A 445,466-nucleotide genomic window follows, 5' to 3' on the forward strand; every position below is an offset into this window, starting at 1 on the left:
AGGAAGGTGCCCATCAGCGACAGCGAGAAGGTGAGGATGGCCAGCAGCACCGTCCAGATCTTCAGCGCCTCGCGCTTTTCCATGACGAGGGCCGAATGCAACAGCGCGGTGCCGGCAAGCCAGGGCATGAAGGAGGCGTTTTCCACCGGATCCCAGAACCACCAGCCGCCCCAGCCGAGTTCGTAATAGGCCCAGTAGGAGCCCATGGCGATGCCTGATGTCAGAAAGGTCCAGGCGGCCAGCGTCCAGGGCCGCACCCAGCGGGCCCAGGCAGCGTCGATGCGGCCTTCGAGGAGCGCGGCGACGGCAAAGGAGAAGCAGACGGAAAAGCCGACATAACCGAGATAGAGCAGCGGCGGGTGGATCGCCAGACCGACATCCTGCAGGACGGGATTGAGATCGCGGCCCTCGGCCGGCGCCGGATCGAGCCGCAGGAAGGGATTGGAGGTCAACAGGATGAACAGCGTGAAAGCGACCGAAATCCAGGCCTGCACGGCAAGCACATTGGCCTTCAGCGTCTCCGGCAGGTTGCGCCCGAAGACGGCGACCAGCGCACTGAACAGCGTCAGGATCAGCAGCCAGAGCATCATCGATCCCTCGTGATTGCCCCAGACGCCGGAATATTTATAGATCAGCGGCACCAGCGAATGCGAGTTCTCCCAGACGTTCTCGACCGAAAAGTCGGAGACGACATGGGCATAGGTGAGCACGCCGAAGGAGAAGGCGACAAGCGCAAACATCGCCAGCGAACCGATGGTCGCCACATCCATCATCGCCCGGTCGTGGCGGCGGGCGCCGATGACCGGCACGATCGAGAGGATGAGCGCCGTTGCCAGCGCCAGCACCAGCGCGTAATGGCCGATCTCGATGATCATTGCGTCGCTTTCGCCTCCTGGCCCTGATTCTCCTGGCCCCGGCTCTCCTGGCCCTGACCTTCTTTTCCTGGGCTCTCCTGGCCTTGACCTTCTTTCCACAGCCCCTGCTGCTTCAGCCTGTCGGCCACGTCCTTCGGCATATAGGTCTCGTCATGCTTGGCAAGCACGGTATCGGCGGTAAAGACGTTGGTCCCCGGCGCAAACATGCCTTCGGTGACCACCCCCTGCCCTTCGCGGAAAAGATCCGGCAGGATGCCGGTATATTTGACCTTCACGGCATTGGCGCTGCCGTCGGTGACGGAAAATTCCACGGTCGAGCCGGCGCCGCGCACGACGCTGCCCTCACCGACCAGGCCGCCGAGCCGGATGCGGGTTTCCGGCGCCACCGGGGTCTTTGCCAGATCGGCCGGCATGTAGAAATAGGCGACCGACTGGCTGAAGGCGAACATGACCAGCAGCACGGCGGCGGCAATGAAGCCCATGCCGCCTGCGATCACCGCCAGGCGCTTCTGCTTGCGGGTCATTGCGTCGCTCCCTCCGTGGCTATGCCGAGTTCCTTGGCCAGCGCCAGCAATTGGCTGCCCTGTTCGCCGGGCGGCGGAAAGGCGGCAAGCCCGCGCTTCAGCGCAGCGGCGGCACGATCCTTATCGTTCAACACGGCATAGGAACGGACGAGCCGCACCCATCCCTCGAAATTGTTCGGATCGGCGCTCAGCTTGGCATCGAGGCTCTCGACCATGCCGCGGATCATCTGCTGCCGGTCGCCGGCATTCATGCTCTGCGCGGCTGCGACATCTTCCTGCGTGGGAATGCCCGGGGCAGCCTGATCGACGCCCGGGGCAGCTGCCTGGCCGGCGCCTGCCGGCGCGCCGCCATTCATGGCGATATGCTCGTTGACCAGCGGCAGCCAGGGCGCATCGGCCGGCGATTGTTTTGCCAGCGCCTCGAAGGCCTGGCGCGCCTCGTCGCGTCGTCCTGCCTGCTCCATGCTGAGGGCGACGTAGAAGCGCGCGCGCGGGTTGTCGGGTTCCAGCGTCAGCGATTGTTCCAGCACCTGACGCGTCTCCTCTGTCACCACACCATCGGAGACCGCCATCAGCGTCTCGGCAAGGCCGTCCAGCCGGGCCGGGCTCGGGCCGAGAAGCCGGATGGCGTTGCGATAGGCCAATTGCGCATCGTTCACGCGCATGGTGCGCAGATAGATCGGCGCCAGCACGTCCCAGCCCTTGCCGTCATCGGGCTTCTCAGCCAGGTGCCGTTCCGCCTTGACGATCAGCACCGCCATATCGTTGCCGGGATTTTCCAACCGCGCTTCCAGCGGCTGCGAGGGCAGGTCCGGCCTGCCCGTCGTCAAATAAAGACAGAGCCCGAGAAGCGGCAGCACCAGCAGCACGAAGGCCTCGGTGAAACGGTGATGCCGTGCGGGTTTCGGCGCCTCTTCCGGCTCACCGGCAGAGGCGGCAATCAGCCGACGGCCGATTTCCGCCCTCGCATAATCCGCCTCTTCAGGCGTGATCAGCCCGCCATTGAGATCACGATCGAGTTCGCGCAGCTGGTCACGATAGACCGCCCTCTCGCCCGCACGGATATTCTCCGCCGCCTTCGCACCGCGCAGAAGGGGGTAGAGCAGGATGGCAGCGACGACTGCCGTTAGAACGGCAACGAGAATCCAGAACAGCATATCGGCCCAAATACGTGAAGCAGGCCGCCATTCCAACTGCCAAAGCCGGAATGACGAAGATTTGAGGCTATAAGCCGCAATTCATCGGCTTCAGCCGAGCGGCGACCAGCTGCCGTCCTCGTTGCGGCAGGCAGCGCCGCGCACCACGGTATCCTTGCCGTCGATCGTCAGCGTATGAGTATATTGCCGGCAGTTTTGCGAACCGACTTGATAGGGTGCTGCGGCAACGACCTTGCCGGTGACGTTCTTGCCGGTCCACAACATCGGCTGGCCGACGGCGGCGCCTTCCAGCGCCCGATATTCCGCCTCGAGCGCCCGCTGCTTGTCGCTATCGCTCAGCGTCACGCCGCTGCGGCCGACAAGGCCGCCCTGCAGCGCGGTGAGGAAGGAGGTCGAGGCCGAGGCCTTGCTCGAAAAAATGCCGCGTGAAGCAGCACCCTTCGTCGTCGTGCAGCCGGATAGCGCGACGACGACGATAAGAGCGGAAGCGACCATGCCTTGCGAGCGTAAAATCATTGCGTCGAACCACGATCAGGGGTCAATTTCAGCCGATCGAAGTGCAGCGTCCCCGTGTCAGCATTAAGGCAAAGCATGCTATGCATTTGCCGGTATCTTTGTGACATCAAGCAGTTGCTCATGCAACATCCTTTGTGATGCCGGGCAGGATAAGCTTCGCCTTGAGCCCGCCCCATTCGCCGCGGGAAAGCTCGAGCCGCCCCTGATACTCACTGGAAATCTCGGTGACGATCGAAAGGCCCAGCCCGGTTCCAGGCTTGCTTTCGTCGAGCCTGCGGCCGCGCTTCAGCGCCTCGCGGATCTGGTCGGGCTCCAGCCCCGGCCCGTCATCCTCGACGGCGAGTTCCACCCAGTGGCGGCGCGCGCTCGCTTCCGCGCCCCTGACGTCGTCGCCGGCCTCGACGGCCGAAAGCCGGACCTTGCTCCTGGCAAAACGCGCCGCATTTTCCAAGAGATTGCCGACGGTCTCCTCGAGATCCTGCTGCTCCATGGCGACGGCCAAGTGCGGCGGCGAGACGACGAGATCGAATTCGGTATCGACGTTCAGCCGGCGCATGACGCGCACCAGCCGCTCGAGTGCTGGCTCGGCATCGGTGCGGGCAAGCACGGATTCGCGCTGCGCAGCGATACGGGCCCGATTGAGATAGGACTGCACCTGCCCTTGCATCGATTCCGCCTGGCTGCGCACCAGTTCGCCATGGGGTTTTTCGAGCACGCGCGCCTCGTTCAGCAGAACGGCGATCGGCGTCTTCAGCGAATGGGCGAGATTGCCGACCTGCATGCGGGCCCGCTCGACGATGCGGCGGTTGCTGTCGATCAGCGCGTTGACCTCATTGGCAAGCGGCAAGATCTCCCGCGGGAAATCGCCCTTCAGCTGCTCGCTCTCGCCGGCGCGGATGCGCTCCAAGGCGGCACGGGCCTTGTCGAGCGGCTTCAGGCCATAGAGAATCGCCAGCGCATTGACAATCAGGCTGCCGACGCCGAAGCCGGCGAGCGCCAGATAAAGGCTATGGGAAAAAGTGCGCACGTCGTCCTCGACGACATCGACATTGCCGGTGACGCGGACGCGCGCCGCGCGCCCGTCAGTATCGAGCACCACTTCGGTTTCGGCCACCTGGACGCGGTTCCCCGAGGCATCCGTCACCTGGTAATAGCGCTCGTAATTCTTGTCGAAGGGCGCCTCGACGACGGAAGGGACCGGAATGAGCGCCGAGCCGAGCGAGGGCGACACCAGCGGCGCCGTCGTGTAGGTGCCGAGCGGCTCGACCACCCAGTACCAGCCGGTCTTCGGCTGGGCAAAACGCAGGTCGCCGAGCTGCGGGCTGCCGCTGAGCGCGCCCTGATCGCCGATCGTCACCGAGTTGATGACGTTATAGAGCTGCGCCCGCAAGAGATCCTGGAAACCGCGCTCGGCGCTCTTGCGGTAGAGGGTGGAAATCAACAGGCCGATCACGACAAGAGCCACCGTCGACCAGACTGTGGTCAACAGCAAGACACGTGCAGTGAGGGACTTAATTCGCATGTTTCGGCGCTTGGATGCGGTAACCGAGACCGCGCACCGTTTCGATCAGATCGACGCCCATTTTCTTGCGCAGGCGGCCGACAAAGACCTCGATCGTGTTGGAATCGCGGTCGAAATCCTGGTCGTACATGTGCTCGACAAGTTCGGTGCGCGAGACGACCTCGCCCATGTGATGCATGAGATAGGCAAGCAGGCGGTATTCGTGCGAGGTCAGCTTCAGCGTCGTGCCGTTGACCGTCGCCTTCGAGGATTTTGTATCGAGCCGCACCGGCCCGCAGATGATCTCGGACGAGGAATGCCCGGCCGCACGCCGGATCAGCGCCCGAATGCGCGCCAGCACTTCCTCGACATGGAAGGGTTTGGTGACGTAGTCGTCGGCGCCTGCGTCGATACCGGCGACCTTGTCGCTCCAGCGGTCGCGCGCCGTCAGAATCAGAACCGGCACGCCGCGGCCGGCGCCGCGCCATTTTTCAAGAACGGTCACTCCATCCAGCTCCGGCAGGCCGATATCGAGAATGATGGCGTCATAAGGTTCGGTGTCGCCGAGGAAATGGCCTTCCTCGCCGTCGAACGCCTGATCGACGACATAGCCCGCCTCCTTCAGCGTGTCGGCCAGCTGCCGGTTGAGATTGACGTCGTCTTCGACTACCAGAATGCGCATCAGCCCGCCTTCGTCCGCTTCAAATCGATCTGCCCTGAATAGACCGATTCCGCCTACATCGGAACCTTTACCGTCACCTTGCGTGGACGCTGGCCGTTGCCCGACACCAGAACGGTGATGATGCAGGTATCGCCCACCGGCTGCACGGAGAGAAGCTGGCCGCCCGTCTGTTCGACGACCTGGGCTGCGGCGGCGCTGCAATCGCCTGCTACGCTATGAACGAGAGTGCCCGCGCCATCCGGTGAAGGCGCCGATACCACCAGTCCGGCGGCCAATGCTGCGACGCTCAGAGGAAAGGCCATGTGTTATGCTTTCAAGGTAATGCCAACGTGGCCAGAATATGTACTCACGCGACCTGAATGGCAAATGAATGCGCTGTCATGCAGGGCATTTAGAACTGTCCTCGACTGCTGGCGGCAGCTACTGAAACCGCCACGCGGCAAGCTCGGTCGCCTCCCCCCGCGTGGGAAAAGTCTGCAGCACTAAGCACGCACGGAGTGTTGGGCGTGGATGCTCACTTGACCCGAGGATGGATAGCTGCGCACCGCGGACCGTCGAGAATTGCGATCGCAGCTTTTGCCGACCGGTCGAAGCTGTTATGTCCTTGCTGTTTCCGTCCGGCAATTTCAGCACCAATGCCTAATTCCTTTCGCTTCCGCTCGGCGCAGACGGTCACCGTGCTTGCCATCACTCAATTGATCGGCTGGGGCACGACGTTCGACATGCTCGGGGTGATGGGCCGCATCGTGGCGCCCGCTCTCGGTCTGCCGAATGAGGTGGTGTTTGCCGGCCTGACGATCATGATGATGGTCAGCGCCATCGTTGGCCCCGCGACCGGCCGCTGGCTTGCCCGCTACGGCGCCGCTCGGGTGCTTTCGGCCTCATCGCTCATCTTTGCGCTTGGCCTGCTTCTGCTGTCCGCCGCAAACGGCATCGTACTTTACGCCGCCGCCTGGATCGTCATCGGCATCGGCGGCGCGTGCGGCCTTTCGGCACCGGCCTATACGGCCGTCGTCGAGCGCGAAGGGGCGAACGGCAAACGCGTCATTGCTATTCTCATGCTGTTCACCGGGCTGTCGAGCACCGTCTTCTGGCCGATTCTCAGCCTGCTGAACGAAACAATGGGATGGCGCATCACCTTCCTCATCTGTGCCGGCCTGCAATTCTTCGTCTGCCTGCCGCTGCATCTTTTCGCCCTGCCCAAACCGATCGTAATGCAAATCGAAGGCGGCGCGGCAGACATTGCCCCGGTGCCGCTGTCCAAGGCGGCACGGCGCAAAGCCTTCCTGCTGATTGCGGCGGCGACGACAATCTCGACCTTCATCACCTTCGGCATCTCGCCATCGCTGCTCGAAATCTTCCGCCAGTCCGGCGCCTCGCCGGCCTTCGCGCTGCAGCTCGGCTCGGCACGCGGCGTGCTCGGCATCTCGGCGCGTTTCCTCGACATGCTGCTCGGCCGGCGTGGCAACCCCATGCTCAGCGCTGTCATGGGCATCGGCCTGATGATGATCAGTTTTCCGATCATGCTGGTCGCCGGTTCCTCGACACCGCTGCTCGTCACCTTCGTTCTGCTCTACGGCTTCGGCGCCGGCGTCATGACCGTCGCCCGCGCGCTTCTGCCGCTGGCGTTGTTTTCACCGGCCGAATACGGCCTGCAATCGGCCCGGCTGTCGCTGCCGCAAAATCTCGCCAACGCCATCGCTCCGGTCATCTTCACCGCCATCCTCGACCGCGCCGGCACCGAGCCGGCCCTCATCGCCTGCGCCGTTCTCGCAGCCTTGGCGCTGACCTTCGTGCTGATATTGATGGCGATGGTTCGGGGCGCCCATGCATCGCAACCGAGCCCGGTCGCTTCATAAGAGCGCGGCCAGGCTGCGGCGTTCTCCGTCAGCCATTCTTAATGTATCCTGATTATCGTCTATCCCTGGACGGGTACGCCTTCTCCTACGCGCGCCGCCACTAAGGCCGATTGACGATCGATCAGCTGCCGTTTTTGGCGAATCTTTTGAATCGCTTGCAGCTTCTTTTTCCAAAGTTGAGTCTGGTGGCTCTGAAGTTGAGTCAACTTTCGAGCGACATCGATGCGGCAGGTCACTTACCATTTGAAATTCTGCTGAAATGTCGCCTGGCATCCCAAGGCTTTATGCTCACAGGGGCCGTTTCACCGCCGTGCAGCTGTCGTAATCGGCGGCAATGCGTTTTTCCCGGAGCGGCCGCACCCGCTCGATCGACAGCTGATAATCGGGATGAGCCTTGTAGGCGGCAAGGGCCGCCTCATCGTCGAATTCGCCGTAGACCACGAGATCGATCTCCGTGCCCAGCTGATCGGTCTTCACATTGGTGCCGATTTCCAAGAGCCGCGCATGCGGAATGGCGGTCAGGATCGAAAGCCCGGCCCTCACCTCCTGCAGACGTTCCTCCTGCACGGTGAAGAAGACGATATGGCGGATCACGCGAAGCTCCTGTCGAGGTTCAGAGGGTCAGCCGCGCGATAGCACGCAAGCCCCAGGCCTTCAACCGCGCGATCGCGCCATCCGCAGCATCGGGACGCATCGCCGCATGGAAGGCCATGGCATAGGCCGCGAGCTTCTCCGCCCGGTCGGTGCCATTGACGATGCGTCGCGCGTTCACCCAGTCCTCGGTCGCCGCGTTCAGGTGGTCGGCAAGCTTGTGGCCGGTAAAGCTGCCTTGCAGCATGCCGTCGATCAGGATCTTCACCGCTGCATCCATCTCCATCGCCCGGTCGGGATCGGCAATGAGGTCGATGCCCGTCAGCGTGCTCATCGCCTCATAGTTCCGCTTGTGGGTGAGTTGCACCAGGCCGCGCCCGAGCCAGCTGCGGCCATCTTCATCGGGCCGCCAGTAGGGCGTCTTCACCCAGGAAAGCCGGCCTGCGGCAAAGGCCGTCTCCAGGATCTCGACGGCGCGGGCATCGCTTTGCGCCAGCGTCTCCCGCACCGGCTGCATCGTGTAGGCGGTCTCATGATAGGCGGTCGCGAGGATATAGGCGAGCCACCGCCGGTCGGCATGAGGAAACCGCTCTTCCCAGGTGTCGAGAATCGCCGTGATGCCCACTACCTGAAGATGCGTCAGCTCTCCCTTGAAGAGCTCGTCCTTCACCGCATCGAAAAATAAACTTCGGTCCATGTGGACAACCATTCTGTGCTTCCTGGGAAATATCATGGTTAAGACCGCCTTAATCGATTAAAATTCATTTAATCGTTTAAAGTATTTAAGCCACTGATTTACACGTCTTTTGTCTTGTGCAATGCATCTTCTTGCCCTGAAGCCTTGCCGCGAAAAGAGGAGACTTCCGATGCAGACGCCCGCCACCCCGCAAGCTACCATTCCCCAGCACCTCGTCGACCAGATGGAAAACGAGTGGCGCCAGATTCGCCTTGAACGGGAAAATCCGCGCCCGGCCCAGCAGCCTCAACAGCAACGCTGAGAGATAAAGGCAAAGCGGCGCGGATGTAAGGCCTGCCCTCATCGCGTCGCAGCCTCAAACCGCTTCGCCAGCGTTTCCAGCGAGCGGGTGAAGATCATTTCGTCTCCCAGCGCCCGCGCCAGCACCAGCGCGCCTTGAATGCCGGCGACACCTTCCTCGGCGAGCGTTTGCGCCTCTTCGTCAGAACAGCCTGCCCGGCTCAACGCCGAACGCAAGGCGCCGATCCAGCGGATGAAATAGTCGCCGATCGCCGCCGAAAACCGCTCCCTTGTGTCGTCAAGCGCGAAGGCGCCCACGAGGCAGATGCGGCGGCCGGATCTGAAGTAATCATTCACATTGACCCACATCGCCGCGATCGCCTGTCGGGCGTCGTCCTGTCTCAGCGGCCGATAGATCGCCTGCTCGAACCAGGCGTCGATATCGGCAAGCACCGCACCTGCCATCTCCTCCTTGCCGCCGGGAAAGAAGTGGTAAAGGCTGCCCTTGCCGAGGCCGGTGCGTTCGGTGATGCGGCTGAGCGACGTGCCCTCATAGCCGAGTTCGCGGAAGATTTCCGCCAGCAGCGGCACGACGTCGGCGCGTTCGTAGACGGTCTTCACCGGCGGAGTTTCCTTGGCCTCGCTTGCGTCAGAGGCCAAGCTCGGTCAGGCCGGGATGATCGTCCGGCCGCCGGCCGAGCGGCCAGTGATATTTGCGCTCAGATACTTGGATCGGCAGGTCGTTGATGCAGGCGAAGCGGCGCTGCATCAGGCCGGCGGCGTCGAATTCCCAGTTCTCATTGCCGTAGGAGCGGAACCAGTTGCCGCTGTCATCGCGCCATTCATAGGCGAAGCGCACGGCGATACGATCGTCGGTGAAAGCCCAGATCTCCTTGATCAGCCGGTAATCCAGCTCTTTCGCCCATTTGCGGGTGAGAAAGGCGACGATCTCGGCGCGGCCGTTGACGAATTCGGCGCGGTTCCGCCAGCGGCTGTCCGGTGTATAAACGAGCGAGACGCGCTCGGGATCGCGGCTATTCCAGCCGTCCTCGGCAAGGCGGACTTTCCGGGTGGCGGTCTCAAGGGTGAAAGGCGGGACGAGGCTGGTCACGGGTGCTCCTGTACTGAACAGTAATTCTTGTACCGTTTGGTACAATGATTTGCAAGGTGGCCCGAGCAGCGTTTTGCTGCTCCCCTCACCCGCGGGAGCGCCGCAGCAGATCGGCGCTCTCCTTCCTCCATCGCAGCGGCAAGGCATCCGGGCGCAGCACGATCTCTTCGGGCGTGAAACGCCACAGCCGTTCCGCCCGTTCAAAGCGTGTGATTTCGGGCGCATCGAGCAGTACCTCGACCTTTCCCGCAAGTTGCAGCATGTCGCCGGTTTCAAAGTCGACGAAAGCCAGCCCGGCCTTTGGATTGACGAGAAAATTGCCGAGCGTGTTGAAGAACCGATTGCCGGAAAAATCGGGAACGGTCAGCACCCCATCGGCACCGACATGCACGAAGCCGACGCTGCCGCCGCGATGGGAGACATCCACCTGCCGCTCGCCATTGTCGCGATCGAAATAGGAGGCGACGAAGAAGGTATCGGCGCCCTCGATCATCTCGCGCATGCGATCGTCGAGTTGACCGGAATGCAGCGGCGCCACCTCTGTCGGGCTATTGGGATCGCGGATAAAGACGGAAGTGCGAGGCTGGATATATTGCGGGCAATTCCCGAAGCTCTGGCCGACGCGCAGGCGGAAGGCTTCGGCATCCGTTCTGCGGATGACGCCGTTCAGCCGGTTGCGCCGCCGGGTCTCGAGCTGGATGCCGAGCATTGCAATCGCGTCGCCATCCTCCATGCCGGCATCGGCGGGATCGACCGGGTCGCGCGGCAGGTCGACATCGAGGCTCTCCGGATCCGGCGACGACATGAAACCCGGTCGCGCAGCCCGCACCGTCGCCCAGACATCACCTTTGGCATCGACAGCGCCGAGCACCACGAAAGGGAGCATCGGAAAAAACGCGCGGTGCTGTTCGGGCATCGCCGTGCGGACGAAATTCCGGCCGGGTCCGTCCATGCGTTCTACGACCCCGACGCTACGCTGCATGGCCAGTTCACCCTGATGCCAGGGTGACGTCTCGTTTTCTCTAGTCTGCTCCAGCATGACGGCCTCCTTGCGGGCACCATTTGGGAAACCGGGACGGTGAGCCGTCCCGGCGCAGTCTCATGCGGCAAGGCCGATCTTCGTCTTGCGAAAGCCGACGAAACCCGGAAGCGCCGCGATGCGGGCAAGCCAGGCGCGGACGCTCGGATAGGCCGAGATGTCGACATTGCCCTCCGGCGCATTGGCGATGTAGCTGTAGAGCGCGACGTCGGCGATGACAGGATTATCGCCGAGCAGGAAATTGCGGCCGGCGAGCTCCGCCTCGATCAGCGCCAGAATGCGGTGCGCCCGGGCGATCACCTCATCGGTGCGGAAATCGGCGCCGAAAACGGTAACCAGGCGGGCAGCGCACGGTCCATAGGCAATCTCACCAGCAGCAACCGAGAGCCATTTCTGTATTCGCGCCGCGGCCAATGCCTGTTCCGGCAGCCACTCGGTGCGGCCATATTTGCGCGCGAGATAGACGAGGATGGCAGAGGAGTCGGTGATGACCGTGCCCTCATCGTCGAGGACCGGCACCTGGCCGAATGGATTGAGCTTCAGAAATTCCGGCGCCTTGTGGGCGCCCGCCGCCAAGTCGACCTCGACCAGTTCATAAGGCACGCCGAGCAGCGCCAGGAACAGGTGAACCCGGTGCGAATGGCCGGAAAGCGGGTGGTGGTAGAGTTTCATGATGGTTTCCTTAGGTCTTCCCGATCGACGGGCCATGATTGACGATGGCCGCCTGCGAACCATCTGCGGGCTAATCTATTGCCTTCCATTTGATTGCAGTAGAATGCTAATCTGGAAAGCATATTCCCAATTTTTGGAAGGATAGAATGGACCGCCTCGACGCCATGACCGTGCTTCTTGCCGTTGTCGAACAGGGTAGCCTATCGGCCGCCTCCCGGCATTTGCGGTCGCCGCTGGCAACCGTCAGCCGCAAAGTTTCCGAGCTGGAAACCCATCTGAACGCCCATCTGCTGCAGAGAAGCAACCGGAAGATCACGCTGACGGAGGCCGGCCGCTCTTATGTGGAGGCGGCGCGGGAAATTCTCGATCGGGTGGAAGAGGCGGAACGGACGGCGGCCGGTGAATACAGCGTGCCGAAGGGCGCGCTGACGATGACCGCGCCGATCGTCTTCGGGCGGCTGCATGTCCTGCCTGTGGTGGTGGATTTCCTGAAAGCCTATCCCGATATCAATCTGCGACTGATGCTTGGCGACCGGCTGTCGAACCTCGTCGAGGACCATATCGATGTGGCGCTCCGGATCGGCAACCTGCCGGACAGCAACCTGATCGCCACCAGGCTCGGCGCGATCCGCCGAACGGTCTATGCCAGCCCGGCTTATCTCGCACGGCAGGTCACGCCTCGGCATCCGGGCGATCTCGCCGCGCATGACTGCATCACCTTCGACAGCATGGCCTCTCCGCTGAGCTGGACATTCACCGAAGGAAAACGCGGTCTCAACGTGCCGATCCGCTCACGGCTAGCCGTCAACACCGCCGAGGCTGCGGTCGATGCGGCGGTCGCCGGCCTCGGGATCACCCGGGTGCTATCCTACCAGGCAGCACGCGCCGAGAGTGCCGGCCTGCTTACGCCATTGCTGACCGATTTCGAACCGCCGCCGACACCGGTGCATCTCGTCTATCCCGCGCAGGGATTGGTGCCCTTGAAATTGCGGGCGCTCATCGATTTCGCCACGCCGCGCCTGCGCGCGACGCTCAACAGATCTCAGGCGAGTTTGCCCTCTTCCGCCTTATAGAAATACTGGCTGGCGACCAGCCAGCCCTTCAGCGGCCGCAACGGCGGAATGCAGGTGGCGAGCATGAAGGGGCCTGTGACCAGAAGCTGCACCCAGATCGGCGCGGTAAACGCCACCTCCAGCCAGACGCCGAGCAGCACGCTCGGTATGCAGGCAAAACAGATGACGAAGAAAGCCGGACCGTCGGCCGGATCGGCAAAGGAATAATCGAGGCCGCAAGCCTCGCATTCCGGCTGCAGCGTCAGGAAGCCTTTGAACATATGGCCCTGGCCGCAGCGCGGGCAGCGACCCCTGATGCCGGTCTGCAGCGGAGGTAGTGGAGGATATTCGGTTTCCATGATGATCACACCTTGTTTTGCACGGGCATCAACCATTCAATGCCGGCAACAATGAATGCATTCAATATAAATACATTGTTGAGATATTACCAGTCAATTCGTCAGAATGCCGCAGAGTTCCGCAAGCCGGGCCGACCGCGGATTGTGCAAACTTCATTTGAAGGGGTCGCAAGAACCGATCGCTTGCCTGAAGGGCTCAGCTAGCGGCGTTGGCGGCTCAGAAGAACGAAGCTGCCATTTCCGGCGGCCCCTCAAGCGCATGGGCCATGAAATCCAGCGCGCCCTGCAGCTTCTCCCGGCTGATCGGGCCGCCGAGGCAGACACGCACGGCCTCGGGCGCGGCACCTTCGACCGTGAAAGCATCGCTTGCCACGACGCCGATGCCGGCGGAGCGCATGTGGCTGCCGAAGGTGGAGCGGGTCCAGCCGTTGGAGAGCGGCAGCCATATGTTGAAACTGAGCGGATCGGCGCGGTAGCTGCCTTCAGGCAGGAGCGCGGCGACCATCTGCTGGCGCGCGGCGGCTTCAGTGCGGATGAAGCGCAGGATCGCGTCGGCCGTGCCGTCCTCGATCCAGCGGGTGGCGAGCGCCAAGGTCAGCGGCGAGGCCATGACATTGTTGGCGCGCATGGCGCTGACGAAGGGCCACACGGCTTTGCTATCCGGCGCCACGACATATGCAAGACGCAGGCCGGCGCCGATGCATTTCGCCAGCCCGCCGATATGCCAGGTGAGATCGGGCGCCGTTGCCGCAAGCGGCGGCGGACCTTCCAGTGGAATGAAGCCGTAGGCATCGTCCTCGACGATCGGCACGTGATATTTGCGGGCAACCGCTGCGATTTCCTCGCGGCGCCTGGCCGGGATGGTCAGCGTCGTCGGGTTTTGCAGCGTCGGATTGAGATAAAGCGCCTTCGGCTGCAAACGCTCGCAGGCTCTGGCAAAGGCGTCCGGCAGGATGCCGTCTTCATCCATCGGCAAGCCCGCAAGATTGAGCCGCAGCTGGGCGGCGATCGAGCGCATGCCGGGATAGGTGATGATTTCCGAGAGCACGGTTTCGCCCGGTTTGGCCAGCAGGCCGAAGATCGCCAGCAGGGCCGGATGGGCGCCAGGCGTCACGAAAATCCGCTCCTGCGAGGGCGCCAAGCCGCGACGGCTGAGCCAGGCGGCGGCGGCATCCTTGTCCATAACCGAGCCACCGAAACCCTGATAGCGCAGAAGCGGAACGAGGTCCGCTGTCAACGCCGCCATGCCCTCGCGCATGCGGGCGATCAGTTCCGGATCATCCGGTTCCGGCGGCATATTCATCGAGAAATCGACGACAGATGCCCGGCGCGGATCGGGCGCCGTACCAGGCGCGAAGCCCTGGCTCCCCCTGCCCGCGCCACCGGTGACGAAGGTGCCGCGGCCGACATGCGAATCGACCAGCCCGCGCTTCTGCGCCTCGACATAACCTCTCGCCACCGTGGTGAAATCGACATTCAGCCGCTTGGCGAGTTCGCGTTGCGGCGGCAGCCGGTCGCCGGCCACGAGGTGGCCGCTGCGCAGATCCATTTCGATCACATCGGCGATCGCCATATAACGAGGGCTGCTGCTGCGCCCGAGATCGGGATGCCAGTCTTTCATGTCGTAATCCGTGCAGCCTGAGTCTTGAATGGATTGACTGTATATTGTTGCACGGTGACGCTGTCACGAAAAATGTCAGCTTGGAACTGAAGGCGCGCGGCTGATTGGATGTATCATCGCATTTGCCGCGCCGCGAGGGCGTCGATGCCAGTCAACCTTGCCGACAGAGCCCACAGGCATTCGGCCTGCTCGGGGTCGGTTGCATGGTCGCTCACACCACCTGGCTTGCCGTCGATCGCCCGCTTCGCCACTTCGCAATCTTCGCAGTAGAGGCCTCCCATGCCGTCAAGCTGAGGCGAGGTCGCCGCCCATAGCTGCGTTGCGGCGCCTTGCGATGGGGTTTTGAACGTCGGATCGATGGGATTGCCATCGGCGTCGATCCAGCCGGCACCGATCATATCTTCCTTTGAAAGATGACGTTGCAGGGGCGTGAGGATCTTGCCCGGATGCAGAGAGAAAGCGCGGATGCCGGCACCCTGGGCGAGCCTGTCCAAATGCAGGGCGAAAAGAGCGTTGGCAGTCTTGGACTGGCCATAGGCCTGCCATTTGTCATAGCCGGTCTCGAACTGCACGTCGTTCCACCGGATGCCGGAGATTTGGTGACCTCCAGATGAAACCGAAACGATACGGGCATTGCGCGAAATAGCCGGCCAAACGCGGTTCACCAACGCGAAGTGGCCGAGATGATTGGTTGCGAATTGCGCCTCCCATCCATCACCGACGCGCGTCTGCGGACAGGCCATAATCCCGGCGCTGTTAATCACAATATCGATGCTGTGGCCGGCAGCGATGATGCCTTCAGCGAAGCGGCGAACGCTGTCGAGACTGGAGAGATCGAGCCGTTCGATCTGCACACCATTGACGCCGACAACGGCGTGGCGCGCCGCTTCGACGTTCCTTGCGCCGATGATCACCGTGGCGCCGGCTCTCGCTAAGGCGCGCGTGGTCTCCAGCCCGAGGCCAGAATGGCCGCCGGTGACGATGGCGCGCTTGCCGGAAAGATCAAGACCGGCCAGAACCTCATCGGCGGTGGTGCGGGTTCCAAATCTGGAGCCGACGGGGACTTGTTTCTCATTCATGATGATTGCCTTTGTTCTGCGACGTTGCCTGGAGGACGGTTGCGAGAATAGAGCGTGGCAATCAGACGATCTATGCGCTAAAGTCCGTAATCTCTTCGCCATAGTCCGGACTTCCGCATGGATCCTCTATCCACTGTTCTCGCATTGCTCAAACCGAGAAGTTATGTCTCTGCCGGTCTGGACGCCGGCGGCGTTTGGGCGATCGATTTTCCACCCCCTGATGGCATCAAGTTCAACGCAGTCATTTCAGGCACATGTTGGCTGAGTGTCGACGGCGTATCCGACGCCATTCGGCTTGAAGAAGGAGACTGCTTTCTGCTGACAAGCAGCCGGACCTTTCGTCTCGCCAGCGATCCATCTGTCAAAGCAATCCCAGCCGATACCATTTATTCGGTCGCCCGCGACGGCGTTGCGACCTGCAATGGCGGCGGTGATTTCTTCCTGATTGGCAGCCGTTTTTCCTTTTCGAGCGGAAATTCGGACATCCTGTTCGGCATCCTGCCGCCGATCGTCCATGCGAAGAGGGATTCCGATCATGCCGCCGTGCTGCGGTGGTCGCTCGATCGCATGACTCGAGAACTCCGCGACCGGCAGCCGGGCGGTTTTCTGATGGCAGAGCATTTCGCCCATGTCATGCTGATGCAGGTGCTGCGCCTTTATATCGCATCGCCGGACGCCCGCGGCGTCGGCTGGCTCTTCGCACTCACAGATAGGAGGATCGGTGCGGCCCTCGAGGCCATGCATGCCAATCCAGCTCGTAAATGGACATTGCAGTCGCTGGCTGAACGGGCTTCGATGTCCCGATCCACCTTTGCCCTTCATTTCAAGGCAAAGGTGGGGCTGGCGCCGATGGACTATTTGACGCGCTGGCGCATGCTTGTCGCAGGAGACCGCTTGGCGAATTCTGCCGAAGCAGTTGCGAGCGTCGCCCTATCGCTCGGTTACGACTCCGAAAGCGCGTTCAGCACCGCCTTCAAGCGGGTGATGGGAAGCTCGCCACGACAATATGCCCGGCGTTAAGCGGCCGGTAATGACAAGCGAACAATATCGGCGCTCCATGGGCCTTGATTGGTAAAGGCATCGCCGGGCAACTCGCATCGGCCTGCCGATTCCGTCCGATGCAGTCTTGCACCCGCCTTCCCATCTCTTACCTATTTAAGAAGGAATGTGCCGGCCTCCATTCCTTCGCCGGCGCTCTGTCAGGATGAAAGCATGAATATCGATCCGATTTTGCGGTCAATCGTGGCCGTTCGTTCTTCCATCCCGGAAGATGCCTTCACAGCAGAGACGCTGGGCACTGTCCGGGAGGGCAGCGGTGTGGTCATTCGCGACAATGGGCTGGTGCTGACCATCGGTTATCTCATTACCGAGGCCGAAGAGGTCTGGCTGACCACCCATGACGGGCGCGTCGTTCCCGCACATGCGCTTGTCTATGATCAGGAAACCGGCTTCGGCCTGGTGCAGGCGCTCGGGGCTCTCAATGCGCCGGCCGTGGATCTCGGCGACGCGGCAAACGCCAAGGCCGGCGATGCCGTCGTGCTTGCCGACGGCATCGGAGAATTCGTCGAGGCCAACATCGTCGCCCGGCAAGAATTCGCCGGCTACTGGGAATATCTGCTTGATGATGCGATTTTCACGGCGCCGGCCCATCCCTCATGGGGCGGTGCGGCGCTGATCGGTTCGGACGGCAAGCTTCTGGGTATCGGTTCGCTTCGCCTGCAAATGAGCCAGGGCGACGAGGTCGCCGATATCAATATGGTCGTGCCGATCGACATTTTGACTCCGATCCTCGACGATCTGTTGAACCGCGGAAGCGTCAACAAGCCGCCGCGGCCCTGGCTCGGCGCATTCTCCGCCGAGAGCAATGGCGGCGTGGTGGTGATGAGCGTCGCCGAAGGCGGTCCGGCCGCCCAGGCGGGTCTGCGCCAGGGCGATATCATCTCGGAGATCCGCGACGAAGAGGTCGATGGCCTGGCCGATTTCTACCGCAAGGTCTGGAGCAGCGGCCCGGCCGGCGCCGAAATCCCGATGCGGATTCTGAGGAACGGCCGGGAAGCCTGGCTGCGCATCAAGTCCGCCGACCGCAACAATTTCCTCAAGAAGCCGCAGCTGCAATAAGGTCGCCGACCGCCGCCGAATGCGCTTTCTGTTTGCGCGAATTCTACCGGCGGAGATCTCCGGCGATCCAGCCGATCGCGGCCTTCACCCGACGCGGCACGAATTGCCGCGACGGGTGAACCGCATGGATCGGCAGGCTGTACTTTTCCCAATCAGCAAGCACTTCGGTCAGCCGCCCGGCGGCAATATCTTCCTCGACCAGCACCAGCGGCGCATAGACGAGGCCGGCATCTTCCACTGCCGCAACGCGCATGGCTTCGCCATTGTCGATACCGATATTGCTGTTGATCTTTGCCGCCAGCACCCGCCCATTTTGATCTTCGAAATGCCATTGATCGCGCGGGACGAGGTTGAGGCTTAGGATGCAGCGGTGCTCCTGCAACTGCTCGGGATGGGTTGGGGTGCCGTTCTTTCCGAGATAACCGGGAGAGGCGCAGCAGACGAAGTGATAGGTGCCGATCCTTCTTGCTATCAACGAAGATGGCCGCAAATGCGCCACCCGAATGGCAAGGTCATAGCCTTCGGCGATCAGATCGACGTTCCGGTCGGTCAGATTAAGCTCCAGACTGACAGCGGGATGCTGATTGGCAAAGCGAGCAATGGACGACGCCAAGCGCTTCACGCCGAGCGTCGTCGGTCCGCTGATGCGGAGGTGGCCGGATATTTCATGGTTGGCGGGGCCGGCAATATCGTTCAGCTGCTCCAGCTCATCGATGACCCTGCTTGCTCTCTCCAGAAATCTGAGGCCGATCTCGGTGAGCCTCTGGGTTCGCGTGGTGCGCTCGATCAGCTTGACACCATAATCTGCTTCCAAAGCCTGAATGCGCCGGCCCACCATGGCGGGCGACAGGTTGAGCCTAGCGGCAGCTTTGGCAAAACTGCCGGCCGTCGCCACGGCTACAAAGGTCTTCAAATTGATGAGATCGGGCATTCGATACTTTTATGCAATTATATTCCGCCATTCAATGCCATTCATGATGGGTTCGCGGTCGACTATATCGACGTCATTCAACTCGATGAAGGAACCGACCACATGAAAACCGCTATTATCGGAACTGGAAACATGGGCGCCGGCTTGGCGCGTCGCCTGGCAGGCAAGCGTGAGCTCATCCTGGCGTCGCGGAATGAGGCCGTGGCAAAGTCGCTTGCCGAGGAGATCGGCGCGACGAGCGCATCGATCTCCTCCGCCGTGGCCGAGGCCGACATTCTGGTCCTCGCGCTGCCTTATGCTGCGGCGCTCGAATTTGCCGGAACGGCAGTATTGCAGGGCAAAATCGTCGTCGACATCACCAATCCGCTCAAGCCCGATTTCTCCGGCCTGCTGTTTGGTCACGACACGTCGGCAGCCGAGGAAATCCAGAACAGGGCCAAAGGCGCCAAGGTCGTGAAGGCCTTCAATACCATCTTTGCCGAGCTGTTTGCGGCTTCCCCAAAGCACACCTCCACCATACCGGTCTTCCTGGCCGGGGACGATGATGCTGTCGAAACCGCCGTAGCGCTGGTGAAGGACGCCGACTTTTCTATCGAGAAAACCGGTTCGCTCGATGCCGCTCGCCTGCTCGAGCCCTTGGGAATGCTGAATATCCGCCTTGGTTACGGCCTCGGTCGCGGTACCGGGATTGCCCCGAAATGGGTTGCCGTCGACGGCTGACGTCACGGCTGGTCTCGCCCATGCGGGACCAGCCATTTCTATCGCCTCAAATGAATGAGCTGCCAGGCCGTAGCGACCAGCGCCGTTCGTTGACTTGAGATGGCGGTTGAAAGATGGTGGCGTCGTGCCATCTTGAGGATGGAAATCCGTCTGGAACGAGCGGCGACAAGGAGTTTTGCGGCCCATGTTCGATCATGTCTCCATCGGCGTAAAAGACCTCGAAAGAGCCCGCCGTTTCTATGATGCGGCGCTGGCGCCGCTCGGATATGAGCGCCTCTCCAATTCCGACACCATGATCGGCTATGGCCCGGAACGGGTCGGGCTCTGGGTGACGCAGGTCGAGCAGCCGGTTCTTGCCGATCTGCGGTCCGGGCTGCATTTCTGTTTCGTCGCGCCTGATGAAGCCGCGGTCGATGCCTTTCACGCGGCAGCGGTCGCCTCCGGCGGCACGGATAATGGCGAACCGGGCATCCGGCCGGATTACGGGCAGTTCTATTATGCCGCCTTTATCATCGACCCGGACGGCTACCGTCTCGAAGCCTATTTCCACAAAGGCGAGCTGTAATAAGCTTTAGCCTTTACGCAATTCCGGACGGAAAACCGTTTCAGACTTTTCCGGGAATTGCTCAGGCCGCAGCTCTCGATATCGAGACGCGGCAGCCGGAGGCTACGAGCGCCTCGCCTGCGACGTCGAGGAACAGCCGGCGGAACCAGCGCGCCCGGCCGTCGGCCTGGTCGACGCGGCGATAGAGCATCGTTACCGGATCGGCCGGCAGCGAAAGCGGCGGCGCACAGATCGTCAGCCCGTGCAATTGCGCCATGCAGCGGCCGATCGATTCCGGCACGATGGCGATGGCCGGCATCGCCCGCAGCGCCGTCGGCAGGGCGGAAAAGCGCGGCACCGTCGCCACCACACGCCTGACATGGCCGGTGCGGCTCAGCTCGGCGTCGATGCTGGTCGACGCATTGCCCTCAAACGAGACGGTGACATGGGCGACATTGGCAAAATCCTCAAGGCTTAATGGCGCCTTCAGCTTGAGTTGAGCCTCGTCGTAAATGCAGATCGAGGCCTGGTTGAAAAGCGGCGCGCGGATGTGCCAGGAGGCCGGCTCGTCATGCACGGAAACGCTGAAATCGAAGACCCCCTCGTCCAGCCGGCGCGCGGCATCGCGCTTTTCGGAAGCGACGCCGATCAGCCGGGCGCCGGGTGAAAGCTGCAGCAGACGGGCGGCAAGCGGGCCGAAAAAGGCCGATTCGAGATTGTCGCACATGCCGATGCGGAACTCGCCCTGCCAGCTTGCCGGATCGAAGTCGGCCTGCGGGCGGATGGCGCGTTCAATGCCCGAGAGCGCATCCTCGATCGCCGGGGCAATGGAAAGGGCGCGCGGTGTCGGCTGCAGTCCGCGACCGACACGCACGAAAAGTTCGTCATCAAGCGTCTCGCGCAGCCGTCGCAACGCGGCCGACAGGCCCGGCTGGCCGAGCAGCAACCGCTCGGCGGCGCGGCTGACGTTGCGCTCCTGCATCAGCACCGAAAAGGCCAGCAGAAGGTTCAGGTCGATTTTGCGAAGGGTGGCGTCATTCATCATCACGAGTAATACCTGGCATGGCTACTATCAATTTGCAATGGGGCAGGAAGATGTACATTTTTTCGTTCCCTGCCGTCAGCGCAACCTCCCTCGACGAGGCGGCAGCAAAAAGGAACGTTTCGATGACACTTTCCAAATCGAAAAGCGGAGCGGGGCTGGCATTGCTGCTGCTCTGCGCCGCCAATTTTCTCGACGCCATGGACGTCTCCACCATCGGTGTCGCGCTTCCTGCCATCCAGGCCGAACTCGGCATGGAGGCGACGTCGCTGCAATGGGCAGTCAGCGCTTATGTTCTCGGTTATGGTGGCTTTCTGCTGCTCGGCGGCCGGGTGGCCGACGTCTTCGGCCACCGCCGCGTCTTCCTCTGGTCGCTGGCGATTTTTGCCGCCGCCAGCATCGCCGGCGGCTTCGTCGACAGCGGCCCGACGCTGATCGCCGCCCGGCTGATCAAGGGCATTGCCGCCGCCTTCACCGCACCTGCCGCTCTGGCACTGCTGCTGTCGGTCTTCGGTGAGGGATCCGCACGGGCCAAAGCGCTCGGGGTCTTCGCCTCCACCGGCGCCACCGGCTTCGTGCTCGGCATGGTGCTCGGCGGTGCCGCGACGATTTTCAGCTGGCGGGCAACGCTGGTCATGGGTGCGCCGGTCGCCATCCTGACGCTCTTGATTGCGCCGCTGGCGCTGCCGGCCGACCCGAAAAGGACAGGACCGCGGCCCGCTTTCGACTGGGCCGGTGCGCTGACGATCACCCCCGGGCTGCTGCTCTTCGTCTTCGGCATCACCAATGCCGCGGCCGCCGGCTGGCAGGCCTTTGTGACCTGGGGCTCGCTGCTGGCATCGCTGGCGCTGATCCTGCTCTTCCTCGCGGTCGAAGCGCGCCACGCCGATCCGATGGTGCCGCTCGGCATGTTCCGACGGGCGAAACTTAGGCACGCCAATGCGATTGCCGCACTCTTCCAGGGCGCCTATGTCGGCTTCCAGTTCCTGGCGACGCTCTATTACCAGAACGTCCTCGGCTGGTCGGCCTTCACCACCGGCTTCTGCTTTGCGCTTGGCGGCGTCTTCGTGATGTTCCTGGCGCCCCGTTTTGCGAGCCTCGCGCAAAATCGCGGCGCCACCGGGCTGATGGCCGCAGGTGTCGGTCTGCAGGCATTCAGCTACATCTTCTGGGTGACCGCACTCGGACATGTCGACCCGATCCTGCTCGTGCTGTTCTCGCAGATCCCGCTCGGCCTCGGTTATGCACTGACCTACCCTTCGGTGCAGGTCGCAGCCCTTTCCGACGTCGAGGATGACAAATCGGGGCTCGCTTCCGGACTGCTCTTCGCCTCCTTCCAGATCGGCGGCGGCATCGTGCTCGCAGCCGCCTCCGCAGTGTTCGGCGCCGCACCGCATTTCGGCTGGGACCCTTATGTCGCCGGCATCGCCTTCGTGGCGCTGCTTGCGGTCGCGATCACCCTGCTTGCCGCCGCCGGCCCGCGGACATCGGCCGCCCGGACGTCGGCCTATCAGGCCGCGGAATGACCGTTGCGCCCGCACCCTGACCGGTGCGGGCGCTTCATAAGATAAAGCGAATATTAGCAGCAGAATCCCATTGCCTTGCCTCGGCGAAAGGCGCATGGTCTCGCCTTCGGCAGCCATTGTACGGGCGCTGCCGACTGAGGGTTTTCATCCCCTCGCCCCGACGAAAGGAGGGCCTATGTCTTCCACTTCCGAAAAGCCGCATCTGACCTCGTCCGATCTCGACATGCTTCAAGGCGTGCTCGACGACGCCGGCTACGACGCCAGAATCCTGATCAATGACCAACGGGTGTTCAACGTCGCGGCCGTGCTGCTGATCAGGTTGTTCCAGGAGGGCGTCACCTCGCCGGCCATGCTCTCAAAGGCTCTCGAATACCATTTCGGCAAGCCGCAAGAACCGCCGAAACCGATCACCCCGATCTGCAACCGATATGCGATACAGGGATTGCCGCGCGAAAGACGCGCCGCCGGCTGACGCGCCGCGCATCTTTCAGACGCGCCAAAGGAGCCCAATCACTTTGAACCTGCGGAAATTCCTGTTCCTATGTATCGGCGTTGCAGCGGCCGGTTATTTTGGATGGGTGCAGTTCGGCGCTTACCAGCAACGGCAGCGTGCCCAGGATCTTGCGGGAATTGACCTGGAGCGCCGGGCGGCGCTCCTCGAAGCGGACGGCTGTCAGACACGGGTGGACCTGCTTCTGTCGATGACCGACCGCCTGCTCAAGGCCGGAGGTATGCGGGTGCCGTTCGACATCGGGCGGGATATAGACCTTTGCCTGGCGCGCGGCATCATGTCAGCATCGGGCCGAGCGGAAATGGAAAGAACCAAACTGATCCGCCTGTTTCCTACCAATGACTAAAGCGCGTCGCGCTTGTGGAAATATGGCTTTCTTGCGGCAATGGCCTTAATGGCACCGCAATTTCGTTGTAAGAGAGTGGCTCGCTGATTTGGCCGATGCGGCATCTGCGGTGACCGGAATCCGGCCCGCCATTTTCCCGATCGCGAAAGCATGGTGACGTCCCGCCTCAACGTCGGGTTTGGCTTTTGGTGATCTCTCAGGTCATCCGCCTCCAGACTTCGATGCGGTTTCAGCAGGCATCATTTCATTCAATTCCTGCGGCCCGGCGTTGTCGGGTCGCCCTCAAAACGATCCCGCGATCTCCGGTCGCGATCGACGAGCGGGCGAACACCGCGCAGGCTACGACTTTTCAGTTTTCGATCAAACGGGAGATTTATCCATGGCAAAAGGACAGGTAAGAAGCAATCGCGAGGTCCGGAAGCCGAAGAAGGACAAGCAGGCGGCGAAAGTGGAAAGCACATTCGCCAACCAGATGAAGACGGCAACCACGACCGCCCCGCATGGCAGTGCTCCAAAGAAATAAAAGATCTTAGCGAGCCTCCGCCCCTTCGCAGAGAAAGCGCAAATCGGGATCGATTTGCGCATAGACTTATGCGTGAACTGAAGGTGACTGTGCGTCCCATCGGCCGCGCTGCGGTTCGGCGTGACATTATCACCCATTGACATGTTTCCATAAAAACAGGAAGTGCTGCAGCCATGGTCTCTCTTCACACAATGTCTCGTTTCGATTATCCGCTCTTTCTCATTCGCTCGGCTGTGGTGATCGCACTCGGCCTTTCGAGTATCGCGGCCTTTCATGGCGCTATTCTGTGATCGAATCCGCGCGCCGCAACGAGAGCAAGGAAATCCAAGTGGTCCCTTTGGGCAAACCCGCCGAAAACTCGGAGTCCTCCGAGGGGCACAACGCGCTTTTCGCTGAGAAGCGCTGGTTGAAGATCCTTGCAGGATATCGTCAGCCGAGAGCTGGCCGCAGCGCTTTCGAGCTTGCCGTCACGGTCGTCCCCTTCGCGCTGTTCTGGGCTGCCGCATGGGCCGCGGTTCATTACAGCTTCTGGCCCGGCCTCGTCCTCGTCGTTCCCGCCGCCGCTTTCTTGTTGCGGCTGTTCATGATCCAGCATGATTGCGGCCATGGCTCGTTTTTCGCACGCCGCGGCGTCGACGACTGGGTTGGACGAACGATCGGCGTCCTGACGCTGACGCCGTACGACTATTGGCGCCGGGCGCATGCGGAGCACCACGCCTCGGCAGGGAACCTGGACGAACGCGGCGTCGGCGACATCGAAACGCTGACGATCGCCGAATACAATGCGCTGTCGCGCTGGGGCCGGCTCGGCTACCGGCTCTACCGGCACCCGGCCGTGATGTTCGGGATCGGGCCGGCATGGCTGTTCATCTTCAAGCAGCGCCTACCCTTCGGCATGATGCGGTCCGGGGCCCTGCCCTGGGTCTCCACAATGGCGACCAATCTTGCCATCGCCGTGGTCGCCGCACTGCTGATCTGGGCCGTTGGGATCGTCCCCTTCCTGCTGGTGCATCTGCCGACCGTGCTTCTGGCCGGCGCTGCCGGTGTCTGGCTGTTTTATGTCCAGCACCAGTTCGAGGAAACGCATTGGTCGAAGGAGCCGGACTGGCAGTTCCAGCATGCAGCCCTCCACGGCGCCTCGCATTACGACCTGCCGCCGGTGCTGCGCTGGATCACCGGCAATATCGGCATCCACCATGTCCATCATCTGTCGAGCCGGGTGCCCTATTACCGGCTGCCGGAGGTGCTGCGAGACCATCCTGAGCTTGCCGACCTCGGCCGCATCACGCTCATGGAAAGCCTGCGCTGCGTCAAGCTGGTGCTCTGGGACGAACAGACGAAACGGCTGGTCTCGTTTCGCGATGCTGCGCGGCTCGCAGCCGCGCAGTAAGCAGGGGCCTCAAAGCGCGTCGCCCCAAATCTGATCGATGCGGCGCGCTTGGTCCTTTGTTTTGGCATGTGCCATCTAGCCTCCCAGGCGGCATGCATTAGCGGTATCCTGTCACATCCGCCGGCTTGCCCGGCTCCTGCACTTCCACCATGTAGCGCCAGCAATCCGGCCGTGAACCGTCGATGTCATCGAAGCCGTAGACCTTGGCCAGTCCACCGCTCGACAGCGACTGGCCGTTCCAGCGGGCGCGGTCGGGATCGGCGGCAATCGCCGCCACCGCGCGGCCGACGAAGTGCGGGGTTTCGGAAATGGCGAAGTGCGGCTGCACCTTGGTTGCGTCGCGCCAATTCCCCTCGTTGACGCCAAAGGCATCCAGCATCATTTCGGAGCGCAGCCAGCCGGGCGTGACCGCAACGGCCGTGGCGCCGTGTTTCTCCAGATCCTGCGCATGCGCCCAGGCCATGCGGGTGACGCCGGTTTTGACGAGGTCGTAGAAGGGCGACAGCCGATAATGGGTGGCATTGTAGTCGGCCGTGCCGTCGGTCACCTCGACCAGCAGCCCGCCCGGCCGCTTTATCATCAGCGGCAGCGCATAATGGGCGGTGATCAGATGCGTGTCGATGCCGAGCCGCAACAGGCGCAGGCCCTTGTCCAGCGAATGCTCCCAGACCGCCTTATCCCATTCGAATAGTTTTTCGCCGCCCCAGATGTCGTTGACGAGAATATCGAGCCGGCCAGCCTCCGCCCGGATACGGGCGACCAGCGCCTCGACCTCAGCCTCGGCGAGATGGTCTACCCGCACGGCGATACCCCTGCCGCCCGCGGCAGTGACAAGTTCGGCCGTTTCCTCGATCGCCTCCGGCCTGGCATATTCGGATTGCTGCGCGCGCGTCGTGCGCCCTGTCACATAGACGGTGGCGCCGGCAGCGCCGAGTTCCACTGCAATGCCGCGGCCGGCGCCGCGCGTTGCACCGGCGACCAAAGCCACTTTCTCCCGCAAGTCCGCTGTCACTTCTCCATCCTCCACGTTAGAGCGGGATGATTTTACGTCCGTTCATATCCGGCTTCCTTGAAGTAGTTTAGGCACTCTTTTGGCGAGACGGTTTGGAGGATAGCTGCAAGCGCGTCGTCGATGGCGTTGCGGGTTCTGGCTTGTGCCTGTCGCAGCCCGTGTTTGATCTTGGCGAAGAGCTTCTCGATCGGATTGAGATCTGGGGAGTATTGCGGCAGAAAGAATAGTCGGGCGCCGGCCCTGCGGATGGCGACCCGGATCGCCTTGGCTTTATGCGAGCCGAGATTGTCCATCACGACGATGTCGCCAGGTTTGAGTTCTGGCACCAGCACCTTTTCAACGTAGATGAGAAAGCGTTCGGCGTTGATGGGGCCATCAATGATCCATGGTGCGCTGACGCGGTCGGTTCGAAGCGCGGCGATGAAGGTCATCGTATTCCAATGGCCGAAAGGAGCTTTGCCCAAGAGCCGCTCGCCACGCGGCGCCCAGCCTCTGAGCGGCGCCATGTTCGTCTTCGTCCAGGTTTCGTCGATGAAGAGAAGGCGGGCCGGATCGATGCGATGGCGATGCTTCAGCCAGCGCGCCCGCCTGGCGGCGACGTCGGGTCGCTCCCGTTCGCTGGCGACCAGCGTCTTTTTTATAACTCAGCCCTTCATCCCGGACGAAGGCCCAGACGGACCGGTAATCCACGTCCAGACCCCGCTCCGCCAATTCCGCGACCAGCCCACGCAGCGTGAACGCACTCGCGCGGCAGCGTTCGACAAGCCATTCCCGGTGGCCACCGCAGATTGCCCGCGGCTTGTGGCCGCCCATCTGGCCGGGTGCTGCGCTGCCCGTTGCGTGGAACCGCCGCACCCAATCGATCGCGGTGCTGATGCCAATGCCGAACCGTTTGGCCGCAGCCCGGCACGACAGCCCCTCCTGCGTCACCGCCCCGACAACACGCTCTCGCAGATCATTCGAAAAAGGTCTCGCCATCCAGACCGGCCTCCTTACCGGCCAGAAGGGTGAATCTGATTTGTGTCCAAAAGGGAAATCTGGAGGGTTCTGTGAGGTCCGGGCGCTGTGCGTGCGGCATTCACTGATCGGACCTCATTGAAGCCGGATTGAGCGAAGGCGCGGGTTGTTTGGCGCTATGGGGATTTAGCCGAAGCGGTGGATGGCGTTTTGCAGGGTTGAGCCTTGCCGGAGCCCGTGGACAGGTATGGAAGGAGATTCTTGCCGGTATTTGCGGTGTCTTTGACGCGCCTGTCGGCTGGTTTGCATCGACCGAAACGTCGCTCGGGCACGATTGGCCAAAGCACTCGCACCGCGGCTCTTCGGCATGCCGACGCTGATCGTTGCAATGATGGCGCGCGTGGTATGATCATGAACTGTCGTTCCATGCTGGCCGACGTACCGGCTGGAGCGGGGTCCACGCGCCGATGATCGTCATGGTTCCGCCGCAACAGGAGCAGCGGTGCAGCAAAGGTGGTGGCTTTGTGTCCGGTTCTTCGACCGGGTGTTCCGGCGGCGGGACGTCGAGCAGGCTTCGGCACAGGTCCAGCTTCAGTTGCCGATGGCCATTGGCAAGCAGGCCATAATGACGAATGCGGTGAAAGCCGTCCGGAACGGTGTGAAGCAGGAAACGGCGGATGAACTCGTGGGCATCGAGCGTCATTACCTTTTGCCTGCCGCCCGTTCGATAGTCCTTCCATCGGAATGTGACTCGATCGCCATCGATGCTGACGAGGCGGGAATTGGAGATGGCAATGCGATGGGTATAGCGCCCGAGATAGGCCAGCACCTGTTCGGGTCCGGCAAATGGCGGCTTGGCATAGACCACCCAGGCGACACGCCGCGTTTCTTTGACAATGTGATTGAACGCCGCCGGATTGGCCAGGCCGGCGATATCGCCAAAGAACCGAAGCTGGTCCAGGTCGTAGGCCTGCTTCAGCTCTTCAAGAAACAACCGCCTGAACAGGGATGACAGAACGCGCACGGGCAGGAAGAAGTTTGCCCGGCAGGGAACCCAACGGGACTGGTCCGCCGACAATCCGCCGCCCGGCACGATGCAGTGGATATGAGGGTGAAAATGGAGGTTCTGTCCCCAGGAGTGCAGCACCGCGATGAAGCCGATCTCTGCACCCAGATGCCTGGGATCGGCAGCAAGCTTGCGCAACGTCTCGGCGACGGCGCGAAACAGGATCGTGTAAACGGCATTTTTGTTCTGGAAGGCAATTGCGGCGATCTGCTGCGGTAGGGTGAAGACCACGTGGAAATAGCCGACAGGCAGAAGGTCGGCCTGTCGGGCAGCAAGCCAGTCACGGCTCGCCTGTCCCTGGCACTTTGGGCAATGCCGGTTGCGACAGGAATTATAGGCGATGCGGAACGCCGCGCAGTCCTGACATTGCTGGACATGCCCGCCCAGGCGAGCGGTCCGGCACATCTCGACCGCACTCATGACCCGGCGTTCGACACGCCCGAGATGGGTGTCGTGGGCTTGACGATATCTTTCCCCGTGGCGGCGAAAAATATCCGCCACCTCCAGTCCCGCCGCCATGGCGAAACTTGCTCAGCTTGGCGGCACCACCTCCAGCGTCAGTCGGTCGAGCGGGCTGGTCGTGCTGCGGATCAGGGTATTGGAAACCTTCGTGTAGCGTGCCGTGGTGGACAGATTGTTGTGGCCGAGCAAAACTTGGATGATGCGGATGTCGGTTCCGCTTTCCAAAAGATGGGTGGCAAAGCTGTGGCGCAGCGTATGCACCGTTACCCTTTTGTCGATGCCGGCCGCGGCGCACGCCGAACGGCAGGCAGAATACAGAACCTGGACGTCGATGGGCTTGGTCTCGTCCCGACCCGGAAACAGCCAGACCTCGGGTCTCGCCAGCCGCCAATAGACCCGCAGGATCGCGAGCAACTGCGCTGACAGCATGACGTTGCGATCCTTTCCGCCCTTGCCATGCTCGACGCGGATGATGCCGCGTTCGCCATCAATGTTGCGGACCTTGAGATGGACAGCTTCCGAGGCGCGCAGCCCCGCCGCATACGCTGTCGTCAGTGCGGTACGGGTCCTCAGGCTTGGAACGGCTTCCAGAAACCGCACGATCTCGTCGCCGTTGAGGATCGTCGGCAGCTTGGCCGGTGTCCGGGCATAGGCAATGCGCTCCGGTATCTCGCCATGACCAAGCGTGACGCCAAAGAAGAACCGCAGGGCACAAACTGTCTGGTTCAAGGCTGGCCATGATAGGCCCGATGAAACCAGATGCACCTGAAACGCGCGCACGTCTTCCAGTCCAAGACGGTCTGGCGATCGCCCGAAATAGCGCGAGAACTTCATTACCGCATGTAAATACGATCGTTGCGTTGCTGGCGAAAGATTGCGGATCGTCATGTCATCGATCATGCGCCGGCGTAGAGGGCTCATCTCCGTCATCGTCATCTCCTGATTGAAGGTTGGGCAAAACAGCCCATTCCTTCAATCAGGAGCGCTTCATGCAATCAGATCCTCCAAATGCCGCGAAAGCGGCTTCGTTCAATCCCAATTGCGATTCCACCTAAAATCATCCCGCTCTAGAAAGGAAATATTCCCGCTGCATATAAACGAATGTTCGTTCATAAATAATGCGGATGCAAGAGGAATTCCATGCCGCGACGCCGTACGATCTCCGATGAACAGCTTCTCGCCATGGTGCTGGCGCTGATCCAGGCCGAAGGGCCGGATGCCGCGACCTTTGCGGCTGTAGCCAAAGCCAGCGGCCTTTCCGGCTCGACGCTGGTGCAGCGTTTTGCCACGAAGGCGGCGATGCTGCGCGCCGCGCTGCTATACGCCTGGGATAGGCTGGATGCAGAGACGGCAAGGCTTGCCGGAAGCGTAGCGAAAACACCGGACGGCGCCGTCGCGCTGCTCGTCGGCCTGTCGCAGGATTACGGCGACAATGCCGCCGCCTATGGCGAGGGACTGCTGGTGCTTCGCGAGGACTTCCGCGATCCGGTGCTGCGTGCCCGGGGGGCGGCCTGGGGAACGGCGCTGACGGCGGCAATCGCACGCTGTTTCGGATCGGCAAGCGCGCCGGAGATCATCGCCCGGCTGATGCTGTCCCAATGGCAGGGCTCGCTCACCTGGTGGGGCTTCGGCGCTGAAGGGCCGGTGGACAAATATGTGGAGATGGAATTGCGCCGCTTCCTCGCAGCGGTAAAAAGCTGAGCCGCTTACGCCTCTTCCTCTTCCTCGTCTTTCTCTTCACCCACGGTCAACGGCCAGTCGACGACGTAGTCTTCGAGATCGTCGATATCGATTTCGTTTTCGTTGATCGTGCGGCCCCGCGCGGAAATGCCGGCGGCGTGAACGGTTTCCGGATCGCCGGAGATCAGCGGATGCCACCAGTAGAGATCACGGCCTTCATTGACCAGCCGGTAGCCGCAGGTGGGCGGCAGCCAGGCGATATCGGGCACGTTCTCCTTGGTCAGTTGCACGCAATCCGGAACGAAATCCCAGCGGTTCTCGTAGCTGGAGCAGCGACAGCTTTCGCCATCGAGCAGCTTGCAGCGGACCGAGGTGAAATAGATATCGCCGCTATCCCATTCCTCGATCTTGTTGAGGCAACAAAGACCGCAGCCGTCGCACAGGCTTTCCCACTCGGCGATGGTCATTTCGGCAAGCGTCTTACGCTTCCAGAAGGGCAGATCGTTCATCGTCGTTTCTTGCAACAGCGGCCCGCAAATTGACGTGACAGCCATCTATCTCTCTTGTTATCGGCCGCAAAATCAATCAATTCTTCAGCATGCTCCAGGTATCGGAGAGCTTTGCGGCCATATGGAGGCCTCGCGCTTTCGTCGCTTTCCGACGGCCGGAGATGAGCGAAGCGCGATCAGGCGGGAATACAGGACGTGCAGGATCCGGACAACCCTGAAAGAGGTCCCGAAGCGGGCCCCAAAGAAACGGTGAATAACACGGCGGAGAAGCGGCCGGCGAAGAGCCGCCACATCCTGCTGCGCATCGATTCGTGGATCGATTCGACCGTCTGGAACGCCGGCTTCCGCGCCGCCGAGATCTGGGAAGACATCACCATCTTCTTCCGCCGCTTCCGCGTGCGCGGCTGGAAGCGCATGGTCTTCGAACTTGCCGGCGAAGGGCTGACGCTTGGGGCGGCCGGCTCGGTGCTGATGCTGCTGCTTGCTCAGCCGGCCTTCGAGGCGACCAAGGAAGACTGGCGCAACCGCGGCGATTTCGCCGTCACCTTTACTGACCGCTACGGCAACGTCATCGGCCATCGCGGCGTCATCCACCAGAACTCCGTGCCGATCGACGAGCTGCCGGATTCCCTGATCAAGTCGGTGCTGGCTACCGAAGACCGACGCTTCTTCGACCATTTCGGCATCGACGTGATCGGCCTCTTCCGCGCCATGGTCACCAACGCCCAGGCCGGCGAAGTCGTGCAGGGCGGCTCGACGCTGACCCAGCAACTCGCCAAGAACCTGTTCCTCTCCAACGAGCGCTCGATCGACCGCAAGATCACCGAAGCGTTCCTCGCCTTGTGGCTCGAGTCGAACCTTTCCAAAAAGGAAATCCTCTCCACCTATCTGGACCGCGCCTATATGGGCGGCGGCACCTTCGGTGCTGCAGCAGCGGCGCAGTTCTATTTCGGCAAGAACATCACTGATGTGAACCTTGCCGAATCCGCCATGCTGGCCGGCCTGTTCAAGGCGCCGGCCAAATATGCGCCGCATGTCAACCTGCCGGCGGCGCGTGCGCGCGCCAACGAGGTGTTGACCAATCTAGTGCAGAGCGGGCTGATGACCGAGGGACAGGTGATCGCCGCCCGGCGCAATCCGGCGACCGTCGTCGACCGCAACGAGGTGGAATCCCCAGACTTCTTCCTCGATTGGGCTTTCGACGAGGTGCAGCGGCTTTCGCCGCGCTTCCACCAGCATTCGCTGATCGTGCGCACGACGATCGACATGGGTATCCAGCAGGCGGCCGAGGAATCGGTCGAAACGTCGCTGCGCGAATTTGGCGAGGCCTACCACGCCAAGCAGGGGGCCATGGTGATGATCGAGAACGGCGGCGCGGTACGCGCCATGGTCGGCGGGCGGGACTACGGCGAAAGCCAGTTCAACCGCGCCACCAGGGCGCTGCGCCAGCCGGGCTCCTCCTTCAAGGTCTATACCTATTCGGTGGCGATGGAGAGCGGGATGACACCGCAGACGACGATCGTCGACGCACCGATCTCCTGGGGCAACTGGAGCCCACACAATTATGCGAACCACTATGCCGGCCGCGTAACCCTTGAGACGGCGATCGCCCAATCGATCAACACGGTGCCGGTTCGGCTCGCCAAAGAGAAGCTCGGCATTCAGCCGATCCGGGCGATGGCGAAGAACCTCGGCGTCGAAACGCCGATCCGCGACGACGTCACCATCCCGATCGGCACATCCGAAGTGACGGTGCTCGATCAGGCGACGGCCTATGCCACCTTCCCGGCCGGCGGCTACCAGTCGCGCCGCCACGGCATCACCCAGGTCCTCGATTACGACGGCGACGTGCTCTACGATTTCGACCGCGATGAGCCGGCGCCGAAACGTGTGCTCTCCGAACAGGCCGACGCCTATATGAACCAGATGCTGTCGCGCGTTCCCTATGTCGGCACGGCCCGCAAGGCCGCACTCGACAACGGCATTGTGACAGCTGGCAAGACCGGCACGACCCAGGCCTATCGCGACGCCTGGTTCGTCGGTTTCACCGGCAACTACACCTGCGCCGTCTGGTTCGGCAATGACGACTATACCTCAACCAACAACATGACCGGCGGCTCGCTGCCGGCGATGACCTTCAAGCGCGCCATGGACTACGCCCATCAGGGCGTGACGCTGCGCGCCATTCCCGGCATCGAAAATCCCCTGCCCTCGGAAAAGGATCTCGCCAAGACTGTCGCCGCCAAGCCGCAGGACGGATTGCCGCAGCTCATCCGGCCGCGCATGCTCTCGGTGCAATCGACGAATATCCTCAAAGCCCTCGGCGCAAAGCTGAAAAATGCCGCCCCGCTCGCGCCGGCGAAGGTGGCGAGCGCAGAATAGACGCGGCATGGATGCGGCTAACGCTGCCCGGAAGATCAGCTAGACCTGCCCCTTATCCGCCTGCCGGCACCTCCCCGTAAACGGGGCGAAGGGGACAAGCCGCAACCTCTCCATTCCTCGCTAAGCTTTCGCGGGGCACGTCCCCTCTCCCCGTTTTTGCGGGGGTCCTAAGCACGGGTCGAGACCAGTGGCTCAACCTCGGTTGGGTTTGGGTGAGGGGCAAATCATAGTCGCGCATGCCCGCGCCTCTGGATAGATCGGCATGCATGTCGTCGCATGGCATTCCACCCTGCCAGAATCAGTGGTAACCCTTCATCTCGATATGGTTTCCAAGGTCTTGACGTGTTTCGATTTCCCCTCTTCATCCTGGTCACCCTGATCGTCGCCTTCGGCGGCGGGATCATGATTTCGCTGTATGCGCTGGATGCGACACAGGGTTTCGGGGCGATAAAGCTCGGTGCCTGGGAGGCCTTTCCGGCGTTGCAGACGGTCGAGGCCGATCCTTATGCCAAGTCGCACCGGGCACGCGCCGGTAAGCTGCTTTACGGCAGCGCCGAGGGGCTGACCTTCACGGCGAGCGTCGACGACGACGGTGCGCGGCTGAATGCCGGCTGCCGTTACCGCATCAGCGGGCAAACGCCGCCTGCCCGGCTCTGGACCCTCTTTACCGCCGACAATGGCGGCAATCCGGCGGCGGTGAGGACCGGGCATCCCTCAGCGCTCAATTCCTGGACAGTGCTGCGCCAGCCGGACAGCAGCTTCTCGATCGAAATCTCAGCCGCGGCGCAATCGGGCAACTGGCTGGCCTTGCCGGAGGCCGGCACTTTCCGACTGGTGCTGACGCTGTTCGACACGCCGACCGCCGGCAGTTCCGGCGTTATCGACCTCGCCATGCCGAAGCTCACCAAGACCGGATGCGGCAATGCTTAGGATCCTCTTCGCCATCCTGACCGGCCTTTTCGGCGCAGCGCTGCTGCACCTCGTCATCATCCTGTCGCTGCCGCATTTCACCGGCAAGGATGCGGCGACCCGTGTGGAGGCGGAGGGCGACCTCAACAATTTCACCCTGCTCGGCGACCAGTATGACGAGGCAGGCCTTGCCAATGGCGACCCCTTCGTCCGCACCGCCGTCTGTTCCTTCGACGTCGAGGATGCGCCGGTGCATTTCACCGCCAAGGGCAATGTGCCCTTCTGGTCGATCGCGATCTACGACAGCGCCTCCAACGAGGTCTTCAGCATGAACGACAGGACCTCGGTCGGGGGCGCGCTGGATGTGCTGGCCGGCGGTCCGATCCAGCTGACCGACTTGCGCAAGAACCTGCCGCAGGAATTGCAGCAGGCGATCCTGGTGGAAATGGCGCGGCCGGACGGCTATGCCGTGCTGCGGACGCTGGCGCCGCAGGCAAGTTTTAATGAGGCGGCGCGGAACTTCCTGACGGAAGCCGGCTGCGCGCAATTCACCGCCCGCTAAAGTTGAACGGACGTTACTTCTTGTTGACGCGCGGCGCGGGCGCCGGGCCATGTCTCGGGCTCTCGGCCAGCCGCTCATAGCGGACACCGGTGAACCAGAGAATCTTGGCTTCGCGGGGCTCTTTGTCCGGGCGGCGCGGCGCCCGCGGCTGCCGATCCGCCAATGCGACTACTATTGCCATTCTCGTCTCCATGCACTGCCCGAGACGGATGAACTTACGATGGATTTCACCCTGCCCGCCAATGTGCGAGCCGGCGCGTCCTGCGGTGGCGGAGTGACCGAACCGAGGGCATTCGCGCCTTTCCCACGGCACTTGGTTGAAATACCGTGATCAGGAGTTTCAACGATCCAAACACTCAAATCGCGTCGTTCCCATCCGAATTGAGACAGATGACAGTTAACAGTTTACTAATATTCGGCGGAAGCCAAACACAGTTCACGTTACCTCCTCTGTAACGCGCGAAGAGTTGATTTGGTTTCACGCCACCCGCCCAAGGCCCCGGCCGAGAATAGAAGTATAAAATCAGAAGTAAATCATATGGTTGAGAAGAGCGCGGCACGCCTACCCAGCAACAAAGGGGCAATGTTGCAAAAATGCTTCATGAAAATATTTAATTGCAGCCGACTCCGATACGCGTATGGTTGCTCCGGTCGATCACGCATTTCCGGCCCCGATCGATCGCGGATATTCACGCTTTTGCCGGAATGCGGAGGCTAGCGATGTCTTTGCTGGTGAATTCATATTTCTCGCCTGACGATCTCGACGTTCTGCGCGGTGCGCTCGATGCCTGGTGCGCGGAACGGCGCGTCGACATCAAAAGCGTCGAGGCGCAGTATGCGGCATCGGCAGCACTCGACCTTTATCAGGCCGGTCACGACAGCCGCGAAAAACTGCTGGACGCGCTGCGCGATCGCAAGGCCGCCTGACCTTTTCCCTTGTGATGCCAGCGATGAGCAATCGTCGCAGTGCATCTTCAAACCAGACTTATGATGTTGCCGGCCAATCACATGGCAACACGCGCTGCGTGTATATTTCTGGCGCATTTTAATAAAATCTTCAGCATGCATTAACCCTACCGGTGTAGGATTTGTTCATAACCCATGTGGCCCGGCATGCGTTCCGCCAGCGCATATCGGCCCGGGGTTCCCCTTGGTTCGGCGTTTTCGGGGTGTTCTTGTGCGTGACCGGTTTCGAGACCTAGAGGGCCCATTGGCCGTCAGGAAAAAGGACGTGGTATTGATGGCGACCGTCAGCAGTTTCGAGAACCTGTCTCATCCGACACGGTCCGAACTGCGCCAATTTGCCGAGCTTTTCATGCCGCTCTTTCAGGCCTCCTCCGACGAGGCCAAACGACAGGCGGTCGCGGCGCTCTCCCAATGCGAAAACATGCCGGCGGCCGTGGCGCTGTTCATCGGCAACCAGCCGATCGAGATCGCCGCCCCTTTTCTTGCTGCCTCCAAGGCCATCGCCGACGATACGCTGATTACCATCGCGCGCATGCAGGGTGCAGCGCATGTCAAGGCGATCGTCAGCCGCGATTCACTCTCGCCGAAGGTCATCGATGCGCTGGTGGCGCTGCGCCAGAGCCAGCCGCGGTCGCCCGCCGCATCGGGGCTTATCGCAGAATCACAGACGGTGCCGCTTTCGCCGGCGCCTGGAGAAACCAACGAGGCGGATGCGCTGCGGGAACAGCGGGTTGCCAATGAAGAGGCGTTGCGCGAGCGTATTCTCAGCCTTGCCGGTCATTTCGGCCGGGCCGACGACGACAGGCTCGGCCTGCGCACGCTCACCGACATTCAAGAGGCGCTGCTGGTGCGCTTTGCCCGCTCGCGCGAGGCAACGCATTTCGCAACCGCGCTGGCCGATGCGCTGTCGGCCAGCCGCTGGCTTGCCGAGCGCATCATGCTCGATCTTTCCGGCCAGCAGCTCGCGACGACGCTGACGAGCCTCGGCATGGGCTTTCTCGACGCCGTCTTCGTGCTGGAAAAGGTCTATCCGCATCTTGCCGAACAGCAGCACAACGTCACTCGCGGCTGGATGGTTCTCGATGCGCTCGATCCGGAAGAATGCCACGAACGGGTGGAAGCCTGGCGCCGCGCCGATCGCTACACCTACAAGCCCGAGGTGGCCAATGCGTCTGCACCTCAGGAAACGTTGAACCACCGCTTCATCCATCAGGCGCCGGCGCAGCGCGACTTGCGTATCCTCGGGCGGCGGTCCCGCTGAAATCCAGAGCACCGTCGGCCCTCAGCCATCCCGCGCAAGCGGGATGATGTCTCCCAATTCCTCCGCTTCGAGCTCGACGATCCAAAGATCGGGGTCGAACCGGCGTTCACGCTCCAGCATGGCGCGCACCGCTTCCGGCTCGCTGCGCGACAGGCGTATCTCGAACAGACGGCCGCCCGCCTCATCCGCGCCGAAGGCGGTCTGCGGCGCCGGCGCATAGAGCGTTTCCAATCCATCGCGAAAATGCTGGCGGATGAAGATCGCACCCGCCTCCTCCGCACCCTTCTTCTCGACGGCGGCGAAATCGCCGCTGGCGAAGACGCGGCGCAGGAGGGCGGAAATGAAGATGTCGGCGCGTAATCTCATCGGCGCGGTATAGACCGGGCCGCTGTCGGCGGCAATGCGGCAGCAAGGATTGCCCGGGGGTCAGACCTTGACGGCCAGCCGCAATCCCCCCAATGCCGTCCACGGACGGTGATCGGAGCGGAAATATCCTTCATCATCACGAAATTGCCGCCGCCCATGTCGCGCCGATAGGTCTGGACGAGGAAGGGCGCGGTGCTGCGGCCGGCGGCAAGGCCGACGCGATCGGCGAAGATGCGTCGATTGCGGCAATTGGCCGTGTTCCAGACGACGTCGCCGGGCCGCTGTGGCTGCGCGAATTTGCGGTTGTGGGTGGGGAGATAACCGTTCTCGTCGATGGCCGCACAGAAGGCGATTCGCTCGTCCGAGGCTGCTGCTGGTTCCTGGATCGGCGGCAGCAGGCGGTCGGTGAGTTCTGTAAAGGCCGCCATCATCTGGGCCGGATCGGAGCCCGGTATCGGCCGATAGCGCCGGTCAAAGAGCGCATCGAGACCGATCTGCCCCTCGGCGACGGCACGTTCGAGAGCGCCGGAAATCTGCCTTGCCACCGATTGCGCTTCCTCGATCCAACGGCTGTCGGCGGTCTTGACGCCGGCGCTCGCCGTCAGCTGGATCAGGGTTTCGGAGAGGCCGACGACGCTGTCGACACGTTTGGCCGCCTGCTGCAGCCTGACATTGGAGCCGGCGACCTCGTCCGACATCTCGCCGAGTTTTTCGACGAAGCCCGCGCATTGCTGGTCGACCGCCTCGGTGGTGTTGGCCATGACCGTCGAACTGTCGAGGACGCGGGTGATGACATGTTCCATGCTTTCGAAGGCTCCGCGCATTGCCTCCGATTTGTCACGCACGCCGGCAGCACTGTCGCGCGCATCGCTACCGACGGCCGATAGCCGGTCGATTTTCACCCGCAGTTCGTCCAGCGTCTGCTGGATCGAGCCCGTCGCCTTCGACGTCTGCAGCGACAGCGCCCGCACCTCGGCGGCGACCACCGCAAAACCCTTGCCCGCATCGCCGGCGCGTGCCGCCTCGATCGCGGCGTTCAAGGCCAGCAGGTTGGTCTGGCGGGCAATGGTGCTGATCTCCTCAGCAATACCGTCGACATCGGCAAGCGACTTGGAGAAGCCGGCGATCTCGGTGCCGATCTCTTCGGAGGACCGAACCATGTGGCCGATCTCGGCGACCGAGCCGGTCAGGCGGTCGGCCGATTCCTTCAGCATGTGGCGGGCCTCGGCCGCCGTGCGGTCGGTCTCACGCAGCGACACAGCAACCGAACGGTTGGTTTCGGCAATCGACAGTGCCGTGCGGGTGACATGATCGAAAGCGGAGGCATGCCGGGCCGACATCGCCGCCATGTCCTGGATGGCGCCGGCGATATCGACGAGATCTATGCCAAGGGTGGAAGCCTCTTCTCCAAGGCGCAGCAGGATGTGGCGCAGCGCCTCCGGATCAGGGACTGCCGCCTTCGCCGGTTCTCCAGCCAGATCGTCTATCGCTTTCAGCGCATGCATGACCGACGCTCCCCCGCCCCAATCGGAAAAGCTTCGGACAACATGGTTAACAAGTTGCAAACGGAAGCCGCGCCTTAGACTTAGGTTGTAGAGCAAAGCCGGCCGTACCGCTAAAGCGCGTTGCCTCCAGGCATGTCTCCGTCCCAGGAGATACCTTAAATCGCGCCGATTTCCTTGAGTTTCTTCAGCACCGCCTGGGTCGGCTCGCCGTTTTCGGGCAGGTTGTAGTGCTTCTGGAAATGGCGGATGGCCGCGCGGGTCTGCTCGCCGGCGACGCCGTCGACACCGACATTGGCATAGGCCATGTTGGAAAGGCCCTTCTGGATCTTCAGCACCAGATCGACATTGGTAATTTCGCTTGACGGAACCTGCTTTGCGGATGACGGAGCGGTTTTGACCGTCTTTTCGGCGCTGCGGATCGCCGCTGCTACCGGGTCTTCCGCCGCCGCCTTCGAGCTCACATCCTCGGGCGGCTTTTCCACGGGAACGGTTGAAGGGCCCGCGGCATCGATCTTCAGCGCTGCCAACACCTCCGGCGTCGGATCGCCGGTCTGGGCCATGCCGACGGTTTCCTCGAAGAAGAGGATGGCCGCACTGGTGCGTGGGCCGATGATGCCGTCGGGTATGCCGTTATAGAGGCCGCGGCGCACCAACTGCTGCTGGACTTCCATGACAAGCTGGCTCGGCTGCTGGCCGGGCGCGGCCGGCGCCGGCGTTGCGTTGGTTGGTCGCGGCATCCTCCGGCCGCTCGATGCGGAAGGTGGTGACGTCGCCCTGCTGCTCCTCGGCCGGGCGGCGGGCGCCGAGCACGTTGGGAGACTGCGGATCGCGGGTGCGGAAAATCGGATGGGGATGCACGCCCGGCTGATACCAGAGCGCATTGGCGGCGACGAAGGAGAAGATGACGACGAAGGTTATCGTGCCACCGGCAACCGAGGGATTGCGGCCGATGACGCCGCCGAGCACCGAGGCGCCCTGCAGGCCGAGGCCGCCCAAGGCGGCCGCACCCGACATCAGCAGGCCCGGCTGCTGCCGTCCCCTTTTTCCTTTAGGCGATTTTCGCTTGCGCGTGGCCATCGAAACGCCCCTCCCCCAATTCTGCACCTATATTGGCCGCGCCCTTCAGCCGCGGCGGGAACTCGACAGTCGCGCCATGGCCGGCGTCTTCGGCGCATACGGCGCCCGAGCCATCCACCGCGATCTCGATGGTGATGATCGTGCCTTCGCCGGGCTGGCTGGCGATGGCGAAATGCCCGCCATGCAGCGCCACCAGCCCCTTGACCAGAGACAGACCAAGGCCGGTGCCTTCGAAGCGGCGGGTATAGTCGTTCTGGATCTGGACGAAGGGCTGGCCGAGCAATGCCAGCTTGTCGGCCGCAATACCGATGCCGGTGTCGCTGACCGTCAGCTTGAGGATACCGTCGCGCGCCGCCGCATCGACCGAGACGACGCCGCCAGCCTCGGTGAACTTTATGGCATTGCCGACAAGATTGATGAGGATCTGCTGGATGGCGCGCTGATCGGCGACGATCTCGCCGAGGCCGCGCTGGATCCGGCTTGTCAGCGTCAGGCCCTTGGTCTTGGCCTGCAATGCCAGCATCGATTCACAGGACTTTACCGAGCTTGCTATATCGAAAGGTTCAAGGATCAGCTCGTAGCGACCGGCTTCGATCTTGCTCATATCGAGCATGGTGTTGACGACAGACAGGAGATGCGCGCCGGATTCGCGCACAAGGCCGACATATTCGCGCTGGCGGTCGTTTTCGAACTTGCCGAAATATTCGCCGATCAGGATATCGGAAAAACCGAGAATGGCGTTCAGCGGCGTGCGCAGTTCGTGGCTGACGGCAGCGAGGAAGCGCGACTTGGCGTCGTTTGCCGATTCGGCATCGGCGACGCGGTTCTGGGCCTCGGCCCGCAGCTGCTGCTCGACGGAGACATCGCGCAGCTGGGCAATGACGGCGGCAAGTTCTCCGTCGGCGTCGCGCCGGGCCGTCATGTCCATTCGGAGATAAGCGAACTGGCGTTGATCGCGCGCGACCGAGGGGCGGTCGATGCGCAGATCGACACACTCGGCATCCTCGCCCCGGCGCAGGCTATCGAGCGCCTGCAGGAAAAGGATGCGGTCGGAGACATGCACCTGCTCCAGGAAGCCCCTGCCCTTGGGATCGCGCATCCAGGCGAGAAAATCGCGCCGGTCGCGGCCGCCGATCGTGGCCACACTGCCGTGCGGGTCGAGGAAGAAGACGAGGCCGGGGGTCGCGGCAAGGAAGAAATCCTCGGCCGACTGTGTCGCGATCCCGGCGGACGAGCCCTGACGGGCAAGTGCGATGCTGCCGACGGCGGAGAAGAGAAAGGCGGCGCAGACCATGGCGACCCCTGCCGGCAAGGCGACAGCCGGACTGGTGACCGCCGAAAGGCCGATAGGAGCGGCAATAAGAGCAGCCGACGAGACCAGCACGAGGCGGCGCAGGATCGCGAGCTCGCGCTGGCGCACGGCTTCGCCGCCGCCCGTCCGGGAGAGCCAGCTTGTCGCCGCCCGGTCTACGAGCGCCGTCACCCAGCCGCCAATGTTACTCAATACTCGCACGCAATACCCGCCCAAAAAGGCTGTCTGTCGATCCGGACAATAGGCCCCGGCGGCTTAAAGAAAGGATAAGGCAAAAGCGCTGTTCACAGCCGGAAAGGGCCGAAAATCCCGTTTTGAAGCATCCGGAAGGCTCTTTGCCTTTTGTGGTTAATGGCAGGTAAGCGACGGATTTTCCTCATATTTCAGCATTCCGTTAACTCTTGTGGCAAGGCGAGCCGGCAAAAGCCGTGCAATTGCAAGCAGGTGCTGCCCTGATACTTAACGGCGATCGCTCGCATTCGACTAAAATGTCCGTCAAATGCCGTTCGCTAAAATTTGAACTAAATTTGCCGCAAATGCGCGTGAGTTTCGAAAAGCGGCATTCGCAACTTGGCGGTAGGGTGAAAACACACCGGACAACCGGCCTGATTCGGCGACAAGAACCGAACGGGAAAACAGGATGGGCAACGACAATGTGGTTTCTGATCAAAGGATCCTTCTGGTTTGGCCTTGTGCTCGTGCTTCTTTCCGTCTTCAGCACGGAGGGTTCCGACAAGTTCGCCAGCGGCCCGCAATTGCAACTTTCCGACGCCTTTACGGCGGCAAGCGGCGCCTATGACTATCTCACCGGCATGTGCTCGGAGAAGCCCGAGGTCTGCGCCAAGGGCGCCGAAACCGTCACCGCACTCGGCTACCGGGCGCGTGAAGGCGCCCGCGTCGCCTACGAACTGCTCGACAGCCAGTTCAAGGACGAGACGCCGGCGATAGCAAAGCATGCCGAACCGCAAATACCGGTGGCTCTCACCATGCCCTCCCTTACAGCACCCGCCATCCAGGAAAAGGTACGCGAGGCAAAGGCCGCGCTGAACCAGCCGATGCCCTACCGCCCGCCGGTCGAGGATGACGCCTCCGCCGAGACGGTTGTCACCGGCGCGATCCCGCTGCCGACGCCGAAGCCGGCAATCTGAATATTCTGACCTTGCATCGGTGGTCCGCATGACGCGGAACTGCCCCATGCCTGACGTGCCTGCCCTGTTTAATTCAGCATCTTGCTGCGCCGTGAGGATGCCCATCCCTCACGGCGTTTCTTTTTAATGCGTGTCATCAGGAAGCGTGCCGCTGTTCCGAGATAACGAGATGCGCGAAAACAAAGAATTGAAGCGTGCCGAATCAATCCTGTTCGACGCGACGCGCTTTAACGGTTCAAATCCGCCGGTCTTTCACCTATATGCAGTTTTAAGATTGAAAGGCTTAACCATGGCATCCCTCGACCAGATCATCGACGACTTCGCCTTCCTGGACGATTGGGAAGACCGCTACCGCTATGTCATCGAACTCGGCAAGGCGCTACCGGACCTCGCCGAGGAGAAGCGCACCTCCGAAAACAAGGTGATGGGCTGCGCCAGCCAGGTGTGGCTGGTGACGCATACGACAGGCGATCCCGAGAACCCGGTCATGAGTTTCGAGGGTGATTCCGACGCCCACATCGTCCGCGGCCTCGTCGCCATCGTGCTTGCCACCTATTGCGGCAAGACGGCGTCGGAAATCGCCGGGCTCGATGCCTTCGAGATCTTCTCCAAGATCGGCTTGGTGGAGAACCTGTCATCACAGCGTTCGAACGGACTGCGATCAATGGTCAACAGGATCCGCGAAGAAGCAAAGCTTCGCGCCGCGGCCTAAACGCGCTTACGATCAAGGGCTCTGACAGATGCCGCGCGCAACGCGATTCGGAGAGCGCTTCGGTCAACGAATCAGTACATTAACACTTGCTCATAGTATAGGAATACATTCAACGGCTGTTGGTAAAGCATAGAGCGGCGGCGGCGCCGCAAGCACAGACAGAAAAGCCGGGCACAAGACCCGGCTTTTGTCGTTGATGGCTTTCGAAAAAGCTCAGCCGCGGCCGCGCTTGCGGCGCTGACCCAGGCCCATTTCCTTTGCCAGGCGCGAACGCGCTTCGGCATAGGCGGGCGCTACCATCGGGTAGTCGGTCGGCAGGTCCCACTTCTCGCGGTATTCTTCCGGCGAGAGGCTGTGATGCGTCATCAGGTGACGCTTGAGGGATTTGAAGTTGCCGCCGCATTCCAGACACGTGATCTGCTCGTCCTGTACGGACTTACGGACAGAGACTGCAGGCTTCTGTTTTTCGACGATGGCCGCAGCAGGCTGCGGTACGGACGTGTTGCTCAGTGCCGAATGCACGTCGGAAATCAGATTTGCCAGGTCACTGACCGGGACTACATGGTTGCTGACATAAGCCGCGACGATGTCGGCCGTCAGTTCCACAAGCAGCTCCGGCGCATTGCCGGTCGCCATTTCCGTCATATTTTTTCTCCTGTTAGCATGCTCAAACGGCCTTTGACTGTTACGTCAAAGACCCGCCTCGTAGGAGCGAACAGCAAAAGCACGGGCAACGACCTTCTGTTTCGAAAAACGCGAAATCCACCCCTAGATTCCGAAGAGCGAGACCTGTTCTAATACTGCCTGACTGCAAATCACTACGTCATGCCCCAGGCGATGGCCCCAGTTTAGACATAAAAAATCAAAACTGAGGGACTTGGAAGCAGTACGATTGCGATTCACAATCAGAACTCTACTTGCATTTTCAAATACCATCGTTTGGTCGAAAGGCCAATTATTATTTGTCGTTTTTCTTGAGAAAAAATGACAGACGAAGAATTAAGGCGCTTACGGGCAAGCTTTACTCACAGCTTCCTGTGCATAAGTTTTGCATAAATCTGGTAAAGCAGCGAAACGGCACAGGCTCAGCGCTTACGCATATCGTCACGGACCGAGACGTCGGCGAGCGCGTACCCCGAAAGGTGGGCGGCTCTGGCCAGCAGATGGGCAGAGACCGGCGCCGTCAGCAACAGGAAGACGAAGCCGGCAATGGCGCGGGCAAGAATCGCCAGATCCTGCGAATAGAGGCCGGCGGCGAGAAGCAACAGGCCGGAACCAACCGTCCCCACCTTCGAGGCCGCGTGCATGCGCGTATAGAGATCCGGCAGCCTGACCAGGCCGATCGCTGCCGAAAGCGCAAAGAGCGCACCTGATATCAGCAGCAAGGCAGTGATGCCGGCCAGGATATAATCCATCATCGCTTCTTCCCTCCCGCACGCCGTTTGGCGTCCGCCCTTGCCGGAGATGCGGACGCCGGCGATTTGATGTTGCCGCGCGACAGCACGAATCGGGCGAAGGCGACCGTTGCCAGGAAACCGACGAGGCCGAGCGAGATGGCGATATCGATATAGAGCGAAAAGCCGGTTTTGACCGCGATGACAGCGATGAAACCGATGGCGATGCCGGTCAGCATATCGAGGGCTAGAATACGGTCCGGCAATGTCGGGCCGGCAACGACGCGCCAGCACGTCAGAATCAGCGCCAGGCCGAGGATGACGAGGGCCCCCGAGGATGCGGCCGCGACGATGGCGGCAGGTGTGATCACCGGAAAGCCTCCATGATCTTGCGTTCGAAACCATTGGCAATATCGCGCTTGGCTGTCTCGGGATCGGAGCAATCGAGCGCGTGGACATAGAGCGTGCGGCGATCTGTGGAGACATCGACCGATAGCGTGCCGGGTGTCAGGGTGATGAGATTTGCCAGCAGCGTGATCTCGAAGTCGCTCGTCACCGTCAGGGGGAAGGCGAAGATGCCGGGCTTCAGTTTCATGTCGGGCGAGAGGATGGTGAGCGTGACCCTCCAGACCGACAGCGATAATTCCTTCAGGAACAGGAGGGCGAGCGAGAACACCAGGCAGGCGCGGCGCAGATATCCCTTGCCGCCGAAGGGTTCGCGGATGATGGCGAGCGAAAGGGCGGCAAGCAGAAAGCCGAGAACGAGATTGTGCAGCGAGGCGCTGCCGGTGACGGCGACCCAGGCAATGGCGAGCAACAGATTGAAGAGAAAGGCGATCACCGCGCGCCTCCAGGAAAGACCGAATGAATATAGGCTTCCGGATCGGCAAGACCGGCAGCGGCCGATTGCGACAGCGCCAGCAGCTGTTCCGGCAGGATGCCGAAGCCGACGACCAGCGCCGTCAGCGCGGCAAGCGGCAGGCCGGTGCGCCAGACGGCTGCCGACGGCTTCGCTACCATCGGCGCCGGCCGCCAATAGGCAATCAGAAAGAGGCGGCCGAAGGCGATCGTCGTCAGAAAACCGCCCACGAGGATGACAGCCGCCAGCCACCAGGCACCGCTATCGAGCGCCGCTTTGACGAGAATGACCTTCGGCCAGAATCCTGAAAAGGGCGGCAGACCGCAGGCGGCGAGGAAGAGCATGAGGGAGAGTGCGGTGAAGCCGCCGCTCTGGCGATAGAGACCGCCGAGCGCCGACAATAAAAACCCGCCGCCGCGCCGGGCGATTTCGCCGGCGGCAAGATAAAGCGCCGTCATCAGCACCATGGAATGGAGCGCATAAAATACCGCGCCGCCGATGCCGCCGCCGGAGCCGCCAAGTGCGATGCCGGCGAGCATATTGCCGATGCCCGATATGACGACATAGCCGAACAGCCTGCGGATATCGTTTTCGGCAAGCGCGCCGAGCGCGCCGACGAGGATAGTCGCAGCGGCTATAAGCGCGATCAGCAGGCTCAATTCCTGGCGCTCCACCGGCAGCAGCATGACCACCACCCGGATCAATGCGTAAATGCCGACCTTGGTGAGCAGGCCGGCAAACAGCGCCGACACCACGATGCGCGGCGTATGATAGGCGGCGGGCAGCCAGAAATTGACTGGGAAGGCGGCCGCCTTCATGGCGAAGGCGAGCAGGAAGAGACTTGCCAGCGTCATCAGCGGCGCCGTGGCGCGCAAATCCCTCGCCTTTGCGGCGATATCGGCCATGTTGAGGGTGCCGAAGACGGCATAAAGGATGCCGACGCCTATAAGAAACAGCGTCGTGGCGATGAGGTTCAGCACCGCATATTTCAGCGCGCCGTCGATCTGCTGACGTTCGGAGCCGAGGATGATCAGCCCGAAGGAGGAAATCAGCAGCACCTCGAACCAGACATAGAGATTGAAGATATCGCCGGTGAGAAACGCACCACTGACGCCGGCCATCAGCAGCATGAGCAGCGGGAAGAACCCATATCGCCGGCCGCTCTCACCGATATCGGTGAGCGCATAGATGCTGGCTGCGAGCGCCGCAAGGGCTGACGTGAAGGCCATCAACGCCCCGAAGAGGTCGACGGTGAAAGCGATGCCGAAGGGCGGCAGCCAGCGGCCCATGACCATGGTAAGCGGCCCTTCGGCCACGACCTTGGCAAGCAGCGCCGCATCGATCAGCGCCAGCAACGCAAGGCCCGATATCGCGAGCCAGGCCTGCAGGCGGGGGAAAGCGCGCAGCATCAGCAGGACGGCGCCGAGAATGATGCAATGGGCGACCGGCAGGATGGTGAGCCAATGGCCGATCGGCACCGGGGTGGTGATGAGGGCGGCAGAGAGATCGACGGATGGAGTGGCCATCAGGTGCGGCCTTCGGGGACGCAGGGGGCGTACCGTAAGGTAGGGCAGAAGGGGGTAACCACCAGCACCGACATCTGCATCAATACCCCAATGGCGGCAGCGGCCGATCGTCAGGCTCGGCGGCGCGCATTTCGCTGGTGTCGTCGGTGCCGAGATCCTGGTAGGCGCGGTAGGTCAGCACCAGCAGGAAGGCGAAGAAGGAGAAGGAGATGACGATCGCCGTCAGGATCAGGGCCTGCGGCAGCGGGTTGGCGGTGCCGGCGGGCAAGGCGTCGAGACCGGCGGAGATAATCGGCGGCACCTCGCGCGTCAGCCGGCCTGATGTAAAGAGCAGCAGGTTGACGGCATTGCCGAGGATGGCGATGCCGAGCATGATGTTGATCGTGAACTTCGACAGCATCAGATAGATGGCGGCGGCGAAGAACAGGCCGACGAGGATCGCCAGAAGCGGCTCCATCATTCCACCTCCTTTTCTTCCAATGTCAGCGCGATCGAGGTGATGGCGCCGAGCACGACGAGATAGACGCCGAAATCAAAAAGCATGACGCTCGACAACGGCACTTCGAGACCGAAGAGGTTCGGATAGACCCAAAGGCCGGTCATGAAGGGAACGGCAAAAAGGATGGAAAGAAGACCTGCGACTGTCGACAGTAGCAGGCCAAAGCCGGCGATCGACAGCGGATGGAAGAAAAGCGCACGACGAACGGCGGCAACGCCAAGAGCAATGCCATAGATCGCCAATCCCGAGGCGGCGATCAGCCCGCCGATGAAGCCACCGCCCGGCTCGTTATGGCCGCGCAGCAGCACGAAGACGGAAAAAAGCAGCATCAGCGCGGTGAGGAACGGGGCGACGGTGCGGAAGATCAGCGTGTTCATCAGCCTTCTGTCTCCACCGCGGGATCATTGGCGGCAAGCTTGCGCTCGGTGCCGGCGCGGATGCGGATCAGCGCCAGGATGGCGAGGCCGGTGATCGCGACGACGGCGATTTCGCCGAGCGTATCTGTGCCGCGGAAGTCGACGATGATGACGTTGACGACATTTGCGCCGTGGGCAATCGTTTTCGAATAGGCGTTGAAGAACACCGTCAGCGCGTCGTTGAACGGCACCTGCGTCGCCCGCATCAGCAGAAGCGTGAAGCCGAAGCCGCAGACAAGCGCAAGCGCGCCGTCGAAGAGCCTGCGGCCGAGCGGGCGCCGATCGGCCGGCGAGAGGCGAAGCCTGGTCATGACCAGGGCGAGGATGACCACCGACAGGGTCTCGACCATGAACTGGGTGAAGGAGAGATCCGGCGCCCCGAACAGCAGGAAGATAATGGCGACGGCAAAACCCTGAATGCCGAGCGAGACGATCGCCGTCAGCCGGTCGCGGGCGGCGAGCACGGCGGCAAGGCCGACGGCGGCGATCAATAAAACGACCCATTCATAGAGCCTGACATCGGCCGGCCAGGCGGGAAGGTGCGGAAGCTCACCGTAGACGATGGGGGGATGATGAGGATGGCAGCGATCGAGAGGAAGGTGCAGGCAACATAGACCTGCAGCCGCCCCGGCTGGAGAACACGCATGGTGCGGGCAGCGAAGCGGACAAGGCCTGATATTGCAAGGTCGAAACCGTGATCCGGGCCGCTGCCGGCGGCGCGCAGGAAGACAATCATCAAGAAGCGGGCGCGATCGAGCTGCCAATAGACGCCGATACCGAGCAGCGCGGTCAGGCCGGAGAGCGCCAACGGCCCGCCGAGATGCGGCGTCAGCGAAATGTCGATCTCTACAGGCTCCTGGCGGATGGCGGCGGCGATCGACGAGGACAGGACGGCGTGAGTGAAGTTGGAAAAGATGGCGCCAAGCAAGCCGAGAGCGGCGAGAACGGCCGGGCCGAGCCAGAGCAGGACGGGCGCTTCGTGCGGATGGTTCGGCGTTTCCACGGGTTGGCCGAGAAAGGGTCTCAGCGCCACGGCGAAGGCGATGGCGAACATCAGCGCATTGCCGAAAACGGTTATGGCGGTGATGGTAAGCGCCCGGACATCACCACCGGTGAGCGCCGTATAGATCTCCTCCTTGGCAAGAAAGCCGAAGAAGGGCGGCAGGCCGGCCATGGAGAACGCCGCCGCCAGCGCGATCGCCCATGTCAGGGGGCATCGCCCGCTTCAGGCCGCGGAGCCTGGTGATATCGCGCGTGCCGGTCTCGTGATCGATGATGCCGGCGATCATGAACAGTGCGCCCTTGAAGAGGCAATGCGCCACCAGATAGAGCGTGGCGGCCTCCACCGCATGTTCGGAGCCGAAGCCGATCAGCATAACGAGCAGGCCGAGCGATGAGACGGTGGTATAGGCGAGCTTGAGCTTCAGATCGGTCTGGCGGATGGCGAGCGCGGTGCCGACAACAAGCGTCAGCCCGCCGAAGAAGGGCAGAAGGATTTCCCAGGCGGGGGTCGCCCCCAGGATCGGATTGAGCCGCATCAGCAGATAGACGCCAGCCTTTACCATAGTGGCCGAATGCAGGTAGGCCGACACCGGCGTCGGCGCCTCCATGGCGTTCGGCAGCCAGAAATGAAAGGGAAACTGCGCCGACTTGGTGAAGGCGCCGGCAAGAACCAGGATGAGGGCAGCGAGATAGAACGGGCTCTCGCGCACGACATCGCCAAATCCCATAAGCTGCGACAGCTGCGTGACGCCTGATATGTTCCAGAGCAGCAACAGGCCGGCCAGCAGGCAGAGCCCTCCCCCGCCAGTCACGACAAGCGCCTGCAGGGCGGCGCGCCGCGCCGCCGCGCGCTCGTGATCGAAGCCGATCAGCAGGAAGGAAGTGATCGACGTCAGCTCCCAGAAGATGAAGAGCATCAGGAAGCTGTCGGAAACGACGATGCCGAGCATGGCGCCCATGAACAGGAAGATGAAGGAGAAGAAGCGGCCGTGGTCCTTGTGTCCCTTGAGATAGCCACCAGCATACAGCACGATCAGCGTGCCGATGCCGGTGATGAGAAGCGCGAAAGCCAGCGACAGGCCGTCGAGGAACCAGGAGAAGGAGAGATTGTAGCTTGGCACCCAGGCGTAGCCGCCGGTAACGACCTCGCCGCGCGCGATCGCAGGCACGAAACGCAGGAAATGCAGAAAGGCGAGCAAGGGAGCGATCGCCAGAAGCCATGAACCGTTGGCACCGAGGATGCGGATGACGAAGGGAGCGACAAGAGCGCCGGCAAGCGGCAGACATAGGGCCAGAAATGTCAGAGCCGTGACATCGGCCATGTCTCCTCCTCTACCGGCAACAGACGAAAGCCGGTAAAAACCGGCTGCTTCCTGACTTAGGCGAAATGGTAGAGCGTCTCAAGCAATTTCGATCGAAGGGCGAAAAGGGGCAGCGATGGCGGGATGGATCAGGCCGCCGATCGGGAACGACGCGTCAGGAGCCGGGCGACGCAGCCATGCAGGATGAAGAGCAGAATCGTTAGCGGCCAGAGCATACAGGCGAAGAGCCCGGCCAAACGATGGAGCGTCAAGCCGTCATGATTGGCCCAGCCCTCCAGCAGCGTGACCGCCATGGCGGCCACGGCTACGAGGCCGTAGAGCAGGACGATTGCTGCTTCAAACACTGATGATCCCTCAATACACGTAGCATTAACCCTAACAGGAAACCGTTAACGGATGTAAAAAGCAAGCGTCCTCACCCCATTGAGGTATGCAGCCAATCTCACGGCGCACCGATCTAGAGCCTTTCCTGGTCAGCTTGAAGCATTCTGCCGGAGCAGATTTTCGTCAGGGCAGAGGCGATTGGCGACGGGCATACCCCTTGGTACGTCCGAGCCAATCGCCTCTGATCCTGGCTAGAGATGCCCGGCCCACCGGCCGCACCGCTTCGCCACGGCGAAGCGATAAGTGCGTCCGGCGATTCCTAAGTCTTGCAGATTTGCCAGGCAAACATGCGGGAGGGTTGGCTGAAACGGGCCGGCTGATCGACCGGCCGGCTTGGCCGTAGAGCTTGGCTACGACGCGCGCCGGCCGGTCGACCATCCGACTCCGGTTGAGCCAACAGAATGCTTCAATCTGACCAGGAAAGGCTCTAGACTTGATGAACGGACGACGGCGCACCACATTTTCTGGCAAAATGGAACCGCCCCACGGCGAAAGGAGCATGGCATGTCCGAAACTGCAACCACCGCCAAGATCCACAAGACCGACGCTGAATGGAAAGAGCAGCTCACCCCCGAGCAATACCGCATCACCCGCCAGCACGGCACCGAGCGCGCCTTTACCGGCCCCTACTGGGATTCCTTCGAGACAGGGCTTTACCGCTGTGTCGGATGCAACGCGCCGCTTTTCCGCTCCGACACGAAATTCGACGCCGGCTGCGGCTGGCCGAGTTATTTCGAAGCCGTCTCGCCCGATGCAGTGACCGAGCATCGCGACACGGCCTTTGGCATGGTGCGCACCGAAATCCGCTGCGGCAGCTGCGAAGCCCATCTCGGCCACGTCTTCCCCGACGGTCCGCCGCCGACCGGCCTGCGCTACTGCATCAACGGCCATTCCATGGTGTTCGAGCCGGGGGAATAGGTGTTCGGCGCAGCAAGCGGCTCCCGCCTCTTGCCAATCCTTTACCCCCACCTAAAGCAATACCTAGGGAACTGCGCCCTGCCCGGCTACTCGTGCTCGGCAGGGCATGGCCAGGTCGTCGGCGCCGAGAGGCCGGCCGGCAGTTTGGTCGAGGCGTCGCCGCAGGCAAGGTCGATCTGGGTCTGTTCGAGGCCGGATGCGGCCGAGAGGTCAAGGCCTTCGATGCGGGTCAGGAACATGAAAGCGCGCTCGAACATCGCCGGGCCTTCCAAACTTGCGCCGGAGAGATCGGCACGGGAGAGATTGGCGAAAGAGAATTTCGTGCCCGTCAAGACCGCCTTGTCGAAATCGGCGCGGCCAAGTTCGGCTTTTTCGAAACTCGCGCCGGCAAGCCTGGCGCCGGCGAAATTGGCCCGCTGCAGCTCGGCGCCGGCAAAGGAAGCGCCTTCGGCGATGATATTGGCGAAGCTGGCGCGATAGGCTTCGATCTTGGCGAAGCTGGCGCCTTCGGCGTGTGCGCCCTCGAGCGAGGCGCGCACCAGGGTCGCCTTCTCGAGATTGGCGGATTTGACATTGGCGCCGGCGAGATCGGTCAGCGAGAAATCGGTGCCGACGAGGTTGGCGCCTTCGAGATCACTGCCCTGCAGCATCAGGTTCTTCTTGGTGCATTCCTGCCAGTCGAGCTTCGGCGAGGCCAGGCTGCCGCAATCAGCGGCCCGGGCGGCGACCGGCGGAAATGCCAGAAGGACGAGGGCAAGGAGACCGAGCGACGATCCGTGCATTGCCATTGAACTGTTCACCTCCATACCATTCTGAGGCCTCCCGCGAAGCAGGCCGCCTCCGCTTTCTTACACAGCTCAGACTACAATAAAAAGATGGCGAGCGCCGTTCACAATGGCAATGCCCCAGGAGGTCAGGTGCCGGATCAGGCCGAAGGCAGGCGAAGCTCCATGCAGGTGAGGTCCAGCCAGCGGCCGAATTTGGTGCCGACCTCAGAAAATCTGCCGGCGATGCGAAAACCGAGCTTTTCATGCAGCCGGATCGAGGCCGCGTTCTCCGCCTCGATGCCGGCGATCATCACATGGATATTGCCGGCTGCGGCACGGACGATCAGCTCGCGCATCAGGCGCTCGCCGATGCCGGCGCCGCGGCAATCCTTGTCGACATAGACGGAATGCTCGACGGTGTGGCGGTAACCGTCGAAGGCACGCCAGTCGCCATAGGAGGCATAGCCCGCGATCTTGCCCGACAGCTCGGCGACGATGACGGGAAAGCCGCGGGCCTTGCGCGCCTTCATCCATTCCCGCCGGTTTTCGAGATCGACCAGCATGTCGTTCCAGATGGCCGTCGTGTGTTCGACGGCGTGATTGTAGATATCGCGGATGGCGGGAAGATCGGTTTCGGTGGCGTCGCGGAGGAGGACGGGGTTTGTCATGATTGCCTGTTCGTATTGTCTCCGACAGGCGGCATACGCCCTGCCCCAAAAGATGTAAACGGCCGATCCGGCTGCGGAGGGCGTCGGGCGCGATGTTTATCAGACACCAGGCGCCGACAGGCTGAAACAGGTGAAGACGGCCGAATAATGCACGGCCGCGGCGGTGACGACGAAACCGTGCCAGATGGCGTTCTGGAAGCGCAGCTTCTCCCAGACATGAAAGATGACGCCGAGCGAATAGATGACCCCGCCGATGACGATCAGCAGCATCGAGGCGGAAGGAATACGCGAGGCGACAGGTTCGGCCACCAGCACGCCGCTCCAGCCCATGGCGAGATAAAGCAGGATGGCGAAACGGTCGTAACGGCCGGGAAAAACGCATTTCAGGATGATGCCGGCAGCGGCAAACAGCCAGATCGCCAACAGCATGAACAAGAGCAGCGGATCGTCGGCGCCGCGTTCGAGGAAGGGCGTGTAGGTGGCGGCGATCAACAGGAAGATCGCCGAATGATCGAAGCGGCGCAGATACCATTTGGTGCGCGAGACCGGCCAGGCATTGTAGGAAAAGGAAATGGCGAGCGTCAGCACCAGCCCGACGCCATAGATCCAGGCGGCGGCGAGTGCGCCATCGGAGCTCCAGAGCGTGGCGTAGAAGATCAGCACCGTGGCCCCGATCAGCGCCAGCACGAGACCGACGCCATGGATGATGCCGTCGGCGATCAGTTCATATCTGTCGTAAGCCCAGCGAATGCCGTTGAACTCGGCCATGCACGCCAATCCGTTTCATACCCCGATTGCAATCGTCGCATCGAACGGAGGGGCACGCAACTGCGGCAAAGCGCACGGGCGGTAAATCTTCGTGACAGGCTGTTTTGCGGCGGGGCGGCCGCGCAGATCAAACCTTTTGCCGATCGACCAGCACCGAGCATTTGGCGTGGCGCACGACCCGGTCGGCGGTCGCGCCGATGAAGTAGTTGGAAAAATCCGGAACATGCGAGGCAACGATGATGAGGTCGGCGCCATAGCTTTCGGCGGTCGAGATGATCGCTTTGGCGGGTGGACCGTTGCGGATCTCGACGGTCGCCGCAATGCCGGTTTCTGTTATCAGCGCCTTCAGCTGGTCGCGGCTGTCCTGCATGGCGTCCTCAACCATATTGGCCGGCAGTTCGATCGCGACATAGGTCGGCACATCCTCGATGACGTTGAGCGCGACGATCTCGCCGCCGTCGTCGAGCAGAGACGCGGCCTTGCGGAGGATCTTCTCGCCCTTTTCCATGCCCCCGAGTGCAATCGCGACGATGATCTTCCTGTACATGGCTCCCTCCATGACTGAGATGTATAAGTATCCCCTAAAGAAGATATGGACGCGTTGACCACGATCAAGTGGGCGCACAGTCATCGTCAACATCCGTTCAACAGTTCATCGTCAAAAACGGGCCTTTTATGAACAATCGCAATTCGCCATATAGAGACGGCTGAGAGGGCACAAAGGCGAATGAACCGGCGAAACTTCCTTGGGCTTGCTGTGGTCGGCACATTTACCGCCACCGCCGGCACGCCTTCCACTCTACAGGCCAGATCAGAGGCAGGAGAACAATCCATGACGACCGAAACTTCCTATGCGCTGACCCGGCCCGCCTATATCGACCAGTCGCATCTCCTTGTGAGGGACCTTGCTCTCGTGTCCGGCTTCTACAGATCGATGCTTGGCCTGAGTGTCATCGAGAAGACGGCGAGCAGCCAAGTGCTGGGTGTCGGCGACCTGCCGCTGCTGACGCTGACGACGGCCAAAGATGCCGCGATCGCGCCGCGCAACGCGGCCGGCCTTTTCCACACCGCCTTCCTGATGCCGGATCGGGCCGAACTGGCGCGCTGGCTGCGCCATGCGGCCCAGAACAATGTCGTTCTCGACGGCGCCTCGGACCATCTCGTCAGCGAGGCGATCTATCTTTCCGACCCCGAAGGCAACGGCATCGAAATCTATGCCGACCGGCCGCACGAACAGTGGAAGTTCCAGCAGGACGGCATGGTGGAGATGGCGACTTTGCGCCTCGACCTGCAGGCGCTCTACGACAGCGCGCCGGACGAACGCTGGGGCGGCATGGCGGAGGGAACGGCGATCGGCCACCTGCATCTGCAGGTCGGCGACATTCCGCAGGCCGATGCCTTTTACCGCGACGTGCTCGGCCTCAAGCTGATGGCGAGCCGTCCCGGCGCAAGTTTCTTTGCGACCGGCGGCTACCATCACCATCTCGCCGCCAATATCTGGAACAGCCGGGGTGCTGCCGCCCGCGCCGACAATATGACCGGCCTTTCGGACTACAAGGTCCGGTTCAACGACAAGGCGACGCTGGATGCGGCGATCTCCAAGCTCGATGCGCTGGAGATCAAGAGCGAGAAGCGTGATGGCGGCACCTTCCTCAAGGATCCGTGGGGAATAGGCCTGACGCTTTCGGCGTAATTTCCGAGGCGCGGATCAGGCCGAAACGGCCGAAAACATTCGCGCCATGCGGGCAAAACCATGCGTAAGAAGAGGTGTCGCGTGCGGTTTGCCGGATGACCCTCCGCCTCAGGGAACCGGAACCGTATCGGCGCGTTTCCGTGACGAAGCAATGGGCTTCGGGGGACCTCACCGCATGGGCATCGCCAATGGCATCCGCAAACAGGCCAAGAAGATTGCGATCGGCGAACGCCGCACCAGCGCTTGGGCGCAGACGCTGAAGGAGGCAGCCGAAGAGCTGCCGCCGGCACCGCTGCACCGCCTCGAGAAGGACGGGCTGGATATCAGCATGGCCTGGGCGATCATCGGCATCTTCGGCATTCTGGGGCTTGCCGCCGTCTACCTGATGTCGCTGATCCTGATCCCGATCACCCTTGCCGTCGTCGTCGGCATGATCCTTGGCATGGCAGCGGAAAAACTCAGCAGGATGGGCGTGCCGCGCCTTGCCAACGCCTTCATGCTGTCGAGCAGCGTGGCATTGGTGATCTTCCTGGTGATCAACTCGCTCGCCGGCCCGCTGATGACCTTTGCCAATGAGGGACCGGCTTTTGCCGAGCGGACCATCAACCGCGTCATGCCCTATCTCGAGCGCATCGAATGGCTGCATATCACGCCCGCGACCTTCGAAAGCGGCCCGATGTCGATCGGTGCGCTGCTCGAAAACACCGGCAACGTGCTGCATGTGGTGACCACCAGCCTGACGCCGGCGCTGGTGCAGGGGATGATCTTCTTTGCGGCGTTGCTGCTCTTCCTCGCCAGCCGCGTCAACCTGCGCAAGACGATCATCATGACCTTTCGCACCCGCACGCAGCGCCTGGCGGCCATCCGCGTCATCAATGCCGTCGAGCAGGTTCTCGGCTTCTATTTCGCCACAGCCTCGTTGATCTACGTGGGGCTCGGCGTTGTCATGACCGTGATCGCCTATGCGGGCGGGCTGGCGGCGCCGGTGCTCTGGGGCTTCTTCGCCTTCCTGTCGAGCTTTATTCCCTATCTCGGCATCACGCTGATGACGTTTGCCGTTGCGGTCGCCGGCATCCTGACCCATGATGACATCGTCATCGGCCTGATGCCGGCCGCGGCCTTCTTTACCGTGCATCTGGTCATGGAGAACCTGATTTTCCCGGCGGTGATGGGACGGCGACTGGAAATCAATCCCTTCGTCGTCTTCATCGCCATCCTGTTCTGGACGTGGATGTGGGGTGCCGTCGGCGCCATGCTGGCCCTGCCGCTGTCGCTGATCGTCATCACAATCATCGAGGAATTGCTGATCGAGGAAAAGCCGCAGCCGCAATTGCCGAAATGATCAACCGGGGAGATAGTGGTGGCATCTGATCTCACTCTCAACGAATCCGATCACGACCAGATGGTCAGCGGTCGATCGCTCTGGGGGAAAAGCGGCATTCGGCCGGAATGGCGGCCGATCGGGCAGAGCTTTTCCACCGACATCGCCGTGATCGGCGGCGGCATCACCGGCGCACTGGTTGGCGAACATCTGGCGGCGCGCGGTTTTTCCGTTGTTATCATCGACCGGGAGGAGCCCGGTTTCGGCAGCACCGCGGCAAGCACGGCGATGCTCCAATGGGAAATCGACAGCACGCTCACCGAACTTGAGGACTATTATGGCTTCGAACGCGCCGCGGGTATCTACCGCCGCAGCGGGGCAGCAGTCGCCGGCCTTTCCAAACTGATCGCCGCACGCGGGATTGCCTGCGGCTTCCGGCCGCGCAACACGCTCTATCTCGCCGCCAACCAGGAAGGCGCGCGCGAGCTTCTGGAGGAGCGCCAGCTTCGCCGCCGGGCCGGCCTGCCCGGCGTCTATCTCGAACATCCCGACCTCTTCACCCAGTTCGAGCTCGACCGGGATGGGGCGATCTATTCGCCGGGTTCGGCCGAGGCCGATCCGCTGCTTCTGACCTGGGCACTGATCGACATGTCCGTTCGGCGCGGCGCGCGGCTGGTCAATGCTTCCGTCACCGCGCTTCACAGCGAAGGCGAACACGTCACGGCCGAGACGGACGGAGGCCATTTCATCGAGGCGCGGCATGCCGTGCTTGCCACCGGCTATTCGATGCCGGGCCTCGACATGCCGAAGCTGCACCGCACCAGTTCGAGCTGGGCGCTCGCCACCGTACCCCAGGATCCGGACAATTTCTGGCGCGACCGGGCACTGATCTGGGAGGACAGCCACCCCTATCTCTACATGCGCACGACTGAGGACAATCGCATCGTCGCCGGCGGCGAGGATGACGGCACGGCCGATGCCGAAGCCCGCGACCTCAAGCTACCGGCCAAGATCACGGCAATTCGCGAGAAGATAAAGCGGCTATGGCCGAGAGCGGATACGCGGGTGGAACACGCCTGGTGCGGAACCTTCGGCGAAACGGCCGACGGCCTGCCGCTGATCGGCCCGGTGCCCAAGATGCCGCATGTGTTCGCAGCCTACGGCTACGGCGGCAACGGCATCACCTTTTCCTACCTCGCCGCCCAGATGATCGGCGCCATGCTGGCCGGCATGCATCGCGACTGGTTCGAGGATTTCGCGCTCGACAGGGATGGGCCGGGCCTGCGGCGGTTTGGAGAGGATAGGCTGGGGATAGGAGACGCGTTGCGCTAGAGGCTTCGCGTTGGCTGTTGTGCCGTGGCCACAAACTACTCCGTCGTCCGATCGTCGCCCCTATCCTCGACGTCCGCCAGACGAACGAACTCAGTGCCCTTCATCTTGAGATCAACCAGCGCCTTCGCCACACCCTCGCCCGCGGCATGGGTTGGCTGGTTGACGTGGGAGATGACGACATCGCCGTCCTTGGCCGAGGCGATGCGCTTTTCGGTGATGACGGCACCGAGCAGCGAGCCGCCGTCGCCGTTTACCGAATAACCGGCGATGCGATAGCCCATGGCGCGGATCTCGCCGATGGCGGAAAGATCATACTTGGCGGTCGAGCCGCGGAACCAGTGCGGCGCGGGAATGCCCGCCGCTGTCATGGCCGCGGCCCCGCCCGCGACTTCCTGCTTCACCGCCTGCGGCGAGCCGGCCGAGGCGATGCCATAGATCAGCGTCGGCGTGTCGACGGCCGGGATATGGTTCTCTCCGTGATTTTCGAGTTCGAACAGATCGGGGTTCTGCAGGAACACCGCAAGAGCCGCGGGATTGTGCTTCAGCCAGCGGGCGGTGACGAAGATTGTCGCCGGAATGCGTTCGCGCACCAGGGTCGACAGGATGCGCTCGTCCGCCTGCCCCATGCAGGCATCGAAGGTCAGCGCGATGCGGGCATGGCCGGCGATATTGGAACGGGCGATGTGCAAATGCGGCTCGACGAGCTTTACTTCACGCGTCTTCGGGGCCAGAGCGCGCACGGCTGGCGGTGCTGACGGCAATTCGTCCGCCGATGCGACGGGGAGGGCAGCGAAAAGGAACGCCGAAGCGAGCAGGATACGATTCATGTGGGACTTCTACGATTTCGTCGGCCGATTTTAGCGGCTGCTTTTGCATGGCGCCATGTGGCCGGATGTCGCCGCGACTGCCGCAACAAATTCAACGGCATCAATCGTAGAGATAATATTTGTCCCACTTCTCGCGCGGCACCTTGTCCCCGATCCGGTAGTTGAGCTCACGCACGTTGATATGCTGCGGGCCGGTGATGCAATTGTAGGAGAGATGGTACCAGTCGCCCTTGCTGCGGAAGACGGCGCCCGGCGCCTGCAGCGAATTGTCGCCGGGGATCGGATCCTTGAAGGTATAGGCGATCACCTTGTCGGGTTTGAAGCCGGCGCTGTCCTGGTTGATGCGGCTCATTGCCTCAGTGTCGCAGCTCTGTTCCAGACGGGTGGAGGGATCGAGTTTTTCAAGCTGCTTCTTGATGGCGGGATCGACGGCAAAGGCAGGAGCAGCAAGGCTGAGGAGGGATACAAACAGGAGCAGATGTTTCGGCATTGCGGAGAAATCCCTTGCTGTTGTCCATTCTTCACCCTGCCACCGGCAGCTTGCCGGAGGCTTGGCACGTGCAAATTTCGCTCTGCGATAGCGGACATTCTTAAATATTATGGTGACATCAAGGCAGGGCCGGCACGGCGGCCTCCAAGCCTGTGGAAGCTTATCCACCTCCTTGGCGCAGGCTTGCCGCTTGATCCGGAACCAGTGCGCCTCTATCTCTTGCCAACCCGATATCCCGATCCGGAGCCATTCCTTGTCCGTTTTCAACAGCCTGCCGACACCGCCCGCCGCACCGAAGAAGCCCGTCTCCGATACGCGCCACGGCATTACCCGCACGGACGATTATGCCTGGTTGCGCGCCGATAACTGGCAGGCCATGTTCAAGGATCCTTCGATCCTCGACCCGGAGATCCGCCGGCATCTCGAAGCCGAAAACACCTATATGAACGCGGCAATGGAAGACACCAAGCCGCTGCAGAAGCTGCTGTTTTCCGAAATGCGCGGCCGCATCAAGGAAGACGACAGCTCGGTGCCGGTCAAGGACGGCGCCTATGCCTACGGCACCTCTTACGTGACCGGCGGCGAACAGCCGCGCTATTTCCGCATCGCCCGCGATGGCGACGTCGCCGACGAGACGATCCGTACGGTGCTGCTCGACGGCGACAAGGAGGCATCGGGCAAAGCCTATTTCCGCCTCGCCGGTCTCGACCATACGAGTGATCACAGCCGCGGCATTTGGGGCTATGACGACAAGGGCTCTGAATTCTTTACCCTGAAAGTCCGCGACCTCGCGACCGGGCAAGACCTTGAAGACCGGATCGAGAATACTGGCGGCGGCGGCGTCTGGGCGCCCGACGGCAAGAGCTTCTTCTATTCGGCGCTCGACGAGAACCACCGGCCCTCGAAGGTGTTCCACCATATTGTCGGCCGGCCGCAATCGGAAGACAGGCTGGTCTATGAGGAGGCCGATGCCGGCTTCTTCATGGGGGTCGGTGGCTCGCTGCTCGACGACTTCATCTATATCGACATCCACGACCACGAGACCAGCGAATACCGGCTGCTGTCGACCAAGGACCTGACGGCCGAACCGAAGCTGGTGGCGGCGCGCGAGGAAGGCATCGAATATTCGCTGACCGAGGGCGGCGACATCTTTTACATCCTGACCAATGACGGCGGCGCCAAGGATTTCAAGATCATGGAAGCGCCTGTGGACAATCCGGGCAAGCAAAACTGGCGCGAAGTCGTTGCCCACAAGCCCGGCACATTGATCATCAGCCACATGGCCTATGCCCGCCATCTTCTCTGGCTCGAGCGCAAGGATGGGCTGCCGCAAATCATGATCCGCGACCGCAAGACCGGCGAGGAACATGCGATCGCCTTTGCCGAGGAAGCCTATTCGCTCGGACTTTCCGGTGCAGCGGAATACGACACGGATGTCATCCGCTTCTCCTATTCCTCGATGACGACGCCGTCGCAGCTCTACGACTACAATATGGTGACGCGCGAACGCACGCTGCTCAAGACTCAGGAAGTGCCGTCGGGCCACAATCCCGACGACTATGTCACCCGGCGCGTCTTCGCGCCCGCCTGGGACGGCGAGACAGTGCCGGTCACCCTGCTCTATCGCAAAGACACGCCGCTCGACGGCAGCGCGCCCTGCTTGCTCTATGGCTATGGCGCCTACGGCATCACCATTCCGGCCGGCTTCAACACCAATTGCCTGTCGCTTGCCGATCGCGGCTTTGTCTATGCCATCGCCCATATCCGCGGCGGCAAGGACAAGGGATTTTCCTGGTATGAAGACGGCAAGATGGACAAGAAGACGAATACCTTCAAGGACTTCGTCGCTGCGGCCGATTATCTGAATCAACAGAAGTTCACCTCATACGCGAAGATCATCGCCGAGGGCGGGTCTGCTGGTGGCATGCTGATGGGCGCCGTCGCCAATATGGCGCCGGAGAAATTCGCCGGCATCATCGCCGCCGTCCCCTTCGTCGACGTGCTCAACACCATGCTTGACGATACGCTGCCGCTGACCCCGCCGGAATGGCCGGAATGGGGCAACCCGATCGACAGCCAGGAAGAATACGAGCAGATCGCCTCTTACTCGCCCTATGACAATGTCGGCGCCAAGGCCTACCCGCCGATCCTGGCGCTCGGCGGCCTGACCGACCCGCGCGTCACCTATTGGGAGCCTGCCAAATGGGTGGCGAAGCTGCGCGACCAGACGACCGGCGCTGCACCCATCCTGCTCAAGACCAATATGGACGCCGGCCATGGCGGCGCGTCCGGTCGCTTCCAGCGGCTGGAAGAGATTGCCTTCGAGTATGCGTTTGCGATCAAGGTGGCTGGGAAGATGTGAGGGTTGATGGGGCGTACTGAGGGAGAAGGAAATGCCAGTCTACATCGCTCTCCTCCGCGCCGTTAACGTCGGCGGCACCGGCTCGCTCCCGATGGCCGAACTCAAGACCATCTGCGAAGACCTCGGCTTCGCGGATGTGAAAACCTACATCCAGAGCGGCAACGTGCTTTTCCGTTCGGATGAAACGGTAAAGACTGTGGAGGAAAAGCTCGATGCGGCGCTCGGGCAGAAGATGGGCAAGCGGCCGGGGGTGATGGTACGTAGCCGCAAGGAACTCGATGCGATTGCCGCCGACGCGGCCTTTCCCGATGCCAAGCCGAATTTCCTGCTCGTCTATTTCCTGCCCGAAAAGCCGCCCGGCGATGCGCTTGACAAAATGGTGGCGCCCGATGGCGAGGAGGCGAAGCTCGCGGGCCGCGAAATCTGGGTGCATTATCCCAAGGGGTCCGGCCGCTCGAAGCTGAAACTTCCGGCGCTGAAGCCCGGGACCTCGCGCAATCTCAACACCGTGCGCAAACTCGCGGAGATGGCGGCCGCGATGGAAGGCTGAGAGTCCAACGCAGAATTTGATTCAAGCGAGGGACCTCAAGCCTTTGTTTTATACATCGTCAGTCCCTTGTCGTCTGTTTGGCCTTGTAGCCGCTGATCTCTTCGCCGGCGGTCTTGGAGAAGCGCAGGTTCCAGATGGTGGCGGTGATCGAGATGATGGTGACGACGATGAAGGCTATGGAGAAATCGCCAAGCGAAGGCGTTTCGACATTGTTGAAAGCCATCGAGCCATGCAGCGCCAAGGCGCCGATGCAGATGCCGAGCGACAGCATGAGCTGCTGGAAGGTGGTGTAGAAGCTCGTGGCCGAGCTCATTCGCTCTTTCTCGATCTCGTCATAGGCAATGGTGTTATAGGCAGTGAACTGGAACGACAGGAAGAAGGCGCTGAGTACCAGGACGATGAAGATCAGCGGCATCGGCCAGTCCGGCCGGAAGGCGGCGCAGAGGCCGTAACCGACGGTGCCGAAGATGCCGTTGAGGACCAGGCTTCGACGGAACCCCAGCCGGCGGAAGACGAGCTTCGCCATCGGCTTCATGGCGAGCGCGCCAAGCGCCGTGGCGATAACAATCTGGCCGGCTGCAGCCGCCGACAGGCCGAAGCCGATCTGGAAGAGCAGCGGCAGCAGGAAAGGCTGCGCACCCTGGGTGATGCGCGTCAGCGACCCGGCGATCACCGACGTGCCGAAGCTCGGCACCTTCATCAGCGAAAAATCCATGATCGGCGACGGATGCCTGCGAGCATGCCTGAGATAGCCGATGCCGAAGAGCAGGCCGACAGCGATCAGGAAGATCGAGAAGGCGCCCTCGCCTTCATGACTCGACATTTCGAAGCCGAAAAGCAGCGAGCCGAGCGAGAGGCCTGAGAGAATGAAGCCGATCGTATCGAACGGACCGCTCGCCTTGCCCTTCACCTCGTCGATATAGATCGAGACGAAGATCATGCCGATGATGCCGATCGGCACGTTGATATAAAAGATCCAGCGCCAGTCGAGATAGGTGACGAAGAAGCCGCCGAGCGGCGGGCCGACGATCGGGCCGATCAGCGCCGGCACCAGCAGCCAGGACATGGCGCTGACCATATCCTTGCGGGAAACGCTACGCATCAGCACCAGGCGCCCGACCGGCATCATCATCGCCCCGCCTATGCCCTGGAGCAGCCGCGCCAGCACCAGGAACGACAGGGTCGGCGCAAGCGCACAGAGGATCGAGCCGATCACGAAGACGGCGATCGCCGCGCGGAAGACGGTGCGGGAGCCGAAACTGTCGGCCATCCGTCCGCTCGCCGGAATGAAAATCGCCAGACTGAGGAGATAGGAGGTCAGCGCGATCGACATGGCCGGGGCGCTGACGGCGAAATCGCGCGCCATGGTGGGCAGCGCGGTCGCCAGCACGGTCGCATCGATGTTTTCCATCAGCATCGCACTCGCGACGATCATCGCGATCACCCGGAAATTGGGCGTGGCGCGCCGAACCATCGGCGCCTGGTAAATCTGATCCGACATCGTCCGGGATCACTCACGGTGGCGCGGTGGAGCACACGAGGCTGCAAGGCCGCGGGGGATGACATGGCGTATTGCCAAGGGGAGACGATTTTCTATACGCCCGCGATCATGGCGGCGCTATGTCCATTATGGCAAAGCTGCTTTGCCGAGAGGTAAAGGCAGATCACAATTCCTTGCATCGACCTGCTCTTCGTGAAGGGTTTCGGGGTCTTCACCCGAGCCGGCTTGCGCCGCAGCCACCCCGGCCCTACCTATGAGGCATGACCTCCACGCTGCAGAAAAACCGGGCCGGCGCGCCCTTTCCATTCGACAACAGCTATGCCGGCTTGCCCGCCCGCTTCTTTGCGGCACAGACGCCGACAGCGGTGGCGGAGCCCTGGCTGATCAAGCTCAACGAGCCGCTGGCCGTGGAGCTCGGTCTCGATGTCGAGACCCTGCGCCGCGATGGCGCGGCGATCTTTTCCGGCAACCTCGTTCCCGAGGGCGCCGAACCGCTGGCGATGGCCTATGCCGGCCATCAGTTCGGCGGATTCTCGCCGCAGCTCGGCGACGGCCGGGCGATCCTGCTTGGCGAGGTGGTCGACCGCAGCGGCAGGCGCTACGATATCCAGCTGAAGGGCGCCGGCCCCACGCCTTTTTCGCGCCGCGGCGACGGGCGGGCGGCAATCGGGCCGGTGTTGCGGGAATATATCATCAGCGAGGCGATGTTTGCGCTCGGCATTCCGGCCACACGGGCGCTGGCGGCGGTGACGACAGGCGAGCCGGTCTATCGCGAAGAGGTGCTGCCGGGCGCCGTCTTTACCCGTGTGGCGGCCAGCCATGTCAGGGTCGGCACCTTCCAGTTTTTCGCGGCCAGAGGCGATACCGACGGCGTGCGGGCGCTCGCCGATTATGTGATCGACCGGCACTATCCCGAGCTTAAAGAAGCTGACAATCCCTATCTCGCACTGTTTTCGGCGGTCTCCGAGCGCCAGGCGGCGCTGATCGCCCGCTGGCTGCATGTCGGCTTCATCCACGGGGTTATGAACACGGACAATATGACCGTCTCCGGCGAGACGATCGATTTCGGCCCCTGCGCTTTCATGGACAACTACGATCCGGCGACGGTGTTCTCGTCGATCGACCAGCAGGGGCGCTATGCCTATGCCAACCAACCCGGCATCGGCCAATGGAACCTGGCACGGCTCGGCGAAACGCTACTGCCGCTGATCGACGAAGAGCCGGACGGCGCGGTCGACAAGGCGAATGCGGTGATCCGGGCCTATGGCGAACGGTTCCAGGCGCATTGGCTGGCCGGCATGCGTGAGAAAATCGGCCTTGCCGGCGAAGAGGACGGCGATCTGGAGTTGGTGCAGGCGCTGCTGTCGCTGATGCAGGCGCAGGGCGCCGATTTCACCCTGACCTTCCGCCGGCTGTCGGATCTTGCCGGCGATACCGCCGCGGAGGCTGCTTTTGCCGCAAGTTTCCGGGAGCCGGAGGCCGTCAGGCCCTGGCTTGCGCAATGGCGCGAAAGATTGTCGCGCGATCCGCAGACGGCGGCTGAGCGCGCCACGGCTACGCGCAGCGCCAATCCGGCCTTTATCCCGCGCAATCATCGGGTTGAACAGGCGATCGAGGCGGCGGTCGAGAACGGCGATTTCTCGCTGTTCGAGGCGCTGCTGACGGTGCTGGCGAAACCCTATGAGGATCAGCCCGGCTTTGCCGCTTATATGGAGCCGCCGAAGCCGAGCGAACGGGTGCTTGCGACCTTCTGCGGGACGTGAGCGGGTTCACTACAACCATACCGTGACGTCTGCATGCGGCAAATGCGGCCGTTGAAAGGCATCTCCTTCGCGCTATCTGGCTGATCGGCGGAGCTTTTCCGCCGCATCTTCATCCGGCGAACCTCAGCGGGAGACAGCCCATATGGCGATCGTCGTCACCTCCATCCTCTTCATCATCATCGGGCTTGCGCTCGGCGGCGGCGGGCTCTGGCTCGTGACGCTCGGCGGCAGCGTCTTCTACCTGTTCGCCGGGCTGATGTTCCTGATCACCGCCGGGCTGCTTTTGATGCGCAAGGCGGTGGCGCTCTGGGTCTATGCGGTGCTCGTCGTGGCAGCACTCGCCTGGGCGATCTGGGAGGTGGGTTTCGACTGGTGGCAGCTCGGCCCGCGCGGCGGCATGATCATCCTGCTCGGGCTCTGGCTGCTGACGCCCTGGATCCGCCGGCCGCTCGGCTTTCGCAGCCCGACGGGCATCACCTATGGCGCCAATCCCTGGCCGCTCGCCGTGCCCGTCATTCTCGCCATCGTCGTCGCGCTCTATTCGATGACGACGGATCCGCACGATCTTGCCGGCGAACTGCCGAAGGATGCGATCGCCGCCAATCCCGCCTTCGGCGGCAACGTGCCGGATGGCGAATGGCACCAATATGGCCGCACGCCGTTCGGCCAGCGCTATTCGCCGCTCGACCAGATCACGACCGAGAACGTCTCCACCCTCAAGGAGGCCTGGCGATACCAGACCGGCGACGTCAAGCGGCCGGACGATGTCGGCGAGACGACCTATCAGGTGACGCCGCTCAAGGTGAAGGACACGCTCTATCTCTGTACGCCGCACAACTGGGCGATCGCCCTCGACGCCAAGACCGGCAAGGAGAAATGGAAATACGACGCCAACTCCGGCATGAACCCCGACCGCCAGCACCAGACCTGCCGCGGCGTCACCTATTATGCCGATCCGGATGTCGCCGCCGGCCAGCCCTGTGCCGAGCGCGTCTACCTGCCGACCTCCGATGCGCGGCTGATCGCGCTCGATGCCGCGGACGGCAAGGTCTGCACCGGTTTTGCCGACAACGGCGTGCTGCACCTAGAAACCGGCATGCGCTACAATCCGGCCGGTTATTATTACTCCACCTCGCCGCCAGTCGCGGTGGCGGGCAAGATCATCGTCGGCGGGGCGGTGAACGATAATTATTCCACCAAGGAGCAATCCGGCGTCATCCGCGCCTTCGACATCAAGACCGGCGCGCTGATCTGGAACTGGGATTCCGGCAATCCCGACGTGACAACGCCGCTGGCCGCAGGTCAGACCTATACGACCAACTCGCCGAACAGCTGGTCGGTCTTCAGCGTCGACGAGGCGCTCGGCATGGTCTACATCCCGCTCGGCAACCAGGTGCCCGACCAACTCGGCATCAACCGCAGCGACAATGTCGAGAAATTCTCCTCCTCGATCGTCGCGCTGGATATCGCCAGCGGCCAGCTGCGCTGGGTGCGCCAGACCGTCCATCACGATCTCTGGGACATGGATGTGCCAGCCCAGCCGGCGCTGATCGATCTGACCAAGCCGGACGGCACCGTAGTTCCCGCCCTCATCGGCCCGACCAAGCAGGGCGATCTCTACGTGCTCGATCGGCGCAGCGGCGAGCCGATCATCCCGGTCAAGGAAATCGCAGCACCCACCGGCGCGGTTTCCGGCGATCATACCGCGCCGACCCAGCCGATCTCCGATCTCACCTTCTCGCCGGAGCCGCTGAAGGAAAAGGACATGTGGGGCGTGTCGCTGTTCGACCAGCTCGCCTGCCGCATCGATTTCCACCGCTACCGATATGAGGGCCGTTACACACCGCCGTCGCTTGTCGGCACGATCGTCTATCCCGGCAATTTCGGCACCTTCAACTGGGGCAGCGTGGCTGTCGATCCGGAGCGGCAGATCATGTTCGGCATGCCGACCTATCTCGCCTTCACCTCGCGCCTGGTGCCGGCCGCCGATATTCCGCCGAGAGGCCAGGACGAGAAGGGCAGCGAACAGGGGCTCAACCGCAATGACGGCGCACCCTACGGCGTCTTCATGGGGCCGTTCCTCGGGCTCTTGAAAATCCCCTGCCAGGCACCGCCATGGGGCTATGTCGCCGGCGTCGATCTGCGCACCGGCAAGATCGCCTATATGCACAAGAACGGCACTGTGCGCGACATGACGCCGCTGCCACTGCCCTTCAAGGTCGGCGTGCCCGGCATCGGCGGACCGATGCTGACCAAGGGCGGCGTCGCCTTCCTCGGCGCAGCGGTCGACAACTATCTGCGCGCCTACGACGTGACGAACGGGCAAGAACTCTGGCAAGCGCGGCTTCCGGCCGGCGGCCAGGCGACGCCGATGACCTATACGACAAGCGACAACAAACAATATGTCGTCATGGTCGCCGGCGGCCACGGCTCTGTGGGTACCAAGCCTGGGGATTATGTGATTGCTTATACGCTGCCGTGATGGGGAGGTTGCCATCTCAACGCAGTGCTTTTGGCCGTGGGTCCTCGGGTCAAGCCCGGGGACGACGGAGAGTTGGGTAGCCTGTGTGGCAAGGACCGTAAGTGAGCGGTGATTTTGTTGGAGTTGCCGCCTATTTTTTACGCGATCCCAACGCAAAATCGCTGGGGCATTTTGCTGGAATTTCTCCAGGTGATCTCGCCTCCTGCCGCATACACTTCCCACCCTCCGTCGTCCTCGGGCTTGACTCGAGTACGACGGAGGGTGGGGAAACCTATTAGGCAAGAGGCGAGAGTAAAGACCCCTCCCTACAAGGGGGAGGGACTAACCTGGGGCAACGTCCTGCCACCACAAATACGGCACTACATGCTGCATCGATACGAATGAAATGCGACGGGCGCCACACGGCAGCCGCTCCCCCTTGTGGGCAGGGGTTTTCACGCGCGGACCGGACAGGCGCCGGCATCCTCCCCGATTCACACCATTTCGACAATCATCCGCCCCACCTCGGCAAAGACCGGGTTAAGCTCCTTCACCGGCGCGGTCGCCTCGGCGATATAGACGGCAGCGACGATTGGGCCGCGGTTGGGGGGCCAGATGACGGCGATGTCGCCGAGGGAGCCGTTCGGGCCGGTGCCGGTCTTGTCGCCGACTTTCCACTCCGCCGGCAGGCCGGCTCTCAGCCGCTCGCCGCCGGTCGTGCTTGCCACCAGCCAGGCGATCAGCCTGTCCGAGGAGGCTTCGCTCAAGACCGAGCCGAGCGTCAGGTTGCCGAGCGTGTCGAGCATCGCATCCGGTGTCGTCGTGTCGCGCGGATCGTCCTTCCTGCCCTCGTTCAGCGTCGGTTCGGTGCGGTCGAGACGGGTGGTGCCGTCGCCGATCGAGCGCAGCCAGTCGGTCAACCCCGCCGGGCCGCCAAAACTTTCGAGCAGCAAGTTGCCGGCGGTGTTGTCGCTGACCGTCACCGCCGCCTCGCAGAGTTCTGTGATGGTCATGCCGTCGGCATCGGCGTGTTTTTCGCTGAGCGGCGAATAGTCGACAAGCTTGTCCTTGCCGTAAGTCACCCGCCGGTCGAGGCTCTCCTCGCCCTTGTCGGCGCGGGCAAGCACGAAGCCGGCGGCCAGCGCCTTGAAGGTGCTGCACATCGGAAATGCCTCGCTGCCGCGATAGTTGAAGGAAATGCTCGTCTCAGTGTCGAGCACCGAGACGCCGAGACGGCCGCCGGTGCGTTTTTCCAGCGCCGCAAGACGCTTCTCGACGTTGTCGTCGTCCTCGCCGGCCTTGTCCTCGGCATGGGCGGGCAGGCCCAAAACAGGCAGGCAGAACGCCCAGCCTATGAGCATGCGGCGGGTAAGACTGAGATCCATGACATCCTCCGGCGGTGAGGAGAACAGAGCTAAGACGCGATTGCGGCGGCATCTCGTCCCCGCGGCAACCTTGTTGCCGCCGAGCGACTTCGTCGTCCGCCGAGCGAGTAATTCGGCCGCCGAGCAACCTTGTTGTCCGCCGCGGCGACTATGCCGCTCGCCACGTAACCTCGACGGTCACATGCGACAATTCCGTCAGCGCCGAAAGCCTGCCCTTGTAGAAGGCCGGCTCGCGCGGTGCGGAGGTGACGACGGCGACGATGGCGGCGTGATGGCCAGGGCCGACCTGCCAGATATGCAGATCGGTGATCCGGTCTTCCTCAGTCTCGATCGCGTGGCGGATTTCCGCCGGCAGCGTCCCGCCGTGCGGGACGACGTCGAGAAGGACACCGCCCGAGGATCTCATCAGGCTCCAGGACCAGTTGGCGATAACCAGACCGCCGACGATGCCCATGATCGGGTCGAGCCAGAGCCAGCCATAGAGGCTGCCGAGCGTCAGCGCCGCGATGGCAAGCACAGAAGTCATGGCATCGGCGATGACATGCAGATAGGCGGCGCGGAGATTGTTGTCGCCTGGCTTTGGGTGATGATTATGGGCGTGATCAGCATGACCGTGATGGGCATGATCGCCATGATGGTGGTGATCATGGTGACCATGCGCGTGATGGCTATGCGCGTGGCCGCCGGCAAGCAGCCAGGCGCTGACGAGATTGACGGCAAGGCCGATCACCGCGACCGCGATCGCCTGGGCAAAGCCGATCGGCACCGGATTTGAAAGGCGCAGCCAGCTTTCCCAGGCCATCAGCAAAGCGATCAGGGCAAGAATGATGGCGCTGGCGAAGCCGGCGAGATCACCGAGCTTGCCGGTGCCGAAGGTGAAACGCGGATTGCGCGCCTGCTTGCGGGCAAAGAGATAGGCGAGCGCCGAAATCGCAAGCGCGCTGGCATGGGTCGACATATGCCAGCCATCGGCGACCAGCGCCATCGAGCCATAGGCGGTGCCGGCGGCGATTTCCGCCACCATCATCACCGCCGTCAGCACGATCACCAGCCAGATGCGCCGCTCGTTCACCGCATGGTCGGCGCCGAGGAAGATATGATCATGTTCCAGCGCGCTTGCTCCAGCATTCTCGATCCCGGTACTCATTACAGGCTCCTTCGTCACGGCACTCAGCGGATATAGGTTCGCAAGACTTCCGATATTTCCTCGACCGCCTCGGCCCTTGCGGCGTCGTCCTCGGCATTCAGCACGTGTTCGCGCAGATGATCGTCCAGCACCTCGCCGGTCAGCCCGGTCAGGGCGCCGCGGACGGAAGCGAGCAGCTGCAGGATTTCGCCGCAGGGGCGCTCGGCCTCCAGCGCCCGCTCGACGGCCTCCATCTGCCCCTTCAGACGGCTGACGCGGGCGATGAGTTTCTTTTTCTGCAGGGTGGTGTGAGACATGGGCCTCATATAGCATAGGGGGTATACTATTAAAAGGGAAAAAGGGATCGATGCCGATCTGCGGCGATCAGCCATTGACAAAGGCGGCATTTGCGACGATTGATGCGCCATGATCAAAAACGCGCACCAGAGCCGCTCGTATTTTTGGCTGTACCTGTAAAGGGCGGCTGGACAGATCATATTGTCAACAAGCCGCCGTCAGGCGGCTTTGTTGTATCGGCAGCGTCCTGACGGCAGACTATCAAAGGACGCGAAGACCATGACCGAAATCGAAGACAGCGAAATTTCTCTGATGCGCCCTTCTGTGGTGACGATCCGCGCTGCCAAGCCCCGCGACCTGCCCGAACTCAATTCGATGATTGCGCTCTTGGCCGCCCATCACGGCGATGCTGCGCTAACCACGCCGGAGCAATTGGAGCGCGACCTGTTCGGCTCGCTGCCATGGATCACAGCACTGGTCGCCGAAACCAGCGAAGGGTTGATCGGCTACGCCATTCTCGTGCCGCTCTACAGGGCGCAGGAGGGAAAACGCGGCATGGATCTGCACCACCTCTTCGTGCGCGACGGCCATCGCGGCCACGGCACCGGTCAACTGCTGGTCGACCGCGCCCGCGAGACCGCGCGCAAGGCCGGCTGCGGCTACCTCTCCGTCAGCGCCGCCACCGGAAACGTGCTGGCGCACCGCTTCTACGAACAGCTGGATTTCACCCCGCGGCCGGTCACCGGCATGCGCTACATGCAGTCGATCGCTTGAGCTGCGGGCTCTTTCGCATGTCGTTGCCGCAAAACCGCTGTACACTTTTGCGCGACATGCTTTAGCGCCCCGGCACCGCCTTCAGATAGGCGGCGATCGCCTCGCGGTCGGTGGCCGGCAGATGGGCAATGTTCTGCTGCACATCGACCATCGAGCCGCCGACGCTATCGAAATCGGGCGTGAAGCCGGTTTCGAGATAGCTGGCGATATCGGCCTCGCTCCAGCCGCCGACGCTTTTGGAGGCCGGCGTGATATCGGGTATGCGGCCCTTGCCTTCCGGATTGGGGGCGCCGGCGAGCCACTGGTCTGCTCGGAAGCCACCGAGCGCATCCCGCGGTGTGTGGCATTCGCCGCAATGACCGGGGCCTTCGACCAGATATTGCCCGCGCTTGATTTTGTCATCGCTCTTGGCGAGCGCAACACGCGGCTGATCGTTGAAATAGAGGAATTTCCAGCCGCCTAGCGCCAGCCGGATATCGTAGGGGAACGGCAGCTCGTGCGGAGGCGCGACCTTGGCGCTCTTCGGCAGCGTCTTCAGGAAAGCGAAAAGATCGTTGACGTCCTTGTCGCTCATGCGCGCATAGGAACCATAGGGAAAGGACGGGTAGAGATGCTGACCATCCGGGCCGACGCCGCGCTTCATCGCGTTGCCGAACTCGGCGAGCGTCCAGCCGCCGATGCCGGCCTTTTCATCGGGCGAGATGTTCGGCACGTGGAAGGTGCCGAAAGGGCTCTTCAGCGCCAGACCGCCTGACAGCGTCAGCCTGGCGTCGCCTTCGGAACCGGGGGCTGCATGACAGCTGACACAGCCGCCCGCCCAGAACACCGTCTGACCGTTTGCCGCATCCGGCGCGCCGAGACCGGCCCAATGGCTTTCCGGCAGCGGATCGGGTGCGGTGACGCCATAGAAGGCGCCGCCACCGAGGACGGCAACGCCAATCAGACAGAGCAATAACCGGATGAACCTGCGGACCATGCGCCGCCTCCCCTCTTGCCGATGTTTCCGCAGTCGGTCCCACATAAGGCGATCCGTGCCGGCAGCAAGCCGGGCACGGATCGCGCATCCAGAGCATTCCGTTTCCCGCGCGTCACGCGGAAGCAAGCCGCGCACCTTTGCTGGAATTGCTGTCGTTTGTTTGGGCAATTCCGGAAGCAGGCCGCTGCACACTTTTGCTGGAATTGCTCAGTCGGCCTATCACTCCTTGATACGATAGGCCTTGTGACAGCCGCCGCAATTGGCGCCGAGCGTATTGACCGTGGCGCCAACGGCTGCGGCATCGGCCGGAAGCTGAGCGAGCGCAGTTTCGGCGTCAGTGGATAGCTTTGCGGCGCGCGCCTTGAAGTCATCCATGTTTTCCCAGACCTTCGGGCTGACCTCAGCATCGTTCATATCGCTGCCCGGCTTGAACTGATCGGGGAAGACCTTGGCAGTCGTGGCAATCGTCGTCAGCGCCGCCTTCACAGCCTCGGCATCATAAGGCTTGGTGCCCTTGGCGATGGCGGCGAGCGCACCGGCCGAACCGCCGATCTGCTTCATCAGCGCAATGCGCGAATCATGGGTCCCATCAGCGGCGGTCACCGAACCGAACGCGATGCCAGCCATTGCTGCGGCGGCAGCTACTGCTTTCCAATTCATGTATTCCTCTCCATATTCTTGAGGCCAAGGCGGCCGACGGCCAATCTGCACTGGAAGCATGACAAAATCCATGGCGAGAAGTGGTCACGTTTTGCCGGATCGCCATAAAAACAACGTGATACGCTGCGGCGACGGCTCAGGCGCTTTTCCAGCCCTGCCAGAGGCTGAAGGCGGAGACCGCAACCAAGAGCAACCCGGCGAAGCGGCCGACAAAGGCCGTGACGTCAGGATTGGCGACAAGCAGGTCGCGGCTGCGGCCGGCCGTCATCGCCAGCGTGCCGTAGATGGCGAACTGGGTGGCAACCGTCATGGCGCCCATGATCAGGCCCTGCAGCCAGACCGGGCCGTATTCCGGTCTCAGGAACTGCGGATAGACGGCGAACATGAAGATATAGGCCTTCGGATTGACGAGACAGGTGACGGCGCCCTGGCGGAAGGCCCGCCAGCCGGAGCGCGCTGTGCCCGGCCCGACCGCCTCGACGGTGATCGAACTGCGGATCAGCGAAATGCCGATCCAGATCATGTAGGCGACGCCGGCAAAGAGCAGAACGTTGAAAAGCTGCGGCAGCATGGTGACGAGCAGACCGACGCCGGCCGCGCCATAGGCCGAATGCACGGCGCCGCCGGCCATGATGCCGCCTGTTGCCGCCAGCCCCCGCCTGACGCCGCCGGTCAGCGAATTGGCGAGCACGAAGAGCATATCCATGCCCGGCACGATGATGATGCCGAAGAGAAGGGTGAAGAAAAGCCAGAGGTTTTCGTGGTAGTTCATGTCAGTTACCGCCTTGTCGGTGCATGGGCCGTTTTGAAAGACCCTGATTGATTTCAATTCGATAGGCGGCTCTATACGCAAACCCAACTGACAGTGTATTGTCAGGAGCCTAAGGGATGGGAGAGGCAAAATGCGCAAGGCCTCGCGGCTTTTCGAGATCATTCAGATCCTGAGGCTCGCCAGAAAGCCGATGACGGCGGCTGTCATGGCCGAGACGCTCGAGGTGACCGTGCGCTCGATCTATCGCGACATCGCCGCCCTTCAGGCGATGCGGGTGCCGATCGAGGGCGGGCGCGGCATCGGTTACATCATGCGGCCGGGCTTCGACCTGCCGCCGCTGATGTTCTCGATCGAGGAGATGGAAGCGATCGTGCTGTCGCTGGCGCTGCTCGAACGCACCGCCGACGAGGAGCTGAAACAGGCCGCCCGCCGGGTCAACCGGAAAATATCGGGCGCTGTGCCGGCGCCGCTCCGCCAGGCGATGGACAGCAAGGCGCTTTATGCCTGGGGCTCGACCGCGCAGCCGGCGGGCTTCGATCTGGCGATCGTGCGCCGGGCGATCCGCGACGAATGCAAGCTCATGCTCGGCTACCGCGACGAGCTCGGCCGCGCCACGGAACGGACGATCCAACCGATCGCGCTGATCTACTATTCGCAGACCGCCAATATCGTCGCCTGGTGCGAACTGCGCCAGGCCATCCGCAATTTCCGCAGCGACCGGGTGGAGCACTGCGCGGCAAGCGACCAGTTCTTCAAGGGCGACGGCGACAGGCTGCGGGAATTGTGGACGAGCGGCTGGACGGAAAAGGCTGTGCCGGTGTGAAATATGACGCCAGAGATCGCCGTCTGCCCCTCATCCGCCTGCCGGCACCTTCTCCCCGCTTGCGGGGCGAAGGGGTATAGCGCGACCTCTCTGTCCCTCGCCAACAATCTCGCAGGGCACGTTCCCTCGCACCGTTTACGGGGAGAGGGTTAGGGTGAGGGGCAGCTATCCGCATGAACCGGGCGTGCAAACCGTCCCAGCCTAATAAACCAGCGTCCGGCTCTCTTCGCGACCGAAGCCACGGATTTCGATGCGGTCGGGGTGGAGTTCGACGATGGCGAAGGCGTTTTCGGTTTCGGTGTCGACCACGCCCTTGAAATTGACGAAGTGGCAGGCGCCGGCCTTGCCGTAATTGCCGACGTGGTTGTGGCCGTTGAGATAGGCGACGACATTGTCGTGCGCGGCGAGCAGCGCGACGACGCGGTCGCAGTCCCACATGTCGTGCTCGCCGGCGGGATAGACCGGATAGTGATTCATGACGATCACCTTCTCGCCGGCCGCTGCAGCGCTTGCGATTTCATCGGCGAGCCAGGCGAACTGCTCGTCGCTCAGCGCGCCGTTCCACGGATGGGCGTTTCTTTCGCCCCTCGCCTGCAGTTCAGCCAGCATCTTTGCCGCAAGGGCGCGATGCGGATGGCCTTCGGGCGGCGCGAAGGTGCTGACCTCGTTGCCGTCGAGCACCACGAAACGCCAGCCGTGGCGGCGGAAGCTGTAATAGGGCGACGGCATGCCGAGGCGCGCGGGGATTTCGGAGAGATGGCCCGAAGAGACCGAGAAGTCGTGATTGCCGAGCAGGAAGAGCGCCTCGTGCCGCAGCTTCTCGTAGGCCGGCAGGATGTCGTCGAAGCTTTTGAAGCTGCGGTCGATGACATCGCCAAGCGTCATGACGAAGCTCAATTCCTCGCCGTTGAAGACCTCGATCGCCTCGGCGAGTTTGGCGAGGCTGTTGGCGTAATAGCGGTCCATGGCCGCATGCGGAGGGATTGCCGCATATTGCGGGTCGGCGATGATGCCGAAGCGGAACAGGGGAAGAGCGGAGGAAGCCATGGAGCGTGATTAGGAGCGGCCGGTGACAGGGATGTGACGGCTTGCCGTCGAAACTAAACACCCGGCGTTTGTGGCGCCGGGTGCTGAACTGAAAAGCAGAGACATCGCCGCCCATGGCGGCGAGTCTGGTGCTGCTTACTTCGTGGCTTCTTCGTAGCGCTCCAGGACGTAATCCCAGTTGATCAGGCTATCGACGAAGGCCTCGAGGTATTTCGGGCGGGCATTGCGATAGTCGATGTAATAGGAGTGTTCCCAGACGTCGACGCCGAGGATCGGGGTGGCGCCGTGGACGAGCGGGTTTTCGCCGTTCGGGGTCTTGGAGATTTCGAGCTTGCCGTTCTTGACGGAAACCCAAGCCCAGCCGGAGCCGAACTGAGTGGCGCCGGCATTGGCGAAATCGGCCTTGAACTTATCGTAGCCGCCGAGATCGGAGGCGAAAGCCGCTTCCAGCTTGCCCGGCAGCTTGTTGCCGCCGCCACCCTTCTTCATCCACTTCCAGAAATGGATGTGGTTGTAGTGCTGAGCAGCGTTGTTGAAGAGGCCGGCATTGGTGCCGAAGGACTTCTTCACGACATCTTCGAGCGACAGATCCGAAAGACCGGCTTCGGCGGCGAGCTTGTTGCCGTTGTCGACATAGGCCTTATGGTGCTTGTCGTGGTGAAACTCCAGCGTTTCCTTGGACATGAAGGGAGCAAGCGCTTCGTAATCATAGGGAAGTTCAGGCAATTCGAAAGCCATGTCAGATCTCCTCTTGGCAATAGATTGCGTCATCGGCAGGTGTGGCGGAACATAGGAGGGGAAAGGGGAGAGGCAACCAGCGAAATGTCAAAAAACGATCCGTCGAAGGAAAATTTGCCTCAGTTGCAGAGTTGGAATCAGGCGCGCAAATCGTTTGGGATGCCCGCCTCGAAAACCGTTTCCCCGGCGATTCACTGCAACGGAGACCCGAGATGAACAGGAATATAATCCCGCTTCTGGCCATGGCAGCATTTCCCCTGCTTTCCGGTACGGTGCATGCCTCTTCGGACGATGCCTGGAAACAGCTGGCAGCCGACGTCGAGGCCAAGTGCAAGAAGGCGGCGGTCGCGCTCGAAAGACCTGCCGCCAGCGTCGATCCCTTCGGCACCATCCGTTATGGGCTGGCTTTGGTGACGGGCAAGCCGAAGGGCGCCAAGGGGCTGGTCGCCCAGATCTGCGTCTACGACAAGCAGAAGAAAACCGTGGAGATCGGCAGCGAACTGGATGCCAAACAGCTTGGCCTCACGCCGCCAAGATAGGCTGTGTCGACACAGTCCTCTCTCGGCGAATCTGTGCCTTCGGTCACGTTTCGAAGGGAACCGGACGCTACTCTTAGGAGTTGAAGTCTGGGCCTTAGGGAGGTGCGGGATGTCAGAGCTTCGCGGCGGGGCGGAAGATCAGCAAAAAATCTATCAGCGCTGGGCGCCGGTTTATGACCGCGTCTATCGCGGCATCCTCAGCGACGCCCACCGCAAACTGGCGGCGCTCGCCGCCGCGGCAGGCACCGATATTCTGGAAGTCGGCGTCGGCACCGGCCTGACGCTCAGGCACTATCCCAACCGCTGCCGGGTGACCGGCATCGACATTTCCGAACACATGATCGCCCGGGCGCGCGAAAAGGTGCGCCGCGAGAAGCTGCAGCATATCAGCGCGCTCGAGGTGATGGATGCGCATGCGCTGCGCTTTGCCGACCGGTGTTTCGATGCGGTCTGCCTGCCCTTCGTCATCACGCTGATTCCCGAGCCCGAGCGGGCGCTCGACGAATGCGCCCGGGTGCTGCGGCCGGGCGGCGAAATCATCCTGGCCAGCAAGCTCGGCGACGGCGCCGGCCTGCAGGGCGCGATCGAAGCGGCGGTGGCGCCGCTGGTGCGTCACATCGGCTGGTCCTCCGCCTTCCGCATCCACCGCATCCTCGCCTGGGCCGAGCGGCGCGGCGATTTTTCCGCTGCCGAGATCCTGCCGGTCTTTCCGAACGGCTTTTTCAAGATCGTCCGGCTGAAACAGCGCGGACTTTCCGCCTGAATTAAAAATTTTTCCGCATCGCGGAGCCTGATGCTACCGTTCGCCTGAGGGGACCGCATGACATCGGATATCTTCTTCTTCATCGTGGTGGGCTTCAGTGCGCAGATTGTCGATGGCGCACTCGGCATGGCCTTCGGCGTGCTGTCGACGACGAGTCTTCTGGCCTTCGGAGTGCCGGCGGCCAATGCCAGCGCCATGACGCATGTGGCTGAGATGTTCACCACGGCCGCATCCGGCATTTCGCATGCCTATCATCGCAATGTCGACTGGCGTCTGGTGGCGCGGCTCGCGCCGGCCGGCATGATCGGCGGCGCGCTCGGCGCCTACCTGCTGGCCAATATCGATGGCAAGGTGATCGCGCCCTTCGTGTCGGCTTATCTGATCGCGATCGGCCTGTTGATTCTCTACAAGGCCTTTCGGCCGCCGGCCAAGCGCGAGGTGCATGACTGGGCCGTGCCGCCAGTCGGCTTTTGCGGCGGTGTTCTCGATGCGATCGGCGGCGGCGGATGGGGCCCCGTCGTCACCAGCACTCTGGTCGGCCGCGGCCACGACCTGAAGCGGGTGATCGGCTCGACCAATTTCACCGAATTTACGGTGACGCTGACGATTTCGCTGACCTTCATCCTGACGCTCGGCTGGTCGGAGCTCAATTCGGCGATCGGCCTGATCATCGGCGGCGTCATCGCGGCCCCCTTCGGTGCGATCCTCGTCAAGCGGATGCCGGTGCGGGCGCTGATGGTGGCGGTCTCGATGGTCATTATCGTGACATCGGCAATACGGATCCTCTAAAGCGCCTGGACTATAGATTCCGACCGAAATAGACCTCTACGGAAGCGATCTTCTCACCGCGGAAGCGCAGGCTCTCCATGTTGGCGAAGCTTCCGCCCTCCAGTTTTTCGGCGCGGTAACGCACCGCTGCCTCGTCGCCATCGACCGCCAGGAATTCGATGTGGATGGCGCGGAAGAACGGCTGCTTCGGCCAGCAGCGCTCGAAATAGGTCGCCCGGTCGATATGGTCGTCACGCGGGCTGGAGAAGGTGAAATCCTCCGTCAGCATGGCGATGACTTTATCCTTGCGGTCTTCCAGATAGGCGGCGTAGAGATCGCGGACGGTCTGCTGCCTCGTGTGCATATCGTTCATGGCAATATCCTCCGATTAACCGATTGCATCTCGCAATCAGTATATCTAGCACTTTTACCCGAGATGATCCAGTTTCGGCGCAATCGCGCCCTCATGATCGAAGCCGAGGCAAGGAATGACCGATACGCAATTGCACGCGGCGAACATTAGCGCAGGCTCGATCTACTGGAAGCGCAACCTCGCGATCTCGCTGATCGGCTCCTTCACCACCATCGTGGCGATGACGCTGCTGCTGCCTTTCCTGCCGCTTTATGTCGAGGAACTCGGCGTCAGCGACCATGCGGCGATCGTGCAATGGTCTGGCATCGCCTATGGCGCCACCTTTCTGGCTGCGGCGCTGGTCGCGCCGCTCTGGGGACGGCTCGGCGATATTTACGGGCGCAAGCTGATGCTGGTGCGCGCGAGCCTCGGCATGACGCTGGCGATCTCGCTGATGGGCATGGCCGGCAATGTCTGGCAGCTGGTGGCGCTGCGCCTCTTTGTCGGGCTTGCCGGCGGTTATTCCTCCGGCTCGATGGTGCTGGTGGCGACGCAGACGCCGAAAGACCGCTCGGCCTGGGCGCTCGGCCTTCTCTCCTCCGGCATCATGGCCGGCAATCTCGTCGGGCCGCTGATCGGCGGGGCGCTGCCGCCCATCATCGGCATCCGCGGCACCTTTCTCGCCGCCGGGGCGATGATCTTCCTCGCCTTTCTCGCCACCACCTTTTTGATCAAGGAAGAGAAGTCGCCGGCCCGCAAACAGGCGGCCAAGGCAAGCGGCGGCTGGAAATCCATCGCCGACAAACGGCCTGTCATCGCCATGCTGGCGACCGGCATGCTGTTGATGTTCGCCAATATGTCGATCGAGCCGATCATCACCGTCTATGTCGCGCAGATCGTGCCGGCCGCCAACGAGGTGACGTTGATCTCGGGCATCGTCATGTCGGCGGCCGCCCTCGGCAGCATTCTTTCGGCCTCGTGGCTCGGCAAGCTTGCCGACAGGATCGGTCATTGGCCGGTGATTTCAGGCGCGCTCGCCGTTGCCGGGCTGCTGCTGATCCCGCAGGCTTTCGTCACCAGTTCCTGGCAACTGATCATCCTGCGCTTTCTGATGGGCGCAGCCCTCGGCGGGCTGTTGCCCTGCATCGCCGCCGTCATCCGCCACAGCGTGCCGGACAGTGCGGCCGGCAGTATTCTCGGGTTCTCCATTTCCTCGCAATATGTCGGCCAGGTGGCCGGCCCGATCCTCGGCGGCTTCGTCGGCGGCCATATCGGCATGCGGGCGGTTTTCCTCGGCACCTCGGTGCTGCTCGTCGCCGGTGCTGCCTATGCCTGGCTGGTGCGGCCGCGAGATCAGAAGAGATCGGACCCAGCTTAGGGCCGTCCGCAGATCAGCTCGACGCCCGAGCGGGCGATCGCTTCCAGCGTCTCGCGGCTGTCGCCGGCGCGGGCGCGCACGGCAAGCGAATGCATGACGGCGGAGGCGAGTCTTGCCATCATCTGCGGATCGGCGCCCTCGGGAAGCTCGCCGTTTTCGACGGCAAGGCGCATGCGCTTTTCGATCTCGCCGTCGAAATCGTTGAGGCTGCGGCCGAGCACCTCGCGGACGCGCTCATGCTTGATCGCCTCGACCGTTGCCGTGCCGATCAGGAAACAGCCGCGTGCGGCGGTTGCACCATGCAAATAGATCGAAAGCGCGCTCTCATAGACGCGGGCGAGATTGTCGCGCAGCTGAAGTGACGGATCGAGCGCTTCGGCCAGCGCATCCATGCCGTCCTGCCGATAGCCCTCCAGCGTATCGAGATAGAGATCTTCCTTGTCGCCGAAGGCACCGTAAAGGCTCGGACGGTTGAGGTTGGTCGCAGCGCTCAGATTGTCGAGCGAGGCAGCCGCAAAGCCCCTGTCCCAGAAAACGTCGCGCGCCTTGCCGAGTGCCGCCTTGGCGTCGAAGGCCCGTGGGCGACCGCGTTTCTTCTCGTCCTTCATATTCTGTACCGTTCCGCATTGAATTCTTGACGAGAGCTATTTTATGCGAAACAGTACAGATGTTCAACGCCATTAACGGGCGGCATCGCCCGGCTCATCAGAAGGAAGTCTGTCATGAAACTCTATATGCACGCCGCGGCATGCTCGCTTTCGCCGCATATCGTCTGCCGGGAGCTGGAGCTCGACATCGAGCTCGTCCAGGTCGACCGGCAAACCCACAGAACAAGCGACGGCAAGGATTATCTCGCCATCAACGGCAACGGTTATGTGCCGGCATTGATGCTCGACGATGGCAGGGTGCTGACCGAGGGACCGGCGATCGTGCAGTTCCTCGCCGACAGTGTGCCGCAAGGTTCGGCCATGCTGCCCGAGGTCGGCAACCTCAAGCGCAACGAGGTACAATCCTATCTGAATTTCATCACGGCCGAGTTGCACAAGCCGATGGTGCTGCTGTTCAACCCGCTTTACTCGAGCGTGCACGAGCAAATCCGGGCGCTGATATCGAAGCGGCTCGCCTGGCTGGACGGCCGCCTCGCCGGCCCCTATCTCACCGGCGAGGCCTTCACGGTGGCGGATGCCTATCTCTTCGTCTGCCTGAACTGGTCGCCCTGGACCGGCATCGATCTCCAGCAATGGCCGGGCTTGCACGGCTTCATGGCCCGCGTGGCGGCACGCCCGAAGGTGCGGGAAGCGCTGCAGGTAGAGGAGCTCGAGGCCTTCGACGCGGACGGCGTCTATTTCGCGCCGCAGGCCTATCTCGCCTCATCAGGCCGGACCGGCTCGCCGGTGCGGCCGTAAGATCAGGCCCTGTCAGAGGGCGTTGACCGCCACCGGCAAAGCGCGCTTGTGGGCGGTGGCGCGGTAGGCAGCAAGGATGCGGCGGCGGGCGATCTCGCCGACCGGCTTGCCCTCGAGGAAATCGTCGATCTCGTCATAGCTGACGCCATAGGCCTCCTCGTCGGGGCGCAGCGGCCGCTGATCCTCGAGATCGGCGGTCGGCACCTTGAAGACCAGCTCATCCGGGGCGCCAAGCCGCTTTGCCAGCAGACGGACGCGGCGCTTGTTGAGACCGGCGAGCGGCAGAATATCGGCGGCGCCATCGCCGAATTTGGTGAAGAAGCCCATCACCGCCTCGGCGGCATGATCGGTGCCGATGACGAGACTGCCGAGCGCGCCGGCAAGGGCGAACTGGGCAATCATGCGCTGACGGGCCTTGATGTTGCCGAGGATGAAATCCTGCCGGCCGGCATCGGCAAAGGCGAGGCCGCCGTTTTGAGCAGCCGCCAGCATCGCATCCGCCGCCACCTTGATGTTGACCACCATCGCGCGGTCGGCGCCGATCGTTGCGAGCGCCCGCTCCGCATCGGCCTCATCGGCCTGGACGCCATAGGGAAGGCGCACGGCAATGAACTCCGCCCCATGGCCGCTGTCCCGCAGCTCGCGCACCGCCTTCTGGGCAATCAGCGCCGCCGTCAGCGAGTCGACGCCGCCGCTGATGCCGAGGACATAGCCGCGCATGCCCGACGCCACGAGATAATCCTTGAGGAATTCGGTTCGCCGCTCGATCTCACGCTCGGGATCGATCTCGGCGGCAACGCCCAGTTCACGGATGATCTCACCTTGTTCATCGGACAGCACGGTCATGGGGTTCTTCCTCTGTTGTGGGATTCGCGGGCGGAAAGATATGGGAAGGTAAGTAAGAGGTTCCCTCATAGCAAGAAAGCGGCCCCTCACCCTAACCCTCTCCCCGTAAAAACGGGGAGAGGGGACTTGCCTCACGAGCGGCTAGTGGGGAACCGAGAGGTCGCGGCATATCCCTTCGCCCCGCAGGCGGGGAGAAGGTGCCGGCAGGCGGATGAGGGGCGGATGCGAGCACTACCTTGCGATCGTAAACAGCTCCACCGGCTCGGCAAAACCCTTCAGCCGATGCGCCCCGACGGAGACGGCATCCCCTGCCCCGGCCTCGTTGCAGAACGGCGCCGACATCAGCACGGGCTCTCCCAATTCGCTGCAGGCGGTCTGGATGCGGCTGACCAGATTGACGTCGCCGCCGATCAGGGTGAAGTCGAGGCGGCGGCCGGAGCCAACATTGCCGTAGCTGACTTCGCCGTAGTGGAGCGCGATACCGGCCTTCACGCCGATGCCTTCATATTGGAAATGGTCGATCTCATCGAGGATGGCGCGGGCCGATGCCAGCGCGGCGCCGCAGGAATGGGCGGCGTCGTAACCTGGGAAGAAGGCGAGCACGGCGTCACCCATGAATTTCAGCAGTTCGCCGCCTTCGCGGGTGATCGCCGGCACGATCCGGTCGAAATAGGCATTGAGCAGGCCGAGCACGGTGCTGCCGGGCAGCCGGTTCGACAGCTCGGTAAAGCCGCGCAGATCGCAGAGCAGCAGGGCTGCCTGCATCGATTCGATCTCGCCGCGGCGGATGCGGCCGGCTAGAATCCGGCTTGCCGTCAGCGGGCCGATATAGGTGTCGAGCAGGCTGAGCTCGACCTGGCGAAGTATGCGCAGTTCGCTGGTGTTGCGCAGCGCCGGCAGGATGCGTTCGATCAGTTGCTGCTCGGAGGCGGTGAAGCCGCCCGGTCGCCTGGTGCCGAAGACGGCGGCGCTGACCGGGCCGTCGCCATTGCAGAGCGGCGCGATGACGAGCTGCATCAGGCCGCGATCGGCAAAGACATCGATATGCTGCCAGCGGCCATGCACGCTTTCGCCGGCGCCGACGACCAGCGGTTCGCGGGTGTCCATGACCTTGCGCAGCGGCGTATTGGCAATCGCAACGCGGGCGCCGTGTTCACGGTCGTGGATCTCGACCGGCTCGCCCGGCCCCCAGGCGATGGTGCGGCCGATGAACTCGGGATGCAGCGTCATCAGGTGCAGGGTCAGCCGGTCGACGGGTAGGCCGAGCGCCTGAAGCCTGCGGCCGAGGCCGGAGACGAGGCCCGCCTCGTCGAGCGCATGGCATTCGTCGCCGGAGAGCCATTCGATGATCGAGAGCAGCGCACCGGCGCTGACGGCATTGCCGGCCGCCTTCGGCTGAAACCGGCTGGCATCGGGGGCATAGATCGCTTGTCATGGCGTTCTCCTCCTTCAAACTCTAGTGAGCGCCGCCGCCGGAGAGTTGACCGGGTTTGCTGAGAAGCAGGCTTGCCAGCAGGGCGACGACCAGGGCGACGCCGAGCAGGAAGAAGGTGTCGCTGAAGGCCATGATATTGGCCTGCTTGCGTATTTTGAGCGCGATGGCGACGATGGCCTTGTGGCCGGCGAGCGCCTGATCGCTGACGCCGTGGCTCATGAAATAGGCCGTGAGTCTCGCGACCCGATCACGCGTGGCCTCCTCGAAGACGGAGACCGAGTTGGTCAGGATGTTCGAGTGGAACTGTTCGCGCTTCGACAGGAAGGTCTGCAGCGAGGCAATGCCGACCGCACCGCCGAGATTGCGCATCATGTTGAAGAGCGAGGACGCCGAACCGGCATTCTCTGGCTCGATACCCGATGTGGCGATGGCCGAGAGCGGGGTGAAGACGAGCGCCTGGCCGATGGCGCGTACGATGTTCGGCCAGAACAGCTGGTCGCTGGCATAATCGCCGGTCATGTGCACGTTCATGAAGTTCGAGGCGGCAAAAAGGGCAAAGCCGACGACGATCAACAGGCGGATGTCGAAACGCTTCATCAGCCTCGGCACCAGCGGGATCAGCAGCAGCTGCGGAATGCCGGTCCATGCGAGAACCATGCCGATCTGCTCGGAATTATAACCCTGGATCCGGGTGAGATAGATCGGCAGCACGAAGACCGAACCATAGAGCGCGATGCCCAGCAGGAAGTTCGCGACGATGCCAAAGCCGAAATTACGGCGCATGAGCAGACGCAGGTTCAGGAGCGGATGGGCCGTCTTCAGCTCGATGACGATGAACAGTGTCAGCGAGACGGCGGCGACAACAGTCAGGCGGAGGATGAAATCGGAGCCGAACCAGTCTTCCTTGTTACCCTCTTCCAGCACGGTCTGCAGGGCCGCCAGGCCAATCGCCATGGTGACGATGCCAGGCCAGTCGCCCTTGGCGAGCAGCTTCAGGTTCATTGGCGCCCGGTCGAGCGAGGCAAAGAGCAGGCCGATCATCAGCGCGCCAGGCACCAGATTGACGTAGAAGATATATTCCCAGCCCCAGTTCTCGGTGAGATAACCGCCGATGGTCGGGCCGATGGCCGGTGCGAAGGTGGCCGAAAGGGCAAACAGCGCCAGGCCGATCGGCTGCCTCGCCTTGGGCAGCAGGGTGATGATGATGGTGAAGGCCATCGGGATCAGCACGCCGCCGGAAGAACCCTGAATGGCGCGCAGGACGATCATCTGCTGCAGATTGGCCGCAAAGGCGCAAGCGACGGAGAAGACCAGGAAGAGGATGGCGTTGACGAGCAGATAGTTGCGCAGGGAGAAGACGCGCGTCAGCCAGCCGCTTAAGGGAATGACGACGATCTCGGCGATCAGATAGGAGGTCGAGATCCAGCCGCCGTCATCCGTGCCGGCGCCGATGGCGCCCTGGATATCGGCAAGCGAGGCATTGACGATCTGGATGTTCAAGACCGCCATGAAGGCGCCGAGGGTGGAGCCGACGACGGCCATCCACATACGGACCGGGCTGATGGCGGCGGGGTGGGCGGGCGCCGCCGCGGCGGGGCGCGTGAGCGAATTGCTGTTTGCGGCGATCTGAAGAGTGGCCATGGCTGATCTCTTTCCGGTTCTCGCGGAAAACCTTCTCATGACGGGGTTCGGGCGAATTTGGGAAAAGGCGGAAGGGTTATCCGGCGTGGCTGGATAATTCTTCCTCGGCCACAGAGGTCTCTGCAGCCTTGGTATCGATTTCGGGCTCGACCGACATGCCCGAGCGCAACAGGCCGCTCAGCGCCTCGTCGTCGATGACGATCTTGACCGGGATGCGCTGGACGATCTTGGTGAAATTGCCGGTGGCGTTATCAGGCGGCAGCAGCGAGAATTCGAGGCCGCTCGCCGGTGAAACACTGTCGACATGGCCTTTGATCGCCATGTCGGGAAAGCTGTCGACCTTGATTTCGACCGGCTGGCCGGGGCGGACATGGGTCAGCTGCGTTTCCTTGAAATTGGCGACGACGTAGACCGCGTGCAGCGGCACGACGGCCATCAGTTGCGTGCCCGAGGTGACATACTGACCGACGCGGATCGAACGGGCGCCGACCGTGCCGTCGACGGCGGCGACGATATCAGTATAGGAAAGGTTGAGTTCGGCCTGCTGGCCGGCGGCTGCCGCCCGATCGCGCTCGGCAATCGCCTGCTGCCGCTGCGTTTCAAGGACCGGCACCTTGTTCTCAGCCGCAACGAGTGCTGCCCGGTCGCGCTCGACGGCGGCGGCGGCCTGGTCGCGGGCCGACTGACTCTGTTCGGCGCGCGATTGCGTGCCGGCGCCGCTGGTGATCAGCCGGGCCGAGCGGGCGGCATCGGAAACGGCAAAATCGAGCGAGGCCTGCGAGGCATCGATCGTCGCCTTGGCCTGGCCGATGACCGACTGCTGCAGGGCGATCTGGGCGTCGATATTGGCGATGGCGGCTTCGGCTGCCTTCACGGCGGCCCTCGCTTGGGACAATGCGGCCTGGAAGTCGCGGTCGTCGATGCGGGCGAGAACCTGGCCTGATTTGACCGGATCGTTGTCATTGACCAGCACCTGTCTGATATAGCCGGCGACCTTCGGGGCGACGGTGGTGTAATCGGCCTTCACATAGGCATCGTCGGTGGATTCGATGAAGCGGCCGACCGTCCAATAGCGATAGCCGAAATCGCCGGCAAAACCGACGCCGGCAAGCAGCGCTACGGCGATGACCGCGCGCTTGACGATCTTGCGGCCGGTTTTCTTCGGCGCGTCCGCAGCAGCGGCTTCGACGACAGGTGCTTCGGCTACCGGGGCGCTCGGCGCTTCGGCCGCAGGCGCGTCATCGGCCTGCCGAGCCGTGTCGAAAACATCCTTGCGGGGCAACTCAACCATTGTGTTTCTCCTTCAATGCCGGCCCCATTGAGAGGCCCTGTTCGATTGAAGGGACAATGCACCCTGCCGTTCATTGTGATAATCTGCTTAAATCGGGAAGGATCATCAACTCTCAGCGGATAATCCGAGGGCAATATGGATCGGCTGACAAGCCTCACAGTCTTTGGCCGCGTGGTGGAATGTGGCGGTTTTTCCGCCGCCGCGCGCCGGCTCAACATGTCGGTCACCATGGTCGGCAATCACGTGCAATCGCTGGAGGACCGGCTCGGCGTCAGGCTGCTCAACCGCACGACGCGCAAGGTCAGCCTGACGGAAACCGGCAAATATTATTATGAACGCTCCTCGCAGATCCTCGCCGAACTCGATGAGGCCGACCGAACGGCGGGCGCACTCAGCACCACGCCGCGCGGCACGCTGAAGGTCTATAGCAGCAGCGCCATCGTGCGTTTCCTGCTGCCCGTCGTCAGCGAATATATGGAACTCTATCCGTCGATCGCGCTCGATTTCAGCATCGGCGAGCGGATGGTCGACATGATCGAGGACGGCTACGATCTGGTGATCCGCACCGTGCCGCCACCGGATTCATCGCTCGTCGCGCGCAAGCTGACGCCCTGGCGCCACGTGCTCGTCTGCTCACCGGCCTATCGCGAAAGCCATCCGATGCCGCAAAAGCCGGCCGAGGTCGCCGATCACAATTGCCTGCAATATGCCTATTATCCCTATGGCGAGGAATGGCGCTTCGCGGATGGCGAAGGCCGGCAGGAAAGCGTCAAGATCGGCGGCAACACCATCTCCAACAGCGCCGAGATGCTGCGCTTCCTGACGCTGAATGGCCAGGGCATCTTCCTGGCGCCGAGCTTCGTGGTCTTCGACGACATCGCCGAAGGCCGGCTGGTGAAGATCATGCCGGACTACCGGCCGGTCGAATTCAGTATCAACGCCGTCTACCCCAATCGCAGCCACCTGGCCACCAAGGTAAGGTTGTTCATCGATCTCCTGGCGGAGAGATTTGCGGAGCATCGGAAATGGATGACGTGAGGCGTGAGGCGGCAGACCTCAGCGCGAGAGGCTGCCCCTCACCCTAGCCCTCTCCCCGTCCGACGGGGAGAGGGGACGTGCCCTGCGAGACGTTGGCGAGGGACGGAGAGGTTCACGGCTTGTCCCCTTCGCCCCGCAGGCGGGGAGAAGGTGGCGGCAGCCGGATGAGGGGCGGATCGGGCTCTGCTTCGCCGAGCCACCCGGCCCTGCGCTTGCGCTCCGGACGTTCGTCATTGCAATCGATTCACTGGATCGATTGCTCCCGCTCCGCGGGACTATTCCTCACCCTCACTCTTCACTCTCGCTTCTGCCGTGGGCCCAGTCCATGTAGAGGTCGAGCGCCTTGCGGGTGACCGGGCCTTCCTGGAGGTCGCGGTCGTCGAGGCGGATGACGCCGACGACTTTGGAGTAGTTGCCGGTGGTGAAGATTTCGTCGGCGGCGAGGAAATCCTCGACGGAAAGGGTTGCTTCGACGACGTCGAAACCGGCCTTGCGCAGGAGGTCCATGACGCGGGCGCGGGTGATGCCGGCGAGGAAGGTGCGGTTGGCGGCCGGCGTCATCACCACGCCATCGCGCACCAGGAAGACGTTGGACGAGGCGGTTTCGACGACATTGCCGTTGAGATCGCGCACCAGCGCATTGTCGAAGCCGCGGCTGCGGGCTTCGGCGATCATGCGGCCGCTGTTGGGATAGAGCGAGCCGGTCTTCGCCTCGGTCATCGCCGTTTCCGGCGACGGGCGGCGATAGGGTGAGACGGTGAGGCTGGTGCCGCCATGGCCGCCCATCGGCGCCTCGAACAGGCAGAGCGCGAAGCGGGTCGATTCCGCATCGACGGAGACGACGCTGCCGGGCGAACCATGTTCGCCCCAATACATCGGCTTGATGTAGATCGGCGTGGCGCCGTCGAATTTTTCAACGCCTTCCCAGGCGAGTGCGGCGATTTCCTCGGCTGATTTCACCGGCTTCAGCCCCATGGCGAGCGCAGAGCGGTTGACGCGCTGGCAATGCAGGTCGAGATCCGGCGCGATGCCGTCGAACCAGCGAGCGCCGTCGAAAACCGTGGAGCCGAGCCACATGGCATGCGAGGTCGGCCCGATCAGCGGCGGATTGCCCGGGAGCCATTCCCCGTCGACATGAGTCCAGGTGGTTGAACGCGGTGATGTATCGACGGCCATGTTGCCCTCCCCTCTGAAGTCGGCACAGCAAAAGCCGCCGCGGCAGGCGGGGTCAAGGACAAATCCGGGCGGCAAATGCGGAAGCAAGAAAATGCCGGAGGATGGCGTCGGGCCGCAATATTCGTGCGCGGCGCCCGCGGCGTAAGCGATGGGTGCATCAGCAAAAGTGATGGAATGGACAGTTGGAACGGAGGCCTGCCGCATGCGATTATGGGAAGAAATCGCGAGACAGCAGCAAGGGAAGACGCCGATGAAAGCCATGTATTATGAAGCCTTCGAACAGGCGCCCGAGATCCGCACTCTGCCCGATCCGACGCCTTCGGAGGACGGCGTCGTCATATCGGTCGGCGCCAGCGGGCTCTGCCGCAGCGATTGGCACGGCTGGATGGGGCATGACCCCGATATCCGCCTGCCGCATGTGCCGGGACATGAGCTTGCCGGGCGGGTCGTCGCCACCGGCCGCGGTGTGATGCGTTTCAAGGTGGACGACCGGGTGACCGTCCCGTTCGTTTCCGGCTGCGGCCATTGCACCGAGTGCCATTCCGGCAACCAGCAGGTCTGCCCGAACCAGTTCCAGCCGGGCTTCACCCATTGGGGATCCTTCGCCGAATATGTGGCGATCGATTATGCCGACACCAATCTGGTGCACCTGCCCGAGACGATCGACGATGCGACGGCGGCAAGCCTCGGCTGCCGCTTCGCCACCTCGTTCCGCGCCGTCGCCGACCAGGCGCGCACCGGCCCCGGCGAATGGATCGCCGTGCATGGCTGCGGCGGTGTCGGCCTGTCGGCGATCATGATCGCCACCGCGCTCGGCGCCAATGCGATCGGCATCGACATATCCGAGGAGAAGCTTGCCTTCGCCAGAGAGTGCGGGGCAGTGGCAACGGTCAATGCCTCCGGCGTCGCGGATGTGGCGGAGGCGGTGCGCGAGATCACCAAGGGCGGCGTGCATGTGTCGATCGACGCGCTCGGCCATCCCGCCACCTGCTTCAACTCGATCAAGAACCTGCGCCGGCGCGGCCGGCATGTGCAGGTGGGGCTGATGCTCGGCGAATATGCCACGCCGCAAATCCCGATGGCCCAGGTGATCGGCCACGAGTTGGAGATCTACGGCAGCCACGGCATGCAGGCCTGGCGTTACGACGCCATGCTGTCGATGCTGGCGGCCGGCAAGATCGCCCCGCAGAAGCTGATCGGACGCCGCATCAGCCTCGAGGAAGCCGTGCCGGCGCTGATGGCGCTCGACAAGGCAGAGGCGACGGGGATCAGCGTGATCACGCGGTTTTCGTGAGGCGCTGCCACGATTTCGCTTCTCCCCAGCGGGGAGAAGATGCCGGCAGGCAGATGAGGGGTGAGCGGCAGAGCCGTGAATGCGCTGAGCGCAAGCGAAGGGCAATCATGAAGGTGTTGCCGAGCGGCCCCCTCATCCGACCCTTTCGGGCCACCGATCGGGGTCGAGCCACAGGTCTCGACCCGTCCTTCGGACCCCCGCTGGGGAGAAGAGGGAGCCAAGTTGCACACGAGCCATCCCTCTCGGGCTTCGCGCTTTGGCGCAGGCATGGCAAGCCAAATACGATGTCGTCGAAATGATAGGGCAGGCAGGCAGGCAGGCAACCCGCCCTACTCAGCCACGCCGATCGAGGCCAGGTACTGCGCCGAAGCCCGGATCTTCGACTTATCCTTGATCTCGATGATCAGCCGCGGATTGCTTTCGAGCTTGGCAAGGGCGGCGAAGACGGCGTGCCAGTGGATCGAGCCCTCGCCGAGGCTCCAGTGGCGATCGGCATAACCGTCGGCGTCCTGCAGATGGACATGCTGCAGACGGTTGCCGGCGGCCTTGACGTAATAGTCCACCGGCGGCGCGCCGGTATAGCCATGGGCATAATGGGCGTGGCCGGTATCGATCGAAACCGCGACGGCGGGCGAATTGAAGCTGTCGGCGAGCGCCACGCGGATATGAGGATCCTTGTCCTCGATGTTTTCGAGCACCATCGTGCAGCCGATCTCCTCGGCGCGCCTGACGGCATCGCGCAGCGTCAGATGCACACGCTCGACCAGGTCCTCGCGGCCACCGTCATTGTTGTCGAGGTTGTTGTAGGACCACGAGGTGTAAGGGCTGTGGACGACCATCTGCGTCGCGCCGATGGCGGCGCAGACATCGAGCCCCTGCTGCAGCCGCCTGGAAACAACGGCGCGGATATCGGGATCCTCAGAGGCGATGGTAAAACCCCAGAACGGGCCGTGAATGCCGAGACGGCCGGTGTGACCGTCGAGAAGCCTGCGGGCGCGCTCGGCGAGCGGCGCCCAGTCGCCGTTCAAAACCTCGGCCTCGGCAAAGCTCTGCAATTCGAGATCGCGGGACTTTTCGAACAGCCAGTCCCGATGAAGCTCGACTTCATCTAGCGTCATGGCGGCGCCGACGACGGGGAGAGAAGACATGGGTGTGCTCCATCGATGAACGCCGTGACGGCGTGGGGGATGGCCGGAACAGCCGCCGCGTTCTATGCGCCCCTTCTGTGTCGGCGGTATTACAGGCGGGGCGCCTCCCGAAAACCGGCACCGATCCGGCACATTTGCCGCAGCCTGGCAGGTCTTGCGGAAACGACCCGCCGCACCGATATCGGGGCCAGCGGTTCCTGGCGCATATATTGTGATGGTTGCCAAAACCGGCGCAAAAGTCTAACGGCTGCGCCCGCAAGAAAGGGCCAGCAAGAAAAGCCCGCAAGAACAAGAAAGAGACATGATGTCCAACTCATTTGTGAACGTGCATGCCGGTGAAGAGAGGGATGATGAGGCGAAGCGCTTCTTCGTCCTTGGCGACCGGATCGAGCGGCGGCTTCGCATCCGCGGAAACTGGCTCAACCTCTTCGACGTCACCGTACCATCAGGCAGCCGGACGCCGAGACATGCGCATGCGAGCCCCGAGGTCTTCCGCATCCTTGAGGGACGGCTGACGATCTGGCGCCTTTCCGACAATGGCCCCGAAGAAATCGAGGCCGGCCCCGGCGACATCGTTGCCATTCCGCCCTTCATGGTGCACGGCTATTCCAATCGCGGAACCGTTCCGGCAATCTTTTCCGCGGTCGTCGATCGCGACATGGCCGAGTTCATCGAAGCGGAAGGCGTAACAGAGCCCCCGAAGGCCAGCCCTTCAGCGGAAACCATCGCCCGCATGACGGCCGCCGCCAATGCTTATGGGATTACGATCCTGGCGGCCTGACGGCGCGAACGCATGATGCCGGAACGTTTCGAGCTGTTTCGGCATCATGCAGAAATGCGAAAAATTCTCCAGAAACCCCGGCCGGAAACACCGCTCTGCCGTCCTTTTCGAAACTGTCACATCGCTGCAATAAGATGATTTTGCCCGGCGCCTCTTGCGCCGAAAGCATTTCACCGCCAAAATTGCGACATGCCCGACAGCGACCCATCCAGTACAAGCTCCATCCGTTCCAGCCGCGATCTCCCGGCCGAGGAAGGTGGCGACCGCTGTAGACGACGCGATGGCGTCCGCCTCGCCTCGGTTGATCCCGCAGAGCGCTGGTATCTTCCAGATCATTGCGAATGACGGGCCGCCTCAATGTCAACACGACAATGGAAGGACGAAGGGCGATGCTGATATAGCGTCTCTTCGAATGCCTCGCCGCGCCGCCTCAGGCGGCATTAAAACCTCAACGAATAGGGTCCCTGTGTTTCTGGAAATTGGAATTGTGGCGTTTCTCACCATCCTCAATGGTGTGCTCGCCATGTCTGAGCTGGCCGTCGTGTCTTCTCGGCCAGCCCGCCTGAAAGTCCTCTCCGACAATGGCAGCAAGGGTGCGGCGCAAGCCATCAAACTTGCCGAAAACCCCGGCCGCTTTCTCTCCACGGTTCAGATCGGCATCACGCTGGTCGGTGTTCTCTCCGGCGCTTTCTCAGGGGCCACGCTCGGGGGCCGCCTGACCGGATGGCTCGAGACACAGGGGATGTCGCCGACGGTCGCCGACGCGATCGGCGTCGGTTCGGTCGTCGTCGCCATCACCTATCTTTCCCTGATCGTCGGCGAACTCGTTCCAAAGCAGATCGCATTGCGGGAACCCGAAGCCGTTGCGGCGAAAATGGCGCCCGCCATGGCGGTGCTTTCGAAAATCGCGCTACCGCTCGTCTGGCTTCTGAACGCCTCCGGAAATCTTGTGCTGAAGCTCCTCGGCCAGACAGGAAAAGGCGGCGATAACGTCTCCGACGAGGAGATCAAAACCGTTCTCGCCGAGGCGCAGTCGGCCGGCGTGATCGAAAGCGAAGAGTCGGCGATGATCTCAGGCGTCATGCGGCTGGCGGACCGCACCGCCCGGGCGCTGATGACGCCCCGGCGCGATGTCGAGATTATCGATATCGACGACAGCCTTGATGAAATCCGAACGCAGCTGCACCGGACGAAACGGTCCCGGCTGCCGGTTCGCAAGGGCAGTTCGGACGAGGTGATCGGCATCCTTCCGGTCAAGGATTTTTACGACTCGATGTCCGAACACGGCAGTGCCGACATCAAGGCCCTGACGCAGGACGTGCCTGTGGTTTCAGACCTTTCAACCGCGATCAATGTGATCGAAGCGATCCGGAAATCGCCCGTCCACATGGTGCTGGTTTTCGACGAATACGGCCATTTCGAGGGGATTGTTTCGTCGGGCGACATTCTGGAAGCGATCATGGGGGCTCTGCAGGAGGGACCTGTCGACGAACAGGCCATCGCTCGCCGCGACGACGGTTCCTACCTGGTGTCCGGCTGGACGCCGATCGACGAATTCGCCGAGTTCCTGAATCTCAAGCTCGATGACGATCTCGAATATCAGACCGTGGCCGGCCTGGTGTTGGAAGAGCTGAAACATCTGCCGGAATTGGGTGAGAGCTTCACGAGAGACGGATGGCGCTTCGAAGTCATCGATCTCGATGGGAGGCGTGTGGACAAGATACTCGTGTCTGCGGAGTGACGGTCGGCGGGTGCCTTCGTTTCCGGCCGCAACATCGACACGATCCGCATCCAGCACAGGAATGATTTCGAAACAGGAGTGAACGCCATGGCATGGTCTGCCAGCCAGTATGTGAAATTCGAGGACGAACGCACACGACCGGCACGCGACCTTTTGGCGCAAGTGCCGCTGCAAAGCATCCGCAGTGCCGTCGACCTCGGCTGCGGGCCGGGCAACTCGACCGAGCTGATCATCGAGCGTTATGGGGCGGCAGGCGTCTCGGGCCTCGACAGCGACATGAACATGCTGGAAGCGGCGCGCAAGCGGCTTCCCGGCACGGCCTTCGTCGAGGCCGATCTCGCCAGCTGGCAGCCGGCTGAAACCGCCGACCTGCTCTTTGCCAATGCCGTCTTCCAATGGCTGCCCAATCATCTCGATATTTTCGACCGGCTGATGGACGGGCTTTCCCCCGGCGGTGTGCTGGCGGTGCAGATGCCCGACAATCTCGGCGAACCCACCCATCTCTTGATGGAGGAGAGCGCGCATGCCGGGCCTTGGAATGCCGCCTTCGAAGAGAAGAGCGTGCGCCGCAAGGGGCTGCCTGCGCCGCCCGCCTACTACTCCAGGCTGATCGCCAAGGCCTCGCGCGTCGATATCTGGCACACCATCTATAATCACCCAATGGCGGATGCGGCGGCGATCGTCGAATGGGTGAAGGGAACCGGGCTGATGCCCTATCTCGCCCGGGCCGGCGAGCAGTATCGCGAGGCATTTCTGGCGGATTATCTCGGCCGGGTGGAAAAGGCCTATCCGAAGATGTCGGACGGCCGGGTGCTGCTGCGGTTTCCGCGGATTTTTATGGTGGCGGTAAAGGGGTAGTCGGACGCTGATCAGTGCTTTCCAACTCGGACGAAGCCCAACCCCTCCCCACAAGGGGAGGGGCTAAGATGCCGCACCGGTTCACGTAATCCTCAATCGTAATAATCCGTTGAAGGGTAACAGCCTGCAAGACCTCTCCTTTTGGTCACTGCCCGACACCACAGTTTAGTCCCTCCCCCTTGTGGGGAGGGGTTGGGGAGGGGTCTTGGACAGCCGGATTGAGGAGCTGCGCGCCCCAGCACGCGCCAGATAATGTCAAATGCCTGTTATCCCCCGCCCTCATATGTTGCGGCCAAAGCGGCGCGCATTATAGTCGGCCGGAAAAACTCGGAGATGACATCATGGACGCTACCCCTACCCCGCCGGTCACCCTCGTCATCTTCGGCGCCACGGGAGACCTGACACGCCGGCTGCTGGTGCCGGCGATCATCAACCTGACGCGCGGCGGCCTCGTCGGCGAGGATCTCCACATTCTCGGCATCGGCATCGAGCCGGGCGACGACGAATTCCTGCGCAAGCGGCTCGACGAATTCCTAAAGCATCTGAGCGGCGAGGAGCAGACGCAAAAGGACGATGCCTGGGAGAGCCTGCGCCGGCGGATTTCCTATATGGCGGGGGATTTCACCAAAGACGATATTTTCCTCGAAATCGGCAAGCGACTGGGGCCGGATGCCAGTGCGGCCTTCTATCTTGCCGTGCCGCCGTCCTTCTTCGGATCGATCGTCGAAAAGCTCGCCGCTCATGGCCTGACCGATGAAAAGGATGGCACCTTCCGCCGCGTTGCCATCGAAAAGCCGTTCGGCACCGACCTCGCCTCGGCGCGGGCGCTAAACGCGCAGATCCTCGCGCAGATCGAAGAAGGCCAAGTCTACCGGCTCGACCATTTCCTCGGCAAGGAGACGGTGCAGAACCTGATGACGGCGCGTTTTGCCAATATGATCATCGAGTCTTTGTGGAACAGCCGTTACATCGACCATGTGCAGATCACCGCCGCCGAGATCGTCGATGTCGGCAGCCGCGGCAAGTTCTACGACGCGACAGGCGCGCTGCGCGACATGGTGCCGAACCACCTCTTCCAGCTTTTGGCGATGATCGCCATGGAGCCGCCAAACAGCTTCGATGCCGAGGCGATCCGCAACGAGAAGAGCAAGGTGCTGAAGGCGCTGCGCATCTATACGCCCGAGGAGGCGAAGACGCATGGCGTGCGCGGCGCCTATACCGCCGGCCCGCTCAACGGTGCCGATCTTCCGGCCTACCGCGACAGCAAGGACGTTTCGCCCGACAGCCGGACCGAGACCTATGTGGCGCTGAAGCTCTATGCCGATACCTGGCGCTGGGCGGGCGTGCCCTTCTACCTCAGAACCGGCAAAGCGCTGACGGCACGCGACACCGAGATCGTCATCACCTTCCAGCCGGTGCCCTTCGCCCAGTTCCGCGAGACCGAGGTCAATCGCCGCCTGCCGCCGAACCGGCTGGTGATCCAGGTGCAGCCGGACGAAGGCATGAGCATGGAAATCTCGATCAAGTCGCCGGGTCTGTCGGTCGATACCACGCCGGTCTCTCTCGACTTCCGCTATGCCGACAAGTTCGATATCGGCAAGACCACAGGTTATGAGTCCCTGCTTTACGATCTCTTTATCGGCGACCAGACGCTGTTCCAGCGCGCCGACGGCATCGAGGCCGGCTGGGCGGCTGTGCAGCCCTTCCTCGATATCTGGGGCAAGGACGAGAGCGTGCCCGACGCTTATGCGCCGGGCAGTATGGGACCGGCCTCAGGCGACGAACTCATCGAGCGCGATGGGCGGCGCTGGCATGAACTCGGCGTACTCCTGCAGCACGACAAGAAAGAGGCCAAATAGCGCCCTTCCCTAGTCCTGTCAGTTTCCGCGATCGCGGCAAGCCGGGCTGGCGGAAGCGCCGCTGTTGCCGCCTTCGGTGGCGAGGGCGCCGCGGGCCTTGCGCGGTGGGCAGCGCGCCCAGTCGACGCGGCCGCTCGGGACGCCGTTGTCGACGCTGCCGGTTTCGATCGAGTCGAGCGGGATGACCAGCCCGCTTTCGGGCTCCTTGCCCGGCGCGGTGCCGAGCGGCGGCGTGCCGTCGAACCGGCCGCTGGCATCCATGCCCATATTCGACTGGGCGAGGACCGGGGTAGAGAGGCTGAGGAGAGCGATCGAGGCTGCTGCAATAAACCTGCGCATGATGCTATTCCTTCTGATTTCAGCGATGCTGATAGAAACAGCAATCCGGCTTGCTTGTTCCTTATCGAACGGGCGCAGACGATCAAAGTTTGGCGAGTGGCATAGAGCCCTGCGGCGACGCCGCAGGGGTCTTTCTGTTCTGCTGTCGTTCAGACGAACTGGCTTAGGCCAGGGACGGAAGCCACGACTTCGTCGACGACCTCTTCGCCGGCATATTGCTTGGCGATCGCGATGGTTTCCTTGGCCAGCGAGGTGATCTCTCCCATGCCGAGGCCCTCGCCCATCAACTGCTGGCCGAGGCCCATGATGCCGCCGCCGCCCAGCGAGTTCATCAGCCCACCGAGCAGACCGCTGCCGCCAGCGCTTGCGCCGTTGAACTGGGCGACAAGATCGGCGCCGCCGGGGATCGCCTCGATCATCCGGGCGACCGGACCGTCGGCGGCCTCGCGCTGCAGGAAGCCGAGCATCATGCCGAGCGCCTTTTCGGCCTGCTCCGGAGAAATACCCACGCGATCGGCGATCTGGGTTACAATTTCAGTCATCGTCAGCCTCCTGTTTTATTGACGTTAACGTCAGCGTTAATCGAAATGCGAGCGCAACTCAATGTCCGGTTTTGCTTTCGATGCAAACAGTTGTCCGCATCTGCCTGCCTGCTTATAACAGAGAAACGATGGTTCGATGAAGGCGGCGCAAGCCCGTCTTCCGACAAAGAGCGGCAGCGCCGAAGGGAGAATTGCGGATGATCGAGGATGGCAAGATTTTCATCGGTGCGAGCCGCAATCCCGACGATAGCATCAATAAGCCGGAATATCTCGACCTGAAATTCGGCAACCGCCACGGCCTCGTCACCGGCGCCACCGGCACCGGCAAGACGGTGACGCTGCAGGTGCTGGCCGAAGGCTTCTCCCGGGCCGGTGTCCCGGTCTTTGCCGCCGACATCAAGGGTGATCTTTCCGGCATCGCCGCCAAGGGCGAGGCCAAGGATTTTCTCACCAAGCGGGCCGAGCAGATCGGCTTCACCGACTATGAATTCGACCAGTTCCCGGTGATTTTCTGGGATCTGTTCGGTCAGAAGGGTCATCGGGTGCGCACCACCGTCGCCGAGATGGGGCCGCTGTTGCTCGCCCGGCTGATGGATGCCTCCGAACCGCAGGAGGGCGTCATCAACATCGCCTTCAAGATCGCCGACCAGGCTGGGCTGCCGCTGCTCGACCTCAAGGATTTCACCTCGCTGCTGAATTATATGGGCGAGAACGCCAGCGAGCTCTCCAATCAGTACGGGCTGATCTCCAAAGCCTCGGTCGGCTCGATCCAGCGGGCGCTGCTCGTTCTCGAACAGCAGGGTGCGGAACATTTCTTCGGCGAGCCGGCGCTGAAGATTTCCGACATCATGCGCACCAGCAATAACGGCTACGGCCAGATCTCCGTGCTTGCCGCCGACAAGCTGATGATGAACCCCCGCCTTTATGCCACCTTCCTGCTCTGGCTGCTGTCGGAGCTGTTCGAGGAACTGCCCGAGGTCGGCGACCCGGACAAGCCGAAGCTGGTCTTCTTCTTCGACGAGGCACATCTGCTCTTCAACGACGCGCCGAAGGTGCTGACCGAACGCGTCGAGCAGGTGGTGCGGCTGATCCGCTCCAAGGGTGTCGGCGTCTATTTCGTCACGCAGAACCCGCTCGATGTGCCGGAAACGGTGCTCGCCCAGCTCGGCAACCGCGCCCAGCACGCGTTGCGCGCCTATTCGCCACGCGAGCAGAAGGCGGTGAGGACGGCGGCCGATACCTTCCGCCCGAACCCGGCCTTCGATTGCGCCACCGTCATCACCAATCTCGGCACCGGCGAGGCGCTGGTCTCGACGCTCGAAGCCAAGGGCGCGCCGTCGATCGTCGAGCGCACGCTGATCCGCCCGCCATCCGGCCGCGTCGGCCCGCTGACAGATGGCGAGCGCCAGCAGATCATGGACAGAAGCCCGGTTCTCGGCGTCTATGACGAGGACATCGACCGCGAATCCGCCTTCGAACTGCTGGCGGCGCGCGCCAAGAAGGCAGCCGATGCCGATGCCGCCAAGCGGGCGCAGGAAGAAGCGGCACAGCAGCAGCAAGGCAGCACCACCTCCGGCTGGAGCCTGCCGGGCTTCGGCGGCAGCAATGACGACAACCAGCAGGGCCGCGGCCAATCGCGCGGCCGGTCGTCCGGCTACCAGCGCGAGACGGTGGTGGAAGCGGCGATGAAGAGCGTCGCCCGCACGGTGGCGACCCAAGTCGGCCGGGCGCTGGTGCGCGGGATCTTGGGGAGCTTGAAGCGGTAGGCGTTTCTAGGGGCACGCCCCTCATCCGCCGGCCGGCACCTTCTTCCCGCATGCGGGGAGAAGGGGATGTGCCGCGACCTCTCCGTCCCCCTTGCCTCTAGCAGGGCACGTCCCCTCGCCCCGTTTTATACGGGGAGAGGGTTAGGGTGAGGGGCAGCTGCTCTTCCTCTGGAAGGAGGCAAGATCGTTCCCCGGCTTGAACCGCAAGCCTTCATCCCCTAAATTACCTGCCATCGACCATTTCAACAGGATGCGTGCCGCAATGGATTTCAACCCGATCGCAATGCCAGTTCGCCTTGCCAACGGGGAAATCCATATCCATGCCTGCATCCATCACTCTCTCCAAAATTTCATGGGCCACGCCTGACGGGCGGCCGCTTTTTTCCGATTTCGATTTAAGCTTCGGCGCGGAGCGTATCGGCCTGGTCGGGCGCAACGGCGTCGGCAAGACGACGCTGCTGAAGCTTGTTTCCGGTGACGCCAAGCCGCAGTTGGGAACGATATCGGTCGGCGGCAGCCTCGGCATCCTGCGTCAGAATGTGCAGGTGGCATCTCACGAAACTATTGCAGATCTCTTCGGCGTCGCCGGGATGCTTGCCATTCTCCACCGCGCCGAAGCCGGCGAGGCGACGGCCGACGAGCTCGCCTCGGCCGACTGGACACTGGAAGCGCGCATCGCAGCTGCGCTCAATCGAACAGGGCTAGACGCACAGCCGGAAACGCCGCTGGCCGAACTTTCCGGCGGGCAGCGCACCCGGGCCGGGCTTGCCGCGCTAGTTTTCACCGCGCCGGATTTTCTGCTGCTCGACGAACCCACCAACAATCTCGACCGCGACGGCCGCGAGGCGGTGATCGCGCTGATATCGGGCTGGCGGGCCGGCGCGATCATCGTCAGCCATGACCGGGAATTGCTCGAAAGCATGGATGCGATCGTCGAACTGACATCGCTCGGCGCGACGCGCTACGGTGGCAATTGGAGCCATTATCGCCAGCGCAAGGCGCTGGAGCTTGCGGCGGCAGAGCACGATCTCGGCGATGCCGAAAAGCGCATGGCCGAGGTCGCCAGGAAGGCACAGGCGACGGTGGAGCGCCAGGCGCACAGGGATAGCGCCGGGCGGAAGATGGCCGCCAAGGGCGGCATCCCGCGCATCATGCTCGGCGGCATGAAGGAGCGCAGCGAAACGACGGGTGGCGACAATGCCCGCCTTGCCGACCGCCGGCGCACCCAGGCGCTGGAAGAGGCAAAGGCCGCGCGCGAAAAAATCGAGATCCTGCAGCCCTTGTCGGTGCGCCTGCCGCCGACCGGGCTCTCTGCCGGCAAAACCGTGCTGAAAATGGAGGGCGTCACCGTGGGCTATCGGCCGGGCGATCCCGTCATCGAAAATCTCTCCTTCGACGTGACGGGGCAGGAACGCATTGCCGTCACCGGCCGCAACGGCTCGGGCAAGACGACGCTGCTTTCGCTCATCACCGGCGACCTCAAGCCCTGGAAAGGCACCGTCGCCGTGATGACCGGCTTTGCGATGCTCGATCAGAAGGTCAGCCTTCTCGATCCGTCCGCCTCGATCCGCGATAATTTTCGCCGGATCAATCCGTTTTCCGATGAAAACAGCTGCCGGGCCGCCCTTGCCCGCTTCATGTTCCGGGCCGATGCGGCGCTACAGACCGTCTCGACGCTCAGCGGCGGGCAATTGCTGCGCGCCGGCCTCGCCTGCGTTCTCGGCGCCGCACCGCCGCCGCTGCTGATCCTCGACGAGCCGACCAACCACCTCGACATCGATTCGATATCCGCGGTTGAGGCGGGCCTCAGCGCCTATGACGGGGCGCTCATCGTCGTCAGCCATGACGAGACGTTTCTCGAAAACATCGGGATAAGGCGGCGGTTGGAGCTGACTGGCGGCGATCCGGCGGAGTGATTTCGGGATGCTCCTTGCATCCGGCAGCCGCGAGCGTACCGGCTTCGCCCCTTCAGGGTGAGGCCTTCTTGGGCACCGAGCACCTCGCGGCTCCCTTGCCTCATTCTACGAGCAATGCTATTTCCATTTTGCAACCGTTCGAGAAAGGAGGATCACGCTATGCAATATTATTTCCGGCATCATCGCCAGCGTGGTCCCGTCAACGCCCTGCAAATGCGTTTGCAGGGCTGACCAGAGACCGTTTCTCGACATCTCTTCCTGGTCTGCCCTTCGTGGCCAATGCGGCGCCGTAACCCAAGTTTCGTGCGTGCATTCCGCAATTTCCCGAGCCGACAGGCGCAATTCCGTGATGGCTGAACGCCCCGGATCGCGCTCCCCGGTCAAGACCAGAGAACGATCATGACCCTCATCAATATCCGCAATCTCGGCGTGACGCTGGGCAATCCGCTGTTTTCCAGACTCAATCTTGTGGTCGATTCAGGCGACCGCATCGGCCTCATCGCCGCCAACGGGCGAGGAAAGTCGACGCTGCTTGCCTGCATCACCGGCATGCTGGAGCCGAGCGAGGGCGAGATCACCAAAGCGCGCGGGCTGACCGTCGGCCATGTCGCGCAGAACGTGCCGACGGCACTTTTCGACACGCCATTCTACGACGCGGTGCTGCAGGCGCCGCCCGCCGATCAGGCCGAAAGCGAGAGCTGGCGCGTCGATGTGGTGCTGGAATCACTGGAGGTCCCGGAGGTCATGCGCTCCCGGCCGCTCAAGCAATTGAGCGGCGGATGGCAGCGGCTCGCCATGCTTGCCCGCACCTGGGTCAGCGAACCCGACGTGCTGTTGCTCGATGAGCCGACCAACCATCTCGACCTCGAAAAGATCGCCCAGCTGGAGGGCTGGCTGAACGCGCTGCCCCGCGACGTGCCGGTCATCCTCTCCAGCCATGACCGCGCCTTTCTCGATGCGACGACCAACCGGACACTGTTCCTGCGGCCGGAGCAATCGCCGGTCTTCGCCCTGCCCTATAGCCGGGCGCGCGCCGCCCTCGACGAGGCTGACGCCTCGGAAGCCCGGCGCTACGAGCGCGACATCAAGACGGCGGAGCAATTGCGCAAGCAGGCGGCGAAGCTCAACAATATCGGCATCAATTCCGGCAGCGACCTGCTCGTCGTCAAGACGAAGCAGTTGAAGCAGCGGGCTGAGAAGCTCGAGGATGCGGCAAAACCGGCGCATCTCGAGCGCTCGGCCGGCGCCATCCGGCTTTCCAATCGCGGCACCCATGCCAAGGTGCTGGTGACGCTGGAGGATGCGGCGGTGACGACGCCGGATGGCACGCTGCTGTTCAAGACCGGCCGGCAGTTCATCTGCCAGGGCGACCGGATCGTGCTTCTCGGCCTCAACGGCGCCGGCAAGTCGCGACTGGTCTTGATGCTGAAGCAGGCAATCGAAAGACTGGAGGCGGGACAAGATGGCCTCAAGGCGACGCCGTCGGTCGTCCTCGGCTATGGCGACCAGGCGCTTGCCGACCTTGCCGACAAGGATACGCCGATCGGCACGATCATCCGCCGTTTCGATGTCGGCGATCAGCGGGCGCGGGCCCTGCTTGCTGGGGCCGGCATGACGATCGACATGCAGGCAAAACCGATCGGCCAGCTTTCCGGCGGCCAGAAGGCGCGGCTCGGCATGCTGGTGCTCAGGCTGACCGAGCCGAATTTTTACCTGCTCGACGAGCCGACCAACCATCTCGACATCGAGGGACAGGAAGCGCTGGAGAGCGAGCTGATGACGCAGGAGGCGAGCTGCCTGCTGGTCTCGCACGACCGCAGTTTCGTGCGGGCGGTGGGAAACCGGTTCTGGCTGATCGAGAAGAAGAAGCTGGTGGAGGTGGAGAGCCCGGAAGGGTTTTTTGCTTCGGTTGCGGGATGATGGATGGTGAGGGTGTGCCGTGTAGCCACCTCATCCGACTCTTCGGGCACCTTTTCCCAGCGGAGAAGGTGCCCGTCAGGGCGGATGAGAAGGCCGACGGCACGACGCCAAAAGCAGCCCAAACCTACCGTTTCGGAGCCACCAGGCAGAAAAAGGCGCCTTGCGGGTCCATGGCCTGGATGATCCAGCTGCCGCCGGGGACTTCCATTGGGCCGTGGACGACCTTGCCGCCGCCGGAGTTGACGCGTTCGATCGCGGCATCAAGCGCCGGCACGATGAAATAATAGCTCCAGAACGGCATCGGGATGTTTTCCGGCTTGGTCATCATGCCGCCGATCTGCTTGCCATTACGGGCGAAGAGGTAGTAGACGCCCATCGGGCCCATGTCCATTTCGCTGTCCTTGGACCAGCCGAACAGCTTGGAATAGAAGGCTACAGCGTCTTTGCCGTTGCCGGCATAGAGTTCGTGCCAGCCGATATTGCCAGGAGCATCGGGGGCCAGTTCCGGCCAGGTTTTGTCCATCGGCGCCGGCGTCATAATGCAGAGCACTGCGCCATGCGGATCGGCGACGACGGCGAAGCGGCCGATACCCGGGATATCGTCCGGCGGACGGCGGACCGATCCGCCATTGGCGACGAAATCCTTGGCCGATTGATCGACGTCGTCGACATCGACATAACCCGTCCAGTTCGGCGGAATGCCCTTCCCCTCGAGTTCGGCCGGAAATTCCATCAGGCCGGCGACGCCGATGCCGTTCGCCTCGAAGATCGTATAGGTCGGCATGCCCTCCACCTTCATCTCGGAGGTGGTCCAGCCGACGACCGAGCTGTAGAATTTCGCGGCAGCCGATGTGTCGGGGGTCATCAACTCGCACCAGATGAACTTTCCATGCGTCTCAGACATCGTACTCTCCCTTTAGAGGCGCCCCTTTTCCAAGGTTTGAGCGCCGTGATTGTCAGATCTGCCGGGCGTAATGCGCTTCCATGAATTGCTTCCAGGCGCCATCCGGCTGCCTGGCGCTGGAGATGAAGGTGCGGTGATCGGCGTCGACGAAGGTGATCTGCTCGCGGTAATCGGCAAGACCTTCGCCGTTGAAGTCGGGCCCGGTCGTATAGAGGTCCAGCACATTGCCCGAAGCATCGAGCTCGCCCTCATAGACCCACATGAAGTCCATCATGCTGCCGATCCAGCTGCCGACATACTTGGCCTTTGCGGCGTTGTAGCCGAGCGTCAGGATGCTGGTGGCCTGCTTGCCATCCGGCATGCGGCCGGTGCCTTCGGCGACGAACCAGATGCCGTGCAGCGAGCGGACGGTCTCCGTCCAGGGCTCGCCGCCGGACATTTCGGGTGCGGTGACGGTCCAGTCGCCCACCAGTCTTTCCAGGAAGGAATGTTCCTTCAGCACTTCTGCGGTCTTCATCATCCTTCTCCCTTGCGTGATGTTGGCTAATGCCTTTATCGGCGCAATTCCTAGGAAGTCGCCTGGTGACGTCTGCTCGAATTTGCGCTGGCCAGCCAGGGCATGATGCCGAAAACCGCTGACCGTCTCCGGCATCATGCTTTGGCTCAGTGACAGCAGGATGGCGCCTTGGGGGCCTCCTCATATTCGTCATGACGGCGCACGAAATTCATCGTGCCCTCCTCGTTGCGGCCTTTCGGGGCGCGATCGAGGATCATCAGGGTGCCGATCAGTTCCTCCGGCCCGCGGGCGTAACTCGAGTAGGTGTGAAAGACCTCGCCCTTGTCGTTGCGGTAGAAAGCGCTCAGACCCGGCAGTTCGTCATTGGCGTCAGCCGGCTGCAGTGGCGTGAAATTGTAAAAGACCTTGTCTTTGGCAAGATCTTCGGGGCTGAAAGAGACATGATAATCGAAATTGAAGTCGCTGCCGAAGGACGAAACCCAGGGGAATTTCCAGCCCATGCGGCTTTTATAGGCGGCGATCTTGTCGAGGGGCGCGCGCGAGACGGCGACCCAGGTGACGTCGTGGTGGTTCAGATGCGGCAGGGCGCCGTCGACGTGATCGGACAGGAAGGAGCAGCCGGGGCAACCGGCCTCCCAATCCGGGCCGAGCATGAAATGGTAGATCAAAAGCTGGCTGCGGCCATCGAAGAGATCGGCCAGCGACTTCTTTCCCTCGGGCGTGTCGAAGACGTAATTCTTGTCGACCTTCACCCAGGGCAGCGCCAGCCGCTCGGCGTTGATGCTGTCGCGCAGCTTCGTCGCTTCCTTTTCCTTCAGCAGCAGGGCACGGCGGGCTTCGATCCATTGCTCGCGGGACACAACCTCATTCTGCATGGGATGCGCCCTCCTCCGGCGCTGCCGGCGAGCCGACCTCTCCTTCTCCTTGACTAAATACATTGATATCAATAGAAATAGAGCATGTCAAATTCGATCGAGATTCCCTTTTCCACGACGCTGCTGGTGCGCGACACCTGCCTTTGCCTGCATGTGCAGCGGGCGGCACGGGCGCTGGCCCGGCTGTTCGACGATGCGCTGCGGCCGGCCGGGCTGACTAACGGGCAGTTTTCGCTGATGATGTCGCTGAATCGGCCGGAACCACCGCCGATGGGACCGGTCGCCGCGCTGCTTGCCATGGACCAGACGACGCTGACGGCGGCGCTGAAGCCGCTGCAGCGCAAGGGTTGGGTGACGGTGATGGAAAATCCGAAAGACCGGCGCGGCCGGCTGCTTGGTCTCACGCCCGACGGCAGGGCGGCGCTGGCAAAGGCGCTGCCGATCTGGAAAAGCACGCATGCAGCCCTCGACGACGCGCTGCCGGAGGGCGGCCCCGCACGGCTGCGGCAGGATCTGCAGGCGGTATCAGGGATTATGGGCGAAACGCCGAAACCGGCCAGGTCGGCGCGCCGACCGCGTCATAGTGGGCGGGCAATGGCCGGTTAGAGCGGGCAGAGCTCGCCTTGGGTTCTCAAGAAATCGCGTCGTTCCGCCATGCAACCACAGTGGCCGGGCGTGGGTGCTCGGGTCAAGCCCGAGCACGACGGAGATTGAGGGGTACGCTTGGCTAGAGGCGAAAGGTCGCCCCTTGCTCCGTCGTCCTCAGGCTTGACCCGAGGACCCATATGACGAGCACGACGTTCGTGTCAGCAGCAAGAAAAGCGACGGCCTCCAACCTAAGTCGGAAGCCGTCGCCCGTATTTTCACCGATAGCGTGCCAATCAGGCGACCGTGACCGGAACTTCGGTCGAGGTGCGCATGGCGTGGCTATAGGGGCAGACGATATGGGCTGCGGCGGCGAGCTTTTCAGCAGTTTCGCGGTCGAGACCGGGGATGCTGACCGTCAGTGCCACGTCGATGCCGAAGCCTGTGCCATCTTCGCGCGGGCCGATGCCGACCTTGGCGGAAACCGTCGTGTCTTCCGGAATCTTGACCTTCTGCTGGCCCGCGACAAATTTCAAGGCACCGAGGAAGCAGGCGGAGTAGCCGGCGGCGAAGAGCTGCTCGGGATTGGTGCCGGTTGCTCCGTCGCCGCCCAGTTCCTTCGGAACGGTCAGCGTCACGTCCAGAACGCCGTTTTCGGAAACGGCGCGGCCGGCGCGGCCGCCGGTGGCAGAGGCTTTGGTCGTATAGAGAATAGGCATGACGATCTCCTTTGGTTGGCCCTTCGATCGGGTTGGATTTTAATTATCGCACAATTAAATTGTACGCAAGTGAATTTTGCAAATTGCATTTCGATATGGAAAAGAAGACAATCACGGCCTTAAGGATGATGGATATGAAAGCGCAGACGATAAAAACGATGGAGATACCGCAGGAGGAGAAACGGCTGGAAAAGCAGCTGTGCTTTGCGGTCTACGCAACGGCGCATGCTTTCACTCGCGCCTACAAGCCGATCCTCGACAGGGTGGGCCTGACCTATCCGCAATATCTGGTGATGCTGGTGCTGTGGGAACGCGGCGAGCTGCCGGTGAAGACGATCGGCGAACAACTCGACCTCGATTCCGGCACGCTGTCGCCGCTGTTGAAACGGCTGGAGCAAAGCGGGTTGATCAAGCGGCTGCGCGACCTGCGCGACGAGCGCCAGGTGATCGTGTCGCTGACCGCGAAAGGTCAGGCGATGAAAGGGGAAATCGATACGATCATGACGGCGATCGGCCAAGCGGCAGGCTGCACGCTTAAGGAAATGGCTGACATGCGCGACATGCTTCATCGGCTGCGCGGCAATCTTGGCCGGGCCGGCACAAACGGCGGCTGACCACATCCGCCCGATTAGCCTAAAACGGTGTGGGCCTGAGGATCAGGGCCGCTTCACAGCCGCCTTGGCCGGCGACCGGCGTTTCTTTGCAGGCGCCGCTTCAGGTGCTGCCTCGGCCTCCTGCTGCAGACGCAGGGCCTTCAGCTTTTCCGTCTTCTTGTCACGGGCCGAAGCCTCGGCCGCGATGATGGCGCGCGCCGTGTGATCGGTCGCTTCCGCCTTGTCGCGAGACGAAAGCTTGGCGGGATTGAAGAATTCTCCCTTGGTGGCGGTCATGTGCCCCTTTCTCAGGTGATGACGGAGGCTTTAGGCCATGGCTAAAAGCCGTGATTCCGCGGCCGAGCCGTGTCTCCACGGTTGACCGGGCCGCGAGTCCGCGGTTGGCCGCGATGCCGCGGCCGGGGATTATCGGGCGCGGAGTACCTTCTTCGGCGCCGGCAGCAGGCCTTCGCGCTGCAGCTTCTTGCGGGCAAGCTTGCGCTGGCGGCGAATGGCTTCGGCCTTTTCGCGGGCGCGCTTCTCGGACGGCTTTTCGAAAGCGCTGCGCGCCTTCATTTCCCGGAACAGGCCTTCCCGCTGCATCTTCTTCTTGAGCACGCGGAGCGCCTGATCGACGTTGTTATCCCTGACGAGAACCTGCAAAACGATATCCTTCCTGTCGGCGGCCGGGCCGCGCTGTGATGGTAAAAACGGCGGGACTACTTGCCCGTCCGGATGCTCGAAAACTTCAGCCAAGGCTCGGCGCCATCAGACTTGGCCGCTTCCTCGGGGGAAGCCCTGGAGGGCGATTCGCCGGTATCGATGTCGGCCTCGGTGATGCGACGCTCGAAATTCTCCGCGTCGAACCGGACGCGATATTGCACATGCCCGTGGTCGTTGGGCAGGATGCTGGCGATCCGGCAGCGCTTATCGGCCTTCGCCGTACGGGTGAGGCCCGATTTCAGCACGATCATATCGCCGATTTGATAGTCTGGTCTGCCCATTCCAGCGTCCCTTCAACTCTTCGGCTGCTCACCGGTCAATCAGGATAACCGCGGCCAATTCGGATATACCGGCGATCAAAGCAAAAAGGCCGGGTTGGCACCCGACCTCTTCCAGTCACTCAGCCATTTCTCTGCCAGTCGGTCAGCTCGCTGCCAGTACATCCGTGGTCAGCGCGCTGCCTGCATCTGGACAGCATAGGCGAATGACAAATCATGCGGCCTGAAGGTTGTCGGCCGAATTCTTGCCCGACTTCTTGTCGCGGACGAGATCGTAGCGGATCTTCTGGCCTTCAACGAGTTCGCGCATGCCGGCGCGTTCGACCGCTGAAATGTGGACAAAAACATCCGTAGAACCATCATCGGGCTGAATGAAGCCAAAACCCTTGGTGCCATTGAACCACTTGACGACGCCTGAATTCATAACGATCTCCTTTTCAACCGTTGTGTTCGCCTGCGGAAGAATGTCCGACAAGCCGTATCGATGTTGAGAGGATATCTGACGGAGCGCTTCAGCGCGTGGACAAAGGTCGCAAGCAATTCGATACGCACCATGTAGGTTATTTACCGAATTAAGCAATGGTTTTTTGAAAATAAAACTTTTCCGGGCGTCGGAAACGGCAAGTTTTACCCACTGAACCGCCGCTTAGCCCGGGCAAGATCGGGCGACCGGATCGCGGCCGCCCCGCTGACATCACTGCCAGACGACGATCGGCGCCTTTGTCGGCACGCGGTCGTAGAGATCGATGATATCCTGGTTCATCAACCTGACGCAGCCCGAGGAGACGGCCTTGCCGATCGAGCGCCAATCGGGATTGCCGTGCAGGCGGTAGAGCGTGTCTTCGCCGTTGGAGAAGATATAGAGCGCGCGGGCGCCGAGCGGGTTCTTCAGGCCCGGCTCCATGCCGCCGTTCTCGATCGAATATTTGACCAGTTCCGGCTGGCGGGCGACCATCTCGTTCGGCGGCTTCCAGCGCGGCCATCTCTGACGCCACTGGATGACGCCCGAGCCCTGCCAGGCGAAACCCTCGCGGCCGATGCCGACGCCGTAGCGCATCGCCATGCCGTCACCCTGGACGAGATAGAGGAAGCGCGACGGCGTATCGACGACGATGGTGCCGGGTGGCTGGCCGGTGGGATCGACGACGCGCTGGCGATAATAGCGCGGGTCGATCTGCTCATAAGGAACGGCGGGAATAAGAAAGCCGCCATCCTCGACGGGCCCGTACATGACGGCAAGCTCGGCCCCACTCGGCACGCTCGACGCCCCAGGCGACTGGAACAGGCGCATGGGCGAACGGTAGATGATCGTCGTATCGCCCGATGTGACCGTATTGGCCGAAGAGGCGCAGCCGGTGAGCGCGGAGGCTGCGGTCAATGCCGAAAAGGAAAGAAAGCTGCGGCGGGAAAGATGTCTATCGAAGCTCATGACGCGGAACTGATTTCCTCTGATGCGGGAGCCGGACGAGACCTCGCCTGAGCGGCGATTCGTCCGATGCCGAGAACAACATCAGAAGATCTATCGGCTTGCGCCAAATAAACCATAGCTTCACGCAGACGTGTCCGGCCTTGAGCAGACGATATCAGCGGCGCTGTTGCAGCGCTACATCACAACGATCTCCGCCTTGGCAGGAAGGCGGTCATAGAGATCGACGACGTCCTGGTTCAGCATGCGCACGCAGCCGGATGAAGTGGCCTTGCCAATCGACTGCCAGTCGGGTGTGCCGTGGATGCGATAGAGCGTATCCTGGCCGTCCTTGAAGATATACATGGCGCGGGCGCCGAGCGGGTTCTGGAGCCCCGGATTCATGCCGCCGTTTTCGGCCGAAAAGGCGCGAACCTCGGGCTGGCGCGAGACCATCTCGACCGGCGGCGTCCAGCGCGGCCATTTCTGCTTCCACTGAATGACGCCGCGGCCGGACCAGGCGTAACCATCGCGGCCGAGGCCGACGCCGTAGCGCATCGCCTTGCCGTTAGCCTCGACGAAATAGAGGAAATGCGCCTTGGTATCGACGATTACCGTGCCGGGCCGCTCGGTCGTCTGATAATCGACTTCCTGGCGCAAAAACTGCGGCTGTACGCGGTTGACCGGGATCGCCGGCAGGGTGAAATCCTCGTCCCGCACCGCGCCATACATTGACATATGCACCGGATTGTTGAGCGGCAGGCCGTAGGTCTGATGGAACTGGGTCTTGTAGAGTTCGCGGGTCTGCGGCACCGGCTGATCGGGAATCGGCCGCACCCGGCGCGGATCGACACCAGGCGGCTGATAGAAGACCGGCGATGTCTCCTGGACGAAACGGGCGGGCGAATCGGCGGCGACATCGGGAATGAGGATGTTGCAGCCGCTCACCGACCCGGCTGCGATGACGAGCCCGGCAATCGGGACGACCCGGCGCAGAAAATTCATGGAACCACCCTTATCAACGATCGGCGAGACAGCGATATCTACCGCGACGATGGCATCCGCGGCTGGCGCGAGGCTGGCGTTGGGGGCGGAAAAACCTAAAATCGGGAAACGTGAACCTGCCGTCGGCGGCGGGTTCACGGATCGGCAAAAAATCAGGCCGCCACCCCGTGGAAGAAGCGTATGCTCTGTTCGATCTCGGCCGGCAGCGCCGAGGTGTGGTTGCCGGCGACGGTTTCGGTCTCGATATGGGTGCCGGCGGCGCGGGCCCGGCGGGCGAGCAGACCGGCGCGGTCGTTGAAATGCGGTTCCTCCGTGCCGTGGACGACACGGACCGGACATTTGAAGCTATGGGCATAACACAGCGCCGAACGCACCTCGAATTCATGCGCATTGCTGTCGTCGAAGCGGATATCCTGGGGATAGCGCTTGAAGAAGCGGAAGGCGTCGGGATTGCCCGATATCGGTGCGGCAGCCCGGAATTTGTGGGTGCTCATCGCCGTCAGCATGGTCAGCGTGCCGCCGATGCTGTGGCCGGCGATGAACAGCCGCTCTGGATCGACGCCCGGCAGATGCGCCAGCCGCTCGGTGGCGGCAAGAACGTCGTCGACCTCGTCATAGAAGCCGGAGAAATTGCCCATCTGGCCGTTTTCGCCACGCAGCGACGGCATCATCACGACATAGCCGGCCTCGATATAGGGTTTCATCAACTGCCAATGGCCGATGCCCATGGCATTGCCGCCGTGGAGGAAGAGCACGGCGGGCTTGGCGGCGCGCTCGCGCTTGTACTTCGAGACCCAGGCGGCCAGTTCGAGTTCGCCGTAGCCGGAGCGGTAAAAGATCTTGTCGGCGTCGGCAGGCGCGCTCAGCGGTTCGTATTTGTCGGGCGCCGGGCCCTTCTGCAAAAGCTTGGTACGGAATTGGTGGCGGACCTTGGCATAGTCATGCTTGGCAAGCCGCGGTTCGTCAGGAACCTCGAACGCCGCCGCCACTTGCGGCAGGAGGAGCGCGCCGGCAAGTCCCGTCAGCAAGGCACGGCGTTGGCGGAAAAAGGCATTTCGTTCATGCGAGCTCATAACGCAGCACCCAAATCACTTCCCCGGCACACAAGATTTGCACCGGAAGATCGTTGCCGCCAATACACATCCTGTTGAAATTTTGGGACTGCGGCATTGTTGCACAGGAGATTGCCCCTCACCCCGGCTTGGCGTCGATCATGGCGATCAGGGTGCGCAGCCGGTCGGCCTCATAAGTGGGCTTGTCGGGGCGAAGACGGGCGATGCGGGGAAAGCGCATGGCGACACCCGATTTGTGCCGGGTCGAGCGGTTGATGCCTTCAAAGGCCACCTCGACGACGAAACCGAAATCCTTGTCGGCGCGCACGGCGCGCACCGGCCCGAAACGCTCGGTGGTATTGTTGCGCACGAATTTGTCGAGCACTTCGAGCTCGGCATCGGTGAAACCGAAATAGGCCTTGCCGACGGGCACCAGCTGTTCGCCGTCCTCGTCGTCGGCCCAGACGCCGAAGGTGAAATCGGAATAGTAGCTGGAGCGCTTGCCGTGGCCGCGCTGGGCATACATCAGCACCGCATCGACATTATAAGGATTTCGCTTCCACTTGAACCAGGGACCTTTCATCCGGCCGGCCTGGTAGATGCTGTCGCGCCGCTTGATCATCACGCCCTCGATGACCGGATCAGGCGGGGCGGCGCGGAGACGGTCGAGCTCGTCCCAGGACGAGAAGGGCACGAGCGGCGAGAGGTCGAAACGGTCGTGGGGGGCGCGGTCGATGATCTCGGCCAGCCGATCGCGCCTATCGGTAAAGCCACGGCCCCGCACATCCTCGTCATCGTCGAAGAGCAGGTCGTAGGTGCGGATGAAGGCGGGGTAGTCGGAAAGCATCTTTGCCGTCACCGTCTTGCGATTGAGGCGCTGCTGCAGGTCGGAGAAGGTGCGGGTCGGGCTGTTGGAGCGGGCGGTGCCGCCGACCAGCAGCTCGCCGTCGACGACGCCGGAAAAACTGATGGCGTCGAGAATATCGGGAAAGGCGCCCGAGATGTCGTCGCCGGAGCGGGAATAGATCTTGCGCCGATCGCCGGACCGGGAAAGCTGGACACGGATACCGTCCCATTTCCATTCAGCGGCGTAACTGGCCGGATCGAGACCGCTAAGGTCCCCCTCCTCCACCGCATTGGCGAGCATGACCGAATGGAAGATCGCCGGTGTCGCCAGCACCGGTTTTTCGCCGCCGCCCGCCAGCCATTCGAACAATGTCTCGTAGGGCGGCTGCAGGCCGTGCCAGAGGGTTTCGATTTCGGTGACGTCCTTATCGCCGAGATCGGCCAGCGCCTGCTTGGCAAGACGGGCGGAAACGCCGATGCGCATGGCGCCGGTCGCCAGCTTGATGAAAGCGAACCGACCGGAGGAATCCAGCCGGTCGAGCAGATCACGGACGAAACCGCGCACCTCCGTGCGGCCAAGCGCATTCATGTCGGTGACAACAGCGCCGAGACGCGGCTGGGAAAGGGCCGAGCGGTCGATATCCCGCTCATTGTCCCAGACGAGCGAGATGGTTTCAGCGAGATCGCCGACATAGTCGTAGGAATAACGGAACAACACCTCGTCCATGCGCTCCAGCACCAGTTCGCGCAGCATGGCGGGCTTGACGTTGCGCACCTCCAGCGTGCCGGCGATGGCGGCAAGGCCGTAGCCGCGGTCAGGGTCCGGCGTGTCGCGGAAATAGTCGGTGAGCAGCTTCAGCTTGCCGTTGCGGCTGGGCGTGAGGACGAGGCGGTCGAGGAGGTCGGCGAAGGCTTTCATATCGGCCTCCGCGTTTGGGAAGAAGACCCCTCCCCAACCCCTCCCCACAAGGGGGAGGGACTAACTCGTGGCGCTGCCTCGGCCCAAAGCAACGCGGCTGCATGCTGGGCTGTCTGAGGTAAAATGCGGCGGGCACGCCACGGTAGCCCCTCCCCCTTGTGGGGAGGGGTTGGGGAGGGGTTTTGATCCAGCACATAGGTCATCTCAATCCGCCTCATCCTCGTAACCCACCAGATGCAACGGCTTCGCCTTGATGCCCTGGAGCTGGCACCAGCGCACCAGGGCCTCCTCCCGGCCATGGGTCACCCAGACTTCGGCCGGGTGCAGTTCGCGGATGGTTTCCGTCAGTTCCGGCCAGTCGCAATGATCGGAGATGACGAGCGGCAGTTCGACGCCGTGCTGTTTGGCGCGCTGGCGCACCATCATCCAGCCGGAGGCAAAAGCCGGCAGCGGCTCGTTGAAGCGCCGGGCCCAGCGGTCGGCAAAGGCCGAGGACGGGCCGATGACGACCGCGCCCTTGAAGGCGGATTTGTCGCGGCTTTCGATCGTGGCCGGCAGCAGCTCGCCAAGATCGATGCCCTCGCCGACATAGTAGTCGCAGAGCTTTTCCATGGCGCCGTGGATATAGATCGGCTCGCTGTAACCGGCATCGCGCAGCAGCCTTATGACGCGCTGGGCCTTTCCCAGCGCATAGGCGCCGACGAGATGGGTGCGCTCGGGAAATTGCCGGAGCGAGGCGAGCAGCTTGCCGATCTCATCCATCGGATCGGGATGATGGAAGACCGGCAGGCCGAAGGTCGCCTCGGTGATGAAGACATCGCAGGGAACCGGCACATAGGCGGCGCAGGTCGGATCCGGGCGGCGTTTGTAATCGCCGGAGACGACGATGCGGGTGCCGTTTTTCTCGATGGCGATCTGCGCCGAGCCGAGCACGTGGCCGGCCGGATGAAAGCTCACCTTGACGCCGTTGACGAGCAGTTCCTCGCCGAAGGCGGCAGCCTGCTCGCTGGCGCAGAAGCCCTCGCCGTAACGCAGGCGCATGATGTCGAGCGTCTGGCCGGTGGCAAGCACGTTCACATGGCCCGGCCGGGCGTGATCGGAATGGCCGTGGGTGACGAGCGCACGCTCTACCGGCCGCACAGGATCGACATAGAAGCCGCCTTCGGGGCAATAGAGCCCTTCCGGGGCGGGATAGAGCAGCGCATCAGGTCTCATGAAGCAAGAGATAGCGGCAAATGCACGCGAGGCCAGAGGCAGCGATCATCATGGGAGCCTGTCGAGAAAGGTCAGTACCGCCGCATTGAACTCCGCCGGCCGTTGCAGCGGCGCGAAATGGCTGACGCGTTCAAGATAAATCATCTCAGCGTCCGGAATGCTGCGGGCAAGATGTTCGCCATGCTCGGGCTTGATGAATTCGTCGTGCTCACCGAGCACGATTGCGACCGGCACGCGGATCAGGTTGAGGTCAGCAGCCTGATAGTTCGGCTCCGTGCGCATCATCAAGCTAACCGCCTCGACGAAGCAATTGAAATCATCCGGCGTGGCGGACAAGGCCGCATAGTCGCGGGCATGGCGGCTGAAACAGCGGTCGATGACCGGGGTCGGAACGAATTCCAGCGTGCCGCTCGGATCCATGTTGCAGGCGAAGAAGAAGACGCCGTCGACCCGCGACGGCGCCGTCGCGGCGAGGATCAGCGCGATGCAGGCGCCGTCGCTCCAACCGATGAATGCTGCCTTTTCCAGACGCAGGTCGTCCATAACCGCAAGCACGTCTGACGCCATCAGTTCATAGGTGTAGGGACGGGCATCTCGGGTGCTGCGGCCATGGCCGCGGCTGTCGATCAGCACAACGCGGCGCCCGCTGTCGAGCAGCGCCGGCAGCTGATAGCCCCAGTTGCCGCTATGGCCGAGGCCGCCATGCAGCAGGATGACGGCAGGGCCGGTCCCGTAGCTCGCATACCAGATGCGGGCGCCATCGCGCCCTACATGACCTTCGACAGACGCCGGCGGCAAGGCGGCCGCGCCGTGTTCTGCAAAACGGATGAGCTCGTCGTCCTGTTGTTCCATGGCGATACCGATCCTCTCCGGGGTATGAACTGCCGGCATAGAAAAGCCGGAAAACAGTCCAAGAACAACCAGAATCGCTTTCTAGCTGTTGTCTCCTTCGATGCAATCAGGGGGAGCATGATGGGCAGGAAGCTTTTCTATTGCGTGGGCGCGGTCGCACTTGCCGCGGCCGGCATCTATCTCAACAATACCAGCCTGCTTGCCGAGCATCGGTCGGGAAGGCCGGTCCTGCTCGCCCATCGCGGCATCGCCCAGCGCTTCAACGAGACCGATCTGAAGAACGACACCTGCACGGCGAGCCGCATGCTGGCGCCGAAACATGATTATCTCGAGAATACCATCCGCTCGATGGAGGCAGGCTTTGCAGCCGGCGCCGATATCGTCGAGATCGACGTGCATCCGACCACGGACGGCGCATTCGCCGTCTTTCACGACTGGACGCTCGACTGCCGCACCGACGGGCACGGCGTCACCCGCGAGCATTCGATGGCGGAGTTGCGAAAGCTCGACATCGGCTACGGCTATACCGCCGATGGCGGCAAGAGCTTTCCCTTTCGCGGCCGCGGCATCGGCATGATGCCGACGCTTGCCGAGGCGCTATCAACCTTTCCGGATCGGCGCTTCCTGATCAACGTCAAGAGCCGCGACCCTTCCGAGGGCGAAAAGCTCGCCGCAGTGCTCAACCGGCTTTCGGCCGAACGGCGGGCTGACATCATCGTCTATGGCGGCGACGAGCCGATCGATGTCCTGCGCCGGCAGGTGCCCGAACTCAAGACCGCTTCGCGCAAGAGCCTGAACGGCTGCCTTTTCGGCTACATCGGCTATGGCTGGATCGGCGTGCTACCGGATGCCTGCAAACACGCCATGATGCTGGTGCCGATCAATATTGCGCCATGGCTCTGGGGCTGGCCGGACCGTTTTCTCAACCGGATGCAGGACGCCGGAACCGAGGTCTTCGTGCTCGGCCCCTATCGCGGCGGTGATTTTTCCACCGGCATCGACGATCCCGCGCTACTGGCGCGACTGCCGCCAAACTATGCGGCGGGCATATGGACGAACGAGATCGAGGCGATCGGGCGGCTCGCGAAATGAGGGGCATCGCCGCGGTCGGCTTAGAACTCCTCCCAATCGCCGCCGGCAACTGCGGCATTGCCATGGAAGGCCGCACTTACCTTCGCAGCCATTGCCCGCGGTGCCGATGTGACCGGCCTGGAAGAGGCGGTTGCGGCGGCGGGACGCGATTGCCGCGTGCCCAAGCTGCCGATATTGAACTGCCCCAGCAGCTGGAATAATGCGGCGGCCTCCTTGGCAAGGCTATGGGCAGCAGCCGTCGATTCCTCGACCATGGCTGCATTCTGCTGGGTTCCCTGGTCCATGGTGTTGACCGCGGTGTTGATTTCCTTCAATCCCGTCGCCTGCTCCTTGGAACTTTCGACGATCGCAAGAACATTTCCGTTGACCTGCTGAACCTGGGCGACGATCTCTTCCAGGGCCCTGCCGGTTTCGCCAACGAGCGTCACGCCGCTCTTTACATGCTCGTTCGAGGCGCTGATGAGCTCCTTGATCTCCTTCGCCGCTTTGGCCGATCTCTGAGCAAGTTCCCTGACTTCTTGCGCCACAACCGCAAAACCTTTGCCGGCGTCGCCGGCGCGTGCCGCCTCGACGCCTGCGTTGAGGGCCAACAGGTTGGTCTGAAACGCGATTTCGTCGATCACGCCGATGATATTGCTGATTTCCGCCGACGAGGTCTCAATCTTGCCCATGGCATCGACCGCGCTGCGCACCACCGCCCCCGAGCGTTCGGCATTTTCACGGGTCCGTCGCACCAGTTGGCCTGCCTCCTGGGCGCGGTTGCTGGAATCGGAGACCGTTGTGGTGATCTCTTCAAGGGCGGCTGCTGTTTCTTCGACGGAGGCCGCCTGCTGCTCGGTGCGCTTCGACAAATCGTCCGAGGCGGAGCGAACCTGCTGGGCTCCGGCGGCGATGCCGGTCGCGTTCGAGGCAACCACCTGCATCGCCGTGCGCAGCTTGCTGACGGCGGCGTTGAAGTCGGTCCGGAGTTTTTCCAGAGTCGGAATGAACGGTGTCGGAACTTCCTGGGTGAGATCCCCGCCGGACAAGGCCATCAGGGATGCCGCGAGCTGATCGACATTGCTGACGCGGGCTGTGACGTCGGTCGCGAATTTGACGACCTTGAACACCTTGCCGTTCATATCGAAGATCGGATTGTAAGAGGCCTGGATGTAGATCTTTTTTCCGCCCTTTCCGATACGAAGAAATTCGTCAGCCGCGAACTCCCCGGCTGACAGACGCTCCCAGAACCGTCGGTAGTCGTCGCTGTTTGCGTAAGCGCTGTCGCAGAACATCGAATGATGGCGGCCCTGGATTTCCGCCAACTGATAGCCAAGTGCCGACAGGAAATTTTCATTCGCGGTCAGGATCTCGCCTTTGGGGGTGAACTCGATAACGGCCTGGGCGCGCGACAGTGCGCTCAGCTTGCCGGCATCTTCAGCGCTTCGCAGCTTCTGTCTGGTGATATCGGTGGCGAACTTCACCACTTTGTACGGTCTTCCACCACTAAAGACGGGGTTATAGGAGGCTTCGATCCAGACTTCCTTGCCACCCTTGCCGATGCGCTTGTACTGACGCTGATCGAACTCGCCTCGGCCGAGCCTCGCCCAGAATTCGCGATAATCGGCTGAAGCAGCTTCTGCCGGCTCGACGAACATCCGGTGGTGCTGGCCGACAATCTCGGACAGCTGGTAGCCGAGCGCGGCACAGAAATTGGCATTGGCCGTCAAGATCTTGCCGGTAAGGTCGAACTCGATGATCGCCTGTGACCTGCTCATCGCAGCCAGTACGGCCTTTGCGTCAGATCCGAAGCCCAATGCTATTTTTTTCATCCTGTTCCCCTAACTCAGATCCACGCGATCGATTGCTGCGACCCACTACGGGCTTTGCTGGACGAGCACCCGAAAATAAAATCCGCTAAATTCTTTAAGTATCCATTAACCGGACGGTACGGTACCAGGGGCCGATAGCGTCTGGACGTCCACACAGAATAATTGAACAAAACCAATTTGTTATTTCGCGGCGCTGGCAAATCTCCGGCGCTGACGCGAATGCTCCCGTCGCGGATCTTCTCAATCGAAATGGAATTCTTCCGCAGCCAGCGCCCAAAAACCAGAAGGCGTGTTTACTGTTTGTTAAGCATCAATCGTTCTTATTTTCGTGTTCCCGACGGCTTGTTGACCTTCCAACTTCCTCTGTAGCGACATGTTGCACCGCACTTCGAGCGTGTAAAATCGTCGATCGGCACGAGCGGATTCGGACATCACCCACCAAGCCGCCGGACGTTACGTGGTGATCGGAGAAAGACATGGAGCTCGAGACCGAGTTCAATCGAATTGAGGAAACCGCCGCGGGCTTCAACACGCATTACGAAGTCTTCAAATACGTGAAGGGTCTCACTCTGGGTCTGGGAATGACCGCTTTTCTGATCATGACGCTCCCCACCGTCGACTTCGTCGAGATAGGCGCGACAAAGATCATCACCAATTGGCCGGCGGAGATGGTCGATTTTTATGACGCCCACAACCTGATGGTCGACAGCCCCGTCATCCGCAGGATGCTGAGATCGACCAGCCCCTTCAACTATGATGTCGCAGCGATCAATACCGACCGCGGGGAAGGCAAAAAGTCCACGGTCATCGAGTTGTTTCACCGTTACGGCATGGAAAGGGGAGCCTATTTTCCTGTCCACGATGCCGCGGGTGGACGCGGTGCGATGTCTATTTCGGGGTCCCGGAATTTCAGCATGATCGAAATGGCGAAGATCCTGTTTATCGCCACGTTGATCTACGATCGGCTCTCACAGCTGACATTGAACGAGAAACACAAGCCGATTGCGTTTACGCCGAGCGAGCTGGACTGCCTGAGGCTGACGGCGGGTGGAAGGAAGAGCGTTGAAATCGCAAAGCTTCTCGATCTCTCGGAAAATGCGGTCAACCACCACATCGGCAGTGTGATCAAGAAGCTCGGATGTGCGACGAGAACGCAGGCGGTCGTCAGCGCTCTGCGTCTCAATCTCATTCGAATTTAAGGTGCCGACGGAGGAACTTTAGAGAGCCTGCGCCTGCAGCAATCCGGGGATTTCCTCCGGAGAGACCGGCTTGGAGAAACGATAGCCTTGCGCCTCTTCGCAATGCGCGTGGCGCAGGAAATCCATCTGGGCGTCGGTTTCGACGCCCTCGGCGAGAACCGAAAGCTTCAGCGTCTGCGCCAGCGAAATCACCGCCGAGGCGATGGCGACGGCGGTCTTGTCGCCCGGCAGTGCCTCGACCAGCGAACGGTCCATCTTCAGGCGGTCGAAGGGGAAGGTCTTTAGCGCCGCCAGGCTGGAATAGCCGGAGCCGAAATCGTCGATCGACAGGCGCACACCCAGTGCCCGCAGCGATTCCATCATGGCGAGCGCGCGTTCGGCATCCTGCATCACCACGCTTTCGGTGACCTCCAGCTCCAGCCAGCGCGCTTGCAGGCGGTGGCGCTCCAACGCTTCGGCGACGTGGCTTGCAAAATCCGGATCGGCGAACTGCTTGGCCGAAACGTTGACGGCAATGGTCAGCGGCGTCAGGCCCATATCCTGCCATTGGCGCGCCTGGCGGCAGGCCTCGTTCAACACCCAGAGGCCGAGGGGAACGATGAGGCCGGTCTCTTCGGCGAGCGGGATGAAATTGACCGGCGGCACCCTGCCCTTGGCCGGATGGTTCCAGCGCACCAACGCCTCGATGCCGGTGATGCGACCGGTGGCGACATCGACCTGCGGCTGATATTGCAGGAACAGCTGGTCGCCGGTGATCGCCTGGTGCAGCTCCTCCTGCTCGCCGAGCGGCATGCCAACCGGCGTGCCGCCGCCATCGTGGTGCTGCAAGGTGTTGCGGCCGAGCTCCTTGGCGCGATACATGGCACGGTCGGCATTGGCGAGAAGCTCTTCCGAGGTCGCGCCGTCGAAGGGAAAGGCGGCAACGCCGATGCTCGAGGTGACGGTGATCTCGCCGCCGTCGCTGGGGATCGGCCGGTTGATCGCCTTCTGCAGTTCGCGGAGGCGGCGCGTGATGCCGGCATCGTGGCTCGATTGATGAACGAGCACGACGAGGAATTCGTCGCCGCCGAGACGTACCACCATATCCGAGGCCCGGATGCTGTTGGCCATGCGGGCGGCGGTTTCCTTCAGCACTTCGTCACCGGCGGCGTGGCCGCGGCCGTCGTTGATGTCCTTGAAATTATCGAGATCGATGTAGGCGACGGTCACCTTGCGGGTATGGCGCCGGGCCTGGTCGAGGATATTGGCCAGCCGTTCCTTCAGGAAGGCCCGGTTCGGCAGGCCGGTGAGATCGTCATGATGGGCCATGAAATGGATGCGATCGTCGACACGCTTGCGCTCGATGGCGATGCCGGCAATGTGCGTGGCGAGCGCCACCAGCTTCATTTCATGCTCGTTGGGACGGCGGACTTCCCTGGAATAAAGGGCGAAGGTGCCGAGCACATTATTCTGCGAGGTCGCGATCGGCGTCGACCAGCAGGAGCGGAAGCCGAAGGGAGCGACCAGCGCGCGAAAATCCTCCCACAGCGGATCGCTCATCACGTCCTCGACGATCACCGTCTGGCCACGCCAAGCGGCGGTGCCGCAAGAGCCGACCTTGGGACCGATGGTGATGCCGTCGATCAGGCGGCTGTAGCCGCCGGGCAAATTGGGGGCGGCGCCGTGATATAGCCTGGTGCCCTCGCCGTTCAGCAGCAGCACCGAGCCGTCGATGCCGGTCAGCTGCGCTTCGATCATCAGTACCAGCGCCTCGAGGATCATCGGCAGCGGCTCGTTGCGGGCGATCATTTCGAGCAGGTTCGCCTGCTCGCGATGGAGATCCTCCTGGCGCTTGCGTTCGGTGATATCACGGGAAACGCCAATCAGGCCGATGATCTCGCCGCGATCATTGCGCAGCGGTATCTTCGAGGTCAGCCGGCATATCGGCCTTTTGCCGCCTGGCAGGACGTAGCTTTCCTCCATGTCGATGCAGGCTTGCCCCGTCGCCATGATCTGTTGTTCGATATCGAAATGGTGGCGCGCCGTCTCGAAATCGAACAGGTCGAAATCACGTTTGCCGGTAAGCAGGTCAGAGCTCTCCAGGCCGAGGCTGCTGGCGGTGACGGCGTTGGCGAAGACGAAGCGGCTGTCACGATCCTTGACGTAGAGGAAATCCGGAAGTTCGTGGACGATCGCCTTCAGGCGAAGGTTCTCGATGCCATCGGAGAGATGATGGGCGGTCGAGGCCATCATCGCCTCCGTCGCGGCGACGATGCGCCGCGTTTCGGCCGACAGGGCATCAGTGGTTTCCCATCGCCTGGCACTCGGTTCGTGCATGCCGTCATTCTCCTCGGAGGCCGAAGGCCCCATCCCGCATAGTCACCCCGCAATATTCCCTTCAAAGTAGTCCCCATTTCCTTCGGCTTGCTTAAATGAAAGAGTGAACAAGACGACAAGATCGGCGGCGATATCCTGCCCTTGTCCAGGCCAACAACCGCAATTCCGGCCGCCTGTGCCAGAAAGAGACAGGCGCCTCTGGCATGTTTCGTGCTACGGGCGCGTTATGATGAAAGAATCCGGAATGCCTTCACGCCGCGACATGCTTTTCTTTCTCGCCGCCGCAGCGGTTGCGGGAGGTTCAGTTCCGCGCGTGCTTGCCGCACCACTTTCGGCTGCCGTACAACCCGATCTGCGCGGCGCGATCGACGCGGTGGAATATCGCGCCATTCCCGAAAGCGGCGACCGCAAGACCCGCAACCTGCAGCAGATGATCGAACAGGCGGCGCGCGAGAACGTGCCGATCTTCCTGCCGCCCGGCACTTATCGAGTCTCCAATCTCAACCTGCCCGACAATACCCGCATAACAGGCGTGCCCGGCGCCTCGCGGATCGTCTATACCGGCGAGGGTCACCTGTTGGCGGCGGCAAATGTGCGCCGCATCGAGCTTTCCAACCTCGTTATCGACGGCGGCAACCGCTGGCTCGGCGACTCTGCCGGCGGGCTCGTCCAATTTACCGGCGTCGAAGAGGTGCTGATCGACAATTGCGAGATCGGCGGCAGTAGCAAACACGGGTTGCAGCTGGAGCGCTGCGGCGGGCGGATCGAGCGCAGCCGTATTTCGGGTGCGGCCCAGGCCGGGCTTTATGCGGTCGATTCCGCCAACCTTTCGGTCACCGGAAATACGGTCGTCGATTGCGGCAATGGCGGCATTCTGGTGCATCGCTGGAACAAGGCGGAGGACGGCACGGTGGTTTCCGGCAACCGCATCTCCAACATCCGCGCCAATGACGGCGGCACCGGCCAGAACGGCAATGGCATCAACATCTTCCGCGCCGATGGCGTGATGGTGGTGAACAATCATATTTCCGCCTGCGCCTTCACGGCCATCCGCGCCAATTCGGCCTCCGACATCCAGATCAGCAACAATCAGTGCCGGCGCTCCGGCGAGACGGCGATCTACGTCGAATTCGCCTTCGAGGGCGCCGTCGTTTCCGCCAACATGATCGACGGGGCGGCGAACGGCATTTCGATCGCCAATTTCGACGAAGGCGGCAGGCTGGCGACCGTCACCGGCAATGTCGTGCGCAACCTCACTCTGAAAGGTCCATACAAGCACGAGGTCGGCTTCGGCATCGGCATTGCGGCAGAGGCCGACACGCTGATTTCGGGCAATGTGATCGAGGGGGCGCCGCGCTGGGGCATGCAGATCGGCTGGGGTCCCTATCTCCGCAATGTCGTCGTCAGCGGCAATGTGGTGCGCCAAGCGCCCGTGGGATGCGCCGTCTCGGTCGCCGACGGCGCCGGCACCGCCGTCATCACCGACAATGTCTTCCAGGAGACCGCCGAAGGCGCGGTTTTAGGCTTCCAATGGGAGAAGAAAGTGTCGGACGAGATGGCGGGCGGCGCGCCTTACAAACAGCTGACTGTCGAGCGAAACCGCGTCTCCTGAAGCACATCAAAAGCTTTCATCATCCCATCAGCGGCAAGGACTTTTCCACAGCCGCTGCGGCCTCTACGCTCCCGGACAATTACATCGAGGGGCAAGATCATGCTGACAATCTACGGAGTCTATCGATCGCGGGCGTCGCGCGTCTACTGGATGGCTGAGGAACTCGGGCTCGAATTTCGTTCGGTGCCAGTGCTACAGGCAAGGCGGCTCGCAGACCCGCTGGCAACAGAAGCGCCGCTCAACACGCACTCGCCGGACTTTGCTGACATCAATCCGATGGCCCAGATCCCCAGCATCAAGGACGGCGATTTCGTCATGCACGAGTCTCTGGCGATCAATCTCTACCTCGCCCGCAAACATGGCGGACCGCTTGCGGGGCAAACCGTCGAAGAAGACGGATTGCTAACGATGTGGACCGTCTGGGCTGCTTCGCAGATCGAGCCGCATTCGGTAAGGATCGTGCTGACCTATGACAACGGCCTCGAGAACAGCCAGGAGGGCAAGGAAACGATCGCCGCATCCTGTCATGCCTTGCGCAGGCCGCTTGCTGCGCTTGAGGGCCAGCTTGCCGGCCGGCAATGGATCGTCGGCGACCGCTTCACCGTCGCCGATCTCAACATTGCCGAGGTGCTGCGCTACGCCCAGAGCGAGGAGGCGCTTTTCCAGGCGCATCCGAACATCAAGGCCTGGCTCGAGCGCTGCCAGTCGCGCCCGGCCTACAAAAGCATGCAGGAGACGCGCGGCAGGGAACCGATCGAGGTCTGAACTAAAGCGCGTCGCGATCTTTCAGATCGCTCGTCGCGCTTTAGCTCATTGTTTTTCCGCATGTCGTTTGAGGCAAAAGCGCTTAGCGCTTTGCCTGGCAAAACCGCGGCACACTTTTGCGCAACATGCTTTAGCGGAACAAGGCAAGCGTGCCGGCCATTTCCTCGCGGATCCAGGCCTTGAAGTCCCTGACCTTCTTCGGCTCGCGCGTGCCTTCGGCGGTGACGAAGTAGTGGCCGAAGCCGGTGCGCGCGCGAATGCCGAAGGGGGCGACCAGCCGGCCTTCGGCAAGCGCAAATGCCGCAAGGGTCTGCCAGGCAAGCATGACGCCCTGCCCGGCGATCGCCGCATCGAGGCAAAGCGAGGCATCGTTGAAGACGTGGCGGGTCGCCGGTGTGGCGCCTGACAGTCCCGCCTCACGCATCCAGACATCCCAGGAGAACATGGCGCGGCCGTCGACGACGGCAGGCAGCGCCAGGATATCGGCGGGCTCCTTCAATTTCGCCGCCATCTCCGGCGAGCAGACGGGAAAAACCTCCTGCTCCAAGAGCAGTTCGGCCTTCACGTCAGGCCATTTGCCGGCGCCGACACGGATGCCGACATCGACGTCGCAGAGGGCGGGGCTGACGAGATTGGTGGTTGCATCGAGCCGCAGCTTGTTATCGGGGTGGCGCTCGGCGAAGCGATCGAGCCGGCAGACGAGCCAGCGGGCAGCAAAAACCGGCGCCACCGAGATCGTCAGGATCGTATCGTCCTTGCGGCTTGCTATCGAGACGGCGGCCGAAAGGCGGGCAAAACCTTCGTCGAGCGCCAGCAGCACCGGCCGGGCGGCTTCCGTTGTCATCATTCCCCGGGCGGTGCGCTCGAAGATCATCAGGCCAAGCTGCGCCTCCGCCTTGATCACCTGCTGGCTGACGGCGCCGACCGAGACGCCGAGCTCATCGGCGGCTGCCTGCAGCGAGCCGAGCCGACCGACGGCCTCCAGCGCCCTGAGGCCGTTGAGATGCACAGTGTTCAGATTTTTCATATAGTTTTTCTATAGCAGCACCGCATTAATCTCAATTGAAAATCCGCTTGAGGGAGCAGATATTGCAGCCTGCGGCGATCATCCCCGCCGATTGGAGAAAGCGAGGCATGCCATGTCGTTGCTTAAGTTTTTCTTGAGGCCCGCCCTAGCCCTCAGCGGCGCAGACGCTCCCTCAGCCTGGAAGAACGATCCGCTGCGGCATCCCGAGGTCGAGCGCATGTCGATGCGGGAAATTGCCGATCTGCCGCTCGGAACAGAGACCGGTCTTGCCGCCGAGGCCAAACCGACGTTTGCAAAATGCGCGTGACGCTGCGCGCCCGTTTCAGCCGGCCCTAAAACGCGCCGCATCACTCGCGTGACGCGACGCGCTTTGTTCCGAGCGACCTGCCTCAATCCACCGATGCCTGCCAGCAAATCACGCGACCGTCTTCCGGATCGATGCGCTCGCCGATGCGGATAAAGCCATTGCGTTCGAGGACACGTTGTGAGGCGATGTTTTCCACGCCCGTATCGGCGGAAACGAGCGTCACGCGTGGGTCCCTCCGCGCCCATTCGAGCAGTTCGCCGATTGCGCGCGTGACGTAGCCACGCCGCTCGCGGCTCGGTGCAATCCCGTAGCCGATGTGGATTTCGCCGTTCTCAGGCGCACGAATGAGGGAGCACAGCCCGACGATCTCGCCATCCTCGACAATCAACCAGGCCGACGGCGTAAAATCGGCGCCAATCTCCGCGGCGATCCGCGCCAGCATCTCCAGCACCTCAGGCGGCGCGATGGCGCTATCGGAAACCAGGCGCGTATCTGAGGGCGCGGCGCCGTTCAGCAACGCGGCGAAATCATTAACAGTCAATTCGATGATCATGTTCTTCTCGACATTGGACATGCGCCAGCTTTGGCGCGTCATGGCCGAGCAGCAAGACTAGCCCTCGATTGAATTCGAGCCGCGTCTCGTCCTTCCGCCTCGGCCGGTGCGTTCTGAATATTTTGCGACGGCAAACAAAGGCGTTCTCCTCTTCCGGCCCGATCCCGGAATGAGCGGATGCGGATTGATATTGAAGCCCACCGGCTTCTTTGTCCAGCCGTTACGGAGGACCGGCCCCAGCAGGCTGAAGGGCTATTTCGACAGAGCGGGCAACACGTCCACCGTAGAAAAACCTTACTTGGCGGTTGCATTCGCGCGACGCCACGCCAACCCGGCGCCGCGAAGCCCTATCTGTTTCAGCAAAGAGATTTTCAGTGCCAGCAATTCGAAAAATCCTGTTCGGACTCCTCGCAATTTTCACGGTCGCCATTGTCGTCGGCGCCGGCTGGCTCTGGCAGGTCGCGGGTGCTTACGGTTTCAACACCGTCTTGCGGCGCGGTGGAACCTATTGGATCGACATGAAACCTGACGACGAGCGCCTTTCCGCCTCCATGCGTTTGGCGTTGAGCCCGGTGATCCCGGCGGTTCTGCCCGGGCCGCTGGTCTGGCAGGAGCCGGAGACGGGCTTCGAGGTGGCGGAACTGCCGGTTCTTGCCGATGGCCGCGAAGTCGACCGGATCTTTTTCAGCAGAGTTGACCCGGCCCGCTTTCGATTCGTCACGCATAATGCGGCTGCGGGCGATGCCGGCATCGACGAATGGGAAAAGGCTTTGCCGAACGCCGTGCTCATAGTGAACGGCAGCTATTTCAACAAACATGGCAGGCCCGATACGCCTTTCATCAGCGAAGGCATTGCGATGGGTCCTCAGCAATATGATGCGAGGGCCGGCGCCTTCACTGCCGGCAAAGACACTGCCGATATCCGCGACCTGACGCATCAAGATTGGCAGACAGCCTTTGCCGGCGCGTCGAACGCCATGGTCTCCTATCCGCTGCTGATCGGCGATGACGGGCAGACGCATGTGAATGTGAAAAGCCGTTGGCTCGCCAACCGTACGTTTGTCGCCAAAGACGATTTGGGGCGTGTCGTCATCGGGACGACAAAGGAAGCGTTCTTTTCCCTCGACCGGCTTGCGGAGTTTCTCAAGACCTCGCCGCTCAATCTCAAGGTCGCGCTCAATCTTGACGGCGGTCCCGTCGCCTGCCGGAGCGTTCGGCTGAATGGCTATCGGCAAAAATTCTACGCAAGGTGGGAGTCTCAGGCGGACGGCAACAAAGTAAGCCTGCTCCGCTGGCCGATTTCCGAGGTCAATTGGGCGATGCCGATGGTGCTGACGGTCGAGCGGAAATAGGTCGGGATCTGGCGATCGTCGCAAGGCCGGCGAGGATTATCGCGAGCATCGGTGTCGGAAACTCGTTTCGCCAGCCGTCTTCAAGCCATTGCATAACGCCTTACATCGCATCGATCTAAGGATAATCATATGGAGGAAGCGATGACGATTACCATTACCGCCTTTGAACGCTCGCCCGATCGCGGCCGGGGCCTGGCGCGCGACATGCGCGTTCGCTGGGCGCTCGAAGAAGCGGGCCAGCCTTACGAGGTTCGTCTCGTTTCGTTCAAGACGATGAAGGAGCCCGCGCATCTGGCGCTTCATCCTTTCGGGCAGATTCCGACCTATGAAGAAGGCGATCTTACTCTGTTCGAGTCCGGCGCGATCGTGTTCCATATCGCCGAGCGCCATGCGGGCCTGCTGCCTGCGGATGCGAATGCCCGGGCGCGCGCTGTCACGTGGATGTTTGCCGCGCTCAACACGGTAGAGCCACCGATCTTCGAGCGCAGCCTCGCCACCATCCTCGAGCGCGACGAACCCTGGTACGAGCAGCGCCTGCGCGCCCTTGGGGACAGCATCCGCACACGGCTGGACAGCCTTTCCGCTCGCCTTGGCGATGCCGACTGGCTCGATGGCGCGTTCAGCGCCGGCGACCTGCTGATGGTGACGGTGTTGCTCAGGGCGCAAGCATCGGGTCTCTTGGAGGAATATCCAAACCTTGCCGCCTATGTCGCCCGCGGCGAAGCCCGGCCGGCCTATCAGCGTGCTTTCGCGGCCCAGCTGGCGGTGTTCAACGCCGCATCGGCCGGCTGAGATGGGCCGGCTTCTGTCCGAAGCGGTGGGGCGCGGTTTCAGCTTTCGGATCAATACAAGGGCAAGGCGAGATAATGACCGGCAACGTCGATGCGATTTTTGAGCGCCTCAAGAGGCTGGCTGCGGAAGCCGGTTTGCTCGATGTTGAGGAAAGCACCTCTTATGGCAACCCGGCGCTGAAGGTCGCGGGAAAGAGCTTTGTTGCGGTGAAGGACGCCGAGACGATCGTCATCTCGATAAGTCTGGACGACAAAGATCATCTGCTCGAAATGGCGCCCGACATCTATTTTCAGACCGCGCATTATATCGGCTGGCCGCATCTGCCGGTGCGCGCCGCCGTGATCGGCGACGAGCAATTGCGATTGCGGCTCATCGGCGCCTGGCTGTTCCGGGCGCCGAGGAAGCTTGCTGCCCGTTTCGGATATCAGCCGCGATCGTAGGCCAGCGCCCGCTGGACGGCCGGGCGCTGCAGCATGCGGGCGTGATGGTCGCTCACCTCTACGAAGCGGGCAGGATCGACGCCGTCGGACGGCAGCCAGCCGGTCATGACGAAAAGATAGGGATCGGCGATCGAATAGCTCTCGCCCATCACCCACGGGCCTTTGAACATCGTCTCTTCGATCAGGGTGAAACAACCGGCCATATTCTCAGGCACCTTGGCCTTCATTGCCTCGAGTGCCGCCTGATCGTCGGCCCAGCGCGAGCCGCGCGGGCGATGGGCATGGTTCACATGCACGGTCGAGCAGAGATAGCTGTTGAAGGACTGCAGCCGCGCCATGTCGAAGACATCGCCGAGCGGCGCCAGTTTGGCGGCCGGCGCGCTTTCGGCGATGAAGCCGAGGATCGCCGGCGTTTCCGTCAGCACGCCTCGATCGGTGACCAGCGCCGGCACCCGGCCCTTCGGATTGATCTTCAGATAGTCCGGCGAGCGCTGCTCGCCATTGGCGAAGCTGATCTTCTTCGTTTCGAAGGCGAGGCCGGATTCCTCCAGGGCAATCAGGCTTGCGAGTGCGCAGGTTCCCGGCGCGAAATACAATGTCAGCATGGTTCTCGTCTCCCTTTCGGGAGGTGGTATAGCGCAGGGATGCGTGCGCCGGAACCGGGGGAAGATGCGACATGTCGCCAATGACCGGCGTGCCGTGGCGCGCCCCTCATCCGGCTTCCGCCACCTTCTACCCGCTCGCGGGGAGAAGGGAACACGCCGCGACCTCTCGGTCCCCCGCAGACCTTTCGCAGGGCACGTCCCCTCTCCCCGTTTTTACGGGGAGAGGGCTAGGGTGAGGGGCAAATGCATGGCACAAACTCGCCGCGCCCTCAGCCGCAGCCCGGCACATCCTCCAGCCGGTGCCAGACCGGGATGCCGCGCTCCCTGGCGATGCGCACGTCGTTATCGGCCCCCTTGGAGTCGCCCGGCAGCCGCAGCACGCCCTCGCAGAGCTGCAGCAGCCGGCCGGCGACCGGGTGGAAGATCTCTTCGTAAAGCGCATCGCCGACCGACTTGCCGCCGGCGGCGTGCCAGATCGGCAGGGCCACCCATTCGCCGATCATCGGCACATGGCCGGCAGCAAACAGTGCGTGCGAGGGTTCCTCCAGCCGCTTCAGGTTGGCGGCCATCTTTTCCGGGTCGTCTCCCGTTCCCGACCTGTAGGGCCCGGCAATCAATATCAACATCATCCACTCCATCGCTCCGCTTTTGCGTGAGCACTCCCGGCTTCATGCACGGGATTTCGTGAAAATGCACGATATTCCTTGAATGTCGAGTCTATTCGTGCAATATCGGGTCATTGTGTTCAATTTCGTGCAGAGAGCCGATGCTGACGTCCCAACGCAAAACCCTCATCCTCGACATATTGCGCCGTGACGGCCAGGTGATCGCCAAGCGCGTCGCCGAGGATTTCTCGCTTTCGGAGGACACGATTCGGCGCGACCTCCGCGAAATGGCGGCGGAGGGGCTGTTGAAACGCGTGCATGGGGGCGCGATGCCGCTGGCGCCGGAGCTGCCCGATTTTACCGCGCGGCGGAGCGTTTTGTCGGAGATCAAGGCGCGGCTGGGGGCTGCTGCGGCGGCGATGGTCAAGCCCGGCCAGATGATCTTTCTCGACGGCGGGACGACGACGGAGGAGATCGCCCGGCACCTGCCGCGCGACATGCCGCTGACGGTTGCGACCCACAGCCCGACGATCGCCGCCGAACTGGAACACCACCCAACGGCGGAGGTGATCCTTGCCGGTGGGCGGCTCTACAAGCATTCGATGGTGGCGACGGGCGCGGCGGCGGCGGCGGCGATCTCGCAGCTGCGCCCCGACCTGTTCTTCCTCGGCGTGACGGCCGCCCATCCCGTGCACGGGCTTTCCACCGGCGATTTCGAGGAAGCGGCGATCAAACGCCATATCGCCCGCTGCTCAGCCGAAACCCATGTGCTGCTGACGGAGGAGAAGTTCGACCTCGTCTCGCCCTGCCCGGTGCTTGGAATTTCCGAGGTGGCAGGACTGATCGTGCCGGCGGAAATGCCGGCCGAGCGGCTGAAACCCTATCGCGATCTCAACAGCACGATCGCCGTGGCATAGTCATTCGGTCAAGGCGGACGTAACCCTGACATCGCCGACATGGATGCCGTTCCAATTGCGCATCGAGGTTGCGGCAAAGGCCGTCAGGGCGGCATGCACCTCGTCTTCGGTCTCGAAGAAACGGGCAAGTGTCGCCGCCACCATGGCTTCGGCGGCGCGGGTGGCGCCATCCTCGCATTTCAGGGCGATGGCGATGCCCTTTTCCGGGATCGCGGCGCAGAAGACGCCCTCGGCGCCTGTCTTGACGAAGATACGGCCAGGGGCGATCTGCATCAGCTCCGTGCAGGCGCGGCCGGTGCCGGCGACATAGAAGGGCTCGGCCATGCAGGCCTCGATCAGCCGGCGGGACGCCTTGGCGCGCAAGGGTTCCAGGCCGACGCCGGTCGCCATTTTGGCAAAGCCGTGGGCAAGGCTTTTGAGCGGCACGGCATAGGTCGGGATCGAGCAGCCGTCGGTGCCGCAGCTCTCGGCCCCGAGCACGGCGCCGGTCAGGCTTTCCATCGCCGCGCGGATCTCCACCTGTAGCGGGTGCTCATAGCCGACATAACCCTTCGGATCGATATGCTGATGGCAGCAGGTGCAAATGAAGCCGGCGTGTTTTCCCGAGCAATTGTTGTGCAACGCGGTCGGTGCAGCGAGCGCGCGGGCCTGGTGGATCAGGACCTTCTGGCTCATCGACCAATGGGCGCCGCATTCCAGCGCCTCGGCATTGCGGCCGGCACGCGACAGCATGGAGGCGGCAAGCGCCACATGCTCGTCCTCGCCATTATGCGAGGCGCAGGCGAGCGCCAATTCCTTGTCGCCGAAACCATAGGCGTCGGCCGCACCGCTCTCGATCAGCGGCAGCGCCTGCATCGCCTTGCAGGCAGAACGCGGGAAGACGGCGGCATCGATGTCGCCGAGCGAGAAGACGAGCTTGCCGTCACCATCGACGACAGCCACCGAACCGCGATGGCGGCTTTCGACGAGCAGGCCACGGGTAACTTCGACGGTGACGGGATTGGTCATGAGCTCTCATCCGGATGCTGGCGGGGTGCGGCAGGCATAACGCGTCGCGGCGCGAAAGCCAACGGGATTTGGCGCAGCCTCCGCCATCCAGGCCTTGAGCGGAGCATCCACACCGCATCCACCAGCGGTGGCAGCATGGATCCTCGGCTCAAGCTCGAGGAGGACGGAGCGTGGGGAGCAGTCCTCGCTTATTCTCTTTCAACAACAATTTTCCGCATGGTACCGCCACTGTCCGGAACCTGGACTTCGATGGCTTTGCTCTTACTTCCGGGTTTCACCTTGCCACAAACCGCGATTGCAGCTCTCATAAGGCCTCGGTCAGTCATGCGCTCTCTGTCGGTCGGTATGACCGGCTTAAAAGTCTCTGTAGCTTCTCTCGCCGATTCCCATGTCATCTGGAAACCACATCCGTTCATCACAAGATTCCGAAAGAAGTGCTGAATGAGCGGCCTACCGTCAGGGGCAGTGTGCGTGCAACCTGTAACGGCGAAAGAAAGCGCGACAGCGCCAAGAATGCGAAATTTCATCGTCCCCATCCAATAAACAACCCCGGCGAGCAATAAGAGTAGAAGATTGGCAGAGTCAACCGGCCAGACCATGGCGGGCATTTACGCCGAAGCGAGCCCATATCTTCCGTCATCCGCGGCGGCCTTGTGTCTCGGATTCATACCTGCCGCGGGCGGGGCCCTGGATCCTCGGGTCAAGCCCGAGGAGGACGGAGTGTGGGGTGGGCTTCTGCAGCAAGAACCGCAATGCTGGGGCGGTTTAGGGGGATAATTGCGCCCACCGCGGGTCGAGCCTCAACCTCCGTCATCCCAGATCGTGAGCCTGGATCGAGCCGTTATTGATGAGGCTGCTCGGGGCGCGCCAGCTTTGTCCGCCTGGTGTGAAAAGCAGACCTTGAGGTTAGGCGCATCGGCACGCTATCTTGCAACCCAGTTCGCATCGAAGGAATTATTTTGCAATCCGACCTATCCATTTCAGAGTCGATATTGTGGGTATTTTTCACGGTCGCCTCTCTCTGCCTGGCGTGCTGGCTGGCGCGCCGGCCCACGAGGACAAGCACTGGAATCATCCTTGGAGCGCTTCTGGGGTTGGCCTTAATATCGATTGCGTCAGTTCTGGTCGGTTTCCTCGGAAACGTTCTGCCCTTGGGCCAGATCGATTTCTGGCTTTCCAATTTGATGGCGCAAATCTGAAGCGAACAATCATCACAGGAATTGACGGAAACGATCGAAAACTATCGTTTCTCTGATGTATCGGATGTGGCTAAAGGTGATGCATCAGGAACCGCTCCCATGTCATCCAGCTTTTCCCTAATCCTGCGCGACAAAAGGATCCGCATTCCGGCCGTGACGCTTGTGGCGCTCGCCTTCACCTATGCTTCGACCGCGCCCTATCAGTCGATCATCGGGATCAACGAACTGGGCCTCAGCAACTTGAGCAACGGCACCTATTCGGCGCTGATCTTCTTCTCGGCGATCGTCAACGTCACCACCAGCCTGACGCTCGGCATCTGGTCGGACAGGCTGAAAGAGCGGCGGCCGCTGGTGTTGGGGCTTTCGGTCGCCGGCATGCTCGGCTTCGGGTCGATCGCGATCTTTCACAGCCCTGCCGTCTTCGTCGTCTCGACGCTGTTGCTGGTGCCGATGAGCAATTCCACCTATTCGCTGCTGTTTGCCAGCCTGCGCGCCAGGACCAACCAGATGGATCGCGGCCAGGCAGCGGGGATCACCGCGACGGTGCGGGCGCTGTTTTCCGGCTCGTGGGCGCTGGCGCCGGGGATGATCGGCCTTTATCTCGTCAATTCGCCGTCGATGACGCCGGCTTACGGGATCGCCGCCCTGGCAAGCTGCACGTGTTTCTGCCTGTATTTCTTCTTCGCGCCCGGAAACGGCACGGCCGGTCCCGCCCCCGATCAGCCCGGATTCCTGGCGTCGCTGAAGCGGATCTTCATGCCCTCTGTGCTGGTGCGCGTCATCGTCATGGCGCTGCTCTTCGGTCTGCAGCGGTTAAACAGCATGCTGCTGCCGCTGATCATCACCCATGCGGCTAATGGAAGCGTGGTGGATGTCGGCTTCATCGCCGGCCTGACGGCCTTTCTCGAAATGCCGTTCATGATGATGTGGGGCATGGCGCAGCGGCGGTTCCGCACCGTGCATGTGCTCGCCCTCGGCGCGCTGATCTACTGTGCCTATCTGCTGCTGCTCGGATTTGCCTCGGCACCCTGGCATATCTATGCGCTGCTTCTCCTCAACGCCTGCGGGGCCGCGGCAATCCTCAGCGTGCCGATCACCTATCTGCAGGACCTGATCGCAGACCGGCCGGGGCTCGGAACCTCGCTGATTTCGCTCAACACCTTCATCGGCACCGGCATCGCCGCCGGGCTCTTCGCCTTCGGCACATCGGTGAGCGACTATTCCGGTACCGCCTTCGTCGGCGCGGCCGCAGGCGTGGCGTCGATCGGGGTCTTGCTTTATCTCGAAAGCGCCAGGCGGCAGGCGCGGCAGCCGGCGTGAAGCGCGAGCAGCCTGCATGTGCTCCGCCTCAACGCGGCGTGATGCGATAGGCGCAGCGCCGCGCGCCGGCGAGGATATGTTCGCTGCGCTCGACCTCGGCGCCAAGGGCGGCGCGGAAGGTTTCTAATTCGGAACGGCAGAAGCCGGCGCAGGCGGTGGCCGCCGCGCAGATCGGGCAGTGGTTTTCTACCAGCATGAAGGAGCCGTCCGCCTCCTGCCAGTGATCGGCCATATAGCCCTCGCGGGTGCGGATGGCGGCAAGGCCTTCGACACGCGCGGCAAGGTCGCCGGCACTTTCCAGCTCCTGCCGATAGCGCCGCAGCGTCTCGGCCTCGCGAGCCGAGATGACGGTGTCGAGGGCTGCCGGGCCAAGCTGTTCGACCAGCGTGCCGAGCAGGTTTGCCGTCAGTTCGGCATGGCCGTCGGGGAATTGGCGGTTGCCCGCGGCGGTGAGATGCCAGAGCTGACGCGGCCGGCCCCTGCCCGTGGCGCCGACGGTAACCGGCTCCACCAGCCCCTGCTCCGCCAACTTGGCGAGCTGCTGGCGGGCGGCCTCGCCCGAAATTCCGAGCGCATCGCCGATCGCGGCGCCAAGCTGCGGGCCATCGGTCTTTATCAGGATCAGGATTCGGTTGGCGGGTGATTGGCGCATATTTTTCCAAGGGACATCTTGTTTTAATCCGGGCAGCGTGTAATTTTCCAAATTATAACTTGGAAAATTATTCCTCGCCAGCAAAAATCTCGGGATCATCCCATGTCCGATATCGACCAGACTGCAGCCATCCCCACCACCAGCTCCCTCTTCCGCCTGTTTCTGCCCGAGCACCTGCCGGCAACGTCGATGCTTGCCGGCGGCGTCATGCTTTACGCTGTGGAGACTTACATCATGGCGACCATCGCGCCTTCGATCGTGCGTGATATCGGCGGGCTCGCACTGTTTTCCTGGGTCACCAGCCTGTTCGTCGCCGCCGCCGTGCTCGGCTCGATTTTCGTCGCCATGCGGCCGCGGGGGATCGGGCTTCGCGCCATCTATGTGATCGCCGCGCTGGTCTTCGGCCTCGGCAGCCTGATTGCCGCAGCCGCACCGTCGATGGCGGTGGTGCTGATCGGACGCGCGGTGCAGGGTCTCGGCACCGGCGCGCTTGCCGCGCTTGGTTATGCCTTCATCCGCTTCGTCTATCCCGAGCCGCTATGGACAAAGGCGTCGACGCTCTATGCGGCGATCTGGGGTGTGGCGACCGTTATCGGGCCGACGCTTGGCGGCTTCTTCTCCGCCGGCAGCAACTGGCGCTACGCCTTCATCGTGCTGGTGCCGCTCGGCTTGGTGATGGCGGTTCTGGCGCCGCGGCTGTTGCCCGAGGTCGAAGACGACCGCGACCAAACGAAAACGCCGGTTACCCAGATCGGGCTGCTGCTCGGCGCCGTGCTGATGGTCAGCACCGCCGGGACAATCGAGATAACGGCCGCGAAAATCGCTTTGATCGCGGCTTCGATCGCTGCGGTCATCGGTATGCTCCTCATCGAAGGCCGAAGCCCGAACCGGCTGCTTCCCTCCGGCGCGGTCGGCCTTTCCAGGCCGATTGCGCGGGTCTACCTGACGATGCTTGCCATGACCGTCGTGCTCGTCAGCGACGTCTTCATTCCCTATTTCCTGCAGGTGCTGCACGGGGTGACGCCGCTTGTCTCCGGTTATCTGGTGGCGCTCGTCGCCCTCGGCTGGACATCTTCGGCCTTCCTCAGCGGCTCGCTGAGCGGCGGCCGCGCGCGGGCGGCGATCATTGCCGGCGCGTTCATCGAGGCGGCGGCGACCATTTCGCTGGCGGTCTTTCTCGCGCGCGACAATCCGCAAGCGCATATGCTCTTCATCGTGCCGGCGGCAGTCGGCATGTTCATGATGGGCTTCGGCGTCGGGCTCGGCTGGGCGCATCTCGTCGCCATGGTCCTGACGCTCGTCGCCGACAGCGAACAGGACAAGGCGTCGGCGGCGATCCCGACGATGAGTTCGCTCGGCGGCGCTTTTGGTGCGGCCTTTGCCGGCCTCATTGCCAATGGCGCCGGCCTCGTCGATCCGGGCGGCATATCCGGGGCGCTGTCGGCAGCCTATTGGCTCTATCTGCTGATGGCGCTGCCAGGCGTTCTTGCCATCGGCGTGTCACTGTCACTTAGAACAGGATGATTTTAGGCCCGGTTGGCCTGAAATCTGAATCCTGTTCTAAATTAAAGAGTTAGAGCATGATGTCTTGAGAAAACCGCTCACACTTTTCGGCATCATGCTCTAGCCGACGCTGAGCATGATCTTGCCGACATGGCTGCCGTCTTCCATCAGCCGATGGGCTGCGACGACCTCTTCAAAGGCAAAGACCTTGTGGATGACGGGGGCGACGGTGCCGGCCTCCAAAAGCGGCCAGACCTCGGAGAGCAGGTCGTCGCGGATCGCGCGTTTTTCCTCGGCCGTGCGCGGGCGCATGGTGGAGCCGGTGACCGTCAGGCGCTTGACCATGATCGGCGACAGATTGACTTTTTCGGCGATGGCGCCACCGAGGAAGGCGATGATCGACAGGCAGCCGTCTTTTGCAAGTGAGGCGAGGTTGCGCTCGAAATAAGCGGCGCCGATCATGTCGAGGATGATATCGACGCCCTGACCGGTTTCGGCCTTGATCACTTCGGCGAAATCCTCGCTCTTGTAATTGATCGCGCGTTTGGCGCCGAGCCTTTTGCAGGCCGCGCATTTCTCGATTGAGCCGGCCGTCGCATAGACCTCGGCGCCGAAGGCGCGGGCGAGCTGGATCGCCGTCGTGCCGATGCCGCTGGAGCCGCCATGGATCAGCACGATCTCGCCTTCGGTCAGCCCGGCCATCTGGAAGAGATTGGCCCAGACGGTGAAGAAGGTTTCGGGAAGGGCCGCGGCCTTCACCGCGTCATAACCTTTCGGAAACGGCAGGATCTGGCCGGCCGGCAGCAGGCAATATTCGGCGTAGGCGCCGCCATTGGCGAGGCCGCAGACCTTGTCGCCAACGCGGTAGCCGCTGACACCAGGGCCAATCGCAACGATTTCGCCCGACAGTTCCAGGCCGAGGAACGGGCTCGCATCCCTAGGCGCGGGATAGCTGCCCTGGCGCTGGGCGACATCGGGGCGGTTGACGCCGATTGCCTCGGCACGGACGAGCACCTGTCCCTCACCCGGCACCGGAAGCGGGCGCCTGCCGATCGTCATCACTTCCGGCCCGCCGAAGGACGGCAGATCGACGAAACGCATTTCCTGTGGCAATGACATTTCCTGAGGCAGTGACATGGCGCGGCCCTCCCTGACGCATCTATCGGGCATTCCGGACGCAAAACCGCTACACACTTTTGCTGGAAATGCTCTGCGCCAAGGAAATAAGTCAGCCCCGCGGGCTTGGGAAGGCATGATATGGCAAGGGCGTCAATTCGCCTCGCCCACCCTTTGCGCGTCTAAGACGCGCGGTGCTGCAGGAGATGGCAAGAAGACGAGGCCCTCTTCGCTCTCCTTGGCGGCCGACTTGATGACGGCGATCTCGGCGCTGACGCGATTGATATCGTCGATGACGAGACCTTCCGGCAGTTCGATGACGCCGATCGAGCAGCGCATCAGCGGAAACAGCGCTTCGGCGCCGCTGCGGTCGTGGCCGAGGATGCGGCCGGCGGCGCGGTGCTCGTCGGAATAGAGATCGAGCACGTCGTCGTGGAAATCGCTGATCAGCCGGTCGAGGATTTCGGTCAGTTCCTCCTTGGTCCAGCCGACGACGCCGATGAAGAAATCGTCGCCGCCGACATGGCCGAGAAAGTGGCGTTCGGCGAAGAAATAGCGGCGCATCAGCGCGGCAAACAGCGAGATCGCATGATCGCCGAGATGGAAGCCGTAAGCATCGTTGAACGGCTTGAAATTGTCGAAGTCGCAGTAGCAGAAATGGCGGACCTCATCGCCGTCGCGGCCGGACTGGCGCATGAAATCGCGGATGGCGCGATTGCCCGGCAGGCCGGTCAGCGGGTTCTGGTCCTGGGCTGTCTTCAGCTGCTTCTCGTTGATGACCTTGATCAGCGAGGCAGCGGAGACGACGCCGGCATAGCGCATATTGTCGGTAAGGATCAGGCAGTTGCTGCCTTCCATATTGGCAAAGATCGCCATCAAATGCTCGGCATCGCTGTCGAGGCCGACGATCGGGGCCACTTCGACGAAATGCGAGATGCTGCGCTCATACATCTTGTTCTTCAGGAGATCGCGGCCGAAGGGCTGGTAGATATATTCCTTGAGGTGCTGCTCGTGGATGATGCCGCGCGGCTCGCTATTGGCGTTGAGCACGGGAAAGAAAGCCTGGCGCGGATTGCGGCGGAAGAGTTCGAAGACACTGTCGATGCTGTCGTTCTCGTAAACCGTCGGCAGGAGTTCGATCTGCTTGCGGATGAGTATTTCGTCGAGCGACTGGCTGCCGCGCTTGGCTTTTCCGAGCTCCTGCAGATGCGGGAAGGACGGCGCCAGCTCCGACATATGCGTCGTCGGGCGGGAGATAAACCAGCCTTGGACGAGGTCGACGCCATATTCGCGGCAGGCGATGAATTCGGCCTCGGTCTCGATGCCTTCGGCGATGACGCGGGTGCCGAGCACATGGGCGATGTTGACGATGCTCTTCAAAAGATGGCGCTTGCGGGGGCTGCGGTCGATCTCGGCGACGAAATGGCGGTCGATCTTCAGATAATCGACGGCATAATCGCAAAGCAGCTTCATCTCGCCGTGACCGACGCCGAAATCGTCGATCGCCAGCTTGAAACCGGCCTTGCGCAGCTTGGAAACCAGGGCGGCAAATTCCGGCACACTGGTATTGTCGAAACGTTCGGAGAATTCGAAGCAGACGGAGGACGGCGGAATATTGGCCTTCCGCAGGTGCTGCAGCAGGCTCTCGACCAGGCGTTCGCCATGCGGGATCAGCCTGACGTCGAGATTGAGGAACAGCGTCGAGTTGGAGAAATTCGACAGGGTGGCGAATCTGGCGAGCGCGCGGCTCGCCAGCATCTGCTCGAGCTGCAGCAGCTGGCCGGCCTGATGGGCCTCATCGAGAATGTCGACCGGCGTATCGAAGCCGATGCGCTCCTGGCCGCGCATCAGGGATTCGTAACCGAACACCGCGCCGGTGCCGGCCTCGACGATCGGCTGAAAGGCGTTCTCGACCACGAGCTTGGCAAGCGTGACGATCTGGTCGCTGGCATAGCGGCGCAGGACGCCGGGCTCGACGGTAGCGGCCAGGGAAGTCCCGCTCTTCATTTGGCTGATCTCCACTGTGCCTTGTTCTTCTTGGTCAGGAAGATGCCCCGGAAGGATCAATGAACCCTTTCGCCAATATGAAAGTTTTGTGAAAGACGCAGGCCACCGCCACGCGTTCCGCGTTCACTTTGAATTCTAGAATGCAATCAGGCGCTTAGTCAGGCGGAGCGGCGGCGTTCGGCCTCGTGATCGGCGAACATGTCGGCGACACATCTGCCGCCGGACGGAGCGCCCTCGTCATCGAGGACATCGTCGCGGAATTCGTTGAGCTTGCGGGCGGTATCCCAGAGACGGAGCGCCTCGCGGACGACCTCGCTGCTCGAGGCATAGCCGCCCGTGTCGACGGCGGCGCGGATGCCCGCTGCCTGTTGCGGAGAGATGGATACGGTGACCATCGGCATGAACTTCCTCCCTTTTTTATTCAGGCAGAACCCTGCCTTTGGGGGACGCATCACCATTTCAGCAGTCGCGGCGAGGTCGCCGGTGCCTTGGCGCAAGGACGGTCCGCATGTACGGACCCACCCTTAATCCTTAAAGTCTAATCCCCTCTCATGACCTTGTCAAAAAGGAAACGACCGGACAAAGGCTAACTGCGCAAGCCAAGGCCAAAGGCGATCATCGTCCATCCCTGGACGATGAGATCGACGGCGAGGAAAAGACCGAGGATCCATAGGCTGTTCACCGGCCAGCCCAGGGCGATCACAAAGCCGGCCAGCGCCGTTATGACGCCGCTGGCAACGATCCAGCGCCAGCCCTTCAACGGTCGCATCCGCATTCCAACCCAGAGACGAAAGATGCCGGCCACCAGCAGCGCGATGGACAGAAACAGGGTCAGGGCCGCCGAGGTGAAGATAGGATTGATGAAAGCACAGATGCCGGCAAGCACATAAAGGACGCCGCTCAGGGCCCAGAAGAGCACTTGATCCCAACGGCGTAACTGAAAAGAGTGGACGAGATAGATGACGCCGCCTGCCAGCATCAGCATGCCGACATAAAAGACCGAGGCAACGGTCGCCATCAAAAGATTGCTGAGAGCGATGAGGCCGCAGATAAGAAGAAGCACGCCGAGGCCGAGGAACCATGCCCATTTCGACCGCAGTGAGGATGCGGGCATTTCGTTGAAGACGCTGGTCATAGCACACCTCCTGATCAACTTCGAATATGTTGCCCCAGTTCTTCCGGAAAAGATGTGCGCGAAATCAATTCAGCGATTATTTTTATTGATTGATCAGTCAATCAAAAATATGCTTGTCGAGAATTCATAGGGGAGATGGCGCTTTGCCGAAAGTCGGAATGGAGCCGGTGCGCCGCAAGGCGCTGGTTGATGCCGCACTGCGGGTGATCGGCGATCACGGCTCGCTTGCCGTCACCATGTCCGACATCGCCCGCAAGGCCGGCGTCTCGCCGGCCCTTGCCCATCATTATTTCGGCAGCAAGGAACAGTTGCTGATCGAGACGATCCGCTCGCTTCTCAGGCAGCTGCGCCGCGATACGGTGGCGGCGCTGAAGGCGGCGCAGACGCCGCGTGCCCGGCTGTCCGCCGTCATCCGGGTCAACTTCCATGCCGACCAGTTCGCGCCCGAGACGATCGCCGCCTGGCTTGCCTTTTACGCGGAAGCGCAACGCTCGGAGGAGACGCGGCGCTTGCTGGTGATCTATGCCCGCCGGCTGCGCTCCAACCTGCTTGCCGATCTCAAGGCGCTGCTGCCCGCCGACGCCGCAGAACGCATCGCCGAGGGCGCTGCGGCGATGATCGACGGGCTCTACATCAGGCAAAGTCTGAAATCGGCGCCGATCGGCATCGAAGCCTCGATCGCGCTGACGGAGGATTATCTGAATGCGCTTCTCGCCAGCGCCTCCCCTTCCAGGGAAGATGGGGCAACCACATCGAACAGCCAAGGACAAATGACATGAAAGCCCAGCCGAAAGCTTCGCACTTCATCGACGGCGAATATGTCGAGGACACCGACGGCACCGTTATCGAGAGCCTCTATCCGGCTACCGGCGAGGTGATCGCCCGGCTGCATGCGGCGACGCCTGCGATCGTCGAGAAGGCGATTGCGGCGGCCAAACGCGCCCAGCCGGAATGGGCGGCGATGAGCCCGATGGCGCGCGGGCGCATTCTCAAACGCGCTGCCGACATCATGCGGGAGAGAAACCGGGCGCTGTCGGAACTGGAAACGCTCGATACCGGCAAGCCGATCCAGGAGACGATCGTCGCCGACCCGACCTCGGGCGCCGATGCCTTCGAATTCTTCGGCGGCGTTGCACCCGCCGGCCTCAACGGTTCACATATCCCGCTCGGCCAGGATTTTGCCTATACCAAACGTGTGCCGCTCGGCGTCTGCGTCGGCATCGGCGCCTGGAACTATCCGCAGCAGATCGCCTGCTGGAAGGCCGCGCCGGCGCTTATCTGCGGCAATGCCATGGTGTTCAAGCCCTCGGAAAACACGCCGCTCGGCGCCCTGAAGATCGCCGAGATCCTGCACGAGGCGGGGCTGCCGAAGGGGCTCTTCAACGTCATCCAGGGCGACCGCGATACCGGGCCGTTGCTCGTCAATCATCCCGATGTCGCCAAGGTGTCGCTGACCGGATCGGTGCCGACCGGGCGCAGGGTGGCCGCGGCCGCGGCCGGCAATCTCAAGCACGTGACGATGGAACTCGGCGGCAAGTCGCCGCTCATCGTCTTCGACGATGCCGATCTCGATTCGGCGGTCGGTGGCGCAATGCTCGGCAATTTCTATTCCACAGGCCAGGTCTGCTCGAACGGCACCCGCGTCTTCGTGCAGAAAGGCATCAAGGCCGAATTCCTGAAGCGGCTGAAGGCGCGCACCGAGGCGATGCTGATCGGCGACCCGCTTGAAGAGGCGACGCAGATCGGCCCGATGGTCTCCTGGGCGCAGCGCGAGAAGGTGGTCGCCTATATCGAGAAGGGCAAGGCCGAAGGGGCAACGCTTGTCGCCGGCGGCGGCATTCCGAACAATGTCTCCGGCGAAGGTTATTACATCCAGCCGACCGTCTTTGCCGACGTGACCGACGACATGACCGTCGCCCGGGAAGAGATCTTTGGACCGGTGATGTCGGTGCTCGATTTCGACGACGAGGACGAGGTCATCACACGCGCCAATGCCAGCGAGTTCGGCCTATCCGGCGGTGTCTTCACCGCCGACCTCACCCGCGCCCACCGCGTCGTCGACCGGCTGGAGGCGGGCACGCTATGGATCAACACCTATAATCTCTGCCCGGTGGAGATCCCCTTCGGCGGCTCGAAACAATCCGGCTTCGGCCGGGAGAATTCGCTGGCCGCGCTCGAGCATTACTCCGAACTGAAAACGGTTTACGTCGGCATGGGGCCGGTGCAGGCGCCGTATTAAAGGCCGCAAGATCCTGCCCCTGACCCCAACCCTCTCCCCGTAAACGGGGAGAGGGGACGTGACAAACGGGGCGGTCAAGAATGCCGAAACGGTGCGGCATATCCCTTCTCCCCGCGAGGGGGGAGAAGGTGGCGCCAGCCGGATGAGGGGCAGGCCCGGCGAACAAGCAGCCGGACGAAGGGCAAATCGAGAAAGATAAGACCATGCAAGCAGATTTCGTCATCATCGGCTCCGGTTCCGCCGGTTCGGCGCTTGCCTATCGCCTCTCCGAAGACGGCAAGAACAGCGTCCTCGTCATCGAGGCGGGCGGCAGCGATTTCGGGCCGTTCATCCAGATGCCGGCGGCCCTTGCCTGGCCGATGAGCATGAAGCGTTATAACTGGGGTTATCTCTCCGAGCCGGAGCCCAACCTCAACAACCGCCGCATCACCGCGCCGCGCGGCAAGGTGATTGGCGGCTCCTCCTCGATCAACGGCATGGTCTATGTGCGCGGCCATGCCGAGGATTTCAACCGCTGGGAGGAGCTTGGCGCCAGCGGCTGGGCCTATGCCGATGTCCTCCCCTATTTCAAGCGGATGGAGCATTCGCATGGCGGCGAGGAGGGATGGCGCGGCACAAACGGGCCGCTGCATGTCCAGCGCGGCGGTTTCACCAATCCGCTGTTCCGCGCCTTTGTCGAGGCCGGCAAACAGGCGGGCTTCGAGACCACCGAGGATTATAACGGCAGGAAGCAGGAAGGCTTCGGGCTGATGGAGCAGACCATCTTTTCCGGCCGCCGCTGGTCTGCCGCCAACGCCTATCTGAAACCGGCGCTGAAGCGGAAAAATGTCGAGATCGTTTACGGCTTTGCGCAAAGGATTGTGATCGAAGACGGTCGGGCGACCGGCGTCGAGATCGAGCGCAATGGCAGGATCGAGGTGGTCAAGGCCAACCGCGAGGTGATCGTCTCGGCCTCCTCGTTCAATTCGCCGAAGCTGTTGATGCTGTCGGGGATCGGCCCGGCTGAGCATCTCAAGGAGATGGGCATCGAGGTGAAGGCCGACCGGCCCGGCGTCGGCGCCAACCTGCAGGACCATATGGAATTCTACTTTCAGCAGGTCAGCACCAAGCCAGTGTCGCTCTATTCCTGGCTGCCGTGGTTCTGGCAGGGGGTCGCGGGCGCGCAATGGCTGCTGTCGAAGGGCGGGCTCGGCGCCTCCAACCAGTTCGAGGCCTGCGCCTTCCTGCGCTCCGCACCCGGACTGAAGCAGCCCGACATCCAGTACCATTTCCTGCCGGTGGCGATCAGCTATGATGGCAAGGCGGCGGCCAAAAGCCACGGTTTCCAGGTGCATGTCGGCTACAACCTGTCGAAATCGCGCGGCAGCGTGACGCTGCGCTCGCCCGACCCGAAGGCCGACCCGGTGCTGCGCTTCAATTATATGAGCCATGCCGAGGACTGGGAGAAATTCCGCCACTGCGTGCGGCTGACCCGCGAGCTCTTCGGGCAAGCGGCCTTCGACGACTATCGCGGGGCAGAGATCCAGCCCGGAGAGGGTGTGCAGAGCGACGAAGAGATCGACGCCTTCCTGCGCGAGCATCTGGAAAGCGCCTATCACCCCTGCGGCACCTGCAAGATGGGCGCCAAGGACGATCCGATGGCGGTGGTCGATCCCCAGACCCGGGTGATCGGCGTCGACGGTTTGCGCGTCGCCGACAGTTCGGTCTTCCCGCACGTCACCTACGGCAACCTCAACGGCCCCTCGATCATGACCGGCGAGAAGGCCGCCGACCACATCCTCGGCAAACAGCCGCTGGCGCGCTCGAACCAGGAGCCCTGGGTCAATCCGCGGGCGGCGGTCAGCGATCGGTAGACACCCTCGGCGTCAGAGAAATCCGATCCACCGCCCGGCGACCACGGCGGCGATCCAGATTGCGGCCGACAGGGCGGCGGCGAGGCGCAGGCTGGGCGGGACGATTCCTGTTGAAACCAGCGTCTTCCAGCCTCGCCCGAGATGAACCGCCAGCAGGTTGAGCAGGCCGAGCCCGATCAGGCAGAGCTTGGCGAGGAAGGCGGGATTGGCGGCATATTCGGCCGCCCGCACGCTGAAGAGGCAGAAGCCGGTGAGAATGGCCGCGGCAAGGCCGATGCCCGCCGCACGGGAGAGAAACGGCGCAATGATCTCCGCCGGCACCTTGCGGAAGAAGCCGGCGAGCCTCAGATCAAGCGGCAGGATGGCGCCGACGAGCAGGCCGATCGCCAGGATATGGCCTGTATTGACGGACATGTAGAGTGTTGCGGAGCGCCGGAACGCGACCGCGGGTGCGGTGGCCGACAGCCATTCGAGAATGTCGATCACGGCTCGGTTCGCCCCAGGTCAGTTCGTCCGGATGCGTTCGGGATAGATATCGTAGCGCTTCTCGCCGATGGTGATGCGCACCGCCTTCATCCGCTTCTCCTGCGGATCCTGCGAACGGTTGCCGAGGGCGGTCACCTGGTCGCCTGGTTTGGCAACGCCTTCGACGAAGCCGGAACGTTCCGTCTGGCGCGGATTGCCGAGTTCGACGCGCCACAGGCCGTCATCGGCGGTTGCGACATCGAGGGTCGGATGCGGCCCGCCCATCGAGATCTTCTCGATGGTGCCGCGCAGCTCGATCTGGTCCGCTTCGGCCCAGGACCATCCGTGATGAGCGGCAGCGCCTGTGGCAAGGGCGGCCGACAGACCGACGGCAGCCAGCACACGCTTTGTCGAAAGTGCAAACATGGTTGTTCTCCCTACCCGAATGGACTGGCAGGTGGAGCACCGCATGGGCGAAGAAAGGCATTTCACCAAATGTTGAAGAAAGCGATCGCCCCTCCCCGCCTGACTTCGGCCATCGCTCTATCGTCACTGCGAACAATATCCGGCCGATGCGTACCGGACGCTGGCGAAGCCTGATCGGGTTTTCAGCGGTATCCGCCGATTGCGGTCATTCGTCAGGACGATCCGCCAGGCCCACAGATTCCGCTCCGAACTCCGCAACGACGAATGAGATGATGCTTCGCACGCGTGGCGTCATGCGCCGATCCCGGTGGTAGACGAGTGACATAGGCCGCTCACGCAAATGCCAATCTGGAAAGAGCTGGACGAGATGGCCGACCTCTATATCCGAAGCCAGCAAAATGGCCGGCTGCATAACCACGCCCAAACCGGCACGAGCGGCCATGCGCACGGCCTGACCGCTATTGACGGTGATCGACAGCCTGGGCGCGACCTCGACCTCATCCATGCCTTTCGAGAGCCTCCACGGCGAGCGTGCCGCCGGGGTAAAACCGATGGCTTCATGGCCGGAAAGCGCGCTTGGATGGACAGGACTTCCATGTCGAGCAAGGTAATCCGGCGACGCGCAAATCATCATTCGATAGGCAGCGAGCTGACGGGCGATGAGGCGGCTGTCGGGCAGGTCCCCGATGCGGATCGCGATGTCGAAAGCTTCCTCGACGATATCGACGTTGCGATCGGTCAAGGTAATATCCAGCGTCACCTCGGGAGCGATCTCTCGGTAGCGTTGCAAAGCCGGCATCAACACCTCCGCCCCAAACGTCGTCGGCGCCGTGACCTTCAAGAGGCCGCGCGGTTTCGTCTGCGATGCCTCGGCGTCCTGATCCGCAATGGCCACGCGCTCCAGAATATCCCGGCACTGCTCGACATAACTCTTGCCGAAATCCGTTAAGCTCTGCCGACGCGTGGTTCTGTTGAGGAGGCGCGTACCCAGCCGTTCCTCCAGTGCGGCGACGTGTTGCCCGACCATTGCCGGCGATATGCCGAGCTTGCCCGATGCCGCGCTCATCGAGCCTTCCTGGACGGTTGTGACAAATACCTGCATGGAACGAAAGAGACCCATTCGATACTTCTTCTTTTAAATGATCGCGTATTTTCTCCAATTATCATGAGGAAATGCTCGAATTACAACCGCCTCGACGCAATCATTCAAGGAGCGAGACATGACGCAAACCCGGTTCATCGGCAAAACGGTTCTCATTACAGGTGCTGGAACGGGGATGGGCCGGGCTGCCGCCCTTCGCCTGCTGGCGGAAGGAGCCCAACTCGTCCTCGTCGGACGCCGCCCCGAGCCGATCAATCGACTGCTTGGAGAGATTGAGGCATCAGGCGGCGCGGCCATCGCAATTGCCGGCGATATCGCCGACAATGACGCAGTCGCGGCGATTGTCGAGAAGACGATCGCACGCTTCGGACAGCTGGATGCGGTCTTTGCCAATGCCGGAGTTCTCGGCGAATTCAAACCGTTGGCAGTGACGGACGCAGACGATTTCGACGCGCTGATCGCCACCAATCTCAAGGGCACCTTCTTCACGATCAAACACTGCCTGCCCTTCCTGGAAGGCGGCAGCATTCTCATCAACGCCTCGTGGACAGCAGCCGGCGTGATGCCGGGTGCTGGAGCCTATGCCAGCACGAAGGGGGCGTTGCTCGCGATGATGCGGACCCTGGCGGCGGAGCAAGGACCTCGCAACGTCAGGATCAATGCCATCAATCCAGGGATTATTCTCACACCGATGGCGGATGATGTTATCGATCCGGCTTTTGCCGCAAGGCTTGCCGCCCACACACCGCTTCGGCGAAATGGAACGTCAGAGGATATCGCAGGTACTGTCGCCTGGTTGCTTTCCCATGATGCCGACTTCGTGACCGGGCAAGAAATCACCGTCGATGGCGGTTATACGATAGGAGGTCTCCGCCCGTAGGGTGGAGATACCTGTCTCGCTGCCCGCGCAAAAGACGCGCGACAGCACCGGGGAAAGCCGGCCGAAGCCGCTCAGGCCAGCAGCCGGGTGACTTCGGCGGTGCGGGCGGGCTGGGCGGCGTCGGCGATCGTCGTCGAGAACAGCACTTTGCGGGTGGCGTCGGCCACCTTGGCGAAGACGTGGCGGATCTGGCAGTTCTGTTCGCCTTCGCAATCGTCGCACCGGCGATAGGCGGTAATAGACAGGCAGGGCAACGGGGCGATCGGGCCGTCGACGATGCGAAGGATCTCGCCGAAAGTGATGGTATCGGCCGACTTCAAGAGGAGATAACCGCCCTGCTTGCCGCGCCGACTGACGACGATGCCGTGATGTTTCAAGTCGAGCAGGATCTGTTCGAGGAACTTTTTCGGAATCTTCTGCTGCGCCGCGATGTCGGAAATCATCACCGGTTCGCCGGCATCGGCATCCGCCAGAGCCGTCAGCGCCCGTAGCGCGTATTTCGCCTTTTGCGTTATCATCTCAGACCATCGACACACACAGGCGGCGCAAATTCCCGCACTGCTTCAGGAATACTTTTTCCTCTATGGCACAACCAGCATGAACGGAATTTGAACGCGCCGGAGAAAGCCTTGAGGACTAAGCATTTTCGGCCTTGTTTTTGCCTCTCGGCCAAGCTGTCACAATCTACGCTTAAACCGCCCTTTCTGCACCTTTTTCGGCTTCACTTCAGATTACGGATTGACAGGCCGCGTGTAAGTCTACTCTTTTTATAGAGATAACGGCTGTTGGCCGGGATCCTTGCTCTCAGACGGCTGTTTTTTTGCATTGCGGCAGCTTCGGAGAGATATTTGCTCCTGCGGCCGCAGCTTTCGAAATCCCTTTTTCTGTCCGATCCGGGATTGAACTGCGATACTCCGGTCAACAAAGGACAGGATTCCCATGACTGTTATCAATACGATTGCGGAAGAAGGGCCGATTGCGGCAGCCGAGGCGCTGAACGACAGGCTGGCAGGTCTCGACCTGGCCGGACGTCTGTCGCTGGTTTCCGGCCTCGGCGGCCGCGTGGTGTTCACCACCTCGCTCGGCATCGAGGACCAGGTGATCACCGCCGAGATCGGCGCGCACCGCCTGCCGATCGATATTGCGACGCTGCAGACCGGCCGACTGTTTGCCGAGACGCTGTCGCTGATTGCCGAGACGGAAAGCCAGTACGACCTGGAGATCCGACGCTACGAGCCCGAGAAGGCCGATATCGACGCCTATGCGGCGCAGTACGGCCTCAACGGTTTCTACGAGAGCGTCGAAGCCAGGCATGCCTGTTGCGGCGTGCGCAAGCTGAAGCCGCTTGCGCGTGCACTCGAGGGTGCGACGATCTGGATCACCGGCCTGCGCCGGGGGCAATCTGCCAACCGGGCCGAAACGCCCTTTGCCGAATATGACGCCGAACGGCACCTCCTCAAGGTCAATCCGCTCGCCGATTGGGACCTGGAGGCAATCAAGGCCTTCGTGTCCGACAACGGCGTGCCGGTCAATCCGCTGCATGCCCGCGGCTATCCCTCGATCGGCTGCGAGCCCTGCACCCGGGCAATCAAGCCCGGCGAGCCGGAACGCGCCGGCCGCTGGTGGTGGGAGCAGGACGAGACGCGCGAATGCGGCCTGCATGTCGCCGAAGAGGCCGCTGTCATCGCCGCACAATAATCAACTTCACGGCTTACCGAACCCGGGCGCGGCCACCGCCGCAGCCATGGGAAAGCCAGCATCAGGAACTGCTTTGCGGCAAACCGCAAAGGATCGACAGTCTGGAGTAAAACATGCCCGATAGCCGTCCGGATACGGAACTCAGCAATCCCCAGAGCGCCAAGGCGCCACTCGACCCGCATCTGAAGGCGCTGGAAAACGAATCCATCCACATCTTCCGCGAGGTTGCCGCCGAATTCGAGCGTCCCGTCATGCTCTATTCGATCGGCAAGGACTCCTCGGTGCTGCTGCACCTGGCGCGCAAGGCCTTCTATCCCGGCCGTGTGCCCTTCCCGCTCCTACATGTGAACACCGGCTGGAAATTCCGGGAGATGATCGCTTTCCGCGACGAGACCGCGAAGAAATACGATCTCGACCTGATCGAGCACATCAATCCGCGCGGTGCGGCCGAAAACATCACGCCCTTTACCCATGGATCGGCGGCCTTCACCGACATAATGAAGACGGAGGGCCTCCGCCAGGCGCTCGATGCCGGCCAGTTCGACGCCGCTTTCGGCGGTGCGCGGCGCGACGAGGAAGCCAGCCGCGCCAAAGAGCGCATCTATTCCTTCCGCACGCCCGACCATCGCTGGGACCCGCGCAACCAGCGGCCGGAACTCTGGAACGTCTATAACGGCATGATCCGCAAGGGCGAGAGCGTGCGCGCCTTCCCGCTGTCGAACTGGACGGAGGTCGATATCTGGCGCTACATCCAGGCCGAGGACATTCCGCTGGTGCCGCTCTACTACGCCAAGAAGCGGCCCTTCGTGGAGCGCGACGGCATGATGATCCTGGCCGAGGATCCGCGCCTCGAACTGCTGCCCGGCGAAGTGCGCCAGGAAGGCATGATCCGCTTCCGCACGCTCGGCGACTTTCCGCTCACCGGCGCCATCCGTTCACAGGCCACCACTCTCGAAGAGGTGATTGCCGAACTCGAAATCGCAACGGTGTCCGAACGCCAGGGCCGCGCCATTGACCGCGACCAGTCCGGCTCCATGGAAAAGAAGAAGCGTGAAGGATATTTCTGAGATGACCGCAGCCCAAACCGCCGTCTCGGCCGCCACCGTCGTCAGCCTGCCCGCCGCCGAGCCGCAGAAGGCCCAGCGCGACACGCGCCCGCTGCGCCTGATTACCTGCGGCAGCGTCGACGACGGCAAGTCGACCCTGATCGGCCGCCTGCTCTGGGACACCAAGGCGGTCAAGGAAGATCAGGCCGCCACGCTGCAGCGCGATTCCACCGGCAAGCAGAACGATCTCGGCCTGCCCGACTTCGCGCTGTTGCTCGACGGCCTGCAGGCCGAGCGCGAACAGGGCATCACCATCGATGTCGCCTATCGCTATTTCTCGACCGACAAGCGCTCCTTCATCGTCGCCGACACGCCCGGCCACGAGCAATATACCCGCAACATGGCGACGGGTGCTTCGACCGCCGATCTCGCCATTCTGCTCGTCGATGCGCGCTTCGGCATTCTCGAACAGACGCGCCGTCACGCGACGATCGCTTCGCTGCTCGGCATCAAGCAGTTCGTGCTTGCCGTCAACAAGATCGACCTGACGGGCTATGATCGCGCCGGCTTCGACAAGATCAGCCATGAATTCCGGGAATTTGCCCTGTCGCTCGGCGTCAAGCAGATCACCGCCATTCCGATGTCGGCGCTGAAGGGCGAAAACGTCGTCTATTCCGGCCAGGCGGCCATGCCCTGGTACAGCGGCCCGACGCTGGTGGAGACGCTGGAGCTTGCGACCGTGCGCTCGTCGCAGACGGTCGGTTTCCGCCTGTCGGTGCAGCGTGTGTCGCGCCCGGGCGAAAGCTTCCGCGGCTATCAGGGCACGGTTGCCGGCGGCTCGGTCAAACCAGGCGACAGCGTCATGATCCTGCCGTCGGGCATGGTCGCCAATGTCTCCAAGATCGTCACCTTCGATCTCGTGCGCAATGCGGCCGTCGCCGGCGATGCGATCACGCTGGTGCTCGACCGGCAGGTCGATGTGGCGCGTGGCGACATGATCGTCTCGATCGACGCCCAGCCGCAGGTCGGCCTTGCCTTCGACGCGCAGATCGTCGCACTGCAGCCCGAGGGCATCGAGCCCGGAAAACGTTACTGGCTGAAGAGCGGTTCGCGCCGCCAGCGCGTTCAGGTGCAGCCGCTCAGCCAGCTCGAGCTGAAGACCGGCACCTGGACTGCCGCCCAGCGGCTCTACATGAACGCCATCGGCAAAGTCCGGCTTGTCTTCGACGAGGCGGCGATCTTCGACCCCTATGAGCAGAACCGGCTGTCCGGCTCCTTCATCCTGATCGACCCGGAGACCAACAACACGGTCGCCGGCGGCATGGTGACAGGCAAGCGCACGGAACTCGGCGGCCTGCACAATGGCGAAGGGCGCGTCATCCTCTCGCTGCCGGCCGACCTTGCCGAGCAGATCATGGCCAGCGAACTCTTCGCCAGCCGCAGCCATGAAGCCGAAGTGCGGCGCATGACGGCGGCCGAGGCGGCCGACCTCTGGTCGAGCGCTGCAAGCGATATCTGATATAGACAAGGGGCCAGCAAGACTGGCCCCTTATGAGAGGCCGAACCCGCAGGCTGCGGGCTGGCGGATTCCCTGTCGAGCGGCCAATTTTCTGTGTCGGTCTCTACGGCCGCTAAAAAATCAGAGTTTTGCAGAAAACGGACTTTTTCAATTCACGATTCGCTGGTTGCCGCTTGCTCACGGGCTCATGTGGGCTCATTCTTAGATCGGATCCTGGCGGTGCGGTAAGACGAGAGGTCGTCTGCAACGCTCAATCTCGACCTCGCAGCACTTGACGTGGCGCCTTTGCTCGACTGATCCCCGAGCGAGGAGGTTGTCCATGTCCACACCCTATGTCGACCATCCGCTACAACCGGGCGACCGGGTCCCGAATGTTGAGTTCGATGCGATCTCGCGCGAGGGGAAGATCGCACTTGACGATTTTCGCGGCCGCAGCCCATTGCTGATCGGTTTGTTTCGAGGCCTGCATTGCCCGTTCTGCCGGCGCCATGTCGCGGCCATGGCATATCTCAACCCGATGCTGCGTGAGAAAGGCGTCCAATCCCTGGCTGTTGTAAACACCCCGGTCGAACGCGCGCGGCTCTATTTCCGTTACCATCCGATACCCGATCTACTTGCTGCGTCCGACCCGGCACGGGCTTCGCACCAAGCCTTCGGCTTACGCGAGATCGGGATCGACGCGGTCATGGCGATACGGATCGATCTTCCGGGCGAGTTGCCCGAGCCGATGAGCGTGATGGCAATGGACGATTTTCTTAACGAGAAGGAAGGATATCAAATTACGGAAGCCGATGAGCAAATGATGACCGCCGACCACGGGCAGCTTGTCGGTCAGTTCCTGATAGACCGGGAGGGCATCGTGCGCTGGAGCTTCACTGAAGTTCTCGAGGCCGGGCTCCAGACATTTAAGGCACCGAATTCCCAGGAATTGATGTCGGTCGCTTCGCAAGTCGCGCTTTAACAGCGAAAAACGCGCTCGACACGCACTGCTCGGTTGCGCAGTGCGTTCCTGGCCCTCTACGACTGGGCGGTAGATCATCAAAACGACCTGTCCGAGGCGGTAACCGATGCCCAATTCTCCCGAATCCTCCGGTGAAAGCGTCAGCAGCTCGAGCTCGGATCGCGAGAAGACACTGGATTTGACAGCACAAGCGGCCGCCTTGGATTCGCCCGGAACCCAAGGTGAAGACCCGCAGCCGCCTCACGGATCCTTCGATCAAACCAGGCGGGCCGCCAGGACGCTGTTCGGTGCGATACGCCAGGATTTGCAGGCAAGTTCCGCTTTGGCAAAGATCAAGGCGGCCGCCTCGTTATTGAGGACGAAGCTAAGACGGTCGGGGCGGTCCGGAACCACCTCAGTTCCCCATAAATGGCTGACGGCTGCTTGGGTCAAAGCCTGGCGCGGTATTCGCGATCGGCGCTCGAAGCCGCGTGAAAATCATCGCAGCGCATCGCTCATTGCGGGCTGGTGGAAATTCGCTCTCGGGTCGATCCTTCTTGTCTGCCTCCTCGTCGGAAGCGTGCTGGTGTGGGCACTGAAAGACGTGCCTTGGAGCGAAATCCGGGAGGGAACGTTAAAGCCGGTGGTCGTGCTGGAAACCGCCGACGGCGCGCCGTTGGTAAGACAGGGACCTTATCAAGGGCCATATGCTCTATACGACCAGTTTCCGCCCCATCTGATCGATGCCGTCCTTTCAATCGAGGATCGCCGGTTCATGGATCATTTCGGCATCGATCCCAGGGGTATCGCAAGGGCGTTTTGGCGGAACTTGGAGGCTGGCTCGGTGGTGGAGGGTGGCAGCACCATCACCCAGCAACTGATCAAGCTGCAATATCTCGACAGCGACCGAACGATAAAACGAAAGGTTCAGGAGGTCGTGATCGCCTTCTGGCTGGAGTGGAAGCTCGGCAAGGCGGAAATCCTGACGCGCTATCTCAACAGCGTCTATCTCGGCGCGGGGGCGACCGGCATGCCGGCTGCGGCGCGCATCTATTTCAACAAGGATATCGGCGCCCTCAACCTGCCGGAGTCGGCGATGCTGGCGGGACTGCTGCGGGCGCCGAGCCAATGGAACCCCATCGACAATTTCGAAGGCGCCCGGCAGCGCACCATGGTCGTCCTCGACGCGATGGCGGCCAACGGCAAGATCACCGCGCCGGAGACGGCCGAGGCCAAAACCAGCTTTGCCAGCCTCCACCCAACGACGCCAACGCCGCGTTCCGGAAGCTGGTTTGCCGACTGGATTTCGCCGCAGGCGAGCGAAATTGCCGGCGCCTCGCCGGGATCGACCACCGTGCGCACAACGCTGGTGCCGACATTGCAGCAGATCGCCGAAAGGGTGGTGAAAAAGGGGCTCGACGGTGAAGGAAGGACGGTCGGCGCATCGCAGGCGGCGTTGGTTGCGATGACACCCGACGGCGCGGTCGTTGCGATGGTTGGCGGGCGCGACTACAAGGCAAGCCAGTTCAACCGCGCCGTCACCGCGATGCGCCAGCCGGGCTCCACCTTCAAGCTATTCGTCTATTACGCAGCATTGAAGGCCGGGCTCACCCTGTCCGATCAGGTTCTGGACGCGCCAATAGACATTGACGGCTGGTCGCCAGAAAATTCCGGCGGCAACTATCGCGGTTGGGTAACGCTTGCCGAGGCGTTCGCACGATCGCTGAATGCCGCGTCGGTGACGCTTGCGCAAGAGGTGGGTCTCGACAATGTGATTGCCGCCGCGCGCGAACTCGGCATCGATGCGCCACTGGCCAACACGCCGTCATTGGCGCTTGGCACATCCGAAGTCAATCTGCTTAACCTCACCAGCGCCTATGCGTCGGTCCAGCTCGGCAAGGCCCCTGTCAAACCCTGGGGCATCATCGACTTTCAAGCGGCGGGGCAGCCCAAGACGTTTCGTGTCGGCTCACAATCAAAGCCGAATGTCGATCTTTCGCCCTACCAGTCCGATCTCCTCGGCCTTCTGCAGTTGGTGGTCGAGCGCGGTACCGGGCGCGGAGCAGATCCCGGCACGTTTGCCGCCGGCAAGACCGGCACGAGCCAGAACAATCGTGACGCCTGGTTCGTCGGCTTTACCGAAGCCCTCGTCGTCGGTGTCTGGGTTGGCAATGATGACGACGCGCCGATGAAGGGGGTGACCGGCGGCGCCCTGCCGGCGCATATTTGGCGGGACTTCATGCGCGAGGCGACGACCGCACCAACGTTGGACGGCGTGCGGTCGACAGAAGCAGCCGTCGATGGCCAAGGCGCGCCGCAGTCCTGCAACATCACTGCCTGCTCGCGCAGCTACCGCTCCTTCCGCCCGTCCGATTGTACCTATCAGCCATATTCCGGCGGCCGACGGCTTTGCGAAAAGTGATGTGGATGGGCAGAGATCGGGCCGGCCGCCCAGCCTGACGCCGCTGTTTCCGATCCGTGATGCTACCGACTCGTCTCGGCGCCCGGCCCCGCGCCACTTATCCATAAAGCGGCATTATCTTATGCATTTCGGCCATCTACAGGAATAGAAGCCGCTTCGGTAGGGTACCCACCGTCGAGGTGGCTATCGGCACGGACCGACTGCGCTGCCTTGTGAAGACGCCGGCCTCTCTGGTCGGCGGCAAATGACAGGGAAAGGATGGATATGTCTACAGACAACAAGCCACTGATCGCAGTGACGGGTGCAACGAGCAAACAGGGGCGCAGCGTCGTTGCGGCACTTCTCGAAAGCCAACGATTCCGCGTCCGTGCTTTCACGAGGAGAAAGGATTCTCCGGAAGCTTTACGTCTCGCCACACTCGGGGCTGAAATCGCCGTCGTGCCTCTCGAACTCGGCCGCCAGAAGGAATTCGTTGCTGGATTCACCGGCGCGGATGGCGCCTTTCTGATGACGCCGCCGATCGCCCCGCCGGAGACCAGCGAGGCTCCTCTCGGGCGGCAGTTGGCGGATGCGGCCGTGGAGGCCGGCGTCGGGCACGTTGTTTTCAGCACCCTTGAGAATGTCGACAAGATCACCGGTGGGACGAAATATGCGCCGCATTTTACCGATAAAGCGCGCGTTGCCGACTACATCCGCGGCCTGCCGATCTCGCATTCCTTCATCATGCTGGCATTTTTCTACACCAATCTAATTGAGTATTATGCGCCGCGCATGGAAGGCGACACCCTGCTCTTGCCGATTTATCTGCCTGAAGATTTCGCCGCACCTTTTGTCGATCCGCTGACGGCGACCGGGCCTGTTGTCCTCGAGATCTTCTCGAACCCCGAGCGCTACAACGGCAAAACGCTGCCGATCGTCGGCGATATCATTTCTCCGCGGGAGATGGTCGAAACCTTTCAACGCGTGACCGGCCTCAAGGCCGAGTATCGAAATGCTTTCACCAGGGACGGCCTGCTCGCCAATTTCCCGGAGTTTGCCGCCAACGAACTTTTCGTTCGAGAGCTTCTCGGGATGGTCGAATATGCTGTCGAGTATGGCTATTTCGGCAAGGAGCACGATCTCGAATGGAGCCGTCGCCTGAATCCCGGGACGCTTGACTGGGAGCAGTTTCTGCGGACGTCGGGGTGGCGCGGCGACAAACGGTCTTTCGCAGGTTGACGCATGTCTCGCAAAGCTGCGGCAGCGGTTTTGCGATGACGAGATGTTTGAAAACAAAGGCTTACGATGGCCGGATTCCCGGCAGCTTGGCAATCTCGGCGGCAAGGAAGTCGACGAGGAGGCGAACGCGGGCAATGGCTGCACGCTCCGGAACAATCAGCAAGCTCACCGGAACCGGCGAAGGCCGATAGTCGCCAAGCACGACCTCGAGCCGGCCGTCGTCCAGAAGATCGTGAACCAGCCAGAGATGCGTAGGACCAATGCCGCGTCCGGCCGCAAGGGCTTCGCGGGCCGCAAGCCCGTGATCGACGCGCAACCGGCCGCTGACCGGGATCATCAGGCTGGTGCCATCGGGAGCGGAAAGAAGGAGCTGATTGCTGCCTGCCACGTTGGACATCACGACGGTTTCGCAGCGCGACAGATCGGCCGGGCGCTGCGGCCGCCCGCGGGCGGAAAAATAAGCCGGAGCGCCGACCAGCAGCCGCTGGCTCTCTCCGAGCGCATGAAGTTTCATCGAGCTGTCGGCCAGAGGTCCAAGACGGAGCGCCACGTCAACGCCCTCGCGCACCAGGTCGATACGCTCGTCCGTCAGGTTGAGGTCGACGCGGATATCCGGATGCCTGTCCTGAAAGTCGAAGATCATTCGCGTGACATGCATGACGCCAAGCGCTGCCGTACAGGAAAGTCGAACGGCGCCGGCGGGGGCCTGGCGTGCGTCTCTCGCTTCTTCAGCCGCCTGTTCGACCAGGCGCAATATCTGAAGGCAGTTGGCATAATAGCGACTGCCTTCCTCGGTCAGGGTGACGCGACGCGTGGTGCGGCTGAGAAGCGGCACGCCGACCGCCTCCTCAAGTTCATTGAGGTGCCGCGTCACGGTGGATTGGCCGACATCAAGCTCCCTTGCGACCATCGACAGGTTGCCGCGCTCGGCGACGCGAACAAAGGTGCGCATTCTGTCAAACGACAGGCCGGCCTTATCCATTTTTCAGCACAGTGATTGTCATTCTGACCGTATACGGAATAATCGCGACGATGCCTAGCGCAGTATCGGCGAGGCTCGGTTCCACGTCCATTATCGCGCGGTGCCTGACCAGATTACCGCGTCGAACCGCGGGGAATAATGGTAAAGCCCAGGTCGGCCTTGTCTTCATCGGCCGGCTCGTCGCGGACGGCGCGCAGCAGCATGTCGGCGACGCGATAGCCGATATCGTAGCGCGGTATGTGCACCGTCGTCAGCGACGGCTCGATGAAGGCCGAGAATTCCAGATCGTTGAAGCCGCAGATGCCGAGATCTTCCGGCACGCGGATGCCGCGCGCCTTGCATTCGATGAGGACGCCGAGCGCCAGTTCGTCGCTCTGGGCAAAGACGGCATCGACATTGGGCACGCGCTGCAACAGGCGGGAAAACAGCTCCCTGCCGAGGCCGGTGCGACTTGCCGCCTCCCCGCCGATGATCAGATCGGGGTCGAAACGCCCGGCCTCCCGCATCACAGCCTCATAGCCTTCGATGCGGCGGCGCGAGCGGACATCGGCGCCGCGGCCGATGAAAGCGATCCTGTTATACCCCCTCGACAGAAGGAAACGGGTGGGTTCGGCGCCTGCCGCATAATGATCGAGGCCGACGACCAGTCTTTGCGGCTCCTGGCTGAGATCGGTGATATGGGCGATGGGACAGGCGGCGCGCTCGATCAGCGGCAGAAGATCGCGATAGGATTCGGCGCCGGCGATGATGACGCCGGCCGGCTTCTGGGTCAGGAAGGATTTCAGCAATCCTGCCTCGCCCTCGCCATGGTTCAGCGTATTGGCATATTGCACGGTGAACTCGGTGTCGCGGAAGCGATCCTCGATGCCGACCATCAGTCCGGTGAAGCCGTATTGGTGCAAAGCAGGCGTGATGACGCCGACGATGCCATTGTGACGGCCGGCCAAGGCGCGGGCGGCAAGGTTCGGAATATAACCCATCTCGTCGACCGCGCGCAGGATCACCCCGCGCAGATCCTCCGAGACGATCTGAGGGTTGCGAAGCGCACGCGAGATGGTGATCGGGCTGACGCCCACCTTCTTCGCCACATCGCTCAACGTCACATGCGCGCCGCGCTTGCCGTTGCGCCCCCGCTCCACTGCCTTGCTCATCGCCCCTCATATGCCACTGCGAGACTCAACTGCCCCATTCGCAGTCTCCACTTTCTGAAGAATAAATAATTTAGAGTCTACCAACATTTTAATGTGCAACTGTTTCCGGGACTACAATCTCCGGAAACGGCGGCGCGATTGTCCGTCGTGAAAGTTAGGGGGCACACAGGGATCGGATCACCATCCCGTGAAGAAGTTCATTTATTCCAGCAGAAAATCGCTGCGAGGGAGCCGTTGCAAACCAACATCCCGGTCGAAATTTCGGGCGCGCAGGCCTCGACCCCACAACCTTCAGCACAAAGATTAAATTCCGGTAATTTCTTACAAATCGGCAATATAAACATGATCAATATTTAATTTGTAAATCCACCGGCCGCGATCATATGAATCCCGAGCGCGAATTCTTGCATTCGCCCGGTCGCCACCCCAACGACTGCGCTGCGATGAGATGAATTGGCGCCAACGCCATCCGACGCCAGGTCCCAAGACATCGACCCATACGCCATGGAACCACGACGCCATCAAAATCCAACACTCTCGCAAGGGACCATCACCATGTCACACATCCTCCGCAAACATCGCGCCGCAGCCCTCATCGGGGCTGTTATCATCGCCGGCGCAGCATGCCTGCCCTTCACCATTAACGCGGCGAGCGCCGTTGCCGCGCCTGCGGATGCCGGCGGCGTTCTCGCCGCCAGCGGCTCCTTCGCCTCCATCGTCGACGCCGACAAGCCTGCCGTCGTTACGATCACGACGACAATGAAGGCGACCGATGTCAGCGCCGACCAGCAGCAGTCGCCGATGGACGAGCAGTTCCGCCAGTTCTTCGAGGATCAGGGCATCCCGCTGCCGCGCCAGGCGCCGAAAAACCGGCCCTCGCAGCAGGCGATGGCGCTCGGCTCCGGCTTCATCATCAGCTCGGACGGCGTGATCGTCACCAACAACCACGTCATCGACAATGCCGTCGATATCAAGGTGACGCTTGATGACGGCACGGAGCTACCGGCCAAGCTGATCGGCACCGACCCGAAATCCGATGTCGCCGTCTTGAAGATAGAGGCGGGAAAGCCGCTGCAGACCATTGCCTGGGGCGATTCCGACAGACTGAAGCTCGGCGACCAGATCCTGGCGATCGGCAACCCCTTCGGTATCGGCACCACGGTGACGGCGGGCATCGTCTCGGCGCGCGGCCGCGACCTGCACAGCGGGCCCTATGACGATTTCATCCAGATCGACGCGCCGATCAATCATGGCAATTCCGGCGGGCCGCTGGTCGACCGCAGCGGCAATGTCGTCGGCATCAACACCGCGATCTATTCGCCGAACGGCGGCAGTGTCGGCGTCGGCTTCGCCATTCCGTCCGATGAGGCCAAGGCGATCGTCGCCAAGCTGCAGAAGGACGGCTCGATCGATCACGGCTATCTCGGCGTGCAGATCCAGCCGGTCACGAAGGACGTCGCCGATGCCGTCGGCCTCGATAAAACGGGCGGCGCACTGGTTGCCGCCGTCACCGCCGATACGCCGGCGGCCCATGCCGGCGTGAAGCCGGGCGATATCATCACAACGGTCGGCGGCGAGACCGTCAAGACGCCGAAGGACCTGTCGCGGCTGGTCGCCGATCTTTCGCCCGGCGCCAAGAAATCCCTCGGCATCTGGCGCGACGGCAAGACGATCGATCTCAACGTCACCGTCGGCGGCAATGAGGACGGCCAGAAACAGGCGGCCGCCGAAAGCTCGGACAGCAAGGGCTGGAGCAGCGGCCAGCCGAGCCTCGGCATCGGCCTTGCCGACTTGACGCCTGACGTGCGCCAGCAACTCGACCTGCCCCGCGCCGTCAGCGGCGCAGTGGTCGCCAGCGTCGATCCCGACAAGTCGGCCGCCGCCGCCGGCATCCAGTCGGGCGATGTCATCGTCTCGGTCAACGACAGGCCGGTCCACAACACCCGCGACGTCAAGACCGCGATTGCCGAGGCCGGCAAGGCCGGCCGCAAATCGGTGCTGCTGCTCGTCGAACGCGATGGCGGGAAGACCTTCGTCGCCGTGCCGTTCAGCGCGGCCTGACGGCTCAAAGTCAAAGGAAAGCCCGTGAGAGCGGGCTTTCCACCAACCGAACCCCCTTTGCGGTTTGCCTCTCGCCAATCTATCGCGTCGAATTGCTGCTGCGTCGGGAGATCACCCTCTTGGGTGGGCGTGCTGCCGTCGCAGTGAGCGGCGGCGCGCACCGATCATCGTTCAGGCAGCCTGGTTTTTGGGAAGCGATAGCCGACCGGCCGGCGCGATGGGTTGGCAAGCCTCGGTGCCGTATAGCGACCAATCCGATATGCCTTCGGCGGAGCGCCGCCGTCATCCTGCCATCTTGCAAAGGACGCGTCTTCGATCGCTTGAGGAAGCGGGCCCGAACTCAACTGTGTTGCAAGATACATTCTCAGAGCCGATCTCAGCGCTGCCTCATCGACGATTCCAATCTGGAAACAATGAATGAGGAAACTCGTCGCGCTGATCTCGCTGATATCGATCGCGAAAGTTTCGCCGCCACGGAAACCGGCTTTTCGAAGAATGCGCTCCAGCATTCTCAAATTGGTGACATCGAAAAACGGATCAGATGGGGAAGACATGAAGTCCTCCTTCATTGGGGCTAGGGTTCACGCGCGCCCCAAGCGGCGGTGCCCTTATCGTGCCCGCCGATCACTCAGCTTGCGCTCTTTGCCACATGGCCGCAACCTCATTCGCCGGCAGCCATTGATAATGTCGGCGCAAAACCCATTTTAGAGAAAGGAGGATACGCATCATGCAGTTCAACGGTGAAGCGACCCTCACAAGGCCGTCGGCATTGGCGGTTTCCGAAAGGCGGGCGCTTATAGATCACCTCAGTGAGGTTATCGGCCGCCTGACTTACGGGCTGGCGGCTGATGGACTGCTCGACCTTGTGCCGTCTCTGCTTGAGATAAACAGCGTTCTCCGCGATATGACGGATGAAATTTCCCGTGCGGACCCTGTTTATTCCGACCAGGTTATCGCGAGCACTGTGCGCTTGATCAGGACATCGGAGGCCTTGCTGGAGAACAGGGTCATCGTGCAGACCATCCATTAAGATCGGTCGGCCATTAGAATCGGTCGGCGGTCGGGCATGCCGAGAGGCTTTGGCATCAAGCTCCTCCTTCTCCGAGTGCATCCAGGATCATCGCCGGCTCCAAGGCCCGCACAACGCCCGCGCCCACCTCCAAGGATCGACCGCCATGGCACTTATCTTTCCAAACCGAAGCCGGAGCTTCGACGAAGTGCGAAAAGGCGTGCGCTTCACCGGCTATGACGGCATGTTCGAGGTCCGGTTCCTGGTCGAAGAAGGCGCACTCGGCGGTGCGATCACGCAGAGTTCTTCGGAGGCCGCATACCTTAGTGCCTTCGATGCCGCGCGTTCTTCCATTCAGGAGGCAGCATCGAGAGCCTATCGGCATCGACGCGGAAACAATTTCACGCTCAAGGCCGAAGATTTTCGCTAGAACAGGATGTCACGAGGAGCCCGCGCTCCGCGAGCTGCGCCATCAGCCCGGCAAGACCGAAACGCATCTTCCGCGCCTGATCTCTCCTGCTGCAGCAAACCGCGGAGACGCGGATCGCTTGCCCTGATCCGGAAAGCGGACACCGAGCCGGCGCGTCCAATGATTTCGGTCTCTCCTTTGGCATGGTATCGGCGAGGCAATTGGTCTAAGGTGGAGCCTTCAGACCTGCCGTGCCCCCTCGACTCGCAGGGCGGCGTTGCTGCACGATATATGGAACTCCAGACAGACACGGCTAAGCGCTGTCCGATACCAGCCTTCCCATAGGGGCGCGGATTGCTCGATGCTTTTTACCAACGCGGCTTGCTGAGCAGCATCGCGTTTAATGGCACGCGACCACCCATAGGGAAAAATATGAACGACGCACCCGAAAACGAAACGCTTTTCAACATCACCGGACACTTCGTACAGGAGCTGAAGGCCGTTCTTCAAAGCGAGAGCATCGTCGAAGGCTCCGACTACGAAAACAGCGCCTTCAACGAAAGACGAAGGGCGGAAGGGCTTCACCTGCTGCGATTTCACGAGACCGGCACCGCAACTCAGGCAGCCCAGATCTGGGAAAAACACACGATGGCACGCTCTCGTCGATAGCCGGAACGAAGCCTATCCGGCTGACGTTGACGTGATGCCGACCCTCAAATCCTGATCAAACCATGCAGCTGGTGCGTCCTGACATGACGCGCACGCAGCTCGACAATTCCATGGAAGGAAAAATCATGACCAATGACAAAACGAAGAACGCGGCTGCGACCGACGGACCCTACGACGTCATCTACTTCGCAAAGAAACACCGTATTTCCAACGAGGATGCCAAAGACATCATCGAAAAATATGGCGCCAATCGCAAAGAGGCTGATAAGGCCGGCCGCCGCATCAGCGCCTGAGGCTGGGCGGCGTTGCCGGACGGGACTCCAACAGCTCCCGGCACCTGCTTGCTATGCCCGCAATTCAGTGGACGAATTAACCCTACTGGCTTACCTTAATATCAGCATACGCTTGAATACATCGGGCGCTATGCCATCGTATCTTCAGGATAACATCTTCCTGAAGCAGTTCGCCGGAACCGTGGCCCGCCTCTTAGTTGAGAGGCTGGCCTCAATGCATAGGGGCCGAGCGCGATCATAAGAAGGGTAAGTCATGAGCGTCGTCTTGGAATTTCGTCCCAAATGCCCGCATGTCGAAACTCTCGCCGACTGCCGGGAAGCGCTTGAACCTCTCGTCATGAAGATCCTCGGTGAAGCCGTCAGCAGGGGCTATCCGCCGGCGGAAGCCGCAATGGTGATCGCCGACATCGCCGACGATTACATCCTCATGCTGTCGCGCCAACTTCGGTATTGATTGGATTTGTCGGCTCGCGCCTCGGGCTGCGAGGGCCGGGCGCAAGAGCGCTTCCGCCATGAGAGATGGGGCAGTGGACCGCGCAGCGACTGCAGGGGTAGCAGTTGGTACAGGAGACAAGACCTGCTACGCGGTCCGTCGGCCACAACGTCAGTATTTGCCGGAAGTTCCGCCCATATCGGCGCCGCAGATGAGCCTTCGCTCTCGCGGGTCGGCCGGAAGAACAAGCGATAATTGCTTCGCTCCGCTTCAATCGTCAGACTGGTCTCCTTCCGCGCCGACGAAAAACGAAAGCGCCTCACCGCCCCAACAAAAAACCCCGGCGGAGCGGGGCTTTCAGCGGGTTTCGCGGGTTAACCACCATAAGCGGCCCTGCCTGACGAACAGAATCGGCCTTAGAAACCGGAAAAACAAGATCATCTCCCCTCGACTTTCCCCGGTTCGCTCAATCTTTGAATCATCACCGTAACGCGGCGTGAAACGAGCCACATCCTCCGCCTGAACCGCGACCGTTGCTAACGCCACCGCGGCTGTCTCGGCGGCGCATTGGCCTGGATTTCATGCAGCGGCGCCCGAGCCCCGAGAAGTTTCTTCAGCTTCTTTTCCTCGGCCGGACCGATCCCGAACTTGCGGCAATGTTCCGCGACATCATGCTCCCGCGGGCCAGGGATGCGAACTTGGCGATTGTTCATGCTTTTCATGACCGTTTCCTCCTGAGAGGAAAACCAGCACGGTGCGAATTGGTTCGTTAGCAAAGTCTAAAATTTAGGTTTACTTCCTCCTGCTCGGCAAAAATGTATCGATCCGGAAGCAGCCGAGTAACTTAAGCGGGCTCAACTGATCTTCAACCAATGCCGCAGCGCCGCCACCGCGCCGTCGCTGGCATAGGCGATCATCCCGCCCACCGTCAGCCCAGCAAAGGCGATCAGCCCCGATATGCCGTAACCGATCGATTTCATCCGTTTCCATTCTTCCAGCGCCGGCGCCACCGCCTCCTGGTTCTTCTCGACGGTCTCCTTGAGGCTCTTGATCTCCTCGCGGATCTGGGCGTCGACGCCGCCGCTGATCGCTACCCTGGTATCGAGATGTGCGATCTGCCTTGCCTGTTCGTCGAGCCGGGTGTGGATCACGGCCCGGCTGTCGTGGGCATTGGCCTTTTCGTCGCTGACCTCGTTGCGCAGCAGCGCGACGTTTTCCTCGATGCCGGTCAGCCTTCCCTCGACGCGCCCGAGAGCGCGGAGAATATCGTCATTGGATGTCATCTCAGCGCTCGCTTTGTCTTAGGGATAAAATTTCAGCTTCTCGGATTGTGGAATACGGCTGACCGTCCGCAGGATTCCATGAAGGGCCGGGTGGACGAAATCTGAATTCATACCGTGGGCCAGCAGCGTCGCATTGTCCTGGACGGCGGTGGCGAAGATCTCGGAGACCTTGTAGTCCGCCGTCCCATCGCCATTGTCCGTCCGCCCGCTCAGCGTGCGCGAGGTCCAGAGCCCGGGCTGGTATTCGAACATGATGCGGGAGCCGAGCGGCACTACGGCCGGCAGCTTCATGGTGTCCTAGGTGGTGACGCCGTCCTGGTTGCCGGGGTGCCCGACCACGTTGCCGAGAGGAAACAGTTCGGCGGCGGGACCTTTCGTCGGATCGGCATCCGACAGGAAGGCCGGCACCATGTCGATAACCCTGCGTAGCGCGTGCTGGCCTTGACGCTGTTGTCGACGGTGGCAAGAGTGCCGGTCACGGCGTTCCACAGGGTGGTGACCGAAAAGCCTGCGACGGTGCGGCCGGCATCGCTGGAGGCGAAGGTTGGCATAAGGGTGATGCCGACCACGTAGATGCCCGCGCCATAACGGGCCTTCACCCGATCCACCAGGCCGAACTTGGCGTTGGACCATGTGGTCGCCGTCGCGCTGTTGTCGTTGCGGCCCGACTGGTCAAACGCGAAGGTCCAGATATCCTTGCCACCCATTGGCGGGTGGCGATGCGCAGCTGCGAGCGCCGGATCGCCTCGCCATTCTCCTGCCAGCCGGTGGTCTCGCCGCTAGCATTCTTCTTCTCGACCCAGTCATTGCTGCGGTCATCGGCAATCTCGACCAGCTCGTCGACGAACCCGTCGGCCAGGATCTCGCGCGCCAGCGCATAGCGCGCCCGAAACGCCGCCTTGCCATCATCGGCAAGCCAGGAGAGCACCGTCGATTTCGCCGGCATATCCTCATCCCGGCAGATCGATCGCAGGCTTTCCCTGTCGGCAATGCGATCGCAGATCGTCTCGGCCAGCGCCTGGGTGAACTTGGTCGGTCTGCCCATGGGTCTGTTTCTGGCAGCTCAGAACAGCGCGATGATGTTGGACGCGGTGGTCCCGGTCAGCGCCACGATCGCCGCATGAACGGGAAGGATCGTCCCGGCCGGCACGTTCCTGAAAATCACAGGATCCATATCCCGCCGCGGCGCAATCGCCACATCGCCCGCCGTGCCGATATAAAGCGCCCGCGCGCCGACAATCGCGCTGTCATTCGGCGTCACCGCTGCTGCCCGCGAGGCCGGAGCAATCGAAGGGTCCATTGCAGTTCTCCTTGTGAGGGTGTTCATGCCGAGGCGCTCGCAGGGGCGCGCAGCTCCGGTCGTTTGGCGAAAACGTCCCTCCACCCTCCGTCATCCCAGGCCTTGAGCCTGGGATCCATGCCCACTTCTGGCGGAGGCCGACGTGGGTGCTCGGGTCAAAGCCCGAGGGGACGGAGAAAGGGGTGAGCTCTGCGCCAAACCCGGGGTGGCGTTCGATGACGCTGGCCGGGGAGCCTCGGCGAATGCATGCAAGCGAAGAGCGATACCGACTTGATCATCGGCATTGCCTTTGGATTCGATATTCGCAGCTTGGATTTACGGTAGTGATAAATGATCCGCCGGGGGGTGATCAAGGGCTGATGTGGGTTTTGTCAATTTGAAGTGCACGCCAGAATGTCACCCACTGCTGCGGCGGTGGATTTGGCGAAACAATAGCCCCAACCTCCGTCCTCCACGGCCTTGAGCCGAGGATCCATGCCCGCTGCTGATGGAGACCAATGTGGATCTTCGGGTCAAGCCCGAGGATGACGGAACAAGGGGTGAGCTCTGTGGCAAATCCGCGATGGTGGTTCGGTGACGTTAGCCGCTGTCATCGGCTCGATGGAGATGGCATGCCGATATCGACTTGGCCAACCACACCTTTGAATTCAAATCTCGCAGTTTGGATTTACAGTAGTCTTAACTGACCTGCCGGGGGGTGATCAAGCGCCGGATTGTGGGTTTATAGCGTAGAAATCCGCCCCTCACCCTAACCCTCTCCCCGTTTTACGGGGCGAGGGGACGTGCCCTGCGAGAGGTTGATGGCGAACTGAGAGGCCGCGGCTTTCCCCCTTCGCCCCGTTTACGGGGAGAAGGTGCCGGCAGGCGGATGAGGGGCCCTGCACCGACCTGATTCAAATTTCGCAGCCTGGATTTACGGCAGTCATAACCGACTTGCCGGGCGGTGATCAACGATTTCTGATCGTGCGCCGCCGCCGCCCGCTTTGCCAAGCTTTGAGGTCCGGCGTAGAATTATCGGGCTCTCGGTCAAACGGTGGAGGCGTCAGTGAAAACCGCGAGACTCTTTCTCTGCCTTTTCGCTTTTCTCGGCATCGGGCTCCCAGGAAACCCGGCCAAGGCCGACGAGTTGGTGCGGTTCGAAAGCGCTCCCGTCAAGCTCAGCGCCTTTCGAATCCGCAAGGCTGCTGAACAGGGAGAATTTCTCTCCCAGCCGCCAGGCACGCCGTTGCTCGGATATTTATCCCGCCCTCAGGGCGACGGCCCCTTTCCGGCGGTCGTGATCATGCATGGATGCGACGGCATGCGTCCGAGCGTCAAAGACCTTTGGCCGAAACGGCTGATCTCCTGGGGTTACGTCGTCCTGGTCGTCGACAGCTTCACCACCCGCAACATCCAGGATGCATGCCGAAGCTCCCTCCCCGATCGCGTCTTCGACGCCTATGGCGCTTTGAATTTTTTATCGAAGTCGAGCTTCGTCGATACCAGGCGCGTCGCACTGATGGGCTTTGCGGCGGGCGGCACCGCGACGCTGGAGGCAACAAAGATCGAGGGGAACGAACAGCTGATGGAGCACAAGTTCAGGGCAGCGGTCGCCTACTATCCGGTCTGTGCGGCAAGTCAGGGCGATGCAACGGTGCCGACCCTGATTTTAGGTGGCGACCGAGACAATTGGAGCCCGGCTGAACCATGCCGGAAGAGAATTGCCCGTGTTGGCGACGATGCCCCGCCGATCGAGCTCAATCTCTACAAGGGCGTCTATCACAATTTCGATGCGCCGGAGTTCGTGATGGGAAGGCGGGTGTTGGGGCACATCGAAAAATACGACCCCGACGCCGCAGCAAAGTCCATCCGCAGCGTTTACACGTTCCTTCGCAAGTCCCTCTCCAAATAGAGATCAACTCGCGATCTGTTCGGCATGTCGCCTTCATCCACCAGCGGCCGGTTTGGCACCAACACAGCCCCAATCTCCGTCATTCCAGGCCTTGAGCCTGGAATCCATGCCCGCTTCCGATTGGGGCGCGGCGGGGATCCTCTGGCCAAGCTCGAGGAGGACGGAGGTGGGGTAGGCGCTGCAGCAAATCAGCGAGGTATGCGGGAGGGTCGCTCCCGCACAGCAAACGCGCGCCGGCTGCGTGCCGACCGCGCGTCCTTTCGTCCAAGATTAAATGCCGCTCGGCCGCGGCGACGTGGTCGCATTGCTCGCCGACGACAAGAAGTCCTCTTCGGCGGTGGGCAGTTTTCCTTGCGGGGTCAGGTCGTCGACGGCCTTGGGGAGATCGCGGCTCAACCGTCCAAGAATCTCTTCCTGAGAAAGGCCGGTATTTCGAGCGATCTCGTTGAGGACATCCGGCCCCAAGGCTTCGGCGAGCTGGCCGTCATTGATCTCGGCATTCTGGCCGGGTTTCACCCATGAGTCGATCTTGTCGCCATGGCCGTTCTGCTGAAAGGTCTTGAGGAGATCACCGAGACCGCCGCTGACGATGCCGCCGGAGGTGAGGCCGCCGAGAAGGCCGCCAAGACCACCCGAACCGCCCAGTCCGCCGAGGATGCCGCCGAGCCCACCCGGCTGCTGGCCTCCGGTGCCGGACTGCGGGTTTTGAATACCGCGCAGCAGCTCCCCGATCTTGTCTCTGTTCTGATAGCCGGCAAGGGCAAGAACGGCGAGAAGCGCCTTCAATTGACCGCTCATCATGATGAATCCTCCCAAGGTTCAAAGACTGCAGCCGACCCGTACCGAGCGCTGCATGGGCAGCAATGTCCGGCACGCCCAAAGGTTCCGCGCCGGGCTCTCAAACCCGCCCCGTCGATCTTGCCGATGACGCCGGATCAGATTTCCGGGCAGCCGCGCCGGTTTGCAAAGGTCATCCGCTCCGGTCCACGGCGCGTCATCCCCTGGACGACGATGCTGCGCGGCGACATGCGGACGATCTGCGCCCGGCGAAGTCCCTCGCCGCGGGCGATGTCGAGCGCATCGTCCGGGTCGCAGCCGCGCGGACCGCGGCGGTCATATCGATCATATCGGTCATAGCGATCACGGTCGCGATCGCGATCGTAAACACCGACGCCACCGGGGCCGACCCGCAATTCCAGATCCTGCGCAGCCGCGATCGTCGGCGAGATCGTCAAGCCGGTCATGCTGGCGAGGCCGACCAGGATGAATTGAAGAGATTTCCGCATGAGTTCCTCCCATGGAACTGTTCTTTATCGAAATACCAACCTCGCCATCCGGACTTTGTTCCTCAGAGCCAAGAAGACGCACGGGCGTGGGATAGTCCGTGCCGTCACTCCACGCTCCCAACCAATTAGTCTTGACTTATCAATTAGTCCACGCTATTGCTTTCGTCATGATCGAAACCGCCTCCATAACCGTCGTCATGCGCGCCCTTGCCGATCCCACCCGGCGAGCCCTGTTCGAACTGATCGTCCGCTCCGACGAGATCACTGTTGTCGAACTGACGCGCGCAGGCCGCGTCACCCAGGGCGCCGTGTCCCAACACCTCAAGGCGCTGAAGCAGGCGGGCCTTGTCGCCGAGCGCCCCGAAGGTCGCAAGGTCTATTACCGCGCCGCCCCTGGCGGTCTCGAGCCGCTTGTGGACTGGATGAGCCATTACGGCCTGTTCTGGCGCGAACGCTTTGCCGATCTCAGAACATTGCTGAAGGAAATCGATCCATGAACGAAACTGCATTGAAGCCCGCCACGCAGGAGATCGTCGTCGACGAGATCTTCCCGCATGAGCCGGAGACACTCTGGAAAACATTGAGCACCGCCAGTCTGATGGGCCGCTGGCTGATGGTGCCGGATGGTTTCGAGCCGGTGGAAGGCAAACGCTTCACCTACCAGACGACGCCTGCGGGCGCCTGGGACGGCACCATTCACTGCCAGGTGCTGGAGGTCGTGGAAAACGAGCGCCTCACCTATGCCTGGAAGGGCGGGCATGCTGGTAACACCGGCTATGGCTCGCCGCTCGACACCGTGGTCACCTTCATCCTCACCAGGGTCGAAAAGGGCACACGGCTACGCCTCATCCATTCCGGCTTCGTGCTGCCCAGGAATGAAACCGCCTTCCAGAAAATGGGCGAAGGCTGGAAGAAGGTCGTCCAGAACATCGGCGCCATCGCCGACGGCAAGAACTGAGGCGGCCAGACCGTCGTCCAACAACCCATACCAGGAGAGAGATATGAGCAAGCCCTATACCGGCGGCTGCGCCTGCGGTGCGATTCACTATGAAATCGCAGCGGAACCGATTGCGATGAACGACTGCCAGTGCCGCGACTGCCAGAAGACGAGCGGCACCGGGCACGGCTCCTATCTGACTTTCCCGAGCCGGCAAGGGGTGAAGCTTGAGGGCCAGGCGACGCATTGGGAGATGGTCGCCGACAATGGCAACGTCAAGACTCGCGGCTTCTGCCCCGCCTGCGGCGCACCGGTCTACCTGACCTTCTCCTATATGCCTGACTTCTTCACCATCCACGCCGCCAGCCTCGACGAGCCGGAGCGCTACCGGCCCGAAATGGCGACCTACACCGTGCGCGGCCTCGCCTGGGACCGGGTCGACCCTGGCGTGCCGAACTTCGAAAAGATGCCGCCCATGTAAGGCTCGGGCAGCGCCCGCCAAATGGTGTAGTCGGGGATGGATCGTCGCTGAGGGCGGGCGTGCTGAAGCTGTCATGCCGCTCTGATAGCGGGCGACGGGTGCAATGCCTGCAAACTCCTCGCTTCATTACCAAGGGTCGACTGTCCTCCCCGTCATTGCCGATCCAGCGCAGAATTGCCGTTGACATTTTGATGCACGCAATATATCCATTTGGCTATATAGCTAAATGGTGATGCATGGACGACAGGCTTGATGCGATTTTCTCGGCGCTCTCCGATCCCACCCGGAGAGCAATTCTCGCGCGGCTTGCCAACGGCAAGGCAACTGTGGCCGAGCTTGCTGATCCCTTCGACCTGTCTCAGCCTGCCATATCAAAGCATCTCAAGGTCCTGGAACAGGCCGGGTTGATCCGCTCCGGCCGTGAAGCGAATTCGCGTCCCCGCGTCCTTGAGCCGGCAGCGTTGAAGACAATTGCCGATTGGATCGCCGACTACAGACGCTTCTGGGATCAAAGCTTTGATCGTCTCGATGACTATCTGTCCAAGGTACAAGGATACGAAAATGACCAATCCAGAGACCGAAACCGATAACAGCCGCGACCTGGTTCTCGTGCGGAGGTTCGATGCCCCATGCGATCTCGTTTTCAGGGCATGGACCGATCCGAAAGCGTTGGCGCAATGGTGCGGCCCCCACGGTTTCAAGGCGGTGGGCGACAGACTTGAAGCCTGGCCCGGCGGCCGACACCGCGCCTGTCTGATTGCACCGGATGGAGAAGAGCATTGGGTCGGCGGACAATATCTGGAGGTCGAGCCGCCGCACAGGCTTGTCTTCACCCATGCCTGGGAGACCGGAACCGGCGAAAACAGTCCCGAAACGGTCGTCACCGTCACCTTCAGGGAAAGCGACGGAGGCACGGAAATGACTTTTCGGCAGAGTGGCTTTGCCAGCGCATCCTCCCTTGAGGGTCATGAAAACGGCTGGTCGCAAAGTTTCGAGCGATTGAGCCTATTTCTCGGGACTGAATCCGAAGGGCCGAACCATGCGTAAGGCGGCGATGAAGCTCTACTATTGCGAGACGCTCAATCCCCGGAAGGCCTGCGCCGCCGCTCGTTTTCTGCAAGCCGACGTCGAGTTCGTCAGGGTTGACCTGGCAGGCGGAGAACAACGCACCGCAGAATTCCTGGCGCTTAACCCGAACGGGAAAGTCCCGGTGCTGCAGGATGATGCCGGAACCTTATGGGAAGCGAACGCCATCATGTGCAGGCTGTCCGACACAGTCGCAGCGGATTTCTGGCCGCATGACCACCGGCAGATCGACGTGCTGCGCTGGTTGAGCTGGGATGCCAGCCATTTCACCCGGCACGGAGCAGCGCTGTGGTTTGAAATCTTGATCAAACCGTTGTTCGGCGGGAAGCCCGACGCCGGCCTGATCGAAGACGCGAAGACGGGTTTTCGGCACCATGGCCGCGTGCTCGACGATCATCTGGCCACCAACCGCGTCGCCGTCGGGAAGACGCTGACCGTTGCGGATTTCGCACTGGCAGCTGCACTTCCTTATGCCGCCGCCGCCGAGATCCCACTCGCCGAGTTTCGGCATATCCAAACCTGGTACGAACGGATTGAAGAACTGGATGCGTGGCGAAACCCTTTCCCCGCCTGAGAAGCCATAGACGAAGGGCCATTTTGCGAGCGTGAAGGCGTTAGCAAAGGCGCGTGAGTTTATCGGCAGCCGCCAACCGGTGTCACAGAGAACCCGCCGCGGCAGACAGTGCGTTGAAGCGCCGCCGGCTCAGGAATGCGCCGGACGCCAATGCGGATAGGTGACATAGGCGGTGAGCGCGCCCTCCTCATGCGAATGGATCGTTACGCTCTCGCCCTTCGGCATGTAGACGATATCGCCGGGGCGGCGGTCGCCGTTCCGGCCTCCGTCGTCACCGACAGCCGCCCTTCCAGAACGATCATGACGTCATCGACCGCCATTGTTTCGGTGAGACTCTGGCCAGGACCGTAGCGCCCATAACCGATGGTGATCGGCCCGCCGTGCCGCTCATCGACCAGATTGCCGACGAATATGTCCGCCTCCTGCCCGGGGGAACGCTCCAGCGCGACGTCGGCGATTGTAAATTTCCTGAAAAAGGGTGCGCCAAGGCGAGCGACCTGTTTGGCCATCCGCTGCGCCGGCGGCGCGTTCGGCGAAAAACGCACCGCCAACCTCCGTCATTCCAGGCCTTGAGCCCGGAATCCACCACAGCCGAGGAGGCCTGCGTAGGTCCTCCGGTCAAGCCCGAGGACGACGGAGGTGGGGTGAACCTTGTGCCGATACCCGGTATGTGCAGGCTCAAGAAAGCGCCGCCGCTCGCTCGGTTCTCAGCGAAAACCGCCGCTGGCGGCCAGCCGTTCGCCGGTCAGCCAGCGGGCATCGTCGGAAGCGAGGAAGACTGCGACCCCGGCGATATCGTCCGGTTGGCCCACGCGGCCGAGTGGCGTCTGGCCGACGATGACCTGCTGGAAATCCGAGCCGATGACGCCGGCCGTGTGCGTTCCCTCGGTCTCGACCATTCCCGGCAGGATGGCGTTGACACGGATCTTGCGCGGGCCGAGTTCCTTGGCCAGCACGCTGTTGATGCCTTCGACGGCGCCCTTGGTGCCGGTGTAGACGGCGGAGGCCGGCGGCGCCATGCTGGTGACCACCGAAGAGATGTTGATGACGCTGCCGCCCTCGCCGAGGTGCTTGACCGCCGCCTGGGTGGTCAGGAGAAGGCCGAGAACGTTAACGTCGAAGATGCGGCGATACTGTTCCTCGGTCACTTCCTCGATCGGCGCGAATTCGTAGACGCCGGAGTTATTGACCAAAACGTCGAGCTTGCCGAATTCCTTGACGGCGGCATCGACCAGCCCCTGCGCCTGCTCGGCCTTGGAAACATCGCCCTGAACCGCGATGGCCTTGCCGCCGGCCGCGCCGATCGCCTCGACAACGGCGTCGGCGCCCGCCTTGCTCGAGGCATAGTTCACCACCACTTTTGCCCCTTCGGCCGCGAGCGCCTTGGCAATCGCCGCCCCTATACCTTTGGAGGCTCCCGTTACCACTGCGACTTTTCCGGTGAGCTTCGCCATCTGTTATTCCTTCCGAACCGGACAGCCGTCGGGATTGGCGGCTTGTTCCATAGTTCAGAAATTCGGAACTGTTGATCTTGATGTCAAGGGGCGCTATATAAAATTCATGCGACCGCTCTTTCACCCAGCCCTGGAGGATATACGGCCGGAGGCGATCCTTTATGCGCTGTCCGATCCGGAGCGCGTCGCCATATTTTCAAGGCTTGCCACCGCCGGCTGTGGCGGGACATGCTCTGCCCTCGCCGATCTCGGCGACCGCGTCATTCCGAAATCATCGCTGTCCAACCATTTCAAGGTGCTGCGCGAATCCGGCCTGATCCGCAGCGAGCGCCAGGGCGTGGAGATGCGCAACCAAACCCGCTGCCCAGAGCTGGACGAACGCTTCCCGGGGCTGATCAGATCCATTCTGACGGCTTATGGACAGCTTCCCGAGCAACCGAAGGCGGATTGACCATCCCTGGTCAACCGCCGCGCAGGCGAAGCCTGTCGAGCTTCAGTATGCCTCGTCCAAAACGACGACGGCTTCGACCTCGAAGAGCATGGGGTCGATCGCCAGCTTGGGAACGGGAATCAAAGTCTGCGCCGGCAGGGCTGCGCCGAACATCGCCTTGACGGTCTCGGTCAACACTTGAAGCTTCGACATATCGTGATCGACCACGAAGACCGTCAGCTTGGCGACCTGATCGGGCCTCGCGCCGAGCGCATCGAGGGCGATGTGCAAATTGGCATAGGCCTGCTTGACCTGGGCGGCGAAATCGGGCGACAGGGCTCCGGTCCCGTCCTGGCCACCTTGCCCCGAGATATAGGCCAACCGGCCTTGCCTCGGCACGATCACCGCCGTGCTGTAGCCGTTCGGCGTGGGGTCGTAGAGGTTTTTCGGATTGACGATGGTGAGCTTGATGTCGTTCTCGTTGGCCGTCGCCGCAGCCGGAATTCCAATGGTCATGATGATGAGCCCTCCGATGAGCAGATGCTTGATTGCGCGTGACATGATTTTCTCTTGGACGTTGAGGACTGCGGGCCACCTCCCCGCGGCCGGCAGTTGATTTGCCGCCGATACGATTGACTCGTACGACGTACGGTTAATTTGCATCGTACATCGTACGAGTCAATCCGCCGGGATCGACATTCATCGCATTGTCGGCTTAAATCGGCGTTCTGATCGGTAGGAAAAACGGATGGCAGCCAAACGCAGCGGCGGGCAGAGCAAGCGATCTGAACGTAAAATATCTCCGCCATCCGGGCCGGAAGCGCGCAGTGAACAGCCCCTCTCGCTGGAACGGATCGTGGCGACCGCGGTCGCGCTTCTGGATAGCGAAGGGATTGACGGATTGAAGATGCGCCGGCTGGCCGATCGCCTCGGCGCCGGTGCGATGAGCCTTTACTGGCACGTCGGCAACAAGGAGGAGGTCTTCGATCTGGCGCTGGATTCGGTGCTCGCATATCGCGGCCCACAGCCAATCGATGCGTCTCAGGACTGGCGCGGCGAAGTCGTTCACATGCTGAAAGACTGGCGCGCCGGCATGCTGCGCCATCCCTGGTCGGCAGCGCTGCTGCCGCGCCGGGCGCTCGGCCCGAACATTCTTTTTCGCCTGGAACTGCTGAGCAGCACCCTGTCCAGAGCCGGTGTCGCCGACGCCGATCTGAACGTGGCGATCTGGTCGCTCTGGAATTATGTGATCGGCGCCACGACCACCCGGGCAAGCTTCGACCTCTCGGACGAGGACAGAGCCGCCGCGCAGCAGCGCCTCACAAGTCTCAGCCAACACTACCCCACAATCGAACGCTCCCGGCTGCTGCTGGACAATGACTGGGACGGCGCCTTCAGCAAAGGCCTCGACTTCCTGCTCGACGGCCTCGTTCCCAAACAATGAAATTCGTCGTACCGGGACGGGCTTAGAGCGGTCATTGCCTCGCTTCGACCCTCTCGATCTTGACACGCAATCTCGTTTTGAGGTACGTACATCATTATCGCGATGCCGCCATGCGCAGCGCAGCTTCGAAAGGCAATGGGAATGAAGGAGTTCAAGCTCAATCCGGACTTCGCCATCGCAGATGAGCTCGCTCTTCGAGGCCTGTTCGAGGCGACACATGCTCTGGCCGTGCAGAAGTGTCAGGACAGTCTCGGCAAGCATGCGCAAGAATTCATCAGGCGCTCGCCCTTCCTGTGCATCGGCACGCAGAGCCCGGATGGAAAGGCCGATGTCAGCCCCCGCGGCGATCCAGTCGGTTTCGTCAAGATCCTTGACGAGCGGACGCTGGCGATACCGGACAGGCCCGGCAATAACCGCCTGGACAGCCTGGTCAATATTCTTGCCAATCCGAACGTCGGGCTGTTGTTCATCATTCCGGGTTTCGACGACACATTGCGGGTGAATGGCCAGGCCCGTTTGACGACTGACCCTGACCTTCTGCAAAGCATGAGCGTCAACGACCGCGCTCCCAAACTTGCAATCGTCGTCGAGGTGAATGAGGTTTTCCTTCATTGCGCCAAGGCCTTCCGGCGCTCGCACTTGTGGGACCCCGGTCATTTCCAGGATCGCAGCGAGATGCCGTCGCTGGTCAAGATCATTCTGGATCAGACGACCGGCGCGCCGAGCGATGAAAATGAGATGCGCAAAATCGATGCCGATCTCGAAGATGCATATAAGCGGACACTCTACTAACCGGCACAATGATCTTTCCTTGCAGCCGGCTTGATGCCAGGGCGATCCGGGCGTAACTCAACCAACCGCCCCTCTCTGTGACTCCAAACTGAAACGATCCCATGGCCCACTCGCTCAACACGCCCTCCTTGCCCGCCGCCGGCGCCAACCAGCCGAAACTCGATACGGAGGAAATCTGGCAGGCCCGGGTGGATCTGGCGGCCTGCTTCCGGATGGCGGCTCGGCTCGGCATGGAGGAAGGGATCTGCAACCATTTCTCGGCCGTGGTTCCCGGCTATGACGACCTGTTCATCGTCAATCCCTATGGCTACGCCTTCGCCGAACTGACGGCTTCGATGTTGTTGATCTGCGATTTTCACGGCAACGTGGTGTCGGGCAGCGGTCAGCCCGAGGCCACCGCCTTTTACATCCACGCCAGGATCCATCAGAACATTTCGCGCGCCAAGGCGGCATTCCACACCCACATGCCGTATGCCACCGCCCTTTCGATGACAGAAGGCGACCCGCTCATCTTTGCCGGGCAGACCGCGTTGAAATTCTATGGACGAACGGCCGTCGACCGCAATTACAACGGCCTGGCGCTCGATGCGCGCGAGGGCGATCGGATCGCTGCAGCGATCGGCGATGCCGACATCGTCTTCATGAAGCACCACGGCGTGATGGTCTGCGCACCGAATATCGCCGAGGCCTGGGACGATCTCTACTATCTCGAGCGCGCCTGCGAGGTGCAGACGCTCGCCCTTTCCACAGGGCGCCAGGTGCTTGCCGTCGCGCCTGATGTCGCCGAAGCGGCGTATCGGCAGATGCGCGAAGGAGACCCGGAGTCGGCCAGGCTCCATCTGGAGGCGGTGAAGCGGAAGCTCGATCGCAGCGAGCCCGACTACAAGCGCTGAGCCCCCCGGCATCGCCCAGCAAGAGCCAGGTTCTCTCCAGGGCGGGAGCGCCGATATCACCGGCTTGTGCAAGGATCGAAAAAGCAGTTAGCTGGCATCGTTGGGTAGCGCATGCCAGATGGGCATTGCGCTACACGTGCTGAGACGGGTCCGCATTTCGGGGGAGATCGCGTGCGCTGGTCCAAACCGCTCAGACTGCATCTCGGCGTCCTGGTCGTCGCGTCGCTGCTTTGCACATCGGCGCCGATCATCTGGATGGCATTCAGCCACGGAAGCGAAGTTGCGGTCAGCGCCGGCGCGCAGCAGATGCGCGCGATGAGCTTGCGGCTGATCGAGGGGTACCGGAATACGCTGCAGGGCGGCACCGAGGCAGTGGCGCTGGCATCCACCCTGCCGCAGCTCGTTTCGCCGCCGCCTGCGGACATCAAGGCAAAACAGCGGTTCTTTCAGGAGGTTCTTCGAAGCGTCCCGAACGCCACCAGCGTTTTCGCCGGCTATCCCGACGGCTCCTATCTGCAGGTGATCAACACGGCCCGGCGCGACGTTCGCCAGACGCTTGCCGCACCCGATGGTACGGCTTTCGCGATCAGAATGATCGCACGGAGAAATGCGTCCGACATCATCTCGACACTTGGTTTTCTCGGCAGCGATGCAGAGCTGATCGGGGAGCGGAATGTCGTGGATACATCCTTCGATCCGCGGCAACGCCCCTGGTATCGATCCGCCATTCAAGACGGCGTGCCGGTTTCCGTCGGACCCCGTGTCACCGGAACGCTGAATGTTCCGACGCTGACGATCGCAGCCCCGATGCGGGACGACGGCAAGGTGGTACTCGGCATCAACATTCACCTGGAGACCGTCAGCCGGCTGCTCGACGCAAGCGAGATTTCGCCGCGCGCCCGGGCCTACATCGTCGATGCCGGCGGCAATCTCGTCGCCCATTCCGACCCTGATATCATGAGCAGGATCATCGGATTATGGTCGAGAACATCAGGCGCATTTGCAGCGACCGCCAACAGTTTCGACCCGAGCCTTAAAACCGTGGCGCGGCTCAAGCAGGATCCGGCCTTTGCCGGCGGCGGCCTGGCACGGGTCGATCTCGATGGCGAAACCCATCTGGTGCAGATCGCCCCCGTCAGCGTGTCCGGCCTGTTCACGGGCAGCGAGGCCGCCATCGTCGTGCCGCTGCAGGACCTGGTGGCGGAGGCCAATCGGCTGCTGGTGCGCAATCTCTTCATTGCCGCCGCCTTCGTGCTCGCCGGTGTCGCCGCCTCGGTGATGCTGTCACGCATCGTCAGCCGCTCGCTCTATCGGCTGGCGGACGAGGCGCGCAGGATCGGCGATCTGGATGTGGGGGAGAAACCGATGTCCCACTCCTGGATCAGCGAGATCAACACGCTTGCAAACGCCTTGGCGGCCAGCCGTCATGCCATCGCTCAGTTTGCGCTTTATGTGCCGCGTGAAGTGGTCCGGCAGATCGTCAATCCCAAGACGCGGGCGATCGTCAGGGCGAAGCGCCAGGATGTGACCGTGCTGTTCACCGACATCAAAGACTTCACGACCATCTCGGAACAACATTCGCCCGAGGAGGTGGTCGACACGCTTTCTGCCTATTTCGAACTGCTGAACACCATCGCCGAGCGCAATGGCGGGGCAGTCGTGCAATATCTCGGCGATTCCATTTTCGTCATGTGGAACGCCCCAGTTGCCGACATCAGACATGCCGAACATGGCTGCCGATGCGCGCTGGCCATGAAAGCGGCGGTCGACGGCTTGAACGAAGCCAATCTCAGGAATGGCCGCCCAGAGCTGTTGACGCGATTTGGATTGCACACCGGCCCGGCCGTCGTCGGCAGCTTCGGGGCAATTTCGCGTCAGCAATATACGGCGATGGGCGATACGATCAATGTGGCCTCACGGCTCGAAGGCATGAACAAGGAGCTGAACACATCGATCCTGGTCAGCGCCGCCACCCGCGACGCCGTCGCCGACCGCTTCACCTTCCGCCCCCTCGGCCTTGCCCCGGTCAAGGGACGCGCCGAGAAGGTCGACATTTGGGAGCTTGTCGGGGAAATCAAAGACTGAGGATCATGCATGGGATGGGAAGCGCTAGAGCTGTGGGACAAGGACGCGGTTCGCATCGAGAGGCTCTCCGGCGGAGTTGCCAATGATGTCTGGAGCGTGCGCGTCCGCGGCCAGCTTGCAGTCGGTCGTCTGGGGACCAGGAGCGATGCTGATCTCGCTTGGGAGGCCGAACTCCTCCGCCACCTCGACCGGGAAGGGCTGAGCGTGCCGGTGCCGATCCCGACGGCCGATGGCCGCCTGTTCGCCGATGGCCTGACAGTGATGGAATACATGCAGGGCGGGCCGCCCGAGACGGAGGCCGACTGGCGTCGCGTGGCCGAGACACTGCGCGAGTTGCATCGGTTGACGCAGGGCTGGCCGCAGCGTCCGGCTTGGCGATCCTCGACCGACCTCCTGCACGCCGAAACCGGGACGAGGATCGACCTTGCCGCGATGCCGGTAAATGGCGTCGCCCGATGCCGCGCGGCGTGGGCGCGGCTTGCCGGTCGCGAGACAAGCGTCGTCCACGGCAATCCCAGCAACCCCGGCAACATCCGCATCACCGCAAACCGCGTCGCCCTGATCGACTGGGATGAGTCGCATGTCGACGTGCCCGACCTTGACCTCGTCCTGCCCTACAATGCAGCCGGTCTGGAAGGCATCGCCTATGACATCGCCGCGCAAGCATCGGCGGCATGGGAAGCCGCGATCTGCTGGGACGACGCATACGCCGCCAAGCGGCTTGCCGAAGTTCGCGCCCTCTGAGGCGTCCCCAAAAAACGAAACATCTCATCAGCCATTTGCGCCGACGCTGTTTCACGATAGACTGATCGCTGTCCGTGCCCTCTCGCACGGCACGCCTTCATTGGCGCAGGCGACAGAGCACAAACGGCCCCATGGGTCTTCCCTGCAGTCGCCACCCTCCCCCGATCATTGCCAACCATTGGAGCCCGAGACAATGATCTCAGCCGACTATTGCCGACTCATGGCCCGCTACAACAGCTGGCAGAACACCTCTCTGATCACCGCCGCCGATGGGCTGACGCATACGGAGCGCTGGAAGGATCGAGGGGCGTTCTTCCAATCGATCGCCGCGACGCTGAACCACCTTTATTGGGCCGACGCCCTGATCCTCGCGCGATTGAAGGGCAATGAGCGGCCCGAGAAAACCATCACGCACTCGCTGACAAGCCCATCGGATTGGGATGCGTTCAAGAGCCTGCGGCTGCAACGCAACGCCGAAATCGAAGCCTGGGCGGCAGGATTGCGCGACGCCGAGCTCGACGGCATGCTTGTCTGGTATCCCGGGGACGGCGCAACGCGGGTCGAGAAGCCGAAGGCCAACTGTGCGATCGAACTCTTCAACCACCAGACCCACCACCGCGGCCAGGTCCATGCGATGCTGACGGCAGCCGGCGCAAAACCGGAGCCGACCGACCTTTCGCGTCTGCCATAACATGCCCGGCATCGGCTCGGCGAACCCGGCAGCAAACGGCGGCGCGTAAACCTGCACGTTACAGATTGTGTCGTTTTCGCATCACTTTCTGTCAGGTTGCAATTTCCTGGTTGGCAAGGGCGTTCGCCTTCGCTACAAGAGGCTCACCGCGTCAGATCGAACAAAAGGGAGGCGTTGCATGACATCATCAGCAATCACCAAAATCCTCCCGTGCGGAATGAACCGACACTAGGTCATTTCCATTCGCGGCCCGCCTCAAGCGCGCCCGACATGCGGTTTTCACTCCCTTCATAGCCCGATGATCTGACGGGATCATTTCGTCTCCCGCTTGGGCTGTGCCATTTAACTCTCGATTTTGAGGACCGGTTGCCGATATGCGGCCGGGTTGGTTCAAATGACTCGCAAGAAGCTCGATTTCCGCGCCGATGCCTATCGCAACGTGCTCGGCTTTATCTTTCATCATTGGAGCCACCGGCCTGGATTGGTGGGTCTCATCATCGTGCTGGTGATTTCAAGCACGCTCGCCGAAGTCATGGTGCCGGTCTTTTCAGGCCAGATCGTCGATGCCATCGCCGGCGGCAATCCGGCCGACAGCGCCCTCAGCGCCTTCGTCATCGTCGTCGCTTTGGGCTTCACCAGCGTGGCGCTGCGCTATTTCATCTTCAACGGCATCATCCGGCTGACGCTGCGCACCATGGCGGATGTGACCAATGGCGGCTTCCACAAGGTGCAGCGCTTCTCCACCGACTGGCACGCCAACAGTTTTGCCGGCTCGACTGTGCGCAAGATCACGCGCGGCATGTGGGCGCTGGATTCGCTGAACGACCTGTTGCTCGTCGCGCTGTTGCCGTCGATCGTCATGCTGGTCGGCGCCAGCATCGTGCTCGGCAGCTATTGGCCGGTCATGGGGCTGATCGTCAGCTTGGGATCGCTGGTCTATATCGGCGTCACCGTGGCGCTTTCCATGGGCTTCGTGTCGCCGGCGGCAAGGCTTGCCAATGCCTGGGATACCAAGCTCGGCGGCGCGCTCGCCGATGCGATCAGCTGCAACTCGGTGGTCAAGGCGTTCGGCGCCGAAAACCGCGAGGAGAGCCGGCTCGGCCGCGTGCTCGGCACGTGGGACAGCCGCACGCGGCGGACATGGAAGCGCGGCACATTGAGCGGCACGATCCAGGGCTTCATGATGGTCTCCATGCAGGCCGGCATTCTGGGGACGGGCCTCATCATGTGGCAGCGAGGGCTGGCGACGCCTGGAGATGTCACCTTCGTGCTGGCGATGTTCTTCGTCCTGCAGGGTTATCTGCGCAATGTCGGCCAGGACATCCGCAATCTGCAGCGCGCCGTCAACGACATGGAAGAGCTGGTTCTGCTCGACAAGATGCCGCTCGGCATCGAGGACAGGCCGGGCGCCACACCTATCCGGATTGGCAAGGGCGAGATCGTCTTCGATCGCATCACCTTCCAATATGGCGCGCATCCGAGCCCGCTTTATAAGGACTTTTCGGTCACCATCAAACCGGGGGAGCGTGTGGGGCTGGTCGGGCATTCGGGTTCGGGCAAGACGACCTTCGTCAAGCTCATCCAGCGCCTTTACGACGTGAATTCGGGCTCGATCCGCATCGACGGGCAGAATATCGCCGAGGTGAGGCAATCCAGCCTGCGCAGCCAGATCGCCATCGTGCAGCAGGAGCCGATCCTGTTTCACCGCACGCTGGCCGAGAACATCGCCTATTCCCGGCCGAATGCCTCGCGGCGTGAGATCGAGCAGGCGGCGAGACAGGCGAGCGCCCACGACTTCATCCTCAGCCTTCCCAAGGGCTATGAGACGATGGTGGGAGAACGCGGCGTCAAACTCTCGGGCGGCGAGCGGCAGCGCGTCGCCATCGCCCGCGCTTTCCTCGCCGATGCGCCGATCCTGATCCTCGACGAGGCGACCTCCAGCCTCGACAGCGAGAGCGAAGTGCAGATCCAGCAGGCGATGGAACGCCTGATGGACGGCCGCACCACACTCGTCGTCGCCCATCGCCTCTCCACTGTGCGGGCGCTCGACCGGCTGCTGGTCTTCGACAAGGGCGAGATCGTCGAAGAAGGCGACCACCAGGCGCTCATCCGCCGCCCCGACGGCATCTACCGCCGGCTGTTCGAGCGGCAGGCGCTGGAGCTGACCAAGGGCCTTGTGGCCTGAACCGAAACGCCAGGGTTTTGCTCTGGCGTTTCCTTTTTGCGGCTCAACGGACAATGGCTGCGCTGTTCGGCAATGCTCATGTTTCCGCTTGATGGTCGAGATCGCGGCGGTCCCGGCGCGAGCCCGCCCCGTGCAGATTGCGCCATTTGCGGACGACGGCTCGCACTCACGCCGAAACACGTCCGAAACACTTTTCAATCAATTGCATGCGGAGTTTCTGGCCGTTATTCCGACGGTTTGGAGAAGCCGCGGTAGAAGCGTGTCGGCTGCAGCAGCGAACTGGCGATGTTGGCGACGATCGGCCCATCCGCCTCGCTCTTCGCCCTCGCTTCCTGCCACTCGCGATCGGCGATGAACTCGGCCCATTTCTGCTCGCGCTCCGAAAGCGACCGCCATTCGAGCAGGTAGGTCAGATCGTTGCTGGAAGAGCCGATCATCGTCGTCCAGAAGCCGAGTGAGCGGATGCCGAGGCGTTCCCAGATTGCCAGCGTCGCGGTCTCGAAGCGCTGCTGCAGTGCCGGCAACCTCCCCGGCAGACATGTATAGATGCGCAATTCGTGGATCATCGGGTGCTCCTCATGGTGGATCAGGAAAGATCGTCCATATCGGTCAGCGCCGGAAAAAGCGAGGGCCGCTTGCCGGCGCAATCGGCCTTATCAAAATAGAAAGGCCGGAGCACCGTTGCTTCGGATAGGTTCTGGGCTTCAAGTCCGGAAACCGCTAGGGTCTAGCGATCAGGACGAACGCTTCAAACTCGTTGGAAAAGCAAAATGGTTCGACCGGTCCGTGCGATTGTCATTGCAGCCCTCCTGTTCGTCGTCGCCGTTGCCGTTGCCTGGTCGTCGCTCGCGCTTTGGTACCGCTTGCCGTTGCCCCAAGCCGGCAGGCAAGCCAGCGCCATCTTGTTCGGGCTTTTTGGCGCCTCCGTCATACTGGCGCTCTTTGGCAGGAGACGCCGTCGTGCGGTCCTCGCGTTTGCGGCCGCGTTCGTCATCGTCCTCTTCTGGTGGAGCACGATCGAGCCGCAGGCAAATGGCGCCTGGGCTCCGGACGTTGCTCGTCAGGTCACCGGCGAATTCGACGGTGATCTGCTGACGCTGACAAATGTCCGCGAATTCGAGTGGCACAGTGCCACCGACTTTACGGAACGATGGACGACTCGCAGTTACGACCTGAACAAGCTGAAGAGCGTCGACATGTTCATGTCGTATTGGTCAGGTCCGACTATCGCGCATGTCATGATGAGCTTCGGCTTCGAAGACGGCCGCTATCTGGCGTGGTCTATCGAAGTGCGTCGCCTTGCCGGCGGTTCGTTCTCACCGCTGGCGGACCTCTTCAAAAGCAGTCCTCTGGTCATCATCGCGGCAGACGAAAGGGATGTCATCGGCCTCCGCTCCAATTTTCGCGGTGAGGACGTCCAGATTTACCGCCTGAGGGCGACGCCGGCGGCTGCGCGGCTGCTTCTGCGCGAATACGTCTCCGACGCGAACGCGCTTGCAGCGCGGCCCGCCTTCTACAATTCGCTGACGACCAACTGCACGACGACCATCGTCAAGATGATGCGTGTGGCAGGCGACACCGTGCCGACGGACTGGCGCCTCATCGTCAACGGATACCTGCCGGAATACGCCTATGACCGGCGCGCGCTTGACATCTCGGTTCCCTTGTCGCAACTGCGGTCGGCCGCACACATCGCTGCAAGAGCGCAGGAGGACGGTCTTTCGCCGTATTTTTCGCAGGCCATTCGCGTCGGCGTTCCGTCGCCGCAGGGCGCGTTGTGACGTCCTCTATCCCAACGATATCGAGATGGTTTTCCCTCGCTCGATGCTCTTCATCAGCAGTGACGGGCCCATGATCCACCGCGGTGAAGACACGCCAGGGTTTGCTCTGCGTTTCCAGTCTGCAGGTTCAACGAACAAAGCTTTTGCGGTTCTGCATGGTCATGTTTCTCGACTATGCCGAAGGCGGCCACGAATGCCCTACGAGGTGTTCGACGAGGCGAGGCGCTTCTTCTGATATCGCCAATATGATGCCTGACTTGCGCGCGGAGGCGAAATCCAGTCCGACAAAGTAGAGGCCTGGCGAGGCGCCCACGCCATCGACGTGGAAGCATTTGGGTCAATCATCGTGACTGCCGCCTTAGCGCGACCCCTCGCGACTTACCCGATCAACCAGGAACGTAGGTCAATCGCACCGCCTCCCCGCCGATCAAATCGCTGGCGACAAGGCGGAGCGGCGGCCTCGGGCCGGTGAAGAACGGCTTGCCGTGGCCGAGCACGACGGGGTGGAAGTAGAGGCGATATTCGTCGATCAGGCCAAGGTCGGTCAGACCGCCCGCAAGCTCCGGCCCGCCGACTTGTATCTCCCCGGCAAGCTCGGCCTTCAGCCGGCGGATCGCCGTCTCCATGTCCTCCGTGATAAGCGTGGCGTTGGGGCCGACCGAGGTCAGCGAGCGCGACACGACCCATTTCGGCTGGCGCCGCCAGGCAAGCGCGAAATCGCGCAGCTCCGGGGTCCACTCGGCATGGTCTTCATCCCAGTAGCGCATCACCTCGTACAGGCGGCGGCCATAGAGGCTCCCCGTCTGGCCGCGCGCCTGCTCGATCCAGTGGCGAAAGAGGATGGGATCGGGCGCAAATTTCTGGTGGTCGACATAGCCATCCAGGGAGATATTCATTCCGAAGACGAGCTTCGCCATGCGCTAATCCTCCATCAGGGACTTCAGGATAGCTTAAGCCGCCATCGCTAGCCAAGGGTCCCCACAAAGTTTGAGTTGACCGCTTTCGATGGCGAGGCGACAGTTGCACCTGTAGCAAGGCAGGAGGCAAAACGATGGACGAGGCAGACCGCTGGCGCAGCATGGCCAGCGCACCGAAAGACGGCAGTCGGATCCTGGTCACCATCCGCCCGTCCGAACAGGGGCCGGCGGAAGTTGACCTCGCCTATTGGTCGCACGGCGATCAGTTTGGCGCAGAAGGCTGGCGCGCCTCGGATTCCTCGCCTGGGCAGATCATCGAATATGCCGAGCCGGAATTGAAGTGTTGGATGCCGATGCCCTCGGCCAATCTCGCTCGCCTCTCGATGCCCTCACCCTGGGAAGGCGACGACGCCCAGCAGCTTGACGGCTCGGGGATTTGACGATCGCGCCGAATCGACGTGGCCTCACGCCCCGCCCCACCTTACCAATTCGTAAGTTGTGGCCCATGCGTGCCCTCAGCTAGGTTCCCCCAGCCATACCGGGAATGATCGGGCTGATGCGGATCCTGCTTATCGAGGACGATCGGAAGACGTCCGACTATATCGCCAAGGGCCTTTCCGAGGCAGGCCATGTCTGCGACGTCTTCGGCGACGGCCGTGATGGGCTGTTTCAGGCGCAGCGCGAAGCCTATGACGTCATCGTCGTCGATCGCATGCTGCCGGGGCTGGATGGGCTGGCGGTTATCCGCTCGCTGCGGGCCGCCAAGGTCGGCACATCGGCGCTGTTCCTGACCTCGATCGCCGGCGTCGACGACCGGGTCGAGGGGCTGGAGGCGGGCGGCGACGATTATCTCACCAAGCCTTTTGCCTTCTCCGAGCTATTGGCCCGTGTCAATGCGCTCGGCCGCCGGCCGCCGGTGCAGGAGCAGAAGACGGTGCTGAAGGTTGCCGATCTCGAGCTCGACCTGATCCGCCGCGAGGCCCGCCGCGCCGGCCAGGCGATCGAGCTGCAGCCGCGCGAATTCACCCTGCTCGAGGTGCTGATGCGCGGCGAAGGCCGGGTCATCACCAAGACGATGCTGTTGGAGCGGGTCTGGGATTTCCACTTCGATCCGAAGACCAGCGTCGTCGAGACCCATATCAGCCGCTTGCGAGCCAAGGTCGACAGACCGTTCCAGGCCCAGCTTCTGCACACGGTCCGCAACACCGGGTATAGCCTGCATGCGCCCCGAACAGGTTGATTTTACACCCGGCCGCAGGCACTTTTCCGCGTCATTCTCCAGCCTGCGCCGAAGCACGCCGTTCCGGCTTGCCGTCACCTTCGTCATGCTCTTCGTCGTCACCTTCTTTTTGAGCGGCGCGATCATCTATCACATGCTCGACCTCGGCCTGTCCCGCGATCTCGAACAGTCGCTGACCGAGATGAATGCGCTTGTTGTTTCGACCTACGAGCCGGACGACACCCAGGATCTCGTCAACACGCTGAACAATTATGCGAGCTTCCAGTCGACCTCCGACGGGCTTTATTCGCTGACCGATCGTGCCGGCAAGAAACTCGCCGGCAATTTCGCCGCACCGCCCATCCCGAACGGCGTCTATACCGTCACCTCCCGCGATGTCGGGCTGAAGGGGCACGAACGCTACCGGATGCAGGTGTCGACGATCGGCCCCTACAGCCTGGTGGTCGGCGAAAACTTCAACGATGTCGAGGAGATGCTGAGGATCGTGCTGGTCAGTTTCGAATGGGCCGCGGCGGTCGTCGTGGCGACGGCGATCGGCGGCGGCGTGTTTCTGGCCGCTCGCGCCCAGGCGCGGCTGGACAGGGTGGCCCTCACCATGAACCACGTCTCCCACGGCGCGCTCGACGCCCGCATTCCGATCAGCGGCAATGGCGACGATCTCGATACGGTGGCGATCCAGATCAACGCGGCGCTGGTGCGGCTGCAGACCTTGGTCGAGAGCATGCGGCAGGTGAGCAGCGATATCGCCCATGATCTGAAGACACCGCTCAACCGGCTGCGCCTGACGCTCGATGCCGCAGTGGCGGGCAATGTCCGGCAGGCGGATGTCTCAGCCCTTCTCGACGAAGCGAGACACGAGAGCGACCGGATCACTGCCACCTTCGAGGCGCTGCTGCGCATTTCCCAGATCGAGGCCGGCGCCCGCAAGGAGCGTTTCCAGGCGACCGATCTCGATGCCGTGCTTGCGGTGATTTCCGAGGTCTATATCGATGTCGCCGAAGATGCCCAGAAATCGCTGCGGATCACGGCGCGTTGCCCCGCCATCATCCGCGGCGACCGCGATCTGCTGACCCAGCTGATCGCCAACCTGGTGGAAAATGCGATCAACCACTGCCCGGCCGGAACGGCGATCACGGTTTCGCTGCGCCGCCAGGCCGATCGCGCCATCCTCTCGGTCGCCGATAGCGGCCCGGGCATTCCCGCCGGCGAAAGGGAGAAGGTCTTCCGGCGGCTCTACCGGCTGGACAAAAGCCGCACGACGCCCGGAAGCGGGCTCGGGCTCAGCCTCGTCAAGGCGATCGCCGAGCTGCATGCGGCCGAGATCACCATGGGAGACAATCAGCCCGGCCTCATCGTCTCGATCGGCTTTCCACTGCTCTCCTGAGCTTTCATTCTCGACATAACGAGGCGGCTGAAGCGGGCGGCAAAGCGGCGTATTTCGGCAGCAGCGCGATAGGGCAGAACGCTCCACGGCCGGCGGCGGCCAAGCCGGTAGGCCGAAAGCCCCGCCTGGATCTGCGAGCAGGGGTCCGCCCTCTGGCTGACCGGCAGCGGATCGACGAAGCAGGCGCTCAAGCCCTCATCGAATTCCAGATCGAAGGCGAGATCATAGGGCAGCCGCATCGGCAGCATTGAACCGGCAATCCAGCCGGCCGCCCTGCGGTTGATCAGATAGGCGCCGGAGCCCTTCTCGCGGGTGAGCGCAATGGCAAGCGAGCGCGACACGGTGAGCGCCTCCACCCTATGCTTGCGCCCGGTGTTGACGGTGGAAAGACGCAGGATGTCCCAGCGCGTCTGGTGCTGCAAAGCGGCCTCGAGCACATCGGCAAGATCGTCGTCGAAATCGAGGTCGTCTTCGAGAATGAGCGCGAATTCGGCATTGCCGGAGAGGAAGCGCCTGGCGCATTCGACGTGGCTCAAAAAGCAGCCGATCTCGAAAGGGTTCGGCCGGCGGCCATGCCGGCTCCGATAGGAGGCTTCGTCAAAATCCGGATGCGGCAGGCTGAGCCCCGCCCCATCCACCGCCGCCACCCGCTCGAAGGCAAGACCGATGCCTGCAAGCAGGCGCTCCATGCGAAACCGGCGCAACGGCGCCCGGTCGAGATTGATCAGATAGGTGTCGACCCGCAGGCTGACCGGATGGATCGCCGGCATCAGGGCGGCGGGCGTGGCGCGCATGTTCATGGGTGAGCTGGCCTTCAACTTGGCAATGACTGCGCCAAGCCTGCGCTCGAAATCTCACCGGCATCTCGCCGGGGCTATACATTTTCGTAAGGTGGCAAGGGTTGGAGTCTGGGGAGGCGGTTGCCGCGATCCGGATCGCCGATCCTCAGTCGGATTTGCAGCCCTTGGAAATCCGTCCGTTTCAAGACAAACTCGTCCCGCTCTAGCTTCTGGGGGGACTCTGATGGAAAACCACGAGCCGTTTTTACGCGAGGCGATTGCGCTCTCGAAATCCGCGATGGACCGAGGCGACGAACCATTCGGCTCGGTGCTGGTGAAGGATGGCGAGGTCATCCTGCGCGCCGAAAACAGCGTCTTCACCGGCCACGATATGACGAACCACGCCGAGATGAACCTGATTAAATCTGCAGCAGAGCACTACGACACCGGCTTTCTCGCCGACTGCACGCTCTACACCAGCACGGAGCCGTGCGCGATGTGCTCCGGGGCGATTTACTGGTCGGGTATCGGGCGCATGGTGTTTGCGTGCTCCGAAGCCCGGCTTGGCGAGATCGCCGGGATCGGATTGAACGTGCCGAGCCGGGCGGTGTTGCAAACCGGCGCGCGCACCGTCACCGTGGTTGGCCCGACGAACCTCGAAGACGAAGCCGCAGAAGTGCATCAGCAATTCTGGCCGAAGCATCTCGGCAAGGCTTAGCCTCAGCCGGAAGTTTGGCGAAACCGCGCCTCCAACCTCTGTCATTCCAGGCCTCGAGCCTGGGATCCATGTCCGCTGCTGAGAGGGTCATGCTGCGGGAAAGAATGCCTTCCTCGAACTGGGAGATTGCCGCATGCCCCTCATCCGGCTGCCGCCACCTTCTCCCCGCTTGCGGGGCGAAGGGGGCAAGTCGTCAGCTCTCGACTCCCCACTAACCTCTCGCGGGGCACGTCCCCTCGCCCCGTTTACGGGCAGGGTTAGGGTGAGGGGCAGCCATGCTCTCCGCTTGCATGTGCCAGCGATTCCCGCAAAAAGGGTGCAGCCGACCCCCTAATCCGACACCCTCCGGAAAGGCAAAGCATGGCCGAGAACGATTATGATGCCTTCGCGGCGGCATATGACGCGGATAATGAGGCCAATGCCTGGAATGCCTATTACGAGCGGCCGGCCATTCTTGCCTTGGTCGGCAAGGTCGCCGGGCTTTGCGTGCTCGATGCCGGATGCGGCGGCGGGGCGCATGCGGCAGCGCTCGTCGAGCGCGGGGCTGTGGTGACCGGGATCGATGCCAGTGCCGGCATGCTGCAGATCGCGCAACGCCGCCTGGAAGGCCGCGCGCGCCTGCTGCAGGCGGATCTCAGCAAGGCCCTGCCCTTCGAGGATCAAGCCTTCGATCTGATCCTCGCCTCGCTGGTGCTGCATTATCTGCCGGACTGGTCGGCGCCGCTCCTGGAATTCAACCGGCTGCTGCCTCAAGGCGGCCGCCTGGTTTTCTCCACCCACCATCCCTTCATGGATCACCCGTCGAGCGGTCACGACAATTATTTCGAGACCTACAGTTTTGACGAGACCTGGCAGCGCGGCGGACAAGAGATCGCCATGCGCTTCTGGCATCGGCCGCTGCACGCCATGTTCGATGCACTGAAGGCGGCCGGATTTCAGATCGATACCGTCAGCGAGCCCCAACCCGATCCTCGCGCCCGCACGCTGTTTCCGCTGGCCTATCGGAGCTTGACGACGACGCCGCGGTTCCTGTTCTTTTCGGTGGTGAAAGCGTGACTGGCATGCCGATCTGCTCGCACTCCTTATCTCGACATCAGAACGATGTTCTTTGAACGGAGGAACTGAACAGTCAGGCTCCTGAGCCCAAAGCAGCGGCATTTTTGGGCGACCACTCAGAATTTTACCTCGGCTCGGGAACAACAGGCTCCGCCGATCGTAAATATTATGGGCCGTGTGGAGGTGCGTAATTTAAACACCCATGCACTTCGATACTCTGCGCGGCCCACTCCCGTTACACGGCACGACTGAAGCGTGTCGCATTCTTTCAGCGGCGGTTCCGCCCTTGGCGCTTGTGGCTGGCCAAGACCCCTTCCCACAAGGGGGAGGGGCTAAATCGCGGCCCCTGGCGGCGGCCAAAAGGAGAGGTCTTGCCGGCTGCTATCGTCCACAAATTGGTGCGGTGGAGGTTAGGTAAAGCGGGGCAGCAGCGCTCTTCGTCGTTGGCACTGTATCGTGTGGCCCCCTCATCCGACCCTGCGGGCCACCTTCTCCCCGCCGGGGAGAAGAAGGAGAATGCCGCTTCGCCATCGATCTCATTAACCGAAGTGCCGTTGAGCTGGTGGGTGCATTTGGGTAGTTTCGTCGCGCCTTGCTTCCTCTTCTCCCCAGCGGGGGTCCGAAGGACGGGCGAGACCCGTGGCTCGCCCAGGCTGGTGGCCCGCAGGGTCGGATGAGGGGGCCATACGGCACGCCCTTCACTATCGCCTTACCTTCTCTTCATCACCCACCCCTCGCCGCGCGCAGCGCAATCAACCCCCGCCGCAGCCACAGCAATTGCTGCGGCGGCATCTGGCGCAGGTGTTCGTAGTCCATCACCGTGACGTTGTAGACCGTGCTGCGCACCTGCGGGCCGTCCGGGCAGCGCAGCAGGATGGCCTGCAGGGCCATCATGCGATTGCTGGCTTTGCGGGCGCGGTCGGCGAGGCTTTCGGTGACCTCGCCCTCGTGGCCCTTGACGGCGAAGAGCGATTGGGCGCGCGGGCTTGGGGCCGGGATGCCGGTGGTCTTGTGGTAGCGGGCCATGGCCTCGGCATAGTCGTCGCCGGCCTGGCGCTGCTCCGCGGTGATCAGGCCGTCGAGGAACATGCGCCCCAGCGTATAACCGGCAAACGGGCTCTTGACCGTCTCGTCGTCGACCGTTCGGCCGAAGCCGTGGATGCGGCGGCGGGCTGCGATGGCGACGCTGATATTGTCCTTCTCGGTCTCGAAGGGCTTGATCTTGCCGCAGGGAAAACGCTCGACATTTTCCTTGCGCGGCCGGCCGGCGCCCTTGTTTGCCCGTGATGTCCTGGCCTTGGTTGCTTTGCCACCCATGCTGATTGTCCTTCTATCGAATGATGCCGTTGCGCAGTGCGGCGGCGACAAGTGCGGTATCCTTGAAGACGCCAAGCCTCGCCTTGGCGTTGGCGATGTGCGTATTCACGGTGATGTGGGAGATGCCGAGAATGGTGCCGATCTCGGCGGCGGTCTTTCCGGCCGCCATCCAGCCGATGATTTCGGTTTCGCGCGGGGTGACGTTGCTCTTGATGGCCGGGCTCATGGCGCCGGCCCATCGATGAACGGCACGCGCGGCATCGTCACCTCGGCGCCCGAGAAGGTCACACGTCTGACCCGGTCGGGGTGACGGGGCGGCTCGGCCGGCGCGGTCTCGACCGGCGGCAGTTTCTGCCGGGCGTCCTGCCGGGCCGGGAACCTGTCGCGGTTGCGGTGCGTCATCATGATGACGGTGTTCTTCTTCGAGCCGAACATCTCGGCGATCGCTCTTGCCGACATGCCGTCGCTCCATAGCTTCTCGGCCCTGACGATCTTATCTTCCGTCCAGAATTCGGCTCTCATCCGGCTGCCTCCTGTGTCTCTCGTGCGGCCCTGGCGATGACCGGGTTGTCGGGGAACATCTTCGCCAGTTCCCGCCTGGCGCTGCGGCTGCCATTGGCCGCAGCGCGCAGCAGCTGCATCTTGTAGGCCGCGACCTTCGGCTGCGGCGTCTCGGGCTCCGGCTCGATGCGCGGACGGTTTTGCGCGTCCATCATCGCCTGCTGACGGCGGCATTCCTCGGCAAAACTGGCGCTGCTCGGGGCAAAAGCGCGGTTGTGATCCCGCACCTGTCCGGAGATGAAGCCTCTGGCGGCCCGCCAGACCGCCTCATTTGCAATGCCGTCGATCGCGACGAGATAGGCGCGGATCTGCATGTCGGGATCAGTGCCTGATGATGCCGGGAAACCCGAAAGCATCCCCGCTATGATCTTCACCGGAGAGGAAATCTCTTGCGGCATCCACTGTCGTCCTTCTCGTGCTGCTGTTGCTCGACCCGGCTTCCCTCGCCTTCTCCTTGAGGTACCAGTCGCATTTGATCGCCTGCCAGCCGCGGAAGATCTGCATCTCGGCAGCACCGGCCGGATCGCCGGTCAGCAGATATTCCCTGGCCTGGATGCGGGCGGCGTAAGCCGTCAGCGGCTTCCGCAGCGTGCGCCGGCGATGCTCGATGACGGCTGCCGCCAGCTCCTCCCCCAGCACCGGGCTGAGGATGTCCATGATGTCCTTGTTCATTGTGTCCTTCGCCATGCCGTTTTCCTTTCTCCCGCCGCTCAAACCCGAAGCCGCTGCCCGCCGAAAAAATGGACCGGGGTGCCCGGCTGGATCCGGTGGGGAAAGCGGCGGATCTCTGCGCCGGCATGATCCTGCTGGGCGGTATCGCCCTTCTCGGCGCTTCGAAGCCGGTGGATCTCGATTTCCACCGAAGGCACCGACATGCCGAGCATGGCTGCGATTTCGATATAGTCGCTGCCGGTGCGGAAGAGCTGGAGCGCGTTCATGCCGGTGTGATCCTTCTTGTCCATTTCGAGCGCAGCGCGCCGTTCCCGCCGAAGCGAGTGCTTGGAGGTGCTTCATCTGAATTCATCGACGGCGACCGGAGCGCCGGCTCTGTTGCGGGAGCAAAGGCTCCGGTCGCCTGCCGGGCTGCGGCCCGGGGATTGGATGCCGGCGTCGCCGAGGGAGGGCGACGACGCCGGCCGCCGATAGCCGTCAGGGAGGCGTGAGGCTGTCGGGATCTGTGAGCGGAGAAGAGCTCGGCTGCCGCATCTCTTTCGGGTTGGTCTGCCGGCCGCAGGTCTCGCAATGGCGCTCGATCACCTCGGCGATCGACAGCGCCTTGCCGCAGTTCGGACAGCCGGTGTCGCGGGCTCGGCAGGCGGCGCCGCGGTCTCCGAGGTTGGGGGAATTGATGATGATGTCGCTGTTTTTCATGCGCATTAGGGTACATTTAATACCCTTAATGTCAAGCGCAATAGGGCATGACATATACCCTAAACTAGGGTATTTTTTATATCATGTTGAAAGATCAGGAACAATTTGAGCGCGAAGAACGCGCAAAGCGGCTGGTCATGGCCAGGAAAAACGCGGGCTTTGCCGGGCCGAAGGCGATCGTCGATCGGTTCGGCTGGAATGCGAATGTCTACAAGGCGCATGAGTCCGGCCGCAACGGCTTCGGCATTGCCGATGCGAAGAAATATGCCCGCGCCTTCAAGGTCAATCTCAACTGGCTGCAGTTCGGAACCGGCAACGCGCTCGACCCGGATGAGCTGCCGGTCTCCGTCGCCGACGTGCCGAAGATCTCCTGGGTCAGCGCCGGCCAGCTGAGCGAGCAGGCGCCGATCACCGACTTCTCCGAATTCCCGACCGTGGCCGCCCTCGATCTGCCCGATGGCGAATGGATCGCGCTTGAGGTCGAAGGCAATTCGATGAACAAGATCTCGCCGCCCGGCTCGATCATCTTCGTCAACCTGCGCGACAAGCGTCTGGCGCCGAACGCGCTTTATGTCGTCGCCGACGAGACGGGGGCCGCCACCTACAAGCGCTATCGCCCGAACGACGACCCGCCCTTCCAGCCCGCTTCCTATGAGGACGTGCCGCCGCCGGATTTCCAGGGCGCCGTCACCATCGTCGGCCGCGTCCGCCGGTCGATCATCGAGATGTAGGCATCCATGCCCGCTGCGAATAAACCATATTCATCAAGGAAACCAATATGATCCGCCCTTCGTCGCGCGCCGGCAGAATTTGGTTCTATATCGTCACATTAGCGGTGTTTCTCCTGGCCTTCAGCGCAGCGCGCGAGATGTACGGCCTGTAGGATCTCGCTCCGATCTCCCGATCCGGCGACCAGGATCGTGAGAGATATTTTCCCGCCTGAAATCAACCTGCAAAGCTCCGGACGTCGTCCGCGCACACCCGCGTTACTCCGCCGGGATGGATCGAATGGCTGCGAGGAATATCCTTCGGCAGCCCTCTCCCACGAATCCAAATTCGGTGCCCCAAAGCCCGGGCCCGGTCACCGCATCAGCGATCTCGATCCCGTTGCGCCTCCCGTTTTTTTCTCGCAGCATCAGACTCCAAGATAGGCTTGTTTTCTATTTCTCTGTCTTCACTCCTGAAGGCTGGTGAGGGAGGGTTCCGGCCAAAGCTTCCCCCTACCCCATGAGCAAAGCCCATGAAGCCGGGAGAGCATTGGCCAGGTCCTGAAGGCCGGAGCCGGGATGGGACACGTGCCAGAGGGGCCATTCGCTTCGCCCTCGTCCTGATTTTCTGACAGCGCACTTAAGGACTTTCGCTTCCCGCGCCGCTGGGCTTCGTCAGCTCGGGAGTTGCACCCGGTCGCCCAATCACTGGCGACAGTCATACGCCTATGATTCGTACCTCGTCAATCATTAGGGTATTTTTTATACCTGCTGCAGTTGACGATATGGGGTATTATATATACCTTCACGCCATGAGCCGATCAGAGACGCGTGAGAGGACAGGGCGATGCAGCACATCCGCAATATCGAGACCGAAGAGAGCAAGCGCGACGCCCGCTGGAATGGCGCGCTGCGAATGGGAGACTGCAGCGCCTATATGGCGATCGAGGCGCAGCGCATGGGCGCCCTCGGCTTTGCCTTCCTGCGCCGCCCCGAACATTCGGTCCGCGGCCCCTCCTGGCTGCGCGGCGCTGCGGCCTCCGTCGAGGAGCATTACCGCTATGCCCGCGAGATCATGGGCATGACCGATCGCGATCAGCTTTACGCCTGAGGGGGAACGGAGATGTCTGCCGATTGCATCGTCAAGGCCTTTTCCGGCTGCGCCTGCCCGCCCGGTAAATACGCGGAAAAGCCCCTCACCCCGGCGCCGGTCACCTTCATCTCCTGGCGCAAGCAGGCCATCACTTGCCTCACCTTCGGCTTCCTCGCCGCGATCATTTCGGCGGTCTGGATGAAGACACAGTTCAAGGACCAGGACCGCGCCAATCAGGAGCTGACGTCATGGAAGTGAGCCCGGGCTTTACCCAGCATCGCCGATCAGGAGCTATATTTGATGTCGCTCGCCTTGGCCGCGGTAATGAAGGCGCGGCGCACCTGCTCGGGCTCGGCGGCATCGTTGAACACATCAAGCACAAGCCGCTCGGCAACCTTGGCCGCCGGCGTCTGGTCGGGCCAGTCATTCAGCAAAGTGTTGCCGGCCTGGACGACATTATAGACCGTCCTGACTTTGCCATTGATGGTGATCTTCACCGGTTTGAAGCTTCGTCGCTTGCTCATGGCCCAGTATCTCACACGGAACGCGACTCAACGAATCACTTTGGGACTCGTTCCGGTTGATTCGAAAACCGGCGCATAAAGCTGATTCGGGCAGCGTCGATGCACCGCGTTGCAGCTCAACCGCGTCGTTATAACTTTCCTGCAGAAAAATTATAACTGCAGGATGGCGGGCTTTCGGACCATGGAATTCCGAGTTATAATCTTTCCACGAAAAAGTTATAACCAGAGAAAACCCATGCCTGTCCGCGAGATCGACCTGATGTATCAGACCATGCTGGCCGAGCTCGGTCAGCGTTCACTGGACGGAAGCTTCGTCGCCGAGTTCCCGCTGGAGGGTCGCTTCGTCTCCGTCCCGGTGAAGGGCAAGGAATACTGGTATTTCGACCTTCCGGGCCAAGACGGCGTCAAACGGTCCTATGTCGGGCCGAAGAGCGACGAGGAGGTCACGAAAAGGGTCAGCGAATTCGGCGCCATCAAGGATGATCTCAGAAACCGGCGGCGCATGGTGGCCACTCTGACCAGAGAAGGCGGCATGAACGCACCGCCGAGGTTTACCGGCGACGTCATCGAGGCGCTTGCCAATGCAGGATTGTTCCGCCTGCGCGCCGTTCTCGTCGGCACCGTGGCATTCCACACCTATTCCGGCGTGCTCGGCGTTCGACTGCCGACCTCGCTTATGCAGACGGGCGACGCCGACTTCGCCCAGTTTCATTCGATCTCGACGGCGGTCAATGACAGCATTCCCCCCATTCGAGAGGTTCTCGAAAAGCTGGACCCGACCTTCCGGGAGGTGCCGCATCTCAACCATCCCGCCCGCTCGACCCAGTTCGTGAATTCGAAGAACTACAAGGTCGAGTTCCTGACGCCGAATACAGGCAGCGACGACAACCAGAACAAGCCAGCCGACATGCCGGCGCTTGGAGGAATTTCCGCAGAACCCCTGAGGTTTCTCGATTATCTCATCTACAACCCGATCAGGACGGTGCTTCTTCACAAGAGCGGCGTTGCGGTCAACGTACCCGCTCCGGAGCGCTACGCCGTCCACAAGCTGATCGTCGCCTCGCGGCGCCAGAACGACGACAACGGCGTGTTAAAACGCGAAAAGGACGTGCAGCAGGCATCCCATCTTTTCGAAGCGATGGGCGCGACCCGCCGCCATTCCGATCTTGCGCTCGCCTATTGCGAGGCGTGGGAACGCGGTCAGTCGTGGCGTGAGGCAATAGCGCGCGGACTGTCATTGCTGCGGCCCGCTCGCCGCGAACAACTGATGTCCACCCTCGCCGAAGGCATGGCGGAAATCGGCGAAGACCCCGTGCGTTACGGCGTTTAGGCGGACCGCACGGGATCCGAGACGGGGAACCATCCTGAGAGATTTTTTGCCGATATCAGCGAGATACGAAAAACCCCGCCGGAGCGGGGTTTCTAGCTGGTCGGAGTGGAGTGATTCGAACACTCGACCCCCACGTCCCGAACGTGGTGCGCTACCAGACTGCGCTACACTCCGTGACCAGCGGCGCTTCTATAGAACAGCCTATCTGGTTGCACAAGCACCAAATTCCAAAAATCCGGTGGAATTTTTGACGGGTTGATGACAGGGCGTGGCGGTGCGCTGCTGCAGCAAAAAGACACACCGGGAGCAAATCGTCGGGAAGTGCCACAGGGGCAATTTTCTTTTGCCGGGTTCCGCGCTAAAGGGCTCGACGGGACAGGCGAAACCGCGCGTAGCGAGCGGATTCGCAGCCACTGCGCTAGAGACCAGGGACAACACGATGAAACTCCGCACCATCACCGCGGCCGGGCTTGCAATTGGGCTTGCCGGATGCACCACCATTCCTTCCGCCGGCAATCCGATCGAGGCCCGCTGGGTCGGCAAATCGGCCGGCATCTTCTTTGCCGCCTACGGGCCGCCGATCAGCGACCGCGAGGAAGGCGCCACCACCGTCTATACCTGGCGCGGCGGCTATAAGACCGTGCGCATTCCGGCAAAATATGCCGAAGGCGCTGACGGCAAGCGCGGCAAGCAGATCGCGTCTGCCCGCACCGCCTATCTGCGCTGCCAGACCGAAATCACCACCAGCTCGGATTACACGATCCGCGATATCCGCACCGTCGCCGACATTCCCGGCGTCAACGGTCCGTCCTATTGCGCGGAATTCCTGGCGCCTGAACAGAAGTAACGGGTAACCCGAATACAAGAAAACAGGCGGCCGATGTGCCGCCTGTTTTGTTTTGGGCTCCACAAGTCAGCCTGACGAAGGGCAGTTGCGGATCGATGCGGGTAATGAGATCGGGCGCGGAGTCACGGAACGAATGATGATGTGAGGTTGTGCCGTGCGGCCCCCTCATCCGGCCCTGCGGGCCACCGACCGGGGTTGAGCCACGGGTCTCAACCCGTCCTTCGGACCCCCCGCTGGGGAGAAGAGGGAGCAAGGCGCGCCGAAACTGCCCAAATGAACCGGCTGCTCAAAGGCACTCCGTCCAATAGGATCGATGGAGAAGCTGCAATCTCCCCCTCTTCTCCCCAGCGGGGAGAAGAGGGCCCGCAGGGTCGGATGAGGGGGCTACACGGCACGGCGTCAGCGACTAGAAACCATCGCCGCTCGCCGAGCCGTCGATGGTCTCACCCCTCCGCCGGCCCGTAAAGGCCAAGCTGCTCAAGGAGCGATCGCTGCCGGTTGGCATTTTCGACCAGAAGAGCGGTGTAGCGCTCGACGATGCGGCTGCGATGCTCTTCGTCGGACACGGCGGAAAGCGCGCCGGTGATGGCGGCGATCCTTTCCGAGGCCTGCCGCAGCTCTTCCAAGAGCTTCGCCTTGCCGCCGGCCTCAGTGACGACCTGCTTCGTCACCCGGCCGATGCCGGCCGGTGTGCGGGCGCCGCCCGAGACGTAACCTTCCGGCAGGTCGCCCTTGAGGTTGACGACGGATTTGAAGCGGATGACGTCGAAGATCTGGTCGACCGCCTGCTTGGCGCCGGTCACCCGCGAGGGGTGGTCGGTGTCGGCGGCGGCATGCGGCAAGAGCTCGAGCTTGCCCTTGTGGCGCTCTTCGAGCGGCAGGTAGGGCAGCATCGGGCCACTGAGCGTGCCGGTCGCCGCATCCCTGAAGAGATCGGCGTCGATCGCCGCATGGGCGATCTTGCCGGAGGAAAGGGCTGCGTCGAGCGCATAGGGATCAACGACTTCGCCGCGGTCGTAATTGACGAGCACCGCGCCGTCCTTCATGGCGCCGAGCACCTTGGCATCAACGGTGCCGGCATTGGAATAAGTGCCGGTCGAGGCGTCGAGGCGGCCGAGGCCGATATGGACGGAGAGCACGTCGGCGCCGCTTGCCGCTTCCACAGGGCTTGCGGCATAGTCGAAGCCCTCAGCCTCGATCCAGCGCCTGTGATGCTCGCGGGCATAGATCGCCACTTTCATGCCGAAGGCCTTGGCGAGCTTGGCGACTTCGCGGCCGATATTGCCGTAGCCGAGAACGGCGAGCTTGCGGCCCTCGAGTTTGGCCGTCGGGAAATCCTTGAGCTGGCGGCCGGTATCGAAATCGCCGCCGGCGACCATCCGGTGCAACCTGTCGACCGGCAGGTCGGGAACGACCTTCAGGATCGCCTTGAGAGCCATCTGGGCGGTCGCGCGGCTGTTGATGCCGGGCGTGTTCATCAGGGCCGCAGTGCCGCCCTCGCCATTACCGCCGCCCCAGGAGGCCGAGCCCATATTGCCGGTGCCGGCGCCGATGCGCACGCCGCCGAGCGGGAAGACGGAAGACTTCGGGATGAAGGTCGCCGCCGCGATCAGCGCGTCATACTGGCCCTTGTCGGTCTGCGGCAGGATCTCCGCCTCGGTGCTGAGGTTCGGCTGATAGAAGAAATGGATGCGGCCCTTTTCGAGGCTGGCGCGATCACCGAGCGGCCCGAGATGGAAGCTGCCGCCCTTCTCCTCGATATAGGCCTTGATCTCGCTGTAATCAGGCTCGCCGTCGGCGCCGAAGCGCAAGCCGACCAGATCGGCGATCAGCACGGTATAGGCGTGGTTCGGATCGTCCTTGCGCACGGCGCCATCGGCCTTGGCAGGCGCCTCGAAGGTCACGCCGTGCTTTGCCAGTTCCTCTTCGAGGACGACGATCTTGGCGCGCAGATAGGCATATTGCAGGTTTTCCAGCAGCGCCACGACATCTTCGGGCTCGCGGATGCCGCCGACCCAGGCGCGGTAATCGCCGGGGGTGCCGGGGAAGGCGTTGACGTAGCGGGCCGCGTCGAGGCCGGGCTCATATTCGCCGTTCGGATGGGTGATGCCTTCATAGCCGAGCAACTGCTTGGAACGGGCGATGATCCGGGCATGGATGCCGGCATCGCTGATGCCGTCATCCTCGACCTTCAGAAGCGTCACCGCGGCGCCGCGGCGCTCGGCATCGGTGACGGTCAGCGACAGCAGCGGATGCGACTTGACCCACTCGTCGATCACGGCGCGGTTGGCGGCGGAGCGGCGGTTGAGCTCGACGACCGAACCGACCCGGGCCTCCGACTGCAGCAGGCCGAAGGTGGTCTCGGCAAAGGCGAGCGCGCTGTAGGTGTTGATGACGCCGCCGAGCATGCGGTCTTCGGCCGGATCGAAGAACGGCCCGGCATCGACGGAGCGCTTGGCCGAAAACGGCTGGCGCGGATCGATCGGCGGGGCGATCTTCAGCTGGCGCGGGATCGCCCAGGCGGGATCCTGCTGGTTCTTCTCGATCAGCGCCAGGGCATGCGGCGTGAAGGAAGCGACGAAATAGCCGGAAACGCCGCCGATCGCCTTCTGGAACGGCATGAACAGGCAGCACTTCGCCATGACGGCGCTGACCAGTTCAGGCTCCCACGGCATGGCGCCGAGCATCGAGGTGGCGTCGAACACCGCGTGGCGGTTGGCCGGATCGCCGTCGAGCCAGTTCAAAAGCTCGTGGATTTCGCCGCTGGTATAGGCGTTGGCCCCTGTCGTCTCGTGGCCGACGCCGACGAAGATCGAAACGCCGAGAGAGGACAGTTCGGCCGCCGTCGGGATCACGCCCTCGGAGGCGGCGAAATGGATGCGGCTTTCGCAACCCTTTTCGGCGAAGCGCTGCATCTCGATCAGCTGTGTCGCCCATGACTGGCGGAAGAAGCCGGCGGCCTTGGACGGATCGCTCTCCGGCCGCGGCGTATCGACATAAACCCGCTGGGCGGCGTCGTTGGCATTCATCAGGTGCTGGATGCAGACGGTGAAACCGCTATGGCCGCCGCCGAGCCCCACCGCCATGCGGTTGGTCTTGGGAAAGCCGAAATAACGATGGATCGCCCGCATCATGTCGGTCAGGATCTTATCGGCCGGATAGCCGCGATGCATGCTGCGGGAAATCTCGGCCGTGGTGAAGCCGCCGATATCGTTGCCCAGGTCGTCGAACTTGCGATAGGTCTTCTCGATCCAGGCGTCGAAGGCGATGCGCCGCAGGCGGCTATCCACTTCATCGGTCGTCGCATCGGTGATCGGCCCGACACCGAAGAACGGGTTGGACGGCAGCTTCGGCGCACCCGACGCAGTCTGTCGAAGGGCGCTCAATCGCTGTTCCTGCATCTGCGCGATATCTGTCATGGCCTGCCTGTCTGTTCCCGGAGCTGAAGTTGCCTTCATGGTGAAGCGCCTGCCCCGGCGAGACAACCTCATATGCGCCGAACGACAGACGAAACGCGTCATTGGGGATGCTGGGTTCGTGTTGGCGTGGTTGGCAGGCAACACGCACAACGATTAGCCCTCATCCTGAGGTGCCCCGCAAGGGGGTCTCGAAGGACGAGGGCGGGTGGGTGCGGTGGCCAGCCCCGTCCTTCGAGGCTTCGCCCTGCGGGCTACGCGCCTCAGGATGAGGCTGGAGAGACGGGGTGCCGGGGGCCGAGCGCGTCCTCATCCGCGCTCCGGCCAAAAAGGCACTTGCCGCCTGCAACCATCCGGCGTATGTCTTTCCCGTCGCGAAAAGCGACTGCTTCCCTTGATCCGCTCAGTGGCGGAGTAAACAGGTGGACGAATGGGTCGTCCAGGCGGTCGAGTACACGCCAGCCATGTGCATTAGCCATGGTTCGGCCAGCACCCCCTAGAAACCAATCGCCTGACAGAGATCAGGCCTTATCGTGAGCCATCGGCGTCCCGATGCAATTCCGTGATTTGCAGAAATCAGGGAGGCGCTGACGGCCCTGCGGGCTTGCGTCGACCCGGAACGCACCCATGACCAGATCCCTTATCGTCATCTTTACCGCCATTGTCCTCGATGCCGTCGGCATCGGGCTGATTTTCCCGATCCTGCCGTCGCTGCTGCGCGATATCACCCATGCCGAAAACGTCGCACCGTATATCGGCACGATGACCGCGCTCTATGCGGTGATGCAATTCATCTTCGCCCCCGTGCTCGGGGCGCTCAGCGATCGGCTCGGCCGCCGCCCCGTGCTGCTGATTTCGCTCGCCGGTGCCGCCGTCAACTATTTGTTTCTCGCCTTTGCGCCCAATCTCGCGCTGCTGTTCGTCGGCCGGGCGATTGCCGGGCTGACCAGCGCCAATATCTCGGTGGCGACAGCCTATATCACCGACATTTCGCCGGAGGAGAAACGCGCCCGCCGCTTCGGTCTGTTCAACGCCATGTTCGGCCTCGGCTTCATCATCGGCCCGGTACTCGGCGGCGTGCTCGGCGACCACTGGCTGCGGCTGCCGTTCATCGCGGCGGCTGCGCTCAATGGCGCCAACCTGCTGCTTGCCTTCTTCATCCTGCCGGAATCGCGCCCGGGCAGCCGCGAGAAGATCGATCTGGCGGCGCTCAATCCGCTGAAACCGCTGCGTTCGGTGCTGGAGGTCAAGAGCCTGCTGCCCGTCGTCATCCTGTTCTTCATCTTCAGCGCCACCGGCGAGGCCTACGGCACCTGCTGGGCGCTGTGGGGCAGCGACGCCTTTCACTGGAACGGGCTTTCGATCGGCCTTTCGCTCGGCGCCTTCGGCATCTGCCAGACGCTCGCCCAGGCCTTGCTGCCCGGGCCGGCCGTCAGGCTGCTCGGCGAACGCGCCGCGATCCTGACCGGTGTCGCCGGCGTCTGCATCGCCCTCTCCGTCATGGCCTTTGCCGGCCAGGGCTGGATGATCTTCGCGATCATGCCGGTCTTCGCGCTCGGCGGCATCGGCGTGCCGGCGCTGCAATCGCTTGCCACCCGGCAGGTTGACGAAAACAGCCAGGGCCAGTTCCAGGGCGTGCTGGCCTCAGCCGTCAGCCTCGCCTCGATCGTCGCACCGCTTGCCTTCTCCAGCCTCTATTTCCTTGTCAGGGAGACGTGGCCGGGCGCCATCTGGCTGTCGGTCGTCATCGTCTATGCGCTCGCCGTGCCGCTGGTTCTCGACCTGAGGCTGCAGACGGCGGAGCGGGCGGCTGTGGGCTAGCCAATCGTGGTGCGCTTCTGTTGGCCGCATAGTGGCGGGACGCACCCCCCTCTGTCCTGCCGGACATCTCCCCCACAAGGGGGAGATCGGATAGACGTTAGGGCTTCCCCAAACAATTGCCATTTGAATCAAAGTATCGGCAGAGAGGGACCGAGCTTTCGCCTCCTGCCGATCTCCCTCCTTGTGGGGGAGATGCCCGGCAGGGCAGAGGGGGTGCCACAGGACACGACGCCCCGAACTATAATGCCGGCCTAAGCGGCCTCCCCCTTCTCAACCGCAGCCTCCGCCAGCTTGCGCGCCGCGACGAAATCGACCTTGCCGGAGCCGAGCACCGGCACCTTGCCGATATTGACCTCGGCCGGCACCATCATGTCCATGGCGCCCTTGGATTTGGCGAAGGCGAGGAACTCGGCGCGGGTGGCGTTCGGCGCGTCGGTCAAGAGCACCAGGCGCTCGCCCTTCTTGGCGTCGGGCAGCGACGAGACAACCGAGAGGGCGCCCGGCCAGAGTTCGGCGGCGAGTGTTTCGACGGCGGCGAGCGAGATCATCTCCCCGCCGATCTTGGCGAAGCGTTTGGCGCGGCCGCGGATCTTGACGAAGCCGTCCTCGTCGATGGTGACGATGTCGCCGGTGTCGTGCCAGCCGTCGGCGAGCGGTTCGAGCACGCCGGGCTTTTCGGCGCGGAGATAACCGGCCATGACATTGGCGCCGCGCACATGCAGCCGGCCGCCCTCATCGATACCGGGCACCGGTTCGAGCCTCCATTCCATGCCCGGCAGGATTTTGCCGACCGTGCCGGAGCGGTTGTACATCGGCGTGTTGATCGAAATGACAGGCGCGGTCTCGGTGACGCCGTAACCTTCCAAGATGCGCAGGCCGAATTTTTCCATATAGGTCTGGCGGGTGGCGGCCTTCACCGGCTCGGCGCCGGAGAAGATATAGCGGATCGAGCGGAAGTCGTAGGGGTGCGCGGTCCTGCTATAACCGTTGAGGAAGGTGTCGGTGCCGAAGATGATCGTGGCGTTGGAGACATAGATCAGCTCCGGCACGATGCGGTAATGCAGCGGCGACGGATAGAAATAGACCGGCACGCCTGATATCAGCGGCAGCACGGTGCCGGCGGTCAGCCCGAAGGAATGGAAAACGGGCAGGATGTTGAACACCTTGTCGCCGCTGTGGAAATCGATGCGGGCGGCGGCCTGGGCGGCGTTCGACAGGATGTTGCGGTGGGTCAGCACCACACCCTTCGGCGTGCCCTCCGAACCGGAGGTGAAGAGGATGACGGCCGGATCATCCGGCCGTCGCTTGACCAGCGGCCGACCCTTGCGCAAAAGCCCGCGGATCTTGTCGAGAGGGCCGACTTCGGCCCGGAGATCATCGAGCCAGACGATCGTCACCTGCTTTTCCATCTCGGCGATAACCGGGCCGAGCTTGGCCTGGGCGACGAAGGCGCGCGAGGTCAGCACGTGCTTGATCTCGGCGGCCTTGCAGGCGGAGAGAATATTGGCCGCACCCGCGGTAAAATTCAGCATGGCCGGCACCTTGCCGGCGCTCATGACGCCGAGAATGGTGGCGGCGGCGCCATTGGCATTCGGCAGCATGACGCCGAGATTGTTTTCCGGGAACTTGGCGCGGAATTTGGCGCCGAGCACGGCGGCACCGGTCAGCAGCTTGCCATAGGTGAGGCTGCCGGTGACCGGATCCTCGACGGCGAGTTTTTTCATGCCGAATTCTTGGGCCGCCTGGATGACGCGGCCGAGAACGGTCGATGAGGTATCGGCGGTCTCAAACAGCAGGTTCGACATCACCTGATAGAGCGCGGCTCCTGCCGCCGTGCGGCGCTTGCGGCCTTTCAGCTCGGCCGGCACTTCGAGCTTCACCGGCTCGAGAATGGTGACCTTGACCTTGGGGAACAGCCGGCGGCGGATCTTGCCGTCGCCGAGATAGGAGAGATAACTCTTCTCCAGCCCGTCGATCTTGACCGGCACCACCATCGAGCCTGTTTTGTCGGCGACCATGGCGGCGCCGTCATAGACCTTCATCAGCGTGCCCGTCACCGTCAGGCGGCCCTCGGGGAAGATGCCGATCGGGCTGCCGTCCTGCACCACCTTGATCAGCGAACGCGTCGCCATCGGCTTTGTGGGGTCAAGAGGCAGGAACTTGCACATTTTCAGGAAGGGCCGCACCCACCAGGCCTGGGCGATCTTGTAATCGACGGCGAAGGTCGGCTCTTCCTCGGTGATGGCGAGCGCCAAAGCGCCGTCGAGCAGGCTGACGTGATTAAGCGCAATGATCGGCGCGCGGCCGGCCTTCTTGATATTCTCCAGCCCCTCGACCTCAAGCCGCATGAAGGCGCGGAACAGGATCGAGATGAAATCGCGGAAGGGATTGGTCGGCAGCGTCTTCAGCATCAGCCAGGCGACGCCAAAATTGATAATGCCGAGGCCGATCAGGATCTCAGGAATGGAAGCGCCGAGCGCCTGGATGACGGCGACGAGGCCGAGGCCGACGGTGATGAACAGCGCCGAGAGCACATTGGCGGCGCCGATGACGCGGGCGCGGTGGTCCTCATGCGCCCAGGTCTGCAGCGCGGCGAAAGTGGGAACGGCGATGAAGGCGCCTGATATGGCCATGCCGGCGAGATCGATGGCGACGCGGATGGTATTTTGGCCGGCGAAGAAGCCGGTGATCGTCGTCGCATGGGCGACTGAGGCCAGACCCCAGAGGTTCCAAGCGAGATCGAGGCTGAAGAGGCCGAGCAGCGCCGTGCCGACAGGGGCCGGCAAGAGCACGATGCGGCCTGATGACATCCAGGCGGCAATGGCCGAGCCAACAGCGACGGCAATGGCGAAGACGGTGAGATAGGCGGGAACGACCAGCTCGGAGCCGCCGAGCAGCTCGGTCACCATGGTCGGCAGGATGGAGAGCACGAAGGCGCCGACCAGCCAGAACCAGCAGTTCATCAGCGCCGAACGCCACAGGCGCTTGTCGGAACGGATTTCCATGACGAGGGTGTAGCTGGAGCGGATGACGTTGCGGTCGATCTGAAGATCCGGCGCCTTGGAGCCGGTGGCCGGGATCATCCGGCTGGCCAGCCAGCAAAGCACCGAAAGCCCCATCATCATCGAGCCGAACAGCAGCACATTGTCGCCGCTGGAGAAGGCAAGGGCAGCGATGATCGTACCGGCGAGGATGGCGATGAAGGTGCCGCCCTCGATCCAGGCATTGGCCTTCGGCAGGTCGCGGCGGTCGAGATGATCGGGCAGGATGCCGTATTTGATCGGCCCGAACAGCGCCGAGACGACGCCGAAGCCGAAGAGGGCGGCCATCAGCACAAAAATGGAGGAGAAACCGAGGCCGATAACGGCAAGCGCGGCAATGCCGATCTCGCAGCGTTTCAACAGCTCGGCGATCTTGGCCTTGTCGTGCTTGTCGGCGAGTTCGCCGCCGAGCGCCGAGAGCAGCAGGAAGGGCACGATGAGGATGACGCCGGCAAGCGTCACCAGGGCGGCACCTTCGCTTGCCGACATCTTGAAGAGAATGAGGAACACCAGCGTGTTCTTCAGAAAATTGTCGTTGAAGGCCGTGAGGAACTGGGTCCAGAACAACGGCGCGAATTTCCTAGACGTCATCAGATTGTGTTGCACGGGCGTGGTCCCTCTTTCGGCTCGCAGAGAAGGCCACAGAGTTGTTACCCATTGGTTGAATGCGGCAACAACTCTGCGCTGTGGTTAAGGAAGATCAATCTTCATCGCTACGATTGAACTTGACCAGCAGCTTTTCGGTGCGGGCATCCTCGACCTTGCGGATCAGCTTCTCGGATTCGGCATTGTCGCGCAGCGTCTTGGTGATATTCACCGTGGTCTGCACCAGCATCAGGATGCCCATGGCGAGATAACCTTTGCCCCAGAGATCGAGCGGCATCATGTAAAGGCCGAGCGCCAGCATGAAGGCGGCAGAGCCGAAGGAGATGTAGGAGAAGCTGACCCAGCTGGCGGAGTGTTTCTGGAAACTGTCGTTCATGATCGTAATCCCTATGGTTCGATGGAATGGATGGTTGATTGGATGCGATTTCAGGCGGCCGGCGCGATGCGGCTCTTCAGCCGGGCGAGCACGTCATCGGCGGAGGAGTGAAGGGCCGGGCCGCATCCGGCATTGGCAAGCTTTTCGATGATGCCGGCCGGGCGAACCGCGCCTTCCATCTCTTTCAGCGCCGCCGCCGTCAGATCATTCTGGCTCTGGCGGAGGCGCAGCCGGGCCAAGGTCTCCTCGGCCTCGTCGAGCGTCGCGAGGCCCGGACCGGCGACAACGACATCGAGCTTCTGCGCCTCCTCAGTGGCGCGAGCCAGCCGCTCGCCGCGCTGCAGCGCCTGCAGCCGCGCTTCCGAGGCCCGGACGATGCCCTTCAATTTGTCGATGCCGGCGGTGAACTGGGCTTGCGCCTTCTCCGACGCATCCCGCTCGGCTTCGAGAAAGGCGATCGCCTCGGCCGCTTCCCGCGCCAGCCCGTCATTGCCCTTGGTCAGCGCTGCGGTGGCGCGGTTTTCGAGATCGGCGATCCGGGCAACGATCGTTGCATGCTGCCCCTTCTCCTGCTCGTTCTGGGCGATGGCGACGGCGACGCTGCGGCGCGCCGACTGGATCTGCTGGGCGGCATCGCGGATCTGCTGGGACAGCAGCGGCACGGCGTGGCGATCGGCAAAAGCCTGTTCGGCATCATGCGCCCTGCCCCGCAACAGAATGGAAATCAGTTTGAACATTTCTTGCCTCCGGTTTATGAACGTTGTTCACGAGATGAGTTATGGCAGAATCGTGAACGTCGTTCAAGATAAATTTTGAACAACGTTCAAAAAATCGAAATGGAGCGGTTAATGGCCGGTAGACGAGAAGAAAAACGCGAGGACCTGAAGGCGCGGCTGATCGAGGCGGCGCGCGAACGCATCGCCCGCGACGGGCTGACCAATCTGCGCGCCCGCGACATCACCCAGGATGCCGGCTGCGCGCTCGGCGGCCTCTACACCGTCTTTTCAGACCTCGCCGAGCTCGTCATCCACGTCAACTCCGCGACGCTGAAGGCCTTGGAGGCCAGGCTGACCCTGCCCGAGGCCAAAGACAAAAGCCCGACCGACCGCCTGCGCAACCTCGCCCAGGGCTACCTCGCCTTCGCCGTCGAGCATCGCAACCTCTGGAAGGCCCTCTTCGACCACTTCTCCCCCCGACACCAGCCCGACGCCGCAATGGCACCTCGACGAGCACCTCTTCCTGATGGACGTGATCGCCGAACCGCTCGCCGAACTGCAGCCCGACATGCCCCCCGAAGACCGCGCCATCCGCGCCCGCACCCTCTTCGGCGCCGTCCACGGCGTGGTCAGCATCAGCCTGGAGGGCCGGTTCGTCGGCCTGCCGCTGGAGCGGCTGGCGCGCGAGGTGGACGAGCTGGTGCAGACGATCGCGGCCGGGGCGGAGCGGCGAAGAGAAGAGGGCGCGTGAGTGCTGCCGACGGCTCGAAGTGGGCGTGCAAGCGTGGCCGGCGAGTGAGTTTGGCAGAACGCTCCCCCACCCTCCGTCGTCCTCGGCCTTGAGCCGAGGACCCATGCCCGCTGGTAATGCAGTTCCACCCAAAACTGCCCCTCACCCTAACCCTCTCCCCGTAAACGGGGCGAGGGGACGTGCCACGCGAGAGGCCGGCGAGGGACGGAGAGCTTGCAGCTTGTTCCCTTCGCCCCGCAAGCGGGGGTCCGAAGGACGGGTCGAGACCAGCGGCTCGACCCCGGTCGGTGGCGGCAGCCGGATGAGGGGCTGGCCTCCCCGATCGTCTGCGCTGGATGTCGCACTCAAGAGCCCCCCAACGATTTTACCGAGCGGGACATTTTGCCGTCTTACCTTGAGCCACACCCTCAAAATATCCCGATCGGTAAATTTCCTGCCAATCGCCTCCCCCACCCTCTCCGTCGTCCTCAGACTTGACCCGAGCACCCATACCCAAGCACTCTGCCGCCACCCCACCGCACGCGAAAGGAACCCCCATGAGCCGCATCTTCATCACCGGTTCCACCGATGGCCTCGGCCTCGCCGCCGCCCGCACCCTCATGAAAGAGGGCCATGACGTCGTCCTACACGCCCGCTCCCGCGAGCGCGCCGCCGCCATCGCAGACACTTCAGCTACCGCCCTCGGCATCGTCACCGGCGATCTCGCCAGCGCCGCCGAGACGCGCTCCATCGCCGACCAGGTCAACGCCATCGGCCGCATGGACGCCGTCATCCACAATGCGGGTATCTACCTCGAACGCAGCCGTGGCGAAACGCCGGATGGTCACGCCAAGACGCTGGCGGTCAACCTGCTCGCCCCCTATCTCCTCACCGCCTGGATCACCCGCCCCGACCGCCTGATCTATCTCTCGAGCGGCATGCACCGCAGCGGCGCCAGCAGCCTCGACGATATCGACTGGAAGCGGCGGCCATGGAATGCCAGCCAGGCCTATTCAGAAAGCAAGCTCTACATCGCCACCCTTTCCGCCGCCATCGCCCGCCACTGGCCGGATGTCTTCAGCAACGCCGTGGATCCAGGCTGGGTGCCGACCAAGATGGGCGGCGCCGGCGCGCCGGATGATCTTGAGATGGGGCATCTCACGCAGACGTGGCTGGCGGCGAGCGATGATGGAGCGGCCAGGGTCAGCGGCGGCTATTGGTATCACCGGCAGCGGCGGGAGGCGGCGGCGGAGGTTGGTAATGTCGAGTTTCAGGATGCGTTGGTGGGGAGGCTGATGGAGTTGACGGGGGTTCGGCTGTTTGAGGAGCGCGGCTAGGCACAAGACATGACAGGTTACCGGACGTTGGTTCGTTCAAAGCGGAAGGCGCCTGCTCGCCTCGCCGCCCCTTTTTCACGAGTCCTTGCTTATCTCGGCAAGGGCGGACCTTATGCGAGGTCGCAAGCAGTTGATAAATGCATTGGTGCGCTCTTGGAGCCAAGCCATCGCGCGTTGCCGTTCATTTGGCCCATCCGGGACGCCCAAGATATATCGCTGAGCTATCTCCGGTCGCGGCTGCGAGAAATCCACTGTAGCGCCCGAAAGTTCAGCAGCTATGTCACTGGCCTGGTCTGCAAGCATCAGTGAAGCGCGCTCTCCGGGTGAGCCCAAATTTGACGAAAGAAATAGTCCCACAGCATTGGAGCGGGCCTCGCGATAGACGGTCAACCAACTGGAACCACCAGGAGCGCCGAACTTGAAGACGATATGTCCGCCGAAAGACGGAGCCGGTAGCATCTGCTCGGGGTCGTCGAGGCGCAAGCCGGCAAGGAACTCTGACCAGAATTGATGTCTCGTTTCGCGCCGGCGGGCGCGTGCCGCCAGTCTCTCCGGCGAGTCAGACTGCGCCTGAGACTCATCCTCTCCATCATCAGGGTCAGCGATGATCATGCCATCCGGAACTGAGATAACGTTCCGAGAGATTGTCAGCGTCCGAGCCAGGACGCGAGGCACGATGATCCTCGAGCCGTCTTCCATAAGATAGATCGGCATCTCCACGAGACCGAAGGTGAAATGAAGACCAGCATGAGCCTGCAAATACTCGGCGATTGACTCGACGCCTTCTCGTATTCCGTCACCAACGATGAGCAGCAAGAACCGGCCGCGTCGCAGGTTGAAAGTCAACGCGTCATTGAAAGCGATCTCGTCCACATCGTGGCCAGCCTCCCGCACCATGTCCAGCAGGACACTACCTTTACGGCCAAGGCGCCGGCTCGCTTCACGCTGCAAATCGGAAGCCGACCATTTCGTGAGTTCCTTCGAATAATCCAGGATCTGCCCGATCACTTCGCGACGACCCTCAGGGTTCCGCCATAGTTTGCATTCGACCAGTACGGGCAGGCCGCTCGCGGTGATCAGCAGGTTATCGATCGGCCCCGCTGGCGTGTTGAGTTCGCGACAGATCGAAACGGGGCCGACGAAGAGCGGATCAATCTCTGCAATTGGCAAACAAGACGGATGGCGATGGACGAACTCCTGGATAGCGGCCTCGCTCAATCCGTGACCATCTATCCCAAGCCCGAGTGGCCGGACTGGAGAAACCCTCGATCCATCGGCCGAGACTAGGAGGGGAGTCGCATGCTGCCTGCTCATCATCCTGCTTTCGCAAATATAGTAAAGGCGCCCACAGACACAGCGTTAGCTGGTGCCGCCGTGGTGGCCGGTTTTCATCCGATCGGATCGAAGCGCTTAAGAGCATTTTCCAGCTCCCCGCCCCCAAAAAGGGCGTTGGACCAATCACTGATCTGCTGGTGCATAGCGATGAGTTGCCCCGTCTCATCGCTGTTGTCGAGGAATTCGCTCAGACTCCTCTGCGCGATAAAAAGCGTATGAGAATTCTGATTGCCACGATCACCGGCCAGATGAACCACTCCACCGCATTGCCGCACTTCATCAGCCCGCTTTTGGAGCGCTGACACGACCTCGGTCCGCCCGACGACAGTTGGATTGGCTTCTATGCGCATCATCAGATCCACGCTTGCATCGCCGCCGTTGGCGAACTTCACTTGGTGATCGTGAGTGGAATAGAGGAAACCAATTGTGATCGTCCCGTTCCAGTCGTGCCGGCGAAAAACGATCGCGACGCGGCCATATTGATCCTTCACCTCTTGTCGTGTCGCATCTTGATAATGCAGTGGCAGAAAATCCCACGGAGATTCGTTCAAGAGTTTTTCGCAATAGCGGCGAAGGCGTTTTGTAAAATCTCTGGTGGCGATGTAGCTCTGGAGCAAGGTCTGAGAAATCGGTTCCGGTGGGCTTAATCCGTGAATGTGCATGAATTCCACTAGTTCCTGTGAGGATCGGCAGTCTTTTGAGAGCGTGGCAAGAAGAGAATAGATCTGCTGCCATTCAAAGACATGAAACGTAGAGCTAAGCGAGACGCGATGCGTCGAAGCATTGCGACAGTCGATTGAATTAGCGCTGAGGAAAACCAGGTGAGAATTCGGCTTACCTGCAATCAGCCGATCGTACTTTGCGATCTGTGCGTGATCGTATCGCGCGCCCCATTTCACCTCCACCAGTAGGGAGAAGGGTTGGCCGGAGGTCAAAACTCCTCGAATGTCGATGTCAGGGTAGATCGTCGTCTCTCGCTCATCATCCAAATGGGAAACCCGAGTGCTGATCCTCAACTCGGCATCAATCACCTCGCTGCCGAGGATCTTTTTGAACCAATGCGTGCGGAACGTTTCGTTGCTATGCAAACAATAAACGAAAGCCTCGGTGAGAAAGTTCTCGCCTGGCGTTCTGTCGTCGACCGGCCGCCATTGAAAAAGGCTGATAAAAAGGTTTGGTCGACTATCAGTCATGCATGTCCCGGGCTTTGTCATTTTAGGCTATTTCTCAGTTACGCCGGCTCTACGTGACGGACCGCTTGCGAAAAGCAGATATTGTGCAAGATTAGCGCAGGAGGCGGTAGCATGATTCTTAAGCAAGTCACAGTTGAGCGCTTTAAGCGCCTCGAAGGCGTTTTGTTTGAGTTGTCGAATGTGAACGTGTTGATAGGTGGAAATAATTCGGGAAAAAGCACACTTATCCAAGGCATACATTTCGCGTTCACTTTGTTTCAATCTTTAAGCATATCGAATAAATGGCCGGCGCAGACAAAGAAAACCACCACAATAAGCCCAACAGAGCTTATATACTTACCGTCCGAAGACCCCTACTCTTTAGGGTACGGTGGACGACTACTGGAAGACGACGAAAAAGCAATACATCTCGGCTTTATCTTTGATGACGGCAATGAAGTGGGTGTCCGAGTTCGGAAAGGCCGAATCACAAACATTCTTGTCGAGCCCTCAAACGTCGATCTCGCGCGACGGCTTTCAAGCCTCGAAGCGCCCTTCACCATCTTCTCGCCCGGACTAGCGGGCGTTTCGCGAAACGAAAGTTATGTCTCAGACGGCGTACTCCTTCGTGTTCTCGCGCGCGGGGATGCCAACATCGTTCTGCGGAACATCCTTTATAGACTTAAGCAAAAAGACGAGTGGATAAAATTTGAATCCGACCTATCAGAGATTTTTCCAGGAATTTTTATCAATGTAAGCTTCAATTCAACCGTTGATCAATTTATCCTTGTAACGATTACGGACGGCTCTAAGGAAGTTCCTCTCGATCTCGCTGGAACTGGACTTCTTCAAGCTATACAAATACTGGCCTATCTTCATCTGTTTTCTCCACGCATCATCATCCTCGATGAGCCAGACTCCCACTTACATCCAAACAATCAGCGGCTTCTGTGCTCGTTGTTAAAAACCATTTCCGAAGAGCGAGACGTCCAAGTTGTTATAACCACGCATTCGCGTCACGTGCTTGACGCAATGTACAACGACGCACGACTGCTTTGGGTGCAGGAAGGGGAAGTTCGTGTTGTCGCGCCGGAGGATCAGATTGATTTGCTAATGGAGCTAGGTGCGCTTGACATCAAAGAGAAGCTGAAGAATGGCCATTTTGAATATGTTGTTTTAACGGAGGACAAGAATTCCAGCTATTTTGATATTCTTCTTCGTAATTCCGGCTTTAACCAGGAGAAAACGACGCTCTTGCCGTACAATGGCGTGACATCGATTCATCTTCTCAAGCCGCTGATTCGTCAGATCAAAGACATCTCAAATGCAATTGTCATCGTCCATAGGGATAGAGACTATCTTTCTCCGGACGAAATGGAGACTTGGAAGAAAGATATTCGCGCATTAGGAGCAGAGCCCTTCGTGACTCTAGGCATCGACATCGAGGCATACTTTTGCTCTGACGAAGTCATTACTGCGTTCGCCGCAAACGTAGCGGCATTTAATCTAGCAGACTTCAAAAACAAGCTGGCCGACGGCGAGCTGGACGAAGCCACCACCAGCTACGTAAATGGGCGGATAGATTTTGAACGAAAGGCGGGGACTATCGGGAAACTAGATTATGGAAAGCTTAGCGTTGCCGCGGCTAAAGCAGTGGGCGCTGACGTTCTCGGCTTAATGAAGGGGAAACGGAAACTATCCAAAATTCGTAAGCTTTTCAGCGAACTCTACCACGTCCGATACGAGATAGACCGCAATACCCCAACACCTCGTGATGATGAACTGACCGCGCTGCTGAACAAGCACAAGGGGGCCTTCGCGTAGTTTAGAGCCGGAGCCTTAGATTTAAAAACTGGCTGGGGCGCCTGGATCCGAACCAGGGATGACGGTACCAAAAACCGTTGCCTTACCGCTTGGCGACGCCCCACCAGAGCTTTCGGCGCGAAGCGCCAGCTCAAATCGACGCCTGATTAGCAAAGCTCTCCGTCTGTCACAATGACTAAGTTGCGCCTCACGCAGATTTATGCGCTGCAGAGGGCAAAGGGCCGTGCTAGGAATGGGCGGTGTCATCGGCCTCGCGAGCATCGCCCCTCATGGAAAGCCCCGCATTCGACCTTGCTTTCGAGCCGGCCTATGGGCGCGCCGTGCCGGTGGCGCCGGGCATCGAGCGGATCACGGCTGAGAATCCCGGGCCTTTCACCTTTTTCGGCACCAACAGCTATATCGTCGGCGGCTCCTCGGTCGCGGTCATCGATCCCGGGCCGGAGGACGAGGCGCATTTTCAGGCGCTGATGGCTGCGCTTGGCGGGCGGGAGGTGACGCATATCTTCGTCAGCCATACACATCGCGACCACTCTCCGCTTTCCCGCCGGCTGCAGGCGGCGACGGGGGCGGTGACGGTGGGGCAAGGGCCGCATCGGCCGGCGCGGCCGCTGCGGGCGGGCGAGATCAATCCGTTTTCCGAGAGCTCGGATATGGACTTCGTGCCCGATATCGCGATCGGCGACGATGAGACCATTGCGGGTGATGGCTGGGCGCTGACATCGGTGCTGACGCCGGGGCACACGGCCAATCATGCCGCCTTCGCGCTCGAAGGCCGCGATATCCTCTTCTCCGGCGATCATGTCATGGCCTGGTCGACCTCGATCGTCGCGCCACCGGATGGGGCGATGGCGGATTATATGGCCTCGCTCGAGCGGCTGATCGCGCGCCAGGACGGCCTGCTGCTGCCCGGCCATGGCGGGGCGGTGAGGGAGCCGGCGCGTTTCCTGCCGGCGCTGAAGGCGCATCGGCTGAAGCGCGAGCGGGCGGTGCTGGCGCGCATCCGGGCGGGCGACCGGCAGATTTCCGAGATGGTGAAGGCGATCTACAGCGATACCGATCCGAAGCGTCATGGGGCGGCGGCCCTTTCCGTGCTCGCCCATATCGAGGATCTCGTGGAGCGCGGCGAGATTGCCGCGGATGGGCCGCCTTCTCTTGCCGCCACCTACCGGCTGTTGTAAGCGTGAGATGGGGAGATTACCATGGCGCGTGCCGCTTACAGCTATCGCGATGATGCCGATGTGCCTGACTTTGCCGATGACCAGCCGCTGATCGTCTTCGATGGCGAATGCGTCTTCTGCTCCGGCTGGGTGAAATTCGCGCTGAAGCATGACAGTGAGCGGCGCTACCGCTTCCTCGCCGCCCAGACGCCGCTCGGCGAAGCGCTTTACCGGCATTACGGGCTGAACGAGCGCGATTACGAAACCAATATCCTCATCGAGAACGGCCGCGCCTTCTTCAAGTCGGACGGCTCGATCCGCATGGTGGCCGGCCTCGGCTTTCCCTATTCGCTGGTCAGGCTCTTCCGGCTGCTGCCGCGCCGCGCCGCCGATGCGCTCTATGAATTCATCGCCCGCAACCGGCTGAAGATCGCCGGCCGGCAGAGCTGCATGGTGCCGACGCCGGAGCAGCGCAGCCGGTTCATCACATGAGCGGCGACCGGCTCTCGCTGCTGATCATCGGCGGTTACGGCACGTTCGGCGGCCGGCTTGCCCGGCTGCTTGGCGATGAGCCGCGGCTCCGGCTGCTGATCGCCGGGCGGTCGCTCGAGAAGGCCGACGATTTCGTCGCCGATCTCCGATCGCCGAAAGATGGATCCGAGGGCCTGGGAAGCACCAATCTCGGCGCGAGCCTGCAGGCCGTGCGCTTCGATCGCGACGGCGATCTGGCGGAACAGCTGACGCGGCTGCAGCCGGATCTCGTCGTCGATGCCTCCGGGCCGTTCCAGAGCTTCGGGGACGACCCCTATAAGGTGGTGCGCGCCTGCATCGGGCTCGACATCGATTATGCCGATCTTGCCGACAGCACCGGCTTCGTCGCCGCGATCGGCGGGCTTGATGCCGAGGCGAGAGCGAGGGGCGTCTTCGCGCTCTCCGGCCTCAGCAGCCTGCCTGCCCTTTCCTTCGCCGCGCTCGAGGTCATTGCGCCGCAGTTTGCCCGGGTCGAGGCGGTGGCGGCGGGTATTGCCCCCTCCTCGCATGTGAAGATCGGGCTCAATGTCGTCAGCGCGATCGCAAGTTATGCCGGCAAACCGGTGCCGCGGCTCAGCGATGGCAAGGTTTCGAGCGGGCGCGGGCTGATCGATGCGATGCGAGTGACGGTGGCGCCGCCAGGCGCGGTGCCGCTGCGGACCCGCGAATTTCTGCTGGTGGATGCGCCGGATCTGGCGCTGCTGCCGGCGCGCTTTGCCGGCCTGCAATCCAGCTTCACCGGGGTCGGCACGGAGCCGCAGCCGCTGCAGCGGCTGCTTGGCCTTGCAGCACAGCTGGTGCGGCTGAAGCTCCTGCCGTCGCTCACGCCGTTTTCGCGGTTGATCCAGCGCGCCAGCCACGGCTTTGCGATCGGCGAACATCGCGGCGGCATGTTCGTGCGTGTGACCGGCGTCGATGCCGCGGGAAAAAGCCTGACAGGCGGCTGGCATCTGATTGCCGAGGGTGATGACGGGCCGTTCATTCCGGTGACCGGGGTGGCGGCACTGGTGCGCCGGCTGCTCAAGGGCATCCGGCCGGAGAATGGCGCCCGGCCGGCGACGGGCGAATTACAGCTTGCGGATTTCGAAGCGGAATTCCGGCGTTTCCAGATTACGACCGGGATCCGGATGGAAAGCGAGGGCGCCTGCCTGCCGCTTTATCACAGGGTTCTCGGCAGCGCCTTCGAGCGGCTGCCGCCGGCGATTGCCGCCATCCACGCAGTGGGGCCTGCAGGCGGGGCACGCGTCGCCTCCGGCCGGGCGCGGATCGAGCGCGGTCGCGGCTTTCTCGCCGGCATCGTCGCCCGGCTGATCGGCTTTCCCCCGGCGGGCGAGGATGTGCCGGTGACGGTGCGTTTTACCGCCGATGGCGAGAAGGAGATCTGGACGCGGGATTTCGGCGGCAAGATCTTCCACAGCCTGCAGCTCGAGGGGAAGGACCGCGACCGGCATCTGCTCACCGAGGTGTTCGGGCCGTTCCGGGTGCTGGTGGCGCTGGTGCCGGAGGGGAACAAGTTGCGGCTGGTGGTGCGGGGGTGGCGTTTTCTCGGGGTTCCGTTGCCGCTGTTTCTGGCGCCGGGTGGGGAGACTTATGAGGAAGAGCGGGATGGGCGGTTCCACTTCCATGTGGAGATTGGTGGGCGACTGACGGGGCTGGTGGTAAGATATACGGGGTGGTTGGTGGTGGCGTGAGGGGCACGCGCGCGATCTGCGGCCTTATGCCGCCTCTCTCCAGCCTCATCCTGAGGTGCGTAGCCCACAGGGCGAAGCCTCGAAGGACGGGGCTGGCCACCGGAGCCACCCGCCCTCGTCCTTCGAGGCCCCTGGCGGGGCACCTCAGGATGAGGGCTGATCGTTGTGATTTAAGCCCAGGGCCTTCGCCGCTGCAATCGATTCACTGGATCGATTGCTGCCGCCTTTGGCGGCACCGCGGCTCACCCACCCGCAATCCCCAGCAGCTCTGCATCCAGCGCCTTCAGATAATCGCCGGCAATCTCAGCGCTGAAGCCGAGGTCGTGTTGGCCGTAGCGGGAGGCGACGCGGATGTCGACGAAGGTAGTTTCCTCCTCTTCGCGCAAGCGAATGAGCATATCGAAGCGCAGGCCGAGGATCAGTGTGCGGTTGGTCGCCTGCAGCGTCACGCCGTTGGCGCCGCGGATCAGCTTGGCGACATCGTCGTCATAGGGGCGCGGCGTCGGCACGGGGATGATGCCGGGCGCATCGGCAACGGCCTCGTCGCCGGGCTCGGGTTTTGCCGCTCCGTCCTCCGGGTCGCGGTCGGGCTCGCTGGTGCCGGTGCTCCTGACGATCGTGAAGCCGCTCTGTTTGGCGACCTTGCGCACCGCTTCCAGCACGCGGTCGAGCGCGCCCTCATAACGCCGGCCGGTCAGCTCGGGATAGGCTGATATCTGCTTTTCGCGATCCTCGGGCGTCACGAGATTGCGCTTCAGCCAGATCTGATCGGATTTCGGGGTCGACAGCCAGTCCGGGGCGGAGACCGGGTCGGTGGAGACGTCGTAGATATCAGGCAGGGTCATATAACGCTCGACGGCAAAGGCGCCGAGCGCAAGTGGAAAGGCGGCATAGATCAGGGCGGCGAGTGCGGCCAGCCCGCCTTCGGCGCCAGTCATCCAGAGGCTGCGCAGGCCGATTGCCGCCAGCATGGCGGCCAGCAGCCCGCAGCCGGCGGCGGCGATCAGGAGCAGCACGAGATAGGGGGTGGCAAGGCCGCCGAAGCGATGGGCGATCAGCACCGCCAGCGCCAGAACCAGCGAAAACGCCCCGAGCAGCCGCGAAAAGCGGGCGGCGCCTGAAATGGGACGGTCGAAACGGATGGCCATCAAACTTACCGGTTGCTCGTCAGCGCCGCGCCATCAAACAACGCAAATCGCCACAACCCTGTTTAGAGCATGATGCCGAAAAGTGTGAAGCGGTTTTCGGACGACATCATGCTCTATTTCTTTGATTTGGATCCGGATTCAGATTTTAGGCCAGCCCGGCCTAAAATCATCCGGATCTGGGCAAGATCTGGCTGAATTGAAACTGTTGTCTTGGAATATCAGCTGGAATTCGCCTGGGATGGCCGAGGCGAAAGGCCGCCCACTTCATGAGCCCTTGCTGATATGCCAAAAAAAGGCCATTCTGCCGCGGTTTCATCTCCGAATTCAAAGGCAAGGAGAGACGGGATGATTTCACCCGAGATAGCAGCAAAGCCGCAGGCGTCTGCGCTTGGCGGGATCGACCATACCGAGCCGATGCTGCCGTTGGAGCTGCTCGAGCTCGAACTTTCGCTCGAAGGTTATGCCGGCGGCGATGCCGGCTTCTGCGAGGCGGTGCGCCAGGCAGCACAGCGCTCGGGCGGCGAGTTGCTGTTCGACCTGCCGGCCGGCGGTCTTATCGCGGATTGCCGCCGCATCGCCGTGCTGCGTATTCCCGATGGCGGCAGTCAGATGCGTGTCGTGCTGGCGCTGCTCGATTATGCCGGCACCGAAATCCGCATGCAGGCGCCCGATGAGGAGACCGCGCATCTGGTGCGTTTCGCCGACGCCTTCATCGAACTGCTGGAGCGGATTTAAGTTTGACCCTGCGTTCTAACGCCGCTCGGCCGCAGCCTCCGCCAGGCTGCGGAAGGGAAATTTGCGGCCGCATTCGCATTTGAGCATGAAGCTTTCCTGGTGATTGGAAGGCCGCTGCACGCCAAAACCGCGCGGCAGCTGATCGACCTTGAAATCCGGGTGCTTGCGCTTGGGATCGTCGATCTCCGAGGCCTCGGCAAAGCCCTCATTGCCGCATTGCGGGCAGTTCAGTTTCTTCGAAAATCGATCGCGGATGGCCATGCTCGTTCCCATGCTTGCCGGCCTCTCATACAGAGAAATCCCCCTTATGCATAGGAAGGTGGCCGGCGAAAGTGGAACCAAGTGCGGCCGATGCCGTTCCTTTTTTCGAAAAGGAGGCGATCATGCCGAACAGAGATCCGATGCCAATCCCGAACGCCGATACGCCCCGCGGCCCGACGCCGACGCCCGGCATTCCCGACCCCATCCAGCAAAAGCCGCCATTGACCCCGGCGCAGGACCCGGCCGATACGAAGAACCCACAGGACCCGCCGCTTGATCCGGCGCTGCTGCCGATCGGCGATCCGGCCGGGGCGGCGTAGCCTCCCCTTCTCCCCACCTCATTTTTTGAGGTTAAGCTCGGCGTCGGCGGCCCCCTCATCCGCCCTACGGGCACCGACCGGGGTTGAGCCACCGGTCTCAACCCGTCCTTCGGACCCCCGCCGGGGAGAAGAGGGAATCGAGGGGTCGCGGCATAACCCCTTCGCCCCAGCGGGGAGAAGGTGGCCCGCAGGGTCGGATGAGGGGCGGCACGGCACACCATTGACGTCATCAACCTTATCTCACCCGTCGCTTGACGCCACCGCCCGAATGGCATTTCCTTCCGGAAAAGCTAGGAACACACCAATGCGCATTCCCCTTCTCATCACCCTGCTTGCCGTGACGGCCGGGCTTTCCGCCTGCCAGACGATGACGCCGGAGGAGCGGCGGGCGGCGGACGAGCAGCGGTGTCTGAGCTATGGCTTCCGCCGCGGCACCGATGGGTTTGCCACCTGCCTGCAGCGCATCGATCTCGACCGGCGGGCCGAATCGCGGGCGCAAAGTGCCGAGATGATGCAGAGCATGGCCTGGGATCTGAACGGCCCCTATATCTACCGCGATCGCTGGCACCATCATCATTGACGCCGGGCTGACTATTTTCCCCGGAGGTCTTTCAGACCTCCTGAAATGACCGCTTGCGCCGCCGCCAGTCTGGCGATCGGCACGCGAAACGGCGAGCAGGAGACATAGTCGAGGCCGATCGTTTCGCAGAAACGGATCGAGGCCGGGTCGCCGCCATGTTCGCCGCAGATGCCGAGCTTCATGTCGTTGCGGGTCTGCCTTCCGCGTTCGGCGGCGATGCTGATCAATTCGCCGACACCGTCGAAATCGAGCGAGATGAACGGATCGTGCTCGATGATGCCCTTGCGCTGATAGGTGGGGATGAAGGCCGAGGCGTCGTCGCGCGAGATGCCGAAGGTGGTCTGCGTCAGGTCGTTGGTGCCGAAGGAGAAGAATTCGGCGGCCTCGGCAATCACATGGGCGCGGAGCGCCGCGCGCGGCAGCTCGATCATCGTGCCGACGAGATAATCGATCTTCATGCCGGCCTCGCGCATCACGTCGCCGGCGACCTCGTCGATGCGCGCCTTGACGTAATCGAGCTCGGAGCGCAGGCCGACCAGCGGCACCATGATCTCCGGCACGACGGCAGCCCCGGTCTCCTTCGCTGCGGCAACCGCCGCCTCGAAGATGGCGCGGGCCTGCATCTCGACGATCTCAGGATAGGAGATCGCCAGCCGGCAGCCGCGATGGCCGAGCATCGGGTTGAACTCGTGCAACGCATCGACGCGCTGGCGCAAAGCCTGCGCCTCCATGCCCATGGCGAAGGCCACTTCGGCAACCTCGTCATCGGTCTTCGGCAGGAATTCGTGCAGTGGCGGATCGAGCAGGCGGATCGTCACCGGCAGGCCGTGCATGACGGTGAAGAGGCCGGTGAAATCCAGCCGCTGCATCGGCAGCAGCTTGTCGAGCGCCAGCCGCCTGCCCTTCTCGTCGACGGCGAGGATCATCTCGCGCATGACATGGATGCGCTCACCCTCGAAGAACATGTGCTCGGTGCGGCAGAGGCCGATGCCCTCGGCGCCGAAGGAGCGGGCGGCGCGCGCATCGGCCGGCGTATCGGCATTGGTGCGCACCGTCATGCGCCTGGCGCGGTCGGCCCAGCCCATGATGCGGCCGAAATCGCCCGAAAGCTCCGGCTGGATCATCGGCACCTCGCCCTTCAGCACCTGGCCGGCCGAGCCGTCGATGGTGATGATGTCGCCCTTTTTCAGGGTGACGCCGATGCCGAGCAGCCGCTCGTTGCGCTGATCGATGCGCATGGTGCCGGCGCCGACGACGCAGGGGATGCCCATGCCGCGGGCAACGACCGCCGCATGGCTGGTCATGCCGCCGCGCGTCGTCAGAATGCCTTCGGCGGCATGCATGCCGTGAATATCCTCCGGGCTGGTCTCGACCCGCAGCAGGATGACCTTGCGGCCTTCGGCTTCCGCCTCCACAGCCTCTTCGGCGGTAAAGACGATGGCGCCGGTGGCAGCGCCCGGCGAAGCCGGTAGCCCGCTGCCGATCACCTGGCGGGTGACGCGCGGATCGATTGTCGGATGCAAGAGCTGATCGAGGCTGGAGGGTTCGATGCGCAGCACCGCCTGTTCCTCGGTAATCACCTTTTCATCGACCATGTCGACGGCGATCTTCATCGCCGCCCGAGTGGAGCGCTTGCCCGAACGCGTCTGCAGCATCCACAGCTTGCCGCGCTCGATGGTGAATTCGATATCCTGCATGTCGCGGTAGTGGATTTCGAGCTCGCTGCAGATGCGGCAAAGCTCGCGGAAAGCCTCCGGCATCAGCTTTTCCATCGAGGGTTTTTCCGAGCCCGAGGAAAGCCGGCCCTCCTCGGTGATGCTTTGCGGCGTGCGGATGCCGGCAACGACATCCTCGCCTTGTGCATTGACCAGGAATTCGCCGTAAAGCGCCTTCTCGCCGGTCGAGGGGTTGCGGGTGAAGGCGACGCCTGTCGCCGACGCATTGCCGAGATTGCCGAAGACCATCGCCTGGATGTTGACGGCCGTGCCCCAGCCTTCCGGAATATTATGAAGCTGGCGATAGGTGACGGCACGCGCGCTCATCCAGCTGGAAAAGACCGCGCCGACGGCGCCCCAGAGCTGGACCTCAGGATCCTGCGGAAATTCCTGATCCAACTCCTCCTCGATCAACTTCTTGTAAAGGGAGACGATATGCTGCCATTCCGAAGCGCTGAGTTCGGTATCGGTTTCATGGCCGAGCTTGGCCTTCTCGTCTTCCAGGATTTCCTCGAAGGCATCGTTGCCGAGGCCCATGACGACATCGGCATACATCTGGATGAAGCGGCGGTAGCTGTCCCAGGCAAAACGCGCGTCGCCGGCATCATGGCCAAGCGCCTGCACCGTCTCGTCGTTGAGGCCGAGATTGAGCACGGTGTCCATCATGCCGGGCATCGAAACGCGGGCGCCGGAGCGCACCGAGAGCAGCAGCGGCTGGCTGCCGGCGCCGAAGCGGCGGCCGGTGATCGCCTCTATGCCCGCAATGCCGGCACGCACCTCGGCCTTTACGCCGTCCTCGATATGGCGGCCATTCCGGTAATAGGTGTTGCAGGCATCGCCGATGATCGTCAGCCCCGGCGGAACGGGCAATCCCAGCGCGCACATCTCCGCCAGATTGGCGCCCTTGCCGCCCAGAATCTCGTGATCGCGCGCCCGGCCCTCAGCCTGCCCGTCGCCGAACGTATAGACCCACTTGGTCATCTTCCCCCCAACACCAAACCGGGATTAGCTTAATCCGTTGGTGTTGAAATGAAAATCGACAAATGCGGCGGAATGTTGCGTTGCACAATAAATCTTCGGCAGGGCCGCGTTCGAAACGATTGAAACATCGCCGGCCAAGAAGACGGCATAAAAAAAGCTTTGCGGGACTGCAACATGTCCCGCAAAGCCTTGTTTCCGTCCGGCCAGGAAAACCGGACGGGGGGTCCCTCAACCCAGGGCACTTTCCTCAAGTAATGGAATGCCCTATCGCTTGGTCGTCACGCAATTCCTGCGAAAGCCGCTTTGCGCGCTTTTGTGAATTGCCCCCGATTTTCCGGTTCTTGCCCTCTGCCCGGAAAACCGCCTGCAAATTCGACAATACGCACATTTGACCGCCCACGTTTCCGCAGAAGCATCAGGTTGCGTTGAAACAACTTCTAATGCAAGTCATCGCAAAGAGCATCACCCAAATGGGGTACAGGCCGCAAAGAAGCCGACCTTTTTTGGTGCTTACGAAAATTCCGCCGAAAGTGCGGGCCTTTTCAGCAGGTTTCGGCCGTCGGCCTGACTGTCTCAGCCGCTGCCGGGCCACTCTTCCACGCCTCCGAAATCACGCCGTATGGCGGGCTGTTACGCAATATGACCAAACGCCTCCCGCCAAGCCCCGTCTCCTGCCGGTTTCGTCCCCGAATCCACGGCCCGGCATTCGTGGATGCCGCATGGATCCTCGGGTCAAGCCCGAGGAGGACGCAGGGTGGGGTGACCGCCGCAGCAAAACAGCGATCGCCGGATGCGAATGCGGTGACGCTTCCTGTCCGTCCGCTGCCTCCTGCCGTGTCCGCGCCTCTTGCCCGCCCGTGCCCTCAACCTCCGTCATTCCAGGCCTTGAGCCTGGAATCCACGCCACTGCTGCTGATGGTGCCAAGACGGGTCCTCGGGCAAGCTCGAGGGGGACGGAGGGTGTAGTGAATCTGGCCCTGTTTGCCACAAGCAGGCGTTGCATTCGCCGCAGACACTCCCTATCCTGCAGAGCCTGCCAGCGCTTCTACGGGACCATCCCATGCTCGATTTTGACCCGCTCTATTCGACCGCGCAGATCGGGGCGATCGGACAGTTCATCGATAAACACTATGCGCTCGCCGGTCCGGTTCATTGCCGCATGCTTCATCGCGGCCTGAACGACGTCTATCTCGTCGTTGGCAGCGACGGCGAGCGTTATGTCTTTCGGCTGTCCCACCATCGCGCGCGTGGTCGGGCCGACGTCAAAACCGAGACGGCCTTTCTCACGCATCTTTGGCAAGCGGGCGTTCCGGTGGCTGCCCCCATCCCGACACGCGACGGTGCCCTCTTCCTGCAGGGGCATGCGCCGGAGGGCCTCCGCGAGGGCGTGCTCTTCCGGGCGATCGATGGCCGCGGAATAAACGCGACGGACGCCGGCGATGCCAGCGCCAACGGCAGGACGCTTGCCCTGATGCACAATGCCGCCGAGACATTTTCCTCTGACGGCGGGCTGTATCATCTTGACCTCGAACACCTGCTGCATCGCCCGCTGACGCGCATATGCGAGAGCGGCGTCGTCGAAGACGCTAATGATCTTCGCGATCTTGAAGAGATCGCCACGCGGACGGGAAAGGCGATCGAGGCGTTCGACACGCTGACCTGGACCTATTGTCACGGAGACTGCCACGGCTTCAATGCGCGCATCAATGACGCCGGTGAAGCGGTGTTTTTCGATTTTGACGACAGCGGCCCGGGATACCTCGCCTACGACCTGTCGGTTTTCCTCTGGGCGAAAATTTCCTTCGGCCGCAATCTGACCGGCATGTGGGAGGCCTTCATCGCCGGATATCGCGCCGTCCGGCCGATCGCGCCCCAAGACTTCGAAGCCGCCCTCCGCTTCGTCATCGTCCGCCACTTCTGGCTGATGGGCGAATATGCCAGCCGGACGCAAGAATGGGGAAGCGAAGCCGTCGGCTGGATTGCGCGAGAAGCGAATTTTCTGAAGACCTGGGAGACCGATCAATTTGTCGACCGCCTGTTTTGACGTCCCCTCACCGCGCTGATCGGCGACGGGCGGAATGGATGATTTCGGCAAGTTGCCTGAAAAGACACGTGGCGCCCTTATTGGGGAGCCTCAGGCGATCTCGCGCAAGCGTTCGGCGGTCTGCAGGTCGACGGAGACGAGGGTGGAGACGCCCTGTTCGGCCATGGTGACGCCGAAGAGGCGGTTCATGCGGGCCATGGTGATCGGATTGTGGGTGATGATGACGAAGCGGGTTTCGGTCGAGGCTGCCATTTCGTCCATCAGATTGCAGTAGCGCTCGACATTGTGGTCGTCGAGCGGTGCGTCGACTTCGTCGAGCACGCAGATCGGCGCCGGATTGGTAAGGAAGACGGCGAAGATCAGTGCCATCGCCGTCAGCGCCTGCTCGCCGCCTGAAAGTAGCGTCATCGTCTGCGGCTTCTTGCCGGGCGGCCGGGCCAGGATTTCGAGGCCGGCTTCCAGCGGATCGTCGGATTCGATCAGCTGCAGCTCGGCGGTGCCGCCGCCGAAAAGATGGGTGAACAGCCGCTGGAACTGGGCGTTGACGATGTCGAAGGCGGCGATCAGCCGTTCGCGGCCCTCGCGGTTGAGGCTCTGGATGGCGCCGCGCAGCTTGCGGATCGCATCGATGACGTCGTCGCGTTCCCTGATCAGCGCTTCGAGCTTCTCGCTCAGCTCCTTCTGCTCCTCGTCGGCGCGCAGATTGACTGCGCCAAGCCGCTCGCGCTCGATCCGCAGGCGCTCGAGTTCGCGCTCGACCTCGCGCGGATCGGGAAGCGCCTGCATGGCCGGGCGCCCGGTCAGCTGCAGCGCCTCGTGCGGCGCGACGTTCAGCACTTCGCGGATGCGGCTTTCGCTTTCCTGGCGCTTCTCGCGGGCCGAAACCAGGCGCTCCTCGGCGCGGCCGCGGCGTTCGCGGCATTCGGCAAGCTCGGAAAGTGCGGTCGCCGCCTGATGATCGGCCTCGCGCTGGATGCGTTCGGCCTCGGCCAGGAGATCGCCGGCGCTGCGGCGCGCCTCCTCGGCCTTCTGCAATTCGCTAAGCAGAGCGCGGCGCTTGTCGTCGAATTCATCCGGAGCCATTTCGAGTTCGGCCGCCTCTTCGCGCGCCTCTTCCTCGCGCTCGCGCAGTGTCGCGACGTGGTCCTCGCCGCTTAGCGCCCGCTGCCGCCAGGTCTCGCGCTCCTGGCCGATCGCCATGATGCGGCGTTGGCGGGCCTCGTTTTCTCGGGCCAGGCTTTCGTGGCGGGCGCGGCTTTCGGCAAGCGCCCCGCGATCGGTCGCCACCTCCGCCTGCTGGAAGCGCAGCCGCTCGTCGATCGCGGTGAGATCGGGCGCATCCTCCAGCTCGATGCGGGCATTCTCTTCCTGGACGCCGATTTCCTCCAGCTGCGCGCCCAGTTGGCTGACCGCCTCGCTGACGACATCGCGGCGGCGGATCAGATCGCCGGAGGCACGCTCGGCCGCGACAAGGGCTTCACGGGCCTCGGCGAGATGACGGGCCGAAAGCCGGCTCATGTCGCGGGCCTCGGCAAGCCCGCGCTCCTCGCCGCGGATCGCCTCGGCGGCGGCCGCCTGCCGCTCCTCAGCTTCGGCAAGCACGTCGCGGGCAAGGGCTGCTTCGCCTTCGAGTTCGGCCAGGCGGTTTTTCTGGGCAAGGCGAAGGGCGGCAGCGCTCGGCGCATCGGCGCCGCTGATATGGCCGTCCCAGCGATAGACGGCGCCCTCTTTCGTCACCAGCCGCTGGCCGGGCTGCAGCGCCGCCATGAGGCGCTCCGCATCCCCATCGGCGACCAGGCCGATCTGGCGCAGGCGGCGGGTGAGCGCGGCCGGCGCGCTGATATGGCCGAGCAGCGGCGTGACGCCTTCGGGAAGGGTGGGATCGCCGGAACCATCGCCATTCTCCGACCAATGGGCCGGCGCCTCGGCAGCAAGCGGCGATTCCAGATCGTCGCCGAGTGCGGCACCGAGCGCAGTTTCGAAGCCGCGATCGACCTTCAGCTCTTCGGCAACGGGGGAAAATTTCCCGGCCGCGGCACCGGCGGCGAGCATGCGGGAAATGGTGCGCGCCTCGGTTTCCAGCGCATTGAGGCTCGCGCGGGCCTGGTCGACCGGGGCGCGTGACAGCGCCTCGGTCTGGCGGGCAGCGGCCAGCGCCTGCTCCACCACCTGGACTGCGGCTTCGGCGTCGGCAAGGGCGATTTCTCCGGCCTCGACGATCGCGCGTTTTTCATCCGGGTCCGGCAGGCCGGCGATCTTGTCGCCGATGGCTGCGAGTTCGTGGTTGGCCTCGTCCATCTGGCGCTCGAGGCGCATGCGGCGATCGGCGAGATCGCGGATGGCGCGTTCCAGCTGGTTGCGGCCGGCAGCCGCTTCGGCGCGCTCGGCGGTCAGCTGGGTGAAGATGCGCTCGCTGTCGGCAAGTTTTGCGGCCGCTTCCTCAAAGGCTTCGCGGGTTTCCTCGGCATAACGGCCGGAATCGGCCAGCACTTCCGCAATCTCGGCTTCTTCGGCGTCCAGCCTTGCCAGGATGACGGCATTGTCGGCGACCAGCCGCTCCTCGCGGCGAATATCCTCGCCAAGCTGGGCAAGACGGCGGGTCAGCTCGTCGCGGCGGCGCAGGATGCGGCCGGCATCCTCCTCTAGCTGGCTTCGGGCGATCTGCAGGCGCTGCAGCGCGGCGGCGGCCCGGGCCTCGCCCTCGCGCAATTCCGGCAGCTTCAGGCTGGCGATGCCCTGCTGCTTGGCCGCCTCCATCTGGGCTTGAGCCTTTTCGGCGACGATTGATGTCGCCTGGTTCAGTGCGCTGTCGGCCTCGGCCTCGGCCTCCTTGGCCTGCACCCAGCGGATATGCAGCAGCATCGCCTCGCGGGCGCGGATATCGGCAGACAGCGTCTTGAAGCGGTTGGCCTGGCGGGCCTGGCGCTTCAGGCTTTCGATCTGGCTTTCGAGCTGCGAGGTGACGTCATCGAGACGCTCGAGATTGCCTTCGGCAGCGCGCAGCCGAAGCTCGGCTTCGTGGCGGCGGGAATGCAGGCCCGAAATGCCGGCCGCCTCTTCCAGAAGCTGGCGGCGGGCCTGCGGCTTTGCCTGGATCAGTTCGCCGATGCGGCCCTGGCCGACCATCGACGGCGAACGGGCGCCGGTGGAGGCATCGGCAAACAGCAGCTGCACGTCCTTGGCGCGGCTTTCCTTGCCGTTGATGCGATAGAGCGAGCCCTGCTCACGCTCGATGCGGCGGGTGACCTGGATCTCGTCGCTGTCGTTGAAGGCGGCGGGTGCAGTGCGCGTCGCATTGTCGAGATAAAGCGCCACTTCGGCGGTGTTGCGCGCCGGGCGGTTTCCGGAGCCCGAAAAGATCACGTCGTCCATGCCCGAGGCGCGCATGTTCTTGTAGGAATTCTCGCCCATCACCCAGCGCAGCGCCTCGACAAGGTTCGACTTGCCGCAGCCGTTCGGGCCGACGACGCCGGTCAGCCCCCGCTCGATGATGAATTCCGTCGGCTCGACGAAGGATTTGAAGCCGACCAGGCGCAGCTTGTTGAACTTCATGCAGAAGCTCCGAAGCGGCGGGCGGAGTGCTTCTTGCAATTAAGCAGCGACAAAAAAACGGGCGCACGGCTTTCGCCGTCGCCCGTCGTTTGGAAACGATCCGGTTCAGATGAGGCTGTCGATGAGCGCCGACAAGGTTTCAACCGGCATGTCTCCAGAGTAGCGCTTGCCATTGATGAGGAACGTCGGCGTGGCGTTGACGCCGAAATCCTTGGAACCTCTTTCCCGCGTGGCGTTCACTTCATCCAGAAGCTTCTGGTTCGTCAAGCATTTCGTGAAGCTATCCTCAGTAAATCCGGCAAGCTTCGACATCTGCAGCAGTGCGGCGCGGCCGTCATCGGCGGCGGCCCAGACCTGCTGCTGCTTGAACAGCATGGAAACCATCGGGAAATACTGTTCCGGCGTGCTCAGCTGCTCCGGATTGGAAGCGCTGCAACGGGCGAGCATGAAGGCGGCGGCGGCGCGCGGATCGAAGGGGAATTCGCGGATGATGAACTGCACCTTGCCGGCGTCGACATATTTCTGCTTGATGGCATCGAAAGTCGTGTTGTGGAAATGGGCGCAATGCGGGCAGGTCATCGACATATATTCGACGATCTTGACCGGGGCATCGGCCTTGCCAAGCGCCATCTCCGGCAGCGCGCCGGGCTTCAGCACCTCGGCCATGTCGACATCGCCGTCGGACTGCGGCATTTCGGTCGGCGATGTCGCCGCCGTCTGCATGGTATCGACATTGGTGCCGTCGGCCATGGTCTTGCCGGAAGACGATGCATCGGCAGCGTCCTTGCTGTCGTTGCAGGCGGCAAGCGCTGCGGCAGCTGCGGCGATGGCGATCCCGCCCAGGAGGCGGCGTTTCGTCAGTTGCATTTCGGACATCTGCATGGGTTCCCCATAAGCAATGAGATTGACGGCATGACTGTGCGATATAACGGCTGGCGGCCGCTCACAAGCCACGGTTCACCAACTTCCTTCAAAGAATTGTGACCTTGATGGGACCGAGAGGGGACGTCGTGTCCGAAATGGGCGATTCTCAGTTTCGGTGGAAGGCCGAAGGCGTATTCCGTCCGGCGTAGAACAGCCTCAGCACTTGTACCCGGTCCTTGGCGATCCGGTAAGCAATGGTCACACGCCGCTCGAAAACCAAAATGCGAACGCCCGGAGCAAAATCCTCGCGCGGCGATCCCCTTTCCGGCATGTCCTCCAGCTGGTGACAAAATTGTCTCAGCCGACGGATGAATTCGATCGCCGCCGGAAGATTGTCGGCAGCAATGAATTCATAAATATCAAACAGATCCTTCTCCGCCCTGGGACGAAACGCGACTTTAAACGCCACCGCGCCCAGCCTTCATCCGTTCTGCATGCAGACGTTCGAGCCGCTCAAAAACCGTATCGGAATCAATATCCGAACCCGGATCGTCGATCGCCTCGCGAATTTTCTGACGCATGATTTCGTCGATCGCATCTTCTTCCCGATCGAGCGCGCGCAAAGCAGCGCGGATAACCTCGCTTGCTGAGCTATAGGCACCCGATTGCAGCCGCGCGTCCAGGCTTTTCTGCTGGCTGCCGAGCGTGACCGTAATGGGTTTGCTGCTGCGCATCCTGTTTTCTCCAGTCAGATAATTACAGTGTAATACAGCTGTGGGGCAGTTCAAGTGCCGTTTGAGATCTCGAGCGGGCCCATCGTCCCCGTTTCCCCATGCCGTCTGCCGAAACTGGATTGCCTGGTGCAGGCTGCGGTGCGCAGTCAAAAGCGGGGGATGATTTTCAATGTCTAATAACTGGCGTTAACGGTATACAGCAGATCGAGTGTTGATTTTCGGACGGCTATTTCAGCGGGATAATTTGAATGCATTCCTTAACCAAGACTTTTCTCTATAAACTGCTCATGACTGTCGCATTGGCCATAAGCGTTACCAGCGCGCGCGCCGCCGAAGACAGCGGGAATATTATTTTCAATCAAATGCTTAAATGTTTGAAGCTGCCTGCGGACACTCCAAGCGCCTATGACTTCATGGTTGTCGCAGTCATCAAGGATGGCTCTGCTGATTTTTTACCCATCAATTTCCGCACACCGCCATCTGAATGGGAAAAAACCGCGGCCCCATTGGTCGCTGATGCGATCACGCAATGCGAGCCCTATACGTCGATCTCGGGCAGAGTCGAATTCCCTGTCACCCGCGAGCGTGTTGAAGCAGGATCAAAAAACTAAACGTCCGGAAGACGGTTTTGCCTCGGCCGCGTTTGCCCCTCAGCGCCCCCTCGCCGGCTTGCCCATCACCGCGGTCCCTAAGCGCTGGATCGCCTGGCGCAGTTTGTCGCCCTCGATGCCTTCCATCATGCCTTCGAGCTTGCGGGCGGCTTCGCCTTTCAGCGGCGGCGGGGTGCGGGAGCGGCGGATGGCTTGGGAGACCGGCTTTTGGACGATGCGGATCTGGTGGACGGCGGCGAAGCCGAAGAAGCTGTTGATGCGCTGGATGAGTTCGCCCTGGGCATGGGTGAGGAAAAGGGCGCGCGCGCCTTCGCAGGCGATGGTCAGCACGCCGGGGCGGAAGCCGCCGTCATCGCCGCCGCCGCGAGCCCAGGCAATCTTTTCCGGCCGGGTGCAATCGGCGAAATCCTCGCCGGCGATTTCGCTCCATGAGCCGAGCAACGCCGTGTTGATGCCGGCGCGGCGCGCCAGGACGGGATCGATCAGCCCGTTCGCCAGCTCGGAAATCTGCTTTGCACCTTTGCGTGGATAACTCATCGAAACCCTTGGACGCCTGTGCCAATCGCACAGGCATTTCGCATCTCCGGCTTGATCGCGCGGCATTGCTTCGCCAAGTATAGGCACTTCCCCCGATCCCGGCAAATCATGACGATCACGACACTCGATACGCCCACCGCAAAGCCCCTGCTCGACTGGTACGACCGCCATCATCGCGATCTGCCCTGGCGCATCTCGCCCGGCATGGCGGCCGGCGGCGTCAAACCCGACCCCTATCGCGTCTGGCTTTCGGAGGTGATGCTGCAGCAGACGACGGTGCAGGCGGTCAAACCCTATTTCGCCAAGTTTCTGCAGCGCTGGCCCGAGGTGACCGATCTTGCCGCGGCCGAAAACGATGCCGTGATGGCGGCCTGGGCCGGGCTCGGCTATTACGCGCGGGCCCGCAACCTGAAGAAATGCGCCGAGGCGGTGGCGAAGGAGCATGGCGGCGTCTTTCCCGATACCGAAGAGGGGCTCAAATCGCTGCCCGGCATTGGCGATTATACGGCGGCGGCGGTCGCCGCCATCGCCTTCAACCGGCAGGCGGCTGTCATGGACGGCAATGTCGAGCGGGTGATCTCCAGGCTTTATGCGATCGAAACGCCGCTTCCCTTCGGAAAGCCGCTGATGAAGGAAAAGGTGGCGCGGCTGACACCCGCGACACGGCCCGGCGATTTCGCCCAGGCGATGATGGATCTCGGGGCGACGATCTGCACGCCGAAGCGGCCGGCCTGTTCGCTCTGTCCGTTCCGCGGCGCCTGCGCGGCGCTGAAACTTTCCGATCCCGAGCTTTTTCCGGTCAAGGCAGCGAAGAAGGAGAAGCCGGTGCGGCAGGGCGCGGCCTTCGTCGCGGTCACCGCAGACGGCGAGATCCTGCTCAGGCGGCGCGCCGAAAGCGGCCTGCTCGGCGGCATGACCGAGGTGCCGACCACTTCCTGGACGGCGCGGCTCGACGGCGAGACCTCGGCGGCAGCCGCGCCCTTCGAGGCGGCATGGCAGGCGTGCGGCACCGTCATCCATGTCTTCACCCATTTCGAGCTCCGGCTGTCGATCTGGCGCACGGCGGTCGCCGGCAAGGTGGATGACCGTCCGAATGACGGATGGTGGGAGCCGGTTACAAATCTTGAAGCGCAGGCCCTGCCGACCATCATGAAAAAAGCGATCGCAGCGGCTATTCCTCTCGCGTTCAAAACATCCAAGGGATGACCATGACGACTGAGATAAAACATATCGTTTTCGATATCGGCAAAGTCCTTATTCATTACGATCCGCATCTTCCCTTCTCCCGCCTCATTCCCGACGAGACGGAGCGCAACTGGTTCTTTGCCAATATCTGCACCCATGACTGGAACATCGAGCAGGACCGCGGCCGTACCTGGGCAGAGGCCGAAGCGCTGCTGATTGCCGAACACCCGGCCCGCGAAGAGCACATCCGCGCCTTCCGCAAATATTGGCACGAGATGGTGCCGAACGCCTATGAGGACAGCGTCGCAATTATGGAAGGGCTGATTGCCGAAGGGCGCGATGTGACGATGCTGACCAACTTCGCCTCCGACACCTTCCGCGAGGCGCAGGCGCGCTTTCCCTTCCTCACCAAACCGCGCGGTGTCACCGTTTCCGGCGATGTCGGCCTGATCAAGCCGGATCCGGCGATCTACGAGACCCACACGAAAAGCTTCGGCCTCGACCCCAAGGCGACGATCTTCATCGACGATGCGCCTGTTAATGTCGAAGGCGCCAAGGAATTCGGCTGGAATGCGGTGCTGTTCTCAGGCGCCGACAAGCTGCGCAGCGATCTTGCCGCTTACGGCCTGAAGGTCTGAAGCCATGGCTTTCCATCCCGCAGAGGAAATCGACCGCTTCCACGCCGCCATCAACGCCCTCGACTTCCCCGTTATCGAGGCCTATTTCGCCGAGGATGCCGCCTATATCTCGAACGGCGTCGGCAGCCTTGCCGGGCGGACCGAGATCATGGCCGCCTTCCGGAAATATTTCGACGATTATCCCGATCAAACGGCGGAAAATTCGCTGGTGGAGACACTGACGCCGCTGTCCGGCCGGGCGGTCTGGTCGCTTCGCGCCACCCACAGCAAGACGGGCAAGGTGCTGATCCGCGAGGGCGAGGAGACGATCACCTTCAACGAAGAAGGCCGCATCACCCGGGTCGACGTCACCGATTACAAGGATTTCTGAGCCAGCGCCTTAAATAGAAGACGCCCGGGGTTCAAGCCCCGGGCGCCTTGGCCTTCTTCCGCAACTGGAGGAAACCGGAAGAAGGTATTTCGATCCGCCGAAAGTGGTGCTCACTCCACTTTTGCCAGATCACTGCGGATGACGGACCTGAGATCGTCGATCGGGCGCAGGGACTGCCCGTCTTCGAAGTGCCAGAAGGTCCATCCGTTGCAAGCATCGAGACCCTGCACCTTGGCGCCGAGACGATGAATGGAGCCGGCGTCGCCGCCTGAAGCCACCGTGCCGTCGGCGCGCACGATGGCGCTATAACGGCGTTTGGCATCGGTCAGCACCTGGCCGGGTTTGATCAGGCCGCTTTCGACAAGCACGTTGAAGGCAACGCGAACCTCAGCCTTCTTGCCCGTCATCACGGTCAGTTCCGCCTTCCCCAGCGGCTCGACGGCGGCGATGCGGGCCGAAGCCGCATCGATATAATCCTGCTCGCGCTCGATGCCGACGAAGTGGCGGCCGAGACGCTTGGCGACGGCGCCCGTCGTTCCCGAGCCGAAGAAGGGATCGAGGACGATGTCGCCTGGTTTGGTCGAGGCCATGATGACGCGGGCAAGCAGCGCTTCCGGCTTCTGGGTCGGATGCACCTTCTTGCCGTCCTCGCCCTTCAGCCGCTCATTGCCGTTGCAGATCGGGAACAGCCAGTCGGAGCGCATCTGCACGTCGTCATTGGCGGCCTTCATCGCATCGTAATTGAAGGTATAGCCCTTGGCCTTGGCGTTGGGGCTCGCCCAGATCATCGTCTCATGGGCGTTCTGGAAACGGCGGCCCTTGAAATTCGGCATCGGATTGGTCTTGCGCCAGATGATATCGTTGAGGATCCAGAAGTTCAGATCCTGCAGCGTGGCGCCGACGCGGAAGATATTGTGATAGGAGCCGATCACCCAGATCGAGCCGGTCGGCTTCAACACCCGCCGGCAGGCGAGCAGCCAGGCGCGGGTGAAGGCGTCATAGGCCTCGAAGGAAGCGAACTGATCCCATTCGTCATCGACCGCATCGACCAGCGACTGGTCGGGACGGTGCAGCGTTCCGCCGAGCTGCAGATTGTATGGCGGGTCGGCAAAGATGATATCGACGGAGTGGTTGGGCAAAGCTTCAAGGGCACTGACGCAGTCACCCTTGATGATCGTGTCGACCCAAGACCCCGGCCGGGAATCCGACTTGACGGAAGCCTTGAGGTCGGCAAGCGGAAAAACTGATGCCATTCTGATACTCACTCGTACACTTGACGCTTAACTCTCCGTTATGGTTACCCAACTTAGTTACCAAAGCCTGAAGCGGCGGCCGATTTCGAGAATTTATTGCGGATGATATCGCCGCTGGCCCTCCTCACGCCGCGTCGTGAACGCTGCGGCTATCGGCCGGCGCCTCGTCGCGTTCGAACATGCCGTAATCGCGTACGACACTGGCGATCCGCAGGCGATAGTCGGCGAAGATGCCGCCGCGGCCGGCTTGCTGGGCGGCCCGGTGGGCTTCGAGGTTGCGCCATTTTTTGACGGCCTCCTCGTCGCGGAAGAAGGAGAGCGACAGCAGCTTGCCTCGGTTGGTCAGGCTTTCGAAACGCTCGATCGAGATGAAGCCGTCGATCTTTTCGAGTTCGCCGCGCAGCTCGCCGGCGAGATCGAGATATTTATGGCGCTCGCCCATATAGGGCACGACTTCGAAGATGACGGCGATCATGGCAGCACCAGCTTGGCGTGAGGGGCGGAGACGTTTTTCAGAAAGATGCGATCCTCTTTGAGGATGAAACGCTCGCGTCTGGAAAATTCGTAATTCTCACGGCCGAGCGGGTCGGCGGCCAGCCTGGCGCGATAGGCTTCGTAGGCGGCGAGGCTTTCGATGTTGTAGACGCCGTAGGCCGTCGTCGCCGATCCCTCATGCGGGCCGAAATAACCGATCAGGTCGGCGCCATTCCTGGGTATTGTCTGGCCCCAGTTGCGGGCATATTCGGCAAACGCCTCTTTCTTAAAAGGGTCGATCTCGTAGCGGATGAAGCAGGTAATCATCGGTTTCTCCTTTTGCTCTCCATCCTTTTCGCACATTGCCTGACGGCGATGCTTCGGTTACGATCGAAGTATGAAGGAAGGTCCGGACATTGCGCAGATCGGCGCGCTCATCGGCGATCCCGCCCGCGCCAACATGCTAGCCGCACTCACCGGCGGCCGGGCGCTGACGGCGACCGAGCTTGCCGGCGTCGGCGGCATCACCGTGCAGACGGCGAGCACGCATCTTGCCAAGCTCGAAGCCGGCGGGCTGCTTGCCCAGCGCAAGCAGGGGCGCCACCGTTATTTCACATTGGCCGATGAGGCCGTTGCCCGGCTGATCGAAAGCATGATGGGGTTTGCCGCCGGACGCGGGCATCTGCGCCACCAGCCTGGGCCGAAAGAGCCGGCGCTGCGCAAGGCGCGCATTTGTTACGATCATCTCGCCGGCGATTACGGCGTGCGCATGCTCGACAGCCTGATCGCCTCAGGCTCGATCGACGCAGTCGGAGACGAGCTGGCTCTGACGGAAAAGGGCGAAGGCGATCTCAAATGCATCGGCATCGATGTCGGCCACCTCCGATCGTCGCGCCGCCCGCTCTGCCGCTCCTGCCTCGACTGGAGCGAAAGGCGCGCGCATCTTGCCGGCAGCCTCGGCAAAGCCTTGCTGTCAAGCTTCCTCGACAAGGGCTGGGCGCGGCGCACGCCGGAAAGCCGCTCGGTCCTCTTCACCCCGGAAGGCGACCGGCAGTTTCTGAGGCTCTTTCCGATCGATGCATAGCTTCGCTGCGGCTCTGCACAACCTTCCAGCGCCTTTCCCCCTGGGCTGCCTATAGACCACCGGCCTTGCCATCCTGCTGGCGCACATGCGCCCGCAGCGCCGCGAGTGTGAGCGCCAGTGCGGCGTGATTGCTTTCGGCTTCACCCAGCACGTTTTCGCTTTCCTCGATCTCGCGCAATTGCGCGCCGTAAAGCCAATCGTCAGACGCCTGGCCGCGGGCAAGGTGCCAGACCGCATCCGGCCGGATCTCCCGGCAAAGATCGATGGCGTGATTGACGTCGTGAGTGAACGGCCGCGCCATCAGGAAGCCGTGCTGCGACTTGATGCTGCTCGGCATGTAATCATGGGGACCGTCGAAATCGTTCGGCTCGGCCGGCCGGAGCTGCTTCAGCAAAAAGGCACAGGTGATGAAGGCGTCGATCCGGCCGTCGGGCATATCCGTTTTTTCCAGGGTTTCGATAATGTCCTCGATCGTCATGCAGGCTTCCTTTTGGTCGGTTCTTCGGCGTGCCGCCTCTCCTCTTCCCCATGGCGGCGGTGGCGTCCTCTTCCCCGAGCGCCATCTAGCGCATGAGAATGCCAAAGGTAGTCCCGGGGCTGCGACGAGCTCGTGATCACGCGGATTTCATCGATTTCGCACCCGCCTCGCTTGAGGCAGCAGCCTGACGCGCACGTCCCGGTCGAGCGGTCTCCGATCTCGACATAGCGGTCGGCCGGCAGTCGGCATTCGTCGGCTTGCCGCCTAGAACAGGATGATTTTAGGCCCGGTCGGCCTAAAATCTGAATCCTGTTCTAAATTAAAGAGTTAGAGCATGATGTTGTCCGAAAACCGATCACACTTTTCGGCATCATGCTCTAGCAGCCCTTCTTCCTCATCTTCTTTTCGACCTTGGCCCGCCTCTCGGAGCCATCACTGGCATGTTTTCCACCGGTCAGTGCATTATCCATCATCGCCTGCAGCTCTGCACAGCTTCTGTGGTGCTTGCCGCCCTTGGCGGTGACGTCGGTGGGTGTGAAGGCAAAGAGCAGCGCTACGGCTGCCGCCGATCGAACAAGAGCTGAAAGCCTCATGGTTCCTCTCCTCTAGACCGCATGGTACGCCCAAGCCCCTGAGCCGGCAAATGAGGATGGCGTCGCGCCAGCCCGGGATACTGGTTAAGGGCGAAAGCGATCTCATCGGCATCGATGTCGGCGACCTCCGATCGTCGCGCCGCCCGCTCTGCCGCTCCTGCCTCGACTGAAGCGAAAGACGCGCCCATCTTGCCGGCAGCCTCGGCAAGGCGCGGCTGGCGAGCTTCCTCGACAGGGGCTGGGCCAGGCGCACCGCCGAAAGCCTCTCGATCTTCTTCTCCCCCGAAGGCGACCGGCAGTTCCTCAAGCTGTTTCCGTCAGAGGCGTAGCTCTCCGTTAGAATCTGACGTCCAATCGGGCGTTGGCGCTATGGCGGCTCTGGCCATCGCCGAATTCTCCCCGGTACGATACGGATGCGGCCGCGGCCTCGCTCAACTGCAATGCCACCGATCCACCGGCAACGACGCTGTTTTCGGCATTGCGCAGCCCTTTCACCAGGAAGCTCCCGCCATTTTCGAATGTCAGCGCGGAGAGCGGCGTGTCCTGATCGGCTATCCGTCTCCAGGCGACATCAAAACCGGTTACGAAGTTCTTGCCGGCGACCGAAGCCTGCCGTTCCGCACGCAGTCCGACCGTCGTTGCAAACTGGTCTTCGCGCGCGCTTTCTCCGGAAAGGGAAGAAGCGCCGCCATCTTCGTGGAAGCTGTCGCGCTGGCCGATTGCATAATCCAGTCTGCCGAATGGGGTAAGGACAAGATCATGGGACAGGCCGAAGTCGAATGAGGTCTCGGAAAAGAACTGGGCGGTGCTGCCGTGGTAGCTTGCCGTCTGGCTGTCGGAAAAACCGTCAAAGGCGATGTCGCGACGCGTTTCGATGTCGTGCCAGCTGTGCGACGCCCCGAATTTGACCTGCAGGCCGCCGAATCTTTGCGCGGCATAGACGCCCATATGCACACTGTCGATATTGGCGGTGGAGCCGAGATCGGGGATCTCGAAAGAGGATTGTCCGATGCCTGCGAAAACGCCGGCCGCACGATCGTCGATCAGCCAGTCCACCCCGTAAAGAACGCCGCCGCGCGCAGTCCTGGCGCTGGAAGCGTTTCCGTCACCCTTCAGCCAGGAGATATTTCCATAGGCGCTCGTCCATACCTTGCCGCCAGTCTCGAAAGCCTCGTCCAAGCGGTCATAAACCACATTGCGCACGTCATCGGCCTCGCTGAAAAGGCCATTTTGCAGCGAGGCGTGGATTTCGCCGGAGAGCTGGTCGAATGCATCCCTTGCTTCCGCCCTGTCGCTGTAAAGGATCGCATTGTAGAGCGCGAGACTGCTGGAGCCGCTCGTCTGGTCGAGAAAGTCGAGGCCATAAGCCGACTGTTGCTGATTATACGTGAGGGCGGCGCTCGGAAACAGAGAGCCGGGGCTCAGCACGGTACGCAAGGTCAAGGTTACGTCGGTAGCGGAATAGCTGAGGAAAGACTTCAGGAAGGCGGAATCGATCTCCAGATCGCCGAACCTGCCGGAGACGGCGCCGGCCGAGACGATCGTGTACGACTGGCCGTTGACGTAGCTGACGGCCGGATCCCACAGGATTGTCTGGACCTTCGCGCCGTTCAGGAAGGCCGTGCCGGTGACATCGACCCTGTCGCTGAGCCCGGTGCTGCCGATTTCAACCTCGAAAAGACTGCTTGGATCGAGGTTCAGATCTCCGGTCACCGCCAGGGTTCCGATCGAATTGCCGGGGGCAAGGACGCTGTTTGCGGCGAGCGAGGTGGTGCCAACGCTTCCGGTTCCCTGAAGTCTTGCGCCTGAAGCAATATTGACCGCACTCGTCAGGCTGCCATTGACCGAAAGCGTGCCGTCAAGCACATCGGTGTCGCCGCTATAGCTGCTATTGCCGGTCAGACGAAACAGGCCGGCGCCGGTCTTGACGAGGCTGCCGTCTCCGGTGATCGACCCGGCGAAAGTGGTGGAACTGTCATCGCCGCCGACGTTGAGCGTCGCCGCATTGGAAAGTGTGACATCCCCACCCGACGAGCCGCCGCCGGCGAGCGACCCGATGGTTTCGGAGGTGGCGACGTCGAGCCCGGTGCCGGCGAGATCGGCAATGGTCACGCGGGCGCCGTCGGCCAATGCGTTGCCGTTCTGGAGGGATAGCCGCCCCTGCTCGATGTCCGTATTCCCCGACCGCGTATTGTTGCCCGAAAGGGTCAGCGTGCCCGCGCCGGTCTTTGTCAGCCCTCCAGTGCCTGATACGTTTCCGGCAAAGGTTACCGCATTGCCGCTCGTATTCACGGTGCCGCCGGCGCCGCCGATGACCACAGCCCGGGAGGCCGGAGACGCAACGGTGCCGAATGTCTGCAGCGTCGCGCCATCGAGGGTCAACGTATTGGTGGCGCTTCCATCGCCGAGAGATGCGGATGAGGACACAAAGAGGGTTCCTCCCAGCACATTCATCGCGCCGGAAAAACTGTTAGGTACCAAAAGCCCTAAAGTTCCGGCGCCCGATTTGGTGATCGACCCGCTCCCGGATATGACGCCGCTGAACGATCCGCTCGCGCCGGAACCGCCTATCGAAAGGCTTGCGCTACCGAGCAGAATGTCACCGCCGCCGGAAAGGCTCGCAATAGTCTGGTTGAATCCGCCCATATCCAATTGGGTGCCGTTATCCATGAAAAGGCCGGACGATGCGGAAAGCGCGTTCGCCGACATCAATTGCAATGTGCCTGCCGAGATGGTCGTTGCACCGGTATAGGACTGGCGGCGGCTGAGCGTGAGGGTGCCGGTGCCGGCTTTGGTCAGACCGCCAGCGCCCGATATTTCGCCGTCGAAGGTGGTGGAACTGTCACCGGCCCCGACCGACAGAACGGCGTTGCTGGCGACCTCGACGGTGCCGCTACCCGTCAACGCATCCACGGCTTCGCTCGCATTGATTCTTAGCGCCCCATCGAGGCTGATGTCGGCCGAGCCTCCGAAGACTTTGCCGCCATCGGCGGTCAGTGTCGCGCCGGACAGGACGTCGATCGACACGGCCCCTTGCGAGACGCCCGACCACAGGAAATCCCCGGAAATCGTCAAGCCGCGGGCGGCGATGATGCCGCCGGAATAATTTCCGGATCCGATTGCCAGCGTTTCCGTCGTGCCGATCAGGCCGGCGCCGTACAGGTTGTTGAGCGAGGCGTCGTACGTTCTCAGATCGAAGACCGAGCCTGACGATAATCGAAGCGAATCGAGCGTCGAGAGATTTGCGGCGGTGGCGGCATCCAGAATGCTCATGGACCGATTGGCCGAGAGCGCAACTTCGCCGACACCCACGAACCTGCCTTGCCAGCTTCCGCTCCGACTGAAGGTCACACGGTTTGCGCCGTCGATCGTTCCATCGAAGGAGAAGTCTCGGATCTCGAGATCCGTATCGCTGAGGTGAATCGTGCCGCTGCCGGCAAGGGAGGCTATCCAATCGCTGTGCGCTCCGAAGTCGATGGTGGCGCCCGACGCGACGGTTGTTGTGGTGGCGCGGAGCAGTGCCCCTTGACCGTCGCCCGGGACCAGCAGCGTGCCGGAATCGACATAAACGTCCTGGCTTCCACCCGAGAAGAAGTTATCCGCAAGCGTGACTGTGCCGGTGTCGCCGGCGCCGCCGAAATGAAGTTCCGCGCCCGTGCCGGCCCGATAAAGTCTGAGATTCAGATCGCTGCCGGAGACGGCGGAGAAACGCACAACGGCGCCGTCCATAATATCCATTTCCGGCGCCAGGTTGACGGTTCCGGCCCCCACGGATCTGATCCATCCACCCGTCGACATGTCGACCTGATCGGTTCCCAACTCGCCGCCGTTGCTGATCTCGACATAGGAACTGAGAGAGGAGTCGCCGCGAGCGGTAACGGCCGAGAGAAAAAGGGTGATAAAGGCTGAACCGGCAACGGCGAAATGAATGGAAAAACGGCACTGTGCTTTCATCAGAATCAGCTTTACTAAAAAATTGATCGCGGAGGCTGTATAAAACGCTGCCCGCGCTCCGGGGAGTCCAAACTTTGCATCGATCACCTGAGCCGGCGATAGAAAACATGAGCGAAACGCGCCTTTATCCCGGGGTGAAAGATTTCGCTTCGGACAGTCTGTGGGTCGAAGCGGCCGGCTTGATACGGCATCCTTCCTATGGCAGCGCGCTTCTCGCCTATTGCGACGCGATGACTGCGCGCGTGCCAAAACTGCTGCCGGCGAACAAACTCTTTGCCCAGAAGCAGCGCTACCTCGTCTCCTTCATTCTGATCTGCCTTCATGTTCAGTGGCTTCAGTCGCGTGGCCCGGCGCCTTCGCTTGCGCTTCTTCAACGATCGGCACCCGGCAGCCCGCGCCAGATTGCCGCTTTCATCAGCGGGCTGCGCGACCGTGGTCTCGTCACGGCAAAATCGCTCGAGACGGATCGGCGAACACAAGTCCTGAAGCCCAGCCTGGAATTGATGCGGGAGATTGCCCAATCACCGCTCGCCATTCTGAGCTCATCGGAATTATTCGCACCTCTCCTGCCGATCCGCCCGGATGATCTGGCGACGGACGAGATCCTGCTGGCGAATTGGTTGGCGCTTTCGGCCGAGCGCTACGTGGTGCAGGATGACCTGTTCGGCCCCTTTCCCCTAATCGTCCGCCACAGCGAAAGAGACGCCGGCCACCTTGTGTTTTGCGCGGTCATGGCCGAAGCCCTGCGCCAGCGTCAAGGCAAGGCAATCGCCGGAAGCCTGACTTATCGGGCTCTTGCCCAGCGCTTCGACGTCTCTCGCCAGCACATCAGCAATATCCTCGACGAGGCGGCCGAGAAAGGCTGGTATTGCATCTCTCCGGGCGGCGAACTGGCGCTGATGCCCGACGATACGCTCCTTCAGGTTGAGACCTGGGTAGCCGGGCAGATGGCGCATTATCGCCGCCTTGTCTTGGCGATCGCCGGCAAATCGGCCGGGGCTGCCGCGGACGCCAGCGACATCGACCAAAAGTCCGACGTCTTATCCGACTGAATACCTAGATCCGGAACAGCCGGGCAGAACCTTCGTTTGGAAATCAGCTGCCCGCTGCGGCAGTCAGTCACAAACAAACGGAGAATACATCATGATGAAACTAACAAATCTCGCCCTGGCAGCGGCATTTCTGGCCGGCACGGCCGTTTCCGGCTTCGCGCAGTCATCAAGCACGGTCGGCACCGGCGGTTCGTCGGCTGGCGGCGGAACTGCGAGCAGCACGGTTGGTACTGGTGGCAGCTCTGCCGGGGGCACCTGCCCTGCCGGCGCAACCAATTGCAATTCCGGCTCATCCTCGACGATCGGCACCGGCGGCTCGTCGGCCGGTGACGGCACCTCGAGCAGCACTGTCGGCACCGGCGGCTCTGCCGCGGGTTCAGGCTCCGGCTCGGGTTCTGCTTCGACGCTCGGCACCGGCGGTTCATCGGCTGGCGGCGGCACCTCGAGCAGCTCGGTCGGCACCGGCGGTTCTGCCGCGGGCTCGGGCGATGCGAACTCGGCCTCGAGTGTCGGCACCGGCGCCTCGTCTGCGGACGGCGACAAGACGGGCAGCACCGTCGGCACCGGCGCCAGTGCGGCCGGAACCTTGCACGACAACAAGGGCAAGAAGGGCTGCGCACCCGGCCAGGTCAAGAAGGATGCCGCCGGCACCAAGGGCTGCTGACGCTATGGGCCGGCGCCTTTGCGGCGTCGGCCAAACCCTTGGAGATAGGACAATGACCCAACTTTCCACAATTGCGCTGAGCGCTTGCCTGGTCCTCACCGCCGGGCAGACGATGTCCGAGGAGATCAAGCTCGACGACGGAACGACATGCACGATCGTCCAGTCACAAGCCGGAGATATGTCCACCACCGTGACGGCCGGCAACGGGCACGTGTCGTCGTCGACCACGACAGGCGGCGGCTCAGCCGGCTCCTCCTCTTCGTCATCCGCCTCTGCCGGCTCGTCGGCCGGATCCGGAAGCGTCGACAGCTTTTCGACGGCAAGCATCACAAGGCCCGACGGCACCGTCATCACCAAACGTTCCGACGGTACCTGCTCAATGACGAAACCGACGAAATAGGAGAGGACAATGAAATATCTCAACCTTATCGCAGCCGCCTCGATCGCGCTTCTCGCGTCGGGCTCGGCCATTCTTGCGGAGGATTGCAATGCGGCCGGAACGGTCGGCACTGGCGGTAGCGCTTCGGCCGGCGGCACCTCGGCGAGCTCGGTCGGCACCGCAGGCACCTGCCGGACCGACGGCGGCACGACCTCCTCGATCGGATCGGGCGGAAGTGCAGCCACCATCGATGGCAAGGCGCAAAGCAAGACCCATGTCAACGATCATGGTGACAAGCTCAAGGCACAAACCAAGGCCCAGGCCGTCGACAAGGGAACGTTCAGCAAGTCCCGCACGAAGACCAGCACCGACGGCAGCTCGCTGGAAAGCACGACCCGCACCATGTCGCATGTTCCCGGCGAGAAACCGGTCAAGAATACCACCAATCAGAAGATCATCCTGCCGGAACAGTAGGTTAGATGGGCTCGCCTCACACAATCAAGGGCGAGCCCTTGGCCTTGGCGCAATGGCCTCCAGCGATTAAAGCCCGCCTTCCTCAAGCGCATTCAACTGCTCATCGAACGAGGCAACCACTACAACCTGTTGTTTTTACGCGACTTAGCGAGGTCTCGCTGAGAAATCATTAAGCATGTTCCGATAATCTCAGGTTCTACATTAACGTGAGAACCCGACATGGCGTCGATCCAGCATAAGATCATCATTGCAAGCATCGCGATTTTCGCCTTGGCGGGTGGCGCCACGGGGGTCGGCATCTGGTCTGCCTCCACCCTCTCGGCCAACAGCGCCGATGTCGCCCAGTCGGCGCAAATTCTGCGCAACCACATGCAGGCCGATATGATGCATGACGCGCTGCGCGCCGATGTGCTCGCATCCCTGTTGGCATCCAACCCGGCGGCAGCCATAGACGCCGCCGCGGTGAAGGCGGATCTGGCGGAGCACGAGGCATCGTTCCGCGAGATGATCGACGCCAACAAGGCGCTTGTCTCCGACGCAAAAACGAAAGCGGTCCTCGCCGGCATCGAACGTCCCCTTCTGGTCTATGTCGACAGCGCCACGAAGATGGTCGATCTTGCGAGCAAGGATTCGGCGGCGGCGTTGAAGGCGCTGCCGGAATTCATGGGGCAGTTCTCGACGTTGGAAACGGCCATGGAACAGGCCGGGGATCAGATCACCGCCCTATCGGATGATATTTCCAAGCGTAGCGCCGACATCAAAGCATCGGTCGATATCACCCTCAAAGCCCTTCTGGCTTCGGCCGCCTTGTTCGCCTTCGGCCTCTATTTCCTGACCCGCAAAACCGTCACCAAGCCGATCCTTTCGCTTTCCAACGATATGCAAAGGCTCGCCGGCGGCGACACGGCCATTGCCTGCACCGGGATCGGCCGCACCGACGAAATCGGCACGATGGCATCGGCTGTCGAAATCTTCCGCCGGGCGGCAATCGCCAACAAGCAGCTCGAGCAGGACGCCGAAACCGCTCGCTTGCAGGGCGAAACCGAGCGGGTCACCTCCCGCAAGCAGGCGGACGAGGATGCGGCCGAACGGCTGCGGGCAGCGACATCCGGTCTTGCCGCAGGCCTGAAGCGACTTGCCTCCGGCGATCTCGCCTTCCAGATCGAAGAGCCCTTTGCGCCCGATTTCGAGAGCCTCCGGCATGATTTCAACATGTCGATCCGCCAGCTCGATCAGACACTCGGCGCCATCGCCACGGCCATTGCCGCGATCGATGAAGGCACAAGGGAAATCGCCTCCGGGGCCGGCGATCTGTCGAAGCGCACCGAACAGCAGGCGGCCTCGCTCGAACAAACCGCCGCAGCACTCGATCAGATCACCGCCAATGTCTCGAACTCCAGCAAGCGCACCGACGAGGCGCGCACCGAGGCGACGGACGCCAATCGCAATGCCGCCAAATCGGCGGAGGTCGTGTCGCATGCCGAAGAGGCCATGCGCCGCATCGAGGCCTCGTCGCAGCAGATCTCCAGCATCATCGGCGTGATCGACGAAATCGCCTTCCAGACCAACCTGCTGGCCCTGAACGCCGGCGTCGAAGCTGCACGCGCCGGAGAGGCCGGCAAGGGCTTCGCGGTGGTGGCCCAGGAAGTGCGCGAACTCGCCCAGCGCTCGGCACAGGCGGCAAAGGAAATCAAGGGCCACATCCAGAAATCGTCGGTGGAAGTGGAAAGCGGCGTCAAGCTGGTTCTCGACACCAGCCAGGTTCTGAGCGCGATCAGCGAGCAGATCGCCCGCATCAACCAGCACATGGATGCCATCGCCGTCTCGGCACGAGAGCAGTCGACCGGTCTTGCCGAAGTCAATACCGCCGTCAATTCCATGGATCAGGTGACCCAGCAGAATGCGGCAATGGTCGAGCAATCGACCGCCGCATCCGGTCATCTGGCTCAGGAAGCCGCCAAGCTGCGCGAACTCGTTTCCCGCTTCAAGCTGCGTGCGACGGCTTCGACGCAATCCGCACGACGGGCGGCTTGACGGGAGCGATCAGGCAGCGACCATGGAGCCGGTCGCTTGCCGCATCGCAGCCATGCTTGAGATCCGGTTGAGCTTTAGGCGGGCATCGTGTAAAGCCGCTGCATCCCCGGACAAGACCCAGATTTCCAGCAAGGCGTGAATATATGAACGGCTTCGATCTCATTATCTTCGATTGCGACGGCGTTCTCGTCGATTCCGAAATCATCGCCGCGGAAGTCGAATCCGCGCTTCTGACGGAGGCCGGATATCCGATCGGCGTCGAGGAAATGGGCGAACGTTTCGCCGGCATGACATGGCGCAACATCCTGCTGCAGATCGAGCGCGAAGCGAGCATTCCGTTTTCGGCCTCGCTGCTTGAGAAGTCGGAGCAACTGCTCGACGCCAGGCTGGCCGCCGACGTCAAGGCCATTCCAGGCGTCGAAATCGCCGTCTCCAGGCTGGCGATGAAGAGCTGCATCTGCTCGAATTCGAGCAGCAAGCGGCTCGACATGATGCTGGTCAAGGTGGGGCTGAAGCCGCTGTTTGCCCCCAATATCTATTCCGCCAAGGATCTCGGCCCCGACCGGGCCAAGCCGAAGCCCGACATCTTCCTGCACGGCGCAAGCCAGATGGGTGTCTCGCCCGACAAGGTGGTCGTCGTCGAGGATTCGGTACACGGCGTGCATGCGGCGCGCGCCGCCGGCATGCGCGTCATCGGCTTCACCGGCGCCTCGCACAGCTATCCAGCCCATGCCGACAAGCTGACCGATGCCGGCGCCGAAACGGCGATCTCCCGCATGAACGACCTGCCGGGTGTCGTCGCCGCGCTTGCGGCCTGGGAAGGCGTTCTCTAGGTTCTTAGGCGCTGAGCCGCTCGCAGGGCCATCGCGCCCGCCCTTTTGCGAGGAATCGGGCAAATAACAGGCGGCAATTCCAATCCGCTGCACACTTGGCTATTTGCCGCACACGCTCCCCCCACCCTCCGTCGTCCTCGGGCTTGACCCGAGGACCCATGGCCGCAAGCACTTCGTTACTGTTGAACTGACAAGGCGACCGAACAGAATTCAAGCGGAGGGCGTGCAGCATGGATACTCGCGTCAAGCCCGAGTAGGACGGAGAGTGGCGAGACCTATGCGGCAGGAGGCGAGACGTCCGGGGGCGCAAGTCGCTTTCGCGCTGTCCCTCAGCTTTAGCTGTTCTTCTTGGTCTTTGCCGGCTGGGTGTCGAAGCCGACGTTGACGCGCACCAGGGCGCCGGCGCCGACCGGCATTTTGATGCCGTCCTTGCGGAAGATGACCTGTGTGCCCGGCGCGCCGGCCGGGATCTCGGTCGGGAATTTGGTGACCTCGGAATAGAGCACGGTCTCGCCGTCGAGGATGGTGACGCGGATCGGCAGGGTCACCGGGCCGGGGGCGCCGGCCGGGCCGGTGATGAGGCGCAACTGGGCAACCACCGTCATCGTCAGGTTCGTATCGTTCAGCGTGCACTGGCGGGTGTAGTCGCCGAAGGAAGCCTGGAAGACGATCTGCTGCGGATCGTCCTTCTTGCCCTTGGCATAGGTGCGGAAGATCGCATCCTGATCGCGCATGAAGATCTGCGGGCAGGCGCCCTGGACGACGGGGGCGACGGCGCCCTGCGCAGTCTTCGCCGTGCCGATCGAAGGATCGTTCGAGGTTGGATTGGCCGGCGCCAGCGGCATGATCTGGGCGGTGCCGTTCGGCTGCGCCGGCGCCGCCGACTTGCTGTCGCCGCCGATGCCGAGCGTATCGCAGCCGGCGAGCAGGGCAAGAATGGAAGCGGAGACGATGAGACGCGAGACCTTGCCGAGCACTATGTTCCACCCTTTGCACAAGCGTTTCTTGGAGGCCCCTTGTCTTTTGCGCGGGGCCTTTCATGACGGTTTGCGATGGTCTATATCAGCGGCGAAAACAAAAATCGATTGGGTACGCGCCGTTTTGATGCACTTTTCGCCCCCGGATGCGGGCAACTTCAACAAGATAACGGCGATGGTATGGCCACAAGGCGGCCCCACGCCGGTTTCCGGCTGCGCGAGCCAAGGCCCGGCCCTGCCGGATTTCTTCCAGTGATAGATCAAGGATGACCAAGGTGGACTATATCTCGACCCGCGGCGAGGCCCCTGCCCTCGGCTTTTGCGATGCCCTGCTGACGGGCCTGGCGCGCGATGGCGGGCTCTATGTTCCCCGTGAATGGCCGCAATTTTCGAAGAAGGAGATCCGCGCGCTGAGGGGCAAGACTTATCAGGAAATCGCCTTCACCATTCTTTCGCCCTTCACCAAAGGCGAGATCCCCGAGGCGACCTTCCGGGCGATGATCGACGAGGCCTACGGCACCTTCCGCCATCCGGCGATCGCGCCGCTCATCCAGACCGGGCCGAACAGCTTCGTCATGGAGCTGTTCCACGGCACGACACTCGCCTTCAAGGATGTGGCGATGCAGTTGCTGGCACGGCTGATGGACTATGCGCTTGAGAAGCGCGGCGAGCGGGCGACGATTGTCGGCGCCACCTCCGGCGATACCGGCGGGGCGGCGATCGACGCCTTTGCGGGGCGCGAGCGCACCGACATCTTCATCCTCTTCCCGCATGGCAAGGTCTCGCCGGTGCAGCAGCGGCAGATGACGACGTCGACGGCCGCCAATGTGCATGCGCTCGCCGTCGAGGGTAATTTCGACGATTGCCAGAATCTGGTGAAGGCGATGTTCAACGACGCGGCGTTCCGCGACAAGGTCAATCTATCCGGCGTCAACTCGATCAACTGGGCGCGCATCATGGCCCAGATCGTTTATTATTTCACCACCGCCGTGGCCTTGGGCGGGCCGGACCGGAAGATCTCGTTTACGGTGCCGACGGGCAATTTCGGCGACATCTTCGCCGGCTACTGCGCCAAGCGCATGGGCCTGCCGATCGACCGGCTGGTGATTGCCACCAACGAAAACGACATTCTGGCGCGGACGCTGAAGGCCGGCCGCTACGACATGAAGGCGGTCAAGGCGACGAGTTCGCCGTCGATGGATATCCAGATCTCGTCGAATTTCGAACGGCTGCTGTTCGAAGCCTATGGGCGCGATGCCTCGAAGGTGCGCGCGGCCATGGAAAGCCTCAAACAATCCAATGGCTTCGAGATCGGCCCACAAGCGCTGAAGGCAATCCGCCGCGACTTCCGGGCCGGCCGCGCCAGCGAGAAACAAGTGGCCGAGACGATCCGCACGACCCATGCCGAGACCGGCTATCTGCTCGATCCGCATTCGGCGATCGGCGTCTTCGTCGCCAGGAAGCACGAAAAGCCGAACACGCCGATGGTGACGCTTTCGACCGCGCATCCGGCGAAATTCCCCGCCGCCGTAAAATCGGCCTGCGGTATTGACCCGGCGCTTCCGACGTGGCTTGCTGATCTGATGCACAGGGAGGAGCGCTTCCAGATCATCGAACCGGAGCTGAAAGCCGTAGAGACCTTTATCGGCAAACACGCCCGCGGCAAGACGACGGCAGGCGCAGAAAGATAGCCAATGACAGTTGAGTGCACCCGGCTGAAATCCGGGCTGACAGTAGTGACAGAAACCATGCCGCACCTGGAAAGCGTTGCGCTCGGAGTCTGGATCAAATCGGGATCGCGTAACGAGACGGCAGACGAACACGGCATCGCCCACCTGCTCGAACACATGGCCTTCAAGGGAACGGGACGCCGCAGCGCCCGCCAGATCGCCGAAGAAATCGAGGATGTAGGTGGCGAGGTCAACGCCGCCACTTCGACCGAGACGACCTCCTACTACGCCCGCGTGCTGAAAGATCACGTGCCGCTCGCCGTCGATATTCTCGCCGACATCCTGACGGAATCGGCCTTCGAGGAGGAGGAGCTGGAGCGTGAAAAGCAGGTGATCCTGCAGGAGATCAACGCCGCCAACGACACGCCCGACGACGTGGTGTTCGACCGGTTTTCCGAGGTCGCCTATCGCGACCAGACGCTCGGCCGGGCCATCCTCGGCACGCCGGAGACCGTCGTCTCCTTCACCCCGCAGCAGATCCGCGCCTATCTCGGCCGCAATTACACGACCGACCGCATGTTCGTCGTCGCCACCGGCGCCGTCGAGCATGACGAATTCCTGCGCATGGTCGAGGATCGTTTCGCCAGCCTGCCGAGCGAGCCTTCGGCACCGCCGGTCATGGAAGCGGCGCGTTATATCGGCGGCAGCGTGCGCGAACCGCGCGACCTGATGGATGCGCAGATCCTGCTCGGTTTCGAGGGCAAGCCCTACCATGCCCGCGATTTCTACTGTTCGCAGATCCTCGCCAATATCCTCGGTGGCGGCATGTCCTCGCGGCTGTTCCAGGAGGTGCGCGAGTTCCGCGGTCTCTGTTATTCGGTCTATGCCTTCCACTGGGGTTTTTCCGACACCGGCATCTTCGGCATTCATGCCGCGACCGGCGGCGAAAACCTGCCGGAGCTGGTGCCCGTCATCATCGACGAGCTGCACAAATCCGCCGATCAGATCCACCAGAAGGAAATCGAGCGCGCCCGCGCCCAGATCCGCGCCCAGTTGCTGATGGGCCAGGAAAGCCCGGCATCGCGCGCCGGCCAGATCGCCAGGCAGATGATGCTTTACGGCCGGCCGATCTCCAATACCGAGATGATGGAGCGGCTTGAGGGCATCACCATCGAGCGGCTGACGGATCTCGCCGGCCGGCTGTTCTACGACACGGTGCCGACGCTTTCGGCGATCGGTCCGCTGGAACAGCTCGCGCCAATGGAAGACATCACCGCTTCGCTTTCGGTCCCGGCACCGAAGACGATGCAAGCCGGCCGTTGAGCCGGCGTTCGTCCTGCCGGGAGTGATCGATGCCAAAATCGGTGTTTCGGTTTCTGTCACGGCAGCCGGATGCGGTCGAGCTGGAAAACGACAGATACCTCCTGCGCCTGCCGCGCTACCAGGATTTCAACCAGTGGCACCGGCTGCGCGCCGAAAGCCGCAAGTTCCTGGAACCCTGGGAGCCGACCTGGCGGCGCGACGAGCTGACCGAGGGCGCCTACCGCGCCCGTGTCATCCGCGGCAAGCAGGAATATGCCTCGGGCCAGGCCATTCCGCTGTTCATTTTCCTCAAGGAAAACCACACGCTCGTCGGCGGCATCACCATCGGTTACATCAGGCGGGGCGCGGCACAAAGCTGCATGATCGGATACTGGATGGGCGAGCGCCATGCCGGCCAGGGGCATATGTTCGCCGCCCTGCAAATGGTTATTCCTTATATCTTCACCGGGCTTGAGTTGCACCGTATCGAAGCAGCCTGTATTCCAGATAACGCGCGCAGCATCCGCCTGCTTGAAAAGGCCGGGTTTCAGCAGGAAGGTTATCTGCGCGGATACTTGAAGATCAACGGTCAGTGGCATGACCATGTGATGTTCTCACGTCTCGCCACCGATACGGATAAAGGCAGGAAAACCGACAGCCGATGACCAGAGACCGCATGCTGCCCAAATCACCGTCCGGACGATTGATCGCGGTGATCGCAGCCCTTTTCCTGGCGGCCTTCGCCTTGGCGGCGGGCGCTGCCCAGGCGGCCGAACCGGTGAAGATTTCCCGTGACGATACCGCGCTCGACCTGACCGCGACGACCGAAATCTACGTCAACCAGGGTGAGGCCTTTCAGGTTTCGACGGCCGCCGGCGCCGACGGTATCCGCCGCCGCATCGAGGTCAGGGCAAGCTCGGAAAATCACCAGGGCGACTGGGCGGTGTTTGCACTTGCCAATGTTTCGGAAGAACAGCTGGAGCGCGTCATCGTCGCGCCGCATTTCCGCCTGGTCAATTCCAAGCTGTTCTGGCCGGATCTCGGCTCACAGCGCATCAGCGCCATCACGCCGAGCGAGGGTTTTGCGCTCGATCGGCAGCCGAGCGACGAGGCCGACGTCTTCCGCATCACGCTGAACCCCGGCGCCGTCATCACCTTCGTCGCCGAGCTGTCGACGCCGGAGCTGCCGCAGATCTATCTCTGGGAACCGAACGCCTACAAGGACACGATCAACGCCTTCACGCTCTATCGCGGCATCGTGCTCGGCATTGCCGGCCTGCTCGCGGTGTTCCTGACCATCCTCTTCGTCGTCAAGGGCACCTCGATGCTGCCGGCAACGGCCGCACTCGCCTGGGCGGTGCTCGGTTATATCTGCGTCGACTTCGGTTTTCTCGGCAAGCTGATCAGCGTCGCTTCGGCCGACCAGCGAATATGGCGCGCCTGCGCTGAGGTGGCGCTCGCCTCCAGTTTCGTCATCTTCCTCTTTACCTATCTCAACCTCAATCGCTGGCATGCGCATCTCGGCTACGCCACCCTTGCCTGGGTGCTCGGCCTTGCCCTGCTCTTCGGCGTGGCGATCTACGATCCGTCGATTGCCGCCGGCATCGCCAGGCTCTCCTTCGCGCTGACGGCGGCGACCGGGCTCTTGCTGATCGTCTATCTCGGTTTCAACCGCTACGACCGCGCCATCCTTTTGGTGCCGGCCTGGGCGCTGACGCTCGTCTGGCTGTTCGGCGCGTGGCTGACGGTCACTGGGCGGCTCGACAACGATATCATCCAGCCGGCGCTCGGTGGCGGCCTGGTGCTGATCGTGCTGTTGATTGGTTTCACCGTCATGCAGCACGCCTTTGCTGGCGGCGCTTTCCAGCAGGGGCTGTTTTCCGATCTCGAGCGGCAATCGCTGGCGCTGACCGGATCCGGCGACATGGTGTGGGATTGGGACGTGGCGCGCGACCGCGTCGTCACCATTCCCGACGTCTCAACCAAGCTCGGCCTATCGCCGGGCACCATGCATGGGGCGGCGCGCAACTGGCTGCCGCGGCTGCACCCGGATGATCGCGACCGCTTCCGCGCCACGCTCGATGTGCTGCTCGAACACCGCCGCGGCCGGCTGAACCACGAGTTCCGCATCCGCGCCGAGGACGGGCATTTCCACTGGCTGCTGATCCGCGCCCGGCCGGTGCTCGGCTCCAATGGCGAGATCATTCGCTGCGTCGGCACGATCGTCGACGTAACCGAGCAGAAGAATTCCGTCGAGCGGCTGCTGCATGATGCGCTGCACGACAATCTGACCGGCCTGCCGAACCGGCAGGTGTTCCTCGACCGACTGCAGGCGGTGCTGGCGCTGGCGCCGGGCGGCGACACGCTTAAGCCGACCGTGATGGTGATCGACATCGACCGCTACAAGCTGGTCAACGATGCGCTCGGAGTCGCGGCCGGCGACAATATCCTCATCGCGCTGACCCGACGCCTGCGCCGGCTTTTGAAGCCGCAGGACACGCTGGCGCGGCTTGCCGGCGACCAGTTCGGCCTCATCCTGGTGTCCGAGCACAATCCGGCCAAGGTCGCCGATTTCGCCGATGCGATCAGCAAGGCGATCATGGTGCCGATCAACTTCGCCAACCGCGAGATCATCCTGACGGCCTCGATCGGGTTGACCTCCTGGGTCGACCGGCAGGAGAGCGCCACCGGCCTGCTCAGCGACGCCGAGCTGGCGATGTACCGGGCAAAACGGGCCGGCGGCAACCGCGTCGAGCCGTTCCAGCCGGCCTTCCGCGACTTCGGTACCGACCGACTGCAGCTCGAAACCGATCTGCGCCGCGCCATCGAGCGCAAGGAATTGTCGATGGTCTACCAGCCGATCGCCCGGCTTGAAGATGTCGAGGTCGCCGGCTTCGAGGCACTGATGCGCTGGGAACATCCCAAGCGCGGCAATATCCCGCCATCCGAATTCATCCCGATCGCCGAAAGCTCCGATCTCATCGGCCCACTCGGCATGTTCGCGCTGGAACAGGCAACCAACGATCTGATGAGCTGGCAGAACCAGACCGGCGAACTGCCGATCTTCGTGTCGATCAATCTGTCGAGTGTGCAGTTGCTCAACAACGAGCTCTATGACGATGTGCGCTCGGTTCTTGCCAAGACGCATTGCCAACCCTCGCGCCTGAAGCTCGAACTGACCGAGTCCATGGTGATGGAAAATCCGGAACAGGCCCGTCTCGTGCTGCTGAAGCTGAAGGAAGCCGGCATCGGCCTGGCGCTAGACGATTTCGGCACCGGCTATTCGTCGCTTGCCTATCTCACCCGCTTTCCCTTCGACATGATCAAGCTCGACAAGGCCCTGGTGCGCGACGACAGCGACAAGAAGGCGACCGTGCTCCGATCGGTGATCGCAATGGCGCGCGAACTCGAAATGAAGGTGGTGGCCGAGGGGATCGAATCCAACGAGGATGCGATCGAACTCGCCAAGATGGGCTGCAGCTACGGGCAGAGCTATCTGTTCGGCCCGCCGATCGCCTCGGAATCGGTGCTGCGGCTGCTGCGGGAGCGCTTTCCGCTGACGAAGCGGGCTTGAGCGGAGAATTGGAGCGGACTGACGGCGGCCGCTCTCAGCTCGCGATGGGAACGCTTAAGCCCACCTTCACCCGATCCATCGCGACGAATGTCCGGAAGCGCTTGACGTTGTTATTGCCGAAAAACAGCCGCCGTGTCAGCGCCTCGTAGTCGGCCATTGAGGGGACGACGATGACCAGAATGAAATCCGCCTCGCCGGTGACGTAGTAGCACTGCTGGATTTCAGGCGCGGCCGCGAACTGGCTTTTGGCCTGTTCGATCTGTTTTGCCGTTTCGCTGATAACCTCCACCTCGACGAAGATGGTGATCGATTGGCCAAGTGCAGTGGGGTCGAGAACGGCGACATTTGCCCGGATGACCCCGTCCTCGGTCATCCGTTTGATCCGGCGTTGGACGGCGGGCGCGGACAGGCCGACGGCTTCGCCGATCGTCCGTTGCGGCGTCATATTGTCCCTTTGCAGGATCGCCAGGATTTTGTGATCGAAAGCATCCAAGGGAGATTTTACCGGCCGGCTCAAAACGAGGCTCCAACGAAACAAAATTGCAAAACGAAGCCCGAAATACAGCGCCTTTTTCGCCTCGCCTGCAATATGTTTCAGCAGAACAACGCAAACGAGGCGCTCATGTTTCTGCTGAACACCAATGCCGACTACCGTCAGCCCCTCGACCCATGGGACGCCGAAATGCTCGGCATGGAGGCGGCAGACGCGGTCGAGCGCCACCTGACATTCCGGGAAAACCATGCGGAAACGCCGCTCGTGGCCTTGCCGGCGCTGGCAGCCGAACTCGGTGTCGCCGCAATCCACATGAAGGATGAAGGCCACCGGCTCGGCCTTGGAAGCTTCAAGGCGCTTGGCGGTGCCTATGCCGTGATCCGGCTCGTCCTCGAGGAAGCGGCACATAGGCTCGGCCGTGCCGTCGATGTCTCCGAATTGCATTCTTCCGATGTCCGAGAGGTGGCCGAGACGATGACCGTCACCTGCGCCACCGACGGCAATCACGGCCGGTCGGTTGCACAGGGTGCGCAGCTGGTCGGCGCCCGCGCGGCGATCTTCGTGCATGCCGGCGTCAGCGACGAACGCGTCGCCGCCATCGCCCGCTTCGGCGCCGAGATGATCCGTGTGGACGGAACCTATGACGATTCCGTTCGCGAGGCGGCCCGCATTGCCGGGGAGAAGGGGTGGACGATCGTCTCGGACACCTCATGGCCGGGTTATGAGCGTATTCCCGGGCTAGTGATGCAGGGCTACACCGCCCTTGTCCGGGAGGCGCTGAGGGCAATGAAGCAGCCGCCCACCCATGTCTTCATTCAGGCCGGCGTCGGGGGGATCGCTGCGACCGTCGCAGGCCATATGGCCATCGCCTTCGGCGACGAACGCCCGACCTTCACAGTGGTCGATCCCGCCCGCGCCGCCTGCCTGTTCGAAACGGCGCGAGCCGGACATCTGGTGACCGTTGCCCATGGCGAGCCGACCGTGATGGCGATGCTCGAATGTTACGAACCTTCACTCGTCGCCTGGCGGATTCTCTCGCGTGTCGCGGACGCATTCATGACCGTGGAGGAAAACGAGGCGATCGCGGTGATGAAGCGGCTTGCCGATCCGGCTGGAAACGACCCGGCAATTGTCGCCGGCGAAAGTGGCGGGGTCGGGCTTGCCGGGCTGATCCGCGCCATCGGCGATCCCGAGATCAAGCAAGCATTGTCTCTCGACCGGTATTCCCGCATCTTCCTGGTCAACACCGAAGGCGCGACCGACGCCGGCAAGTATGAAGAGATCGTCGGGCTGTCACCGGCCGCGGTCGCCCGGAAAGACAAGACTGGAGCTTCAGCATGAGCCATCGCTCGATCGATTCCGCGCGTCTGCTCGGACGCATCGCCGAGCTCGGCACGATCGGCCGCGATGCCGAGGGAAGGCTTGTCCGCTTGGCGGCGTCCGATACCGAAAAGCTTGGGCGTGATCGGTTCGTCTCCTGGCTCGAGGACGCCGGGCTGGAGGTTGCGGTCGACCGGATCGGCAATATTTTCGGTATCTGGAATGGCACAGGTGGCGGGGAGAAGCCGGTGATGATCGGCTCCCACATCGACACGGTGATCGACGCCGGCATCTATGATGGATGTTATGGCGTGCTGGCTGGCCTCGAAGTGATCCAGACGCTGAAAAGCCAAGGGTTCGAACCGCGGCACCCCATTGTCGTTGCCGCCTTCGCCAATGAGGAAGGTGTGCGCTATGCACCCGATATGATGGGGTCGCTGGTCTATTCCGGAGGCCTCGATGTCACCGCAGCACTCAAGACGGTGGGCACTGACGGTACGGTGCTCGGCGACGAACTGGCGCGGATCGGCTATGCCGGCCCCCAGGCGCCCGGCTTCATGACGCCGCATGCCTATGTCGAGCTGCATATCGAGCAGGGCCCTGTTCTTGAGAGGGAGGGTGTGCCGCTCGGCGCAGTCCAGGACCTGCAGGGTATTTCCTGGCAGAAGGTGACCATCGACGGCGACGCCAACCATGCCGGCACGACACCGATCTCGATGCGCCGCGACGCCGGCTACGCGGCTGCCCGCGTCATCACCTTTCTGCGCGACCGCGCCAAGGCGTCGAACACCCCGACGGTCGCGACCGTCGGCTGCTTTGCTTTTGAGCCGAACGCCATCAATGTCATTCCTTCACGCGCGACGTTGACGGTCGATCTTCGCGATCCGGACGAAGACCGGCTGAAGCAAGAGGAAACCGCGCTCGCTGCATTCCTCGAACTGCTTTCGGCCGAGGAAGGGGTCGGCGTATCGGTCGAACGGCTGGCACGCTTCGAGCCGGTCAAGTTCGATCAGGCGATCGTTCGCCTGATCGAGGTGGCCGCCAGGGATCGCGGCCTGGCATGCAAGCGGATGACATCGGGCGCCGGCCATGACGCCCAGATGATTGCCCGCATCGCGCCTGGTGCGATGATCTTCGTGCCGAGCCGCGGCGGCATCAGTCACAATCCGAAGGAATTCACATCCGACACGGAGCTTGTCGCGGGGGCGAATATCCTTCTCGACGTCGTTTGCGGACTTGCGACAGGGGAACTGCCGAGATGAGCATCGACAGCCGGAAGCTGGAACAGGACATGACCGCCTGGAGGCGCGACCTTCACAGCCATCCCGAATTCGGCTTCGACGAGAAGCGGACGGCGACCTTCGTCGCCCAAAAACTGCGGGAGTTCGGGCTCGACGAGGTTGTCGAAGGTGTCGGCGGCACAGGGGTTGTCGGAACGCTCCGGCGTGGCGGCGGCAACCGTTCCATCGCGCTGCGCGCCGATATGGATGCCCTGAGGATTGCCGAACAGGGCGATCGGCCCTATCGATCGCAGACCGCCGGCGTGATGCATGCCTGCGGTCATGACGGCCATACGGCGATGCTGCTTGGCGCCGCGAGGATACTGTCGGAAGAGGGCAATTTCGACGGCACGGTCCGCTTCATCTTTCAGCCGGCCGAGGAATGGGGCAAAGGCGCCTTGGCGATGCTCGACGATGGGCTGATGACGCGCTTTCCCTTCGACGAAATCTACGGCCTGCATAATATACCGGGCCTTCCGGTCGGCGTTTTTGAGACCCGTGCCGGTGCGATTATGTCGGCTGAGGATAATTTCGAGATCGTGCTCAAGGGCGTCGGCGGACACGCCGCGCGTCCGCACTCCGGCAACGAAGTCCTGGTCGCTGCCTGCGCATTGGTGACGAACCTCCAGACCATCGTTTCCCGGCGGCTCGATCCGACCGATATCGGCGTCGTCTCCGTCACCGAGCTTCTGACCGACGGCACGCGCAACGCCCTGCCCGGGCTGGCCCGCATCCTCGGCGATGCCCGCAGCTTCCGCCCCGAGGTCAGCGCGGCGATCGAAAAGCAGATGCGCCGCATCGCCGAAGGCACCGCGCTTGCCCACAATGTCTCGGCCGAGGTGAACTATACGAGAGAATTCGTTCCCCTGCTCAACGATGCCGCCCTGGCCGAGGAAGCCTTTGCCGCAGCCCGCAGCGTCTTCCCGTCCGAGAACGTCAAGGTCCGGCGCGAGCCGATGACCGGATCGGAAGACTTCGCGCGCTTCCTCGACCATGTCCCCGGCTGCTTCGTCTTCCTCGGCAACGGCGAAGATTCCGCGCCGCTTCACAATCCGAATTACGATTTCAACGATGCCGGACTGATCCACGGCGCCAATTTCCACGCAAGCATCGTGCGTCGGCGGTTGAACGCAAGCTGAGGAGCAGGCGCGGCCGGGGTTCGGATTTAGCAGCGCTTTACGCGAATGAATAAGGGCATTTGCAACCGCCTCCGCCAAACCATTGACCAACGGCCTGCGATGTGCGCCTCTCATCGCTTGCACAAGGAAAATCTCATGCTCAAGTTTCTGCTCACCCTCTCCTTGGGTGTTTTTTTCGTTTCGCCGCTTCAGGCCGGCGAACTCACTCCCATTACCAAGAGTTGCCCGCCGGGCGAAAAGCAGAAACACTGCGAACGCTGGGTCAAGGATTTCAACACGGCCATGGAGCTGGCGCATAAGGGCGATCATGGCGCCCAGGTGACTGTCGCCTTCTGCCTGTCCACAGGCTGCCATGGCGCCGTCGCCATCGACAGGGTCGCTTCCTGCAGCTGGCACCTCGTGATCGCCAATTCGGGTGCTGCGACAGTGCTTGACGGTTCCAACCTCAGGAACACCTGCCGGCCGATGACGGCGGCGGAGAAAGATGAGGCCCGCGCCTTGTCCAGCGATCTCGTTCGGAAGATCTACAAGCGGTCGATGATCACAACCGATCAGATGTAGTCCTGTTTGGCCAATCCTGCGTAATCGGCCTGCAACCAGCCTGCGGGAAGTTTCCGACGCCGCCGACCTGATGGACAAGGTCACCCAGAAGAACGCCGCCATGGTCGAGGAAGACGACAGCCGCAAGACAAGGGCCTACCCAGGAAACGGAAACCCTCGCAGCCGTCGTCGCCGCTTCGGCCTGGGCGGCGCCATGTTCCGCAGCAGCGGGTCGCCGGCAGCGATCCAGGCAAAAAAGCCAGCCTCACGCAGCAACGTCTGCGTGAAAATAAATGCCATTGCCCTCCCGGCTTTCGCGGCTATTCTGCCGACACAAAAAATCGGGAGGCTTACTGATGATCCTGCACTGCGTATTCCTGCGGCTGAAGACCGCAATGACTGGAGACGAGAAGCAGTCGCTATTTGCGGCGATCGCCGCCCTGAAACAGGTCATTCCCGGCATATTGGATATCAAATACGGGCCGAACGTTTCGCCCGAGGGCCTGCATGGCGGCTTTGTCGACGGCTTTGCCGTGACCTTTGAAAGCCCCGAGGCCCGCGACGCCTATCTCATCCATCCCGAGCACGTGACCGTCGGCGAGCGCATCGTCTCGTCGACGGACGGAGGCCTCGCCGGCATCCTGGTCTTCGACCTCAATCTGTGAGACTGCGGGCGAACCCGCAGCGCCCCGAGATTATCAGCTCGATTTCGCCATGGCCGCGGCGAGCTGGTCGACATTGTAGCGGAACATCTTTTCATAGGTCGGCGCCGGTCCCTTGGCGTCGGAGAGCGATTCGACATAGAGCTCGCCGCCGGGCTCGGCGCCGGTTGCCTTGGCCACTTGTTTGACCAGGCGCGGGTCGTTGGAATTCTCGAAGAAATAGGCCTTCACGTGCTCGCTCTTGATCTGCCCGATCAGCTTGGCGACGTCGGCGGCCGAGGCCTCGCTTTCGGTGGAGAGGCCGAGGCGGGGCGAGGAAGGTGACATTATATTCGCGGCCGAAATAGCCGAAGGCATCATGACTGGTCAGCACCTTGCGGCGGTCATCGGCGACCTTGTCGAATTTTGCGTGGGCATAGGCGTTCAATTCGTCCAACGTCCTGGTGTATTTCTCGGCATTGGCCTTGAAGGCAGCGGCATCGGCGGGATCGGCTGAAGACAGCGCCTTTTCGATATTGGCGACCCAGATCTTGACGTTCTCAGGGCTGTTCCAGACATGCGGATCGGTAATCTCCGCGCCATCCTCTTCCATGGTGCGGGTATCGATGCCTTCGGAGACCGTCACCGGCTTGCCCTTGTAGCCCGAGGCGGTGATCAGCCGGTCCATCCAGCCCTCCAGGCCTTCGCCGCTGACGAAGGTCACCTCAGCCGCGTTCAAATTCTTGGCGTCAACAGGCGACGGCTCGAATTCGTGGGGGTCGCCGTTCGGCCCGACGAGGCTCGTCACCTTTACATGGTCGCCGCCGACTTGTTTGACGACATCGGCAAGCACGGTGAAGGAGGCCACAACCTTCAGCGTTTCGGCGGAGGCCGGCATGGCCGACAGCGCCATCAAAGCGGGGATTGCTGCGGAGAGAAGCAGTCTGTGCGAAGTCATCGAAGTCTCCTTGGGATCAGCCCTTCAGATGCGGGCGGGGAAAAAAGCGCCGGGCAATGCCCGAGGGCGCGAAGAGAATGGAAAAGGCGTAAATCACAGCTGCCGTCATGATGATCGTCGGGCCGGAGGCAAGTTCCAGATGATAGGAGGCGATCAGGCCGAGATAGCCGGAGGCCGCGGCACTGGCGGCAGCAATCGCCATCATTACGGCTAGACTGCGCGACCAGAGCTGGGCGATGGCCGCCGGCAGCATCATCAGGCCGACCGCCATCAGCGTGCCGAGCGCCTGGAAGCTGGCGACGAGGTTCAACACCACCAGCAGCAGGAAGAGCACATGATAGACCGGCCCGCGCCCGCCGACGGCGCGCACGAAGCCGGGATCGAAACATTCGGCCACCAGCGGCCGGTAGATGATTGCAAGGGTGACGAGGGTCAGCGAGGTGATCGCGCCGATCAGATAGAGCGCCGGAGCATCGATCGCCAGGATGGTGCCGAAGAGCACGTGCAGCAGATCGATATTGGAGCCGCGCAGCGAGACGATCAGCACGCCGAGCGCCAGCGATGCGAGATAGAAGCTGGCAAAACTTGCATCCTCCTGCAGCACGGTCATCCGGCTGACGGCGCCGGAAAGCAGCGCGACCGACAGGCCGGCAATGAGGCCGCCGAGCCCCATCGCCGTCAGCGACAGGGAGCCGGCGACGAGGTAACCGATCGCCGCCCCCGGCAGCACCGCATGGCTCATGGCATCGCCCATCAGGCTCATGCGCCTGAGCATCAGGAAGACGCCGATCGGCCCGGAGCCGAGCCCGAGGCAGAGGCAGGCGACGAGCGCGCGACGCATGAAACCGAAATCGGCAAAGGGCGCGAGGAAGAGATCGTAGACCGTCATGCCGCCGGCACCTGCTCGGGGCCGCAAGCCTCGGCATCCTCGTCCCAGCGCTCGGCCATGGCGCGGGCCTTCAGCAGATTGACTGACGACATGACGTCGGCGGTCGGCCCCCATCCCACGAGTTCGCGGGCAAGCAGCAGGGTCTCGGGGAAATGCGCCCGCACCAGCTCGAAATCATGCAGCACGGCGATGACAGTGCGGCCCTCGCCATGCCAGCGGCTGACGATATCGATGAGGTCCCTGGTGGTGCGGGCATCGATTGCGGTAAACGGTTCGTCGAGCAGGATAATGCCGGCATCCTGCAGCAACAGGCGGGCAAAGAGCACACGCTGGAACTGCCCGGCCGACAGCGATCCGACATGGCGTTTTCCGAAACCTTCAAGGCCGACGGCGGATAGCGCCTCGCCTGCCCTTTTCATCTCGCCGGGCGCGACGCGACCGAAGGCTCCTGCCGTCTTCCATGCGCCGAGCATGACGGTGTCGATGACCGAGATCGGAAAACGCCGGTCGATCTCGGCCGCCTGCGGGAGGTAACCGAACTCCGCCCGCCCCAACCGATGCTCGACCCTGCCCTCGGCCGGCCGAAGCTCGCCCATGATCGCCTTCAACAGCGTCGACTTACCAGCCCCATTCGGCCCGGCAATCGCCGTCAGGCTGCCCTTCGCAAAGGCGCCGGAGACGTGATGGATGGCGGGGTGCCGGTTATAGGCGACGGTCAGATTGTCGATACGGATCACCGGCGTCATGGCAGCAGAACCGCCCAGTGGATTGCCAGCCAGAGGACGGCGACGACGAGGGAGATGGCGACCACCCTAAATAATGCCGACTGTCCCAGAAGAGTGACGGAGGGGCGGTCGGGGCTCGGTGGCATGGATCATCCTACAATGTAATAACATTACTGTTATGTTATAACGATTGCGGCAAGATTGAGGCGAGGCTTCGCTGGACAGGGAGGTGCGGCCATTTGACGGCCAAGTGCTGCAGGGCCGCGTTTGGCGTATGATCGCAGTAGAGGTTGAACCTGTCGATGCGGCGTCGCCCCCCAGCGACATTGCACTCGCGATCAGGCCCTAGCGTGCTGGACGCTAGCGAAAGCGACCGACGGGACGCTCGCGTCCGCCAGACGTCGCTATTCTTGCTCCCAAAGCCACCCCACCCTCCGTCCTCTTCGGGCTTGACCCGAGGACCCACCCCGCCCTCGATCTGCACCGGGCGTGGATCCCAAGCTCGGAGGCCTGGGATGACGGAGATTGGGGGAGCGGTTCTGCCAAACTCACCGTCGGTGCGCGCCCCTCATCCGGCTGCCGCCACCAACCGGGTCGAGCCACGGGTCTCGACCCGTCCTTCGACCCCCGCTCGCGGGGCGAAGGGGATATGCGGCAAGCTCTCCATCCCTCACCGGCGTCTCTCGGGGCACGTCCCTCTCCCCGTTTTTACGGGCGAGAGGGTTAGGGCAGATTTGTTCAAACGCTCAGAGCAGTTCCAGCATCGCAGCCGCACCCGAAACCGTTGCCTGGCCGGGGCTTTCCTCGACGTTGAGGGCTTTGACCACGCCGTCTTCCACCAGCATCGAATAGCGCTTGGAGCGGAGACCGAGGCCGCCGGCGGAGAGGTCGGCGTCGAGGCCGACGGCCTTGGTGAATGCGGCGTCCCAATCGGCGAGGAAGTGGATCTTGCCCATGCCGCCGGAGGATTGCGCCCAGGCGCCCATGACGTGCCAGTCGTTGACGGCGATGACGGCGATGTCGTCGACGCCCTTGCCGAGGATGGTGTCGCGGTTTTCGAGGTAACCCGGCAGATGGTTCAGCGAGCAGGTGGGGGTGAAGGCGCCCGGCACGGCGAAGAGCACGACGCGCTTGCCGGAAAACAGCTGTTCGGTGGTGATTTCGACCGGGCCGTCGGCCGTTTTTTCTTTGAAGGTGGCGGCAGGAAGCTTGTCGCCGATTGCGATGGTCATGGTTTTCTCCTTGAATTTCGGCTTTTGGGTTTGGGAATTTCGGCTTTTGGGTTTTGGCCTGGTGGCGGCCGGCGCCGCAGCGGTCGAGCCGACTATAGGTCCCGGTCAGTCAAAGGCAAGCGTGGTCTCCATCGCCTTCCCGCCGTCAATGACCAGCACATCCCAGCGTTTTCCCGATATGTCGTAGCCCTTCGGCAGCTTGCCGATGGCGACATCGACCTTGAAGGCGCCACCGTCGCGTTTGCCGCCGATCTGCTTGGTGAAGGCATAGCCGCTCGGGCCGGTGACGATAATATCGGGCGCGCTCTTGCCTTCGCCCGGCAAGGCCAGCGCGAGCGACAGCGTCTTTTGATCGGGCGATATCGCATGCGCGGTCACGCCGAACTCGGCCGTTGGCGGCTTCGGCAGCGTCGCATCGGCCGCCGCAAGGATCGCCTCTTCCTGCGGCCGGGACTGGAGGGCGGGGCTGAGCTTCAGCTGAAAATTCGCCTGGAAGGGAATGCAGATGTCTTTGCAGATGCCGATGAAGGCCGTGGCGTCGATCTCGACCGGACCTTTGCCTGCGGCGTTCAGCGACAGGGGCAGCGTCACCGGCGCGTCATAGGCAATATCTTCGATTGCCCCGTTGAAAAAATGCTTCGGGACGGGATAGGCGATGGCATCGAGCGTGACAGCGCTGCCCGGAGCGATAGTGAACTGGGGCGGAATGCCGCTGTTTCCGGGCTCTTTCCAATAGGTGATCCAGCCGGGTTTCGGCTCGATCTGCAGCGCGGCGCGGATTTTGCCGGCGGCATCGGGCGCGAGTGCCACCAGGCGCATGCGGCCACCTTCGTTCTCCGTCCAGGCGCTCATCTCCGCGTGGGCCGAACGATGGGCGGCGAAGGCCGCGCCCACTGAGATCAGCGCAATTAAAAGCCGGCGCGGCACGGAAGAAATAATGATCATGGACAATGGTTTACCGAAACTGATGTTTGGCCGCCAGAAGTCGCAGCGATTTAAATCTTCATTTTTGGTTGATTGATGTGTGACATTGGCCCATGTTTCTCTTGTCAAGCCTCGGTGCGGTTGGCAGCAGGAGGAACAATGTCCTTATCGACGCTGAAGAACAGACGGGAACGCGGCTTCTTCGATGGCCAGTTCCTCATCGCCATGCCGGGCATCGAAGACCGCAATTTTGCGCGCACGGTGATCTATATCTGCGCTCATTCGGATGCCGGCGCCATGGGCTTCGTCATCAATCGCCCGCAGAGCCTCACCTTCACCGATGTGCTGCTGCATCTCGACATGATCAAGCAGGAAGATTCGATCGTGCTGCCGCAGCGCGCCCGCGACTTCCCGATCCAGACCGGCGGGCCGGTGGAAAGCGGCCGCGGCTTCGTGCTGCATTCGGACGATTATTCCAGCGACTCCTCGATCCCCGTGAGCGACGATATCTGCCTGACGGCGACGCTCGACATCGTGCGCGCCATCTCCAAGGGCGATGGGCCGACGCGCGCGACGATGCTGCTCGGTTATTCTTCCTGGTCGGCCGGCCAGCTCGAAAACGAGGTCGTCAACAATGGCTGGCTCACCTGCCCGGCCAATGAGGAACTGATCTTCGATCGCAGCCTCGACGACAAATACGAGCGGGCGCTGGCCGGCATGGGCGTGACCGCCGCCATGCTTTCGGCCGAAGCCGGCCATGCCTGATTAAGCTGGCCTGATAAAGCTGGAACGAATTGCGCCGGCTGACGTTTCATTTCGGCAAACACGGGCAAGAGGCCCATGCTTGACGAAGGAGACATCACATATGGGTAGCACCAGCGACAAGATCTCAGGCAAGGCAAACGAAATTGCCGGCAAGACCAAACAGGCCGTCGGCAAAGCCGCCGATGATCGCGAAATGCAAGCCAAGGGCGCCGTTCAGGAAGCCAAAGGCAAGGGCCAGGTCGCAACCGGCAAGGTCAAGGACAAGCTCAAGGGCGCTGTCGACCGGCTCTGAGCCACAAGCTCATCCGTTAGGAACCATGCCTGCTGCGCCCCTCGCGCGGCAGGCATTTTTTAATCCGCCCACCCTCATGTCAGGGACATAAGATGAAGCTCTTCGCCTGCGACAACTGTGATCAGGTCGTCCACTTCGACAACCGCCATTGCGTGCGCTGCAACCATCGGCTCGGCTTCCGGCCGGGTGATCTCGCCATGCATGCGCTGGAGCCGCGCGACGAGACGCTCTGGCAGCTTGTTTCCAATCCCGAGCGCGACGTCCGCTTCTGCGCCAATGCCGGCCTGGACATCTGCAACTGGCTGGTGGACGGCGATAGCGAAAGCGAATTCTGCGTTGCCTGCCGCCATAACCGGCTGGTTCCGAACACCGATACCCAGAACGGCATCGATCGCTGGCGGCGCATCAGCCAGGCGCAGCGTCATCTTTTCTATTCGCTGTTGCGCTGGAGGCTGCCGCATCCCGATCGGGTGCAGGATCCTGAAGGTGGCCTGGTCTTCGATTTCCTCGAGGATTCGATCGAGAGCAACGGTTATGTCGTGCCGGCGATGACCGGCCATGAGGAGGGCCTGATCACCATCCGCGCCGCAGAGGCCGACGATGCCACGCGCGAGCAGGCGCGCAGTTCGATGAACGAACCCTACCGCACCCTGCTCGGCCATTTCCGGCACGAGACCGGCCACTTCATCTGGAACAAGCTGGTGCGCGACCGCGACGGCCTGGCGGAATTCCGCGCCGTCTTCGGCGACGAACGGCAGGATTATGCGGCGGCCCTGCAAAACCACTATGCCGGCGGCGCCCCCTTGGGATGGCAGGACAATTTCATCAGCGCCTATGCGGCCTCCCACCCCTGGGAGGATTTCGCCGAATGTTTCGCCCATTACCTCCATATCGTCGACACACTCGAAACCGCCCGCGCCTTCGGCATCGCCATCGATCCGCGCGGCCACGAGGAAATCGCCGGCGAAGTGGATTTCCTCCCCTACCGGGCAACCAGCGCCGAACAGCTGGTCAGCGCCTGGGTGCCGCTCAGCCTGGCAATCAACGCCATCCAGCGCAGCATGGGCCAGCCGGACTCCTACCCCTTCGTGCTGTCCTCGCCCGTCGTTGCAAAGCTCGAATATCTGCACCGGCTGATCCAGGGGCTGCTGCGGCGTCGTAGCGGGGGATGAGAGAGGTCAGAGGCACTTCGTGCGGTGCACGCCGCGGGTCGCGGCTTGCTCCCTCTTCTTCCCAGCGGGGGTTCGAAGGACGGGTTGAGACCCGTGGCTCAACCCCGGTCGGTGGCCCGAAGGGTCGGATGAGGGGGCCGCACGACAACAGTTTCATGATTGCCCTTCGCTCGCGCTCAGCGCATTCGCGGCTCTGCCGCTCACCCCCTCATCTGCCTGCCGGCACCTTCTCCCCGCCGGGGAGAAGGTGAATCGTGGCAACGCCGCATTCGTCGTTTGCCCGTCAGAAGCTCAAGGGAGCAAGGGGAAATGCAATCCCACCCATTGTCTGCCTTCAAAGCCCGAGATAGGCCCTTTGGCGTTTAACCCCGGAGGACACAGAACCATGGACGATGCCGCCCGAACCATGATCGTGCTGGATGCCAGCAATTCCCGCTTCCAATTGCGGGCCGGTGCATTGATCCGCGCCAATGGGCATATCCTCATCCACCGGGTCGTAGGCGACAGCTTCTGGGTCCTGCCCGGCGGACGCGTGGAGTTTCATGAAGCAGGCGCGGAAACGCTCGCGCGCGAAATCGAAGAAGAGATCGGCTGCACGGCCACGGTCGGGCCGCTGCGCTTCGTCATCGAAAACTTTTTCGAATTGGCGGGACGAAGGGTGCATGAAGTCGGTTTCTACTATGAGGCGGAGCTTTCGAACGCCCTGCCTTTCCATGAAAGCGCTATCGTCCACCGTATCCGCGACGGCGCCGCCGATCTGGAATTTTGCTGGACTTTGCCAAGCAGAGACGTGCTCGATCGGTTCAATTTGCAACCGATGCCCCTGCGTGACCTCATCGAGACGAAGCCAGACGGCGTCCAGCATCTAGTGCGGCGTGATATGGCGGCCCGATGAAGTCACCTTAGACCGCTGCCTGCCCGGTTAAATCCTCAACCCAGGGAGATTGCCGCCTGCCCCTCATCCGCCTGCCGGCACCTTCTCCCCGCTTGCGGGGCGAAGGAGGCATGCCGCGACCTCTCGGTCCCTCGCCAACGTCTCGCGTGGCACGTCCCCTCGCCCCGTTTACGGGGAGAGGGTTAGGGTGAGGGGCAGGCTTAAAGCATAGGCGCAACGCCTATCCGCCTAAAACGAAACCGCCTTGCCCTTCTTGAAAGGCTCCATGCCCCGGCGTGCAAGTTCATCGGCGCGTTCGTTTTCCGGGTGGCCGGCGTGGCCCTTGACCCAGTGCAGCGTCACCGTGTGGCGGTTGCGGGCTTCTTCGAGTGCCTGCCAGAGTTCGGCATTTTTTACCGGCTTCTTGTCGGCGGTCTTCCAGCCGTTTTTCTTCCAGCCGAAAATCCACTTGGAGATGCCGTCTTTGACGTAGGCGCTGTCGGTGTAGAGGTCGACCTCGCAGGGGCTCTTCAAGGCCTGCAGGGCGGAGATCGCCGCCAGCAGTTCCATGCGGTTGTTGGTCGTATCCGCCTCGCCGCCGCAAAGCTCCTTTTCGACGTCGCCATAGCGCAGCACGGCGCCCCAGCCGCCGGGGCCGGGATTGCCGGAGCAGGCGCCGTCGGTAAAGATATCGACGTGTTTCATAGGCTCAATCCGTATTCGGCCGGCGATTTGATCTGGCGGTGGAAGCGCAGCTTGCGGAGATATTCGAGCGGGTCCTTCTTGGTGACCATGGCGCCCTCAGGCGTCGTCAGCCAGTCATAGAGCCGCGTCAGGAAGAAGCGCAGCGCCGAACCGCGCGACAGCACCGGCAGGGCGGCAATCTCTTCGCCGCTCAGCGGGCGCACGCTCTGGTAACCCTCGAGCATCGCCGTGCCCTTGGTGATGTTATAGGCGCCGTCCTTTTCGAAACACCAGGCATTCAGGCAGATCGAGACGTCATAGGCGAGCAGGTCGTTGCAGGCGAAATAGAAATCGATCAGCCCGGAAAGCGCGTCACCGAGAAAGAAGACGTTGTCCGGGAAGAGGTCGGCGTGGATGACGCCGGCCGGCAGGCTCTTCGGCCAGGCGCCGGCGAGGAAATCGAGTTCGCCGCGGATCTCGTCCTGCAGGCCGGCCTCGACCTCGCCGGCGCGCGCCTCGGATTTCTCCCAGAGCGTTTGCCAGCCGTCGATCGACAGCGCGTTCGGGCGCTTCAGTTCGAAACCATCGCCGGCGACATGCATTTCGGCCAGCGCCCGGCCGACTTCGCGGCAATGTTTGGCCTCCGGCTTCCGCAGCCACATGCCTTCGAGGAAGGAGATCAGCGCCGCCGGGCGGCCGGAGAGCGAGCCGAGCAGCGCGCCGTCGCGGCGCGGCAGCGGCAGCGGGCAGGAAAGGCCGCGGGCGGAAAGATGCTGCATCAGGCCGAGGAAGAACGGCAGATCGGTCTTTTCCACGCGCTTCTCATAGAGCGTCAGGATCAGCGGGTCCTTCGACGTATGCAGCAGGAAATTGGAGTTTTCGACGCCCTCGGCGATGCCTTTGTAGGAGAGCAGCGTGCCAGCGTCATACTCCGTCAGGAACCACTTCAGATCGTCTTCGGCGATATCGGTATAGACTGCCAAGTGAGGTCTCGCCTTCATGCATTGCTGTTATTGGGCCGCCGGATCGACCATCCGGCGTCGAAAGGGTTTCCGTCTGGGGATCAGCCGTTGACGAAGGCCATGTCGGCCGCCGTCAGCTCGATGCTCCGCAATTCGCGGTTGACCAGGAAATTCTCGGTTTCCTGCACCGTTTCGGCCAGCTCGACGCGGGCGTCGAACCTGGCGCGGAACGCCTCGATGATCTCGTTGACGATGACCTCGGGGGCGGAGGCGCCGGCGGAAAGGCCGAGCGTCGAAATCGCGCCGATCTCGTCCCAGTCGAGTTCGGCGGCGCGCTGCACCAGGATCGATTTCTTCGCCCCTGCCCTCAGCGCCACTTCGACGAGCCGCTTTGAATTGGAGGAATTCGGCGCGCCGACGATGATGAAGAGATCGCAGCCGGGAGCCGCCTGCTTCACCACTTCCTGGCGGTTGGTCGTCGCATAACAGATCGAGTCGGCGGCCGGCGCCGTCAGATTGGGAAAACGCTCCTGCAGGCGGGCGATGACGCCGGCGGTATCATCGACCGACAGCGTCGTCTGGGTGACGTAACCGAGATTGTCGGCGTCGACGGGAATATAGGCATCGGCATCCTCGATCGTCTCGATCAGCGACACCGAACCCTCGGGCAGCTGCCCCATCGTGCCGATCACTTCGGGGTGGCCGGCATGGCCGATCAGGACGACATGGCGGCCGAGGCGGTTGTGGCGCATCGCCTGCTTGTGGACTTTGGAGACCAGCGGGCAGGTGGCATCGAGATAGAAGAGGTTGCGGCTTGCCGCATCCTCCGGCACGGATTTCGGCACGCCATGGGCCGAGAAGACCACCGGCTGGGCGCGATGCTCGGCCGGGATTTCGTCCAGTTCCTCGACGAAGACGGCGCCCTTGGCCTCCAGCCCCTCGACGACATAGCGATTGTGGACGATCTCGTGGCGCACATAGACAGGCGCGCCATAGGATTTCAGCGCCAGCACGACGATCTGGATGGCGCGGTCGACGCCGGCGCAGAAGCCGCGCGGCCCGCAGAGCCTGATCGTCAAGGGAGGTTTCGCCGCAATATTCATGTCTGTTCCGTCAATAGTTCCTCATTCCTGTGCTCGTCACAGGAATCCAGCCACGGCGCGTCGGCGCCGTGAGTGACTGCAGACATCCAAGCCCATCTTCCGCGCCCAAGGACTTGGGCGCACTGGATTCCTGTGACGAGCACAGGAATGAGGGAGAACTTGGCAACGTCCAACTTCAACAGCAGCGTCCCGCGCATGGGACTAGGGACCTCTAGCCCAATATAGCTGGAAATTGAAGCGATACTATTGCGCCGGCTGCTTGCCCGGCTTGCGAAACCAGGAGATCCCCACCACGGCAACGAGCACGGCGGCCAGCCCATACCAGGTGAAGGCATATTGCAGATGGTCGTTCGGCAGGGCCACCTGGGTGACGCCGCCGATCGGCAGGCCGGCCGGATTGGGGGTGGAGTCGGCATCGACGAAAAACGGAATGACGCGAGCCTTCTCCAGCCCGACGCTTTCGGCCATGACGTCGAGATCCTTCCAGTAGAAGATATTCTTGGCGACGTCGTTGTCGGGCACCACCCAGGAGGGTTTGCCGGGAAGTTTTTCGCGGGCGAGACCGGTGACGGTCTGCTGATCGGTCAACTGGCCCTGCATGCGCATTTCCGGCTCCTTGTTCTCATAGGGAACGAAGCCGCGATTGACGAAGAGCACGCGCCCGTCGGCAAGCTCCAGGGGCGTATAGACGTAGAAGCCGGTCTGGCCGCGCCAGGTGGCGAAGAAGTGGCGCTCCTTGTTGTTGATATAGCGGCCGGTGGCGGTGACTTTGCGGTATTCGATATCGCCGCCGGTTGCCGCCATCGCCTCGATATCGGCAAGCGGCACGGGGGCGGCCACTTGCCGCGCGGCGATATCGGCGAGCAGGCCTTCTTTCCAGTGGAGACGTTCCACCTGCCAGGTGCCGAGCGAAATCAGGATGGCAAGGGCGATCAGCACCAGGATGCCGGTGATGACGGGCAGCCGGCGCCGCAGCATGGCATGCTCTATTTCAGTCACTCAGGCGTCCTTCGCGGGCATTGTGGCGGTATTGCATGGCGATCAGGATGCCTTTGAACCAGCGCAGCGTTAGTAGCGACAGGATAATGGTCAGCGGACCAAAGAGCAGGATATGCACCCAGATCGGCGGCCCGTAATTCACCTGCAGCCACAGCACCATGCCGATGACGATGAAGCCGACGATGAGGATGACGAAGACGGCCGGCCCGTCGCCGGCATCGGCGAAGGAATAATCGAGGCCGCAGGAGGCGCAGCGCGGCTTGACCCCGAGCAGACCGTCGAACAGCTTGCCCTGACCGCAGCGTGGACAGCAGCCTTTGATGCCTGTCTTGACCGGATCGACGGGTGGATAATGGGCGCTGTCTTCGTTCATATCATTCCTTCTGGCCATTCCTTCTCTGCATTCCATGCTGCCTTAACTCTCCCATAAAGTATTCGCATCCCGAATGGAAATGCCTGCGCGGTTTCGTCTCAGTGATTCGCGCCAAACAGAAGAAGAAGACTGATGACCAATGACAACCATGCCGGCCAGATCATTATTTTGAACGGTGCGCCCAGAAGCGGCAAATCCAGCATTGCCCGCGCAATCCAGGACGAATTCGAGGGGCCGTGGATCAACCTCGGCGTCGACAACTACAATGCCATGACACCGAAGCGCTACCTGCCCGGCATCGGCCTGAGGCCGGGCGGCGAGCGGCCGGATCTGGAGGAGCTAGTGCCGTTCCTCTATGCGGCCCTTTATGAATCGATCGCCATCCATGCGGGATTTGGCCTCAATGTGGTGGCCGATCTCGGCCATCATGACAGCTACTCGCAGCCGCTCGGCATTCTCGCCGACTGTGCCCGGCGCCTGGACGGCTTTTCCGTGCTGTTCGTCGGGGTGCGCTGTCCGATCGAGACGATCATGCAGCGGCGGGAATTCAAGCAGGAGGGCCGGGAGACACTGTATCTCCGCGCCACCGGGGAGACGCCTGTGCCGGAGCCGGTGCAGCGCTGGCAGGACGAGGTGCACCGGCCGGGCATCTATGACATGGAAGTCGATACGTCGGTGCTCACCACGCTCGAATGCGCCGAGGCGATCCGCCAGCGGCTGGATCTCGGCATTCCCGAGCCCTCGGCTTTCGACCGGATCGCGGGCGGGCGCTGAGAAGGAGCGAGGCCCAAATGGGCAAAGGCATGCCGCGGCTTATCGACTCCCCTTCTCCCCAGCGGGGAGAAGGTGCCCGTAGGGCGGATGAGGGGGCCGCAGAAACAGGTCTTTCCAAACGTTGCGGAGGTTCGACCGCGCCAGAATTGTCTCGCTTACTGGGATAGGCGGTTACGGGCGTGGTACCGTGTAGCCCCCTCATCCGCCTGCCGGCACCTTCTTCCCGCTGGGGAGAAGAGATTTGCCGCAACCGCTCCGTTCCCTACTGACGAGAACCGAGCATGGGGGACCACAGACAAAAAAGGCGGGCACCAGGCCCGCCTTATGTTTGAATATCGCTGCAATCAGCCGGCTGCGACGGGCGCGCCCCAGCCGCCCCAGACGTAGATGCAGAAAAACAGGAACAGCCAAACGACGTCGACGAAGTGCCAGTACCAGGCGGCCGCCTCGAAACCGAAATGCTGTTTCGGGGTGAAATCGCCGCGCAGCGACCGGATCAGGCAGACCAGCAGAAAGATGGTGCCGATGAGGACGTGGAAACCGTGGAAGCCGGTCGCCATGAAGAAGGTCGCGCCGTAGATCGAATTCTTGAAGGCGAAGGGCGCGTGGGCATATTCATAGGCCTGGACGCTGGAGAAGAAAATGCCAAGCAGCACCGTCAGCGTCAGGCCCTGGATCAGGCCCTTGCGGTCGTTGTGCAGCAGCGCATGGTGCGCCCAGGTGACCGTCGTGCCCGACAGCAGCAGGATGACGGTGTTGTAGATCGGCAGGTGCCAGGGATCGAGGACCTCGATGCCCTTCGGCGGCCAGGTGCCGCCGGTATAGAGCAGGCGCGAGGCCTGGATTGCTTCGTTCGGATAGAGGCTGGCGTCGAAATAGGCCCAGAACCAGGCGACGAAGAACATCACTTCCGAAGCGATGAACATGATCATGCCGTAGCGCAGGTGCAGCGAGACGACGCGGGTGTGGGCGCCCTCATGGGCTTCCTTCACCGTATCGGCCCACCAGCCGTACATGACGTAGAGGACCAGCGCGAAGCCGATGTAGAAGAGCCAGGGATTGGCGAGTTCGGCGCCGGCGAGCTTGAAGGAGCCGCCGCTCAGGTAGCGCATATAGCAGACGCCGCCGATCGCCATGATGAAGGCGCCGAGCGAGGCGAGAATCGGCCACGGGCTCGGATCGATGATGTGATAGTCGTGATTCTTCTGATGAGCATCGGCCATGTAGCTATCCCCGGATGTCTTCCTTCACTCCGCTCCCGGCATAGCCGGAAACGAGCCTTGATCAAAGTTTCTTTTCACTCTTTACCGCTCCACTCTCATTCGAAGCCAGCGGCTTCGGGCCCTCTTTCGGGTAGAACGTATATGACAGCGTGACCGTGTGGATATCCTTGGACTCCGCGGCCTTGACGATTTCCGGATCGATGTAGAACACCACCGGCATGTCGAGCTTCTCGCCCGGCTTCAGGTCCGTTTCTGTAAAGCAGAAACATTGTACCTTGTTGAAATATGCGCCCGCCTCACCCGGCGTGACGTTGAAAACCGCCTGGCCGCGCTGCGTCTCGTTCGAGCGATTCTCGGCGGTGAAATGGACCTCGATCGTTTCGCCGATCTTCGGATTGACCTCGCGCTCGACCGGCTTGAAGTCCCATTGCAGCCCGGGCGCGACATTGGCGTCGAAGGTGACGCGCATCGTGCGGTCGAGCACGACGCTCGACACCTGGTCGACGCGCTGCGTCGTGCCGTTATAGCCGGTGACCTGGCAGAAGATCCGGTAGAGCGGCACGGCGGCATAGCTCATCGCGCCCATGCCGAAAACGAAGCTCAGGCACATCATCACGACGGCGCCATTGTTGCGGCCCGGTTTCTTCGGTGCGGCGGGGTTTTCGCTCATCCGGCCATCCCCCCGCCGATCTTCACGATGGTGATCGCGTAAAGAGGATCACGAGGCCGGCCAGCACCAGGCCGAGGGCGATGTTGCGGTTGCGGCGCGACTTCACCTGCTTTTCCGTGAGCTTGACCAATTCCATCAGAACCAACCTCCAGCATGCGAGACCAGCACCGACGTCAGCCGGTCGATCATCAAGGCGGAGAACACGGCGAAAAGATAGAAGATCGAGAAGCCGAAGAGCTTCTTCGCCGGGATCATCTTCAGATCGCCGTCGGGCATACGCCAGACGGCGATGGAACAGTATATGAAGATCGCGCCGAGGGCGGCGGCCACCAGGCCGTAGCCGAAGCTCGCGAAACCGAGGAAAGAGGGCAATACCGCGCAGACGGCGGTCAGCACCGCATAGGCGACGATCTGGTGTTTGGTTACCCGCTCGCCGGCGACGTTCGGCAGCATCGGCACGCCGACGGCCTCGTAATCGCGCATCTTGAACAGAGCCAGCGCCCAGAAATGCGCCGGCGTCCACAAGAAGATGATCAGGAAGAGAACAGTGCTCTCGATCGTCACGCTGTTGGTGACGCAGGCCCAGCCGATCATCGGCGGGAAGGCGCCGGCAGCACCGCCGATGACGATGTTCTGCGGCGTCGAGCGCTTCAGCCACATGGTGTAGACGACGGCATAGAAGAAGATGGTGAAGGCAAGGATGCCGGCCGAGAGCCAGTTGACGGCAAGGCCGAGGATGACAACCGAGAAGCCGGACAGCACCAGGCCGAAGGCCAGCGCCTCCGAGGGCGCGATACGGCCGGCCGGGATCGGACGTTTGGCGGTGCGGCTCATGATGGCGTCGATATCGGCGTCGTACCACATGTTGAGCGCGCCGGATGCGCCGGCGCCGACGGCGATACAGAGAATGGCGATCAGGCCGAGGACGGGATGGATGTGGCCCGGCGCCAGCACCAGGCCGGCAAAGGCGGTGAAGACCACGAGCGACATCACCCGCGGCTTCAGCAATTCGAAATAATCGCGCGCACTCGCTTCCGACAATTCGCCGTCCTTTGCAAGCGCCCCGTGATTGTCGATAACCGTCATCATTCCGTCCTGAATATCAGAATATCAGGACGCCGTAACGAATGCGGCGTCCTGATACCCGCGCAATTACTTGATGCGCGGAAGCTGTTCCCACTGGTGATAGGGCGGCGGCGAAGGCAGCTGCCATTCGAGCGTCGTCGCACCCTCACCCCATGGATTGTCTCCGGCGACGCGCTTCTTGGCGAAGGCTTCGAAGACGCCGAAGAGGAAGATCAGCACGCCGAAGGCCGAGATGTACGAGCCGATCGAGGACACATAGTTCCAGCCGGCAAAGGCATCCGGATAATCGATGTAGCGGCGCGGCATGCCGGCGAGGCCGAGGAAGTGCTGCGGGAAGAACACCAGGTTGACGCCGATGAACATGACCCAGAAATGCAGCTTGCCGACAAACTCGTTGTACATGTAGCCGGTCATCTTCGGGAACCAGTAGTACCAGCCGGCGAAGATCGCAAACACGGCGCCGAGCGACAGAACGTAGTGGAAGTGAGCCACGACGTAATAGGTGTCATGCAGCGAGCGGTCGAGACCGGCATTGGCGAGCTGGACGCCGGTGACGCCGCCGACCGTGAACAGGAAGATGAAGCCGATCGCCCAGAGCATCGGCGTGCGGAACGAGATCGAGCCGCCCCACATCGTCGCGATCCAGGAGAAGATCTTCACACCCGTCGGGACGGCGATGACCATCGTCGCGAAGACGAAGTAGCGCTGCGCGTCGAGCGACAGGCCGACCGTGTACATGTGGTGCGCCCAGACGACGAAGCCGACGGCGCCGATCGCGACCATGGCGTAGGCCATGCCGAGGTAACCGAAGATCGGCTTCTTCGAGAAGGTCGAGATGATGTGGCTGACCATGCCGAAGCCCGGCAGGATGAGGATGTAGACCTCGGGGTGACCGAAGAACCAGAACAGGTGCTGGTAAAGGATCGGGTCGCCGCCGCCTTCGGGAGAGAAGAAGGAAGTGCCGAAGTTACGGTCGGTGAGCAGCATGGTGATGCCGCCTGCCAGCACCGGCAGCGACAGCAAAAGCAGGAAGGCGGTGATCAGCACCGACCAGGCAAAGAGCGGCATCTTGTGCAGCGTCATGCCGGGGGCACGCATGTTGAGGATCGTGGTGATGAAGTTGATCGCACCGAGGATCGACGAGGCGCCGGCGATATGGAGCGCGAAGATCGCCAGGTCAACCGCAGGTCCCGGCGTGCCGCTTGTCGCCAGCGGCGGATACATCGTCCAGCCGCCGCCCGCGCCGTAGGCGCCTGCCGGGCCTTCGACGAACATCGACAGCAAGAGCAGTGCGAAGGCCGGAACGATCAGCCAGAAGGAGATATTGTTCAGGCGCGGGAAGGCCATGTCGGGCGCGCCGATCATGATCGGCACCATCCAGTTGGCGAAACCGCCGATCATCGCCGGCATGACCATGAAGAAGATCATGATCAGCGCATGCGCTGTGGTGAACATGTTGAACATCTGCTTGGCGCCGTCGATGGCGGCATCGCCCTCATAACCGTAGACCATCGAGGCCAGGCCGTGGAAGATCTGAATGCCCGGCTCCTGCAGCTCCATGCGCATGGCGACGGAGAGCGCGCCGCCGATGATGCCGGCAATGATCGCGAAGATCAGGTAGAGCGTGCCGATGTCCTTGTGGTTGGTTGAGAACAGCCAGCGATTGGCAAAGCTCGGCTTGTGCCCATGATCATGGGCGTGGTCATCATGAGCGTGACCGTGAGAATGATCGTCGTGAGCGGAAGGTCCAGCCATTGTCCCGATCCCCTTATTTACTGTGCTTCGGCGACGTCGAGGGTCTTTGCGGGACCATCGGTTGCGGCCATGAGTGTCTTATAGGCGCTTGGCAGGTCGCTGGCGGCTGTGGTCAGCCACTGCTTGTACTTGTCCTCGGAGACGACGCGGATGGCGATCGGCATGAACGCATGATCCTTGCCGCAGAGCTCGGAACACTGGCCATAAAACAGGCCTTCGCGCTCGGCCCTGAACCACGTCTCGTTCAGGCGGCCCGGCACGGCGTCGATCTTGACGCCGAATGACGGCATGGCGAAAGCGTGGATGACGTCGGTCGGGGCAGAGGTCACGAGAACGCGCACCGTCTTGTTCACAGGCAGGACCAGCTCATTGTCGACGGCCAGAAGTCTCGGATAAACCGACTTGTCTTCCTTGCCGGCGGCAGCGCGGTCCTGATCCTTCAAGAGGTAGCTATCGAAAGCCAGCGGGCTGTCGCCCGAACCTTCATATTCGTAGTTCCACTGCCACTGGGTGGCGGTCGCCTTGATCGTCACGTCGGGGTTTTCAGGCAGCGTCAGCTGCGCCGTCAGCAGGTTGAACGAGGGAATGGCGAGAAGAAGCAGCACCAGGACCGGCCCCACGGTCCAGGCAATCTCGATCATGGTGTTGTGGCTCGTCCTCGAGGGAACCGGGTTCGCGCTGGCGCGGAACTTGACGCAGACGAGAATGAGCAGGACCAGAACGAAGAGCGTGATCGGAACGATAAACCACAGGGTATATTGTTCGAACCAGTGGATTTCCCGCATGATCGGCGTCGCCGCCGGCTGCAGCGTCGCCTGCCACGGCATCGGCTGGTCGGCATATGTGCCGGAAGCAAAAAGCAGACAGACCAGCGTGGTCAGGGCTGCATAAGCCTTCTTCATCACCTTATTATCTCCCTCGAGCGCTTGACCTGCAAAATAGAACGCAGAATCCTTGCCATCTTCAGCGCTTCAAACCACAGTTTGGCATTTGCCGCAACAGGCCAGAGCAATTGTCTATGCGGCATTTTTGCTTAAAGCATAGGCAGGGCAGAAGGGCAAAACATCCCAAGTTTTTCATCAGCATATGAAAAATCGGCTTTCCGGCCAATCCGCGCGGCGCACATTCTTGCCGAAAGGTCCAATTTCCGCCGCAGTCCCCCGGTTTTCACGGGGTGGGGCTTTTCATTTTTGGTGGGCAGCTTCAACAATAGCCGCAATGATTCGATATCCAGAGGTTTCCATGGGTTTCCGTTCCCTCGCGCAGTCGCTTCTCGTGACTGCCAGCATCGCGGCAGCAGCGACGACGCCCGTTTTCGCACAGCAGCAACCGACGCCGGCGCAGGCCAACCCGCCGGCTGCGGCACCCGCCCCTGCCCCTACTACAACGCCGCAGCAGCCGAGCAGGGCCAATCCGAATATCCAGGTGACACCCGGCCAGACCCAGCCGCAGGCGCCAGGCACGGTGAAATCCAATCATGGCGCATGGTCCGTCGTCTGCGACAAGCCGGCAGGTGCCGCGACCGAACAATGCGCGCTGATGCAGAACGTCATCGCCGAGGATCGGCCGGAAGTCGGGCTTTCCGTCGTCGTCCTGAAGACGGCCGACCGCAAGTCGAAGATTCTCCGCGTGCTGGCGCCGCTCGGCGTGCTCCTGCCGAACGGCCTCGGGCTCAATGTCGACGGCAAGGATATCGGCCGCGCCTATTTCGTGCGCTGCTTCGCCGATGGCTGTTACGCCGAAGTCGTGCTCGAAGACGAGTTGCTGAAGACCTTCCGCAGCGGCGCCCAGGCAACCTTCATCGTCTTCCAGACCCCCGAAGAAGGCATCGGTATCCCCGTCGACCTCAAGGGCTTCGCCGAAGGTTTCGACGCGCTGCCTTGAGGGCAGCTGGCGGCCTGCCGTGGGTCCGCCCCCTCATCCGCCTGCCGGCACCTTCTCCCCGCGAGCGGGGCGAAGGGGATATGTGGCAAGCTCTCCCTTCCCCACTCACCTCTCGCAGGGCACGTCCCCTCTCCCCGTCAAAACGGGGAGAGGGCTAGGGTGAGAGGCAGCCATCCGCACGAACCGAACGGTGTCGCACAAGGCCAAGATAACCTCTCCCATAAAGAATATTCCGCAGCAGGGCTTCACTCCTTATCATCAGGAGCCCTATCTAGAGGCGTAAGCGCATTCCCGAACGCATGCCCATTGGAGCCACATCATGACCACCGATCTCCTGACGCTATTCGATGCCGATGAAGCCACGATGCGTGGTCTGGTCGCCGAGGCGCTCGCCGGCGCCGATGACGGCGAGCTGTTCATCGAGCATGCGCAAGCTGAAGCGCTGAGCTTCGACAATGGCCGGCTGAAGGGCGGCAGCTTCAACACCGAGCAGGGATTCGGGCTGCGCGCCGTTGCCGGCGAAGCGGTGGGCTATGCCCATGCCGGCGATCTCTCGGTGGCGGCGCTGAAGCGGGCGGCGGATGCGGTGGGCGCAGTGACGCGCGGCTATTCCGGCTCCTATGCGGCGGCCCCGCAAGGCACCAACAAGAAATTCTACGGCGACCAGAACCCGATCGGCCAGCCGAGCTTCGAGGAGAAGGTCAAGGTCCTCCAGGATATCGACGCCTATCTCCGGGGCAAGAACGACAGGGTGCGGCAGGTGACGGCGTCGGTGGCGGCGAGCTGGCAGGTCGTCGACATCCTGCGCGCCGACGGGCATCGCGTGCGCGACATCAGGCCGATGACCCGCATCAACATATCCGTCATGGTCGGCGAAGGCGACCGGCAGGAAAGCGGCTCCTACGGCAGCGGCGGGCGCATCGGCTTCGGCGATTTCATCGCCGAGGGCAGCTGGCAATACGGCGCCGACGAGGCGCTTCGCCAGGCGCTCGTCAACCTCGAAGCAATCGATGCACCGGCGGGCACGATGGACGTCGTTCTTGGCTCCGGCTGGCCTGGCGTGATGCTGCACGAAGCTGTCGGCCACGGGCTGGAAGGCGATTTCAACCGCAAGAAGACGTCGGCCTTTGCCGGCCTGCTCGGCCAGATGGTCGCCGCCCCCGGCGTCACGGTCGTCGACGACGGCACGATCGACAACCGCCGCGGCTCGATCACCATCGACGACGAGGGCACGCCCTCCGGCTACAACGTGCTGATAGAGAACGGCAAGCTCGTCGGCTATATGCAGGATCGGCAGAATGCCCGGCTGATGGGCATGGCGCCGACCGGCAACGGCCGGCGCCAGGGTTATGCGCATGTGCCGATGCCGCGCATGACCAACACCTATATGCTCGGCGGCGACAGGACGCCCGAGGAAATCATCGCCTCGGTGAAGAAGGGCATCTATGCCGTTTCCTTCGGCGGCGGCCAGGTGGATATCACCTCCGGCAAGTTCGTCTTCGGCTGCACGGAGGCCTATCTGATCGAGAACGGCAAGGTCGGCGCGCCAATCAAGGGCGCGATGCTGATCGGCAACGGCCCGGATGCGATGAAGCGGGTCTCGATGATCGGCAACGACATGAAGCTCGACACTGGCATCGGCAATTGCGGCAAGGGCGGCCAATGGGTTCCGGTCGGCGTCGGGCAGCCGCACCTGCGCATGGATCAGATCACCGTCGGCGGCACACAGACCTGAGGCGAAAGGAGCCTGTCATGGCGGAGGTCGAGATCAGGCATTTTGCGGAAGGCGACACCGATGCCGTGTTGTCGCTGATCCTGCCAATCCAGCGCGAAGAGTTCGGCATCGACATATCAGCCGACGCGCAGCCGGATCTGAGGGTCATCCCGGATTTCTATCAGTCCGGCAAGGGAGAATTCTGGGTCGCCGTCAGGGATGGCGCCGTCGTCGGTACGCTGGGCTTGAAGGATATCGGCAATCATCAGGCCGCCCTGCGCAAGATGTTCGTCGCCGCCAAGGTTCGCGGCCGCGAGCACGGGGTGGCGGCGCTTCTCCTTGACCGCATGTTCGCCCATGCCAGGGATGCCGGCCTCACCGATATCTTCCTCGGCACGACCGACAAATTCGTCGCCGCCCATCGCTTCTATGAGAAGAACGGCTTTACCGAGATTGCCAGGGGCGCTCTGCCCCGCGCCTTCCCACTGATGGCGGTGGACACCAAGTTCTATCGGCATAAGGTCGGCTGAAGGCCACCGACGCGCCTCAGCTCTTCGGCGCCTCCGCCGGCTGAAACAGCCACTTACGTTCGATCGCCGCAGCAAGATCGATATCGTTGCGGCGGGCAAAGAGCAGGATGTGGCCGAGCAGGTCGGCAGTTTCGTCGGCAAGGTCGCGATCGAGCTCTTCCTGTGTCCGTTCCCTGCGGCGGCCGCGGCCGGTCAGGCGGTTCCATGCCTGGGTGAGCTCACCCACCTCCTCCTGCAGCTTCAAGAGAAACCAGTCGGCGTCGCGCTCGATGCCATTGGCTGCGGCATAGGCGGCGGATGAGGTTTCGAACTGATCAGCAAGTCGACGCAACATCGGCGTTCTCCTTTTGTTTATGGAAGAGACGCTGATTCCCGATGCTTGTCCAGAGTGGTGCCGCCTAAGCTGCCGCAGCGATCAGCCGCGGTCAGGCAGCAGCATGCAGTCGTAGGAGCGCTGCTTCAGCGCATCGCAGGCTGAGACGGCAGCGTCCTTGCTGGCGAAGCCGACGAAGCGGGCGCGGTAGATCTTGTTGGCGCCCTTCCCGATCGCCTCGGTATAGGGCGAGGCTGACACCAGCGGCGCGCCGCCTTCTGACTTCGCCTGGGCGAGAAGTGCGCGCGCAGCATCGGCGCTGGGTGCGGCCGAGATCTGGATCTGCCAGTCGCCATCGGTCTTTTCTGCCGACATTTTCGGCGCCTTGCCGGCGTTCAGGATTTCGTCCATTGCGACCGGACGATCCAGCGGCACGACGGCGTCATCGGCATAAGCCAGGCTCTTTGCTGCGAGCTCGTCGGCCGGGCGTGGTGCGCTGAGCGGCAGCGGAACATCCGAAGCATCGGCAGCGGAAGCGACTTCGACAGGCTCCCTGGCGCCAACGCTCGCCACCAGCTTGGCGCCGCCGGAAGAGGAGGCACGGCCGAGATAACGGTCGAGCAGACCGGCCATCTTGTCGTCGCGGCTGCGGGCGGTGCGGCCGCCGAGCACGACGCCGACGACGCGGCGGTTGCCGTCCCTCACGGCGCTGACGAGATTGAAGCCGGAGGCGTTGGTGTAACCGGTCTTGATGCCGTCCATGCCCTGGTAGCGGTACATGAGATTGTTGTGGCCGCGCACGGTGCGGCCGCGGAAATTGAAGCTTGCCGCCGAAAACAGCCGGTATTCGTTCGGATAATTCTTCATCAGCGCGATGGCGAGCGTCGACATATCCCGCGCCGTGGTGACCTGACGGCCGTCCGGCAAGCCGGAGGCATTGACGAAGACGGTGCGGCTCATGCCGAGCTGGCGGGCCTTGGCTGTCATCATCCGGGCAAAACCGCTTTCCGAGCCCCCGAGCTTCTCGCCCATGGCGGCGGCGGCATCATTGGCGGATTTGATGATCATGCCATAGACCGCCTCGCGCACCGTGATCGTGCCGCCTGGCTTGACGCCGAGCTTGGTCGGCGGCCGGGAGGCGGCGTATTTCGACATTTTGATCGGCGTATTCCAGGAAATCTTGCCCCGCTTCAGCGCCTCGAAGGTCAGATAGAGCGTCATCATCTTCGTCAGCGAGGCCGGATAGTTCAGCGTATCGGCGTTCTCGGCGGCGAGAACCTTGCCCGTTCGGGCATCGAGGATCAAGGAAGCGCTGCCGGCCAGGGCCGTAAGGGGCGCCGAAACGGCCAGCATTACGGTCAAAACAGCCGCCAGAAGCTTTCTCATGCAGTTCCCCTTGATGCGTCGGCTCTCGATAGGATCGGCGTTGTGCCGTAACGTGACAGAAGCGGCAAGTTTGGCGCGACTTTGAGGCAACTCCTATCATTTTTCTAGTCTTTTCATCGCCTTGGTTAACATCAAATGAAGGGAGCCGTACGAAATCGGGATTCAGCAAGGCTTAAGTCCCGCTTGCTAGTTTCCGGCAAAAAGCAATGGACGGCGCATGACGGGACAATTCAAGCGACTGGCAAAACGCGCGGCGATCGGCGCCGGGCTCGAGCTTTCCTGGCTCATCTCCGCCGCCGGGTTCATGCGCGAGGCGCGCGGACGCGGCGTCGTCTTCACGCTGCATCATGTCCGCCCGCACGTGGCGGAGGCCTTCGAGCCGAATGCGCATCTCGAAATTACCCCCGGCTTTCTCGATACGGCGCTGCGGCGGTTGAAGCGGGAGGGCTATCGCTTCGTGCCGCTCGATCAGGTGCCGGCGCTGCTGGCCGAGCCCGAGGGCGGAAAGCCTTTTGCCGCCTTTACGCTCGACGACGGCTACATCAACAATCTGGAGCACGCGCTGCCGGTGTTCGAAAAGCACCGGGCGCCGTTCACGGTATTCGTTGCCAAGGGTTTTGCCGAAGGCTCCCACAGCATCTGGTGGGAGACGCTCGCCGTCCTCCTGCCCCGGTCAGGCGAACTTCGCTTCGATTTCGGCCGCGGCAGTGAACGGCTGGCGCTCGACGGTCCGCAGCAGCAATGGGCCGCCTTCGACCGATTCGCCGCCTTTATCCACCGGTCCGACGAAGCGCGCGCCGTCGCCGCGATCGACATGCTGGCGCGGGAAAACGGCATCGAGCCGACCGATATCACCCGCGCGCTGGTAATGGACCCCCGCCAGTTGCAGCGGCTCGCGACCCATTCGCTCGCCACGCTCGGCGCCCATACGATCAGCCATCGGGCGCTGTCCCGCCTGCCGGACGCCGAAGCGCGGATAGAAATGCAGGTTTCGGCCGATTATGTCGAGGCGGTGACCGGCATCCGGCCCAAGACGATCGCCTATCCCTACGGCACGCCGGAGGCGGCGACCGGCCGCGAGGCGGCGATGGCCCGAAATCTTGGCTTTCAGCTTGCGGTCACCACTCAGCCCGGGCTGCCGGCAGCAGGGCAAACCGCCTATCTCTCGCGCATTTCGCTCAACGGCTTCTACCAGAAGCCACGCTACGTCTCCGCCCTGGCCTCCGGTATTCCGCTGAGGCTGATGGGCAAATAGGGCCGCTTAAGGATACATCCTGACCTTGTCCCATGCGCCTTCCGGCAACGGCCGGCGAAATTCGATGCGGTCATGCAGACGGAATTTCTGGTCCTTCCAGAATTCGATCGAGGTCGGCCGGATGCGGAAGCCCGACCAATGGGCGGGGCGCGGAATTTCGCCGATGGCATAACGGGCGGTATATTCGGCCACGGCCTTCTCCAGCGCGAAACGGCTTTCGAGCGGGCGGGATTGTTTCGAGGCCCAGGCGCCGATCCGGCTGCCGCGGGCGCGCGTCTTGAAATAGGCGTCGGCTTCGGCATCGGTGACGATCTCGACGGGGCCGCGCAGCCTTACCTGGCGGCGCAGGCTTTTCCAGTGAAAGCACATGGCCGCCTTTTTCTGGCCCAGAATTTCACGGCCTTTCTGGCTCTCGAAATTGGTGTAGAAGACGAAACCGTCGTCATCGAATCCCTTCAGGAGAACCATGCGGACATTGGGAAGGCCATCCTCATCGACCGTTGCCAGCGCCACCGCGTTCGGGTCGTTGGGTTCGGAAGCCTCCGCTTCGCCAAGCCATTCGGCAAAGAGCTTGAAGGGTTCGCCACTTTCGGTAAAGTCACCGCTTGTTAACTCGTTTGCCGACATATTGGTTCAAATGCCCCGGATTATTCAAAACTCGCCCAGCTTTTGATAACTGGACAGGATGCAGGGTGGAAGTCATAGCAAAGTCAAATCGCCATACAAAGGGCCTGCGGCGACGCAGCGGCACGTTCTTCGTCATCGGCGCCGCAATGCTTTCGCTTTCCGGCTGCCTGGCGGGCGGCATGGATTTTCTCAGCGAAGCCAAGGTCGACCGTTCGGTGGCAACCGGCACTGTGCCGCAGACGCCGCCGAGCACCGATACGCTGTCGGACGAAATGACCGTGCGCAATGCCGTGACCTCGGCAGACGTGCAAAGGCTCGAGGGCCAGCCGCTTCCCTGGGCGAATGCATCGACGGGCAGCGCCGGCGTCATCGATACGATCGTCGAGAACAACGAATCAGGCCAGGTCTGCCGCCAGTTCCGCACGACGCGGCATTCCTATGTCGGCATCGCCAAATTCTACGGCAAGACCTGCCTCGTCGGCGGCGGCAACTGGCAACTGTTAAGCTTCCAGCCGGAGAGTTGATCCGGCGGGAGAGTTGATCCGGCGGGAAAGTAATTCGGGCACCGAGCCGATCCGGCTCGCCGACAGGTTAACGCCCGACGCCTTTCTGCCGAGTGCTTAGCAAAGCGCTAACCATTCGGCGCAAAACACTCCACATCTCTCCATAGAAATAAGAAGTGATTAGCAACTCCCACGCACGATCAGCGTTGAGAGTGGTTGTCCCTGCCTGTGCGGCGGGATGGCGCCAGTTGTTATTGGGCTTTTGATTTTGGAATATCGGGGTGCCGGGCAAGGACGTGGCTTCCCGCATCGCAACACCGGCGGTTTGACATGCGCGATCCTTATAAAATTCTGGGCGTCAAGCGCGACGCGGCAGCAGACGAGATCAAGGCGGCCTGGCGCAATATGGCCAAATCCGCCCATCCCGACCACAATCAGAGCGACCCGACGGCAACCGCCCGGTTCGCCGAGATCGGCCGCGCCTATGAAACGCTGAAGGACCCGCGCAAACGCAGCCTGTTCGACAATGCCGTGCGGATGGCGGAAGCCAAAAATCACGAACAGACGATCATGCAGCGGCGCCAGGCAGCGCATGAGGCCGCCGTGCGCGCCAAGGCGGCGCAGGCCAATGCCGAGCGGGTGATGGAAGAGCTTGCGCGCGCCGCCCAGAAGGCCGCCGCCGAGGGCTCCAGACAACAGGCAGGATCGGCCGAGCCAGCAGACGAGATGGTCGATCGCATTTTCGGCGCTCAGGCCCGCGCCGCGGCCGGCGGTCAGGCGCAGGCTCGCGCGCAACAGGCGCAATACCAGCAGGCCCAGAGCCAGCAGACACAGAATCAACAGGCCCAAAACCAGCAGGCGGGCGAGGCCGGCAGGCGCGTGGATGGCGACGCCGCCGAGGTTGACATCAAGGGCGACGACGAGGCCGGCGAGGCTGGGCCAAATGCCGGCGCCAACCTGCCGCTGCCGCTCAGCATCCTGACGTCCCTGGTGCGCCGCTTCACCGGCGCCAAGGATACCGGCCTGGAAAAGGCACCCGATGAGGTGGCGACGGCGACGGTGACGATCGACGACGTGCTGAAGAGCGGCTGGATCACCGCGTCATTGCCGGAGGGTCGAGAGATCGGCTTCGCATTGCCGGCCGGTACAAGGGATGGTCACGAGCTGCGGCTCAAGGGACAGGGCTTCAAGCTGCCGGGCATGCAGCGCGGCGATGCCGTCATCAACATTCGCATTGCGCCCGATCCGCGCTTCACGGTCGACGGTTTCGATCTGCATGCCGTGCTGCCGCTCAGCATTGAAAATGCCGTTCTCGGCACTGAGGCGCGCATCGAGGGACCGAGCGGGCCGCTCGACATCACCATTCCCGCCTGGTCGGGCTCGGACAAGACGATCAAAATCCCCGGTCAGGGATTGCCCCGCGAAGAAGGTGGCAGAGGCGATCTCGTCGTCGAATTGCGCATTATCCTGTGGGAAAAACCCGACGACAAAGTCACCGATCTCATGCGGAGCATGCGCGAAGGCCTGTTCCTATGAAATATTTATGACTTTCGCACCCTTTGTTACGAAACCTAACAGTTGATGATCCAGGCCAAGCTTGAACCGATTAGCGGCCTATGCCATAGGCAGGATCAATCAGAATTCCTAGGGAGCGAAATATGGCTCAAGCATCCGGCCTCATGGCAGGCAAACGCGGCGTCATCATGGGTGTCGCCAACAATCGCTCCATTGCGTGGGGTATTGCCAAGGCCATCCATGCGCAGGGCGGAGAGGTTGCGCTTACCTACCAGGGCGATGCGCTGAAGAAGCGCGTCGAGCCGCTCGCCGCCGAAATCGGCGCGACGCTGGTTGGCCACTGTGACGTTGCCGACGAAGCCACCATCGACGAGGTTTTCGGAAACGTCGAAAAGCTCTGGGGCAAGATCGATTTCCTGGTGCATGCGATCGGCTTCTCCGACAAGGACGAACTGACCGGCCGTTACGTCGACACCTCGGCCGACAATTTCGCCAAGACGATGCAGATTTCCGTCTATTCCTTCACCTCGGTCGCACGCCGCGCCGAGAAGCTGATGACGGATGGTGGCGCCATGCTGACGCTGACCTATTACGGCGCCGAAAAGGTGATGCCGAACTATAACGTCATGGGTGTCGCCAAGGCCGCGCTCGAAGCGAGCGTCAAGTATCTGGCCGTCGACCTCGGACCGCAGAACATCCGCGTCAACGCCGTCTCGGCCGGCCCGATCAAGACGCTCGCAGCCTCCGGCATCGGCGATTTCCGCTATATTCTGAAGTGGAACGAATACAACGCGCCGCTGCGCCGCACCGTCACCATCGAAGAAGTCGGCGATGTCGGCCTCTATTTGCTGTCGGATCTCTCGCGCTCCGTCACCGGCGAAGTGCACCATGCCGACAGCGGCTATCATGTCATCGGCATGAAGGCGGTCGACGCCCCTGACATTTCGGTCGTCAAGGACTGAAGCATTCCCGGAGCAGAGACCGTGCTTATCTACGTGATCAGACACGGTCAGACCGACTGGAATGCCGAGCGCCGCCTGCAGGGCCAGAAGGACATCCCGATGAACGCCACGGGCCTGGAACAGGCCCGGCAGAACGGGCTGGCGCTTGGCGACATTCTCGGCGACACGGTCGATGAATTCGATTTCGTCGCAAGCCCGCTGCAGCGCACGCGCGCGACCATGGAAATCGTCCGCGCCGCCATGGGCCTGCCGCCGCTTGCCTATCGCACCGATCCGAGGCTGGTCGAGATTTCCTTCGGCGACTGGGAGGGCTCGACGCTCAAGGAACTGAAGGCGACGCAGCGCGAGCGGGTGGCCGAACGTAACGCTTCGAAATGGGATTTCATCCCGCCCGGCGAGGATGCGGAAAGCTACGAGATCCTCTCCTGGCGCACCGGCTCATGGCTGCAATCCGTCGATCGCCCGACCGTCTGCGTCACCCATGGCGGCGTTATCCGCACGCTGTTCCAGATGATCGCCGACCTGCCGAAGAGCAGCGCTGCCGAAGGCGGGATCCCGCAGGACCAGATCGTCAGGATCGATACTACTGAGCGGACGATCGTCTGGCTGTAGGGCGTTGCCGCATCTTAGCCCGCGATAGGCTCACTTGGTCGGATTGGGGATGCCGACGAGTTGTTCGGCTATCATGTGGATGGGGATTTCCGGCTGGTTAGAGGTAAAACCGTTCAGCTCGAGAAGGTCGGTTGCAACAGCGATAAGTTTAGGCTTGAGGGCTTCGAAGGGTATTGGCCTCAATGGCCAGTCCCTCGATATCGTTGCTGCTGGCGACCCAAACGCCAACCTCTTCATCCCAATCAGCACGCACGACGATCGAAGCATGCTTCATGCGATCCTCCGCGAACCCGCCCTACTTGACGATATCGAGATCGTTGATGACGCGCTTGCCGTCGACCTCGGTGTAGAAGACGATGACCTTCACGCCGGCTTCAAGGCCGTCGAAATTGAATTCCTCGGGCGCCTGATAGGTTTTGCCGTCATCGAGCGTCAGCACCAGATTGGCGGTGTCGACCTTCTTGATCGTCGCCTCGACATCGGCGCTCTCGGCAAAACCGCTCATCGGCGACAGGAAACTTGCTGTTGCCAAAAGCGTGGCGACGACGAAACGCATGGCGACAATCCTTTTCAAACGCTGCACGAGAACATGACTGGCCACACATAGCCTCCTGAATATGGCGAAAATTGCCCGTAAGAATGGCTTTTCCCGCCTAATTGATGAATAGGATTTTAAATATAATCAAGACGCCGTGTTAACCGCTGTTTTCCCTTCCCATGTTTTTTTGCATCGCCGGCGGGCAATCGTAAATTAACCCCCACGCCCTAAAGTCGCCCGGAAGATGGGGAGTTTCATTTTGCTATCCAGGCTGAGCGACAACAAGCAGTTACGGCGCGTGTTGAAGAATACCCGCGTCTCGTTTCTGGTTTCTTCGCTCGTCGCCCTTGTCATCATCATGGTCGGCTTCGGTCTCGATCGGGCCAATACTCAATCTTATGTCCGCGAACTTCATATCCGCACCGAAAGCGAGGCGAACCTCATCCGCGCCCGGATCATGGCTGAGATCAACATGGACCTCAGCATCGTCCGCGACCTTACCAACCTGATCTCCGTCAGCGCGCAAAACGGAGAAGAGATGGAGCGGCAGATCAACTGGCTGCTGATCCAGAATCCGCCCTTCATTCACATCGCCGTCGCACCCGATTTCATCGTCAGAAACGTCTATCCACCGCAATCCAACAACGAGCGGATCGGCCGCGATGTGCGCGAAAGGCTGTTTTCACGCCAGGCGATGACGCCCGCGGCCGGCGATCAGTCGGCGCGCTTCTATGGCCCGATCAGCACCGACGGCCGGGATGCCTTTGCGATATTCTTCCCGGTTTTCGTCAAGGAGAACGGCCAGCGGCGGCTCTGGGGAGCGGTCGAGCTCGTCATCGACCAGCAGATGTTTTATGAGGCAACCGGGCTGATGCCGGCGCGCGACCGCGAGAACCGGGAACGTTTTCCGCATCTTGACCATCTTTCGATCGCCATCCGGGACATCGGCTCGCCGGCAAAGGCCGCGACGGCCGCACCCTTCTTCGGGTCGTCCGAGATCGACGACAAGGAGCCGATGCGCCAGAAGATCGGCTTTGCCGGCGGCAAGTGGGAACTCTCCGTCGTCCCGAACAGCGGCTGGCACGCAATACCGGAGAACCAAACCGAGCTGCGCCTGATCGTCGTTGCCGCCGGCTGCATCATCATCATACCGATCTTCTTCGCGACCCTCCTGTTCGGCGAGCGCAACCGCAATATCACCGAGCTGGAGACACGCGAGGCGAAACTCAAGGAATTGTCGCAGCGGCTCGATCTGGCGCTAGAGTCCTCGAATATCGGCATCTGGGAGCTGGAGGATCATTCGAGCAGCCTGCTCTGGGATGCACGTGCCGCGGCCCTGCACGGCAAGCCGGCGCAGGAAGGCGGCCGGGCGCTCGACGAATGGCTGGCGGCGATCCTGCCCGAGGACCGAGAGATCGCCGAAGTGCATTTCTTCAGCTGCAGCATCGCCGGCGCTGCCTGCACGGCGCAGTACCGCATCGTGCATGCCGATGGCGGCATCCGTCACCTGCGCTCGGTCGGCGCCTTTTATACCGATGCCGGCGGTGTCAGCAGGACGATCGGCATCGTCTGGGATGTGACCGCCGATGCGGAGACGACCGACACGTTGCGCAAGGCGAAAGACATGAGCGAGGTTAAGAATGCCGAGCTGGAGCTGGCGCTTGAAGAGCTTTCCAGCCGCGAGGGACAGCTCGCCGAGCTGTCGAGCCGGCTCGACCTGGCGCTCAACTCCTATCAATGCGGCATCTGGGAAGCGCGGCCCGACCGGGGCGGCTCGATCTGGAACGAGCGCATGCACGAGCTCTATGGGCTTGCGCCGCGCAACGGCTTCATGACCGAGGAGACCTGGCTTGGCTGCATCCACCCCGAGGATCGGGGTCTTGCGCTGGAGAGCGCGCGCCACTTCAAGAAGAACGGCGATACCCACACCCTCGTCTGCCGGGTGATCGTCGATGGCGGCGCGGTGCGCTATGTCCGCTCGGTCGGCAAGGTCCACCAGACGGGGACCGGCGAGATGAAGATCATGGGCATCGCCTTCGATGCCACCGAAGACGTGCTGATGACGATCCGCTTGAAGGCGGCCAAGGACGAGGCGGTCGCCAAGAATATCGAGCTCGAGCTTGCCAAAAACAGGATCGAACACAATTCCTTGCACGACCCGCTGACCGCCCTCGCCAATCGCCGCAAGCTCGATATCGCGCTCGAAGAGCTGACGAATGACGGCCGCCGGCAGCGGCAGAAATTCTCGATCCTGCACATCGACCTCGACCGCTTCAAGGACATCAACGACACGCTTGGCCATGCCGCCGGCGATGCCATGCTGGTGCACGCCTCGAAGGTGCTCGCCAAGAATGTCCGCGGCAGCGATATCGTCGCCCGCATCGGCGGCGACGAGTTCGTCATTCTCGCCCTCGATGTCGGCGACACGGAGATGGCGCAGCTTTCGGCGCGGATCATCGAGGAGATGCGCCAGCCGATCGATTTCCAGGGTTTTTCCTGCCGCTGCGGTGTGTCGATCGGCGTGGCGCTCGCCAACGGCATTCACGTCGATGCGCGCAAGGTGCTGATCAATGCCGATATCGCGCTCTACCGCGCCAAGAGCACGGGCCGCAATCGCTTCGAATTCTTCAATCACAATCTCCAGGCCGATATCGTCAACACCAAGCGCACGGCCGACGAGATCCTCGCCGGCATCGACAATGGCGAGTTCACCGCCTGGTACCAGCCGCAATTCTCGGCACGGACAATGGAGCTGACCGGGGTGGAGGCGCTGGTGCGCTGGAAACATCCGTCCAAGGGGTGGCTTGCGCCCGACAAGTTCCTGCGCATCGCCGACGAGATCAATGTCGTGCAGATGCTCGACCGGATCGTGCTGGAAACGGCGCTGCGCGACAAGATGCGCTGGACCGCGCTCGGCATTGCCGTGCCCAAGGTGTCGGTCAATGTTTCGGCGCGGCGGCTGCATGACGGCAGCCTGCTGGAATCGCTCGCCGATTTGCATATCCGCCCCGGCGAACTTTCCTTCGAACTGGTGGAATCGATCTTCCTCGACGAGAGCGAGGACGTCGTCTCGCACAATCTCGAACACATCAAGGCGCTCGGCATCGATATCGAGATCGACGATTTCGGCACCGGCCATACCTCGATCGTCAGCCTGTTGAAGCTGAAGCCCAAGCGGCTGAAGATTGATCGCCAGCTGGTGCAGCCTATCGTCGGCGCCACGCAGGAGCGGGCGCTGGTCCGCTCGATCATCGACATTGCCCGCTCGCTCGGCGTCGAGACGGTGGCCGAAGGCGTGGAGACCGCGGCCCATGCCGAACTGCTGCGCGATCTCGGCTGCGACATCCTGCAGGGCTATGCCTTCTCGCGGCCGCTCTCCTTCGACGATTTCACCACCGAGGCGACAGGAACGGGATGGCGGCTGGCATCCTGACCGCTTTCCTTTGATACGGACGGAAACAGCATTTCCGCCACCGCCGGTTTGACGCAAAGAAAGGCTTTTGCCTCGACGGTTTTTTGGCCTATGAGTGTCGCGCCTTTTCAAGCAATGGCGCAACCGGCTTTGGCGCGCCACCGTGGGAACACATGTCGCACAATACATTCGGTCACCTCTTCCGCGTAACCACCTGGGGCGAAAGCCATGGTCCGGCGCTGGGCTGCGTCGTCGACGGCTGCCCTCCGGGACTGCGCTTCAAGCTCGAGGACCTGCAGGTCTGGCTCGACAAGCGCAAGCCCGGGCAGTCCCGCTTCGTGACGCAGCGGCGCGAGGACGACCTGGTGAAGGTGCTCTCCGGCGTCATGCTCGACGCCGACGGCGAGACGATGACGACGACAGGCACGCCGATCTCGATGCTGATCGAAAACACCGACCAGCGCTCCAAGGATTACGGCGAGATCGCCCGGCAATTCCGCCCCGGCCATGCCGATTATACCTATGACCTCAAATACGGCATTCGCGACTATCGCGGCGGCGGCCGTTCCTCGGCGCGCGAGACCGCAGCGCGCGTTGCGGCCGGCGGCATCGCCCGGCTGGTGGTGCCCGGTGTCACCGTGCGCGGCGCCCTGGTGCAGATCGGCAAGCACAAGATCGACCGGCGCAACTGGGACTGGGACCAGGTCGGCCAGAACCCGTTCTTCTCCCCCGATGCGGCGATCGTGCCGGTCTGGGAAGAATATCTCGACGGCATCCGCAAGAACGGTTCCTCGATCGGCGCGGTGGTCGAAGTGATCGCCGAAGGCGTACCCGCCGGCCTCGGCGCGCCGATCTATGCCAAGCTCGACCAGGATATCGCCTCGCTGCTGATGTCGATCAACGCCGTCAAGGGTGTCGAGATCGGCAATGGTTTTGCCGCCGCCGAAACCTCAGGCGAAGACAATGCCGACGAGATGCGCATGGGCAATGACGGCACGCCGATCTTCCTTTCCAACAATGCCGGCGGTATTCTCGGCGGGATCTCGACCGGACAGCCGGTGGTGGCGCGTTTCGCCGTCAAGCCGACCTCGTCGATCCTGACCGAACGCCAGTCGATCGATGCCGATGGCAAGAATGTCGATGTCCGCACCAAGGGCCGGCACGACCCCTGCGTCGGCATCCGCGCCGTGCCGATCGGCGAGGCGATGGTCGCCTGTGCCATCGCCGACCATTATCTTCGCGACCGCGGCCAGACCGGCCGGCTGAAATAGGAGCGCCGCCCATGTCGTATGATCAAAAACGCGTCGTCGACGCAATCCGGGCCTTCGAGGCCGGCGAGATCGTCGTCGTCATGGACGACAACGACCGCGAGAACGAGGGTGACCTGATCGTCGCCGCCGTCCACACCACGCCGGAAAAAATGGCCTTCATCGTGCGCCACACATCCGGCATCGTCTGCGCGCCGATGCCGAAGGAAGAGGCCAAGCGGCTCAACCTCAACGCCATGGTGGCGGAAAACGATTCGGCCCATACGACTGCCTTCACCGTCTCGGTCGATTTCAAGCATGGCACGACGACGGGAATTTCCGCCGACGACCGGACGCTGACGGTGCGCAACCTCGCCAATCCGAATGTCGGCGCCGCCGATTTCGTCCGTCCCGGCCATATCTTTCCGCTGGTTTCGCGCGAAGGCGGCGTGCTGATGCGCTCCGGCCATACGGAAGCGGCCGTCGACCTCTGCAAGCTCGCCGGCCTGCCGCCGATCGGCGTCATCTCCGAACTCGTCAATGACGACGGCACCGTCACGCGCGGGCCGCAGGTAGTCGATTTCGCCGAGCAGCACGGGTTGAAGCTCGTCTCCGTCGCCGATCTCATCGCCTATCGCCAGCGCAAGGAAACGCTGGTCGAGCACGGCACGAGCTTCGACATCGACACGCCATTCGGCAAGGCGAAGGCCCATACCTATTCCCTGCCCTGGGACCCGATGCAGCATCTCGCCGTCGTCTTCGGCGACATCCGCGACGGCGTCGACATTCCGGTGCGCCTGCATCCGGAGAATGTGGCCGAGGACCTCTTCGGCAAGAACAGCCCGGTCGATTTCTACATGCAGAAGATTTCCGAGGAAGGCCGCGGCGTCATTGTCTATCTGCGCGAAGGTTCCGTCGGCGTCGGCCACTACGATAACGGCCGCAAAGCCCGCAACCAGGGCCGCGAAGCCCATGCCGAAGCCCAGACCCGCGACAGCGAATGGCTGGAAATCGGCCTCGGCGCCCAGATCCTCAAGGACCTCGGCGTCAGCTCGATCAAGCTGCTCACCAGCCGCGAACGCCACTATGTCGGCCTGGAAGGTTTTGGCATCAAGATCAGCAAAACGGAGATTTGCTGACACATCCCTCTTCTCCCCAGCGGGGAGAAGATGTCCGAAGGACAGATGAGGGGGTGAGCGACGCTAGGAGCGAATGCACTGAGCGCAAGCGAAGGGCAATAATGAGCGGCGTGCCATGAAGCCCCCTCATCCGGCTGCCGCCACCTTCCCCCGAGGGGAGAAGAGACTACCCTCTCCACCCCTCCAGCAAAATGACCTTCTCCACCCCCGCAAACCGCGCCACGCGCTCCAACTCCGCCTCCAGCCGCTCCAGCCGCCCCGCCGAGGCCTTCACGCCCGGTTCCAGCCAGAGCCGCCTGACGTCGAGCGTCGACTTCTTCCGGTCAGCCTTCATATCGATGCGGCCGATCAGCCTGTCGCCTTCGAGCAGCGGGAAGACGTAGTAGCCATATTCGCGCTTCGGTTCGGGCACGAAAATCTCGATGCGGTAGAAGAAGCCGAACAGGCGTTCTGTGCGGTTGCGGTCGCGGATCATCGGGTCGAAAGGGCTGAGCACGCGGATGCGCGGCGGCGCGCCGGGGTAGCTGTCGAGCGTCGAGAGAAAATCGGCAAAGGCCCAGGAGGGGCGCGGCTTGGCTCCGAGCGCCGGTTCGATCAGCACTTCGATCAGCTCGTCGCGATGAGCGGCGACCCAGGCCTTGGCTTCCTCAGGCGAGACGAGGTTCCAGAAGGCCGATATCTCGCCATGGGTGGCAAAGCCGAGGCGGGTCAGCGCGCTGCGGCAGGCCCAGTCGATAAAGTCCTCGCGGCTCACCTCCGGCTCGCGGAATTCGGCCGGGATGACGCGCTCGGTGAGATCGTAGATCTTCTGGAAGTTCGAGCGGCCGGCGATGGCGAACTTGCCGGTGTGCCAGAAATATTCGAGCGCCGTCTTGTTCGGATGCCAGTTCCACCAGCCGCCGGAAACGTGGCCGTCGGCCTTGATGTCGCGCGCCAGGATCGCCCCGTCGCGCTCGACGCGCTGATAGGTCTCCTCGAAAGCCGTCTCGAAACCCTCGCCGCGCCATTTGCGCCAGCGTTCGATGATGACCTTTTCCTGATGGCGGAACTTGTGCTTCCAATAGACGAAGAAGGCGCTCGGCAGGATCGAGGCGTCATGCGTCCAGTGCTCAAACAGCGCGCCGTCCTTTTCGAGCAGCGCCGTCAGGTGCTCGCGCCGATAGGTCTGGTTGCGGGAAAACAGGATCTGATGATGCGCCCGCTCGACCGTCTGGATGCTGTCGACCTGGACGAAACCCAGCTCGCCGATCAGCTGCAGCAGGCCCTCCTTGGTCAAGGCGCGGTTCGGCGGGGCGCTGAGGCCCTGCTTGGCGAGGAAGACCCGGCGGGCGTCGGAATTGGAGAGCAGATTCGTCATGGATGCATCATAACGCGGAAAATCTTCCTAGCCACCCGATATCGCGATTTGCTCTTTCGTTAAACCGATGTCCCCGTATAGAAGCGTTGCTGTCCGGTTGGCGCCAGTGGCTGCCCCTCACCCTAACCCTCTCCCCGCTCGCGGGGAGAGGGGACGTGCCCTACGAAAGGTTGGTCGGAATGGAGAGGTCGCGGCATGGTCCCTTCGCCCCGTTTACGGGGAGAAGGTGCCGGCAGGCGGATGAGGGGCCGGCATCGGCAATCTCCTCCGATGAAAGATGCGAGGGACTGGTTTGGACATAGAATTCGAAGGTGCCGGGGTCAGTTTCGGGACGAGGGTGGCGCTGCAGCCGTTGACGCTTGGGATCAGCGGCAAACGCATCGGCGTCATCGGGCTGAACGGCTCGGGCAAGACCACGTTCGCGCGGCTGATCAACGGGCTGACCAAGCCGACGGTCGGGCGGGTCACCGTCAACGGCCGCGACACGGCCGACGAGAAGACGGCGGCAGCCGATGTCGGCTTCATCTTTCAGTCGCCACAGAACCAGATCATCATGCCGATCGTCCGGGACGACATCGCCTTCGGGCTGAAGCGGCGCGGCTTCACCAAGGCGGAGATCGAAGCGAAGGTCGAGGGCGTGCTGGCCCGCTTCGGCGCCGAGGCGCTGGCCGGGCGGCGGGCGCACGAGCTTTCCGGCGGCGAGCTGCAGGTGGCAGCCCTCTGTTCGGTATTGGCGACGGGGCCCGGCATTCTCATCCTCGACGAACCCACAAACCAGCTCGACCTGAAGAACCGGGCGCTGGTCGAAGGAATTATCGCCGGGCTTGCCGAAAGCGCCATCGTCATCACCCATGATCTGGAGCTGATTGCCGGTTTCGAGCGGGTGCTGCTGTTTCACGAAGGGCGGCTTGCCGCGGATGCGCCGGCGACTGAGGCGATCGCCCGCTACAGGGAGATCGCCCTCTGATGCAGTCGCTCTATGTCGAAGGCAATAGCATAATACATCGGCTTTCGCCGCGGGTGAAACTGCTGTCGCTTGCGATCTTCAGCATCGTGCTGTTCATCACCGGCAATCTCGTGCTGCTGTCTCTCGCGGTGCTGGCGGCGGCGATCCTCTACCGCATGGTCGGGCTGCCGCTCGGCGCCGCGCTGAGGCGGCTGCGGCCGATCTTCCTGACGATCGCGGTCGTCGCGCTCTTCAACCTGCTCTTCAATCCCTGGCAGCAGGCGCTTGTGCCGCCGCTGCGGCTGACGGCGCTGATGCTGCTCGCCGCCGCCGTGACGGCGACGACGTCGATCACCGCGTTTATCGACGAAGTGACGGCACTTGCCCGCCCACTGGAGCGCACCGGCCAGGTGCAGGCCGACGATATCGGCCTGGCGCTGGGGCTGGTCCTACGTTTCGTGCCTGAAATCGTCGACCGTTACCAGGCGATCCGCGAGGCGCACAGGGCGCGCGGGCTGAAGGTCCGGCCGGCGAGCCTGCTTGCGCCGCTGATCATCCTGACGCTCAAGGATGCGGATAATATCGCCGCGGCGATTGACGCGCGCGGCATTCGGCGGCATGGAAGTTAACCAATTTTAACCACGGAATTCATGATGAGCACCCGCGACCTTGTTCTTACCGCCCTCTTTGCCGCAATCATCGTGGCGCTCGGCCTGCTGCCGCCGATCCCGCTCGGCTTCATTCCGGTGCCGATCGCCGCGCAATCGCTCGGCGTCATGATGGCCGGCGTCGTGCTCGGCGCCCGGCGCGGCGCCATTGCCGTGCTGATCGTGCTCCTGCTCGTCGCTATCGGCTTGCCGGTGCTTTCCGGCGGCCGCGGCGGACTTGCGATCTTCGCCTCGCCGACGGCCGGCTTCCTCATCGGCTGGATCTTTGCCGCTTTCGTCACCGGTTATCTCAGCGAGCGGCTGATCAACGACCGGCAGTCCGGCCTGGTGCAGACGGTCAGCTTCTTCCTCACCGCCATGGTCGGCGGCATCGTCGTGCTCTACGCCTTCGGCATCACCTATCTCGCGACGGTCGCCGGTCTCGGCTTCCCGAAAGCCTTCGTCGGCTCGATGGCTTTCGTTCCCGGCGATGTGATCAAGGCCTTCGTCGCCGCCCTGCTCGGCCGCGCCGTCATGGTCGGCTATCCCCTGCTGCCGGCGCATAAAGCATAGGCATTCAATCGCGAATGCACCAATGGCCGCCTTCAGGCTCGAAGGCGGCCATTGCGCTTTAATGGCTGCGTTCAACATCGATTGCGTCATCGGCAGATCCAGCGATTGGTGACGCGGACGATCGGCATTCCTTCGTGAACCACTCCGCAAAACGACGCACCGGCTTTTTCGCCCAGGAGCTGGTGATCAGGTAATATCCCTGGGTCTCCGCCGTCGAGATGTCCGAAAGCACGACGAGGTCGCCGCGATCGATCTCTCGCCGAAATACTTCGACGGGGCATAATGCGACCCCATGCCCGGCGATCACCGCCGTGGCAAGAATGTTGAAGTCCTGAAATATCGGTCCGCGAACCGGCTCCGACGCCTTTATCTCCGTCTTCCGGAACCATTCCTTCCAGCCGTCTAAGGATTCGTCGTGCAGCAGGTCGGCCGCTGCAAAGGGAACACTGCCGACAGTCCAATTCCGCTTGGCCAGATAATGAATGCTGGCCACCGGCTGGTTGCGGCGGGAGAAAAGCAGGCGGCTCTCCCGTCCCCCTGACAGGTCTTCTCCCATGGTGATCAGAACGTCCAGGCTTTCGTCATCGAAGCGCTCTTCCGCTTTTGCATAGACGATCCTGACGTCGAGATCGGGATCGCTCTCCCGGAAAGACGGAAGTGCCGGAACCAGCCAGCGCGACGCGATCGAAGGGATGCATCCGACGGTTATCGACCGCATATTGTGGTCTCTGCGCATGTTGCCCGTGGCGTGGGCGATGGCTGCCAATGAGCCCGAGACGGCCAGATAATATTCGCTGCCCGCCGGGGTCAGCGCCACGCCGCGCCCGGATTTTTGCAGCAGCTTGCGTCCGAGCCATGCCTCCAGATGTTTGAGCTGATGACTGATCGCCGCGTGGGTCACATGCAGTTCGTCTCCAGCCTTTGAGAGGCTCATGAGGCGAGCGGTCGCTTCGAAGGCTCTCAAGGCGTTCAGCGGCGGCAGTTGCATATGTTCGAATTCCTCACATGATCGGCGGGTTTCATTCGCCACCAGAAATGTCAAAATCTGATCAAATCGCGCTTCGTTTGGCTCAAGGAGATTGCCGCATCAAACTCACCACGCGTCGAATTCAGCCACAACATGTAACTTATTCTAACAGCTTTCTCAATTTTGATCATTTGAAGCAAGCGTGGATTGCGGTGCCTATTGGGATCACGGAGATCAAAGACGTCTCCGTCATTCGCGAGAGGAAAGAACATGTTTGTGAGAAATCTGAAGGAAGTGGAGCAGACCGAGCGTTTCGTCGATTGGGGCAATGGCACGAGCCATCGCCTGCTGACGAATGATGACGGGATGGGGTTCACGGTCTGCCACACGGTCGTTCGCGCCAACACGCAAGCCCTGCTGCAGTACCGCAACCACCTGGAGGCCTGCTACTGCATCCAGGGAGAAGGCGAGGTCGAGGATATGGACGGCAACGTCTTCCCCATCGGCATCGGCGACATCTACGTCCTCGATAAACATGATCGCCACTATTTGCGGGGCGGCAAGGACAAGGACCTCATTCTCGTCAGCGTCTTCAATCCACCTCTGAAAGGGACGGAACGTCACGATCTGAACAACAGAAGCGGTTCCGAATACTGAGGCCGAGCGACGCGGCGGGGACGCTGCAATCCTCCTGAGCGGCTCAAGATCTTCATCATCTGCCGATCTCCGGCAGGGCCGCCCGTCCTTGGCGAACAGTTTGGCGATGTGATAGCAAGTATCGGAATTGCACGCTCTCGGTGCGGCGTGCCCTGTTGGCTGGAAGGGTCTGCTGCCAGTGATCCGCACGAAGATCGATACGCTGTGGTTCAAGCGGTGCTGCGCGTTTCACCTGCAGTTCCTCCCCGATCTCGAGGCGCTGTCAAAGCTCTGCCTCCTGCAAGACAGCATCGAGCGAGACAGCGCCGCGTCCCTCTCACGCGTCCCGGCCACAAGCCTGCACATGACGGTCGTCACCCTCGTCAAGGCCGCGGCCCAATTCGGCATTCCGAACGAGGAGGTCTGGAGGCAAAACGGGGAAAGATGGACGGAGATCGTCGAGAGACTGATCGACGAGACCCCACCCTTCGACGTTCATTTTCACGAGGTGGCGGCTTCGGAAGCGGCTATCTTCGTAAAAGCCGAGGAGCCGGCGGAATTGCACAGACTTCGCTCGGCCATTTCACAGGCCATCTGTTTCGATGAGTGGCGTCCAACCCCGCCCAGCATAGCGCATATAACGCTGTTCAGGTTTTTCGCCGAAGAGCCGGTGCCGGCGGTCAGTTTCGACGCAGGCTGTTTACCCATGGGAGTGCGGGCTGGGTCCCTCACCTTGCTGGAAGAGCACGTTTATCCAAACGTCGAGATCGATATCCTCAGCGAACCGGTCCTCCGCGGCAAAAGCGCGGAATAGCAACTCCGACTGGTCGAGCGGCACTGCTTTGGCGAATGCCGTTCAGCGCATCAGCAGCGACACCAGGCCGGCCTGGGAGTTGACCCCGAGCTTGGAATAGATGTTTCTCAGATGGGTTCTGACGGTCTCGTAGCTGATCTCGTCGGCTACAGCCACTTCCCTGGCGGAATGGCCCGATGCGATGCTCGATGCGATCCGGACTTCCGTTGCGGTCAGTTTGTAGAGCTGCATCAGCAAATCGCGCCGCTCCCCGAGGGGGCTCGCCATCATCGGCTCGGCGATGAGAGCCACGGTCGGCCCCTCCAGAAACTCGGTAAACGCATCGGACTGAAGCCGGACGAGCGTGAGGCGGTAACTATCCTGGTTCCTGCCCTTGACGATTGCCGTGTGCGGTTTGGTCTGCGTGCCGTTTCGGGAGGTCAGGAATTCAAGAACGGCGGCCGACTTCTGGCATTGCAGTCCGAGCTTGCCATCTGCGGTGATCCGCACCGGCAGACCGGCTTCCATCAAGGCCTCCGCGCTCTTGTTCCAGCGACGGACTTTCCCTTGTTCCGAAACGTAAATCAGACCGACCCCGATGCTGTCGAACAGGGTTTGGCTTGCGTGTTCGTGCGGCGCAAACAGGTCCCGTTTGCGAATGAAATCGAACGCCCTCTTCAGATGCGGCGCGAGGATCGTGTACCGTTCGGCCGCTTCCCTATTGAGATCGGGGTCGGCCGAAGATGTCGAGGTCGACAGGATGAAGGTGCGGCTTTCCTCGCGAATGATGGAAACACCCACACTCGTTTCGCATCCGGCCTGCCGCTTCAGCCAGTCATTGTAAAATTCCGACTTGATCAGCTCTTCACGCGGAAAGATCTCGTCGCCGCACAGGCCTTGGCCGACGGGCACGAGACCCAATCTCGGGATCCAAGGATTGACTGCGGCGAAGTGGCTGCTGAACTGGTCGACCTCGGCCTGCGAGAAGCCTGACATGAAAGGAACATGGGCAACGGACGAGGTCAGATCGTGGTAATGCAGCGCAGCCTTGCCGCCCGGCGACGTTTGCGCAACGCTATCCAAGAAATCCTGCCAGCTGCACTCGCCGAAGAGACTTCCATAAATCAAATCCGTCAAATGAGATGAAACGTCAGTCGATTGAACCATGATCGATTTTCAACTTCAGCGAATGAAAGCATCTTCGAATAATCAATAGCGTTGAATTCGGAAATGCAACGGAATTCGCACGTGAATATCCGATCGCTGCCGGCTGCGCCCAATACTACAACCGGAGCATGCTTCATCTGAGAGCGGCGTTACATTTGGCGACTGGCGCCTTCCAGCCGGGAAATGCATGGAACTTGGAATGCCCGCGCGCGACGTGGACATCTCGACGCCACGGGTGATGCCCCGCGGCGTCAAGCAATGGGTGCGGGTGCCCGTCGTCAAACCAGGCCCGGCACGACGAACACCAGCCAGGCGACGATCGGCCCGATGATGGCAATCAGCGCGCTGTAGATCAGCAATTGCTTGAGTACCTGCTCCCGGCTGTCATCCGGGGCATTGGCGACCACGAGCGCGCCATTGGTGGAGAACGGGCTGGTATCGACGATCGTCGTCGAGATCGCGATGGCGGCGACCACGCCGATGGCGCTGACATGTCCCTGCATGAGGAACGGGACGGCAAGCGGGATGATCGCGCCGAGCAGCGCAGTCGAGGATGCAAAGGCCGAGACGATGGCACCGGTAAAGCAAAGCAGCAGCGCCACCAGGAGCGGCATGCCGAGGCTGGATATGCCGTTCGCCACGTAATCGACCGTACCGGCCTTCTCCATGACGCCGACGTAAGTGATGATGCCCGCAATCAGCAGCACGGTCGACCAGCTGACCTTGTCGATTGCCGCCTTCTGCGTTTTCGGGGACAGCAGCGCGAGGGCGACGGCGACGGTCATGGCGACGAGGCCGACATTGAACTTGAAAACCAGAGCGCCGATGCCGAGCGCCGTCAGGCCGATCAGGGTGGTAATTCTCTCATTGTTCAGGCGCAGCGTCGCAGCGGTATCGGCCGCCGTGCCATAGGCATGGTCGCGGATTGGTTTTGCCGGCGTGCCGCCGTGACCCCTGATCGACGCCGACACGCCCTCGGGATGCAGTTCGGGCAAGGGGCCAAAGGACGATGCGGGCACCTGCCGCATGACCTTTGCGCCGCCGAAAACGAAGAAGACCAGCACCGCGATGGCCAGGTTGAAGAAAAAGCTGGAGAGAAACAAGGAGGTCGGAGCGAAAGGCAGGCCGGCCTTCGCGACGATCTGGTTGGTGATGCCGCCATAGATGCTGATCGGCGAAAAACCGCCCGCTTGCGCGCCGTGGATCACCATCAGGCCCATCATGACGGGGTGAATGCGGTACTGGATGGCAAAGCTCAGCGCTACCGGCGCAAGGATGGCGACGGCGGCAGGCCCAAGAGCGCCGAAACCGGTAATGACGGCGGCAACGAGGAACATCACCCAGGGAATCAGGCCTATGTGTCCACGCACCAAGCGGACGGCGCATTCGACCAGCCAGTCGATGGTGCCGTTGATCTGCGCGATGGCGAAGAGGTAGGTGACGGCGACGAGCGTCAGAAACAGGTCACTCGGAAAGCCCGCAAAAATGTCGGTGGTTTTCATGCCGATGGTCATGGAGCCAAGCACGAAGGCGCCGGCAAAGGCGAGCGCGCCCATGTTGATCGGCTGGATCGTCGCAATGATGAACATGGCGACCAGCAGGCCTATGGCCAGAATTTCAATACCCATGATTCCCCTCCCTCCGACGCCTCCGGCGCCGTCGCTGCTGTTTGCGATATTGATGCGGATAACGACGCGTCCTCCTCCCAGAGGGCGGTCGTCTTACGTCCCGGTGTAAAGATCGGCGTATTGCTGCCGCAGGATGTTCTTTTGAACCTTGCCCATCGTGTTGCGCGGCAGGTCCTCGGCAAATATGATGCGTTTGGGCTGCTTATAGCGGGCGAGACGATCCTGGAGGGCGCTGACAATGGTCTTTTCATCCAGCCCGGCGCCGGGCTTGCAGACGACGACGGCCGTTACGCCTTCTCCAAAATCGGGATGCGGCACGCCGATCACGGCGCTCTCGACGACGCCGTCGATCTGGTCGATCTCGCTCTCGACCTCTTTCGGATAGATGTTGTATCCACCCGAGATCACCAGATCCTTGCCGCGGCCGACGATGTGCACGTAGCCGTCCTGGTCGATCTTGCCGAGGTCGCCGCTGATGAAGAAGCCGTCCGCGGTGAACTCGGCCGCGGTCTTTTCCGGCATGCGCCAATAACCCTTGAAGACGTTCGGTCCGTTGATCTCGATCATGCCGGTTTGTTCAGCCGGCAGCACCTGTCCCGTAGCGGGATCGGTGACGCGCACCGTCACATCAGGCAACGGCAGGCCGACCGTGCCGGCGATCCGTTTCCCCTCATAGGGGTTGGAGGTGTTCATATTGGTTTCCGTCATGCCGTAGCGCTCGAGAATCGCGTGACCGGTGCGCGCCTGGAACTGGCTATGTGTTTCTGCAAGCAGCGGCGCCGAGCCGGAAACGAACAGGCGGATGCTGGCTGCCGCCTCTTTGCCGAAGCGCGGGCTTTGCAGGAGGCGGACATAGAAGGTCGGCACGCCCATCAGCATGGTTGCCTGCGGCATCAGGGAAACGACCTCGTCGGCGTCGAACTTCGACAGCAGGAACATCGAGGCGCCGGCGAGCAGCGTGACGTTGGTGGCGACGAACAGCCCGTGTGTGTGGAAGATCGGCAAGGCGTGGATCAGCCGATCATCGGCGGTGACGCGCCAATAGTCGCGCAAGGTCAGAGCATTCGAGAGCAGGTTCCCATTCGTGAGCATCGCCCCTTTGGAACGTCCCGTCGTTCCCGAGGTGTAGAGGATGGCGGCCAGATCATCGGCGGAGCGCGAGGCGTCGACAAAGTCGGCCGGCTCGTCGCGTGCCAGATCGAGCAACGAGCCGCTGCCGTCAGCGTCGAGCGTTTCGACGATCGCGCCGTAGTGCTTGGCGATTTTCTCCACACCCTCCCGCGCGGCCGAAGCAACGACCACCAGGCGCGGCTCGGCGTCGCCGATAAAGTAATCGAGTTCGGCCAGCGTATAGGCGGTGTTGAGCGGCAGGTAGACCGCGCCGCTTCGCAGACAGGCGAGGTAAAGGATCAATGCCTCGGCGCTTTTCTCCACTTGCACCGCAACCCGGTCGCCGGGGCGAATACCGAGCGTGTCCATCGCGCTGGCAATGCGGCCGGAAAGAGCAAAAGCGTCGCCATAGGTCCATGTCTGAGCGGCGCCGATCCGCATGAACGGTGCGTTGCCGGGCGCAGCGGCCCGCATCGCGTCGAAAAGATGGTTGCTCACTTTCGCCCTCCTCCAAGCGTTGAGTTCATGATCTGCGCGAAGGCTCGAGAGCCTTGCTGGCCGTTGCCGCCGCGACGGCCTTCGTCGTTCTGGTTGAGCAGGCTTTTGACGGCAGGCGAGGCGATCACTTCGCCGCGCTGCGCTAAGGCCTCGTGATTGGCCACGATGTCGTCGAGCTTATAGAGGTAGTTGACCATCAGGCCGTGTGCCTGCTGGACTGCCTTCGGCGACCGGTCGCCAAGAAAATTCACTCTTTCAAGCCGGGCGCCGTTGCCGAGATGGAAGCGGGCGACGGGATCGACCGGGCGGCCCTCCGGCGTTCGTTCGGTCAGGAAGTAGCGCGCTGCAAGCGGCAGCAACACGCGCTCCAATTCGGCGCTGCTCTTCTCATTGCCCGGCCAGTTCGGGTCGTCCAGCAGGCTCAGCGTTTCCAGGGCTGCTTTGGACAGGGACCGGGCGCCGGCCGGATCGCGCGCCTTGGCAACCCAGCGGGCAAAGCCCGGGACAGGCGACAGCGTGACGAAATTCTTCAGGCCGGGCAGGTCCCGGCGCAGATCTTCCACGACCTGCTTGATCAGGAAATTGCCGAACGAGATTCCGCGCAGGCCATCCTGGCAGTTGGAGATCGAATAGAAGACAGCCGTCGTCGCCTCATCGGCATTGATCTGCTCCCTCCCCTCGTCGAGGACATCTGCGATCGCAATGGGCACGGATCGGGTGAGCGCCACCTCGACGAACACCAGCGGTTCGTCGGCCAATCGGGGATGGAAAAAGGCAAAGCATCGACGGTCGGCCGGCGCCAGACGGCGGCGCAATTCCTCCCAGCTGGCGATCTCATGCACGGCCTCGTATTTGATGATCTTTTCGAGGATGTTTGCCGGCGTCGACCAGTCGATCGGCCGCAGCGTCAGAAAGCCACGATTGAACCAGGAGCCGAACAGATGCGTGAAATCGGCATCGAGCGCGTGATAGGCTTCGGACCGGTCCTTGGAAGCAAGCAGCTGCTGACGCATACGGACCAGCCTGGCGGTGCCGTTCGGGGCCTGATTCAAGCGGCGCAGGAGTTCCTGCCGCCGCGGCTCCGCGGCCTGATGGAGCGCGATGACGGCGGCAGAGCTTTTGTCAGTACGGTAATTTTCCATCGCCTGGTCGAGCCTCACCGTGTCGGGCCCGAACGTTTCGTGAAGCATATGGAAGAATTGCTGCGCGCCCGCGCTTTCGAGCCCGCCCCAGCGATCGAGTATCTCGGCCGCAAGGGCCATGCCGGATGCTTCACCCCGGCTCGACAACAGCATCTCGCAGAGAGTCTGCAGATCGGCTTTGGCTGCGGCCTGGGTGTTGCGCGAGCCGGAAAACAGAAGCTGGCGTCCGTGATCGGTAATGCTTTGCAGCATGTCGGTGAAGAAAGAAGCTTCAGGCATGCCATTCTCCCCTCTCCTGAAGGTCGGCCGCATTATGCGCGCCTTGGACCCTGCTTCCCATCAAAGGGCTTCGTCTGTAGTATGTAGATTGTCATTTTTCGTACACGAAGTCAACGATCTTGTATACAAGAATGGCATTTATGTATGAAGGATACGAGAGACATGTCCGAGAACGTCGGCCGGTGGCTACGGGATGAGATTGAAAATGCAATACTTTCCTACGAGTTCGCGCCCGGCGAACGGCTGGATGAAACCGTGCTTGCCAATCGTTTCGGCGTGTCGCGAACGCCGGTGCGCGAAGCGTTGATGCAGCTAGACGCGATCGGCCTGATAGAAATCCGGCCGCGCCGGGGCGCCGTCGTGATCGATCCAGGGCCGCACCGCATTTACGAGATGTTCGAGGTGATGGCGGAGCTCGAGGGCTTGGCGGGAGCGCTCGCCGCACGCCGGTTGGACAAGACCTCCCGGGAAGCAATCACCGCCACCCACAGCCGCTGCGAGCAGTCCGCCGATGCCGGCGACAGCGATGCCTACTACTACGACAATGAGGAATTCCATAAGGCCATCTACGCCGCAAGCCGAAGCGATTTCCTGCAAGAGCAATGCGTGCAATTGCATCGGCGCCTGCGCCCCTATCGCCGCCTCCAGCTGCGGGTGCGCAATCGCCTGTCGACGTCCTTTTCGGAACATTGCGCCATCGTCGATGCGATCTTCGCCGGAGATGGGGACGAAGCCCGCCGCCTGTTGCGAACACATGTCGGCATTCAGGGAGAAAGGTTCAGCGATCTGGTGGCAAGCATGGCGGCCAGATAGAATGTCCTAATCCAAGAACCCATAAAGCCAGTCCCGCGTCTCCTCCGGCAGCGACACCGGCTGCTGATCCTCCTGGGCGCGGGCCTGCCAGATGATCTCAACCTCGGCGGCGCGTTCCTCCCCCGTATCGATCGAGACGATGAAGCCGATGGAGCGCACGCCGATCTTATCGACGGCGGCGGTAAAAAGGGCCGGCTCGTCGTAATGCAGCGGGCGGTGGAGAACGCAGGTAATCTTGCTGGCGATATAGACCGGTTCGTCCTCGACCTCGGGCCGCGCTAACCAGAAGCTCGCAATGACGGATTCGGCATAGGAAATATAGGAGGCCAGAAACATCTGGCCGGTCATATCGACATCGCGAAACGGCACATGTATTTCCGTTACACCCGGGCGTTTCGACTGACTCATCAACAACTCTGCCTACAAAATTCCCCGTTGACGACAGTAGCACGGGGTTTTTCGAAGTAAACGGCTGAGATGACAGGAATTTATAATGCCGGCGGCGGCGAGATGGGGCGCAGGCGCGCTTGTTGAAATCGTCGGGCGATGCCCCATCTGCTGTGGAACATGACATAAGCGACCGATAGAGTGTCTCCATGAGCACCCGTCTTTATGAGCATCCGATCTTCCTGGAACATGTCACGCCCGCCGGTCATCCGGAGCGATCGGACAGAATCCGCGCCATCAATGTCGCGCTGGAACATCCGAATTTCGAGCGGCTGGAGCGCCGGCAGGCGCCTGAAGCAAGCGAGGATGCGGTGCTGCTGGCCCATCCGGAAGAGCATCTCAAAGCCGTGATGCGGGAGATTCCCGAGGAAGAGGACCGGATCAACCAGCTCGAAGCCGATACCTATGCCAGCCCCAAAAGCCTGCAGGCGGCGCTGACCGGCATCGGCGGAGCGATGGCGGCGGTGGACGACGTCTTTTCCGGCGCCGCCGACAATGTCTTCGTCGCCGCCCGTCCGCCGGGCCACCATGCCGAGAAGATGACGGCGATGGGCTTCTGCTTCTTCAACAATGCAGCGATCGCCGCCCGCCATGCGCAGAAGCGGCATGGCGCCGAGCGCGTCGCCATCATCGACTGGGATGTGCACCATGGCAACGGCACCCAGGATATCTTCTGGGACGACCCCTCGGTGCTGTTCTGCTCGACGCATCAGATGCCGCTTTATCCCGGCAGCGGCGCCAAGGACGAGAAGGGCAAGCACAACACCATCGTCAACGCGCCGCTTTCGCCGAATGTCGGCAGCGACCATTTCCGCGAGGCGTTCAAATCGCGCGTGCTGCCGGCCGTTGCCGATTTCAGGCCGGATCTCATCATCATCTCGGCCGGCTTCGACGCGCATCACCGCGACCCGCTGGCGCAGATCAACCTGACGGGCGAGGATTTCGACTGGGCGACCGGCCGCGTGCTCGAACTGGCCGACCGGCACGCGAAGAACCGGGTCGTCAGCCTGCTCGAAGGCGGTTATGATCTCGAGGGGCTCGCCGAATCGGCGGGCATGCATATTCTGAGAATGATGAAGGGTTGAGAATGACTGACAGCGCCAAGCCGGAGGTATCCGGCCTTTCCTTCGAAAAGGCGGTCGCCGAACTCGAAAGCATCGTTGCCCGGCTGGAACGCGGCGACGTGGCGCTTGATGAATCGATCGAGATCTATGAGCGCGGCGAAGCGCTGAAGAAACATTGCGAGACGCTGCTTTCGGCCGCCGAAAACCGCATCGAAAAGATCAGGCTCGACCGCGCCGGCAAGCCGCAGGGCGTCGAACCGCTCGACGGGGCCTGAGGGCGCCGGTGCATGTCGCCCGGAAGTGTGCAGCGGTTCCGGGATAAAGAAATGGATGAAAACAAGTCGCTAAAGCCGCCTTTTGGCGCTTGGCGACCGGCTTGCGGCCGATCTATGATCCCCTTCCAATATCATGAGGGGACAGAAACATGACGGACAGATTGAAGGGCAAGGTCGCCATCATCTCGGGCGGCGCGACCGGCATGGGCGGTGCAGCCTCGAAGCTCTTTGCGGCGGAAGGCGCGCGCGTCGCGATCATCGACCGCAATGGAGAAGCGGCGGCCGAGACCGTCAAGCAGATCCGTGATGCCGGCGGTGAGGCCGACTGCTGGACGGCCGACGTCTCCGACGAAGCGGCCGTCAATTCAGCCGTCGCGGGCGTCGAGGAACGTTACGGCGCCGTCACCGTGCTCTTCAACCATGCCGGCACGATCGTCATCAAACCCTTCCTGGAAACGACGCTTCAGGAATGGGACTGGTTGCACGCCGTCAATGTGCGCTCGATGTTCCTGATGACCAAGGCCGCGTTGCCGAAAATGATTGCCGCAGGCGGCGGGTCGATCGTCTGCACCTCGTCGATCTCGGCGGTCGCCGCCACGCCGATGGAAGTGCTTTACGACACGACCAAGGGCGCCGTGCACATGTTTGCCCGCGCCATCGCCGTGGAATTCCGCGACCGCAACATCCGCTGCAACGCCGTCTGCCCCGGCTTCATCCGCACGCCGCACGGCCTGCGCGAGGTGGCCGACCTACAGGCGCTCGGCGTCGACGTTTCGGACGCCGCCATCGCCGCGCAGCAGGGGCGGATCGGCGAGCCCGAAGACGTGGCGCGGGCCGCCCTTTACCTCGCCAGCGACGAGTCGAATTTCGTCAACGGCGCCCATCTTTTCGTCGACAACGGTTTTACCGCGATTTGAGACGGGCGGGCTCCGCGCCCGATTGGACGCGCGGCGCTCCAAGCGCTATTTGTGGGCAGTGCGAAGCCGCATCATTCAAAATGATGCAGCGGCGCCTCAGATCGGAGAGTTCCACCATGTCCTTCTTTCCCGGTAAAGATCCCCTGCCCGGCGATGCCTTCGCCTGTGATGCGATCGAGAATCTGATCATTCCGCGCACAAGCGATATCGGCGGCTTCCAGGTGCGGCGGGCGCTGCCGACGCGGCAGCGGCGACTGGTCGGGCCGTTCATCTTCTTCGACCGGATGGGGCCGGCGATCCTGAAGCCGAATGAAGCACTCGACGTGAAGCCGCATCCGCATATCGGGCTGTCGACGGTCACCTATCTCTTCGACGGCGAGATCCGCCATCGCGACAGCCTCGGCACCGAAAAGGTCATCCGTCCCGGCGATATCAACCTGATGACGGCCGGTCGCGGCATCGTGCATTCGGAGCGCACGCCCGACAATCTGCGCGGCCATCCGCTGCTGATGTCGGGGCTGCAGACCTGGCTGGCGCTGCCCGACGACAAGGAGGAGATCGATCCCGCCTTCGCCCATACGGAAAAGTCCGACATGCCGCTGATCGAGACTGCAGGCGTGCGCGGGCGCGTGGTCATCGGCTCGTTCGAAGGCATGACGTCGCCGGTCGGGGTTTTCTCCGACACGCTTTATGTCGATCTCGACCTGCAGCCGGGCGCCAAATTTCCTTTCGGCGCAGCGCATGAAGAGCGCGCCGTCTACGTGCTCTCCGGCGAGGTCGTCATCTCAGGCGACCGCTTCGCCGCCGATCAGCTGCTGGTCTTCCGGCCGGGCGATCCGATCACGCTCGAAGCCGGCAGCGACGGCTGCCACCTGATGCTGTTCGGCGGTGCGGCGCTGAATTCGAAACGTTATATCTGGTGGAATTTCGTTTCCTCCTCGAAGGAGCGGATCGAAAAAGCCAAAGAGGAATGGCGCAGCGGCCGCTTCGATATCGTTCCCGGCGACGAAGAGGAATTCGTGCCTTTGCCGGAAGGCTGACGGCGGCAATGATCGGCCGCCGCCGGTCACCTGCCCCCGTATTTCAACCCGCCGCGAAATACCGCGTCAGCGCACCCTTCGTGCGGTTGATATAGCCGTCCTGCCAGTTGTCGTCGACGTTGAGAAAGCCCGACCAGCCCTTCTTGCCCTGACGCTTCAATTCGGCCTCGACGGCGCGGAAACGATAGTGGTCATAGACATCGAGGACGTGGACGGCATAGGCCTCGGCCAGCGCCCGGTCGCCTTTGACGATCAGCATGTTTTCGTCATTGGCGTAGGAGGCCTTGAAGCCGAGATTGTGGCTGCCGAGGACGACGATGCATTCGTCCGACAGAGGATCGATCACCAGCACCTTGTCGTGAATGATGGCGCCCACCTTCTTGGCCGTCAGTTCCTCCGCGCCGAAATCCGCCAGCAACTGGCGGTCATCGATGCGCGACGCCCGAACGATAGAGACATTGGCCTCGTCGAAGGTATGGGGCGAGACGCCCTCTTCATCGTCATCCGGATCGTCGGGATCGTTGTCCTTGCCGGCGACGTAATTGGGCATGGCCTGCGGGCTGGAAACGGCGCCGGTGACGATCAGCTTCTGATCCTTGAGGCCGATATCGATCGCCTCGCCGACGATGCAATCCTTGCCCGACTGACCGGGATAGAAGGCAAGAAACAGCACCGCATGCTGGGCACGGCGCATCAGGCGATAGACCTCGCGGAGGTCGGGCGGAATTGCCTTGCCTTTTCTGCGGCTTTGCATGTTCGGCGAGAACCAGGTTTCAAGCGAAACCCCGTTGGCTGTGGGTATAATGGAAGGCGTTTCGTTGGAGCGGCGGAATTCCTTGCTCTGCTGGTTGTCGGGCATGCCGTCATCGAATTCGACCGGCGCTTCCAGCGTCGCATTGTCCTCCAGCATCCGCCCCCAATAAGCGACATAGGCCGCGGCGACCGCATCGTTCCTGACGATCAGCGCGTTGTTGGATTGGCCGGCAAGCCCGGTCGCCGTCCAGTTGGTGCTGCCGGTGAAGACCGCTGCGCTCTGCACCATCCGGCGGTATGTGCACCACGAATTTGTTGTGGCCGATCTGGCTCGAATTGTTGAACATCCGGTGATGGATCTCGACGCCTGCATCGATCAGTGCCTTGCGCGCAGGCGCATTGCGTACATCCCAGGCGTCCCCGACCTTTCCGGTATTGGCGAGGATGATGCGCAGCCTGTCCTTGTTGGCAAGCAGCAGCTCCAGCAGTTCCTCGTCCTCCAGTTCGTAAAGGGCGACGAGGAAACGGCCCGGCGCATTCATGAATTCCTTGAGCATCAGAATGACGTCGCCGGCAAGATATTTGCGGATGCCGTTCGACGGATTGGAAATCATGTCGATCAGCTCGTTCGGTTGTTTCACCCCGTCCTCCAGTAGGACGTTGCGCAACCACTGGGCGGCGAGAATGCCATTGGTGAAGGTGGACTCGAACTGGCCGCGCTTGCGCGTCACATGGACGGGGTTGGAGGCGACAGCCGGCCCGAGATAACCAAGCGGCCGCGGCGGCCCGTCATAGGCCTTGACCGCGATTTTCTCGTAGGTGCCGTCTGCCTTCTTGATCGGTTTGCCGTTGGCATCCCGCTTGTTGATCTCGACAAGCGCAGGCGTCGGATCCGGGGCGGCTGTCATGCCCGGCTTCAAATCGCCGAGCGGGCGGATTTCGTAGCGCACCCGCACCTCGTCCGGCCGCCGCCGCATTTCGTTGCGCCGCTTGCGCAGCGTCAGGTCGCGCCAGGAGAGCTTCTGCACCGGCCAGAGCGATGTCGTCTGCGGCAGCCAGTGCGGATTGCGCTGTCCCTTGAAGGCGACCCAGGCGGCGCACGTCACCCGGTCCTCGTTGCCATCGGGTCTTTTCGACACATTTCCCTGCTCGTCGAGATAGACGCGAACGACTTCGAACCCGAGGCATCCATCGATCTTGGCGTCTATGTCCCAGGCCACATAGGCGACCTCGTTGTTCACATAGGCATGCGCTGCAACAATCGATCCCATGGCCCCTCTCCCCAGTGAGCGCGGCAACTCTGCTACCATTCCGTGTCATATTCAAGCTGCTCGCCGGCCTCTTCGCGCGTTCGATCGCCGCTCGGAAAAACAGGGCGGAACCGGCCAAGATCAGTCGAATGCAACGCACAGAAATAGAATGTGATATCTCCCGAAACCGCTCACACATTTTTCCGCCATGCTCTAAGGTGAAAACCTTCGGTTCCTGAAAATCACTTGTTTTGCCTCGTTCTAATCGAATAAAGCGGTACAAGGAAAAGTAAGAAAGAGCGCCCGCCCGTGACACAACTGCCGAAGACCCCCCTGCTCGATCAGGTCACTTACCCCGCCGACCTGCGCAAGCTCGAGGATCGCGACCTGCCGCAGCTTGCCCGCGAAGTCCGGGACGAAATGATCGATGCGGTGTCGCGCACCGGTGGTCATCTCGGCGCCGGTCTCGGCGTTGTCGAGCTGACGATCGCCATCCACAGCGTCTTCGACACGCCTGACGATCGGCTGATCTTCGATGTCGGCCATCAATGTTACCCGCACAAGATCCTCACCGGCCGGCGCGACCGGATCCGGACGCTGCGCCAGGAAGACGGGCTTTCCGGCTTCACCCGCCGGGCCGAGAGCGAATACGACCCCTTCGGGGCGGCGCATTCCTCGACGTCGATCTCGGCCGGCCTCGGCATGGCGATCGCCGCCGATCTCGACAAGAACGACCGGCGCGTCATCGCCGTGATCGGCGACGGGGCGATGTCGGCCGGCATGGCCTATGAGGCTCTGAACAATGCCGGCGCGCTCGATGCGCGCCTCATCGTCATTCTCAACGACAACGACATGTCGATCGCGCCGCCGACAGGCGCAATGAGCGCCTATCTTGCCCGCCTCGCTTCGGGCCGCACCTATATGGGCTTCCGTGATTTCGGCAAGAAGCTGACGGCCTATCTCGGCAAGAACATCGACCGGGCGATCACCCGCGCCGTCGAGCATGCGCGCGGCTATGTCACCGGCGGCACCATGTTCGAGGAGATGGGCTTTTATCATATCGGGCCGATCGACGGACATTCCTTCGACCATCTGCTGCCGGTGCTGCGCAACGTGCGCGACAATGCGCGCGGACCGGTGCTGATCCATGTCGTCACCCAGAAGGGCAAGGGTTATCCGCCGGCGGAAGCCGCTGCCGACAAATATCATGGCGTCAATAAGTTCGACGTCATCACCGGCGCCCAGGCCAGGGTGAAGCCGAATGCGCCGAGCTATACCAGCGTCTTTGCCGAAGCGCTGGTGCAGGAAGCCACCCTCGACGACAAGATCGTCGGGATCACGGCCGCCATGCCGAACGGTACCGGCCTCGACAAGCTCGCCGAAGCCTTTCCGTCGCGCTGTTTCGATGTCGGCATTGCCGAGCAGCATGCCGTGACCTTCGCCGCCGGCCTTGCGGCTGAGGGATACAAGCCGTTTGCGGCGCTCTATTCCACCTTCCTGCAGCGCGCCTACGACCAAGTCGTGCACGATGTGGCGATCCAGGGGCTGCCGGTGCGTTTTCCGATCGACCGTGCCGGCTTCGTCGGCGCCGACGGACCGACCCATGCCGGCTCCTTCGACACCGCCTTCCTCACCACCCTGCCCGGCTTCGTGGTGATGGCGGCGGCCGACGAGGCCGAACTCAAGCACATGGTGCGCACGGCTGTCGCCTATGATGCCGGGCCGATCTCGTTCCGTTATCCGCGCGGCGAAGGTGTCGGCATCGACATGCCGGCGCGCGGCGAAATCCTGCAGATCGGCAAGGGCCGCATCGTCAAGGAAGGCACCAAGGTTGCGCTGCTCTCCTTCGGCACCCGGCTTGCCGATTGTCTGCTTGCCGCCGAAGACCTCGATGCCGCCGGCCTTTCGACGACGGTCGCCGATGCCCGCTTCGCCAAGCCGCTCGACCACGACCTGATCCGCCAGCTTGCCCGCCACCACGAGATGGTGATCACCGTCGAGGAAGGCTCGGTCGGCGGCTTCGGCAGCCAGGTGATGCAGTATCTCTCGAGCGAAGGCCTGCTCGACAATGGCCTGAAGATCCGCTCGCTCGTCATGCCCGATATCTGGATGGAGCAGGCGAAGCCCGAAGCGATGAACGCCCATGCCGGCCTCGACCGCGCGGGGATCGTTTCCACGGTGTTCCGGGCGCTTGGGCGCGGGGTTGCGGTTGGGGTTGCGGGATAGGTGAATTGTGAGGTGTGCCGAGCGGCCCCCTCATCCGCCTGCCGGCACCTTCTCCCCGCTGGGGAGAAAAAATTTGCGGCGATGTCTCGACTCCCTCTTCTCCCTCGGGGGTCCGAAGGACAGGGCGAGACCTGCGGCTCGACCCCGGGGGGGTGCCCGTAGGGCGGATGAGGGGGCCGCGAGGTCGGACAGACCTAACAGAAGCTTATTCCCATAAAAAAGGCGGCACTACCGCGCCGCCTTCTTCACTTGACATTCTTCCCTTCCAGGAAAGCGCTCTCTCAGAACTCCGTCCAGTCTTCCTGAACCGCAACGCCGCGGCACTTGCCTGCCGGCCGCCGAAGGCCTTGGTGACCTTGTTGGCCAGCGCGCGGGCCGGAGAAGCGACCGGGCGGGCGTTCGCAACGGCCGCGCGCGGTGCGGCGTCCGGCCTCGTCTGGCTGAGCTTGAACTGGTGCAGCAATTCGTCCAGCGCGTTTGCCTCCTGCGCGAGCGCATGGCTTGCCGCCGTCTGCTCCTCGACCATGGCGGCGTTCTGCTGGGTGCCCTGGTCCATGTTGTTGACGGCGGTGTTGATCTCCTGCAGGCCGATCGACTGTTCGCGGGTGGCGGTGACGATCGCGCTGACGTGGTGGTTGATCTCCTGCACCTCGGCGACGATTGCTTCCAGCGCCTTGCCGGTCTCGCCGACGAGGGAAACGCCGGCAACGACCTGTTCGCCCGATGTGGTGATCAGCGCCTTGATCTCTTTCGCCGCCTTGGCTGAGCGCTGGGCCAGTTCGCGCACTTCCTGGGCAACGACGGCAAAACCCTTGCCGGCATCACCGGCACGGGCGGCTTCGACGCCGGCGTTCAGCGCCAGAAGGTTGGTCTGGAAGGCGATGTCGTCGATGACGCCGATGATGTTGGAGATTTCGCCCGAAGACTTTTCGATCTGCTGCATGGCGGAAACGGCCCTGCGGACGACTTCGCCGGATTTCTCGGCGCCGAGGCGGGTGCGCTCGACGAGATTGCCGGCGTCCTCGGCGCGCTTGGCGCTGTCGCGGACGGTCGTCGTCACCTGCTCGAGCGCTGCCGCGGTCTGTTCAACGGCGGCGGCCTGCTGCTCGGTGCGGTGGGCAAGATCGTCGGCGGCCGAGCGGATTTCGCCGGCGCCGGCATTGATCGCCGAGGCGTTGCGTCCGACCGATTGCAGGGCCGCCTGCAGCTTTTCGACGGCATGGTTGAAGTCATTGCGCAGGCTGTCATATTGCGGAGCGAACGGCGTCTGGATCCGGCCGGCCATATCGCCATTGGCAAGCTCGGCAAGGCCGCCGGCCAACGCGTCGATGGCATGGCGGATCTCGCCTTCCTCGTGGGCCTTCTGCTCGTCGCTTGCCCGGCGCTGGCGTTCGGCGTCGCCGCGCATGCGGTCGGCCTCGCCGGCAAGGCGCAGCTTCTCGATCGCCGCCTGCTTGAAGACCAGCACTGACCGGGCCATGCGGCCGACTTCGTCGCCGCGGTCGGTCGCCGGGACCTCGATATCGTTTTCACCGCCGGCGAGGCGATCCATGGCGCTCGTCATGCCGACGATCGGGCGCACGATGGTGCGCGACATCAGCCAGGCGAGCACGGCGGCGGCAAGCGAGGCGATAATACCGCCGGCCAGCAGCGTCGTTTTCAGATCGCTGTTGGCATCGGCGCGGATTTTAGCAAGCGCTTCGGACTTTTCGCGGGCGCTGGCCTTGATCTTCGCCGAGGCCTGGCGGAACCCGTCGAGCTGGCCCTTGGTGGCGTTGACGCCGATCTTGACGACGTCCTCGATCGGCATGTCGGTTTCCTTGCGCGCCTTGGTCTGCGGCTCGGCCAGTTCATGGAAATAGAGGTCGGCGGCCTTTTGCATGCCGTCGATCATCTCGACCAGTTGCGGCTCGCCAGCCGCTGTCTGCTTGGCGGCGGCGATCGCCTTCAGCATGCGCTCGCGGTTGGCGAAGACATCGCCATAGGTGCTGTCGCTGCGGAAGAGGATAAAGCCGCGCAGGTTGACGGCCTGCTCGAGCATCGCCTGCAGCGCATCATCGATCTGGTTGACGAGCAGCTCGGACTTTTCCTGCTCGGCGGAGGCGGCGGCCGACGCCGTCGCCTTGGAATAAACGAAGGCGGAAACGGCGACGAAAATAAGAATGAGGGCTGCGAAGGTGGCTGCAAGCTTCCCGTTCAAGGATATGTTTTTGGCGGACATCGGTGAATTTCTCCTGACGACAGTCGACGCGGCGAAAGCGGGTCGCGCTTGAGGCGCAACCGCAGGGATGTTTGAAACTGAGAACATGATCGGCGTTGAAACGCTTGCGCCGTCATGGCGCCGAGCGGTCCAAACGAACCGCTGCAATCGAGGCGAAGCTATGCGGCCGGGCTTTAGATTTGCTTAAATTGCGCGCCGCAGCACCGGCCCAGGCCCTGATTAAAATGCTTAAATTAAGGCGTCTTCGGTTCCGCTTCCGGCGGATTGAGGATGAGGATGTCGAAGTCCTTGGCGGGATCGAAATCCTCGGCCGTCATGCGGAAGGTCGTCGGGCCGATCTTCTCGACATTGCTGCCGCAGAAGCTGATCAAACTGCCGGGCTTGCCCTTGTCGATCGTCAGCTGGAAGCGCCGGATCGGCCCCGCCCAGTTGGCGCCTGTCGACAGCACATAGGAGATCCAGCTTTCGGTGTAGTTGGCGCCGTTCGTCTCGGCTTCCGCAGCATGCTGCTGCGCGACCCTGACGAAGTCTGCGTCCAGGCAGTATTTGCGGGAATACTCCTCGAAACGCTCACCCTTCGGCTGGCCGTTTTCGAGAAAGCTGATGGCGACCGTCCCGCCGACGGCCGGCTGGTAGCGGTGCTCGACGCTGATCCTCTTCTTCGCCGGAAAGGTGGTGCGCCACCAATAGGTCGAGCGCAGCGTCCAGAGCGGCACCAGATCGGCCCCTGCCATCGGATAGATCAGGCCGCGGGCGATCCAGTCCTTCCGGATGGTTTGGGGAAGCTTGGCGAGCGCGTCGCGGGTCTTGTCGCTGTAAGGCAGGACCGGAATCTTATTTTTGGCGAGTTCATCGGTTACGTCGATGCCGAGCGAGACGACGCGCTGCTGCAGCTTGGCGGTGATCGGCATGCCGTCCTGCACGGTGGAAAAATGCAGGAAATTGTCGCTGTCATAATCTGCGATGGCCGAGTTGTTGTCCACCTGGCCTGATATGTCGGGCATCGGGAAGGCGACCAGGCTTTCGACATCCTTGTCGGACGTGTTCTCGAACACGTAATCGACCCGCACCTCAGAAGCGGAAATGAAGAGATCCTCTTGCACCATGCTGACATCGTCGGATTGGGCAAAGATCAGCCCGCCGGTCTTGACCTCGGCCATGGTATCGTTCGCCAGCGCCGGCGATGCGATTCCTGCCGCGACAAGAAGAGTGAAGAGCTTCAGCATAAAACACCCCCGTGCCTGCGGCCGCCCCGTAATCGCCGCGGCAGGATTATCGCCGAAAGCTTTCGAGGGTCAATGACGCTGTCTGGAACAAAATGCTTGCAACCGGCGGCTTTGCCGGTCATTCACAGCCGATGTCCGATCAAAACAGCCAACGCCTCGACCAACTTCTCGTCTCCCGCGGCCTCTTCGCCAGCCGTTCGCGGGCCCGCGACGCCGTGCAACGCGGCACCGTCCGGATCGCCGGCCAGGTGGTGACGAAAGCCGGCGCGCTCATCGGCGACGACGCCAATATCGAGATCGACGACCCGGCGCAGGACTATGTCTCGCGCGCGGCATTGAAGCTTGCCGCAGCGCTCGACCATTTTCGGCTCGATCCCGCCGGCCATCACTGTCTCGATATCGGCGCGTCCACCGGCGGCTTTACAGAGGTACTGCTGCAGCGCGGCGCCGCGCATGTCACGGCGATCGATGTCGGCCATGGGCAGATGCATCCGCGCATTTCGGCCAATCCGCGGGTGACGAACATGGAAGGCCTCAACGCCCGCAACCTGACGGCCGACGATATCGGCGAGCCCGCCGGTTTCATCGTTTCCGACGTCTCCTTCATCTCGCTGAAGCTGGCGCTGGCACCGGCTCTCTATATCGCAGAAGCGGGTGCTGTCGCCGTGCTTCTAGTCAAGCCGCAGTTCGAGGCGGGACGCGAGGCGATCGGCAAGGGCGGACTGTTGAAGGACCCCTCGTCCGCGCCCGCCGTCGCTGCGGAACTGGAGCGCTGGTTCATCGAGGATATGGGCTGGAAAAGCCTCGGCCTAATCCCCTCCCCGATTTCCGGCGGCGACGGCAATCAGGAATTTCTTCTTGCAGGATCGAAACCGTGAGCACCGAAACCGTTACCATCGAAAAGCTCGGCGCACAGGGCGACGGCATTGCCGGCAGCGCCGGCGGACCTGTCTATGTGCCATTCTCCCTGCCGGGAGAAACAGTGGCGATCGCCCGCGTCAAAAGCCAGGGCACGATCATGTCGATCGCAACGCCCTCGCCCGACCGGCAGGAGCCGCCCTGCCGGCATTTCGGCCCGGATGGCGTCAACGGCACCTGCGGCGGCTGCACGCTACAGCATATGGCCGATAGTCCCTACCGCGCCTTCAAGCGCCAGCTGGTCATCGATGCACTCAGATCGAAGGGGCTGACGCCCGATGTCGGCGAGATCGTGCCGGCTCGGCCGGGCGAGCGCCGACGCGTGGTGTTTGCGGCGCGCAAGACCGAGAAGGATATGCTGATCGGTTTCAATCAGGCCGAAAGCCATCATATCGTCGCGATCGAGGAATGTCCCATCTCGTCGGCGGGCATCGTCGCCCGGCTGCCGGCGATCCGGGCGATTGCTTCAGCACTCGCGACCAATGCCGAACCCTTCCGCGTCTCCGTGTTGGAAACGCTGTCCGGCCTCGACATCGCGGTCGACGAGGTGAAGAAACTCTCCGACCCGCAGCGGCGCAAGGCCGTCGAGATCGTGCTCAGCCTGCGCGGTATCGCCCGTGTCTCGCTGAACGGCGAAATCCTCATCGAGCCATCAAAGCCGCTGATCGATTTCGGCGATGTCCAGGTTTCACCGCCGCCGGGCGGCTTCGCCCAGGCAACCAAGCCGGCGGAAGAGGCAATGGCCGAACTGGTGCTTGCCCATGCCGGCAAGGCCAAACGGATCGCCGATCTCTTTGCCGGCGCCGGCACGTTTTCGCTGCGGCTGGCGCGGATCGGCCGCGTGCATGCAGTGGAAGCCGAAGCAAAGGCGCTCGCCGCCCTCGACCATGCCGCCCGCAATACGCAGGGGCTAAAACCGGTCAGCATCGAGAAACGCGATCTCTTCCGCCGCCCGCTGATGACGCAGGAGTTCAAGCCCTTTGACGCCGTCGTCTTCGATCCGCCACGCGCCGGTGCCGAGTTCCAGTGCAAGGAGCTTGCCCGCTCGAGCGTGAAAAAGATCGCCGCCGTCAGCTGCAACCCGCTGACGCTGGCGCGCGACCTCGCGATCCTCGTCGAGGGCGGCTACCGGATCACCGGCGTGACGCCGATCGACCAGTTCCTCTGGACCTCGCATGTCGAGGTGGTAGCAACGCTGGAGAAATAGGCAGGCCGCCGTCGGCTGGCCCCCGTGTCAATGTCGAGGGGGCCGACGCCCTCCATCTATTGGTCGCCGGAGTCCCGTTCCTGGCCGGCACTCAGCCGCATTGCCCGCGTTCCGAGTTTGGCACCGGTCACCGCATCGATTGCGATCGGCTCGATCTCCGAGCCGGTTTCGAGATCGACATAGCGGGCGAGTTCGCCATCGCAGTGGCGATGCGCCCACGCTCCGATCATCATCAGCACCGGCAGGAAATCCCGGCCCGCTTCCGTCAGCACATATTCCTCGCGCGGCGGCCGCTCGGAATAGAGGCGCTTTTCCAGCAGGCCATCGTCGGTCAGCGCTTTGAGGCGCTTGGTGAGCATGGTCGGCACGATGCCGAGACTCTTCCTGAATTGGTCGAACCGGGTCAGGCCGGTATGTGCGTCCCGCAAGACCAGAATGCTCCACGCATCGCCCACAGATTTAAGGCCCCGGGCGACCGGGCACTGAGGAATTGAACCATTTTTCATTAGGTATCTTTTCGATAGTGACACGATATCGAAAAGATAGTAACACAGCGTCAGCCAATGATCCACTTCAAATGAGAGCTGACAGCATGATCGACAGAACCAAAAACATCGCCCTGGTGACCGGTGCTTCCTCCGGCATTGGCCTTGTCACCGCCCAAACCCTGGTGAAAGCCGGATATCGCGTCTATGGGACAAGCCGCAAACAGGTTGCCGGCAAGCCCGGGATTACCATGCTGATCTGCGACGTGACGGATAAGGCCTCGGTCGAGGCGATGATTGCCGAGATCATGCAACAGGCCGGCCGGATCGACCTCGTCGTCAACAATGCCGGGATCGGCCTGCTCGGCGGCGCGGAAGAATCGTCGATCGACCAGGCCCAGCGCCTTTTCGACGTCAACCTTTTCGGCGTCGCCCGCGTCGTCAACGCCGTGCTGCCCATCATGCGCAAGCAGAAGAGCGGACGGATCGTCAATATGAGCTCGATCCTCGGACTTATCCCATCTCCGTACAACGCCTTCTATGCCTCGACGAAACATGCGATCGAGGGGTATTCCGAATCCCTCGATCATGAAGTGCGCAACTTCGGCATCCGTGTCGTTCTCGTCCAACCCGGCGTCACCAAAACATCCTTCGAGGAGAACCTGACGCGCGTCGATCAGCCTCTTGCCGTCTACGAGTCGGAGCGGAGCCGGAGCGAGGCCCTGATGCGCAAGTGGATGGAGGCGGGCGATGCACCTGAGGTCGTCGCCGACATAGTCGTGAAAGCCGCAACCGCCAGGAAGCCGAAGCTGCGCTATTCCGCCGGCAAGCAGTCGCGCCAGGTCCGCTCGCTTCGCCGCTTCCTGCCGGAGCGGCTGGTCGACAGCCTCCTGCGCAAGGTCAACGAGTTTCCTGCCTCCGTGTAAGTCTTTAATTTGGAGCAGGTTCAGATCCCGGTCGACCTGGCCTAAAATCTGAACCTGTTCCAGGCGAAGGAAACCGCTTCCGAATGCGCAAGACCAAAAGCCGCAATCCCTACTATGACGGCCCGGTGTCCGATCACTTCGACGGCACGCATTTCTTCAATCCCGACGGTATCGAGCCGCTTGGTTTCGGCGATCTGCTGCGGTGGCAATTCGGCGGCGGCCGTCAGCCTTGGCCGAGATCGGTCCCAAGTCCATACGCGGCGGCCAAACCCGATACACGTGTCCACGGTGAGGATCTGCGGGTGACCATGGTTGGCCATGCAACCCTGCTGGTGCAGGTCGCCGGTCTCAATATTCTCACCGACCCGGTATGGTCGGAGCGCGTCAGCCCCTTCACTTTTGCCGGCCCCAAACGCGTCGTCCAACCGGGCATCGCGTTCAATGATCTGCCGCCGATCGATCTCGTGCTGGTCTCACACAATCATTATGATCATTTGGATATCGCAACGCTCAAGCGGTTGCATGCAAAGCACCGGCCGCGTGTGGTGACGCCGCTCGGCAACGACACGATCATCCGCCGCGCCGTGCCCGATATGGAAACAACGTCGATGGACTGGGGCGAACGCATCGCGCACGCCGGAATCAGCATCGATGCCGAGCCTGCGCATCATTGGTCCGCCCGCGGCGGCGGCGATCGCCGGATGGCGCTCTGGGCATCGTTCGTCCTCTCGACCCCGGCTGGAAAGATCTATCACATCGGGGATACGGGCTTTCACCAAGGCACCAATTACAAAGCGGCGCAGCAGAAGCATGGCGGCTTTCGCTTGGCGATTTTACCTTTCGGTGCCTATGAGCCGCGATGGTTCATGAAAGGCCAGCACCAGAATCCGCAGGAGGCGGTGATGGGGATGAGGTTGGCGAATGCGGCCTATGTGGCCGGGCATCACTTCGCGACATTCCAACTGACAGATGAGGCGGTCGACGCACCGGTAAGGGCGTTGCAAGAGGCAATGCGCGAGCACGATATTCCCGCGGACCGGTTCCGGCCGCTTAGGGCCGGCGAGGTCTTCGATGTGCCCATGCTCTAGCGACGCATGAAGGCTTCGAAGGCGGCACGGGCCTCGGCGCTTTTCAGGCGGGCGGAGAAGTGGCGCGCCTCCTCGTCGATGCGGGCGATGATCTCGCCGCTGTCGCCGCGGATAAGATCGCGGGCGATGCGCAGCGCTTCCGGCGGTTTGGCGGCGAGCCGGGCGGCGGTCGCCAGCGTTACGGCATCGACCTCACCGGGTTCGACCACTTTCCAGATGATACCGGCGTCCTTGGCCTCGGCGGCCGAAAAGCCTTCGCCGGCCGCCAGCAGGGCGAAGGCGCGCTGGTGGCCCATCAGGCGCGGCGCAACGAGACTCGAACCCGCCTCCGGCACCAGCGCCAGATCGACGAAGGGGGTGCGGAACTGGCTGCGGCTCGAGGCGATCGTCAGGTCGCAATGGAGGTGGATCGTCGTGCCGATGCCGATCGCCAGACCGTCGACACCGGAGATCACAGGTTTTTCGGCCTTCACCAGCGCATAGAGGAAATCGAGGATCTCCTGCTCGAGGCCACCGCCGCCAACTGCGGCGGCAAGGAAGTCGTTCAGATCATTGCCGGCGGAAAAGCAGCCTTCGGTGCCAAGAAAGGCGGTGGCGCGGATGGCGGGATCGGCATCGGCGGCCTTCAACGCATCGGCCATGGTGCAATACATGGCGCGGGTGATGGCGTTCTTCTTCTCCGGCCGGTTGAAACGGATGAGCTGGACGCCGGGATGGGCGGAAGGCTGCTCGACGATGATGTGATCGGTCATTGGATGTCCTCAGAGGTCATGGGGTCGCCTCAGGCGAGCAGGATGCGGGCGGCGGCAAGGCTTGCCGCGCCATTGACGACGCGGTCGCGAAGGGCTGCGGTCTCGGCGAGCAGGTTTTCGGCGGCAAAGCGGCAGAGCGCGACGCGGCCCTCGCCCCTGCCATCGCCGCTTTCGGCGAGAGCGCCCTTGGCGAGATAACAGCCGGTGAGCACCAGGCCGAACAGGCGCTGATAGGGTGTCGCGCCCGAAAGCGCCTCGGCCGCCTTGCCGTCGGCAAGCATCTTCGTGAGCCAGTCGGTCGCCGCTTCGAGATCTGAAATCGCTGCGTCGAGCCTGACGGCGGTCTCGCCGAAACCATCGAGATTGGAGCGGCGGACGCTCTCGGCAGACTCCTTCAGCTCGGCGATGAAGCCCTTCACCTGCTCGCCGCCGGAGAGCGGCAGCTTGCGGGTGACGAGGTCGATCGCCTGGATGCCGTTGGTGCCCTCATAGATCGGCGCGATGCGGGCGTCGCGCAGATAACGCGCCGCACCGGTCTCCTCGATGAAGCCCATGCCGCCATGCACCTGAATGCCGAGCGAGGCGACGTCGACGCCGGCATCGGTCGAAAAGGATTTGGCGATCGGGGTCAAAAGCGCGGCGCGCTCCTGCCAGTGGCGGCTGACGTCGCCGGTCCGGTGGGACATGTCGATCGCGTGGGCGCAGGCATAGGAAATGGCGCGCGCGCCTTGGGTCAGCGCCTTCATGGTGAGAAGCATGCGGGCGACATCGGGATGTTCGACGATCGGGCTCATGCCAGGCCCGCTCCAGCCGGGCGCCCTGCCCTGGGTACGTTCCTTGGCATAGGCGACAGCCTTCTGGGTGGCGGCTTCGGCGATCGCCACGCCCTGCATGCCGACGGCCAGGCGCGCATTGTTCATCATCGTGAACATGCAGGCGAGGCCCTTGTTCTCCTCGCCGACCAGCCATCCCACCGCACCCTTTTCGTCGCCGAACCGGCCGTCGCCATAGATCATCGTGCAGGTCGGCGAGCCGTGAATGCCGAGCTTGTGCTCCAGCGAGTGGCAGAACAGATCGTTGCGGGCGCCGAGCGAGCCGTCGTCGTTCACCAGAAATTTCGGCACCAGGAAGAGCGAGATGCCGCGGGTGCCGGCCGGCGCATCCGGCAGGCGGGCGAGCACAAGATGGATGATGTTGTCGGCCGCGTCATGCTCGCCCCAGGTGATGAAGATCTTCTGGCCAAAGACGCGGTAGCTACCGTCGGCGCGGCGCTCTGCGCGGGCTTTGAGCACGCCGAGATCGGAGCCGGCATGCGGTTCCGTCAGGTTCATGGTGCCGGTCCATTCGCCGGAGACCATCTTCTCCAGATATTTTTCCTTTAGCGCGGCGCTGCCATGGGTGCTGACCGCCTCGATGGCGCCCATCGTCAGCGTCGGGGCGAGCGCGAAGGCCATCGAGCCGGAATTCCACATTTCCAACGCCGCGACATTCAGCATATGCGGCAGGGCCTGGCCGCCGAAGGCTTCGGGCGCCGTCAGGCCGTTCCAGCCGCCGGCGATCCAGCTGCGGTAGAGATCGCGCCAGCCATCCGGCAGCCTGACCTCGCCGCCTTCCAGACGGGCGCCCTGGCGATCGCCGATGTCGGCGAGCGGCGCCACTTCCTCTGTGGCAAAACGTCCCGCCTCGGAGAGCACGGCCTCGACCAGATCTTCGCCGAGATCGCCGAGAAGCCCTTGTGAAATCGCTTCGCCCATGCCGGCTACATGCTTCAACGTGAACGCGATTTCCTCGACGGGCGCCTTATACATTGTTTCCTCCGCAGGACCGGCCTGCATCGCGCGCAAAGCCCTCCGTGGCAAAGGGCTAATTGATTTTTACGTAAACGTCAATTTCGATTTGCCGGCCTGCCATGCCATAATTCGACTGAAACGGCGCCGCGCTCTTGCACCCTTGCACAAATAGCCGTCATGAAGACTCTCTAGGGGGGAAACCTCCGAAAACGACATCGCCTTCGCAAAGGATCGGCGACCAATGGATACATTGCCCGTCAACATCCCCGGTTTCGTCTGGGCCTATCGCTTCTCGCCGGATGAAAAGACCGCGGTGCGGCTGAACAACAGTGCGACGGTGGCGGATCTGACCGCCGACAATTGTTTCTACTGGCTACACCTCAACCTGGTCGACGCCCGCGTGCCGGCATTGCTCGACACACTCACCGGGCTGACGGAGGACGCGAAATCGGCGCTGACGACGCGTGACACGCATGCGACCATCACCGTCGACGAGCAGATGCTCTACGGCACGCTTGTCGACTGCCAGCGCGATTTCGCTGAGGATACCAACAATCTCGGCTGGCTGCATTTCGCCATGTCCGACCGCTTCATCATCACAACCAGGCTGCAGCCGCTGCGCAGCGTCGAGCGGGCGCGGGCGCTGATCGAGAAGAATCCGGGCAAATTTTCACGGCCGGTCGATCTGTTCGAACTGCTGGTGATCGAGTTTCAGCGCACGCTGATCGCGATCGTCATCGAGCTCACCGACGAGCTGAACCTGATCGAGGATTTCGTCTACGACAATGCGCCCCGCGACGAACGCCGGCGGCTGGCGCCGGTGCGGCGAACCGTGGTCAGGCTACATCGGCATCTGCGCACGGTGCTGGCGCTGATGCGCCGCGCGGCGGCAACCGACGAGGACGAGATGCCCTTCGGCTTCGACGACGTGGCGCGGCGGCTGACGAGCCGGCTGGAAACGGTCGACCACGACATCTACGCACTGCAGGATCGGGCCCGCCTGCTGCACGAAGAAATCGATTCGAAACAATCCTCCGAAACCAACCGCCACCTCTATCTGCTGTCGATCATGACGGCCTTCCTGCTACCGCCGACCCTGGTGACCGGTTTCTTCGGCATGAACACCGCCAACCTGCCCTTCGCCGTCGGCGACTACGGCACCGAATACGCCGTCGCCCTCATCGTCGCCTCGATTGCGTTCGCCTGGTGGCTGCTGCGGCGGGTGGATATTCTTTGAATGGGAGTGGTGGGTGGGCGCTGGCAATCGCTGCTATTCCAGCAAACGTCACGGTGCTTGCCGCCGAGCTTACCCCACCCTCCGTCATCCTCGGCTCAAGGCGGTCAAGCCCGAGGATGACGGAGGGTGGGTGACTTCTGGCCAACTCCTCCGTCGAAGCAACTCGCCTCGAGCTCACATCAATACGGCGAATAGCACTGCTGGCGCGGCCCATTAAAGGGCCGGAACGTGTTGTCGTAGGCGCGAGGACCGGGTGCGGTTGGCGCACCCGGCGAGGTGGCTGGAACCCATACGGGGCCTGCGGCCACATTCAGCCTTGCGACGGCTTTCCCTCTGATGCTCGGCCTCGGCGGTCGCCGGCAATCTCAGCGATCGACGGCCAGTGGCCAACTGCTTCATGCCGCCATCTCGCACGGAACAGTTCTTGCACGGTTACTAATATATTTACCGTGGGGAGACTTAATGTCATGAAATGGTGCACATCCGAAGAGTTTGCCCCTCTGATGCTCGTTGTGAGTGGGCCGGAAAAATACAAGCTTGTTGCAAGCCTTGTGCAGGCTGCCGAGATGCTGACGGTTGGCTGGCCGATTGAGGATGGAGACGAATATCTGATTGCGATCAGGGCGTGCCGGGCTGCAATCTATGGGGAAATTCCGGCTCAGGACGCACGAGCAGCGCTTATCCGTGCCGCCGACGAAGCTGGCATTTCGGTGATCACCGCCGTTCACTGATTTTCGCAGCCCCTCCCCGTTTTGCGGGGAGAGGGTTAGGGTGACGGGCAGCATTTGGGACCTATCAATACGGCGAATAGCACTGCTGGCGCGGGCCGTTATAGGGCTGGAACGTATTGTCGTAGGCGCGATAGGACCGGTAGCGGTTGGCGCACCAGGCGACATGGCTTGAACCCATGCGGGGCGCGGGCGCAACGTAGCGCGGCTGGGCGACAATGGCGCCGCCGATAACCGCGCCGGCGCCGAAGGCGGCGAGCGGATACCAGTAGCCGTTATAATGCCTATAGCCCGGACGGTAATAGCTATATCCGCGATAGCCGCCGTAATAGCCGGGCCGATAATAGGCGCCGGGGCGATAGCCCGGCCGGTAATAATCGCGGCGATAGTAACGGCGGTATTGGACGTTCTCGACGGTGGAGGATTTTTCCACCTGCGGGGCGGTCGGCATCTGGATTGCCTGCGACGGCGCGAAGCCTGTAAGAACGACGGCGACAGCCAGAACTGCAGTCGCAATCTTGTTACTCAAACCGAACATCATTCTCTCCCATTCAACAGCGATAACCGCCTGCTCAGCAACGCTTTCGTGCCGGAATGGTTCCGAAAGCCGCCGGGGCCGGCTGCTTTCGTATGTTTAAAGAAATCGATCTGAACCGGAGATTAACCGGGACGAACGGCGCTCAACGCCCGCCTTCCGACAAGTAATCAGGCCACGGCGGAAATTTTCGCCTGATCGCCCTGCAGACGGTTGACCATGAAGTTGGAATACCATTCGAGGAACTGCATGACGCCGCCCTCGTGCAGGGAAGAATAGGGGCCGGGTTCATAGGCCGGAGAATGAATGCCGAAGGCGTTCTCTTCGACGATGCGGCGGTCCTGGTCGTTGGTCTCGGTCCAGACGTGGGTCAGTTCCTCGAGATTGTAATCCACGCCTTCGACGGCATCCTTGTGGACGAGCCATTTGGTCGTCACCGCCGTCTCGTTGGCGCTGAGCGGCAGCACACGGAAGGAGATGGCGTGGTCGCCGAGCAAGTGGTTCCACGTCGTCGGGTAGTGGAAGAGCAGCATGGTGCCGATATGGCTGATCGAGATATCGTCGGCGAGCGGACGCGTAACGGCGCGCTTGCCGGACATGGTGTAGCTCTCGGCATCTTCGATCAGCGGCATGCGGGCGGTGCGGAACTGGCCGTCGGGCGACATCTGGAACTTGCTCGGCAGGCCGGCGGCCTCGCAGCGCGCCCAATGGCCGGCGATCTCAGGATCGTCGGCGCCGCCATCCGTGCCGGTGACACTCGGGGCTTCCGGATAGGTGCGGCAGAGTTCGGGATGATTGGCGGCGCAGTGATAACACTCGCGGTTGTTTTCCCAGACAAGCTTCCAGTTGCCCTTCTCGATGATCGTGCTCTGGAAGGCGACCTTGCTCTCGCTGATCCGGTGCGGGGCGACATAGGGCTCGATCTTGTCACGCACCGGCTGGAAGTCGGGAGCGGTGTCGGCAAGGCAGATGAAGACATAGCCTGCGACGACTTCGCAATGGACGGGCTTCAGGTTAAAGCCGGTCTTGTCGAAATCATCGCCCATGTGGCGGGCGAAGGCGAGCTTGCCTTCGAGATCGTAGGTCCACTGATGATAGGGGCAGACGAGACGCACGGAGGAGCCGTGCTCCTTGGTGCAGACGCGCGAGCCGCGATGGCGACAGCTGTTGTGGAAGGCACGGATGACATTGTCCCGGCCGCGGACGACGACGACGGGATAGCTGCCGATCTGGACGGTGAAATAGGCCCCCGGCTTCGGCAGTTCGCAATCATGGCCGATGAACAGCCAGTCGCGATAATAGATCATCTCCATGTCGAGCTGGAAATAGTCCTCGTCGATATAAAACGGCCGTTCGAGGCTGAAGCCCTCCCGGCGGTTCTTGAGCTGACGCAAAACGTTGCTGCGAATATCCATCTTCATGTCCTCGTGAACCCGGTTGCCGCCCTTACGCAGAAGGCCGGCGGAAGCGCGCCCGCTTCCTTCTCCTTCGGGAGAATTGTTCATGGCGACCATTTAATCATCTGGCATCTCTGCCGCTTGGTTGTAATGCGACATCGGCTTCGAAATTGACGACAGGATGCAAGCGGCCCGTTCAGGGCGATCGCATCGCCCGACTCTGCAGGCAATTATCGTCAATTGCGACATGGCGTAAAGACCCGTTGCGCAAAGAGGTAAGCCGGCCGGTATAGGTGCCCGTCGCGTTTGCGACATCTGCCGGCATTGGCTTTCCGGCCGGCCGGCTGCCGGGTGATTTTAACACCGCCTTAAGCATACCGCCCTATCCTGCTTTTGATTCAGACCGACCGAAGAACGCGAACCATGGCCAAACTCCGTTATTTCGACGCGAAAGATGCAAGCAGATCGCAGGAACCGCAGCTGGTTGCCGCGCATTCCGAATTCCTGCGCACCGGCCGCATTCCTCGCGAGCGACGGCACTGGCTGGCCGAGGAAAAGCGCTATTTCAGCCATGATGAGGTCGCCGCCCAAACCGGCCGCAAGCTGCAGGTGGCCGGCGAGAAGACGCATCAGCACATCAACGGCTTTCACCACTCGATCAAGTTTCCGAAGATGATCTTCCACCGCACGCTGGAGGACAGCCCGCATCTCGGCTATTGCCACGTCACCGCAGCACGGACGAAGTTCGCTCACTACGAAGAGGTCAGCTGGGCCTTCTACATCGCCAATTTCTATTCCGATATCGGCGAGAACGACAACTTCTTCGAACGGATCGATGTCGGTTATTCCCGCATGTATTTCGCCGTCGCCATCAAAGCGGGCGAAGATTCCCAGGAAAAGATGACCATCGACCGGTCGGTACGCGGCAACGGCTTGCTGTTCCGCACCCATGATCCGCAGGCGGCGATCCGCAACATATTGCTGCTCGGCGCCCGCAACGAACAGCTGCGCGAAATCATCCGCCAGCTGTAACGCGCACTGAGGCGTGAGGCCAACAACGCGATTGATCGCAGGCAGCGGAAAGCCTAATGACTGCCGGGACCAAAGCATCGGGCAGCACATGGCACGTATCATCGACATAGAGGCAGACAGGCGGGCAGCGCTTGAGGCGGCCTGCGCCGCTCTTGCCGACGGCTTTGCCGTCGCTATCCCGACCGAAACCGTCTACGGCCTTGCCGCCGACGCCACCAATCCGGCGGCCATCACCCGCATCTACGAGACCAAGGGACGGCCGCGTTTCAACCCGCTGATCTGCCATATGGCCGATCTTGCCATGGCCGAAGAGCATGCCGAATTCGACCCCGTCTCGCGGGCGCTCGCCGCAGCCTTCTGGCCAGGCCCGCTGACGCTGGTGCTGCCGCTGAAACCGCAAAGCCCGATCCATTCGTTGGCGACCGCCGGGCTCGACAGCGTCGGGGTGCGCGTGCCGAAAGGTTTTGCGGGCGCGTTGATCGGCGCCTTTGGGCGGCCGCTCGCGGCCCCCAGCGCCAATACGTCTGGCGCAATCAGCGCGACGAGTGCGGCCCATGTCGAGGCCGATCTCGGGGCGAAAGTCCCGTTGATCCTCGATGCAGGGCCAAGCACCGTCGGTGTCGAATCGACGATCGTCAAGGTGGAGGGCGACCGGGTGAGGCTGCTGCGGCCCGGCGGCCTGGCGGCGCGCGAGATCGAGCGTGTCGCAGGACGGCCGCTGCTCAGGGCGAAAACGGCATCGGCGGCGATCGAAGCGCCTGGTATGCTCGCCTCGCACTACGCGCCGGGCGCGTCCGTGCGTCTCAATGCGACGACGGTCGAACCCGGCGAAGCGCTGATCGCCTTTGGCGGTGCTGCGGTCTCCGGCACAGACGGCGCCCGGATCGTGCTTGATCTCAGCCCGCGCGGCGACCTGGCCGAGGCGGCGGCCAATCTTTTCGACTATATGAAACGGGCCGATGCCAGCGGGGCTTCGAGCATCGCCTTTTCGGCCATTCCCGAAGAGGGGCTCGGCGAAGCGATCAACGACCGCCTGCAGCGGGCGGCGGCTCCACGCGACTGACAGACCCGATCAAATCGACCGAGGAGACCGACCCCGATGAACAGCACCGGCATTTCCACCGAACGTCTCGACCGCTTCGCAGCCATCGTCGGCGACAAATATGCGCTTCGGGGCGAGGCCGATCTTGCCCCGCACCTGATCGAAAACCGCGGCCTCTATCATGGCTCCTCCCCTCTCCTGCTGAAACCCGGCTCGGTCGAAGAAGTCTCTGCTATCATGAAGCTTGCGACGGAGACCGGAACGGCAATCGTGCCGCAGACCGGCAATACCGGGCTCGTCGGCGGCCAGACGCCGCGTGCCGGCAGGTCCGACATCATCCTGTCGCTCGAGCGTATGAACCGAATCCGCGATGTCGATCCGGTGGCGAACGTGCTGGTGGCCGACGGCGGCGCCATCCTCGCCGATGTGCAGAAGGCGGCCGAAGCGCATGGGCGGCTGTTTCCGCTGTCGCTCGGGTCCGAGGGCTCCTGCCGCATCGGCGGCAACCTTTCCACCAATGCCGGCGGCACGGCGGTGCTGGCCTACGGCAATATGCGCCAGCTCTGCCTCGGCCTCGAAGTGGTGCTGCCGACCGGCGAGATCTGGGACGGCCTGCGCCGCCTGAAGAAGGACAATACCGGCTACGATCTGCGCGACCTCTTCATCGGCGCCGAAGGCACGCTCGGTATCATCACCGGCGCGGTGCTGAAGCTGTTTCCCCAGCCGCTCGGCCATCAGGTGGCATTCGCCGGCCTGAATTCGGTGGCGGATGCGCTTGGTCTCTTCAACCTTGCCTCCAGCCTCTGCGGAACCTCGCTCACCGGTTTCGAGCTGATGCCGCGCTTCGGTGTCGAAATCACCACCCGTCACATCGACGGCGTGCGCGATCCGCTTGAAGCGGCCTATCCCTGGTACGTGCTGATCGACATTTCTACTTCGGATTCGGCCGAGACGGCGGAGCGGATGATGAACGGCGTGCTCGAACAGGGTTTCGAGGCCGGACTGGTGCTCGATGCAGCGATCGCCTCATCGGTGGCGCAGCAGAAGGCGATCTGGCACATGCGCGAGAGCATGTCGGACGCCCAGAAGCCCGAAGGCGGGTCGATCAAGCACGATGTTTCCGTGCCGGTATCGCGGATCCCGCATTTCATGGCCGAGGCAGCGGAAGCGGTCCTGGCGGCAATGCCCGGAGCCCGCATCTGCGCCTTCGGCCATATGGGCGACGGCAATATCCATTACAATATTTCCCAGCCGGTCGGCGCCGACAAGGCTGCCTTCATCGCCCGCTGGCGCGAAATGAACCACATCGTGCATGGACTGGCGCTGGCGCATGGCGGCTCGATCTCGGCCGAGCATGGCATCGGCCAGTTGAAGCGCGACGAGCTTGCGGCAATCCGCCCGGCGATCGAAATCGAACTGATGCGCCGCATCAAGCGCGCCTTCGATCCGGCCAATATCATGAATCCGGGAAAGGTCGTCAGCCTCGATCCATAAGGGCGACGGTCAGGACTACTGCGTGCCGCCGCCGGTCAGGATCTGCAGCGCCGGTGATTGCTGGGTGCTGTTCTGGACGTCGTACATCGCGGTGAAACGGCGTAGTAGCTTGTCGACCTTCTTCGGATCCTGGAGATCCTCGAGCTTGACGAAACGGTTGATGAGATCGGCCTGTTTGGCGACGTCCATGCCCGATATCTGCGAGGGCAGGCTGTAGGCTGTGGTGATGACCTGATAGAGCGCCTTGTCGCCGAGGATCGAATAGATCGAGGTGATACTCGGGGCTTTGCGGCTGAAATAGAGCGCCAGGCGCACACCATCGTTGCTTTCGCCCTGCTGGGCTTCCATCGTCTGCTGGACGTAGAGCTCCTGGGTGTGGTCCTCGGCGGCCTTGTTCTGGATTGTGCCCATCTTGGCGCGGGTGAGATTGCCGTCCTTGTCGAAGTTGAAGGCGGCGACGATATCCTGGAAGCGCGCATCGGCCTTGGCGTTCAGGTAGCTCTTCTTGTCGTCGGGATCGGAGGTGAAGATCTTCTTCAGCGTCGCCTTGTCGTAATCCTTCGGGTCGAGATTGTTGGCTTTCAGCACCAGATCCGTCAGGCGGCTGTCGTCGAGGAAATCGTCGAGCGACTTTACCTTGGCCATGCCCTTGGCGAAGTAATCCACCTCGGTCGTCGCATCCTTCGATGCCTTGTCCTTCACCGGGCCGGCCTTCAGCAGCATGGTCATATGCGCCTTGTAGTCGGTTGCGTATTTGGCCATGGTCGCGTCGGGCAGCGCCTGGAAGGGTGACGCGGCCTTGCCGTCCGGGCCGAAATTGAAGGCGCGGGCGAGATTGGTGATGCGCTCGTCCTTCAGCGAGGCGATATAGCCGTCCGGATCATAAGCGTCGCTCGTCAGGATCTTGCGCATCATCGAGCGCGGCACGTCCTGGTCGGTCAGGCCGAAGGCCTGCAGCGCCACATGATAGGGATCCGGCAGATTGTCATTGCTCTTCTTGAAATCGGCGGTGGCATTGGTGCGCAGGAAATCGTTGACGGATTTAATCTCGGCAGTATCGAGCAGGCTGGTACTTTCGGCCATCATGCTCGAGTAATTGGAGGCAACCTCGTCGATCGCCTCGTCGCGCTCGTCGTCATAGCGCGCCATATAGTTGTCATTGGTGGTCTGCGCCTGATCGGCCGTCTGGACCGAGCTTACCACCGGCAGCGATCCATCGGCGGCGAAGTTGAAATCGGCGTTGAGATCGGCATAACCGGCGGCCGAGGCAGCCGTCGCATCGGTCAGGTAACTCTTCAGGTCGGCGCCCGAGATATTCAGCGGCAGATTATAGGTGCTCTTCAGGAAATTGGTGATGGCGGGATCGGCGATGAGATCATCAACATTGGCGATCGTGGCCATCCGGGCGGAATAATCGTCGGTGCGCGCTCCGGCGGCAAATTTCGTGTTGCGGATCTGAGTGTCCGTCTGCGCCGCCAGGCCGTCCTTGAGAGAGCCATCGGCCTTGAAATTGAACGCGGCGGCGACGTCGGCATAGGTGCCGGTGCCGCTCTGATCGGTCAGGATGCTGCGAAGATCGACATCGGTTACGGTGGACGGGATACCGAAGGCGTTGCGCACGAAATTGTTCAGCTTCTGGTCCGCCAGCAGCTGATCGACATTGGCGATGCCGGCGATGGTCGCCTGGTAATAGACGGCAGCATTGTCGGCCTTGCTGGCGGTGCTTGCACTTTGCGCGGCCGTCTGCGAGGCGTAGAGGGTGGCGACCGAACCGTCGGTCTTGAAATTGAAGAGATCGTGGACGTCGCTATAGCCCTGAGCGCTGGCGGCGGCGGGATCGACGAGGAAGGTCCTCAGCGTCGCATCGGAAACGCTGTCGGCGATCTGCATGCTGGTTCTAAGATAGCTGACCGCAACGGGATCGGACATGATCTCGTCGACGTTGGTGACTGCGTCGATCATGGCGTTGAAGTGAGCCGCGTTCGCCGCCGATTTGTCGGTGGTCGACTTGCGCTGCGTGTCCGTCTGGATCACCGACCCGTTGATCGATCCATCGGCCTGGAAGTTGAAATCGGCATTGAGATCGGCATGGCCTTGCGCGGCGGCATAGGCAGAATCGGTCAGGATGTTCTTCAGATCGGTATTGCTGAAATCGGTCCCGAGACCATAGGCATCCTTGATATAGCGCGCCATGTTTGCGTCGGCGAGCAGGTCGTCGGCATTGGTGATGCCGCTCGATTGCGAGGTCACCTTATAGTAGTTGGCGGTCTGCGATGCCGCCGACGACAGCTTGTTTGCCTGGTCGAGCGTCCGGACGCGCGCCGTGCTCGAGGTCGAACCATCCGCCTTGAAGTTGAAGGCGTTGTAGACATTGGTAAAACCCATCAGCTGGGCATAACCGGGATCGGTCAGGACCGTGCGCAGCGCTGCCGCGGTGAAATCGGCGCCCATGCTGTAAGCGGTCTTGATGTAGGAGGTCAGACGTTTGTCGGCGACCAGATCGTCGACATTGGTGATCGTGCCGATCTTGGCGGTATAATAGGCCTGGTTATAATCGGCCGCCGTCTTGTTGACGTAGACAACGTCGGAACCGACCGAATTGTCGATGATGACCGACTGGGAATTCAGCGTGTAGGTTTCGATGACCGAAGCCTTCTGCGCCGCGGTCTGCGCCGTCCCGGTGACCGTGCCGTCGGCGTTGAAGCTGAACTGGGCGGCAAGCGCCTTGTACTTGTCGCCGCCCTGCGTGTTGACGAAGCTCGTGGGGTCGCTCAGATCGCTCGTCAGCACCTGGCGCAGAAAATCCTTCGACGCATAGGTGGGATCGATGTTGAAGGTCTTCAGCACATAGGTGCGAAGCCTCGTGTTGTTGACCAGATCGTCGACGCTCGTCACGCTGTCGATGTTGTTGCTGTAATAAGTGCTCTCGGCAGTCGTCGCCTTGTCGGCATCGATAAAGGACTGCTTGTAGAGGCCGATCAGATCGTCCTCCTGCGCGTCCGTCTGCACGTCCTTCTCGGGCGCATTGAAATTGAAAGCGGACGCGAATTCGCGATAGCGCGTATCGGAGAGCTTGTTGGCGTAGCTGTTGGGGTCGGTGAGATCGCTTTCCAGCACCTTCTTCATGAAGGCCTTGGCATAGGTCATATCCTCGAGACCATAGGCTTTCATCGCATAGCTGTAGAGCTTGTAATCGCCGAGGAAGTCGTCGACCGAGGTGACCTTGTTGATATGATCGGCGTAGTATTCGGCGTCTTTCTTGACCGTCGCCTGCGACGCGACCTTGTTCAGGCTCGACGTCATATCCTTCGACAGGATCGTGTAAGCGAGGGAAGCCGTAATCATCAAATGCGCCCTTTTCGGCAAAATCTCTAAAAGAACGAACTGCTGGTAAGCATATTTTGCCACGAAAAACTTACCTGAGCCTTACCTCAGGATGCATCACTTCAGCACAGCATGGCATTCACCTTCCGGAAACCCTGCCGGATTCGGTTTTGATAACCATCAGAGGACGCAAAGTTTTCTTAACCGCAATTTTTAAGCTGTACGGAACGGCAGGCCCCTATTGTCGGCCATAGAGGACGAAAAGTCCCAAGGAGAAGACCGGAAATCGGCTCTCAGGTAAGACAAGGGTAGAATGACATGAACAATCCCGTAATGAAGCCCGCTTGGGCTGGTACGACGTTACGCCTCGATCCGTCCCGCTTTCCGCAGCAGGTCAGCTACGCCATCCATGATTGTTCGGATGACGTGAATATCACCATAGACGAACGCGGCGCGGTCCTGCGCAAGGTCCTCCCCTCCAGCGGCCTGCCGCTCTCGATTGCGCTGCCGAAGCGCGTCTTCCAGGGTGTCGCCGCCCGCGCCATCGACCATGGCGACGGCGAAGTTACCGTCACGCTCGAACTCCATCATGCCGATCCGGAACTCTGCATTCCGCTGCTCGTCGCCCATGATCTCAGCGATATCGCCGCCGACTGGCGCGGCTGGTCGGAAGCCTTCCGCATTCCGATGCTGATGGTCGAGGCCGATGGCGTCGCCCGGCCGCTCGAAGACCATATCGGCGGCCTGCGCACCAGCGATCTCAAGCCGCGCCGCCGCCATTCCTACTTCGCCAACCGCCGCCCGCGCTTCCTCGTGCGCCGCACCACCGGCCAACTCGGCGTCGCCATGAAGATCGAGGGCAAGGAAATCATCGCCCGTAACTGAGCGATTTCGCGACACTTCGTTTTCGCACGCATTTGAAACCCGGCGCCCGCGCCGGGTTTGTCGTTTCGCTCATCGCTCCATTCAGGGAATGGCGAAGAGCAGCGAGACGAAGAGGCCGAAGAAGATGATCAGGCCGACGCGATTGTTCGACTTGAAAAGCGCCAGGCATTGGGCGGCATCATTGATATCGAGCCGGACGATCTGCCAGGCGAACATGCCGGCGGCACCGAAAAGGGCCAGGAAAGCGATTAGATTGGCGCCGGCAAGCGCGAAAGCGGCAAACATCAGCACCAGCGTCAGCCCATAGAGGCCGATCAGCCATACCCGCGTTCTGTCGCCGAACAGGCGCGCGGTGGAACGGACGCCGATCAGCTCGTCGTCCTCCTTGTCCTGATGGGCGTAAATCGTGTCGTAACCGATCGTCCAGGCAACGGAGGCGGCATAAAGCAGGACAGCGGCGAAGGAGAGGCCGCCCAAAATGCCGGCCCAGCCCATCAGCGCGCCCCAGGAGAAGGCAAGCCCCAGGTAGAATTGCGGCCAGTCGGTGAAGCGTTTGGCGTAGGGATAAAGCGCCACGATGCCGAGCGAGAGCACGCCGAGGAAGACCGTGAACCAGTTGAACTGCAAGAGCACGAAAAGCCCGACGAGGGCCTGCAGGCCGATGAAGATCTTCGCGTGGGCGCGCGTAACGCGGCCGGAGGGCAGCGGACGCGAGCGCGTCCGCGCCACTTCCATGTCGATCTCGTGGTCGACAAGATCGTTATAGGTGCAGCCGGCGCCGCGCATGGCGACGGCGCCGATGAAATAGAGCAAAAGGTGGGACACCAGCAGGCTGCCGGAATAGAGCCCTTCGCCGATCGCCGCATTGGCGGCAAGGGTTGCCGACCAGAAGCACGGCCACATCAGCAGCTGCCAGCCGATCGGCCGATCCCATCGCGCCAGCTGCGCATAGGGCCACAGCCATGGCGGCAGGATCCGGTAGACCCAGTTATCGGAAGGTGCGTCGGAAACGCGATCGTTGAAGTCGCCGGTATCTTGCATGCCGCCATCTAGCGACCGGCCGGCGATCCGGTCAAGAAGCGATCTCGTTGTCCCATGCATGTCGTTATGCCGGAAACGCTGCACACTTCCGGGCGACATGCGTTGGATGTCTCAATGCATGTCGTTATCCCGGAACCGCTACGCACTTCCGGGCGACATGCGTTGGAATTGATGCATGTCGTTATGCCGGAACCGCTACACACTTCCGGGCGACATGCATTGGATCACTGCAGGGAGAAATTGAACTTGTAGGTCGCCGAGACGCCGATCAGCACCTGGTTCTTCGAGCCGCGCTCGCGCACCAGGCTGCTGTCGGCGGCGGGGCCGGCCAGCCGCTTATATTCGAGGAAAGAGCTTGCCGAGAGATTTTCGGTCGCCTTCCATGTCAGCGCCGCGCCGGCGCCATAAGACTGCATGCCCGCCGTCGGCTTGTAAGGATCAAGGCCGCTTTCGGCGGCGTGCTTGGCGCTGACGCCGTAATAGGCATCGTAATAGCCCCTTGTCGCAAATGTGGCGCGCGGGCCGCCTGACAGCTGCAGGTCGGGCGCGATATCGGTGAAGGCATCGATCGCCAGATCGGCGACAACACCGTCATGCGAGCGGATGCCCTGGCGGACTTCGGCGCGGGCGCGCAGGAAATCGGTCGGGTAGACTTCGACGAACCCGCCGGCTTCAGCCCCCCATTTGACCTTTCTCAAGCCCTTCAGCTCATGGCCGTCGCCGTCGTCACGCGACGGCACGAACTTGCCGACGATGCCGGCGCGGAAGGCGCCTTTGTCGATGAGGGCGAAAGAGGGGTTGTCGTTGCGCGAGGAAAAGCGCGGGCCGGCGCCTTGGCGACCGACCGAAATCAACGGGCTGAACTTGAATTCATTGTGCGACGAGCCTTCGAATTTCGGCGCCGAGAAGCCGGCGACGCCGACGTTCAGATACCAGTCGCCCGACCAGAAATGCTGGCCGCTTTCCTGCGCCGCCGCTGAACCTAGAGATAAAAGGGCAATAGCCAAAGAGATCGATACGACTGATCGATGAGACACGTCCGCACTCCAGAAAACGCAAAAACAAAGCCGCGGAGAGCGGCGACGGCTACATTTATCGCGAGGTCGTTACCCCAATGTTAACCACGGTGAACAAAGGACGCTGATGGAAGTCGTGCCGTTTCGCCCCCTCATCCGACCCTGCGGGCCACACGGCTGATGGCATCTGCTATCGAATTCCGCAAATCGACCTCCAGATTCCCTATCTCTGGTTCCACTGGCGAATGACCGGCTCCGTCAGGTCGTGTTCATAACCGAGCACGCTGATAGAAGCGGTATCGAGCACGAAATGGGCGCCGCCTTGCGGCGGCAGGCCGAGCCAGCGGGCGGCGAGCACACGCAGGAAATGCGAGCTGGAGAAAATCAGGATGGTACCCGCCGCCTCGCGAAGCGCGTGAATGATGCTGTCTGCGCGGGCGCCGACATCGGCGGTCGTTTCACCGTCCGGACAGCCGTCGCGAAAAAGCTGCCAGCCGGGGCGCTCAGCCAGGATCGCCTTGGTGGTGACACCCTCATAGGCGCCATAGTCCCACTCGGCGAGATCGTCGCGGATCACCGCGCCCGATCCGAAGCCGGCGAGCGCGCAGGTTTTGCGGGCCCGCGCCGACGGGCTCGACCAGACGGCGGAGAAAGAAAGACCTGATAGCCGATCGGCGAGCTTGCTGGCGGCGGCCTCGCCGGTTCCCGTCAGCGGAATATCGCTGCGGCCGGTATGGCGCCCGGACAGGCTCCACTCGGTTTCGCCGTGCCGTACCAGGTAGATCTCGGGAAACGCACTGCTCATCGGCATGTCCTTTCATCGCGTCCGGCTGCTGCCGCTCAGAAGGTCACCTTTTCCAACGGCGGGCGCCTCGCCTCGAATTCCTTCAGCTTGGCTTCGTTGCGGGCGATGTAATTGCGGTTGTCGGGAACGGTGAACTGGTTCTTGGCGATCTGGATCTGCAGGATGAAGAGCTCGTCCCAGCGGAAACCCATTTCCGAGCCAGCCAGGTAGAATTCCCACATGCGGAAGAACTGCTCGTCGTAAAGGGCCACCGCTTCGGCCTTGCGCGCCACGAAGCGCTCGCGCCAGTGACGCAGCGTATAGGCGTAATGCAACGGCAGGATTTCGACGTCCCTGACCAGGAGCCCGGCCTTCTCGAGCGGCGGCAGGACTTCCCCGACGGAAGGGATATAACCGCCGGGGAAAATATACTTCTCGATGAAGGCATTGGTGCCGAAACTCGGCTTCGGGCGGCCGATCGAATGCAGCACCATGACGCCGTTGTCGTCGAGCAGGTCCGACACCTTGCGGAAGAAATTGGGGTAATTGCCGATCCCGACATGCTCGAACATGCCGACCGAAACGATGCGGTCGAATTTCCTGCCCGTCAGGGTGCGGTAATCCTGCAGCTCAAAACGCACGCGGTCGGCAAGGCCACGCTTTTCAGCACGGGTGCGGGAAACCTTGAGCTGCTCTTCGCTGAGCGTAATGCCGGTGAATTCGGCGCCTTCGGTCGCCTCCGTCAGGTACATGCCCATGCCGCCCCAGCCTGAGCCGATCTCCAGGATGCGCTGGTTCGGCTGGAGCAGAAGCTTGGCGGCAATATGGCGTTTCTTGGCGAGCTGCGCCTCGTCGAGCCCGATACCCGGCGGTTCGAAATAGGCGCAGGAATATTGCCAGTCCTCATCAAGGAAGAGATCGAAGAGCTTGGCCGACAGGTCGTAGTGATGGGCGACATTATGCTTGTTGCGATTGACCGGCACGCGGCTCTTCAGCTGCTGCCAGGCGATGCGCCCGACGAGCAGCGCCGCCATCTTGAAATCGAAGATCTCGTTGGTGGTGTTCTGCTTCACCATCGACAGGAAATCGTAGATATTGCCCTGTTCGAGAATGAACCGGCCCTGCATGTACATCTCGCCGAGCTTCATCGTCGGGTCGCGCCGGATGGCGTCCTCGGCCTCCTGATCGGCGAGGCGGGCAGCAACCATGTCTCCGGTGCCGTCGCCGATCATGTAGGTGTCGCCATTGGCAAGCGTAAGTTTCAACGAACCCTTGCGGATGATTTGCTGGACGATCGAAAGGAAGGCCGACGCCATGGACGCCTCGCAAATGTGACAGGATGGTCACATCAACTTAATAATTCTCCCTCGCCTTACAAGCGCCGGATTTAGCACCCCATTCAGAACATTGGCAAACTGTTGCATTTTTGCCGAAATACCGGCTAAATCCTTATTTTCGCTTCATCGCTTCAGCCAGCACGGCGCCAAAAGCACCCTGGCTCTCCGGCTTGGCAGCGGCAGGCCGGCGCTCGTTCTGCGGTCGCGAGCCCTGACTTCCGCGAGAATCACCACGCGGCGGCGGCGCTGCGGAACCGTCGTCGCGCTTCATCGAAAGAGCGATGCGCTTGCGCTTGGCATCGACCTCGACGACCCGCACTTTGACGACATCACCCGCCCTGACGACCTCGTGGGGATCCTTGACGAAGCGATCGGCAAGCTGGGACACATGCACCAGACCATCCTGGTGCACACCAATATCGACGAAGGCGCCGAAGGCGGCGACATTGGTGACCGTGCCCTCCAGCACCATGCCGGGCTTCAGGTCGGAGATTTCGTTGACGCCCTCGGCGAAGGTGGCGGTCTTGAAGCTCGGACGCGGGTCGCGACCGGGCTTTTCCAGTTCCGAGATGATGTCCCTGACGGTCGGCAGGCCGAATTTCTCGTCGATGAACTGGCGCGGATCGACCGATTTCAGCATGGCGCTGTCGCCCATCAATGCGCGCAGATCACGGCCGCAGGCGGCAACGATCTTTTTGGCGACGCCATAGGCCTCCGGGTGGACGGAGGAGGCGTCGAGCGGCTCCTTGCCGTTGGGGATGCGCAGGAAACCGGCGCATTGCTCGAAGGTGCGGCCGCCGAGGCGGGCAACCTTCAACAGATCGCGGCGCGTCTCGAAACGGCCCTCGCTGTCGCGGTGGCGGACGATGGCGTCGGCGATCGAGGGCCCGAGGCCGGAGACGCGGGACAGCAGCGGCGCCGAGGCAGTATTGAGATCGACGCCGACGGCATTCACCGCGTCTTCGACCACGGCATCGAGCGAACGCGACAGCTTCTGCTGGTCGACATCGTGCTGATACTGGCCGACGCCGATCGACTTCGGTTCGATCTTGACCAGTTCGGCCAGAGGATCCTGCAGACGCCGGGCAATGGAGACGGCGCCGCGCAACGACACGTCGAGATCGGGAAACTCCGCCGCTGCGGTCGCCGAGGCGGAATAGACCGAAGCGCCGGCTTCGGAGACGATCACCTTGGTCGGCTTCGGCGCCGGCAACTCGGCCAGCATGTCGGCCACCAGCTTTTCGGTTTCGCGGCTGCCGGTGCCGTTGCCGATCGAGATCAGCTCGACATTGTGCTTGCGGATCAGCGATGCGAGTTCGACCTGGGCGCCGCGCACGTCGTTCCTCGGCTGAAAGGGATAGACGGTCGAGGTCGCAACCACCTTGCCGGTGCCGTCGACGATGGCGACCTTGACGCCGGTGCGGATGCCGGGATCGAGGCCCATGGTGGCGCGCGAGCCGGCGGGGGCTGCCAGCAGCAGATCCTTCAGATTGCGGGCGAAGACATGGATCGCCTCCTCTTCGGCCCTCTCGCGCAGCTCCCGCATCAGGTCGAGCGACAGCGACATGGAAAGCTTGACGCGCCAGGTCCAGCTGGCGACCTCCATCAGCCAGCGGTCGCCGGGCCGGCTCGCGCCGATCTCATAGGCCGCGGCGATCATCCGCTCGACCGGTTTGTTCGGCGAGGCGGTCTCGGCGTCGGCCTCGATCGTCAGCGTCAGCACCTCCTCGTTCCAGCCGCGCAGCATGGCGAGCGCGCGATGGCCGGGGGCGGTCGCCCAGCGTTCGGAATGGTCGAAATAATCGGAAAATTTTTCGCCCGCCGCCTGCTTGCCGTCGACGACCTTGGCCTTCAGGAGTGACGCCTGGCGCATATGGGCGCGCAATCTGCCGAGCAGATCGGCATTTTCGGCAATGGCTTCGGCGATGATGTCGCGCGCGCCTTCGATCGCGGTCTTCACATCGGGCACGTCAGCCGTGACGAAGCCCTCGGCGAGCGCCGCCGGCTCCCGGCCGCGATCGGCAAGGATCGCCTCGGCAAGCGGGCCGAGCCCGCGTTCGCGGGCGATTTCGGCGCGGGTGCGCCGCTTCGGCTTATAAGGCAGGTAGAGGTCTTCGAGTTCGGCCTTGGTTTCGGCGCCGGCCACCTTCCCCATCAGTTCGTCGGTCATCTTGCCTTGGCCGGTGATCGATTCGACGATCGCGGCCCGCCGGGCTTCGAGTTCGCGCAGATAGACCAGCCGCTCGGCAAGATTGCGCAGCTGCGTATCGTCTAGCCCGCCCGTCACTTCCTTGCGGTAGCGTGCGATGAAGGGCACGGTGGCGCCCTCGTCGAGCAGCTCGATGGCGGCTTTGGCCTGCTCGGGACGGGCGTTGATTTCGGCCGAGATGCGGGCTGCGAGAAAACGGAGGTCAGCGGCCATAGGGTTCCTAGCGATTTCCTGTTTCGACGAAAGTTGCGGGACCATAGCGGCGAAAAGCGGCAAGGCAATGTTGGAGTTTGTCACCAGCCGCCGATCCACAGGAAAGCAGGCCGGAAAGGCGGCGATTTTGCGGTTGTGCAGATACGCCATTTTTTGCTAGCAGAAGCAACGTTTTGACCCGGCGCCTCTGCCACCTCCCCCTGTCGCGGGGGCCAAGGAAATTCGACATGCCAAACCTTCTTCTCGAACTCCGCTCCGAAGAGATTCCGGCCCGCATGCAGCGCAAGGCTGCCGGCGACCTGAAGAAGCTCGTCACCGATGCGCTTGTCGAAGCGGGTCTTTCCTACGAGGGCGCCCGCGAATACTGGACGCCGCGGCGGCTGGCGCTCGACATTCACGGCTTGACAGCGCGCTCGGCCGACGTGCGCGAGGAGCGCAAGGGCCCGCGCACCGACGCCAACGAGAAGGCGATCGAAGGCTTTTTGCGCGGCGCCGGCCTTTCGTCGGTCTCCGAGGCGCAGGTGGTCAGCGATCCGAAGAAGGGCGATTTCTACGTCGCGGTCATTTCCAAGCCCGGCCGCGGGACAGAAGAGATCGTCGCCGAGGTGATGCCCGGCATCATCCGCGATTTTCCCTGGCCGAAGTCTATGCGCTGGGGCAAGGCGTCCTCCAGGCCCGGGGCGATGCGCTGGGTGCGGCCGCTGCAGTCGATCGTCTGCACCTTCGGCCCGGAGCATGAAGAGACCGTCGTCATCCCCTTCGAGATCGACGGCATCACCGCATCCAACATCACCTACGGCCATCGTTTCCACGCGCCCGAGGCGATCACCGTCCGGCGTTTCGACGATTATGCGGCAAGCCTGGAAAAGGCGAAGGTCATCCTCGACGCCGAGCGGCGCAAGGACATCATCCTGCACGACGCCCGCGACATCGCCTTCGCCAATGGGCTGGAGCTGGTGGAGGACGAGGGCCTGCTGGAGGAAGTTTCCGGCCTCGTGGAATGGCCGCAGGTGCTGATGGGTTCTTTCGAGGAGGATTATCTCTCGATCCCCTCCGAGATCATCCGGCTGACCATCAAGACCAACCAGAAGTGCTTCGTCACCCGCAAGCAGGGCGAGGAAACGCTGTCGAACAAGTTCATTCTGGTATCCAATATCCAGGCGCATGACGGCGGCAAGGAGATCGTCCACGGCAACGGCAAGGTGGTGCGGGCCCGGCTTTCGGATGCGCTGCATTTCTGGAAGCGCGACCAGGGCGACCTGCCGGATCTGGAGACGCTGACGGCGTCGGCCGCAAAATTCGCTCTCGACCTCGAGAAGCCGCTCGACCAGCGCATGGCCAAGCTCGATGCGCTTGACGTGACCTTCCATGCCAAGCTCGGCACGCAGGGCGCACGCGTCGCCCGCATCCGCGCGCTGGCGGAGGAACTGGCAAAGATCACCGGCGCGGATGCGGCCCTCACCGATCGCGCCGCCGTGCTTGCCAAGGCCGATCTTCGCACCGAAGCGGTCGGCGAATTCCCGGAACTGCAGGGCCTGATGGGCCGCAAGTATGCGGGACTGCAGGGCGAAAATGCCTCGGTCGCCGCCGCGATCGAAGACCATTACAAGCCGCAAGGCCCATCCGATCGCGTTCCCGCCGACAAGGTCGCGATCACCGTCGCGCTCGCCGACAAGCTGGACACGCTGATCGGCTTCTGGGCGATCGGCGAAAAGCCGACGGGTTCGAAGGACCCCTTTGCGCTGCGGCGGGCCGCCCTCGGCGTCGTCAGGATCCTGCTGGAGCGTAATGTCAGGCTGCCATTGCTGAAGATCATGAGCCGGACTTCGCTGCTCGCCAAGACAGGCGGCGACGCATTGTTTTCATTCGCAGGCGATCCGGCCGAGACTTTCTTCGACCTCCTCTCCTTCTTCCACGACCGCCTCAAGGTCTATCTGCGCGACCAGGGCGCTCGCCACGATCTGATCGACGCCGTGCTGACGGCCGATGCCGACGACCTGTTGATGGTGGCGCGCCGCGTCGAAGCGCTGACGGCCTTCATCACCTCCGAGGATGGCAAGAACCTGCTTGCCGGCACCAAGCGCGCCACACAGCTGCTCGCCGCCGAGGAGAAGAAGGGCACCGTGATCGCCGATGCCGTTTCACCGGCGCTGCTGAAACTCGATGCCGAGAAGGAGCTGTTCGCGGCGATTTCAGGCGCATCGAAAGAAGCGGCCGATGCCGTCGCCAGCGAAGATTTCCGCTCGGCGATGGCAGCCCTTTCCAAGCTGCGCGGCCCGGTCGACCGCTTCTTCGAAGACGTGCTCGTCAACGACGAGGACGCCGCCATCCGCGCCAACCGCCTGGCTCTGCTGCGGCTGATCCGCGAAGCGACGGGGACGGTGGCGGATTTCTCGAAGATTTCGGGGTGAGAGCGGCTTCGGCTGGGTGCTTTGACGCGAACTCAGCGCTTGCGGCCATGGGTCCTCGGGTCAAGCCCTGGGTCAAGCCGGAGGACGACGGAGGGTGGGAGCTTCGGTGGCAAATAGCGAAGGGCGCTGATTTTATTTGCCGCCTTTTTACGCAATCCCCAGGCAAAACCGCTCCCGCATTTTGCTGAAATTCCTACGGAGGTCTCGCCTCCTGCCCATCGTGTGCCCCACTCTCCGTCATACTCGGGCTTGACCCGAGTATCCATGACGCAAGCACCTCGCTCGAATTTGTTACGCCGCGGTCGCCTTGGCAGTCCGAACACCAAAGTACGTCCCAAACAGCACGGCCGCCGGAAACCGGCGGCCGCACAGGCTCTGGTGATGGAACTCGCCGCACCGTTTAGGCGGCGCGGCGCCCCTGATGCAGGGCCGGCGCAGCAACGCTGACGCGGAAGCCGCGGATGAGGTTGAGCAGCTCGTCGGTATCACTGGCGAGCGTTTCGGCCGAGGCCGTGGTTTCCTCGGCCATGGCGGCGTTCTGCTGGGTGGCGGCGTCGAGCTGGTTCATCGACGATGAGATCGAGCGCAGCGTCGTGTCCTGCTCAGAGGCACTGTGGGCGATCTTGGCGACGATCTCGTTGGCGGCCTTGATCTGATCGGAGATGCGCTTCAGCGCCTCGCCGGCCTCGCCGACCAGGCGGACGCCGTGGTCGACCTGGCTGGAGGAGCGGGCGATCTGGTCCTTGATCTCCTTGGCTGCGGCGGCGGAGCGCTGGGCGAGTTCGCGCACTTCCTGGGCGACGACCGCAAAGCCCTTGCCGGAATCACCGGCGCGGGCCGCCTCGACGCCGGCATTCAGCGCCAAGAGGTTAGTCTGGAAGGCGATCTCGTCGATGACGCCGATGATCTTGGTGATCTCCGACGATGACTTCTCGATGCCGCTCATCGCCTCGATCGCCTGGCCGACGATCGCATCGCTGTGGGTGGCTTCGGTGCTGACGGAGTGGACGCGCTTGCTCGCCTCATGGGCGCCATCGGCCGTCTGGCGGACGGCGACGGTGAGTTCGTCAAGGGCTGCCGAGGCTTCCTCGAGGCTCGCCGCCTGGCGCTCGGTGCGCTGCGACAGCTCGTTGGAGGCGCGGCGGATTTCTTCCTTGCTGGTGCCGATATCGGTGCCCTTGGCGCTGACCTTGGCCATGGCGGCTTCGAGATGCGACAGCGCATCGTTGAAGTTGTCGCGCAGGGCGGCATATTTCTGGCCGAGATCGGCGCAGCGCACGGTGAGATCGCCGCGGGCAATCAGCTCCAGCGCCTGGCCGATCGTCGCCACTACACGGGCCTGGAGCGCCGTCTCGTCCTGCTGCTGCCGCTGATTGTTTTCGCGCTCGCTTTCCAGCACCAGCTGCTGGGCCGCCTCGCGATCCGACATTGCATGGCGTTCCCGGATCTTTTCCTGCAGCGCCAGCGTCGCCGTCGCCATCATGCCGACCTCGTTGTTCATGGCCGTATGCGGGATGGCGATAGAAACGTCTTCTTCAGCCACGGCCTTCAAAGCGGCGTGGACATTGTTGAGAGGACCGGAGATGCCGCGAATGACGAAGTAGGCGGCGGCCATGGCAAGGAAGAACAGAACGATGCTGCCGGACAGGGCGGTCAGGATCGTGCCGTTTATCTGGGCGTCGAGATCGTCCATATAGACGCCGCTGACGACGACGACCTTCCAGGGATCGAAGGCCTGGCCATAGGCCGTTTTGCGATAGTCGCCGACCGGCTGGCCCGGTTTGCTGGTGGAATAATATTCGACGAGACCACCGCCCTGCTGTCCGAGCTTGACCAACTCTTCGCGGTAGAGCTTGCCCTTGCTGTCCGCCTGCCCCTTCAGGTTCTGCCCGACTTTCGAGGCGTCGTAGTGGAACATCATCTTGATGTCGTAGCTATAGCCGAAGAAATAGCCGTCCGGATCGTATTTCATTCCATTGACGGTGGCATAGGCCTGCTTCTGGGCGTCCTCGAGCGTCATTTCGCCCGCGGTGACCTTGGCCTGGTAAAGTTTGAGAACTGAGACCGCCGACTGAACCTCGGCGCGGAGCATGTCATAACGCTCCTTGTAGATCGCATCGACCGAGGAGCGGATTTGCAGGGACGTGGCGACCGCAAAGGCGATCATCAGGCCGACGACCAGCAATATGAGCTGCTTCGATATTTTCAGATTTTTCATGACGCCTCGCAACGGGAACGGTGAGTGCATTCCGGTGCGGCTTCCTACCGCCTGTGCGAGCGCGCCAAAGCGGCGACGCATCTACCGCTGCTGAAACAACATGCTGCGACCGGCGAGGAACAATTGAGGCTCACCCGATAAGAAAGCTTTAATTTTATTACAAATGACGCGAATTTCCCTAAAATTCCAGGGGTCTCGCGCGCGAAGCAAACCCGCCGGATTTTTACCAATAGCTGGGCCTTATTGTTTGAAGTTATTCAGATGTTTCCGCAATCTGCTCTCGGCATCAGGCACGAAAGAGAATGCACCCTCGCTTCTCTTCGAGGGTGCATTCGGTCCACCTGAGGTGGAACCCCAAGCGATCGAAACCTTGATCGGGCAGGGGCAGGGAACTTTTTCTTGCGTTTGCTGAAATTGCTTCAGAAGCGCAGCTTGAATTGGGAAACGTTCAAGGCTGCCGGTTGTTCCGCCATGCCGGCCACAACAGGCTTGGCATCTCCGCCGATGACGGCTGCGGTCGTCGCGCTCATGTCGATGCCATCCGCGGATGGGGCTGAAGGCGCGGCGGCGATCATTGCTTCCGGGGTCGCCTTGCTGACGAAAACGACGGGCGAGCCGCCCATCCAGCCTTCGGTGCGATAGATCTTCTTTTCGCCGCCGACATCGCGGACTTCGCTCGCCTGGAGGACACCGGGCTTCAGCTCCGGCACAGTATAGTCCTTCTTGATGAGTTCGGCCTGGAGCGGCGGGCAAGCGGCACAGCTTTCGGTGACGATGCTGCCTTCAGCCGGCGGCGCGGTCTTGCCGACCACCTCGATCGAGGAAGCCATCGCCGAACCTGCCATCAGCAGGATTGCCGCACCGAGGAAAATCTGACGCATCAACGCACCTCCGTCTCACTATGAGAGCGGTATAGCGCAGCTTTGTTTCCATCCCGTCAGGGGAAAGGGTAAAAATTTAAAGAACGCGGCGGTTTATACTGTGTCCGCGCCTGTTTCGCGCTCGATCGCCCGCCAGCCGATGTCGCGCCGGCAGAAGCCGTTTTCCCACCTGACCCGGTCGAGAAGCGCGTAGGCGCGGTCCTTGGCTTCAGCGACCGTGCCGCCTGACGCCGTCACGTTCAGTACACGGCCGCCGGTCGCAACCAGCGCGCCGTCCTTCAGACCCGTACCGGCATGAAACACCTTCTCGCCCTCGCCTGCCTCCGGCAGGGAGAGGATCGGCGTGTTTTTCTCGTAGGCGGCGGGATAGCCCTTCGAGGCCATGACCACCGTCAGGGCCGGATCGTCGCTCCATTCGGCACGCACCTGATCGAGCGTGCCGTTGGCGGTGGCGAGCAGCAGCGGCAGCAGATCGCTCTTCAGCCGCATCATCATCACCTGGCATTCGGGATCGCCGAAGCGGACATTGTATTCGATCAGCTCCGGCCCCTTGCTGGTGATCATCAGCCCGGCGAAAAACACCCCGGAGAACGGATGGCCGCTCTCGGCCATGCCGCGGATCGTCGGTTCGATGATCTCCTTCATGGTGCGCTCGACCATCTCGGCGGTCATGACAGGCGCCGGCGAATAGGCACCCATGCCGCCGGTGTTGACGCCGGTATCGCCCTCGCCCACCCGCTTGTGATCCTGGGCGGTTGCGAGCGGCAGCGCATTCCTTCCGTCGCAGAGGCAGAAGAAGCTCGCCTCCTCGCCGTCGAGATAGGCTTCGACGACGACTTCGGCGCCGGCAGCGCCAAAGGCGCCTTCGAAACAGTCGTCGACGGCGGCCAAGGCTTCATCCAGCGTCATCGCCACCGTCACGCCCTTGCCGGCGGCAAGACCGTCGGCCTTGACGACGATCGGCGCGCCCTGATCGCGAATATAGGCTTTGGCCTTCGGCGCATTGTTGAAGCGCTGATAGGCGCCTGTGGGAATGCCGTAGCGGGCGCAGATATCCTTGGTGAAGCCCTTGGAGCCCTCGAGCTGGGCGGCGGCTGCCGAGGGTCCGAAGACCGTCAGGCCATCAGCGCGCAACCGGTCGGCAAGGCCGGCCACCAGCGGCGCCTCGGGGCCGACGACGACGAAATCGATCGCCTTGTCCTTACAGAAGGCGGCGACCGCTTCATGATCCTCGATGTTGATGGGCACGAGCACGGCGTGTTCGCCAATGCCGGGATTGCCGGGCGCGGCGTAGAATTCCGTCATCAACGGCGATTGCGCCAGCTTCCAGGCGAGCGCATGCTCGCGTCCGCCCGATCCGATCAACAGAACCTTCATGCGCCACCCTTTCCTTTTGCCTCTGGCGGTTAAGGGCCAAGGGGCGAAAGGTCAAGCGGGAAAGCTTACCAGCCCCCGCCTCCCCCGCCTCCGCCACCGCCGCCGGACGAACCGCCGCCGGAAAAGCCGGAGGACGAACTCGACGGCGGCGGCGAGGGTATGGTCGAGGCGATGGTCGAGGCCATCGATGAGGAAAAGCCGCCGACACGGTCGGCGAAACTGCCGCTATTGAAATTGCCGGAATACCAGGTGGGCGCATAGGCGGCGGCCGCACCGGCCGCGGCGGCTGCAAGCCAGGTCTCGAAGGTGCGCGACCAGGGCTTCTCAACACCGAGCGCCACGGCGTAGGGCAGCAGGGTCTCGAAATGCTGCGGCGACATTTCGGGCGCGCCTGCCGTGTTCATCCGGTCTTTTTCGGCCAGGGTCAGATATTGGCGCAGGCCGTCTATGCCGTCCATCATCCGGGCGCCAAGCGGGGTCGGCGCGCCCATGATGAAGAAATAGAGGATGTTAAGCAGCACGATGCCGCCGACGGCAAAGAGCATCGGCGTTTCGTGCAGTTCCACCAGCGAGGAAGCAAGCGCCAGGATGACGACGGCAAGAATGCTGATGCCGACGAAAACGCTGATCGCCGTGGCGATGATGGCGATGACCTTGCCAAACAGCGAGTTGCCGCGATGCATCGACTTCATAAAACCGGCGACGGAGACGGCAACGAAAACCGAGATGGCGGTCGGGACCAGCATCAGCGCGATCGTGTCCGGCTGCAGCGAGCCGAAGACGAACAGCGCCACAAGGGCAGCGGCGCTGAGCGCGATGCCGCCTGCGGTATAAGCCAGGTTGGAATTGTAATATTTGCCGCGATGCTCTTTCTCGATCGCCGAACGGAAGCTCTGGCCGACGGATTTGACCCGCTCGCCATTGGCCTTGTCGATCGTCAGCATCGCGCCGGCGCCGCCGGCGACCCTCAGCAATTCGGCCTCGCCGGCCTGGAATTTCTCTCGGCCGAGCGGTTTGCCGGTGCCGCGGATGACGATCGAATTCTTCAGGTCTTCGAGCTTGACGTAACCGCGCACCGCAAGATTGAGCGCGGTTGAAGCAAGCGCCGTCCAGCCCCCACCGGAAAAGCCTTTATTGTCGATGTAGTTGACCAGCGCCGGCGAGATGCCGTCAGGCGCGTCCCAGCGCGGCACGACGACGCCGCGGGCGGGATCGCGGCCGACCTTCAGCCAAGATCTGAGATAATAAGCGAAGACCAGTATCAAGCCGCCGAAGCCGATGAAATAATTGCGGTTGTCCTTGAGCCACCATGTGCTTTCCATGTCCGCGCTCGGCGGATCGATGGAACCCTTCGGCATGCGGACTGCGAAAGTCAGCCCTTCGTTGGCATCGAGCGGCGCAGTGGTGGCAAAGACAAGGCCGGCCCCGGTCTCGCTGACGCGGGCGTTCTTTCCCGTTGCGCCTTGAGGGCCGGTAAAGAAGATCGTCTGCGTCGCGCTAACACCCGGTGGCAGCGTCACCGTTGCCGCGGCCGAGCGGATCGGGAAGATCCAGCCATTGCCGGTGACATTCCAGTAGAGTTCGTCATGATCGTCGAAATAGCGGATCTGGCGGTTGGTCTTGTAAGTGAAGACGTAGCGGTGACGGCCCGGCGTCACTGTTACGTCGGCGGAACCGGCATAGATGCGGATGCCGCCCGCAATCGATTCCGTGTGCCAAGGCTCTTCTTCGCCATCGCGGGTGACCGACACCATATCGAAATCGACGCTGCGGCGACGGCCTTCGGCGTCGGTGAAATAGAGCGGGAAGTCACGGAAGATACCGTGATTGATCCGGTTGCCCTCGGCATTGACGGTGATCGTTTCCGTCACCGTCATCGCGCCGCTCTTTTCCAGCTGGATGGCGGAGGCAAAATTGTCGATGACCTCGGCGGCGAAGGCCGCCGGGGCGGCAAGCATCAAGAGCAGAGCAAAACAAAATCCGAAAACCCGACGCCCCATCCCTGTCTCCCCGCCGGCAGCCTCGGCTGCGTCTCCTCAATCCTTGTCCTGATATGTCACCCCGAGCGCGGCGAGCGTCCGCCAATAGGCGGGGAAGGTCTTGCCGACGCAATCGGGATCGAGAATGGTGATGCCGTCGATCTTCAGGCCGGCGAGCGCGAAGCTCATGGCGATGCGATGATCGGCGAAGCTGTCGATCTCGGCCGGCAAATGTTGGCCGACGAGATCAGGATCGGAATGGACGATCAAATCGTCACCCTCCTCGACGGCCAAGCCTTCGCGGATGTTGTTGAGCCCGGTGGAAAGCGCGCGGATGCGATCACATTCCTTGACGCGCAGGTTGGCGATTCCGACGAAGCGAACCGGCGTTTCGTTGAAGGCGGCGAGCACGGCGATGGTCGGAATGGCGTCCTGCATCTGCGAGCCGTCGATTTCACCTGGCAGGTGCGGGAATTGGGCGATCGTCTCATAGGCCTTGGCATCCGGCTGAGTGAAGGCGTCGTTCGGCACACCAAGGTCGATCTTGCCGCCGGTCAGTACTTCGGCCGCCCAGAGGTAGGTCGCGGCAGACGCATCCGGCTCGATGACGAAGTCGGCTGCGGTGTAGCCGGTCGGCTTGACACGCCAGGTCGCGGCATCGAGCTGTTTCACCTCGGCGCCGAAGGCCTCCATGGCGGCAAGGGTGAGATCGACATAACCGCGGGCGCCGATATCGGCGCCGGCAAGCGCAACGGTCACAGGCGCATTGGCGCCCTGCTTGGCAAGCGGAGCAGCCATCAGAAGGGCCGAAACATACTGGCTCGACAGACCGGCATCGATCTCGACGCGGCCCGAAGCAAAGTGCCCATTGCCGTGCACGGTCACTGGCGGGCAGCCGGTCGGCGCCTCAGCATCCAATCCAAGTGACTTGAGTGCTGCGACCAGCGGGCCGATCGGCCGTTTGCGCATGTGCTCGTCGCCATCCACGACAACCGTGCCTTCGACCGAGGCCACCGCAGCCGTCAGAAAGCGCGTCGCCGTGCCGGCATTGCCGAGAAAGAGCGGTGCTTTCGGCGGAAGAAGCTTACCGCTGCCTGTCACCACGAAAGTCGTGTCATCGGGCTCGTCGATCTGCACACCCATCGCCCTGAGAGCATCGGCCATATACCGCGTATCGTCGCTCTTCAGCGCGCCCGTCAGCCGGCTCGTGCCCTTGGCAAGGCCGGCGAGCAGCAGCACGCGATTAGTGATCGACTTCGAACCCGGCGGCATGGCGCGGCCCGAAAGCGGCTTGCCCGGCGGGATGATCGTGAGTCTGGCTGTGCGTGTCATGCTGTTTATTCCGTCCATGGGCGAGCCGATCGGCCGCAGTCTGCCCCTGCTCTTAATCGCTTTTTCGCAAAGGCAAAATGCCGGATCGTCAGAATTTGACGCTGGGGACGGCGCGATCGGCCTCGTTGGTGATTTCAAAGTATTCCCGCTTGGCAAAACCGAACTGACCGGCGACGAGATTGGAGGGAAAGCTTTCGACCTTGACGTTCAGGTCGCGCGCCGCACCATTGTAATAGCGCCGCGCCATCTGCAGCTCGCCTTCCATGGTTTCGAGCGAGGCCTGCAGCTCGGCAAAATTCTGGTTGGCCTTGAGATCGGGATAGGCTTCGGCGAGCGCGATGACCCGGCCCAGCGCCTGCCCGAGCAGCCCTTCCGCCTGCGCCCTGCCGGCAACATCGCCTGATGGCACCGCCTGCGCCTTGTTGCGGAGCGCAACCACCTCTTCGAGCGTCGACTTTTCATGGGCCGCATAGCCCTTGACCGTCTCGATCAGGTTCGGGATCAGATCGGCACGGCGCTTGAGCTGCACATCGATGCCCGACCAGGCTTCTTCAGCCATCTGCCGGGAGCGAACAAGGCCGTTGTAGATGAAGACGACATAGAGTGCGACCAAAACGATGGCGCCAAGCGCAATATACATCGCGATTCCCCTGCAGCGAAGTAAAGTTGGTGCAAATTACGCAGGATTCCCGGCTGTCGTCAAACACCGATATACGCGAGAATTCGGGCCGCCGTCTGCTCCGGCGAAAGGTCCGTTGTATCAATTTCGACTGTGTGTTCACCTAATCCGCGCAGCAGTTTATAGTTTGCCCGAAGCTGTTGCAGCCTCGCCGTATCCGTCAGCTTGAGCGCCTCGGATCGGCCGGGAGAGATAAGGCGCCTGGCATTTTCCTCCGGCGCGCAATCGAGGAGAACTGCGACCAGATCCGCAGCTCTGGCGACGGCCAGATCGAGATACCAGGAGAACATCGCACTATCTTGCTCGTCATCCGAAAAAGCATCGGTAAAGACGAAGCTTTCAGCCGGATCGGCGCGCACGGCGTGGTCGAAAACCGCCCGCCGGACCTGCCCACGCAGTGATGCATGCAGAGGGTTGCTGCGGGCGAAAAGAGCTTCGGCTGGATTGAGGAGCATGTGATTGTCAATGAGCCGGGCGCCGAGCCGTTTCGCCAGCAAACGGCCGACGGTCAGCTTCCCGGTGCCTGGCCAGCCGTTGATATGGACGATACGGCTGGCAGGCTTTTGTGTCATGCCGCCTCTTTGCCCAGATTGACGCCGCCGGCGTCGGTCAGCAGGAAGGCTTCGCCGCAGGCCTTGGCCAGTGTGCGCACGCGCAGGATATAGCTCTGGCGCTCGGTGACCGAGATAACGCCGCGGGCGTCGAGCAGGTTGAAGACGTGGCTGGCCTTGATGCACTGGTCATAGGCCGGGAAGACGCATTTGTGCAGGCGCTGGTTGGCGTTGTCGGCGGGCGCGCCGGCATCGAGCAGCGCCCGGCATTCCTTTTCGGCATCGACGAAGTGGCGATGCAGCATCTCGGTATTGGCGAATTCGAAATTGTGGCGCGAATATTCCTGCTCGGCCTGCAGGAAGACGTCGCCATAGCTGATCTTCTCGTCGCCCTCGCGGCCGTTGAAATTCAGGTCGTAGACATTGTCGACGCCCTGGACATACATGGCGAGGCGTTCGAGGCCATAGGTCAGCTCGCCGGCGACGGGCGCGCATTCGATGCCGCAGACCTGCTGGAAATAGGTGAACTGCGAGACTTCCATGCCGTCGCACCAGCATTCCCAGCCGAGGCCCCAGGCGCCGAGCGTCGGGCTTTCCCAGTCGTCCTCGACGAAACGGATGTCGTGCAGCAGCGGATCGAGGCCGATCGCCGCCAGCGAGCCGAGATAGAGCTCCTGCAGATTGGGCGGGTTCGGCTTCAAGATCACCTGGTACTGGTAATAATGCTGCAGGCGGTTCGGGTTCTCGCCGTAGCGGCCGTCGGACGGACGACGCGACGGCTGAACATATGCAGCCTTCCACGGCTTGGGGCCGAGCGCACGCAGCGTCGTGGCCGGGTGAAAGGTGCCGGCGCCGACTTCCATGTCGTAAGGCTGCAGCACCGCGCAACCCTTGTCCGCCCAGTAGCTATGCAGGGTCAGGATCAGCGCCTGGAAGGAGCGCTTCGGGTTCATATGGTCTGGGATAGCTGACATGACACGGCACCGATTGCGTGGGGATTATCGGCGCGACAGGTGCCATGGAGGGCGTCAGGGGTCAAGGGTTTTGCGGGGGGCATGTCGAGAGACGCTACCCTGTCGCCTGCCCCTCACCCTAGCCCTCTCCGCGCGCGCGGGGAGAGGGGACGTGCCCCGAGAGAGGTCGGTGGGGATGGAGAGCTCGCGGCTTGTCCCCTTCGCCCCGCATGCGGGGAGAAGGTGCCGGCAGGCGGATGAGGGGCAGCTAGCGACGCCCTATTCCTCATCCCGCTTCAGCCGGTATTCGCCGGTGACAGGATCCTTGATCAGGGTGCCGATTGCGCCGGTCTGGCGTTCCCTTTCGGCGCGGCGTGATTTTTCCGCGAGCTTGCGAGCGTCGGAGACGAAGCGGCGGTAGAGCCACCAGGCTGAGAACACCAGGACCAGGATGGTGATAAGCTGCGCCATTTCCCTCTCTTGCTCCCCTCAAAGCCCGAAGCGGCTCCACAATGCTCTTTCTTCCGCCGCTTCGACAAGCCCTGTCGCGAGACCGGATGCAGCACTTTCGAGCGAGACCGGCGACACGCCGGGAACACGGCGGCCAAACAGGCCGCGGCCGGCGGCGACGAGCTCCAGCTTGGTCTTCTGGCCGTAGCGCCGCTTCAATTCCTGGCGCATGTCGCCGAGGCCGTCGACGAGGCCGAGTTCGAGGCCGCGGGTGCCGCTCCAGAACAGGCCTGAGAAGACTGTCGCATCGTCCCTCAGCTTGCCGGCGCGGCGTTCGCGCACCATCGAGATGAAGACCTGGTGGATTTCGAGCTGCAGGCTCTTCAGATATTCGATGTCCTTTTCCTTTTCCGGCTGGAACGGATCGAGGATCACCTTGTTTTCGCCGGCCGTATAGACACGGCGCTCGACGCCGATCTTCTTCAGGAGCTCGGGAAAGCCGAAACCGCCGGAGACGACGCCGATCGAGCCGACGATCGAGGTGGCGTCAGCAATGATCTCGTCGCCGGCGAGCGCGATCATATAACCGCCGGAGGCGGCGACATCCTCGACGAAAACCAGGACCTTCTTCTGCTTCTCGCGGGCGAGTTCGCGAATGCGGGTGAAGATCAGGCGGGACTGGACGGGCGAGCCGCCCGGCGAATTGATTGTTATCGCAACCGCCGGCGCGTCCTTCATGGCGAAGGCTTTTTCCAGAACAGGAGCGACGTTGGCGAGATTGAGCGCCGGCCGAAACGGGCCGCCGCCGCTGACGATCGGCCCCTGCAATCTGACGACGGGGATGGTGAGGCCGTCCTTGCGGAACCGTTTCGGCAGCAGCTTTCTCCAAAATCCGGCCATCTCTAATCCTTCGCTTTCGGGTCGCACGATCACGTCAATGACGATCGGCAACCATGTATGCGCTGGAACGACAAACGCAATGGCCGCGTTCTCGAAAACATCGGGCCTGAAAACACCGGATTGATTTTCTTGTTGCGAATGACTTGCATTATCATTCTAATTCGTCATAGTGCCACTCACGACTAATAGGTGGAAATCGCATGGACGTCCTGAATCCGAATGCAAACCGCGGCTGGCGGCACGAACGCGGCGAGGCGTCGCTGTCGGATGTCTACCGCACCGTCGGAACCGGGCGTCACAGCTCAAGGTGGCGGCGGGCGGCGGCTTTTGCCGGACCCGGCTACATGGTCGCCGTCGGTTACATGGATCCCGGCAACTGGGCGACTTCGCTCGCCGGCGGCTCGAAATTCGGCTATGCGTTGCTGACCGTCGCGCTGCTTTCCAACCTGATGGCGATCGTGCTGCAATCGCTCTGCGCGCGTCTGGCGATCGCCTCCGGTCGCGACCTGGCGCAGGCCTGCCGCGACGCCTTCCCCAGATATGTTTCGGTGCCGCTCTGGGCCTTTGCCGAGGTCGCCATCATCGCCACCGATATCGCCGAGGTGATCGGCACGGCGATCGGCCTCAACTTGCTGATGGGCATCCCGCTTGAACTCGGCGTGCTGATCACCGCGCTCGACGTCTTCGTCATTCTCTTCCTGCAGAAGCTCGGTTTCCGCTGGGTGGAAGCCTTCATCATCGCCCTGCTCGGCGTCATCGCGATCTGCTTCGGCGTGCAGATCCTGCTTGCCGACCCGCAATGGGGCGCCGTCGTCACCGGCTTCTTCCCGACCACGGAGATCGTCACCAATCCGGAAATGCTCTATCTGGCGCTCGGCATTCTCGGCGCGACCGTCATGCCGCACAATCTCTACCTTCACTCCGGCATCGTCCAGACGCGGGCCTATGGCCACACCGTTCCCGAAAAGAAGGAGGCGCTGACCTTTGCGACGATCGACTCGACGGTGGCGCTGTGTTTCGCGCTGCTGATCAACGCCTCGATCCTGATCCTGGCCGCCGCCGCCTTCAATGCGCATGGGAAGACTGATGTCGTCGAACTCGGCGACGCCTATTCGCTGCTGTCGCCGCTGCTGGGGCTCGCCATCGCGCCGACGCTGTTCGGCATCGCGCTGCTCTGCTGCGGTCTCAACTCGACGGTGACCGCAACGCTTGCCGGCCAGATCGTCATGGAAGGTTTCCTGAAGATCCGGCTGAAGCCTTGGATACGGCGGCTGATCACCCGCGCCATCGCCATCGTGCCGGCGGCGATCGTCACCATCTGGTATGGCGATAAGGGCACGGCCGAGCTGCTGATCCTCACCCAGGTGGTGCTCAGCCTGCAGCTTTCCTTCGCCGTCTTCCCGCTTGTGATGTTCACCGCCAGCAAGGCCAAAATGGGCGAGCTTGTGGCGCCGCGCTGGCTGAGCGGCATTGCCTATCTGATCGCGGTCGTGATTGCCGGCTTGAACGTCAAGCTGCTCTTCGACTTCGTCACCGGCTAAAGCGCGTCGCGATCTTTCAGATTCGCTGCTCGCGCTTTAGCTCTTTGCTTTTGCGCATGTCGTTGCCGCAAAACCGCTGCACACTTTTGCGCGACATGCTTTAAAGCCTGGCATAGGCCGCCCGGCCATTGTTGAAATCATCGACGAGAGGGGAGAACTTGTGGCTCCCCTCTTCGTGCATGATCAAGGGCGCGCGCAACGACAGCCGCGCCCGCGAGCCCTTGATCGCCGTCACCAGGATACGGACGGCGTTTTCGCCGGCGCGCGGGTGGATGGCGGTGATTTCGATGCCGCCAAATCGCCGGCCGCAGGCGGCAACGATCTCGGCGATCGATTGGGGTCTCGCGATCAGCGACAATTGCCCGCCCGGGATCATGATGGCGCCAGCCGTGCGGAGCCAGCTTTCGAATAGACCGTCGGTCATTGCATGGGCTTCGGCCTTCAGCGCGTCCGGCGTGCGCCGGTCGCCCACATGGTTGAAGGGCGGGTTCATGATGACGTGGTGGAAACTCTCATCGATGAGGCCGGCATCGTTGCGCGCCTTGGCGGTCAGCGTCACGTCGGCTTCGACGACGCCGACGCGGGCCGCGAGACGGGCGTTTTCGGGCAGGAGGATGCTGCGGCGGGCGTAATCGACCATTTCTGCCGAGCGCTCGAACAGCACCACCTCCGCCTTGGCAAGCCGCGAGGCGACGGCGAGGCCGGCGGCACCGGCGCCGGCGCCGAGATCTGCGACCCGGACCGGACGGTCGTCGGCGACAAGAGCGGCGAGCAGCATCGCATCCATGCCGGAGCGGTGGCCCCTGCCGCTTGGCTGCACCAGATGAAAGGCGCCACGATGGAAGGCATCGATGGTTTGGGCAGGCTCGCCGGTCATCCCTCCCTCACGTCCTGTCGCGCAATTCGTCGCCGAGGCCGGCGTCGATCAGGATGCGGCGGGCCTGATCGGCCATCTCCTCATCCACCAGCAGGCGGCGCGGCAGCATGCCGAGCGAACCTTCCAGCACGCTCATGCCCTGATCGGCGATAAAGCAGTGAATTCCGGCATCCTTCATCAAGCTCTCGGCAAAGGAGAGCAGAACGGCGTCGTTGGCGCGGATAAGTTCATGCATTTGCCGTCGTTTTCCTTCCAATTTCGCCTTGCGCGACAATTCACCCCTTGCCGCGTCCATCGCCCCTTTCTATTGTCAGATGCAAAGAATGAACAGGAGTCCGGGTCGTTGGGCGTGGTCATACCGCTTGAAGAAAGCAAAAACAAACTGGCATCCATCAAGCCATTGGTCGATCTCACCAGGGCGGACATGGAGCGGGTGAACCAGCTCATTCTGTCCAAGGCCGGCTCCGACGTGCAGATGATCCCCGAAGTGGCGAACCATCTGATCTCGTCAGGTGGCAAGCGGCTGCGGCCGATGCTGACGCTGGCGGCTGCCTCGCTGTTCGACTACCGGGGCGAAAACCACATCAAGCTCGCCACCTCGGTCGAGTTCATGCACACCGCAACGCTGCTGCATGACGACGTCGTCGACGAAAGCGACCTGCGCCGCGGCAAATCGACCGCGCGGATGATCTGGGGCAACCAGGCAAGCGTCTTGGTCGGCGACTTCCTGCTCGGCCAGGCCTTCCGCATGATGGTCGATGTCGGCTCGCTCGATGCGCTCGACGTCCTGTCTTCCGCCGCCTGCATCATTGCCGAAGGCGAGGTGCTGCAGCTTTCCGTCGCCAAGAACATGGAGACGACGGAGGATGATTATCTCTCGGTCATCCGCGCCAAGACGGCGGCGCTGTTTGCCGCCGCCGCCGAAGTCGGGCCGATCGTCGCCGAGGCCGGCAAATCCGGCCGCAACGCGCTGAAATCCTACGGCATGAATCTGGGGCTCGCCTTCCAGCTGGTCGACGATGCGCTCGATTACGGCGGCAAGGCGGCCGATCTCGGCAAGAATGTCGGCGACGATTTCCGCGAGGGCAAGATCACCCTGCCGGTCATTCTCGCCTATCGCCGCGGCACCGAGGACGAGCGCGCCTTCTGGCGCGATGCGATCGAAGCCAGCAACAGCACCGACGCCAACCTCGAAAAAGCGCTGGGGCTGATCACCAAATACGGCACGCTCGCGGACACGATCGGCCGGGCGATCCATTACGGCACGATCGCACGGGACGCGCTTGCGCCACTGCCCGATACGGTATGGAAATCCTCCCTGATGGAAGTGATCGACTTCTGCATCGAGCGCGTCAATTGATCAAACGTCCTTGATCGCAGGCTGAATTTCTTGCGGCGCCGCTTCAAAAAAGCCATCCTGTTATGAATCAGTGAACACAACTGGTTTTGCGACCGGCACCATTGTCGGGACGCTGTCGAAGAAAGGTTTCCTAATGCGGCAGAGAATTGCCATCCGTCTTCTTACGAGCGCAGCGCTTGCCGCTGTCCTTTCGCTGGGCGGTGTCGGCGGCGCGAATGCCGAGGATGCGGCCAAGCCGAGCGATGTGGCGAAGACCGATAGCTTTGATGCCGATAGCGTTACCACCTTCTCCGGCGCCTTTCTTGCGGCGCGCACCGCCGATGTCGATCATGACTACGAGACGGCGATCGAACTCTATAAAAAGGCGTTGCAGATCGAGCCCGGCAATCCCGAGATCCGCCAGCGGCTGATGATCTCGCTGCTGCTCAATGGCGACATCAAGGACGGCGTCAAATATGCCAACGACCTGAAGGGTGATCCTTCCGTCGAGCGCATTACCACGATCGTGCGCGGCATGGATGCCGTGCGCCGCGACGACTATAAAAGCGCCGAGGCCATCCTGAAATATAAGGGGCCGAACGATCTCGACCGGATGATGAACGACCTGCTGCTCGCCTGGGCTCGCGTCGGCGCCGGGCGCGGCAAGGAGGCGCTCGCCATGGTCGAGAAGATGAAGGGGCCGGACTGGTTTCGCATCTTCCAGAATTACAATGCCGGGGCGATCGCCATCGCCACCGGCGACGTAAAATCGGCCCGAAAGCACCTGAACGACGCCGTGCTCGACAAGGAAGGGGGGGCGACGGCGCCCGACACCTTCATGCGCGCGGTAATGGCGCTTGCCCGCCTCGAAGCATCACAGGGCAATAAGCAGAAGGCGCTTGACGCCGTTTCCGTCGGCGACAACCTGCTGCCAAACTATGCGCCGCTGAACGCGCTGCGCGACAGTATCGAAAAAGACGCGAAGCAGGAGCAGCAGGTCAAGACGGCCGAAGAAGGCGCTGCCGGCGTACTGTTTTCGGTCGGCGGCGCGCTCAACCGCGACGGCGCCGAAGATATCGTCTCGCTTTACCTGCAGACCGCAAATGCTCTCGACCCGAACAGCGCTGATACGCTGGTGCTGCTCGGCGGCATCGCCGAGAAGCAGAACCAGATGGACCGCGCCATTGCGCTCTACAAGAAGGTGCCGGAGAATTCCCCGATGCGGCGCATCTCCGAGCTGCAGCTCGGACTTGCCCTTGCCCAGGGCGGCAAGGTGGACGAGGCGCGCAAGCACTTGCAGGCGCTGATTACCTCCGACCCGAAGGATATTCGCAGCTACCTCGCCTATGGCAGCGTACTCTCCGACGCCAAGGACTACGAGGCGATGGCCGCCAATTACGACAAGGCGGTCGAAGCGATCGGCCCTATTCCCGGACGCGCCAACTGGAGCGTCTTCTTCCAGCGCGGCATCGCCTATGAGCGGCTGAAGAAGTGGGACCAGGCGGAACCGAACTTCCGCAAGGCGCTTGAGCTCAATCCGGATCAGCCGCAGGTGCTGAACTATCTCGGTTATTCCTGGATCGACATGAACCGCAACCTCGATGAAGGTCTCGGCATGATCAAGAAGGCCGTCGATCTCCGCCCCGACGATGGCTACATCATCGATTCGCTAGGATGGGCCTATTTCCGCCTCAACCGTTTCGACGATGCCGTCGACGAATTGGAGCGGGCAGCCCAGATCAAGGCTGGCGACGCGACGATCAACGACCATCTCGGCGACGCCTACTGGCGGGTCGGCCGCAAGCTCGAGGCCGTCTATCAGTGGAACCGGGCGCTCGCTTCCGAGCCCGAAACCGCCGAGATCCCGAAGATCAAGGACAAGGTTGCCAATGGCCTGCCTGCCGTCAGCGACGATGCCAAGGCGGCCGACAAGAAGCAGCCGGATCCGGCACCGGTCACCCCGCCGCCGGCCGACAAGAAATCCTGACGGGCGACAAACATGCCTGAAGAGGGCCTGGCCGAGGCTTTCGGCGTCACCGAAGAGGCGCGCGCGAAGATCAACCTCGCTTTGCATGTGAGGGGCCAGCGGGCAGATGGCTATCATCTTCTCGATATGCTGGTGACATTTACCGATTGCGGCGACCGGCTGGGCTTCCTGCCTGCGCAGGCTGACGCCTTCACCCTGTCGGGCCGCTTCGGCGAAATGCTTGCCGGCGACGGCGGCACCAATCTGGTGCTGCGGGCACGCGATCTCCTGCGCGAGGCAGTCGGCGCCCTCGCCTTCCCTGTGCATATCCACTTGCAAAAGAACCTGCCGATCGCCTCCGGCATCGGCGGCGGCTCGGCCGACGCGGCGGCGACGCTGCGCGGGCTGATGCGGCTCTGGGGCATGAGCCTGCCGGTGGAGACGCTTGCCAGCCTCGCGCTGAAACTCGGCGCCGACGTGCCGATGTGCCTTGACAGCCGGCCGCTGATTGCCCGCGGCATCGGCGAGGAGATCGAGGCGGTGCCTGATCTGCCGGCCTTTGCCATGGTGCTTGCCAATCCGCTGAAGGGTGTTGCGACGCCCGAGGTGTTCCGCCGGCTGACGACAAAGAACAATCCGGCGCTGAGCCTGCTATCCGATCTATCCGCAGGTGCCGGCTGGCTGGAAGTGATCGATGCCGCCCGCAATGACCTGGAGCCGCCGGCACGCGAACTCGTGCCTGAAATTGCGGTCATCTCGGCGATGCTGCAGGCCCAGGGCGCCCTTTTGACCCGTATGTCCGGCTCCGGCGCCACCTGTTTCGGGATTTTTACGAGCATGGCAGCGGCGCAAGAAGCGGCGGCAGCTCTTCACGGCGAGCGGCCCGACTGGTATTTCCAGGCGACGGAAACGGTTTCGGGAGGCAAGTGATGGCAGGTCTGGACGACAAGCGGCCCTTCATCGCCGTCGGTATCGCGGTTCTCACCGTCTCGGATACGCGCACGCCGGAGACGGACAAGTCAGGCGACACGCTGGCGGCAAGAATCACCGAGACGGGCCACCGCCTGGTCGACCGGGCGATCGTACCGGATGATCGCGAGAAAATCGCAGCCCGAGTGAAGGCCTGGACCGAGCGGGACGACATCGATGTCGTCATCACCACTGGCGGCACCGGCTTTACCGGCCGCGACGTGACGCCCGAAGCGCTGGAGCCTTTGTTCGAAAAGCGCATGGACGGCTTTTCCGCCGTCTTCCACCGCATCTCCTACGACAAGATCGGCACGGCGACGATCCAGTCTCGCGCCACGGCGGGCGTTGCCAACGCCACTTTCATCTTTGCGCTGCCGGGTTCGCCCGGCGCCTGCCGGGATGCCTGGGACGGTATTTTGAAAGCACAACTCGACTACCGCAGCATGCCGTGCAATTTCGTCGAGATCATGCCGCGTCTGGACGAACACCTGAAACGCGGCGCGACGACATAGGCTGCCTAACCCGGCTCGCTACGTGGCAAAGCCCGGCAGAGCGGGCATCGTTTCCCAGTTGTCACCCGACAGCAGGATGCAGCTTATGCCGTGAACATCCGTGACGACGAGCGTCCAGGTGCCGCTTTCGGCGGCATAGACCTCGAGAACGGCGTTCTCGTTGACCAGTCCGACCGCTGTCAGTTTTTCAGCGAAGTTCTTGTCCAGGAAATTGACGACCTCGGATCGGCCTGCGCAACTGAGCATCGTCTGCGATGCTGCCGAATGCGGATGCGCGATCACCAATGTCGGCAATATGACGGCCAGCAGGCCGCAGACCATATTGCGTACCATGACGCACCTCCTTCCGCGTGAAACCCGGCAGAAGAGGAGATTGTCGCCGACCTGTTCTGCCGTCCACCGGCATTCATGGCCATCCGTTGCGAAGCGAGGCGCTTCGACGGCGCCATTAAAGAATTATAGCGCAAAATCCGATTGGGCGCCATCTTTGTGCGATGGTGGGCGCGTGATCACTGCTTGCTGCCCCTCATCCGGCTGCCGCCACCTTCTCCCCGTAAACGGGGCGAAGGGGAATAGCCGCAACCTCTCCGTCCCTCGCAAACCTCTCGCAGGGCAAGTCCCCTCGCCCCGTTTACGGGGAGAGGGTTAGGGTGAGGGGCAGCTTCTCGTGTCCTACCGCGAAGCGCGCACCACCCAGGCCGGGATCAGTTCGCTGGCGAGTTTGCGACGCTTCCGGCCCTTGACGAATTCGGCCAGCCGCATGCCGCTCTTTGCGGCGGCGAGCGCCTCGCTCTTTGGCATCAGCAAACCGAGCTCCAGCGGCGGCACGGCGCGGCCGAGGCGCTGGAAAAACGGGCGCCGGTAGCCGCGCGAGGCGGTGAAGCGCGCCGGCAGCTTGTTCAGCGCCATATATTCGGCGATCTCGTCGATCCAGCCGCCCTGAGGCCGTGCGCCGGGCTCGACGAAGAGCAGCCATTCGCCGCGGGCGGAGCGGACGATGTCCTTGATATCCCATTGCGAATAAAGGCGGCAGCCGGCGGCGTCGGCGACCCGCGAGGTGCCGTCGCGCGAGCCATGATCGAGCACGACCACATCGCTGACGAGCCCCTCCACCGCGCCTGCCACCAACACCGATAAAGTCTGGGCCAGCTCAGTTTCCTGATCCTGACATTCGAGAATAACCGTCAACATTGCCCATTCATAATGCGCCGCACAAATTTTTGCCAGCGGCGTTTTCCGCATTTTGTTCTTGCATTGTTCTTATTTTGCGGATAGGAATTTAATCATCAAAACGGGCGGAAGCGATGGCTTTTGCCGCGGGAGAATCCGATGAGAGAGCAGTCCCTGGCAGGGCAGGCCGCATTCGCGCCTGCCAATACGGCAGATATTGCCGATGCGATGATCGTGTCCTCCGGGCTGCGGATCGAGGTCGACCGGCGCCGTGGGCGCGGGGCGGGACTGAATCCGACAGGCAGGTTCGAGGCGCTGCAGCGTGAGACCTTCGATGACGGCTGGCAGACGCTGGAAGAGCTGCCGCCGTTCAAGACCGACGTGCAGATCGAGAAGCCGCGAACGGCCATCACCCGCAATGAATCGCCTGACATTGGCTTCGACCGCTCGATCAACCCCTATCGCGGCTGTGAGCATGGCTGCATCTATTGTTTCGCCCGGCCGACGCACGCCTATATGGGGCTTTCGGCCGGGCTCGATTTCGAGACGAAGCTCTTCGCCAAGCCGGATGCGGCAAAGCTGCTGGAGCGGGAACTTGCCAAGCCGGGCTATAAGGTGCGGGCGATCGCGATCGGCACCAATACCGACCCCTATCAGCCGATCGAAAAGGAATGGCGCATCATGCGCGGTATTCTCGAGGTCTTGAACAAGGCGAACCACCCGGTATCGATTGTCACCAAGTCGGCGATGATCCTGCGGGATCTCGACATTCTGCAGGAGATGGCAGCGAAGAACCTAGTGCGCGTCGGTATCTCCATAACCACGCTCGACCGCAAGCTTGCCCGGACGATGGAGCCGCGCGCCGCCACGCCGCCGCGCCGGCTGGAGACCATTCACACGCTGTCGGAAGCAGGCATCCAGACGGCGGTGATGGCCGCCCCGCTCATTCCGGCACTGAACGATCACGAGCTGGAGCGCATCCTCGAATCGGCCAAGGCTGCCGGTGCCGCCGAGGCGAGTTATGTGATCCTGAGACTGCCGCTCGAGGTCAGCCCGCTCTTCCGCGACTGGCTGTTGCAGCATTATCCCGATCGTTACCGGCATGTGATGTCGCTGGTGCGCTCGATGCGCGGCGGCAAGGATTACGATGCCGAATTCGGCAAGCGCATGAAGGGCGCCGGTCCCTATGCCTGGCAGATCGCCCGGCGCTTTGAAATGGCCGCCAGGCGTTTCGGCCTGACGCGGCGCGGCATGCCGCTGCGCGACGACCTGTTCGTGCCGCCGGATGGCAGCGGCGTGCAGCTGTCGCTGCTCTAGGCTTTGTTCATACGCAATTCCGGACGGAAAACCGCGTCGCACTTTTCCTGGAATTGCTTCAAGCTTGCGCATCGGCCCATCGGAAAACCGCCCTGTTTTCGAGCCCGAGCGCAATTCCCGCGGATGGTCCTGACCGCCACCACCCGCCGGACCCGGTCCCCGACCGCCGCCCTGATCGGGGACTTGCGGGCAATCGGGTTGGCGTGCGAGGTTCAGCCGCATGAAACCTCGCACGCCACCCGATTCTCCCCAGCTGTTCCAAGCGGTCCCTCTGGTGCCGGACTTCCGGCTGGAGCTCAAAGCCCGCAAGGCCGGCCACTGGCCGGTTGCCGGCGCCGATGAGGCAGGCCGCGGGCCGCTGGCGGGGCCGGTCGTCGCCGCCGCCGTCATCCTCGACCCGAAGCGCATCCCGGAGGGGCTGAACGACTCCAAGCAGCTTTCGGCGCAACGGCGCGAGGAGCTGTTCGTGCAGATCCTGGCGACCGCCACCGTCTCCATCGCCTCCTCCAGCTCGACGCGCATCGACGAGACCGATATCCGCAAGGCGAGCCTCGACGCCATGCGCCGCGCCATCTGCAGCCTCGCCATCCCGGCAAGCTACGTGCTGACCGACGGGCTCGACGTGCCGCCGGGCCTCGATTGCCCCGGACAGGCGGTGGTCAAGGGCGATGCCCGCTCGGTCTCGATCGCCGCCGCCTCGATCGTCGCCAAGGTGACACGCGACCGGATGATGGCGCGGGCCCATCACGTATTTCCGGACTACGGCTTTGCCGCCCATGTAGGCTACGGCACGGCGCAGCACCGCGCTGGCATTGAAAGGCTCGGCCCCTGCTCCCTGCACCGAATGAGTTTTAGGCCGCTGCGGAAGGTCGAGGATGGTCCTGAGATGGACGAGCTGATCTCGGAATAGGTCGCCCAAAGAAAACCAGGCAATGAGAAGCCGGACGAGCACCGAAAGAGGCGCGTGGAAAAGAGAGGCCGCGGCATACCCTCTTCTCCCCGGCGGGGAGAAGGTGCCGGCAGGCGGATGAGGGGGCTGCACGGCACGTCCTCACGGAAAACCTATCCGCCACGCCAGCGCTAACGCCGCGCGCCACCGCCCTGAAACAGTCGATACAAGGCCGCAACGGTCGAAGCCCGCATCGGTTTTATTCGGAAAGACCGGCATTCCCGGCCCCCTCATCCGCCCTACGGGCACCTTCTCCCCGAGGGGAGAAGAGGGAATCGAGAGGGAGCGGCATGCCCTCGAACCGAGATTGAGTATTCACCAAAGACAAAAGGCCGGGACATGCCCGGCCTTTTCCTATTCCATTCGATACCGCTCAGTTGAGCCGTGTCTTGACCTGGCCGACGGCATTGCCGAAGAGCTCGGACTGGACCTTGGCGTCGGCCTGCTTGGCGAGCACCGTTTCGGCAGCCGCGATTGCGAGATCGACGGCGGCGGAACGGACCGCCTTCATCGCTTCGGCCTCGGCCTGCTTGATCTTCTGCTCGGAAACCGCCGTGCGGTTGGCGACGAATTCTTCAGTCTTCTTCTTTGCTTCGGCGGTCAGCATTTCGGCTTCGCGCTCAGCGGCGGCAACGATGTGGGCCGCTTCGGCTTCGGCTTCCTTGCGCTTGCGCTGGTATTCGGCGAGCAGGTGCTGAGCCTCCTCGCGCAGGCGCTTGGCTTCGGCCAATTCGTTGCAGATCTGATCGGCGCGGTCGTCGAGCGACCGTGCCATCATGCCCGGAACCTTCAGGTAAACGACCAGCGCCAGGAAGAGGACGAGGCCGACAAAGGCGAAGAAAGTGGCGTCTAAGGCAAATTCCATCGATCAAGCCTCTTTCTTGGCGGCCGCAACCGCAGCGGCGACATCGACCTTTGCAACGGTGCCGCCGATCAGCTGATCGACCACGGCAGCCGCGGTTTCCTCGGCAATGGTACCGACGTCGGCGAAAGCCTTCGCCTTGATTTCGCCGATGCGGAGCTCGGCAGCCTTGATCTTTTCAGACAGGCTCGCCTCGACAGCGCGGCGATCCTCTTCGGCCTTGGCCTTGGCGGCGTCGCGTGCGGCGGAGCCGATCGCGTTGGATTTGGCGCGGGCAGCAGCCAGTTCACCTTCATAGGTCTGAACAGCAGCGTCGGCTTCCGCCTTCAGGCGGCCCGCTTCTTCCAGATCCTGGGAAATGCGCGTATGACGCTGATCGAGGATCGCCCCGATGCGCGGCGCGATGACCTTTTGCATGAGCAAATAGAAGACGCCGAACGTTATCACCAGCCAGAGCAACTGGGACGCGAAGGTCGTCGAATCGAAAGGCGGGAAGGGGCCACGGGCGTGTTCGCCGCCGGCAACACCAGTCTCGGTATGGACCTCGCCTGCGGCCGGAGCGGCATGCGCATCCGTACCCGTCGCTGCCGCCGGTGCTTCTTCAGCGTAAGCCGGGGTCACAAAAAACATTCTCACCTCCAGGTGGACTGCAAATGCAAAGGATCACGGCTTGCGGTGGCAGGCCGTGATCCATCTATTCGCCGATATCAGACGGCGAAGAGGAGGAGGAGAGCGATGAGCAGCGAGAAGATGCCCAGAGCTTCCGTAACGGCGAAGCCGAATACCAGACGGCCGAACTGGCTGTCAGCGGCAGACGGATTGCGCAGTGCGCCGGAGAGGTAGCTGCCGAAAATATTGCCGAGGCCGAGAGCCGTACCGGCCATACCAAAGCAAGCCAGGCCTGCACCGATGTACTTTGCTGCTTCCGCTTCCATGTTGAACTCCTTTGAAATGGTTGTTGCGGCGAATGACTGACGCCCTGAGACGTCGATGTCGTTATCCTTAGTGCCCGCCGGGATGGATTGCGTCGTTGAGGTACATGCAAGTCAGCACCGCAAAGACGTAAGCCTGGAGGAAGGCGACGAGGAACTCGAGACCGGTCAGGGCGACGGTCATGATGAGGGGAAGGACGGCGCCGCCGATGCCGAGAGCACCCAGGGTTCCGAGCGAGGCGACGAAGCCTGCGAACACCTTGAGGGTAATGTGACCGGCGAGCATGTTGGCGAAAAGACGAACCGAGAGTGAAATCGGACGCGACAGGAAGGAGATGATTTCGATCGCCACCACCAGCGGCAGCAGCGCGCCCGGCACGCCGTGCGGCACGAAGAGATTGAGGAAGCCGAAGCCATGCTTATAAAAACCGTAGACGACGACGGTGCCGATGACGAGCAAAGCAAGGGCGAAGGTAACGATGATCTGGCTCGTGACCGTGAAGAAATACGGGAACATGCCGAGCAGATCTGCCGTCAGCACGAACATGAAGAGCGAGAAGACCAGCGGGAAGAATTTCATTCCCTGCTTGCCGGCGCCTTCCTTCAGCATGTTGGCGATGAATTCATAGGACATTTCCGCGACCGACTGCGAACGGCCCGGCACGATGGCGCGGTTCGAGGTGGCGAAATAGAGAAAACCGACGGCAACGGCAGCGGAAGCGGCCATGAAGAGCGATGCATTGGTGAACGAAAAATCAATTCCGCCGATTTCGATCGGCACAATCTTCTGGATCAGGAACTGATGAGTCGGATCGTTAGACACCGCTTGTTCTCTCTCTTTGGCCCGCAGGACGCGGGGTCATTGCACTGGACCGGGAACCGGTCCTCATTTCTTGTCGTCTTTGTCGCCCAGGGGATGGGCAACCACCCCCGCAGAACGCAGCACGTTCAGAACGCCGGCACAGAATCCGAGAAGCAGAAGAACAATCATTCCCCAAGGCGCCGTGCCAACAAAACGGTCGAAGACATAGCCAAGAACGGCACCGACGACGATCGCGGAAATGAACTCGCTGGAAAGCTTCATCGCCTGGGCATAACCTTTGCGGCTTACCTCGGCACGGGCTTCGCTTGCCTCATCCACTTTCGCCTCGACGCGCTTGGTCGCGAGTTTCGCTTCCAGTTGCGCACGGCGCTTCTCAAGACTTTCCTCGCGGTCATCCGCCATGGATCTCTCCTCGCCTGCCCGTCGCCCGCACTCCCGCTACCCCGGTCATTCGGACCCCGGACGCGAAGGTTGAAACCCTTCCGGCCCGTTCTGAAGTCGCGCGCAACATAGTTTTAGGGATTGGTATAGTCAAGGCGTAGGCAGCTTCTGTCCAGCCATAAAATTACTTCGTTAAATCAGATAGATAGGTCGTTTCTGCTACGATCTCTTAAATTCGATGGAAAGAATCCGCTTTTAAGCCCGGCAAATCGGCTTGCCCGAGCGATTTATCTCAGCTCCAGCCGCCGCCATAGGTGCGATAGAAGACGTGAAGACCGATGCGGCCGACCTTTTCCATGGTCTTTGCCCATTTCGGTCTGACATAGACGGCATGGTAATGCGTCGCCGAGCCCACCTGCGGCAGCCAGATCTTGCCTGATGTCACCGCCATCGCCACATCGCGGGCCATCCGCCAGTGATATTCCGAGTTCACCCTGTCCTTGATGCTGTCGCAGGCGAAGGAAAACTGGCAGCGGTTGCGCCAATCTTCGTTCTGGTAGACGACGCCGCAGATGGTTTTCGGATAGGACGGGTTGCGGACGCGGTTGAGGATGACCTGGGCGACGGCCGCCTGCCCCTTCACCGATTCACCCCGCGCCTCGAAATAGATGCCTGAGGCAAGGCACTGTTGCTCGCGGGCGGAAAAGACGCTCGGCGCCAATATGCTGGCGGCCCAGGCATGGTCGTGCGGGCCGATCTCCGGGACGAAACGGCCGCTGTCCTTCTCGGTCAGAATGGAATCGAATGGCGATTGGCGGGAATAGTCGGGTGTCGCCGGTCCATAGGCGGTGGCCAGAACGTCGGCCTTGTCGCTGGTGACGAGGCTTGCGAGCATTGCCGGCACGCCCTTATCGGTCACCACCGGTTGCTTCCTATAGAAAGAAGTGGCGATCTCGATTTCCTTGCCCTGGATCTTCGGCTTGACGAAAGCCGACCTCTCCCTGAGATCGAAGCTCGGGGTGAAGAGCATTCTGGTGCGCTCCAGGATCGAGCCGGCGGAAAAATCCTTCGGCGGCTGCATCCTCTCGACGGCGACGACGCGGCCTTTCTTGGCGCCGCGGTTGACGCGATCTTCATCTGGCGTGTCCTCGTGGCCTTTTTCTTGGCGGTGAAAGCGACCTTGCGGCCATCGGGAAGCACCATGCCGGCGCCTGACGAAATCGAGCCTGTCACCGCCGGATCGGAAAAGGCAAGTTCGGCCTGATGGATCGAGCCGGCTGGCGAATTGGTCAGCACCATGCGCCAGTTCTCCCCCTCCCGATCGAGACCGGCCAGCATGGCGGCGAGATCGGCATGGGATGCAACGCTCGGGAAAATCAGCCAGCCGGCGAGCCCGAAGATTGCGGGCGACACCCAATTCTCGGGAAGAAGACGCAGCTTGCTACGGGAAGAGCTCTTTCGACGCAACACCAACTCCGGGCATGGAACGCAGGAACATTCCATCGAAAATCTCTCATTAACCTTGACGTCGGGTTAACGGGGCGTGCCGGAATGTGACTATGCGAAGTTTCGCATGTTCTAATGTGGCTGGTAATTTCGCGTTGGGGTGTGTCCGCACCCTTCTTTCCAGCCATCAAATAATAACGTGCGACCCCAGTTCCACCACGCGGTTGGCCGGCAGGCGGAAGTAGTCCGAGGGGTTGGCGGCAGCGTTGGCAAGCGCGATGTAAAGCCGGTCTTGCCAGTAGGGCATGCCGGATTTGGCGTCCGGCACCAGCTTGCGGCGGCCGAGATAGAAGGAGGTCGACATGATGTCGAACTTCAGCCCGGTCTTGCGCAGCGTCGCCAGGGCCTGCGAGACGTTTTGGGATTCCATGAAACCGAACAGCAGTTCGACCCGGGAGAAGCGCTCGGAAATCTGCTCGACCTTATAGCGGTCGTGACTGGGCACACGGGGCTTGTTGACGGTGCGGATCGTCAGGATGACGTTGCGGTCGTGGAGCACATGATTGTGCTTGAGATTGTGCAGCAAGGCGGCGGGGGCCGATTCCGGGTCGCTGGTCAGGAAGATCGCGGTGCCTGGAACCTGGGCCGGCGAATGTTCGCTCTTGCGCTCGATCGAACTGACGAAGGAGGGGAGCGGAATATCGGTGTGGCGGGTCTTTTCCATCAGGATCGCGGTGCCGCGGCGCCAGGTCCACATGATGACGGTAAAGGCGGTGGCGATCAGGATCGGGATATAACCGCCGTCGTGGATCTTCAAAAGGTTGGCGCCGAGGAAGATCAGTTCGAGCACGACCAGTGGCGCGAGCGCGATCACCGCCACCGGAAGCGACCAGTTCCAGCGGGCGCGAACGAATTCGAAAGCCATGATCGAGGTGACGACCATGGCACCGGTGACGGAGATGCCATAGGCGGTCGCCAGTGCGTCCGAGGTCTTGAAACTCAGCACCAGGAAGATGACGCCGATGAACAGCACGGCATTGACCGAAGGCACGAAGATCTGCCCGGTATTGGTTTCCGACGTGAAGAGGATTTCCATGCGCGGCAGGAAGCCGAGGTTGATGCCCTGGCGCACCATCGAGAACGCGCCTGTGATGACCGCCTGGCTGGCGATGATCGTCGCGGCGGTCGCCAGGATGACGACCGGCAGCAGCGCCCATTGCGGAAACATCAGATAGAAGGGATCGGACATCGTCTCCGGCTTGCCGAGGACGAGAGCGCCCTGCCCGAGATAGTTCAACGTCAGCGCCGGAAACACCAGCGCGAACCAGGCCCACTGGATCGGACGCCGGCCGAAATGGCCGAGATCGGCGTAGAGCGCCTCGGCACCCGTCACCGTCAGGAAGACGGCGCCGAGCACGACGACGCCGTAAAAGCCCTCATGCAGCAGGAAGCTGACGGCATAATAGGGATTGAAGGCGGCGAGAATGCCGAAATCGTCGGAGATATGGGAAACGCCGGCGGCAGCCATGACAAGGAACCACACGGCGGTGATCGGGCCGAAGAACCTGGCGACGGCACCGGTGCCGCGCGATTGCACGACGAAGAGCAGCGCCAGGATTACCACCGAGATCGGCACGATATATTCCGAAAGCCGCGGCGTGACGAGCTTCAGGCCCTCGACGGCCGAGAGCACCGACAGCGCCGGCGTGATCATCGCGTCGCCGAGGAAGAGGGCCGCCCCCATCAGGCCGAGCAGCATCAGCATGGCGGCATGGCCGTTGGCGGTCTTCATCAGAAGAGCAAGCAGCGACAGCGTGCCGCCCTCGCCCTCGTTGTCGGCGCGCAGCAAAAACAGCACATATTTGATGGTGACGATGATCGTCAGCGCCCAGATCATCAGCGAGATCAGGCTGATCACCTCGAAACGGGTGAGGCCGTCATGGGCCACGGGCTTCAATGCCTCGCGAAAGGCATAGAGCGGGCTGGTGCCGATATCGCCATAGACGACGCCGACGGAACCGAGCGCGAGATAGAATAGCTTTTTCGGCGTCATCTGGGATCTGTTCGGATGGCTCTCTTCGGACATGAAGTTGTAACAGGCTCCTCAGAGCCAGCCTTTCCAGCGGAAAAAGAAAAAGGGGATGACGGCTGATATCACCATCAGGGCCAGCGAATAGGGATAACCCGCGGCCCAGGCCAGCTCCGGCATGACCTGAAAATTCATACCATAGATGGAGGCGACCAATGTCGGCGGCAAGAACACCACCGAGGCAATCGAAAAGATCTTGATGATCGAATTCTGCTCGATGTTGATCAGGCCGAGTGAAGCGTCGAGCAGGAAGGTGATGTTGCCTGCAACGAAGGCGGCGTGCTCCGACAGCGACTGGATATCGCGCGAGAGGGTGCGGCAGAGTTCCTTCGTCTCGCGGTCCTGCTGGAGCGCCGGGATCGCGTGAAAGAAGGTCAGCAAGCGGGATAGCGAACCGAGGCTGTCGCGCACCTTGCTGATCATCCGGTGATAGCCGGCGATATCGCGCAGCTTCTCCTCGAGGTAATTGGAGGGCTTGCGCGTCTTCTTCGCCCGGTCGCCGAAGACATGCATCGACAAGATGTCGAGGCGCGAGACGGAGACCTCGAGGATCTCGGCGGTGCGGTCGACGATCGTCTCCAGCAGCTTGGCGAGAAGGGCGGCGCCGCTACGCCAGTTTTCCGGCAGGCGGTGAAGGGCGGCGATGAACAGCGCAAAGGATTTGGGATGGGCGTAGCGGATGGTGACCAGCCGGTTTCCGGCCAGGATGAAGGCGACATCGGTCAGCGTCGGCGCGTCGGTCTCCGCCTTCCACAGAAGCGAGGCTGTCATGAAAACGGCGTCGTTTTCGACATAGAGACGGGCGGAGGGCTCGATATCCTTGAGGTCGTCCCGGGTCGGAACCTCGATGCCGAGAACCTTCTCGACATAGAGTTCCTCGTCGCGGCTCGGCTCGATCATGTCGATCCAGACGACATCCTCAGGGAAGGATGCCGGATGCGACAGATCGCGGATCTCGACCGACCTGCAATTGGAACAGTAAGCGGTGATCACCGGCAGCCTTTCCATGCGGCCGCCAACGCGGCAACGCAAGGGTCGCCGGTCCAGGGTCGAAGCAGAAACGGATCAGGAAAGTTCATACGACTCCGGCTGCATGCAACCTCAAAGGCCGGCATGCGCGTTGTGCTCCACCGCATCGCAGTTACCAATCCTTCGATCGACAAGACAACTCCGAACTTGCAGGCGAGGCGACCCTTCGAAAACGAAGACTACCGTCATTGAGCATCTGCAGCAAACGCCATCATGGCGCCGCGGCATATGCAGCAAAGCCGTGAAATAATCAAGACATCTTCCGTGAAGCGCGGCTTTTCACCACGTTTCCCCCACAATTTGGGGCGCTGAGGGTCACGATTCGGCCGCTGGGAGCGTCGCTCGGAACGGCCGCACTGCTGCCGATGACAGCGCTTATTCGAAGACGATCGTCGGGGCGGGACGCTGGGTCTGGCCGCCGAGCTGCTCCCAGACCTTGGTAGCGATGCCGCGATAGATGCCGGCGACGACGCCGTTCGGCTCGGAGGCGACAAGCGGCGTGCCGGCGTCGGAGGTCTCGCGAATATTCATCGTCAACGGCACTTCGCCGAGGAAGGGCACACCGATGCGTTCGGCCTCCTTGCGAGCGCCGCCATGACCGAAGATATCGTAGCGGGTGCCGGTATCCGGCGCGATGAAATAGCTCATATTCTCGACGATACCGAGCACCGGCACTTCGACCTTACGGAACATGTTGAGGCCCTTGCGCGCATCGATCAGGGCGAGATCCTGCGGCGTTGAGACGATAACGGCGCCGGCAAGCGGCACCTGCTGGGCCATGGTCAATTGCGCGTCGCCGGTGCCGGGGGGCATGTCGACGACGAGCACGTCGAGCTCGCCCCAGGCGACTTCGCGCAGCATCTGCAGGAGCGCCGACTGGACCATCGGACCGCGCCAGATCATCGCCGTCTCCTCGTCAACGAGGAAGCCCATCGACATGACCTTGAGGCCGTAATTCTCCATCGGATTGATGATGCGGCCATCAATCTGGGTCGGACGGCCGGATATCTTCAACAGCCGCGGCATCGAGGGGCCATAGATGTCGGCGTCGAGAATGCCGACGCGCAAACCGTTGGCGAGCAGGCCGAGCGCCAGGTTGACGGCGGTGGTCGACTTGCCGACCCCTCCCTTGCCCGAGGCGACGGCGATGATGGCGCCAATGCCGGGAACGCCGATCTTGCCGGCCCGCGGCGGCGACTGTTGCGGGGCATGGGCGTGGCCCCCGTGCCTATGTTGGTGATCATGTTGATGATCGTGGCCGGCATGGCCGTGCGGCGGGTTCGGCGCCGGGCGGGCAGCCGGAGCGGCGGCGGCCGCTTTCTTGTCTGCAGTCAGTGCGACGAGCGCGCCCTTGACATCAGGCATTGCCTTGACGACGCGCTCGGCGGCGAGCCGCATCGGCTCCAGCTCCTTGGCGCGATCGGCCGGAACGGTGATGGAGAAATAAACCTTGCCATCGGAGATGAAGACATCGGAAACCATGCCGAGCTCGACGATATCGTGCTCGAGATCCGGTCCACGCACGGTCTTCAGCGTTTCGAGAACCTGTTCCTTGGTGACGTCGGTCATTCCACCCTCACTGCTGCTTCTCGATCACAGATAGTGGAGACGGACGCCTTCGCCAAACAAAATCATCGGCGGGAAAATCGATTTGCCGGCTGGCAAAAAGCACCGGCGAGAATGGGCAATCCGTTGCGGCCATCAAGTCCGCCGGGCTTTCGCCCTGATGGCCGCAACGGTCTCCCCGAGAACCGGCGCAATCCGGGGCGAACTAGAGCAAGCCGACAAAAAGGCCAGCGAAAAATGAAGCGGGAAGGCCAAACCACGCGCAGCTGCGCAAGCGGCGGTGCCAAAACGCAACAACCGCTGCCGACACTGAAGGCTCGGGAAAAGCGGCATCGGCGTCGGGCAGTGGTGTGCGGCCGCGCCATTTCCTGGCGCTGGTCCAAGTCCCCTCTGGGCCTCTGGCAAAAGAGAAGCAGAAAGCGTGCCAGACGGAAAATCGGCGCAAATGGCACATACGCGGCGTGAGCACGGCCACAAGCGGCCGGCATATGCCCACGCGCTGGGCGCCTGGCGAACACCGGCCGTGCCTTTTGCACCTTATTTGATCAGACCGATCCGCAGCGCCTTGGCCACCGCCTGGGTGCGGTTGACCGTGTCGAGCTTCTTGGTGGCACGGTTGAGGTAATGATTGACCGTGTGCTCGGAGAGGGTGAGGATTTCGGCGATTTCAGCACTGGTCTTGCCGGCGGCCGTCCAGTTGAGGCAATCGACTTCCCGGTCGGTCAGCGTGTCGGTGATGCGAGTATCGAGGTTACGGATCTCGGCGAGCCTGTCATAGACATGGATGGAGATATAGCAGAGTTCTCGCATCTCGGCCGGGCTGAACGGCTCGCGGTCGCCGGCAAAAGAGACGGCGCCGCGCACACCGGATGGCTCATGCGTCGGGAAATAGGCGCCGCGCATCATCCCGAAACGTTCGAACAGCGAGGCGACGAGCATGGACTTGCCATCGTCCCGCGACCAGTTCTCGCGCGACATGTCGTAGAAGAAGGGCCGCGCCGATGTTCTGAGCCGCCTTAGAACCGGGCTGTTGACCAGCAGTCCCTCCTGGTCATAGAGCGCCAGAAGCTCGGCCGGCCAGCTGGTGATGACGGTGCTGCCCTGGATATCCAGGGAGGTGACCGGCGGCAGGTTGAGAACCAAGAAGGCACGGCTGCGATAGGCTTTCGTCACGCGTTTCAGGAACCGGAAAATATCGAACTGGGTTTTCAGGCCGGCTATTTCCTTGATGTAGTCGTCGTCTTCCTGGGATATTTGCGACAAGGGTGCCATCACATTTCTTCATCTTCGGCACAACGGCCGGTTCGATTGCCTCGGAGAATAACGATCAATGATTGGATCACGTGGAATCGGCCACCGCATAGAGGCGTTCGGCCGGTGAGTGGTTGTCGATTTCTCGGACTATTTGCAGTTGTCGTGATTCGCCGGCAAATCTCAATATCGCCCTCATCATAAGCATGCTGTCTGATCGCGTTTAGCGGCGCGGGCCGAGCCGGATGCGCATGTCTTCCATGATCCTTCCAGCTGCCAGCTGAACTGGAACGGCCCATTGGCGCAGAAGTTCCATCGACAAACGATAGGCCGGCCCGGTAATTGAAATGCCACCGATAAAGCTCCGATCCTGCGACCATAGGGGGCGGCGACACAGCGAATGCCCGCCTCATGCTCCTCACGGTCGAAGGCATAGCCCTGGTCACCGATCTCGTGGATTTCGGCAAGCAGCGATTCGGCCGAGAGATGGGTCGAGGCGGTAAAGCGGGTGAAGTTCAGGCCGGCGAGAAGATCGGCGAGGAAATCGGCCGGCAGCAGCGACAGGGCCGCCTTGCCGACACCGGTGCAGTAACAGGGCGAGGCATTGCCGATCTGCGAATACATGCGCACCGGCTGACGGCCGTCGACCTTGTCGAGATAGATGATCGACTGGCCCCTCAAAACACCCAGATGCACCGTCTCGCCAGTCGCCTGCTGCAGATCGGCAAGGTGCGGCTCGGCAATCAGGCGGAATTCGTTACGCGCCCAGCCGCGTGCGGCAAAATCGAGCAGGCGCAGGCCCGGCGCATAACGCCCCTCGCCATCAAGTTCAAGCAGGCCTTCCTCCACCAGATGGCTCAGCTGGCGATGCAAGGTGCCGCGCGGCTGGCCGGCAAGGGCCAGGATATCGGTGAAACGCAGTGGCGCATCGGCATGGGTGACGAGATCGAGCAGAACCATCAGTTTGCCGAGCGTGCCGGTCTCGCGGGTCTGCGCCATGCTTTCGCTATTTGAATTCATCATCTCGTCCGCCCTTGACAGCAAGGCCAGCATAATTCGATAATTCCATATAGTCAAATATAGTTCCAAATAATGGAACGTCTTAGAATAGCAAAAGGCGACTGCGATGCCGGCACAATTTTCGGAGTTCAGAGACCGAACCGTGCTGGTGACCGGCGGCGGATCGGGCATCGGCGCTGCAATCGTCGAAGGCTTCGCGCGCCAGGGCGCCAAGGTCTCCTTCATTGACATCGCCGAGACCGCCGGCCGCGCGCTTGCCGAAAGGCTATCGGGGGAGACAACGCATCCGGTCTCCTTTCACCATGCCGACCTGCGCGACATCGAGGCGATCCGGCGCACCGTCGATACCGTCGTTGCGAGCTCGGGGCCGATCCGGGTGCTCGTTAACAATGCCGCCTGGGACGACCGTCATGATTTCGACGCGGTGACCGAGGCCTATTGGGACAACAACCAAGCGGTCAACCTGCGGCATGTGTTCTTCACCTCCCAGGCAGCAGCGCCGTCGATGCGGGCGGCCGGCGGCGGGGCGATCATCAATATGTCGTCGATCGCCTTCAAACTGAACATGGGCGGTTTTCCCGCCTATGCGGCGGCGAAGGCTGCAGTCGTCGGGCTGACGAAGAGCATGGCCGGCAGGCTCGGGCCGGAGAATATCCGGGTCAACTGCATTCTGCCCGGCATGGTCGTCACCGAACGGCAGATGCAGCTTTGGCTGACCGAAGAGAGCATCGCGCGCTCGGTCGAGCAGCAGTGCCTGAAAGTCGCGCTCAAGCCCGACGCGATCGTCGGTCCCTGCCTGTTTCTTGCATCCGACTGCGCGGCTGGAATGACCGCCCAGTCCCTGATTGTCGATGGAGGCATTCTGTAATGGCTAATCCCGCTTATGTCGCGGTGGACTGGGGCACCAGCAGCTTTCGGCTGTGGCTGATCGGCAGGGACGGCAGCGTGCTTGCCGAGCGCCGCAGCGGCGAAGGCATGACGAGTGCAGCAAAAACCGGCTTTTCCGCCGTGCTATCAGGCCACCTCGCCGCCGTCGAGGCGCCTGAGAGCCTTCCGGTGATCGTCTGCGGCATGGCCGGCGCACGGCAGGGCTGGGTCGAGGCCGGTTATATCGACGTGCCGGCCCCGCTCGCCTCGATCCTGACTGCGGCGGTCTCCGTGCCTGGAGAAAGCCGCGACATCCGCATTCTGCCGGGGCTTGCCCAGCGGGATATGGCGACACCCGACGTCATGCGCGGCGAGGAAACCCAGCTTCTCGGCGCGCTCGGCAGCGCAAGCTCGGGCGCCCAGGCGGTCTGCATGCCCGGCACCCATTCGAAGTGGGTGCATGTGGGCGACGGCAAGGTCACCGGTTTTTCGACCTTCATGACCGGCGAACTTTTCGACGTCATCAGCAAACACACGATCCTTTCGCATGCGGTTGCCGGCGCCGAAGAGCAGCCGGCCGATGCGGCAGCCTTCGAGGCGGCGGTCTCGGCCGCTTTCGCGCGGCCCGCGCTTGCCTCCAACCTGCTCTTTACCGCCCGCTCGGGCCAGCTCCTGCACGGGATCTCGGCCGCCGCCGCGCAAGCCCGACTCTCCGGCACGCTGATCGGCCTTGAAATCGCCGGCGCGCTGCAGGATGCGGCCAACTCAGGCATCACCCTGGTCGCCTCCGGGCGCCTGCAGGCGCTCTACGAACAGGCCTTCAAAACACTCTTCCTTCCCTTCACCGCCATCGATGCGGACGCCGCCGTGCGCCGCGGGCTTTCGGCCGCCGCCGAAGCCATCTGGCCGAATTGAGAAAGCCGACACGATGAACCGTATCCCCTTCCCCGACATGAAGCGCCCGCTGATCGCCATCCTCCGCGGCATCCGTCCCGACGAAACCGAAAGCGTGGTCGGCGCCCTGATCGACAATGGCCTGACGGCGATCGAGATCCCGCTCAATTCGCCGGAGCCGTTCAAATCGATCGAGATCGCCGCCAAGATGGCGCCGGCCGAGGTGCTGATCGGCGCTGGCACGGTGCTGACGGTCGAGGCGGTCGACAGCCTGCATGCGGCCGGCGGCACGCTGCTCGTCACGCCGAATGTCGAGCCCGAGGTGATCATCCGGGCGCGGCAATACGGCATGGTGACGATGCCGGGCGTCTTTACGCCGACGGAGGCGCTCGCCGCAGCGCGGGCCGGCGCCACCGGTCTCAAATTCTTTCCGGCAAGCGTGCTTGGCCCTTCCGGCATCACCGCGATCCGGGCGATCCTGCCGTCGGAACTGACGATTGCCGCCGTCGGCGGCGTGTCGGACAAGAATTTCGGCGATTATACCAAGGCCGGCATCTTCGCCTTCGGGCTCGGCACCAGCCTCTACAAGCCGGGAATGACCGCATCAGAGGTTGCCGAGCGCGCCAAGGCGACCATTTACGCCTATGATGCAGCCATTGGGAGCGTGAGCGTATGACCGATATCTACGAGTTCAAGGGCAAGACCCTTTGCAACACCAATTCCGTTCTCGGCGAAGGTCCGACCTATGATCCGGACAGCGACACTGTCTGGTGGTTCAACATTCTCGGCAAGGAACTGCACGAGCTCAATCTTTCCACAGGCGCGAAAAAGGTGCATCCATTGCCTGCCATGGCGAGCGTGCTTGCCCGTATCGACGCCGGACGGCAGCTGATCGCGACGGAGGAAGGGCTTTTCGTCCGCGATGTCGCCAGCGGCAATCTCACCTTCTACGCTGCGCTCGAAAACGACAGGCCGGAGAACCGTTCGAACGACGGCCGCACCCATCCTTCCGGTGCACTCTGGATCGGCACGATGAGCAAGCGGGCGGAAAGCCAGGCCGGCGCCATCTATCATGTCGCTGGCGGCAAGGTGACGAAGATCTTCAATGGCATCAGCATCCCGAATTCGATCTGCTTCTCGCCGGACGGCACGATCGGCTATTACACGGATTCCCGCCTCAACCGGCTGATGCGCGTCATGGTCGATCCGAACACCGGCATGCCCTCGGGCGAGCCGATCGTGCTGGTCGACAGCGCCAACGAGCCCGGCGACATCGACGGCTCGGTGGTCGATGCCGATGGTTATATCTGGAATTCGCGCTGGGGTGCTGGCGTCGTCGACCGTTACAATCCCGACGGGTTGCGCATCTCGCGCTACAAGGTGCCTGCCGTCCAGCCCTCCTGCCCTGCCTTCATCGGCGTCAATGCCGACCGGCTGGCGGTGACGACCGCCTGGGAGGGCCTCGACGAAGATGCACGTTCTGCGCAGCCGAGCGCCGGCGCGCTGCTCGAACTCGGCATCGAGGTCAAAGGGGTGTTCGATCCGGTCTACGTGATCTGAAGACAGCTTGCCCGTAACAATCAGAGGCGCTCCAGACTGGGGGCGCCTTTTCTCGTTCTGGTAGCGGTTGCCCGATAAATGTTCCTTGAAAATCGAGAAATTTTCCGTGTTTTCAACCGGAACCAATCGGCCCACCAGTCATTTTCCTTTCGAACCGGCGCGGCAATGACACAGAAATTGCCGCGTCAGCGACCACTCTAGGAACTGAAGGTAGGTTCGAAATGACACGCAAACTCTTGACGACCGTTGCCGCTGGCGCACTGTTTGCCACGGCTTTCGCACCGGCGGCATTCTCGCAGGCGGCGCCGCAGCCGGCTGACCCCGCCGCTCCGACGCAGGCGGCTCCCGCCGATCCGGCAGCACCGAAGCCGATGACCCCTGATGTCACCAAGCCCGCAGGCGATGCCGCACAGGCTCCGGCTGCAGCCCCAACGGCAGACACGGCGCAGGCCGGCTATATCACGGAGCAGTCTCCCGACCAGGTCAGCGCCAACACCTATATCGGCCAGTCGGTCTATAACGGCAACAATGAAAGCATCGGCAGCGTCAATGACCTGATCCTCAAGAAGGACGGCGGTTTCGTTGCTGCGATCGTCGGCGTCGGCGGCTTTCTCGGTATCGGCGAAAAGAACGTCGCCGTGCCGATGGAAAAGATCACCGTCGCCCAGAATACTCAGGATGGCAGCGTCAAGCTGACGACGAGCGAAACGGCTGAATCGCTGAAGGCCGCACCTGAGTTCAAGACGCTGGCAATGCAGTCGGCCGAAAAGGCTCCGGCTGCGACCGGCACCGACACTACGGCAACCGGCTCGACAACGCCCAAGTAAATTGGCGTGCAAGCTAGCCGGGCCAGAAAAACCGCGCGGTAGTATAGCGTAGGCGATGGCGCTCCTAGGGGCGCCATCGCTTTTTTATGCCGGTCGCTAAAGCGCGTCAGGCTTGATTCCTGCGACGCGCTTTAGCTCTTTATTTTGATGCATGTCGTTATCCCGGAACCGCTGCACACATCCGGGCGACATGCATTTGAGCATGATGTCATGAGAAAACCGCGCACACTTTTCGGCATCATGCTTTATGCGCTGGCGCGCTCCACCATGGCCGGATCGTAATAGTTCTCGTGCAGAAAGCGCAGCGTGGCGATCCCGTCCGCCGGGCGGCCGAAGTGATAGCCCTGGCCCATGCCACAGCCGAGCATGCGCAACTTCACCGCCTCGGCATAATCCTCGATGCCTTCAGCCACGACTTCCAGCTCCAGGCCGTCGCACATGGTCAGGATCGCCTTGATGATGTGTTCGGAGGCGCGGTCGGAGTTGATGCGGGAGACGAAGGCGCGGTCGATCTTGATCTTGTCGAAGATGAAGTCCCGCAGCCGCCCGAGGCTCGACTGGCCGGTGCCGAAATCGTCGAGAGAAATGCGCACGCCGGCGGCGCGCAAATCGGCGATGATGCGGTGAGCGGTATCGGCCGAGCTCATCACCGCAGTCTCGGTGATCTCCAATTCCAGGCGATGCGGATCGAAGCCGACGCGGCCGAGGATCGACAGGACGCTGCTGCTGGTGCCCGGATCCATCAGCTGGGCCGAAGAGAGGTTGAACGACAGGAAAAGTTCGCGCGGCCAGGAAAGGGCGGCTTCGGCGGCTTTGCGCAGCAGCGCCTCCGACAGCGCATCGATGAAGCCGCGCTCTTCGGCGAGCGGCACGAAGACGCCGGGCGAGACGAAGCCGAGATCGGGGTCGTTCCAGCGGGCGAGCGCCTCGAAGCCGACCACCTGATTGTTGGAGAGCGAGACGATCGGCTGAAAATGCACGTCGATCGCGTCTGAGATGATGGCGTTTCTGAGCGCCTGCTCCAACTGCGTGGCGCGCTTCATTTCCTGGGCGATCTCGCGTGAATAGACGGTGATCTGGCCGCGGCCGCGGCGCTTGGAGCGGTAGAGGGCGGTTTCGGCGCTCTTCAGCAGCTCCTCGCAATCTTCTCCGGCGAACGGGTAGATGGCAAAGCCGAGGGAGGCCGAGAGACGAACGTTGCGGTCGCCGAGATCATAAGGGGCCGACAGAACCTCGCGGATCATCTGGCCAAATTTTTCGGCACTCGCCCGCTCGAAAACCAGCGGCAGCACAAAGGCGAATTCATCTCCGTCATGGCGGGTGACAAGCGCGCCATCGGGAATGCAGGCCCTGAGGCGATGGGCGACCTGGCAAAGGATTTCGTCGCCGGCGGCCGAGCCGAAAAGATCGTTAATCGGTTTGAAACTGTCGAGATTGGCGATGCCGATGGTGAAGGGAGCCGGGTCACTGGCGCGCTCGGAGGAGATCTGCAGGACCTTGTCCCGCATGCGATTGCGGTTTCCCAATCCGGTCAGCGGATCGGTATAGGCCATCGCCTGAAGCTCATTCTGACCGACGGTCGAGAAAGCTATGTCCGCCGATTTCATCATTCACCCGAGCTTTCCCGCGCCAAGCAAAGAATGACCGGCATGTCTTAATTATTTGATAGTAAATCAGCAGGCATTGCCGCTAGAACCACCCCAGAATCCAGGAGTTGACGGGTGGTCCCGGTTCAAATCCTTGGTTTTTTATGTCGTTAGCCCGGACCGCTCCACATGTCTGATGACATGCATCAACCTCGCGCCCGCATGGATTCATCCATCAGATGCCGCTGGAAGATGGCCTCGAGCATATCGGGGCTGACGGGTTTCATGATGACATCGTCCATGCCTGCTTTGGCGCATTCGGCGCGGTCTCGTTCGAAGGCCTGTGTGAGGACGCCGATGATCGGAGTGCGGCTTGCGCCGCCGGTTTCCTCCATCTGCCGGATGAGGCGGGCGGCTTCGAAGCCGTTGAAGCCTGGCAGCGAAATATCCATCAACACGATCTGCGGCCGGTGCTCGGCCCAGAGGCGCACGGCCTCATCGCCGGTCGCCGCGATCGTATGGCGATAACCAAGGCCTTCAAGGATCTGCGAAAAAACGATCTGGTTGATATCATTGTCTTCGGCGACGAGAACCTGCAGCCGGACGACGTCGTCGGAGGTGCTGATTTCCCAATCCGAATCCGCACCGGTGCCGTCATTGCGGCTATTGCGGTTGAAATGGCGGGCGATCTGAAAGGTGAGCTCGTTGGCGATCTGGAAACCGTCCATAACGAGCGCCGGGATGCCATATTGCTCGGCAAGCTCGAGGCAGCGCATGCCCATCTGGTTGTCGATGATCAAGAGATCGAGCGAAATGCCGGAGGAAGTGGCAATTTCCAGGAACCGCTCCTCCTCGTCCTCGCCGCGGACCGAACAGGATTCGAAACCGTATTTCGACAGCGTCCGCAGCGCCGCGGTCTCGGCGGCAAGATCGGCGGTGACGACGAGGACCTTGCGGCCGGAGAAATTCTCCGGAACGATCGCTTCCATCGCCGCCGGCTCGCGCCGTTCGACGGCGCTCGGCACCGGCACATAGGCGCGGCGATAGCTTTGATTGCTTGAGGTGGTGATCGCCGAGGCCCGTCCGAACTCATCGAGATCGGCACCATCGCGCGGCAGATCCTGCATGGTCGACACCAGGAAATAGCGGCCCGGCTTGCCGATGCGGTGCTTGCGGCTGACGATGTCGCGCTCGATGCCGTCGCGAGAGATCTGCCGCTGGCGGGAGATGGACATCTCGCCGCTCTCCAGCACATGACGGTCGCTTTCTTCGAAGCGCTCGGCGATCTCGACGGAAAAAAGGTCGCGGCTCTTGCGCCCGAGCACCTCGTCGGCGGTCGTCTGATATTTCTCGCAGAAGGCGAGGTTGACCGCGACATAGGTGAGGCTGCGGTCCTTGACGAAGAGCGGGAACGGCAGATTGTCGAGAATGTCCTCGGTGAGCTGCACCCGCTCCAGATCCGAGCGCCATTGCTCTTCGCGCTTCTTATCCTCGGAAATATCGGAAATGATGGTGACGCCGTAACCGCCGGACAGCCTGCGTTTGACGAAACGCACCCAGCTGTCGGCAGCGTGGCGCTCGACGGATTCGAAGCGCTCGCGCCAATGCGAGGCGATTTTCTGCGACAGCCAGTCCTCGCGGCTCAGCGAGCCGCGCTGCTTCACGTCGTATTGCTGGCGAATGCCGGTATCGTAGACTGCGCCGAGGAAATCGCGAAGCCGCGTGCCGGGCTTCAGCATCTCCGGGGGCAGCGGGAAGAACTCCAGCGTCTGGCGGCTGGCGAAGATCAGATGATCGTTCTTGTCATAGATGATGAAAGCTGACGAAAGGCTGTCGCAAACCACATCGAAAAGCGCCGTCTGCAGATCGACCCCGCCGGAAATCCCGTCGGTTTCCGATGATGTGTCCGCCTTTTCGGAGCCGGCACTCATTCTATTGCGTCCCACATCTGTTCGATTTCGAAAGCTTCCGGAGGTATATGAATAGAAATGCCATTTTTATATTAAAACCGGCTTAACATTATCGATCCCCAGCTTTGCGGGGGCCCTCGGATTAAGCTTTGCGAAAGCACGTCGAAACCCCTTCCCTCCGGCCCGCGAATCCTCGAAAATGGCCCATGGCCATCAGACAGCTTTCCGAAACGCTCATCAACCAGATCGCCGCCGGCGAAGTCATCGAACGGCCGGCGAGCGCTGCCAAGGAACTGATTGAAAACGCGCTCGATGCAGGCGCGACGCGCATCGAGATCGCCACATCAGGCGGCGGCAAGGCGCTGCTGCGGGTCAGCGACAACGGCTCGGGCATGGATGCGGCCGATCTGGAACTGGCGGTCAGGCGCCACTGCACCTCGAAACTATCGGAGACGCTGGAGGATATCCGCACGCTCGGCTTCCGCGGCGAGGCGCTGCCCTCGATCGGCTCGGTTGCAAGGCTCAGCATCGCCAGCCGCAGGCGCGACAGCGCAGGCGGCCACGAGATCGCCGTCAATGCTGGCAAGATCGTGCATTTGCGCCCGGCCGCCGCCAATCCCGGCACGATCGTCGAAGTGCGCGATCTTTTCTTCGCGACCCCCGCCCGGCTCAAATTCCTGAAGACTGAGAAGGCCGAGGCCGGCGCCATTACCGAGATCGTCAAACGCATGGCGATCGCCTTTCCCGCCGTGCGCTTCGTGCTGTCTGGCTCTGACCGCACGACGCTGGAATTTCCGGCGACCGGCGACGACCATCTGGCGCGCATGGCGCAGGTGCTCGGCAAGGAATTCCGCGACAACGCCATCGCGCTCGACGCCGTGCGCGAAGAGATTTCACTCACCGGATTTGCCGGCGTGCCGACCTTCAATCGCGGCAACTCCGCCCATCAATACGCCTTCGTCAACGGCCGGCCGGTGCAGGACAAGTTGATCCTGTCGGCGATCCGCGGTGCCTATGCCGAGACGATCCCGTCAGGCCGCCATCCGGTGGTGGTGCTGTCGATCACCCTCGACCCAGCCCTCGTCGACGTCAACGTGCATCCGGCGAAATCCGACGTGCGGTTCCGCGACCCCGGCCTGGTGCGCGGCCTGATCGTCGGCGCCATCCGCGAGGCCCTGGCCCGCGACGGCAGCCGGGCGGCAACGACCGGGGCAAGCGACATGCTGCGCTCCTTCCGTCCCGGTTTTCAGCCATACGCGCAGCGACCGCAGACGGCATGGTCGGCCGAGACCTCGCCTTCCCGTCCCTACCAGCCGGCAAGCGGTCTCGGTGAACGGCCGCAGGCCTCCTTCGACGGGCTCTCGATGCCGACAGCGCGGGCGGAACCGCCGTTTTCGCCGCAGTCGGCAGCGGCCGACGCAGTCGCGCGTTATCCGCTGGGCGCGGCGCGGGCGCAGATCCACGCCAATTACATCGTCGCCCAGACGGAGGACGGGCTTGTCATCGTCGACCAGCATGCCGCCCATGAGCGGCTGGTCTTCGAGGCGATGCGCAAGGCGTTGCATTCGAAGCGGCTGGCCTCGCAGGTGCTGCTCATTCCGGAGATCGTCGATATTCCGGAAGAGGATTGCGACCGGCTGATGCAGCATGCGGGCGAGCTTTCCGAACTCGGCCTGGCGATCGAGCGTTTCGGCCCCGGGGCGATTGCCGTGCGCGAAACGCCGGCGATGCTCGGCGAAGTCGATGCGCATGGCCTGATCCGCCAGCTTGCCGACGAGATTGCCGAATGGGACACGGCGTCGGGCCTGTCGGCCAAGCTCGAATATGTGGCGGCGACCATGGCCTGCCACGGATCGGTGCGCTCCGGACGGCGGCTGCGGCCGGAGGAAATGAACGCCCTGCTACGGGAAATGGAAGTGACGCCCGGCTCCGGCCAGTGCAATCACGGCCGGCCGACCTATATCGAACTGAAGCTCAGCGATATCGAACGGCTTTTCGGCAGAAGCTGAAAAAGCTGGAAAAGCCGCCTTTGCGGGAGTATGGCAGACTAAAGCGTGCCGCGATCTTTTAGATCCGCTTGGCCCACGCTTTAGGTCTTTGGTTTTCCGCATGTCGTGATCGCAAAAACCGCGGCACACTTTTGTGCGACATGCTTTAACGGATGACAGGCTGCAGGGAACGGAGCGCATGAATTTGTTCGAAGGGCACGGAAATCGCGAGGCGAAGATCCGGTATCTCGATGGCGATTTCCAGATTCTCTCGCCCGGCTCCTATGTCGTCTGCGCGATGACGGGAAAACAGATCCCGCTCGACGAGCTGCGCTATTGGAGCGTCGCCCGCCAGGAACCCTATGCTGACGTGATCTCGGCAATCGAGGCCGACAAACGCGCTGGCGTGCTGCCGAACCAGCGGCGCTAGAGCGCGGCCGCCTGCGAGGGGCCACAGGTCCGGCCCGCCCCACGAAGGACGGGCCGTTTGCTAGAAAACAACAAGGTCGATATGCGCTCTCGGCGGATTGCACAGAGCAGCGACGGTTTACTTGAATTGCGCCATATTCTCAGGCGTCACCAGCGCGGCGCCGGAGTCGATCAAAGACTCCACCGTCTCTCCGCGAATCGATTTTACCAGTGCATCCACACCGAGTTCAGCCATCTTGGTGGGGAACTGCGCCACCGAGGCATCCTCGATTCCACTCTTCAGCGCTTCCTCTTCGCCACAGCAGAAGTCGAAACCGACCAGCACAATCTTGTCATTGGCAGTTCCGGCATTCTTGATTGCGCGCGCAGCGCCAGCAGCGGGCGGACCGCAAGCGGCGTAAATGGCCTTGAGATCCGGGTTCTTCGTCAGCAGATCTTCGGCGACACTGATCCCGAGCTCCTCAGTGCAGTTTGTTGCGCCTTTCCCGACGATCTTGACGTCAAGGCCCTGCAGCCCTTCAAGCATACCCTTCACACGGTCATCAAGCGCTGGCACACCGGGCACACCCTCGAGTATCCCTAGCGTATCGCCGGCTTTAAGAACCGTTTTGAGATATTCGCCCGCGATTTTGCCCGCGGCGAAATTATTGGTCGTGGCAAGCGCCGTCCTGCCTTTCCAATCCGGAATATTGTTATCCATCAGTACGACCTTGACGCCGGCCGCCACCGCCTTGTCCAGGGCCGTGGACACGGTGGGATCGACGGGCGTGAGGGCAATGCCCTGCACGCCTCGCGTCACCATGGACTCGATCTGTGCAATCTGACCCTCGATGTCGGTTGCGGAGGTCCCCTGCCCGTAGATGATTTCGACGCCGGGATTTCTCTTTGCATAATCCTTGGCTGCGTTCTCCATTGTTGCGAAGAACGGTACCGGGAATTTGGTTATAAAGCCAAGCTTGACCGGCTCCTGCCCCAAGGACGGGACTACAGCGACGGCCAGAAGCGCAAGAGCTCCCAGCAGGGATTGCGGTTTCATCATAACACCTCCCATGTTTCGATCACCCTCCTCTAGAGCGATCTCGTTGTCCACTGCCCTATCGAAGCAGCGATCTCCCTACGCCTCGGCGCCTACAATCATCGCGACAAGGTCCTGCTTGTTCGCTTCGGTTGGCTTCAGTTCACCCACCTTACGACCCTGCCGCAGCACCACTGCCCGATCGGCGATTTCGACGACATGTTCCATATTGTGCGTGATTATGATCACGGCATTGCCTTCGGCTTTGAGCTGATTGACAAGGTCAAGAACTTGGCGAGACTCTCGAACGCCGAGGGCGGCCGTTGGCTCGTCAAGGATCACAAGCTTGCGTGCAAACACAATGGCGCGCGCGACCGCAATCGCCTGCCGCTGTCCACCGGACATCAGCGCGACCGGCGCGTCGAATCGCGGCAGCTTGACCTTCAGGCGATCGATTACACGCGCTGCTTCCCGCTTCATAACGCCCGTGTTGAGGAGGCGGAGCGGGCGTGGCAGCCAAGAAGGGAAAGAGATTTCTCGCCCGCAATAGAAATTCTGTACAGGGGTCAGGTTGTCGAAAAGCGCCAGATCCTGATAGACGGTTTCGATGCCGGCGCGGCGAGCCGCCGCCGTTGAATGGAGCAATACGGGAGCACCATCCACGAGGATCTCTCCTTCGTCGAGACTATGAAGCCCACTGATGCATTTGACGAGCGTCGACTTGCCGGCGCCGTTGTCACCCAGGAGAGCGGTTACCTCGCCTGCATATGCATCAAAACTAACATTTTTCAGGGCATGGATGGCGCCAAAGCGCTTCTGTGCATTTCGAACCGAAAGGACCGGTGGGGCGGATGCAGGGTTCATTGCACTCTCGCCGATTGAAGCACGCGCGCGCGCGCCTCGAGATGGTTACGAAGCACATCGGCCTCTACGGCGATGACGATGACGAGACCGATCGCGATCATTTGAAAGAACACGTCGACGCCGAGAAGGTTAAGGGCGTTGCGGATGACGCCGATCAGCACGGCGCCGATCAGGGCGTGGCCGAGATGGCCTCGTCCGCCAAGGAAGCTGGCACCGCCGATTATCACCGCCGCAATCGTGTCGAGTTCCAGGAGATTGCCGTAGATCGGCGAGGCGGCGCCGGTCCGTCCTGCCAGCAGCACCGCGCCGGCACCGGCACAAAAGCCTGAGATAATGTAGGTCGAAAGCAGAACACCCTTTACGGGTATACCCATGCTTCTGGCTGCACTCGGCGAGCCGCCCACGGCATAGATCCATCGGCCACAGACCATTGACTTCGTCAGGATCAGAAAAAGAAGCCCGAAGATCCCGACGACAAGGAAGGAATTGGGCACGCCAAACGTCGTACCGCCACCGATCGCAGTAATTGTATCGGGCATCCCACGCATTGTGGTGTGGCCAGGCGCCAATGCAAGTGCCAGACCACGGCAGATACTCAAGGTCGCAAGGGTAATAATGAAGGGGTGTGGCAGCCGACCGTAGACAAACACCACGCCGTTTACCGCCCCGATGGCAGCACCCGCAAGCAACATGGCCATAATGACGGCGATTGAGGCATCAACCTGCTGGTAGACCAGTCCGCCGATGACTGTCGCGAGCGCGAGATTCGAGCCGACAGACAGGTCGACACCGCGTGTCAGGATAACGAGCTGCTGCCCCATCGCCACAAGAGCAATCACTGCCGTTTGCGCCAGGATGTTGCCCAGGTTGCCGGGCTTTAGAAAAGCCGGCGTGATCAAACTGACGACGGCGATGAGTATGATGAGGATCAATAAGGGGCCCAAGCTCAAAAGCTTCAGTCCTAATGTGATGCCAGATTGTCTCGGGTGAAAGGTTGCACCTTGCGAACCTCCAGGCCGGGACGAATTGTGAGGCAGAATCCCAGAGTCTTCCAAATTTCCCGAGCCTCCCTGGTTTTTTATACATAAGAAACATATGATACACGTACGTCAAATTGTTTCTTATGGATATCCAAACATGCCGGGAGTTGCGCAATGAGAACCGATACGACTTTTAAGCGGGCCTTCAATGATATGATCGATATCATTCGCGCATCCGAGCTTGGGGAGGAATTGCCATCCGAAAACGCACTGCGCGCCCAGCTTGGCGTGAGCAGAACGACGGTGCGGAAGGTGCTGGCGGCGATGTCTGAACGTGGGATCATCATATCCGAGGCGCATAGGCGGATCATACGGGAGCAGCCGCGGCAGATAGAGCGTTATCCGAAGGAAGAGACCTTGGCCATTTCGGAACAGGTTGAGACCAGTTTCATGGAATGGATGCTGCGCGGCGATGCCTGTCCGGGCACAGAAATCAATGAGGCCGAATTGGCTCGCAAATTCGGCGTTGCGACAACCATAGTCCGTGAATTTCTCAATCGATTTCAGAAATATGGGCTGATCGAGAGGCGTCAGAATGCAGGCTGGGTTTTTAAAGGGTTCACAGCGAGTTTCGCACTCGAACTGTTCGAGATCAGAGAGATGTTCGAAATGCGCTCCGCACGCCTGTTCGCTACCCTGCCCGACGGCTCGCCCATCTGGAAGCAGGTGCGTGCCATACGAGCGGCGCATTTGGAACTGCTCGCGGATATCGATGCCCGGTTTCAGGATTTCTCGGAACTGGACAGCCGGTTCCATCGCCTGATTGTGGCTGTCGCGCCAAACCGTTTTATCGAAAGCTTCCAAGACGTGATCGCCATGGTCTTCCACTATCACTATCAGTGGAACAAACGGGATGAGCGCGCGCGAAATGAGGTCGCCATTGGGGAACATCTCGCGCTGATCGATGCCCTCGAAAGCCGCAATATCGCGTTGATCGATCACACTTGTCGGTCGCATCTGATCTCCGCCCGCGAAACTTTGCTTCACTCGATCGTGTGAAAAGTTGCGATGGGGGGCGCAGAAAGCCGGACGAACCAGCGGACGAGAGGTTATTGATTCACAGTCTCAGCAAACCACCGAGAAGCTTGCAGCAGTCCGTTAGAGCGGTTCAGCCTTTCCGGGAATCGCTTTAACGCCGGCCTTGATCTCACGCAAACGCCGCTCGCGGCAAGCGGCGATCGCCCGGTCGATGATCAGGCCGGGAGCGAGGTGATCCTCGAAGACCATGTCGACCTCGATCACCCGGCATTTCTCGGCCAGTTGCGCCGCCTTGCCGGGATGGCCGGAGAGGCGGACGAAGTCCTTTGAGGTGGTGACGATCAACAGGCCCTGATGCTCGGCGGTCGTCAGGATGTCGTCGATTTCGTCCTCGGTCAGGTGCTCGTGGTCGCCGAAGGATTTGGCGACTGCGATTTCGGCGCCGCGCGATTCGACCGTGCGGAAGAATTTGGCAGGATCGGCGATACCGGCGAAGGCGAGCACCTTCATGCCGGCGAGCGTATTGTCGCCGCGCACTTTCAGCGAAGCGGTAAAATAGGGCTTTGCGGCGCGTGCCGCCATGCGGACGATGCCGTCGGCGGCATTGCCGCCGCCGACCTTCAACAGGGCGGTGGCCGAACGCAGTTGCTGGCGGATAGGGGCGCGCACCGGGCCGGCCGGCACGATATGGCCGTTGCCGAGGCCGCGGGTCGCGTCGATGACCAACAGGGCATAGTCGATCGCCAGCCGGGCGCTCTGGAAACCGTCATCCATGATGATGAGATCGGCGCCTTCCGCCACCAGGCGCTGAGCCCCGTCGACGCGCCGGCGGGAAATCACCGTCAACGCCTCCTGGGCGAGCAGCAGCGGCTCATCGCCGACGGCAACCGCCCGGTGATGATCGGAATCGACCACCGTCGTCACATCGAGCGAGCCGCCGTAACCGCGGCTGAGAAAGCCCGGTTTCAGCCCTTTCGCCTTGGCGGCGCGGGCAATGGTCAGCGCCGTCGGCGTCTTGCCGGCGCCGCCGACAGTGAAATTGCCGACGCAGATGACCGGAATGGCAACAGAGGCGCGGCGCGCGTGAGCCATGCGGTGGCCGGCGATACGACCGTAGAGAAAGGAAACAGGCGCCAGCAGCCAGGCCCGCCAATCGGCTTTCCTCCACCAGAACGGCGGCGCTTCGGATATCATCTTGCCGTTCCGCTCCCCTGCCCACCTTGCGGCAGCCAGCCCCTTGCTTTTCGACCGGCCGAATTGAGAAGCCAAAATCAATGAAAATGCAAGCCCTTACCAGTCAGGCCGGCTGCAGATCCGGCAGCAGCGTCTCGAGAGCGGTGATATCGTCGAGCACATGATCGGCGGCGGCGGCAAGCGAATCGCGCGAACCGGTGCCGGTCAGCACCGCGATCCTGAGCCCCGTTCCGGCATTCAGGCCCATATGCAGATCGTGATTGTTGTCGCCGACCATCGCCACTTCCTCAGGCGAAAGGCCGGTCGCGGCGCAGAAGCCGAGCACCATGCCCGGCTCCGGCTTGACGCCGAAACCGCTGTCATATCCGGCGATATAATCGATATAGCGGGCGAAACCGAAACGTTCCGCGGTCTGGCGGATCGAGCGCTCATTGTCGCTGGAAGCGACGCCGAGCTTGAAGCCGCGCCGATGCAGCCTTGCGAAGAAGCCGGCGAGATCGGTTACCGGCACGGAAAATTCGGCGGCGTTGGAGAACAGCTCGTCGAGCCGAACCGTCAGTTCGACGACATCGACCATCGAACCCGCGGCAACCAGGCCCTCGGCAATCTGTCGGGTGTTGCCGGCCGCAAGCAGGCTGTCGGGCACGATATGGCCGGTCGCCGGATCCATGCCGCAGGCAGACAGCAACCGGTCGGCAAGAAGCGGATCCCCTTCAGCGGCGATGCGGGCAAGTTCGCGGTTTACAGGCAGCCAGCTCTCGTCATAGTCGAGCAGCGTGCCATCCTTGTCGAAGAGAATGCCTTTGATTAGGGACGCTGCCGCCATGCTTTATCCTCAGACCTGGGCCACGGCCCTGGGCAGCAGCCGCGCCTTCACCGTCAGCGGATTGATATAGGGTTCCAGCCCCTTGACGGTGGCGGTCAGCGCACCGCGCATCTCGTGCACCGCGGTGATACCGGCCTCAATCATATTGCGGCGCGCTTCGTCATTGGTCAAAAGGTAATGCACGCCCTTGGCCAGCATTTCGGTATCGCGCACCATGCGGGCGCTGCCGCTGCGGGCAAGCTTCTGATAGGCATCGCGGAAATTCTGCACATGGCCGCCGGAGAGAACGGCGCAGCCGAGCATGGCGGGCTCAAGCGGGTTCTGGCCGCCTTCGGCAAAAAGCGAGCGGCCGACAAAGGCGATTTCCGTCAGTCTCAAATAGAGGCCCATTTCGCCGATCGTATCGCCGAGGAAGATATCGACATCGGCCGACAGGACATCGTCGCGGGTGCGGCGGGCGACCTTGAGCCCCAGCTTGACCAGAGCCGCCTCGATCTCGTCGCAACGCTCGGGATGGCGGGGCACGATGATCGTCAGCTGACGATCGCGCTCCCTCAGCGCCCGATGAACGATGGCGGCGGCATTCTCCTCGCCGTCGAAGGTCGAGATCGCCGCCCAGGTCTTGCGGTCGCCGATCTGCTTCTTGTAGCGGGCGAGGACAGCGCTGTCATAGGGCGGTGCGTCGGTATCGACCTTCAGATTGCCCGAGGTGATGACGGGAACGGCGCCGAGATCGCGGAAACGTTCGGCATCGATATCCGACTGGGCGATGACGAGGGCGAGATTTTCGAACAAGGCTTCGGCGATTGCCGGCCGGCGGCGCCAGCGGGCAAAGGAACGGTCCGACATTCGGGCATTGATCAGGATCTGCGGAATGCGGCGGCGGCCGAGCTCCAGCACCGTTGCCGGCCAGATCTCGGATTCGGCGATGATGGCGCAATCGGGTTGCCAATAATCGAGGAAGCGGCTGACCGAAGGCTTCAGGTCGAGCGGCACATATTGGTGGATCGCGTCATTGCCGAGGCGCTCGGCGGCGAGCCTGGCCGAGGTGATGGTGCCTGTGGTCAAGATGACATGGATGTCGCGGCGGCGGATTTCGCGGATCAGCGGGATGACGGCATTGGTTTCACCGACGCTTGCGGCATGGAACCAGACGAGCGGGCCTTGCGGCCGGTTGGCGCTAGGATAGCCGAAGCGTTCCAGGCGGCGCGCCCGGTCTTCCTTACCCTTGGCCGTGCGGTAGGTGATATAGAGGCCGACGACAGGAGAGGCCACGGTTCCCGCCAGACGGTATGCGCTCAGACCGAACCGAGCCATCCGGGAACTCATCGCGCCAGTCTCCGATCCAAGATCGACATCAAACCCATTCCCTCATTATCGTTGCGGCCGGAATGGCCGATCAATTTGTTCAGAATGCGTCAAACGATCCGGATCGACGGATGGCCGATGCACGAAACCCGGCGTGACGAACCGCAGGCCGCCGATACATGCCGCGGCCGATGGCCGGGGTCAGCCGCTTCAGGCCTTTTCCTGTGGATCGAGCAAACGATGCATGTGGACGATGAAGTAGCGCATATGCGCATTGTCGACCGTCTGCTGCGCCTTCGACTTCCAGGCCGTCAGCGCCGTGGCATAATCCGGGAAAATGCCGACGATATCGAGACCGTTCAGGTCGCGGAACTGGACGTTATCGAGGCTTTCCAGTTCGCCGCCAAAAACCAGATGCAAAAGCTGCTTCTTGTCACCGGAGTCAGTCATTTTTTGTTCTCTTTCTGCTATTCTCCTCCGCCACCCCATCTGCGGGATTTTGACGGAAACGTCAACTGTCTCGTCGTCCCGCAAAGGCCGCGAGAAACTCGCTGATGCGGGGCGTCGGTGCTGCGCAGAGGACGCTGTGGGTAACGTCGGCGCGATTGTAGACGATCGGCCTGCCTTCGAGATCGACGAGGCCCCCGCCGGCGCGGCTAAGGATCAGATCGGCAGCGGCCAGATCCCAATCATGCGAATTGCCCTTGACGAAGGTACCTTCGAGACGACCGTCCGCCACCATGGCGATGCGATAGGCAAGCGAGGGAATGTGTTTATGGCGGCTGACCCGGTCGCGAAACTCCGGCGGAAAGGTTTTCAACAGATCCTCACCGACCGCAAGGCGGCTCGTCTCCTCCGGTCCTGCGGCGGAGACGGTGAAGGGCACGCCGTTCTTCAGCGCCACGCCGCCGTCGACGGCCTCATAGAGTTCCTCAAGCGCCGGGGCATAGAGCACGCCGGCGACCGGCCGGCCGCGATGAACGACCGCGACGCTGACGCACCAGACCGTCTGCCCACCGAGAAAGGCGCGCGTGCCGTCGATCGGGTCGATGATGAACAGCGTCTCATGCGAGAGGCGGCCGGCATCATCGTCGGTTTCCTCAGACAGCCAGCCATAATCCGGCCGCGCCTTGCGCAGAATGGTCTCGAGCGTCTTGTTGGCGGCGAAATCGGCGGCGCTGACGGGGGAGCGATCGTCGTTTTTCCACCAGACCTCGGGAGACTGGTTGAAGAAGCCGAAAGCGACCGCACCGGCCTCCTTCGCAGCATCGGCGATCAGCGTCAGATCGCTCTGCCAACGGGCCCTTTCCCTATCGCTCATCCCGTCAAATCCGTTTCCTACTGGCCGTTTCTCGCTGGCCGTTTCTTACTGGCCTGCCAGCGTCATGCCTTCGATGGCGAAGGTCGGGGCCGCGACGCCGAACTTGCGATCGATGTCGTTTGCCGGCGTCAGGCGCATGAACATGTCCTTGAGGTTCGAGGCGATCGTCACCTCGGAGACCGGGAAGGTCAGCTCGCCGTTCTCGATCCAGAAGCCGGTGGCGCCGCGGCTGTATTCGCCGGTGATCATGTTGACGCCGTGGCCGATCAGTTCGGTGACATAAAAACCATTGCCGACGCTGCGGATCAATTCCTCCGGCGAGATGTCGCCTGGTTCAAGCGCAAGATTGGTGGAGGACGGCGAGACGGCGGTGCCGCCGCGCACGCCGCGGCCGTTGGTCTGAAGGCCAAGTTCGCGCGCCGTCGAAGTCGACAGGAACCAGTACTTCAAGACGCCGTCCTCGATCATCACCAGCCGCTCACCCGATACGCCCTCGCCGTCGAAGGGCCGCGAGGAGGGGCCGCGAACGATCAACGGATCGTCGGTGATCGACAGGCCCGATTTCAGCACCTGCTGACCCATCCTGTCGCGCAGGAAGCTCGACTTGCGGGCGACGGCGGCACCATTGATCGCGCCGGCGACATGGCCGACGAAGCCGCGGGCGACGCGGGGGTCGAAGATGACGGTGACATCCTTGCCGGTCGGCACCTGACGCGGATTGATGCGCTTTATCACCCGTTCGCCGGCGCGGCGGCCGATGTCGGCGGGATCGTCGAGTTCGGCATAGTAGAGCCGGCTGTCGAAATCATAATCGCGCTCCATGCCGGTGCCTTCTCCGGCGATGACGCTGACGGAATGGCCGAAACGCGAGGCCATGTAGCTGCCTTCGAAACCGTGCGAGGTGGCAAGAACCAGGCCGCCCATGCCGGCTGAGGCACCGGCGCCGGAGGAATTGGTGACACCCTTGACCGCAAGGGCCGCGGCCTCAGCTGCAAGGGCTGCCTCGCGCAGCATCTCGGAGGAGACCTCGGTGGTATCGAGCAATTGCAGGTCGGGATAGGATTTCGCCAGGCTCGCCTCATCCGCAAGGCAGGCGAAGGGATCTTCCGGCGAGACCTTGGCCATGGCGACGGCGCGTTCGGCCAGCGCCTGGAGATCGAAGCCCGGATTGGCCGAAACGCTGGCGACGCGCTTGCCGATGAAGACGCGCAGCGAAAAATCGTCGCTTTCGGAGGATTCCGTGCCCTCGACCTTGCCGAGGCGGACGCTGACCGATTGCGAGCGCGACCGGACGACGACGGCGTCGGCGGCGTCGGCCCCTGCCTTCTTTGCCAGATCGATCAATTGACTTGCGCGGGAAAGAAGTGTCGAGGAATCGATTTCAGAGGACATGATTTGGCCTTTCCTTCGGCTTCCATTTATTGTGCACTCACCCAAGCATCAAGGCCGCCGGCGCCGATTCTTTGTCGGGGCTGCCGCCTGTTCCCCGCCGTCGAAAGAAATCGCCCCGATGTCCGCGCCCAATGCCTTTTTTCCGAAACGATCCTGCTGCTCGGCGGCGCGGTGGTCGCCGCGCCGATCTTCAAGAAGCTCGGGCTCGGCACGGTGCTCGGCTATCTCGCCGCCGGTATCGTCATCGGACCGGTTTTCCACGGCATCACCGACGGCGAACAGATCCTTGCCGTCGCCGAACTCGGCGTCGTCTTTCTGCTCTTCATCATCGGGCTGGAGCTGAAACCCAGCCGCCTCTGGCAGATGCGCCGCGACATTTTCGGCCTCGGCACGGCGCAGGTGGTGGTCACCGGTCTGGCGCTGACCGCGCTTGCCTGGTTTTCTGAGGTTCTCGACTGGCGCGGCAGCATCGTCGCCGGCTTTGGCCTGGCACTGTCTTCGACGGCCTTCGCCATGCAGATCCTCGAGGGCGACGGCGACGTCAACACGAAGTATGGGCAGCGCTCCTTCTCGATGCTGCTGTTCCAGGACCTGGCGATCGTGCCGCTCTTGGCGCTGATCACCGTGCTCGACGGCGGTGGCAAGGGCAGCCCTGCGCCACTCACCGATTTTGCGGTTGCCGTCGGCGCGGTCGCGGCGATGGTCGTCATGGGGCGCTACCTGCTGACGCCGCTCTTCCAGGTCATCGCCCGCACCGGCGCGCGCGAAGCGATGATCGCCGCCGCCCTCTTCGTCGTCATGGGATCGGCGAGCCTGATGCAGCTTGCCGGGCTTTCGATGGCGATGGGCGCCTTCCTCTCCGGGGTGATGCTCGCCGAATCCTCCTACCGGCACGAGCTGGAGGCCGATATCGAGCCCTTCCGCGGCGTGCTGCTCGCCATCTTCTTCATCGCCGTCGGCCTGTCGCTGCAGCTCGACGTGCTTGCCGACAACGTGCTCTTCGTCATCGTCGCGGTGCCGATCATCATGGCGGTCAAGGCGATCATCATCTACGGGCTCTGCCGGATCTCCGGCTCTCCGCATGATGATGCGATCCGCATCGCCTTCCTGCTACCGCAAGGCGGCGAATTCGGCTTCGTGCTGTTTACTGCGGCGGCGACCGTCGGGCTGATGTCGGCGAGCACGGCATCGCTGCTGGTCGCGATCGTGACGCTGTCCATGGCGCTGACGCCGATCGGCGCGGCGCTTTCGAAGCGGTTGCTCAGCGGCGGCGAGCATGAGGAGTTGGACGAGGATTTCGAGGGCGCCGGCGCCGACGTGCTGATGGTCGGCTTCTCGCGTTTCGGCCAGATCGCGGCGCAGATCCTGCTTGCCGGCGGGCGCAGCGTCACCGTCATCGAATTTTCGGCGGACCGCATCCGCCAGGCCTCGTCTTTCGGATTCCGCATCTATTTCGGCGACGGCACCCGCAAAGACGTGCTGCGCTCGGCCGGTATCGACCGGGCAAAGATCGTTCTCGTCTGCACGCAGAAGAAGGAGGTCACCGACAAGGTGGTGGAACTGGTGCAGGCGGACTATCCGCACACAAGGCTCTACGTGCGCTCCTACGACCGTATCCATTCGATCGAATTGCGCAACAAGGGCGTCGATTACGAACTGCGCGAGACGCTGGAATCCGGCCTGCTCTTCGGGCGGCGGACGCTGGAAGCGCTCGGCGTTCCCGAGGTCGACGCCTATGAGATCGGCGAGGACATCCGCAAACGCGATGAGGCGCGCCTGGTGCTGCAGGTGTCCGAAGGGCTACAGGCTGGTCGCGACATGCTGTTTTCCCACCCTGTCCGCCCCGAACCGCTGGTCAAGCCGAAACGCGCCGCCGATCCCCTCGAGGACGATCCGCTGGCGGGAACGGTGGATGCGACGGCGGAGGCGTAAATCAAGAGAACATCAGCGCCTCAGCCGCGCTTCAATTTCCCGGTCGAGGGCGAATTTCAGGTCGTCCTTGACGCCGATCGACATGGCCAGGACTTCGCGGGCCTTGAGGAAATCCATGACGCCGGTGCGGCCGACGGCCGGGCGCAGGAAGATGTGCGGCTGGCACAGCTTCAACTTCAGCGTGATCGCCGTCTGCATCATCAGCTGGCCGGAGCCGAAGATGCTTTCCATACGGTTCGGAATATGGGTGCCGTCGCCTTCAGGCGCGCCGACGACATCGATTCCGATGACGATATCGGCAAGATCCATCAGGGGTTCATAAGGCACCGGATTGCTGATGCCGCCGTCGATCATCACGCGGCCGCGCAGGCGCACCGGCATGAAGACGGCAGGGATGGCGGAAGAGGCGGCGAGTGCCGGAAACAGCTCGCCCTCTTCAATGATGACTTCATTCTGCCCGTAATAATCCGTGGTGATGACCTTCATCGGCACCAGCAGATCCTCGAAGCGGGCCGGCAGCTCGGCCGGCAGAAAGGCCTTCAGGATCCGCTCCAGATTGAACTGGCCGATCCGAATGCCCTTGGCCACCGCATCACGCACCGTTGCCGGCCTCATGCCCCAGATGCGGGCAACCACGGCCGTCTTGTTGCCGACGGTCGCCAGCGCATGTTCGCGGATTTCGGCCCCCGACATGCCGGCGGCCATGCCGGCCCCCATGATCGCGCCCATCGACGAACCAGATATCGCCACGGGGCGGATGCCGAGTTCGTCGAGCGTCTCGATGATATGGATGTGGGCAAGCCCGCGCGCGCCGCCGCCGCCGAAAGCGACGGCAACCGTTGGAAGATCGCTGATCGCGGGCAGTTTCGGGCTGATGATCTCTTCCTGCTGCACGGCCCGCCCCCGCTTATTGCGGCTGATACCGGAAGAAATGCACCCTCGTATCGCCAAAGATGCGGTTTTCGAGGAAAACATAGGCAGGATGCACGGATACGACAATATCGGCGCGTTCCTCGAGCACCGCGATCGCGCCGGGCCTGAGCCAGCCGCCCCCGGCCGCCGCCGCCATCGCCTTTTCGCCGAGGCCTTTGCCATAGGGCGGGTCGGCAAACAGCACGTCGAAGGCTTCGAGATTGCCGACGCTGCCGAGATCGGTCGCATCGCGGCGCAGGATGCGCGTGCGGCCGTGCAGGCCGAGCGCATCGATGTTTTCCCAGAGCAGCGCCCTGCCCTCGACGCTGTTTTCGACGAAGAGCGCGTGGCGACAGCCGCGTGAAACAGCTTCGAGGCCGACCGCGCCGGTTCCGGCAAAAAGGTCGAGGATCCGGGTGCCATCGACGCATTCCGGATAGGCATGGCTCAAAATATTGAACAGGCTCTCGCGCGTCCGGTCGGCAGTCGGCCGGATCTCGTTGGATTTTGGCACGGCGAGAGGCCGTCCGCGAAATTCACCGCCGACGATCCGCACCGCGCGTCATTCCCTTTCCTTTTCCACCACCTCTGGACGGCCCGCCAGCCGGCCTGTCGCCGCCCGGCCTGTCACTGCCTGGCCTTACGCCGCTTGACTTGGCGCCCTTCGGCTTGCCGGAAAAATTCTTGGCCCCACCCGGCTTGGCGCCAAAGCCCTTGCCGTGCGGCTTATCGCCCGAAGGCTTCCCGCTCGAAGGCCTGCCGCCTGGAGACTTGCCGCCGAAGGACTTTTCTCCACGCGGACGATCGGATCGGCCCTCGCCGGCAAAACTTCTGGCTGCGCGCGGGCGCTCATCACCGTCCTCGCGTGGCCTGCGTTCACCCCGCGGCTTGTCGCCGAAAGGCCGGTCGCCACGCGAAGGGCGATCCCCGAAAGGCCGGTCGCCGCGCGGGCGCTCCGAACGAGCCTCACCGGTGGAGGCTCTGGCGGCACGAGGACGTTCGTCCCCCTCGGCGCGCGGTTTGCGATCACCGCGCGGTTTGTCGCCGAAGGGCCGATCGCCACGCGAGGGTCGATCACCGAAAGGCCGATCGCCGCGCGGACGCTCGGAACGGCCTTCGCCGGCAGAGCTTCTGCTACGCGGACGTTCGTCACCCCCTCACGGGGACGGCGGTCGCCGCGCGCCGGGCGGTCGCCAAAACCACGGTCTTCGCGGGCCGGCCGATCCCCGAACGAGCGTTTTCGGCCGCGGTCTTCGCCCTCATCCTTGCGGTGCGGCTGCTCGCTCGAGCGGATCCATTCGCCGTCCTCTTCGCGCACGCGATTGATCTGTGTGCGTGGGCGATCCTCGATATAGTGGGAACCAGTGCTCTTTGCCGGCGCCTGCTCGCCGCGCCGCCGCGCGGTCTGCTCATTCTTGGCGGCTTTCGCCGCAGCCTTTTCGCCAAGCGGGCGAGCGCCGGGCGCCATCCAGACATTGGCACTGCGGCGCTGGCCGAGCGGCTGGGGACGCTTCGGCTTGTCGTCGTCAAAGCGGCCGCCATCGCGGCGTTCGTCATCTCTACGGCCGCCAGCGCGGCGATCGTCGCGTTTGGTGTCGAGGCGGCTCAGTGCCCGTTCGCGCTTGTCCTCGTCGCGGCGGGGACGCTGCTCGCGCCTTTCCTGGGCTGGGGCTTCAACTTCTTCCTCGGCGGCAACGGCCGGCGCATTGTAAATCGGGGCGTCGAAATTCGCCTTGGCTTCCTCGATCAGACGCGGGCCGAGCTGGTCGCGAAGCGTGCGACCGCGCACCTCGATGACATGGCCTTCCGGCAAGTCGCCGAGCTGGAACGGGCCGTAGGAAATGCGGATCAGACGATTGACGTCGAGGCCAAGCGCGCCCATCACGTTCTTGATTTCGCGGTTTTTGCCTTCGCGAAGACCCATGGTGATCCAGACGTTTGAGCCCTGCGTGCGGTCGAGCGTCGCCTCGATCGAACCGTAGAGCACGCCGTCGACGGCAATGCCGTCCTTCAGCTTGTCGAGCGCATCCTGATCGATGTCGCCATGGGCGCGCACACGGTAGCGGCGCAACCAGCCGGTGGCCGGCAGCTCGAGCGCGCGGGCAAGACCGCCGTCATTGGTGAGCAGCAGCAGGCCTTCGGTGTTGATGTCGAGGCGGCCGATCGACATCACCCGCGGCAGTTCTTCCGGCAGGTTGTCGAAGACGGTCGCCCGGCCTTCGGGATCGGCATTGGTGGTCACCAGCCCGGCCGGCTTGTGGTAGAGCCACAGCCTGGTGCGCTCGATGCCGCGGATCGGCACGCCGTCCACCTCGATGCGATCGGCGAGCGTGACGTTGACGACCGGGGTGTCGAGCACCGCGCCGTTCAGCGTGACGCGGCCTTCCATGATCATGCGTTCGATGTCGCGGCGGGAGGCGACGCCGGCGCGCGCCATCACCTTGGAAATGCGTTCGGCCTTGGCCTCGCCTTCGGTCTCGGCGGCAATCGCAGCCTTTGCCGGCTTCGTGCCGCCCGACTTCGCGCCGGCCTTCGGCCCGCTGTCGCGTGAAAAGGGCTTTGCGCCCGGGCGTTTTGGCTTGTCTTTGGGTGTCATTTGTTGTTTGCCTGCCTTTTGGGCCTGTCTATCAGGTCACGCATCTGCGGTTAAGTGGAAATTCTTGCGATCGTGAAGACAAATCGTTTCATGGAGATGGCGCTTGAAGAGGCACGCGCCGCCGAAGAACGCGGCGAGGTGCCGATCGGCGCCGTTGTCGTCATCGACGATATCGCCGTTTCGCGCGCAGGAAACCGCACGCGCGAGCTCAATGACGTGACCGCACACGCCGAAATCGCTGCGATCCGGCTTGCCTGCGAAGCGCTCGGACAGGAGCGTCTTGTCGGCGCCGATCTCTATGTGACCCTTGAGCCTTGCACCATGTGCGCGGCAGCCATCTCGTTTGCGCGTATCCGCAGGCTCTATTACGGCGCAGAGGACCCGAAAGGCGGCGGCGTCGACAATGGCGTACGATTTTATAGGCAGCCGACCTGCCACCACGCTCCGGAAGTCTATTCCGGCTTCAACGAGGTGCAATCGGCCGAGATATTGAGACGATTCTTTTCCCAAAAAAGAGAGACGCCGTAATCTCTACAGCGCCTCGCGTCTTTTCAGGCAGGTGAAGGCGGCTATTGCAGGAAATTCCACCACTGCTTGCCGCTGTTGGCGATCGCCGCGTCCTTCTTGCGCTTCTTCTGCTTTTTGAGCTCGGGTTCGCCGACATCATCAAGCTTTGCGGGGTCGTCGACGGTGCGGTAGCCGGGCGGCGGATCGGAAATATAACGGCGCTGATCGACATAGGAGCCCTTCTGCAGGGCGCGGGCTTCGCGATAGGCCTTGGTCTGTGCTTCGGTCGTGCGCCGGCCACCCTCGATGGCCGAGCTCGCCAGCGGCGAGCGGTAGTTCGGATTGTCCGAGTTGGCGTCGGCTTCCCCGACCAAGCGGGCCCGGGTTTCCTCCGGTGATTCAATCCATTGCGGATTGTCCTTGTTGGCGACCGTCGGCTGCGGCGCAACGAGGGTCTCCTCTGCGCCTCGGCCGGCAGCACCAGCGTCGGGCGCGGCGTGTACTTGACGCCCTTGTTCTTCGGATCCGGCCCGGTCAGCGACACGGACTGGCCGAGATCGTCGGTCAGTTGCTCCATGGCGGTCTTGTCGGTGCCGTAGGTCGGGCTGCTGGCGCAGCTGGAGACCAGGGAGCATCCCGCCATGACAACAGACAGGCAGGCGCCCATACGGAACCAATGCGTTGCGAACATGAAAACCCTTCCAGCCACCGGTGCAATCGTTGCCCAACCGGACAACCGTCCCCCTGACGCAAAAATCCGGCCATTTTCAGGCAGCTTTTACCGGATGAACCGCGAAAACGCAATTCACCCGGCAAATATCTTCAGCTGCGGATGCCGAGTTCGCGCAATGCCACCGCGTCCCGCGCCGAAACGTCGGGATATTCCGGATCGGAACCGACATCCTTAGTGATGCGCCAGGAACGAGCGCATTTTACACCTTCGGCCAGCGTCGGAACGACGGCGACATCAGGCACTTCGGCCAAGCGGAAGGCTTCGGCGGGACCGGCGTCCGCCTGGATCGTGATGCCCGAAGTGATGCAGACCTCGCTGAAATCCTGACCCTCGAGCGCCTTGATAAGCGCCGGATCGGCGATGTGGACGACAGGAGCGGCTTCCAGCGAGGAGCCGATGCGCTTGTCCTTGCGCTCGATTTCCAGAGCGCCTGTGACAACCGAGCGGACCGTGCGGATATTCTTCCACTTCTCGGCCAGGGCATCGTTACGCCATTCCTTGGCAACAGGAGCAAACTGCTCCAGATGCACGGAAACGGCGGACGGGTTGCGCGACAGCCAGGCCTCCTCGGTGGTGAAGGGCAGCATCGGCGCAAGCCAGGTCACCATGCAATCGAAGATCTGGCGGATGACGTGCAGGCTGGCGCGCCGGCGCAGGCTCGACGGCGCGTCGCAATAGAGCGCGTCCTTGCGGACATCGAAATAGAAGGCTGAAAGCTCGACATTGGCGAAATCGATCAGCGCACGGGCGATCTTCTTGAAGTCGAAGGCATCGTAGTTCTCGCGCACCAACTCGTCGAGTTCGGCAAGCCGGTGCAGCATCAGTTGCTCCAGCTCCGGCAGATCGGCAAGCGCGATCTCCTCGCCCTTGTCATGGGCAAGGGTGCCGAGCATCCAGCGGATGGTGTTGCGCAGCTTGCGATAGGCATCGACATTGGTCTGGATGATCGTCTTGCCGACGCGCAGGTCGTCGGCATAATCCGAGGTCATGACCCACAGGCGCAGGATGTCGGCGCCGGCATCCTTCATTACTTCCTGCGGCGCGGTGACATTGCCCTTCGATTTCGACATCTTCTCGCCCTTCTCGTCCATGGTGAAACCATGGGTGAGGACGGCGTTATAAGGCGCGCGGCCGCGGGTGGCAGCCGATTCCAAGAGCGAGGAATGGAACCAGCCGCGATGCTGGTCGGACCCCTCGAGATAGAGGTCGGCCGGCCACTTCAGGTCGGGGCGGTCCTCCAGCGTAAAGGTGTGCGTCGAGCCGGAATCGAACCAAACGTCGAGGATATCCATGACCTGCTTCCAGCGGGAATGGTCATGATCGTTACCGAGGAAGCGCTCCTTGGCGCCATCGGCAAACCAGGCGTCGGCGCCCTCCTGTTCGAAGGCCTCGAGGATACGGGCGTTGACGGCTTCATCGACCAGGACCTCGCCCTGTTCGTCGGCAAAGACGGCGATCGGCACGCCCCATGCTCTCTGACGAGAAAGAACCCAGTCCGGGCGCCCCTCGATCATGGCGCGCAAGCGGTTCTGGCCGGCGGCGGGGACGAAGCGGGTGTCGTCGATCGCACCGAGCGCGCGCGAACGCAGCGTCGTGCCGTCGGCAAGGGTCTTGTCCATATAGACGAACCATTGCGGCGTGTTGCGGAAGATCACCGGCTTCTTCGAGCGCCAGGAATGCGGGTACTGATGCTTCAGCCGGCCGCGGGCAAAAAGCGCGTTGCGTTCGATCAGCGCCTTGATGACGCGATCGTTGGCATCGCCCTTCTTGCCGTTGTCGTCGATGACGCGGGCGCCTTCGAAGCCGGGCGCGTCTGATGTGTAGAAGCCACCATCGTCGACCGGGAACGGAATTTTGGAGTCGATGCCGCGAGCCTCAAGCGTGCGGACGGCCGACATCCAGGCATCGAAGTCTTCGCGGCCGTGGCTGGGTGCCGTGTGCACGAAGCCCGTACCGGCATCATCGGTGACGTGATCGCCATCGAGCAATGGCACGGCGAATTCATAACCGCCGTCCAGACCCTTGAAGGGATGCGCACAGGCCATCGCCGCGAAGTCGGCCGCAGAAACATCGCACAGGCGCTTGTACTGCAGCTTGGACTTGGCGAAGGATTCTTCAGCCAGCTTATCGGCAAAGATGAGCTTTTCGCCGGGACGCGGACCAAAATCGTTCTCGGCCGCCGTCACTTCGTAGAGACCGTAGGAGACACGAGCTGAAAAAGAGATCGCGCGGTTGCCGGGGATCGTCCAGGGCGTCGTCGTCCAGATGACCACGAAGGCATCCTTGAGCGCAACCGGCCCTTCGACGACGGGAAATTTCACCCAGATCGTGTCGCTCTCGTAGTCCTGGTATTCGACCTCGGCCTCGGCCAGTGCCGTGCGCTCGACGACCGACCACATGATCGGCTTGGAGCCGCGATAAAGCTGGCCGCTTGCGGCGATCTTCAGCAGTTCGCCGGCGATGCGCGATTCCGCGTGGAAGTTCATCGTCGTGTAGGGATTGTCGAAGTCGCCCTCGATGCCGAGACGCTTGAACTCTTCCGCCTGGGTCTTGATCCAGCCAGTGGCGAATTCACGGCATTCCCGGCGGAATTCGTTGACCGGGACCTCGTCCTTGTTTTTGCCCTTCTCGCGGTACTTCTCCTCGATCTTCCATTCGATCGGCAGGCCGTGGCAATCCCAACCAGGCACGTAGTTGGCGTCGTAGCCGCGCATCTGGAACGAGCGGTTGATGACGTCCTTGAGGATCTTGTTCAGCGCGTGGCCGATATGGATGTTGCCATTGGCATAGGGCGGGCCGTCGTGCAGCACGAACTTTTCGCGGCCGGCGGCCGAAGCGCGCAGTTTCTTGTAGAGACCCATCTCCTGCCAGCGCTTAACCAGCTCCGGCTCCTTCTGCGGCAGGCCGGCGCGCATCGGGAAATCGGTTTCGGGCAAATAGAGGGTCTTCGAATAGTCGATCTTTTCGGCTGTGTCGGTCATATCGGGACAATCGTTTCTGGCGGCCCAGGAAGGGGCGCAACGGCGTGAAAAAGCTGGTGACGGAAGCGCTCATATCCAAGCGCCAAAAACCCGGACCTCCCGGCCGCTTAGCGCGCGCGGAAGGCCGGGCCGATAATTCGCATCGTCATCGCCAGCCGAAATTTCGTCATAGCGCCGGTTCATAGGCGTTTTTGCCTGGAAAAGGAAGAGCAGAATTCGCGCTATGCGATCCCCGGTCGCGAGCGAAATTTTGTTTGCAATTGAATAATCCCGTAACCAGCGAGGCCTCAGGAGAAACAAAGCTTCCGGTCGAGTTCGCCCAGAGGTTGGACGCCCGACAGCAGCGCCCTCGCCTCCTCCTCATCGCGCTTGATCTGGGCGACCAGCGGATCGAGGCCGTCGAATTTCAGTTCGGGTCTCAGATAGCCGAAGAAGGAGACGGCGCAGCGCTGGCCGTAGAGATCGCCGCTGAAGTCGAAAAGATAGGTTTCGAGCAGCGGCGCGCCGTTTTCCGTCACCGTCGGGCGGCGGCCGTAGCTCGCGACGGCGTCGTGGAGCGTGCCGTCCTGGCGGCGGAAGCGGACGGCGTAGATGCCGGCGGCAAGCTCCACCTCCGGCGGCAGGCGCATGTTGGCGGTGGGAAAACCGAGCTGGCGGCCGAGCTTTTCGCCGTCGATCACCTCGGCCTCGACCGTATAACGGTAGCCCAGCATACCGGCGACTTCGCTGACGCTGCCTTCCCTCAAAAGCGCGCGGATATGGCTCGAAGAGACGACATCGGCGTTTTCATCGCGGAAGGCATCGATCAGGGTAACGCCGAAGCCATAGGTCTGGCCGGCATTCATCAGAAAGGCCGGACCGCCCTCGCGGCCGCGGCCGAAATGGAAATCGAAGCCGGTGACGACTTCCGAGGCGCCGAGCCAATCCTTGAGGATCGAATGGATGAAATCATCGGCCGAGCGCTGCGAGAACTCGTAATCGAAGGGATATTCGATCACCGCGTTGAACCCCAGCGTTTCCAGGATGCGGGCCTTCAGCGGCGCGGGCGTCAGGCGGAAGACCGGGGTCTCGGGCCGGAAGACCGTGCGCGGATGCGGCTCGAACGTCAGCACCAAAGCCGGGATGCCGCGCGCCTTTGCGATTTCGAGCGCGCGGTTGAGCACCGACTGGTGGCCGCGGTGCACGCCGTCGAAATTGCCGATGGCAATGACGCCGCCCTTGAGGTGGGCGGGCAAGGGTTCCCGGGTTTCATTGCGGTGGAAGACGGTCATCGGCTGGCTTCTCTTTATGCAAGGCGTGGCATCCACCACTTCGGCGCGGCTTTTTCCCGATCGAGATAGGCGTTGAGGATCGCCTCGTCGGTTTCGCCGTTCAAGGTGTATTCCCGGGCGTGTATACCGCCGCTGATGTAGAGAAGGTCGAGGCCGTAATTCAAGGCGCCGCGCACATCGGTCGGCATGCCGTCGCCGATTGCCAGCACGCGCTCGACAGGGAAATCGCCGCGAAGCTCGCGGGCAGCGGCCAGCGTCGCCTCATAGATCGGCCGGTGCGGTTTTCCGGCGATGCGGGTGCTGCCGCCAAGCTGCTCGTAATAGGCGGCCATAGCGCCGGCGCAGGGGATGATGCGATGGCCGCGCTCGACCACGAGGTCGGGATTGGCGCAGATCATCGGCACCTCGCGGGATTTGAATTCCAGAAGCATGTCGGTGTAATCCTCCGGCTTCTGCGTCTCGTCGTCGAAAAAGCCGGTGCAAACGAGGGATTGCGCTTCGCCCGCCGGCCGGCGCTCGATGTCGAGGCCGTCGAGCAGCGGGCTGTCACGTTCGGGACCGAGCAGAAAGACCGTCTTTGGCCCTTCGGCGATCAGCCGGCGCGTGACGTCGCCTGAGGTGACGATCCGGTCATAGGCGCCGTCGGGAACGCCGATCTGGCGCAACTGCTCGACCACCTGCCAGGAAAGGCGCGGCGAATTGGTGATGAGGACGACGGCGACGCCGCCGGCGCGGGCCGCTTCAAGGGCAGCGGCCGCCTTCGGAAACGGATCGACGCCATTGTGAACGACGCCCCAGACATCGCAGAGCACCACGTCATAGTGCGCTGTGATATCAGAGAAGTTTTCTATCCGCCTGGCCATTCCGATTTCCCGATTTGCTTCAGTCACCGGTGACATTGCAAAGGCGCAAGGCGATGGCAAGGAATTTTCTTTGTCCTTCGCGCAGCGTGCCGGTTTCGGCGGCAATCTCTGCAATTCTTCGGCCTCTTCACAATTCCGGCACAAAAATTCGTGATTGCTCTCATTGACTCCTCTCGGAGCCATCCCTAAATGCTCGTCGCTAGCACTCACCGCAAGGGAGTGCTAACATTCATCCATGTGGGCCGCTCCGGTCCGCGAATGTCATTCGATCGAGGGATTAGACAATGGCAAGCACCAACTTCCGCCCCCTTCACGACCGCGTCGTTGTTCGCCGCGTTGAGTCCGAAGCCAAGACCAAGGGTGGGATCATCATTCCCGATACCGCCAAGGAAAAGCCGCAGGAAGGCGAAATCGTCGCCGTCGGTTCCGGCGCTCGTGACGAGTCCGGCAAGGTCGTCGCACTCGACGTCAAGGCTGGCGACCGCATCCTGTTCGGCAAGTGGTCCGGCACTGAAGTCAAGATCGACGGCGAAGACCTTCTGATCATGAAGGAAGCCGACATTATGGGCATCATCGGCTGATCAGCCGCTGGCCTTTCCGACCTAGCCGACGGGTCTAGAACCCGGACACTCGAATTGAGGAGTTTCAATCATGGCATCTAAAGAAATCAAGTTTGGTCGTACCGCGCGCGAAAAGATGCTGCGTGGCGTCGACATCCTCGCCGATGCAGTCAAGGTAACGCTCGGCCCGAAGGGCCGTAACGTCATCATCGACAAGTCCTTCGGCGCTCCGCGCATCACCAAGGACGGCGTTTCCGTCGCCAAGGAAATCGAACTCGAAGACAAGTTCGAAAACATGGGCGCCCAGATGGTCCGCGAAGTTGCTTCGAAGACCAACGACATCGCCGGCGACGGCACCACGACTGCAACCGTTCTTGCCCAGGCGATCGTTCGTGAAGGCAACAAGGCCGTTGCAGCCGGCATGAACCCGATGGACCTGAAGCGCGGGATCGACCTCGCAGTTGCCGACGTCGTGAAGGATCTCCAGGCCAAGGCCAAGAAGATCTCCACCTCTGAGGAAGTTGCACAGGTCGGCACTATCTCGGCAAACGGCGACAAGCAGGTCGGTCTTGACATTGCCGAAGCCATGCAGAAGGTCGGCAACGAAGGCGTCATCACGGTTGAAGAAGCCAAGACCGCCGAAACCGAACTCGAAGTCGTCGAAGGCATGCAGTTCGACCGCGGCTACCTCAGCCCCTACTTCGTGACCAACCCGGAAAAGATGATCGCCGACCTCGAAGACGTCTTCATTCTCCTTCACGAGAAGAAGCTCTCGAACCTGCAGTCGATGCTTCCGGTTCTCGAAGCTGTCGTCCAGACCGGCAAGCCGCTCCTGATCATCGCTGAAGACGTCGAAGGCGAAGCTCTTGCGACGCTCGTCGTCAACAAGCTGCGCGGCGGCCTCAAGATCGCTGCCGTCAAGGCGCCGGGCTTCGGCGACCGCCGCAAGGCCATGCTCGAAGACATCGCGATCCTGACCGGCGGCACCGTGATCTCCGAAGACCTCGGCATCAAGCTGGAATCCGTCACGCTCGACATGCTCGGCCGTGCCAAGAAGGTTTCGATCTCCAAGGAAAACACCACGATCGTCGACGGTTCGGGCGCCAAGTCCGACATCGAAGGCCGTGTTGCCCAGATCAAGGCCCAGATCGAAGAAACCACCTCCGACTACGACCGCGAGAAGCTGCAGGAACGCCTTGCCAAGCTCGCTGGCGGCGTTGCCGTCATCCGCGTCGGCGGCTCGACGGAAGTCGAAGTGAAGGAAAAGAAGGACCGCATCGACGACGCGCTCAACGCGACGCGCGCTGCCGTTCAGGAAGGCATCGTCCCCGGCGGCGGTATCGCTCTCCTGCGCTCCTCCACGAAGATCACCGTCAAGGGTGCAAACGACGACCAGGAAGCCGGCATCAACATCGTTCGCCGCGCCCTGCAGTCGCTCGTTCGTCAGATCGCTGAAAACGCAGGCGACGAAGCCTCGATCGTTGTCGGCAAGGTCCTCGACAAGAATGAAGACAACTACGGCTACAACGCCCAGACGTCCGAATTCGGCGACATGATCTCCATGGGTATCGTCGACCCGCTCAAGGTCGTTCGTACCGCGCTGCAGAACGCTGCTTCTGTCGCATCGCTGCTGATCACCACCGAAGCCATGATCGCCGAACTGCCGAAGAAGGATGCCCCTGCCGGCATGCCTGGCGGCATGGGCGGAATGGGCGGAATGGACATGATGTGATAGGCGAAAGCCTTCACTGACACATTCCGGCATCCGGAACTGGAAGGGCGGCCCTCGGGTCGCCCTTTTCTTTTGCGCCCGTTTTCTTGCCTCCGGCGATTCGGTCCGTTGCGCGCAATTTTATGGCGCATCGTCCTCTCCTGCCCCGGAAGCTTGCGCGAAGCTTGTCTTGCCGCGGTTTTTCACGCCGCCGGTCTCGGCGTGGGATTGCGGTGTTGGGGCACCATTTCTCACCTCATATCGAGTGGAACCGCATCCAAAACGCGCAAAATTGACGTTTCTGCGCTGCTTCCCGCTAGATGACGCGAGGATGCCGGCATTCCAGGAAAAACTCCGATCCGAACACCCCTTAAAAAGCCGTTGCCGTTTGTTCAAAAGCTCCTATAAATCCGCGCTGCAATTGAAGCGCGCCCAACAACGGGCGCAGAGCGACGATCTTTGACGTTCCGCGGGCCCACGACCCGGGCAAGATCGCCGGTAAAAGCACGGGCATCATGCCCGCTGTTGCGTGATCCTGTTTTTGTTTTTACCGAGCGTGCGGCAGAGGAGCTGCATCCGAACGGGGGAACGCCTTGTTTAAGATCGCCAAAGCCAATGCAGCCGTACCTTTGACACCCGGCTCGCTTGAGCACCACAATCAAAATGACGAGATGGTGGCTCAGTTTTCGATTTCCGAGGCCTGGACCGGAGATTTGTCGAGCGGCATGCTCCGCCTCGGCGAATGGAGCGCGATGCTGCACGGCCTCTCCGCGCGAGACTGCGGGCTCTTGAGCCTGATCCGCTGCTACGACAGCAAGGACCGCGGCCACATCCTGGCGCTGTTCGAGCAGGCGGCGACGCTCTGCTCTTCCTTCTGTTTTTCGACGACGATCGTCATGCCGAACGGCTTGCGCCAGCCGCTCTTCTGCATGGGCGAGTCGAACGGGCTCGAGGAAAAATACAGCGGCAGCATGGTCGGCGTCTTTATCTTTCCGCGCTTCAAGCTCGAAGGCGCAAGGCAGATCTCAAGTCCGCGATAAGACCACCAATGCAGAGCAAAAAGGCCGTCCCCGAGGGCGGCCTTATTGTTTTCCGGCAGTCCCTACTCCGGCTTGACCGGGATGTTCAGCCCCTTCTCGCTGGCCGGTCGGGCGATGCAGCGCTGCAGCCAGTCCATGACGGCGGGGAAAGTCGCATAGTCGAGAACCTCGCGGCCGCCATAGAAGATATCGGCGCCGCGAACCCAGGTGAAGGTGGTGATGTCGGCGATCGTATACTGATCGCCCATGATCCACTGCCGATCCTTCAGCCGGCCTTCGAGCACGCCGAGCAGCCGCTTGGATTCATCGCGGTAGCGCTCCACCGGATAGGAATTGTTGGCAACCTTGTCGGCGGCGAATTTGTGGAAATGGCCGAACTGGCCGAGCATCGGGCCGATGCCGGCCATCTGGAAAAACACCCACTGAATGCATTCGTAGCGGCCGGCGGCCTCCTCAGGGATAAGCTTGCCGGTCTTTTCCGCGAGATAAAGCAGGATGGCGCCGGATTCGAAAAGGCCGATCGGTTTACCATCAGGCCCGTTCGGATCGATGATCGCCGGGATGCGGCCGTTCGGGTTGAGGGATTCGAATTCGGGCGACTTCTGCTCGTTGGCGGCGAAGGAAATATAATGCGGCTCATAGGCGAGCCCGAGCTCTTCGAGGGCGACTGATACCTTCACCCCATTCGGGGTCTGCAAGGAATAGAGCTGGATGATGTCGGAATTTTTCGCCGGCCAGCGCTTCGTGATCGGAAATGCGGACAGATCTGCCATCGGATTCTCCTTGTTGGGCGCCGACAATAAGAGACCGGGCGCGGCAAAGGCAAGCAGCCGGCCGCAGGAGATCGTTCCACATTATTGAACGAACTGTCCCCATCCGTTTATCTTTCCATAACGAAGGAAAAAGGCGACATAGGAGGCATCCGAGGTCCACACGGTGCGGGGGCACCAAGATCTCCAGAGTCATTCAAACGGAGACAGCATCCATGTCGAACGCCATTATCCTCATTGCCCGCATTCTTCTGTCTTTTATGTTCGTCCTTTCCGGCTTCATGAAGCTAACCGATCCTGCCGGTACTGCGGGCATGATCGCCGGTGCCGGCCTGCCGGCAGCAACCCTGTTGGCCTATGTCGCAGGCCTTTTCGAACTACTCGCCGGCCTTGCCGTTCTCACAGGCTTCCAGGTCCGCATTGCCGGTTGGCTGCTCGCGGGCTTCTGTGTCTTCACGGCCGTTGCCTTCCATCTGCCGTACGCAAGTGGCGCGGAGCTCGTGAATATTCTCAACCAGATCATGGTCATGAAGAACATCACGCTTGCCGGCGCGTACATATTGCTCGCCACCGTCGGTGCCGGTGCCTATTCGATTGACGCCCGCCGCGGCGCCTATGCGGCTGCCTGATCCAACAGACATCCTCCCAGACATGCAGAACCCGCCGTCATTGAATTGACGGCGGGTTTTCTTATGCATTGATGGCTAGGATCAGAGGGCGGCGCGCACCGCGTCGATGATCGCCTGCACGACCGGCGCATCAACGTGGCTCTCCTTGCGGGCGCGCACCAGGCAGGCCTGCGAATGCAGGATGACGCCGTCCTGGAGCACCTTCAGGTGGTTGGCACGCAGCGTCGAGCCGGTGGAGGTGATATCGACGATGATATCGGCCGAGCCGGAGGCGGGAGCGCCCTCGGTGGCGCCGAGGCTTTCGACGATGCGATAGAGCTGGATGCCGTGCTGGCTCGAAAAGAACTGCTGGGTCAGCCGCCAGTATTTGGTGGCGATGGCCAGGCGCCTGGAGTGGCGGGCGCGGAAATCGGCGGCGACATCGCCGAGATCGGCCATGGTTTCGACATCCAGCCAGATCTCCGGCACGGCGACGACGACGTCGGCATGGCCGAAGCCGAGGCGGGCGCAGAATTCGACGCGCTTATCCACCTCGGAAAAACCTTCCCGCATCAGATCCTCGCCGGTGACGCCGAAATCGACGGTGCCATTACCGAGTTCGCGGGAGATTTCGGAGGCAGAGAGGAAGGCGACCTCGACATCGTCCCAGCCTTCGACGCGGCCGCGATAGGAGCGGTCGTTGCCGACAGCCGTGATCGGCATGCCGGCCCGCTCGAAGATCGCCGAAGCGTCGTCCTTCATCCGGCCCTTGGAGGGAAGCGCGATGGTGATGGTCATACGGCTGCCCTTTCGGTTTCGATGCGGTCGAGCCAGAATGAGAAGCCGACAGCCGGAATCCGATCCGTCGCGCCGAGGAAAGTCAGGAGTTTATCGAAACGGCCACCGCCGGCCAGAACCGCCGCCGACCCCTCCACCGTCACCTCGAAGACGAGGCCAGTGTAATAGTCGAGCGGCCGTCCAAAGGCGGCGCGATAGTCGAGGCAGGAAAGATCGACGCCGGCATCGGCAAGGGCGGCGACCCGGCCGTTGAAGCGGGAAAGCGCATTGCCGAGTTTCAGGCCGGCAGCATCGGCAAAACCGGCCAGCGCCGCGGACGCATTGACGAGTGGCACGTCGAGCGACAGGAACTCTTCCAGCACATGGAAAGCCGCGTCGTCGAGGCGCGTTTCAGAGAGGATGAGCTTTTCCTTGAGCCGCCGGGCAATCTCCAGCGGCGAGCGGCCGGCATTGGCCGAATAGCCCGTCGCCTGCATTTCCTGCTCGAGATGGGAGACCAGCGCCTGCTCGTCGCCTGATGCGACAAGCTTGGCGATATCGTCATCCAGTCCGGTGACGAATTGCGGGCTGACGAGGCCGGCCAGCAGCGCTTCGAGTTGCGCCATATTGCCGAAGGCATGGATCAGCCGTTTCTGCCAGCCGAGCGGCAGGCCGAGCGCCTGGACGACGGCCTCGAACACCGCCTGGTCGCCCAGCGTCACCGACAGCCGCCGACCCGGCAGCAGACGGGCGAGAATGCCGGTGGCATCGCCGATCGCGCGGGCGTCGGCGCTCGGTATGCTGATATCGCCGAGATCCTCGATGCCGGCCTGGTAGAATTCGTTGGCGCCGTCGCGGCGCTGGCGGAACACCTCGCCGAGATAGGCGTAGCGCTTCGGCGTGCCGGTCGCCGTCTCGATGTGGCGCAGACAGACGGGGATGGTGAATTCCGGACGCAGGCAAAGGCTGGCGCCGATCTCACTCTCCGTCATGAAGATGCGGCGGCGCAGATCCTCGCCGGCAATGTCGAGGAAAGGCTCGGCCGGCTGAATGACAGGCGTATCGATGCGCTCGGCCTTGCGAGCGTCGAACTCGGCCAGAAGATCGTTGGCAAATTCGGGGAGGTTGATCAGGGGCATCGTGTCGCTCCCGGAAAAAGTCCCCTCCCCACCCCCTCCCCACAAGGGGAGGGACCAACTCGCGGCGATCGTCGAAGCAAATCGAGAGGACCGTCGATGAAGCGAATGTTGCGTTGGGCACAGCGGCGCCACTGAAAGCCCCTGCCCCTTGTGGGGAGGGGTTGGGGAGGGGTTTACTGCGCATTGCCAGCCCTCGTCCGATCCTCCGCCTGCGCCGCAAGGATCTCCCTCACCTTGGTGACGAGGTCGGCTTCCGGCACCGTCTCCTGCGCCACGCGGGCTTCGCGCCAGCTGGCATTGTCCTCGATCTCGCCGGAGAGCCGCTTGCCCTCGATCAGATCCTTGATCTGCACGACGCCGGTTGCGCGCTCGTCGCCACCCTGAATGATGGCGACGGGGCAGCCGCGGCGGTCGGCATATTTCAGCTGGTTGCCGAATTTCTTCCAGTTGCCCTGGAACATCTCGGCGCGGATGCCGGCGGCGCGCAGCTGCTGCGTCATCTTCTGATAGCGGCCCATCGCCTCGACATCGCCGTCCATGACGGTCACCAGCACCGGCTCGATCACGTCGCTGGCACCGAGCTTGCCGAGGTTCTTCAGCGCCGTCATCAGCCTGGAGACGCCGATCGAAAAGCCGGTAGCCGGCACCGGCTGGCCCATGAAGCGGGAAACCAGGCCATCATAACGGCCGCCGCCGCCGACCGAACCGAAGACGACCTTTTCGCCCTTCTCGTTGGTGACGTCGAAGCTCAGTTCGGCCTCATAGACCGGGCCGGTATAATATTCGAGGCCACGCACGACGGAGGGATCGATCTTGATGCGGTCGGAGCCGTAGCCGGCGCTCGCAACCAGCGCACCGATGAAGTTCAGTTCCTCGACGCCTTCGGCGCCCTTCGAGGTTCCGGCCACGAGTTCGGCCAGGCGCGAAGCGCTTTCTGCATAGTCCTTGATGCCGACGAAGAACAGCACCTTGTCGATCTGCGCCCGGTCGAGCCCGGCGCCCTTGGTGAAGTCGCCGGATTCATCCTTACGGCCGGGGCCGAGTAGCAGGGCCACGCCCTCCGGGCCGAACTTGTCGAGCTTGTCGATGGCGCGCAGCACGTTGAGGCGCTGGCCGGCCTTGTCGTCGCCGCCGAGACCGATCGCCTCGAGCACGCCGTCCAGGACCTTGCGGTTGTTGACGCGGATGACGTAGTCGCCGCGCTTGATGCCGAGGGCTTCCAGCGTATCGGCCATCATCATGCACATTTCGGCATCGGCCTGGACGCCCGGCGCACCGACGGTATCGGCATCGAACTGCATGAACTGGCGGAAGCGGCCGGGGCCCGGCTTCTCGTTGCGGAAGACGTAACCGGCGCGGTAGGTGCGGTAGGGAAGCTGGATCTCGTTGAAATTCTCGGCGACATGACGGGCAAGCGGCGCCGTCAGGTCGTAACGCAGCGACATCCATTGCTCGTCGTCGTCCTGCAGCGAGAAGACGCCCTCGTTCGGCCGGTCGCTGTCGGGCAGGAACTTGCCGAGCGCATCGGTATATTCGAACTGCGGCGTTTCTAGCGGGTCGAAACCATAATGCTCATAGACTTCCCGGATCTTTGCCGTCATCTCGTTGACGGCGCGGATATCGCCGGCCGTCCGGTCGACGAAGCCACGCGGCAGGCGGGCCTTGAGCTTTTGCGGTTTCTTCTGCTTGTCGTTCATTTCCGGGAATTCCGCTGACTGTGACAGTGGCGGTTTCCTAGCGGATTGGGCGGGGAGCGGCAAGGGCGAAGGGTCTTGATGCCGCACGCAGAATCGATTGAAGCAGAGGCGTCCATCAGAATGCGGATATGTTCATGATCACCGAGACGCTTCTCTATGCCGCGACATGGCCGCTCACCAGCAAGCCGCATCGAAACTTCATCCGCTATTCCGTCAATCTCTGGTCGCGAGCCGGGCGCTGCGCTCGGGATTGGGCCGAACATGAGACGATGAGCCGGAATGCGATCCGCGCGGCGACGGCCGATCTCCGGCAGAAACGGACCGCAGTCGTGCTCGGCTCCGGCCTGTTGCGCGACGTGCCGATCGACGAACTGGCAGGCGCGTTCGATACCGTCGTTCTGGTCGATCTCGTTCATCTGGCCTCGGTGCGCCTGTGGCTTGCGGCCAAGGGCTATCGCAATGTCAGGCTGATTGAGCGCGATCTCTCCGGCTATGACGATCTCGCCGCCGGCAGAGTGCCCGACCCCCTCGGTTTCCTACGCTCGGTGCCCTATCTCGACTTCGTGGTTTCGGCCAATCTGCTGTCGCAGATCGGCCGCGGCGTCAAACGGCGCTGCGAGGCCGAGGCCGGCCACATGCCTGAAGATACGGTGGAAAGGCTGATTGCGGCGCACCTGGCCGGGCTTTCGGGGCTCTCCTGCCGCCATTGCCTGGTGAGCGACATCGCCTATGCCGTCATCGACCGCAACGGCAAGACACATGAAGACGCCGACCTGCTGCACGGCGTCCCGCCGCCGCCGTCGAAAGCAGCCTGGATATGGCCGGTGGCGCCGCTCGGCGAAGAGAGCCGGGATAACCGGATCGAGCACAAGGTGATTGCCGCCTGGTGAGACACGAGTCCGTGACCGACGGCTTGGATTGCCGCCGGCATTCGCCTATATGGAACACCATGCGCACGCTCGCTCTCATCATCATGGTTCTCGGTTGGCTGGTCTACAGCGCCATGGCCGCATGGGCGGCCTGTCCGGCCTGCGCGTCGATGAATGCGCCAGTCGCCGTCGAAAACGGCAGCATGCACCACGAGATGGCTGGCATGAAGATGCCCGAGGGAACAAGCCATGCCGCTGCCTTGAAAGACCCCTGTAGCGGCGGCGACGCTGCGCATATGCCGCTTTGCGCCGCCTGTCTTCTGCTGCCGCCGACGGTGACGGTCATGGATGGCGGAAAATCCGTTCTCGGCTATCCCGCCCCGGCGCTTGCCCGCGCCCTGGATGACAAGAGGCCTGCTCCGCAGGCTCCCCCTCCCCGACTGTCCTGATTTCAATCCATGCCAATCAGGCGGCCCGCTGCCTGAAAGTCCTATTGTCAGACAGAGGAAGGAACTCTCATGTCTTTGAAAATCATCACGCTTACCGCAATGCTCGCCATCGTAGCCGCCCCCACCCTTGCCGAAGACATGTCCATGGACATGAGCAAACCGATGGGCAGTCACGATCCGGCAAGCCAGGCCTTCAGCGAGGCGAACGCCAAGATGCATAAGGATATGGCGATCGAGTATAGCGGCAATTCGGATGTGGATTTCGTCCGCGGCATGATCCCGCACCATCAGGGCGCGATCGACATGGCGAAGATCGAACTCCAATACGGCAAGGATGCCGAAATCCGCAAACTCGCCGAAGGCGTGATCAAGGCGCAGGAAGCCGAGATCGCCGAGATGAACGCCTGGCTCAAGGCCCACGGCAAATAATCGATCATTGGAAAAAAGAACGCCGGAGATGTCCGGCGTTCCCTCATTGCTGAATTCTCTATCAGTCCTTCGGCTCGAAATCCGCCGGCCGGCGGCCGGCGCCCTGTCGCGACAGCATCCAACCCGGATATTCGGGGGCAAGCGCGCTCACTTCGTCGAGCTTCGTCATATCGTCGGCATCGAGCTTCAGCTTGACGGCGGCCAGGTTCTGGTCGAGCTGGTCGACATGCTTGGCGCCGATGATAACCGTGGTGACGAAAGGCTTGGCGAGGATATAGGCGAGCGCCACGGTGGCGACGCTGACGCCGTGCTTTTCGGCGACCTCGCGCATGACGGCGACGCAGGCCCAGGCCTTGTCCTTGTCTACGGGCGGGAAGTCGAAACTGGCGCGGCGGCCCTCGCCGTTGCCGGGCGCGCCGGGACCGTATTTGCCCGACAGGAGACCGCCGGCGAGCGGCGACCAGACCATCAGGCCGAGCTTCTCCTCCCGCATCATCGGCACGATGTCGCGTTCGAGGTCGCGGCCGGCAATGGAATAATAGGCCTGCACCGTCTCGAAACGGGCAAAGCCGCGGCGTTCGGAGAGGCCGAGCGCCTTGGAAATACGCCAGGCCTGCCAGTTAGAGACGCCGATATAGCGCACGAGGCCGCGGGAAACGAGATCGTCGAAGGCGCGCAGCGTCTCCTCGATCGGCGTCACCGTATCGGTCGCGTGGATCTGATAGAGGTCGATATGATCGGTCTGCAGGCGCTTGAGGCTCGCCTCGACCGAATCCATGATGTGGCCGCGCGAGGCGCCGCGGTCGTTCGGCTTGTCACCCATGACGCCATAGACCTTGGTGGCGATGACGACGTCCTTGCGAGGCACGTCGAGGTTCTTCAGCGCCTGGCCGAGCAGCCTTTCGGACTCGCCGGCGGAGTAGACATCGGCGGTGTCGATGAAATTGACGCCAGATGCAAGCGAGCGCTCGACGATCCGGTCGGCGGCATTCTGGTCGACATCGGCGATGGCGCCCCACATGGTGCCCTGTTTGGCTTCGCCGAAGGTCATGGTGCCCAGGCAGATTTCCGAGACGAAAAGTCCCGTATTTCCAAGTTGATTGTAACGCATGGTCGAAAAAATCCTTTGTGTCTGCCGCAAAAGGGGCTTGCGGACCGCTGAACTTCATTTTTTGATTATTGGCCTGCGCGCGTGACAGGCACAGCCCTGGCTGGCTGCAAGGTGAGGCGATTTTCATGTAGAGCGGCGGCGAGGCTTTTCAACGCCGCGCCCTTGTCTCAACAGCCCATGTCTCGACACAGCCCTTGTCTCGACACAGGCGAGCGATAGATTGCCGGTGATATTTCAAGAATAGGATGATTTTAGCTCGGGTCGTTTTAAAATCTGAATCCTGTTCTCAATTATAGAGTTAGAGCATGATGTTGTCCGGAAAGCGCTCACACTTTTCGGCATCATGCTCAAAGGTACGCATATGACGACGCGACCACTGACTACGATCGGCTTCGATGCAGACGACACACTCTGGCAGAACGAACAATATTACCGGCTGACGGAAGCGCATTTCACCGGGCTTCTTGCCGATTTCGCCGAAGGACCGAAGATCTCCGAGCGGCTGCTGGAGGCCGAGAAGCGCAACCTTCGCCATTACGGCTTCGGCATCAAGGGTTTTACGCTGTCGATGATCGAGACGGCGATCGAGATCACCGAAGGCAAGGTTCCCGCCGGCGTGATCGCCAAGATCCTCGATACCGGCCGCGATCTTCTTTCCCATCCGGTCGAGACCATGCCGCATGTGCGCGACACGCTGGAAGCGCTTTCCGGCAAATATCTGCTTGTGATGATCACCAAGGGCGATCTGTTCGACCAGGAGCGCAAGCTGGCCCAGTCCGGGCTCGGCGACTTCTTCGATGCCGTCGAAATCGTCTCCGACAAGACGGCCGTCACCTATCGCCGCATCTTCGCGAAGGTCGGCGATGGGCCGGAACGGGCGATGATGGTCGGCAATTCGCTGAAATCGGACATCGTGCCGGCGATCGCCGCCGGCAGCTACGGCGTCTTCGTGCCGCACGAACTTACCTGGGTGCTGGAGCATGTGGACGAGCCGACGGAGGCGCCGCGTTTCCGCAAGATCGGCCATCTCGGCGAATTGGGCGACCTGATCGACCGGCTAGCTTGAGGTCGGACGCCCGCCTTATTGCTGTTTGGCGGGCGCCTTCGGGAACAGCGACGGGCGCTCCGGCTCGGCGGGCGGCTGCGGCTGTTTCGGGGCAGCGGCCAAAGGCTCGATCAGGATGCTGAAGGGGGCGCCGAGGCCGCGGCGCGGCGACACCTTGGAATAATAGGGACGCAGCAGCCAGGTGGTGTTTTCCTTGACCGTCGTCTCGAAGCTCATGCCGTCCTCGTCGGTGCCGAAGAAGGCCTCGTCATCCGGTTTCGACAGGTCGAAGATCGCCAGGAAGGCGAATTTGCTCTTGGTGGCAAAGTCGATCTTCATGTGCTGGCCGGCGCGCACCGGCAACGTGTAGACATGGCCGTTGCCGAACTTCGTCCAGCCCTTGAGCTGCATAGTGACGGCCGGGAATTGCAGCTTCTCCAGCTTTTCGCCGGGATCGAGCTGCGGCGTCTGCGCCAGAGCTGGGACCGTCAGGAGAAGGAGGGCAGCGGCGGCGATCAATATTCTCACGGATGCATCTTCTTTCATGGTCGGACCAAAACGGGGCGCATCGCCTCGACCTCGGGCCGGCAGAAACAGCCCTCCAGATGATCGTTGACGAGACCCATCGCCTGCATGAAAGCATAAACTGTGGTCGGGCCGACAAAGGTCCAGCCGCGTTTCTTCAGATCCTTGGAAATGATCGTCGAGGTCGGCGTCGTCGGATTGGCGACGATATGCTCACGGTCGACCACTCCAGGCCTTTCGTTATGGCCCGGTTCGTAACGCCAGAAATAATGGGCGAGCGAACCGAATTCGTCTCTCAGCGCGATGGCGCGCCTGGCATTGTTGATGGTCGAGACGATCTTGCCGCGATGGCGGATGATGCCGGCATCGGCAAGGCAGCGCGTGACGTCCTCGTCGCCGAAGAGCGCGACCTTTTCGAAATCGAAACCGGAAAAGGCGGCGCGAAAATTCTCGCGCTTGCGCAGGATGGTCAGCCAGGAAAGACCGGACTGGAAGCCTTCGAGGCAGATCTTCTCGAAGAGGCGGATATCATCAGTGACCGGGCGCCCCCATTCCTCGTCATGATAGCGGAGATAATCCGGCAGATTGGCGTGCCAGTGGCAGCGGCTCCTGCCGTCCTCGCCGATGATGATGCCTGTCTCGCTCATGTCCGCTTCATTCCCGGGTCCGTCTGATCGCCGGTCCGCTTGGCTTTCCGGTCATGATTCCGGCTTTACCATTTGCAAACCGTCTTTCCAAACCGAACGGTAACCCTGACGAAAAGTTTATCCGGCCGATCGGGTTTTCATGAATCGATCTTTACCATTCGCTGGCGGATTGGGTGGCAGCGTCTTTCCCGGGCGGAACATCTCCGCCCGGGCGGAGGTCTCCGCCAGCGCATTTTCGGCCATTTGTAGAGAGTCCGTCCGATGATGAAACAGCTTGTTCTTGCCGCAGCCCTCTTCGGCATGTGCTCCGCGGCCGCCCTTGCAGACGACCGCTACGCCACCCGTCCGCCGGTCGTGCTCAGTCCCGATCTGACGGCGCCTTGGATCAATCAGCTCGGCGGCGGCACGGTTCGTCCCGTCGTCTATCAGCGGCCAGTCGTCCGGCAGCAGCAGCGCGGCCTTTTCCAGCGCCGAGTGCTGCGCCAGGCGCCGCAAGTCGCACCGCAGACCGTTTCGGCGATCAACCCGGGCATACCGTCGATCCGTCATCCGATCGAGCCGCAATTTCTGCCGCAGATGGTCGATTACGACACTGAGGAAAAACCCGGCACGATCGTCATCGATACCAACAACCGCTTCCTCTATCTGGTGATGGACGGCGGCAAGGCGCGGCGTTACGGCGTCGGCGTCGGCAAGCCGGGCTTCGAATGGGCCGGCGCCCACAAGATCACCCGCAAGCAGGAATGGCCGGACTGGACGCCGCCTTCCGAAATGATCAGCCGTGAAGCCGCCAAAGGCCACTACCTGCCGGCGCGTATGGATGGCGGCGCGGAAAACCCGCTCGGCGCCCGCGCCATGTATCTCGGCTCGACGCTTTACCGCATCCACGGCACCAACGCGCCCTGGTCGATCGGCAGCGCCGTCTCCTCCGGTTGCATCCGCCTTCGCAACGAAGATGTCGTCGATCTCTATGACCGCGTCCGCGTCGGAACCCGCGTCGTCGTCATGTAACGACACAGGCAATATATCTTGGAGGCCGCAAGAACAGGCGGCTTCCTTTCCCGAAATTGCTTTATCCGGCCGGGCCGATCTTGAATCGGGCAGAAGTTCATGTAGCTTCAGGCGGATTTGCTTGAGGGGAATCGATCATGATCAAATTGATGCCAGGTCTGGCCGCAGCCGGACTTGTCCTATCCTTGATGTCTACATCCGCCTTTGCCGCGCCTGCCGGCTCCGACAACACACCGCGCCCGGCGCAAGTCGTGCGTGTGGCGCAGATGCCGAAATATGTGAAGCCGCAGTTCAAGCGCAAGAAGGTGCGGCTGGTGACGACGGAGGCCGCCGGCACCGTGATCATCGATACCAACAACAAATATCTCTATCTCGTCGAAGGCAACAACCGGGCCACCCGATACGGCATCGGCGTCGGCCGCGACGGTTTCGGCTGGTCGGGTGTCGTCAAGATCGGCCGCAAGGCCGAATGGCCGGGCTGGACGCCGCCGGCCGAGATGCGCCGCCGCGAAGCCGCCAAGGGCCACATCATTCCCGCTTTCCAGGAAGGGGGCGAGGACAATCCGCTCGGCGCGCGCGCCATGTATCTCTATCAGGGCGGCCGCGACACGATCTTCCGCATCCACGGCACCAACCAGCCCTGGACGATCGGCCTCAACATGTCTTCCGGCTGCATCCGGATGATGAACGAAGATGTGACGCATCTCTATGATCGCGCCCCTGTCGGCACCAAGGTGATCGTCATCGGCCCCGGCAACAAGCAGGGCAATGTCGCGTTCGAGGACCGGGGCATCGACGTGCTGCGGACGATGTTCGGCGGCTGAGCAACACTCACGAAAAAAACGAAGGGCGCTTTCGGATGCGCCTTTTGTTTTGCTTGGACATTGCGGCGCAAAGCTGGCACATCTGCCGCAAAGTCGACTTATTTTACAATATCGGGGCTATTCAATGACATACGCGCTGCGTTCCTCAGCTTCTCTGCTCGCGGGCATTGCGTTTTTCACGATCTGTTCGGCGGCCTCCGCCTCGGCGGAAGACCTGCAATTCTCTATCTATGGCGGCTACCAGACGGCACCGCATAGCGGCGTCGATCTTTCCGACGGCACGCATTTCACCGCCGGCTGGGAAGGCAAGTCCTTCGGCAGCCCGCCTTACTACGGCGGCCGCGTCACCTGGTGGCTCGAGAATTTCAACAAGCCGAACTGGGGTATTTCGCTCGACTATACCCATGACAAGGTCTATGCCGACGACGATACGCTGGCCAAAACCGGCTGGTCGCATTTCGAATTCACCGACGGCCTGAACCTGCTGACGGTCAACGGGCTCTATCGCTTCCAGGATCCGGCCCGCCGCTGGACGCCGTATCTCGGTGCCGGTGTCGGCGTGAACATTCCGCATGTCGAAGTGATTCGTCCCGAAGGCAAGACCTGGGCTTATGAATTCGGCGGCGTGACGCTGCAGGCCCAGGCCGGCGTCGACTTCAAGGTGACCGATCGCTGGTCGACCTTTGTCGAATACAAGGGCACCTATTCGCGTATCGACGTTCCGATCGACAGCGGCGTGGACCTGAAGACCAACATCTTCACCAATGCCGTCAACGTCGGCGTCTCGTTCCACTGGTAATTAAATCATTAGAGCGGTCCAGCTTTTGGGACCGCTCTATTTTTTGCTAGGGCGCAATTCCGGACGGAAAACCGCTTCGCACTTTTCCTGAAATTGCTTTATTTCGTGCCGCAGCTGACCTTGCCTTCGACGGCATAGGGTTTTTCGCCGCCTTCGATCGTCAGGGAATAGGTGCCGCTGAAATTTGCCGCCGCCTTGCCGCGTTCGCCGGCAACCACGACCAGATCCAGCGTTGCTCCGCCGGTGTCATCTTCACCGCCGTCGAAGACCTCCATCAGCAGATCGCCATCGCGCGACCAATGGTTGGTCAGATGCTGCGATTCGAAAACGCGCTTTCCAAACACGGTCGATTGGGCCGGGTCCTTGACAACAAGCGCGCCGCGGAAATGGTTGAGCTTGTGGCCGGCTTGGCTTTCGAAACCGCTTTCCAGCGTGAACCGCGCGTCCTTGTCATCGGCGGAACAGAAAAAACGGCTGTCGGCATGGGCGGCGCCCACCGCACCGAGCAATCCCGCAAATACGATCATTCCCCGCCACATCGTCTAAACTCCCGAGACCGGCCCGACAGGCCTTTCACGTCAGCCTAAGGGCAAACCTGTTAATTTTTCCGGCACAGTGCCGCCATAGGCCCAATCGAGCAGCTCGACCGTATGCAGGATCGGCATGCCGGTACCGGTGGCGATCTGGGTGATGCAGCCGATATTGCCGGTGGCGATGATGTCGGCCTTGGTGGCCTCGATGTTTTTGACCTTGCGTGCCTTCAGCGCGGCCGAGATTTCCGGCTGCATGATGTTGTAGGTGCCGGCCGAACCGCAGCAGAGATGGCCTTCGGCGGGATCGCGCACCGTAAAACCTGCCGCTTTCAGCAACTGCTTCGGAGCAAGCGTGATGCGCTGGCCATGCTGCATGGAACAGGCCGAGTGATAGGCGATCGTGATGCCCTTCGGCGTGTGCGCCGGTAGATCGAGGGTTGCGAGATATTCGGTGATGTCTTTGGCGAGGCCAGAGACCCTCGCCGCCTTTGCGGCATAGGCGGGATCGAGGCGCAGCATATGGCCGTAATCCTTGATCGTCGTGCCGCAGCCCGAAGCGGTGATGATGATCGCGTCGAGCCCCTGCCCGTCGATCTCGCGCGTCCAGAGATCGACATTGGTCCGCGCACTGGCGAGCGCCTGTTCGGCGCGGCCCATGTGATGAACCAGCGAGCCGCAGCAGACCTCGCCTTCCGGCAGTACCACCTCGACGCCGAGCCGGGTCAGCAGCCGGATCGCCGCCGCGTTGATACCAGGATCGAGCACCGGCTGGGCGCAACCGGAAAGCATCGCCACCCGGCCGCGCCGTTCTGTTTCGGGCAGATAGCTGCCGGGTTTCGCGAAATCTGAAGCGGCGGGGATGCGGCGCGGCGCAAGCGCCAGCATGGCGGCAAAGGGTTTCAGCGCGGCCCCTCGCATCAGCCCGGCAAAGGGCCGGCCGAGGCGGGCGAGATTGAGCGCCAGGCGGAAACGGCCGGGATAGGGCAGCACGGCGGCAAGGACCGCCCGCGTCAGCCGGTTCATCAACGGGCGCCTGTAGGTCTTTTCGATATGGGCGCGGGCGTGATCGACCAGATGCATGTAGTCGACGCCGGAGGGACAGGTGGTGACGCAGGCAAGGCAGGAGAGACAGCGGTCGATATGGGTGACGACCTCGGCATCGGCCGGTCGGCCGTTTTCCAGCATGTCCTTGATCAGGTAGATGCGGCCGCGCGGACTGTCGAGCTCATTGCCGAGTGTCACATAGGTGGGACAGGTGGCCGTACAGAAGCCGCAATGGACACATTTGCGCAGAATCTGCTCGGATTCGGCGACATCTGGATCGGCGAGTTGGGCGGGGGTGAAGTTGGTTTGCATCACGCAATCTCCAACCGGATTTCATAGCGTTGGAGCGAAGCGCCAGATGCTTGCTCCCGCTTCTCCGCCGCGGGGAGAAGTGTCGAGCAAAGCGAGGCGATGAGGGGGCGAGCGACGAAAGGAGCGAACATCTGAGCGGCAAGCGAAGATGACGTCTGTCGCGCCGCCCCCTCATCCGACCCTTCGGGCCACCGCCTGGGGTTGGGCCACGCGTCCCAACCCGTCCTTCGGACCCCCACTGGAGAGAAGCGGAAAGAAGCCAAGCCGAGACATCTCTCAGCGCCATTATTTGGAGATAGCTCCCAAACACCATCTCAACTACCCATCTTTCTCGGATTAAAGATCCCGGCCGGATCGAACTTCTCCTTCACTCGTTTCGACAGCATCGCCACCGCCTCAGGCTCCGGATGAAACGCCGCGGTTGCCGCCCTCGCCTGCTCTGGCGCACGGATCAGCGTCGCATGACCACCGCCGAGCGCCTTGATATAGCGGCGAACCAGCTCACCTTCAGGGCCCGCTTCCATGCGCAGCCAGACGAGACCGCCCTGCCAATCATAAAAAGCATCGACGCCGGCTTCGAGGCGAAGGGCTGCGACGAGTTGATGGCCGGTGCCGGGGGCGACCGAGACGCGCCAGACCGGACGCGCCGTGCCGTCGGCATAGGGCAGCACATCGCGGATTTCCTGCCAAAGCCTGCGGCTTTCCGGCTCGTCCAGCTGCGTCACCGCTGCGAAGGCCGACATTGCAGCCGCAAGTTTTTCCAAGCGCGCGTCGACGGAGCCGGCCAGGCCTTCGATGCGCAGGACCGTCGCCTCGCCCTCGGGCAATTTGCCGGCGAGGAATTTCCACGTCACCGTCAGCGGCAGATGGGCGGCGCCTGAGACTTCGACCGGCAGCGCCATCGCCGCCGCCATGGCCCTTGCCGCCTCGGCGTCGTTGAGGCCCGGCAGAACCACTGTGCGCTCGGTCTTCGGACGCGGCGGCACCCGGAAGGTGACTTCGGTGAGGAAGCCCAGCGTTCCGTACGAGCCGGCGATCAGCTTGACGAGGTCGAGGCCGGTGACATTCTTCATCACCCGGCCGCCGGCCTTGATGATCTCGCCCTTGCCGTTGACGAAGCGCACGCCGAGCAGGCTGTCGCGGGCAGCCCCCGCAATCAGCCGACGCGGGCCGGAGACATTGGCGGCAAAGACGCCGCCGATCGTCGGCTCGCCCAATGTGCCCATGACAGGGCGATGATCCATCGGTTCGAAAGCGAGCATCTGGCCGCTCTCCTCAAGCGCCGCCTCGACCGCGGCAAGCGGTGTGCCCGATCGGACGGTCATGACCATTTCGCCGGGATTGTAGGCGACGATGCCGGCAAGCCCCGTCGAGCGCAGCCGGTCTTCTGATGCAACGGCATTGCCGAAGCCTGCGCGGGTATCGCCGCCGCAGATGGCGAGCGGCCGGCCGCTTTCGGCATGGGCGCGGACGATCGTCGCCGCCTCTTCCTCGCTTGTCGGCATCAGTTCGATCATGCGGCGGGGCGCCCCTCGAGCGGGAAGACCTTGGACGGATTGAGGAGCCAACCGGGGTCGAAGGCGGCGCGCGCCGCCATCTGCTGGGCGAGATCGGTCTCGGAATATTGGTGGCGCATCAGGTCGCGTTTCTCGATGCCGACGCCATGTTCGCCGGTAAGGCAGCCGCCGGCGTCAACGCAGAGCTTGAGGATATCGTTGCCGGCGGCCTCGGCGCGGGCGGCATCCTCGGCATCGTTGGCATTGAACAGGATCAGCGGATGCATGTTGCCATCGCCCGCATGGAAGACGTTGGCGACACGCAACCCGTAATGGTCGATGATCTCGGCAGTTCTCTTCAGCACATGCGACAGCTGGCTGAGCGGCACGGTGCCGTCCATGCAGATATAATCGGCGATGCGGCCGGTGGCGCCGAAGGCGGATTTGCGGCCCTTCCAGATCAGCGCCGCTTCGGTCGCCGACTGGCATTCGCGCACCGTCTTGACACCGTGGCGGCGGGCGATTTCGACGATGTCTTTCAGCGTGGCGTCCATTTCCGCTTCCGAGCCTTCGACCTCGACGATCAGCAGCGCGCCGACATCGAGGGGATAACCGGCATGGGCAAAGGCTTCGCAGATCTCGATTGCCGGCTTATCCATGAATTCGATCGCGACGGGGATGATGCCGGCGGCGATGACATCGGCAACACAGGCGCCGGCTTCTTCCGAAGCTTCGAAGCCGAAGAGCACGGGGCGCGCGCCTTCGGGCTTGGCGATCAGCCGCACGGTCGCCTCGGTGACGATGCCAAGCTGGCCTTCATGGCCGCAGACGAGGCCGAGCAGGTCATAACCCGGCGCATCCAGCGCCTTGCCGCCAAGTTCGATCACCGTGCCGTCGACCAGCACCATCCTGACGCCGAGCAGGTTGTTGGTGGTGACGCCGTATTTCAGGCAGTGGGCGCCGCCGGAATTCATGCCGATATTGCCGCCGATGGTGCAGGCGAGCTGCGAACTCGGATCGGGTGCGTAGAAAAAGCCGTCCGCCGAGACGGATTCTGAAATATTAAGATTGGTGACACCGGCCTGCACCACGGCGACCCGGTTCGGCAGGTCAAGCTCGAGGATGCGGTTCATCTTCGACAGACCGAGTACGACGGCATCCTCCTGCGGAATGGCGCCGCCCGAAAGCGAGGTGCCGGCGCCGCGCGGCACAACGGGAATGCCGTAGCGGTGGCAATAGCGCATGACCGCCGAAACCTCAGCCGTAGTGCGCGGCAAGGCGACGGCGAGCGGCAGGCGGCGATAGGACACGAAAGCGTCGGTCTCGAAGGGAACCAGTTCGCGCGCCTCATGCACCAGGCATTCCGGGGGCAGAAGATCGGTGAGATCGGCGACAATCTGGGCTCGGCGGGCGAGAACATCGGCTCGGGGTTTGAGAAACGATATGGCGTCGGACATGGCGCTCTCAGGCCTCTGACATCGTGACGACGGGAATGACGGCCGCAAACCTCCTGCCGCCGATAAATCGGCTTAGCACTTTCCCGAAAGCGGCGCAAATGCTAAGCACTTATGCCAAAAGGGGAAAAAATCGAAAACCGCATGACCAATCTGGGCGATCTCGAAATCTTTGCCAAGGTCGTTTCGACGGGCAGCATGTCGCTTGCCGGGCGGGCGCTCGGCTTTTCCCCGGCCGTCGTCTCCAAGCGGATCAAGCGGCTGGAGGACCGGCTCGGCACCCGGCTTCTGCAGCGCACGACGCGGCAGATCTCGCTGACGGAAGCCGGACAGGGCTTCTACGACCGGGTGCTTGGCATCCTCGCCGGGCTGGAAGAGGCGGAATTCTACATTTCCGGCCGCTCGGCGCAGATGCACGGCACGCTGAAGATCTCGGCTCCGACCTCCTTCGGGCGCATGCACATCGCGCCGCATTTGAAGGCGTTCATGGAAGCGCATCCGGAGCTGGCGATCAATCTGGTGCTGACCGATGAATTCAGCGACATCGTCGGCGGCGGTTTCGATCTGGCGATCCGCATCGCCGAACTCACCGATTCCAGCCTCGTCGCCCGGCGGCTGGCGCCGGTGCGCCGGCTGCTCTGTGCCTCGCCAGATTATCTCTCGGCACATGGCAAGCCTGGAGATATCGACGATTTGAAACATCATCGCTGCCTGCCGGCGCACAATGGCGACACCTGGCGGCTGAACGGGCCGGACGGGATGATCAGCCTGCGGCCTGAAGGCATGCTGGTCACCAATTCCAGCGAGGTCATCCGCGAGGCGGTCATCTCAGGTCTCGGGATCGCGCTGCGCTCCACCTGGGATATCGGCGAAGAACTCAAAGCCGGCAGGCTGGTGCAGGTGCTGCCGGCCTATGAGGGCTCGCACAATGTGGCGCTGTCGGCCGTCTATCCCAGCCGGCAATTCCTGCCCGCCAAAGTCAGGCTGTTCATCGACTATCTTGCCGAGCTTTACGGACCTGTCCCCTATTGGGAGCGATGACTGGACACCTAACGAGATGACATGATGTCGCCCATCCTGCTCCCGCGCCGGTTCAATGCGCCAATCTCTCGACGACGAGATCCAGCAGGGCGCGCAGCCGCGCCAGGCGCTTCATGTCGCGATGATAGCCGACCCAGGTGTCGCGGCCGGGCGGTGCCTCACCAAGATCGACCAGTTCAATAGCAGCAAGGGAATCGCCGAGGGGCCGCGGCAGGACGGCGAGCCCGGCTCCATTGGCACAGAGCGCCGCCTGAACATCGCGGCTGTTGCTGCGCATGACGATTTCGGCCCGCGGCAAGAGGCGCTGCAGCCAACCGACATCCGGCATGTCGCCGAAAGCCGCGTCCATGCTGACGAGGCGGGCGCCCGCGCCGTCAAATGCTCTTGGGTGCGGCGCGCCGCGATGGATGTAAAGGCCGTATTTGATATGGATAAGCTTGCGGGATATGATCTCCGCTTCCGTAAAGGGCTGAATTCGGAAAACGAGGTCGGCTTCTCGTCGGGGCAGGCTGAGGAGCCGGCTGTCGGTCAATAGTTCGACTACCACCTTGGGATGGAGTTGCGAGAATTCCGCCAGCACCGGCGAAAGCACATGCGCGCCGAACCAGTCGGACGAAGACAGCCTGAGAAAACCACCGAGCTGGCGGCTGCCGCCGGCAAGGACGCGCTCCATAGCAAACGTCTCCTCCTCGATCCGTTCGGCACCGGCGAGCACAGCCGCGCCTTCCCCGGTCAGTACGAAGCCCTCGGCCGTGCGCTGAAATAGCGTCTGCCCAACCGACGCTTCCAGGGCACGTAACCGCCGGCCCATCGTCGGCTGGGTCAGACCGAGGCTGCGGGCTGCCGCCCCCAGCGTTCCGAACCGCGCGATCGCCAGAAAAATCTTCAGGTCGCTCCATTCCATCGCTCGTATCCATCAAACAAAAATGCATGGGCTTCAGTCTTTTTCTTTTATTTTCATTCGCGTTTCAATGAGCGATCTCTTCTTCCAGAAAAACCCGTTGCGACCGTAGACGCCGCGCTGCGAACGAAGGAGAGTTGCATGTCGAGACAATCAACGATGAAAGTGATGTTGGCGGAATCGCCGAATTCGCCATTACGAATCTGGAGGGTTCTGTGAGGTCCGGGCGCTGTGCGTGCGGCATTCACTGATCGGACCTCATTGAAGCCGGATTGAGCGAAGGCGCGGGTTGTTTGGCGCTATGGGGATTTAGCCGAAGCGGTGGATGGCGTTTTGCAGGGTTGAGCCTTGCCGGAGCCCGTGGACAGGTATGGAAGGAGATTCTTGCCGGTATTTGCGGTGTCTTTGACGCGCCTGTCGGCTGGTTTGCATCGACCGAAACGTCGCTCGGGCACGATTGGCCAAAGCACTCGCACCGCGGCTCTTCGGCATGCCGACGCTGATCGTTGCAATGATGGCGCGCGTGGTATGATCATGAACTGTCGTTCCATGCTGGCCGACGTACCGGCTGGAGCGGGGTCCACGCGCCGATGATCGTCATGGTTCCGCCGCAACAGGAGCAGCGGTGCAGCAAAGGTGGTGGCTTTGTGTCCGGTTCTTCGACCGGGTGTTCCGGCGGCGGGACGTCGAGCAGGCTTCGGCACAGGTCCAGCTTCAGTTGCCGATGGCCATTGGCAAGCAGGCCATAATGACGAATGCGGTGAAAGCCGTCCGGAACGGTGTGAAGCAGGAAACGGCGGATGAACTCGTGGGCATCGAGCGTCATTACCTTTTGCCTGCCGCCCGTTCGATAGTCCTTCCATCGGAATGTGACTCGATCGCCATCGATGCTGACGAGGCGGGAATTGGAGATGGCAATGCGATGGGTATAGCGCCCGAGATAGGCCAGCACCTGTTCGGGTCCGGCAAATGGCGGCTTGGCATAGACCACTCAGGCGACACGCCGCGTTTCTTTGACAATGTGATTGAACGCCGCCGGATTGGCCAGGCCGGCGATATCGCCAAAGAACCGAAGCTGGTCCAGGTCGTAGGCCTGCTTCAGCTCTTCAAGAAACAACCGCCTGAACAGGGATGACAGAACGCGCACGGGCAGGAAGAAGTTTGCCCGGCAGGGAACCCAACGGGACTGGTCCGCCGACAATCCGCCGCCCGGCACGATGCAGTGGATATGAGGGTGAAAATGGAGGTTCTGTCCCCAGGAGTGCAGCACCGCGATGAAGCCGATCTCTGCACCCAGATGCCTGGGATCGGCAGCAAGCTTGCGCAACGTCTCGGCGACGGCGCGAAACAGGATCGTGTAAACGGCATTTTTGTTCTGGAAGGCAATTGCGGCGATCTGCTGCGGTAGGGTGAAGACCACGTGGAAATAGCCGACAGGCAGAAGGTCGGCCTGTCGGGCAGCAAGCCAGTCACGGCTCGCCTGTCCCTGGCACTTTGGGCAATGCCGGTTGCGACAGGAATTATAGGCGATGCGGAACGCCGCGCAGTCCTGACATTGCTGGACATGCCCGCCCAGGCGAGCGGTCCGGCACATCTCGACCGCACTCATGACCCGGCGTTCGACACGCCCGAGATGGGTGTCGTGGGCTTGACGATATCTTTCCCCGTGGCGGCGAAAAATATCCGCCACCTCCAGTCCCGCCGCCATGGCGAAACTTGCTCAGCTTGGCGGCACCACCTCCAGCGTCAGTCGGTCGAGCGGGCTGGTCGTGCTGCGGATCAGGGTATTGGAAACCTTCGTGTAGCGTGCCGTGGTGGACAGATTGTTGTGGCCGAGCAAAACTTGGATGATGCGGATGTCGGTTCCGCTTTCCAAAAGATGGGTGGCAAAGCTGTGGCGCAGCGTATGCACCGTTACCCTTTTGTCGATGCCGGCCGCGGCGCACGCCGAACGGCAGGCAGAATACAGAACCTGGACGTCGATGGGCTTGGTCTCGTCCCGACCCGGAAACAGCCAGACCTCGGGTCTCGCCAGCCGCCAATAGACCCGCAGGATCGCGAGCAACTGCGCTGACAGCATGACGTTGCGATCCTTTCCGCCCTTGCCATGCTCGACGCGGATGATGCCGCGTTCGCCATCAATGTTGCGGACCTTGAGATGGACAGCTTCCGAGGCGCGCAGCCCCGCCGCATACGCTGTCGTCAGTGCGGTACGGGTCCTCAGGCTTGGAACGGCTTCCAGAAACCGCACGATCTCGTCGCCGTTGAGGATCGTCGGCAGCTTGGCCGGTGTCCGGGCATAGGCAATGCGCTCCGGTATCTCGCCATGACCAAGCGTGACGCCAAAGAAGAACCGCAGGGCACAAACTGTCTGGTTCAAGGCTGGCCATGATAGGCCCGATGAAACCAGATGCACCTGAAACGCGCGCACGTCTTCCAGTCCAAGACGGTCTGGCGATCGCCCGAAATAGCGCGAGAACTTCGTTACCGCATGTAAATACGATCGTTGCGTTGCTGGCGAAAGATTGCGGATCGTCATGTCATCGATCATGCGCCGGCGTAGAGGGCTCATCTCCGTCATCGTCATCTCCTGATTGAAGGTTGGGCAAAACAGCCCATTCCTTCAATCAGGAGCGCTTCATGCAATCAGATCCTCCAAATGCCGCGAAAGCGGCTTCGTTCAATCGCCGATGTTCCGAAGCCTGTGCCGGGTGAAGGCCAGGTCCTGGTGCGTATCTTGGCGAGCGGTGTCAATCCGCTCGACCTCAAGATCAGGGCCGGCAACGCGGCCCATGCACGCCACCCGCTTCCAGCCGTGCTTGGCATCGATATGGCTGGCATCGTCGAAGAGATCGGACTTGGCGTCGGCGGTTTGCGTCGCGGCGACGCGGTCTATGGCATGACCGGCGGCGTCGGCGGCGTTCAGGGATCGCTTGCCGAATTCGCAGCCGTCGACACCGCGCTGTTGTCTCCAAAGCCGCAGAACGTTTCGATGCGCGAGGCGGCGGCTTTGCCGCTGATCGCAATTACCGCCTGGGAAGGGCTCGTTGACCGCGCTGGCGTGAGAGCCGATCACAAGGTGCTCGTGCTGGGGGGCGGCGGTGTCGGCCATATCGTCGCACAGATCGCCAAGGCCGTCGGGGCTCAGGTCTATGTCGTTGATGGCGCTTCGAAAGTGGACTATCTCGCCGGTCTTGGTGCAACGCCGATTGATCGTGCCGCGGAAACGGTGGAAACCTATGTCGCTAGATATACCGGTGGCAAGGGTTTCGATCTGGTCTACGACACGGTCGGCGGCCAGGGGCTCGATACGGCGTTCCAGGCCGTCAGCCGGTTCGGCCATGTCGTGAGCTGCCTTGGCTGGGGAAATCACGCTCTGGCGCCGCTCTCCTTTAAGGCGGCGACCTATTCCGGGGTTTTCACGCTGCTGCCGCTTCTGACCGGCGAAGGACGTCCCCATCACGGCGAGATCATGCAAGAAATGACGAAACTGGTCGAAGCCGGCAAGGTGACGCCGAGGCTCGACCCGCACCGCTTCACACTTGACGATACCGACGAGGCACATCGGCTGATCGAAAACCGGCGGGCGGACGGGAAAGTCGTCGTCGAGATCGACCGATCTCACCTCGCCGAATGACTGGAACAGGATGATTTGAGGCCGGGGTCGGCCTTAAATCTGATCCTTTTCTAAATCATGGAGCTAGCGCGTGTCGTCGTCCGAAAACACACACATTTTTCGGCATCCTCCTCAGCGCGCCAGATCAAGATAAGCATTTGCCACTATCGCGTCGATATCGCCGGGCACAGGCACGACGCAGGCTTCGGCGCCGGCCATGCCCCTGGCGACGCGTTCCAGGCAGCGGGCCTGCAGGGTGAAGCCGAGATCCATCGATTCGACCGTGTTGCCGAGCGGCCGCGGGCCGGCGAGATTGGCCATGTGGCCACCGCCCAGCACATGGAAAGAGCGGCCGTCCCTCAGATGGAAGGTCTCGATATGATCGGTCTCGTAGCGATCGATGCCGATGACGTCAGGATAGCGGCGGAAGGCCTCGACATCGATTTCATGCGGGAAATGGCCGCCATTCATCAGGATCGCGCCGTTCTTGACGAGCGGCAGGTCGGCTGCCGTGACGATGCCGGCAAACCCGGTGACCGTGACGACTATATCGGCGGAGCGGATTGCCGCCTCGCGCAACGGCGTGACGAAACCGTCGAGATGGGCTTCGAGTGTCGCCACCGGATCGATATCGACGACGCTGACGGTGGAAAATGCGTTGCGGAAACAGGCGGCCGTGCCCTTGCCGCAGGCGCCGTAGCCGAACACCGTCACGTGTTTGCCGTTGGTCGAGCGGTTGGTGAAGCGCAAATAGCTTTCGAACAGGCTTTGTCCGACGGCATGCCTGTTTTCGGCGAACTGCTTGATCGGGCTGTCGTTGATGACGAGGATCGGCATATTGAGGCGTTCGCGCAACGGCAGCAGGCGGGTGCGGCCCGAGGTGGTCTCCTCGGTGCCGCCACGGAGATTGGCACAGGGTTTTTCAGCCGCGATGGCGAAGAGATCGCCGCCATTGTCGAGCAGCAGGTCCGGCCTTTCGGCAATCACCGCTTCGAGGCTGGCATGATGGGCGGCCGGATCGGTCGTCTGCGTGGCGAAGACCGTAAAACCCTGCGAACGCAGGAACTCGACCGTCGAAGGCTGGGTGCTGTTGAGATTGCCGGTGCAGACGAGACGCGCCCCGCCGGCGCGAAGCGTCATCAAGAGCGCCACCGTCTTCGGCTCCAGATGAATGCCGGTGCCGATCGACAGGCCCGCGAAGGGCCGCGTCCGCTCGAATTCGGCCGCCGTCGCCTTCAGCAGCCGGCAGCTGCCGCCAATCCAGTCGATGCGCGTCGCGGTCTTTTCCATCACTTCATCCCTGTTGCCGATACTCGAACAATTTTTAGCGGAGCGACAGGGCGGCGAATATGGAGGTTATTCTGGCGAAAGGGCAGAAAATCTGCCCTTTCAGCTCGGCCTCCCGCAGCGGCGCAGCCAGCCGGACAAAGCTGAGAAAGCCGGACGTTTCGCATCCGGCGTGCGGCAGCAGAGGCTGTATCCGGACGGCCGGGCGATGAAACCATAGGGCGCGACCAGCTGCCCCCGCTGAAGATCATCTTCGATCGAGGCGCGCGGCGCAAGGGCAATGCCGAGCCCGGAGCGGGCGGCACCGAGCGCCAGCAGCAGATCCTCGAATTCCTGACGGCGGGAAAAGGCGACCAGCGGCGTGCCGCTTTCGGCAAACCATTCATCCCAGAGCTTCGGAACGCTGCGGCTGGCGAGCATGGTCAGCCGGCCCATCGTTGCCGGGTTCTCCGACAGCGTCGCAACAAGCGCCGGCGTTGCGACCGGACCGAACTCATCTTCCATAAAACGCACCGCGGTCACGCCGGCGGCCGGCCGGTATTCGCCGCCCATGATCACCGCGTCCAGTTCCGGGTGCATCTGCAGCGGTTCGACGGCCGGCATCGGCACGATATCGACCGCCGTATCGCCAAGGTTTGCCTGCATGTCGGCAACACGCGGCATCAGCCACCAGACTGCGAAGGCGGAAGGAACGCCGAGCCGGATGCGGCCCCGCACGGTGCCCGAGAGCTCGTAAGCGGCGCGTTGCAGAATGTCGAAAGCCGCCCCGCAAGCCTCGGCGAAAGCGCTCGCCTCTGCGGTCGGGAGCAGTCTGCGGCCGTCACGAACAAAGAGCTTGCGGCCGAAGTGGCCCTCCAGCGTGGCGATCTGTTGGCGCACGGCGCCGCGCACCACCTTCAGCTCTTCGGCCGCCTTCAGGATGCTGCCGTGGCGGCAGACCGCCTCGAAGGCGCGAACGGCATTGAGCGGTGGAAGACGCATGATGACCACGATCAGAAATGACAGTGGATCACTTGATCTCGCCATTGATGGAAAGGCAAGATCACGCCATATTGAACACCTGTGCAATGTGACGCATTCGAGACACGACGTGACGGATTTTTGAGCCTGTCCCCGCTTGATTTCCCTTAATGAACGGCGATCAAATCCCGTTTCGGAACGTCCGCGGCTTTGGATTGTGTAAGCTTTTCGTGATACACGTATATGAGTGATTCCTAACAACCATTGCGAAGGTGAACCGACAATTGACTCTTCTCGCCCGATTGGCATCCGATGTGCAACTCATGTTCCGGCGTCCGCCGCGACAGCAATATGGTGCGATCTGCTATCGGGTGAAAAAGAAGAGTGGCGATGTCGAGGTGTTGCTGATGACGAGCCGCGACACCGGCCGCTGGGTCATTCCCAAGGGCTGGCCGATGACGGGCAAATGCGCTCATGAGGTCGCCGCACAGGAGGCCTTTGAGGAAGCCGGCGTCCGCGGCGCGGTCGAGACGGAAACGCTCGGCGCTTACAGCTATTCTAAAGTCTTGCGCGATGGTGTGCAGGTTGCCTGCAAGGTGCAGGTCTATGCGCTCGAAGTGACCGACATGGCGAAGACCTTCAAGGAAAAGGGCGAGCGCCGCATCGAATGGGTCTCGTTCGACGAGGCGGCCGGGCGCGTGCGCGAGCCGGAGCTGCGCGGCCTTTTCCTGGCCTTCAAGCGAAAGATAACCGAGAGGCTTTCGGCCAAAGCGGCAAAGCAGGCATCGGCGGAAAAGCAAATTCCGGCGGAATGAATCCTGCCATCTTGCGCTGCTAGGAAAGTGGCGTAGAAGCAGATTTCATCCCCGGAATAAAGAATGCCGCCACGTCCTACAGTCCTCAAGAAACGCACGCTCGACAAGGATCTCGACAAAATAACCCATGCCGAGGACGCGGCGAAGCATGTTTTGCGGCGGCTGGTGGCGCCTGGCCTCGGGCTGATCTTTGTCGGTCTGGCCATGCTGTTTGCCGGTGTCTACGTGTTCGACCAGCGGGGAGCGGTGCTCGTCGTGGCGGCGGTGGCCCTTGCCGGTTATATGGCGATGAACATCGGCGCCAATGACGTAACCAACAATGTCGGTGCGGCGGTCGGGGCGCGCGCCATGACGATGGGCCAGGCGCTGGTCATCGCCGCTATTTTCGAGGTTCTCGGCGCTACGATCGGCGGCGGCGGGGTCGTCAGGACGATTTCCGCCAACATCGTCGACGCCGTCCAGGTGCCGCAGGCAATGCTCGGCTGGATCATGATGGCGGCGCTAATGGCGGCCGCCCTCTGGATCAATCTCGCAACATGGATGAACGCGCCGGTTTCCACCACCCATGCGATCGTTGGCGCGGTGATCGGCGCCGGCATCGCAGCCGTCGGGACGGAACCGGTAAACTGGCGGGTGATGCTGGAGATCACCTCAAGCTGGATCACCTCGCCGCTGATCGGCGGGCTGATCGCGGCCGGACTGCTCTACCTCGTCAAGACGCTTATCATCTATCGCGACGACAAGATTGCGGCTGCTCAGCGCTGGGTGCCGGTGCTGGTCGCGGTGATGGCCGGCGGCTTTATGGCCTATATGGTGCTGCAGCTGTCGCCCATCGGCAAATTTCCGTCTTTCACCATCATCCTCATCGGCATCGGCATCGGGCTGGTGAGCTGGCTTATCGCCCGGCCGCTTGTGCTCGCCCGGGCGCGCAATCTCGAAAACCGCAACAGCTCGCTGCGGGTGCTGTTCCGGCTGCCGCTCATCGGCTCGGCGGCGCTGCTGTCCTTCGCGCATGGCGCAAACGACGTTTCGAACGCGGTCGGGCCGCTTTCGGCGATCGTCCACTCGGTCGGTATCGGCGGCGGTGACGGCGTTGGCCATCCGCCGCTCTGGGTAATGCTGATCGGCGCCATCGGCATCTCCGTCGGCCTGCTGCTGTTCGGGCCGCGCCTCATCCGCCTCGTCGGCGAGGAGATCACCAAGCTCAATCCGATGCGGGCCTATTGCGTCGCGCTGTCGACCGCCTTTACCGTCATCGTCGCCTCCTGGCTCGGTCTGCCGGTCAGCACCACGCATATTGCCGTCGGCTCTGTCTTCGGCGTCGGATTCTTCCGCGAATGGTACACCCGCCATTCGAAGCGCCGCATCGCCTATATCAGGCGCAGGGCCGAGAGCTTCGATATCGACGAGCCGGAGGATCCGAACATCCACGAGACGCGGCGGCGCTATCTCGTGCGCCGCTCGCATTTCATGACGATCATCGCTGCCTGGATCGTCACCGTGCCGGTTTCCGCAGCGCTTGCGGCGGTGATTTATTGGGTTATGTTCGCGCTCTTCGTCTAAAACAGGATGATTTTAGGCCTGCTCGGCCCAAAATCTGAATCCTGTTCTAAATTAAAGAGTTAGAGCTTGATGTCATAAGAAGACCGCTGACGCTTTTCGGCATCATGCTCTGAAACCCCGCGAGTTTTAAATGCGCGCCAATTTCCGCATGCAACGGCTTTTCGTCGACGCGCCGCTTTCCCGCGGCGTCACCCTCGAGGCGAATGCCGACCAGTTCAACTATCTCGCCAATGTGCTGAGGATGGAGGAAGGCGGGGAGGTCCTGCTCTTCAACGGCCGTGACGGCGAGTGGAAGGCCACTCTCGCCTTCCCCACGCGCAAACGCATTCAGCTGACGGCAATCGAAGAGACGCGGCCGCAGCCTGCGCCTTGCGACCTGCATTATCTCTTTGCGCCGCTCAAGGTCGGCCGCATGGATTATCTCGTCCAGAAGGCCGTGGAGATGGGCGCCGGCCTGCTGCAGCCGGTCATGACCCAGCACGTCCAGGGCAAGATCACCAATCTCGACAAGCTGCGCGCCAATGTCGTCGAGGCAGCAGAGCAATGCGGCGTTCTCGGCATTCCCGATGTGGCGGAGCCGGTGCGGCTGCTCGACCTGCTCGACCGCTGGCCGAAAGAGCGCCGCATCATCTATTGCGATGAGGGCGACGCCGGGCAAAACCCGCTGCCGGTACTGTCGGCGATCCGGGAAAGGCACCTCGCCCTGCTCGTCGGGCCGGAAGGCGGCTTTTCCGAGGAAGAGCGGGCGCGGCTTCGAAGCCTCAATTTCGTCACCGCCATTCCGCTTGGACCGCGCATCCTGCGCGCCGACACGGCAGCCGTGGCGGCGCTGGCGGTGGTGCAGGCAGCGATCGGCGACTGGAACTGACGAGAAAAACGGGTGGACATGGAAATTGCTGTTATTTTTTTGATGCGTCATTGAAAGAATTTCACTT

425 protein-coding genes, 2 tRNA genes and 18 pseudogenes (1 of these 445 only partly in view) are annotated in these 445,466 nt (G+C 62.3%); 203 read left to right on the forward strand and 242 right to left on the reverse strand.

Going from position 1 to position 445,466, the window contains the following annotated elements; all coding sequences use genetic code 11:
- The 7 genes from ACS4RS_RS01105 to ACS4RS_RS01135 form a co-directional block, all read right to left on the reverse strand.
- On the reverse strand, positions 1-875 hold the beginning of the coding sequence (locus ACS4RS_RS01105; protein ID WP_439009079.1) for a heme lyase CcmF/NrfE family subunit. The gene continues 1,123 nt to the left of window position 1, outside the view; 875 of the gene's 1,998 nt are visible here — the first part of the coding sequence; its start codon is at positions 873-875; the stop codon falls past the left edge of the window.
- Positions 872-1,399, reverse strand: coding sequence for a cytochrome c maturation protein CcmE (ccmE, locus tag ACS4RS_RS01110; RefSeq protein ID WP_439009078.1), 528 nt, complete (start codon positions 1,397-1,399; stop codon positions 872-874). The genes ACS4RS_RS01105 and ccmE overlap by 4 nt, the downstream gene beginning before the upstream one ends.
- Positions 1,396-2,556 (reverse strand): c-type cytochrome biogenesis protein CcmI, encoded by a 1,161-nt coding sequence (ccmI, locus tag ACS4RS_RS01115; protein WP_449313844.1) that lies wholly within the window; start codon positions 2,554-2,556, stop codon positions 1,396-1,398. The genes ccmE and ccmI overlap by 4 nt, the downstream gene beginning before the upstream one ends.
- Positions 2,557-2,646: 90 nt before the next feature.
- On the reverse strand, positions 2,647-3,072 hold the full coding sequence (locus tag ACS4RS_RS01120) for a hypothetical protein (RefSeq protein ID WP_439009076.1): 426 nt from the start codon (positions 3,070-3,072) through the stop codon (positions 2,647-2,649).
- A 118-nt stretch (positions 3,073-3,190) separates the two neighbouring features.
- A complete protein-coding gene (locus ACS4RS_RS01125; protein ID WP_439009075.1) occupies positions 3,191-4,594 on the reverse strand; it encodes an ATP-binding protein in 1,404 nt (467 codons plus the stop codon).
- Positions 4,584-5,255 carry a response regulator transcription factor gene (locus ACS4RS_RS01130; protein ID WP_003569356.1) on the reverse strand — a complete coding sequence of 224 codons (672 nt, stop codon included), beginning with the start codon at positions 5,253-5,255 and terminating at the stop codon, positions 4,584-4,586. Before ACS4RS_RS01130 ends, ACS4RS_RS01125 begins: the two co-directional genes overlap by 11 nt.
- 53 nt (positions 5,256-5,308) lie before the next feature.
- A complete protein-coding gene (locus tag ACS4RS_RS01135) occupies positions 5,309-5,557 on the reverse strand; it encodes a hypothetical protein (protein WP_003587696.1) in 249 nt (82 codons plus the stop codon).
- Positions 5,558-5,890: 333 nt separating this feature from the next.
- Here ACS4RS_RS01135 and ACS4RS_RS01140 point away from each other — a divergent pair, with 333 nt between their 5' ends.
- A complete protein-coding gene (locus ACS4RS_RS01140) occupies positions 5,891-7,114 on the forward strand; it encodes an MFS transporter (RefSeq protein ID WP_439009074.1) in 1,224 nt (407 codons plus the stop codon).
- A gap of 288 nt (positions 7,115-7,402) precedes the next feature.
- On the opposite strand, the gene ACS4RS_RS01145 is transcribed toward ACS4RS_RS01140, so the two are convergent.
- Complete coding sequence (locus ACS4RS_RS01145; RefSeq protein WP_439009073.1) at positions 7,403-7,708, reverse strand: Dabb family protein; 306 nt, start codon at positions 7,706-7,708, stop codon at positions 7,403-7,405.
- 19 nt (positions 7,709-7,727) lie between these two features.
- Positions 7,728-8,414, reverse strand: a complete 687-nt coding sequence (locus ACS4RS_RS01150; protein WP_439009072.1) for a hypothetical protein — start codon at positions 8,412-8,414, stop codon at positions 7,728-7,730.
- A gap of 157 nt (positions 8,415-8,571) precedes the next feature.
- Here ACS4RS_RS01150 and ACS4RS_RS01155 point away from each other — a divergent pair, with 157 nt between their 5' ends.
- Positions 8,572-8,703 (forward strand): hypothetical protein, encoded by a 132-nt coding sequence (locus ACS4RS_RS01155; protein WP_439009071.1) that lies wholly within the window; start codon positions 8,572-8,574, stop codon positions 8,701-8,703.
- Positions 8,704-8,741: 38 nt separating this feature from the next.
- Here the strand turns inward: ACS4RS_RS01155 and ACS4RS_RS01160 are convergent, their stop codons facing one another.
- The 4 genes from ACS4RS_RS01160 to ACS4RS_RS01175 form a co-directional block, all read right to left on the reverse strand.
- On the reverse strand, positions 8,742-9,302 hold the full coding sequence (locus ACS4RS_RS01160; RefSeq protein WP_439009070.1) for an LmrA/YxaF family transcription factor: 561 nt from the start codon (positions 9,300-9,302) through the stop codon (positions 8,742-8,744).
- A gap of 28 nt (positions 9,303-9,330) precedes the next feature.
- A complete protein-coding gene (locus ACS4RS_RS01165; protein ID WP_439009069.1) occupies positions 9,331-9,792 on the reverse strand; it encodes a DUF1348 family protein in 462 nt (153 codons plus the stop codon).
- Between the two features lie 85 nt (positions 9,793-9,877).
- Complete coding sequence (locus ACS4RS_RS01170) at positions 9,878-10,831, reverse strand: flavin-nucleotide-binding protein (protein ID WP_439009068.1); 954 nt, start codon at positions 10,829-10,831, stop codon at positions 9,878-9,880.
- A 60-nt stretch (positions 10,832-10,891) separates the two neighbouring features.
- Positions 10,892-11,503, reverse strand: coding sequence for a glutathione S-transferase N-terminal domain-containing protein (locus ACS4RS_RS01175; RefSeq protein ID WP_439009067.1), 612 nt, complete (start codon positions 11,501-11,503; stop codon positions 10,892-10,894).
- A 146-nt stretch (positions 11,504-11,649) separates the two neighbouring features.
- Here ACS4RS_RS01175 and ACS4RS_RS01180 point away from each other — a divergent pair, with 146 nt between their 5' ends.
- A complete protein-coding gene (locus ACS4RS_RS01180) occupies positions 11,650-12,576 on the forward strand; it encodes a LysR substrate-binding domain-containing protein (RefSeq protein ID WP_439009066.1) in 927 nt (308 codons plus the stop codon).
- Here ACS4RS_RS01180 and ACS4RS_RS01185 read toward each other — a convergent pair.
- The 3 genes from ACS4RS_RS01185 to ACS4RS_RS01195 all read right to left on the reverse strand — a co-directional run bounded on the left by ACS4RS_RS01185 (position 12,546) and on the right by ACS4RS_RS01195 (position 15,614).
- Positions 12,546-12,914 (reverse strand): DUF983 domain-containing protein, encoded by a 369-nt coding sequence (locus tag ACS4RS_RS01185; RefSeq protein WP_003587713.1) that lies wholly within the window; start codon positions 12,912-12,914, stop codon positions 12,546-12,548. The two genes, ACS4RS_RS01180 and ACS4RS_RS01185, sit on opposite strands and share 31 nt — an antisense overlap.
- A 217-nt stretch (positions 12,915-13,131) precedes the next feature.
- Complete coding sequence (locus ACS4RS_RS01190; protein WP_439009065.1) at positions 13,132-14,535, reverse strand: aminotransferase class I/II-fold pyridoxal phosphate-dependent enzyme; 1,404 nt, start codon at positions 14,533-14,535, stop codon at positions 13,132-13,134.
- Between the two features lie 113 nt (positions 14,536-14,648).
- Entirely contained in the window at positions 14,649-15,614 is a 966-nt protein-coding gene (locus tag ACS4RS_RS01195; protein WP_439009064.1) for an SDR family NAD(P)-dependent oxidoreductase, read from the reverse strand.
- 117 nt (positions 15,615-15,731) lie between these two features.
- Here ACS4RS_RS01195 and ACS4RS_RS01200 point away from each other — a divergent pair, with 117 nt between their 5' ends.
- On the forward strand, positions 15,732-16,634 hold the full coding sequence (locus ACS4RS_RS01200; protein WP_439009063.1) for a cupin domain-containing protein: 903 nt from the start codon (positions 15,732-15,734) through the stop codon (positions 16,632-16,634).
- A 192-nt stretch (positions 16,635-16,826) separates the two neighbouring features.
- A complete protein-coding gene (locus ACS4RS_RS01205) occupies positions 16,827-17,732 on the forward strand; it encodes a S1C family serine protease (protein ID WP_449313845.1) in 906 nt (301 codons plus the stop codon).
- A gap of 43 nt (positions 17,733-17,775) precedes the next feature.
- On the opposite strand, the gene ACS4RS_RS01210 is transcribed toward ACS4RS_RS01205, so the two are convergent.
- Positions 17,776-18,663 carry a LysR substrate-binding domain-containing protein gene (locus ACS4RS_RS01210; protein ID WP_439009062.1) on the reverse strand — a complete coding sequence of 296 codons (888 nt, stop codon included), beginning with the start codon at positions 18,661-18,663 and terminating at the stop codon, positions 17,776-17,778.
- A gap of 102 nt (positions 18,664-18,765) precedes the next feature.
- Here ACS4RS_RS01210 and ACS4RS_RS01215 point away from each other — a divergent pair, with 102 nt between their 5' ends.
- Together ACS4RS_RS01215 and ACS4RS_RS01220 are read left to right on the forward strand one after the other, a co-directional pair.
- Complete coding sequence (locus tag ACS4RS_RS01215; RefSeq protein WP_439009061.1) at positions 18,766-19,383, forward strand: NAD(P)-binding domain-containing protein; 618 nt, start codon at positions 18,766-18,768, stop codon at positions 19,381-19,383.
- A 184-nt stretch (positions 19,384-19,567) separates the two neighbouring features.
- Positions 19,568-19,948 carry a VOC family protein gene (locus ACS4RS_RS01220; protein WP_439009060.1) on the forward strand — a complete coding sequence of 127 codons (381 nt, stop codon included), beginning with the start codon at positions 19,568-19,570 and terminating at the stop codon, positions 19,946-19,948.
- A gap of 61 nt (positions 19,949-20,009) precedes the next feature.
- On the opposite strand, the gene ACS4RS_RS01225 is transcribed toward ACS4RS_RS01220, so the two are convergent.
- Entirely contained in the window at positions 20,010-20,972 is a 963-nt protein-coding gene (locus ACS4RS_RS01225; protein ID WP_439011777.1) for a LysR substrate-binding domain-containing protein, read from the reverse strand.
- A gap of 122 nt (positions 20,973-21,094) precedes the next feature.
- On the opposite strand from ACS4RS_RS01225, the gene ACS4RS_RS01230 reads away from it, so the two are divergent.
- From ACS4RS_RS01230 to ACS4RS_RS01250, 5 genes are all read left to right on the forward strand, one after another.
- The gene (locus tag ACS4RS_RS01230; protein ID WP_439009059.1) at positions 21,095-22,495 is read left to right on the forward strand and encodes an MFS transporter; all 1,401 of its coding nucleotides are present in this window, start codon (positions 21,095-21,097) and stop codon (positions 22,493-22,495) included.
- Between the two features lie 175 nt (positions 22,496-22,670).
- Positions 22,671-22,967: a hypothetical protein gene (locus ACS4RS_RS01235; protein WP_439009058.1), complete on the forward strand. Its 297-nt coding sequence runs from the start codon at positions 22,671-22,673 to the stop codon at positions 22,965-22,967.
- A gap of 49 nt (positions 22,968-23,016) precedes the next feature.
- On the forward strand, positions 23,017-23,352 hold the full coding sequence (locus ACS4RS_RS01240; protein WP_439011776.1) for a hypothetical protein: 336 nt from the start codon (positions 23,017-23,019) through the stop codon (positions 23,350-23,352).
- Between the two features lie 178 nt (positions 23,353-23,530).
- A complete protein-coding gene (locus tag ACS4RS_RS01245; RefSeq protein WP_439011885.1) occupies positions 23,531-23,875 on the forward strand; it encodes a hypothetical protein in 345 nt (114 codons plus the stop codon).
- Between the two features lie 337 nt (positions 23,876-24,212).
- Positions 24,213-25,265 (forward strand): fatty acid desaturase, encoded by a 1,053-nt coding sequence (locus tag ACS4RS_RS01250; protein WP_439011775.1) that lies wholly within the window; start codon positions 24,213-24,215, stop codon positions 25,263-25,265.
- Positions 25,266-25,362: 97 nt separating this feature from the next.
- Here the strand turns inward: ACS4RS_RS01250 and ACS4RS_RS01255 are convergent, their stop codons facing one another.
- The 4 genes from ACS4RS_RS01255 to ACS4RS_RS01270 all read right to left on the reverse strand — a co-directional run bounded on the left by ACS4RS_RS01255 (position 25,363) and on the right by ACS4RS_RS01270 (position 29,692).
- Entirely contained in the window at positions 25,363-26,277 is a 915-nt protein-coding gene (locus tag ACS4RS_RS01255; protein ID WP_439009057.1) for an SDR family oxidoreductase, read from the reverse strand.
- Positions 26,278-26,309: 32 nt separating this feature from the next.
- Positions 26,310-27,255, reverse strand: a protein-coding gene (locus ACS4RS_RS01260; protein ID WP_172643329.1) for an IS630 family transposase whose coding sequence is annotated in 2 segments (ribosomal slippage) — positions 26,310-26,915 and positions 26,917-27,255 — 945 coding nt in all. Because the reading frame shifts where the segments join, the coding sequence is not laid out codon by codon here.
- A gap of 388 nt (positions 27,256-27,643) precedes the next feature.
- A complete protein-coding gene (locus tag ACS4RS_RS01265; RefSeq protein WP_439008677.1) occupies positions 27,644-28,819 on the reverse strand; it encodes an IS91 family transposase in 1,176 nt (391 codons plus the stop codon).
- 12 nt (positions 28,820-28,831) lie between these two features.
- Positions 28,832-29,692, reverse strand: a complete 861-nt coding sequence (locus tag ACS4RS_RS01270) for a tyrosine-type recombinase/integrase (RefSeq protein WP_439009056.1) — start codon at positions 29,690-29,692, stop codon at positions 28,832-28,834.
- 210 nt (positions 29,693-29,902) lie between these two features.
- Here ACS4RS_RS01270 and ACS4RS_RS01275 point away from each other — a divergent pair, with 210 nt between their 5' ends.
- Complete coding sequence (locus ACS4RS_RS01275) at positions 29,903-30,463, forward strand: TetR family transcriptional regulator (protein ID WP_439009055.1); 561 nt, start codon at positions 29,903-29,905, stop codon at positions 30,461-30,463.
- A gap of 5 nt (positions 30,464-30,468) precedes the next feature.
- On the opposite strand, the gene ACS4RS_RS01280 is transcribed toward ACS4RS_RS01275, so the two are convergent.
- Positions 30,469-30,951, reverse strand: coding sequence for a YcgN family cysteine cluster protein (locus ACS4RS_RS01280; RefSeq protein WP_439009054.1), 483 nt, complete (start codon positions 30,949-30,951; stop codon positions 30,469-30,471).
- A gap of 195 nt (positions 30,952-31,146) precedes the next feature.
- On the opposite strand from ACS4RS_RS01280, the gene ACS4RS_RS01285 reads away from it, so the two are divergent.
- The 3 genes from ACS4RS_RS01285 to ACS4RS_RS01295 all read left to right on the forward strand — a co-directional run bounded on the left by ACS4RS_RS01285 (position 31,147) and on the right by ACS4RS_RS01295 (position 34,804).
- Positions 31,147-33,333 carry a PBP1A family penicillin-binding protein gene (locus tag ACS4RS_RS01285; RefSeq protein ID WP_439009053.1) on the forward strand — a complete coding sequence of 729 codons (2,187 nt, stop codon included), beginning with the start codon at positions 31,147-31,149 and terminating at the stop codon, positions 33,331-33,333.
- Positions 33,334-33,675: 342 nt separating this feature from the next.
- Positions 33,676-34,263 carry a DUF1214 domain-containing protein gene (locus ACS4RS_RS01290; RefSeq protein WP_439009052.1) on the forward strand — a complete coding sequence of 196 codons (588 nt, stop codon included), beginning with the start codon at positions 33,676-33,678 and terminating at the stop codon, positions 34,261-34,263.
- Entirely contained in the window at positions 34,256-34,804 is a 549-nt protein-coding gene (locus tag ACS4RS_RS01295) for a DUF1254 domain-containing protein (protein ID WP_439009051.1), read from the forward strand. Before ACS4RS_RS01290 ends, ACS4RS_RS01295 begins: the two co-directional genes overlap by 8 nt.
- A 13-nt stretch (positions 34,805-34,817) precedes the next feature.
- Here the strand turns inward: ACS4RS_RS01295 and ACS4RS_RS01300 are convergent, their stop codons facing one another.
- Positions 34,818-34,985, reverse strand: a complete 168-nt coding sequence (locus ACS4RS_RS01300; RefSeq protein ID WP_003578079.1) for a hypothetical protein — start codon at positions 34,983-34,985, stop codon at positions 34,818-34,820.
- Between the two features lie 539 nt (positions 34,986-35,524).
- Between ACS4RS_RS01300 and ACS4RS_RS01305 the strand changes: the two genes are divergently transcribed.
- On the forward strand, positions 35,525-35,731 hold the full coding sequence (locus ACS4RS_RS01305; RefSeq protein WP_003569406.1) for a hypothetical protein: 207 nt from the start codon (positions 35,525-35,527) through the stop codon (positions 35,729-35,731).
- Between the two features lie 250 nt (positions 35,732-35,981).
- Positions 35,982-37,031, forward strand: coding sequence for a DUF2336 domain-containing protein (locus ACS4RS_RS01310; protein WP_439009050.1), 1,050 nt, complete (start codon positions 35,982-35,984; stop codon positions 37,029-37,031).
- Positions 37,032-37,052: 21 nt separating this feature from the next.
- Here ACS4RS_RS01310 and ACS4RS_RS01315 read toward each other — a convergent pair whose 3' ends face one another.
- The 4 genes and pseudogenes from ACS4RS_RS01315 to ACS4RS_RS01330 all read right to left on the reverse strand — a co-directional run bounded on the left by ACS4RS_RS01315 (position 37,053) and on the right by ACS4RS_RS01330 (position 41,492).
- Positions 37,053-37,397, reverse strand: coding sequence for a DUF1491 family protein (locus tag ACS4RS_RS01315; protein ID WP_439009049.1), 345 nt, complete (start codon positions 37,395-37,397; stop codon positions 37,053-37,055).
- 60 nt (positions 37,398-37,457) lie between these two features.
- Positions 37,458-38,902 (reverse strand): annotated as a pseudogene (locus ACS4RS_RS01320) (methyl-accepting chemotaxis protein).
- A 155-nt stretch (positions 38,903-39,057) separates the two neighbouring features.
- Positions 39,058-39,979: pseudogene (locus ACS4RS_RS01325) on the reverse strand (peptidoglycan-binding domain-containing protein).
- Positions 39,951-41,492, reverse strand: a complete 1,542-nt coding sequence (locus ACS4RS_RS01330; protein ID WP_439009048.1) for an ATP-binding protein — start codon at positions 41,490-41,492, stop codon at positions 39,951-39,953. The pseudogene ACS4RS_RS01325 and the gene ACS4RS_RS01330 overlap by 29 nt, the downstream one beginning before the upstream one ends.
- A gap of 452 nt (positions 41,493-41,944) precedes the next feature.
- Between ACS4RS_RS01330 and ACS4RS_RS01335 the strand changes: the two genes are divergently transcribed.
- Positions 41,945-42,439: a DUF5330 domain-containing protein gene (locus tag ACS4RS_RS01335; protein ID WP_439009047.1), complete on the forward strand. Its 495-nt coding sequence runs from the start codon at positions 41,945-41,947 to the stop codon at positions 42,437-42,439.
- Positions 42,440-42,728: 289 nt separating this feature from the next.
- Complete coding sequence (locus tag ACS4RS_RS01340; RefSeq protein ID WP_439009046.1) at positions 42,729-43,151, forward strand: SufE family protein; 423 nt, start codon at positions 42,729-42,731, stop codon at positions 43,149-43,151.
- Between the two features lie 213 nt (positions 43,152-43,364).
- Here ACS4RS_RS01340 and ACS4RS_RS01345 read toward each other — a convergent pair whose 3' ends face one another.
- The 9 genes and pseudogenes from ACS4RS_RS01345 to ACS4RS_RS01385 form a co-directional block, all read right to left on the reverse strand.
- Positions 43,365-43,796, reverse strand: a complete 432-nt coding sequence (locus ACS4RS_RS01345) for a MucR family transcriptional regulator (RefSeq protein WP_003569414.1) — start codon at positions 43,794-43,796, stop codon at positions 43,365-43,367.
- Between the two features lie 440 nt (positions 43,797-44,236).
- Entirely contained in the window at positions 44,237-44,569 is a 333-nt protein-coding gene (gene mnhG, locus ACS4RS_RS01350) for a monovalent cation/H(+) antiporter subunit G (protein WP_439009045.1), read from the reverse strand.
- Positions 44,566-44,916 (reverse strand): cation:proton antiporter, encoded by a 351-nt coding sequence (locus ACS4RS_RS01355; protein ID WP_439009044.1) that lies wholly within the window; start codon positions 44,914-44,916, stop codon positions 44,566-44,568. The genes mnhG and ACS4RS_RS01355 overlap by 4 nt, the downstream gene beginning before the upstream one ends.
- Complete coding sequence (locus tag ACS4RS_RS01360) at positions 44,913-45,386, reverse strand: Na+/H+ antiporter subunit E (RefSeq protein ID WP_439009043.1); 474 nt, start codon at positions 45,384-45,386, stop codon at positions 44,913-44,915. The genes ACS4RS_RS01355 and ACS4RS_RS01360 overlap by 4 nt, the downstream gene beginning before the upstream one ends.
- Positions 45,383-46,930, reverse strand: a complete 1,548-nt coding sequence (locus ACS4RS_RS01365) for a Na+/H+ antiporter subunit D (RefSeq protein WP_439009042.1) — start codon at positions 46,928-46,930, stop codon at positions 45,383-45,385. The genes ACS4RS_RS01360 and ACS4RS_RS01365 overlap by 4 nt, the downstream gene beginning before the upstream one ends.
- A 79-nt stretch (positions 46,931-47,009) precedes the next feature.
- Complete coding sequence (locus tag ACS4RS_RS01370) at positions 47,010-47,387, reverse strand: Na+/H+ antiporter subunit C (RefSeq protein WP_439011774.1); 378 nt, start codon at positions 47,385-47,387, stop codon at positions 47,010-47,012.
- Complete coding sequence (locus ACS4RS_RS01375; protein ID WP_439009041.1) at positions 47,387-47,806, reverse strand: Na(+)/H(+) antiporter subunit B; 420 nt, start codon at positions 47,804-47,806, stop codon at positions 47,387-47,389. The genes ACS4RS_RS01370 and ACS4RS_RS01375 overlap by 1 nt, the downstream gene beginning before the upstream one ends.
- Positions 47,806-50,169 (reverse strand): annotated as a pseudogene (locus ACS4RS_RS01380) (putative monovalent cation/H+ antiporter subunit A). The gene ACS4RS_RS01375 and the pseudogene ACS4RS_RS01380 overlap by 1 nt, the downstream one beginning before the upstream one ends.
- A gap of 128 nt (positions 50,170-50,297) precedes the next feature.
- Positions 50,298-50,513 carry a hypothetical protein gene (locus ACS4RS_RS01385; protein WP_439009040.1) on the reverse strand — a complete coding sequence of 72 codons (216 nt, stop codon included), beginning with the start codon at positions 50,511-50,513 and terminating at the stop codon, positions 50,298-50,300.
- A 544-nt stretch (positions 50,514-51,057) separates the two neighbouring features.
- On the opposite strand from ACS4RS_RS01385, the gene msrB reads away from it, so the two are divergent.
- Positions 51,058-51,471 (forward strand): peptide-methionine (R)-S-oxide reductase MsrB, encoded by a 414-nt coding sequence (gene msrB, locus ACS4RS_RS01390; protein ID WP_088937297.1) that lies wholly within the window; start codon positions 51,058-51,060, stop codon positions 51,469-51,471.
- Between the two features lie 86 nt (positions 51,472-51,557).
- On the opposite strand, the gene ACS4RS_RS01395 is transcribed toward msrB, so the two are convergent.
- From ACS4RS_RS01395 to ACS4RS_RS01410, 4 genes are all read right to left on the reverse strand, one after another.
- The gene (locus ACS4RS_RS01395) at positions 51,558-52,259 is read right to left on the reverse strand and encodes a pentapeptide repeat-containing protein (RefSeq protein WP_439009039.1); all 702 of its coding nucleotides are present in this window, start codon (positions 52,257-52,259) and stop codon (positions 51,558-51,560) included.
- 137 nt (positions 52,260-52,396) lie between these two features.
- Complete coding sequence (locus tag ACS4RS_RS01400) at positions 52,397-52,906, reverse strand: GNAT family N-acetyltransferase (RefSeq protein ID WP_439009038.1); 510 nt, start codon at positions 52,904-52,906, stop codon at positions 52,397-52,399.
- Positions 52,907-53,005: 99 nt separating this feature from the next.
- Positions 53,006-53,674: a PAQR family membrane homeostasis protein TrhA gene (gene trhA, locus ACS4RS_RS01405; RefSeq protein ID WP_439009037.1), complete on the reverse strand. Its 669-nt coding sequence runs from the start codon at positions 53,672-53,674 to the stop codon at positions 53,006-53,008.
- Positions 53,675-53,801: 127 nt separating this feature from the next.
- Positions 53,802-54,221: a universal stress protein gene (locus ACS4RS_RS01410; RefSeq protein ID WP_439009036.1), complete on the reverse strand. Its 420-nt coding sequence runs from the start codon at positions 54,219-54,221 to the stop codon at positions 53,802-53,804.
- A gap of 180 nt (positions 54,222-54,401) precedes the next feature.
- Between ACS4RS_RS01410 and ACS4RS_RS01415 the strand changes: the two genes are divergently transcribed.
- From ACS4RS_RS01415 to ACS4RS_RS01425, 3 genes are all read left to right on the forward strand, one after another.
- Positions 54,402-55,367 carry a VOC family protein gene (locus ACS4RS_RS01415; protein WP_439009035.1) on the forward strand — a complete coding sequence of 322 codons (966 nt, stop codon included), beginning with the start codon at positions 54,402-54,404 and terminating at the stop codon, positions 55,365-55,367.
- Between the two features lie 175 nt (positions 55,368-55,542).
- Positions 55,543-56,709, forward strand: coding sequence for an AI-2E family transporter (locus ACS4RS_RS01420; RefSeq protein ID WP_439009034.1), 1,167 nt, complete (start codon positions 55,543-55,545; stop codon positions 56,707-56,709).
- A gap of 18 nt (positions 56,710-56,727) precedes the next feature.
- On the forward strand, positions 56,728-58,020 hold the full coding sequence (locus ACS4RS_RS01425) for an NAD(P)/FAD-dependent oxidoreductase (RefSeq protein ID WP_449313846.1): 1,293 nt from the start codon (positions 56,728-56,730) through the stop codon (positions 58,018-58,020).
- A gap of 35 nt (positions 58,021-58,055) precedes the next feature.
- Here the strand turns inward: ACS4RS_RS01425 and ACS4RS_RS01430 are convergent, their stop codons facing one another.
- Both ACS4RS_RS01430 and ACS4RS_RS01435 read right to left on the reverse strand, forming a co-directional pair.
- Positions 58,056-58,847, reverse strand: a complete 792-nt coding sequence (locus ACS4RS_RS01430; RefSeq protein ID WP_439009033.1) for a polysaccharide deacetylase family protein — start codon at positions 58,845-58,847, stop codon at positions 58,056-58,058.
- A 100-nt stretch (positions 58,848-58,947) separates the two neighbouring features.
- A complete protein-coding gene (locus tag ACS4RS_RS01435; RefSeq protein WP_439009032.1) occupies positions 58,948-59,337 on the reverse strand; it encodes a DUF930 domain-containing protein in 390 nt (129 codons plus the stop codon).
- Between the two features lie 253 nt (positions 59,338-59,590).
- Between ACS4RS_RS01435 and ACS4RS_RS01440 the strand changes: the two genes are divergently transcribed.
- On the forward strand, positions 59,591-61,699 hold the full coding sequence (locus ACS4RS_RS01440) for a S9 family peptidase (protein ID WP_439009031.1): 2,109 nt from the start codon (positions 59,591-59,593) through the stop codon (positions 61,697-61,699).
- A 31-nt stretch (positions 61,700-61,730) separates the two neighbouring features.
- Positions 61,731-62,249: a DUF1697 domain-containing protein gene (locus tag ACS4RS_RS01445; protein ID WP_439009030.1), complete on the forward strand. Its 519-nt coding sequence runs from the start codon at positions 61,731-61,733 to the stop codon at positions 62,247-62,249.
- A 58-nt stretch (positions 62,250-62,307) separates the two neighbouring features.
- Here the strand turns inward: ACS4RS_RS01445 and ACS4RS_RS01450 are convergent, their stop codons facing one another.
- Entirely contained in the window at positions 62,308-63,750 is a 1,443-nt protein-coding gene (locus ACS4RS_RS01450; RefSeq protein ID WP_439009029.1) for an MFS transporter, read from the reverse strand.
- A 260-nt stretch (positions 63,751-64,010) separates the two neighbouring features.
- Here ACS4RS_RS01450 and ACS4RS_RS01455 point away from each other — a divergent pair, with 260 nt between their 5' ends.
- Together ACS4RS_RS01455 and ACS4RS_RS01460 are read left to right on the forward strand one after the other, a co-directional pair.
- Positions 64,011-65,513 (forward strand): protein adenylyltransferase SelO, encoded by a 1,503-nt coding sequence (locus ACS4RS_RS01455; protein ID WP_449313847.1) that lies wholly within the window; start codon positions 64,011-64,013, stop codon positions 65,511-65,513.
- Positions 65,514-65,655: 142 nt separating this feature from the next.
- Positions 65,656-67,995 (forward strand): membrane-bound PQQ-dependent dehydrogenase, glucose/quinate/shikimate family, encoded by a 2,340-nt coding sequence (locus ACS4RS_RS01460; RefSeq protein WP_439009028.1) that lies wholly within the window; start codon positions 65,656-65,658, stop codon positions 67,993-67,995.
- A 473-nt stretch (positions 67,996-68,468) separates the two neighbouring features.
- Here ACS4RS_RS01460 and bla read toward each other — a convergent pair whose 3' ends face one another.
- The 3 genes from bla to dmeR form a co-directional block, all read right to left on the reverse strand.
- Positions 68,469-69,359, reverse strand: coding sequence for a class A beta-lactamase (bla, locus tag ACS4RS_RS01465; protein ID WP_439009027.1), 891 nt, complete (start codon positions 69,357-69,359; stop codon positions 68,469-68,471).
- A 148-nt stretch (positions 69,360-69,507) separates the two neighbouring features.
- Positions 69,508-70,506: a CDF family Co(II)/Ni(II) efflux transporter DmeF gene (gene dmeF, locus ACS4RS_RS01470; RefSeq protein ID WP_449313848.1), complete on the reverse strand. Its 999-nt coding sequence runs from the start codon at positions 70,504-70,506 to the stop codon at positions 69,508-69,510.
- A 23-nt stretch (positions 70,507-70,529) separates the two neighbouring features.
- Positions 70,530-70,802, reverse strand: a complete 273-nt coding sequence (dmeR, locus tag ACS4RS_RS01475) for a Ni(II)/Co(II)-sensing transcriptional repressor DmeR (RefSeq protein WP_003587785.1) — start codon at positions 70,800-70,802, stop codon at positions 70,530-70,532.
- 259 nt (positions 70,803-71,061) lie between these two features.
- Between dmeR and ACS4RS_RS01480 the strand changes: the two genes are divergently transcribed.
- Positions 71,062-71,556, forward strand: a complete 495-nt coding sequence (locus ACS4RS_RS01480) for a GNAT family N-acetyltransferase (RefSeq protein WP_439009025.1) — start codon at positions 71,062-71,064, stop codon at positions 71,554-71,556.
- A gap of 61 nt (positions 71,557-71,617) precedes the next feature.
- Here the strand turns inward: ACS4RS_RS01480 and ACS4RS_RS01485 are convergent, their stop codons facing one another.
- The 3 genes from ACS4RS_RS01485 to ACS4RS_RS01495 form a co-directional block, all read right to left on the reverse strand.
- Positions 71,618-72,532 (reverse strand): c-type cytochrome, encoded by a 915-nt coding sequence (locus tag ACS4RS_RS01485; protein WP_439009024.1) that lies wholly within the window; start codon positions 72,530-72,532, stop codon positions 71,618-71,620.
- 219 nt (positions 72,533-72,751) lie between these two features.
- A complete protein-coding gene (locus ACS4RS_RS01490) occupies positions 72,752-73,192 on the reverse strand; it encodes a cytochrome c (protein WP_439009023.1) in 441 nt (146 codons plus the stop codon).
- 136 nt (positions 73,193-73,328) lie between these two features.
- On the reverse strand, positions 73,329-73,964 hold the full coding sequence (locus tag ACS4RS_RS01495) for a LysE family transporter (protein ID WP_439009022.1): 636 nt from the start codon (positions 73,962-73,964) through the stop codon (positions 73,329-73,331).
- 130 nt (positions 73,965-74,094) lie between these two features.
- Between ACS4RS_RS01495 and ACS4RS_RS01500 the strand changes: the two genes are divergently transcribed.
- Positions 74,095-74,787: an HTH domain-containing protein gene (locus ACS4RS_RS01500; RefSeq protein ID WP_439009021.1), complete on the forward strand. Its 693-nt coding sequence runs from the start codon at positions 74,095-74,097 to the stop codon at positions 74,785-74,787.
- A gap of 201 nt (positions 74,788-74,988) precedes the next feature.
- Here ACS4RS_RS01500 and ACS4RS_RS01505 read toward each other — a convergent pair whose 3' ends face one another.
- Complete coding sequence (locus ACS4RS_RS01505) at positions 74,989-75,834, reverse strand: metallophosphoesterase (protein ID WP_439009020.1); 846 nt, start codon at positions 75,832-75,834, stop codon at positions 74,989-74,991.
- 135 nt (positions 75,835-75,969) lie between these two features.
- Complete coding sequence (locus tag ACS4RS_RS01510) at positions 75,970-76,572, reverse strand: superoxide dismutase (protein WP_003569477.1); 603 nt, start codon at positions 76,570-76,572, stop codon at positions 75,970-75,972.
- Between the two features lie 212 nt (positions 76,573-76,784).
- Here ACS4RS_RS01510 and ACS4RS_RS01515 point away from each other — a divergent pair, with 212 nt between their 5' ends.
- The 3 genes from ACS4RS_RS01515 (at position 76,785) to ACS4RS_RS01525 (ending at position 78,663) form a co-directional block, all read left to right on the forward strand.
- Positions 76,785-77,111, forward strand: coding sequence for a hypothetical protein (locus ACS4RS_RS01515; RefSeq protein ID WP_439009019.1), 327 nt, complete (start codon positions 76,785-76,787; stop codon positions 77,109-77,111).
- 109 nt (positions 77,112-77,220) lie between these two features.
- A complete protein-coding gene (locus tag ACS4RS_RS01520; RefSeq protein WP_439009018.1) occupies positions 77,221-77,874 on the forward strand; it encodes a methyltransferase domain-containing protein in 654 nt (217 codons plus the stop codon).
- Between the two features lie 57 nt (positions 77,875-77,931).
- Positions 77,932-78,663: a TSUP family transporter gene (locus tag ACS4RS_RS01525; protein WP_439009017.1), complete on the forward strand. Its 732-nt coding sequence runs from the start codon at positions 77,932-77,934 to the stop codon at positions 78,661-78,663.
- A 10-nt stretch (positions 78,664-78,673) separates the two neighbouring features.
- Here the strand turns inward: ACS4RS_RS01525 and ACS4RS_RS01530 are convergent, their stop codons facing one another.
- Positions 78,674-79,015, reverse strand: a complete 342-nt coding sequence (locus ACS4RS_RS01530) for a nuclear transport factor 2 family protein (RefSeq protein ID WP_439009016.1) — start codon at positions 79,013-79,015, stop codon at positions 78,674-78,676.
- A 115-nt stretch (positions 79,016-79,130) separates the two neighbouring features.
- Here ACS4RS_RS01530 and ACS4RS_RS01535 point away from each other — a divergent pair, with 115 nt between their 5' ends.
- Positions 79,131-80,372 carry a multidrug efflux MFS transporter gene (locus ACS4RS_RS01535; protein ID WP_439009015.1) on the forward strand — a complete coding sequence of 414 codons (1,242 nt, stop codon included), beginning with the start codon at positions 79,131-79,133 and terminating at the stop codon, positions 80,370-80,372.
- Here the strand turns inward: ACS4RS_RS01535 and ACS4RS_RS01540 are convergent.
- Positions 80,369-80,980 carry a TetR family transcriptional regulator C-terminal domain-containing protein gene (locus tag ACS4RS_RS01540; protein WP_439009014.1) on the reverse strand — a complete coding sequence of 204 codons (612 nt, stop codon included), beginning with the start codon at positions 80,978-80,980 and terminating at the stop codon, positions 80,369-80,371. The two genes, ACS4RS_RS01535 and ACS4RS_RS01540, sit on opposite strands and share 4 nt — an antisense overlap.
- Positions 80,981-81,094: 114 nt before the next feature.
- On the opposite strand from ACS4RS_RS01540, the gene ACS4RS_RS01545 reads away from it, so the two are divergent.
- Positions 81,095-81,778 (forward strand): glutathione S-transferase N-terminal domain-containing protein, encoded by a 684-nt coding sequence (locus ACS4RS_RS01545; protein ID WP_439009013.1) that lies wholly within the window; start codon positions 81,095-81,097, stop codon positions 81,776-81,778.
- A gap of 12 nt (positions 81,779-81,790) precedes the next feature.
- On the opposite strand, the gene nadE is transcribed toward ACS4RS_RS01545, so the two are convergent.
- From nadE to ACS4RS_RS01565, 4 genes are all read right to left on the reverse strand, one after another.
- Positions 81,791-82,624, reverse strand: a complete 834-nt coding sequence (gene nadE, locus ACS4RS_RS01550; RefSeq protein ID WP_439009012.1) for an ammonia-dependent NAD(+) synthetase — start codon at positions 82,622-82,624, stop codon at positions 81,791-81,793.
- A 231-nt stretch (positions 82,625-82,855) separates the two neighbouring features.
- On the reverse strand, positions 82,856-84,049 hold the full coding sequence (locus ACS4RS_RS01555; RefSeq protein ID WP_449313984.1) for an adenylate/guanylate cyclase domain-containing protein: 1,194 nt from the start codon (positions 84,047-84,049) through the stop codon (positions 82,856-82,858).
- 31 nt (positions 84,050-84,080) lie between these two features.
- The gene (locus ACS4RS_RS01560) at positions 84,081-85,700 is read right to left on the reverse strand and encodes a DHA2 family efflux MFS transporter permease subunit (RefSeq protein WP_439009011.1); all 1,620 of its coding nucleotides are present in this window, start codon (positions 85,698-85,700) and stop codon (positions 84,081-84,083) included.
- A 76-nt stretch (positions 85,701-85,776) separates the two neighbouring features.
- A complete protein-coding gene (locus ACS4RS_RS01565; protein WP_439009010.1) occupies positions 85,777-86,991 on the reverse strand; it encodes an efflux RND transporter periplasmic adaptor subunit in 1,215 nt (404 codons plus the stop codon).
- Between the two features lie 135 nt (positions 86,992-87,126).
- Between ACS4RS_RS01565 and ACS4RS_RS01570 the strand changes: the two genes are divergently transcribed.
- A complete protein-coding gene (locus ACS4RS_RS01570; RefSeq protein WP_439009009.1) occupies positions 87,127-88,029 on the forward strand; it encodes a LysR substrate-binding domain-containing protein in 903 nt (300 codons plus the stop codon).
- A gap of 288 nt (positions 88,030-88,317) precedes the next feature.
- Here the strand turns inward: ACS4RS_RS01570 and ACS4RS_RS01575 are convergent, their stop codons facing one another.
- Positions 88,318-89,205: a branched-chain amino acid aminotransferase gene (locus tag ACS4RS_RS01575; protein ID WP_439009008.1), complete on the reverse strand. Its 888-nt coding sequence runs from the start codon at positions 89,203-89,205 to the stop codon at positions 88,318-88,320.
- Positions 89,206-89,455: 250 nt separating this feature from the next.
- Between ACS4RS_RS01575 and ACS4RS_RS01580 the strand changes: the two genes are divergently transcribed.
- Entirely contained in the window at positions 89,456-90,499 is a 1,044-nt protein-coding gene (locus ACS4RS_RS01580) for a zinc-dependent alcohol dehydrogenase family protein (protein WP_439009007.1), read from the forward strand.
- A gap of 329 nt (positions 90,500-90,828) precedes the next feature.
- On the opposite strand, the gene ACS4RS_RS01585 is transcribed toward ACS4RS_RS01580, so the two are convergent.
- A complete protein-coding gene (locus ACS4RS_RS01585) occupies positions 90,829-91,647 on the reverse strand; it encodes a TIM barrel protein (RefSeq protein WP_439009006.1) in 819 nt (272 codons plus the stop codon).
- Between the two features lie 301 nt (positions 91,648-91,948).
- Here ACS4RS_RS01585 and ACS4RS_RS01590 point away from each other — a divergent pair, with 301 nt between their 5' ends.
- The 4 genes from ACS4RS_RS01590 (at position 91,949) to zwf (ending at position 96,886) form a co-directional block, all read left to right on the forward strand.
- Complete coding sequence (locus ACS4RS_RS01590) at positions 91,949-92,428, forward strand: cupin domain-containing protein (RefSeq protein WP_439009005.1); 480 nt, start codon at positions 91,949-91,951, stop codon at positions 92,426-92,428.
- A 466-nt stretch (positions 92,429-92,894) separates the two neighbouring features.
- Positions 92,895-94,169 (forward strand): CNNM domain-containing protein, encoded by a 1,275-nt coding sequence (locus ACS4RS_RS01595; RefSeq protein WP_439009004.1) that lies wholly within the window; start codon positions 92,895-92,897, stop codon positions 94,167-94,169.
- 87 nt (positions 94,170-94,256) lie between these two features.
- Positions 94,257-95,027 (forward strand): trans-aconitate 2-methyltransferase, encoded by a 771-nt coding sequence (gene tam, locus ACS4RS_RS01600; RefSeq protein ID WP_439009003.1) that lies wholly within the window; start codon positions 94,257-94,259, stop codon positions 95,025-95,027.
- A 341-nt stretch (positions 95,028-95,368) separates the two neighbouring features.
- Positions 95,369-96,886 carry a glucose-6-phosphate dehydrogenase gene (gene zwf / locus ACS4RS_RS01605; protein WP_449313849.1) on the forward strand — a complete coding sequence of 506 codons (1,518 nt, stop codon included), beginning with the start codon at positions 95,369-95,371 and terminating at the stop codon, positions 96,884-96,886.
- Positions 96,887-96,904: 18 nt separating this feature from the next.
- Here the strand turns inward: zwf and ACS4RS_RS01610 are convergent, their stop codons facing one another.
- Positions 96,905-97,225, reverse strand: coding sequence for a hypothetical protein (locus ACS4RS_RS01610; protein ID WP_439009002.1), 321 nt, complete (start codon positions 97,223-97,225; stop codon positions 96,905-96,907).
- A gap of 149 nt (positions 97,226-97,374) precedes the next feature.
- Complete coding sequence (locus ACS4RS_RS01615; RefSeq protein ID WP_439009001.1) at positions 97,375-97,767, reverse strand: hypothetical protein; 393 nt, start codon at positions 97,765-97,767, stop codon at positions 97,375-97,377.
- Positions 97,768-97,964: 197 nt separating this feature from the next.
- On the opposite strand from ACS4RS_RS01615, the gene ACS4RS_RS01620 reads away from it, so the two are divergent.
- The 3 genes from ACS4RS_RS01620 to ACS4RS_RS01630 all read left to right on the forward strand — a co-directional run bounded on the left by ACS4RS_RS01620 (position 97,965) and on the right by ACS4RS_RS01630 (position 103,369).
- Positions 97,965-99,533: a helicase HerA-like domain-containing protein gene (locus ACS4RS_RS01620; RefSeq protein ID WP_439009000.1), complete on the forward strand. Its 1,569-nt coding sequence runs from the start codon at positions 97,965-97,967 to the stop codon at positions 99,531-99,533.
- Positions 99,534-99,853: 320 nt separating this feature from the next.
- On the forward strand, positions 99,854-101,449 hold the full coding sequence (locus ACS4RS_RS01625) for an ATP-binding cassette domain-containing protein (RefSeq protein ID WP_439008999.1): 1,596 nt from the start codon (positions 99,854-99,856) through the stop codon (positions 101,447-101,449).
- A gap of 399 nt (positions 101,450-101,848) precedes the next feature.
- Positions 101,849-103,369 carry an ATP-binding cassette domain-containing protein gene (locus tag ACS4RS_RS01630; RefSeq protein ID WP_439008998.1) on the forward strand — a complete coding sequence of 507 codons (1,521 nt, stop codon included), beginning with the start codon at positions 101,849-101,851 and terminating at the stop codon, positions 103,367-103,369.
- A 124-nt stretch (positions 103,370-103,493) separates the two neighbouring features.
- On the opposite strand, the gene ACS4RS_RS01635 is transcribed toward ACS4RS_RS01630, so the two are convergent.
- From ACS4RS_RS01635 to ACS4RS_RS01645, 3 genes are all read right to left on the reverse strand, one after another.
- Entirely contained in the window at positions 103,494-104,273 is a 780-nt protein-coding gene (locus tag ACS4RS_RS01635) for a VOC family protein (protein WP_439008997.1), read from the reverse strand.
- A 52-nt stretch (positions 104,274-104,325) separates the two neighbouring features.
- Entirely contained in the window at positions 104,326-104,793 is a 468-nt protein-coding gene (locus ACS4RS_RS01640) for a DUF1579 domain-containing protein (protein WP_041671343.1), read from the reverse strand.
- Between the two features lie 143 nt (positions 104,794-104,936).
- Positions 104,937-105,665 (reverse strand): DUF899 family protein, encoded by a 729-nt coding sequence (locus ACS4RS_RS01645; protein WP_439008996.1) that lies wholly within the window; start codon positions 105,663-105,665, stop codon positions 104,937-104,939.
- Between the two features lie 84 nt (positions 105,666-105,749).
- Here ACS4RS_RS01645 and ACS4RS_RS01650 point away from each other — a divergent pair, with 84 nt between their 5' ends.
- Complete coding sequence (locus ACS4RS_RS01650; RefSeq protein ID WP_439008995.1) at positions 105,750-106,271, forward strand: MarR family transcriptional regulator; 522 nt, start codon at positions 105,750-105,752, stop codon at positions 106,269-106,271.
- 275 nt (positions 106,272-106,546) lie between these two features.
- Here ACS4RS_RS01650 and ACS4RS_RS01655 read toward each other — a convergent pair whose 3' ends face one another.
- Positions 106,547-106,969, reverse strand: coding sequence for an organic hydroperoxide resistance protein (locus ACS4RS_RS01655; protein WP_439008994.1), 423 nt, complete (start codon positions 106,967-106,969; stop codon positions 106,547-106,549).
- A gap of 125 nt (positions 106,970-107,094) precedes the next feature.
- Here ACS4RS_RS01655 and ACS4RS_RS01660 point away from each other — a divergent pair, with 125 nt between their 5' ends.
- Complete coding sequence (locus ACS4RS_RS01660; protein WP_439011773.1) at positions 107,095-107,583, forward strand: transcriptional regulator, SarA/Rot family; 489 nt, start codon at positions 107,095-107,097, stop codon at positions 107,581-107,583.
- A gap of 42 nt (positions 107,584-107,625) precedes the next feature.
- Here the strand turns inward: ACS4RS_RS01660 and ACS4RS_RS01665 are convergent, their stop codons facing one another.
- The 10 genes from ACS4RS_RS01665 to ACS4RS_RS01710 form a co-directional block, all read right to left on the reverse strand.
- The gene (locus ACS4RS_RS01665) at positions 107,626-107,859 is read right to left on the reverse strand and encodes a hypothetical protein (protein WP_003580252.1); all 234 of its coding nucleotides are present in this window, start codon (positions 107,857-107,859) and stop codon (positions 107,626-107,628) included.
- 129 nt (positions 107,860-107,988) lie between these two features.
- Positions 107,989-108,225 (reverse strand): 30S ribosomal protein S21, encoded by a 237-nt coding sequence (gene rpsU / locus ACS4RS_RS01670; RefSeq protein WP_003569533.1) that lies wholly within the window; start codon positions 108,223-108,225, stop codon positions 107,989-107,991.
- 56 nt (positions 108,226-108,281) lie between these two features.
- The gene (locus ACS4RS_RS01675) at positions 108,282-108,566 is read right to left on the reverse strand and encodes a cold-shock protein (RefSeq protein ID WP_439008993.1); all 285 of its coding nucleotides are present in this window, start codon (positions 108,564-108,566) and stop codon (positions 108,282-108,284) included.
- Between the two features lie 211 nt (positions 108,567-108,777).
- The gene (locus ACS4RS_RS01680) at positions 108,778-108,987 is read right to left on the reverse strand and encodes a cold-shock protein (RefSeq protein ID WP_003546468.1); all 210 of its coding nucleotides are present in this window, start codon (positions 108,985-108,987) and stop codon (positions 108,778-108,780) included.
- 270 nt (positions 108,988-109,257) lie between these two features.
- The gene (locus ACS4RS_RS01685) at positions 109,258-109,992 is read right to left on the reverse strand and encodes a L,D-transpeptidase family protein (protein ID WP_439008992.1); all 735 of its coding nucleotides are present in this window, start codon (positions 109,990-109,992) and stop codon (positions 109,258-109,260) included.
- A gap of 174 nt (positions 109,993-110,166) precedes the next feature.
- Complete coding sequence (locus ACS4RS_RS01690; RefSeq protein WP_439008991.1) at positions 110,167-110,973, reverse strand: L,D-transpeptidase family protein; 807 nt, start codon at positions 110,971-110,973, stop codon at positions 110,167-110,169.
- Positions 110,974-111,125: 152 nt separating this feature from the next.
- Positions 111,126-112,046: an alpha/beta fold hydrolase gene (locus ACS4RS_RS01695; RefSeq protein WP_439008990.1), complete on the reverse strand. Its 921-nt coding sequence runs from the start codon at positions 112,044-112,046 to the stop codon at positions 111,126-111,128.
- 118 nt (positions 112,047-112,164) lie between these two features.
- The gene (locus tag ACS4RS_RS01700; RefSeq protein ID WP_439008989.1) at positions 112,165-113,790 is read right to left on the reverse strand and encodes a cisplatin damage response ATP-dependent DNA ligase; all 1,626 of its coding nucleotides are present in this window, start codon (positions 113,788-113,790) and stop codon (positions 112,165-112,167) included.
- Positions 113,791-113,994: 204 nt separating this feature from the next.
- Complete coding sequence (locus ACS4RS_RS01705; RefSeq protein ID WP_439008988.1) at positions 113,995-115,005, reverse strand: ligase-associated DNA damage response exonuclease; 1,011 nt, start codon at positions 115,003-115,005, stop codon at positions 113,995-113,997.
- 48 nt (positions 115,006-115,053) lie between these two features.
- Complete coding sequence (locus tag ACS4RS_RS01710; RefSeq protein WP_439008987.1) at positions 115,054-115,857, reverse strand: alpha/beta fold hydrolase; 804 nt, start codon at positions 115,855-115,857, stop codon at positions 115,054-115,056.
- A gap of 120 nt (positions 115,858-115,977) precedes the next feature.
- Between ACS4RS_RS01710 and ACS4RS_RS01715 the strand changes: the two genes are divergently transcribed.
- Complete coding sequence (locus tag ACS4RS_RS01715; protein ID WP_439008986.1) at positions 115,978-116,949, forward strand: glycerophosphodiester phosphodiesterase family protein; 972 nt, start codon at positions 115,978-115,980, stop codon at positions 116,947-116,949.
- 20 nt (positions 116,950-116,969) lie between these two features.
- Here ACS4RS_RS01715 and ACS4RS_RS01720 read toward each other — a convergent pair whose 3' ends face one another.
- Positions 116,970-118,760, reverse strand: a complete 1,791-nt coding sequence (locus ACS4RS_RS01720; protein ID WP_439008985.1) for a methyl-accepting chemotaxis protein — start codon at positions 118,758-118,760, stop codon at positions 116,970-116,972.
- 476 nt (positions 118,761-119,236) lie between these two features.
- Here ACS4RS_RS01720 and ACS4RS_RS01725 point away from each other — a divergent pair, with 476 nt between their 5' ends.
- Positions 119,237-119,959, forward strand: a complete 723-nt coding sequence (locus tag ACS4RS_RS01725; protein ID WP_439008984.1) for an autoinducer binding domain-containing protein — start codon at positions 119,237-119,239, stop codon at positions 119,957-119,959.
- Between the two features lie 18 nt (positions 119,960-119,977).
- Here ACS4RS_RS01725 and ACS4RS_RS01730 read toward each other — a convergent pair whose 3' ends face one another.
- On the reverse strand, positions 119,978-122,275 hold the full coding sequence (locus ACS4RS_RS01730) for an EAL domain-containing protein (protein ID WP_439008983.1): 2,298 nt from the start codon (positions 122,273-122,275) through the stop codon (positions 119,978-119,980).
- Between the two features lie 244 nt (positions 122,276-122,519).
- Here ACS4RS_RS01730 and ACS4RS_RS01735 point away from each other — a divergent pair, with 244 nt between their 5' ends.
- A complete protein-coding gene (locus tag ACS4RS_RS01735; RefSeq protein ID WP_439008982.1) occupies positions 122,520-123,887 on the forward strand; it encodes a TIGR03808 family TAT-translocated repetitive protein in 1,368 nt (455 codons plus the stop codon).
- Positions 123,888-123,986: 99 nt separating this feature from the next.
- Positions 123,987-124,652: a glutathione binding-like protein gene (locus ACS4RS_RS01740; RefSeq protein ID WP_439008981.1), complete on the forward strand. Its 666-nt coding sequence runs from the start codon at positions 123,987-123,989 to the stop codon at positions 124,650-124,652.
- Between the two features lie 130 nt (positions 124,653-124,782).
- On the opposite strand, the gene ACS4RS_RS01745 is transcribed toward ACS4RS_RS01740, so the two are convergent.
- Positions 124,783-125,679 (reverse strand): LysR substrate-binding domain-containing protein, encoded by an 897-nt coding sequence (locus ACS4RS_RS01745; RefSeq protein ID WP_439008980.1) that lies wholly within the window; start codon positions 125,677-125,679, stop codon positions 124,783-124,785.
- Between the two features lie 112 nt (positions 125,680-125,791).
- Here ACS4RS_RS01745 and ACS4RS_RS01750 point away from each other — a divergent pair, with 112 nt between their 5' ends.
- Positions 125,792-125,986, forward strand: coding sequence for a hypothetical protein (locus tag ACS4RS_RS01750; protein ID WP_439008979.1), 195 nt, complete (start codon positions 125,792-125,794; stop codon positions 125,984-125,986).
- 82 nt (positions 125,987-126,068) lie between these two features.
- Here the strand turns inward: ACS4RS_RS01750 and ACS4RS_RS01755 are convergent, their stop codons facing one another.
- On the reverse strand, positions 126,069-126,560 hold the full coding sequence (locus ACS4RS_RS01755) for a GNAT family N-acetyltransferase (protein ID WP_439008978.1): 492 nt from the start codon (positions 126,558-126,560) through the stop codon (positions 126,069-126,071).
- Between the two features lie 353 nt (positions 126,561-126,913).
- On the opposite strand from ACS4RS_RS01755, the gene ACS4RS_RS01760 reads away from it, so the two are divergent.
- The 3 genes from ACS4RS_RS01760 (at position 126,914) to ACS4RS_RS01770 (ending at position 129,123) form a co-directional block, all read left to right on the forward strand.
- Positions 126,914-127,891 carry a phosphodiester glycosidase family protein gene (locus ACS4RS_RS01760; protein ID WP_439008977.1) on the forward strand — a complete coding sequence of 326 codons (978 nt, stop codon included), beginning with the start codon at positions 126,914-126,916 and terminating at the stop codon, positions 127,889-127,891.
- Positions 127,892-128,032: 141 nt separating this feature from the next.
- Complete coding sequence (locus ACS4RS_RS01765) at positions 128,033-128,683, forward strand: glutathione S-transferase N-terminal domain-containing protein (protein WP_439008976.1); 651 nt, start codon at positions 128,033-128,035, stop codon at positions 128,681-128,683.
- A gap of 74 nt (positions 128,684-128,757) precedes the next feature.
- Positions 128,758-129,123: an MmcQ/YjbR family DNA-binding protein gene (locus ACS4RS_RS01770; RefSeq protein WP_439008975.1), complete on the forward strand. Its 366-nt coding sequence runs from the start codon at positions 128,758-128,760 to the stop codon at positions 129,121-129,123.
- On the opposite strand, the gene ACS4RS_RS01775 is transcribed toward ACS4RS_RS01770, so the two are convergent.
- Positions 129,108-129,728, reverse strand: a complete 621-nt coding sequence (locus ACS4RS_RS01775) for a glutathione S-transferase N-terminal domain-containing protein (RefSeq protein WP_439008974.1) — start codon at positions 129,726-129,728, stop codon at positions 129,108-129,110. The genes ACS4RS_RS01770 and ACS4RS_RS01775 overlap by 16 nt on opposite strands.
- A gap of 269 nt (positions 129,729-129,997) precedes the next feature.
- Positions 129,998-130,354, reverse strand: a complete 357-nt coding sequence (locus ACS4RS_RS01780) for a hypothetical protein (protein ID WP_003587870.1) — start codon at positions 130,352-130,354, stop codon at positions 129,998-130,000.
- Positions 130,355-130,494: 140 nt separating this feature from the next.
- Here ACS4RS_RS01780 and ACS4RS_RS01785 point away from each other — a divergent pair, with 140 nt between their 5' ends.
- Positions 130,495-131,250: a DeoR/GlpR family DNA-binding transcription regulator gene (locus ACS4RS_RS01785; protein WP_449313850.1), complete on the forward strand. Its 756-nt coding sequence runs from the start codon at positions 130,495-130,497 to the stop codon at positions 131,248-131,250.
- Here ACS4RS_RS01785 and ACS4RS_RS01790 read toward each other — a convergent pair whose 3' ends face one another.
- Positions 131,251-132,258, reverse strand: a complete 1,008-nt coding sequence (locus ACS4RS_RS01790; protein ID WP_439008973.1) for an asparaginase — start codon at positions 132,256-132,258, stop codon at positions 131,251-131,253.
- Between the two features lie 1,298 nt (positions 132,259-133,556).
- On the opposite strand from ACS4RS_RS01790, the gene ACS4RS_RS01795 reads away from it, so the two are divergent.
- Positions 133,557-134,777, forward strand: a complete 1,221-nt coding sequence (locus tag ACS4RS_RS01795; RefSeq protein ID WP_449313851.1) for an MFS transporter — start codon at positions 133,557-133,559, stop codon at positions 134,775-134,777.
- Positions 134,778-134,805: 28 nt separating this feature from the next.
- On the opposite strand, the gene ACS4RS_RS01800 is transcribed toward ACS4RS_RS01795, so the two are convergent.
- Positions 134,806-135,429: a helix-turn-helix transcriptional regulator gene (locus ACS4RS_RS01800; RefSeq protein WP_439008971.1), complete on the reverse strand. Its 624-nt coding sequence runs from the start codon at positions 135,427-135,429 to the stop codon at positions 134,806-134,808.
- 102 nt (positions 135,430-135,531) lie between these two features.
- Here ACS4RS_RS01800 and ACS4RS_RS01805 point away from each other — a divergent pair, with 102 nt between their 5' ends.
- Positions 135,532-136,953 (forward strand): MFS transporter, encoded by a 1,422-nt coding sequence (locus ACS4RS_RS01805; protein ID WP_449313852.1) that lies wholly within the window; start codon positions 135,532-135,534, stop codon positions 136,951-136,953.
- A 99-nt stretch (positions 136,954-137,052) separates the two neighbouring features.
- Here ACS4RS_RS01805 and ACS4RS_RS01810 read toward each other — a convergent pair whose 3' ends face one another.
- The 4 genes and pseudogenes from ACS4RS_RS01810 to ACS4RS_RS01825 form a co-directional block, all read right to left on the reverse strand.
- Complete coding sequence (locus tag ACS4RS_RS01810) at positions 137,053-138,051, reverse strand: zinc-binding dehydrogenase (RefSeq protein WP_439011772.1); 999 nt, start codon at positions 138,049-138,051, stop codon at positions 137,053-137,055.
- A gap of 150 nt (positions 138,052-138,201) precedes the next feature.
- Positions 138,202-140,099 (reverse strand): annotated as a pseudogene (locus ACS4RS_RS01815) (GGDEF domain-containing protein).
- Between the two features lie 114 nt (positions 140,100-140,213).
- Positions 140,214-140,456 (reverse strand): ribbon-helix-helix domain-containing protein, encoded by a 243-nt coding sequence (locus ACS4RS_RS01820; RefSeq protein ID WP_003587881.1) that lies wholly within the window; start codon positions 140,454-140,456, stop codon positions 140,214-140,216.
- A 185-nt stretch (positions 140,457-140,641) separates the two neighbouring features.
- Entirely contained in the window at positions 140,642-141,190 is a 549-nt protein-coding gene (locus ACS4RS_RS01825) for a DUF308 domain-containing protein (RefSeq protein ID WP_439008968.1), read from the reverse strand.
- Between the two features lie 158 nt (positions 141,191-141,348).
- Between ACS4RS_RS01825 and betI the strand changes: the two genes are divergently transcribed.
- The 3 genes from betI to betA all read left to right on the forward strand — a co-directional run bounded on the left by betI (position 141,349) and on the right by betA (position 145,282).
- Entirely contained in the window at positions 141,349-141,969 is a 621-nt protein-coding gene (betI, locus tag ACS4RS_RS01830) for a transcriptional regulator BetI (protein WP_439011771.1), read from the forward strand.
- Positions 141,966-143,429: a betaine-aldehyde dehydrogenase gene (gene betB / locus ACS4RS_RS01835; protein WP_439008967.1), complete on the forward strand. Its 1,464-nt coding sequence runs from the start codon at positions 141,966-141,968 to the stop codon at positions 143,427-143,429. The genes betI and betB overlap by 4 nt, the downstream gene beginning before the upstream one ends.
- 203 nt (positions 143,430-143,632) lie before the next feature.
- Positions 143,633-145,282 (forward strand): choline dehydrogenase, encoded by a 1,650-nt coding sequence (betA, locus tag ACS4RS_RS01840; protein WP_439008966.1) that lies wholly within the window; start codon positions 143,633-143,635, stop codon positions 145,280-145,282.
- Between the two features lie 12 nt (positions 145,283-145,294).
- Here betA and ACS4RS_RS01845 read toward each other — a convergent pair whose 3' ends face one another.
- From ACS4RS_RS01845 to ACS4RS_RS01855, 3 genes are all read right to left on the reverse strand, one after another.
- A complete protein-coding gene (locus tag ACS4RS_RS01845; protein WP_439008965.1) occupies positions 145,295-145,768 on the reverse strand; it encodes a DUF6644 family protein in 474 nt (157 codons plus the stop codon).
- A gap of 18 nt (positions 145,769-145,786) precedes the next feature.
- The gene (locus tag ACS4RS_RS01850; protein WP_439008964.1) at positions 145,787-146,173 is read right to left on the reverse strand and encodes a DUF6152 family protein; all 387 of its coding nucleotides are present in this window, start codon (positions 146,171-146,173) and stop codon (positions 145,787-145,789) included.
- Positions 146,174-146,378: 205 nt separating this feature from the next.
- Positions 146,379-147,293 (reverse strand): LysR substrate-binding domain-containing protein, encoded by a 915-nt coding sequence (locus ACS4RS_RS01855; protein ID WP_439008963.1) that lies wholly within the window; start codon positions 147,291-147,293, stop codon positions 146,379-146,381.
- Positions 147,294-147,393: 100 nt separating this feature from the next.
- On the opposite strand from ACS4RS_RS01855, the gene ACS4RS_RS01860 reads away from it, so the two are divergent.
- Positions 147,394-148,155, forward strand: coding sequence for a glucose 1-dehydrogenase (locus tag ACS4RS_RS01860; protein ID WP_439008962.1), 762 nt, complete (start codon positions 147,394-147,396; stop codon positions 148,153-148,155).
- 71 nt (positions 148,156-148,226) lie between these two features.
- Here the strand turns inward: ACS4RS_RS01860 and ACS4RS_RS01865 are convergent, their stop codons facing one another.
- Positions 148,227-148,673 carry an Rrf2 family transcriptional regulator gene (locus ACS4RS_RS01865; RefSeq protein WP_439008961.1) on the reverse strand — a complete coding sequence of 149 codons (447 nt, stop codon included), beginning with the start codon at positions 148,671-148,673 and terminating at the stop codon, positions 148,227-148,229.
- Positions 148,674-149,094: 421 nt separating this feature from the next.
- On the opposite strand from ACS4RS_RS01865, the gene ACS4RS_RS01870 reads away from it, so the two are divergent.
- From ACS4RS_RS01870 to ACS4RS_RS01895, 6 genes are all read left to right on the forward strand, one after another.
- The gene (locus tag ACS4RS_RS01870) at positions 149,095-149,853 is read left to right on the forward strand and encodes a phosphoadenylyl-sulfate reductase (protein WP_439008960.1); all 759 of its coding nucleotides are present in this window, start codon (positions 149,095-149,097) and stop codon (positions 149,851-149,853) included.
- A gap of 113 nt (positions 149,854-149,966) precedes the next feature.
- Positions 149,967-150,920 (forward strand): sulfate adenylyltransferase subunit CysD, encoded by a 954-nt coding sequence (gene cysD, locus ACS4RS_RS01875; RefSeq protein WP_012556948.1) that lies wholly within the window; start codon positions 149,967-149,969, stop codon positions 150,918-150,920.
- 1 nt (position 150,921) lies between these two features.
- Positions 150,922-152,418 carry a sulfate adenylyltransferase subunit CysN gene (gene cysN / locus ACS4RS_RS01880; RefSeq protein WP_097627497.1) on the forward strand — a complete coding sequence of 499 codons (1,497 nt, stop codon included), beginning with the start codon at positions 150,922-150,924 and terminating at the stop codon, positions 152,416-152,418.
- Positions 152,419-152,737: 319 nt separating this feature from the next.
- Positions 152,738-153,379: a peroxiredoxin-like family protein gene (locus ACS4RS_RS01885; protein WP_439008959.1), complete on the forward strand. Its 642-nt coding sequence runs from the start codon at positions 152,738-152,740 to the stop codon at positions 153,377-153,379.
- 106 nt (positions 153,380-153,485) lie between these two features.
- On the forward strand, positions 153,486-155,780 hold the full coding sequence (locus ACS4RS_RS01890) for a PBP1A family penicillin-binding protein (protein ID WP_439008958.1): 2,295 nt from the start codon (positions 153,486-153,488) through the stop codon (positions 155,778-155,780).
- Positions 155,781-156,044: 264 nt separating this feature from the next.
- Positions 156,045-156,998: an NmrA family NAD(P)-binding protein gene (locus ACS4RS_RS01895; protein ID WP_439008957.1), complete on the forward strand. Its 954-nt coding sequence runs from the start codon at positions 156,045-156,047 to the stop codon at positions 156,996-156,998.
- A gap of 61 nt (positions 156,999-157,059) precedes the next feature.
- Here the strand turns inward: ACS4RS_RS01895 and ACS4RS_RS01900 are convergent, their stop codons facing one another.
- A complete protein-coding gene (locus tag ACS4RS_RS01900) occupies positions 157,060-157,980 on the reverse strand; it encodes a LysR substrate-binding domain-containing protein (RefSeq protein ID WP_439008956.1) in 921 nt (306 codons plus the stop codon).
- A 113-nt stretch (positions 157,981-158,093) separates the two neighbouring features.
- Entirely contained in the window at positions 158,094-159,131 is a 1,038-nt protein-coding gene (locus ACS4RS_RS01905) for a substrate-binding domain-containing protein (protein ID WP_439008955.1), read from the reverse strand.
- 555 nt (positions 159,132-159,686) lie between these two features.
- On the opposite strand from ACS4RS_RS01905, the gene ACS4RS_RS01910 reads away from it, so the two are divergent.
- Positions 159,687-161,192: a DegQ family serine endoprotease gene (locus ACS4RS_RS01910; RefSeq protein WP_439008954.1), complete on the forward strand. Its 1,506-nt coding sequence runs from the start codon at positions 159,687-159,689 to the stop codon at positions 161,190-161,192.
- Between the two features lie 164 nt (positions 161,193-161,356).
- Here the strand turns inward: ACS4RS_RS01910 and ACS4RS_RS01915 are convergent, their stop codons facing one another.
- Complete coding sequence (locus ACS4RS_RS01915; RefSeq protein ID WP_439011770.1) at positions 161,357-161,746, reverse strand: hypothetical protein; 390 nt, start codon at positions 161,744-161,746, stop codon at positions 161,357-161,359.
- Between the two features lie 173 nt (positions 161,747-161,919).
- Here ACS4RS_RS01915 and ACS4RS_RS01920 point away from each other — a divergent pair, with 173 nt between their 5' ends.
- The 5 genes from ACS4RS_RS01920 (at position 161,920) to ACS4RS_RS01940 (ending at position 164,026) form a co-directional block, all read left to right on the forward strand.
- On the forward strand, positions 161,920-162,222 hold the full coding sequence (locus ACS4RS_RS01920; RefSeq protein ID WP_003587899.1) for a hypothetical protein: 303 nt from the start codon (positions 161,920-161,922) through the stop codon (positions 162,220-162,222).
- A 145-nt stretch (positions 162,223-162,367) separates the two neighbouring features.
- Complete coding sequence (locus ACS4RS_RS01925) at positions 162,368-162,631, forward strand: DUF1488 family protein (protein ID WP_439008953.1); 264 nt, start codon at positions 162,368-162,370, stop codon at positions 162,629-162,631.
- A 411-nt stretch (positions 162,632-163,042) separates the two neighbouring features.
- Positions 163,043-163,279, forward strand: a complete 237-nt coding sequence (locus ACS4RS_RS01930; protein ID WP_439011769.1) for a hypothetical protein — start codon at positions 163,043-163,045, stop codon at positions 163,277-163,279.
- 125 nt (positions 163,280-163,404) lie between these two features.
- The gene (locus tag ACS4RS_RS01935) at positions 163,405-163,572 is read left to right on the forward strand and encodes a hypothetical protein (protein ID WP_003587904.1); all 168 of its coding nucleotides are present in this window, start codon (positions 163,405-163,407) and stop codon (positions 163,570-163,572) included.
- A 253-nt stretch (positions 163,573-163,825) separates the two neighbouring features.
- A complete protein-coding gene (locus ACS4RS_RS01940) occupies positions 163,826-164,026 on the forward strand; it encodes a hypothetical protein (RefSeq protein ID WP_003587906.1) in 201 nt (66 codons plus the stop codon).
- A 515-nt stretch (positions 164,027-164,541) separates the two neighbouring features.
- On the opposite strand, the gene ACS4RS_RS01945 is transcribed toward ACS4RS_RS01940, so the two are convergent.
- From ACS4RS_RS01945 to ACS4RS_RS01955, 3 genes are all read right to left on the reverse strand, one after another.
- Positions 164,542-164,727, reverse strand: coding sequence for a hypothetical protein (locus tag ACS4RS_RS01945; RefSeq protein ID WP_439008952.1), 186 nt, complete (start codon positions 164,725-164,727; stop codon positions 164,542-164,544).
- Between the two features lie 132 nt (positions 164,728-164,859).
- The gene (locus ACS4RS_RS01950) at positions 164,860-165,288 is read right to left on the reverse strand and encodes a DUF1515 domain-containing protein (RefSeq protein ID WP_439008951.1); all 429 of its coding nucleotides are present in this window, start codon (positions 165,286-165,288) and stop codon (positions 164,860-164,862) included.
- An 18-nt stretch (positions 165,289-165,306) separates the two neighbouring features.
- The gene (locus ACS4RS_RS01955; protein WP_439008950.1) at positions 165,307-165,579 is read right to left on the reverse strand and encodes a hypothetical protein; all 273 of its coding nucleotides are present in this window, start codon (positions 165,577-165,579) and stop codon (positions 165,307-165,309) included.
- Positions 165,580-165,720: 141 nt separating this feature from the next.
- Between ACS4RS_RS01955 and ACS4RS_RS01960 the strand changes: the two genes are divergently transcribed.
- Entirely contained in the window at positions 165,721-165,861 is a 141-nt protein-coding gene (locus ACS4RS_RS01960; RefSeq protein WP_439008949.1) for a hypothetical protein, read from the forward strand.
- 22 nt (positions 165,862-165,883) lie between these two features.
- Here the strand turns inward: ACS4RS_RS01960 and ACS4RS_RS01965 are convergent, their stop codons facing one another.
- Positions 165,884-166,333 carry a terminase small subunit-like protein gene (locus ACS4RS_RS01965; protein ID WP_439008948.1) on the reverse strand — a complete coding sequence of 150 codons (450 nt, stop codon included), beginning with the start codon at positions 166,331-166,333 and terminating at the stop codon, positions 165,884-165,886.
- Positions 166,334-166,351: 18 nt separating this feature from the next.
- Positions 166,352-166,588: a spike base protein, RCAP_Rcc01079 family gene (locus ACS4RS_RS01970; protein ID WP_439008947.1), complete on the reverse strand. Its 237-nt coding sequence runs from the start codon at positions 166,586-166,588 to the stop codon at positions 166,352-166,354.
- Positions 166,589-167,633: 1,045 nt separating this feature from the next.
- Between ACS4RS_RS01970 and ACS4RS_RS01975 the strand changes: the two genes are divergently transcribed.
- A complete protein-coding gene (locus tag ACS4RS_RS01975) occupies positions 167,634-168,479 on the forward strand; it encodes a dienelactone hydrolase family protein (RefSeq protein WP_439008946.1) in 846 nt (281 codons plus the stop codon).
- Between the two features lie 270 nt (positions 168,480-168,749).
- Here the strand turns inward: ACS4RS_RS01975 and ACS4RS_RS01980 are convergent, their stop codons facing one another.
- Positions 168,750-169,280, reverse strand: a complete 531-nt coding sequence (locus ACS4RS_RS01980; RefSeq protein ID WP_439008945.1) for a YidB family protein — start codon at positions 169,278-169,280, stop codon at positions 168,750-168,752.
- A gap of 134 nt (positions 169,281-169,414) precedes the next feature.
- Positions 169,415-169,765, reverse strand: coding sequence for a hypothetical protein (locus tag ACS4RS_RS01985; RefSeq protein WP_439008944.1), 351 nt, complete (start codon positions 169,763-169,765; stop codon positions 169,415-169,417).
- A 167-nt stretch (positions 169,766-169,932) separates the two neighbouring features.
- Between ACS4RS_RS01985 and ACS4RS_RS01990 the strand changes: the two genes are divergently transcribed.
- The 6 genes from ACS4RS_RS01990 (at position 169,933) to ACS4RS_RS02015 (ending at position 172,843) form a co-directional block, all read left to right on the forward strand.
- Positions 169,933-170,262 (forward strand): metalloregulator ArsR/SmtB family transcription factor, encoded by a 330-nt coding sequence (locus ACS4RS_RS01990; protein ID WP_439008943.1) that lies wholly within the window; start codon positions 169,933-169,935, stop codon positions 170,260-170,262.
- Positions 170,259-170,723, forward strand: coding sequence for an SRPBCC domain-containing protein (locus ACS4RS_RS01995; protein ID WP_439008942.1), 465 nt, complete (start codon positions 170,259-170,261; stop codon positions 170,721-170,723). The genes ACS4RS_RS01990 and ACS4RS_RS01995 overlap by 4 nt, the downstream gene beginning before the upstream one ends.
- 43 nt (positions 170,724-170,766) lie before the next feature.
- Positions 170,767-171,183 carry a GFA family protein gene (locus ACS4RS_RS02000; protein WP_439008941.1) on the forward strand — a complete coding sequence of 139 codons (417 nt, stop codon included), beginning with the start codon at positions 170,767-170,769 and terminating at the stop codon, positions 171,181-171,183.
- Positions 171,184-171,419: 236 nt separating this feature from the next.
- Positions 171,420-171,773, forward strand: coding sequence for a metalloregulator ArsR/SmtB family transcription factor (locus ACS4RS_RS02005; RefSeq protein ID WP_439008940.1), 354 nt, complete (start codon positions 171,420-171,422; stop codon positions 171,771-171,773).
- A complete protein-coding gene (locus ACS4RS_RS02010) occupies positions 171,745-172,230 on the forward strand; it encodes an SRPBCC domain-containing protein (RefSeq protein ID WP_439008939.1) in 486 nt (161 codons plus the stop codon). The genes ACS4RS_RS02005 and ACS4RS_RS02010 overlap by 29 nt, the downstream gene beginning before the upstream one ends.
- On the forward strand, positions 172,223-172,843 hold the full coding sequence (locus ACS4RS_RS02015; protein ID WP_439008938.1) for a glutathione S-transferase N-terminal domain-containing protein: 621 nt from the start codon (positions 172,223-172,225) through the stop codon (positions 172,841-172,843). The genes ACS4RS_RS02010 and ACS4RS_RS02015 overlap by 8 nt, the downstream gene beginning before the upstream one ends.
- Positions 172,844-172,972: 129 nt before the next feature.
- Here ACS4RS_RS02015 and ACS4RS_RS02020 read toward each other — a convergent pair.
- Together ACS4RS_RS02020 and ACS4RS_RS02025 are read right to left on the reverse strand one after the other, a co-directional pair.
- Positions 172,973-173,352: pseudogene (locus tag ACS4RS_RS02020) on the reverse strand (cupin domain-containing protein).
- A gap of 198 nt (positions 173,353-173,550) precedes the next feature.
- Positions 173,551-174,297, reverse strand: a complete 747-nt coding sequence (locus tag ACS4RS_RS02025) for a glucose 1-dehydrogenase (RefSeq protein WP_179611409.1) — start codon at positions 174,295-174,297, stop codon at positions 173,551-173,553.
- Positions 174,298-174,403: 106 nt separating this feature from the next.
- Here ACS4RS_RS02025 and ACS4RS_RS02030 point away from each other — a divergent pair, with 106 nt between their 5' ends.
- Positions 174,404-174,748, forward strand: coding sequence for a helix-turn-helix domain-containing protein (locus ACS4RS_RS02030; protein WP_439008937.1), 345 nt, complete (start codon positions 174,404-174,406; stop codon positions 174,746-174,748).
- Between the two features lie 42 nt (positions 174,749-174,790).
- Here ACS4RS_RS02030 and ACS4RS_RS02035 read toward each other — a convergent pair whose 3' ends face one another.
- Positions 174,791-175,288, reverse strand: coding sequence for a RidA family protein (locus ACS4RS_RS02035; protein ID WP_439008936.1), 498 nt, complete (start codon positions 175,286-175,288; stop codon positions 174,791-174,793).
- A gap of 187 nt (positions 175,289-175,475) precedes the next feature.
- On the opposite strand from ACS4RS_RS02035, the gene ACS4RS_RS02040 reads away from it, so the two are divergent.
- The 7 genes from ACS4RS_RS02040 to ACS4RS_RS02070 all read left to right on the forward strand — a co-directional run bounded on the left by ACS4RS_RS02040 (position 175,476) and on the right by ACS4RS_RS02070 (position 183,561).
- Positions 175,476-176,171, forward strand: coding sequence for a TetR/AcrR family transcriptional regulator C-terminal domain-containing protein (locus tag ACS4RS_RS02040; RefSeq protein ID WP_439008935.1), 696 nt, complete (start codon positions 175,476-175,478; stop codon positions 176,169-176,171).
- Positions 176,172-176,312: 141 nt separating this feature from the next.
- Positions 176,313-176,963, forward strand: a complete 651-nt coding sequence (locus ACS4RS_RS02045) for a pyridoxamine 5'-phosphate oxidase family protein (RefSeq protein WP_439008934.1) — start codon at positions 176,313-176,315, stop codon at positions 176,961-176,963.
- Positions 176,964-177,064: 101 nt separating this feature from the next.
- Positions 177,065-177,856 carry an aldolase gene (locus tag ACS4RS_RS02050; protein WP_439008933.1) on the forward strand — a complete coding sequence of 264 codons (792 nt, stop codon included), beginning with the start codon at positions 177,065-177,067 and terminating at the stop codon, positions 177,854-177,856.
- 171 nt (positions 177,857-178,027) lie between these two features.
- Complete coding sequence (locus tag ACS4RS_RS02055) at positions 178,028-179,941, forward strand: adenylate/guanylate cyclase domain-containing protein (protein ID WP_439008932.1); 1,914 nt, start codon at positions 178,028-178,030, stop codon at positions 179,939-179,941.
- A 9-nt stretch (positions 179,942-179,950) separates the two neighbouring features.
- Complete coding sequence (locus tag ACS4RS_RS02060; RefSeq protein ID WP_439008931.1) at positions 179,951-180,685, forward strand: phosphotransferase; 735 nt, start codon at positions 179,951-179,953, stop codon at positions 180,683-180,685.
- A 193-nt stretch (positions 180,686-180,878) separates the two neighbouring features.
- Positions 180,879-181,376: a DinB family protein gene (locus tag ACS4RS_RS02065; RefSeq protein ID WP_439008930.1), complete on the forward strand. Its 498-nt coding sequence runs from the start codon at positions 180,879-180,881 to the stop codon at positions 181,374-181,376.
- A 394-nt stretch (positions 181,377-181,770) separates the two neighbouring features.
- A complete protein-coding gene (locus ACS4RS_RS02070; protein ID WP_439008929.1) occupies positions 181,771-183,561 on the forward strand; it encodes an ATP-binding cassette domain-containing protein in 1,791 nt (596 codons plus the stop codon).
- A 224-nt stretch (positions 183,562-183,785) separates the two neighbouring features.
- Here the strand turns inward: ACS4RS_RS02070 and ACS4RS_RS02075 are convergent, their stop codons facing one another.
- Positions 183,786-184,127: an NIPSNAP family protein gene (locus ACS4RS_RS02075; RefSeq protein ID WP_439008928.1), complete on the reverse strand. Its 342-nt coding sequence runs from the start codon at positions 184,125-184,127 to the stop codon at positions 183,786-183,788.
- Between the two features lie 204 nt (positions 184,128-184,331).
- On the opposite strand from ACS4RS_RS02075, the gene ACS4RS_RS02080 reads away from it, so the two are divergent.
- The gene (locus tag ACS4RS_RS02080) at positions 184,332-185,342 is read left to right on the forward strand and encodes an Lnb N-terminal periplasmic domain-containing protein (protein ID WP_439008927.1); all 1,011 of its coding nucleotides are present in this window, start codon (positions 184,332-184,334) and stop codon (positions 185,340-185,342) included.
- Positions 185,343-185,728: 386 nt separating this feature from the next.
- Here ACS4RS_RS02080 and ACS4RS_RS02085 read toward each other — a convergent pair whose 3' ends face one another.
- On the reverse strand, positions 185,729-186,259 hold the full coding sequence (locus tag ACS4RS_RS02085) for a dihydrofolate reductase family protein (RefSeq protein ID WP_439008926.1): 531 nt from the start codon (positions 186,257-186,259) through the stop codon (positions 185,729-185,731).
- Between the two features lie 134 nt (positions 186,260-186,393).
- Between ACS4RS_RS02085 and ACS4RS_RS02090 the strand changes: the two genes are divergently transcribed.
- The 3 genes from ACS4RS_RS02090 to ACS4RS_RS02100 all read left to right on the forward strand — a co-directional run bounded on the left by ACS4RS_RS02090 (position 186,394) and on the right by ACS4RS_RS02100 (position 188,883).
- A complete protein-coding gene (locus ACS4RS_RS02090; protein WP_003569638.1) occupies positions 186,394-186,699 on the forward strand; it encodes a hypothetical protein in 306 nt (101 codons plus the stop codon).
- A 116-nt stretch (positions 186,700-186,815) separates the two neighbouring features.
- Positions 186,816-187,499 (forward strand): winged helix-turn-helix domain-containing protein, encoded by a 684-nt coding sequence (locus ACS4RS_RS02095; RefSeq protein WP_439008925.1) that lies wholly within the window; start codon positions 186,816-186,818, stop codon positions 187,497-187,499.
- Positions 187,480-188,883: an ATP-binding protein gene (locus tag ACS4RS_RS02100; RefSeq protein WP_439008924.1), complete on the forward strand. Its 1,404-nt coding sequence runs from the start codon at positions 187,480-187,482 to the stop codon at positions 188,881-188,883. Before ACS4RS_RS02095 ends, ACS4RS_RS02100 begins: the two co-directional genes overlap by 20 nt.
- Here the strand turns inward: ACS4RS_RS02100 and ACS4RS_RS02105 are convergent.
- Positions 188,838-189,683, reverse strand: a complete 846-nt coding sequence (locus tag ACS4RS_RS02105; protein WP_439008923.1) for a glycosyltransferase family 25 protein — start codon at positions 189,681-189,683, stop codon at positions 188,838-188,840. The genes ACS4RS_RS02100 and ACS4RS_RS02105 overlap by 46 nt on opposite strands.
- A gap of 223 nt (positions 189,684-189,906) precedes the next feature.
- Between ACS4RS_RS02105 and ACS4RS_RS02110 the strand changes: the two genes are divergently transcribed.
- Both ACS4RS_RS02110 and ACS4RS_RS02115 read left to right on the forward strand, forming a co-directional pair.
- Positions 189,907-190,380, forward strand: coding sequence for a deaminase (locus ACS4RS_RS02110; RefSeq protein ID WP_439008922.1), 474 nt, complete (start codon positions 189,907-189,909; stop codon positions 190,378-190,380).
- A 360-nt stretch (positions 190,381-190,740) separates the two neighbouring features.
- The gene (locus ACS4RS_RS02115; RefSeq protein WP_439008921.1) at positions 190,741-191,436 is read left to right on the forward strand and encodes a methyltransferase domain-containing protein; all 696 of its coding nucleotides are present in this window, start codon (positions 190,741-190,743) and stop codon (positions 191,434-191,436) included.
- Positions 191,437-192,159: 723 nt separating this feature from the next.
- Here ACS4RS_RS02115 and ACS4RS_RS02120 read toward each other — a convergent pair.
- The 7 genes from ACS4RS_RS02120 to ACS4RS_RS02150 form a co-directional block, all read right to left on the reverse strand.
- Positions 192,160-192,753, reverse strand: coding sequence for a hypothetical protein (locus ACS4RS_RS02120; RefSeq protein ID WP_449313853.1), 594 nt, complete (start codon positions 192,751-192,753; stop codon positions 192,160-192,162).
- A gap of 13 nt (positions 192,754-192,766) precedes the next feature.
- On the reverse strand, positions 192,767-192,979 hold the full coding sequence (locus ACS4RS_RS02125) for a response regulator transcription factor (protein WP_037073250.1): 213 nt from the start codon (positions 192,977-192,979) through the stop codon (positions 192,767-192,769).
- Positions 192,976-193,275, reverse strand: a complete 300-nt coding sequence (locus ACS4RS_RS02130; RefSeq protein ID WP_439008920.1) for a GcrA cell cycle regulator — start codon at positions 193,273-193,275, stop codon at positions 192,976-192,978. The genes ACS4RS_RS02125 and ACS4RS_RS02130 overlap by 4 nt, the downstream gene beginning before the upstream one ends.
- The gene (locus ACS4RS_RS02135) at positions 193,272-193,670 is read right to left on the reverse strand and encodes a hypothetical protein (RefSeq protein WP_439011768.1); all 399 of its coding nucleotides are present in this window, start codon (positions 193,668-193,670) and stop codon (positions 193,272-193,274) included. Before ACS4RS_RS02135 ends, ACS4RS_RS02130 begins: the two co-directional genes overlap by 4 nt.
- Complete coding sequence (locus tag ACS4RS_RS02140) at positions 193,636-194,001, reverse strand: hypothetical protein (protein ID WP_439008919.1); 366 nt, start codon at positions 193,999-194,001, stop codon at positions 193,636-193,638. The genes ACS4RS_RS02135 and ACS4RS_RS02140 overlap by 35 nt, the downstream gene beginning before the upstream one ends.
- A gap of 23 nt (positions 194,002-194,024) precedes the next feature.
- Complete coding sequence (locus ACS4RS_RS02145) at positions 194,025-194,252, reverse strand: sigma-70 family RNA polymerase sigma factor (protein ID WP_439008918.1); 228 nt, start codon at positions 194,250-194,252, stop codon at positions 194,025-194,027.
- Between the two features lie 211 nt (positions 194,253-194,463).
- Positions 194,464-194,685, reverse strand: a complete 222-nt coding sequence (locus tag ACS4RS_RS02150) for a hypothetical protein (protein WP_439011767.1) — start codon at positions 194,683-194,685, stop codon at positions 194,464-194,466.
- Positions 194,686-194,768: 83 nt separating this feature from the next.
- On the opposite strand from ACS4RS_RS02150, the gene ACS4RS_RS02155 reads away from it, so the two are divergent.
- The 3 genes from ACS4RS_RS02155 (at position 194,769) to ACS4RS_RS02165 (ending at position 196,743) form a co-directional block, all read left to right on the forward strand.
- Entirely contained in the window at positions 194,769-195,416 is a 648-nt protein-coding gene (locus ACS4RS_RS02155; RefSeq protein ID WP_179611427.1) for a S24 family peptidase, read from the forward strand.
- 823 nt (positions 195,417-196,239) lie between these two features.
- Entirely contained in the window at positions 196,240-196,503 is a 264-nt protein-coding gene (locus tag ACS4RS_RS02160) for a hypothetical protein (protein WP_439008917.1), read from the forward strand.
- Positions 196,504-196,515: 12 nt separating this feature from the next.
- Positions 196,516-196,743 (forward strand): hypothetical protein, encoded by a 228-nt coding sequence (locus ACS4RS_RS02165; protein WP_439008916.1) that lies wholly within the window; start codon positions 196,516-196,518, stop codon positions 196,741-196,743.
- Between the two features lie 26 nt (positions 196,744-196,769).
- Here the strand turns inward: ACS4RS_RS02165 and ACS4RS_RS02170 are convergent, their stop codons facing one another.
- Entirely contained in the window at positions 196,770-197,009 is a 240-nt protein-coding gene (locus ACS4RS_RS02170) for a DUF982 domain-containing protein (RefSeq protein ID WP_003580187.1), read from the reverse strand.
- Between the two features lie 235 nt (positions 197,010-197,244).
- Here ACS4RS_RS02170 and ACS4RS_RS02175 point away from each other — a divergent pair, with 235 nt between their 5' ends.
- Positions 197,245-198,339: a GSU2403 family nucleotidyltransferase fold protein gene (locus ACS4RS_RS02175; RefSeq protein ID WP_439008915.1), complete on the forward strand. Its 1,095-nt coding sequence runs from the start codon at positions 197,245-197,247 to the stop codon at positions 198,337-198,339.
- 97 nt (positions 198,340-198,436) lie between these two features.
- On the opposite strand, the gene ACS4RS_RS02180 is transcribed toward ACS4RS_RS02175, so the two are convergent.
- A tRNA-Pro gene (locus ACS4RS_RS02180) sits at positions 198,437-198,513 on the reverse strand.
- A 265-nt stretch (positions 198,514-198,778) separates the two neighbouring features.
- Between ACS4RS_RS02180 and ACS4RS_RS02185 the strand changes: the two genes are divergently transcribed.
- Positions 198,779-199,186, forward strand: coding sequence for a hypothetical protein (locus ACS4RS_RS02185; protein ID WP_064841287.1), 408 nt, complete (start codon positions 198,779-198,781; stop codon positions 199,184-199,186).
- Positions 199,187-199,629: 443 nt separating this feature from the next.
- Here ACS4RS_RS02185 and ACS4RS_RS02190 read toward each other — a convergent pair whose 3' ends face one another.
- A complete protein-coding gene (locus ACS4RS_RS02190) occupies positions 199,630-202,605 on the reverse strand; it encodes an NAD(P)-dependent oxidoreductase (protein ID WP_439008914.1) in 2,976 nt (991 codons plus the stop codon).
- A gap of 624 nt (positions 202,606-203,229) precedes the next feature.
- Between ACS4RS_RS02190 and ACS4RS_RS02195 the strand changes: the two genes are divergently transcribed.
- Positions 203,230-204,423: a TCR/Tet family MFS transporter gene (locus ACS4RS_RS02195; RefSeq protein ID WP_439008913.1), complete on the forward strand. Its 1,194-nt coding sequence runs from the start codon at positions 203,230-203,232 to the stop codon at positions 204,421-204,423.
- Between the two features lie 251 nt (positions 204,424-204,674).
- Here the strand turns inward: ACS4RS_RS02195 and ACS4RS_RS02200 are convergent, their stop codons facing one another.
- The 3 genes from ACS4RS_RS02200 to ACS4RS_RS02210 all read right to left on the reverse strand — a co-directional run bounded on the left by ACS4RS_RS02200 (position 204,675) and on the right by ACS4RS_RS02210 (position 209,183).
- Positions 204,675-208,070, reverse strand: a complete 3,396-nt coding sequence (locus tag ACS4RS_RS02200; protein WP_439008912.1) for an acyl-[ACP]--phospholipid O-acyltransferase — start codon at positions 208,068-208,070, stop codon at positions 204,675-204,677.
- A 94-nt stretch (positions 208,071-208,164) separates the two neighbouring features.
- Positions 208,165-208,446 (reverse strand): YiaA/YiaB family inner membrane protein, encoded by a 282-nt coding sequence (locus ACS4RS_RS02205; RefSeq protein WP_003569708.1) that lies wholly within the window; start codon positions 208,444-208,446, stop codon positions 208,165-208,167.
- 50 nt (positions 208,447-208,496) lie between these two features.
- Entirely contained in the window at positions 208,497-209,183 is a 687-nt protein-coding gene (locus ACS4RS_RS02210; protein ID WP_439008911.1) for a PspA/IM30 family protein, read from the reverse strand.
- A 111-nt stretch (positions 209,184-209,294) separates the two neighbouring features.
- On the opposite strand from ACS4RS_RS02210, the pseudogene ACS4RS_RS02215 reads away from it, so the two are divergent.
- Positions 209,295-209,913 (forward strand): annotated as a pseudogene (locus tag ACS4RS_RS02215) (TetR/AcrR family transcriptional regulator).
- Between the two features lie 536 nt (positions 209,914-210,449).
- On the forward strand, positions 210,450-211,229 hold the full coding sequence (locus ACS4RS_RS02220; protein WP_439008910.1) for an SDR family NAD(P)-dependent oxidoreductase: 780 nt from the start codon (positions 210,450-210,452) through the stop codon (positions 211,227-211,229).
- A gap of 75 nt (positions 211,230-211,304) precedes the next feature.
- Here ACS4RS_RS02220 and ACS4RS_RS02225 read toward each other — a convergent pair whose 3' ends face one another.
- A complete protein-coding gene (locus ACS4RS_RS02225) occupies positions 211,305-212,447 on the reverse strand; it encodes a hypothetical protein (RefSeq protein ID WP_439008909.1) in 1,143 nt (380 codons plus the stop codon).
- A gap of 170 nt (positions 212,448-212,617) precedes the next feature.
- Positions 212,618-213,757, reverse strand: a complete 1,140-nt coding sequence (locus tag ACS4RS_RS02230; protein ID WP_449313854.1) for a hypothetical protein — start codon at positions 213,755-213,757, stop codon at positions 212,618-212,620.
- A 111-nt stretch (positions 213,758-213,868) separates the two neighbouring features.
- Between ACS4RS_RS02230 and ACS4RS_RS02235 the strand changes: the two genes are divergently transcribed.
- Positions 213,869-215,560: an AAA family ATPase gene (locus tag ACS4RS_RS02235; RefSeq protein WP_439008907.1), complete on the forward strand. Its 1,692-nt coding sequence runs from the start codon at positions 213,869-213,871 to the stop codon at positions 215,558-215,560.
- Between the two features lie 29 nt (positions 215,561-215,589).
- On the opposite strand, the gene ACS4RS_RS02240 is transcribed toward ACS4RS_RS02235, so the two are convergent.
- Positions 215,590-215,663 (reverse strand) — tRNA-Gln (locus tag ACS4RS_RS02240).
- A gap of 166 nt (positions 215,664-215,829) precedes the next feature.
- Here ACS4RS_RS02240 and ACS4RS_RS02245 point away from each other — a divergent pair.
- The 3 genes from ACS4RS_RS02245 to ACS4RS_RS02255 are packed head-to-tail and all read left to right on the forward strand — an operon-like array spanning position 215,830 to position 218,939.
- A complete protein-coding gene (locus ACS4RS_RS02245) occupies positions 215,830-216,738 on the forward strand; it encodes an MBL fold metallo-hydrolase (RefSeq protein WP_439008906.1) in 909 nt (302 codons plus the stop codon).
- Positions 216,739-216,759: 21 nt separating this feature from the next.
- On the forward strand, positions 216,760-217,209 hold the full coding sequence (locus tag ACS4RS_RS02250) for a DCC1-like thiol-disulfide oxidoreductase family protein (RefSeq protein WP_439008905.1): 450 nt from the start codon (positions 216,760-216,762) through the stop codon (positions 217,207-217,209).
- A complete protein-coding gene (locus ACS4RS_RS02255) occupies positions 217,206-218,939 on the forward strand; it encodes a DUF4166 domain-containing protein (protein ID WP_439008904.1) in 1,734 nt (577 codons plus the stop codon). The genes ACS4RS_RS02250 and ACS4RS_RS02255 overlap by 4 nt, the downstream gene beginning before the upstream one ends.
- 242 nt (positions 218,940-219,181) lie before the next feature.
- Here ACS4RS_RS02255 and ACS4RS_RS02260 read toward each other — a convergent pair whose 3' ends face one another.
- Positions 219,182-220,087: a DUF1499 domain-containing protein gene (locus tag ACS4RS_RS02260; RefSeq protein ID WP_439008903.1), complete on the reverse strand. Its 906-nt coding sequence runs from the start codon at positions 220,085-220,087 to the stop codon at positions 219,182-219,184.
- Positions 220,088-220,432: 345 nt separating this feature from the next.
- Here ACS4RS_RS02260 and ACS4RS_RS02265 point away from each other — a divergent pair, with 345 nt between their 5' ends.
- On the forward strand, positions 220,433-220,822 hold the full coding sequence (locus ACS4RS_RS02265) for a hypothetical protein (protein WP_439008902.1): 390 nt from the start codon (positions 220,433-220,435) through the stop codon (positions 220,820-220,822).
- Positions 220,823-220,837: 15 nt separating this feature from the next.
- Here ACS4RS_RS02265 and ACS4RS_RS02270 read toward each other — a convergent pair whose 3' ends face one another.
- Positions 220,838-221,083, reverse strand: a complete 246-nt coding sequence (locus ACS4RS_RS02270; protein WP_037073946.1) for a hypothetical protein — start codon at positions 221,081-221,083, stop codon at positions 220,838-220,840.
- Positions 221,084-221,205: 122 nt separating this feature from the next.
- Here ACS4RS_RS02270 and ACS4RS_RS02275 point away from each other — a divergent pair, with 122 nt between their 5' ends.
- A complete protein-coding gene (locus ACS4RS_RS02275) occupies positions 221,206-221,403 on the forward strand; it encodes a hypothetical protein (protein ID WP_012556860.1) in 198 nt (65 codons plus the stop codon).
- A gap of 304 nt (positions 221,404-221,707) precedes the next feature.
- Positions 221,708-221,983: a hypothetical protein gene (locus ACS4RS_RS02280; RefSeq protein ID WP_439008901.1), complete on the forward strand. Its 276-nt coding sequence runs from the start codon at positions 221,708-221,710 to the stop codon at positions 221,981-221,983.
- Between the two features lie 11 nt (positions 221,984-221,994).
- Here the strand turns inward: ACS4RS_RS02280 and ppdK are convergent, their stop codons facing one another.
- Complete coding sequence (gene ppdK, locus ACS4RS_RS02285) at positions 221,995-224,679, reverse strand: pyruvate, phosphate dikinase (RefSeq protein WP_439008900.1); 2,685 nt, start codon at positions 224,677-224,679, stop codon at positions 221,995-221,997.
- A gap of 1,060 nt (positions 224,680-225,739) precedes the next feature.
- Between ppdK and ACS4RS_RS02290 the strand changes: the two genes are divergently transcribed.
- Positions 225,740-226,723 (forward strand): phosphotransferase, encoded by a 984-nt coding sequence (locus tag ACS4RS_RS02290; protein WP_439008899.1) that lies wholly within the window; start codon positions 225,740-225,742, stop codon positions 226,721-226,723.
- Between the two features lie 90 nt (positions 226,724-226,813).
- Here the strand turns inward: ACS4RS_RS02290 and ACS4RS_RS02295 are convergent, their stop codons facing one another.
- From ACS4RS_RS02295 to ACS4RS_RS02310, 4 genes are all read right to left on the reverse strand, one after another.
- Positions 226,814-230,275, reverse strand: a complete 3,462-nt coding sequence (locus tag ACS4RS_RS02295; RefSeq protein WP_439008898.1) for an AAA family ATPase — start codon at positions 230,273-230,275, stop codon at positions 226,814-226,816.
- 105 nt (positions 230,276-230,380) lie between these two features.
- Positions 230,381-231,151 carry a thioredoxin domain-containing protein gene (locus ACS4RS_RS02300; protein WP_439008897.1) on the reverse strand — a complete coding sequence of 257 codons (771 nt, stop codon included), beginning with the start codon at positions 231,149-231,151 and terminating at the stop codon, positions 230,381-230,383.
- 154 nt (positions 231,152-231,305) lie between these two features.
- Positions 231,306-231,608: a type II toxin-antitoxin system RelE/ParE family toxin gene (locus ACS4RS_RS02305; RefSeq protein ID WP_116405096.1), complete on the reverse strand. Its 303-nt coding sequence runs from the start codon at positions 231,606-231,608 to the stop codon at positions 231,306-231,308.
- On the reverse strand, positions 231,598-231,873 hold the full coding sequence (locus ACS4RS_RS02310) for a type II toxin-antitoxin system ParD family antitoxin (protein WP_439008896.1): 276 nt from the start codon (positions 231,871-231,873) through the stop codon (positions 231,598-231,600). The genes ACS4RS_RS02305 and ACS4RS_RS02310 overlap by 11 nt, the downstream gene beginning before the upstream one ends.
- A gap of 248 nt (positions 231,874-232,121) precedes the next feature.
- Here ACS4RS_RS02310 and ACS4RS_RS02315 point away from each other — a divergent pair, with 248 nt between their 5' ends.
- Positions 232,122-232,484 (forward strand): hypothetical protein, encoded by a 363-nt coding sequence (locus ACS4RS_RS02315; protein WP_439008895.1) that lies wholly within the window; start codon positions 232,122-232,124, stop codon positions 232,482-232,484.
- Between the two features lie 39 nt (positions 232,485-232,523).
- On the opposite strand, the gene ACS4RS_RS02320 is transcribed toward ACS4RS_RS02315, so the two are convergent.
- Positions 232,524-233,021 (reverse strand): DUF721 domain-containing protein, encoded by a 498-nt coding sequence (locus ACS4RS_RS02320; RefSeq protein ID WP_449313855.1) that lies wholly within the window; start codon positions 233,019-233,021, stop codon positions 232,524-232,526.
- 108 nt (positions 233,022-233,129) lie between these two features.
- Here ACS4RS_RS02320 and mutY point away from each other — a divergent pair, with 108 nt between their 5' ends.
- From mutY to ACS4RS_RS02335, 3 genes are read left to right on the forward strand one after another with little or no spacing between them, the layout of a single operon-like run.
- Positions 233,130-234,227, forward strand: coding sequence for an A/G-specific adenine glycosylase (gene mutY, locus ACS4RS_RS02325; RefSeq protein WP_439008893.1), 1,098 nt, complete (start codon positions 233,130-233,132; stop codon positions 234,225-234,227).
- A gap of 2 nt (positions 234,228-234,229) precedes the next feature.
- Complete coding sequence (locus ACS4RS_RS02330; RefSeq protein ID WP_439008892.1) at positions 234,230-234,844, forward strand: HAD-IA family hydrolase; 615 nt, start codon at positions 234,230-234,232, stop codon at positions 234,842-234,844.
- Between the two features lie 4 nt (positions 234,845-234,848).
- On the forward strand, positions 234,849-235,214 hold the full coding sequence (locus tag ACS4RS_RS02335; protein ID WP_439008891.1) for a nuclear transport factor 2 family protein: 366 nt from the start codon (positions 234,849-234,851) through the stop codon (positions 235,212-235,214).
- A gap of 110 nt (positions 235,215-235,324) precedes the next feature.
- On the opposite strand, the gene ACS4RS_RS02340 is transcribed toward ACS4RS_RS02335, so the two are convergent.
- The 3 genes from ACS4RS_RS02340 to ACS4RS_RS02350 all read right to left on the reverse strand — a co-directional run bounded on the left by ACS4RS_RS02340 (position 235,325) and on the right by ACS4RS_RS02350 (position 237,268).
- Positions 235,325-236,467: a site-specific DNA-methyltransferase gene (locus ACS4RS_RS02340; protein WP_439008890.1), complete on the reverse strand. Its 1,143-nt coding sequence runs from the start codon at positions 236,465-236,467 to the stop codon at positions 235,325-235,327.
- Positions 236,468-236,591: 124 nt separating this feature from the next.
- Positions 236,592-236,942 carry an antibiotic biosynthesis monooxygenase gene (locus ACS4RS_RS02345; RefSeq protein WP_439008889.1) on the reverse strand — a complete coding sequence of 117 codons (351 nt, stop codon included), beginning with the start codon at positions 236,940-236,942 and terminating at the stop codon, positions 236,592-236,594.
- Positions 236,939-237,268, reverse strand: a complete 330-nt coding sequence (locus ACS4RS_RS02350) for an NIPSNAP family protein (protein ID WP_439008888.1) — start codon at positions 237,266-237,268, stop codon at positions 236,939-236,941. The genes ACS4RS_RS02345 and ACS4RS_RS02350 overlap by 4 nt, the downstream gene beginning before the upstream one ends.
- A gap of 70 nt (positions 237,269-237,338) precedes the next feature.
- On the opposite strand from ACS4RS_RS02350, the gene ACS4RS_RS02355 reads away from it, so the two are divergent.
- Positions 237,339-238,025, forward strand: a complete 687-nt coding sequence (locus ACS4RS_RS02355; protein ID WP_439008887.1) for a metalloregulator ArsR/SmtB family transcription factor — start codon at positions 237,339-237,341, stop codon at positions 238,023-238,025.
- A 49-nt stretch (positions 238,026-238,074) separates the two neighbouring features.
- Here ACS4RS_RS02355 and ACS4RS_RS02360 read toward each other — a convergent pair whose 3' ends face one another.
- Together ACS4RS_RS02360 and ACS4RS_RS02365 are read right to left on the reverse strand one after the other, a co-directional pair.
- A complete protein-coding gene (locus ACS4RS_RS02360; RefSeq protein ID WP_439008886.1) occupies positions 238,075-238,503 on the reverse strand; it encodes a hypothetical protein in 429 nt (142 codons plus the stop codon).
- Between the two features lie 377 nt (positions 238,504-238,880).
- The gene (locus ACS4RS_RS02365; RefSeq protein ID WP_439008885.1) at positions 238,881-239,096 is read right to left on the reverse strand and encodes a hypothetical protein; all 216 of its coding nucleotides are present in this window, start codon (positions 239,094-239,096) and stop codon (positions 238,881-238,883) included.
- Between the two features lie 86 nt (positions 239,097-239,182).
- On the opposite strand from ACS4RS_RS02365, the pseudogene ACS4RS_RS02370 reads away from it, so the two are divergent.
- Positions 239,183-239,425: pseudogene (locus ACS4RS_RS02370) on the forward strand (transcriptional regulator); the annotation flags it as partial.
- A 7-nt stretch (positions 239,426-239,432) separates the two neighbouring features.
- On the opposite strand, the gene ACS4RS_RS02375 reads toward ACS4RS_RS02370, so the two are convergent.
- Positions 239,433-243,050 carry an autotransporter domain-containing protein gene (locus ACS4RS_RS02375; protein ID WP_439008884.1) on the reverse strand — a complete coding sequence of 1,206 codons (3,618 nt, stop codon included), beginning with the start codon at positions 243,048-243,050 and terminating at the stop codon, positions 239,433-239,435.
- Positions 243,051-243,157: 107 nt separating this feature from the next.
- On the opposite strand from ACS4RS_RS02375, the gene ACS4RS_RS02380 reads away from it, so the two are divergent.
- The 6 genes from ACS4RS_RS02380 to ACS4RS_RS02405 all read left to right on the forward strand — a co-directional run bounded on the left by ACS4RS_RS02380 (position 243,158) and on the right by ACS4RS_RS02405 (position 248,486).
- Positions 243,158-244,102: a MarR family transcriptional regulator gene (locus tag ACS4RS_RS02380; protein WP_449313856.1), complete on the forward strand. Its 945-nt coding sequence runs from the start codon at positions 243,158-243,160 to the stop codon at positions 244,100-244,102.
- 91 nt (positions 244,103-244,193) lie between these two features.
- Positions 244,194-244,766 (forward strand): hypothetical protein, encoded by a 573-nt coding sequence (locus ACS4RS_RS02385; protein ID WP_439008882.1) that lies wholly within the window; start codon positions 244,194-244,196, stop codon positions 244,764-244,766.
- Positions 244,767-244,818: 52 nt separating this feature from the next.
- On the forward strand, positions 244,819-245,166 hold the full coding sequence (locus ACS4RS_RS02390) for a hypothetical protein (RefSeq protein WP_449313857.1): 348 nt from the start codon (positions 244,819-244,821) through the stop codon (positions 245,164-245,166).
- A 9-nt stretch (positions 245,167-245,175) separates the two neighbouring features.
- Positions 245,176-245,619, forward strand: a complete 444-nt coding sequence (locus ACS4RS_RS02395; protein ID WP_439008880.1) for a hypothetical protein — start codon at positions 245,176-245,178, stop codon at positions 245,617-245,619.
- Between the two features lie 219 nt (positions 245,620-245,838).
- Positions 245,839-247,653 (forward strand): methyl-accepting chemotaxis protein, encoded by a 1,815-nt coding sequence (locus tag ACS4RS_RS02400; protein WP_439008879.1) that lies wholly within the window; start codon positions 245,839-245,841, stop codon positions 247,651-247,653.
- A 143-nt stretch (positions 247,654-247,796) separates the two neighbouring features.
- Positions 247,797-248,486, forward strand: coding sequence for an HAD-IA family hydrolase (locus tag ACS4RS_RS02405; protein ID WP_439008878.1), 690 nt, complete (start codon positions 247,797-247,799; stop codon positions 248,484-248,486).
- Between the two features lie 335 nt (positions 248,487-248,821).
- Here ACS4RS_RS02405 and ACS4RS_RS02410 read toward each other — a convergent pair whose 3' ends face one another.
- Entirely contained in the window at positions 248,822-249,466 is a 645-nt protein-coding gene (locus tag ACS4RS_RS02410) for a hypothetical protein (RefSeq protein ID WP_439011766.1), read from the reverse strand.
- A gap of 263 nt (positions 249,467-249,729) precedes the next feature.
- On the opposite strand from ACS4RS_RS02410, the gene thrC reads away from it, so the two are divergent.
- Genes thrC through ACS4RS_RS02430 form a run of 4 tightly spaced genes read left to right on the forward strand, consistent with a single transcriptional unit; the run spans position 249,730 to position 256,009 of the window.
- On the forward strand, positions 249,730-251,154 hold the full coding sequence (gene thrC / locus ACS4RS_RS02415; RefSeq protein ID WP_439008877.1) for a threonine synthase: 1,425 nt from the start codon (positions 249,730-249,732) through the stop codon (positions 251,152-251,154).
- A 3-nt stretch (positions 251,155-251,157) separates the two neighbouring features.
- Positions 251,158-252,456 (forward strand): insulinase family protein, encoded by a 1,299-nt coding sequence (locus tag ACS4RS_RS02420; RefSeq protein WP_439008876.1) that lies wholly within the window; start codon positions 251,158-251,160, stop codon positions 252,454-252,456.
- Positions 252,457-252,485: 29 nt separating this feature from the next.
- Positions 252,486-253,100 carry a GNAT family N-acetyltransferase gene (locus ACS4RS_RS02425; RefSeq protein ID WP_003588059.1) on the forward strand — a complete coding sequence of 205 codons (615 nt, stop codon included), beginning with the start codon at positions 252,486-252,488 and terminating at the stop codon, positions 253,098-253,100.
- On the forward strand, positions 253,097-256,009 hold the full coding sequence (locus ACS4RS_RS02430; RefSeq protein ID WP_439008875.1) for an EAL domain-containing protein: 2,913 nt from the start codon (positions 253,097-253,099) through the stop codon (positions 256,007-256,009). Before ACS4RS_RS02425 ends, ACS4RS_RS02430 begins: the two co-directional genes overlap by 4 nt.
- Positions 256,010-256,043: 34 nt before the next feature.
- Here ACS4RS_RS02430 and ACS4RS_RS02435 read toward each other — a convergent pair whose 3' ends face one another.
- Entirely contained in the window at positions 256,044-256,526 is a 483-nt protein-coding gene (locus ACS4RS_RS02435) for an Lrp/AsnC ligand binding domain-containing protein (RefSeq protein WP_439008874.1), read from the reverse strand.
- Positions 256,527-256,631: 105 nt separating this feature from the next.
- On the opposite strand from ACS4RS_RS02435, the gene ACS4RS_RS02440 reads away from it, so the two are divergent.
- From ACS4RS_RS02440 to ACS4RS_RS02460, 5 genes are all read left to right on the forward strand, one after another.
- Positions 256,632-257,843: a diaminopropionate ammonia-lyase gene (locus tag ACS4RS_RS02440; RefSeq protein WP_439008873.1), complete on the forward strand. Its 1,212-nt coding sequence runs from the start codon at positions 256,632-256,634 to the stop codon at positions 257,841-257,843.
- Entirely contained in the window at positions 257,840-259,084 is a 1,245-nt protein-coding gene (locus ACS4RS_RS02445) for a Zn-dependent hydrolase (RefSeq protein ID WP_439008872.1), read from the forward strand. The genes ACS4RS_RS02440 and ACS4RS_RS02445 overlap by 4 nt, the downstream gene beginning before the upstream one ends.
- Positions 259,081-260,241, forward strand: a complete 1,161-nt coding sequence (locus ACS4RS_RS02450; RefSeq protein WP_439008871.1) for an amidohydrolase — start codon at positions 259,081-259,083, stop codon at positions 260,239-260,241. Before ACS4RS_RS02445 ends, ACS4RS_RS02450 begins: the two co-directional genes overlap by 4 nt.
- A 135-nt stretch (positions 260,242-260,376) precedes the next feature.
- Positions 260,377-260,802, forward strand: coding sequence for a hypothetical protein (locus ACS4RS_RS02455; RefSeq protein ID WP_439008870.1), 426 nt, complete (start codon positions 260,377-260,379; stop codon positions 260,800-260,802).
- Between the two features lie 335 nt (positions 260,803-261,137).
- Positions 261,138-261,446 carry a Dabb family protein gene (locus ACS4RS_RS02460; protein WP_183697469.1) on the forward strand — a complete coding sequence of 103 codons (309 nt, stop codon included), beginning with the start codon at positions 261,138-261,140 and terminating at the stop codon, positions 261,444-261,446.
- A 33-nt stretch (positions 261,447-261,479) separates the two neighbouring features.
- Here ACS4RS_RS02460 and ACS4RS_RS02465 read toward each other — a convergent pair.
- The 6 genes and pseudogenes from ACS4RS_RS02465 to ACS4RS_RS02490 form a co-directional block, all read right to left on the reverse strand.
- Positions 261,480-262,380: pseudogene (locus tag ACS4RS_RS02465) on the reverse strand (metal ABC transporter solute-binding protein, Zn/Mn family).
- Positions 262,381-262,396: 16 nt separating this feature from the next.
- Positions 262,397-263,269, reverse strand: coding sequence for a metal ABC transporter permease (locus ACS4RS_RS02470; RefSeq protein WP_439008868.1), 873 nt, complete (start codon positions 263,267-263,269; stop codon positions 262,397-262,399).
- Positions 263,266-264,015 (reverse strand): metal ABC transporter ATP-binding protein, encoded by a 750-nt coding sequence (locus tag ACS4RS_RS02475; protein WP_449313858.1) that lies wholly within the window; start codon positions 264,013-264,015, stop codon positions 263,266-263,268. The genes ACS4RS_RS02470 and ACS4RS_RS02475 overlap by 4 nt, the downstream gene beginning before the upstream one ends.
- Positions 264,012-264,140, reverse strand: a complete 129-nt coding sequence (locus ACS4RS_RS02480) for a hypothetical protein (RefSeq protein WP_439008866.1) — start codon at positions 264,138-264,140, stop codon at positions 264,012-264,014. The genes ACS4RS_RS02475 and ACS4RS_RS02480 overlap by 4 nt, the downstream gene beginning before the upstream one ends.
- 600 nt (positions 264,141-264,740) lie before the next feature.
- Positions 264,741-265,226: a peroxiredoxin gene (locus ACS4RS_RS02485; protein ID WP_439008865.1), complete on the reverse strand. Its 486-nt coding sequence runs from the start codon at positions 265,224-265,226 to the stop codon at positions 264,741-264,743.
- Positions 265,227-265,331: 105 nt separating this feature from the next.
- On the reverse strand, positions 265,332-266,171 hold the full coding sequence (locus tag ACS4RS_RS02490) for a protein-disulfide reductase DsbD domain-containing protein (RefSeq protein WP_439008864.1): 840 nt from the start codon (positions 266,169-266,171) through the stop codon (positions 265,332-265,334).
- Between the two features lie 138 nt (positions 266,172-266,309).
- Here ACS4RS_RS02490 and ACS4RS_RS02495 point away from each other — a divergent pair, with 138 nt between their 5' ends.
- From ACS4RS_RS02495 to ACS4RS_RS02510, 4 genes are all read left to right on the forward strand, one after another.
- Entirely contained in the window at positions 266,310-266,915 is a 606-nt protein-coding gene (locus tag ACS4RS_RS02495; protein ID WP_003584741.1) for a YqgE/AlgH family protein, read from the forward strand.
- A gap of 100 nt (positions 266,916-267,015) precedes the next feature.
- Positions 267,016-267,207 carry a CsbD family protein gene (locus ACS4RS_RS02500; protein ID WP_003584739.1) on the forward strand — a complete coding sequence of 64 codons (192 nt, stop codon included), beginning with the start codon at positions 267,016-267,018 and terminating at the stop codon, positions 267,205-267,207.
- A 92-nt stretch (positions 267,208-267,299) separates the two neighbouring features.
- Positions 267,300-268,379: a zinc-binding metallopeptidase family protein gene (locus ACS4RS_RS02505; protein WP_449313859.1), complete on the forward strand. Its 1,080-nt coding sequence runs from the start codon at positions 267,300-267,302 to the stop codon at positions 268,377-268,379.
- Between the two features lie 385 nt (positions 268,380-268,764).
- Positions 268,765-269,274 (forward strand): NUDIX hydrolase, encoded by a 510-nt coding sequence (locus ACS4RS_RS02510; protein ID WP_449313860.1) that lies wholly within the window; start codon positions 268,765-268,767, stop codon positions 269,272-269,274.
- Positions 269,275-269,502: 228 nt separating this feature from the next.
- Here the strand turns inward: ACS4RS_RS02510 and rnhA are convergent, their stop codons facing one another.
- The 5 genes from rnhA to ACS4RS_RS02535 all read right to left on the reverse strand — a co-directional run bounded on the left by rnhA (position 269,503) and on the right by ACS4RS_RS02535 (position 273,374).
- A complete protein-coding gene (gene rnhA / locus ACS4RS_RS02515; RefSeq protein WP_003588090.1) occupies positions 269,503-269,958 on the reverse strand; it encodes a ribonuclease HI in 456 nt (151 codons plus the stop codon).
- The gene (locus tag ACS4RS_RS02520; RefSeq protein ID WP_439008861.1) at positions 269,955-270,920 is read right to left on the reverse strand and encodes a homoserine kinase; all 966 of its coding nucleotides are present in this window, start codon (positions 270,918-270,920) and stop codon (positions 269,955-269,957) included. The genes rnhA and ACS4RS_RS02520 overlap by 4 nt, the downstream gene beginning before the upstream one ends.
- Positions 270,921-271,000: 80 nt before the next feature.
- Positions 271,001-272,002, reverse strand: coding sequence for a 4-hydroxy-3-methylbut-2-enyl diphosphate reductase (gene ispH, locus ACS4RS_RS02525; RefSeq protein ID WP_439008860.1), 1,002 nt, complete (start codon positions 272,000-272,002; stop codon positions 271,001-271,003).
- A 243-nt stretch (positions 272,003-272,245) separates the two neighbouring features.
- Positions 272,246-273,001: an SURF1 family cytochrome oxidase biogenesis protein gene (locus tag ACS4RS_RS02530; protein WP_439008859.1), complete on the reverse strand. Its 756-nt coding sequence runs from the start codon at positions 272,999-273,001 to the stop codon at positions 272,246-272,248.
- Positions 272,994-273,374 carry a DUF983 domain-containing protein gene (locus ACS4RS_RS02535; protein ID WP_439008858.1) on the reverse strand — a complete coding sequence of 127 codons (381 nt, stop codon included), beginning with the start codon at positions 273,372-273,374 and terminating at the stop codon, positions 272,994-272,996. Before ACS4RS_RS02535 ends, ACS4RS_RS02530 begins: the two co-directional genes overlap by 8 nt.
- A 132-nt stretch (positions 273,375-273,506) precedes the next feature.
- Between ACS4RS_RS02535 and ACS4RS_RS02540 the strand changes: the two genes are divergently transcribed.
- Positions 273,507-274,148 carry a chloramphenicol phosphotransferase CPT family protein gene (locus ACS4RS_RS02540; protein WP_439008857.1) on the forward strand — a complete coding sequence of 214 codons (642 nt, stop codon included), beginning with the start codon at positions 273,507-273,509 and terminating at the stop codon, positions 274,146-274,148.
- A 344-nt stretch (positions 274,149-274,492) separates the two neighbouring features.
- Here the strand turns inward: ACS4RS_RS02540 and ACS4RS_RS02545 are convergent, their stop codons facing one another.
- From ACS4RS_RS02545 to coxB, 5 genes are all read right to left on the reverse strand, one after another.
- Positions 274,493-275,371 carry a cytochrome c oxidase subunit 3 gene (locus ACS4RS_RS02545; protein WP_097624101.1) on the reverse strand — a complete coding sequence of 293 codons (879 nt, stop codon included), beginning with the start codon at positions 275,369-275,371 and terminating at the stop codon, positions 274,493-274,495.
- 61 nt (positions 275,372-275,432) lie between these two features.
- Positions 275,433-276,041: a cytochrome c oxidase assembly protein gene (locus ACS4RS_RS02550; RefSeq protein ID WP_439008856.1), complete on the reverse strand. Its 609-nt coding sequence runs from the start codon at positions 276,039-276,041 to the stop codon at positions 275,433-275,435.
- 135 nt (positions 276,042-276,176) lie between these two features.
- Positions 276,177-277,127 carry a heme o synthase gene (locus ACS4RS_RS02555; protein ID WP_439008854.1) on the reverse strand — a complete coding sequence of 317 codons (951 nt, stop codon included), beginning with the start codon at positions 277,125-277,127 and terminating at the stop codon, positions 276,177-276,179.
- Between the two features lie 66 nt (positions 277,128-277,193).
- Positions 277,194-278,882 carry a cytochrome c oxidase subunit I gene (gene ctaD, locus ACS4RS_RS02560; protein ID WP_439008853.1) on the reverse strand — a complete coding sequence of 563 codons (1,689 nt, stop codon included), beginning with the start codon at positions 278,880-278,882 and terminating at the stop codon, positions 277,194-277,196.
- 17 nt (positions 278,883-278,899) lie between these two features.
- Positions 278,900-279,784: a cytochrome c oxidase subunit II gene (coxB, locus tag ACS4RS_RS02565; RefSeq protein ID WP_439008852.1), complete on the reverse strand. Its 885-nt coding sequence runs from the start codon at positions 279,782-279,784 to the stop codon at positions 278,900-278,902.
- Positions 279,785-280,100: 316 nt separating this feature from the next.
- On the opposite strand from coxB, the gene ACS4RS_RS02570 reads away from it, so the two are divergent.
- From ACS4RS_RS02570 to ACS4RS_RS02580, 3 genes are all read left to right on the forward strand, one after another.
- Entirely contained in the window at positions 280,101-280,766 is a 666-nt protein-coding gene (locus tag ACS4RS_RS02570; protein WP_439008851.1) for an invasion associated locus B family protein, read from the forward strand.
- 319 nt (positions 280,767-281,085) lie between these two features.
- Positions 281,086-282,501: a metalloprotease TldD gene (gene tldD / locus ACS4RS_RS02575; protein ID WP_439008850.1), complete on the forward strand. Its 1,416-nt coding sequence runs from the start codon at positions 281,086-281,088 to the stop codon at positions 282,499-282,501.
- 17 nt (positions 282,502-282,518) lie between these two features.
- A complete protein-coding gene (locus tag ACS4RS_RS02580; RefSeq protein ID WP_449313861.1) occupies positions 282,519-283,010 on the forward strand; it encodes a GNAT family N-acetyltransferase in 492 nt (163 codons plus the stop codon).
- Between the two features lie 16 nt (positions 283,011-283,026).
- Here ACS4RS_RS02580 and ACS4RS_RS02585 read toward each other — a convergent pair whose 3' ends face one another.
- Together ACS4RS_RS02585 and ACS4RS_RS02590 are read right to left on the reverse strand one after the other, a co-directional pair.
- Positions 283,027-283,344 (reverse strand): pyrophosphatase, encoded by a 318-nt coding sequence (locus tag ACS4RS_RS02585; protein ID WP_439008849.1) that lies wholly within the window; start codon positions 283,342-283,344, stop codon positions 283,027-283,029.
- 81 nt (positions 283,345-283,425) lie between these two features.
- Positions 283,426-284,709 carry a serine hydrolase gene (locus tag ACS4RS_RS02590; protein WP_439008848.1) on the reverse strand — a complete coding sequence of 428 codons (1,284 nt, stop codon included), beginning with the start codon at positions 284,707-284,709 and terminating at the stop codon, positions 283,426-283,428.
- A gap of 217 nt (positions 284,710-284,926) precedes the next feature.
- Here ACS4RS_RS02590 and ACS4RS_RS02595 point away from each other — a divergent pair, with 217 nt between their 5' ends.
- A complete protein-coding gene (locus ACS4RS_RS02595; RefSeq protein ID WP_439008847.1) occupies positions 284,927-285,964 on the forward strand; it encodes a polysaccharide deacetylase family protein in 1,038 nt (345 codons plus the stop codon).
- Positions 285,965-285,970: 6 nt separating this feature from the next.
- Here the strand turns inward: ACS4RS_RS02595 and pdxH are convergent, their stop codons facing one another.
- Positions 285,971-286,591, reverse strand: coding sequence for a pyridoxamine 5'-phosphate oxidase (pdxH, locus tag ACS4RS_RS02600; protein WP_439008846.1), 621 nt, complete (start codon positions 286,589-286,591; stop codon positions 285,971-285,973).
- 65 nt (positions 286,592-286,656) lie between these two features.
- On the opposite strand from pdxH, the gene ACS4RS_RS02605 reads away from it, so the two are divergent.
- The 4 genes from ACS4RS_RS02605 (at position 286,657) to ACS4RS_RS02620 (ending at position 290,183) form a co-directional block, all read left to right on the forward strand.
- Positions 286,657-287,115 carry an RT0821/Lpp0805 family surface protein gene (locus ACS4RS_RS02605; protein ID WP_439008845.1) on the forward strand — a complete coding sequence of 153 codons (459 nt, stop codon included), beginning with the start codon at positions 286,657-286,659 and terminating at the stop codon, positions 287,113-287,115.
- 309 nt (positions 287,116-287,424) lie between these two features.
- A complete protein-coding gene (locus tag ACS4RS_RS02610; protein ID WP_439008844.1) occupies positions 287,425-288,630 on the forward strand; it encodes a DnaJ C-terminal domain-containing protein in 1,206 nt (401 codons plus the stop codon).
- 122 nt (positions 288,631-288,752) lie between these two features.
- Positions 288,753-289,571: an enoyl-ACP reductase FabI gene (gene fabI / locus ACS4RS_RS02615; protein WP_003588115.1), complete on the forward strand. Its 819-nt coding sequence runs from the start codon at positions 288,753-288,755 to the stop codon at positions 289,569-289,571.
- Between the two features lie 21 nt (positions 289,572-289,592).
- Positions 289,593-290,183, forward strand: a complete 591-nt coding sequence (locus tag ACS4RS_RS02620) for a histidine phosphatase family protein (RefSeq protein ID WP_439008843.1) — start codon at positions 289,593-289,595, stop codon at positions 290,181-290,183.
- 30 nt (positions 290,184-290,213) lie between these two features.
- Here the strand turns inward: ACS4RS_RS02620 and ACS4RS_RS02625 are convergent.
- Together ACS4RS_RS02625 and ACS4RS_RS02630 are read right to left on the reverse strand one after the other, a co-directional pair.
- Positions 290,214-290,457: pseudogene (locus ACS4RS_RS02625) on the reverse strand (DUF1902 domain-containing protein).
- A gap of 21 nt (positions 290,458-290,478) precedes the next feature.
- Positions 290,479-290,739 carry a DUF1344 domain-containing protein gene (locus tag ACS4RS_RS02630; protein ID WP_003569889.1) on the reverse strand — a complete coding sequence of 87 codons (261 nt, stop codon included), beginning with the start codon at positions 290,737-290,739 and terminating at the stop codon, positions 290,479-290,481.
- A gap of 226 nt (positions 290,740-290,965) precedes the next feature.
- On the opposite strand from ACS4RS_RS02630, the gene ACS4RS_RS02635 reads away from it, so the two are divergent.
- The 3 genes from ACS4RS_RS02635 (at position 290,966) to ribB (ending at position 296,519) form a co-directional block, all read left to right on the forward strand.
- Positions 290,966-294,154, forward strand: coding sequence for a bifunctional diguanylate cyclase/phosphodiesterase (locus ACS4RS_RS02635; protein ID WP_449313862.1), 3,189 nt, complete (start codon positions 290,966-290,968; stop codon positions 294,152-294,154).
- A 152-nt stretch (positions 294,155-294,306) separates the two neighbouring features.
- Entirely contained in the window at positions 294,307-295,404 is a 1,098-nt protein-coding gene (gene aroC / locus ACS4RS_RS02640; protein ID WP_439008841.1) for a chorismate synthase, read from the forward strand.
- A gap of 11 nt (positions 295,405-295,415) precedes the next feature.
- The gene (gene ribB, locus ACS4RS_RS02645; protein WP_003588124.1) at positions 295,416-296,519 is read left to right on the forward strand and encodes a 3,4-dihydroxy-2-butanone-4-phosphate synthase; all 1,104 of its coding nucleotides are present in this window, start codon (positions 295,416-295,418) and stop codon (positions 296,517-296,519) included.
- Positions 296,520-296,685: 166 nt separating this feature from the next.
- On the opposite strand, the gene ACS4RS_RS02650 is transcribed toward ribB, so the two are convergent.
- Positions 296,686-297,876, reverse strand: a complete 1,191-nt coding sequence (locus ACS4RS_RS02650; RefSeq protein ID WP_439008840.1) for a DNA glycosylase AlkZ-like family protein — start codon at positions 297,874-297,876, stop codon at positions 296,686-296,688.
- Between the two features lie 292 nt (positions 297,877-298,168).
- Between ACS4RS_RS02650 and ACS4RS_RS02655 the strand changes: the two genes are divergently transcribed.
- Genes ACS4RS_RS02655 through ACS4RS_RS02665 form a run of 3 tightly spaced genes read left to right on the forward strand, consistent with a single transcriptional unit; the run spans position 298,169 to position 300,042 of the window.
- Positions 298,169-298,843, forward strand: a complete 675-nt coding sequence (locus ACS4RS_RS02655) for an ATP-binding cassette domain-containing protein (RefSeq protein ID WP_439008839.1) — start codon at positions 298,169-298,171, stop codon at positions 298,841-298,843.
- Positions 298,843-299,451, forward strand: coding sequence for a CbiQ family ECF transporter T component (locus ACS4RS_RS02660; protein ID WP_439008838.1), 609 nt, complete (start codon positions 298,843-298,845; stop codon positions 299,449-299,451). The genes ACS4RS_RS02655 and ACS4RS_RS02660 overlap by 1 nt, the downstream gene beginning before the upstream one ends.
- 24 nt (positions 299,452-299,475) lie before the next feature.
- The gene (locus tag ACS4RS_RS02665; RefSeq protein WP_439008837.1) at positions 299,476-300,042 is read left to right on the forward strand and encodes a biotin transporter BioY; all 567 of its coding nucleotides are present in this window, start codon (positions 299,476-299,478) and stop codon (positions 300,040-300,042) included.
- Between the two features lie 58 nt (positions 300,043-300,100).
- Here the strand turns inward: ACS4RS_RS02665 and ACS4RS_RS02670 are convergent, their stop codons facing one another.
- Entirely contained in the window at positions 300,101-301,030 is a 930-nt protein-coding gene (locus tag ACS4RS_RS02670) for a LysR substrate-binding domain-containing protein (RefSeq protein WP_439008836.1), read from the reverse strand.
- 249 nt (positions 301,031-301,279) lie between these two features.
- Here ACS4RS_RS02670 and ACS4RS_RS02675 point away from each other — a divergent pair, with 249 nt between their 5' ends.
- Both ACS4RS_RS02675 and ACS4RS_RS02680 read left to right on the forward strand, forming a co-directional pair.
- Positions 301,280-301,666, forward strand: coding sequence for an ectoine synthase (locus tag ACS4RS_RS02675; RefSeq protein WP_439008835.1), 387 nt, complete (start codon positions 301,280-301,282; stop codon positions 301,664-301,666).
- A 178-nt stretch (positions 301,667-301,844) separates the two neighbouring features.
- Positions 301,845-302,459, forward strand: coding sequence for a 2'-5' RNA ligase family protein (locus ACS4RS_RS02680; protein ID WP_439008834.1), 615 nt, complete (start codon positions 301,845-301,847; stop codon positions 302,457-302,459).
- 42 nt (positions 302,460-302,501) lie between these two features.
- Here ACS4RS_RS02680 and ACS4RS_RS02685 read toward each other — a convergent pair whose 3' ends face one another.
- The 4 genes from ACS4RS_RS02685 to ACS4RS_RS02700 form a co-directional block, all read right to left on the reverse strand.
- Positions 302,502-303,605 carry a LuxR C-terminal-related transcriptional regulator gene (locus ACS4RS_RS02685; RefSeq protein ID WP_439008833.1) on the reverse strand — a complete coding sequence of 368 codons (1,104 nt, stop codon included), beginning with the start codon at positions 303,603-303,605 and terminating at the stop codon, positions 302,502-302,504.
- 278 nt (positions 303,606-303,883) lie between these two features.
- Entirely contained in the window at positions 303,884-305,233 is a 1,350-nt protein-coding gene (locus ACS4RS_RS02690; protein ID WP_439008832.1) for an SLC13 family permease, read from the reverse strand.
- 93 nt (positions 305,234-305,326) lie between these two features.
- Positions 305,327-306,841 (reverse strand): AMP-binding protein, encoded by a 1,515-nt coding sequence (locus ACS4RS_RS02695; protein ID WP_439008831.1) that lies wholly within the window; start codon positions 306,839-306,841, stop codon positions 305,327-305,329.
- Positions 306,838-308,262, reverse strand: a complete 1,425-nt coding sequence (locus ACS4RS_RS02700) for a malonyl-CoA decarboxylase (RefSeq protein ID WP_439008830.1) — start codon at positions 308,260-308,262, stop codon at positions 306,838-306,840. The genes ACS4RS_RS02695 and ACS4RS_RS02700 overlap by 4 nt, the downstream gene beginning before the upstream one ends.
- Before the next feature lie 162 nt (positions 308,263-308,424).
- Here ACS4RS_RS02700 and ACS4RS_RS02705 point away from each other — a divergent pair, with 162 nt between their 5' ends.
- The gene (locus ACS4RS_RS02705; protein ID WP_439008829.1) at positions 308,425-309,075 is read left to right on the forward strand and encodes an FCD domain-containing protein; all 651 of its coding nucleotides are present in this window, start codon (positions 308,425-308,427) and stop codon (positions 309,073-309,075) included.
- A 6-nt stretch (positions 309,076-309,081) separates the two neighbouring features.
- On the opposite strand, the gene ACS4RS_RS02710 is transcribed toward ACS4RS_RS02705, so the two are convergent.
- Positions 309,082-309,483, reverse strand: coding sequence for an acyl-CoA thioesterase (locus ACS4RS_RS02710; RefSeq protein ID WP_003588154.1), 402 nt, complete (start codon positions 309,481-309,483; stop codon positions 309,082-309,084).
- Between the two features lie 188 nt (positions 309,484-309,671).
- Between ACS4RS_RS02710 and ACS4RS_RS02715 the strand changes: the two genes are divergently transcribed.
- The 4 genes from ACS4RS_RS02715 (at position 309,672) to ACS4RS_RS02730 (ending at position 312,818) form a co-directional block, all read left to right on the forward strand.
- Positions 309,672-310,607 carry a histone deacetylase family protein gene (locus ACS4RS_RS02715; RefSeq protein WP_439008828.1) on the forward strand — a complete coding sequence of 312 codons (936 nt, stop codon included), beginning with the start codon at positions 309,672-309,674 and terminating at the stop codon, positions 310,605-310,607.
- Positions 310,608-310,609: 2 nt separating this feature from the next.
- On the forward strand, positions 310,610-310,861 hold the full coding sequence (locus tag ACS4RS_RS02720) for an exodeoxyribonuclease VII small subunit (RefSeq protein WP_003545921.1): 252 nt from the start codon (positions 310,610-310,612) through the stop codon (positions 310,859-310,861).
- Between the two features lie 149 nt (positions 310,862-311,010).
- A complete protein-coding gene (locus tag ACS4RS_RS02725; RefSeq protein ID WP_439008827.1) occupies positions 311,011-311,778 on the forward strand; it encodes an SDR family oxidoreductase in 768 nt (255 codons plus the stop codon).
- 116 nt (positions 311,779-311,894) lie between these two features.
- Positions 311,895-312,818 (forward strand): pirin family protein, encoded by a 924-nt coding sequence (locus ACS4RS_RS02730; RefSeq protein ID WP_184692974.1) that lies wholly within the window; start codon positions 311,895-311,897, stop codon positions 312,816-312,818.
- A gap of 43 nt (positions 312,819-312,861) precedes the next feature.
- Here the strand turns inward: ACS4RS_RS02730 and ACS4RS_RS02735 are convergent.
- Positions 312,862-314,842: pseudogene (locus ACS4RS_RS02735) on the reverse strand (phospholipase D-like domain-containing protein).
- Between the two features lie 288 nt (positions 314,843-315,130).
- On the opposite strand from ACS4RS_RS02735, the gene dxs reads away from it, so the two are divergent.
- On the forward strand, positions 315,131-317,047 hold the full coding sequence (gene dxs / locus ACS4RS_RS02740; protein WP_439008825.1) for a 1-deoxy-D-xylulose-5-phosphate synthase: 1,917 nt from the start codon (positions 315,131-315,133) through the stop codon (positions 317,045-317,047).
- Between the two features lie 281 nt (positions 317,048-317,328).
- On the opposite strand, the pseudogene ACS4RS_RS02745 reads toward dxs, so the two are convergent.
- Together ACS4RS_RS02745 and ACS4RS_RS02750 are read right to left on the reverse strand one after the other, a co-directional pair.
- A pseudogene (locus tag ACS4RS_RS02745) lies at positions 317,329-319,268 on the reverse strand (methyl-accepting chemotaxis protein).
- Positions 319,269-319,501: 233 nt separating this feature from the next.
- The gene (locus ACS4RS_RS02750; RefSeq protein ID WP_439008823.1) at positions 319,502-320,494 is read right to left on the reverse strand and encodes a DUF4424 domain-containing protein; all 993 of its coding nucleotides are present in this window, start codon (positions 320,492-320,494) and stop codon (positions 319,502-319,504) included.
- A 92-nt stretch (positions 320,495-320,586) separates the two neighbouring features.
- On the opposite strand from ACS4RS_RS02750, the gene ACS4RS_RS02755 reads away from it, so the two are divergent.
- Positions 320,587-321,372, forward strand: a complete 786-nt coding sequence (locus ACS4RS_RS02755; RefSeq protein WP_439008822.1) for a TlyA family rRNA (cytidine-2'-O)-methyltransferase — start codon at positions 320,587-320,589, stop codon at positions 321,370-321,372.
- Positions 321,369-322,619 carry an RsmD family RNA methyltransferase gene (locus tag ACS4RS_RS02760; RefSeq protein WP_439008821.1) on the forward strand — a complete coding sequence of 417 codons (1,251 nt, stop codon included), beginning with the start codon at positions 321,369-321,371 and terminating at the stop codon, positions 322,617-322,619. The genes ACS4RS_RS02755 and ACS4RS_RS02760 overlap by 4 nt, the downstream gene beginning before the upstream one ends.
- 56 nt (positions 322,620-322,675) lie before the next feature.
- Here ACS4RS_RS02760 and ACS4RS_RS02765 read toward each other — a convergent pair whose 3' ends face one another.
- Positions 322,676-323,125: a winged helix-turn-helix transcriptional regulator gene (locus tag ACS4RS_RS02765; protein ID WP_439008820.1), complete on the reverse strand. Its 450-nt coding sequence runs from the start codon at positions 323,123-323,125 to the stop codon at positions 322,676-322,678.
- A gap of 86 nt (positions 323,126-323,211) precedes the next feature.
- Here ACS4RS_RS02765 and ACS4RS_RS02770 point away from each other — a divergent pair, with 86 nt between their 5' ends.
- Together ACS4RS_RS02770 and ACS4RS_RS02775 are read left to right on the forward strand one after the other, a co-directional pair.
- Complete coding sequence (locus tag ACS4RS_RS02770) at positions 323,212-324,030, forward strand: oxidoreductase (RefSeq protein ID WP_439008819.1); 819 nt, start codon at positions 323,212-323,214, stop codon at positions 324,028-324,030.
- Between the two features lie 83 nt (positions 324,031-324,113).
- A complete protein-coding gene (locus ACS4RS_RS02775; RefSeq protein WP_439008818.1) occupies positions 324,114-325,118 on the forward strand; it encodes an MBL fold metallo-hydrolase in 1,005 nt (334 codons plus the stop codon).
- Here ACS4RS_RS02775 and ACS4RS_RS02780 read toward each other — a convergent pair.
- Together ACS4RS_RS02780 and ACS4RS_RS02785 are read right to left on the reverse strand one after the other, a co-directional pair.
- On the reverse strand, positions 325,115-325,870 hold the full coding sequence (locus tag ACS4RS_RS02780) for a crotonase/enoyl-CoA hydratase family protein (RefSeq protein ID WP_439008817.1): 756 nt from the start codon (positions 325,868-325,870) through the stop codon (positions 325,115-325,117). The two genes, ACS4RS_RS02775 and ACS4RS_RS02780, sit on opposite strands and share 4 nt — an antisense overlap.
- Positions 325,871-325,899: 29 nt before the next feature.
- A complete protein-coding gene (locus tag ACS4RS_RS02785) occupies positions 325,900-327,678 on the reverse strand; it encodes an acyl-CoA dehydrogenase family protein (RefSeq protein WP_439008816.1) in 1,779 nt (592 codons plus the stop codon).
- Between the two features lie 223 nt (positions 327,679-327,901).
- Here ACS4RS_RS02785 and ACS4RS_RS02790 point away from each other — a divergent pair, with 223 nt between their 5' ends.
- Positions 327,902-328,897, forward strand: coding sequence for a transporter (locus ACS4RS_RS02790; protein WP_439008815.1), 996 nt, complete (start codon positions 327,902-327,904; stop codon positions 328,895-328,897).
- 179 nt (positions 328,898-329,076) lie between these two features.
- Here ACS4RS_RS02790 and ACS4RS_RS02795 read toward each other — a convergent pair.
- A pseudogene (locus tag ACS4RS_RS02795) lies at positions 329,077-329,194 on the reverse strand (BA14K family protein); the annotation flags it as partial.
- A 170-nt stretch (positions 329,195-329,364) separates the two neighbouring features.
- Here ACS4RS_RS02795 and ACS4RS_RS02800 point away from each other — a divergent pair.
- Positions 329,365-329,628, forward strand: coding sequence for a DUF982 domain-containing protein (locus ACS4RS_RS02800; RefSeq protein ID WP_439008814.1), 264 nt, complete (start codon positions 329,365-329,367; stop codon positions 329,626-329,628).
- Positions 329,629-329,692: 64 nt separating this feature from the next.
- On the opposite strand, the gene ACS4RS_RS02805 is transcribed toward ACS4RS_RS02800, so the two are convergent.
- Both ACS4RS_RS02805 and ACS4RS_RS02810 read right to left on the reverse strand, forming a co-directional pair.
- The gene (locus tag ACS4RS_RS02805; protein WP_439008813.1) at positions 329,693-330,163 is read right to left on the reverse strand and encodes a BA14K family protein; all 471 of its coding nucleotides are present in this window, start codon (positions 330,161-330,163) and stop codon (positions 329,693-329,695) included.
- Positions 330,164-330,330: 167 nt separating this feature from the next.
- Positions 330,331-331,575: an SRPBCC family protein gene (locus ACS4RS_RS02810; RefSeq protein WP_439011765.1), complete on the reverse strand. Its 1,245-nt coding sequence runs from the start codon at positions 331,573-331,575 to the stop codon at positions 330,331-330,333.
- Positions 331,576-331,980: 405 nt separating this feature from the next.
- On the opposite strand from ACS4RS_RS02810, the gene ACS4RS_RS02815 reads away from it, so the two are divergent.
- From ACS4RS_RS02815 to ACS4RS_RS02825, 3 genes are all read left to right on the forward strand, one after another.
- A complete protein-coding gene (locus tag ACS4RS_RS02815; RefSeq protein ID WP_439008812.1) occupies positions 331,981-332,589 on the forward strand; it encodes a DUF6656 family protein in 609 nt (202 codons plus the stop codon).
- An 88-nt stretch (positions 332,590-332,677) separates the two neighbouring features.
- Positions 332,678-333,652, forward strand: coding sequence for an L-threonylcarbamoyladenylate synthase (locus ACS4RS_RS02820; protein ID WP_439008811.1), 975 nt, complete (start codon positions 332,678-332,680; stop codon positions 333,650-333,652).
- A gap of 36 nt (positions 333,653-333,688) precedes the next feature.
- Entirely contained in the window at positions 333,689-335,125 is a 1,437-nt protein-coding gene (locus ACS4RS_RS02825; RefSeq protein ID WP_449313863.1) for an FAD-binding oxidoreductase, read from the forward strand.
- Positions 335,126-335,140: 15 nt separating this feature from the next.
- On the opposite strand, the gene ACS4RS_RS02830 is transcribed toward ACS4RS_RS02825, so the two are convergent.
- Positions 335,141-338,470 (reverse strand): DUF1217 domain-containing protein, encoded by a 3,330-nt coding sequence (locus ACS4RS_RS02830; protein ID WP_439008810.1) that lies wholly within the window; start codon positions 338,468-338,470, stop codon positions 335,141-335,143.
- Positions 338,471-338,767: 297 nt separating this feature from the next.
- On the opposite strand from ACS4RS_RS02830, the gene ACS4RS_RS02835 reads away from it, so the two are divergent.
- A complete protein-coding gene (locus ACS4RS_RS02835) occupies positions 338,768-339,334 on the forward strand; it encodes a DUF6101 family protein (RefSeq protein WP_439008809.1) in 567 nt (188 codons plus the stop codon).
- 81 nt (positions 339,335-339,415) lie between these two features.
- On the opposite strand, the gene ubiA is transcribed toward ACS4RS_RS02835, so the two are convergent.
- From ubiA to ACS4RS_RS02860, 5 genes are all read right to left on the reverse strand, one after another.
- Entirely contained in the window at positions 339,416-340,375 is a 960-nt protein-coding gene (ubiA, locus tag ACS4RS_RS02840; RefSeq protein WP_003588189.1) for a 4-hydroxybenzoate octaprenyltransferase, read from the reverse strand.
- A 224-nt stretch (positions 340,376-340,599) separates the two neighbouring features.
- Positions 340,600-341,412 carry a MipA/OmpV family protein gene (locus tag ACS4RS_RS02845; protein WP_439008808.1) on the reverse strand — a complete coding sequence of 271 codons (813 nt, stop codon included), beginning with the start codon at positions 341,410-341,412 and terminating at the stop codon, positions 340,600-340,602.
- 202 nt (positions 341,413-341,614) lie between these two features.
- On the reverse strand, positions 341,615-342,196 hold the full coding sequence (locus ACS4RS_RS02850; RefSeq protein ID WP_439008807.1) for a histidine phosphatase family protein: 582 nt from the start codon (positions 342,194-342,196) through the stop codon (positions 341,615-341,617).
- A gap of 35 nt (positions 342,197-342,231) precedes the next feature.
- Complete coding sequence (locus ACS4RS_RS02855; RefSeq protein WP_439008806.1) at positions 342,232-343,491, reverse strand: class I SAM-dependent methyltransferase; 1,260 nt, start codon at positions 343,489-343,491, stop codon at positions 342,232-342,234.
- Between the two features lie 133 nt (positions 343,492-343,624).
- A complete protein-coding gene (locus ACS4RS_RS02860; protein ID WP_439008805.1) occupies positions 343,625-345,934 on the reverse strand; it encodes a Tex-like N-terminal domain-containing protein in 2,310 nt (769 codons plus the stop codon).
- 227 nt (positions 345,935-346,161) lie between these two features.
- On the opposite strand from ACS4RS_RS02860, the gene glyS reads away from it, so the two are divergent.
- On the forward strand, positions 346,162-348,345 hold the full coding sequence (glyS, locus tag ACS4RS_RS02865) for a glycine--tRNA ligase subunit beta (RefSeq protein WP_439008804.1): 2,184 nt from the start codon (positions 346,162-346,164) through the stop codon (positions 348,343-348,345).
- A gap of 400 nt (positions 348,346-348,745) precedes the next feature.
- Here glyS and ACS4RS_RS02870 read toward each other — a convergent pair whose 3' ends face one another.
- The 10 genes from ACS4RS_RS02870 to ACS4RS_RS02915 all read right to left on the reverse strand — a co-directional run bounded on the left by ACS4RS_RS02870 (position 348,746) and on the right by ACS4RS_RS02915 (position 359,665).
- Entirely contained in the window at positions 348,746-350,563 is a 1,818-nt protein-coding gene (locus tag ACS4RS_RS02870; protein ID WP_439008803.1) for a methyl-accepting chemotaxis protein, read from the reverse strand.
- 419 nt (positions 350,564-350,982) lie between these two features.
- Positions 350,983-351,444: a plant virulence effector HPE1-like domain-containing protein gene (locus ACS4RS_RS02875; protein WP_439008802.1), complete on the reverse strand. Its 462-nt coding sequence runs from the start codon at positions 351,442-351,444 to the stop codon at positions 350,983-350,985.
- A 93-nt stretch (positions 351,445-351,537) separates the two neighbouring features.
- Positions 351,538-352,821 (reverse strand): phosphoribosylamine--glycine ligase, encoded by a 1,284-nt coding sequence (purD, locus tag ACS4RS_RS02880; RefSeq protein ID WP_439008801.1) that lies wholly within the window; start codon positions 352,819-352,821, stop codon positions 351,538-351,540.
- A gap of 65 nt (positions 352,822-352,886) precedes the next feature.
- A complete protein-coding gene (locus ACS4RS_RS02885) occupies positions 352,887-354,821 on the reverse strand; it encodes a DUF2207 family protein (protein WP_439008800.1) in 1,935 nt (644 codons plus the stop codon).
- Positions 354,822-354,857: 36 nt separating this feature from the next.
- Positions 354,858-356,132, reverse strand: a complete 1,275-nt coding sequence (gene aroA / locus ACS4RS_RS02890; protein WP_439008799.1) for a 3-phosphoshikimate 1-carboxyvinyltransferase — start codon at positions 356,130-356,132, stop codon at positions 354,858-354,860.
- Between the two features lie 88 nt (positions 356,133-356,220).
- On the reverse strand, positions 356,221-356,772 hold the full coding sequence (locus tag ACS4RS_RS02895) for a LemA family protein (RefSeq protein ID WP_439008798.1): 552 nt from the start codon (positions 356,770-356,772) through the stop codon (positions 356,221-356,223).
- A gap of 59 nt (positions 356,773-356,831) precedes the next feature.
- Positions 356,832-357,383 (reverse strand): AAA family ATPase, encoded by a 552-nt coding sequence (locus tag ACS4RS_RS02900; protein WP_439008797.1) that lies wholly within the window; start codon positions 357,381-357,383, stop codon positions 356,832-356,834.
- Positions 357,380-358,336 (reverse strand): glycine--tRNA ligase subunit alpha, encoded by a 957-nt coding sequence (locus ACS4RS_RS02905; RefSeq protein ID WP_184378863.1) that lies wholly within the window; start codon positions 358,334-358,336, stop codon positions 357,380-357,382. Before ACS4RS_RS02905 ends, ACS4RS_RS02900 begins: the two co-directional genes overlap by 4 nt.
- A 258-nt stretch (positions 358,337-358,594) precedes the next feature.
- Positions 358,595-358,786 carry a hypothetical protein gene (locus ACS4RS_RS02910; protein ID WP_439008796.1) on the reverse strand — a complete coding sequence of 64 codons (192 nt, stop codon included), beginning with the start codon at positions 358,784-358,786 and terminating at the stop codon, positions 358,595-358,597.
- An 18-nt stretch (positions 358,787-358,804) separates the two neighbouring features.
- Positions 358,805-359,665, reverse strand: a complete 861-nt coding sequence (locus ACS4RS_RS02915; protein ID WP_439008795.1) for a S49 family peptidase — start codon at positions 359,663-359,665, stop codon at positions 358,805-358,807.
- 200 nt (positions 359,666-359,865) lie between these two features.
- On the opposite strand from ACS4RS_RS02915, the gene ACS4RS_RS02920 reads away from it, so the two are divergent.
- Positions 359,866-361,206 (forward strand): Nramp family divalent metal transporter, encoded by a 1,341-nt coding sequence (locus tag ACS4RS_RS02920; RefSeq protein ID WP_439008794.1) that lies wholly within the window; start codon positions 359,866-359,868, stop codon positions 361,204-361,206.
- A 100-nt stretch (positions 361,207-361,306) separates the two neighbouring features.
- Here ACS4RS_RS02920 and ACS4RS_RS02925 read toward each other — a convergent pair whose 3' ends face one another.
- The gene (locus tag ACS4RS_RS02925; RefSeq protein ID WP_439008793.1) at positions 361,307-362,083 is read right to left on the reverse strand and encodes a methyltransferase; all 777 of its coding nucleotides are present in this window, start codon (positions 362,081-362,083) and stop codon (positions 361,307-361,309) included.
- Between the two features lie 7 nt (positions 362,084-362,090).
- Positions 362,091-362,318 carry a putative signal transducing protein gene (locus tag ACS4RS_RS02930; RefSeq protein WP_012556751.1) on the reverse strand — a complete coding sequence of 76 codons (228 nt, stop codon included), beginning with the start codon at positions 362,316-362,318 and terminating at the stop codon, positions 362,091-362,093.
- Between the two features lie 108 nt (positions 362,319-362,426).
- On the opposite strand from ACS4RS_RS02930, the gene ACS4RS_RS02935 reads away from it, so the two are divergent.
- The 4 genes from ACS4RS_RS02935 (at position 362,427) to moaB (ending at position 366,869) form a co-directional block, all read left to right on the forward strand.
- Positions 362,427-363,443 (forward strand): polyprenyl synthetase family protein, encoded by a 1,017-nt coding sequence (locus ACS4RS_RS02935; protein ID WP_439008792.1) that lies wholly within the window; start codon positions 362,427-362,429, stop codon positions 363,441-363,443.
- A gap of 133 nt (positions 363,444-363,576) precedes the next feature.
- The gene (locus tag ACS4RS_RS02940) at positions 363,577-365,409 is read left to right on the forward strand and encodes a tetratricopeptide repeat protein (protein ID WP_449313864.1); all 1,833 of its coding nucleotides are present in this window, start codon (positions 363,577-363,579) and stop codon (positions 365,407-365,409) included.
- A gap of 12 nt (positions 365,410-365,421) precedes the next feature.
- The gene (locus ACS4RS_RS02945; RefSeq protein WP_439008791.1) at positions 365,422-366,318 is read left to right on the forward strand and encodes a 4-(cytidine 5'-diphospho)-2-C-methyl-D-erythritol kinase; all 897 of its coding nucleotides are present in this window, start codon (positions 365,422-365,424) and stop codon (positions 366,316-366,318) included.
- A complete protein-coding gene (gene moaB, locus ACS4RS_RS02950) occupies positions 366,318-366,869 on the forward strand; it encodes a molybdenum cofactor biosynthesis protein B (RefSeq protein ID WP_439008790.1) in 552 nt (183 codons plus the stop codon). The genes ACS4RS_RS02945 and moaB overlap by 1 nt, the downstream gene beginning before the upstream one ends.
- Positions 366,870-366,887: 18 nt before the next feature.
- Here the strand turns inward: moaB and ACS4RS_RS02955 are convergent, their stop codons facing one another.
- Together ACS4RS_RS02955 and ACS4RS_RS02960 are read right to left on the reverse strand one after the other, a co-directional pair.
- Complete coding sequence (locus tag ACS4RS_RS02955; protein ID WP_439008789.1) at positions 366,888-367,202, reverse strand: hypothetical protein; 315 nt, start codon at positions 367,200-367,202, stop codon at positions 366,888-366,890.
- Positions 367,203-367,541: 339 nt separating this feature from the next.
- Positions 367,542-368,060: a glycosyl transferase gene (locus ACS4RS_RS02960; RefSeq protein WP_439008788.1), complete on the reverse strand. Its 519-nt coding sequence runs from the start codon at positions 368,058-368,060 to the stop codon at positions 367,542-367,544.
- A 138-nt stretch (positions 368,061-368,198) separates the two neighbouring features.
- On the opposite strand from ACS4RS_RS02960, the gene ACS4RS_RS02965 reads away from it, so the two are divergent.
- Both ACS4RS_RS02965 and ACS4RS_RS02970 read left to right on the forward strand, forming a co-directional pair.
- A complete protein-coding gene (locus ACS4RS_RS02965) occupies positions 368,199-369,356 on the forward strand; it encodes a PA0069 family radical SAM protein (protein ID WP_439008787.1) in 1,158 nt (385 codons plus the stop codon).
- Positions 369,357-369,576: 220 nt separating this feature from the next.
- Positions 369,577-370,266, forward strand: coding sequence for a ribonuclease HII (locus ACS4RS_RS02970; RefSeq protein WP_439008786.1), 690 nt, complete (start codon positions 369,577-369,579; stop codon positions 370,264-370,266).
- Positions 370,267-370,678: 412 nt separating this feature from the next.
- Here ACS4RS_RS02970 and ACS4RS_RS02975 read toward each other — a convergent pair whose 3' ends face one another.
- The 11 genes and pseudogenes from ACS4RS_RS02975 to ACS4RS_RS03025 form a co-directional block, all read right to left on the reverse strand.
- On the reverse strand, positions 370,679-371,170 hold the full coding sequence (locus ACS4RS_RS02975) for a F0F1 ATP synthase subunit B (RefSeq protein WP_449313865.1): 492 nt from the start codon (positions 371,168-371,170) through the stop codon (positions 370,679-370,681).
- A gap of 3 nt (positions 371,171-371,173) precedes the next feature.
- Complete coding sequence (locus tag ACS4RS_RS02980) at positions 371,174-371,797, reverse strand: F0F1 ATP synthase subunit B (protein ID WP_439008784.1); 624 nt, start codon at positions 371,795-371,797, stop codon at positions 371,174-371,176.
- 77 nt (positions 371,798-371,874) lie between these two features.
- A complete protein-coding gene (locus ACS4RS_RS02985; protein ID WP_007632966.1) occupies positions 371,875-372,102 on the reverse strand; it encodes a F0F1 ATP synthase subunit C in 228 nt (75 codons plus the stop codon).
- A gap of 67 nt (positions 372,103-372,169) precedes the next feature.
- Complete coding sequence (locus ACS4RS_RS02990) at positions 372,170-372,922, reverse strand: F0F1 ATP synthase subunit A (protein WP_449313866.1); 753 nt, start codon at positions 372,920-372,922, stop codon at positions 372,170-372,172.
- Positions 372,923-372,985: 63 nt separating this feature from the next.
- Positions 372,986-373,324 (reverse strand): AtpZ/AtpI family protein, encoded by a 339-nt coding sequence (locus ACS4RS_RS02995; RefSeq protein WP_439008783.1) that lies wholly within the window; start codon positions 373,322-373,324, stop codon positions 372,986-372,988.
- 271 nt (positions 373,325-373,595) lie between these two features.
- A pseudogene (locus ACS4RS_RS03000) lies at positions 373,596-374,806 on the reverse strand (cell wall hydrolase).
- Between the two features lie 130 nt (positions 374,807-374,936).
- Positions 374,937-376,835, reverse strand: a complete 1,899-nt coding sequence (locus tag ACS4RS_RS03005) for a potassium transporter Kup (RefSeq protein ID WP_449313867.1) — start codon at positions 376,833-376,835, stop codon at positions 374,937-374,939.
- A gap of 18 nt (positions 376,836-376,853) precedes the next feature.
- On the reverse strand, positions 376,854-377,831 hold the full coding sequence (locus tag ACS4RS_RS03010; RefSeq protein WP_449313985.1) for a magnesium transporter CorA family protein: 978 nt from the start codon (positions 377,829-377,831) through the stop codon (positions 376,854-376,856).
- A gap of 411 nt (positions 377,832-378,242) precedes the next feature.
- The gene (locus tag ACS4RS_RS03015; protein WP_449313868.1) at positions 378,243-379,436 is read right to left on the reverse strand and encodes an Mrp/NBP35 family ATP-binding protein; all 1,194 of its coding nucleotides are present in this window, start codon (positions 379,434-379,436) and stop codon (positions 378,243-378,245) included.
- A gap of 534 nt (positions 379,437-379,970) precedes the next feature.
- Positions 379,971-380,705 (reverse strand): autoinducer binding domain-containing protein, encoded by a 735-nt coding sequence (locus ACS4RS_RS03020; protein WP_439008779.1) that lies wholly within the window; start codon positions 380,703-380,705, stop codon positions 379,971-379,973.
- Between the two features lie 202 nt (positions 380,706-380,907).
- Positions 380,908-381,704 (reverse strand): annotated as a pseudogene (locus tag ACS4RS_RS03025) (IclR family transcriptional regulator).
- A gap of 106 nt (positions 381,705-381,810) precedes the next feature.
- Between ACS4RS_RS03025 and ACS4RS_RS03030 the strand changes: the two are divergent.
- From ACS4RS_RS03030 to ACS4RS_RS03050, 5 genes are all read left to right on the forward strand, one after another.
- Positions 381,811-382,572 (forward strand): SDR family oxidoreductase, encoded by a 762-nt coding sequence (locus tag ACS4RS_RS03030; protein WP_439008778.1) that lies wholly within the window; start codon positions 381,811-381,813, stop codon positions 382,570-382,572.
- Positions 382,572-383,486, forward strand: coding sequence for a 2-dehydro-3-deoxygalactonokinase (locus tag ACS4RS_RS03035; protein WP_439008777.1), 915 nt, complete (start codon positions 382,572-382,574; stop codon positions 383,484-383,486). The genes ACS4RS_RS03030 and ACS4RS_RS03035 overlap by 1 nt, the downstream gene beginning before the upstream one ends.
- Before the next feature lie 13 nt (positions 383,487-383,499).
- Positions 383,500-384,141 carry a 2-dehydro-3-deoxy-6-phosphogalactonate aldolase gene (locus ACS4RS_RS03040; protein WP_439008776.1) on the forward strand — a complete coding sequence of 214 codons (642 nt, stop codon included), beginning with the start codon at positions 383,500-383,502 and terminating at the stop codon, positions 384,139-384,141.
- Positions 384,138-385,025: an SMP-30/gluconolactonase/LRE family protein gene (locus ACS4RS_RS03045; RefSeq protein ID WP_439008775.1), complete on the forward strand. Its 888-nt coding sequence runs from the start codon at positions 384,138-384,140 to the stop codon at positions 385,023-385,025. The genes ACS4RS_RS03040 and ACS4RS_RS03045 overlap by 4 nt, the downstream gene beginning before the upstream one ends.
- A 221-nt stretch (positions 385,026-385,246) precedes the next feature.
- Positions 385,247-385,852, forward strand: a complete 606-nt coding sequence (locus ACS4RS_RS03050) for a PRC-barrel domain-containing protein (protein ID WP_097624018.1) — start codon at positions 385,247-385,249, stop codon at positions 385,850-385,852.
- 245 nt (positions 385,853-386,097) lie between these two features.
- On the opposite strand, the gene ACS4RS_RS03055 is transcribed toward ACS4RS_RS03050, so the two are convergent.
- Positions 386,098-387,462, reverse strand: a complete 1,365-nt coding sequence (locus ACS4RS_RS03055) for an EAL domain-containing protein (protein ID WP_439008774.1) — start codon at positions 387,460-387,462, stop codon at positions 386,098-386,100.
- A gap of 182 nt (positions 387,463-387,644) precedes the next feature.
- The gene (locus tag ACS4RS_RS03060) at positions 387,645-389,369 is read right to left on the reverse strand and encodes a response regulator (protein ID WP_439008773.1); all 1,725 of its coding nucleotides are present in this window, start codon (positions 389,367-389,369) and stop codon (positions 387,645-387,647) included.
- A gap of 185 nt (positions 389,370-389,554) precedes the next feature.
- Here ACS4RS_RS03060 and mutL point away from each other — a divergent pair, with 185 nt between their 5' ends.
- Together mutL and ACS4RS_RS03070 are read left to right on the forward strand one after the other, a co-directional pair.
- Positions 389,555-391,357, forward strand: a complete 1,803-nt coding sequence (gene mutL, locus ACS4RS_RS03065) for a DNA mismatch repair endonuclease MutL (RefSeq protein ID WP_439008772.1) — start codon at positions 389,555-389,557, stop codon at positions 391,355-391,357.
- A 178-nt stretch (positions 391,358-391,535) separates the two neighbouring features.
- A complete protein-coding gene (locus ACS4RS_RS03070; RefSeq protein ID WP_003588271.1) occupies positions 391,536-391,766 on the forward strand; it encodes a DUF2093 domain-containing protein in 231 nt (76 codons plus the stop codon).
- A 117-nt stretch (positions 391,767-391,883) separates the two neighbouring features.
- Here the strand turns inward: ACS4RS_RS03070 and ACS4RS_RS03075 are convergent, their stop codons facing one another.
- The 3 genes from ACS4RS_RS03075 to ACS4RS_RS03085 form a co-directional block, all read right to left on the reverse strand.
- Positions 391,884-392,801: a substrate-binding domain-containing protein gene (locus tag ACS4RS_RS03075; protein ID WP_439008771.1), complete on the reverse strand. Its 918-nt coding sequence runs from the start codon at positions 392,799-392,801 to the stop codon at positions 391,884-391,886.
- A 78-nt stretch (positions 392,802-392,879) separates the two neighbouring features.
- Complete coding sequence (locus ACS4RS_RS03080; RefSeq protein WP_439008770.1) at positions 392,880-393,644, reverse strand: ATP-binding cassette domain-containing protein; 765 nt, start codon at positions 393,642-393,644, stop codon at positions 392,880-392,882.
- A complete protein-coding gene (locus ACS4RS_RS03085) occupies positions 393,641-394,699 on the reverse strand; it encodes an ABC transporter permease subunit (RefSeq protein ID WP_439008769.1) in 1,059 nt (352 codons plus the stop codon). Before ACS4RS_RS03085 ends, ACS4RS_RS03080 begins: the two co-directional genes overlap by 4 nt.
- A 99-nt stretch (positions 394,700-394,798) precedes the next feature.
- Between ACS4RS_RS03085 and ACS4RS_RS03090 the strand changes: the two genes are divergently transcribed.
- Positions 394,799-395,683 carry a GntR family transcriptional regulator gene (locus ACS4RS_RS03090; RefSeq protein WP_439008768.1) on the forward strand — a complete coding sequence of 295 codons (885 nt, stop codon included), beginning with the start codon at positions 394,799-394,801 and terminating at the stop codon, positions 395,681-395,683.
- Between the two features lie 99 nt (positions 395,684-395,782).
- On the opposite strand, the gene lpxK is transcribed toward ACS4RS_RS03090, so the two are convergent.
- The 6 genes from lpxK to ACS4RS_RS03120 all read right to left on the reverse strand — a co-directional run bounded on the left by lpxK (position 395,783) and on the right by ACS4RS_RS03120 (position 401,703).
- Positions 395,783-396,856 (reverse strand): tetraacyldisaccharide 4'-kinase, encoded by a 1,074-nt coding sequence (gene lpxK / locus ACS4RS_RS03095; protein ID WP_439008767.1) that lies wholly within the window; start codon positions 396,854-396,856, stop codon positions 395,783-395,785.
- A gap of 103 nt (positions 396,857-396,959) precedes the next feature.
- Positions 396,960-397,682, reverse strand: a complete 723-nt coding sequence (locus ACS4RS_RS03100; RefSeq protein WP_439008766.1) for an HAD-IA family hydrolase — start codon at positions 397,680-397,682, stop codon at positions 396,960-396,962.
- A 9-nt stretch (positions 397,683-397,691) separates the two neighbouring features.
- On the reverse strand, positions 397,692-399,011 hold the full coding sequence (gene waaA, locus ACS4RS_RS03105; RefSeq protein ID WP_439008765.1) for a lipid IV(A) 3-deoxy-D-manno-octulosonic acid transferase: 1,320 nt from the start codon (positions 399,009-399,011) through the stop codon (positions 397,692-397,694).
- Between the two features lie 189 nt (positions 399,012-399,200).
- On the reverse strand, positions 399,201-399,440 hold the full coding sequence (locus ACS4RS_RS03110) for a DUF4170 domain-containing protein (RefSeq protein WP_439008764.1): 240 nt from the start codon (positions 399,438-399,440) through the stop codon (positions 399,201-399,203).
- A gap of 61 nt (positions 399,441-399,501) precedes the next feature.
- Complete coding sequence (locus ACS4RS_RS03115) at positions 399,502-400,311, reverse strand: 3'(2'),5'-bisphosphate nucleotidase CysQ (protein ID WP_449313869.1); 810 nt, start codon at positions 400,309-400,311, stop codon at positions 399,502-399,504.
- 45 nt (positions 400,312-400,356) lie between these two features.
- Positions 400,357-401,703, reverse strand: a complete 1,347-nt coding sequence (locus tag ACS4RS_RS03120) for a metallopeptidase TldD-related protein (protein ID WP_439008762.1) — start codon at positions 401,701-401,703, stop codon at positions 400,357-400,359.
- A gap of 118 nt (positions 401,704-401,821) precedes the next feature.
- Between ACS4RS_RS03120 and ACS4RS_RS03125 the strand changes: the two are divergent.
- A pseudogene (locus ACS4RS_RS03125) lies at positions 401,822-403,635 on the forward strand (monovalent cation:proton antiporter-2 (CPA2) family protein).
- 12 nt (positions 403,636-403,647) lie between these two features.
- Here ACS4RS_RS03125 and ACS4RS_RS03130 read toward each other — a convergent pair.
- The 3 genes and pseudogenes from ACS4RS_RS03130 to ACS4RS_RS03140 form a co-directional block, all read right to left on the reverse strand.
- Entirely contained in the window at positions 403,648-404,529 is an 882-nt protein-coding gene (locus tag ACS4RS_RS03130; protein WP_439008760.1) for a patatin-like phospholipase family protein, read from the reverse strand.
- Positions 404,530-404,542: 13 nt separating this feature from the next.
- Positions 404,543-405,103 carry a 16S rRNA (guanine(966)-N(2))-methyltransferase RsmD gene (gene rsmD, locus ACS4RS_RS03135; protein ID WP_439008759.1) on the reverse strand — a complete coding sequence of 187 codons (561 nt, stop codon included), beginning with the start codon at positions 405,101-405,103 and terminating at the stop codon, positions 404,543-404,545.
- Positions 405,084-407,143, reverse strand: a pseudogene (locus ACS4RS_RS03140) (pseudouridine synthase). Before ACS4RS_RS03140 ends, rsmD begins: the two are co-directional and overlap by 20 nt.
- A 90-nt stretch (positions 407,144-407,233) precedes the next feature.
- On the opposite strand from ACS4RS_RS03140, the gene ACS4RS_RS03145 reads away from it, so the two are divergent.
- Positions 407,234-407,671, forward strand: coding sequence for a nucleoside deaminase (locus ACS4RS_RS03145; protein ID WP_449313986.1), 438 nt, complete (start codon positions 407,234-407,236; stop codon positions 407,669-407,671).
- Between the two features lie 41 nt (positions 407,672-407,712).
- Here the strand turns inward: ACS4RS_RS03145 and ACS4RS_RS03150 are convergent.
- The 4 genes and pseudogenes from ACS4RS_RS03150 to ACS4RS_RS03165 all read right to left on the reverse strand — a co-directional run bounded on the left by ACS4RS_RS03150 (position 407,713) and on the right by ACS4RS_RS03165 (position 413,498).
- Positions 407,713-408,341: pseudogene (locus ACS4RS_RS03150) on the reverse strand (hypothetical protein).
- 131 nt (positions 408,342-408,472) lie between these two features.
- Positions 408,473-411,364, reverse strand: coding sequence for an isoleucine--tRNA ligase (gene ileS / locus ACS4RS_RS03155; RefSeq protein WP_439008756.1), 2,892 nt, complete (start codon positions 411,362-411,364; stop codon positions 408,473-408,475).
- Positions 411,365-411,651: 287 nt separating this feature from the next.
- Entirely contained in the window at positions 411,652-412,635 is a 984-nt protein-coding gene (locus tag ACS4RS_RS03160; protein WP_439008755.1) for a bifunctional riboflavin kinase/FAD synthetase, read from the reverse strand.
- A gap of 14 nt (positions 412,636-412,649) precedes the next feature.
- The gene (locus ACS4RS_RS03165; RefSeq protein ID WP_439008754.1) at positions 412,650-413,498 is read right to left on the reverse strand and encodes a TIGR01459 family HAD-type hydrolase; all 849 of its coding nucleotides are present in this window, start codon (positions 413,496-413,498) and stop codon (positions 412,650-412,652) included.
- A gap of 284 nt (positions 413,499-413,782) precedes the next feature.
- Here ACS4RS_RS03165 and groES point away from each other — a divergent pair, with 284 nt between their 5' ends.
- The 3 genes from groES to ACS4RS_RS03180 all read left to right on the forward strand — a co-directional run bounded on the left by groES (position 413,783) and on the right by ACS4RS_RS03180 (position 416,809).
- Positions 413,783-414,079 carry a co-chaperone GroES gene (groES, locus tag ACS4RS_RS03170; RefSeq protein ID WP_003545797.1) on the forward strand — a complete coding sequence of 99 codons (297 nt, stop codon included), beginning with the start codon at positions 413,783-413,785 and terminating at the stop codon, positions 414,077-414,079.
- Between the two features lie 70 nt (positions 414,080-414,149).
- Positions 414,150-415,790 (forward strand): chaperonin GroEL, encoded by a 1,641-nt coding sequence (gene groL / locus ACS4RS_RS03175; protein ID WP_097623993.1) that lies wholly within the window; start codon positions 414,150-414,152, stop codon positions 415,788-415,790.
- A gap of 572 nt (positions 415,791-416,362) precedes the next feature.
- Positions 416,363-416,809, forward strand: coding sequence for a hypothetical protein (locus tag ACS4RS_RS03180; protein WP_449313870.1), 447 nt, complete (start codon positions 416,363-416,365; stop codon positions 416,807-416,809).
- 62 nt (positions 416,810-416,871) lie between these two features.
- Here ACS4RS_RS03180 and ACS4RS_RS03185 read toward each other — a convergent pair whose 3' ends face one another.
- Positions 416,872-417,582, reverse strand: a complete 711-nt coding sequence (locus ACS4RS_RS03185) for a glutathione binding-like protein (protein ID WP_439008751.1) — start codon at positions 417,580-417,582, stop codon at positions 416,872-416,874.
- 212 nt (positions 417,583-417,794) lie between these two features.
- On the opposite strand from ACS4RS_RS03185, the gene ACS4RS_RS03190 reads away from it, so the two are divergent.
- The gene (locus ACS4RS_RS03190; protein ID WP_012556712.1) at positions 417,795-418,208 is read left to right on the forward strand and encodes a DoxX family protein; all 414 of its coding nucleotides are present in this window, start codon (positions 417,795-417,797) and stop codon (positions 418,206-418,208) included.
- Between the two features lie 81 nt (positions 418,209-418,289).
- On the opposite strand, the gene hisG is transcribed toward ACS4RS_RS03190, so the two are convergent.
- The 3 genes from hisG to hisS form a co-directional block, all read right to left on the reverse strand.
- Positions 418,290-418,985, reverse strand: a complete 696-nt coding sequence (gene hisG / locus ACS4RS_RS03195) for an ATP phosphoribosyltransferase (protein ID WP_054181414.1) — start codon at positions 418,983-418,985, stop codon at positions 418,290-418,292.
- The gene (locus tag ACS4RS_RS03200; RefSeq protein ID WP_439008750.1) at positions 418,982-420,103 is read right to left on the reverse strand and encodes an ATP phosphoribosyltransferase regulatory subunit; all 1,122 of its coding nucleotides are present in this window, start codon (positions 420,101-420,103) and stop codon (positions 418,982-418,984) included. The genes hisG and ACS4RS_RS03200 overlap by 4 nt, the downstream gene beginning before the upstream one ends.
- A 173-nt stretch (positions 420,104-420,276) precedes the next feature.
- Positions 420,277-421,800 carry a histidine--tRNA ligase gene (gene hisS, locus ACS4RS_RS03205; RefSeq protein ID WP_439008749.1) on the reverse strand — a complete coding sequence of 508 codons (1,524 nt, stop codon included), beginning with the start codon at positions 421,798-421,800 and terminating at the stop codon, positions 420,277-420,279.
- Positions 421,801-421,934: 134 nt separating this feature from the next.
- On the opposite strand from hisS, the gene ACS4RS_RS03210 reads away from it, so the two are divergent.
- The 3 genes from ACS4RS_RS03210 (at position 421,935) to copM (ending at position 423,547) form a co-directional block, all read left to right on the forward strand.
- On the forward strand, positions 421,935-422,690 hold the full coding sequence (locus ACS4RS_RS03210; RefSeq protein WP_439008748.1) for a hypothetical protein: 756 nt from the start codon (positions 421,935-421,937) through the stop codon (positions 422,688-422,690).
- Between the two features lie 59 nt (positions 422,691-422,749).
- Positions 422,750-423,118 carry a hypothetical protein gene (locus ACS4RS_RS03215; RefSeq protein ID WP_439008747.1) on the forward strand — a complete coding sequence of 123 codons (369 nt, stop codon included), beginning with the start codon at positions 422,750-422,752 and terminating at the stop codon, positions 423,116-423,118.
- A gap of 69 nt (positions 423,119-423,187) precedes the next feature.
- Positions 423,188-423,547 (forward strand): CopM family metallochaperone, encoded by a 360-nt coding sequence (gene copM, locus ACS4RS_RS03220; RefSeq protein ID WP_439008746.1) that lies wholly within the window; start codon positions 423,188-423,190, stop codon positions 423,545-423,547.
- 61 nt (positions 423,548-423,608) lie between these two features.
- Here the strand turns inward: copM and ACS4RS_RS03225 are convergent, their stop codons facing one another.
- Positions 423,609-424,658 (reverse strand): aldo/keto reductase, encoded by a 1,050-nt coding sequence (locus ACS4RS_RS03225; protein ID WP_439008745.1) that lies wholly within the window; start codon positions 424,656-424,658, stop codon positions 423,609-423,611.
- Between the two features lie 361 nt (positions 424,659-425,019).
- Here ACS4RS_RS03225 and ACS4RS_RS03230 point away from each other — a divergent pair, with 361 nt between their 5' ends.
- The gene (locus ACS4RS_RS03230) at positions 425,020-425,724 is read left to right on the forward strand and encodes an HAD family hydrolase (protein ID WP_439008744.1); all 705 of its coding nucleotides are present in this window, start codon (positions 425,020-425,022) and stop codon (positions 425,722-425,724) included.
- Positions 425,725-425,739: 15 nt separating this feature from the next.
- On the opposite strand, the gene ACS4RS_RS03235 is transcribed toward ACS4RS_RS03230, so the two are convergent.
- Both ACS4RS_RS03235 and ACS4RS_RS03240 read right to left on the reverse strand, forming a co-directional pair.
- Entirely contained in the window at positions 425,740-426,249 is a 510-nt protein-coding gene (locus ACS4RS_RS03235; protein ID WP_439008743.1) for a hypothetical protein, read from the reverse strand.
- Positions 426,246-426,875: a DNA-3-methyladenine glycosylase I gene (locus tag ACS4RS_RS03240; RefSeq protein ID WP_439008742.1), complete on the reverse strand. Its 630-nt coding sequence runs from the start codon at positions 426,873-426,875 to the stop codon at positions 426,246-426,248. Before ACS4RS_RS03240 ends, ACS4RS_RS03235 begins: the two co-directional genes overlap by 4 nt.
- 261 nt (positions 426,876-427,136) lie before the next feature.
- Here ACS4RS_RS03240 and ACS4RS_RS03245 point away from each other — a divergent pair, with 261 nt between their 5' ends.
- The 3 genes from ACS4RS_RS03245 (at position 427,137) to ACS4RS_RS03255 (ending at position 429,509) form a co-directional block, all read left to right on the forward strand.
- Positions 427,137-427,886: a L,D-transpeptidase family protein gene (locus ACS4RS_RS03245; RefSeq protein ID WP_439008741.1), complete on the forward strand. Its 750-nt coding sequence runs from the start codon at positions 427,137-427,139 to the stop codon at positions 427,884-427,886.
- 137 nt (positions 427,887-428,023) lie between these two features.
- Complete coding sequence (locus ACS4RS_RS03250; RefSeq protein WP_439008739.1) at positions 428,024-428,710, forward strand: L,D-transpeptidase family protein; 687 nt, start codon at positions 428,024-428,026, stop codon at positions 428,708-428,710.
- Between the two features lie 124 nt (positions 428,711-428,834).
- Positions 428,835-429,509: an outer membrane beta-barrel protein gene (locus ACS4RS_RS03255; protein WP_439008738.1), complete on the forward strand. Its 675-nt coding sequence runs from the start codon at positions 428,835-428,837 to the stop codon at positions 429,507-429,509.
- A gap of 98 nt (positions 429,510-429,607) precedes the next feature.
- Here the strand turns inward: ACS4RS_RS03255 and ACS4RS_RS03260 are convergent, their stop codons facing one another.
- The 4 genes from ACS4RS_RS03260 to ACS4RS_RS03275 form a co-directional block, all read right to left on the reverse strand.
- Entirely contained in the window at positions 429,608-430,048 is a 441-nt protein-coding gene (locus ACS4RS_RS03260) for a hypothetical protein (protein WP_449313871.1), read from the reverse strand.
- Between the two features lie 39 nt (positions 430,049-430,087).
- Positions 430,088-431,398 (reverse strand): glycolate oxidase subunit GlcF, encoded by a 1,311-nt coding sequence (glcF, locus tag ACS4RS_RS03265; RefSeq protein ID WP_439008737.1) that lies wholly within the window; start codon positions 431,396-431,398, stop codon positions 430,088-430,090.
- 314 nt (positions 431,399-431,712) lie between these two features.
- Positions 431,713-432,915 (reverse strand): glycolate oxidase subunit GlcE, encoded by a 1,203-nt coding sequence (gene glcE / locus ACS4RS_RS03270; protein WP_439008736.1) that lies wholly within the window; start codon positions 432,913-432,915, stop codon positions 431,713-431,715.
- Positions 432,912-434,351, reverse strand: a complete 1,440-nt coding sequence (locus ACS4RS_RS03275) for an FAD-linked oxidase C-terminal domain-containing protein (protein ID WP_439008735.1) — start codon at positions 434,349-434,351, stop codon at positions 432,912-432,914. Before ACS4RS_RS03275 ends, glcE begins: the two co-directional genes overlap by 4 nt.
- Before the next feature lie 141 nt (positions 434,352-434,492).
- Here ACS4RS_RS03275 and ACS4RS_RS03280 point away from each other — a divergent pair, with 141 nt between their 5' ends.
- Positions 434,493-435,389, forward strand: coding sequence for a LysR substrate-binding domain-containing protein (locus ACS4RS_RS03280; RefSeq protein WP_439008734.1), 897 nt, complete (start codon positions 434,493-434,495; stop codon positions 435,387-435,389).
- 52 nt (positions 435,390-435,441) lie between these two features.
- On the opposite strand, the gene ACS4RS_RS03285 is transcribed toward ACS4RS_RS03280, so the two are convergent.
- From ACS4RS_RS03285 to ACS4RS_RS03295, 3 genes and pseudogenes are all read right to left on the reverse strand, one after another.
- Complete coding sequence (locus tag ACS4RS_RS03285) at positions 435,442-436,293, reverse strand: LysR family transcriptional regulator (RefSeq protein WP_449313872.1); 852 nt, start codon at positions 436,291-436,293, stop codon at positions 435,442-435,444.
- A gap of 529 nt (positions 436,294-436,822) precedes the next feature.
- Positions 436,823-437,998 (reverse strand): annotated as a pseudogene (locus tag ACS4RS_RS03290) (IS91 family transposase).
- A gap of 12 nt (positions 437,999-438,010) precedes the next feature.
- Positions 438,011-438,871, reverse strand: a complete 861-nt coding sequence (locus ACS4RS_RS03295) for a tyrosine-type recombinase/integrase (RefSeq protein WP_439008560.1) — start codon at positions 438,869-438,871, stop codon at positions 438,011-438,013.
- 78 nt (positions 438,872-438,949) lie between these two features.
- Between ACS4RS_RS03295 and ACS4RS_RS03300 the strand changes: the two genes are divergently transcribed.
- A complete protein-coding gene (locus tag ACS4RS_RS03300; RefSeq protein WP_439008733.1) occupies positions 438,950-439,927 on the forward strand; it encodes a zinc-dependent alcohol dehydrogenase family protein in 978 nt (325 codons plus the stop codon).
- A gap of 111 nt (positions 439,928-440,038) precedes the next feature.
- On the opposite strand, the gene ACS4RS_RS03305 is transcribed toward ACS4RS_RS03300, so the two are convergent.
- Together ACS4RS_RS03305 and ACS4RS_RS03310 are read right to left on the reverse strand one after the other, a co-directional pair.
- Positions 440,039-441,196, reverse strand: coding sequence for an adenosylhomocysteinase (locus ACS4RS_RS03305; RefSeq protein WP_439008732.1), 1,158 nt, complete (start codon positions 441,194-441,196; stop codon positions 440,039-440,041).
- 99 nt (positions 441,197-441,295) lie between these two features.
- A complete protein-coding gene (locus ACS4RS_RS03310) occupies positions 441,296-442,174 on the reverse strand; it encodes a LysR substrate-binding domain-containing protein (protein WP_439008731.1) in 879 nt (292 codons plus the stop codon).
- A 263-nt stretch (positions 442,175-442,437) separates the two neighbouring features.
- On the opposite strand from ACS4RS_RS03310, the gene ACS4RS_RS03315 reads away from it, so the two are divergent.
- The 3 genes from ACS4RS_RS03315 to ACS4RS_RS03325 all read left to right on the forward strand — a co-directional run bounded on the left by ACS4RS_RS03315 (position 442,438) and on the right by ACS4RS_RS03325 (position 445,399).
- Positions 442,438-442,968 (forward strand): NUDIX hydrolase, encoded by a 531-nt coding sequence (locus ACS4RS_RS03315; protein WP_449313873.1) that lies wholly within the window; start codon positions 442,438-442,440, stop codon positions 442,966-442,968.
- 63 nt (positions 442,969-443,031) lie between these two features.
- Positions 443,032-444,531, forward strand: a complete 1,500-nt coding sequence (locus tag ACS4RS_RS03320) for an inorganic phosphate transporter (RefSeq protein ID WP_439008730.1) — start codon at positions 443,032-443,034, stop codon at positions 444,529-444,531.
- A gap of 130 nt (positions 444,532-444,661) precedes the next feature.
- A complete protein-coding gene (locus ACS4RS_RS03325; RefSeq protein WP_439008729.1) occupies positions 444,662-445,399 on the forward strand; it encodes a 16S rRNA (uracil(1498)-N(3))-methyltransferase in 738 nt (245 codons plus the stop codon).
- The last annotated feature ends 67 nt before the right edge of the window (positions 445,400-445,466 follow it).

Origin of the sequence: Rhizobium sp. F40D2 (assembly GCF_051810745.2) — a bacterium.
Taxonomy (GTDB): domain Bacteria; phylum Pseudomonadota; class Alphaproteobacteria; order Rhizobiales; family Rhizobiaceae; genus Rhizobium.

What these genes read in the sequence shown, in the direction of transcription:
- ACS4RS_RS02510 (WP_449313860.1), top strand. Translation starts at nt 268,765, where the DNA reads ATGGACGATGCCGCCCGAACCATGATCGTGCTGGATGCCAGCAATTCC.
- ACS4RS_RS01460 (WP_439009028.1), top strand. Translation starts at nt 65,656, where the DNA reads ATGGCGATCGTCGTCACCTCCATCCTCTTCATCATCATCGGGCTTGCG.
- ACS4RS_RS02330 (WP_439008892.1), top strand. Translation starts at nt 234,230, where the DNA reads ATGACGACTGAGATAAAACATATCGTTTTCGATATCGGCAAAGTCCTT.
- ACS4RS_RS01210 (WP_439009062.1), bottom strand. Translation starts at nt 18,663, where the DNA reads ATGCCCGATCTCATCAATTTGAAGACCTTTGTAGCCGTGGCGACGGCC.
- ACS4RS_RS02015 (WP_439008938.1), top strand. Translation starts at nt 172,223, where the DNA reads ATGCGTAAGGCGGCGATGAAGCTCTACTATTGCGAGACGCTCAATCCC.
- ACS4RS_RS02945 (WP_439008791.1), top strand. Translation starts at nt 365,422, where the DNA reads ATGCCTGAAGAGGGCCTGGCCGAGGCTTTCGGCGTCACCGAAGAGGCG.
- aroA (WP_439008799.1), bottom strand. Translation starts at nt 356,132, where the DNA reads ATGACACGCACAGCCAGACTCACGATCATCCCGCCGGGCAAGCCGCTT.
- ileS (WP_439008756.1), bottom strand. Translation starts at nt 411,364, where the DNA reads ATGACCGACACAGCCGAAAAGATCGACTATTCGAAGACCCTCTATTTG.
- ACS4RS_RS02930 (WP_012556751.1), bottom strand. Translation starts at nt 362,318, where the DNA reads ATGCATGAACTTATCCGCGCCAACGACGCCGTTCTGCTCTCCTTTGCC.
- ACS4RS_RS03260 (WP_449313871.1), bottom strand. Translation starts at nt 430,048, where the DNA reads ATGTGGCGGGGAATGATCGTATTTGCGGGATTGCTCGGTGCGGTGGGC.
- mutL (WP_439008772.1), top strand. Translation starts at nt 389,555, where the DNA reads ATGGCCATCAGACAGCTTTCCGAAACGCTCATCAACCAGATCGCCGCC.
- ACS4RS_RS02315 (WP_439008895.1), top strand. Translation starts at nt 232,122, where the DNA reads ATGCATTCCTTAACCAAGACTTTTCTCTATAAACTGCTCATGACTGTC.
- ACS4RS_RS01905 (WP_439008955.1), bottom strand. Translation starts at nt 159,131, where the DNA reads ATGAGCAAGGCAGTGGAGCGGGGGCGCAACGGCAAGCGCGGCGCGCAT.
- ACS4RS_RS01790 (WP_439008973.1), bottom strand. Translation starts at nt 132,258, where the DNA reads ATGACCAATCCCGTCACCGTCGAAGTTACCCGTGGCCTGCTCGTCGAA.
- ACS4RS_RS01200 (WP_439009063.1), top strand. Translation starts at nt 15,732, where the DNA reads ATGGATCCTCTATCCACTGTTCTCGCATTGCTCAAACCGAGAAGTTAT.
- ACS4RS_RS02960 (WP_439008788.1), bottom strand. Translation starts at nt 368,060, where the DNA reads ATGTTGACGGTTATTCTCGAATGTCAGGATCAGGAAACTGAGCTGGCC.
- ACS4RS_RS01265 (WP_439008677.1), bottom strand. Translation starts at nt 28,819, where the DNA reads ATGGCGGCGGGACTGGAGGTGGCGGATATTTTTCGCCGCCACGGGGAA.
- ACS4RS_RS02040 (WP_439008935.1), top strand. Translation starts at nt 175,476, where the DNA reads ATGGCAGCCAAACGCAGCGGCGGGCAGAGCAAGCGATCTGAACGTAAA.
- ACS4RS_RS01635 (WP_439008997.1), bottom strand. Translation starts at nt 104,273, where the DNA reads ATGTCTGAGACGCATGGAAAGTTCATCTGGTGCGAGTTGATGACCCCC.
- moaB (WP_439008790.1), top strand. Translation starts at nt 366,318, where the DNA reads ATGGCAGGTCTGGACGACAAGCGGCCCTTCATCGCCGTCGGTATCGCG.
- ACS4RS_RS01575 (WP_439009008.1), bottom strand. Translation starts at nt 89,205, where the DNA reads ATGGCCGTCGATACATCACCGCGTTCAACCACCTGGACTCATGTCGAC.
- ACS4RS_RS02545 (WP_097624101.1), bottom strand. Translation starts at nt 275,371, where the DNA reads ATGGCCGATGCTCATCAGAAGAATCACGACTATCACATCATCGATCCG.
- pdxH (WP_439008846.1), bottom strand. Translation starts at nt 286,591, where the DNA reads ATGTCGGCAAACGAGTTAACAAGCGGTGACTTTACCGAAAGTGGCGAA.
- ACS4RS_RS01985 (WP_439008944.1), bottom strand. Translation starts at nt 169,765, where the DNA reads ATGCGGAAATCTCTTCAATTCATCCTGGTCGGCCTCGCCAGCATGACC.
- ACS4RS_RS02130 (WP_439008920.1), bottom strand. Translation starts at nt 193,275, where the DNA reads ATGAGAGCCGAATTCTGGACGGAAGATAAGATCGTCAGGGCCGAGAAG.
- ACS4RS_RS01870 (WP_439008960.1), top strand. Translation starts at nt 149,095, where the DNA reads ATGACTGTTATCAATACGATTGCGGAAGAAGGGCCGATTGCGGCAGCC.
- ACS4RS_RS03145 (WP_449313986.1), top strand. Translation starts at nt 407,234, where the DNA reads ATGGAGATGGCGCTTGAAGAGGCACGCGCCGCCGAAGAACGCGGCGAG.
- ACS4RS_RS02755 (WP_439008822.1), top strand. Translation starts at nt 320,587, where the DNA reads ATGCTTGCAACCGGCGGCTTTGCCGGTCATTCACAGCCGATGTCCGAT.
- ACS4RS_RS02220 (WP_439008910.1), top strand. Translation starts at nt 210,450, where the DNA reads ATGAGCCGCATCTTCATCACCGGTTCCACCGATGGCCTCGGCCTCGCC.
- ACS4RS_RS01515 (WP_439009019.1), top strand. Translation starts at nt 76,785, where the DNA reads ATGAACAGGAATATAATCCCGCTTCTGGCCATGGCAGCATTTCCCCTG.
- ACS4RS_RS02670 (WP_439008836.1), bottom strand. Translation starts at nt 301,030, where the DNA reads ATGCAACTGCCGCCGCTGAACGCCTTGAGAGCCTTCGAAGCGACCGCT.
- ACS4RS_RS02355 (WP_439008887.1), top strand. Translation starts at nt 237,339, where the DNA reads ATGAAGGAAGGTCCGGACATTGCGCAGATCGGCGCGCTCATCGGCGAT.
- ACS4RS_RS01620 (WP_439009000.1), top strand. Translation starts at nt 97,965, where the DNA reads ATGATCGAGGATGGCAAGATTTTCATCGGTGCGAGCCGCAATCCCGAC.
- ACS4RS_RS03035 (WP_439008777.1), top strand. Translation starts at nt 382,572, where the DNA reads ATGGCTAATCCCGCTTATGTCGCGGTGGACTGGGGCACCAGCAGCTTT.
- ACS4RS_RS01585 (WP_439009006.1), bottom strand. Translation starts at nt 91,647, where the DNA reads ATGTCTTCTCTCCCCGTCGTCGGCGCCGCCATGACGCTAGATGAAGTC.
- ACS4RS_RS02995 (WP_439008783.1), bottom strand. Translation starts at nt 373,324, where the DNA reads ATGGCGGATGACCGCGAGGAAAGTCTTGAGAAGCGCCGTGCGCAACTG.
- ACS4RS_RS02155 (WP_179611427.1), top strand. Translation starts at nt 194,769, where the DNA reads ATGTTGAAAGATCAGGAACAATTTGAGCGCGAAGAACGCGCAAAGCGG.
- ACS4RS_RS02710 (WP_003588154.1), bottom strand. Translation starts at nt 309,483, where the DNA reads ATGAGTCAGTCGAAACGCCCGGGTGTAACGGAAATACATGTGCCGTTT.
- ACS4RS_RS03165 (WP_439008754.1), bottom strand. Translation starts at nt 413,498, where the DNA reads ATGGCCAGGCGGATAGAAAACTTCTCTGATATCACAGCGCACTATGAC.
- ACS4RS_RS01865 (WP_439008961.1), bottom strand. Translation starts at nt 148,673, where the DNA reads ATGATAACGCAAAAGGCGAAATACGCGCTACGGGCGCTGACGGCTCTG.
- ACS4RS_RS01495 (WP_439009022.1), bottom strand. Translation starts at nt 73,964, where the DNA reads ATGAACTACCACGAAAACCTCTGGCTTTTCTTCACCCTTCTCTTCGGC.
- ubiA (WP_003588189.1), bottom strand. Translation starts at nt 340,375, where the DNA reads ATGCAAGATACCGGCGACTTCAACGATCGCGTTTCCGACGCACCTTCC.
- ACS4RS_RS01995 (WP_439008942.1), top strand. Translation starts at nt 170,259, where the DNA reads ATGAACGAAACTGCATTGAAGCCCGCCACGCAGGAGATCGTCGTCGAC.
- ACS4RS_RS01230 (WP_439009059.1), top strand. Translation starts at nt 21,095, where the DNA reads ATGACACTTTCCAAATCGAAAAGCGGAGCGGGGCTGGCATTGCTGCTG.
- ACS4RS_RS02650 (WP_439008840.1), bottom strand. Translation starts at nt 297,876, where the DNA reads ATGACGAATCTGCTCTCCAATTCCGACGCCCGCCGGGTCTTCCTCGCC.
- ACS4RS_RS02175 (WP_439008915.1), top strand. Translation starts at nt 197,245, where the DNA reads ATGCCTGTCCGCGAGATCGACCTGATGTATCAGACCATGCTGGCCGAG.
- ACS4RS_RS03005 (WP_449313867.1), bottom strand. Translation starts at nt 376,835, where the DNA reads ATGTCCGAAGAGAGCCATCCGAACAGATCCCAGATGACGCCGAAAAAG.
- ACS4RS_RS02450 (WP_439008871.1), top strand. Translation starts at nt 259,081, where the DNA reads ATGAGCATCGACAGCCGGAAGCTGGAACAGGACATGACCGCCTGGAGG.
- ACS4RS_RS02135 (WP_439011768.1), bottom strand. Translation starts at nt 193,670, where the DNA reads ATGCTTTCGGGTTTCCCGGCATCATCAGGCACTGATCCCGACATGCAG.
- ACS4RS_RS01855 (WP_439008963.1), bottom strand. Translation starts at nt 147,293, where the DNA reads ATGGGTCTCTTTCGTTCCATGCAGGTATTTGTCACAACCGTCCAGGAA.
- ACS4RS_RS02955 (WP_439008789.1), bottom strand. Translation starts at nt 367,202, where the DNA reads ATGGTACGCAATATGGTCTGCGGCCTGCTGGCCGTCATATTGCCGACA.
- ACS4RS_RS02505 (WP_449313859.1), top strand. Translation starts at nt 267,300, where the DNA reads ATGAAGCTCTTCGCCTGCGACAACTGTGATCAGGTCGTCCACTTCGAC.
- ACS4RS_RS02045 (WP_439008934.1), top strand. Translation starts at nt 176,313, where the DNA reads ATGAAGGAGTTCAAGCTCAATCCGGACTTCGCCATCGCAGATGAGCTC.
- ACS4RS_RS02320 (WP_449313855.1), bottom strand. Translation starts at nt 233,021, where the DNA reads ATGAGTTATCCACGCAAAGGTGCAAAGCAGATTTCCGAGCTGGCGAAC.
- ACS4RS_RS02190 (WP_439008914.1), bottom strand. Translation starts at nt 202,605, where the DNA reads ATGACAGATATCGCGCAGATGCAGGAACAGCGATTGAGCGCCCTTCGA.
- ACS4RS_RS01490 (WP_439009023.1), bottom strand. Translation starts at nt 73,192, where the DNA reads ATGAATTGGAAAGCAGTAGCTGCCGCCGCAGCAATGGCTGGCATCGCG.
- ACS4RS_RS01195 (WP_439009064.1), bottom strand. Translation starts at nt 15,614, where the DNA reads ATGAATGAGAAACAAGTCCCCGTCGGCTCCAGATTTGGAACCCGCACC.
- tldD (WP_439008850.1), top strand. Translation starts at nt 281,086, where the DNA reads ATGACCACCGATCTCCTGACGCTATTCGATGCCGATGAAGCCACGATG.
- ACS4RS_RS01225 (WP_439011777.1), bottom strand. Translation starts at nt 20,972, where the DNA reads ATGATGAATGACGCCACCCTTCGCAAAATCGACCTGAACCTTCTGCTG.
- ACS4RS_RS01710 (WP_439008987.1), bottom strand. Translation starts at nt 115,857, where the DNA reads ATGGAACAACAGGACGACGAGCTCATCCGTTTTGCAGAACACGGCGCG.
- ACS4RS_RS02815 (WP_439008812.1), top strand. Translation starts at nt 331,981, where the DNA reads ATGGCCAAACTCCGTTATTTCGACGCGAAAGATGCAAGCAGATCGCAG.
- ACS4RS_RS03320 (WP_439008730.1), top strand. Translation starts at nt 443,032, where the DNA reads ATGCCGCCACGTCCTACAGTCCTCAAGAAACGCACGCTCGACAAGGAT.
- ACS4RS_RS01270 (WP_439009056.1), bottom strand. Translation starts at nt 29,692, where the DNA reads ATGACGGAGATGAGCCCTCTACGCCGGCGCATGATCGATGACATGACG.
- ACS4RS_RS02870 (WP_439008803.1), bottom strand. Translation starts at nt 350,563, where the DNA reads ATGAAAAATCTGAAAATATCGAAGCAGCTCATATTGCTGGTCGTCGGC.
- ACS4RS_RS03240 (WP_439008742.1), bottom strand. Translation starts at nt 426,875, where the DNA reads ATGAGCGAGACAGGCATCATCATCGGCGAGGACGGCAGGAGCCGCTGC.
- ACS4RS_RS02100 (WP_439008924.1), top strand. Translation starts at nt 187,480, where the DNA reads ATGCGCCCCGAACAGGTTGATTTTACACCCGGCCGCAGGCACTTTTCC.
- ACS4RS_RS01480 (WP_439009025.1), top strand. Translation starts at nt 71,062, where the DNA reads ATGACCGAAATCGAAGACAGCGAAATTTCTCTGATGCGCCCTTCTGTG.
- ACS4RS_RS01510 (WP_003569477.1), bottom strand. Translation starts at nt 76,572, where the DNA reads ATGGCTTTCGAATTGCCTGAACTTCCCTATGATTACGAAGCGCTTGCT.
- ppdK (WP_439008900.1), bottom strand. Translation starts at nt 224,679, where the DNA reads ATGACCAAGTGGGTCTATACGTTCGGCGACGGGCAGGCTGAGGGCCGG.
- ACS4RS_RS01895 (WP_439008957.1), top strand. Translation starts at nt 156,045, where the DNA reads ATGTCTACAGACAACAAGCCACTGATCGCAGTGACGGGTGCAACGAGC.
- ACS4RS_RS02705 (WP_439008829.1), top strand. Translation starts at nt 308,425, where the DNA reads ATGTCCGAGAACGTCGGCCGGTGGCTACGGGATGAGATTGAAAATGCA.
- mnhG (WP_439009045.1), bottom strand. Translation starts at nt 44,569, where the DNA reads ATGATGGATTATATCCTGGCCGGCATCACTGCCTTGCTGCTGATATCA.
- ACS4RS_RS03070 (WP_003588271.1), top strand. Translation starts at nt 391,536, where the DNA reads ATGAATTTGTTCGAAGGGCACGGAAATCGCGAGGCGAAGATCCGGTAT.
- ACS4RS_RS03120 (WP_439008762.1), bottom strand. Translation starts at nt 401,703, where the DNA reads ATGTCCTCTGAAATCGATTCCTCGACACTTCTTTCCCGCGCAAGTCAA.
- ACS4RS_RS02585 (WP_439008849.1), bottom strand. Translation starts at nt 283,344, where the DNA reads ATGTTGCGTCGACTTGCTGATCAGTTCGAAACCTCATCCGCCGCCTAT.
- ACS4RS_RS02030 (WP_439008937.1), top strand. Translation starts at nt 174,404, where the DNA reads ATGCGACCGCTCTTTCACCCAGCCCTGGAGGATATACGGCCGGAGGCG.
- ACS4RS_RS01335 (WP_439009047.1), top strand. Translation starts at nt 41,945, where the DNA reads ATGTGGTTTCTGATCAAAGGATCCTTCTGGTTTGGCCTTGTGCTCGTG.
- ACS4RS_RS01430 (WP_439009033.1), bottom strand. Translation starts at nt 58,847, where the DNA reads ATGAATCGTATCCTGCTCGCTTCGGCGTTCCTTTTCGCTGCCCTCCCC.
- ACS4RS_RS02915 (WP_439008795.1), bottom strand. Translation starts at nt 359,665, where the DNA reads ATGGCCGGATTTTGGAGAAAGCTGCTGCCGAAACGGTTCCGCAAGGAC.
- ACS4RS_RS01340 (WP_439009046.1), top strand. Translation starts at nt 42,729, where the DNA reads ATGGCATCCCTCGACCAGATCATCGACGACTTCGCCTTCCTGGACGAT.
- ACS4RS_RS02480 (WP_439008866.1), bottom strand. Translation starts at nt 264,140, where the DNA reads ATGCCACCGAGCCCCGACCGCCCCTCCGTCACTCTTCTGGGACAGTCG.
- ACS4RS_RS01415 (WP_439009035.1), top strand. Translation starts at nt 54,402, where the DNA reads ATGAACCGGCGAAACTTCCTTGGGCTTGCTGTGGTCGGCACATTTACC.
- ACS4RS_RS02910 (WP_439008796.1), bottom strand. Translation starts at nt 358,786, where the DNA reads ATGGCGCAGCTTATCACCATCCTGGTCCTGGTGTTCTCAGCCTGGTGG.
- ACS4RS_RS01680 (WP_003546468.1), bottom strand. Translation starts at nt 108,987, where the DNA reads ATGAATTCAGGCGTCGTCAAGTGGTTCAATGGCACCAAGGGTTTTGGC.
- ACS4RS_RS01420 (WP_439009034.1), top strand. Translation starts at nt 55,543, where the DNA reads ATGGGCATCGCCAATGGCATCCGCAAACAGGCCAAGAAGATTGCGATC.
- ACS4RS_RS01295 (WP_439009051.1), top strand. Translation starts at nt 34,256, where the DNA reads ATGCTTAGGATCCTCTTCGCCATCCTGACCGGCCTTTTCGGCGCAGCG.
- ACS4RS_RS02975 (WP_449313865.1), bottom strand. Translation starts at nt 371,170, where the DNA reads ATGGAATTTGCCTTAGACGCCACTTTCTTCGCCTTTGTCGGCCTCGTC.
- ACS4RS_RS03225 (WP_439008745.1), bottom strand. Translation starts at nt 424,658, where the DNA reads ATGCGTTACAATCAACTTGGAAATACGGGACTTTTCGTCTCGGAAATC.
- ACS4RS_RS01345 (WP_003569414.1), bottom strand. Translation starts at nt 43,796, where the DNA reads ATGACGGAAATGGCGACCGGCAATGCGCCGGAGCTGCTTGTGGAACTG.
- ACS4RS_RS01980 (WP_439008945.1), bottom strand. Translation starts at nt 169,280, where the DNA reads ATGATGAGCGGTCAATTGAAGGCGCTTCTCGCCGTTCTTGCCCTTGCC.
- ACS4RS_RS01560 (WP_439009011.1), bottom strand. Translation starts at nt 85,700, where the DNA reads ATGGCCACTCTTCAGATCGCCGCAAACAGCAATTCGCTCACGCGCCCC.
- ACS4RS_RS01525 (WP_439009017.1), top strand. Translation starts at nt 77,932, where the DNA reads ATGACATCGGATATCTTCTTCTTCATCGTGGTGGGCTTCAGTGCGCAG.
- ACS4RS_RS03280 (WP_439008734.1), top strand. Translation starts at nt 434,493, where the DNA reads ATGACCAATCTGGGCGATCTCGAAATCTTTGCCAAGGTCGTTTCGACG.
- betA (WP_439008966.1), top strand. Translation starts at nt 143,633, where the DNA reads ATGCAAGCAGATTTCGTCATCATCGGCTCCGGTTCCGCCGGTTCGGCG.
- ACS4RS_RS03230 (WP_439008744.1), top strand. Translation starts at nt 425,020, where the DNA reads ATGACGACGCGACCACTGACTACGATCGGCTTCGATGCAGACGACACA.
- ACS4RS_RS01275 (WP_439009055.1), top strand. Translation starts at nt 29,903, where the DNA reads ATGCCGCGACGCCGTACGATCTCCGATGAACAGCTTCTCGCCATGGTG.
- ACS4RS_RS01580 (WP_439009007.1), top strand. Translation starts at nt 89,456, where the DNA reads ATGAAAGCCATGTATTATGAAGCCTTCGAACAGGCGCCCGAGATCCGC.
- ACS4RS_RS03210 (WP_439008748.1), top strand. Translation starts at nt 421,935, where the DNA reads ATGATCACCGAGACGCTTCTCTATGCCGCGACATGGCCGCTCACCAGC.
- ribB (WP_003588124.1), top strand. Translation starts at nt 295,416, where the DNA reads ATGTCGTATGATCAAAAACGCGTCGTCGACGCAATCCGGGCCTTCGAG.
- ACS4RS_RS03080 (WP_439008770.1), bottom strand. Translation starts at nt 393,644, where the DNA reads ATGAACCCTGCATCCGCCCCACCGGTCCTTTCGGTTCGAAATGCACAG.
- ACS4RS_RS01370 (WP_439011774.1), bottom strand. Translation starts at nt 47,387, where the DNA reads ATGGAGCCGCTTCTGGCGATCCTCGTCGGCCTGTTCTTCGCCGCCGCC.
- ACS4RS_RS02380 (WP_449313856.1), top strand. Translation starts at nt 243,158, where the DNA reads ATGAGCGAAACGCGCCTTTATCCCGGGGTGAAAGATTTCGCTTCGGAC.
- ACS4RS_RS02925 (WP_439008793.1), bottom strand. Translation starts at nt 362,083, where the DNA reads ATGACCGGCGAGCCTGCCCAAACCATCGATGCCTTCCATCGTGGCGCC.
- ACS4RS_RS03045 (WP_439008775.1), top strand. Translation starts at nt 384,138, where the DNA reads ATGACCGATATCTACGAGTTCAAGGGCAAGACCCTTTGCAACACCAAT.
- groES (WP_003545797.1), top strand. Translation starts at nt 413,783, where the DNA reads ATGGCAAGCACCAACTTCCGCCCCCTTCACGACCGCGTCGTTGTTCGC.
- trhA (WP_439009037.1), bottom strand. Translation starts at nt 53,674, where the DNA reads ATGGCCGAGTTCAACGGCATTCGCTGGGCTTACGACAGATATGAACTG.
- ACS4RS_RS02385 (WP_439008882.1), top strand. Translation starts at nt 244,194, where the DNA reads ATGATGAAACTAACAAATCTCGCCCTGGCAGCGGCATTTCTGGCCGGC.
- ACS4RS_RS02580 (WP_449313861.1), top strand. Translation starts at nt 282,519, where the DNA reads ATGGCGGAGGTCGAGATCAGGCATTTTGCGGAAGGCGACACCGATGCC.
- ACS4RS_RS03160 (WP_439008755.1), bottom strand. Translation starts at nt 412,635, where the DNA reads ATGACCGTCTTCCACCGCAATGAAACCCGGGAACCCTTGCCCGCCCAC.
- ACS4RS_RS01445 (WP_439009030.1), top strand. Translation starts at nt 61,731, where the DNA reads ATGCCAGTCTACATCGCTCTCCTCCGCGCCGTTAACGTCGGCGGCACC.
- ACS4RS_RS02120 (WP_449313853.1), bottom strand. Translation starts at nt 192,753, where the DNA reads ATGGGTGGCAAAGCAACCAAGGCCAGGACATCACGGGCAAACAAGGGC.
- ACS4RS_RS02455 (WP_439008870.1), top strand. Translation starts at nt 260,377, where the DNA reads ATGCTCAAGTTTCTGCTCACCCTCTCCTTGGGTGTTTTTTTCGTTTCG.
- ACS4RS_RS02985 (WP_007632966.1), bottom strand. Translation starts at nt 372,102, where the DNA reads ATGGAAGCGGAAGCAGCAAAGTACATCGGTGCAGGCCTGGCTTGCTTT.
- ACS4RS_RS02230 (WP_449313854.1), bottom strand. Translation starts at nt 213,757, where the DNA reads ATGACTGATAGTCGACCAAACCTTTTTATCAGCCTTTTTCAATGGCGG.
- ACS4RS_RS02730 (WP_184692974.1), top strand. Translation starts at nt 311,895, where the DNA reads ATGTCCTTCTTTCCCGGTAAAGATCCCCTGCCCGGCGATGCCTTCGCC.
- ACS4RS_RS02275 (WP_012556860.1), top strand. Translation starts at nt 221,206, where the DNA reads ATGCCGAACAGAGATCCGATGCCAATCCCGAACGCCGATACGCCCCGC.
- ACS4RS_RS02425 (WP_003588059.1), top strand. Translation starts at nt 252,486, where the DNA reads ATGCCAAAATCGGTGTTTCGGTTTCTGTCACGGCAGCCGGATGCGGTC.
- ACS4RS_RS01455 (WP_449313847.1), top strand. Translation starts at nt 64,011, where the DNA reads ATGACCTCCACGCTGCAGAAAAACCGGGCCGGCGCGCCCTTTCCATTC.
- ACS4RS_RS02850 (WP_439008807.1), bottom strand. Translation starts at nt 342,196, where the DNA reads ATGAGCAGTGCGTTTCCCGAGATCTACCTGGTACGGCACGGCGAAACC.
- copM (WP_439008746.1), top strand. Translation starts at nt 423,188, where the DNA reads ATGTCTTTGAAAATCATCACGCTTACCGCAATGCTCGCCATCGTAGCC.
- ACS4RS_RS01610 (WP_439009002.1), bottom strand. Translation starts at nt 97,225, where the DNA reads ATGCGCAGGTTTATTGCAGCAGCCTCGATCGCTCTCCTCAGCCTCTCT.
- ACS4RS_RS01130 (WP_003569356.1), bottom strand. Translation starts at nt 5,255, where the DNA reads ATGCGCATTCTGGTAGTCGAAGACGACGTCAATCTCAACCGGCAGCTG.
- ACS4RS_RS01220 (WP_439009060.1), top strand. Translation starts at nt 19,568, where the DNA reads ATGTTCGATCATGTCTCCATCGGCGTAAAAGACCTCGAAAGAGCCCGC.
- groL (WP_097623993.1), top strand. Translation starts at nt 414,150, where the DNA reads ATGGCATCTAAAGAAATCAAGTTTGGTCGTACCGCGCGCGAAAAGATG.
- ACS4RS_RS02265 (WP_439008902.1), top strand. Translation starts at nt 220,433, where the DNA reads ATGATTTCACCCGAGATAGCAGCAAAGCCGCAGGCGTCTGCGCTTGGC.
- ACS4RS_RS01700 (WP_439008989.1), bottom strand. Translation starts at nt 113,790, where the DNA reads ATGAAAGCCTTCGCCGACCTCCTCGACCGCCTCGTCCTCACGCCCAGC.
- ACS4RS_RS01365 (WP_439009042.1), bottom strand. Translation starts at nt 46,930, where the DNA reads ATGGCCACTCCATCCGTCGATCTCTCTGCCGCCCTCATCACCACCCCG.
- ACS4RS_RS03310 (WP_439008731.1), bottom strand. Translation starts at nt 442,174, where the DNA reads ATGCGTCTTCCACCGCTCAATGCCGTTCGCGCCTTCGAGGCGGTCTGC.
- ACS4RS_RS03185 (WP_439008751.1), bottom strand. Translation starts at nt 417,582, where the DNA reads ATGGCAGATCTGTCCGCATTTCCGATCACGAAGCGCTGGCCGGCGAAA.
- ACS4RS_RS02690 (WP_439008832.1), bottom strand. Translation starts at nt 305,233, where the DNA reads ATGGGTATTGAAATTCTGGCCATAGGCCTGCTGGTCGCCATGTTCATC.
- ACS4RS_RS03015 (WP_449313868.1), bottom strand. Translation starts at nt 379,436, where the DNA reads ATGACCGACGTCACCAAGGAACAGGTTCTCGAAACGCTGAAGACCGTG.
- ispH (WP_439008860.1), bottom strand. Translation starts at nt 272,002, where the DNA reads ATGAATATTGCGGCGAAACCTCCCTTGACGATCAGGCTCTGCGGGCCG.
- ACS4RS_RS01645 (WP_439008996.1), bottom strand. Translation starts at nt 105,665, where the DNA reads ATGCAGAATGAGGTTGTGTCCCGCGAGCAATGGATCGAAGCCCGCCGT.
- ACS4RS_RS01800 (WP_439008971.1), bottom strand. Translation starts at nt 135,429, where the DNA reads ATGCGCCAATCACCCGCCAACCGAATCCTGATCCTGATAAAGACCGAT.
- ACS4RS_RS01925 (WP_439008953.1), top strand. Translation starts at nt 162,368, where the DNA reads ATGGCACTTATCTTTCCAAACCGAAGCCGGAGCTTCGACGAAGTGCGA.
- ACS4RS_RS02590 (WP_439008848.1), bottom strand. Translation starts at nt 284,709, where the DNA reads ATGAGAAAGCTTCTGGCGGCTGTTTTGACCGTAATGCTGGCCGTTTCG.
- ACS4RS_RS02210 (WP_439008911.1), bottom strand. Translation starts at nt 209,183, where the DNA reads ATGTTCAAACTGATTTCCATTCTGTTGCGGGGCAGGGCGCATGATGCC.
- rnhA (WP_003588090.1), bottom strand. Translation starts at nt 269,958, where the DNA reads ATGAAACACGTCGATATCTTTACCGACGGCGCCTGCTCCGGCAATCCC.
- ACS4RS_RS01775 (WP_439008974.1), bottom strand. Translation starts at nt 129,728, where the DNA reads ATGCTGACATTGTATTTCGCGCCGGGAACCTGCGCACTCGCAAGCCTG.
- ACS4RS_RS02980 (WP_439008784.1), bottom strand. Translation starts at nt 371,797, where the DNA reads ATGTTTTTTGTGACCCCGGCTTACGCTGAAGAAGCACCGGCGGCAGCG.
- ACS4RS_RS02780 (WP_439008817.1), bottom strand. Translation starts at nt 325,870, where the DNA reads ATGACCGATCACATCATCGTCGAGCAGCCTTCCGCCCATCCCGGCGTC.
- ACS4RS_RS01885 (WP_439008959.1), top strand. Translation starts at nt 152,738, where the DNA reads ATGTCCACACCCTATGTCGACCATCCGCTACAACCGGGCGACCGGGTC.
- ACS4RS_RS02700 (WP_439008830.1), bottom strand. Translation starts at nt 308,262, where the DNA reads ATGCCTGAAGCTTCTTTCTTCACCGACATGCTGCAAAGCATTACCGAT.
- ACS4RS_RS01125 (WP_439009075.1), bottom strand. Translation starts at nt 4,594, where the DNA reads ATGCGAATTAAGTCCCTCACTGCACGTGTCTTGCTGTTGACCACAGTC.
- dmeF (WP_449313848.1), bottom strand. Translation starts at nt 70,506, where the DNA reads ATGAGTACCGGGATCGAGAATGCTGGAGCAAGCGCGCTGGAACATGAT.
- ACS4RS_RS02540 (WP_439008857.1), top strand. Translation starts at nt 273,507, where the DNA reads ATGACCAATGACAACCATGCCGGCCAGATCATTATTTTGAACGGTGCG.
- ACS4RS_RS02035 (WP_439008936.1), bottom strand. Translation starts at nt 175,288, where the DNA reads ATGTCACGCGCAATCAAGCATCTGCTCATCGGAGGGCTCATCATCATG.
- ACS4RS_RS02715 (WP_439008828.1), top strand. Translation starts at nt 309,672, where the DNA reads ATGAGCACCCGTCTTTATGAGCATCCGATCTTCCTGGAACATGTCACG.
- ACS4RS_RS01570 (WP_439009009.1), top strand. Translation starts at nt 87,127, where the DNA reads ATGGATCGGCTGACAAGCCTCACAGTCTTTGGCCGCGTGGTGGAATGT.
- ACS4RS_RS02170 (WP_003580187.1), bottom strand. Translation starts at nt 197,009, where the DNA reads ATGAGCAAGCGACGAAGCTTCAAACCGGTGAAGATCACCATCAATGGC.
- ACS4RS_RS02440 (WP_439008873.1), top strand. Translation starts at nt 256,632, where the DNA reads ATGTTTCTGCTGAACACCAATGCCGACTACCGTCAGCCCCTCGACCCA.
- ACS4RS_RS02470 (WP_439008868.1), bottom strand. Translation starts at nt 263,269, where the DNA reads ATGACGGTCTACGATCTCTTCCTCGCGCCCTTTGCCGATTTCGGTTTC.
- ACS4RS_RS01190 (WP_439009065.1), bottom strand. Translation starts at nt 14,535, where the DNA reads ATGAAAGACTGGCATCCCGATCTCGGGCGCAGCAGCAGCCCTCGTTAT.
- ACS4RS_RS01805 (WP_449313852.1), top strand. Translation starts at nt 135,532, where the DNA reads ATGTCCGATATCGACCAGACTGCAGCCATCCCCACCACCAGCTCCCTC.
- ACS4RS_RS01740 (WP_439008981.1), top strand. Translation starts at nt 123,987, where the DNA reads ATGCTGACAATCTACGGAGTCTATCGATCGCGGGCGTCGCGCGTCTAC.
- ctaD (WP_439008853.1), bottom strand. Translation starts at nt 278,882, where the DNA reads ATGGCTGGACCTTCCGCTCACGACGATCATTCTCACGGTCACGCTCAT.
- cysD (WP_012556948.1), top strand. Translation starts at nt 149,967, where the DNA reads ATGCCCGATAGCCGTCCGGATACGGAACTCAGCAATCCCCAGAGCGCC.
- ACS4RS_RS01945 (WP_439008952.1), bottom strand. Translation starts at nt 164,727, where the DNA reads ATGAAAAGCATGAACAATCGCCAAGTTCGCATCCCTGGCCCGCGGGAG.
- ACS4RS_RS01540 (WP_439009014.1), bottom strand. Translation starts at nt 80,980, where the DNA reads ATGAAGGACGAGAAGAAACGCGGTCGCCCACGGGCCTTCGACGCCAAG.
- ACS4RS_RS02255 (WP_439008904.1), top strand. Translation starts at nt 217,206, where the DNA reads ATGAGCGGCGACCGGCTCTCGCTGCTGATCATCGGCGGTTACGGCACG.
- ACS4RS_RS01615 (WP_439009001.1), bottom strand. Translation starts at nt 97,767, where the DNA reads ATGACTGAAATTGTAACCCAGATCGCCGATCGCGTGGGTATTTCTCCG.
- ACS4RS_RS03030 (WP_439008778.1), top strand. Translation starts at nt 381,811, where the DNA reads ATGCCGGCACAATTTTCGGAGTTCAGAGACCGAACCGTGCTGGTGACC.
- ACS4RS_RS02660 (WP_439008838.1), top strand. Translation starts at nt 298,843, where the DNA reads ATGCAGTCGCTCTATGTCGAAGGCAATAGCATAATACATCGGCTTTCG.
- ACS4RS_RS01715 (WP_439008986.1), top strand. Translation starts at nt 115,978, where the DNA reads ATGGGCAGGAAGCTTTTCTATTGCGTGGGCGCGGTCGCACTTGCCGCG.
- ACS4RS_RS01685 (WP_439008992.1), bottom strand. Translation starts at nt 109,992, where the DNA reads ATGAGCTTCGATAGACATCTTTCCCGCCGCAGCTTTCTTTCCTTTTCG.
- ACS4RS_RS01315 (WP_439009049.1), bottom strand. Translation starts at nt 37,397, where the DNA reads ATGAGATTACGCGCCGACATCTTCATTTCCGCCCTCCTGCGCCGCGTC.
- ACS4RS_RS02460 (WP_183697469.1), top strand. Translation starts at nt 261,138, where the DNA reads ATGATCCTGCACTGCGTATTCCTGCGGCTGAAGACCGCAATGACTGGA.
- ACS4RS_RS01770 (WP_439008975.1), top strand. Translation starts at nt 128,758, where the DNA reads ATGACCGGCAACGTCGATGCGATTTTTGAGCGCCTCAAGAGGCTGGCT.
- ACS4RS_RS02805 (WP_439008813.1), bottom strand. Translation starts at nt 330,163, where the DNA reads ATGTTCGGTTTGAGTAACAAGATTGCGACTGCAGTTCTGGCTGTCGCC.
- thrC (WP_439008877.1), top strand. Translation starts at nt 249,730, where the DNA reads ATGACCAAGGTGGACTATATCTCGACCCGCGGCGAGGCCCCTGCCCTC.
- ACS4RS_RS01150 (WP_439009072.1), bottom strand. Translation starts at nt 8,414, where the DNA reads ATGGTTGTCCACATGGACCGAAGTTTATTTTTCGATGCGGTGAAGGAC.
- ACS4RS_RS01900 (WP_439008956.1), bottom strand. Translation starts at nt 157,980, where the DNA reads ATGGATAAGGCCGGCCTGTCGTTTGACAGAATGCGCACCTTTGTTCGC.
- ACS4RS_RS02145 (WP_439008918.1), bottom strand. Translation starts at nt 194,252, where the DNA reads ATGAACGCGCTCCAGCTCTTCCGCACCGGCAGCGACTATATCGAAATC.
- ACS4RS_RS01170 (WP_439009068.1), bottom strand. Translation starts at nt 10,831, where the DNA reads ATGCTGGAGCAGACTAGAGAAAACGAGACGTCACCCTGGCATCAGGGT.
- purD (WP_439008801.1), bottom strand. Translation starts at nt 352,821, where the DNA reads ATGAAGGTTCTGTTGATCGGATCGGGCGGACGCGAGCATGCGCTCGCC.
- ACS4RS_RS02375 (WP_439008884.1), bottom strand. Translation starts at nt 243,050, where the DNA reads ATGAAAGCACAGTGCCGTTTTTCCATTCATTTCGCCGTTGCCGGTTCA.
- ACS4RS_RS02295 (WP_439008898.1), bottom strand. Translation starts at nt 230,275, where the DNA reads ATGAAGTTCAACAAGCTGCGCCTGGTCGGCTTCAAATCCTTCGTCGAG.
- ACS4RS_RS02970 (WP_439008786.1), top strand. Translation starts at nt 369,577, where the DNA reads ATGAAACCTCGCACGCCACCCGATTCTCCCCAGCTGTTCCAAGCGGTC.
- ACS4RS_RS02140 (WP_439008919.1), bottom strand. Translation starts at nt 194,001, where the DNA reads ATGGCGAAGGACACAATGAACAAGGACATCATGGACATCCTCAGCCCG.
- ACS4RS_RS02005 (WP_439008940.1), top strand. Translation starts at nt 171,420, where the DNA reads ATGGACGACAGGCTTGATGCGATTTTCTCGGCGCTCTCCGATCCCACC.
- ACS4RS_RS02075 (WP_439008928.1), bottom strand. Translation starts at nt 184,127, where the DNA reads ATGATCCACGAATTGCGCATCTATACATGTCTGCCGGGGAGGTTGCCG.
- ACS4RS_RS01485 (WP_439009024.1), bottom strand. Translation starts at nt 72,532, where the DNA reads ATGGTCCGCAGGTTCATCCGGTTATTGCTCTGTCTGATTGGCGTTGCC.
- ACS4RS_RS03050 (WP_097624018.1), top strand. Translation starts at nt 385,247, where the DNA reads ATGACACGCAAACTCTTGACGACCGTTGCCGCTGGCGCACTGTTTGCC.
- msrB (WP_088937297.1), top strand. Translation starts at nt 51,058, where the DNA reads ATGTCCGAAACTGCAACCACCGCCAAGATCCACAAGACCGACGCTGAA.
- ACS4RS_RS01505 (WP_439009020.1), bottom strand. Translation starts at nt 75,834, where the DNA reads ATGGCTTCCTCCGCTCTTCCCCTGTTCCGCTTCGGCATCATCGCCGAC.
- ACS4RS_RS02570 (WP_439008851.1), top strand. Translation starts at nt 280,101, where the DNA reads ATGATTCGATATCCAGAGGTTTCCATGGGTTTCCGTTCCCTCGCGCAG.
- ACS4RS_RS01665 (WP_003580252.1), bottom strand. Translation starts at nt 107,859, where the DNA reads ATGACCGCCACCAAGGGAGAATTCTTCAATCCCGCCAAGCTTTCGTCT.
- ACS4RS_RS03255 (WP_439008738.1), top strand. Translation starts at nt 428,835, where the DNA reads ATGACATACGCGCTGCGTTCCTCAGCTTCTCTGCTCGCGGGCATTGCG.
- ACS4RS_RS03235 (WP_439008743.1), bottom strand. Translation starts at nt 426,249, where the DNA reads ATGAAAGAAGATGCATCCGTGAGAATATTGATCGCCGCCGCTGCCCTC.
- ACS4RS_RS01300 (WP_003578079.1), bottom strand. Translation starts at nt 34,985, where the DNA reads ATGGCAATAGTAGTCGCATTGGCGGATCGGCAGCCGCGGGCGCCGCGC.
- ACS4RS_RS02485 (WP_439008865.1), bottom strand. Translation starts at nt 265,226, where the DNA reads ATGACCATCGCAATCGGCGACAAGCTTCCTGCCGCCACCTTCAAAGAA.
- ACS4RS_RS02250 (WP_439008905.1), top strand. Translation starts at nt 216,760, where the DNA reads ATGGCGCGTGCCGCTTACAGCTATCGCGATGATGCCGATGTGCCTGAC.
- ACS4RS_RS02025 (WP_179611409.1), bottom strand. Translation starts at nt 174,297, where the DNA reads ATGGCGAAGCTCACCGGAAAAGTCGCAGTGGTAACGGGAGCCTCCAAA.
- ACS4RS_RS02820 (WP_439008811.1), top strand. Translation starts at nt 332,678, where the DNA reads ATGGCACGTATCATCGACATAGAGGCAGACAGGCGGGCAGCGCTTGAG.
- ACS4RS_RS02150 (WP_439011767.1), bottom strand. Translation starts at nt 194,685, where the DNA reads ATGAAAAACAGCGACATCATCATCAATTCCCCCAACCTCGGAGACCGC.
- ACS4RS_RS01735 (WP_439008982.1), top strand. Translation starts at nt 122,520, where the DNA reads ATGCCTTCACGCCGCGACATGCTTTTCTTTCTCGCCGCCGCAGCGGTT.
- ACS4RS_RS02750 (WP_439008823.1), bottom strand. Translation starts at nt 320,494, where the DNA reads ATGCTGAAGCTCTTCACTCTTCTTGTCGCGGCAGGAATCGCATCGCCG.
- ACS4RS_RS03190 (WP_012556712.1), top strand. Translation starts at nt 417,795, where the DNA reads ATGTCGAACGCCATTATCCTCATTGCCCGCATTCTTCTGTCTTTTATG.
- ACS4RS_RS02235 (WP_439008907.1), top strand. Translation starts at nt 213,869, where the DNA reads ATGATTCTTAAGCAAGTCACAGTTGAGCGCTTTAAGCGCCTCGAAGGC.
- ACS4RS_RS02825 (WP_449313863.1), top strand. Translation starts at nt 333,689, where the DNA reads ATGAACAGCACCGGCATTTCCACCGAACGTCTCGACCGCTTCGCAGCC.
- ACS4RS_RS03285 (WP_449313872.1), bottom strand. Translation starts at nt 436,293, where the DNA reads ATGGAATGGAGCGACCTGAAGATTTTTCTGGCGATCGCGCGGTTCGGA.
- ACS4RS_RS03275 (WP_439008735.1), bottom strand. Translation starts at nt 434,351, where the DNA reads ATGTCCGACGCCATATCGTTTCTCAAACCCCGAGCCGATGTTCTCGCC.
- ACS4RS_RS01705 (WP_439008988.1), bottom strand. Translation starts at nt 115,005, where the DNA reads ATGAGACCTGATGCGCTGCTCTATCCCGCCCCGGAAGGGCTCTATTGC.
- ACS4RS_RS02770 (WP_439008819.1), top strand. Translation starts at nt 323,212, where the DNA reads ATGATCGACAGAACCAAAAACATCGCCCTGGTGACCGGTGCTTCCTCC.
- ACS4RS_RS02335 (WP_439008891.1), top strand. Translation starts at nt 234,849, where the DNA reads ATGGCTTTCCATCCCGCAGAGGAAATCGACCGCTTCCACGCCGCCATC.
- ACS4RS_RS02290 (WP_439008899.1), top strand. Translation starts at nt 225,740, where the DNA reads ATGCTCGATTTTGACCCGCTCTATTCGACCGCGCAGATCGGGGCGATC.
- ACS4RS_RS01780 (WP_003587870.1), bottom strand. Translation starts at nt 130,354, where the DNA reads ATGTTGATATTGATTGCCGGGCCCTACAGGTCGGGAACGGGAGACGAC.
- ACS4RS_RS01940 (WP_003587906.1), top strand. Translation starts at nt 163,826, where the DNA reads ATGAGCGTCGTCTTGGAATTTCGTCCCAAATGCCCGCATGTCGAAACT.
- ACS4RS_RS01395 (WP_439009039.1), bottom strand. Translation starts at nt 52,259, where the DNA reads ATGGCAATGCACGGATCGTCGCTCGGTCTCCTTGCCCTCGTCCTTCTG.
- glyS (WP_439008804.1), top strand. Translation starts at nt 346,162, where the DNA reads ATGCCAAACCTTCTTCTCGAACTCCGCTCCGAAGAGATTCCGGCCCGC.
- ACS4RS_RS01660 (WP_439011773.1), top strand. Translation starts at nt 107,095, where the DNA reads ATGATGGATATGAAAGCGCAGACGATAAAAACGATGGAGATACCGCAG.
- ACS4RS_RS02940 (WP_449313864.1), top strand. Translation starts at nt 363,577, where the DNA reads ATGCGGCAGAGAATTGCCATCCGTCTTCTTACGAGCGCAGCGCTTGCC.
- ACS4RS_RS01235 (WP_439009058.1), top strand. Translation starts at nt 22,671, where the DNA reads ATGTCTTCCACTTCCGAAAAGCCGCATCTGACCTCGTCCGATCTCGAC.
- ACS4RS_RS01720 (WP_439008985.1), bottom strand. Translation starts at nt 118,760, where the DNA reads ATGAAAAAAATAGCATTGGGCTTCGGATCTGACGCAAAGGCCGTACTG.
- ACS4RS_RS02310 (WP_439008896.1), bottom strand. Translation starts at nt 231,873, where the DNA reads ATGCGCAGCAGCAAACCCATTACGGTCACGCTCGGCAGCCAGCAGAAA.
- ACS4RS_RS01890 (WP_439008958.1), top strand. Translation starts at nt 153,486, where the DNA reads ATGCCCAATTCTCCCGAATCCTCCGGTGAAAGCGTCAGCAGCTCGAGC.
- ACS4RS_RS02675 (WP_439008835.1), top strand. Translation starts at nt 301,280, where the DNA reads ATGTTTGTGAGAAATCTGAAGGAAGTGGAGCAGACCGAGCGTTTCGTC.
- hisS (WP_439008749.1), bottom strand. Translation starts at nt 421,800, where the DNA reads ATGAACGACAAGCAGAAGAAACCGCAAAAGCTCAAGGCCCGCCTGCCG.
- ACS4RS_RS02065 (WP_439008930.1), top strand. Translation starts at nt 180,879, where the DNA reads ATGATCTCAGCCGACTATTGCCGACTCATGGCCCGCTACAACAGCTGG.
- tam (WP_439009003.1), top strand. Translation starts at nt 94,257, where the DNA reads ATGGCATGGTCTGCCAGCCAGTATGTGAAATTCGAGGACGAACGCACA.
- ACS4RS_RS02010 (WP_439008939.1), top strand. Translation starts at nt 171,745, where the DNA reads ATGACCAATCCAGAGACCGAAACCGATAACAGCCGCGACCTGGTTCTC.
- cysN (WP_097627497.1), top strand. Translation starts at nt 150,922, where the DNA reads ATGACCGCAGCCCAAACCGCCGTCTCGGCCGCCACCGTCGTCAGCCTG.
- ACS4RS_RS02885 (WP_439008800.1), bottom strand. Translation starts at nt 354,821, where the DNA reads ATGGGGCGTCGGGTTTTCGGATTTTGTTTTGCTCTGCTCTTGATGCTT.
- ACS4RS_RS02195 (WP_439008913.1), top strand. Translation starts at nt 203,230, where the DNA reads ATGACCAGATCCCTTATCGTCATCTTTACCGCCATTGTCCTCGATGCC.
- ACS4RS_RS01950 (WP_439008951.1), bottom strand. Translation starts at nt 165,288, where the DNA reads ATGACATCCAATGACGATATTCTCCGCGCTCTCGGGCGCGTCGAGGGA.
- ACS4RS_RS01175 (WP_439009067.1), bottom strand. Translation starts at nt 11,503, where the DNA reads ATGAAACTCTACCACCACCCGCTTTCCGGCCATTCGCACCGGGTTCAC.
- ACS4RS_RS03300 (WP_439008733.1), top strand. Translation starts at nt 438,950, where the DNA reads ATGCCGCGAAAGCGGCTTCGTTCAATCGCCGATGTTCCGAAGCCTGTG.
- ACS4RS_RS02050 (WP_439008933.1), top strand. Translation starts at nt 177,065, where the DNA reads ATGGCCCACTCGCTCAACACGCCCTCCTTGCCCGCCGCCGGCGCCAAC.
- ACS4RS_RS01825 (WP_439008968.1), bottom strand. Translation starts at nt 141,190, where the DNA reads ATGACCAGCGTCTTCAACGAAATGCCCGCATCCTCACTGCGGTCGAAA.
- ACS4RS_RS02835 (WP_439008809.1), top strand. Translation starts at nt 338,768, where the DNA reads ATGAACAATCCCGTAATGAAGCCCGCTTGGGCTGGTACGACGTTACGC.
- ACS4RS_RS01910 (WP_439008954.1), top strand. Translation starts at nt 159,687, where the DNA reads ATGTCACACATCCTCCGCAAACATCGCGCCGCAGCCCTCATCGGGGCT.
- ACS4RS_RS02125 (WP_037073250.1), bottom strand. Translation starts at nt 192,979, where the DNA reads ATGAGCCCGGCCATCAAGAGCAACGTCACCCCGCGCGAAACCGAAATC.
- ccmE (WP_439009078.1), bottom strand. Translation starts at nt 1,399, where the DNA reads ATGACCCGCAAGCAGAAGCGCCTGGCGGTGATCGCAGGCGGCATGGGC.
- ACS4RS_RS03250 (WP_439008739.1), top strand. Translation starts at nt 428,024, where the DNA reads ATGATCAAATTGATGCCAGGTCTGGCCGCAGCCGGACTTGTCCTATCC.
- ACS4RS_RS02000 (WP_439008941.1), top strand. Translation starts at nt 170,767, where the DNA reads ATGAGCAAGCCCTATACCGGCGGCTGCGCCTGCGGTGCGATTCACTAT.
- ACS4RS_RS02475 (WP_449313858.1), bottom strand. Translation starts at nt 264,015, where the DNA reads ATGACGCCGGTGATCCGTATCGACAATCTGACCGTCGCCTATAACCGG.
- glcF (WP_439008737.1), bottom strand. Translation starts at nt 431,398, where the DNA reads ATGCAAACCAACTTCACCCCCGCCCAACTCGCCGATCCAGATGTCGCC.
- ACS4RS_RS02495 (WP_003584741.1), top strand. Translation starts at nt 266,310, where the DNA reads ATGTCCTTATCGACGCTGAAGAACAGACGGGAACGCGGCTTCTTCGAT.
- ACS4RS_RS01435 (WP_439009032.1), bottom strand. Translation starts at nt 59,337, where the DNA reads ATGCCGAAACATCTGCTCCTGTTTGTATCCCTCCTCAGCCTTGCTGCT.
- ACS4RS_RS02360 (WP_439008886.1), bottom strand. Translation starts at nt 238,503, where the DNA reads ATGACGATCGAGGACATTATCGAAACCCTGGAAAAAACGGATATGCCC.
- ACS4RS_RS02500 (WP_003584739.1), top strand. Translation starts at nt 267,016, where the DNA reads ATGGGTAGCACCAGCGACAAGATCTCAGGCAAGGCAAACGAAATTGCC.
- betB (WP_439008967.1), top strand. Translation starts at nt 141,966, where the DNA reads ATGAAAGCCCAGCCGAAAGCTTCGCACTTCATCGACGGCGAATATGTC.
- ACS4RS_RS01625 (WP_439008999.1), top strand. Translation starts at nt 99,854, where the DNA reads ATGCCTGCATCCATCACTCTCTCCAAAATTTCATGGGCCACGCCTGAC.
- ACS4RS_RS02685 (WP_439008833.1), bottom strand. Translation starts at nt 303,605, where the DNA reads ATGGTTCAATCGACTGACGTTTCATCTCATTTGACGGATTTGATTTAT.
- nadE (WP_439009012.1), bottom strand. Translation starts at nt 82,624, where the DNA reads ATGACCGTGCTGTCCGATGAACAAGGTGAGATCATCCGTGAACTGGGC.
- ACS4RS_RS01730 (WP_439008983.1), bottom strand. Translation starts at nt 122,275, where the DNA reads ATGCACGAACCGAGTGCCAGGCGATGGGAAACCACTGATGCCCTGTCG.
- ACS4RS_RS02110 (WP_439008922.1), top strand. Translation starts at nt 189,907, where the DNA reads ATGGAAAACCACGAGCCGTTTTTACGCGAGGCGATTGCGCTCTCGAAA.
- ACS4RS_RS01725 (WP_439008984.1), top strand. Translation starts at nt 119,237, where the DNA reads ATGGAGCTCGAGACCGAGTTCAATCGAATTGAGGAAACCGCCGCGGGC.
- ACS4RS_RS01565 (WP_439009010.1), bottom strand. Translation starts at nt 86,991, where the DNA reads ATGGTTGAGTTGCCCCGCAAGGATGTTTTCGACACGGCTCGGCAGGCC.
- ACS4RS_RS02895 (WP_439008798.1), bottom strand. Translation starts at nt 356,772, where the DNA reads ATGTATATTGCGCTTGGCGCCATCGTTTTGGTCGCACTCTATGTCGTC.
- ACS4RS_RS03060 (WP_439008773.1), bottom strand. Translation starts at nt 389,369, where the DNA reads ATGAGTGCCGGCTCCGAAAAGGCGGACACATCATCGGAAACCGACGGG.
- ACS4RS_RS01690 (WP_439008991.1), bottom strand. Translation starts at nt 110,973, where the DNA reads ATGAATTTTCTGCGCCGGGTCGTCCCGATTGCCGGGCTCGTCATCGCA.
- ccmI (WP_449313844.1), bottom strand. Translation starts at nt 2,556, where the DNA reads ATGCTGTTCTGGATTCTCGTTGCCGTTCTAACGGCAGTCGTCGCTGCC.
- ACS4RS_RS01750 (WP_439008979.1), top strand. Translation starts at nt 125,792, where the DNA reads ATGTCGTTGCTTAAGTTTTTCTTGAGGCCCGCCCTAGCCCTCAGCGGC.
- ACS4RS_RS01920 (WP_003587899.1), top strand. Translation starts at nt 161,920, where the DNA reads ATGCAGTTCAACGGTGAAGCGACCCTCACAAGGCCGTCGGCATTGGCG.
- ACS4RS_RS03115 (WP_449313869.1), bottom strand. Translation starts at nt 400,311, where the DNA reads ATGAGCGATAGGGAAAGGGCCCGTTGGCAGAGCGATCTGACGCTGATC.
- ACS4RS_RS01280 (WP_439009054.1), bottom strand. Translation starts at nt 30,951, where the DNA reads ATGAACGATCTGCCCTTCTGGAAGCGTAAGACGCTTGCCGAAATGACC.
- ACS4RS_RS02080 (WP_439008927.1), top strand. Translation starts at nt 184,332, where the DNA reads ATGGTTCGACCGGTCCGTGCGATTGTCATTGCAGCCCTCCTGTTCGTC.
- ACS4RS_RS02595 (WP_439008847.1), top strand. Translation starts at nt 284,927, where the DNA reads ATGACGGGACAATTCAAGCGACTGGCAAAACGCGCGGCGATCGGCGCC.
- ACS4RS_RS02720 (WP_003545921.1), top strand. Translation starts at nt 310,610, where the DNA reads ATGACTGACAGCGCCAAGCCGGAGGTATCCGGCCTTTCCTTCGAAAAG.
- ACS4RS_RS03215 (WP_439008747.1), top strand. Translation starts at nt 422,750, where the DNA reads ATGCGCACGCTCGCTCTCATCATCATGGTTCTCGGTTGGCTGGTCTAC.
- ACS4RS_RS02555 (WP_439008854.1), bottom strand. Translation starts at nt 277,127, where the DNA reads ATGACGGTTATCGACAATCACGGGGCGCTTGCAAAGGACGGCGAATTG.
- ACS4RS_RS01545 (WP_439009013.1), top strand. Translation starts at nt 81,095, where the DNA reads ATGAAACTCTATATGCACGCCGCGGCATGCTCGCTTTCGCCGCATATC.
- ACS4RS_RS01500 (WP_439009021.1), top strand. Translation starts at nt 74,095, where the DNA reads ATGCGCAAGGCCTCGCGGCTTTTCGAGATCATTCAGATCCTGAGGCTC.
- ACS4RS_RS02810 (WP_439011765.1), bottom strand. Translation starts at nt 331,575, where the DNA reads ATGGATATTCGCAGCAACGTTTTGCGTCAGCTCAAGAACCGCCGGGAG.
- ACS4RS_RS02665 (WP_439008837.1), top strand. Translation starts at nt 299,476, where the DNA reads ATGAGCACCCGCGACCTTGTTCTTACCGCCCTCTTTGCCGCAATCATC.
- fabI (WP_003588115.1), top strand. Translation starts at nt 288,753, where the DNA reads ATGGCTCAAGCATCCGGCCTCATGGCAGGCAAACGCGGCGTCATCATG.
- ACS4RS_RS03305 (WP_439008732.1), bottom strand. Translation starts at nt 441,196, where the DNA reads ATGGAAAAGACCGCGACGCGCATCGACTGGATTGGCGGCAGCTGCCGG.
- ACS4RS_RS01675 (WP_439008993.1), bottom strand. Translation starts at nt 108,566, where the DNA reads ATGGGCAGACCAGACTATCAAATCGGCGATATGATCGTGCTGAAATCG.
- aroC (WP_439008841.1), top strand. Translation starts at nt 294,307, where the DNA reads ATGTCGCACAATACATTCGGTCACCTCTTCCGCGTAACCACCTGGGGC.
- ACS4RS_RS02085 (WP_439008926.1), bottom strand. Translation starts at nt 186,259, where the DNA reads ATGGCGAAGCTCGTCTTCGGAATGAATATCTCCCTGGATGGCTATGTC.
- ACS4RS_RS01955 (WP_439008950.1), bottom strand. Translation starts at nt 165,579, where the DNA reads ATGAAGCTGCCGGCCGTAGTGCCGCTCGGCTCCCGCATCATGTTCGAA.
- ACS4RS_RS01590 (WP_439009005.1), top strand. Translation starts at nt 91,949, where the DNA reads ATGATGTCCAACTCATTTGTGAACGTGCATGCCGGTGAAGAGAGGGAT.
- ACS4RS_RS02165 (WP_439008916.1), top strand. Translation starts at nt 196,516, where the DNA reads ATGTCTGCCGATTGCATCGTCAAGGCCTTTTCCGGCTGCGCCTGCCCG.
- ACS4RS_RS01765 (WP_439008976.1), top strand. Translation starts at nt 128,033, where the DNA reads ATGACGATTACCATTACCGCCTTTGAACGCTCGCCCGATCGCGGCCGG.
- ACS4RS_RS02400 (WP_439008879.1), top strand. Translation starts at nt 245,839, where the DNA reads ATGGCGTCGATCCAGCATAAGATCATCATTGCAAGCATCGCGATTTTC.
- betI (WP_439011771.1), top strand. Translation starts at nt 141,349, where the DNA reads ATGGAGCCGGTGCGCCGCAAGGCGCTGGTTGATGCCGCACTGCGGGTG.
- ACS4RS_RS02765 (WP_439008820.1), bottom strand. Translation starts at nt 323,125, where the DNA reads ATGAAAAATGGTTCAATTCCTCAGTGCCCGGTCGCCCGGGGCCTTAAA.
- ACS4RS_RS02965 (WP_439008787.1), top strand. Translation starts at nt 368,199, where the DNA reads ATGAGAGAGCAGTCCCTGGCAGGGCAGGCCGCATTCGCGCCTGCCAAT.
- ACS4RS_RS03110 (WP_439008764.1), bottom strand. Translation starts at nt 399,440, where the DNA reads ATGACTGACTCCGGTGACAAGAAGCAGCTTTTGCATCTGGTTTTTGGC.
- ACS4RS_RS02550 (WP_439008856.1), bottom strand. Translation starts at nt 276,041, where the DNA reads ATGAGCGAAAACCCCGCCGCACCGAAGAAACCGGGCCGCAACAATGGC.
- ACS4RS_RS01850 (WP_439008964.1), bottom strand. Translation starts at nt 146,173, where the DNA reads ATGTTTGCACTTTCGACAAAGCGTGTGCTGGCTGCCGTCGGTCTGTCG.
- ACS4RS_RS02785 (WP_439008816.1), bottom strand. Translation starts at nt 327,678, where the DNA reads ATGTATAAGGCGCCCGTCGAGGAAATCGCGTTCACGTTGAAGCATGTA.
- ACS4RS_RS02365 (WP_439008885.1), bottom strand. Translation starts at nt 239,096, where the DNA reads ATGAGGCTTTCAGCTCTTGTTCGATCGGCGGCAGCCGTAGCGCTGCTC.
- ACS4RS_RS01930 (WP_439011769.1), top strand. Translation starts at nt 163,043, where the DNA reads ATGAACGACGCACCCGAAAACGAAACGCTTTTCAACATCACCGGACAC.
- ACS4RS_RS03245 (WP_439008741.1), top strand. Translation starts at nt 427,137, where the DNA reads ATGATGAAACAGCTTGTTCTTGCCGCAGCCCTCTTCGGCATGTGCTCC.
- ACS4RS_RS03020 (WP_439008779.1), bottom strand. Translation starts at nt 380,705, where the DNA reads ATGGCACCCTTGTCGCAAATATCCCAGGAAGACGACGACTACATCAAG.
- ACS4RS_RS01695 (WP_439008990.1), bottom strand. Translation starts at nt 112,046, where the DNA reads ATGAGCTCGCATGAACGAAATGCCTTTTTCCGCCAACGCCGTGCCTTG.
- ACS4RS_RS01820 (WP_003587881.1), bottom strand. Translation starts at nt 140,456, where the DNA reads ATGCCGATGGTCACCGTATCCATCTCTCCGCAACAGGCAGCGGGCATC.
- ACS4RS_RS03055 (WP_439008774.1), bottom strand. Translation starts at nt 387,462, where the DNA reads ATGATGAAATCGGCGGACATAGCTTTCTCGACCGTCGGTCAGAATGAG.
- ACS4RS_RS01935 (WP_003587904.1), top strand. Translation starts at nt 163,405, where the DNA reads ATGACCAATGACAAAACGAAGAACGCGGCTGCGACCGACGGACCCTAC.
- ACS4RS_RS01990 (WP_439008943.1), top strand. Translation starts at nt 169,933, where the DNA reads ATGATCGAAACCGCCTCCATAACCGTCGTCATGCGCGCCCTTGCCGAT.
- ACS4RS_RS01970 (WP_439008947.1), bottom strand. Translation starts at nt 166,588, where the DNA reads ATGGACCCTTCGATTGCTCCGGCCTCGCGGGCAGCAGCGGTGACGCCG.
- ACS4RS_RS03090 (WP_439008768.1), top strand. Translation starts at nt 394,799, where the DNA reads ATGAGAACCGATACGACTTTTAAGCGGGCCTTCAATGATATGATCGAT.
- ACS4RS_RS01135 (WP_003587696.1), bottom strand. Translation starts at nt 5,557, where the DNA reads ATGGCCTTTCCTCTGAGCGTCGCAGCATTGGCCGCCGGACTGGTGGTA.
- waaA (WP_439008765.1), bottom strand. Translation starts at nt 399,011, where the DNA reads ATGAGTTCCCGGATGGCTCGGTTCGGTCTGAGCGCATACCGTCTGGCG.
- ACS4RS_RS02790 (WP_439008815.1), top strand. Translation starts at nt 327,902, where the DNA reads ATGGATACATTGCCCGTCAACATCCCCGGTTTCGTCTGGGCCTATCGC.
- ACS4RS_RS02345 (WP_439008889.1), bottom strand. Translation starts at nt 236,942, where the DNA reads ATGATCGCCGTCATCTTCGAAGTCGTGCCCTATATGGGCGAGCGCCAT.
- ACS4RS_RS02725 (WP_439008827.1), top strand. Translation starts at nt 311,011, where the DNA reads ATGACGGACAGATTGAAGGGCAAGGTCGCCATCATCTCGGGCGGCGCG.
- ACS4RS_RS02395 (WP_439008880.1), top strand. Translation starts at nt 245,176, where the DNA reads ATGAAATATCTCAACCTTATCGCAGCCGCCTCGATCGCGCTTCTCGCG.
- bla (WP_439009027.1), bottom strand. Translation starts at nt 69,359, where the DNA reads ATGGATCTCAGTCTTACCCGCCGCATGCTCATAGGCTGGGCGTTCTGC.
- ACS4RS_RS02270 (WP_037073946.1), bottom strand. Translation starts at nt 221,083, where the DNA reads ATGGCCATCCGCGATCGATTTTCGAAGAAACTGAACTGCCCGCAATGC.
- ACS4RS_RS02095 (WP_439008925.1), top strand. Translation starts at nt 186,816, where the DNA reads ATGCGGATCCTGCTTATCGAGGACGATCGGAAGACGTCCGACTATATC.
- ACS4RS_RS01400 (WP_439009038.1), bottom strand. Translation starts at nt 52,906, where the DNA reads ATGACAAACCCCGTCCTCCTCCGCGACGCCACCGAAACCGATCTTCCC.
- ACS4RS_RS01965 (WP_439008948.1), bottom strand. Translation starts at nt 166,333, where the DNA reads ATGGGCAGACCGACCAAGTTCACCCAGGCGCTGGCCGAGACGATCTGC.
- ACS4RS_RS01180 (WP_439009066.1), top strand. Translation starts at nt 11,650, where the DNA reads ATGGACCGCCTCGACGCCATGACCGTGCTTCTTGCCGTTGTCGAACAG.
- ACS4RS_RS01450 (WP_439009029.1), bottom strand. Translation starts at nt 63,750, where the DNA reads ATGTCGGATCAGATTTACCAGGCGCCGATGGTTCGGCGCGCCACGCCC.
- ACS4RS_RS01755 (WP_439008978.1), bottom strand. Translation starts at nt 126,560, where the DNA reads ATGTCCAATGTCGAGAAGAACATGATCATCGAATTGACTGTTAATGAT.
- ACS4RS_RS01305 (WP_003569406.1), top strand. Translation starts at nt 35,525, where the DNA reads ATGTCTTTGCTGGTGAATTCATATTTCTCGCCTGACGATCTCGACGTT.
- ACS4RS_RS01860 (WP_439008962.1), top strand. Translation starts at nt 147,394, where the DNA reads ATGACGCAAACCCGGTTCATCGGCAAAACGGTTCTCATTACAGGTGCT.
- ACS4RS_RS02875 (WP_439008802.1), bottom strand. Translation starts at nt 351,444, where the DNA reads ATGCGTCAGATTTTCCTCGGTGCGGCAATCCTGCTGATGGCAGGTTCG.
- lpxK (WP_439008767.1), bottom strand. Translation starts at nt 396,856, where the DNA reads ATGATATCCGAAGCGCCGCCGTTCTGGTGGAGGAAAGCCGATTGGCGG.
- ACS4RS_RS03040 (WP_439008776.1), top strand. Translation starts at nt 383,500, where the DNA reads ATGAACCGTATCCCCTTCCCCGACATGAAGCGCCCGCTGATCGCCATC.
- ACS4RS_RS02535 (WP_439008858.1), bottom strand. Translation starts at nt 273,374, where the DNA reads ATGAACGAAGACAGCGCCCATTATCCACCCGTCGATCCGGTCAAGACA.
- ACS4RS_RS01410 (WP_439009036.1), bottom strand. Translation starts at nt 54,221, where the DNA reads ATGTACAGGAAGATCATCGTCGCGATTGCACTCGGGGGCATGGAAAAG.
- ACS4RS_RS01120 (WP_439009076.1), bottom strand. Translation starts at nt 3,072, where the DNA reads ATGATTTTACGCTCGCAAGGCATGGTCGCTTCCGCTCTTATCGTCGTC.
- coxB (WP_439008852.1), bottom strand. Translation starts at nt 279,784, where the DNA reads ATGAAGAAGGCTTATGCAGCCCTGACCACGCTGGTCTGTCTGCTTTTT.
- ACS4RS_RS02090 (WP_003569638.1), top strand. Translation starts at nt 186,394, where the DNA reads ATGGACGAGGCAGACCGCTGGCGCAGCATGGCCAGCGCACCGAAAGAC.
- ACS4RS_RS02105 (WP_439008923.1), bottom strand. Translation starts at nt 189,683, where the DNA reads ATGAACATGCGCGCCACGCCCGCCGCCCTGATGCCGGCGATCCATCCG.
- ACS4RS_RS02185 (WP_064841287.1), top strand. Translation starts at nt 198,779, where the DNA reads ATGAAACTCCGCACCATCACCGCGGCCGGGCTTGCAATTGGGCTTGCC.
- ACS4RS_RS01155 (WP_439009071.1), top strand. Translation starts at nt 8,572, where the DNA reads ATGCAGACGCCCGCCACCCCGCAAGCTACCATTCCCCAGCACCTCGTC.
- ACS4RS_RS02630 (WP_003569889.1), bottom strand. Translation starts at nt 290,739, where the DNA reads ATGCGTTTCGTCGTCGCCACGCTTTTGGCAACAGCAAGTTTCCTGTCG.
- ACS4RS_RS01205 (WP_449313845.1), top strand. Translation starts at nt 16,827, where the DNA reads ATGAATATCGATCCGATTTTGCGGTCAATCGTGGCCGTTCGTTCTTCC.
- ACS4RS_RS01140 (WP_439009074.1), top strand. Translation starts at nt 5,891, where the DNA reads ATGCCTAATTCCTTTCGCTTCCGCTCGGCGCAGACGGTCACCGTGCTT.
- ACS4RS_RS02635 (WP_449313862.1), top strand. Translation starts at nt 290,966, where the DNA reads ATGGGGAGTTTCATTTTGCTATCCAGGCTGAGCGACAACAAGCAGTTA.
- ACS4RS_RS02855 (WP_439008806.1), bottom strand. Translation starts at nt 343,491, where the DNA reads ATGGCGTCGGCCTTCCTTTCGATCGTCCAGCAAATCATCCGCAAGGGT.
- ACS4RS_RS02490 (WP_439008864.1), bottom strand. Translation starts at nt 266,171, where the DNA reads ATGATCATTATTTCTTCCGTGCCGCGCCGGCTTTTAATTGCGCTGATC.
- zwf (WP_449313849.1), top strand. Translation starts at nt 95,369, where the DNA reads ATGGACGCTACCCCTACCCCGCCGGTCACCCTCGTCATCTTCGGCGCC.
- ACS4RS_RS01185 (WP_003587713.1), bottom strand. Translation starts at nt 12,914, where the DNA reads ATGGAAACCGAATATCCTCCACTACCTCCGCTGCAGACCGGCATCAGG.
- ACS4RS_RS01640 (WP_041671343.1), bottom strand. Translation starts at nt 104,793, where the DNA reads ATGATGAAGACCGCAGAAGTGCTGAAGGAACATTCCTTCCTGGAAAGA.
- ACS4RS_RS02160 (WP_439008917.1), top strand. Translation starts at nt 196,240, where the DNA reads ATGCAGCACATCCGCAATATCGAGACCGAAGAGAGCAAGCGCGACGCC.
- ACS4RS_RS02205 (WP_003569708.1), bottom strand. Translation starts at nt 208,446, where the DNA reads ATGAACGACAGTTTCCAGAAACACTCCGCCAGCTGGGTCAGCTTCTCC.
- ACS4RS_RS02775 (WP_439008818.1), top strand. Translation starts at nt 324,114, where the DNA reads ATGCGCAAGACCAAAAGCCGCAATCCCTACTATGACGGCCCGGTGTCC.
- ACS4RS_RS02445 (WP_439008872.1), top strand. Translation starts at nt 257,840, where the DNA reads ATGAGCCATCGCTCGATCGATTCCGCGCGTCTGCTCGGACGCATCGCC.
- ACS4RS_RS02610 (WP_439008844.1), top strand. Translation starts at nt 287,425, where the DNA reads ATGCGCGATCCTTATAAAATTCTGGGCGTCAAGCGCGACGCGGCAGCA.
- ACS4RS_RS01520 (WP_439009018.1), top strand. Translation starts at nt 77,221, where the DNA reads ATGTCAGAGCTTCGCGGCGGGGCGGAAGATCAGCAAAAAATCTATCAG.
- ACS4RS_RS01630 (WP_439008998.1), top strand. Translation starts at nt 101,849, where the DNA reads ATGACCCTCATCAATATCCGCAATCTCGGCGTGACGCTGGGCAATCCG.
- ACS4RS_RS01530 (WP_439009016.1), bottom strand. Translation starts at nt 79,015, where the DNA reads ATGAACGATATGCACACGAGGCAGCAGACCGTCCGCGATCTCTACGCC.
- ACS4RS_RS03325 (WP_439008729.1), top strand. Translation starts at nt 444,662, where the DNA reads ATGCGCGCCAATTTCCGCATGCAACGGCTTTTCGTCGACGCGCCGCTT.
- ACS4RS_RS01375 (WP_439009041.1), bottom strand. Translation starts at nt 47,806, where the DNA reads ATGAACACGCTGATCTTCCGCACCGTCGCCCCGTTCCTCACCGCGCTG.
- ACS4RS_RS02280 (WP_439008901.1), top strand. Translation starts at nt 221,708, where the DNA reads ATGCGCATTCCCCTTCTCATCACCCTGCTTGCCGTGACGGCCGGGCTT.
- ACS4RS_RS02405 (WP_439008878.1), top strand. Translation starts at nt 247,797, where the DNA reads ATGAACGGCTTCGATCTCATTATCTTCGATTGCGACGGCGTTCTCGTC.
- ACS4RS_RS02420 (WP_439008876.1), top strand. Translation starts at nt 251,158, where the DNA reads ATGACAGTTGAGTGCACCCGGCTGAAATCCGGGCTGACAGTAGTGACA.
- ACS4RS_RS01745 (WP_439008980.1), bottom strand. Translation starts at nt 125,679, where the DNA reads ATGAAAAATCTGAACACTGTGCATCTCAACGGCCTCAGGGCGCTGGAG.
- dmeR (WP_003587785.1), bottom strand. Translation starts at nt 70,802, where the DNA reads ATGTCTCACACCACCCTGCAGAAAAAGAAACTCATCGCCCGCGTCAGC.
- ACS4RS_RS02115 (WP_439008921.1), top strand. Translation starts at nt 190,741, where the DNA reads ATGGCCGAGAACGATTATGATGCCTTCGCGGCGGCATATGACGCGGAT.
- ACS4RS_RS03200 (WP_439008750.1), bottom strand. Translation starts at nt 420,103, where the DNA reads ATGCCCCTGATCAACCTCCCCGAATTTGCCAACGATCTTCTGGCCGAG.
- ACS4RS_RS01785 (WP_449313850.1), top strand. Translation starts at nt 130,495, where the DNA reads ATGCTGACGTCCCAACGCAAAACCCTCATCCTCGACATATTGCGCCGT.
- ACS4RS_RS01215 (WP_439009061.1), top strand. Translation starts at nt 18,766, where the DNA reads ATGAAAACCGCTATTATCGGAACTGGAAACATGGGCGCCGGCTTGGCG.
- ACS4RS_RS01795 (WP_449313851.1), top strand. Translation starts at nt 133,557, where the DNA reads ATGTCATCCAGCTTTTCCCTAATCCTGCGCGACAAAAGGATCCGCATT.
- ACS4RS_RS02060 (WP_439008931.1), top strand. Translation starts at nt 179,951, where the DNA reads ATGGGATGGGAAGCGCTAGAGCTGTGGGACAAGGACGCGGTTCGCATC.
- ACS4RS_RS02800 (WP_439008814.1), top strand. Translation starts at nt 329,365, where the DNA reads ATGAAATGGTGCACATCCGAAGAGTTTGCCCCTCTGATGCTCGTTGTG.
- glcE (WP_439008736.1), bottom strand. Translation starts at nt 432,915, where the DNA reads ATGATCGAACTGATGCCGACAAGCGAGGAAGAGGCGGCGACGATCGTC.
- ACS4RS_RS03075 (WP_439008771.1), bottom strand. Translation starts at nt 392,801, where the DNA reads ATGAAACCGCAATCCCTGCTGGGAGCTCTTGCGCTTCTGGCCGTCGCT.
- ACS4RS_RS03295 (WP_439008560.1), bottom strand. Translation starts at nt 438,871, where the DNA reads ATGACGGAGATGAGCCCTCTACGCCGGCGCATGATCGATGACATGACG.
- mutY (WP_439008893.1), top strand. Translation starts at nt 233,130, where the DNA reads ATGACGATCACGACACTCGATACGCCCACCGCAAAGCCCCTGCTCGAC.
- ACS4RS_RS01915 (WP_439011770.1), bottom strand. Translation starts at nt 161,746, where the DNA reads ATGTCTTCCCCATCTGATCCGTTTTTCGATGTCACCAATTTGAGAATG.
- ACS4RS_RS02300 (WP_439008897.1), bottom strand. Translation starts at nt 231,151, where the DNA reads ATGTCCGAAATGCAACTGACGAAACGCCGCCTCCTGGGCGGGATCGCC.
- ACS4RS_RS01655 (WP_439008994.1), bottom strand. Translation starts at nt 106,969, where the DNA reads ATGCCTATTCTCTATACGACCAAAGCCTCTGCCACCGGCGGCCGCGCC.
- ACS4RS_RS02920 (WP_439008794.1), top strand. Translation starts at nt 359,866, where the DNA reads ATGGACGTCCTGAATCCGAATGCAAACCGCGGCTGGCGGCACGAACGC.
- ACS4RS_RS02350 (WP_439008888.1), bottom strand. Translation starts at nt 237,268, where the DNA reads ATGATTACCTGCTTCATCCGCTACGAGATCGACCCTTTTAAGAAAGAG.
- ACS4RS_RS02830 (WP_439008810.1), bottom strand. Translation starts at nt 338,470, where the DNA reads ATGATTACGGCTTCCCTCGCTTACACGATCCTGTCGAAGGATATGACG.
- ACS4RS_RS02430 (WP_439008875.1), top strand. Translation starts at nt 253,097, where the DNA reads ATGACCAGAGACCGCATGCTGCCCAAATCACCGTCCGGACGATTGATC.
- ACS4RS_RS02860 (WP_439008805.1), bottom strand. Translation starts at nt 345,934, where the DNA reads ATGGCCGCTGACCTCCGTTTTCTCGCAGCCCGCATCTCGGCCGAAATC.
- ACS4RS_RS02245 (WP_439008906.1), top strand. Translation starts at nt 215,830, where the DNA reads ATGGAAAGCCCCGCATTCGACCTTGCTTTCGAGCCGGCCTATGGGCGC.
- ACS4RS_RS02070 (WP_439008929.1), top strand. Translation starts at nt 181,771, where the DNA reads ATGACTCGCAAGAAGCTCGATTTCCGCGCCGATGCCTATCGCAACGTG.
- ACS4RS_RS01810 (WP_439011772.1), bottom strand. Translation starts at nt 138,051, where the DNA reads ATGTCATTGCCACAGGAAATGCGTTTCGTCGATCTGCCGTCCTTCGGC.
- ACS4RS_RS02340 (WP_439008890.1), bottom strand. Translation starts at nt 236,467, where the DNA reads ATGGCATCAGTTTTTCCGCTTGCCGACCTCAAGGCTTCCGTCAAGTCG.
- hisG (WP_054181414.1), bottom strand. Translation starts at nt 418,985, where the DNA reads ATGACCATCACCATCGCGCTTCCCTCCAAGGGCCGGATGAAGGACGAC.
- ACS4RS_RS02900 (WP_439008797.1), bottom strand. Translation starts at nt 357,383, where the DNA reads ATGACACAAAAGCCTGCCAGCCGTATCGTCCATATCAACGGCTGGCCA.
- ACS4RS_RS01650 (WP_439008995.1), top strand. Translation starts at nt 105,750, where the DNA reads ATGTCAAATTCGATCGAGATTCCCTTTTCCACGACGCTGCTGGTGCGC.
- ACS4RS_RS01535 (WP_439009015.1), top strand. Translation starts at nt 79,131, where the DNA reads ATGACCGATACGCAATTGCACGCGGCGAACATTAGCGCAGGCTCGATC.
- ACS4RS_RS03100 (WP_439008766.1), bottom strand. Translation starts at nt 397,682, where the DNA reads ATGGCGGCAGCGTCCCTAATCAAAGGCATTCTCTTCGACAAGGATGGC.
- ACS4RS_RS02390 (WP_449313857.1), top strand. Translation starts at nt 244,819, where the DNA reads ATGACCCAACTTTCCACAATTGCGCTGAGCGCTTGCCTGGTCCTCACC.
- ACS4RS_RS02260 (WP_439008903.1), bottom strand. Translation starts at nt 220,087, where the DNA reads ATGGCCATCCGTTTCGACCGTCCCATTTCAGGCGCCGCCCGCTTTTCG.
- ACS4RS_RS02905 (WP_184378863.1), bottom strand. Translation starts at nt 358,336, where the DNA reads ATGTCAGCTATCCCAGACCATATGAACCCGAAGCGCTCCTTCCAGGCG.